Below are 357,567 nucleotides of genomic sequence, written 5' to 3'. Positions count from 1 at the left end.
GAATTTGGGCTGTCTGATGTCGGGCTGGCAAAGCTTTGTAAACGCCATGATATCCCCCGCCCCCCACGTGGCTACTGGGCCAAGAAAGACGTTGGTAAAGCTCCAGCACAAACTCCACTCCCTCCGGGCGAAAATGACGACCAGATCATCGTCTCCTATGTGGAACCAGAACGCTACGAAAAATCAGGATTGAGCGGGCAGATTCAAAAAAGTGAAACGGAAGAAGAAAAGCCTGAGAAGAAAATTGAAGTTGCCAGCAGTTTAAGAGGTGCCCATAAGCTGATTACTGCAACGAAAGAAGAATTTATCGGAGCTCAAGCAGGTGATGCTGGAATCCTTGTTCCTGATCAAAATCCATCCTTGAACATCAGTGTCACTCGAAACGGCCTTCACCGTGCGTTTTTATTGATGGATGCACTCATTAAAGCACTGGAGCTGAGAGACCTGATCGTCTCTGAAGGCCCCACTGTTTCCATCTTCGGGGAATCTGTTGCTTTTGGAATCAAGGAACGTATCAAAGTCACGAAGGAACTACCGGAAGAACATGACCTGACCGGTGCTTACCAATTTGCCTATAAAAACTACGTGACTCACGAAATCGCCACCGGGGAATTAACTGTCTATATTGATGAACCAAATTCGTATCGAATAAGTGGGTACCGCAAACAGTGGCGAGATACCAAAAAACAAAGGGTCGAAGACTGCTTAAACAAAGTCGTCAGCGGCTTAGTCAAATATGCCGCTCGCAAGCGAGAAGTCAGACTCGAGGATGAAGAACGTGAAAGAGAATACAAACGAGCCGCCGAACAACGTGCGTTAGAAAAACAACAGCGAGCGGAGCTGCGGCAACAACAGGCAGAGGAGCAGGATCGGGTAAATAGCCTCGTTCAGGAAGCGAAATCCTGGAAAACCAGTCGTGAGATTCGGCAGTACCTGGATTTCATCCGTGAATCAAATAAGTCCAGTTCAGGGGCTATTACTTTATCTCCTGAACTGGAGCAATGGCTGTCCTGGGCGGAAGATCAGGCTGACCGGCTGGACCCACTCAAAGAGTCTCCGTCTTCGATCCTTGACCTGGATATCCCGGAGGAGCCTCGATCATGGTTCTAACACCGACTCGGTGTCGTCTGGCACAGTCACGTGAAGAAATTGAACCCCTGGTCCAACTCTGCAAAGAGGGCAAGGTGTTCCAGGTCCAGGAATGGATCGTTGAGAACAAACCAGTCGATCCCCCAGTGCCTGCCAATGGAGGTAATCAAAAACATACCCCGCTACGGTACGCGATAGAGCGTGGTTTTCACAGCCTGGTAGAAGTACTGCTGGAAGGGGGAGCCTCGATAGGCTCTGAATATGGCTACTGCCCCATGATGCTGGCGATCTCAAAACAAAGGCTGGACCTGGTAAAGCTGATCGCAGATCGCGGATTTCAGGCGTCCAAGATCGACATGGATGAAGTCTTTGAGTCATGGCAACCTGAAATCATGGAGTATTTCATCGATAACGGTGCCGATGTGGAAACTGGCATGCCACTGGCGACTGCATTGTGTAATCGAACCCGGACGGCACTTCGGATATTCAAAAAATACCAGGATCGTTTTCCCAGCTTTCAGGAACAGGCGAATGTGGCATTGCGTCATCACTGCCAGGAAGGAAACCTGAAGTGGGTCTCACTCCTGTTGTGGGTAGGTGCTGACCCGTTTACCCCTGGTGAATCTGAGCCTGGCAGGGAAATTGATCCCGAAGATGGCGGACTATCCGCCCTCGGTTTTGCAGCACTCTGGGGGAACTACAAAGTATTCTCCTTGAAACAGATCAAGATCAGCCCCGATCATCCCGCGGTCTACGAAATTTTGAAATACGCCGATAGAGATGAGGGTTACGACTTGATCCATGATCTGCTTATACAGGGGATGAATCCGAACGAGCAGGACAATGGAGGCTGTTCTGCTATCCAATCCTTGCTGGTTTCATTGGACTCATGCATGTTCATGAGATACAGCTCCCGGGACGACCATGGCAGGAAATATGATACAGAGACTGCACGCAACAAGCTTAAACTAATTCATCTGCTGGCGAAGTATGGCGGGAAATGGATACCTGCCGAGACTGACGAGATCATAGAGGCTCGCCGGTCCCTATTGAAAATGACCGCTGATTACACCATGGAGTTTGTCTGGATCATGTCAAAGTATCAGGGATGTTCGAGAACAGACATCAAGACTCTGCTAAAAACTCCCACGATCAAAAAACATGCCAAGGACCACCGCCAGCAGCTGGATGAACTGATCGATCAACTCAGTACCGAGTAGACAGTCTGAAAAACGCTAATTATTTAGTTCACTGAACCAGGAAGTCTCCGGGAAAACAGCTACATCGAATCCTTCAACGGTAAAAAGAGAGAGAGATGAATTGCTCAACAGAGAATTCTTCGATACGTTATAAGAAGCCAAAGTGCTGATCGAACGCCGGAGAAGAGGTTACAACTTGATCAGACTACAGTGTTCTCGGGCTACAGAGCCCCTAGTATTACAAGCTAACTCAGGACCAGGTCAGTTTAGCAGGAGACAGAGCATGAAGTCGCCCTTATTCAACAGTCTCTTTGTAAAGATGTTTCACCAGAACACGATCAATTCTCACCGTCGTTTTCTTACCGGTGGTCTACTTTTCTTAATATTCATGCTCACAAGTTGCGACAGTCCAGGTTCACAGAAACCAGTTCTAGAACCGAAGGTTCATCATACTACACATGAAATAAGGCATAGCAATCAATTAGAAAATAAAGATCTCAAGGGAAATACCAACGACTCTAGCAAAATTGCAGCCGAACTTGAAAAAGAGGGAGAGAGACCTTAAATCCTGATCAGGTACCACGTCTTAATATGATCTAACTGAGCAAGAACATCATCAACAGCTAAAGAAAACACTTAGGCGCGAATCTCCCACTAGTCCCGGTTCATAAAATACAGCAGGATAATTTAATCTTTATGCCAGTGCGTCCTAAACCGTAAAATGCTTGTCTGCTCCAAGCTGCACAACGTCGTCTCCGAACAAACTGAGAGGGTATGCTTCGTTCATATCGTCACTGACGGCGATCACTCTTTTCCGGCAGAACGGTAACGCGTCATCACCGGCTATTCCAATTCCACGCACTATGCCACATCGGTCCATTGATTCAGGACACAGGCTTCCCACCATCCTGCCAGAAGTAGTTCCACGCCGCTCATTATCAAAACCGACACGAAGTACCAGCTTTCCACTCGCGGGTATCAACATACGAATTTCCCTTCGTATCAGAGGCGCTGCTCGTCTATACAGAGTAACTCTTACCATTCTATCGATATCAGTATCTGCATTTAAAAAGTGCTTTTTAAATCACTTTTACTGATTACGATGCTAAAACAAGTCATCACTTCCGATTTCATTTCCGGTACCTTCCGCGTCGTAAACAGGTCTCCTCTGAACGTCGACATCCCACTCCCTTCCCAGGAAGTTATTATCCATAACCCCTTCTCTCACGTCGACATTCCAGTCTCCTGAATGTCCTGCACTCCCACCGACTGACATCCTGATCTGATGAAGCCCCTCGCTTTGTATAAACTCCTCTCTCTTGCCCAGCAGTACCCACTGACGAAAAAACTCACTGACACCGGAAAACGCCAGGTCGTACAGACCGACTGAGGCGTTTTCAGAAGGCTTCGCAGCCGATTTGGTGGTGTGATGAACAATGATAGGAGTAGCTCCTGCTTTCAAACAGGTTTCGGTCATCCTTCTGAGAATAGGACCGACTTCATAAATATTCGTAGGCGAGACAGTTTTCCCTCCACCGGTGAGACATAAATACAAGGGATCGATGAAGACTACTTTAATCTCCCTCCATTCAAGGATCTCTCCCAATCTGTCTAAGTCATCCTGATCAGAAAGATTTGGTAACGAAAAAGCCCAATGTACTCTGGATATTTCTCTAAGACTTAAATCCTTTGATAATGAGATTCGTTTCGCAGTGTCTTTTAAAGATGATTTTCCACTTTCTCCTGACATGACAGCTACTCTACAAGCAGCGGGAACATGGAACTCGCCCAGGAAAGGCGTTCCCGATCCCAAACTAAGAGCCATGTCAATCACCAAGCCCGTCTTTAAACACTTTGCCGGCCCGCCTATCACGCCGGCTTGCCCCTTGACGAGAATCCCTTCGATCAACCAGTCATGTTCACAATTCATGTCTGCAAATTTACTGGATTGAATGAACTCGTATCGTTTCAGTGCATCTGCAGGACGCTCAGACTTTGCTTCACGAGTTCTCTGGCGAGACTTTTGCTTAGATGTATTCATTATCCTATTCCTGAAATAGTGAGGGGTAATAGAAGTATTTTTGACGGAATTTACTCCCTTCCTATAATGGATGTTTTTCCGTCAAACTGAGATGAATGAAGTAAATCATAAGACTAAATACAGATTATCCATGTTAATCAGAATCCCTGTGAGGACTTCACTCTCATTGAGATAACTCATATCGATCTTTTCGAGTAACTCCTTATCGTGTTTTTCTTTTAAATCTCGAACGCATTCTCTCCGATTTTCTGCTTTCGATCGCAACTTCTCAGAAAAATGTTGCTCCCTTAGGTTCAACTTTTTCGTAAGATCTGTCCCCCCCTGTTGTATATAGTCATAAATCTCGCATAGCACATCCTCTACCGACCCTTTCCGCCGATCCCCTCTTGATTGTCGTAATACGATCAGATCGAGACCGCAGGATGTTTTCGTTTGAAAACGTTCAGTCTGGCGTGTGAATAACTTAAATTGTCTGGGGGTCTGAAAGATAAACGAAGACAACTTGATCAGTTTAAACGCTTTCACTGTTTTCAATTCCATGCTCAACGGGAGAAACAGTTCGGCGTCAGGGTTGTTCTTCATAGCTTTCTTCACGAACTGTTTGGCAGGTTTCAGTTTTAGCAGTAAGGTATCCGTAGTAATCGGCGGTAAATCAGTCATGTTATCTTCGGAGTAAGTCTTTCTGATCCATTCTCCGTAAACATCCTGGCTGCCGGGACCGAACGATCTCATTTTGACGTCTTTGATTTTTAAATCTTCCTCGTCGTAAACAAATTTAATATGGTTACTGCAGCCATCACAGGCGATCGCGTCAAATGCAACAGGTCCTCCCTTCCCCGTTTCTTTGTGTTCGATAGTGTGCATGTCAAAGAATTTGCGATACTTCTCATCAGATACTTCGAAGAAACGCTGCAAGTGTCCCTGGTACCAGATTGAAAAATCGCGATCATTATCTGGTATTTCCTGTGGATCGTGAAAAGGGATTTCAGACTCTTCATCCGCATGTCGTATAGGATAATCTGGCATAATTTCCAGGCACTCTGAAAATGTGCATGCGGGAATTCGATCACGCCTATAAGTACAACCGTCTGTGATGACCTGTAAGCCGTTTAAGGACTGCACCATGGCGAAGGCCTGAGACCTGGCCGCCGCGCCGATAAAGTTGCCCGCGACGATGTTGTTTGTGGGGTGATGTTTACAGACTAAAACTCCAAACATGGTATTAGCCTGCATTTTCCAGACGTAGTCCCAGTCGCTCCCTTTTCCCTGACTCTTCTTAGCCATCCGACGTTTCTTACCGATTTCACTGGCATACTTTCGGATGGGAAATTGGTAGGCGACGTAATCGTGATCAACGGGTTCTTTATGGATCAGGCACATTTCGCTTTTGAGGTACTCTGAATTCCAAGGTAATTCAGCTGTAGTGTTCTCATCATAAAGCCGGTCGTATTCTTCTGTTGTCTTGGCAATCATTCTTCGATCGTAAAATACGATTGATTCGACGCGAAGTTGTTCATACTCCGACCGCATAGACGTGGGGAGGGCCTGAATCATTAACCATGTGTCGTGAGTTACAATTCCGGACTCAATCCGGCGGGAAAACAATTTAGCCCCACTGTCTTCTTCCTCGGATCTGTCGACTTCTTTTCGAAGTGCGGTAATCCTCTCATACCCGACCTTCTCCCTGTAGTTTTCATGGGTTAACGCGTTTAGTGTTGAAGGGACCAGGAGATTGTCGGAATGCTCGAAATTGCCTGTCACGCGGATATACCATGCGTCCTCGGGAGATAATTCGCGAACAAACTCTACCCCTTCGGTGAGGGAGAGGTTATTACCGCCGGGTTCGAGAATGATGGGACGCCCCCAATATACATTCATGTTGGATAGAATATTGTTGTAGCATCCAGCGAAATCAGCATCTCTGAGCATCCCTGGCGACTGATGCCAGAGTGTGGTCGCGGTTCGGCTAAATGTTAGTCCCCCGTGGAATCTCCCTGTTTCAGGTCCAAACCGACTCGTACTGTGCTGTCCGTGCAGCGAGGAAATACCACTCTTGCGCATGAGTTTTTTAATCTCGCTCGCCGCTGAGAGGTATTGAGAATTCTTTACTGATTGTGCCGTCATAGTGAGAATAAAATCTTTGACACGGCTTCCGATCGTTGCCGCCATCTCCGGGATGTCGCTTTCTGGTACCCTGAATTCTTGGTAAATCTTCGCATCGTATTCTTTCATCTGTTCATAGGTCAGTAAGGTATTCACGACGTCGACGATGGCATAGCCGTAAGCCTCATTTGGTTTAGCGTGGAATGTGTCCGACATTCTAGCTAATTCAGCCTTGGAGATAGATTCAGCTTTCTTCCGATTGATAAAAATATTGGACAATTTGTCTAGTTTTGAACCTGCGAATGGCAGCGCTGTATCGCGTGTCTCGATTCGGACTTGGTAAAGTCGGTTCGAACCGTATTTTGCATACTCGACAACCGGATTACTGACGATGTGATTTGCGTATTCTTCTATCAACTCTAACTTGCTGCGGCTATCGAGCTTGATGGATGAAGATTTGAAGCTGTCTTTGTGGAAAAGAGAATCGTTATATTTCCTGCCGAAGGATCGTCCGATGTCAGCAGTGAGAAAGTGTCCGATTAGTACAATCTTGATTGTGGGGAGTATCCATTTTTCTTTCTCTGAATCCCATTTCGCACCGACATACCATTGTGATTTGACACTGATGAGAGGGTCGATCTCAGTTTTTGAAAAAGCTTCAAGTTTTGGTAATTTAAGGAGATTACTCAAAATCTCCACAAGTGAAAGTTGATTATGGATAGATGCAGGTTTCCTCAGAATGAATTTCTCACAATATTTGCCGTAACCGTCTTCTTTCGTTGTTGGTAGAAACGCATCGTGATTAAAACCTTCTGGTAGTGATGGTATGCTTGGCGAGTTAAAAACCTGTACCATCACATTTCCATTTTGGTGACGAGCCGCAGCTTGTATGGTCAGTGTTTGAGCATCCTGATACTCGGTATCGATTGCGATCTCGATTGACTTTTGTGTAAGTCGGTTTAACCATTTCAAGTGATGTTCTTCTTGGTCGTATTTTGCCATTGGTTCTCCCCTCATTCTCTGATTCAAGATTCACTCATGCGACTCTGCAGAGCCGCTTCACTGTCTCGATAAGCGAGACCAGGGATAGAGAAGGGACAGAAATGTTGTATGGAATGAGATTTTTTTTTAAGCTCGTTAATAGCTGTTCGGTAGGCTGGAGAACAGCTTTTCAATCGACCGGATCGTAACAAAGTCCCTGAGGACCTGGGATGTATTAACCTGCCTGAAAATCTGAGACAGAATGAAATACAACGAGATTCATACTTCCTGACTGATATTCGAGGAAGACGGTTTTAGGCGTTGAACAGGAGGGCAGGATTCAGTTTCGTAAACGTCGATCATACCGCAGATGAGCGCGGGAGATAGATTGCTACCCCGGAAGTTTCGGAAGAATGGCCTGGTGAATTCAGAAAGTGGTTTTTAGATGTTGGCCCCCCCCTTCTTCATCACATTCATCTCCTCGAATTTTATGAATCCTGGTACAATGGATAAAAGTAATTAATTGGCATTTTGTAGCACTAGGTGGTTTATCATGGCTTGGGAAAATCGAGGCAATACTGCGACTTATTACTATCGTTCTGTGCGGCAGGACGGGGTAGTAAGAAAATTGTATCTCGGGAACGGTCCTGCGGCACACGAAGCAGCTGAATCAGCTGCTATCGAGCGAGCGAACCGAGAAACCTGTCACAGACTGATTTCGAGTGAGGAGATGAAAACTGCCACTGCCTGCCAACTTTCGAAACAGGCCGAGACGGTTAGTACGATATTGATGGAAGCTGTCCTGCTGGGAGCAGGTTTCTGGCGTCAGAACTACAGTCGATGGAGGAAACGTCGTGGAAACTAATGAATCAGACCGAATGACACATGAGGATGCCGTGGCAGAGCTTAAGGTTCTGATCGCACGAGCCAAGCAAGGTGACGCACAGGTAATACCCCGTCTTTGTGAATACCTCGACAACAACCCGATCTTATGGACCCAGGCTGGTGATCTTGCACTTCAAGCCCAGGCCTCCTGGGTCAACTTGATTGGTGGTCAAGACAAACATCTTAAGCAGTGTCTGGTGCGGAAGGTTAATGATATAAAGCAGGAGTTGTCCGGGCCATCTCCATCCCCGTTGGAGAAGCTCTTGGTAGAAAGGGTCGTGACGACATGGCTTCGGATTCATTACTGTGAAGCACACGATGCTCAGCAAGATGAAAAATCCTTGAAGTGGGCTGAGTATCGTCTTAAGCGATATCGGACGATGGCTGATGTACACACCAAGTCGATCGGAGCTTTGTCCATGTTACGTAAACTTATGCCGACGACGAAAACATCCGACACCGATCAGCCTGAACGGAAAAGAACTCGGGATGACGAGGCAGTCAAGTCAGAGCAGACGAATATGGAGGAACCGACCTCCAGTACTAATAGTCAGCAGCCAGTAAACGGGCATCGTATCAACGGGCATAATCGCCTGACAGAGTTGCTTGGTTTGGGCGATGGAATTTCTGGCATTGAATCGCACTAGAATGGCGTAGACTATGAATTTTCTCTGCTATGATACAAGTGTCTTATGAAACATGGGAAATTGGATAGAACTGAATGAAGTGATGGATTGGCCATTTGTAGCACATGGAAGCTTTATCAGAATTAAAACTGTTCACATCTCTGAAGAAAACGTCTATGCGAAACGCGGTGTAAGCTAGATATAGAGTAAAAAATGCCCTGTTGTCAGGTGAATCGGTACCTCTTTGTTGCGTACCGCTCTCAGTTAGATAGTGTGATACGGGGTTAACAGTGAATTCTTCTTAGAGAACGGGGCGCGCTGCTGGCACTTTTTTATGGTCGCTAATGTCTTATTAACGATTGAGATTGTGTTGAAGCTGCCATATCACCTCGTAATTACGGCTTTTAACACCGGACTGAAACCGTAGCGACTACCCTGGAATGGGAATTTGACACACAACCTGTTCATACAAACTTAAGACTGTCCTGGGAAGGGTGAACGCTCTACCCGTATCCCCTGTCTACATCGCTCTTGCTAACCTAGCGCTTCGAGGGTTGATCGGTGAAAGCTACTGGAACTCCATTCAGTATTTCCAATTAATTTTTAACTGCTGAAATCGCGGGGTATACATTATCGAAGTTTGCAGAAAAGCATGATCAGGAGACACTCTGTGCCCTTTCTCTCAAGGCCTTGATCAGCTTGTTGATCAGGGCATCTGCTGCCGCATCGGCAGATTTGAGATCGGCTCCATGATCCAAAGCCGTGATCTGATCATCCAGTTTCCCAGCCCAGGCCTGACAGCGTTCGATTAACCAGGTGCGGTCTTCTTGAGATAGTTGAGGATGAGGGGCTTTGATCAAGGTTTCACAGCCGTGGCGAAACTGTTTTAAACGGGTGAGTAACTCTGCTTTTGTTGCAGTCGGTTTGTTAGACCATTCATTCGCCGAATCGGCTAACTGGTTCAGATATTGGTCTGCCGGAATGTCGGCGGTTAAAACCTCTGGGCGGTCCCAGCCCCAGCCAGGCTTTGCTGGTTGTTGATTAAGAAATACAGCAATTAATACCAAAGCAGTTGAGATGAATCCCAAGATTACAGATTTCTGGAATGAGATTTTCATATAATCTGTTTGACGCTGAACTGACTCAGAAGCTGTATTGACTTTCTGGATTTGATCTAACAGGTATTCCTTGATCCGATCGTTTTCCTGTTCCTCTTTATGATGCTGAAAACGTTGCTGCCAATACTCGCCCCCTTCAAGTAGCAGTCGCTCCTGCAGTTCCAGTAACAGGTAAGGTTGTGTAAGCAATTGTGCTAGTTGAACTGGTCGTAGTTCTGCCATGCCGTCTCGAAGTATCTTACTCCACAGTTCACCACACACATCGTCTAAAGATCGTTTTTGATCCTGGTCTTTATGTACCGCTGAAAACTGTGCTACTACTTGCGATATATTGGGCCCCGTCAGCTGTGTTTCCAGCCATTCACTGATCTCTTTCGTTTTGTCAGGCAGGTCGAAGGCAACGAGATTCATAGTTTTCCCTCCTGACTTATTTTGATGTAATATTTTAAAATATCGTTTGCACGATCGCCTCGCAGCTGCACGGTACTGTTTTCGACGCTTTGTTGCACACTGATTATACGGTGGATCATGCTCGCCAACCGGAGTTTGACAATTCTTTGACGTAGTTCATCAGGATGACGCATACAGCTATGGAATAGAGCCACTTCTTCCTGACGAACGACTTTTTGTACTGGTTCATTAGGTCCGATGATATTTCTGCCTCCATTAAGAAATGGCCGGTCAGCATTTAAGAAATTGATCTATTAACAGATTCTTCGCAATCTGAACGTCCCCCCATAGATATGCCGTCAAAAGTGAGATGTTTTTTTGCCAGGCTTACATTCAAGTTTCTGGAACGATGTTTTTGCTTCCACCTGCATGGATTAATGGGGTCTAGAGAAAGCCAGGAGAGCGACACCTTCTTGGGCGGATAAGATTGAAATTCATCACAAACACCTGTCACTCTGTTACAGTCTTTTCGTGGTCTGTAATCAGGGGCACAGATTGCTTCGCAAAGATTCAATTCCGATCTTCATTATGATTTTGCAATTCAGGGGACTAATTTCCCTATCGTCCACAAGCGATCCGCTCTGCCTGGCTCAAAAGTTAAAACCTGCTTATCAATCTAGTGGCAGACCTTCACCCAGCGCGTTACGGGAACTTTTACCGTGTGGTAGCAGACCTTCTTCACAACATACGGATTCCCACAATGATCATATCGCGTCAAGTAAACGGTGCGTTTTTCCTTCTGATACTGATAGGTCGTGACCTGACGGTAGCAGCAATGATCTGATTTGTGACACCGAGATCCGGCGGAAGCGGAATTAACTCCTGAAATTGAGATCACTCCTACTAAAATAACCGCCATCAGACTGACTCTCAGCTTGGTCATGTTTCTCATCATCGGCTCCTGTTCTTTTAAAAAAAGTGTGAAAGTTTGGTTCGACACCGGGGAAACGATCGTTGTCAGAGAATCTTCCCGCAAAAACCAAAGATTTTGAAAAAAGAACAGTTTTTTAGATGAGACATTGCGAGGAATTGATCGGATAAGATCAGATCATCGGTACCATGTACCTACCCAGGAACATGGAGTTCCACTTTGATGTCATGATCAGCTCGTCGAGGATTGTGTTCGCAAAAATCTGGCTGGTCAGATTTCCGATTGGTACTTATCGTGGAGGCAGGACACTCAGTAGATTGTCGGCGGGAAACCAGTTTTGGGTAGCCACATTGGTTACAATTCGATCTTTCGATTTACCGTAACAGTCATAGCAAGAAATCGTGAGTCTTAACGAATAAAGGTGTGTCGGGTGAGCTCATCATTTTTCAAATTTCGATGCTGGCTGGGGGTAAACCCCCTGCACCCCCTTTCAGAGAACAGAGTTCAGAGTCATAGAAAACAAAAAATGAGGAAGACTGGGGAACTAATACAACTCACACACCACACGAAAACCGAAGTTGTTGTGACAGTAATCAGGAGAGCACCTGTAACGGTTCGCAGAACGATCGTACTGAGGGTTGAAGCTCCACGACCCGCCACGCAAAACGCGAGAAGAGCCGGAGGAAGGGCCACTCGGATCAGTGATAGGAGATTTTCCATAATAATCCTCCCCGTACCAGTCCTGGCACCACTCCCATACATTACCGTGCATGTCGTACAAGCCAAACGCGTTCGATCGAAAACTTCCCACAGGACTGGAGAAAACGTAGTTGTCACGCACAGAAAGATAATCGAACGTCTGGTAGTTGGTCCATCGGTCCTTCGCGGTTTGATCGGCAGTATTGCCGATAACAGCCAAACCATTCGGGTCATCGCCGGTCTGATAAAGGCTTGTCGTGCCTCCTCGGCACGCGTATTCCCATTCTGCTTCCGTCGGTAATCGGTACGACTTCCCTTCCTGGCGGCTCAACCACTTGCAGAACGCGACTGCGTCGTTCCATGTCACATTCACTACCGGATGCTCGTCAGTCTGCTTGAACCCGGTGTTTTTCCAATTGTATTTCGGATCACGGCCTTCAAACTTTTCAGTCGTTTCATTCCAGCCATATCCCCCTTCACCATCTTTTTCTGCTTCGGTTTGGTAGCCTGTTGCCTCTACAAACTGACGAAACTGGCCCACAGTGACCTCGAAAACCCCCATCTGAAACGACTTTGTTATTTTCACGCGGTGTTGAGGGTGCTCGTCTGCAAAGTTTTCTGCCTTGCTCTCGAACAATCGTGCAATCTCAGCCGCCGATTTACCACTGCCCATCAGAAACTCACCGGCGGGTATTTCTGCCAGTTGCATGCCAATGCTGTTCGTAATCGATTTTCGGAGACTCAATACAGGATACCGAATCAACTGTTGAATGTTTGTCACATGCGTCTGCAACTCAGGAATCTGGCTGGTGCGGAATTTGCCCCGCACATGATCTTTGACGTGCTGTTGTGTATAAGCCACCAGTTCCGTCAATTCGACCGTTCCGTTACTATTACCAGTTGAGTCGTTACCGCGTCGGTCTGCGGCGCCACGAAGTCCATCCAGCACATAGTGAAAGAAGACACCATGTTTTAGATCCTGGTCTTCCTGAGCTTCCTGTCCCGCCTGGCAGGCGAACAGGGCAACTGTACTCCCGGGAGGAATATTAGGTTCGGGCCGGGTCACACTGGGAATCGAGCGTCCCGTATTGGAGAGAGGGTCATTACGACAAGCATCACTGAGCAACAGCTTGTGACTGGCCGGGCATGCTTTTAATTTGTCATAGATCGTGGCATAGGAAATGAGGTGTTTGCGTTCCTTGATCTCAGTATCAATCGGGCAGAAATAGCTATCTTTACCTGTTTTGAATTTGACGCCATGCCCGGCGAACGCCAGCAGTACACTATCGTCTGGATTGAGCCCCTTGAGAATCAGATCCAGTTCCCGCAGAATATTTTCTCTGGTGGGAGAGAGTCCTGGTTCCTTCAGGCTGCGGGTCTGCGTGAGCACAGTGATGTTTTTTTGATGATATCCCTTGGCATGCAGTAAGCTGGCTAACTCCTCGACATCATTCTCCGTGTATTGAAGCGCATTCAAGCCGCTTCGCTGTCCGTAATTCTTCACTCCGACCAGAAAAGCATAATTGGCGGCCCGGCTATCTGAGAGCCACACAGACAATATCAGGAGAACTGACAAGTTGGTTATTGTCTGACAAAATCGACTTTGTTTCATCGTCTTTCCTCACTTTGAATCGCCTGTTATCGGATCGGGAAATACTCTGAATAGATAATCCCAATGGTAACCATGCTTATACCCGCAGACAACTGCCTGCCATCACCATCATAATTTCCAACACGCTTCTCGTTGCATCTGTTAACTGAACGCTGAAATCGACCAGATTGACTGTCCCTCAAGGAAGACAACGAATGTTGTCAGAGTTTCTTCCCCCGTTCTATAAAAAACAGAACATCTAGAATATCGTGTTGTTCAAATTTCGGAGCCAGCAGGGGGTAAACCCCCTGCCCCCCCCTTTCAGAGAACAGAGTTCAGAGAGACAGAGTACAAAATAGAGGAAGACTGGGGGACTAATACAACTCACACACCACACGAAAACCGACGTCGAAGAGACGGTAATCAGGAGTGTTCCAGTCACGGTCCGTAGAACGATTGAACAGAGCGTTGCGGAGCCACGACCCGCCACGCAAAACGCGACCAGAGCCGGATGAAGGGCCACTCGGATCAGCGGTAGGGGATTTTCTATAATAATCATCCCCGTACCAGTCCTGGCACCACTCCCACACATTTCCATGCATGTCGTATAGGCCAAATGCGTTTGACCTCTTCTGAGCAACTCTATGTGCAAATTTCTCATCGATATCGTATGCATTAACATCATACCAGGCATACTCACTCAGACTGCTCGCATCGTCTCCAAAACTGTAAACGGTTCTGGAGCCTGCACGACAGGCAAACTCCCACTCCGCTTCCGTCGGTAAACGATATGTTTTACCTTCTTTCTCACTCAGCTTGCGGCAATACTGGGTCGCTTCTTCCCAACTCACGTAACTCGCGGCATAATCGGCCCCTTCTCTAACATATTCCTTTCCTTTCCACGGTTCCGTGCCCATCACCGTTTTCCATTGTCGCTGGGTCACCTCGGATGTCGCCATATAAAATGGTCTGCTGAGCTTCACCCGATGTTCAGGGTGCACGTCTTCATAATATTCTGCCTTGCTATCAAAAAGCCGTGCAATCTCGTTTGCCAAGTTGCGACTACCCATCAGAAACTCGCCGGCGGGTATCTTTACCAGTTGCATACCGATGCTATTTGTAAACTGTTTTGGATCGATCTTTGTTCGCAAAACCCACTCCCCAGGGAAAAAGCCCTTCTGCTCGGGTGACTGCAAGGTCCCTAAATTGAGGCGGGCAAATCTTTTCGTTTCTGACTTGGCTTTGAAGATCAGCTGATCCAACGACAGATCATTTTGCGGTTGTTGCCACGCCTGCAACACATGGTAGAAGAACACGCCGTGTTTCAGATCGGGCCACTCATAAGCCTGTTGTCCTTCCGAGCAACTGAACAGAGCAACGACGCCTTTGGGCGGAGGCGTAATCTGGGGGCGCGTAACACTTTCCAGTCTGGCTTTGCTGGAACTGCGGCCCAGCTGGCTTTGTGGATCATTTCGGCAGGCATCCACCAGCAACAGCCGTTTACGAGCTTTTGTCTTCTCCAGGGCTTCATAGATCTCACTCAACGCAATCAATGTCTGGCGTTTTTCATCGTTTAAATCCGTATCAGCAGGACAGAAGTAATTCTCGTCCTCGCCTTTATATTGAACTCCGTGCCCAGCAAAGGCGACGATGATCGTATCTGACGCTTCCAGGGTTCCCAGGAGTAGTTTCAATTCGTCACGAATCTTGTCCGACTCCGGAATGTAGCGTAATTTCCCAAGCGTCTTCAAATCATCGTGCATCAGGACAACGTTGTCCTTGTCGTACCCCGAAGCAATCAGTGCTTTCTGGAACGCTAAAATGTCGTTGCGCGTGTAATTCAGTGGTTTGAGCTGTTTGACATCATAATCCTGTACAGCCACCAGAAAGGCGTAGTCCGTCGCCCGTGCAGAGGTCAAACCAGATAGAGTGAATAACACGATACCAGTTAAGGAAAGCAGATATTTTTGCATGGTCATGGATATTTCCTTTGTGGAAATCGAATAAAGCCAGGGCTAGAAACTATCATGGATTTCTGGAAAGGCGGATTCCGAAAAATGTAATTCCACCAGTGGTCAGGATAAATTCTATGCTACCAGGACTCTGGTTTGAAGATAAATACACCTAAAGTACACACAACCGTGTCATAATGAACTGATATCTAAAGACCATGGTTAAAAGCACAACTTGAATCACGTTGCAGTTATACTCTTGACTCAGATCTGAACAGCCCACTGCTGCCTTTAAGTTACTTCTCATATCTCACAACAATCACATCACGTACGTGGCCAATAAAACGCGTGACCTGCTTTGTTTTGGTACTGACCTCATCACCAAAACCGGTCCCACGGCTGGAAGCTTCATCATGGGGTTTGCGACTGCCTTCGCCCCAGGAAGCACTAAAGGCTGCTGAAATCTGACCGATACTCGTCGACGGCTTCAATTTCAACAAAGCCGTTGCCGTATCTGCATAGCCGGTGACTTTGAACTCGATTGATGTAGAACTATCTTTATGCCAGCCTTTAATCAGTCTGGTCGATTTGGCTGGAACAATCCAATAAGTCGATTTCGTTTTACTGAAACAGAAGTTATTAATCCCATCGATCGACAGATTGACGGCGGCCTCATGATCAGATTCATTGACCAGTCGCACCGCGTAGACTTCGTCTTTCTTGATTCCGACGAATGGTCGTCGTTTAGAATCCAGGGTTGCCGATCGTGCGACATAGTCATTTCCGTCTTTGACCAGGATTTCAACTGAGTAGGGTGACGATACCGTGGTAGCGATTCGGGTACCTCGCAGATTGACCTGGGGATTTTTGAGAGCGTCTTTGATTTTTCTGGAACGATCGAATGCACTGTCATTGGGCGGAGTTTTCACCGAGATCCCCAACATTCGAGGCACTGTCTCCTCACCAAAAACAAGACGCGGAAACTCAGCCAGTGTGGTTCCATCCGAATCGATTACCCGGGAGACGATTTTGACACCATAAGCGCCGGTTTCCTTATCAGTAAATCCTAAATAATTCCCCGTGACTTCAAATTTATATTCCTCAAAATTGACAGTAAGTCCTGTTTTTTGCAGGGCAGCTGACAATTGCAATTGGACATCAGGACCGCTGCTTCCCCGAACATTTGAGGCTGCCGTAAATCCCCCCACGGCGACGGCTCCTCCGCCCCGTTTGTCGACCAGCTTATAAATATCCTGGGCCAGTGCTGTCAGTTCGAGATGTAGTGCGTCCTCGGCTTGTGCGAAATTCGGAACCAGTATTGCGACCAGGCAAAACCCCATCCACATTCTCAAAATCGCCGATTTAATTAGAGACATTTTCTATTCCTTAATTACTTTTGACTTTATGCTGAACTTGATAATCTGTCATGGTTCATTTAATGCTGGACTGCAGTACCGATTCGTAGTTCGACGGCGACATCCTGATACAGGGATGTCCCATCCAGCGTCTCCCACTTTTCCCGCTTGATCGTTCCTGCCGGCTGCTGGGTCAATGTACCCAGACCAAGTTTAAGCAGTTCTCGATTTGCTTCGATTTTTGCTTGGAGAATTTCGACATTCTCGATCCCCAGTTCCAGGGCAATCTCCAGCGGCGCTAAATCGGCCAGATACTGACCAGCCACTTTTCCCACCGGCTCTGGAAATTCGGTTATCGGTTTCTTTGCATCTTCCTCGACCTGTAAAAACGGACCAGTCGCTTCCTGCAAAGCAGTCTGAAAGCGGCGTGAGTCCTGCTCCAGCCAGCGATCCATGACATCAGAAGGTGGGTAGAGCGATTTCACTTTATCTAAAATGGTCCCTCCCACAGCATTAGCCCCCCGTATTTCATCCTTGAGATTCGATATCATACCGTTCCGATGACAGCTCATACAGGAAAGTCCATTGATGATTGCCGGGGTTCCGGATACGGCGGCGGAATCGAAGACAACATCGGCTGGTGCCGGGATATCCAGACGGTTCCCCTGACCATCGGCTAACATATAGGCCTGCAAACCGTTGGGCAGGTTGAAAATGACTTCACCGCCGTCATGCAGGAAGGAGTGTCGGTTAAATTTGTTTCCCTCAAATTCAGGCCCCAACGGGAAACGGACTAAATCCCCGCGTGCGCGGCGTGGTTTGAAGTCATAGCTGATCCAGTAAGCCCCCGCCCCTGTTTTGTGTCGTTCGACCAATCGATTCTGTCGTGAAACTCCACTACGCCCGAAACCGGCCCTTCCTAAGCCGCCTGCTTTCCACCCATTCTGGTAGTTCTTGTGGAAGTCCACTTCCAGGCGCTGTTCTAAACCTTGAATAGTCTCGGGCAGATCAAGAATTGTGTGGTACAAGGGGGGCTGCGAAGCCATGAACACAAACCAGTCTGCTCTCACAAAGGGTAACGAACTTTCGGAGAGAAGTGCTAGGTCCTTCGCAATCTGTTGTGTCTCCTCGTCCTGGACATAATCGTATTTCAAACCGTAAGGATACTGTTTCAGTACTTCAAGCCAAATGTTGCGTTGGTCCCATCCCAGACGCCGGAGATCGACCACAAACACCGTTCCTTCACTACCAGGGACTGCTTGCGGAAGATGCATTGAACGCTGGTAGCTCAAACTATTTGCTACCTTCGACAGGGCCGCTTTGTACAATCGCAGGTCATACCCAGTGACTTTTTCGTTATTGTTATACAAATGGGTGAAGGTAAAAAATCGCAGAAACTTACGATCATCGGCTTTGGCCTGGAACAGGTAGTCCCGCATCGCTGATAAGATGGTTTTGGTTGAAATAAACTCTCGCATCCGGCGTTTGGGAAAAACAGCTCCCTGCTTGATCCACTCTTTCAGTATCAGCCGCTCGGCATTAGTGATTGAAGCTGCTTCCGCAGACCCTTCTTTCGGCATATAGGCGTTTTCGGGGTCTACAGACTGCCAGAGTTCCGACTGATCAGGATTTCCCGGCACCACGTAGTAGGCTTCGAATTCCTCTCCCCCATTATTGGCAGTCAGAGACTTGTGGTTGAGGACATCCAGCCCTTTAACAAGTTGCTCAACACCGTGGCAGCGATAGCAATGCGTCTTGAGCACGGCGAACGCTTTCAGGGATAATTCAGACTGGTTCTCAGCTGCCTGAGTGAACTGATTGCCCAACAGCAGAGCCAGTATTGTCAGAAAAAACGGTTTCATGTCAGGCCTCTTAGTCAGGTATTATGTTGTTGGTCTAACCAGGAAAACGCGATCCCTCGTAAAATCTTCCCGGGTTTTATTTATTTTTTGATAATAATTCTGGTGCGTTGGAATTTTGATATTGTTCACATAATAGTCTCAGCAGGGGGTAAACCCCCTGCATCCCCATTCAGAGAACAGAGTTCGGAGAGACAGAGTACAAAAAGAGGAAGACTGGGGGACTAATACAACTCACACACCACACGAAAACCGATACCGTCGCCACTCAAACCGCTTTTGTCGCCACGGAAACCGTGAAAACGGTATGAAGAAGAATTCTCCCGTTTAGAATCATTCCACGCCCCCCCTCGGAATACTCGACTTAAACCGATGATAGAAGGGCCGCTTGGGCCGCTTGGATCATCGTAGGGTGATTTTTCATAATAATCCTCCCCGTACCAGTCCTGACACCACTCCCGTACATTTCCATTCATGTCGTATAGTCCAAAGCGGTTTGCCCTCTTTTGCGCAACTTTGTGTGCATATCTCTCGCCAACATCGTTTGCGTTCTTATCATACCATGCATAATCTCCAAGACGACTGGCATCGTCACCAAAATTATACATCGTCGTCGAACCAGCTCGACACGCATACTCCCACTCCGCTTCCGTCGGTAAACGATACGTTTTCCCCTCTTTCTGACTCAGTTTGCGGCAATACCTGATCGCATCTCCCCAACTCATATTACTTGCGGGATAATTGCTTCCTTCCTTCACATAAGTCCCATCCATCCAAGGTTTTGTTCCCATCATTGCTTTCCATTGTTGCTGGGTCACCTCAGTTTTGGCCATATAAAAGGACTGCGAAATATGAACTGGATGTGGATGGCGGTCGGATAATAGCTTGTCTGAAGGGTCATCTGAGAGGTTCAAATTGAAACCCATCGTAAACTCACCCGCTGGAATCTTTACTAATTCCATCCCGATACTGTTGGTGAACTGTTTCTTTTCATCGTTGAGCGCTTGACGAGAAGCAGGTCCGGGAAAGACTAGAATTCGCCCTCGGATACTCCCGACCAGTTCGGGAAACTGCTCGACATTGTCACCATAGATGTCTGCCAGCAGATCGGGAACTTCCCCCTTCGTCCAGGCTACGAGTTCTGACCAGGTTAACGGGTCACTTTTCCGGAAGTCCGCTTTTCCATTCAGTCCTTCGATGATCGAATGAAAAAAGAGCCCGTGTTTGAGTTTCTCACTTTCGTAGGCACGCTGGCCGGAAGAGCAGCTAAACAAGGCCGCCACTCCCCCCGGTGGTTTTATCGTTTGAGGCCGGGTGACACTTTCGATCTTCACTTCGTTTGCGGAGCGGGAATTGTCGGATTGTGGATCGTTGCGGCAGGCATCCACCAACAACAGACGCGTGCCTGCATTGCAACCCTCAAGCTGTTGATAGATTTCCTTCAGGGAAATGAGTGTCTCCCGTTTTTTGAGTTTGGTATCCATGGGACAGAAGTAGGCTGAGTTTTCACCACGGAATTGCACCCCGTGACCGGCCAGCGCTACCAGTACAACATCCTGCTTCCGTTTATTCTTGAGCAGCCCCTCCAGTGTGGTCCGAATATTTTTAGAAGTCGGCAGATAGCGAAACTGTTTCGCCCCCTCTGTCTGTGTCATCAGCACCACACGCCGGAAGCCTTTATTTTTCAAGACCTTTGACAATTCGGTCGCATCAGGCTCAGCATACGGAAGTGGCCGCAGTTCGTTGGGATCGTACTGCTTTACCCCGACCACCAGGGCGTAATATCGTGGCGGCAGTTCTGAATCAGCCTTAATAGTAGAACCGGGCAGAAATAAAACACAGACTAAAACTACCAGCAATATACATCGAAACGCAGGTATGCTGTTTAATTTATTGCTCAGGGTTGATCCCATGTTCTCACCTTTTTGCTTGGAATATGCCTCAGTCCTGGGGGCTTGAGCTCGAAATTTCGCTGGCTGGTCACTGCCTTGGTCAATAACCACGCTGAAATTTTTTTGAGCTCGATAGAATGGCCAATTGACTACAAGACACCAGTATACAAGTTTCCCATGATGATTCAGCTATAATTAAGGCAGAATTGGCTCATTCTTATGAACATTCAACAACAGAGAGAGTTTTCTATGGCAGGGAAACGAATGAAATTGCGAGATCTTCCAGAAAATTAAAATATTTTCTAAAAATGAGATGACGAAAAAAGTAAATGGCAGAATGTGGGACAAACGGAAATCAAGTGGAACGTCGGAATTAGGAATTAAAATGGCGTACCCGCGTACCTTATAATAACCGTCATCCCGATTTAAGGATTTTCAGACCAAGGGAGGATAGGGCCTAATTCTCACTTGCCTCTGAACAACGTTCGGAGACGGTAAAGTTCACAATGTCTCGGACACTCTATCAACTTGAGAATCAATTACGCTTCATAATTAAAAGGGATTTTGCTAATTCTTCTGTCCCCTGTTTCTCTCCCCTATCGCTCTTCCCATTGAAAGTATTGACTTTCCAGATCAGATCATCGAATGAAAAGGAAAGATATGAATCGGGTGGATCATCAGAATTCTCTTACCGGACTTTTTAAATTATTGAAGGGATGCCAGAGAAAAGAGGCTGAGGCCTGGAACAAACTAGTTTAGATATATAGCCCTTAAGTTCGTGATTGGATTGGAAAAACGAATCTGTCACATGCTGACCGGGACGATATTTACCACGAGGTCTTTCTGACAGTTTTAAAATCTATCGGCGTGAAGAACTGGGAACAGCCTGAAGTGAATTTCACGGGTTGGCTGCGCGTAATCATGAAAAGTCGAATCATTGACCATTTTCGGTGGTTGAAAAAGAAGAGATTGTCCTTAATGGATGAGTAGTCCCTAGATCGGCAACTCACTCTCCGAAACTCGCACACCACTCCTCTCGACAAGAAATCTCTTCCGCACTGGTGGTACCAAGGGGTATTACCATCAATTGAACATATTCGCAGGAAATTGGGGAAAAGAACTTGGGATGCATTCAGGGGAGTTATCGTTGAAAAACGCTCTTCAAGTGAAGTGGGAAAAAGGTTAGGTCTTTCGGCTGCGGGAGTCCGAATGAGTAAGTCTCGTGTTCTAAGAAAATTGAAAGATCATGTGAAGCAGAAAAACGGGTAACTATCGAGGTACGATCTAAGGTTCTGAGATGACTATTTTTTGTCATTGAAAACGACTGTTTTGAAGTATTGAATTACAAGCCTGAAATTACTGTATTGAGATTGAGACCCTTATTTTTGGATAGAAATCGTGTAACGGAAATACTTTTTATAATCCGGTGGCAGGAAATTCTGAATTCAATCCTCTTCCGATGATAGATCCTGGAGTTCTGAAAACGGATGTTTTTTTCTGCTACAGGTAGAGCCCGTTGCATCATGAGTGATACAATAACCACTGCACGTTTGGTCTAATACTTAGTAAAACAACTAGAATGAGGTAACTCATGTCGGACGAACTCCTAATCGATCAATTCCTGGATGAATGGGAAGATCTGCAGGAGTCACCCATCCCACTTACATTGGATCAGTTCGTTAAGGAGAGGATGAAGGGAGCAGACAGCGAACTTATCAAATCCTTCCGTAAGCAGGCCGAGCAACTTGCATCAATAAACCGGCAACTGGACCAGCTCGCTGGTCCAGTGACAAGTGTAAACCATACGCTGAACGGGCATAGCGACGACTTACGGCTCTCATCATTGCAACCCGGGCTCGAACCTATTCCTGGCTACACACTCGTCTCCCGGCTTGGAAATGGTGGTTTCGGGGAGGTCTGGAAGGCCGAATCGCCAGGGGGATTTCACGTTGCTCTAAAGTTTGTGCAGATTGGCGGGCGTGTCGGTGAGATTGAAGAACGGTCACTCAACGTCATCAAGGACGTTCGGCATCCGAACCTGCTCTCAGTCTTCGGTACATGGCGAATCGGTGATTTACTGATCATCGCCACGGAACTTGCCGATCGAACGCTACTTGATCGGTTAGACGAAGCCCGAAAGGGAGGCCACAACGGCATTCCGAAGGAAGAACTCTTTGATTACCTTGCTGAAGCAGCCAAAGCAATCGACTTTCTCAATGACCCTGGTAAATCAGGACGGATACGGATTCAACACCGAGATATTAAGCCTCAGAACTTGCTGCTCTCCGGTGGTAGTGTCAAGGTCGGGGACTTCGGACTCGCAAGGTCAATGAAGTATGATGCCACGGGACACACCGGTAGTCTAACCTTCGCTTATGCTGCCCCGGAGTGTTTTGACGGGACTACATCCAACCGTAGCGATCAGTACTCGCTGGCAGTCACCTACTGCCTGCTCTGCGGCGGGCGGCTACCATTCGAGGGCTCTCAGGTCGAGATCATGAACGGGCATCGTAAAAAGCAGCCGGACCTCTCGATGGTCCCGGCCAACGAACGTCCCGCCATCGGCAAGGCACTTGCAAAGCGGCCTAAAGACCGCTGGAACTCGTGTACTGATTTTGTTCAAGCGCTAGCTGATTCTGTTTCTCAGTCGGGGATGCCGTCTCATTCATCGCTGGTCGCAACGGTTCAGTACCAACTTGCCGAACTTCCGAAAAAGTGGTTGTTCAGCGGCGCGGCGATCGCCTTCCTATTACTGTTCTGTCTGTCACTTCTGTTATTCTCGGGATATAAGCCAGACGAAAACGACCCATCGCAAGTCGGATCAAACGGAGCGTCCGTCGCAGGGTTGGTTGACGCTGATACAGCGACAAAGCCGATCACGTTGGCCATAATGGATTTCGACAACCATTCGCAGGACCGAAATCTCGATGGGTTTCGGCTTGGTTTTCGCGACATGCTCGTTACCAGCCTTTCACGCGTATCATCACTCAAGGTGCTTGAACGTGGGCGGCTGAAGGACTTGTTGGATGAACACGAACTAGCCAAGTCTCCCTTCATCGACCCTAAGGCGGCTGTTCGATTTGGCAAAGGCTTGTCGGCAAAACACGTATTGACCGGCTCCTATGTGATCGAGGGTAACGATATCCGGGTCGATGTTCGTCTCGTTTCAGTGGAAACCGGCGAAGTGATGCTTGCTGATGCCGTCACCGGCAAAAAGTCCAATATCTTTCTTTTGGAACAAGCTCTTAGTGCGAAAGTCTTGGCAGGACTTGACATCCAGGCATCCGAGGCAGAGCAAGTGGCCTTGAATGATCCGCAAACGAACGAGTTTGATGCGTTTCGATTGTACAGCGAAGCTCGTCTTGCCCAGTTGAAAGGGCAAAGCGAGAAAGCCGAGAAGCGTTTCAAAGAAGCGTTAGAACTCGATCCTGATTTTTCGCTCGCAGCACGCGAGTTAGACCGACTCGAATCAGCAGCCCTGTTCCGGCTCTCCGATGCTCAGCAAGAAAGAGCGAAAGCAGCGGGTGAGATTGGCCAGTTTCTTCAAGAGCATTGGAACAAACACCGAGAAATCGTAGAGCGAGATCTTGGAGACGCGGAGTATTTCGCAAGTATAATCGTTTTGGCCGCTCACGCTGGTTTGCTCGGTGACTTCGAGCGAGAGCGGCGACTGCTCATCACTTTCTGGAAACAATTTTCAGAATCCGTACCACCATCGCAAGCCCTTGTGATGGCACAAGAAATACGTGAGTCAATATCGACGGAGAGTAAGTTCTTCCAAGAGACAGTTGATTCAGGCGACTATAGCTTTCCGTTATTTGAATTCGGCAGTATGACACCAACAACAATGTACTTGAAGTCCGAATTGCAGAGACACTATCATTGGCCGAAGTGGTCTGTGATCTGGCCGTTCAGCGAGGATGCGAGGACTGCATTTGGTCAGGCAAATATCGCATCCATTCCACTGGCACGAGAATCTTGGAAGTCCTCGTTTGAAGCCGATCTGCCCTCAGACCCGCATGACTATCTAGAGGCAGTCATCGACTTTGGGAGCGTCCTAGAAGATCAGAGGAAGAATCCAGCACGCTTTATCGAAAACCTGCAAATCTATTTATCGATAGCACAATTCTATGGACGGTTGCCCGACTGTCCCAAGCCACTGGCCAAAGAGCTGCGCGATCTTCAAGGGCGTGTCCTGCGACTGCTTGACCGCGTCGATGTGAGCCAGATGGAACCAGCGGTTATCCAGAATGCACTTCCCGTATTGGAAAGAATCACCAGCATAGAAACCGATGCCACTAAGAGAGAACAAGCCGACAAACTCCTGGTTCGTTTTGTCCGCCAAGTCCGTGTCAATGAGGGCTTACCAGCAACTTCCGACGACAAGCCATACAACTTCTACGGTCAACCACTGGCGGGGTCACCCATCCTGGTAGTATGGCACGTTGGTGAACTCGGTGGATTCGACATCGCGCGGAACCGCATTGAAGATCACGTGCGAGAATCCTTAGGTGACGCCGTTCGTGCCCTGCCGGGTGACACGCTGTTCAACTTCCTTTGGGCAGGTTACGTCAATGAAGAGAAGGCTCAATCACTTTTCGAGGGGCCACGCGCCGCCGACACGATTGCCAAACAGAAAGGCCTCGGTTGGCTGAGTCAAAAAGCTCCAAGTGCGTTCGAAGAAACTCGGCCACTTGGGAAAGTCATCAAGACGATCACTCAGGACGGGAGCGAGCACGGGTTTGTAGTCATCATAGCTTTGAATGAAGATGTGAGCGTCCCCCAAGATACAATTAACTTCCTCTTGCGATCGAGATCCCCGCCTCGATTTCTGGTTGTAACCACGGACAAGCACAAACAACTGGCGCAGTTGGCGGCGGCGTCAAACGGTGTGGTGATCCTGCTGAAGGCGGAAGGAGGCTTTCTGGGCAGTGATAATGTTGTTGCCGAACCGTGGGACGTTTCCAATTAAAACCTTATACTCAAACTCGGTTTTCAGATTGGATCGAAGAACAATATTTAATCTAGACAGTCCAGCGACATCATCCTCCATTCGGGAAAATTTCACCGAGGCGATCACTGCCGCGTCTATGGTAAGAGACCAAGCTGGCCAGAAGCCAGGTGGGTAGCTCAAGGTCGTCTGCAATGATTGGCTTTGGTTGTACTTGGCATCCTATCTTTGTTTTATTTTGTGTGTTTTTCTGGCCCCTTCTTCAACCGGTTCTCGCTTTCTAGTTCGAGACGAGGGGAAGTGAGTAGTTTCTCCCGGAAACGAGTCCCCTGATTGGGAGAAAGATCCATGCTGAAGAAGATTGCTGCCTTGGCTGTTGTCGTTTCGATTTTGTCACAAGCGGGAACTACCCGCGCGGATGGCTGGTCCTGGAAGAATATCTTCGGGGGCCAAGACTATTATGGGGGTTCCAGCAATTACTTAGGACGAACAACGCCAAATATTTCCGGTGGATACAACTACATCGGATCAACTGGACAGTCGGTTGGCCAGTCCAGCCGTAACATCTTCGGTGGACAGAACTACCAGTTTGGCCAAACAAGTGGTTATAGCAGACCAAACGTGTTCGGTGGTCGTAACTACAACTTCGGCGGCTCGACCGGATACACGATGCCGAACACGTTTGGCGGTCAGAATTACAACTTCGGGGGGGGCCAGCGGCTACTCCGCCCCGAACCTCGGCGGGGGTTGGAACTGGTTCTCCAATTAGATTTTCCTCAGCGACCGGAATCTCGGAAGCCCTCTGACCTCTCTCGGTCGAGGGCTTCTTGCATTTCCACTCTAAGCGTCTGCAATTTTGCTTTTTCAGGAAAAACCCGGAATCCGGTGTCCCTCAAAACAACCTGCTCTCGCTTTCATGGAAGACACTAATTCAGCGTTTCTCAGAACTCTCAGCTTTGTATGGAGGAGAAGATCCATGTGTGGGAAAGCCATAGTTTTCTTGCTAACTCTTTTGATGTTGCTTCAAACCGGATGCAATCCTGGAACTAACAGTTTCTCTAAGAACAGTCATCCAGAAAATGCAGTGTTTACTCAATGGACACTTTTGATTTCTTACATCTCGGAGGAACTGTCATGAATAAGTACAGTTTTATCACTTCATTCGTAATCATTGCTACCGTTTTTGGAGCAGGTTTCTGGTTTGCCTACGGTGGTCAGTCTGGTACTAGTCATCCTCCAGTTCCACCAATCACACGTATCCATGCTCTGAGCGACCTAGCGACACTCCGAGTTCAGATTGCCGATTCCATATCAGGCAACAACGAGCACTGGGAAGTCAGTTGGATGTTGCACGGCGAGGCGGTATTGGGTGTTGATCTCTCCCTAGCCAGTTACACATCTGTTGATGCACAAAACCGTAAAGCTACACTGTCGCTCCCGGCCCCTCACGTCATTTCAAGCAAAGTGGATCATCATCGGTCAGCGGAGATAGGTGTGAAGCAAAAGACTTGGTTGCCTTCTCCTGGCCTGAAGAGTCTTCGTGATGAGGTGTGGCTACATGCTGATGAAAAAGTGGCCCGTCTTGCTAATCATGATGGGTACCTGCAAGCGACCAAGCTGCAAGCCGAGAGGGTTCTCTGTAAACTCTTTCAAGACGTCGACTGGAGCGTTTCCTATGAGTGGCAAACGGCAGTCGAACCGAGTGCCAAACCCATCCAGGTCGAAAGATAGATGCTAGTCCCATTACAGTCTACATGCGATACAACCCGCGTTCTTTAGACCCTCGTATAAAGAGCGAGGAAGCTATTTTTCTTCTTCCCCGAAAGAACGACTGAGGGACAGTCGAGCCTGGCGCCAGCGTCGTTTGACTGTCCGTTCAGAGACTTTCAACAGATTGGCGACTTCTGCTTGAGACATGCCTTGATAAAAAATCAACTCGAAGACCTCCCGCTCCTCATCGGCAAGTCTGCCAACACTTTCATGGAAGTCGACCATTTCAAGCTGACCGTAGACATCGGTCGCAGGGTCCGCTTGATCGTACAATGGACGCGCGTTTCCTTCTGGATCAACTTCACCAGGATCAGATTTGTGATTCCGTCCACGACCTTCCGGTCCGTAGAGACTTCGAGCCATGTCGATCAATTCACGCCTAATCTGGATCGCTGCCAAGCCATTGAAAGCTCTCTTGGATTCAGGCTTAACTGCCTTTAACGACCGATGAAGGCGAATTAGTGAGTTTTGAAGTACATCGTCTGTCTGATTCCAGCGGCCCACATGCGGTTTGGCAGCCAACATCCGACTTGCTATCCGGCGAAGTTGTCCCTGTGAGTGAACGATGAGTTCGTCAATTACCTCTTCATCCCCAGCACTCCAGCGATCCAACAAACCCTGAAGTCGTGTAGTGTACCCTTCTTGGTCAGTCATCGAACCTCCGAAACATGGAACACTCAAAATCTGTCTATGTGTTTTCCTAGATTATGAGGCTGTAGAGGCATAAAAGAAAGGGATACGCTTTCTGGTAGGCAGCACCTAACGTAGACTTCATTCTCGGACTGGCTGGTAAGATTTTCTTTCATTTAATTCTGGATTCACGCGTTTTCTCTGATAGATAAAAGAAAAGCCCGAGTGATTGAGAGAACGAACAGCCCAAGGAGCCCCGCCTGCCCTCACCTGGATCAAACCAAAATGAGGACAGCACAGGGCTGCAAGTTAACGCTTAGGGCGATTGTCTGGTATCCGGATCTCACCAGTCAGCAGCGATGAACCGACCAGCAAAAAACTCATCACGAGGAACACGCCCCAGCTCTCGGTCAGCAGTCCTAACAGTGTGGATACCCCCAGACTGCCAGTTAAATGAAACGCGTTCAATTTGTCTTTACTGTTGTAGGTCATGAAATCTCCCACAGGGTTGTATTAAATAGCCTGCACCTGACAGTGACGGCATTTTTAAGAAGCTCTTTCACTCCGATACTCAGGTGCCAACCCTCTGATCGGAAGTCAGACCGCGATGCCAGGCCTGACTCTGTTCGCTGAGCTGGGACATCAGGTCCCGGATGTGCGACACAGTATCAGTCAGGCCACCACACAGAGACTTCATTTGCGTCAGAACCTGCTCTGCTTCGACAGACGGCTTCTTTCCTGACGGAACCCGCTCAGTCACATGATTCTGCTTCTTCCGCGACTGAGCAGCTTGATGCGATACTGAAGTGGACTCAATCCGCACGGCATCAGACTGGGGCTGCAAGGCATCTGCCTGGGTCAGCAGTGCCCAGACGTAGATCCGGTGCTCATCCCGGCAGGAAGCTGGCGTATCCGATCCGCTCAGACTGATCTCCCGAAACCCCAACTGCAGAGCCCGCCTGAAATAATCCCGACTCGTATTTGCTCGCATACTTTCCCCGGATCGATCCGAGCGACACAAAACATAATCCCGCTGCTGCCCCTGCCCTGCTTCACGGGTCCGCACCGCAACCTCCCCGTTCAAGTCCAAGGTCACCTTTCCGGCATCATCCTGGTGAAACGGCTTGGGCTTCAGGACCGCACAGATAAACTCGGCATCTTCATCCGGGATTTGCAGGGAAGCGACTTCTTCGTAACGTTTATTGACCAGTTCCATTACATTGGGAAAACGGGCCTTCTCGTTGATCCGCAGCCAGATTGTCCACGGTCCCGATCGGAGTGCCATCCATTCCGGCGTCCTTCCGACCTCGACCGACTTCCCGCGGCGAAATTCTCGACTGCATAACAGACGATTAGCGGGTACCAGAATCTCCCCTTCCCAGGGGAACTTGAAACCATCCTGAACCAACAGCTGCCTGCCATCTGTGCTGATCACCTGCCCCTCAGAGCCCCGCAGTTGCAGATGATCCAATGCATATCGGGCTGAGTCAGTTGTCGCAGTCTCGCAGGCATCACCCAAGGCAACCATCAACTCAGATTCATTCTGTTCAAGTTGATCTGGTAGTTCCGGAAACTCCTTGCATTCCTCTACTGGATACTCAATGGACTGCGGAATCCCGGCCTCCTGCCACTCCGCACGGATCTTGTCATTTTCAACCTGCAGATGAACCGGATCTGATTTCACACCATGGCAACATCCTAACAGACCGAATGGTGAAACAAGCTGCTGGCTCTCCAGGCCTTCGAGAGGAAGACGATATTCCAACGCAATCTGCTTGTTTCGTGTTCGCATCCGCAGGCCATGCTGGTCGACCACAAACTCGACCGGCGGACCTGTTTGGCGACTGGTAATTCCCAGTCCACGACTGAAGACCGTTTTTAACTCTCGTATTAAAGAGCGGGATATAGTAATCATCGTTACTCCTGTGTGATCAGAAAAATGCCCACCCGGTAATAACCTCCGGATGGGCATGAAAAAACTGGTATTTGAACACCTTCACAGAACAGGCTGTTTTATCAGAGCGACATTCCGTTCCAGATCCGCCTGGTCCCAGTCCAGAATCTGTGGCGGTAGGTCATAGGGCTCGGGATCAAAACTGACAGTCATGGGGTCGGCAAGACTGAAACCACGAAACCGGACTTCCCGTAAATCTTCTCCCGTTGCCTGAGCGACCTGCTGGTCGAGTTGAGCTTGTATCATTTGCGTTGACTCCTGCTAAAAATGAGAAAACGCTGCCCCTCTCGGAGCAGCGTGAATACACACCGCCCTGGAGGGCACATAGAGGATTCTGCTACCGCGAATCGGTCAGCCAGTGGGTCTCCAACCACTCCCGTTCCGCGTGCAGGGCATCACTGCGATTTCGATAGGGTCCCAGTAACGGTCCCCCGACTGGAGACAGATCCGCAGTCCAGTTTCCCTGCAGATCCGGCTCGACATGAGAACCACGTTCAATTTGCAGCTGTCCTATGTCATGCAGATCCAGCGTTTCGTCATACAGGCACCGTACGGCGCCATTGGTTTGAATGAGTATTTGCATAGAGCCCCCTTTATTTGGGACGTCGCTGGATATTGCGGCGAGGCCGATCCACCAGCAACTGGTCCAGGTTGTGCTGCACTGTCGACATCTGAGAAGCCACTCGTTCGCGCACATCCTGGCTGTCGCGCAGTTGCTGGGGGTTCACACCGGTAATAATCTGCTGGGCGTTCACTACCAGTTCATCCAGCTGCTCATTCGAGCGAATATTGAGTTGGCGAAAGCGATCAAAGAAATCCGTCAGGTTGGTGACCGCAGTATCCCGAAAGACCTTGGGCTTCCCATCCTGTCGCCCCGTCAGCCGTTCTGTCAGGTGATCCACCATCTGCGTCAGCTCACTTAAGAATGCCTGCTCTGCCAGTTGCACGGCTTCGTCAAACCGGGACTGCACCCGCTGACACTCCTGCTCGTACAGCTCCGGATTCAGTTGCCGGAGGTAATTCGGCGGCTCTACGGACGGATAGTCGTGCTCAATCTCAAACATGCCGATCAGCGACGGTGGATAATCATCGGGATTGAATAATTCCCCCAGACGATCTCGGGCCGCATTACGCAGTTCTTCATAGTGCCGATCCAGCTCGTCGACCGCCTCGTCCAGTTCCTGGCGGAATCCAGCGATCGACTGATCGAAGGCCGTAATCTCATCCTGGCGGATCAGGCGAATCCCCGGTTCCGGAAAAGGAAGTGACACACCTTTCCAGTAAGCGATCGCACGCCCCCGGATCGCCGTGACGGCTTTGAATGCGGCATGGCGGGTATCCAGCAGCTTCTTACCGGCAGAGAGGTATTTTCCCTCGGCACCGAAGGAATCTGCGGCCTGGTTCTTCTGCTGGGCTGTCAGCGACTTTCTCACTCCCAGCCAGGTAAAGCTCAGTCGAGCTGCCGCCATGGAAGAACGCAGTCGCTCACTGGGAGTGATGGTTGTCTCAGGGGGAGCCTCTTCGAGTAATGTGGTCATATCAGTATCTCCAGAAACAAAACAAGCCGACGAATGACGCTACTTCGTCACTCACCGGCTTTTGTGGATTTGAATTTAAAAAGTGGATTTTAATTCTTGGACGCTCCGTGATTCACGCTGCGACGCGTGCGGGCTCGTTGCTGTGGTTTTCGGTAAATGCCTGGTTGATTCGCTGAGAGACAGCGACCACTGGCCCAGGACCGTAACTGACTGACTGATTCCGCTGCAGTCACGGCGACGGGAACGACGTTCTGAGCGGCCTGACGTAGAGGCAGATCAAGTAAGGCTGCCAGGCGGCAACAGGACTTGATCTCTGCACCGGTCCAGTCGGTGTCATCGGGAGCAGACTGGCTCGCGTCGATCTCGAACAGATCCCGGTAAAGTGTCCAGATCGCATCTTTCTCCTCACGATCGGGGAGATCCAGGAAAAACACGCCGTCAAAGCGTTCACTCCGACTGAATTCCGGAGGCAACCTGGAAACGTCATTCGCGGTACAGACTACGAACACGTCGGACTGATGATCGTTCAGCCACGACAAAAACACACCAAACATTCGCGATGCGACGCCGGAGTCGCCACTGCCGTTCATCCCGGCAAAGGCCTTCTCGACTTCGTCGATCATGGCAATACAGGGAGCCATTGCATCAATGACTTTCAGGGCATCCCGTGTGCGTTCCTCCGACTGTCCTACAAGCGAACCCATCAGGCTGCCAATGTCGAGATTGAGCACAGGACGCCCCACCTCCCTGCCGAGTGCCTTACAGAACTGTGACTTCCCACAGCCAGGTGGGGACAGCAGCAAAACGCCACGCGGGCGTTTCAGTGGATTCCCACGTTGGGGATGCAGCATGGCCCGTTTACAAAATGCCTTGAGCGCCGCCAGGCCTCCCAGGCTGCTGAAGTCATCGTTGCTACGGTACAGCGAAAGCAGACCGCTTTTTTTTAGCGTTTGGGTCTTTAATTCCCAGACGGCATCTGCAGTGATTCTCCCGTCCCGAACCAGTGATAGGCTGAACGCATTCTCCGCTTCCATACGGGTGAGTCCGGCTGCCGCATCCAGAATCACCTGTAACTCGGCTTCTTTAGGCAGTTCCCCCTCTTCCGTGGCGATCCCGCGAGCGATTTCTTCCAGTTCCTGCCGGTGAGGCAGATCATGTTCCATTACGACAAACATCCGTTCCAGCTCGATAGGGATTTGCACAACGGGCGACAGAATGATCACGATCGCGCGGTTCTGCTTACCGGTATTGATCTGCTGGGACAACGCCTGGACCACTTCTGCAGACTGCAGGAACCGGTGAAAGTTCTGCAGCACGAGAATGGCTGTTCCCTCAGGTGTGGCCAGGGCATTGATGGCCTTGATGGCTGATAGCGGATCAGTGCTGCTTCCCCCCTGCTCTGTCTGGCCGGGGACGCTGAGTCCCGTGTCAATATCCCAGGTTGCCAGTTGCCACTCTGAATCACGGCAGAGCTGAGTAATCTCCGTCAGAGCATCCTGGTGCTCATGGGACTGAATCCACAGTCCCGGGAAACAGGCCGCGACATGTTCGGCCAGTTTCTGAGTTAATGAAGTGGTGGTCGGCATAGCGACTCCTTATTAAGTGATTAAATGCAAAAGCCTCAGCAGAAGCCGGGGCATTGAGAAAACGAATGGCTGTTGAATGTGCGGAGCCTACCTGTCAGGTATGATCTTCCAGGTCTGCCAGCTGGCGTTCCATGCGGGCGATCCGCTCCTGAAGCTTCTCTACCTTGTGGAAGGCACGTTTCAGGCGCGTCATCCAGCGACCGAGGGCTTCCTGTTCTTTGGCCAGGTCTGCAGACTTCTTACGCATGCGGGTAATACGGCGTGCTTCGACAGCCGGATCTTCGCGTTGCTGCCGTTGGATCTGTCGACGGACCCTGGTCATCAACCACCTCCTTCCTGAAGGCGTTGCCGTTCATCTGCGACCTGAAAGAATTCCGGCGTGGTCCGTTCGCTGGTCCGTTTCCCCAGGGCCTCTTCAATGAACCGACTGGCTTCGCGACAACCTGCACCGGAAAAGCCCCTGGTCTCCACACGTGTCTGTCCGTCCGGGGTAACTGTGATCTCAATTGTCTGGTTCATACAGCACCTCCTACTTGAACCTTCAACTTGATCGATCCGTCAGCCAGAGCCTGCTCGGTCACCGTGTGCCCCTTACGACGCGCTTCGATACGTGTCTTCTCAACGGCATAAGCCTGGAGAAACCGGTCTAGGAGGCTCCGGTCCCCCCACCGCCCTTCGAAGTTGTCATACTGCAGCTGACCACTGGATGTGTCACAGACGACCGGGTACCGCCACTCCGGCAGTTCCACTCCCAATCCGGTAGCCTCGCTGCTAAAGAGTTTGAACGTGTCCTGGACTGGCTCCGGGAGTCTGAGCCGGTTACATGCAAAAGCGACAGCGACCGGGTCACGTACCTCGGTCTGAATCTGGACAATGTGCGACATAAAAGAACTCCTTCTGGAAAATGGGACGTGTAAAACAAAAAACGCCCTGAAATAGTCTTTAGAGAGACTATTCCAGAGCGATTAAAATGCTCTGAAACGATCACGAGTTGTGAGAGTGGAGACCAGAAACGATTGAACTGAACGTGTTCGTAGCAGGCTCAAGTCAGAGTAGGTTCCCGTCGGTAACAGTACCGGCAACAGGTTCAACGAATATCATCAAATTCCATGCTACTATTTCTAAGCTACAGGACGACGACTAGAGAAAAGTCGACTGAACCGGTCATAGAATAAATCCTAAGAAAGATGCAGAATTCGATCAGCTCATTGGTCACTGGGCTCATCGATTCGACTCACACAGTTAGCAGCAACTATAGAATAATAATGGTCGAGGCAGTTGTCTCATATTTGAATACGGGTCTCTGCTTCAGTGCGCAGACGAATTGGAGCTAGGGCTGGGTATTCCTGCCGGATCTCCGTATACAAATCACCGACAAATTTTGGTGCCCGTAGTGTGACAACGACTACGTAATCAAATCGTTCATGGGCTCCATTTCGACCAATCGCATGAAGCGTCATCAAAGGAGACTCAACCTTCTCGGCTCGTTTCGACTTTGACCGGCGAACGATCGATTCCCATTTGCAGTCCAGCCTCTTTTCTTTCTCGTTCCGATACGTATTCCCCGACTCACTAAGTGGCCACGCAGATTGCTTCCAATTACTGGCCAACAGCTGGTTGATCTCCGCTTCGTCATTGACCAAATGAAGTTGACGATTCTTAGCATTCACCCCTTTCGGGGGACGAAACTCGAACTTCTGTGCATTCGGATAAAACGTCTCTTCCAGACAACATGACGTGTAATCGCCGGGATGCATCGGCTCTACCGGCACTAACGTCGCTACAGTCCAATGCACGTAGATCATGCCCGGAATATCCACCCTGGATGGCCATGGAATCGGAAGCTTCGCCATCCGGGCTGGTAGGATATCGCCTTGAAATACAACTGTCACGGTGTGATCTTCACAGAGCAGGACGTCGTCAATCGTCTCACGGAGGCAACCGTGTCCAATCAAGCCGTCAGATTTCTGCGCATCAGTCGACTTTCCCGGATACTCTGCCGTATGTACCAACAAGGCCCGGCCCAATAATGCCGAGCTGCGTTCAAAGGAATCAATCGCTTGCGCATTCAAGCGGGAAGCGAGTGGCGATGCAAAACTTGTTCCCCACGAAAGCACCTTCTGGCCGGCAGTAGTTGACGCCAGATGAATAGGCATGTTCTCGCAACCACCAAATGCAACCAAATCAGGTTTCACTTTTCCGCACTCTCGACCAGGACCTCTGCAAGAGTATGCAGCGTGGACTGGGGATGCTGATTCCAGTGTAAATGCCCCGACCCCGAGACCATGCACCATATCCGATGGACTCTGAATCCGTTCTTCGCCAACTACGTCACCATCGTTTCCAACAGCAACGCAGAAGGACACCTTATGTGTCGCGGCCAATGTGTCCAAAACGTAGGTAAATCGAGAAAGTCTGTCGTCTTCGATCGGACCGCGTGGACCAAAACTGACATTGAAGACCTTAATATCGTTTCTTGCTGGAACAGCCTGCTCAATGACGTCGATTGCTTCATATAAGTCGACATCAAGCGGATCGGATGTGGGAAGCACTCGAAAGCTGACAACGTAGACTGGTGGAACTGGCAGCCGATCCTTAGCCTTGAAGGGGTTCAACGGACCATGAAGGATCGCGCCTGCAACTGCTGTCCCATGTGAGACACAATCAACGTCCTCGGAAGTTTTGATTGAGTTTGCATCATCCTGTTCTGCGTGCCCCGCAAGCAATGGTACGGTCACATCAATCCCGCCATCGAACATCCCGACTTTGATTGTGGAACGTGTTGTCGTTGAGGGTGGTTTCGGTGCATTCGCCTTCGGTGCGTGACGCAGACTACTCAAACCATCGAATTGCAAAGGGTGGACCGAACGAAGAGGATTCGCTCCGGCTAATTGACTAAGCGATGCACGGTTCAGAAAGCATGAGACAAACGTCGGCCCGCCGGGATAGGGACGGACTTTCGATTTTTCAACCTCGATGTTCGACCACTCGAACAACTCAAACAGAAATTCAAACTGACCATCCTTCATACTGCGGCTTGGATGCAGGATCAGTTCGACTCGCCCCTCGCTCCAGTTTTCGGCGAATCCTGCCAATTGCTCATCCTCAGTCAGCGTATCAAACCGCTCGATGCGTTGAATTTCTTGTCGAAACTTCCGAGGCAATGATGACTCGGCCCGATCAAGTTGCTGAATGAATCGGTTAAAGCCGCTTGGTGTACTCTGTACGAACACGAGTCTCGCATCAACGTCCGTTATGTCTTCTTTCTCCAACTGCTTTTCAATTCGAGTGGTCTGTGCTACTTCCTTAATTGGAGTGTGATATGTTCGTGAGCCGACGCTTCGCAATTCAGGGATTTCATCAAAAATTATAGCCGGGTCATATGATTTGGCAGTCACATCAGGATGAAGCCGCATACAAAACACGGCCTCATCAGAAATTTTCTTTTCCTCCGGTAGTGCTTCAAACGATTTGAGTGCGTTACCAACGCCTGATTTGATTCGGTCGCGTGCTTCTCCGTAGGATCGCGGTGGTTCAGGAGTCCGGCCGTTCAATTTCTTTTGAATCGGCTCGATATACTGCTCACCGTTTCCGAGAATCAATCGTTTCCGAGTATCAGCCATGCTGCACATCCTTATTCAAGTGGTGCTGGATCGTCGATGGACTCTTGTCCAACAACTCGGCCAATTCACGAACCTTGAACACACCTTTTGCCTTCGACTGAATTAACCGGATGAATTCTCCAATGTTTTTACTCGTCAGCCGCTCACTCAGTCGAAGCTGAATTTCCTCGATGAGGCTCCTAACTAAGATTTGTTCGGTTGCGAGATGATGCCGAACGGCGGCTGACATAAGTGAATCCAATTCGGAACCGCTTGCCCCCTCCAAGCTGCAAGCCACTGCGTGCAGAAACTCCGCTGGAAACTCGTCACTGAATCGGCGCCCCGACTGCCTGAGAATCTCAAATCGCTCGTCATCGCCTGGTAGAGGGATATCTAGAACAACATCAAATCTTCGAGCAATTGCACGGTCGAGTAGCTCGGGGTGGTTGGTTGCTGCAATCAGCACAGATTGCAGTGGCCAGTCTTCCAGTTCCTTAAGCAGTACGTTGACGATTCGCTTCAGCTCTCCAACTTCGGAAGCATCATCACGCCGCTTAGCAATCGCATCAAACTCATCGAGTAATAGCACACACGGTCGAGACCGTGCGTAGTCGAGTGTCCGGCGTAAGTTGAAGCCCGTCTTACCGAGTAAACTTGAAATCGAAGTAGAAAGATCGAGAGTCACAAATGGCAGACCCAGCTCGCGCGCTATCCACCGAGTCAGCATTGTCTTTCCGGTTCCCGGCCCCCCCGTCAAAAGCACGGAACCAGGTGGGAGAAAACCTTCTTCAAGGAGTCTTTGACAGTTCTTTCGTTGACCGACGAATTGGTCGACCCTTCTTAAAACTGAAGCGGGGAGTACAGGGGCTGGCGCATCATCGACAGATTCGGCTCGCACCAATGCAAATCCCTCTTCGGCATCCACTGGCGGTGGACCGCTGCCTCTCCATCGCATCCCATTTGGATTAGTAGAGTGTTCCGAGAGTAGTTGCCCCAGTTGTTGACACACATCCGGCGAGTCACTCTTGAGCGAGCGAATCGCTCGAACAAGAACAATTTCCAGCTTCTTCTGGTCACCCGATAACGCGGCCTCGGCGACCTTTGGTAACCACGATTTCTCACGGCCTGTTCGACCCACACTAAACCCCTCCACAATGTCGAACAGAGCATCATACGTAAATACCAACATAAATAACCCGCCTGTTCGATTACACTTCACATTATCGTCCTTTTCGAACACATTCTCAAGCGATTTCTCGGGTGCATGACATGTTCAAATCAGGTTTAGACGACAAGAGAACTGCTCGTCGGGACCAATGAGTCGGAATTGCCACGTTTTTGAAGGGATTTGCGGCATCAGCCCAGCCAAAATGTGATTGGCAGCCGCATTCCAGTTGTTCCAGATCCGGAGCAACGAAACCGAGTTTTGGCTGTCCGACATCAAACTGAAATTCAGAGTGAGGCATCTGGAAGCTACCGGTCAAAGCCCCCTCCACGTATCCAGCGATCAAGGCACCTGCTGTCGTTGTCAGGTAACCGACAGTGTGAAGCTGTTGCGGCCGTCCCTTCCAATACTGGTCAGCTTCCACTCCCCTCGCTGCCGCATCTGCCGCCTGTTCTTCCCTTTCACGACGTTCTAAGTCTGACATCAATTCGAAATTCATCACGTCAGGATTAACGTTACCACGACAAAACGCACAAGGTAATCCTGGTCGGTATGCAGATATATTGACGAGTTGCTCGGTCAACTTCCCATCCGTACCATCCATCCGGACACCAACATCGATAACGGGCACCAAGTAGTGCCTAGCCAACTCATCTAGCGCAACACGCCCATGAACGCTGTCAGTACATCCCAGTATGAAATCGCACCGAAGCAACTGATCAGTAACATTCGGATGAAGTACATTTCCGACCATCGGCACAACGCTGGCATCTGGGTTGATCGAATGGATCATCTCACGCATTAATTCGACCTTGTAAGGAAGCGGTGTCAGAGACAAATGTTTCCACCCACTCCCTTGCAGTCGCTCCAGATTCGACGTCGACAGACGCTGAGGGTCGACAACAACGAAGCTGCCAACGCGAGCACGTGCCAAAACGAGGACGGCGGGAGACCCAGTGCCGCTGTTACCGACGACCCCAATCGTTGAGTTCTGAAGCCGTAATTCGGCCTGTGCTCCCATTAGAGATTGAAGCCGTGCAGTAGGAGACTCAGATTCATCGACACTCAACTCTGCGGACATCAATTGCGATCGATACCGGCTTACGGTGTCACCAACGCTGATTATTGAAGAAACAGGAAGCCACTGCCCTCGGTCGTAAATACGACCGGAAAAGCTAAGCCCACGATCGCTCCGCTCAAAAATCAAGCTGCAGTATGGACGCCCGCCGCTGAACGCGGCAAACTCTTTTGCAAAGTAGCTGTCCATGTCGTCATCAAGATCACTCGGATGAACCGGGCAATCTACGGGATGGGAATGCACAACACCAACCGCGAGGCCATCAACATTCGCAGACTCATGGAATGCGCGCCGGGAGTAGTCTTCATGAAACGTTGTCAGGGCAGTTTGCCGATCCAAGTCGCCGGAAACCGGCCACAATCCATCAACAAAGCAAACTACGATACCCCACGAAGTACGCCGATAGCCAAAACGAAAAAAAGTTCCCCACTCTCGATGTGGATACCGTTGGAAAAGGTGTTTTTCGAGCCGCATCAAATCCGACTCGCGGATGCGGACGAGACCGGTGCCCGCATCCATTGAGACGTTCAGTTTATTCACGCTATGTCGTGTAACCATGACATGATCTCCCCAATATATGTGTGAAAGCCGTGCTTGGTCGGGTTCCACGCTGGCCCGATCCCATTGTTGTGTGGATGGTAGCTGACAAGTTGCCAGGTTCGGCCAAGTGCATTGACAGTGCTGCCCTGCGGCTTACCCTTAACGCGGCCAAGAAGCGGGGAACCTTGAGGCAAATATGCACCATCAATCATCTTCCCCGGATAAGCTCCAGGAATCAGAACTAACACATCGGTCTTGTCGATCGACAGTTCAGGTCTCACCGAGAGGTCGTGATATACCACGGCGGGAGGCTTATCGACAAACGAGATATTCGCTCCGCCTTCAGTCAATTTCCCAATCTCGGCTGTGACACGAGACTGTTCATACCCGCCTGTGACACCTTTGCGAATAACTTCGAAGGTCGCACACAAAGAAATCGCAATCTGCTCAGCGAACTCAATAAGCCTGTTGACACCACCACTTGTCAGCCGAACACAGGTTTCGTTTGGTTTCTCTGGAAAAACAAGTGCCGCGATCTCGCCACCGGTCATATTTGGCTTCACGCCATCGTCTTCAGTAAAAACACGTGAATTGACAGTAATTTTCAATCCATCGTCACGTTGTCGAGTGACAAATACTGGGCCATCGTCGTACACAGCAGATTCATCTAGACCGATAGGTTCGTCGTTGGGACGTTCGTAGTCGCGGACCAGCTGCACGTTGAGTGCCATGCCAAAAAGCTGAAGCACCATCTTTCCGGTTTGTTCCCGACGAGTGACGAATTCCACCCGGTCGTCGACAAAGATTGCCAACTTTGCCGGATCTTGGCACCCAGCTCGCGGCTGGACGTCACACCGTCGTAGTGTATAAAAGACATTGCCTTCTTTCAGATCGACACTGCCATCATCATCGAGAACAACATCGTTTGGAGAGTTGTGATCTCGAACCAGTACAAAGTCTTTGTCTACTGATGCTTGCGCCCGAATCACCGCCACTTCAACGATCCGTCGAGGCATTGAAACCCCAACATCATCTACAGTGACCCGCCACTTGGCGTCTCCACAACCGTTTTCGTTTTTAAACATTACTTGTCAACCTCCTATACCTAGATGGCTTCCTGGCTGGGCGACAGCACCCAGCCCCACACTCAGTTTAACGAGCACTGCTAAGTTTGTCAAGCATTTAATTGGCAGTGCTTGACAAACTCAGCACCATGCTGTATTCTTAAGCTAAAGAAACACATAAAAAGGAGGTCTGAATGGCCAAAAAGTCTGCTAATCCAGACAAGCAAGCAGAGGTGTCCTCGACTTCAGACCAGACACTTGGGAAATACCTGTCCAGTCTTCGCGGCATGAAAAAAATGACGCTGCGGGAAGTTGAAAACGCAACCGACAAGGAAGTTTCCAACGCTTACCTGTCACAACTCGAAAACGACAAGATCACGAAACCCGCTCCCAGCGTACTTCATGCCTTGGCAATTGTTTACGGGCAACCTTACGAAAGGCTGATGGAGAAAGCCGGCTATCTGCCCGCTTCATCAGCGTCTGGCGCTCTGCGAAGTGGAAAGCGACATGGCAAGACAGCCACATTCGCAAACGAAAATTTGACAGATGATGAAGAGGAAAAACTCATCGAGTATCTGGCGTTTCTCCGCTCGCGGAAGGGATAAGGTGGTCTGTCATGATTCAAAGCTATTAACACGACAGCAACGGCTCATTCGCAAACGCGCCCGGCAATCTCTGAAGTTGTTTGATGTCTTTGGACCGGAAATTGCTAACGTGTTTGAAAAGCAAGCCTACGTCTTAACTATTGAGGCAATATTCCAGCTAGACGCTTTCACCGACAAAATTACATACCATGACACCAACCTCGTATCTCCAAACCGTTCCCCTCTCAATTTAGAAAGTACTTTTTAAATCTGGTTTATCTCAGGGCCGTTGCTGACTGGTTTTCTGCTGACCTGACCATGATCAATCAGGAAACTACCAGTTTCATTTGGACTGATTCTGTTGGTGGTAACTATGTGATCGGTCGAAACATCCAACCTACTTCTAGGCGAACTTCTCCCCCTGATTATACGAAGCTATTAATATAAGCTTCCGGGGAATCCCAATGAAAAGTGTTCACAACAACTACACGCCTCAAAAAAGGTCTTTAGCACCTGCAATCATGGATAAGATTCCCAGGTAAATCACAATCACAGCTCCTATTCTGTAAAAGACAGGACGAGATTGTGGGATTCCTCGATAATCGTGCGCGACTCCGGTTAAACCCGTATAGCAGCCGAGTAATACCATCGCAAAGCCACCGAGAGTCAATGTGAACGGGAGCACGCTAAGTAGCCAGTAGTTTTCCGGATTCTTCAGGGCGCTTTTTATCGCAAGCAGAGTCAATGTGACTATTCCTGCCAAGGCATTCCAGCCCGGCAATGGAATAACAGTGTTTCTTTCCTCCTCGACAGGGTCTGGTTTTTCAGGGACGAATCCCGGAAACAATCCGATCTCAAATGCCTGGAATTTCCGACCATCCTCGTGAATGACCTCCGTTTCTGGCTGGATGTAACCGAGTTCTACATATTCCTGAAGTTCGTTATAAGAATAGGGTCCTGCGAGCAGCCCCCCGTCATCAAAACGCCATTCTGTAGTTTCCCGTTTTTCGGGGACTGGATAGTCGGTCATGAGGCACATTCTCTTTCATTGTCGGTGTATCAAAATGACTCTCTATTCACCTGGGGATTAAGAGAGTGGTAGAAAACGGGCATTCCGCCTCAACCAGAACAGTGAGGTGAGCAGAAACGCTCCTTCACACAGTGCGACAATGAATATGAAATATTCGATTAACTCGACTGCCACGGTTTTTGAGACGAAGCTGTTTTGGTCAGTCATCGAGATGATCGCGATCGTGCAGAGAAACAACAGTAAATGGACCGCAGTTGCGAATACGATACTGATGATGAAGATATTAGGACCTGACCGGCTTAACGTCCTGAGACGAGCCCCTCCGATGAAGAGCGATATTGTTACCGCCAGTGAAACGAGCGTGTTGACAAACATCGTCAAAACTTCCACTCCAGCTAGAGAGGCGTTCTCAGCTAACAGGCCCCCGCTGATCATTTCTGAAACGGTATAGAGGCACCAGAGCCAGGGAGAGATCTGGAGCGAGTAGATACATATCCAGTTTGCCATGGCTGGCAGTCTGGGATTGGTAAACAAAGGCTCGATGGGATAACTCTCAACAGGGGGCGCCGGAGGAGATCGCAAAGCAGATTCTTCAGTTCCAGATTCGAATTCACTACAGGCAGACAGAGGCTTCCACTCCTTCTCATCAGACGAGTAGGCATAATCTGCCGATCTGATGCGGTTTGACTTCAAGGCATCACTGATTTCCTGGTGAGACAGAGGTCCTTCCGCCTCACCATTCTTTGCCAGCCACCACTGGCTCGGGGGACTTTCAATCGTTTGGTTACTTTCGTCGTGCATGGAATATTCCGATCTTATCTAATGGTTTAAAGGTTGAAATTGTGTTTCTCAGAGAGGCTGAGACTTCAATCGAGTCAAGTTCTGCAGATACTTAGTTCTCTGCACCCTGCCAGCCCCGCTATGAAAGCTAAATGCAACTTAGTGTCTGTCACTGGGGTTTAAGTACACACTATTTGGACATATCTACAGCCGCGAAATGATACTTATAGTCCGTGGTTTTATCGTCGCTGTCAAGTGTTAAATGCCTGCATGACAAAACGAGCAGACATACTGGTGAGATTTGGACAGCGGGTCCGGGAACTGCGCAAAGAGCAAGGTTACTCGCAGGAGAATTTCGCCTATGCTTGTGAGCTGGATCGGACCTACGTGGGCGGGATCGAACGGGGAGAGAGGAATCTGTCTCTGCGAAATATCGAGCGGATCGCCGAAACACTCGGCATTAGCCTGGCTGAGCTTATGGAAGGGGTATGAGGGTACTCAGACCGCTGGTGAATCAACCAGAACCACGCCCAGTTGATCAGAGTCGGCCGTTATTGCTTGGGTGGCTGCTGCGGGAGTGTCAAACAGGTGGGGAAGCTTGACCCTGGTCGCATCACTTTGGCAGACAGCATATCGCAGCCGTGCCTCGATCAACTGCTGACGCAACCGCTGAATGTCTTCCCCGTCCCATGGCGGCTTGATTCTGGGGCCACCAGAGTAAACCGCAAACAGATCTGGATCTTCGAGATCCATTTCTTCATACCAGAACTGTAGGGCAGCTCTGATCAGCATGATTTCCTGTCTCTGTAGCATACTGCTCCTTTCTTAGAACCGGGCACACGGACTGTTTGAGTTAACGGCCTGGAAATGTAAACGCCCTGAAAAAGACTGCATAGAGACTGTTCCAGAGGGGTGAAACCTTCAGTACCGATCACTGATATTTAAAGGCGTCGCCTTCATGTATTGTGACACGGAAACCGTTAAAATTTAGATGTCTTAGCTACAGATACCTTCATAATCCCCTGAAATGAAACATTAAACCGCGTGCTTGCTCACCTCTGTTATTCTGTGTAGTATGGCGACTTGATAAATTGTTTACCTGTCGAGAGTTACCAGCGTTTTCCACTTCAAAGAATCAACAACCATGAATCAGCAGCAGTTATCCTCTTTCATCTGGTCGGTCGCCGATCTGCTCCGCGGCGATTATAAACAGTCCGAATACGGCAAAGTCATCCTGCCGTTCACCGTCCTGCGGCGGTTGGACTGTGTACTGGAACCGACGAAAGATGCCGTCCTCAAGGAAAAAGAGAAACGCGAAGCGGCAAAGATCAACCCCGAACCGTTCCTGAAGAAAAAGTCGCAACAGCTGTTCTACAATACGTCCCCCCTCGATATCAAAAAACTGATGGGCGATCAGGACCATATTCGCGAAAATCTGTTCTCCTATATCGAATCCTTTTCCGACAGTGTGCGCGATATCTTCGAATGCTTCGAATTTCACACACAGGTCGAACGGCTGGCCAAAGCCGGCCTGCTGTATCTGGTCACCGAAAAGTTCGCCAATATCGACCTGCACCCCCAGTTTGTCACCAATGCCCAGATGGGGCTGGTCTTTGAAGAACTGATTCGCAAGTTCGCGGAACTCTCCAACGAAACCGCCGGGGAACACTTCACCCCCCGCGAAGTCATCCGGCTGATGGTCAATCTGTTGTTTATTGAAGATGACGACGCGTTGACCAAACCGGGCATTGTCCGTTCCCTGTACGACCCGACAGCCGGAACCGGGGGTATGCTCTCCATTGCGGAAGAACACCTGAGCGGCCAGAACCCCGACGCGCGGCTGGTGATGTACGGTCAGGAACTCAACGCCGAATCCTACGCGATCTGCAAAGCCGACATGCTGATCAAAGGGCAGGACATCAGTAAAATCATCCACGGCAACACCCTCTCCGAAGACGGGCTGCCCGGCGAACACTTCGACTATATGCTCTCCAATCCCCCGTTCGGCGTCGAGTGGAAAAAGATTCAAAAGGAAATCAAAAGGGAACACGCGCAGGACGGCTTCAATGGGCGGTTCGGTCCCGGTCTACCCCGTGTCAGTGATGGGTCGCTGCTGTTCCTGATGCACCTGATCTCCAAGATGCGGCCCGCGAAAGATGGCGGCAGCCGGTTCGGTATCGTTCTCAACGGGTCCCCCCTGTTCACCGGCAACGCGGGGAGCGGAGAAAGTGAAATCCGCCGTTATGTGCTCGAAAACGATCTGCTGGAAGCCATCATCGGCCTGCCGACCGACATGTTCTACAACACGGGCATCAGCACCTATATCTGGATCGTCACCAACCGCAAGCCGAAACACCGCAAAGGTAAGGTCCAGTTGATCGATGCCAGCGGTATGTGGCAGAAGATGAGAAAAAGCCTGGGCAGCAAACGCAAGGAACTCAGCAGCGAACATATCGACGAGATCACGCGTCTATTCGGCAATGCCCAAAAAGCGACAACAGGCGGCACACCGATCAGCCGGATTTTCAAAAACACCGATTTCGGCTATCAGACCATCACCGTCGAACGCCCCGAACGGGACGAAGACGACAACATTGTGAAAGAGACCAAAGGCAAACGCAAAGGCCAGCCCAAAATTGACACCAAACTACGCGACACCGAAGACGTCCCTCTCAGCGAAGATATCGACGAATACTTCGAGCGGGAAGTCCTGCCCCACGTCCCCGACGCCTGGATTGATCACGATAAAACCAAGGTTGGTTATGAAATTCCTTTCAACCGGCATTTTTATGTCTTCAAGCCCCCCCGCGAACTGGACGAAATCGACGCTGAACTGAAAGGTGTCACAGATCGTATCGTCTCTATGATCGGGGAGCTGTCGCAATGAGTTTCCCGAAGTATGACGAGTATAAAGAAAGTGGTGTTGAGTGGCTCGGTGATATTCCACGCGACTGGAACGTGACAAGATTTAGTCGCCTCGCCAATCACAGCCCTAATGCGTTTACAGATGGTGACTGGATCGAGTCGCCATACATTACCGATCAAGGCGTGCGACTCATTCAAACTGGTAATGTAGGTATTGGTGAGTACCGCGAACAAGGTTTTCGCTACGTATCTGAATCTACCTTTGATGAACTCAACTGCACCGAAGTTTACCCGGGCGACGTTCTTATCTGTCGACTTGCTTCTCCTGTTGGTAGGGCCTGTCTAGCTCCTGATTTAGATTCACAGATGATAACTGCCGTCGATGTTTGTATTCTCAAACCAAACGATGGCATACACGCAAAATACGTCGTCTACATGCTTTCATCAGCTGAATACCTAGGATTCATGGAGTCCCAGTGTCGTGGAGGAACTAGAGATCGTGTTAGTCGTAGTTTCCTTGGCTCTATTCAAGTTGCGATCCCCCCTCTCGATCAACAAAAGTTGATCTCTTCTTTCCTCGATGCGGAAACGTCGAAGATCGACGCGTTGGTGGCGGAGCAGCGGCGGTTGATTGAGTTGCTGAAGGAAAAGCGGCAGGCGGTCATCAGTCACGCGGTCACCAAAGGCCTGAACCCCAACGCCCCCATGAAAGACAGCGGCATCGAATGGCTGGGCGATGTACCGGAACATTGGGATGTCGTCAGTTTAGGAAGGCTCTGCAATGACGTTGCAGATGGACCACACTTCTCACCCAAATATGTAGACGAAAACGCTGGTGGCGTGCTATTTCTGTCTGCACGGAACGTAAAGGTAGATAGATGGGACTTTGACGATGTGAAATATGTATCCGTCGAAGATTGTGATGAATTTGATCGGCGAGTCGTCCCTGAAATTGGCGATGTACTGTACACAAAAGGCGGCACTACAGGTATTGCACGCGTAGTTGACCTTACGATGCGATTCCAAGTATGGGTTCACGTAGCTGTATTAAAAATTAAGAAGACTGCTGCCATGCCAGAATTTGTTGCCTTGGCTCTAAATAGTACTGGCTCTTATGAACAATCTCAACTTTTTACGCGTGGTGCAACAAATCAAGACTTGGGACTGACCCGAATGGTAAAGATTAGACTTTCATTACCGCCAATTGAAGAACAGTCAACAATTATCAACTACTTAGATATAGAAACCAAGCGTATAGATAAGTTGCTGACAGAAGCCGAACAAGCCATCGAACTCCTACAGGAACGCCGCACGGCTCTGATCTCCGCCGCCGTCACCGGCAAAATCGATGTCCGCGAGTACGCAGCACAGGTGACCGCATGAACCAGACACCGAAAACCAGAAAATATAAACACTGCCCTTAAACCTTGAGAACTCACCATGGAAATTCAACCTGACAAACAAAATTTAGATCAGACTTTCTCCACGACGGTCTATTTTATTGATTTCTATCAGAGAGATTATAAATGGACAGAAGAACCAGTCAGACGCCTCCTTGATGATGTGTTCTACCAGTTCGAAGAAACTTATCAGAAACTCTCTGATCTCGATCCCAAAAGAGAACACATCGATTCTAAATATCCTTGGTATTACTTAAACACATATGTCACCAATACTGTCGGAGGACGTGTTTTCGTTGTAGATGGTCAACAACGTCTGACCACGCTGACTCTCATCATGCTGAAGTTGCTCTCGAAAGCAAAGGAGTTCCAATCTAAAACGGCACCATGGCTCGAACGCAAAATTGCAGGTTATTCCGGAACTGAACATGAATTCTGGATGAATCATGTCCAGCATATTCATGTATTAGAAGGTTTAATGAACGGGGTGCACTCATCAGAGATTGATACTTCGACCGGCATTACAGCAGTAAATATGGTTCGCAATTACGAACTGATCAGTAGCGAACTCGATTCCCGACTGACGACGCTACATAAACTGGATACATTTACTCATTACTTCCTTTATCGGCTTGTTTTAATCAATCTCTCAGTAGATACAACTCATGTGCCAATGGTCTTTGAGGTCATTAATGACCGAGGCGTGCGTCTAAAACCATACGAAATCCTAAAAGGCAAACTGCTCGGACAGATAGATAAAATTGAACTTGAAAGTGGTAATTTTAATGAACTCTGGGAAAGCAGTGTTAATCAGGTAAATGCATTTCGCGATGATGAGATCGACAGTTTTTTCCGCTACTGGTTAAAGGCGAAATTTGCGGACACACGAAAAGCAGGACAAAGGTTCGACGGGGAATACCATCGTGAGATGTTTAAATCAGATCTGAACCGCTTACTCAAACTTGATCATAATACACCTGAAGTAAAGTCTTTTCTCAAAAAGTCATTCAAATATTATACAAAACTCTATGTAAAGATCTGGAATGCGACAAAAGATCAATCGGGACAATGCCCCTCTGTATTTTTCAACAGTCTGAATGAGCTTGACACTCAGTTCATGCTGATTCTTTCAGCGTGCAAAGTAAATGATCCAGAAGAATCCGAGAAAATCAGAATCGTCTCGTCAGAGCTGGACCGTTTATTTTCGATGCTTCAATTACAGGGAGCTTACGATTCGAATGAGTTCGCCACAAAATTATTTGAAATCAGTTCGGAAATCAGAGAGCAACCAGTAGCTGAGATCCCAGCCATTTTTGAAAAGCATTTAATCGCAGAAATCCAAAAAAAGCGAGGAACGGAAGTTGCGCAGGCATTCAATTATCAATTGTTTCGCCCCATGTCAGTTGACCGCTTAAATACACGATTTATTCGCTATATCTTCGCTCGGATCGAGAACTTACTGGCCAATGGAATGAAACAACAGATGAAACACGAACTTCGACATCTGGTGACATCACGGGGCGCTAAAACCGGATTCCATGTCGAGCACATCTTATCACGGAATGATGAGAACCTCAGTTTGTTTGAAGGCGATGCAGAACGATTTGATCAAGAAAGAAATCGGCTGGGAGGTATCTTACTTCTGAAGGGCAAAGACAATATCTCAAGTGGAAACGAATTATTTCTTGAAAAACTCAAGTCCTACAGCAGCACGCTACTCTGGAACGAAACACTCCGAGAAGACTGTTACAAAAGTAACCTCGATTTCAAGACGTTTTGTAAAACCAAACAACTTAACTTCAGGGCCCTGACGCGTTTTGGGCCGGAAGAATTGGAAGAACGACAAAAATTACTCTTTGATCTCTGTTGTCTGATTTGGCTTGGTGATGACACACAGTTTGAAATAGTAGCTTGATTTGTTTTTGAAAAATATCACTGCAAGGAATGAGTCCAGATAGCACCGTTCCGCTCACAGGATATTGGAGTCGTTAATGAGCCTGCACAAAGAAATCAAATTCGAAGATGAGATCTGCGACGAACTGTCGAAAGCAGGCTGGCTGTTTGCCGACAAAGACGCGAATCATTATGACCGGGAGCGGGCGATCTATCCCGCGGATGTCGTCGCCTGGGTGCAGGAAACACAGCCGAAAGCCTGGGAAGTCCTGACAAAGAATCACGGCGCAGGAGCAGAGCAGGCGCTACTCAACCGATTGCGGGACGCACTCAACAAGAGCGGGACGCTCTCTGTATTACGACAGGGCTTCGATGTACTGGGGATGCGCCACAAACTCAAGATGGCGCAATTCAAACCCGCGCTGGCCATCAATCCTGAGATCATGCAACACTACGTCGCTAACCGGCTGCGCGTGGTGCGGCAGGTGCGGTACTCTCTACATAACGAAAAGAGTATCGATCTGGTCTTGTTCCTGAACGGTCTGCCGGTCGCAACCGTCGAACTGAAAACCGACAACACACAAAGTATTGAAGACGCCGTCGATCAGTACCGCCATGATCGCGATCCTGCTCCCAAAGGACAGGAGGCCGAGCCGCTCCTGTCGTTCCCTTCGGGCGCGCTGGTTCATTTCGCCGTCAGCAGTCGGGAAGCGAAGATGACCACCCGTCTGGCAGGGACAGCAACCCATTTTCTGCCTTTTAACCTGGGCAATGAAGGCGCCGCGGGAAACCCTGTCAATCCCGACGGCTATATGATCTCCTATCTCTGGGAAAAGGTCTGGCAGCGGGAAAGCTGGCTGGAAATCCTGGGGCGGTATATGGTCGCCGAACTGGATCAGAAAAAACAGATCTCTAAAATCATCTTCCCCCGCTATCACCAGCTGGACGCGACCCGCAAACTGCAGTCGAAAATCCTCTCGGAAGGCCCCGGTCAGAAGTATCTGATCCAGCATTCCGCCGGTTCTGGGAAAACGAATTCGATTGCCTGGTCGGCTCATTTTCTGGCAGACCTGCACAACGCCGAGAATGAAAAGATTTTCGACACGGTCCTGGTCGTCTCTGACCGGAAAGTGATCGATGGACAGTTACAGGATGTCATCTACGGCTTCGAACGAACAGCGGGTGTCGTCGCCACCATCAAAGGGGGCGGCGGCAGCAAGAGTTCAGAACTGGCAGAAGCCCTCTCTGGGGATAAAAAGATTGTCGTCTGTACGATCCAGACATTCCCGTTTGCACTGGAGGCAGTGCGCGAACTAGCAGCCACCCAGGGCAAGCAGTTCGCCGTCATCGCCGACGAGGCGCACAGTTCACAGACAGGGGAAGCCGCTTCCAAACTGAAACAACTGTTATCAGCAGAGGAACAGGAAGCCATTGCCGACGGCGGCGAGATCAGCAGCGAAGATATTCTGGCGGCGCAGATGGCATCACGCGCCAGCGAAAAAGGCATCACTTATGTGGCGTTCACCGCTACCCCCAAAGCCAAAACGCTGGAACTGTTCGGACGGCGTCCTGATCCCAGTCAACCTGCTGGCGAAGGGAACCTGCCGGAACCGTTTCATGTTTATTCCATGCGACAGGCGATTGAAGAGGGTTTCATTCTGGACGTCCTCAAGAATTACACGTCTTATAAGCTGGCTTATAAACTGGCGAACGGCGGCGAAGAATTCGACGATAAGGAAGTCGAACGCGGCGCCGCGATGAAAGGCCTGATGAACTGGGTCCGGCTGCATCCCTACAACATTTCCCAGAAAGTTCAGATCGTCGTCGAACATTACAGGGAAACGGTCGCCTCTCTGCTGGACGGGAAAGCCAAAGCGATGGTCGTCGTCAGCAGTCGCCTGGAGGCGGTACGCTGGCAGCTGGCGATTGAAAAGTATATCAAAGAAAAAGGCTATCCCCTCAAGACTCTGGTCGCCTTTTCAGGGGAAGTCAACGACAAAGAGTCCGGCCCCGAACCGTTCAAGGAATCCAGTCAGGAACTCAACCCTGGTCTGAAGGGGCGCGACATTCGCGAAGCCTTCAAAGGGGACGAATACCAGATCTTACTGGTGGCTAACAAATTTCAGACCGGCTTCGATCAGCCTTTGTTGTGCGGCATGTATGTTGATAAGCGACTGGATGGAATACAGGCAGTACAGACCCTCTCCCGTCTGAATCGCTGTTATCCGGGCAAGGATGATACCTACGTGCTCGACTTTGTGAATGATCCTGAAGAGATTCTCGCCTCATTCAAAGTCTATTTCACGACAGCCAGTCTGTCTGATGTCACCGACCCGAACCTGATATTGGATCTGCGCTCCAAGCTGGACGCGACCGGCTACTATGACGATTTTGAAGTCGAACGGGTGGTGAATGTCGAACTCAACCCGAAATCGAAGCAGAGCCAGCTGGAAGCAGCCATCAAGCCAGTAGCCGAACGACTGCTGAAACAGTATGAAAACGCGAAAGCAGACTTCAATCTGGCGAAACAGAATAACGACGACGAGACAGCGAAAGCCGCAAAGGAAAGAATGGAAGCACTGCAGTTATTCAAGACAGATATGCAGACTTATCTGCGGGCTTATACGTTCCTGTCTCAGATCTTTGATTATGGGAATACGGACTTCGAAAAACGGTCGATTTTTTACCGGCATCTGCAGCGGCTGCTGAAATTCGGACGCGAGCGCGAAGGCGTCGATCTGTCACAGGTCAAACTGACTCACCACAATCTGAAAAACCGCGGCAAGCAGCAGATGCACCTGCACGATAAAGACGGCTTGCAACTGAACCCGATCACCGAAGCGGGCAGTGGTGCCGTTCAGGAGAAGCTGAAAGCCCGACTCAGTGAGATCATCGAAAAGGTGAATGATCTGTTTACAGGCGAACTCAGCGAGAACGACAAACTGGTTTACGTGAATAATGTGATTCTCGGGAAATTGCTCGAATCGGAAACCCTGGTCAAACAGGCGGGCAGCAATTCGAAAGAGCAGTTCGGCAATTCACCCGACTTGAGCACCGAACTGGATGAAGCCATCATGAACGCCCTGGACGCTCACATGGAAATGAGCACCCAGGCGCTGAACTCAGAGAAAATCAAGCAGGGACTGAAAGACATTCTGCTGAATCACACCAACCTGTATGAAGCATTGCGCGAACGGTCAACGAGTGCCTAAGAAACCCGATTTTACTGAGTATTGAAACTATACGTATACCTAGCCTCTCCCAAAATAGCCACATACAACAGAGCATTTGGGACTACATACAGCCTAGTGCCTATCAGCCATACCAACCGGTGCGCTCAAACATATGGTCAGAAAGGAAAACAAATTTCTCTGACCAATTAACAACACGACATTGCTTAGCATCGTCATCCTTTACCCGATTTGATCCACAAAGTTCGTTAAACACTGATACGCTTGTCTCCGTGCAAATGGACGATTTGACATGGCACGCTGTGCATCAAACGAAAGTAGGCAATCCAAACAACCACTTTCACACCGGTCATGATGATCTTGGTCCACATACACAACCTGTTGAGCAAGACGAATCCAATCTTCTCCCTGCGCCAGCAGCTCACGAACATGACCAGCTCCACCGGACACATTGTCATAAATCACAGCCCCCCAAGATGATCCCCCAGAACCAGTTGGGACAACAAGGACCCCAAGTTCGCGTGAATCGAGTTCTAACAGCTTAGCAGCCGCATTTTGAAATGCATACGCGAGTGTGGTAACGAGAGACTCCTCTTCAGCTAAGGCTCCGAGACAATTCGTGAAATCAATTAGTAAAACATCTGTTGTTTCTCTAGCAGCCAAAATATGATTTCGCATCACAGGAGTTTGTACACCATCGCCCCAGCAGACTTCCCAAGGTCGAGTGGATGTAATAGGGGCATGCCGCAAGAAACTCCTCGGCAAGTTCATTTGGCCACTCCCTCCCAATCTCGGTTCACTTTCTGCATAGCCACATTTAAGACAAATCGAGAATCCTCTTTGATTCTCGCCTCGATTGAAAACAAGCAATTCGCCGTCTTCCCGATAGTCAGCCTGAAGCCCGGCTATACCTGCAAAATTTTCAGCCAGTTGTCGTCCTGCTGCAGTAGCATGTGGACGGAAACTGATGCAAAGTGTTTCGGCACTTCCGACACGTTCGACATCCGTGCTCCAACGTGGTGGGTCCCACGCGGCACTCGTATAGCCATGCTTCACAAACAGGAGATACTGAGGTTGACGCTTTGGCAAGCCATCACATATTGGACATTGCTCTGTATCTCCAGCAATCCAATAATAGGAGTGGTCATTTTCGCATTGACAGAATCTACCACGCAACCCTGGTGAGCTGTCAAGACTCGCACCCGTCCAATGCTTGAGGAGCCCACGAGAAGTAATCAACTTACCTGCCGCAAGAAGCTGAGAGCCAGGGACATACTCACCAACTGCCATTATCCCTGACCGTTCCAAGCGAAATTGATCTTCCTCTCGATGTCGCATGGGGTCGGATTCGTCGGGAACAACCACACGCAGTTTTTGTAGACCTATGGGAAACCCATAACTGGGAAGAAACTGCCTATCCGCGAGAGCTTCTATGACTGTCAGCTCGGACAGGAGTTTGAGTTGATAGCGAATGGCGTTTGCTTGAAACTTGTTGCCATCGGCTACCGCATCTACCCAAGAGTCAAGCAGCATTTCATAATCATCATTCCAGTCCTGGATGGATCGTGTGAAAGTGTCAATAGACAACTGGATTAATTCACTCCACTCGGATGTTGCACCATCCATTCCAGTTTTCTCAAAGAGTGTCTCGATTTCACGTTGAACAAGTTCTTCACCATAGTCACGCAGTTGAAACAACCGGGCTCGGAACCGACCTTCAAGACTAGGAGGTGACTCAGTCAAAGCTGGAGGTAAGTTTCTATCCCTCCAGTAAGGAACTTGAGGCTTGCCACAGAATCTTCCCATACTACCAAAGGCATCCATGGCCCCTCTTCTGCCTGCGGGGCCGTAAAGCGATCTAAAGAACTCCCCAAGGAGGTAAGAATGTAAGTGCCTACGCACAACCCGTTTTCGATCAAGAAACACGAGTGGTTTGCGAAGCGGTTGATCAAGATAATCGCCAAATCGACGAAATACCTCACGATCGAAAGGCCGAGGCCGTGCGAAGGTCACAACAGCTGATGATCCGTCAGAACGTCGACCGGCACGTCCTGCACGTTGTAGATAATTAGCTTTGCCGGGTGGAACGTTACCCATGAGCACGGCCGACAAGCCCCCAATATCAATCCCTAGCTCCAAAGTCGTAGTAGCGCTCAGAATGTTCCGAATCCCCGCTTTGAAAAGATCTTGTAATCGCCGATTTTGACTTGGGCTGAGCTGCGCGCTATGTTCCTCTGCCCACAATCCAATTCGAAACACGGGAGACTGTCGGTATTCATTCCGGAGACGGCCGAGCTTAGGATCGGCATCCAGTGCCTCCTCAGTTACCGATTCAAGAGTCCCTTGGCACCCAACTTCCAGCGCACATCCTGCAACCGCTCGAGGCCATATGTGCCCTGTCTTTCGACAACGATACAGAGTGATGGGGCGACGCAGTCCCAACTCCTCGAAGACAATTCGGACCGACCAAACACCTCCACCTTCGTAGCTCTGTCGCTCATCTTTTTCCAGCCACGAAAGCTGTCCTTCGAGGGGCTGCTGTCCAGATGGTTTAGCGAGGTCTACAAGCTGGTCAAAGGCGAGCTCTAGTATTTCTCTTGCCATCTCTTCTGCTTGTACTACTTCCTCAGAGCACTCGTGAAGAACAGCAGTCACGAAACGACGACGAGATTGCTGCGTCGTGCGTCCCACAAAGCGGTCGAGTCTGGCACCTTCATCATGTTTTGAGGTCCATCGCCCTAAGGGGACACTCCCAGTGGGAAAGGATTGATCTTCCTCATCACCAAGAGTAATTGACCCTCTGCTTCTAAGCTCATCACAGAGTGAACATAGTAAGCTGCTCCAGACGCTTGTGAGAGATTCGCGCAACTCAGTGTTAGGAAGAACGCCAAGCACTGAATCAGGAATTGTTACATCATTTAGTCCCGGGTAAGTGATTTCAGCAAGTCCAATCGTTTCGGAAGATACTGCACGCCAAGACGGGGTTGCGAACTCGTGCCCTAGCAGAGTCATCGTGTTTGCTTTTATCTGCTCCCAGTTACGTTCCCAATCTATCTGAGACCAGACCCGCACTGACCCATCGGGGTTATCCTCTGATGCATAGTGACCTCGGCCAGTCTGCGCATCAAGCAATTCGGCGAGCAAACGATTGGCTCCGATTGCATCACACCAAGCCTTCAGACTTCCTCCAGATTCGTGAGAAAATAGTTGCTGTTGTTGCTCTCGTAGATCAGACTCAATCTTTTGTCGAAGTGCAGGTGTCGGCGCAGATTCGAGCCTCACTCGTAATCGCTCAATATCTTCTCTCAAATATGATAGCGTCTCTGGATCAGATGCAAGTTCATCCGCAAGAGCTTGGGCTATGGCAGCACGTACTAGCTGTGTCTCGTGCTGCCTGGTTAGTCGTGGCCCAAGTCTCGCTGCCTCTTGGCGGCTATCACTGAATGCAAGCAGTCGTCGACCGCGAGCGGGGAGAAAAGAGTTGTGCGATGCTGGATAGGGTGGCAGCTCGGCGAGGAGAGTTTCAGCCAAGATCGAAAGAGTTAGTGCCGGTCCCGATCCGAATTGCTCAAATTTTGTACTATCCTCTCCGCATTGTGGACAGTGAGTCACCAAGGCGACGTTAAGGCCAGCCACTCCGGTTCCACTTCGCTCCGCTGTCACAACGCTTAATGTCAGCGACAGTTCTTCAGAAGCAACTGATGGATCAGGAGTAAAAAAATCAAGCTGGCTCTCGTTGCCGGCCATTGCCCGATAGCGATTTTGGTCGAGCGTGCCAGCAAGCAGCCACTCACCGCAGTTATTGCATCTGTAAAGCAGCAGCATGGCAGCCGAACAGAATCGGCAGGTGTCTGCCGTCCCCGCATGTACTGCACCCAACGGAGGCAAAATGAGATCAATGTCCCCTGAACAGTCTTTATTCAGGCAGACCGACAGGCCATCGGTCGCTCGTGCTAAAAGGTGGATTCGATGAGGTATCAATGGATAGCTATCCACGCTGTCCCGGGCAGAAGCGGCGAGTTGTAACAAACTAAACATAGCCTGTTGTGCTTCGGGGCTACGGATTCTCCAAATAGACTCGGACAATTCAGCTAGACGGAGACGCCGCTTTTTCCATAGAACATCCTCAATCTCGTGAATGATGGGCGCGTGGCTCAATACAGAGTTCAGTAGGCGTGCAGGCTCTTCCAAGACTCTATCTACATCGGCTGACGTAAACATACTGACTTGCTTAACTAAATCACGACAATGCTCTGCTGACTTTGCTAGCGTTACGTTGCCCATTGCGTTGGCCACAATAAATGGTCTATCATTCCAAGTCACTGAATTGACCCGATCGACTGTGGGATGCGTTCCTGGTGGAACAACCTTTGGCAAGAGAACTCTTTCATTCTGCCCCTCAATTACCCTCACATGTTCCACATCCTTACTGAAAATTGTCGAGGCATAGCTTCGCAATTCTTCTTCACTACCGGACCCTAAAGTTGCGGAAGTCGCGATTTGCAGGACTGATTTGGAATCGACACCACAGCGAGTCAGAAGGCGTCTCAGTAGAAGCGTAATTTCAGCAGCAAGCGTGCCTGTATAGAGATGTGCCTCGTCAAGCACAACTGCTCGCAACGTGTCTCCGAAGAATACTGCGTCCTGAGGACGGCAAAGCATATACTCCAACATGGAGTAGTTCGTAATAATAATGTCAGGAACGGGGCCACCTTGTATTGGCTCTCCAGCCCTATTTTCCAGTCCCCGGGCTTCTTGTCGTGTTCGGAAACGACACTCTTCCCAGTCAGGAACTCGGTCGAAATCCGCAGCTTTCTTGTCTTCTGGAGTTTCGCTTGTGAAATGAAAAAGTCGAACTAAGTTCTGACCTTTCAACCATGAGTAAAGTCTATCCACTTGATCATTAACCAGTGCGTTCATCGGATAAAGAATTATGCACTTTACGCCTGGCCGATTCTCAGAATTCATAAAGAGATCGTTCAGGATTGGCAATAGGAAGCACTCGGTTTTACCTGCGCCGGTGCCAGCCGTAACGACGATTGCCGGCCTCTCACCGGTCTCGCCTCGGGATTGAGCTTCGACAATCGAGTACTTTTGATGCTCATAGAGCAGGCGCGATGAGGGTACTGCTCCCGATTCATCAAGGATGCGAACGAGATCAGTGTTGAACATGCCGCCTGTTGCCAGAGAATCTAGGCTCGCATCTGATCTTCGGGCAGGAAAGGCCCCTTCCACCCAGAGATCACTTAGGATACCGCCTTCTGCTGCATCACCGGACCAGATTTGACGACAAATCTCGTTGAGTCTTGAATCACGTGCAAAACGGTCATCAGTTGAGAAATTTACGAGACGCTGGCTCAGGGCCTCGGCCACCCGCAGTGCGTCTAATTGTGCCGCTGTCTGTGTTGTCGACTCCATACTTTCCTACCCTTTTTCTATTTCGTCCAGCACTCGCGAAGCAAGGTACTGCCTGAATGGTGCGAGTTGCATTGCGACGGCCAGGTTGCTTTTCTCAATTCCTGTAAGTGTATGACCTGACAAAGTGGAGATTGCGGGATCTGCGATTGCATTCTTCACAAAGAACTCGTCCGCACTCGCATTTGGCCCGACATTCATATTTGACGCTGCACGCGAGAGTGGATCGGAATCTTGCATCCTGTTTGATTTTCCACTCTTGTTAAGTTTTTGCCCAAACTGTGGTCGGAGGACTTTGTCCAAATAGAATTTCAGTGGCATGTTTTGAGGCGGACCTACATCTGCCAACCAATGTTTCATGATATGTCCAGTAACCAACGGCAGTTCAAGAAGCAGCTTGATCACAACATCTCCAAGCGGGTCTTGCTCATTTGTCCCAAGTGCTTCGATGATCTGCGAAACTTGATTCGAATCAGGTATCCATCCCAGATAAAGATCTCGCAACTGCACCGATTCAACTTGATGACGGTCAAATCCTTCATCGTGTTTGAGTGAATGAGGAAGACCTTCTGCGCTGATCCACGCAGTTAGCACCGCATCGGGACACTTATGAGCAAAATTGGCAAATGTTGGAACATCTCGGCCTTGATCACTAAGAAGGATTGGAAGTCGAAACCATCGTACAAGAGATGCTACGAGGTGTTTATTTTGCGAGAAGTCAGCTAGCGAATGCAAAAGGTTTAAAGGGTCGTCAGCAGTCGCACTTCCTAACCACCTACCCTTGAAACTGATCGCAACAATCGACTTTTTCCCAACACCACAGGGTGACGAAACAACCGACCATGTTCGTCGACTATCACTTGAAGTGATGTTCTGCGGGTCGATCATCAGCGGTTCGTTATGATCTCCACAAGGCCACGCGATGACACAGTGTTCTGTTGAGAGTTCAAGTGGACGAGTCAACTGGATCTGAAGCGATTCAGCTCCGTCATGTTCAAACTCGACTCCTTTGATTATGCCACCGTTCGTACACCCTCGAGCAATCGTAAGAAGCTCAGAATCGCAGTTGTATGGTTGACTACGGACAACTAAGGGAGCGCCAATTCCATGAACTCGGCCCAGGGGTGCTGCTCGTTGCCCAAGCCATTTCAGTAGTCGTGGTCCCTCCATCAAAGCAACCTTCGTAATGTCAGATTTATTTGGCAAATACACTCGAAATGAACTCTCCCGGCACTCACGAGACGTAATGACTGATCGCGATTGAATTGCCTCCCAGCCAGCTTCGCTCACACGCGCAGTTCCAACAACAACTGCATCGAGAGAACGACGTAGGTGAGTAATTTCGCCATTGCGTACACCAAGGCGGCAAACACCTATACTGAAAACTAGGCCAGCGTTGGCGTCTTCTGGAGCAATGATCAACTTGGATAGCTCGTTCGTATGCGGGTCAAAAGTCAGTGGTCTTCCGCAGTAGCGGACATAGGCAACATGAAATCCTTCCGGCACCCCCTTAATGACGGTTGTCACGGAATCTCCGATCGAAATCGTGTCAGTGTGGTTTACCGGCTGCACAGATACATGTTGAAGTTGCTGCGGCTCGGCTTGGCGAAGCGGGGCAGTACGAACTTGGGGAGACCAGAGCACGGTTCCATCAGACATTACAACCCGGGTGGAGGAGGAATCCCAGTTCTTGTCCAACAGTACTGCGATCCGTGGGGATGATCCGGTAAGACGAACCCAAGTATCTGAACTTGGTTCTAATCGCAGATCGGGCTGAAGAATGAAAAAGTAGCTTCTAGACTCAGACATCTGATCGCACTCAGAATCAACCTTCTTGCCGCTAGACAAATTGAACACATTTACGTCTGCTGACGAGTCCCATAAGTGGACCAGCTGCGAATGATGGACCTCGCCAACTGGATCAATAAGATTGAGGTAAACCAATGGGACAGATGCAGAGAACTCAACTTGATTGGAATCAGCACGATACGTACCATCATGCTGTCTGAACAGAGACAATAGTGCTGTCTCATCGACCATGAGATGATAGTGTGGCGCAATCAACTCCAACTGCTCGAGATCTGCGAGTTTACACTTGAATTTGGGGCCGACATCATACTCCCACTCCACTTCCACATCCTGAACAAGATCAGGCGTTGGAAGCTCATCGCTTTCACTTCCCTCCTCAAAGTCAATCAGATGCAACTTTTCTCGTGCGAGTCGCACAAGATCGTCTTGCCATTCTGCCAGAACCCATGGACTTTTCTCGATAATTAATCGTAGTTCTTCCTCCGCAATCCAATCTCGTCGATAAAATCGAAGTGCTTGCCAAAGGTCTTGAAATGACTCGCTGGCAAGATCACCAATCAGAAGCCGTCTGACCGAATCTGGAGTATACTGCCCGCATAACCATTCAGGCAAACGTGCCCGAAATCCATGTGCTGCAATACCAAATTGAAGGTGAGTTGTAATGTACCATCCTTGCTTTTCGTCGTCGTCGAATACGTGCCTTAGGTTAAGATGCCGAACTGCCTGTTGAATCCACTGCTTCAAGTCTGCGCTAGGGTGATTATTGGGAAACAGGAGTCGTCGCACATCATCCGAAAACTTTTCAGCAACGATGGGCCATAAGCGGTGACCAATCGCCTCTCTCCTTGCGACTTCGGTGATCAAAATGAGAATAATTGCACCTGCTCTCCACCCGGAGAGGCGAATCATGCTACGTGTAAGCCGTTCCTTTGCCCACAAACAAAGATTGTCGTATTCGCTTTTGCTGAGTCGAAGCTCACAAAGAGATCGCGGAGGTTCGCTTGGCAAACGCGATTGCATATCTTCGACCAGACGAGAGATCGTATCAACGCTTTTTGTGGTTTGTGGCATTGCTCTATTTTACCTTTATGGTATGTGCCAGGCTTGCCAGCACATCTTCACTGCCCATCAAAATAAGGTGATGGCGGGGACGAGAAAACGCGACGTAACAGAGTGCATGCCAATGGTCCTCGTCGCCCGGCATTGTATCATCAAGCTCCACAACAATTACAGCTCCACGTTCCAGTCCCTTGAATTGGTCAATGCTTGCGAATTGAATCTCGCGAGACTTTGGCTCCGGCTCCCCGACAACAAGTTGCAGATTCCCTGACAACTTGATCCGAGTAAGGGCTGATTGGTCAATACGTCGAGGTGTCAACACCACCAAGTCTTTCGGACGAAGTCGCTCCACGTTTAGTAAACGATTTATCGTCTTTCCTAATAATTGTTGTAGTTCATGTTCTGACGAACATGAAAAACTTTCCACATTGCGACCGGCTGGACCTCTAGCAGTGATAGGAACATCACCACGATAATGTTCATGCAACGTCTCACAGATTGCTTGTGTATTTCGGACGTTTTCCTCGAGTGGATATTCAGTCATTCCATCAGGTAGCACACCGCCACCAGAGAATAGAGTTTGATGCGTATCGTGAAAGACGTAGAAAACGCTATCTTTCCCTTCACGAAGACAGCTTTCCAACGCGAGCCACCAGTCTGAGTTTAGATCTTGCCCCTCATCTACAACGATGGCGTCGTACGGTCGCTCAAGTGACTCACCGATGGCGTCAAAAAGTGCAAGAGGATCGCTACCCACTCCCCCCGTCTTCCGTTCAGCGAGTTCATCCACAGTGAGCACATCGAGATTTTGTGTATCCCTTACCAGATTTTTCAGAAAGATCGCTAAAGGCTCCGTATAACACGCAAGCAGCGTGTCGAATCCCTCCATTGCGAGGCGACGAGCTTTCTCGACGGCTAGAAATGTCTTGCCAGATCCAGCCGCGCCTCCGATTGCTGCTCGCCGCACCTTCTTCAAGAGCGATAGGATCATCATCTGTGATTCAGTCAGTCGAATCATTTGCAGATGCTCATCAGCAGACTGAACTGCAAGTGGATTGGGTAATTCAACACTTCTCGCGATCAAACGATCGAGCTCTGATACAATCAGTTCGCCATGCTCGAACGATTGCCCGTCCTGACCGTGGCTGAATTGTAAAATCTCCTCGATTCGATTTTGAAGCTGAGTGAGATCGTCTGAGCCGATGATAATTTCAGGAAGGGACTCGGGGGTCACTGCGTGATGAGGTCGTGCACAGCTGGGAAAACACACAGAATGCGAAAGTTGAATCCACTTACCTCGTAGCGATGGTAATGATCTTAGCTTCTCCAACATCCCATGCTTGCTGCGTCTCACCTGCGCGAAAGGATGAATGTCGTGATCTTCGCCATGGCGGTCCTTACTGATCCATTGCTGTAAAGGGCCATCAAATCGAATTCGACCACCTTTCACTTCGATGAGCAAAACCCCCTTCTTCGGGTGTGCGACAATGAAATCAATCTGTCCGTCGCGGGGCCCCTGGTCAGGGCGAGTTAGCCCCAGCCACGCGACGTCGTAAAAGACCGTCCAACCGAATCCAAGGTGCTCTTTCAACAGATCGTAGATTAGTACTTCGGATGACAGCTTTGGGTTCCTCCGAACCTGCTGGGGAAGTACCTCAGGGTAGATTTTGCATGATGGGGCCATGTGTTACTCCGAGTTGCGGTCATTACTTAATCCCCCCGTAGCTAATGCTATTGCGGTTTCTCAAATACATCGTACAGAAGGTGTACATAAATCGCAAACCTGATCACTTAAACCCATCAAGAAACATTTAGACGTGCTTACCTATCAAGCCGTTACTATTTAGTTCCTACGGATAGATGTAACGGATACCCAATGGGCAGTCCCTGGTACGAAACGGGGACTACTGCTTTCCGAACTGATCCAACATCAACAACCAGATCTGATCTGCTTGACAGACGCAAAGACCGTAAAAACTGGGAAGACCATCTACTCTACCTGGACGCATTAAAGCAGTTGGTGACGGAATTAGATCATAATATTCCCCTGGCGATCATTGGGGATTACAACCAGCGTCTGCCCCGATCAAGATAGCCAAGATATGCCTATGAAAAACTGAACAATGTCCTTTCTTCCGGTCTGAGAGTCCACACCGCAGGTAATCTGGGACCAGAGGGAGCGCAGGTGATTGACCACATTGTAACTACACCCGACCTGTAGTTACTTGACCTGACCGTAATTAGACCGGGAGACCATAGAGGGTGTCAGATTGTCCGACCACTTCGGGATCGCAGGCTTCATTAAGCAACTGAAACCTGAAAACCAGTAGCTTTTGGGATGATTCCAAAAGTACTTTTTAAAAGTTCTATTTAACCGGGTGATCCTAAGCTTTAAAAACGTCTTTTATACGAAGCTCATCCTCGAACCACAGTACTGCCTCATTGAGCAGGTCCTGCGCGACCAGGTTGTAGTGTAGATCTGCCATGTTGACTGAAGTGTGGTTCATCGGGAGGTATTGTTATTATTATCGAGAAGTTTGCCAGTCTGAATCAGTTCCAGGCTTAATCCATATGGGGAATCTTGGATAAAAAAGTCGGCAAAGTCTAACTTTTGATATAGTTAACAATACCTGAAATGATATGGTGAAAATAGCCACAGATTTATTATAGAGACCAATTTTTGACCGGCTCCATACTCAATCTCTATGAGAGTAATCCGATATGCAAAATAAAAATCTCCCCCCTGAGAATAAGAGCAGCAAGCTGACGCGACGTGACTTCATTGCAACCGCCAGTACTGCTTTTATGGTGCCGACCATCGTTCCCAGTTCTGTCTTTGGTGCGAATGCCCCCAGTAACCGCATCAACATTGCCCAGATTGGTTGTGGAAGTCAAAGTCGTGCCGACTTGCCCGGTATGCTACGGCTCGCTGATGCTCAGGTGGTTGCCGTCTGTGACGTCAACAAAGCCAGTGGTGGCTATGCTCGTAAAGAACATTTCCTGGGACGCGAGCCCGCTCAGATAAAAGTGAATGAGTACTATGCCCAAAAGGTGCGTTCGGGAAAGTACCAGGGATGTGATGCTTACAGTGACTTTCGCGATGTTCTGGCACGCGAAGACATCGATGCCGTCATGATCACTTTGCCCGATCATTGGCATGCCTTGGCGACTGTCAAAGCCTGTGAAGCTGGCAAAGATGTCTATTGCCAGAAACCCATGTCACTCACCGTTCATGATGGTCAGCAGATGATCAAAGCGGTTCGCAAGCACAATCGTATTTTACAGACCGGCTCTCAGTATCGCTCGAATAAAGTAGTGCGACGCATGTGTGAATTGGTGCGCAATGGTCGAATCGGCGAAGTCAAACGCGTGGTTTCTATTATTAATGGCAGCGATGCAGGACCGGGTCCAGGTTGGCAAGAAATGCCGATACCCGCTGGATTTGATTATAACATGTGGTTAGGCCCCGCACCGATGGCCCCCTATCACAGCGATCGCTGCTTCTACCGTTTCCGTTTCCATCTCGATTATTCAGGGGGACAGGTCACCAACACCGGTGCGCATTCAACCGATATCATCCAGTGGGCGCTGGACATGGATGGCACTGGCCCGGTGGAATTCGAGAACCAACCAGGGGTCGTTTGGCCGCCCAAGGGGCATCTATACACCACCGCGATGAAAACCGACTTCCGCGCACGCTACGCGAACGGTATCGAGTTTATCTGTCGTACACAGGAACCTGGGTTTGGAGCCCGCATCGAGGGCACCGAAGGCTGGGTTCAATTCAGTGTCAACAATATGCGCGAGGTAGAAGCATCCTCAGATGCCATCAAGAATTCGATGATCGCAGCCGATGAGATTCACCTGCCCGTCAGCGAGAATCATTACCAGAACTTCATTGACTCCGTCAAGTCGCGGAAAGATCCCATCGAACCCGTTGAGGCCGGACATTCTACCGCCAGCATTTGCCACCTGGGTAACATTGCCATGCGGCTGAAACGAAAACTAAAGTGGGACCCGGAGAAAGAACAGTTCATCAGTGATGACGAAGCCAATCAGATGCTGCAACGCCCCTATCGCGCGCCCTGGCAAATCTGAAACGGGGACTTCACGCTCAACTGAGTTTGTCGATCAGAAATATTTGTGGGTTCGTGTATTACGTGGTTAGCAAAAAGTTATTGACCTTGGCCCCTAAACACATCAAGAACTTGATATACTAATCAGGATTCCGGACTAATTGAGGAGGACGAGGATGTAACATGCCCACCTTCGAGTCCTACCTGGGGAATTGTGTTCCCGAAATGTAGCCGTATAACAAATTGATCGTTTTGCTGTGCAACTACACGGTCGATCCCAATTACTTCACCACCTCTACCCTTACATCATCCATCACGACCCGACCAGAGTAGTTGTGAAACTTGAGATACAAAGGGATATTCTCCCAACCCGATGGCAGGTATGTCGAGATGGTTTCCTCTGAGCTGATTGTGAATTCGATAGACCGAGTTCCGAGCTTATTCTCGTCGTCTGAGAACGAGTAAGCCTTCGCCACTTGTGGGGCTGTGCTTTCGCCTGCCTGGAGGTAAATTCCCATGTTGACCGGACCGTGATCTTTTTGGGGGACGTTGTGAAAGTGGATGCGGATTGTTTTGCCGGGAGCAATGGCAATTGGTTGTTCACGTTCATCTTTTAATTTTTGACCAATGAATCCCCCTTGGTGAATTGTCACCACTTGCTTTCCGTCCGAATCTCCCTTTGATCCAGTTTGTTCGGCAGGCCATACTCCGGTGCCGTTGAGAGAATTGGAATCCCAGCCCTTGATGGTTCCAGATGGCTCTTCGATCTCAGGCTGCTCAAAACTTGCATTGTCGAGTTGAATTGAAAAGTCACCGAGACGGCTGGTTTGTTGTTCAGCAAAGCGTTCGGAGATATTGAGTTGATACTGAGCGACGGATACCCCTCGGGGAGCTGCGACTGATTCGCCTCCATCACTGATTTCCAATCGGGCATATTCGTGGCCTTCTTGATCGTGTGAGAGTACGGCAACATCCCCCGAGATCTCTGCTCCTTCGAATGGTTTTAGTCCATTGCCCGGCATACGACGAAAGATCGTGTCAGTCCCTCCATCGTTACGTTTGACGTCAAACTTGATTTCTCCAGGGTTCGCTGACGAAATCGCGTCGACAGACTGGACAGGCCAGTCGTCTTTATGAGCTTGCATCTGGATGACCCAGGCCTTCGTGTAAGTGTTGTCCGACTTCCACTCGTATGTCGGAACATTCCACGGGTTTGCTGTTTCACCATAAACTCGCCACCCCAGTAGTTCGGGCTGCTCCTGCCCTCGGACAATGCCGACTGACATGTTGTTGTCGGGGTCGACAGGTATAACCTGCAACGCAACTCCCCCACCGGCGGCTATGAAACTATTGTCCGTCTGAATCACTTCAGGATTCGCTGCTGCAAGTTGCCACGGGTGACGCCACGTTGTGGGACGGTTGTCTGCCGGTTCAACAGTATCGATCACGACGTAATATCCGGTGAGCTTAGGGGTGTTTCCCTTCACGAAGATAATCTGTCGAACCCACTTTCCTTGATAGTGCATACCGGGTTTGTGCCATCCGTAGGTGAATGAGCCTTCCCCGTATCCAAAGTGCTGATCGTTTCTAAAGCGTCGTTTCGGCGGGTTGAATCCAATCGCTTTTTCGTGTTTCCAATGAGGGACACTATTCTCTTGTGCCCAATCAGGTGAGAGGACATTGAATGACAAAGACTTGCCTGCATGGACCGTATTTCCCACACCGCTGTAGGCACCCCGTCCCGCGTTCTGGATGAGTAAGTGTGGACCATAGGCTGCGTAGATATTCAACGCATCCATTTTACCATGACTTGCTCCCCACGGTCCCGCCCCAAAGAAAAGATACTTCTCGTCTGGTCCCCAGCCTGTGCGGAACACATATTGTCCGGCATTCGGAAAGTACATTGAAGGCGTCTTTGGGGGCTTCCCTTCTTTTCCGACTGTAGCGAAGAACTGATAATCCTGACGCTTCGAAAAGATCTGGTAGGCCTCGTTTGCTAGATGAGTGATCGGACTCCATCCACCATCGTTCAGGTCGATATTTCCAAAGTCCGGACGAGAGAGAGCCAATGGGTGGTAATACATCTTTTCAATGAGTTGCTCCATCTTATCAGGAACGGTTCCCCCCGACTTTTTGATATAGAGATAGAATTCTTCAAGCCCTTTGATTGTTGCCCAGGCGTAGCCAGAAGAGAGACTGACGTGACTACCGTCGGGATGAAATTGGACATCCATCACCTTATTGATGCGTTCCCAGCCAACGCGGCTCCACAACGGAGCTTCATCACACATTTCAAAGAGCATTCCGCTTTTCGTGAGTGCCATTGCACCATGAAACCCTGAATCGTCCCACTCTTGAAAGATCGTCGGGTTTGTCAGAAGGCGGCACTGTCGAATGACGCCGTCGAGATAATGGAAGATCGCTTCATCAGAGAACGCTTCAGTTTTCCTCATGACTTCGAAAGTCTGCCACCATGTGAGTTCGAGACGTCGACCGACGTTGCCCGTCCAGAGCATGTGCTCATTGATGACCGAACCATCGATGACATCGAGTTGCCCTCCCAGATTGGGATTGTTGTACCAGACAGTCGGTTCCTGTTGGACATAGTCAATCACTTCATCAGCCAGTCGCTTAGCATATTTTTCTTCCCGAGTACGTTCCCAGGCATGAGTCATCACGACCCAATGATAGTGCCTATTCAGAAACCCGGGATCACGTTCCCAGCGGGGCAGTCCGTTGTCACGGCTCAGTTCACCTGGGTTGCTGAACCCGTGGAACCAACTGAGTTTTGCATAGATCCCATTGATGGCGTTGTCGGAAACCTCTCGCCAATTGGCCTCTTTCCCGTGGGCGGTTGCCCGAGCCATTTCGTGGTCGTATTCGGGACCGGTTGGACTTTGACGCGTGCGGAAATAGTCAATAAGAAGTGCTTTAGCTTTTTCCATGTCACCGGCATCTCGTGCCGCTTTGACTCCTGTCATTGTGGGATGATCGTAATTCAGGTTCGCCATAACGAACTCTTCGGCGGCCATCCATTTCTCGGCTTCCGCTATTGAGAGGGTGCGTACTTTGATATCTGAAAAAGTCGTCTCGACTGGTTGTTGTGCTCGTCCGCTTTCGCGAGTGTAGAGACCAAGGTAGTTATATTCGGAGAGAGAACGATTGATCCTCCACTCGGTCACGAACTCGCCATATTCCGTTCGGGCTTTAAGATCATCATATTTGAACAGTCGAAGGGGGCGGTCACCGTGTTCGACAAAGAACCGCAGCCCCGTTTGATCCCCACGAGGGATGGCGACGATCTTTAGCAAGTACGATTGACCGGTTTGGCGAGTGCCGACGTTCGGAACTCCATGTTCAGAACGTCGGCGTCCCCAGAAAGAGATCGTTTGACCGTCCAGGATGATGGTGAAACGGTATCTGTCGGCGAATTCTTTGAGTTCAAGACAGACCTTGTTTGCCGGAGAGTCGATATGGTCCGGGGTGATTTCAGGGGATGGTATCCCTAAAGTCATCCCCGCATCGAGGTCAGCTGTTGAACCGTCATCGTTCTTGATGGGGTCTACTTGTGCAGAAAATTCCAGTGCCTCACCCGCAGGTAGAGGATAGTTGTCTCGAAGTTGCGTACTGAATCTCTCGTTGCGATTTGAGCGAATTGTGATGGAGTTCTTCTTGACAGTAGTCCGATCTGATGAGTCCGTTTGCAACAGGTCAGAAGCTACGGGGGCATCAGACTTCAGCTCGCCACCCCAGAGGTAGGTTGCTTGATGTGCAACGAATACCAGCCACAGTAAAGGAAGACAGTATTGGTTCATCTCAATTCCTCGTGCTTCACATTCGCTGTGACAATCCGGAATGTAGAGTACTGTGCAGAATGCTCTCAAGCTTCTTGAGAGGCAATTCAGTGATTGGGAGTACAACACATCTCGTGTTGCTTGTGAGTCATTGTAGTTCGAAATAGTGGGGCAGTTGTTTGCCCGCATTGAGAATTTATTGTACCGAAGTCTCCCGATGCTCGCGTGTGAACAGACGTATAAAACCGTTCGCTTCCGACAATACCTCAGGAACTTTCAGTGTCAGTGTTTGACTACCCTGGAACGAATCCCGTCAGTGTTGTTGCCTTTCATTGAAGATTCAGCATTTCATTAAGTTAAACATCATCGTTTTCAAGACGCTTTAGAACTTGTGTCACGCGGGCACGACTGAGGCCGAGATGGAGAGAGAGTGCGGCTCGACTTTCGACGATTCCATTGTCGAGGAGAGACTGGTAGAAATCGTGCACGGGCTAATGGATCGTGTTTAGCTTTGGTCGATTTGAGAGGCTCTAAACCGGCAGAAAGATCGCCCCAAGGGAGCAGGTGAGCGTTTCTGGAATTTCTCGAAATCGTCATCAGACAGAGACCTACCTCGACGAAGGTGTTGTTTGCCGAGTGGTCGTCTTGGGGCAGTGTAAAAAGCCCCGTCAATCGGCCAGCAACCAGGTGATCGCATTGTTGTAGAGCCGAATCACATCGGGCTGTTTGACATCCTCGGGTGCGCCCAGGCTTGTGTAAAAGACCTTAGCCTGTTTGGGACCGTAGGTACGGTACCAGGCTAACGGCTGGGCCGGCGTATCCGTCTCCGCTTTACCAAGCAGCAGCGGGGTAGCATCTTTGGCGAGTGGCAAGACCAGGTACAGCGACTGGTAACCGCGGATGCTGGACGGGTCGATCCCTTTCAAGAACGGCGTTTTCGCGGGAGCATCTGGGTGGCGTGTGACCCGATAAGGCAACCCCTGGGTCTCATAGCCGGTGTTTTGTCCGCCGAGTACAGCCGGTGTGAATTCCGGCCAGGCTGCTCCGCCTTCAGGAGGTTTGGCATCCTTACCTGGAGGCAAAAAAGCGTGGTTGGCCGTTCGAATCCCCAGCAGTGGTTTACCCGCATTGAGATGCTTTTTGATCGCTTCGAGCTGTTCGGCTGGCGGTGTTGCCCGTCGTATAAATACAATCAACAGGTCGGCCCGTGGAACCGCTTTGAGCAGCCCAGGAATATCTGTTGGCAACGGCTGATTGCCTTCCAGAATCGTAACACTATGGCCAGCCGGCCGAAGCTCCTGCGTCGCGTAGCGATTGAGAAACGTGACCGCTTCGTAATTGTTCGGATCATCCACCGTCAAACAAACGATCTCGGCTCCTGGTGCCTGTTGAGCAGCCATAGTGTTGATCATCATGAGTAAAAGCAGGTAGATCGAAAACGAGCAGAATCGGTCGAGAAGTCGACCGTGGTGACTGATCGAGATGGTTGCATATCGGGCTGGCATTGGACGTCTTTCGTGGTGGAGACAGGCTGTGAATAAGACTACCGTCTAGCTGGGTATTCAATGGTTGGACTACTATTTCAGAAAACAGGTTGCCCCGTTGTTTCCAGATCAGAACGGCTCAACATTGAGTGCCTGGGCTGAAATCAAAGTGTAGCGTCAGCCCGTTGAAAACTACAACGCTGTCTATGCTGAATAGGTACCTTGAATTCGCCAACTGTGCCTAAATAGTCAAATCTTTTCTGGTGTCAGAGGTCCTTGGCACTAATGTGCCTCCTGAGAGGCTCTCAGGAGCGATATAATGGCAGAATGCCAGAGAATGCCCATATTTTTGATCGAGGGGCTAGAGAAGCGATCTTGGGCGTCTCAGAGGGTATAATCTTACACAGAAAATTACAGAATAACGGACCACGTAGTGGACCACTATCATTTGGTGGATAGTGGACCATTTTCCGTTTCTATAAACCCTGTATCAGAAAGGGTTTAAAAGTCGGGGCGACACGATTCGAACGTGCGACCTCTTGCTCCCAAAGCAAGCGCTCTAGCCAAGCTGAGCTACGCCCCGCGACTTCAACAGAGGCACAGTTTAGAGAGACACGCAGAAGCCGTCAATGGTTCTCTGTGTTCTCTTAGGAAAATATGTAACCTCTAGTGAATTAAGCAGATATTTAAACCATCATCAGCATTAAGCGAGGATTTCTTTAATCAAATTTCCATGAACGTCGGTCAGACGGCGATCCAGGCCATTATTATAGTAGGTCAGCTGATCATGCTGGAACCCGAGCAGATGCAACGCCGTCGCATAAAAATCCCAGACGGTCGTGGGATTGAGCTCCGCCCGGCGGCCAAATTCATCGGTCGCTCCATAGCTGGTCCCCCCTTTGATGCCGGCCCCCATCATCCAGCAGGTGAAGCCGTCCGGATTGTGATCGCGGCCGAGGGTTCCCGACTGATGCGTGGGCATGCGGCCGAATTCGGTCGTCCAGAGAACCAGCGTCTCATCCAGCAGCCCGCGCTGTTTTAAATCGGTGAGCAGCGCCGCCGTCGGTTGATCGAAAATGGGACAGTGCCGTTCATAGTCTGCTTTGAGCGTTTTGTGGGCGTCCCAGTTCAATAGCCCATCCACGCCGGAAGCCCGCGAAGAACAGTACAGATTCAAATAGCGTACCCCCCGCTCCAGGAACCGCCGCGCCAACAGACAGTTTCGTGCATAGGCGGCTTTCAGTTTATTAGGATCGCCTGTGCCATACTGTTCGTGGATCGATTTGGGTTCCGAAGCCAGATTCGAGACCTCGGGCGCAGAGAGCTGCATACGGGCCGCGAGTTCATACGCTTCGATACGGGCCTGCAGATCGGAGTTGCCGGGGCGCTGTGCGGCGTGTTTCTGATCGAGGAACTTTAAGAATTCGCGCGTGGCCTTTTCTTCTTTCACTGAGATCCCCTCGGGAATTTTCAGATTGCGAATGGGAGACTGTGCGTTCATTACAATCGCCTGATGCTGGGCGGGAAGATATCCGTTGCTCCAGTTGGCTTTCCCGTTCGGGGGTTCGCCGCGAATATCGGGGATCGCAATGTAGGCAGGCAGGTTTTCATTTTCGCTGCCTAACGCATAACCGAGCCAGGCCCCTGCACTGGGATGACCTTCGGTATCGTGGCCAGTATTCATGAACACACAACCGGGGCCATGCGTATTGGTTTTGGTAGTCATCGAATGGATGAAGGCAATATCATCAACGTGACGCGACATGTGAGGCAGAATGGACGTCCACATCTTACCGGTCTCACCCTGCGGTTTGAAGTCCCAGGGACTTTTCATCAGGTTCCCGTTTTTTCCCTGAAAGCTGACGAAATTTTCTTCACCAGGCAGCGGCTTGCCGTGATATTTATCGAGACTGGATTTGTGTTCCCACAAATCCATATGCGAGGCAGCCCCGGGACAGAAAATCTGCAGAACCCGTTTGGCTTTCGCAGGGAAATGGGTTTCATCGACGCCGGGCTGCCAGTCTTTGTTCTGCTTTAAATTTCCAGATTTGGAATTCGCGGCGGACAGATCGTTGAGCAGCAGGTTCGTCAGTCCAAGACCAGCCATGCCGGTATAGACGCTGGAAAAAAACGAACGACGGGAATGCACCTGCTGCAACAGGCGTCGCGTTTTTAATTGTTCAAACGGATTCAACATGTGGTTCACCAGTTCAATCAAGATAAATCAGTTCGTTGGAATTAATCATGGCCCGACACAGGGCTTCCAGGTCACTGGCGGCGATAAGCGTGCGGGCGGCCTGTTGTTCTTCTGCTCGAGGAGCACGGGAGTAAAGTAACTGAAACGCGCGATCAATCTGTTGATCGACGTTCTCCGCGCCGGCATCCTGCCGGAGACGTTCGGCTAGAAACGTCGCCAGATCAAGCGTGAATTGATGGTTCATCAATGTCAGCGCCTGCAGAGGCGTCGTTGTCGTATTCCGCCGGGGTGCGGCGAACGCGTTATCGGGGCAATCGAAATCGGTTAACAGATCGACGCGGGCCGCGCGGGCATTCTGATGATAGACGGCACGGCGATAGGTTTCCGGGCCGAACTCTTCGAGGGGCACATACGTGGCGACGTTGTCCTGCAGATATTTATATAATCGAAAACCGGGGCCGCCCATTTTGAGGTTCAGTTTTCCCGTGACGGACAGCAGGGTGTCACGAATCTCTTCTCCTGACAGGCGACGGGGCGGGAACCGCCAGAGCAGGCGCGAATCGGAATCGACGCGGGCTGCCTCTTCCCGGTAGGTACTGGCCTGCTGATACGTTTCCGAAAGCATGATCTGTTTCTGAATGTCTTTCAGACGCCAGCCGTTCTTCTGGATCTGAAGTGCGAGCCAGTCGAGCAGTTCGGGATGACTGGGTTTGGTACCCATGTAGCCAAAGTCGCTGGGCGTCGAAACGATGCCGGTTCCGAAATGGTAATACCAGAGTCGATTGGCGAGCACACGGGGGGTGAGCGGATTTTCTTTGGAAACGATCCAGCGGGCCAGTTCCAGGCGGCGTTCTCCCTGTGGAGAGTCTGCTTTGAGCTGATAGCCTTCCGTCACCTTACTGAGTGTCGTCATACTGGCGGGAACAACGGGTTCTCCTTTACGCTGCGGATTACCGCCGACAAAAATGTGGAAGGGTCCATTGTTCTGACTGTGTGTGCCAACCCACCAGGAGGGGGGATTGGGAATCGCAGCCAGCTGCTGGTCCACACTTCTGATCTGTTTGTTGAATTCGTTGAGCTGTTTTCGCTCTTCTGCCGTCACTTCCAGATCATAGAACCGTTGTCTGCGATGTGCTGTACTGACAGGTTTACGATTGCGCGAAGAAGCGACTTCCTGCCAGGTCTTCCCATCGGTGGAGACTTCGAGTTTGTACTCCGCCAGAAACGTGGCTTTGTAGTTGCTCATGGCAGCACCGGAGCGGTCACTGGAAAAAACGATGCGATCAATGGTGCGAGGCTCAGCCAGTTCGATGGTCAGATCGGGACTCCCGGCAATCCAGCAGGCGCCGATTTTTCCGTCGATGGTCAGGCTGACATCGTAGGCCCCCGCGAAGTCGCCGGCGACGCGACTGTTCGCGCCCGTGGCTTTGCCCCCGTTCTTCGCGAGTGCGACATTGTGTGGAGTGTCGCCGGCAGTCCAGACTTCGAACTCATCGACGCGGTATCCGGTGGTGGTTCGTGGATTTGTATCGAGGCCCTGCGAAGTGAGCTTCACAAATCTGGCTGTGACGGGTGAAAACGTCTCTTCAATGCCGGTCCGCTTTGCTGGTTCGCGGGTCCATTCTTTTTCGTATTCGGCGGCTTTCTGTTCTGCCCTTTTCTGAATCGCGTTTTCGATTTCCTGTTTCTGTTTGAGCAGCTCCCCTTTTTCTTTCTGCAGTGGCTGACGTTTCTGGGCCTGAGCCTGCTGGTCCCGGGGATCAGCAATCACACGGCTCCCATGTCTGACGCCGGCAAACGTGGCATAGAGACTGTAATAATCCTGTTGCTTAATGGGATCAAATTTATGATTGTGACAGCGACTGCAGCCGACCGTGAGACCGAGGAACGCTTCACCCGTCGTGCGGATCATATCGTCAATGGTATTGGCGCGAATCTGGGCGGCCTGCACCGGATCCTGATTGCCGACATTGTCATAAGGACCGCAGACAAGGAATGTGGTCCCCACGACAACATCAGGATCGTTTTTGTCAACCACATCGCCGGCCAGATGTTCGATGACCATCTGATCGAAGGGTTTGTCTTCATTGAAAGAACGAATGACATAATCGCGGAATGGCCAGGCATTGTCGATAATCACGTTCCGTTCGAAGCCGTTACTTTCACCGAAGCGAACGACATCCAGCCAGTGGCGACCCCAGTGTTCGCCGTAACGGGGAGAATCGAGAAGTCGATCGAGGAGCCGCTCGTAGGCGTCGGGTGACTGATCTTTCTCGAAAGCGACAACCTCTTCCGGTGTGGGAGGCAGGCCTGTCAGGTTATAGGTGGCGCGTCTGATGAGTTCGCGTCTGGTGGCGCGGGGTGATGGCTTGAGATTTTTCTCTTTGAGTCCCGCGTAAATCAATTTGTCGATGGGACTGATCTGCCAATCCGCGGGTGCGTCTTTGTTGTCGGGGAGAGTTGCGTTTGCCAGGGGTTGCAGAGACCACCAGCTGAGATCGGCTTTGGATTTTTCCTGAAGTGTGAGCCCTGCGGGCCAGGCGGCTCCTTCTTTGATCCAGCGGGTGAGCAACGCGATTTTTTCTTCCGCGAGAGGCGGGCCCTCTTTGGGCATCGCAGCTTTACCGGAATCGGGGCTGACGTGAATCACGTCCAGCAGATAGCTCTCTTCTGGCTTGCTGGGCGTGAGGTAACCTGCGTCTTTGATCGACTGCAGCGTCGCCAGGGAGAGGTCCCCTTTTTCATTGCCCGGGTTGTGACAGCGAATACAGTGATCGACGAACAGCGGGGCGATCTCTTTTTCGAAATCAACTTTGGGTGTTGATTCCGGCGTTGATTCCGCCGCCATCAGCAGCAGACTGCAACCTGCCGAAAACAGGGCAATCAGACAAAGTCGAGCGAGAGTTGTTTGAGTCACTGAGCCAGTCCTTCAAATTTGCTGTCGTTCACCGAGGAAAGATTAAAAAAGTAGTTTGCTGATTAAGACTCCTGGTGCTGAAACAGATCGCGTTCCAGCCAGACGGGAGTCTGCTGCAGATGCTCGTGCATGGCTTTAGCGGCTTTGTCGGGGTTCCCCTTGATCAAAGCCTGTACGATGCGCAAGTGCTCTGTGTTCTCTTCCATGTGTTCGAAATCTTTGACATTCTGTCGCTTGCTGTGACGGACCTGCCTTAACGTCTGATGCAGTACCCGATAGCGGTTGATTTCCAGAGCCAGCCGCTCACTGCCACAGGTACGATAGATGAGTTCGTGCAGGTAGTCGTCCCACTGCTGTGTTGTTTCCGACCACTCGACGGTTCGTTCTGCCGATGCCAGTTCCCGGAAGGTCTGTTCCAGTTGTGCGAGTTCGTGGGGTGTGATATGCCCGCAGGCACAGCGGGTGGCTTCACTTTCCAGGATGCGACGGACCTGACAGATTTCGTGCAGTTCCTTCACGCCGAAATTGCGGAGCACTGCGCCGCGATTGGGAAAGATTTCCACGATACCGATGCCTTCGAGTTCCACCAGCGCTTCACGGACGGGGGTGGCACTGACATCCCATTCCTGAGCCAGCGCCTGCACCGTCATGCGCTGATTGGGCTGATATTCCCCCTGAAAGAACTTACTGAGTACCTGCTGTACCAGCGTCTGTCTGCGGGAACCGTGGGTAATCTGTCGGGTGACAACGCTCGCCATGTCAGCTCGCTCAATCTATCTAAACAGGGAATTTAGAGTCTCAGGCAGGATTATATATAATCTAACAGCATTCAATACAATAATGCAAGTCCTCTCTTTTATTTCCACCTGACTGTGTTACGTCGCCAGATGACTCCCGGGATGGTTCTTTCCCTGATTTTGACCAGGAAAAGAGCCAACGGTTTCCTCAGGAGATCAGAATTATTTTCAAATAATGTAAAAGATCGGGGAAACCTGACAGTTCAACAGGGGTTAATTGGACTATTCAAGTGCTTCTTTATTCTCTAACCAGTTGAGGGTTGGTGATGCAACGTTTTGTATCGCGTATTTTGATGGGACTGTTTCTGCTGGGTTTTGTTATGTACCTGATTCCAGAGCCACAAAAGAGCTCCGCCCAGAATCAGATTCAGAATGAGAAACAGCAACCGAAAAAAGAGATCCCGATTCTGTCGAATATTGCCCCTCTGCCTAAAGATCTGAAGATCATGGAGGACATCGAGTATCGACGCGGTGGCAGTTGCACCTGGAAACTGGACCTGGTGATGCCTCGAGAACGGGGTGAAACACCACGTCCGGCAATTATCTTCGTGCACGGTGGTGGCTGGTCGAGCGGCGACAAGGCCCGTGGCATTTTCCGCAGCGGTCCTGTTGAATACGCGAAACTGGGTTATGTCTGCATCAGCGTCAATTACCGTCTGTCGGATGAAGAACCCTTTCCGGCCTGCCTGCAGGATGTGAAATGTGCCGTACGCTGGTTACGGGCACATGCGGATAGATACAATGTCGACCCCAATCGCATTGGCGGGTATGGAAATTCAGCGGGAGCACATCTCGTCAGCCTGCTGGGGCTGGTGGATGAGAACCAGAAGCTGGAAGGTGATGGCCCCTGGCAGGATCAATCCAGCCTGCTCAATGCCGTCTGTGTTTCCGCGATCCCGACCGATTTTGTGAACTGGCCTGGTGGAATCAGGAATCAGCGAACCGTTTTCAAGCTGCTTAACTCAAAGGATACCGGTCTGGAGGAACTGGCGATTCAGGCTTCACCGATCAGCTATGTCAGTAAGAACGCTCCTCCGTTCCTGGTGTTTCAGGGAGCGGGAGACCGGATTGTGGATGTATCACAGGCAGACAGTTTTGTCGCCGCCTTGAAAGCTGCGGGTGCAGGAGACATCACCTACCAGCGCTATCCCAACGCAAACCATGATGTTTTCACCAGATATTACCGTGAAACCTATCCGGAGATGGAAGCTTTCTTTGATCGCGTGCTGATGAATCCCCCTGCCAAAGCAAAACCGTCGGGTGGGGCCTATCGCAAAGCAGTTACGGCAGCCAGTTAGGCCGCGTCCCGTTCTACAGTAGCGTCTCCAGGGCTATCTTCGCATCAGAGATACCCTGAGCATTGTGAGACGCTCCAGTCAGCGGGGCGCAAACGGGGCTAACCGTTCGCCCGTAATCGGGTTCAGGCGGGTGGCTTCAGTGACTTTCCATTCGCCCCCCATTTTCTGCCAGGTCAGTTCCCAGCGTGTCGGCTGCCTGCTGGAAAGCCCTGCATACATGGCGGTTCCATTGGCGCGAAAGTGAATCGTCGCGATCGAATCTTCCGCCTTCAGTTCAGTGGAAACATCGGTAATTCTGAGATCGTCTTCTACTGTGATCACTCCCAGAGCAAACTTGACCATGTCTCTTAACGGTTTCGCCCGGGGGCTGATGTAACTCAGCGTGGTTTCCTCTTCTTTCTTCTGGAAAGCGGAAATCAGGCTGAAGAGGTCGTCTTCCACACGCTCGCGCGGGGTCACGATACTCAGTTCGAGCACATAGAATCCGATTGTCAACAGAATCATAAACAGACAGCCAATCAGATATTTCCCCAGACGCCGCTGATACCACTGGATAAACAGGATCGCGGCAATCACGGAGCAAACGACCATTGGCGGAATGGCGGTTTCAGTAAACCACATTAGACAGACCTCTCACAGTTGCTAGAGTGCATCGCATTTTTATCTCGCGTCTCACGTACTAAAACGACTCAGTCCCAATGGGAGTGGAGACACTACAGTTATCTCAGATACAGTCTAGAGTGCAGGATGATTTTCGAGAACCGCCAGATTGTCCCGATGAATCACTTCGGAATAAGGGACGGCTCCCAGAATGGTGGCAATCTGATCCGAACGTCGCATCACAATTTTTGCCAGATCACTTGAATTGTAATTACTCAGCCCGCGCGCGAACTCTTCTCCTGTGGGACTGACCAGCGTGACGACTTCGCCACTCTCAAAGGTACCATCGATCGAACGAATGCCGATCGCCAGCAGAGATTTTCCCCCCTCACGAATGGCGCGGGTAGCACCTTCGTCCAGATGAAATTTCCCTTTGGGGCGAATCGTATATCCGATCCAGCGTTTCCAGGCGGAAACCGAGGCCCCCTGTGCCAGAAAGAGTGTGCCCACATCATCCCCGTTGAGGATCTGATCCAGAACCCCTTCCCGGGTGCCGTTAGCGATGATCACATTTTCGCCGACTGCAGTTGCAGAATGGACGGCCTGCAGTTTGGATTTCATGCCCCCGGTTCCCAGCGAACTGCTGTCATCGGTGGCGAGAGCCAGTAACTCAGGTGTCCAGTCCTGGACCTGTGAAATTCGAGTGCTGTCCGGAGATTTGGGATCGCCGTCGTATAAACCATCGACGATCGACAGAATGACGAGCAGTGGTTTCTTGACCAGACTGGTCACCATCGCAGCCAGATGGTCGTTATCGCCGAACTTGATCTCTTTGATACTGACCGTGTCGTTCTCATTGACGATGGGGACGGCCCCGTATTCGAACAGCGTATGTATGGTATTACGTACATTGAGGTAACGGGTGCGATGTTTGAAATCATTTGCTGTCACAAGCAGTTGCGCCGCGTGGTAACCATGTTTCTGCAGACAGCGATCGTAGCGGCGAATCAGGTGTGCCTGACCGACGGCGGCGGATGCCTGCAGATGACCGAGGTCTTTGGGACGCTCTTTTAAGCCTAACAACCCCATCCCTGCACCAATGGCACCACTGGAGACGACAACCACTTTGCGACCAGTCTGCTTTACGCGGTGGATCTGCTCGGCCAGCGATTCAATCCGCTCAGGGTTGAGTGTATCGTCCGCGCAAGAGAGAACGTTTGTTCCAATTTTAATCACCAGCGTTTCCGCTGACTCGATGATTTCACGTCTGGTTCGACTCACAGTCCGCACTTTTTCCGGGAATCACAAAAAAATTTCAAAGAGGCACTCCCCACCGGGTCCCTATTTCTTAATATTTATATAATATAGAAGTACGTGGCTGCAGCATAGACACAGAACCGGGCAAGTTTGGCAGGAAAACAGGGGCGATTTTACCGAAATCGGCTCATTTTTCGTGTTTAAGACCGATTTTGTTTGTCTCCCTCCTCCAGTCCTGAAACAATTTACCGCATAGTTCACCCGGTTCACACTGATTTTGAAACCCTTATTCACGAACTAAGGCATTTTATGTCGGAACTATACCACGAATGTGGCGTTGCAGCTGTCTACCATCTTCCCAACCGGGAAATCAGTCCGCTGGCTCCCCTGGGATCTCCCGAGAAAACTTCACAACTGATCTCCCGTCTGCTGCTGGATATCCAGAATCGCGGTCAGCTGGCGGCTGGAATGACCACGTTTAACCCGGCCCGGAATCAGTTGATCGACACCCATAAAGATGTCGGCACGGTCACCGAAGTCTTTCAGCTCAATCATCAGCAGACATTCAATGCTCTGATGAAGAAGTACGAAGGCCCGGCTGCCATCGGGCATGTGCGGTATGCAACCTGTGGTAAAGATGACCGCAGCTATGCCCAGCCTTTCGAACGTCACCACATTCAAAAGTCCAAATGGTTCAGCTTTGGTTTCAACGGTCAGCTGGCCAACTATCAGGATCTGTGTAAAGAAGTCCTGACGGAGTCTGACTTTCACCTGGCACGGGAAACCGATACCGAAATTCTGATGCACCTGATTTCCCAGGAGCTCTCCAAAGAGAACCCGGGTGAGCTGCATGAAATTCTGGGAACGTTGAGCAAGCGACTGGACGGGGCATACAACATCGTCTTCCTGGATGCCCTGGGCAACATGTTTGTCTCACGAGATCCGGTCGGTATTCGCCCACTCTGTTATGCTTTTGACGGCTCCCTGTTTGCGGCTGCTTCAGAAAGTGTCGCGCTGGCAAACATGGGCTTTGAAGAAGATCAGATCGAAAGCCTGGCCCCTGGTTCCGCCGTCATCATTCAGGACGGTGAGCTCTCAATCCGCGAATATGCCAAGCCGACACAGAAAGCACACTGCTTCTTCGAGTGGATTTACTTCGCGAATGTTTGCAGTACGCTGGATGACCAGAGCGTCTACATCACCCGCAAACGTCTGGGTGAAGAACTGGCCGAGCAGGAAACCGTGCCGATCGACGATGATACGATTGTCGTTCCCGTGCCCGATACTGCCAAAGCAGCCGCCGACAGCATGGCCTATCATTTGAGTGTGCCCTGTCTGGAAGGTCTGATTCGCAACCGCTATATCGGTCGTACATTCATCGAAGGTGCGAACCGCAGTGACAAAGTCCGTGCGAAGTACACTCCCTTGCCGGAAGTTCTGGAAGGCAAACGCGTGCTGCTGGTCGAAGATACCATCGTGCGTTCGACCACAATGAAAGCGCTGATCAGCCAGTTGAAAGAACGGGGCCGCGCCAAAGAAGTACACGTGCGTGTGGCCTGCCCGCCGATCATTGCTCCCTGCTTTTACGGGATCGACATGTCGACGATCAACGAACTGTTCGCCCCTCGATTCCTGGAGGGGGGAGAGATGAATCCCGAAGTGGAAAAAGCGATGGCCGCTGCCATCGGAGCCGACAGTCTGAAGTATCTGCCGAAAGAGTCGATCTCGCGGGCCGTGGGTCTGCCCGGCAGTTCTCTCTGCCAGGCCTGTATCGACACGACTTACCCCACCGACGCGGGTCGTCGGCTGTACCAGGTCGCCGTTGATAATTCTCAGAAAGAGAACAGCGACTCCGATTCTCACCGGACTTACGATGTCACGCCTCCAACGCCGGTTCGCTCCTGACGGTCTGCTCAGAATTCTAAAAAGGAATACAGGATCCTATGTCTGCCTCGCATGAGATAGAAATCCGCGTTCGCTACAACGAAACGGACGCGATGGGTTTTCTGCATCATGGAAACTACTTCACGTATTTTGAAATGGGTCGTACGGAACTCTTTCGCTCTCAAGGCGGCAACTACCGCGAGATGGAAGAGAAAGGCTACCTGCTGGTGGTCGCGAAGATCGAATGCAAATACCGCCTGCCGGCCCGCTATGACGATGTACTGACCCTGCGCACCACGCTGGAGAAAGTGACCGGTGCCAAGCTGGAACACAAGTATGAACTGTTCCGCGACGGTGCCAGTGTCGCCGTGGCACACAGTGTGATTGCGTGTGTAGACCGGGAAGGTAATATTCAGCGAATGCCGGCCGCGATGGAACAGCTGGGTACCGAATAAGCTTTCGCAGGTTATCAAGGTTCCGGGGTTGTCGTGAGACAACAGGAGGTTGTGGAGCACGCGTTCTGTTGTGGGTCGGCGTACCTCACCTTTTAATTCAGAGAGGCTGGCTGCTTCGATCTGAACTGATCATTTTCACTAAGACCTCCTGCTCGCTGCGCTCGGCTCGGATTGCATCCGAGCCCACCCAACTTTACTGGTGGGGAACCACCTGTTGTTGTTTTGCAAAGTGTGGCTCTTTGACGGTCGTCGGTTTGTCGTTCGGGGGAATCGTCTTGACGACTTTCCAGGCGAGGCCCAGTTTTTCGAGGACGAGAATCGCACCATAGGTCATATCGAGTTCCCACCATCTGTGGCCGTTCTTTGCCATCCGCTGGTATTTGTGATGGTTGTTGTGCCAGCCTTCGCCATACGTCAGGAGTGCAACCCACCACAGGTTTTTGCTGTCGTCAGTGGTCTCGTAATTACGATAGCCCCAGAGGTGAGTGGCGGAGTTGACGAACCAGGTCGCGTGCAGCACATAGAACAGCCGCACGAACATCCCGTAAACGACCATGCTGATGGCGGTTTCTTTACCACCCAGCCAGTAACCGATGCCGTATAACAGGGCACCCAGTCCGATGTGCCAGAACAGAAATGTTTTCTGCAGGAGCCGCATGAACGGGTCTTTCAGCAGATCGGGTGCAAACCGCTGATGAGTGGCCTGAATTTCTTCGGCACTGTGATGGGGAACCAGCCAGAGGATGTGGCTCCACCAGCGACCATCGCGAGGCGAATGCGGATCACCGGGCTGATCGCTGTGCAGATGATGTTTTCGATGATTGGCGACCCACTGAATCGGTGGCCCCTGCCCTGCCAGAACGCCAATCAGACCAATCAGACGGTTCATAAACCGATAAGTCTGAAAACTGCCATGCGTGAGCAGTCGGTGATAGCCCATGCAGATCCCGATGCCGCCTGTCAGCCAGCCGAGAAACAGGCAGGTAAACAGACCGGTCCAGGTGAAATAAAAGGGAGCGGCCAGCAGTCCCAGATGAATGCCGACAACCCAGCCGATATTCGCCCAGTCAGGAATCGCGTATCTTCCCGTGTCGGAAGTCTCAGTTTGAGGCGTCTCAGCAGCTTCATTTTCAGGAAGAACAATGTCTGTTTCTGGTAGCGGCGCGAGCGTCTGCTGTGAATTCATATTTTAGGGCCGATGCGATCTATGTCTGTATGTAAATAAAAAAGTCGGCAGATTCTAGGGGGATTGGCGAATCGTGTCTATAGCGATGGGGGAGATTGGAGAAAGAAGGGAGATTTCTTAAGACGGGTGTACAGAAGAAGTTATCATTTTGAATATTAAGAGTGAATGGGCTTCTGGATTTCTTCTAACTGCTGTCGTTGCTGATCACTCATTCCATCGGTACAGAATTTCAAAGATCTCGCGCAGAATGGTGCCGCATGAATACTGAGCAACCAGTCGAGAGCCCGTTTCGAGATGATGCCAGGATTGACAAATTCGATTCCATTGGCAAAAACAAAATCAGACCCATCCCATCGTTTCCCCTCCATGACCAGAATCTCTCTCTGCTCGGGAGGAGAAATAATCAGACTTTTATCTTTTGGTCCACCATGTTTATTTAATGGTGTCCAGGCAGATTGATCACATTGAGGGCACGTGCTGTATGAAAAGTCACATTCCTGACAGATGAGAGGTTTGCGTCCACAAAAGGGACAGGCATTTTCAGCCCCCTGCACTTTGAAAGGTCTCAGGCATTTTTTCCCCTGAAACTGAAAGGCAAACAGAGGTGGTATTTTTCGATTAGCCGGCTGCTCTGAGTTATTCAGTTTCGCAGGCAAAAATGTGGCCCCTCGTAAACCGCTCTGCCTGACGCGATCGGCAAACGCTTTCGTCACCAGGGTCGCCTGTTCGTCTCCCGGCATTTCGAACCATGGTCTGGTAAGATTGAACTCGGAAAGAATGACCTCATCCTCATCGGAATTAAACAACTCCAGTACCAGTTCAGTGAAATACACTTCCGTCACATGAGATGGATCAGTGTTGCAGTTTTTATTCCGGTTAAGTTTCTGCTTTAGAATCCCAACTTCCAGCCACGCTTTCGTATCTTCTTCAGCCAGTTCCAACTCTGTTGGCGAACGCTTCGAGATGTATTCCCAGCCCTCCTGCTTCGGATATACCAGATGCGCCAGATCAGAGTCTTCGGGAACGACGAACTCAAAAAAGAGATCCGATTTCAACGTACCAGAGTAATCTTGACCAACATGATATTCGGGCATCGCTTTTCACATTCTTAATTAAACAGGGCTAAACGGTTTTCAGCCATCATTGTTTCATGAGTGAGTGACTTCTTCAACGTTACCGGCAAAGGTGAGCTCAGATTCGGAATGGAGCACAGAAATAAATCAAACTCGTCAGTATCCTTCGTTACTGACCAAGATAAGTCACGCTGTATGCAGGCTCTGTCTGTAAACGCCGTAATTTTTTTATTTCGGGGATCAGCTGCTGTTGATAAATCCCCTCAGTGGTAATCACGCGTTTGAGAATTTCGTGGTTGGAATTCTGAGCCAGCAGGATGACTCCCAGGGGAGACAAAGAATCAAAATATCCCCGCCAGGCTTCAAACTGCTGATGAGGCAGTTCTCCAATATCAATGTTGTAACAGGTGATGGGTTGACTGCGGACCAGATTAAGTACTGCTGGATCTTCCGAATAAAAATGTTCGTGCCACACCGTCGATAGATCCCAGTTAGCTTTCACACTGAGCAGGACCAGTTTGCCTTCTTCCAGATCTTTGTGAATGTCTACCAGCGAATACGGAGTCCATTCGATCTGATCCGGTTTTTTGGGAAACGGAACGAGGAAATAAAGTCGCACGAGCGCCAGTGATATCAGTACACCGACCGTCAGGTGCGCCAGACGTGTAGGACGGATGTAAGTCTGCATTGTTTTCACCTTTGCGTGTTAATTAACAATGTTCTGAAACTGGTTGCAGAATCGAGTTAGCGCCGTCATGATAATCGTCAAAGTAAATCGACCAGAAGCTCCGGTTTATTGAATTCACACGAAATTAAATGAACCTGGTATCATAAATCACAGTCCTCACGTTATAATAGGGCTGTAGCAAGTCTAAAGCCCTTTCGATGGGCAAACAGGGTCCGATACTTACTCGCCATTCTATCCATCAGACCGTGAGAACGACTATGAAATTTCAACTTGTACTCCAGTTTAAAGGTGCCGTCATTCCCGATTACGATTCTCTCGTGGATCTGGAATCTGTGCTGATTGATGAAATTCAGGTTGATGGTAAGACCATCATCGACGGACATGATTTCGGCAGCTCCGAAATGAACCTGTTCATGACAGTCGATGATCCTGATCAGGTTCTGAGCCAGATCAGAACGAAAATTCAACACCCGCTGATGAGCCGCTTCAAAGCCGGCTATCGCGATGTATCTGAAGATCGTTTCCATGCGATGTGGCCCGAAACGCTGCATGAGTTCTCCGTGAAGCAGGTCACTTCGCTGTAAGAACAGTCTCTGTGAAATCAACGAACGAATGACAAGCGATCTGCCGCTGCATTCGAATTCAGTTCCCGCAGATTTCAAAATCGATGTGGGAATATTTCTTACGCGCTTCCGGGGTAAGTGGTACCGGCTTGGGGATGGCAATATCACACCATTTCAGTCGAGATAACTGAGGCAGTTGACTGAGCAGCGCCAGTCGTTCGTCTGTCAACGTACTCGGATCCCGGATTTCAATCTGTTCCACGTAAGACAGCCAGGGGAGCAGATGGGCAGACTCATCACCAAAGCTCAAGGCTTTGACATCCAGACTCTTGAGCGCCGGCATCTGGGCAAGCAGTAATAATGTTTCCTGATTCAGATCCAGGTCTTTGCAGTAAAAGCTTTCCAGCCGTTTGAGTTTTGTTAAGGGCTGCAGCGCGTAGGCATCTGGCAGTACGACAGGAACATGACATTCCTGCAGACTTGCAAAGCTGCCCAGTAGTTTCAACGCTGTGCGGGCTTCTTCGTCTGTGAGATGAATTCCTGTATCCCAGCCGATGGTCAGGTTGGTCATGCCGGGCAGATCTCTGGCCAGCCTGTCCAACAGATATCCCATATCTTCAGTCGATCCTGAAGGGGTCTTAAGCGTAGTGAGCTGTGGTGCCAGTACCAAGGCATCCGCCAGTTTCTTTTTGGGGAAGACATTACGGATGACCCACTTATTCAGTTTTTGATGATCGCCTTCTTTCAGAAATTTGACGAGCACCTCCTGCTTGACCGTCCCGCAGTCGACTTCTAATGCTACCAGTTGTGAACAACCTGATAGTTTCTTCCAGAAAGGAGCGACGCGGCCGGGTGCCAGGTTGATAAACAGCTTAAAGTCTTCCAGATGGGGCAGATCCAGAATTTTCTCTGCGAGTGAGGATTCGATTTGTTTTTTGCCGAAATGCAGATGCAGTCGACGTAAGCCATCCATTTGCGCAATCTGTTCCAGTGCTGTTTCATCAAGATGCGAATGTAGAATTTCCAGGTCGTGGAGTTCGGAAAGATTACGGAGTGCCTGATAACCCCGCTCGTTAATCCGGCAGTAAGAAAATTTGACGCCTGACAGTTTTTTGATTCCCGCGACCGCTTCGATACATTCTCCCAGTTCCGGATTGGACTGGTCTCGCGTGCCATAAAACCAGATGCGGACAGGGAACGGCAGCTGATTGATCAGCGGGACCGCTTTTTGAAGTACTTCTGCATGCTGATAGACTTTTTTTCCGTCGACGGTCTTCTCTGGATTACCGACCCAGATCGAAAACGGTTCGTCATTAGGAGGGAACCAGAGTGTCAGCCTTTGTTTGCGGATCTGCTCGTACAAATCGTTTAAAGCAGGATCATTCCAGGGGGCCTGAGAAACGCTGTTGGCATTCACAGGCTTTAAACCGTTTAATTGCGGAACACGACTGGCAATGACCTGATTAATTTCATCCAGCCGACGTCCCGTCTTCTGTAAATCGGTATGTGTGTGATGTTGAATGGAAGGAGTCTTATCAATCAACTCATGCTTATCGGCAACGACGGACTGCGTTCGATCTGAGTTAAGCAGAAATCCCCCAATGCCAGCCAGAGCCACCAGCACTGCGGCAAACGGAATCATCAATTGTCGAAACATCCTACCTCTCCTGTTTTCAGCAACTGGTTTCTGAAATCAGTTGCCGGCCCCTGAAAGCCGTGCTGAAAAGAGAACGATTCTGAATCGCGCGCTTCAGCCGATCACTTCACTATCTTATTGTACAGAACAAAACAGGTGTTGTCCTCTCATAGCTTTACTATTTTTAGTCCAGGAAAACCCACTGACAAGTCCATTTTCGTATGTCTCACTGTTACAACAGGTTATCACATTCCTTATGAATCATTTCACCACGAGGAATTCCCCTCCTTACTGCAGAAATCTTTTTTCTCAAAAAAGTCGGTAACAGTCTGAGAGATTCTACGCATGGTAGTTCAGTCACAGATTTATCACTAACTTTTGAGGGGGCTACCAGATGATGACTGACACCACATTCGCTACTTACTTCGAATCAACGGCGATTTTTGAAGACCGCCTGCAGCAGATCATTAACCAGGGAAGCCTGTCCCTGATGCTTTCGATTGGATATCGAACCGGCTTATTCCGCGTACTGGCAGACCTGGATGCCGCGACGTGTGAAGAAATTTCAGACAGAGCGGGTCTGCAGACGAAGTATGTTGAAAACTGGCTTGCGGTGATGTCGACAGGCGGCATTCTGGAATATGACTCGATCTTTCAGACATATCGACTGCCGGCAGAACATGCTGCTTTGTTACTGCAGCGTGGTGGATCGCACGCTTATGCCAGCAGTGTGCAATGGGTGTCTCTGTCAGCGAAGCTGGAAGATGAAATCGTAAACTGTTTTCGAGAAGGAGGTCCGCTCCCCTCTGATCTGTTTACCCGGTTGCAGTCGCAGCTGATCGAAGACAATTCCGTTTCCATTATGAACGGCCTGTTTAAACATGTATTCCCTCTCGTCCCCCGTCTGATCATGCAGCTCTGCGAAGGCCGGGACGTTCTACAACTGGGTTGTGGATCCGGCAGTACGCTGATCGAACTGGCCCGTACGTTTCCCGCCAGTCAATTTGTAGGCTACGACAGTTCTGCCACACTGATTGACAACGCCAGAGAAACAGCCCGGCAGAAACAGATTAATAATGTGACATTTATCAGGCGTGAGCTGACCGAGATTCACGCGATCGAATCGTTTGATCTGGTGCTCGCATTGGATATCCTGCAGGATCAGGCGCAGCCGCATCGCGTACTTGAACAGGTACTGACAGCGTTGAGACCAGAGGGAACATTCCTGATGCAGGATCTGGCACGTTCGCGAAACAGAGAACTCAACCTGCAACACCCACTGGCTGCTTTGCTGTACTCGCTCTCCTGCGTGCGTAATATGGCAATCGAAAATCAGGCGCAGACTTCAAATGGTTCCCGCTGGTGTCAGGAAAAAGCGTTGCAGGCATTGCAGGATCTCGGGTTTGAATCCATCGACGTGCAAACGCTGCCGCACGATCTGATCAGCGACTATTACGTTGCCAGTAAACCTCGACTGGCCGCATCCTGACCATATCGAACACACTATTGGAACAGTCGTTCTTCCAGCATTTCGTAGTAGCGGGCATCCGTTCCGGCCTCGTGGATATAGGAATTGATGATGGCGGGATCAAGAAAGACCATGGCCGGCTGTTCCTGGCAGTGTGTTTCAGACGCTTTCAGCAGATAGTTGATATCAGTACGGCTCAGGCGATGTGTTTTACATAAATCGTAGAACAGTCCCTGAGGCGTATCGGAATTCGCCTTCCGCTGCAACTGCATATTTTCCCAGAGATACAGGATGAGCCAGACCGTACCAATCACGATAGTCGCTGAAATCAACAACCAGTTTTCCTGCAGCAGACTGCGATTGCGAAAGGCCCGGGAGACTTCGTCGGTGTGTCCTGCCAGCAGGAACCAGAAATCAATGTTCATGATTCGTTTGTCCCTTCCACCTGTTTCAGATCGGCCGATTCCTGTGTGAGCGGTTTCTGTAACGCTTTGACTGCAATTTCACGGACACGTGTATTTTCATCTTTAATCAGTGGTGCCAGAGCCTGACGTGCCGCAGCAGTGGAAATACTGGCCAGAATTTCGGCGCTGGTTCTGCGAACCAGGTCATCGGCATCTTCCAGAAGCGCCGTCAGAGCCGGGACGACCTGATCGTGTAATTTCAAGGCATACGCACAACGGGCTGCCTGGATCCGTCTTTTCCGCAGGGGATGTGACATGGCGCGGCTCAAATCAACGATGCACCGTGGATTCAGTTTCTGCAGCAGTTTTCCTACCGACGGACAGACATGGGGATTGAATTCTTCAAAATGTTCCAGGACATACTCGACATCAAAACTGGAAAGTTCCTGCCGCGCCGCTTCTCGCACTTCCTCTACCGGACTGTCAATTTTATTGACCAGTAGATTCATGGCATCCGGAACATGCTGCGCCCGCAACTGGCAGGTGGCCCAGGCCTGCTGGATGGGATCTTCCGAATCCAGACTTTCCAGAACCATTTCCGTAACTTCGTTGATATCCAGATTGCGCAGCATATCGATGGCTGCTTCTTTCGCAGTGGGCGTCCCATGCTGCAGCATCCATTTTTGTGCCTGTTTTTTGCTGGCCACATCCAGATTCAGCAGACTCATCAGCCGGATTAAAGCCACCTGCAATACCTGAGGAATGCGACTGAAATCCTGGCGATCCGCACGGAGCCAGATGACCTGATCAATCTGCCTGAAATTCGTCTGCTGCAGTTCTGTCGGTTTTTCCGGCAGCCAGCGCAGCAGATGGGCGATGAATTCAGGATCGTCGCGCGTCGAAATCGCTTCCAGTGCTTTCGCATTGGGATAATTCACCTGCGTGAAATCACAAATCAGCTGCATGACGCCGATGTGCTTGCTGTTTTTTAAAACCTGTTCCACCAGTCGACGGATTTCTTCGTCCGAATTCCAGAGCACTTTTCTGATCGCCGGGTCGTCTACATTGCCCAGGATCAGCAGACTTTCCATGATTTCTTCGGGGCGATCAAATTCCTGGAGATGTTCGGTTGCGGCTACAAGTGCATTCAGGTTGTCACGCCGGATCTCTTTGGCGTTTTTCAGAAACGCACGAGAGTAGACGGAATCGACCGAAGGATTCAGAAAATATTCGTAGAGTCTGCCCACCAGATAGCGCAGGGTTTGTGATGTCAGATCCGGTTGATGATTGACCAGCCTTTTATTTTCGAACAAGGCAATGATCGAGGGGATCTGTTGAAAATCACTGGTGATACGGACAAATTCCAGTCCACAGTACTGCAGTTCCTGATTACCGTGCAACAGGCACTGGCGAATCGCAGCTTCGAGTGCATTGGAATGCGTCTCCAGCATTTTTCGAATACCGGCAGTGTGCGTGGGGTAGCGACGGATCACTTCAACCAGCCCGCGCGAACTCTGCTGCTGCAGTAAAGCGAAGACGGCCTGCTCTCGAATTTCCGGATTTTCGACGTCGAGAGCCAGAATCAATGCGTTGACCGCATGTGAATTTCGGCTCTGCGCAAGCAGGTCAAAAGTTTTCGAGATCGATGAAGCCATGCCGACACGAGATCGTATAAAGAGTGCCTGGATCTACAAAAGCAGAGACAACCGGTTTCAGCGGGTAATGATTGCCACATTAACATCCCGAACTGGTTGGAATTTCTCTGCTATTGCCCGCTATCTTTGTATCGTATGCTGGAACCGCAGAACTCAAGTTTGCCTGCTGTAATACGATTATCCCGAATAATCACTACAATCCGCTGAGAGGTTACCCTGAAAGTTAACTGAGGGTGAAAGTGATGCCTGTCAGGGAGCTTTGATCAGATCAGTCAGAAATGCAAACGACTCGCGAACAACCTCGGGCGCCATATGGCTGTGGCGGCTTAGTTCGACATGCAGCCCCCCCGGATAATCAATCTGTCGCAGCCCCTGAATGACATCCGGAAAATCGATGTCCCCTGCACCGAACCTCAAATGATCGTGTGCCCCCTGAATCATGTCTTCTATATGAATATTGAAGATCCGGTCTTTCCAGGGGATCAGGAACTGGCTGATCGGCAACTCACCCATGCACTGGAGATGACCGATATCAACAGTCAGTCCGAAACAGGGATGACTGACGCGTTCGTCTAATTCCGCAAAGTCCTGCAGTGTTTCGATCAGCATGCCCGGTTCCGGTTCAAACGCCAGCCGAACTTCTTTCTCAGCCGCATACACGATAACCTCGCGGCAGCCTTCTGCCAGTAATTCCAATGCGTCTTCGCGGTGCAGATCCTGTTTCAACTGACCTGCCCAGAACGAGACTGCATCGGACTTGAGAGAGGCCGCCAGATCCACGCAGCGTTTCAGGAAATCAATGCGGCGGGCACGGGACGAAGCATCGGCGGTGAGCAGCGTCGGCTCATGTTTCTCTCGCGGGTCCAGCAGGAACCGGGCACCGGTTTCAATGACTGAGGAGAGCTGATACTTCTGGAGCAGTGCCTGCATTTCCAGCAACCGTTGATCCAGATCGTCTGCATACGGATTCAGACAGTAATGATCGACGGTCAGCGCTACCGACTGATAACCGGTCTCTGCCACCAGAGTGATCGCGTCATCCCAGCGATGAAAGGCCAGACCATTCGTGTTGTATCCCAGTTTCACAAGTCGACTTCTTTAAGCGGAATAGAATGAGAAGAAAAAAGCCCTCGATCTTGATGATGAGGGCTCATCCATGATGAGGGCTCAGATTTCCGTGCGTGTCGCCAGGCTCAGTCAGCCAGTGGTTTGACTCGGATATTCTTGTAATACACAACACTGTTGGGATCGTGAGCCTGCAGCGCGAAGCTCCCTTTTTCACCCAGTGAAGGAGAACCGGTTGCACCTTCCGGTTCGGTGTAATCAACCACAGTCTCGTCATTGATTTTAACAATCACATGCCGACCATTGACGATGATATGCTGCGTCCACCATTCATTATCTTTCGCAGGTGTTTTGAACAGTTTGACCCGGTTATAGATACTGCCGGTTTTGACAGGGTCTTTGTGACTCACGTTGACCTGTGATTCATATCCCTGTTTCGGCCAGCCTTCTTCCTGGAATTTGGTGTGGAAGAAAATCCCGGAGTTGCTGCCCGGAGTCGTTTTCACATCCGCTTTGAACTCGAAGTTCTTGTATTCTTTATTTGTGAAAAGGTGTGAGCGTTTTCCTGTGACTTCGATCACGCCATCCTTAACCTCAAAAGGTCCTCCTTCGGCGACAGTCCAACCAGTCAGATCTTTACCGTTAAACAGTTCGATCCAGCCTTCTTCTGTTTCAGCGTTCTTCTCACCTGAGTAGGCACTGTTATTTCCAATCAGGGAAGAGACGAGCAGAGCTGCCATCAGTCCGGCAAAGACGTTAAAACAATTGCTGGCGCGGTATTGGTTCATCGTGTATAAAACTCCTGGTTGTCATTAGGAATGAGTGAGGCGGTTTTCCCGTCCTCTGTGATTGCGCTTTGGCTGAGTTCACAGCAAAAATCAGAACACAGTATATGCTACGCGGCGACCGGACCGGTTAAAAGCAAACAGGGCACTCCCCGGCATATTTTCCGGAAAGTGCCCTGTGTTGGTTTAAAGGACCTTAAGTAATTCGCGGCAGTTTACAGCTTGGGAAGTTTGATATCTTTTCCAAACTTATCATAGCGCGGATCACGAAAGTCTTCCTGGAAGTACATGCCGAAGCCTTGACCCAATTCATACTGAGCTCGTTGTGCCCAGGGAGTTCCCGGATGCTCTTTCATCACAAATTTGTACTGGGCTTCTGACTTCTTCAACTGCTTATCCAGTTCTTCAGGGCTGACTTTGGTCAGCTTGACCTGCTCCGGATCGGGAGGCAGCAGTTCTTTACGACGACGAACATTCCAGACATTGCTTTTTTTGTCTTTCGGTATCGACATGTTTTTTGCCTGCTGATCCATGGCCAGACAGTACTGGAACAGACGCACGCGATAGGCCAGACATTGCGCCAGAGTCAGATCGTAAGCAGCACGCCAACGGGCTGATTTTTCCTGTGCCCGCAGAGGTTCGACCGATTCGAGAATCTCGACCGCTTTCTGTAACAGTCCCATTGCGCGGATTGCTTTGGGAACCTCTTTACTGCCGATTTCAAAAAACTCTTTCTTCTGAATCGGGTAGTAGAGCTCTCTGATGTTCAACTGCTTATCCAGATGAGGATTGAGCGTGGCAATCACCTTCCAGATGGAATTACGAAACTTGCTGGCACTGCGTTCGGCATCATAATCGCGACGAGACAACAGGAGCGGTTGATATTCTTTCATATCCTGGAAACGGAATTGACGATCAGCGGTACTGCCGGCTCCTCCCAACTCTCCTTCTTTCCCGGGCAGAACGAAGAAAATCCCGCCGGTTTCACGAGCCATACGAACCTGTTCGTAGGGTCCGAATCCCGCCGAAAACGAGTCCCAGCGGCCATGCAGACCATCGTACTGCAATGCTTCAGGATAAGCGGTTTCCGGTCCGCGATTGACCTGAATCCAGTGCTTCAGATTATATACCGGATCAGTCCAGATCTGGCGGGCGTAGGGATATCCAAATACGGATTCCCGCCCGAGGATGTAGATCGGTGTTTTAGCCCGTTTGGCACGGGTAATCACTTCTTCCACCTTGGCACCATCGTCGCCGGATTCATCGGTGACCGCGACAATACAGAGTTTACGATCGGTTTTCCGAGCCTGGAGAACGTATTTATCAATGGTTTCGGCTACTGTTTCACACATGTTTTCCAGACCGGTTTCGTCGGTCGGAATTTTGTTAATTGCCTCCTGAACTTCTTTCAGGTCGGTGGTTGGCTTGGGGGTGTGGACATGGACTGTCGCACCATAACTGAGAATCGCAGTCAGCAGTGTCTGATCCCGATCACGGGTTTTTGATTCCTGCTTGGCGGCAATCCCCAGTTCGCCGTAGATTTTATTGAAGTTATCTCTGATTTCTTTCTGGTCGTCTTTCATACTGCCCGATTCGTCGAACAGCCAGACCACCATAATTTTTTCTTCCCGCATGATGCGGATCAGTTCTTTGGAAATCCGGCTCATGGCTGATCCGTAGCCTTCCACGACAGCACCGACTTCACCAGTAACTTCACCCGCCCCCAGGTCCTGGCCGAGGATGTCATCGCCGGGCGCTGTGATCTCGCCTGCGTTGATTTTGATTTCCGGTTCTTTCAGGCTTTCTGATGACTCGATCTTCTGTGAAGAAACGGCAGGCGCTGTGGAGGCACCGACATTGGTGGATACCATCCCGCCGGGCGCGACACTGAGGTTTTCCGATACTTCCAGGTTGGTTTCCAGTACCTGTTCAAACTCAGCGTGCTCACGTTCCTCATCAAAGATGGTTTCGATGGCCACTTCGGGCTGATTGTCTGTCAGTTGATGGTGTATCAGCCCCATCCCCAGCAGAATGACTGCGTGTACAATCAAAGAGGTAAAGAAAGCGGAATAATCTCTCGCCTGAACCATCTGTAATAACCCCCCGGTCATTTTTATAGCAAAATGCTATTGAAAACGAGTGCCTGTTTTGTCTCAACTCATGATAATCAAAGTTGATCCGGATTAAAAATTGATATGAATACTAAGACACCGGACTGCACTGAACATTCCAGTCAGACCAGTTATTAAATTGGATGTATTATTTGTGATATCGGTAATCAACCAGGTCAGATTTTCAGTGGCTGGTTCCCACTGACGCCGCGTTTCTTCAGCGCTTCTCTTCTCTTACGCTGTTCTTCTTCAAAACGTGGGTTTGGTTTGCTCACACGATTCCCCTGGGGATCCAGGTCCATCTTCATTTCCTTCCATTCCCAGCCTAGAGGTTTATCCAGCTCTTTTGCAGCCAGGTAGGCCCAGGGAGTACCAGGATGTTCGTCAATAATGCCGTTCAAAATCTCCTGAGCCTGCTTGCCCAGTTTTCTCACGGAAGGACTGGAACGCACATCTTCAGCAGGAACCAGTCGCCAGGCATTATTCTCTTTTTTCTCAAATACTTTCGGACTGCTCTTCATGTCCGCCAGGATGGTATTGTAACCAAAGGCCCGCACCCGCGCTGCCAGAACGCGTCCCAGAGCCAGATCGTAGTTGGCCCGCCAGCGGGGTTCTGTGATCTTCGGACGGTCTTTCAGTCCCTGCTCCAGAATGACCTGCAGTTCGTTCAGTCCGTAATCGAGTTCGGAAACCGGCTTCTGTGCCACTGTGATGGCCTGCCGTAAAACGTTGTCGGTGTTGGCTGGAAATTCCAGAGTCGGAGTCGGCAAGGTTCGTTTCGAAGTACGAGTGGCAGTTGCCGCCATCACCAGCGCCTTCTTGGCCATGTTCTTATCGATTTTACTCTGGTAGTCGCGAATCGAAATATAGTCGGGGTGATAAGCCCGCATGTCAGCTGGTTCAAACTTGGGACCACTGGTTTCTTCGGTGATGAAAAAGATCCCGTTAGTTTCCGCACAGAGACGCGTTAACGCATAAGGTCCGTAGCCTGAAGAAATTTCACGGAAGTCATAGTCGCTCTGTCCCCAGAACGGCAATTTAATTCGTTCGGATGCAACCGTTTCCGGGCCGGTTTCAGAAACAGCCGGAACGAAAACACCGGGTTCGATTTCAAACCTGGTATTCACTTCTCGTCGGCCAAAGGGAGACGCATTGCCGACGACGTAACATTTAATCCCGTTACGCTTTGTCAGCATGATGGTGTCTTCCAGATTGGCCTGAGCATCGGTGCCGGCTTCGTCTGTCACAACGATCACCATCATGTTTCGGCGACCCTGCTTTTTGTAAGAGAGCCAGCGTTTGGAAACCTGTGTCACAGCGGCAAATACGTTTTCATCCCCGGAGGTATCTTCTTTGATTGAGCGGATCTGCGAGACCACTTCTTTGACGTCACTGACCGGGTCCTTGGTGATGAACTGCGTGGTAGAACCGAAGGCGGCAACGGCCGTTTTCAGTGAGCTTTCATCAACTGTGGCATCCAGAAGCCCCAGCTGTTTGTAGACGTTTTCAAAACGATCGGCGATCTCATTACGCCGTTTACTGACAGAAGGAGAAACATCAAACAGCCAGACAACCAGCAGTTTCTTTTCCTTGGCAGCAGCTGCGATTTCCAGCGTCAGACGATCGACGGCACCAGCGACGCCGCCTTCGGGTCGGTCGGTTTCACCAGTCACTTCGACAGCAGCCATCAACTCTTCTTTGGCAGGTTGAGTCATCTGGTCATCGATGATGGGTTCCGGCGCTTCGATTTCGTTTTCGATCTGCTCCTGCATCTTCTGCTGCTGTTCGACCGAAGTCTGTGGTGCCGCTGCCATCGACTGAGTCAGGAGAGCGGTTTCACCCGCTGAACCCACGAGATCCTGGATGGTAGGATCGATCTTGAAAGAACTGTCATCCAGCTCTTCAATCGAAGAGATGATCGCGTTTTCAGAATCGAGCAGGGTAATTCGCGTAAAGCTTGCCAGCATAAACAGGAATAACAGGTGGACCCCCAGGCTGATCAGCCAGGCGGGAACTTCCTTCATGTTCAACCAGTTGTGAGGTTCGACGTCTACAATTTCTTCGACATGAACTTCCCGGGCGGAATTGACAACACTCACGGCCTGCTCCTTTTGGAATAGACTAATACATTCAACTGTGCACCGTTTCGCGCAGAAACAGCGAACAGAATTCGTAGTGAACACAACGGGTAATCAAAACCCGCGAATTACATCAGACGACATTGATGATTATAAGAATTTTCGTCCAGCAATGGTTCATCAAATCTACGATTTTACCCCTGAAATCAGACAAATACAATCATTGGCCCTTCAGATTGACCCAGAAAGTGTACATTAGAATATATCATCCGGTTTTCAGTGGGAAGAAACTGCATTTATATAACCGCAAAAACAGGCTCAACGTTCGTTACTTTTTTACATTCTCTAATATTTCACAACGATTTACGAAGAACAATTACCAACTTCAGAGGAAATCAATAAACTGGCATCGCCAATACTTTCGGTCCGATTCTTAACTACAGGTTCTCAATTCATGTCATTTGAGTGGCTCACAGACTGGCTCCCCTTCACGTTTTACTACCTGATGGTGCTCCTGCTCTTCCTGGCGAATCTGACGTCATGGGTCTCAATCCTGTTTCTGGTCCCCGGGAACTGGATCATGGTTTTTCTGTCCGCCCTGTTTTATCTGTTCATGCCCGATCGGGATGCGCATGGCATTTCATTGACGGTACTGGTCATCGCCATTCTGCTGGCAGGGCTCGGCGAAGTCATCGAAGCGCTAGGCAGCTCGGCGGGCGCTGCGAAAAAAGGGGCCAGTCGTCGTGCGATGATACTGGCGCTGCTGGGGACGTTCATCGCCAGTGTGATAGGAGCGACCGTCGCCACTCCCGTTCTGCCTCCCTTGGGAACCGTGTTCGGCGCGATTTTTGGCGGAGCCCTGGGGGCCTTCGCAGGTGCATATGTGGGAGAAGTCTGGAAAGGCAATCAGGAAGTCAACCGCCTGCACATCAGCACCGCGGCGTTTGTGGGTCGCCTGCTGGGAGTGGTGGGTAAACTGGCGATCGGAGTCGTTATCCTGGTAATGATCACGATCGACTCCCTCGTCTGAGCAAGTCTGCATACCGACAGACAGCGATAAAAAAAGTGCTCCCTTTCCGAAAAAAGAGAGCCCCCTTAAGCCAGTTCATTGTTCAGGAACTGTCAAACATCTCGAGGTCAAACTACTCGAGATCGAAATTAATTTCGTTATCTCCTTCTTTGACGACGGCCGTCAGGCCGGATGTCTTCTGCATATTATATTTGGTAGGAATGTAAGATGGCTCCAGGGAGGCTTCCGGATCTTCCGCGGAAACGCCTTCCATATCCCGTTCCGAAACAATGCTGACTTTGTGCTTACCCGGAAACGCGCCATCGCCTTCATCGTATGTGGTCAACTGAAAGCTGCCGTCGGGTTGAATCTTTGCGTGTGCGATCTGCTCCCCTGTATCAGGAAAGAATACGATTTCGCCGGTCTCCAGAGGTTTACCCTGATAAGTGACAACACCCTTCACAGGTGCCGTCGGTTTCTTTTCGATCTGCTCACCACAGCCTGTCATTGTCGAAAGCAGGAGTAAAACAGAACAGAACGATACGATATTTAACTTCATTTGAGTGTATTATCCGCATAAAAGGTTGGTTAATCACCAGTCATAACCGAATGAACAACAGACTGGTGCGCGTGAATCCTGAAGACAGAATCCAGAGGTGTCGCCAGTTACCCACAACACCTCTGATCTGTCTTCAATGACTTACCGGCTTAATATTCGCCGAGGACTTCACCGGTCGAACGGGTCGCCAGACCTTTCAGCGTGTCCAGATTCATACTGTTCGACAGGAACTGCACGCGTCCGTCACAGAACAACAGATGCGCGCCTCCAATATGGGCACTTCTCCAGGAAACACCATACTGCGAATGTGTACTCGAACCAATCGGATATTGTGTCGCCTTGGTATCAATCATCAGAAAACCATCCGCTCCTGTAGAACCACCGTACACATAAGTGGCCCTGACGTGCCCCCCTTAACCGCATCCAGAACTTGATATACTAATCAGGATTCTGGACCAATTGAGGAGGAGGCGATCATGCCCACCAAGCGTCATTCATCCGAACAGATCATTTCGAAGCTCAGGGAAGCGGAAGTCCATCTTGCCCAGGGGATGACAATTCCCCTGATGTGTAAGAAGCTAGGAATCCACCAGCAGACGTACTACAAGTGGCGTCGGGAATACGGCGGTTTGCGGATGGATCAGGCCAAACGCCTGAAAGAGCTGGAAAAAGAAAATGCCCGACTCAAGAAGCTGCTGGCGGAGTCGGAACTGGATAAAGCCATTTTGCGGGAAGCTGCCTCGGGAAACTACTGAGCCCGTCGAAACGGAGTAAGGCGGTGAATTTCGTAAGAGATTCCCTGGGATACGATCAGGTTTCGGAACGCCGGGCCTGTCGTGTTCTGGGGCAATCCCGTTCCACGCAACGGAGGCAGCCTGTGGTTCCTTCCGATGAACCCCGGCTGGTTCGGGAGATCATCGATCTGGCGAGCCAGTACGGCCGTTATGGTTATCGTCGTGTGACAGAGTTGCTGCGGCGGCGAGGCTGGAAGGTGAATCACAAGCGAGTGGAACGGCTCTGGCGACAGGAAGGCCTGAAAGTCCCACAAAAACAGCCAAAACGTCGTCGACTGTGGTTCAATGATGGTTCCTGTGTCCGTTTACGTCCCCGGCATCGGGATCATGTCTGGAGCTACGATTTTGTGCATTGCCGGACTCACGATGGCCGGGCCTTCCGGATGCTGACTGTGCTCGATGAGTTTACCAGGGAGTGCCTGTGCATAGATGTCGAAAGGAGGTTGAACAGTAAAAGTGTCCTGGAACGTCTGAGCGACCTGTTTGTGCGTCGTGGAGTCCCGGATCATATTCGTAGTGATAATGGCCCCGAGTTCACGGCTGAGCGAGTTCGTGACTGGCTCAGCAGGGTTGAAGTAAAGACCTTGTTTATTGAACCAGGTAGTCCCTGGGAAAACGGTTACATCGAATCCTTCAACGGAAAGCTGAGAGATGAATTGCTCAACGGGGAAATCTTCGATACGTTATGGGAAGCCAAAGTGCTGATCGAACGCTGGAGAAAAGATTACAACTCCATCAGACCGCACAGTTCACTGGGCTACAGAGCCCCGGTGCCGGAAGCGAAGCTGTTCTGCTCGCCTGCTTCCGCTCCGCTCCAGCAGGCGAGCAGAACAGCCATGAAAACAACAGAACACTAAGTCTTGTGACTGGTGTCATTCGTGGGGGCACTGGGGACGGCACCGGTGATGCCGACATAGTCGTGGATCATACTGTCATAGGAGAGAGGCACGTCCGCGTTGACGAAACCATGCGGACTGGAAGGACAGACGTAACCGGGAACCCGCAACGTTTTGAAGACCGCCTGCAATCCGGAGTGCGCCCAGAAACTGGCGTTATAACTGACCTGATTGTAAGCGGGTGCCTGGTCAAAATAAGGAAGCAGGCCGACGCGCCAGTTAGGACCACGACTGTTTTTTAATCCACCAATCGGGAAGGTGGTGAAGGCGTCCAGATAGTTGTGCATCGCCAGACCAATCTGCTTCAGATTGTTTTTGCACTGTGAGCGGCGGGCGGCTTCGCGTGCCTGCTGAACGGCCGGCAACAGCAAGGCAATCAGGATCGCGATAATCGCAATCACCACCAGTAATTCAATCAGCGTGAAGCCACGCCGGATGTAGTTCGACTTCTTCATGAGTATCTCTCGCAAAATAAATACAGAAACAAAAAACGCAACAAACAAGCGCGGGAAGTTTCATTTGTCAGACGCAGCTTCCAGTGGAATTCAAGCCGGTCAAAATCCAGACGGCGAACCGTTCGAAAATTAATTTGCAGGAGTACTTTAAAAGGTATGAATTTGTGGCAGGACTGGAGGCAGAACTCTCAATTCAACGTCAATTCGCGGCTCATCCTATCAGTGCCTTCGGGTTCTCTCAATATAATTATGATCGTTTAATTATTATTGTTCAGAAAAAATCCGGCTCAAATCACACAATCAGCAATCATCTGTAAACCTCAACAGGTAAACAACTTAGTATACCTGCGGTTTTGACGCATCAAAATTGTCGTCCTCTGTCGTGTTGCACTCCTGGACCGGAATCTGCAAACTGATTCAGACAGAAGTCTTCCCTGCCTGACATGAAGTGCGTTCCCTCAGAGAAGGACCAGTACGGATGACCGTTGATGATACAATTCCGATGCGATTAAGACGGGCTTACCTGACGATGCATCGCGTGGCGCAGGCCCACTTTGCTGAGTTTGGTATGACCGTGGATCAATATGTGCTGCTGTCCGTGCTGGCCGATGCAGAAGGCATCATCCAGACCGAACTCAGCGAGCGCATGTCCTCTGATGCCAATACCGTAGGTGCCATGCTGAAACTGCTGGAGCAGAAAAATGTGATCCGCCGCGAAGCCAGTCAAAATGATCGGCGGGCACTGCGGGTCTATTTAACGACCAGCGGAAAACGCCTGCTCAAAAAACTGATCAGACATTCCAGTCAGATCCACCAGACTCTGGAAGAGGCTCTCACACCTCGAAAAAAACAGACGCTGATGAACAGCCTGGAAGAGATTACCCGGGCACTGCAGTAAGACCAGAAAAAGAGTTCCGTCAGAAACGGTTTGATTCAGCAGGAAACTGCGAAACTTCCGACGGCCCGGTGTGTTTAATCCCATATAATACGTGTACGTGACATATCAACCTCTTTGTCCCAACCGCCTCAGACCAGGCGCAGCATTCACCAGCCAGTCCACTTCAGGAGCACCGCATGACTTCGCTTTTTTCCAGAACCTTCATCACCTGTCTGGCTTTCATCGTCTGTCTGCAGGAAGTGAGCTTTGCACAGAAGCCCCGCCCGAACAGTCCGCCTCAGTTCCGGGGGAACCTGATTGAACATCGCGACGTGGAATATGCGAACGTGGATGGCTCGTCTCTGCTGCTGGATCTGTATCTGCCTCGCAAGGTCAAAAATCCGCCTCTGGTGGTCTGGATTCACGGCGGCGGCTGGCGCGGCGGCAACAAAGGGCGCGGCGGTAAATTCGTCCCGCTGCTGACCGATGCCGGCTACGCCTGTGCCAGCATCAACTATCGACTCAGTGGCGAAGCGAAGTTCCCCGCCCAGATCAACGACTGCAAAGCCGCCATCCGCTGGTTACGGGCACATGCGAAAAAATACGGATACGATGCCACACGCATCGGCGTCGGCGGTTCTTCTGCCGGCGGTCACCTGGTCGCTCTTTTGGGAACCAGCGGCGGAATCAAAGACCTGGAAGGAACTGTCGGCAAACACCTTGATCAGTCCAGCAGCGTACAGGCGGTCTGCGATCTGTATGGACCGACCGACTTCCTGCAGATGGACAAACACGCGCTCCCCGGCTCGCGTCTCAAACACAACGATCCCCGCTCCCCGGAATCCCTGCTGCTGGGCGGCCCGATTCTGGAACACAAAGACCGCGTCGCCCGCGCCAACCCGATCACCTACATCGACAAACAGGATCCTCCGTTCCTGATCATTCACGGCTCCAAAGACCCTGCAGTCCCCATGCACCAGAGCGTCATCCTGGAAAAGGCGCTCAAGAAAAACCAGGTCCCCGTGCAACTGCACATCATCGAAAACGCCGGTCACGGCGGCCCGGAATTCAACGCTCCCAAAATCAACAAAATGATCGTCGAGTTCTTCGATCAGCAGTTGAAACAGCAGAAAAAAGAAACTGAGAAACCGCCGCAGAAAAAATAACAATCCCGGATCAGCGGCTGACTACTCTGGTATCAATTGGCGGATGCTGCCATACTGACTGCAGATGAATTTCATTTTTATCACTGCGGTATCACAATCGTCATATCTCCTGGAGATTCTAATTGATGTCTGATCCAGACCGAACTGTTGATTCGACTTCCAGTCGGCGGAATTTCCTCACCGCTACTGCCGGCATTGCCGCTGGTCTGCTGCCCGCTACTCTTTCTGCCGAGGAGTCTGATATGAGCCGTGCGTCTGTTCGTCCGAAATGTCTGTTCTTTGATGTCAACGAAACACTGCTTGATCTGGACGCGATGAAAGCAAGTGTTGCGGCTGCACTGGGAGGTCGCCCCGATCTGCTGCCGCTATGGTTCACGACAATGTTGCAGCATTCTCTGGTGGCAACCGTTGGTGATCACTACGAGGATTTCGGTGTGATCGGCGCTGCCACACTGCAGATGGTGGCCCGCAATCAGGGCATCGATCTTTCAGACGATGCTGCGAAGCAGGCACTCGCGCCGATCCGCTCGCTGCCGGCCCACCCCGATGTCAGGCCAGCTCTTGAACAGCTCAAGCAGGCCGGTTACCGCATGGTAACGCTGACCAATTCCTCACAGGCAGGCGTCGATGCTCAAATGAAAAACGCCGGCCTGACGGATCTGTTCGAAGACCGTTTGAGTGTGGAACACGTGCAGATGTTCAAACCGCACAGCCACGTTTATAAATGGGCATCACGCAAAATGAACGTACCGCCGGAAGACTGCATGCTGATCGCCGCCCACGGCTGGGACATCGCCGGCGCTCTCTGGGCCGGCTGGCGCGGGGCCTTCGTCGCCCGCCCCGGTGCCCAACTTTATCCCCTGGCAAAGCAGCCTGAAATTAACAAACCGGATATGCAACAGGTGGCAGCAGAGTTACTGCAGTTGGGTGGGGAATGTTGTTCGTGAGTCAGAAATCTCAAAAGCAGAATCAATTTCGTGTGGTTTCGTGCTTTTCGTGGTAGAAAAAAGCATGGTTGAATGTTCTAACGGGCTCCATTCATTGCGTTTTCTGTATCGACTTTCGCAATGCGGGCGGACACATGGGTCCGCCTCTGCTTTGCTGGGGTTGGCTTCGTTGAGCTAAATTGAATGTTTGTTCTGACTGTTTCCTGCTCGCTGCGCTCGGCCCGGATGTACATCCAGGCCCACCCATTATTTCTTTTTCGTGTGATTAAGCGTCTTTCGTGGTCCTGAAACGAGATCGTTCCCCATCGATTCTCACAAAAGCCGGTGGAAACCCTATGCGCTGCCGAACTTTCGCTGCATAATGCGGGTCCTTATGCTCATAATAGTGCGTTTCCCCGTTTTTTCTGTTGATGTCTGATGTCCCGCGGTGATGTGAATTCGGCTGCTGCTGAGGCTGGTACTGCCAGTGTGGCTTCGACTGCTGCGCTGTCGGAACTGCCGAAACTGATTTCTCAGGCGATGGCCGGCGACCAGTTTCGCTTTTCACAACGACTGCGATCGATCAGGCAGGCACAGAAAAGTAAAAAGCCGTTCGATAAAAATCTGCAGCGACTGCGGGACGAACTGGAGAAGTCTCTGACCCGCCGCGACGAACGCCTCAAGCGCTGCCCCAAAATCACGTTCGATCAGAGTCTGCCGATCCATCAGGAACTGGCGAGCATCCAGAAGACGATTGAAGAGAACCAGGTGGTCATCGTCTGCGGAGAAACCGGCTCGGGGAAATCGACGCAGTTGCCGAAACTGTTACTGTCGATGGGACGCGGAATCAGCGGCATCATCGGGCATACACAGCCCCGCCGCATCGCCGCCCGTTCGGTCGCTGCCCGCATCTCGGAAGAACTGGGCCGCGAACAGGGAACCGCGTGTGGTTTCAAAATCCGCTTCACTGATACGACGAACCCGAACACCTACATCAAGCTGATGACCGACGGCATTCTGCTGGCGGAAACTCAGACCGACAGCTTCCTCAATCAGTACGATACGATCATTGTCGACGAAGCCCACGAACGTTCGTTGAATATCGATTTCCTGCTCGGCTATCTGAAACGACTGCTGCCCAAACGAAAAGACCTGCGGGTGATCATCACCTCAGCGACGATCGACGCAGAGCGCTTCAGCGAACATTTTGCCGGCAGCGAAGGACCGGCGCCGATTCTGAATGTCTCGGGACGAACTTATCCGGTCGAGATCCGTTATCGTCCCTTTGATGATGAATCGCTGGGTAAAGACGCGGATAAAAAATCGCAGAACAGTTCGCGCGACGAACAGTCACAACTGGCAGATGCAGTCAACGAGCTGGCGGCCATCGATGACGGCGACATCCTGATTTTTGTCGCGACCGAATGGGATATACGGGAGACGGCCAAACTGTTGCGGGGTCGGTCGATCATCGGCGATGACGGCGGTCGGCAGACTGAAATCGTCCCGCTGTACGGTCGGCTGTCGACGGCGGAACAGAACCAGGTTTTCCAGCCTTCCTCGTATCGGCGGATTGTGATAGCCACGAACGTCGCGGAATCATCGATCACGGTGCCCGGCATCCGTTATGTGATCGATACCGGGCTGGCACGCATCAGCCGCTATTCGAGTCGATCACAGGTACAGCGACTGCCGATCGAAGCGGTCTCGCAGGCGTCCGCCAATCAGCGGGCCGGTCGCTGCGGTCGTGTCGCGCCGGGGATCTGTATCCGTCTTTACAGCGAAGCCGATTTCAAGAGCCGCGATGAATTCACGCCGCCCGAAATCCTGCGAACCAACCTGGCTTCGGTGATTCTGCAGACGCTGAATATGAAGCTGGGCGCAATTGAAGACTTCCCCTTTATCGAGCCTCCCAAGCCAACAGCGATCCGCGATGGTTACAGTACGCTGTTTGAATTGGGAGCGATTGACGAACAGAACCGGCTGACCGACATTGGTCGCAAGATCAGTCGTCTGCCCGTTGACCCGCGTATCGCACGCATGATTCTGGCCGCACACGATGAAAACTGTCTGCACGAAATTTTGATCATCGCTTCAGCCCTGGAACTACAGGACCCGCGAGAACGACCGATTGAAAAACAGCAGGCCGCCGACGAAGCTCACGAACAGTTTCGCGATCCCGAATCGGATTTCCTCAGCTTTCTCAAACTGTGGGACTTTTATCACAAGCTGAAAGAGGACCTGTCACAGAGCCGTCTGCGAAAAGCGTGTGCGCAGAACTTCCTGTCCTACAATCGACTGAGGGAGTGGGCCGACATCTTCCGTCAACTCAGACAACTGGTGGAAGAGAGCGGTATCAAACCGCATCCGCGCAAAGACGATTCGGCGGCCATCCATCGTGCCCTGCTGCCGGGTCTGTTGTCGAACATCGCCATGCGATCCGATACACACGAATTCACGGGGGCGGGACAGCAGAAGTATTTTCTCTGGCCAGGTTCGGGAGTCTTTGAGAAGAAGCCCAAGTGGATCATTTCAGCCGAGCTGATCGAAACGAGTAAACGCTACGCGCGGACTGTCGCGAAGATTTCACCCAACTGGATCGAGCCGGCGGCCCCGCATCTGGTGAAGAAGACCTGGAGTGATCCCCGCTGGAACGGAGAAGCCGCTTCGGCGGTTGCTGCGGAAAAAGTGACTCTGTTCGGACTGACAATCGTGCCCCGCCGCTCGGTGCATTATGGCAAAATCGATCCCGAACATTCACGGACTCTGCTGCTGCAGTACGGTCTGGTTGAAGGTGACATTAACCTCAACATCGACTTTCTGGCGCACAATCGGAAATTCATCGACGATCTGGAACAGCAGCAGGCCCGTTCGCGGCGGTATGACCTGATTCCTTCGCAGGAACAGCAGTTCGCGTTTTACGATCAGCGGATTCCGGAAGACGTCTATGATGGCGTGAGTCTGAAGAAATGGTGGAAAGTCGCCAGCCGCAAAACTCCGACACTACTGAATATGCGGCTGGAAGATTTCTTCGATACACAGACCGAAGCCATTGACGAGAGCGAATTCCCGAACGCGATCAAGATGGGCAAGATGCAGTTCCCGCTGGAATATCATCTGGAACCGGGTGCTGAAGAAGACGGCGTCACGGTTTCGATTCCACAGGAGAGCCTGAATCAACTCTCGCCACAACGGCTGGGCTGGCTGGTACCAGGTCTGCTGGAAGAGAAAGTCGCTGCGATGATCAAGGCGCTGCCTAAAGCGGTGCGTCGCATGCTGGTGCCGGCCCCTGAAACAGCCAGGCAGGTCGTCAGTAAACTGGAGTTCGGTAAAGGGTCGTTCGAAGAGACAGTGGCTGAGATGCTGTCGCAGATTTCAGGCGAGCGGATTACCGCCGACCAGTTTGAAATCGAACGTCTACCTCAACACCTGCAGATGAATATCCGCGTGCTCAACCAGGGGGGAGACGCGATTGCCGTCAATCGGAACCTGACTCAACTGCGACAGGAATACGGTTCGAAGGCTGCCAGCAGCTTTACAGCTCTTTCGGATGATCACTGGAGTCAGACCGGACTGACGGACTGGACCTTTGGTGATTTTCCAGCAGAGGTGCAGATTCAACACGATCAACTTTCGCTGACCGGTTTTCCGAGTTTAGTGGATGAGCAGACCTCCGTGGCGCTCTGCCTGCGTGATGCACCGGAGCGGGCCGCTTATGAAACGCGGTTTGGTTTGCGGCGGCTGTTCATTCTCTCGGAACACAAGCGACTGAAAACCCAGGTCGAACATCTACCCGATCTGAACCGGATCTCATTGTATGCAACCGCGATCGGCGGGATCAATTTGCGGGAACAACTGGTCGAACTGCTGGCCGAGCGGACCCTGTTCGGCAAGAAAGAACAACTGCCACGCAATGAAGCGCAATATCGTCAGCTGGTGAAAGAGTGGCGGAACCAGATTCCGGTCGCCGCGCAGGATCTGGCGAGTCTGCTGCCGGGCCTGTTCGAGCAGTTTCACAAAATGAAGCTGACGCTGGACAAGACCAAGGTACCTGCGTGGAGCGAGCCGCTGCATGACATGCGGGCACAGCTGAATGCGATGATCAACAACCGCTTCCTGGTGAGCACGCCTTACCCCTGGCTACAGCAGTTCCCCCGTTATCTGCAGGGCATGGAGATGCGATTGAGCAAGCTGGGGGGAACCGGTCTGAAAAAAGACATCGCCAACATTCGCAGCATCTCGCGTTATTTCGAACTCTATTCACAGCGGGCCCGGCAGCATCACGAACGGGAGATCGTCGATCCGCAGCTGATTAAATTCCGCTGGATGCTGGAAGAATTACGCGTGTCCCTGTTTGCGCAGAAGCTGGGAACGGCGTTGAAAGTTTCGCCGAAAATTCTGGATCAGCAATGGGCGGCGGTGCGGGACTGATTTTTTCTGTTACCACGAAAAACACGAAACCACACGAAATGAAACGGGTGGTACCGAATGCAATTCGGTACGAGCGCAGCGAGCAGAAACCTGTCAGTGGAAGGGATCATTTCAGGTTGGAAAATCGTCAATCGTTTGAACGCTTTCACTGTCGGTTTCCTGTTGTCTTTGACAATCCCGGATTATATCCGGGACCACCCGAGGTTGTTGTAATATAACAGTTTTGAGAGTGTTACCCATGTGTCCGAACAGTTTGTTCGAACCTTTGGGCACAGTGAACCCGCTCCGGATTCAGTATGAACGGGGTACGCGCGGCTACCCGGCTACCCGGTCACTGGGCACGATAAGGGAGAACTCTGCCATCACCATAACCAGCTTCCAGACTCAGATCCTGTTTCCCATCACGAAGCTGAAACAATACCGCCGTGGTGGCAGGATCTGCATCCTTCCGCGGTTTGACATATTCATATCCCGGATTGTCATGAGTGTAAGGATTTTCGATCAGTTCCTCCAATGGAGAATAGAGATCCTCATGGATGTCATCCAACGTGTCAGGCCAGGCCTCGTTGTGATTCGCCCGATAATTGACAATTCCCTGCAGAATATTTTTCATGCGACTCATTGATTGAACGCGATAAGCACTTGATAACGCCTTACTCTGAGAAGGTAAAAAGAGTGCAATCACCAGGAGCAGAGTGAAGAGGATCCCGCAGACCAGGAGAACTGATTTGAAACCGGATATTGATTTTTCTTTCATGCTCTTATGATACGACATCGAAGCTGACTTACCAGATGTAATATCCGCAATGGGCGGCGGTGCGGGACTGATTTTTTCTGCTACCACGAAAAACACAAAACCACACGAAAAAACAATGGGTGGTATCGAATGCAATTCGGTACGAGCGCAGCGAGCAGAAACCTGTCAGCGGAAGCGATGAATTCAGGTCGGAAAATCGCCAATCGTTTAAACGCTTTCACTCTCAGTTTCCTGTTGTCTTCGACAATCCCGGATTATATCCGGGACCACCCGAAGTTGTCGTGATATAACAGGTTGTGAGAGTGTTACCCATGTGTCCGAACAGCTTGTTCGAATCCTTGATCTACGAAAACAGCCGGCTCCCGAAAGAGCCGGCTGTTTTACATAAATGCTTTGACCTGAGAATCGACTATTCGCCGCGGAGTCGTTTGCCGAGTTTGGCGATTTCGGCTCCGAGTTCTTTGCGGGCTTCGCCGAGTCCTTCTGCTGACAGGTTGCCGGACTTGAGATAGTTGAGCACGATGTCTTCGGCTTTCATCAGGTCCTTACAGGCGTCGGCGACTTCGGATGCGATTTCGGTCGGGATCGTGGTGACGCCGTTCAAATCGCCGTGCAGCAGGTCGCCGGGATAAATGGGGATGCCGCCCACTGTGACAGGGACATTCACCTGCAGCGTGTGGCAGTAACCGTGGGCACAGTTCGTACCGTTGGTGAAGGCAGGGAAGTCGAGGGCTTCGACCTGATCCAGGTCGCGACCGGCACCTGATGTGATGATGCCTTTCGCGCCGTAGGCTTTGTAGGTGGAACACATGACTTCGCCGAAGGTGGCGGATGCGGTGGGTTCATCGATGTCCTGGTAGACGACGACCGGGGGACCAGGCAGAGTTTCAAACGCTGCGACCTGGGTATCCAGACCGGAATAGACGTCGCCGCTGCGCGGAGGAGCCATACTGCGGAAGGTGGATGTCAACGCGTAGCCGACCATCGGAGGCATCTTGGGAAAGCAGGCTTTGATCGAATCATTCATATAGCCGGTATTGCGGGGGCGAATGTTCCAGAGTTCGATCACGTTGCAGACGGTAGGGGTGTCGTATTTGGCGAGTTCTTCAAGAGCAGCAGCGGAAAGGCCTTCGGTGGACATGTCATTCTTTCTGTTGAGGTTAAATGAATTAGGGGAGTGTCATTTTTAAATTTTGGGTTGATCGATTTCATGAGAGTGCGACAACGGAGCAGGAAAACAACGCCTGCAACTCTCAATTTCCAGCTTGACAAAGCATTAATGTCGTGGTGCGTTAAAAACGGGTGTCAGATTCTGTTCCGCGTCGAAAGCCAGTTCGAATGGTCCGGCAATGATTTCCAGATCGTCACGACTGTTGATTTCCTCCAGGTACGTTTCACTGACGATGACTTCGCTCAATTCGAGTGTGTCATAAATCTGTACGATGCGGCTGGCTTCGGGAGAAACCAGCCCGATGGTTTGCAGAGCCGCCTCGATGGCTTCGCGGTCGTTCGGGTAGGCCAGCGGTACCATGGCGGCGGTCGGATGACTTCCAGTATTAGCGTTAATCCGGGTGATTTTCCAGTCCACACTGGCAACGGTACGCTCGTTAGTGAATTCTGCCAGGCCGATGCCACAGGCATTGCCGTGCGTTTCTTCCGTCAGTCCGCGAATCATGATGCGTTTGACAGCGACTGCGTCGCGCTCGGTGGCGGCGTGATCGTTGAACTTGCGACCGATGACACAGGCATCCATGCCCGATCCGCTGATGTTTTTACCGATGCGGTCCACAATGAGCAGATCCGTCTGCGGGAAAGGGAGGCGAGGCAGCCAGTCGCGGGCGATGTTGAGCAGTGCTTTTTCGCGTTCGTAAAACTCGTCGGGCTGAACGGATTCGATGAGGGCGGTCTGATCGTATGAGTTCTCCACGATCGCCAGACCGGCGATGACGGAGCATTTCTGCAGGATCGATTTGGCAACCGCGTTAATGATTTCTTCGAAGCTGATGTCTTCGATCGCACGGTGATAGATTTTGGCGCCTTCATGTTTACCCAGACCGATGAGCATCATCTTATGCAGGCCGGATTCGATGTCGCCGACAAAGCGGGTGTGCGGCTTGACCCGGCCGCAGATCAAAACATGGTCGGCTTCGTACGCATGTTTGTCGAAATGGACGGGAATGCCGTGCGAGGTGGTATCGACGATGACGGTTTCCATCGACGAGCGGACTTCCACCCCCATCGTTTCCGCTGTAATTCCATAAGCGGCAATGACTTCGGCCTGCCCTTCCGCCGTTCCGCCACCATGGCTGCCCATCGCAGGCACGATGAACGGGACGGCTTGAATTGACTTCAGATAGTCGATGGTCGTCTTGATGATCAAAGCGATACTGGCGATGCCTCGACTGCCGACGGTAATCGCGACTGTCTCGCCTGGTTTGACTGTTTTCTCCAGATTGAGCTTTACCAGTTCGGTTCGAACCGCTTCCGCCACGTTTTCAATCCGAGAGGACGGGAAGTTCTGGCGGACACGGTAAACTTTGGGGAGTGACATATTCATGGCAGCGCTTTGGTTTCTCAGGGAGTCAGGTCACACAATCAAACGGGGTTGGCTTTATCCTGGCGGTCTCTTCGCATCAATCGGCGAGCGGATCGAATATGAAGAGTCTGTTATTGTACGTCATTAATGGCAGATTACGCTACATTCGCGGGCTCTCCCCCGTCAGAATATATCAGAACATCCTGATTGGAGCTGATGGGGAATGCGGGGCTGAGAAAAGTCTTGTCCTAAACCATTATTTCCGCTAACTTAACGATCCTGATTTACAACATGGGTCAGCAAGTCGAAACTGGAAGTCGAGCCTTGTTGCTGCAAGGAAGCAGAACTATGAGAAAAAACTTTGAGCGGATCATTTTTGCTGTTTCCGTTTGTGTCTTAAGCGGTGTGCTGTTTATCCAGGGAATCCTGTATCTGAAGGACCTGGGAATTGTCGAGGGGGGCACTCCCGTCGCTCTGGCATACCCTCACGTGACACACGAACTTTCTGCTGACGCTGCCACTGAGGAAGAGTGGGTTCAGGAACAGAAGTCGGTTCACCTGGATGCGGAACCTGCTGTTCCCGTGGAACTGGCGCTGGCGGAAACCGAAGATCTGGCAGAAGACTCTGCAGAACTGACCTCGGATGATGCGAGCGTGAACGGTCCCCTGCTGCGAACTCCGGGTGCCGTCGACAATGAACTTTCAGACGACATAGTTGAACAGAGTGACCCCGAGCCTCCGATCCTGGCAAAGCCGATCCAGGATTTTCTGCAGACGCCGGGTCCCTTGATGCCGCCTCTGAATGCAGAGCCGCTGGCGGATTCAGAGAAACGCTCTGATGCGCGCGATGATAAAATCACGCGTTCGATTATCCGCGAACATCTGCCCGATGCGACAGACGAAGAATTACAGATCTGGTTCGAAGAACTGCGGGGCGTGCCTCACAAAGTAGCCTCCGACTTACTCTCGATTCGCAAACTGCTGCAGCCCAAAGGAGCGCTGCGGGGATCGCAGGATAAATGGGCACAACTGCAGCCGAGCTTTGAAGCGGTCGTGCCTCAGCAGCCGGTCTCTTCCACGCAGAAAGTATTGCCCGACCAGTCCGGGTTCATCGGATTTTCCTCCAAGGCAGACCGGGACGAACTGCAGCAGCGGCTGCGTCCTACAGTCGATGCCCTGCGGTTGTCGCGGGATGTGATCGTCAACAATATCGCGAACGCCGGTACGATTGGCTTCAAACGACTGTATGTCGAATTCGAATCGTTGCCTTACGAATATGTCAAAACACCGGCGAGCGAAGATTCCGAAACCGAACCGCCGATCGCCGTGGGCATGGGCAGCCAGGTTCTGCAGACGCGGATTTCTCAGACGAGTGGCGAACTGCTGAAGACGGGGCGCGAACTGGATATCGCCATCGAAGGCCAGGGTTTTCTGCAGGTGCAACTGGGAGAGACGACCGCGTTTACCCGCACCGGGCGGCTGATGTTTGATGAAAACCGCCGATTATGCATTCGTGGTTCCCAGAATAATTACCTGATCGTACCGGAAATCAAACTGCCTGCCGAAGCACATTCGATTCAGATTTCGGAGACGGGAGTCGTCACTGCGCTGCTGGCAGACGCTGACGACGAAGTGACCGTAGGCGAATTACAGATTGCCTGCTTCACCGATTCAAGTGAGCTGTTTCCACGCGAGTCCTGTCTGTTTACCGCCACGCCCCGTGCGGGTGCAGCGCGGGTGCTGACGCCGGGATCGAAGGGAGCAGGTCTGGTAAGGTCTGGTGTTCTGGAAACTTCGAATGTTTCGATCACCGAAGAGCTGGAGCAGCTGTCCCTCATCAAGCAACGACTCGACGCCTTGAAAACCGTGTACCTGACCGAGCCGGATGAACCGGTGCAGGCAGATCTGGGCTTGCCGGCAGAGCGCATTGCCCGGCCGGTAGATCAGCAGCTGCAGTCAGAAGATCGTTCGATTTTTAAATAAGCCTGCATCTTAAGGGAAGAGTTTCTTCAACGTCTGGTGACGCTGGTAGAAACCTTCGTCGAACAGATCGAGCAGTTTGGATTCGGTGATCAGAAAGCCGAGCAGTCCTCCGGGAGGTTCGAACTCCAGTTTATCGATGAGTGTAATCTGGTTCTCACCCGAGGGCACGATGTGGTGTTCGTGGATGTAGGACTTGAGCGGACCTGAGATCTGCTTTTCGGTGAACAGCGTCGGTTCCTCAAACACGATGATTTCGTGCGTCCCTTCCTGGACTTTGCCGAAGCCCTGGATCTGGAATTCCAGAATCGCGCCCAGGTGCAGTTTATCCGGTTTTTTGGTGAATGTCAGTCCGGTATCGGGGGGGCTGATTTTCAGAATGTTATCGGTATCAATCAGAAAATCGAACATTTGCTGCGGTGTGGCATTCAGTTGAACGCTGGTCTCAAAGCTCGCCATGAGGTCTCTCTTTCGACATTCGACGCGGATAAATATACTCTATGACAGTCTGGAACCAGGCGTGTGCCTGCATTCCGGGTGTATCCTAGCTGAATCGTGCTCGGATGACGAGTCCACACAAACAGCGAGTCCCTCATTTTCGCGAGGGATGCTCGTGTCTCCAAGATCAAGAATCATGCAGTTTCCCCCTGAAATCCTGCAACAGTGCTGGTTTCTGGCTGGTCCCACCGCCTGCGGTAAGACTGAGCTGAGCCTGTTGCTGGCAGAACATCTGAATGCCGAAATCCTCGCGATGGACTCCATGTCCCTGTATCGGGGTATGGATATCGGAACCGCCAAAGCGTCAGCCGCCGAGCGCGAGCGGGTACCCCATCATCTGCTGGACCTCATCGATCCGCATGAAAAATACAGTGTCGCAGAATACTTTACGGCGGCGGATGCATGCTGTCGTGATATCGTGGATCGGGGAAAAACCCCTCTGTTTGTGGGCGGGACCGGTCTGTATCTGCGGGCGATATTGCGAGGAGTGTTCAACGGTCCTTCTGCTGACTGGGAATATCGTAGCGAACTGGAAACATTTGCAGAGACGGAAGGAAATGAAGCGCTGCATCAGCGACTGGCGGCCGTCGATCCGGTTTCGGCAGAGAAATATCATTTCAATGATGTCCGCCGCGTAGCCCGGGCGCTGGAAGTGTATCATGTGACCGGCGTCCCGCTTTCCGCTCAACATGCGGAGGATGTTTTGACTCCGGAAGAATGCCCGGCCCATGTGTTCTGGTTACTGCCCGACAGGGAATGGCTGTATGACCGCATCAATCTCCGCGTCGATCAGATGCTGGAAGAAGGGTTGCTGGATGAAGTCAAACAGTTACTCGCAGCAGAAATTCCAATGGGGCGCACCGCCCGGCAGGCATTAGGCTATAAAGAGTTGATCGATTACCTGGAAGGCGTGTGGTCGTGGGATCGCGCCGTCGAAATGCTGAAACAGCAGACGCGACGGTTCGCCAAGCGGCAGCATACGTTCTTTCGCAACATTACCGAGTGCCGCGAAATCGATGTGCACCCGGAAGACACTCCACAGGACCTGTTGCAGAAGATCCTGAAATACGAATGAGGTCTTCATCCAGACCGTGTGATGCTTACGGTTTCTGCGGAACCTCGCGATACGGTTTTTTCTGCTGATACAATGCCAGATAGTCGCGGGCCTGCTGACGCGGGGCTTCACTTAGCGTCGTACTTTTTTCCTGAATGGCAATGGCTTTCTTCATGGTTGCGACGGCTTTGTCGAAATCTCCCTCCGCGGCGTAGAGGCCGGCGAATGACTGATAAAGCAGCCACGACTCACGGGATGTGAATTTCTCCGCCGCCTCCAGATCCTGCCTGGCTCCCGGGAGGTCGATATAATTCGGATCAGAGGCAGTGATTTTGAGCCACGCGCGACTGCGGTAGGCATCTGGATGTTTCGGTGAAATCTGGATGGCCTTGTCGAAGTCTTTCAGAGCCTGCTCATAATTGCCGGATTTGCGATAACAGATGCCGCGACTTCGATGGGCACTGCGATAGGTGGGTCTGATCGCGATGGATCGATCATAGTTCTGAATGGCTTTGGCAAACTGGTCCTGCGATTGAAAATTGGAACCGATTTTATAGTAGGCGAAATAACGCTTGGGGTCTAACTTGAGGACTTTCTCGTAATACTGATTTGCCTGTTCCGGATCATCTTTGATATCAAAATACAAAGCCATGCCCCAGAGCGCGTCGGTGGAAGCAGGGTCGATTTTAAGAGCCGCCTGATAGTCTTTCAGCGCAGCGTCATAATTTTTGAGTTCCAGCTGACAGTCTCCCCGCTCCGCTATCGCAGACGAATAGGTGGGAACCAGTTTGACGGCACTGTCAAAGTCTTTGATAGCTGACTTGAAGTCGTCTTTCTTTTTATAAGACAGCCCCCGGTTTTTGTAATAGATGGCTTTTTTCGGGTTGAGTTTAATGGCCTGGGTGTAATCCTCGATCGCTTCGTTGTATTTCGAATCGCCATCATAGAGGACTCCCCGATTGTTGTAGCGCGTGGCTGACGTGGGATCCAGTTGAATTGCCCGGTTGATATCGGAATACATCTGTTTGCGATTGCCCAGTTTGCTGTGCACTTTCGCCCGGGAGTCAAACGTTTTTGCGGAATTGGAATTCAGGCGGATGGCTTCGTCTAAATCTTTCAGAGCTGCCTTGTAATCACTCTTCAGAAGATAAGCGTCTCCCCGAAACCGATAATGACTGCTGCCGGGATTCGTGTTGATCTGATAGGTATAGAATTCAATCGCCTCGGGAACCGTTTTGGCCTGGGTCGAATTGATCCAGCCCAGGGTTCCCTTGTGTTCCACCCAGTACCAGGGAGCGCTGATATCTTTGAGCACGACATGGAAACCTTCGTGAACGGTCTTCAGGACTTTGCCTTCCACAGAAAGGTCGGCGTCCTTTGTGATTACGAGCAGCGTCTCCCCTTTCTTTTGAGCCATGAGCATTTCGGGCGACAGAATCAGAGGCAGCAAGCAGAGCAGCAGCAACATTCTCATGGGATGGTTCCCCTGGCGGAAGAGAAGAGAGATGAGAGGCGACACACAGATCAGTATATAAACATACATTCTGGCGCTGAGGGGCTCAAGTTTATTTTCTGAGTATGCAGATTCACTCTGTATTTGCCGCATTCCGATGAGGACTGAATAAAATAAAAAACCACAACATCTGTATAAACATACACAATTAAATATATGCTTTCAATCAATGGTATCTGGCAACCGCGTTTTTGTGGTGCCTGCGAAACGCTTTGGAACTTGTTTCCCCGGCAAGGTGGCTAAGTGGCGGGGAACTCTCTATAGTGTTCTGCAACGCTTTTGAGCTGATATAGTCTGCTGTTGAAGCTGGTGTTCGCGCCGGCGTTCAACTGTTTCCATATTCACCAAGACTCCATTAATTGTGTGTAATCCATGATGACAGATGAAAAAGTATTAATTCAGGTAGGCCACAGTCCCGATCCGGACGATGCCTTTATGTTTCATGCCCTGGCGAATGACAAGATCGAAACTGGTAAGTATCGATTCACTCACGAGTTACAGGATATTGAATCGCTCAATCAGCGGGCCTTCAATGCCGAGCTGGAACTGACGGCTGTCAGTCTGCATGGCTATGCTTACCTGACTGATACCTACGCAATCTGCTCATGCGGTGCCTCAATGGGTGATAAATATGGTCCGATGGTCGTCGCTCGCGAAGAGTGGAGCATTGACGATCTGCGGGGCAAAAAAATTGCGATCCCCGGTAAACTGACTACCGCCTTCCTGGCACTCAAGTTACTGCTGGGCGATGACTTCGAATACGAAGAGCATCCCTTCGATGAGATTCTGAACCTGGTCGAACAGGGTAAGTTCGATGCAGGCCTGATCATCCATGAAGGTCAGCTGACCTATGGCAATCAGGGATTGAAACTGGTCGTCGATCTGGGCGAGTGGTGGTACGAAGAAACCGGCCTGCCTCTGCCCCTTGGTGCGAATGCGATTCGTAAAGACATGGGTCAGGAGATGATGGAAGAAGTCACCGCCATTCTGAAACGCAGCATCCAATATGGTCTGGAACATCGGGACGAAGCACTCGACCATGCTCTCAAGTACGGCCGCGATCTGAACCGGGGAAGCGCTGACAAATTCGTAGGCATGTATGTCAACGACTGGACTCTGGACTTCGGCGAAAAGGGACGGGAAGCCGTCGCGGAACTGCTGAAGCGGGGTTACGAAGCGGGCATCATCCCCAACCCGGTCAAACTGGAATTCATTGGTTAAGACTACGATGACAGCCTGAAGGAAGCTGCTTCTTTCAGGCTGCCGTTGGTTCAAGAATATAGAGAAGGTGGTATGTGATGAGTCAATCCAGCTCATCCGAATATCTGCAGAGCCTGTTCGGCCTGTCGGGCAAAACTGCAGTTGTCATCGGTGGTACCGGCGTGTTAGGGGGTGCCATTGCCGATACTCTGGCACAGGCAGGCGCCCATGTGGTGATTGTCGGACGTAATGCGGAGAACGGTGCCGGCCGAGTGAAGATGATTGAAGATCTGCAGGGAACTGCGGAATTCTTCAAAGCTGATTCAACCAGTCGCGCTGATCTGGAAGCGTTAGTCGCGCATCTGAAAGCGAACGGACGCACGACTGACATCCTCGTCAATGGTGCAGGCATCAATGCGGCGACTCCATTTCTGGAAATCAGCGATGACGAGTGGGAGTCGATCTTCCGCGTGAATCTGTTGAGCGTCAAAGTGGCCTGCCAGGTGTTTGGTCAGTCGATGCTGGACAACAATGTCGCCGGTTCGATTATCAACATCGCATCCATGAGCGCCATCACGCCGCTGTCGCGGGTGTTTACTTATTCCGCTTCGAAAGCAGCGGTTTTGAATCTGACGCAGAACCTGGCCCGGGAATGGGCGGAGCGGGGAATTCGGGTGAATGCCCTTTCGCCCGGCTTCTTTCCTGCAGAACAGAATCGAAAAGTGCTGACACCAGAGCGGGTAGCGAGTATTATGAATCATACGCCCGCCAATCGATTTGGAGATCCCGAAGAACTGGCGGGAGCCGTGCTGCTGCTGGCAGCGGGCAAGGCCGGCAGTTTTGTGACGGGAACGAACGTCGCCGTTGATGGCGGATTTTCCTGCATGACTATCTGATCGCTGTGAGACGGGGCGGCTAATGGAGCCGCCGGTCTCGGCAGAATGAGCTTAAGGAGCATTGAGACTTGGATCCGATTTCCATTGAACCTGGTCAACGCTACCTTGCTCGCATCAACCCGAAACGCATCCCTCATATCTTCACCGATGTGCTGATTATCGGCGGAGGCATTGCCGGCTCGCGGGCCGCGCTGGAGATCGATCCACGGCTGGAAACGATCATCGTCAACAAAGGTAAAGTCTCGCAATCAAACAGCGCGTATGCCCAGGGGGGCATCGCCGGTGTGCTCGACCCGCTGGATAATATCACCAATCATATCCAGGATACGCTGGCAGCGGGCAAGGATCTGTGTGACGCAGATCTGGTGGAGTATGTGTGCCGCGAAGCGCCGCGCCATATTCAGGAACTGGTGGAACTGGGAGCCGACTTCGATACGGAAGATGGTAAGATCGCGCTCACCAAAGAAGGCGGGCACAGCCATCGCCGTGTGGCACATGCTTTGGGAGATGCTACAGGGAAGGAACTGATGCGGGCGCTGGTCCTGGCGGTCAACAGTCGTCCTTCCATTCAGACCTGGACGAAAACACCGACGATTGATCTGGTCACCGAAGAAGGCAAGTGCCGGGGTGCGATCATCTGGAACCGCTATCACGGCAAAACCCTGATCTGGGCCAAGCAGGTGATTCTCGCTACCGGGGGCGCGGGCTGCCTGTTTCGTGAAACGACCAATCCCCCCCTGGCGACCGGCGATGGACACGCTTTGGCGTTTCGCGCGGGAGCGCTGCTGCAGGACATGGAGTTCATGCAGTTCCATCCAACGGTGCTCTACATTGCCGGCGGTGCCCGTTACCTGATTTCCGAAGCGGTGCGCGGCGAAGGCGCTTATCTGCGCGACTGTAACGGCGTGCGGTTCATGGCCGATTATCATCCCGATCTGGAACTGGCACACCGCGACATTGTGAGCCGGGCGATTACCGATCGCATGCTGAAAACCAGTCATTCCTGTGTCTATCTGGATCTGACCCATCTGGATAAAGCGCTGGTGAAAGAACGATTCCCCAACATCAGCAAGGTCTGCGCGAGCTTCGGACTGGACCTGTCAAAAGATCAGATCCCCGTCCGCCCCGGTGCGCATTATATGATTGGGGGCGTGAAGACAGACCTGCAGGCACGGACCTCGGTGCCGAATCTGTGGGCGGCTGGTGAAGTGACGTCCACCGGACTGCACGGCAGTAATCGTCTGGCGTCGAACAGTCTGCTGGAAGGTTTGATCTTTGGCGCCGCCGCAGGACGGGGTGCATCGGAGGCGGCATTGAGCCAGCCGGACCAGTATTCCGCTTCCCTGCTGCCGGACTGGGAGGCTGAAAAACGTTCCGACGAAGATTTAAACAGCAAGGACCTGCGGAACTCACTGGCGAGCCTGATGTGGCGTGACGTGGGCATCACCCGCAGTGCCGATTCCCTGAAAAACGCGATGGACAAAGTCGATTTCTGGGATCGGTATGTAATCGATCGTGAATTCAAAACGTTGACCGGCTGGGAACTGCAGAACATGCTGCTGGTCGCTCAGTTGATGATCAGGTCTGCGATTGAACGCCGTGAAAGTCGAGGCGTGCATTATCGCAGTGATTATCCCGAGACCGATCCCGCGTTTCAGAAACATATTTCCGTTATTTCAACCCGTTGAACCACTGACTGAGGAAGGATGATCCATGCTGCCTGGAATCAAACTGTTCGATTTAACTGGTCGTGTTGCCATTATTACCGGAGGTTCCAAGGGGCTGGGTTCAGCGATGGCAGAAGGCCTGGCTTCGGCAGGGGCGGATTTACTGCTCACCAGTCGTAACCAGGGTGAAGTCGAAGCGACAGCAGCGCAGATTCAATCCGATTATGGGAACAAAGTAATCGGGATGGCCGCCGACGTGACCGATCCCGAGCAGGTCGCCGCGATGACCGAACGGGCGATCTCGGAGTTCGGCAAGATTGATATTCTGATCAACAACGCGGGGATCAATATTCGCGGGCCCATTGATGAAATCACACTGGAAGAGTTTCAGGATGTGCAGAATGTGAATGTTACCGGCCCCTGGCTGTGCGTGCGTTCGGTCGTGCCCCACATGAAGCAGGCACAGTACGGAAAGATCATCAACCTGGCCAGTACACTGGGGCTGGTGGGAATGTCAAACCGCACGCCTTACACTTCCAGTAAAGGGGCCATGGTGCAGATGACGCGGGCACTGGGACTGGAACTGTGTGAATACGGAATCACCTGTAACGCGATCTGTCCGGGACCGTTTCTGACGCCGATGAACGAACCGTTCGCGGAGACCGAAGAGATCAAGAAATTCATCGTCGGTGCGGTCGCGATGAACCGCTGGGCGCGCATGGAAGAGATCCAGGGAGCCGCAATCTTTCTTGCCAGCGATGCCTCCAGTTATATGACGGGCAGCATGGTCACCGTAGATGGCGGTTGGACTGCCCGCTGAGTGAGTTGAGGTGTGAATGAGTGCTGATGTAGAAACCGAGTCTGTTCGAATCACAAACAAGAACAGACGGATTCTCATCCGCCGCACCCTGATTTCTGCTGCTGTCATTCTCGGTGCACTGATTGGGTATTCTGTTTATCTGGTCGTTCAGTTTCAATCGCTGGTCTCTACGTTTCAGAAGCAGAGGGCGCAATTACTGCTTATTAATGAGCGTGATGCAGGGAAACTCGAATTTTTTGAGTATGGTTCCGCTCCAGGTCATGCATTTATTCCCAGGCCTTTTATTAATTACCAGCGCTCGGTGAATTATGTGGAATGGAAGCGACATCCGAAAAGCAGCCCTGAGGAGATTGACGAGCTGTTTTCACTCTTGCCAGATTTCCATAAGTTAAAATATCTGGTGTTTACTGATTTCCGGATCGACCGGAACCGTGCGGCTGCGCTGGCACGCATTCCCCGATTGAAAACAATCTATTTCACAGGCTGTCAGTTCGATTCCTCTACTCTGAACACGGTCTTGCAAATCGAGGGACTGAAATTTCTTTCGCTGGCAGATTCTACTTTTCAGGAAGAAGAACTGAGCACACTGACTCAGGGATCCCTGAAAGAAAATCTGACTCAATTAAATTTATCAAACTGCCAGATCACCGATCGCACAGCGGCCGTACTTTCCGAATGCCGCAATCTGGAAACCTTGCAACTGGACGGTACTCAGATTACCGACAGGGGATTGAAAATGCTGGCGCGGCTGCCGCATCTGAAGGTGCTGGTGCTGGACCACACAGCGGTCACTGATGACGGGGTGAGATACCTGACTGGTACTCGCGAGCTGGTGGAATTGAGCTTGAGCAATACCGGCGTTTCAGACGAAGTGGTGGACGTGCTGAAACAGGAAATTCCGGCATTACGCATCTCTGACGACTGAACGAATTTAACGTTCCCAGGAGATACCTGAAAGCGTGTGTGGAGCTTCTCCCGCACTGAACTTTCTTGGAAATCTGATTTAACTCTCCTAATCGGAACCCGCGTGAAACGTTCATTTCAAAAAAGAGGGAAAATACTGCTATTCCTCAACTTAATACCGCTCTCTGACCTAGTTTTAGACTGTGTCCAGTTTTACTGTAGCGTCTCCAGGTCCATTTGGACCGAGTATATTAGATTGAAAGACGCTATAGTTAAATGTGATGCGCTCTAGATAAACATCTTCATCTCAAAACTGTCAAGTCAGGCGCAGACAGACAATACCATGAGCAATAAACAACCCTCTAAAATTTTGATCGTCGATGATTCAGACGTTGTGCGGCGCATCCTCTCCAAGGCACTCCAGCAGGATGGGTACGAGTTGCATACCGCCGCTGATGGCGAAGAAGCCCGACAAAAAATTCATGAGTTGAAACCGGATCTGGTCCTGCTGGATGTGGAGATGCCGGTCCTGGACGGGTTTGCGGTGCTGCATGAGGTGCGTACCAGCTTTAAAGTCGACGAAGTTGCCGTGATTATGGTGACCTCTCAAAACGACGGGAAAGGAATTACCCGCGCTTTTGAAGAAGGTGCTTTTGACTATATTCCCAAGCCGGCCACCGATTCCGAAATCAAAGCCCGCGTGCGAAATGCAATTCGTGCACTGCAGCTGCTGCGAGAACAGAAGACCTTACGTAAACAGGCGGAAGCTGCCAACCAGTCAAAGAGTGCCTTCCTGGCAAACATGAGTCATGAGATCCGGACTCCGATGACGGCCATTCTGGGATATACCGAAATTCTGGAACTGGAAGCAAAGTCGCTGCAGCTCCCAGAGTTGATCACCGATTCGCTGGATACCATCAAGCGGAATGGCGGCCATCTGATGGAGTTGATCAACGACATCCTCGATCTGTCAAAAATCGAAGCCGGGAAACTGGATGCCGAATCCATTCTCTGTTCTCCCCAGACGATTGTGGAGGAAGTGATGGAACTGGTACAGGTCCGGGCAGAAGCTAAAGGGTTGAAACTGGAAGCCGGCTATCAGTTCCCGCTGCCAGCTGAGATTTATTCCGACCCGACCCGGATCCGACAGATCCTGATCAACCTGATCGGAAACGCGATTAAATTTACGGAAGTAGGCACAATTCGCCTGGAAACCTCCTTTCTGGAAAATCCAGGTGGAGAACCTCAGATTCAATTTACAGTGATTGACCAGGGAATCGGGATGACCGAAGCTCAGATGGCTGGTCTGTTCCGTCCGTTTTCTCAAGCTGACTCTTCAACCACAAGAAAATATGGTGGAACAGGACTGGGTCTGACCATCTGCAAACGTCTGACCGATATCCTGGGTGGTGATATTTCTGCGACCAGCGAACTGAACCACGGTTCCCGGTTCAGTGCAACGGTGAGCACCGGTAATCTGGAGGGGATTGAACTACTGCAGGAATTTCAGCTGAAAAAGACACGCAGAGCAGCGAAACTGGATTCTGCGGCCGAACCTGAAGCACAGGCTTTTGCTCTGAAAGGGAAAAAAGTCCTCCTGGCAGAAGATGGTCCTGACAACCAGAAACTGATCACCTTCATTCTGAAGAAGTCGGGCGCCGAAGTGACCGTGGCGGAAAATGGTGAGGCTGCCCTGCATGCCGCATTGCGAGCGATGGAAATCGGATTGCTGTATGATGCGATCCTGATGGATATGCAGATGCCGATTCTGGATGGATACGGGGCAACGCGACAAATTCGCGAACAGGGTTACTCTGGTCCCATCATTTCTCTGACGGCCAATGCCATGGAAGGTGATCGGGAAAAATGCATCAGCGTCGGCTGCAATGATCACCTCACCAAACCCATTGATCGCAGAAAACTGGTCAGCATGATCGCGAATATCTGCGAATCTGAGATGCTGGCTTAATCGACGCGCGAACCTGCTTTGCAGTTCATATGTGGTTAATAACCATTCGTGCCAAGGTATCGCAATTTTTGTTACCACGAAAAGCATGAAAGACCACGAACGAAAAAAATAATGGGTGGTACCGAATGCAATTCGGTACGAGCGCAGCGAGCAGGAACTTGACGGTGCGAGCGATCAGCCCACGTAGGGGCAAACCCATGTGTTTGCCCGCAATATAGACGAGCTTTGCTTTGTCGCGCTGCGAATGTTTTTATTGGTTCCGTTCTGAGTATAAAACTTGATTGAACCTCGCCAGGCGGGCGGACACACGGGTCCGCACCCTACAGAATCCTGTAGCGGAAATTCTCCGATCATTCGAATGCTTTCACTGACAATTTCCTGTTGTCTGCGACAACCCCGAATTGCATTCGGGGCTACCCCTTCTTTTTTCTTTCGTGCGGTTTCGTGTTTTTCGTGGTAGTAAATCCTGTCGGGATGTTCTACTCCGTTCCCCATGCGTGGCATGCGATCACCCCTGATGTGTATTTAGCAGTTCGTGGTTTTCATCTGCGGGGACTTGAGACACTTCTTTTATAATTCGCTTTGAAACGTGCCAGGCAGACAGCTGGTACGCGGGGAGTTTTATCTTCTTCAAAAGCACACGCGGATTGTTTAACGAAATGACAACAACACACGGTCGTTCTATTTTGCGAGATTCCATGCAGCATGATTCGATTCTTTCAGCAGGATTAGTTTCCTATTCGAGGGGTTATCTTATACAGGGGCATGTAGCGATCAAGTGGATATTCAGAATGATGTGGCGATACCGGTTGATGTGGAACCGATGCCGGGGTGATCAGTGCGGGGGTTGTGCTGACAGGCTGCGATGTGCGGCGACCCGCAGGCATACATGCGGAACTGGTACTGTTTTGCAAACTGCTCATCTGGAAAAAAGGGCCTTAAATCGAGTGCATATTTCGAACAAGTGTCGCGTGTTTCAGTGCACTGTAAACTGGGCACGCGCGCGACCCGAAACAACGCTTATCGCTGGTGGCGCGAGCGGGTCAAGTGCAATCTGGTCAGTGGGAGTGACCGGTTTTCAGAGGTGGGCGTTAGGCAGGTGTTTCTTCGTACTCGTTGAATTCTTCCATCAGCGAATTGATGGATTCAGAAGAACCGAGCGCAAAAATACTGTCGCCGGCATTGAGGATGGATGAGCTTGGTGGCGGCATCTGAGGCTGCTGGCCGGGTCGACAGATGCCGACGATCATGATGCCTTTGGTACTGAAATCAGTCTCGTGTAATTTTTTGCTGCAGTAAGGGTTGGCTTCCGTGATCTGCAGGTCGGCAACTTCAAAGCCGCCAACGTGTCTGCTGGCGACTTCAACAAAATCTTCAACGGCAGGATGAATCATGAAACGGGCAATTTTGACAGCACCGCTGCGAAACGGACTGACGACACGGTTGGCACCGGCGTGACGGATTTTATCGCCGGCTTTGTCATCACTGGCGCGGGCAATGATCTGAAATTCCGGATTGAGCATGCGGGCGGTAAGGACCACGTAAACATTATCGGCATCACTGGGCAGCGCAGAGGCGAGGGATCTCGCGTTTTCAATGCCGGCACTCTGGAGGATAAAATCATCGGTCGCATCGCCGTGAATATAGAGCCAGCCTTTATCTTCGCAGGTCAACTGCAGGCGTTCGTCATCTTTGTCGATGACGACGAACGGTTTTTCGCGTTCGTGGAGGTATTCACAAATGGATGCCCCCATGCGACCGATGCCACACACGATGTAATGGCCGTCCAGATTCGAGATTGCTTTCTGCATGCGACGTTTCTCCAGGATAGAACTCATCTGCTGACGAACGACCCACTGACCGAGCTGGGAGACGGAGTACGTAAATATTCCCAGACCGAAGATGAGGTAGAAAATGATAAACAGTTTCCCGTTGTCGGACAGGGAAACGGGATCTTCATAGCCGACAGTGGTCGCCGTGATGACAATCATATACAGACTGTTGAGCCACGAGGCACCTTCAATCCAGCGTATTCCCACCGTTCCGAAAATGGTAAAGCCGATCAGCAGGCTGACGATGCGAATAAAATGCGCAACCGACTGCTTCTGCTGTTTCGTCTGATTCGAGGGTGAGATGAAATGAAAAACCATGCGTGAGAGTTTACAGTCTGAATAATATTTTCGATAGAAAACTCGTTTGAGCCGGGGGTAATAAAATGGTTTCAGGTTGACCCAGATCAGCGAGTAAAAACTCCGCTGCCTGGATTCCGCTACGAACGGCACCTTCCATGGTGGCAGGCCAGCCGGTGGAAGTCCAGTCCCCTGCCAGATACAGACCTGCAACTTCGGTCCGTTGTGAGGGGCGAAGCTGTTCCACTCCGGGTTTGACGGAAAAGACGGCCTGATGCTCGGTCACCATGCGACTGTGCAGCAGTTCCGCGGTGTTTGCTTCCGGCCAGATCAACGCCAGTTCTCGAACGACTTCGCCGATAATCTCTGACTGGGTGCGCCCCTGCCGGGCAGATCCAGTCAGTTCATGGCTGGCGGAGATGACGATCTGGTAGTAGAAGCCGGTCTCGGTAGAAGCATTCTGCATCAGTCGACTGCGATTGAACATCCACTGCGAGAGCGTATCAACGAAGACCGCATGAGGCAGACTGGTGATCTCGCGATCGAACCAGAGATGCACGCTGGTGATGGGGGCAGACTCCAGTTGCTGAATGCCGGTTAAACTTTCGCAGCCGGGAAATTCAGCGGGCAGGAGATCAAAGACCCGCTGATGGGGGACGGCGAGTACGACCCGTTGAGAGTCTATTTTGCTTCCGTCGCGTAACTGGATGCCGGTCACCTGCTGCCCGTCGATCCGAATTTTTTCGACGCCGGTCTGCAGTGAAATTTTCGCGCCCCGCTGTTTGAGAAAATCCTGAATCACGGTCCCGTATAAATGTTCGAGGGGAACGGTGGGAATCAGTACCTGCCAGCTGTCGCGGGCTCTGAGAAAGCCATCGACGAAGACCTTGCGGGCATGTGAGAGACTGATGCGATCGAGACTTTCACTTAACGCACTGACGAGAACCACATTCCAGAAACGATTGATGACGTTGGCCGACTGACCGTGATCAGCGAGCCAGTCGGCGATCGTGGGTTCGTTTTCCAGATCCGTTTTTTCCAGTGCCAGCTGTTTCAGACCTTTGGCAAGCTCTGTTTTTTCAGACCAGGAGAGATAAGACAGACCGCCAAAGGCAGGGAGCAGATGCAGGGGAGCCGGCAGCAGCGGACTGGCAGCGAAACGATTGACCTTGAACTGTTCGCCTTTTGACTCGGGGCCGGCAGGCTCGGGGCCAATGAAATAGAGTTCTGATGCACGCTGAAAAAAACCGGCAATGCCGACGGTTTCACAGAAACGATTGAATTCAAAACAGCAACCCATGCTGACGTGCTGGCAGTTATCGATGAGCTGTTCGGACTGTTTGTCGGCGAAGGAACTCGCGCGACCTCCCAACCGGGGACGCGACTCAAACAGCGAGACGGGGACCTCGCGATCCGCCAGCGTCACTGCACAGGCCAGGCCGGCCAGACCGCCTCCGATGATGACAACTTCTGACTGACTGGCTCCCAACGGACTATCCTGACGAACTCAACTGGTATTTTAAGAAAACGGGCCTGGCCTGAACATTGGATCTGTATTTCCTGACATGGCTCACCTAGACTATGTCTAGTTTTACGACAGCGTCTCCAGAAACATTTTGACCGAGTAGAATAAAACGAGAGGCGCCATAATAAAACAAAATAATCCAGTATCTGAGGATACCGAAAAATCAAATTCATCCTAGGGGTGACTCTACGAAATCATGAAATATCCGGGGATTGAGCGACTGCAGCGTTTCTCAACACGCTGGCTGCAGACGGGACGCAACTTCCTGTATCCGCCCCGCTGTTCGCTGTGTGGAGAGGAAACGGTGTGTACTGGCGTGAATTGTGGAGAACAGATTGAAGAAATTGTTCCCGTTCTCTCTCGATCCTGTCAGCGTTGCGGCGCGCCCGTCGGTCCGCATCTGGAGACTTCCGGAGGCTGTACTGATTGTCGAAATGAAAAATTCCAGTTTGAGAAGGCGGTTGCTCTGGGGAAATATGAAGGACCATTACAGGAATTCATTCTGCATCTGAAGCAGAATCATGGTGCGTATCTGGGAGGCGGACTGGCCAATCTGCTGTTTTTTCGGAACCAGGAATTCTTCGAACAGCTGGGGGCTGAACTGATTGTTCCAGTCCCATTGCACTGGACATCTCGTCTGCGCCGCGCTCATAATCCGGCCAGTATCATTGCAGAGGCCCTGTCACACCGCTTGCAAGCGAAATACAGCGGGAATATACTCGCCAAACGAAAGAAGACTCCCCCACAGACCAGTTTATCTCCTCAGAACCGGAGAACGAATCTGCGAGACGCGTTTCATGTTCGCAGACCCGGTCGGGTTAAAGACTTAAGAATATTACTGGTTGATGATGTCATGACGACAGGATCAACTGCGAACGCTGCAACACGTGCCCTTCTGCAGGCAGGTGCCAGCGAAATTTACGTTGCAGTCATAGCCAGAGCGCCGCGTATATGACTTTAGAACTTCAAATCTCCACACACGACGGTTGCTGTCAGCGTGGATACAACAGACAAGGTAAGTACCTCGATGGATGCGAGTACCACTCCTCCTGATAAAGAGACCGCTCAGAAGCCGGTGAAAAAGAAGATTGGTCGAAACCATCGATTTTTCCTGCGCGGGCTGGCCATCAGTCTGCCTCCGATTCTGACTCTGGTGATCGTGATCTGGGTCGCCGGGATTGTGAACGACTACATTATTACGCCGACTACTACCACGGTGAGATACTGTATTGCCTACTTCACAGACGATTCCCGTCCCCGTGATCAGTTCGTGGAACTCGAAAACCTGCCTCCGCTGGAATACTGTCGTAAAGACTACCTGATTGGCAAAGCCGATCTGGACAAGATTGATGGGATTGAGCAGTCAGCTGGTCCTCGCGGAGTCAGCCGTAATAAAATTATCCCCTACGCCTGGGTTCCGTTCGGAGATCGGGCCGTTCCGTATGTCGATTACCGGGAAGTAGCCAAGCGGATTCGTGCTTCTGACATGCCGACCACAGCGATGGGCCTGTATATGGAGCTGGCAACGACCCGCTGGTTCAAAAGTCTGTTTCACCTGAGCGCCGTCGCCGTTGCTTTGACAGTAGTCGCTCTTTATTTTCTGGGACGTTTCGTGACCGCACGGATCGGGGCCTGGATGGTATTCAAGTTTGAACAGAATGTACTGGCGAGACTCCCTGTAGTGAGCAACGTCTATTCCTCAGTCAAACAGGTGACCGACTTTTTCTTCAGTGAACGAACCGTGGATTACAGCCGGGTTGTCGCGATTGAATATCCCCGGCGCGGTATCTGGTCACTGGGGTTTGTTACCGGAGACAGTATGCTGGAGATGACGGTCACCGCGGGAGAGCCTCTGGTGGCAATCCTGGTACCGACCTCCCCGATGCCGGTGACTGGCTATACAATGAGCGTGCCTAAAAGTGAAATCGTCGATTTGAATCTCACCGTCGACCAGGCGTTTCAGTTCTGTCTGTCTTGTGGCGTTCTGGTCCCTCCTCAACAGCGGGTCACCGATGAACTGCTGCGGGAAGAATTAGGAAAGCGACTGCTGGGAGACCGCAAGCTGGCTGGTTTTAAAGTCCAGATTGCCCCTCCGATTCCGACCACACAGACATCAACAATTGAAAGCCAACATACAACAACAGACGAGCCGACTGATTCAAATGGTTCGGAGCCCGAGTCCCCAAACCAGCCACCCGAGGATTCGAAGTAGCCTGAGCCGCTGGTTCACTACCGGCAGGACGACTGAACCGTCGATCGTAAGACATTTAGAGTAGAAGTGGAAAGTGGAGTGATGAACCAGACGTCTGAAGAACGTCCTTTGCGGATTGCGACCCGCGCCAGCAATCTGGCGTTGTGGCAGGCCTACTATGTTTCAGATTTGCTGAAAAAGCAGACCAGTGAACGTCCGATTGAAATCGTGCACATCACTTCGGAAGGGGACCGCGATCTGACGTCCCCACTCTCGCAGTTTGGCGGACTGGGCGTGTTCACCCGCGAAGTCCAGAAAGCAGTACTGGATGGTCGTGCCGATCTCGCCGTTCACAGTCTGAAGGATCTCCCCACAGAACAGGCACCCGGCTTACAACTGGCGGGCATTCCTGAACGAGGGCCACTATACGATGTGCTGATTTTCCCCCAGGGATCGGAAGCTGTGGAGAGTATTGCTGACCTGCCTGCTGATGCAAGAATCGGTACCGGCAGCCTGCGGAGACGGGCACAACTGCTGCATCAGCGGAACGATCTGCAGATGCTGGAAGTACGCGGCAATGTAGAAACCCGTCTGAAGAAACTGGATGCGGGAGACTACGATGCCCTCTGCCTGGCAGAAGCCGGGATGGTACGACTGGAACTGCTCGCACAGAGAACATCTCTGTTGCTGCAGCCACCGGAAGTTTATCCCGCAGTGGGACAGGGCGCATTGGGAATTGAATGCCGGGCGGACGATGAAGAAACCGCTGCCTTGCTGGCGGGTTTGTCCGATCCTTCCACGCAGGCGGCCACCACGGCAGAGCGGAGCCTGCTGGCTCACCTGAGGGCCGGCTGCCACGCACCCATTGGAAGTCTGTCTCAGACTGCAGATGACCAGTTGACCCTGGAAGCCGTTGTGTTGAGTGTAGATGGACAGGAACGGATTTGTGCTTCGGTCACTGGTTCCTTTTCTGAAGCAAAAGAAATCGGCGTGAAAGTCGCTAAAGCACTGCTGGCAGATGGGGCAGGTCGTTTAATTACAGGAACAGAAGAACCCTGAATTCCCTGCCAGAGGTTCACTGATCGAAGTGCCGTCAAGCCTGAAATAAGACCTGTAAATAATTTCCCTATTCTTAGATAAAACGCGGTGTATCATATGTCGATTCTGCGGGGCAGATGAGTTATACTCTGATCCAGAAATGGACTGCCTCTCTAAAACGTAATCAGGAAGTGCGGAAGGATCGAGACATGGAACGTCACCCTTATCGCCCCGGCCTGTCCGGGATTGTAGCTACCGAAACTGAGATCTCTCAGATCAAGGAAGGACTCACCTATCGGGGTTACTCGATTGATGAACTGGCGCGGGGAGCGGCTTTCATCGAAGTTGCTTACCTGCTGCTGCACGGTGAATTACCCAGCCATGAACAACTGGCTGATTTTCAGACTCTGCTGATCGAAACCGGTTCTCTGCCTCAGCCTGTCATGGCGGCGGTTCAGGCAATTCCCCCGCATATCGACATGATGGAAGTGATTCGCAGTGGCGTAAGTCTGCTGGCGCACTTTGATCCGCAAATGGAATATGGTGTCTTCCAGTCAGAAGTCTCCAATGCACAGTACCTGCTGGCGATGCTGCCTCAACTGATTTCGTATCGTTACCACCAGGTTCGCGGCAACCGTCTGATCGAACCGAACTTTCACCACTCCTACGCGGGCAGCTTCTGGTATATGCTGAAAGGGGATGAACCCTCTCAACTCGAAGAAGAAGCGTTTAATGCAGCCCTGATTATTTACGCCGACTATGGATTGTCCCCGTCTACTTTTGCTGCGCGTGTCGTGGCTTCCACGGGGAGTCCGCTGTACTCCGCAGTCTGCTCTGCCATCGGCTCGATTAATGGCCAGTTGCATTGCAGTTCGGGAACCGGCGTGCTGGATGTGCTGCAGGAAGCGATTCACTCGGGTAATGTCGAGGAATGGGTCTGTCAGGAAATCACCAAGGGGCGGCGTGTTCTGGGATTTGAGAACTCGCATCATAAACCCCGCGATCCCCGTTCTGCAGTTCTGAAATCCTTTTGTGTTCAGCTGGCAGACGCCCAGGGCCAGAACGAGATGGAAAACGCTGCCGACACAATCGAAGAGATCATGGGAAAAATTCAGCGGGTCCATCCCCGGGTGGAATGGTATGCCAGTCGGCTGCTCCATTATCTGGGATTTGAACCGGAACTGTTCACGCCGATCTTCACTGTTTCACGGCTTGTTGGCTGGGTGGCACATATTGTGGAGCAGAGTGAGAATAATCACCTCTATCAGCCGCTCTCCCGCTATGTGGGTATGGACCAGCGCAAATACAAGCCACTTCCGTTACGCAGCTGATTCGACTTTGTCTTTATAAAACAGGTTCAACAGAATCGGCATCAGGACGAGATCGCCGAACATGCCACCAATCATGGCGACACTGACCAGTGCTCCGAAATAGATCAGTGGAATGAAGTGCGAAAGTGTCAGTACACTGAAGCCGGCAACCAGAGCACAGGTGGCATAAATAATGGCTCGACCGACACTGTGTTGCGTTGTGCGGAGCGCTTCCACGGTCGTGGCACCGTGAGATCGTTCCCTTAAGAAGCTGGAGATAAAGTGAATGCTGGAATCCGTGGTAAGCCCCATGGAGACACTGGCAATCATAGCAGTCCCAATATTCAATGTGAGTCCACTCCAGCCCATCGCCCCGATGACGACAACAATCGGAAACAGGTTGGGAACCATCGCAATCATACCCAGCTTCAGACTGCGAAAAGCAAGCGACATGATCAGCCAGATACTGGTGGCTGCCAGCAGGAAACTGTTGAGCTGGTCTTTGAGCAGACTGTCGATGAGATAGGCCAGTAGAATAAAAATACCGGCCGCCTTACCCGGTTCTTTATGAACGGCTTCCGTTTTATCATCGGTCTGTTTTGTTTTCGCACCGGGGAAATGCTTTTTCGCCAGGGAATCGACTTTGTGAATCAGCGAAAGCTTTTCTTCAGCGGACTGACGTTCGAGCGCACGTAAAATGATACGCATCCGGCCGATTTCGGAGTTATACATACTGCTCTCAAAATCGGACTGCAGATCCTGAATCATTTCCAGTTTGGATTGAACAGGGTCCGAGGCAAACGGTTTTTTCGGTACAAAATCGAGTGTATCGGTGATGGAGATGACTTTTGTCAGCTGTGTTTTATCGGGGGGATTGACTTTGCGCAGGTCTTCGCTGAGTGCGCGGACACGCTCCAGATATTCTTCAGTCAACTGCGGCGGAGCCGGGAAATTCACTTCCCAGGTAGACGCGCCACCCAGACGGGTCTCGACGAAATCGAGCGCTTTGACAATATCACTGGAGTCGCGAAAGTTTTTACTGAAATCGGTCTCAATCGTTAACCGAGTGAATCCAGCTGAAGCGAACAGAACGAAGAACAGTGTAGCCCAGAGAATACGTTTGGGATAACGTTCATTCATCTGCGAGACCTGTTTAAGATAACGCGCCAGACCTTTTTCCGATGAATGTTTTGCCGGTGCCTTCAAGTAACCGAGTGACATGCCGCCCGGCAATAGAACCGTAGATGCGATCAGCACCATCAGGGTTCCCAGAGCCATCATGATGCCGAAACTGCGAACCGGAGCGATTTCACTGGTGAGCAGTGACAGGAAGCCGGCTGCGGTAGTCGCGCAGGTCCAGAAGATCGCGGGTAACAGTTCGACCATCGTCTGTTTGATGGCAGCCGGTCGGGAAACATTTTCGCGCTGCAGTGCCTGAAAATGAACGGCGACATGTGCGACGGTGGCGATCCCAATGATGGTTACCAGGGAATTGAGCATGGAGCTGACCATGCTCAACTGTAAATTTCCGACGACGAGTAAAGCTTCCGTCCACCAGATCGAACAGATCACAACCAGCAGCGGCAGGAAAACCCAGCGCAACCGTCGAAACAAAATGAGCAGTACGACAGCGAGCAGACTGAGGGAAACTTTAAACAACACGTCGCCGTCTTCTTCCACATAGCGGAACATGTCGTAGACCTGCACCGGCTCGCCTACAACAAAGGCACGCGGAGTGTGAGCATGTGCAAGCTCGCGAATCTGTCTGAACGTTTCACTGCGCGGAACAGGAGATTTGTCTTCAGGAAGCAGGCGGAGAACAATGGCGGTCGTTTCATTATCATCACCAATCAGCACGCCGCGCGAGAGTTCAATCAGTTCATCCCGTTTCCTGCGGAGTAAAACCTGCAGAAAAAAATTGAGCTTCGGTGGGGAAAGTGCATCAGCCAGATTCTGACTGACATCTGCATTGATGCCCGGAATTTTACTCAGTTCCTTTGAGAAGCTGCGAACTTCTTCCAATGGCGAATGTTGATCTTCCGCTTTGTCTTTGCCCTCTTTCTGCTCCAGCAGACCAGGCACGGTGTAGGCAACGAAGACAAATTCATCGCCACCAAACAGCTTTTTGCTTTCCAGATAATCGAGCAGATGCTGGTCATCTTTGGCATACAGCGATTCGATTGACTGTTCGAAGGCGAGCCTGGAAGCCGGAAAATAAGAGAATCCTGTCAGGACCAGAAACACGATCAGCAGGACCCAGCGGAGTTTAAAGAGCAGGTTCACCCATGATTCCAGCCAGCTCTGTGGTTGACGACTCATAAGGTGAAACCATTTCCTGTTGCCTGCCAGGCAATACGATAAAAATTCGGCCCATTGCTATGTAACAGGAATACTTCCAATGCACACGCAACCCATCTACTCTTGTCGAACTATAGCTCACAGAAACCACGATTTCATTATAAAGTGAACCTTTTTTGCAACGTGTTGATTTTTTCCAACCTGAATACTTCAGAACCATCAGCATCGATATTTCCAGATATCTGGATCATTCCGCGCAGTATTCATGCTCAGTCCCTACAGTCGGTAGAAATCTCATAAAACCCCCTGTCAGGCCGGGAGAGTCCCCTTGTTTCTGACATGTAAGACCTGCATACTTGATGCAGTCTCTCCCCGGGTTAACTGCCTTATCAGTCAAGTCTTGGGAATCAAATGTGCCAACTCAGGCAATCGTAAAAATCAAGCGGGGTCAGCTCTGGAACCGCTGTTGACGCCTCTTTGGATTGATGTCTGTGACAAAACCCGGATTCTTAACAACCGCTTTGCTGCTGATTCTGCTTCTGGCAGGCGTTCTGCGTCTGGCGGTGGTGGTTCTACAGAGCGATCAGTTACAGGAAGACCGGGACGCGTACATCGCAATCGCCCGGAATCTGGCTGCGGGAAATGGCTTCACGTCGAGTCGGCCTGAAGAAGGACAAGAGTTAGAGCCGACGGCTTTTCGACCGCCGTTATATCCCTGTCTGCTGGCAGCGCTCTATTATGTGAAAGCGGGGGCTCTGGGTGTCGGTCTGCTGCAGGTACAACTGGGTGTGCTCACCGTCTGGTTCACCTGGAAAACAGGTCTGCAATTACGAATGCCTGTCGGAGCGCTGGTTGCAGCGGTGATTGTGGCGACCGATCCAGTATTGCTGCAATATACCTCTTACTCGATGACAGAAGTCTTATCTGCGTTTCTCACCAGTCTGTTACTCTACATGCTGGTGTGCCAGCTAACAGAGAAATCGACGCAACCAGAACTCACAAACAAGGGGGCTTTCACATTCACGACCGGACTGGTCTGGGGGCTGGCGATTCTGTGCCGACCGACTTATCTCGCATTTCTGGGACTCTGGTTCCTCACTCGCCTTAGTGCTGCGGCGTTCCAGCGATTCCTGAAAACACAGTCTGCCGGTTCTGCATGGCGTCAATTGACTTTTCTGTCAGCGGGAATTCTGATTGCGGTTTCGCCGTGGCTGATACGGAATCTGGTGGTGTTTCACGCCCCCATTCTGACAACCACTCATGGCGGATACACATTGCTGCTGGGAAATAATCCGGTGTTCTATCAGGAAGTCGTTCAACAACCCTGGGGAGCGGTCTGGTCAGGTGAGAGTCTGGATGCCTGGCAGAAAAGTCTGGAACGTGATCTTGAGACTGCAGTTCCTCCCCGGAAGACGGAACAGGAACGCGATCAGTGGATGTATCAACGGGCGAAGGCCAATATCGCAGCGCAACCCTCGCTGTTTGTACAGTCCTGCCTGCTCAGATTGAGACGCTTCTGGAATTTCAGCCCGCTGGTTGAGTCGAGACCTCTGATTAACTGGGGAATCACTGGCTACTATTTCCTGATACTGCTTGGTGCTTTGGGGGGTTGTCTGCTGTTAATCTGGAAGAGAGAGCCATCCTGGGGGCCATTAATCTGGCTGATTGCCAGCTTCACGGTGGTCCATTTATTCTATTGGACCAACATGAGAATGCGGGCACCACTGGTCCCGGCGATAGCCTTATTGAGCGTTTATGGCTGGTCAAAATCTGCTGAATTTCTGAAATTCCGAAAACCAGCTGAGACAACCGAACACGAAAACCACAAACCTTTATAAAACAATAGTTTATAACAGTTTACTGAGCCGTTTCGTAGCAGCGATTGTTATTGACACTCTTTCAGAAATCGACCTATAATCCGCGCCCATTTATCCCGGTCCAGTGGACGGAGTTAAGTCAACTGACCTCAATTCGTAACACTCTGTTAACTGAGCCTTAAGTAGCAGAGCGTATTCCATTCCCTACCATTCCCCTTCATCAGAAGATTGACCTACCCGGTTATCACTTCAGGAGTGCCCGTGTCGGGCGAGATCAATTCCGTACCCCGGTATGTTTCGCATCGCATCTGGCAGGTAATTGTTTTCTTAACATTACTTGGCGGACCGGTGACGGTTGCGCCTGCTCAAACCAGTTTCTTCGGCGCTCCTAAAGCATCCTATGAAGAACCGGAATACGAGCCTTCGGAAAAAGAACCGATTGCCATCTCTGCAGAATACTCGCAACAGTGGGAAGAAGACTTTGTCAGCGTCTCCATTCTGAAAGGAGACTGCCGTATCAAACAGGGTGATGCAACCCTGCGATCCAGGCAGATGGTGATCTGGCATCGAAAAACGCGTCAGACCGATCGGATCTCGGTTTACATGGAAGGCGAAGTTCGCGTTGATCTGCCCGGTGAGTCCAAAACGGAAAACAGCCTGCTGGTTAACCTGGTAACCCAAAACGGTCTGAAACAGAACTTCAGACGCCCCTCTCAGACTACAATGGCTCCTGATGATCAAGTCTTGAATCGCGCCATCGAACGACGTGGAATTCCGCACGATCATCAGCTGAAACGTGCCCAGTTCATCGTTGAGAAACCGCCCCTGGAAGGTCCCGAACTGAGTCCGATTCCGGAACAGGAAGTCATCACCGACTTCCGCAGGATTCGACTCTTCCCGCGCAGCGCCGTCCCTTACAATGTCCAGAGCTTCCCTTCCACTCATACCGTCCCCCCGGAACAGATCTGGGTGATTACCGGCGGAGTGAATCTGTTAATTGATGGGGTTGAAGGTCTGGAAATGATGGACATGTCAGCCGACCGTATCATCATCTGGACAGACGGACGCAATACAGAGAACTTTAACTCCGAAATCAGACAGTCTAAAGAAACACCTTTTGAAATCTATCTCGAAGGGAACATCGAAATACGTCAGGGCACTTACTTCCTGAAAGCGAACCGCGCATTTTACGATGCCCGGGAAGAACGCGGAGTCATGCTCGACGCGGAACTGAAAACCCAACTCCCCGAACTGGGTGAAGATGTCAGGGTCCGGGCCAGCCAGATTCGTCAGCTCTCAAAAGGGGCATACCTCGCACAGAATGCCTGGGCCACAGGTAGCCAGTTCGGAAAACCAGGCTACAAAATTCAATCTTCGGACGTCTTTATCGAAGACCGATACACGACTCCCTGGCTGGGATCAGGCTCTAACGAACTCGATCCGATTACCGGACAACCTCTGCCCTACAAACGTGCCTGGTTGACCAGTTCCAACAATACTTTTGAAGTGGGTAACATACCACTGTTCTATCTGCCGTATGTTACCAGTCCGGCGGAAGACATTTATTTTCCGATCACTGGATTGCGGTTTGGGAATGACCGCATCTTTGGTTTCCAGGTTGAAACGGAATGGGACATGTTCAAGCTGCTGGGGCTGGAACGACCCGCAGGTACAAAATGGGAAGGCCAGGTCGATTACTATTCGTATCGCGGCATCGGACTCGGACAGGCCGGCAATTACCAGGGAGCAAACCTGTTTGGCTTTGACAATATCTTCAGTGGTAATGCAGAAGCGTTCTACATTCACGACAGTGGCACGGACAACCTCGGGGCAGACCGACGCGACCTTGTCCCGTCAACCAAGGATCGTTTTTACCTGAATCATCAGCACCGACAGACCTCTCCTTTTGGTATGACGTTATCCAGCGAAGCTGGTCTGTTCTCAGACAGAAACTTCCAGCAGGAATATTTTCAATCTGATTTCAATAACCGAAAAGATGTGGAAACACTGTTACACCTCAAACAGCAGCAGGATAACTGGTCCTGGTCGGTCATCGGCAGAACAAAGCTGAACGGATACGAAAACACAACAGACTGGCTGCCTAAAGCGGATCTGTTCCTGCTGGGCGAACCCCTGTTTGGAAATCTGGTGAACTGGACTTCGCATACTTCAGTAGGTTATGGAAAACTGAAACCGGGTTCTGCACCTTACAATCCGCAACAGGATGTTTTCACTCCCCTGCCCTTTATTGCCGATTCACAGGGACTGGTGGCAATGACCCGCAATCAGCTCGAAGCCCCCTTCAACCTGGGTCCGTTTATTCTGACACCGTATGTGATGGGTGAAGCGGCTTACTGGGAACAGGGTCTGCAACAACAGCAGATCGACCGCCTCTACGGTTCAGCCGGTCTGCGCAGCAGTATTATGGCGGAGCGGATCTACCCGAACGTCTACAATCCTTATTTCAATTTGAACGGACTGGCACATAAGATGGTGCTGGAAGCCGATTACTCTTTCAGCGACGCCAGTGAAAACCTGTCAGGAATCGCACAATACAACGAATTTGACGACAACGCCCAGGAGATGTTCCGCGAGCGTCTGGTGATTAATACCTTTGGAGGAACCCTGCCTCCTCAGTTTGATCCACGCTTTTATGCCGTCCGTACAGGAGCCGGCCGCGGTGTGACCGATCCTTATTATGAACTTGTTGACGACCAGCAGGTGCTTCGTATGGCGTGGCGGCATCGACTGCAGACGAAAACCGGACCACCGGACCAGATGCGGATCAAAGACTGGATGTCTCTGGATCTGGAGGCATCCTATTTCCCGAATCCAAATCGAGACAACTTTGGCGAAGACTTCGGCCTGCTGGGTGGGCATTATCAATGGTTCCTCGGAGATCGTACAACATTGGCAGCCAATGCTTACTATGATGTCTTCGACGGTGCACAACAGCTCTGGGACGTCTCGATTACAAGTCAACGCACGAATCGCATGTCAGTGAATGTGGCATTGCAGCAGATTAAAGGGGGCGGAAGCCTGGACAGTAAGATTCTCTCAGCCGGCCTGAACTATGTGATGAGTCAGAAGTGGAGTGCCGGCGTCAGCACTGCTTATGACCTGGGAGAGAATGTCAATCGCGGACAGATACTCTCACTCACTCGGACAGGCGCCGATTTTATCACGAGTCTGGGAATGTCATATAACCAGAGCACTGGAAATGCCGGTATTGGCTTAACCATTATGCCTCGGTTCGGAAACTTTGGTGGCGGGCCTGCTGACTTATCTTCAATTTTAGGTAACACTGCTTCACAATAGGAATCGGAACAGTGATCAAATCACAGAATACTCGAGTCAAACCTTTTCAACGGCAAACCACAGCTGCTGAGGATTCGGACAAACTGCGTTCCGAATGGAGACAGCGTCTGATTGATGTGGAAAGCGGTATTAAATTTGGCATCCGACTCGACAGCACATTCTTTATTCACTTTTTCGCAGGAAGTGCTGTCATCGCTGCTGCGACTCTCTTAGGATTATCCGCCACACACTGGGCGATTCTGGTACTGTCAATGACAACGGTTCTCTGCGCCCAGATGTTCAATCAGGTTTTGAAATCGATCTGGAGTATCCTCGGTAAACATCTGCCTGCAGAGTCTCAGAACACCTTCAAAGCAGGTACGGCAGCAGTTGGTGTCAGCATCATCGGCTCAGTCATCACTATCTGCATCATTTTCGGATCGGCCCTGTATCGCCTGCTGTTCTGAACTGTCTCTGGATTGTGGAACATCTCGAAAGCAGTCAGAAGCCGGCAATAGAGAGTTTAAATTAGACTTCTTATTAAATCGCAACTCCCAGATCCTGAAATCATACGCTTGCGTCTGCTGATGCTGTCATTGATAATTATGCTTCACCATATTATCCCACCTTTGATTAATGACAGGTACAACCATGCAGCTCGCTCACAAATTCAAAGTTCTGTTGCTATTCCTGATGACGGCACTTTCTGCTTCAGGTTTAATGGCGGCAGAAGATATCATTCAGCCTGATTCCCGTCTGCCGGAAACCACGCCCTGGGATCTGAAAGCCCTCAGCAAAGCACCCGAATTTGAATGGATCGACGACAAGTCTCCCGTCAGATCACTGCTGTACCAAGGCCTGGAATATCGCGGCAAACCGACAAAGGTCTTCGCCTTTTATGCATCGCCTGCAACACTCAACCCGCAAGAACCCAAGGGCAAAAAATATCCCGGCATCGTTTTGATTCACGGCGGCGGTGGTACCGCTTTTCGTGAGTGGGCCGAGTTATGGGCTCAGAAAGGGTACGCCGCGATCTCCATGGACCTGGCAGGTTCGCAACCGATCGATGGAAAAAATCCGCATGACCGCAAGCATCGAAACCGCTTGGAAGCCGGTGGCCCCGATCAGTCGCATAAAGAAAAATTTGATGCAGTGAAAGACGACCAGTCAGAACACTGGTGTTACCACGCTCCAGCAAATGCAATTCTGGCACATTCTCTGATTCGCTCCTTTCCGGAAGTGGACAAAGACCGGACGGCAGTCACTGGTATTTCATGGGGCGGCTATCTGACCTGTATCGTCGCGGGTCTGGATAACCGTTTCGATGCCGCCGTGCCCGTTTATGGCTGCGGGTTTCTGGATGACCATACGGTCTTTGAATCATCCATCAATCGACTGCCAGAGGAAGACCGGAAAAGCTGGATGCAATTATATGACCCGGGCCAGTATCTGAAAGCAGTTCAAATGCCGATCCTGTTTGTGAATGGCACGAACGACTTTGCCTATTGGCTCAGTGCCTATCAGAAGAGCTATGAAGCCGTCCCCAAAGAGACGCCCCGCAATATTCGGATTGAAGTCAAAATGGGCCACAGTCATCCAGCTGGCTGGAAGCCTGTTGAAATCGCCAGGTTTGTTGACCAGTACCTGAAAAAACAGACTCCACTCCCTGTCGTGCAAAACCCTGCTGTTAAAGACGGTAAAGTAACAGCGGAACTGGCTGAGCCGGTCAAAATCAAAACTGCCGTACTCAACTACACGACTGACGAAGGTCCGAATCCCGAACGAAAGTGGCAATCCATTCCTCTGGAAGTGGATGGAACAAAAATCACAGGCCCTGCCCCACCTGCTGGAACGAAAATCTGGTTCATCAACGTGACCGATGAAGCAGACGCCATGACTTCCAGTCCACTGGTATCAAAGTAACAGCCTGCTGAATCAGGCGGCGGATTTTCCAGGAACCTGGGGCGCGATCTTTTTGGTCACGTCCCCTTTTTTCTGTTTGAGGTCGAACAGGCCGAAAATCTCCGCTGCGGTCAGGCTTCGCGATTCGCAGGTCGTATCGCCGTCTCCCAGAATAGAACGGAACAGTTCCCGCTTCTGTTCGAGGACCATGTCGATGCGTTCCTCGATCGTATTTTTGCAGACAAACTTGGTCACAATCACCTGTGTCTTCTGACCGATTCGATGAGCGCGGTTAATTGCCTGGTCTTCAATGGCCGGATTCCACCAGCGATCAAACAGGAAGACGTAACCGGCAAACTGCAGGTTCAATCCGACAGCCCCGGTACCGTAGCTCATCAGCAGCAGATGCGAATCCGGATCATGTTTAAACTGATCGAGAATAGGCTCTCGCTGCTTCGTGGGAATTCCGCCATGATAAACGAGGGTGCCAAACCGCTCTAACCGTTTCGCCATAAAGTCCAGGGGTTTCGTCCACTGGCTGAATAAAATCGCTTTCCCGCCACTGGCAGCGATTTCTTCCATATCCGCTTCCAGACGATCCAGTTTCGAACTGTCTCCTGTCACCGGGTCGAAGTTGGTGATCTGTTTGAGTCGCAATACCAGTTCAAATACGTGTTGAACCGTGATCGAATCTCCCATCTCATTCAGCTGGATCACACCATCTTTTTCAGCCGTATCGTAGGCATGCTGCTGGGCCGGATTGAGTTCCAGGTACGCGGGACGATCCAGGCGAGGCGGCAGATCGGTCATCACCAGATCCTTCGTGCGACGCAAAATAAATTCTTTGGAGAGTACCTGTAACTGCCTCAAATCGGGCGTGCCCCGCGGCGGAATAATTTCCATCCATTCGAACAGCGAAGACATCTCTTCGTGCCGGTTTTCAATCGGTGTTCCGGTAAGAGCCCAGCTCCGTTTCCGGGGAATGGAGCGGGCAACTTCCGCCGTACGGGAGTCGCGGTTTTTGATACGCTGCGCTTCATCCAGGACAACCAGGTCAAAGCGAGGCAGGTTCTCTTCCCCCATCGTTTCAAAGTCGCGCGACATCGATTCATAATTGGCGATCAGAATCGGGTTATTGGGCATTTCCCAGATCATGCGTCGCCGTGCCGTATCCCCTTGAACAACCGTGACCGGGAGTTCTTCCGCCCAGAATTTAAACTCGCGCTGCCAGTTGGGAATCAGTGGCTTGGGACAGACCAGCAGAATACGTCGCACCTGTCCGCTGCGTAACAACAGACGCACGCCGGTAATGGTCTGCATGGTTTTTCCCAGCCCCATTTCATCGGCCAACAAAGCCGACTTCTGCGAAAACAGCCAGGCGATTCCCTCATACTGATAGGGGAACGGCTCGAATGGCATGATCAGTTCCTGTCCAGCCAGCCACGACTGGAGCGGAGGCTGCAGCAGATAAAACAGGCGGTCTTCCAGCGACAACGCATTGGCAGGCGGCGTGAGCCTGGTACTTTTTTTGCGTTCCCCCGGTTCGACACTGGCAGCTTTGGGGCCTGCAATCTGACTAAGCTCTGCTTTCTCTTCTTTTTCCGGTTTGGGAGGAATGAATTCCAACCCGTCTGGAAAAGTCATCCCAAAGGTTTTTACGCGGGGCTTCGTCGGTTTCCATTTTGGTTGCAGCCCCGCTTTTTCAATCAACGCCAGTGACGAGGTCTCCAGATTGAATTTGCGCGTGAGCGCTCCGTTCATACCGGAGGCAAAAACAGACGCTGAAACTGCCAGAGGAATGGCTTCGCTGTTGATCTGTTGCTTGAGCTGCCAGCGATCTGCATCAGTGATCACTGGCTGTGCAGGATTCTCAGCGTGAGGAAGAAAATGAGGACCACCCGAATGCCCGGTTGACGAATTGGACTGTTGTTGATTTTGAATATCTGGCTCTGAAAATTCCACGTATCTGCCTGCTGGGGAAGGAAGTCAATTCAGCTTGTTTTAACACTACTGTTTCAACGGCGGCTTAACGGGACGATCCCATTTTGACCGCTTCGTTTAAGGCTTCACGAACACGCTCAAATGGTTCGCCCAGATCGGCGTCAGCCGGGATGTTACGGCTGGTATTTTCAATCGCTGATTTCCCAGTCTGATGTGCCGCATCAAATCGCAAACGGTTCTTTCCCACCTGCTCACTGATGAAGGCGGAGTTTTCTTCAACAATCTGTTCCACGTCTGACAGAATGGCAACGGGAATCGAAATATGGTTCTGCAGCTCAATGGCCTGTTCCTGTTCAATCAGGACCAGGTTCGGTTTGACATTCATTTTTTCAACGAGTGTCTGACCAATCACTTCTCCCAGCAGAAAGGGAACCAGAGTCGGACCGTATAAGACCTCCTGAGTCCGGTTAGGTTTGACAGGAGTTGTGCATTGAAATTCCAGTGGCCTGCCAAAGTGATTCGTCACCAGCAAGCCGCCAATCAGTGAACCATCAGGACATTCAATTGTAGTCAGGAACCCCAGTTTCAACTCTTTGCTACCGCCATCCGCTCCCATAAAGTCCTCGTCTCCAGATGTCATTTCTTCTGTTGTCGTCAATGATCAGACGATCCCGATTCTCATCTGAACCGTATCTCATTCGATAATCAGGAAAGCCTACTGTATCGATATCATCGTCCTTCATAATTGGCGACTTGAGTGGTTGTTGAAATGGTCGTATTAGATAGTTTCACTTCAATAACCCTTTAAATATCAAACGGTTCGAGAATGGGGAACGTTTGATTTCCGGCGGATATTTTCTACCGCGGATTGCTCTTTAGGTTGGAAATTCACTCAAGTTCCGGCAGAATAAGGGAGAACCCCGAATCTCAACTTTTGATGCTCCCCCAGACAACTGAGTTAATCCAATAATGAACACACCAGTAACTGAGCCGGAAAACCTGAACCGGGAGGCTCTTCAGGCACGCCAACTGCAACGCCTGCAACACCTTCTGAAAGAGGTCTCTGCAACCAATGCGTTCTGGCAGAAGAAATGGGAAGCAGCAGGCGTTGATGTCAGCTCGATCCAGAGCCTGTCCGACCTGCAGAAATTGCCGATTACCACCAAATCGGAACTGGTAGAAGATCATCTGGCCCACGCGCCTTACGGAACGAATCTGACTTACCCTGTCGACCATTACACGCGCATGCATCAGACATCGGGAACGACCGGCTCACCCATGCGCTGGCTGGATACCAAAGCCAGCTGGGACTGGTTTGGAGAATGCTGGGCACAGATCTATCGCATGGTCGGCCTCTTCCCGGAAGACCGCCTGTTCTTTCCTTTTTCATTTGGTCCCTTTGTCGGATTCTGGGCCGCCTTTGAAGGTGCAACCCGGCGTGGTAACTTCTGTCTGGCGGGTGGCGGCACGGGGAGTGAAGCCCGGCTGCAGATGATTCTCGATAACAAAATCACCGCCGTCTGCTGTACTCCCACTTACGCATTGCGGCTGGCGGAAGTAGCCGAAGCAGAAAACATCAACCTCGCCGCCAGTCGAGTACGCGCCCTGGTCGTCGCCGGCGAACCGGGTGGAAACATCGAAGCGACCAAACTCCGCATCGGTCAGGCCTGGGGGGCACGGGTCTTTGATCACTGGGGTATGACGGAAATTGGGGCGCTGGGCATTGAACCTCTGGAGAGCCCGGGCAGTCTGAATATTCTGGAAACGGAATGCATTGCTGAAATCCTCAATTCCGAAACACTGGAACCGGTGACTCCCGGAGAACAGGGGGAATTGATCATCACGAATCTGGGGCGGCTTGGCTCTCCCCTCATTCGATATCGCACGGGGGACCTGGTCTCAGAAGATACATCACCTTGTCCTTCCGGTCGCGCTTTGCTGCGATTAAAGGGAGGCATTCTGGGCCGCGCGGATGACATGGTCATCATACGTGGTAATAACGTATTCCCGTCCAGCCTGGAAGCGATCCTGCGAACATTCGACCGCATTGCCGAATACCGGATCGAAGTCCGTACGATCCGTTCGATGCAGCATATGAAAATTGAACTGGAACCGACGGATTCCGCCTCAGCAGATCCTCAGCGGTTAGTTCATGACGTCAGTCATGCGATTAAGGATCGACTGAACTTCAATGCGGAAGTGATTACCGTCGCTCCCGGTGCATTACCCCGTTTCGAACTCAAAGGCCGCCGCTTCTTTAAGATTGACTGAACTCGCTAACGAGATGCTTTTTTTACAGGGACTTTCCATGACAGCTCATCTGCGAATTTTATTTTTATACGCTCTGATTTTTTCCTGTTCATTTATTTTACACAGTCAGACAGCAACTGCTGCGGAGAAGCCCAAGCGTCCGAATATTCTGTTTCTTTTCAGTGATGACCAGCGGGCCGATGCTGTCGCGGCCTACGACAATCCCCACATTCAGACTCCGAATCTGGATCGGCTGGTGAAATCGGGATTCAGTTTTCGCAATGCCTACTGTATGGGATCAATCCACGGTGCCGTCTGTCAACCAAGCCGTGCGATGTTAAACAGTGGTCGTTCGCTCTACCACGTTCCCATGGACCTGAAAGGGGTCATTACCCTTCCACAGTTATTGAAGCAGGCGGGATACGAAACATTCGGGACAGGGAAATGGCATAACCACCGCGATTCATTTCAGAAGAGTTTTACAACGGGAACGGCTGCTTTCATCGGTGGTATGTCGGATCATCTGAAGGTGCCGGTCGTCGACCTGAAGAATGGTAAGTTTGAAAACAAACGGACAGGCGAAAAGTTTTCGAGCGAACTCTTTGTTGATGCCGCTGTCGATTTTTTGCAGCAGCAACCCGCCGAGAAACCCTTTTACGCCTATGTCGCTTTCACAGCCCCCCATGATCCGCGGATGCCACCGGATTCAGCAATGAAGGTGTATGAAAACAATCATCCGCCGCTCCCTAAAAACTTCATGCCGCAGCATCCGTTTAACAATGGCTGGTTAACCGGCCGAGATGAGGCATTGACAGGCTGGCCACGTCAACCGGAAATCGTGCGCGAACAACTGGCGGAATATTATGGAATGATTACCCACATGGATCATCAGATCGGCCGTATCCTGCAGACACTGAAAGAGAGAAAACTCGACAGTAATACGATCGTGATCTACTCTTCCGATCATGGACTGGCAATCGGCAGCCATGGCTTGCTGGGAAAACAGAACCTGTATGAACACAGCATGAAATCACCGCTGATCTTCAAAGGCCCTGGAATCCCCGAAAATAAATCCAGCGACGCGCTGGTTTACCTGTATGATATTTTTCCGACCGTCTGTGATTTGGCTCAGATTCAGGTCCCCACTGGTGTGGAAGGCTCCGACCTGGCCCCCATCTGGCGCGGAAAATCAGATCGGGTTCGCGACTCACTGTTTACCACTTATGAAGATCTGATGCGGGCCGTTCGCGATGATCGCTGGAAATTGATTCGCTATCCTCAGATCAATAAAACACAACTGTTTGATCTCAAAGAAGATCCATACGAACTGAAGGACCTGTCCGAGCATCCGGATCAGAAACAGCGCATTGAGAAAATGCTGACAGAATTAAAAGCATGGCAGAAAAAAACGGACGACAAACAGTCGCTCACATCTGATCATCCGAAGCCGGAAGCCATTGATCTGACGGGGCGGAAACGAAAACCAGACCCGCACCAACCTGACTGGATCGTAAAAAAATACTTCGATTCTGAATGAAATCTGTTTTCCTACCGTGCTATAATCGGTGGTCTCACCATGTAACTGATTCCAACCATAAATTCAAATTGCTCACCAAACCCGGTTCGCAAAAAAGTTCACACAGTCAGAGGTATCATAATGAAAGCTTTACTGGCAACCCTAACTCTTTCCCTGTTTCTCGCCTCGACCGCACTCGCAGGTAACTGGCCTGGCTGGCGTGGGCCGACTTCCAATGGCGTTGCAGAAGGTTCCGGTTACCCAGTTTCCTGGGACAGTTCCAAAAACATTCTCTGGGAAGTGGCGTTTCCAGGCGTTAGTGGTTCCACCCCCGTCATCTGGGGCGATGACCTGTTTCTGACAACTACAACAGATGGAAAGAACGAAGTCATCTGCCTGGATAAAAATTCGGGAAAGAAAAAATGGTCGACTAATTTCGGTACCGAACGCGCCGGCAAACACAAAAAGGGAAGCGGCAGCAGCCCTTCTCCTGTCGTCGATGACCAGTTCGTTTTCACTTATTTCAAAAGTGGTGACCTCGCCTGTCTGAACCGGGAAGGAAAAATCGTCTGGCAGAAAAACCTGCAGAAAATCTATGGCGAAGATACCCTCTGGTGGGACCTGGGAACTTCCCCTGTATTAACCAACAATCTGGTGGTCATCGCCTGCATGCAAAGCGATAACTCTTACATCGTGGCTTTTGACAAAGCAACCGGAAAAGAAGCCTGGAAGCAGGACCGCAATCTGGATGCACCGGAAGAAGCGAATCAGAGTTATTCGACTCCCGTCGTCGTCAACCAGGACGGCAAAGAGATCATCTATGTTCTCGGTGCAGATCATGTCACGGCACACGATGCTCAGACCGGAAAACAGATCTGGCAGGTCGGCGGGTTGAATCCGACCCAGCATAAATACTTCCGCTCTATCTCTTCTCCCGTCGTCAGCGATGGCTATCTGATTGCCCCCTATGCCCGTGGCGGTTCCGTGACCGGAATCAAACTCGGTGGCAGTGGTGATGTCACTAAATCGCATGTCGCCTGGACCAACGAAGAAAAGGGAGAGTTCTCTGACGTTCCCACCCCTGCCGCTATCAACGGACGTTTCTATATCTGTTCTGACAAAGGGGATGTCCTGTGCTTCGATGTCAAAACCGGCAAAAAAATCTGGGGAGATCGTCTGCCCCGCAGCAGAAACAAATTCAGTGCTTCCCCGATCCTGGCAGATGGACACATCTACGTGACCCGCGAAGATGGCACGACGTTTGTCCTCGATCAGGGAGATGAGTTCAAGCTCGTTTCTGAAAATCCACTGGAAGGATTCGCGCTGGCGACTCCCGTCTTTTCTGATGGAAAAATCTACCTGAAGATGACCGACAAAATTTACTGCATCGGTAAAAAATAAACGATCAGGTTTAAAAGATACGATTCGAGGGACAGGCTTTTTCCTGTCCCTCTTTTTTCGGACCTGCCTTCTTCTAAACGAAACTAAGAAACCAGTAGTGCCTCGGGATTCATAGTTTTTAGCAGAAATTCAAAACAATCGAAATTCAGCCTCTATGATGGAAATCAAATGAAAACAAGATCTACTTTCAGCCTGCTACTGACTCTGATGCTGTTCACTCCACTTCATCTGACCTCCGCCGGCGAAGAGAAACCTCAGGCGGAGTCAGAAACCAAAACAGAAGCCAAAGATCCATTGCGGCTGATTCTACCGCCGATCATCTACGCAATCCCTGGTATCGAATCCAGTGTCTATTTCGATAATGTTTCGCTGTCAATCAATCCCGCGAACTATGTCTTTGACGTGCATTGCAACCGCGGACATCTGCAACAGGAACGCTGGACGTATACTCCCGATGAGAAAGAGATCGGCGACTATAAATTCACGCTGAATGTCATTGATCAGAACAATCAGGTTATCGCCAGCCAGGACTCCCGCTTACGCGTGGTTCCCACCGCTGCGGGCAAAGACAAACCGGTCAGTATTCTGATGATCGGCGACAGCCTGACACACAACTCAATCTACCCCCGACACGTTCGCCAGCTCAGTCAGAATTTCCAGGGCCCCAATCTGAAACTGATTGGCTCACACAACCCTAACAACGAAGAGGGAGTTCAACACGAAGGCTATGGCGGCTGGACCGCCGTTCGCTTTGCGACGCACTTTAAAGAGAATGCCCGACAGGGGTATTACCGGGAACGAGGCAGCCCGTTTCTGTATGCGGGAGAAGACGGAAAGCCCAAACTCGATTTTCCCCGCTACTGTAAAGAGTTCAATGACGGTAAAGCACCGGACCTGGTTACCATTTTTCTCGGCCCCAATGACGTTTATTCCGCCACCGATGAAACTATCGGGGAGCGGACAGACACCATGGTCAAGCACCTCGACATCCTGGTGAAGATGATTCACGATTTCGATCCGAAAACAAAAATCGGATTGATGTTACCCGTTCCCCCTGCAGCATCGCAAGATGCCTTTGGCACTACCAACGGTCGAGGCCAGACACGCTGGCAATACAAACGAAACCAGCACTTCGTCGTTGAACGCCTGTCGGAACATTTTGGAAATCAGACCGAGAAACAGATTTTCCTGGTTCCCACACATATTAATCTGGATTGTGTCCACAACTATCCTGCGGCCAAAGTTCCCTGGAACGCGCAAACTACAGAAGACACGCTACGCCAGAACAACGCCGTTCACCCGGCGGCGAATGGATACCAGCAGATTGGCGACAGCCTGTTCTGCTGGATCAAGGAAGTATCTCAGCAGGAGAAAGCAAAGTAACTTACTGGAAGTTACTGCTGATCCAGCGCGGGAAAAGGAAACATCTGGGAAGGCGTGCGTCCCGTTTTCATAATCGATTTGATACGGGCCACGACTTCCGGATGCTGATCGGCAACGTCATGCTGTTCGCCGGGATCGGTTTTGAGATTGTAAAGTTCAATCTTCATCTGAGGTTTTTTCCTGAGCAGATTCTGACGAACGCCTTTCCAGTCACCCATATGCACAGCCTGCTGACCGGTGTAAGCAGGGAATTCCCAATACAGGTATTCATGCTGCTTCTGTTGATCGGGGTGCCCTTCTAACGTTGGTGCGAAGCTGATGCCATCAATGTCGGCAGGTGGTTTGGTTCCTGTCAAATCGGCGATGGTCGGCATCACATCCCAGAACGCAGACAGATGATCGGTCACCTGTCCTGCTGGAAAATGTCCGGGCCAGCGTGCAACCAGAGGTACACGAATCCCCCCTTCATAGAGGCTGCCTTTAAAACCGCGCCAGGGTCCGGCTGACTCGAAGAATTCAGAATCCGATCCTCCCAGTCGATCGTAAGTCGGCCCGTTATCAGACGTGAAGAAAACGATCGTATTCTCATCCAGCTTGAGTTCTTTCAACAGAGCCAGTATCTGCCCCACCCCGTCATCCATTTGTGTAATCATGGCGGCGTAACCGGCACGGGGAGAGGGATGTTTGATGTAGCCCTTATGTTTGTAGTCTTCTTCAGGAATTTTACCCCGATATTGCGCCAGGAATTTTTCAGGAGACTGAATCGCCAGGTGAGGAATCGCAAACGGCAGATACAGGAAGAAGGGTTCCTGCTGATGTTCGCGAATGAAGGCCAGCCCGTTTTCTACAAACTTATCCTGTGAATGGGTCTTGCCGTATAAAGTTCGATCATTTCCAGGCAGGGTTTCTTTCGTGTGATTCCGCCATAAAAAGACAGGGTAGTGATTGTGTGCGTGTACCTGGCAATTGAAACCATAAAACAGATCAAACCCCTGTTTATTTGGATCGCCAGTAGTCCCGAAATGCCCCAGTCCCCATTTGCCCATCGCGCCGGTGGCATAGTTTTTCTGCTTGAGCATTTCGGCGATTGTGACTTCTGCATCGGGAATCGGATGCTGACCGGGAAAGCTCCAGCCCTGCTCCTCTTTCATGTTCTGCACGTATTCGGGCTTGCCGTTATTCCGGACATAAGCATGCCCGGGGTGTTTGCCCGTCAGGAGGTTACAGCGGGAGGGCGCACAGACCGCATTGCCTGAATAGAATTGTGTGAAACGAATTCCCTCTTTGGCAATACGATCGATGTTCGGCGTTTTGATCCACTTCTGACCGTAACATCCCAGCTCTTTATACCCCAGGTCATCGGCGATGATGAAAATGACATTCGGTTCCCGCTGAGATGCAGCTGCACCACTTTTCGTGTTAACGCTCAAAAAACTGAGACAGAAAATAGAAACGAAGAACAGTCTGGCAAAACGGCGCATTGCTGGCTCCTGGTTGGATCGGATATGTGGTGTAAAAACCAGACTCCATCTTATACAGACCAGCAGGGAGATCGCAACAATATCCGATACAACGCGACTTCATCAACGCTGTTTTTCAGGACCAGTGGTAATCCTGCTGTTTACGAAACCCGTTCAGTACCAGTGAACCATCTTCATAAACATCCAGAATACTGTAACCATTGTTTTTCAGCCCGGAGCCTTCGACCATGGCGACCATGGTACAGTAATGGATACCTTTGATTTCTGAATACTTATTGTGATGACTGTGCCCCTGAAAGACGGCTGTGACTTTGCCGGAGTTTTCCAGTACCTGCCGTACAGCTGAAGAATTTTTAACGGCATGCGCATCCGTGTCCTTCAGATCGAGTGGCTGATGCACAAAAACAATTGTGGGAAGAGAGGTTTTCGCCAGGTCAGCCTGCAGCCATGCGAGTTCTTCTGCCGGGATATTTGCATCGGTCCATTTGAAGTTTTTTCGACCATAGGGAGTCCCATCACTTTTGAAACAGGAATCCAGCACGACAAAATGACATCCGTTCTGATCGAATGAGTAGAACGACTCTTTCTGCCCGACTCCCTGCAGGAACTCTTCTTTCTTCAACTGATCGACGCAATGATTTCCCAACACATAATATTTAGGGAATGGGATTGCCGAGATGGCTTCGACCACCGTCTGGAGATGTATTTTTTCCTGTTCCAGTGATTCTCCGGAATCGATCAGGTCCCCCTGAAAGACCACAAAATCAGGGTGATCACTTTGGAACTCACTGGTAGCTTCTTTCAATTTGGCAAGTGTCTCACGATAATGGCGTGAACCAGCTGGAGGCTTGTCCGCATAATGCAGGTCAGTGACCAGCCCCACGCGTACAGTACCCCGCTTGTTCGTATCGAAGGCACCAGTCGCCTTACGACTCAGAGTTGAAAGAGTCAGGCCAGAGAGGATCAGCGCACCATTTTTCAGGAAAGCGCGTCTTCCCAGAGATTTTATTGGTGAATGTGATTCCAGATTCATATTGCCACCTCTGCGGGTCATAAGGTATATTATTGACTTAAGTCTTTATTGTTGCAGATATTTATGAAGAAACAATGTCCAGGTGATGAATTTCGCTCCCCCGGATTTGTGTATAAAAATTTTAAAAAACCCTCATTGACATGTCGTAACATCACGATATTATATATATGAGGTCAATGAATTATGAAACTGAAAGAAACCCCCGAATATAATGGAGCAGCACTGGAACAGGCTGCCGAGTGCCTGAAGGTTCTGGCACATCCCGCACGTATCCGCATTGTGCAGTTACTGTTGCGTGGGCGTTATACTGTCGGAGAACTTGCGGAAGATTGTGGGATTCCCAGTAACGTGGCATCAGAACACTTACGATTGATGCAGCGTTGTGGTTTTTTCGTCAGCGAACGGGAAGGCAGAAGCGTCTATTACCAGATTGCAGAACCTCATCTGAATAAGATTATGGACTGCATTGAAGGCCGTTTTTTCCAAAGCTGAGTTTTTTTGGAACTATATATCGTAAAATTGCGACATAGCGAGGTTTTAAAATGGCAGAAATCAAAACAATTAAACCAGATGTTCTGGCAAAAACAGATCAGGACAAAAAAGTGCATCTGATCGATGTTCGAACACCGGCCGAGTTTCGTGAAATCCATGCATCCAACGCGGTCAATATTCCACTGGACCAGCTAGCGGCAGAGCAAGTCAAAAACCTGGTCAATGGAAATGGAGCAGATCCGGTGTACCTGATCTGCCAGAGTGGAAACCGCTCTTCCAAAGCCTGCCAGAAACTGATTGACGCCGGTTTTGCCAATGTTGTCAGTGTCGAAGGAGGCACCAAAGCGTGGGAAGCCGAGGGTCTGCCTGTGAACCGTGGTAAAAAGGCGATCTCACTGGAACGACAGGTCCGGATTGCTGCCGGTTTTCTGGTACTGACCGGCGCGATGTTAGGCATGTTTGTAAATCCCTGGTTCAGTGGACTCTCAGCATTTGTGGGAGCAGGCCTGATGTTCGCAGGAATTACTGACACCTGTGGCATGGCGATGCTTCTCGCAAAAATGCCCTGGAACCGTGCATAATGCCGCAAAGCATTGATGCGAGGTAAGCATACGATGAATTTTTAGAACCCGGAAAATATCGCTGTAGGTGCAATAGAAAAACCTCTGCCTGATCCAGTAAAATACAGGCAGAGGTTTTTTCATTTATCTTCAGGACTTCCTATGGTGTTTCTACCCGCTTCTCGCCCCAAACGGTACCTCACTGCCGCGGAAGGTTATCTGATTCTTGAGATGCCGGACCAGGCTCTGAGGGAGCTGTCCCGCATTTCTGCAGCAGATCGAGACTCGGAAAAATACTATCGACTGCTGGGGCAGGCACAGCAACTGGCAACCCACTACCAGGAAGCTTTAGACGCCTATCAGCATGCGTATGATAAAGATTCAGAAAACCTGACCACATTAATGGGTATGGCCTGGTGTTTTAAACGAACCGACCAGCTGCCAGCTGCAATCTCAATCATGGAAGAGGCATACCAACATCATGCCAACGAACCCATCGTGCTGTATAATCTCTCCTGTTATTTCACCTTAGCGGGAGATAAAAATAAAGCACTTTCCTGGCTGGGTCGTTCCTTGCGGATGGAACCCGGATTAACAAAATTAATTCAGGATGAACCAGACTTCGATTCTCTGCGGAGTGACAAAGACTTCCGGTTCGTAGTAGAATCTGCTGAGAACAAAACGTCCCAGAATACTTAGTATGATTTCGACCATCAGAGTCAACCGGTAAGTCAGATCGGTATTAAGTCTCACTGGTCATCAGGGAAATCGAAAGTCATCAATATGGATATTGAAACCCTTCTGCTGAAGCAACACTGTGATGAACTATGCACGACAATCCGTCCAGCGGAAAGCGAGGCACTGGAAACGGCCCGTCAGTACGTTATCCGGGAACTGGAAGCAGCAGGCTGGCAGGTCGAGCGACATCCGTTTCAAGCGCAGGACTCGCTGTTGACCGAGTTGTCGGGGCAAAATCTGATCGCCCGTCATCCCGAACTCACGAAATCCGACAAACCTTTGTTCTGTGTCGGTGCTCACCTCGATACCCGCCCTGAAACACCAGGAGCCGATGATAATACGAGTGCTGTCGCCGCATTGCTCGAACTGGCCAGATTGCTTCCCGGAATTTCCGAACCGGAAAATCAATGGAGCCTGGAACTGGTCGCCTTCGATCTGGAAGAAAATGGAATGCTGGGAGGTGCCGAGCATGCGCGATTACGTTCGCAGCAACAAGCGGATCTCCGTGGCATGGTCTCTCTGGAAATGCTGGGATACTGCGATCACACTCCCGGCAGTCAGACGCTGCCGCATGAGCTGAAAGGCCTGTATCCGGATACCGGAGATTTCATCGCCGTCGTCGGTAATCAGAATTCAACCAGCCTGATCGCTGCATTCCAGAACGGAATGCAGTCCGTTCCGGAGCTGCCGGTAGAAGTCCTGCAGGTCCCTCAAAATGGCGAAATGCTGCAAGCCACCCGCTTGAGCGATCACAGCCCGTTCTGGGACGCCGGCTATCCGGCATTGATGATTACCGATACCAGCTTTCTGCGGAATCCCCATTACCATCAACCAACGGACACAGTTGATACACTTGACTTTGAGTTTCTGGGGAAAGTTTCACAAGGCTGTCTGGAATCGATAAAACAGATTCTGGCAAACGGATATTGATCACTCTGAATCACTTTACTGCGCAACAGGAATAATAGATCGACCATGAATGACGCCACTGAGGAAGAAAAAGAGCTGCTCCATATCACAGAACTGACCCGGCAGCAACGTCGTGTCATTGGTGTGTTGCTGGAGAAAGCATTTACCACACCAGATCAGTACCCGCTGACTTTGAAAGCAGTTACGACCGGCTGTAACCAGAAGAGCAACCGGGATCCCGTTTCAAACTACAGCGAATCACAGATTTATGACACGCTGGATTCCCTGCGGGAAATGGGGCTCGTGGCGGTGATTCATTCAGACAGTGGTCGTACGGAACGATATCGCCACTACATGCGACGCCGGTTTAATTTCACGGAACCCCAACTGGCGATTCTGACAGAGCTCTGGCTTCGTGGCAGGCAAACCATGGGGGAATTACGAGGACGCGCCAGCCGCATGGTACCGATCGAAACACTGGATGAGCTACGCACCGAATTGAAAGGCCTGCTGGATCAGAAGTATGTCCAGGCCAACGGCAGTCTGGAACGTCGCGGGATTGAAGTGGACCATAACTGGTACCAGGAACGTGAAGGAAAGACACTCGGATTCGAAGCCTCCGCGGAAGAAGAACCGGAAACATCGGAAAAGGAATCATCTCCCTCAACAGTTACCAGGGCTGCTGCACCTGACCTGTCTGGATTCTCCACTGTAATCGAACAGCTGCAACACGACAATCAGTCTCTCAGGCGGGAAGTCGATTCACTCTCACAATCGCTGGAAGAACTCAAACAACAGTTGATCGAACTGAAACAGGAACTGGGCAGCTAATCACCGCAAAGAAAATTTATTTCAAATCGAGTCGCCATGATCAAGCCGTTTTCTGCAATGTCATGTCTGTTGCTGACCCTGATTGCCCTGTCTGATCTCTCTCAGACCCAGGCTGCCGACCGGCCCAATCTGATTTCGATTGTGACCGACGATCAGGGACGCTGGGCGATGGGCCTGTATGGGAATCGACAGATACATACACCCCACATGGATCAGATTGGGAAACAGGGAGCAATCTTTACCAATGCATTCGTGGCGACTCCCGTCTGCTCTCCCAGTCGGGCCACTTTTCTCTCTGGCAAATATCCGACTGAGTTAAAGATTACCGACTGGATTTCGACGGACGAAGCACAAGCGGGAGCCGGTCTCACCGCGATGACCTGGCCCGAGGTATTACAGAAACATGGATACCAGACCGCCTTGATCGGTAAATGGCATCTGGGCGAACAGCAGCAGTTTCATCCGCATGAAAAAGGTTTCGGACATTTCATGGGATTTCTTGCAGGGGGCACGCGGCCCATCGATCCCACACTGGAAATGAATGGAGAGACCAGAAAGCGGAAAGGGTCTCTCCCCGATCTGCTGGTGGATGATGCGATTGATTTTGTTCGTCAATCCAAAGATAAACCGTTTGCCCTCTGTCTGCATTTCAGAGCCCCGCATACTCCCTACGGCCCGGTTCCTGAACAGGATTCTGCACACTATGAGGGCATGGAAATTGATGTGCCCATCACTGCAGGAGCGATTCCCGAACAGATCCGGCAGAAAAACAAAGAATACTATGCCAGTGTTTCTTCGGTTGACCGGAATATCGGTCGCCTGTTGAAAGAACTGGAACAGTTACAACTCTCTGAGAATACGCTGGTGATCTTCACCAGTGACCATGGTTATAACAATGGTCGCCACGGAATCAGCACCAAAGGAAACGGTCACTGGATTGCCGGGGGAGTGACGGGGCCCAAACGGCCTAACATGTGGGATACTTCCATCCGGGTACCGCTGGTTATGCGCTGGCCTGCTGTAATCAAACCGGGGACCCAATTCGACGAGATGGTATCGAATATTGACATGTTCAAATTTGTGTTAGGCGCGTTAAAAATTCCTCAGCCGGAGAATCTGAAGCTGCAGGGAATCGACTATTCCCCGTTACTGTTCGGCAAACCCGCTCCCGTTAGAAAAGCACTGTTCGGTCAATATGATTTGCATAATAATGGACTGGCCTATCTCAGAATGATCAGGACCCACAAACTGAAGTATGTAAAACACTATCGTGCCAAAAATATGGATGAACTGTATGATCTGGAATCAGATCCCGGAGAGAACACGAATCTGTTGCACCGCCGCACCCGACAGAAATGGCAGGAGACGGCGGATCAGTTGGAAACGCAGCTGATCGACTGGCAGAAATCGATTCAGGACCCGATACTCGAACCTGCTTATGAGTAACAGGTTAAGTCACAAAGCAGGAAACAGCTGTCCCCTGCTCTATTTTCAGAAGATTAGTGATTTTTATTTAATATCCATCAACATTTGTATGGAATTCGTATAAAACCAGAATACGAATCCCCTTTTTGAGATCACCTGTACTTTACCCTTTGAGGAATAATATGTTTTCTATTTCGCGCATTGGCCTGCTGCTGCTGTGTCTGATCATGATTTCAACAGGCTGTGAGAAAGCCTCCGACTCAGCCACCGATAACAACTCCTCTTCACCCGAAGCATCGACTGTTGATGTCGAGACTCCCAAAGCGGATGCTAAAACAACCGAAATGGCATCGAAAGAAGCTGGCGATGAAAAAACCGAACCGGAAAAACCAAAGCTGCCCGAATTACCCAAGACCGTCAAAGGTAACTGGGTACTCATGCTGCCTCAGCAACAGCAACTCATGCCACTCTACCTTTTTAAAATCACTCCCCCCGGCGAGTCCTCTGAACCAGAGAAGAAAACAGATGACAAAGCGGACGAAAAAGCAGAAGCGGCAGCAGTGGTCGTGCTTTCACGAGGAGCGGAAGTATTACCGGCAAAAATCCTGTCTTCCAAAGCAACCGCTGAATCAGTTTCGTTTGACGAAAGCCTGATCAATGAGGGTGAAGAAGTCATCCGCTTGAATTTTGAAGGCAATCTTGAAAAGGGAGCCATCCTGGGAAATATTTCATTCAATGGCGAAAACTGTGTCCCCGCCCTGATGTTGCCGACGCTCGAAAAAGATTTTTCAAATATCAAAGAGCCATTTCCAGCGCCCGGGTTTCAGGAATTTATCCAGGCAATGCAGACAGAAGATCCTTTCAAGAGTCTCAATGAGTTAACCAAAGACGAGCGCATGAAAACCGTTCCGGTGGCTCTGGATGCATACACGCGGCTGATTGCTGTTGCCCTCAGTCAGAAAAAAGATTCGAAAACGGTTGAAGAAATCGTCAACCGTTATATTGAAACAGCTGCCATCTGGGGAAAACGACTGCAGGTCAATGCCATGGTCAGCTCAGGCTCCATGCTGGCACGTAGCGAAACGGATGCGAGTATTGCGACCCAATACCTGGATGAAGCTCAAAAAGCGATCAAGGACGGGGTCAGTACCCTCAAAGGCTGGGATCTGGAAATCGCATTGGCCAAAGCCCGTGTAGGCCTCAAATCTGGCAATCCGGAACAGATCAAGGCTGCCGGTAAACTGTTGCAGGAAGAAGTCGCTAAACACCCTCAAGATCGTGAACTGCTGACAGAACTGGTCAGCTACGAAAAGTCACACGGGAGTATCGATAAGGCCATCGAACATCTGGGAATCCTGGCCGGCTCGCCACTCTCTTTTCGCGAACGTCAATTGATCGCTGCTTCACAGCAGAGTCCGGATCTCGTCAAATTTGAAAATCCGAAGGATACATTAACAGCACTCTGGAAAAAGAAACATGGTTCAACAGAGGGGCTGGATGAGTATCTTACGAAATCTTTCCGTCGTTACCTGGATAGTATGGTTTCCAAGAAAGCGAAAGAAGTAGATCTGAAGAAAGGAAACCGTGTTTCACTGATTGAATTATTCACCGGAGCATCCTGCCCCCCCTGTGTGGCCGCCGATCTGGCAACGGGTGTGATTGAATCATCGTTCCCGCATTCCAAGGTCATCGTTCTACGGTACCACCAGCACATTCCTGCTCCCGATCCCCTGACCAATACTGATTCAGAAGCTCGGTTCATCCTGTACAATCATGGGGGAACTCCTTCAACAAATCTGAATGGCCAGTCGGTTTCAGGAGTCGCCGGTGGAGTTGAGCAGGTGGAATCATCCTACAATCAGCTTCTCGAAGCTTTGATTCCTGCACTCTCAGAAAATACCGATGTCAAAATCGAACTGTCAGCAGTTGCCAAAGATGGAAATCTGGTATTGAAAGCAAATGCCACCGGTACCAAGGACATTAAAGAACCGCTTCGCCTGGTAGCAGTCCTCGCGGAAGAAGAACTGACATTCCAGGCCCCCAATGGAATTAACATCCATGACATGATTGTCCGTTCCATGTTGAGGGAACCAAACGGTTTTCCCGCCGTTGATGGAAAACTGACATTGGACAAAACCATTCCTCTGAATGAATTCAAAGGCCGAATCACAGATTATCTGTCTGCCTTCGAAGAAAAATCAGGTGCCAACTTCACTGGTGCACCACTGGGTCTGGAGCATCTGGAATTTGTCGTCTTCGTACAAGGCGAGCTTTCGAAAGATATCTTCCAGGTCGCATCGGTTCCTGTCACAGGCATGATTGAATTCAAATCTGCTGAACCAGAGAAAGAAGCCAAACCAGAAGACAAACCGAAACCAGCCGTCAAAGCGCCGAAACCAGAAGCGAAACCAGAAGCGAAACCAGAAGCGAAACCAGAAGCGAAGCCGGAAGCGAAGCCGGAAGCGAAGCCGGAAGCGAAGAAAGAGAACTAACTTTTTCCCACACTGCTGAAAACGGATACGAAAAAACAGGGCACGGATCATCCATGCCCTGTTTTTTGTTCAAGCCACTTTCAGCCAGGAGACTGTTCACTCTTCTTCAGCGGGCGGTGTGGGAACCAGCTTCTCTTCCACACTGCTGCTGTCAGATTCTTCATTAAAGACGGGCTTACCATCCAGAATCAGTTGAGTTGTCCGCGAGGGAGACGGTTCGCGGTGAATTCGGCGAAACTGGTCAGGCAGTTTCCCCATCCGGGTGTCACGCTGATCCATGATGACTCGTGCTGCTTCCCGGACTTCGGCGTCGCTTAACCGGTTCAGATTCCCCAACTGAGCCAGGGGCTCAAGAATCCGGGTTGCTTTAGCAACAGTGCTTTCCATCAGGATCACGTCGAGCAGTTCGCGTCGCATACCCTGCATGGAAGCCACCTGTTCTTTTACACGGTCCTGCAGATCACCGAGTACTTCCAGCGTTTCCACAGCATCGACCACACGCCCCGTCTCTGCCAGAAGTTTGGTCTGCATCGTCATCAGCGTCTGCAGATTCTCGTCGGCGACAGTCACGTTCAACTTCTCATCAGTTAACGTTTCCTGCAGTGATACCAGTTGCTGTGCACTTTTCTGGGCAGCTGCCAGGGGTTCTGTCTGGGCAATCAGGCTGTCCTGAAGGGCAATCATCTTCTGGCTGTTTGCACGGGCCACTTCTAACTGCTGTGACTGATCAACAATCTGCTGTTTGAACTGCAGAAACTCACTGAATGCAGTCTGAGCATCTTTGATACCGCTGGCCTGATCTCCAGCCAGCTTCTGGAGCTTCAGAATCTCATCCAGTGTGGACTGGGTCACTTTGATCTGAGCATTCTGTGAAGCCATCCGATCCTGTAGTGCCAGCATTTCATCCAGAGTACTGCGGGCCTGTGAAGTAATCTCGGCCTGCTGAACGACCTGCTTCTGGAACTCGTTGATTTTCTGGATGGAAGCCAGAGCATTTTCAGTCTGAGCAGATTCTTTATCCAGGAGAATTCTCAGATCCCGGATTTCCCCAATGGCGGACTTGGCTTCTGTCAGCTGTTTCGCCTGAGAGTTAAGAACGGTCAACAGATTGTTGACCTGCCAGGCACTGGTTTTCGCACCAACCAGTTTATCCATATCCTGTTGGACTGCGACCAGTTCAGTCTGCAGGTGACCGATCTGGGTCAACATTGGTCGTGCGACCATGAAATACATTCCCAACAAACCTGTCACAACACCGACAGCAAGAATACCCCAGGTATTCTGGTAGGTCGAAATACGGGCGTTGGTATCCAATCTATATTGTCGTTCCCCTGAACTTCTCAAGGCTCTATCTCCCAGCGTGATGATTAAACATGGACGTAAAATAGGCACATCCTGTACGGTTTAGCCATGCATCCTTGCAAAACCATTTATGCTGTAGTACCTAATATCGCCATATTCACATTTAAAGTTGCTTCTTTATTTGCCAAATACATAAACAATTTAGAAAATTTCGACCTCAACAATAAAAATCTGAGCGCGACTGCAGTAGAGTAAATTGACCACAAAGTGTTTGATATCAATGACAATCCACAATCCCGGTATCCACAACAATACATCCAAAGGCACAACAGGCGAGGGAAACGTTTTATGCTGGACATTCAAATCGATCAGGCAACTCTGGAAGACTGTGACATCATTGCCGATTTTAATATCCAGCTGGCTCTGGAAACCGAATCGAAACAACTCGATCCGGATCTGGTACGAACCGGAGTCGTAGAATCTCTGGGGGATTCGCGCGGGTGTCAATATTTTGTAGCCCGACATCAGAATCAGGTTGTTGGCCAGATCATGTTCACTCGGGAATGGAGTGACTGGCGTAATGGTGAATTCTGGTGGTTCCAGAGTGTGTATGTCGCTCCCAGCTATCGACGCCAGGGTGTCTTTCAGCAACTGTCGCAGCACGTCCAGTCGCTGGCTGAATCGAATCCGGATGTCGTTGGACTCCGACTGTATGTTGAATCAGAAAATGAACGCGCTCAATCAACTTACCGACAGCTGGGCTTCGGTTTCCCCGGTTACCAGGTTATGGAAAAAATGCTGGACCGTTGACATCCGCATCCCGTTCACGCCATTCTGTCTGTAAACAAGATCCTGTTTCAAACGCTGCTCACTTTCTCAAGTTAATCATCAGGTCGAACCATGTCTGATACTTCTGCTGCAAAAGAAATACTGCTCCATAAACATACCCGCCGTGAATTTCGCGAACGGATGCAATCCGGTGAATTAAAAGCCTGCATTATTCCCGTGGCTGCCACCGAACAGCATCTGGAACATCTGGCAATGGAACATGACTGGCGGAGCGTGATGCTCGTAGCCACGGAAGCGGCCCGCCTGCTCTCGCCGGAAGTGATTGTTGCCCCATCGATGAATATTGGTATCAGCGAGCATCATATGCGGCACCCCGGTACCTTATCTGCTCTCCCGGGAAGCTGGTTGAGCGTATTATTTGATACCATTCGCAGTATGCATCATGCAGGATTCACCAATATCCTGGTATTGAATGGACATGGGGGAAACATCGCCCCCTGCCTGGGAATGTGGGGACAGTTTCAACAACGACTTGAGATCAACCTGCACTTCGAGTCCTACTGGAACCTGCTGCCCGAAGAAGTCGCGCTGGCGAACTTGAAAACAAAGCGCTGGCCGGGACATGCCCAGGAATTTGAAACGGCGTTCGCACTAGCTGCTTTCCCGGAAAATGTGCGTCAGGAAGCCATGCAGGATCAGGAAGATAAAGAACCCCTGGAAGCCACTGCAGAAGCGGGGCAAAATATGATTGATGAGATTGTGAAGCAGGTCGCAAAATATGTGGCCGGCATGATCGACGGATCAAATCTAGTCGAAATCCCCCCGTTTCACACCTGATGCATGAAACGGGGTCGCTCGAAATCAGCTTATTTGGCAGGCTGACAGTAAGACAGAGCCAGTAAAGCATATGCAGTTGCCAGATTCGGATCTGATTCATACCAGCGTTTCTGCTTATTCGACCAGCTGCCATTCTCCTGCTGGAGACTGGCCAGCTGCTCGATCAGTTCAGCGCGCCAGTTGTGCTGCGTGCCTTCAGCGTCTTTGAACTGATCCACGTTCATGGCATCCAGCGCTTTGGCAAACGTATGAAAGTAATAGAACAACCCCATCAGTTCCATACCGGGGTTTTCTTTCAGGGTGTAATGACGTCGAATCCATTCATTCGCCGCTTTAACCCGTTTGTCATCTTCATTCACGCCAGCGTAGATCATACTCTTCAGACCGGCATAGGTCATACTGCCATAGGATCGCAGACCCCCATCTGGTGTTTTCCCGGCTTGAGAAGTACCACCGGCTGCCGGGGTGTAATAGAAACCGCCATCATCAATTTTGGATGCAAACGGCGTCGTATTATACTCGGATTCCAGGTTTTGAGTTCGCGATACGAAAACCAGTGCTTTCTGAATGGCCGGATCGTCTGACTTTGCCCCTGCTTTCCGTAAGGCTTCGATCAGGTACTGAGTGTTGGATAAATCCGGACGTGAGTGGCCGCCGTAACCAGCACCACCATACGCTGTGTCCGAACTTTCGATCCCTTCGCCTTCATCCCACTGCAAGCCGCGTAAAAATTTCTCGGCGTTCTTAATCGTACTGTCATAGCGCCCGTCTTTGTTGGCGGCATGAAACGCCATGATTGAAATACAGGTTTCGTAGTTGCGGTGATTACTTTTTTCATAATACACGCCCCCATCTTTCTGGATATACCCTTCCAGTCGCTTAAGAGCTTTGGCGACGACAGGATCGCTGGCGGGAACGCCACTCTCCAGCAGCGCCGTTGTCACCAGTGCACTGATTCCAGGCACCGTCTCAGTCGTCCAGAGACCATCTTCCAACTGACTGTTCTTCAGGAAGTTAATTCCCTGCGTCTGAATCTTTTTCAGTTCCTGTTGTCTGGCAGCAGACAGGGGTGGCTCCGCTGCCTGGACGGACACAACACAAGCCATCAACATTGCTATCATGAAGCTGGTAGGCTTCAGAATCTGGTACTTAGCTGGCATTCAAGTTTCCTCTTTCTTTCATAATCAACTTCTGTTATTTGAACTGGGTACCATCAATCGCGAACAGCTTCTCGGCGAAAAAGAAAAATTTCAAGCTTTTTCATATCAATCGAGATGATTCAAGCGGATGATACTCCACGTATTTGCCCGTCATAAACAGCTCGATTATATCCGCCGCGAAGTCGGTATGAAAACCGTGTATTTTGTGATTTGATAAAAATTCAGCTTAGTATAGATAACGATACTGACTATGGCCTATAATCAATGAGCCCTTCAGGGGCATCAAAGCGTTCCTGATTCACCATTTACCAGCAAGATCCAGCAGCAGTCAGCAATGGCATCGACGATCACCTTAGATGAAACCACTCCCATCGCAGCCGATTTCCCTGAGTCTTTTATTCCGGGTAAAAGAGAGATTCTGGGATTGGAAATGCAGGTGGAAACACCGGAAAATGTGGTGCTCTCATATCAGCTTGCCGGACCGTCACAACGCTATGTCGCGTACCTGATTGACTTCCTGATTCGGATGATGATGTTACTCGCAATTTTCATGTTTTTCATTGCCCCCATGTCGAGTGTGATGATGCCCGGTGCCATGATCGGGTTGTTCCTTATCATCTCGTTTCTGAATACATGGGGTTATTACACGATCTCAGAAACGTTCTTCAAAGGGAAATCCATCGGTAAGCATATCTGTGGGTTGCGCGTGATTCGTGAAGGAGGATACCCGATTACTTTCTGGCCTTCCCTGTTGAGAAATCTGGCCCGTAGTGCCGATTCGATTATTCTATACGGAGTTGGCATTACCTCGATGTTGTTGACGCGGCGTTTCCAGAGACTGGGAGACCTGCTGGCTGGCACGGTTGTGATCCAGGAACGTACGCTTGCCCTCCCGAGAAAACCGATCATTTTGAATAAAATTAAACCCCTTGATAAAAATGAAATTGGCAGTTTTCTCCCCCGTGACGAAGTTCTCTCACTGATCGACGAATTCATCGGTCGCAGGCACGTATTGACGTATGAGCGGGGGCATGCCCTGGCAGCACAGCTGGCCCAGCAACTGGCGAAACGGCTGCATTATACAGGGGATGAGAAAAAAGTTTCGCAGTACCCCATGGCGTTTCTGGCTTCGGTCTATAAGACATTCAGTTTCAGCCAGGACCAGGAGGAACAGGAACTGCTGGCCGAATACAAAAAACGATCTGATTTGCAGGGGGAGCACTATGAATAAGCATAAATTTATTCAAAAACGTCGCCCCCAATGGAAAAAATTTGAACAGTTTCTCAGAGAAGCATCCAGCAGATCACTTTCCAAGCTGCCCGCAGACAAGATATCCACTTTCTCCCAATTGCTGCGCGAAATTTCACACGATCTGGCAACCATCCGCTCGCGGGGCTGGGGACATGAACTGACTTCTTATTTGAATGACCTGGTCGCACGCGGGCATAATCTGTTTTATAGCGCTCCACCAACTAATTTTGCCAGGGTTTATCGATACCTTACAGTCGATTTCCCACGTTTATTTCGAGCCAATATCGGTTACTTTCTGATTGCCTGCCTTTTATTTTTCCTGCCAATGGGAGTCAGCTGGAGTGTTATTCAAAACAATCCGGAACTGGCATCGCGTGTCATTCCTGAAGAGTATCTGGCTCAATTTGACCAGATGTATGGTGAAGAAGGCGGTCTTAATTCTGATTCGGAAAACATGACTGAGAGCGATACGGATTCGAAAGAATCTGAAATCGGTAGTTTTGGCGATCAACGCGCAGCCATGGCTGGTTTTTATATCAATCATAATGTCGGCATTGCACTGAAATGTTTTGCATTAGGCGTCCTGTTGGGTATCGGCACGGTTTACACTCTGTTGTTTAACGGAATATTTCTGGGAGCTGTTTCGGGTTATATTATCAGCCAAGGCAACGGAGACCGTTTTTTAAGTTTTGTCATTTCTCATGGTTCGTTTGAATTAACGGCAATTGCTGTCGCCGGAGGCGCAGGTTTGATGCTGGGAAATGCGATCATACATCCCGGACAACGTACCCGTTTTCAATCACTACAGGTGAGAGGTCTGGAGGCAGTTCAAATCGCAGGAGGCGCCGCCGCCATGCTGGTCGTCGCGGCCATGATTGAAGCATTCTGGTCTCCCGCTGATATTCCGAATGTAGTGAAATATTCCGTGGGGAGTGGACTCTGGCTGATTGTATTTCTGTATCTCACTTTCGCCGGACTAGAGACAGATCGCCGCATCCAGACACAACACAGTTCCGGTCACTTACCACAGCAGGGAGATCAGCATCGATGAGATTTCATCGGATGAATGTGGCACTGGTCCCCAGAAATGCTTTGAACTGCCTGGATTTGGCAATACGCTTTTATGGCCGTTTCCTGGTTCCCATCCTCAAGTTGTGGGCTGTATTTGCCTTACCAGCGTGCCTGCTGGTGTATCTGCTCTGCTATTATTTCCTGATCGAAATGAAAACGGCAGTAACGGTCGCCTGGTTTGCTTCCAGCCCGCTGGGTGTCCTGCTCACCTGGAATTCTGCCTTATTCAGTTTTGGGGAAACCCAGGGAATCGGAAGTTTGAGACGGCAGTTTCAGCCTCTCATGATTCCACTTATGTTGCGCTGTCTGTTCGATCGGGCGTTGCTCTTTATCGGTCCGGCATTAGTGTTCTATACCGATTCCTTTTTGACAATTATGCTGGGAATCCTCTACCTGTTTTTCCCCGGTATCTGGCTGGCATTACGAAACGGATTTCGTGTAGAACATGCAGCATTGAAACAGATCGGAATTGCCGGGCAGGAAGAAAACTCGCATGATCACCGGACTAAAGATCTGATCTCTACTCATTTCAGCACATTATGCTGGCGGGGAGCCTGGACTTTATTCTTCTGTTATATCCTGACTTGTGTGCTGTTCATCACTTTTGATTACCTGTGTTCTACCTTACTGGATATTAACATCCTGATCGGACAAATGCCTTACGCATTCGATCCGGACAATATTGGTGACCCCATCTCCAATGCCCTCCTGTTATTAAGTACCGACCCCAGAGTACTGACTGTCTTTACCGGCTTCATCCTGCTGATTTACCCTGTTGGAAGACTTGCCTGGTTTTTCACATATCTTGATCTACGCGTTCGATACGACTGCTGGGATATGGAACTGCGAATGGCCGAAGTTTCACAGCGGCTCACCAGAAAAGAGGTGGTGCTATGAACGGTCTCTCGAAATCGATCCGCAACATTCCTCAGTTTCTGGTACTGACTTTCGTCTGCCTGTCGGGGAATTTGACACCTGCATTTTCTCAGCCTTCTGAAGAGACCTCGTTTGATACTTCGTCTCCCGATCAGGTCATGTTGAAACAGGACATGAAAGAAATCCTCAGCCGAACAGAGTTTCGTCATCTGACGAGGGAACGCGATATAACAAATGATGCCCCTTTTGAACTAGATGAATTTTTTAAACAAGAAGCTGTAAAAGAGGAAAGAAAGCGTTCCAGCCCCGTCTTCGGTCCCTTTCTGGGAAATGTGCTGCAGTTTCTGGCCTATCTCAGTGTTGTTGCCACTTGTTGTCTGATTCTTTATCTGCTGGTTCGCTCTCTGATGGGGCTGGAGCTGAAAAAGAAGGCGGCCACAACAGCAGCCAATCCGGATCTGCAAGGCACTCTCACTCTGGATGAATTTATCTCCCCCGCAGAACGGGAATCCTCAATCTACCTGCAACGTGCGAAAGCACTGGCACAGGAGGGTGATTATCATAACGCCATTATCCAGCTCCTGTATGGTTCAATGAGCTATATCGAGCGATCAGGCTGGATCCGTTTTCGAAAGGGTCTAACATATCGGGATTATATCCGGGCGGCCCGGCCACACGGGTTACCCGGCGATTCGTTGCGACAGATGATCCGTACCTATGAACCTTTGGGCTTTGGTCGCCGTGAAGCCACCCGCGAACACTATGAAAGTACATTGAAACATTATGAATCAGCCTTCCAGAAACAAGCGTGAGCGAAGAAACGCCGGCTGGATCTGGCTGTTTTTTCTCTGTCTGCTCATTCCCCTGCATCTCTGGTTTCCAGAACTGGGAACGGGTGCGCTCGACGATTCTTACAGTGCGTCAGCCAGCGGTAAAAAAGCATTTTATCTGTTACTCGAACTGGAGTCCTACAATACGGAACGAAACCGTGTCCCGATCTCCGTCTTTCTACAATCATTGGATTATGACGAAACCCTTTGCCTGCTGGGCCCCGCCCGCTACCCAAGCCCGCAGGAATGGTCAGCAATTCTGGCATGGGTCGAAGAGGGTGGACACCTGGTAATCACAGCAAACCAGGCACATCCGGAGTTCGAAATCGAAGCATTGAATATCAGTACCAGATACCTGGATGAAACAGAACGAGAAAATCTGCCAGTTGTGAAATCGGAAAAAAAGGGCAAAAAAGCAAGCAAGAACAATAAAGACGAAGTAGATTCTTCTGATCTGCTCGCACTTCTGGAAGATGAACACAGCCTGCTGGATGGACAGGCCACAACTAAATTCCCGGATACCCCTTCCATCATCTGGCAGACGAATGCCCAGGTGATTTCCGAATCAGGTGAAGAACTCATTGCCGTGGGTGAAACACAACAGGCAGTCCGACAAAAGTTTGGTCTGGGTGAGATCGTCGTCGCTGCCTCCTCCAAAATTTTTTCTAATCAGTCGATGATTGACGGCGGTAGCGTCCCCGCATTTCGACTGATTGAATCAGCCGGTGCACCTGATTTTTTTGTTGTCGATGAATCATTAAACGCATCGGGAACCTCGAAAGTAGTCGCATTACTGATCGACCCCACCTTTCGACCGTTGACAATTCAATTGCTGATTACATTACTGATCTTCGGCTGGTGGCGTAGCATGCGTTTTGGCCCGATCCTCTCTTCACATATCCTGCCACGTCACAACATTGTTTCTCATACAGACAATGTCGGCAACTTACATTATAAACATGGTAATGGTCGCGCCCTGCTGCACTCATACCTCAAACAGCTGTTTGCCGAACTCCACCTCAGACGGTTTCGCGGAAAAGAGCATCGCGTGATCGATCCGATTGCACGACGGATGAAAATGGCTCCCGAAGAAATCACTGCCTTTCTGAAACAGGCTTCTGAGCTCGCGAAATCCAAAAAAATCAAACGACATCAGATGGGTGACCTGATTCGCAGACTGGCAAAAATTCGACAGGCTGCCCGGCATGGGAAACAACAGAGTTAATCCGAAAATTCCCGGGTGCGAGTCTGGTTTATCTCAAACGAGAGACCGGCTATAATTTTCGCACGGACAGACTCAGGAAACCTGTTCGATTGCTTCAAACCAGATGCCTCAGAAAGAACGTTTTGTGACCACTTATCATACAATTGCAAAAGTCGGTACGATCCCCGAAGGAGAAGGTCGGGCTTTTCATGTGGAAGGACTGATGATTGCCGTCTTCCTCAAAGAGGGGCAATACACGGCCATCAATGACTTCTGCCCGCATCAGGGTGCGCCTCTCTCAACCGGCTATGTGGATGAAGGGGGAGCAGTCACCTGCCCGTGGCATGCCTGGCGTTTCTGTATCAAAGAAGGAACCTGGCTGGATAATCCCAAATCCAAACTGCAGGTCCCCGTCTACCCGGTGCGGATTGAAGGTGATGAAATACAGGTCGGTCTCGATCTGGAGAAAGCAGAATAATTCAAAGTCTTCAGAGTGAGCAGGATTCACCCGGCTGCAGCACCACAGGTTCTGCGGAAGTCTGTTCCTGAATCTGACTGGCCCAGGCGGAAACATCCTGTTCGATGAGTGGCCAGGTATTGTAATGCATAGGCATCACTCTCTTGGGTTGAATCAGTTTTGTTGCCTTCACTGAATCTGCCGGTCCCATGGTGAAATTGTCGCCGATCGGCAGTATTGCCAGATCAATGCCTTCCTCACCAATCAGTTTCATGTCATAAAACAAACCGGTATCCGCAGCGAAGTAAATGGTTCCGCCATCCAGTTTCAGTAGAATCCCACACGGGCTTCCCCCGTTACTTCCATCCGGCAGCATGGATCCATGATGGGCAATTGTCAGTTTGACGGTTCCAAAGTCGTATTGGTGCGCGCCGCCAATATGCTGCGGGTGCACATTTTCAACCCCCTGCTTTCCCATCCAGTCGATAATCTCGAAGTTGGCAATCACCAGTGCTCCGGTACGCTTGGCGATGTCAACGGTATCACCAACATGATCTCCGTGCCCGTGACTCACAATGATCGCATCCGCTTCAGCAGAAGCAGCATCCAGGGTGGCAGAAGGATTCCCTGTGAAAAAGGGATCCAGCAGGATGGTTTTACCGGCGGTTTCAATCTGAAAAGTCGAATGCCCCAGCCAGGTGATGTTTGTAGCCATGATTGCCTCTGAGATTAGAGTTGAACGAAGTTAGTTTGCCTGACAGCAAGATACAACAGATCAACAATCAATTTCAAGCGGTTCGCTTAACATACAGGCATGCCAGGTAAACAGCACCGATCAGAAAGCAAGCCATGGCGAAGCCAGCAATCCCGCCAGCCAAAAATAACCAGCCAATCAAACCGATCAGAACCAGAGTGATTCCCAGCCACTTTTGTGTTGACTCTGATCGAACGATTCGTGGCAGTCCCCAGAACAAAGCAATCAGGATGGCAATCCAGAAGACCGTCCAGAGTAATGCGGAACCAAATTGCAGTGTATTATCGGGGCGTACATCTAAAGCCAGACGAGGTTGACCACTGATTTTGGTAAACTCCAGTTTGTGTCCCTGCAGCGGGATATCAAACTCCAAAGAGATACCTCCCGCCTGCGTCCAGCCAGCCAGCTGATTCTGTTGCTGTGGTTTGTCAGCCGCCGATTTCTGTTTACTACGGCGAATTGTCAATTCACTCCATTCTTTGGCATCGCTACCAAATTTGACATCGGGAGTGTACGCATCTGATAATGACTGTTCCACATCATCCAGTTGATTCCAGACATTGTTTTCTTTCCGATCACGCATTGCATGGTTGCCACCACCTCGTCTCAGGAACTTCGCTTTCCATTCCATGGTAACAGTTACAGGATTCTGTGGATCGAGAGCCTTAGCCTGTTTCGCAATCGCTTCTGCTTCCGTATAGCGACGCTGATCAACCAGTTCATTGAAATTGTCTACCAGTTCGGCTAACTCTCTGGATTTACCATCTTGCGCATGACCTTTCGATTGTATTTGAGGCCGTCCGCTTTTCTTTTCTTCCTGCAGCGGTTTCAGCTGTGGCTGCAATTGATCGGTCGTATTCTGCAGGCTCTGCTGGCGTCGGAGGGCCCGGCCATCAACGCCATTAACGTCAACGCTAAAGGAATTCACCGCATTAGGCATTTTATCTTTTTCGACATTTCGAATCGTATGACTTTTCAAACTATTCGGACCATTCGAAGGAACATGCGGTGGCCCTGGTTTACCGATGGGTGTACCTGCTTGCGACATTCCCCATTGTGTTGATTGATTTTGAGCCCTATTGGCTTCGAACAGTGCCTCATTATTTCCAATGACCAGTTGATTGAATGTCTCTTCCGAATCGAAATCAGTTTGAGCGTCTGCTTTTTCCCCCTTGGACTCACCCAGCAGTTTATCTTTTTGCGCCTGTCGCTGCTGTTCCTTTAACTGAATTTCACTGATCTGCTGTTTGATCCGCTGCCCCTGCTGTCCCTGCTGCAAACCGGAATCCAGTTTCTTTTCGAGTTGCTTCAGATTACTGATCGCGCGACTGCGAACGCGATCGCTTTTACTGCTGCTGTAAACGGAATACAGGTTCTCCACATCTTTCACCATACTGGTCAACGATTTGTCTTCCTGTACCTGATGAGATTCCACGGGAGTCATATTAGTGCGTGGATCATCCAGCCGGGGAGTCGCAGAATAATCGTCGGGGATATAAACATTCCATCTGGTCTGCGCCACGGGGATACCGTATTCCGCATTTTCCGCTGGCAGCACGACCTGGGGTGGCTGTAGATCAATGACATCTGCTCGCCAGCGAAAGGTCCCCTGGGGTAAGGGTTTGGAGAGCCGGCCTGCCAGAATCAGATTCACTTCAAACGAAAGATCTGCTGCGCTGGTTTTGGGAAGCGCCAGCAGGTAAATTGGATGTTCGGAATCAGACTTTCCTTTCTCCTGTTTTAAGAGCACTGGTGCCACGGGAACCTGTTTGACAAAGGCACTCAGGATCTGTGAATTTTCGGGAATCCGGACCGCCAGAAACTGACGTGACCGATTTCGAATTCGATATTCGGCATGCGTTTTCCAGCTGCCATCATGTGCCAGAACGGTTGTCAGTTCCGAAAGGTTAACGGCGGCGGCAGCCCCCTGATCCGATTGAAACTGTTGAACCTGAAACTGAGGCGGTTTGGCAGTCCCGATGATGCGCGCCAGCTCCATCGCCTGATTCGCGAGGGAGTCATTGATCAGTAAGGGCATTTCCTCTCGACTGACTGATACAATACTCTCCGGATTCATCAGAGAGAGCCGTGCCCAGGAATGATTGACCAGCATCAGATAATGCTGCTGTATTTCCAGTTCTGTGGTTTGTGGATCGACAAGCCCACTTGTATCCATCACGCGTACCCGGGGAATTTCAATCTGCCCTGACACAGGAGGCGCCTGTGTGGATTCCGCTGTGATAAAATAAATGCCTTCTACCGAATTCTGCAAATGAAGCGTCCATTGAACAACGGCACCACCAATCACCCGCTTATCAACCTGACGAATGGAATCCCCGCGAAAATCAAGGTGCTCTCCTAATGCCAGCGGAGTCGTAAACGATAAGGTATCTGTTGCTGCCCCCTGAATTGACCAGCGAATCGCAACAGTATGACTTACTGAAACATTACCGACAGTGGTCATCACCAGGGAATTGGCAGTAATAGAAGGCTGTGCCGGCGAGAGTTCCAGCTTGATCCATTCAGGCAGTTCGGCCGTAGAACGAAACGCAAATTGAGGTAAACGAGACTGCTGTGACTTCATCTCTGCCGGGAGCTCTTCCGCAGAAATGGCACGCCAGTCCTTCAGTTCGGGCGCACGGGCTACCAGCGAATCATCACACCAGATCGCCAGATCACTACGTACCGCAGAAACTTCCAGTGGAGTCAGAATCATAATCTCAGCTTCACGCTGGCTTGGATCGCGGGGAATGACGCCTTCGCAGTAGATTTCCACCTGGTCAGTCTTGAGTTCCGCGAACTCAACAACCAGTACCCGCATGTCGTCTGCATTCTGATCGATCACATACCAGTCATCCATGCCAGGTGCGTTCACATTCAGCACCAGATAGGATTCGGGTAATTCCAGAACAAACGTGGATTCCGGAACCCCTTTCAGCTGATATCGGATACGACTGGAAAGGCTCAGTTTGCGAGGAGAGACAAAAACAGCATGTTGCGCTACCGCCTGCTTATCAGATTGACGTCGCGACAGTGAAAACCCCAGAGACAGAGGCCGACGGGAAAAACGATAAGCCCACTGTGGTTTCAAGGTCAGGCCATCGACTTTCCAATCTGCAGACGCGGTCTCTGGATTGCTGAACTGCGCAGAATCAATCTGAATTGCGCCGCTGATTTTGTCAGGGCGTATCTGAAATTGAGGCTGAGCATAAACGCCGATAGTTCCATTTTCATTTGTTACATTTTCAGGAACAATTTGAGGCAGTTCCAGTGTACGTGACTGCTTCCCTACAGACAGAGATTGAAACGCAATCAACTTAATGCTGGTCGTCTCTTTGATATCACGTCGCAGAAATACTTTTATCTGACGGGCTTCACCACTGCCCATAATTTCCCAGCCGCCGACATCAGGGCCTGAGATGGATTGAACACGCAAGTCCTCTGAAATTTTCAAAGTTGCCTGGTTGATCTGTCCCTGCCGAACCCGATACTGGTGTGTACTTCGCAGTTCTACTCCAGCATCCTGAAGGAGAACAGCCTGTGTGGTCTGACACTGGACGATTCCCTGAATGGCCCCCCGCTCTTCGGCTGGTCTCCAGGCAATCTGGATATCGCCTCCTTCATCAATGGGCAGTTCCAGTTTCGCTATATCCGCGGATTTTACTTTTCGATATGTTGCACGAATTCCGGTAACGCTGACTTCCACATCCGGGCTGGGCAGATTGACCGTCAACCGACCGCTGGCCACATGTTGAAGATTTACCTGGAAGCTACCCGCTGAACCAGTCTGTTGAGCAGGGAGATCAAATTCCAGATCGAGAAGATGTAGCCCTGGTTTGGCAATCACGATCGAATAAAAATGTTCTGCTACTGATTTTGTCGCACTGAACCGGTTTAAGGGAAACGTCAGCAGTGTAGCTGACTCCCCATCTAAAGTGGCACTGCTGAGAGCGGCTTTGCCCAATGGGAGTGGCAGTGTGACAGGTTCGGTGCCCGTAGTATGAATGACCAGTCGTCCCGTAACATGCACCACCGCCTGCCCCGGTTCGGCCCCCGGTTTCACTTCGGCAGAATACAATGCCTGGCTGATTGCACCGAGAGAGTCTGTCTCCTGATTGAGTGGCTGGTCGGGATGGGCCGCATTCCAGAGCCGTTTGAATTCCTCGCGAGACAGAAAGATCCGTTGCGAATCCAGAGGATCTGTCCCTGCTTCGTAAGGTATGATCAGATTCTGGGGCAGTTTGGGGGAACTGACGACCGGTGTTGGTGGCATTCCAGCAGCGACTGTTTTTTTCTGTGCATAGACGGCTGTGGAATCATGGTAAATACATCCCAGCAAGATGAGTGAGGCGATTGTCGCCTGCTTTAAAGTGGGTGATTTCATTGAACCACGGAATTCTCTTTTCAGTGTTCGAACGACCCATTCAATTCCCCAGCACAGACCTGTGAGCAAGGTGCCGATAAACAGACCATCCAGTACGGAATGAAAACGGACGGGAAACAGAGAACTGCAGGCAACGGGTAACAGAATCCCAACCAACAACACCAGCAGTCGTTTGTAACAGGCTAATCGCCGCAATAACCACCCTGCCCAGAGCACGCCGAACATCACCGCCAGAAAAACCTTCTGACTTGACCGGGCCTGCTGTAAGGAAACCTGCAGCGACAGGGGCTGGTCTTGAGGTTCACCATAATACTGAAATGCCATCGTACGGAAACCCTCCGGTTGTGGCAGGGAAGCAATCACAGACAGACGTCCCCCCAGTGCCCGCTCGGGGTTAGCGACGTTCAATGGGTCTCCCACTTCTTTTTGGGGAGCTTCACCAGCAACACGATCAGGCAGGTCAGCCGGTTTTCCCTGCAAAGCTGAAGCTGGTACCGGCGTGACTTTGATGCGAGGAGACTGTGGGGATTTCGACTGCTGGAATACTTTACCCCCTTCAGTTCTGCGTTTGGATTTTGAAAGTAATCGCTGGTTAGCCATATCTGCTGGAGTGACCGCCAATGGTGATTCTACTGCCTGGGAATCATAACTCAATTTGCCTTCTGGGCTGGTACCGGGTGCACTTTCGTTTTGAACATTGAAATCGAAATCCACACCGAGGTTTGTGGGGTTGGCTTCGAATCGATCTTCCGTGCCAGCTTGAAATTCGACCCCATCATTCTCAGCTGAATAAAAATACCCGTTTCTGAATCCATGATCATGATAATTGGATACTGCAATACTGGTCTGATGAATTGAGTTTGATCTGCTTGCCACATCACTTAAGGGATGAAATTCAGACGAGATTAAACCAATGATCGCTAACAGCAGACAAAGCCCGGCGAGCAGCGTAATGACTGCACTAAATCCACCTTTGCGAAATGCAAAAACGCTGACCAGAATTGTGAGAACCAGAAAGAAGACAATCATCGATCGATTGAAGATCCCACGAGCCGATAAGAGACTAATATGCTGGCGGAGATTTTCCAGAATGCCCAGTCGAGGTAAAGGATGATCAGGAACGAAATCACCCGAACTTTCTGAGACGAAATAATCGTAGGGATAAAGAATCGACCAGGTTTGATCCAACACATTCAAAGGTTGTATTGCCCCTGTGCCATCGACAACAGAGATCTGAGGTGGAGACTGCGTTAGTTGATTTGTCCCTTGTGACGACAGCCGATTGGCATCATACAATAACTGGAGCGTGTGTGCGTTATGCTCCTGAACGTCGGAGGTAACAGGAATGATAAACGCATTCTTCGTTTTACGAACTTCGACGGGAGCACCCTGAACAAGGGCAGAAAGTAACTCAGCTCCCTCAGGTAAGGATACCTGTAATGCCTGAATTCCGACGGCAGAAAAATTGAGGAACACTTCATTCTGAACTTCACGATTCGGACCGATCACACTTTTCAGAGACATAAGTTGTGCAATGGCGGTAGGGACGGAAGTCTGATCAAAGCGTGTTTCCTGAACTTCAATCTGATGTCCGATCCCAACAAAACGATAAGCGGCTACAATTCTTTCTCGAGGCTGGTATGCGACGGGAACGGGTAACTCTGCCGCATCAATGGTCGTCAGTGTCTGCCCCCGTATTCCCGTTGCTTTGATTTTAAGCCGCTGATCCCCCTCGGCTTCGAATGCAACTTCGCCATACTGCCGGTCCGCTGACATGATCTGCAGCTGGGGAACAATGACCGATTCCCCTTTCTTGCGAGGCTGTTCGACCGTCACGCTCAGAATCTGTTTACCGCTCAAGCGACGATCCATTTTCAGATTCCAGACACGAACGCCATTCTGGGGTTCCTCTGCTACCTGTTCTAAGATCTTTCCTGCTGAATTGATTAATCGAAACTGAAGTTCCTGGCTTACGTTTTCAGGGAGAGCCACCATGAGGGAACGATAACTGCCTCGCTCGACATGTAGTGTCGTCTCGAAATGTGAAAATAAAGTCGTCGGATCAAGCCTGACATATTGCAGATGGTGTGCTACCAGCTGTAATGGTTTTCGCGAAATAGTCAGGCTGCCAGAGTATTGATTGTCCTGATACTGATATCCAAATCGCATCTGGGGAATCTGTTCCTGAAGTGGCTCCAGATTCACCAGTTCACTGGGAACCAGATCCCAGTCAGAATCCGCATTGATAATCAGTGAGCCTTCCAGAATTTTCGCCTGTGGTAATTCTACCTGGGGAATATTCAACAGTTGACTCTCGGATTCGGGAGGCCAGTTTTCCAGATCGCGATGTGCCGTCACAATCACATTGGCTTCCTGATTCGCTGACAGTGGTTGAGGAAAAGTCAGTCTGACCAGTTTGCTGCCTGCTTCCCGTGACGATTCCTTCCAGTCGATTTCCTGATTCTGCAGCGATGCGCTCAGAATCGTCCATTCAGCCGGAATCTTCACCTGGAATTCGAACAGGGGAGCAAACAGACTTTCTACGGTCGTTACCAGCCGCAAATCCATACCCTGTTCATTCAGGTCTACAACCGTTGAAGCAGCCATTTGCACTTCGGATCGTTTTTCCTGAGTCACGAGCGAGATTTCAAACTTCTGTTCCCAGAAGTCGAAGTCCAGACCTGGATCAGAAGTGGTTCGCTTCTCCCTGGAAGAGACGTCCATTGCCTTCCGACGGACGTTATTTGTTTTTTCTACCTGCAGACGAACTCCGGGAGGATAGCGTACTAAAACCGAGCCGACATGCGAGTTGACTTTTTCGACCAGCAGATTCGGAACCTGCCATGCTTCTTCTGTTTCCGTCGTCATCACACCGCGACAGACAATCTGCCGTTCGCCTTCGACCGGTTGACGATAATTCAGAGTGATCTCAGTACGGCGACGATCTTTCATACTGTCATTGAGCACCCATGACTCCAGCCCCGTAGATTCGACGCTGATGATCTCCAGATCCTGTGGTACACTTAATACCAGTTGATCGAGAGTCTGGCCAAAGATGTTCAGAGTTGTCTGTGCCTGCCAGGCGACTTTACCGGGACTGACGGAGACACCAATACCACTCCGGGCAAAGACCAGGGAATCGTTGGTCTGTTCGCGGCTCTGTTCTGTGAGTTTTAAAACGACCTGCCCGTTGCCCCCGATCGGGAATTCATATGACACTGCTTCCCCTGCAGCATCTAATGGTTTGACTTTCAATTCGTTAACAATCAGATGTTGCTTTTCAGGCAATTCGATTTTGAATTGACTGGCAACCCCCGGCAGCAGCTGGAACTGCGATACCTGGTCACTGCCCACAGTATTTAAGGGGGCTGAAAGCTGCAGCACCAGTTGATGCTCGCCCGACTTCTGACTGAAGAGTTGCAGCATTTGCGTTTTTGATGCCGAACGGGCAATCATCGCTGGTTGCTGATTCAGCTCCGCAGATTCAACAGCCAACCCGCTTAAAGGCAGATCGATTATCGTTAACCGCTGGCGAAACTGTCTGATGGATATCGTGGCTTTGATCAGTAACTGACGGTCTACAATCATCGTCTGATAGTCAGCGGCATAAATCAGAGCGTTAGACCTGGGTAAACTCAGGTCTCCTGTGCCCTGCTTTGCCTGTTTTTTTAATGCATCATACTCACTCCGCGATAACAGGACTCCACTCTTGTCTCGGGACATGATCGCATCGAGCTGATCCAGTGGCAGATAGACGGCCGTATCAGGCCATTTTTGAGCGACGGTTGGGGATCCGCTCTGTTTCGCTGTCGGATTCTCTGCCGCTAACATCTGTTGATTCAAGCTGAATTGCATCACAGAAACAGCTGCCAACAGGAGAAAAACCCCCGGGAGCACTCTCTGCCACCATTTAATTCGCCTGAGAGAAATTGTTTTGGCAGCGGAACTTGTTTTATTCAATCTCATGGCGAACCTCATGAAGTGAGTCACTCATACAAAAACTCTTAATTTGCCTGCAACATCCAACGGTCAGAAATTACTTCTCTTCGTCGGCCTGATCCTGTTCGAATTCATCGAAGACTCCCGGCGGTGGGATCACTGCCGCTGTCTGTGCTCTGGAAGTGACCTGATTATCAGCCTGGGGTGCTGTATTCACAGACCGTAGTCCTGCCAGGCCATACAAAATCCAGATTGCTATTAACGTCAGAATTCCAAACCGGGCGACATACAGCCCATGCAATACCAGATCTGCATTCGTCAATCCGATCATGGCCAGTATGAATGCCAGAAAAATCAGTACCCCAATCTTGTTTTCCCAAGGCGTCTTTCGCATTACGAAGGCGATGACGACCAGAGCACCACTTAAGATCCAGGTAGCAAATGAAAGTTTCCACCAGGAAACACTGATCTCACTGCTGTCACCCAGTCGCGTATAGGTAAAGGCGCGCCCTTCTGTGGGAAAGTCGATTAAAGATCCGGAGGAAACACCAATCCAGGAATCGAAGTGTGTTCCAGAAACATTCGTGCCTCCCCGTCGAGGAACGATCCCGTCCATGTAAGGTTCGAATTCCGGTTGAAATTCATCCGAAACATTTACCAGAGCATACTGATCGGGTACCCAGATGGCAGTTTTCAACTGCTGGACTACGACGTTTTCGCCGCTGACGCCACCCACCTGGGGAAGAGGTAGATTCAGGTTTCCGCCGAAAGAATCCGAAATCCGGGGAACAGCTTTCGTAAACAGCAGACTGACCAGGAAAGACTGATCCGAGGCCTGATCACGGGCAACGTTCACAAAATAGTTTGCCCACCCCTCTTCATCCTGACTCTGATCGGCCTTCTCCAGTGGTACAGGCTGACCTGCGACTGTGATACTCAGTGGTTCCATCCCCGCAGGTAAAGCGACTTTCAACTGTTGACGTTCACTGGATTTCATCAGATAGCGACAGCGATATGTGGACCGCCCTTCTTTGCTGACCACAACTTCCACTAGTGATTTGAGAATAATCGTCTCAACCACTTCCTGGATTTTATGTCGGGTCGAAGCAAGTGACAGAGTCACCGGCTGATTGAAATAACGAAATGCCAGAAATCCATCCTGAGGCAGAAGTTTGAGCTCCCGCAAATCAATGGGGTCCAGCTGCTCATCAAGGTCGGATGTTGTTACAGAAAGCATCTTCGACTTTCGGACTGCAATTTCACCATAGACGCGTGACAGAGCAACCTCACGCGATCGTGAGTCCCCCTCGTTCTTAACCAGGCCCAGAACTTTGACGGGAGACAAAGCGACCTCTTTTAATGCGATGTCCCCGGCTGTGGCTTCAGCGGGTTTCTGTTTCTCAGCTTTATCTTCCTCTGTTTTCTCTTCCTCATCTTCAGCTGCTTTTTCTGCAACGACGGGGTTGGCGACGGTCGCCTGTAATCCGGGAGTAATATCATAGCGTACTTCAAGGTTATAAGGCCCCTGTACGCTCCGTTGTGTGGTTACTGTCCAGACCACCCACCCATCGACGGCCTGTTCGGCCCGACTTTTCTGCTTTATCGAAGGCGCCGGTGCCGGTGAAAGTGATCGAATCTGAACCAGATCCGCAATTGCTTCAGGAACTGCAAATCGGAATGTGTCGACCCCGGCATACTGAACCTGGTAATTGATCCGGGTCGTCACTTCTGCGATCTGCTCTTTCACATCAATACTGGTTGCCACATCCGCGACCAGACGTGTCGGCCGGATACGAATCTGAACCGGAATCTCTACCGGACGGCGGTTATAATCCCACATGGAAGCCAGTGAAAGATTTCCGGACTTGAGACGATTTGAGGATGTTGACGGCTGGGCACCAACGACATCCGGATTGCTGATAATCAGTTCCATTGCCTCAGGTGCAAAAATGGCGACCTGTCCTGTTTCCCGTTCCACGTTGACCGGCTCAAGCAAGGGGACGTTTACCGTCGATTCTTGATCGGCTTTTTTAAAGTCCCGATGCGCACGAATCTGTACTTTGAGATTCCCCTGATATTTCTGCTGTAAAGCAATGGTCAACAATCGTGACTGCTTATCAAAGTTGTATTCTTTCAAGCCCGGCACATTGACGGAATCGATCTCCAGTTCTTCCGGAACTTTCAACTGGAACGAAAAAATGCCGGCACGCTGAATGTCATATGTCAGCTGCGCTCCCAGTCGGATTTCATCTTCTCCAAAACTGCACTCACTCAACTGGTTCACAAAGATTCGAGCTTCCAGAGGCTGCACTTTAATCTGCAATCGGGCCGAAGGATTAAAGAAGCGATAGTAGACGGCATCCGGCCTTTGAATACTCTCGGGAATTCCAGCAGTTTCACTTCGTGTGACCCCCGATGTTTCAGTCACGGTAAAGGTCATGCTTTCACCTGGGGTGATGGCAATCTGACCGCTTTCCCGAATGACATCCAGGGCATGGATTCCATAAGTCGCAGAATCGGATTTTCCCAGAATTTGAAATGGTTCCTCAGGGATTTCTTTTTCGGTGTGAACCTGAATGGATGCCCCGCTCTGTAACTTATTGAGAAACTCTATCAGTACCACCTGCTGATCTGATTTTTTCTCAACCTTCCAGCTCTTGATCTTGGTATTGGAAGAAGACAGATCCAGAATACGATCATTCAGAGGGACTGTAATACGTGCCGTCTGCATATCGCCCCTGAGTACATCGTATTTCAATGTAGTCTGAGTATGGACCAGACCATCCCGAATGGAGACCAGAGTTGAATTTTCAACACTGGCTAACAGATCCATTTCCGGCTTTGAACTTTCACGGGGATACCAGAGAGCACTGATCTGATCGGTGGCACCCAGCGTGGATTTCACAAGAGTGGCATCAGCAGGCGACTTGGCAGGCAGCCGCACCAGTTGCGGGGTGATCTTAACGGTCTGATCAGACTCGGGAATCAACAGTTCCAGAGTTGTAATTCCGACTGTCGGACAGACGAATTGAATACTCCGCCCCTCGGGTGAATTCTTCACTCGCGTCAGCAGTTCAATCTGCACCTGTTGCTCCCCTTTTTCGGAGAGTAACAGCGTATAGCTGCCTTTTCCGGTTCCTCTTAAAAACACTTTTGATTTGGGAGAGCTGACTTTTCCAATGGCGGCGTCACCGAATTGCAGTGGCACTTCTACCCAGGGATCCCCCAGGACCTGGATTGTCAGGTCACATTGAATTCGGGCGACATTCTCTTCAATCTTTGCCTGATAGCTGGAACTAGTGACAACAGCTTTCGCTGGAAATTTCAAGCTGTTCTCTGTGCCTGCTCCCACTGATTTTGACCAGAGTTCCAGATACTCAAGGTAGGGAATAAAGATCGTGGCATCTGATTTATCGAATACATCCTTGATGTTTTTGAACGGGACATAAATCAGACGATCCCAGTCATCCTGCTTTTTATCCGTAGTAGCAGCCGGCTTATCGGCCTCTACAGTCGATTGTGCATGTGAGCTAACCGGTAAACCCAGATAGAAACAGGCGATGATAGAAAACAGCAGAAAACGAGGTGCGCGTCTCAGATATCGCATATAACCCACCCTTAGCCTGTAACCAGGTTGATTGTAGTGTCTCCAAAGTCACTTTGATTGTGTTTTGCAGTGTTGAAGACTCAAAAGTTTAAATAGTCGCCATCCCGTACATTATTTTGTACCCTGCGCGATTTTGAGAATGAACGGCAAACAGGACATTCACGTAAAAAGCGTTAAATTCAGGGTTTATACAATTCAGTATAGTTTTTTTGGCTCGTTGTCTGGAAGATAGGACGTAACAGAGAGAGAGGAAATTGCGAAAATATTTAAAAAAACTCCAAAACTCGATCATGAAGCAGGAGAACATCAAATCAGAACCTCACTCGTATGACATGGTTCTTGCACCAGAATCGTTTCAAAATCCGATCCCGGGATCGACTTAAAATAGCAGTCTAAAGATAGAAACCAGAGTTGTGACCGGAACTCACCCGCTTGTCTGAATCGAGGGTGCTGATTAAGTTAAGAGTAGAAACTCAATCCGAACGCCCTCTTTACCTTACGCCCTCCTCAGACTGCCGGGAATCAATCACATGCCTTCCAACCTGTTTCATCGCTTTTTATTTCTGGCTCTGTTGCCTGGGGTCATTCTGTTCGCAGGATTTGAACAGAGCTTGTGGGCAGGGAATCTGAAAATCGTGACGTTCAATGAAGATGTCACTCCCAAAATTGGCGTGCCCGTTGCTTATGCCCCAGCCCGGAAAATTGTAACTCCTCTTTATGCACGAGGTGTGGTTCTGCTTTCCGATGAACAACCGGTCGTCTTATGTGCTGTCGATGCCATTGGCATTGGAAATCAGGGCTATGACACCTGGCGTGAAAAACTTGCTGAAGCCGCCGGGACTTCGCCAGTACGTGTCGCCGTTCATTCTTTACACCAGCACGATGCTCCTCGCATTGATTTCGCGACGGGTAAAATCATGGAAGAACAGGGGCTCGGCGGAAAAAACTATGACAATGAATATGGCATACAGTGCATTTCACAGGTTGCCAGTGCCATTCGCTCCGGATTAAAAACCCCTCAAACCGTCACTCATCTGGGTATCGGGAAAGCAAAAGTTGAGCAGGTCGCCTCAAATCGCCGTTTGCTGGGAGCAGATGGAAAAGTCCGATTGATGCGCTGGAGTAAATCAAAATCTCCGGAGGCCATTAATGCGCCGGAAGGAGTCATAGACCCCTGGCTCAAATGCGTCTGTTTCTGGAATGAGGACCAACCTGTGGCTGTACTGAATTATTATGCCACACATCCTCAGAGTTATTACGGCCAGGGTGATGTGAACTATGAATTTACGGGAATGGCGCGCGAAGCGCGAAACAAATCTTTACCGGGAACCTTGAACGTTTATTTCAACGGCGCTGCAGGGAATATCGCTGCAGGGAAATACAACGACGGCTCTACCAGAATGAGGCCGATCCTGGCTCAGCGAGTCGAGCGAGGAATGGAGGCTGCATTTAACAGTCAGAAAAAAACGCCAATCACAGCAGCAGATTTACATTGGAAAACAGAAATGACCGCGTTGCCTGTCTCGCCACACCTGGATCCGAAACAGTTACAGGCAACGATAGCTGATCCGGAGAAGACCGCTAAAGAACGCTCCTCTGCTGCATTTAAGCTTGTCTGGTATCAGCGCGCCTCGCAGGGACATCAGATTCCCATCACCTGCCTGCACCTGAAAACGGCATCCATACTCCATTTGCCCGGCGAACTGTTTATTGAATATCAGTTACAGGCTCAGAAATTCGCGCCCCATCAAAGCGTCTGTCTGGCAGCTTATGGTGACTATGGCCCTGGTTATATCTGTACCGAAATCGCATACTCCCAGGGAGGATATGAATCGAGCCCCCGTGCGAGCCTGGTAGCACCTGAAGTTGAATCAGTGCTCACAGAAGTGATTCGTCGACTCGTGTCCTCAGAGGAAGAAAGATCTGAATAAACTGGAATTACAATCGACTAATTCGCAACCGGTGACAGTTTGGGAAGCAATGTGATGGAACGTCTCATCACTTCCTTCCCCTTGGATTTGATAGAGACATAGTAATTACCAGGTTCCAGAATTTCGGGAGGATAAACCTGAAAAGTTGCCCGCATGTTTTCACGCGGGGCAATCTGTCCGGTCCGCTGTACGATGCGTCCAGACTCTTCACAAAAATGACAATCAATCCAGAGGTCTTCATGGGGCGGATTGAGCGCACATTGCACAAGAATCATTTCGCCCGCTTTAAATTCCTGCTTGCGATCGATAATCCAGCCACCGGCCATTTGCGTTCCGATATCAACAGAAAGAAACTTGTCTTTCACGCGCATGACCTGTTCCGGTCCCATCATTTCAGCAACCAGTTCAGGTTCAACCTCGTGTAATGTCATCTTTCCTTCTGCCCGTCTGAGTCCGTACCGATCCTGCTGATGTTCAACATAAATACTGAGAACCAATACAGCTGCGATCCCCGTTGACCAGGCGGCGGGAGACTTCCAGGCTGCCAGAGATTGCGGGCGAAGCCGTTCTACCAGTTGGCGAAATTCTGTTGTAAACTGATAAATCCAGCCCCCTTTTCGATACGCCCTGCGAAAGCGGGCAGAGATCCACTGGACATCAGCCGTACTGAGAAAACAGAAATAGATTGAAATCGAAACCATGGGAAAGATATAGAGTCCCAGTGAAAATGAGGTTCCAATATGAAACGCGGTCCCCATGGCAAGTGCAATCATCCGCCCCCATTTGCGCCAGACAACGAACACGAATGCAATTTCCCAGATCAAAGCAATATAGGACATGACCGACAATAAAATCGGATACAGTGTCATAAATTCTCCTACCGGGTGAGGGTTATTGTAGCGCGACATTGCCCAGTAGTTGATCTGATCCCCTTCCAGATACCCAGGGGTATGCATTTTTGTGACCGCCGCCCCAAAGTAGACGAGACAAATCAGAATCTGCATCAATCTTTGTGGCCAGATTTCGAAACGAGGTAATTCGTATTTTGTGTACTGAGGCCACGATTGCTTCTGTTTTCTGGCTTTCAACCAGCTATCAACAGACCAGATGGCACCACAGTGAGAAAGCGACAGTAAAAACAAGGCATGTGTGGCAATGACAGAGTATTTTGTCGCCATGCTGATGCAGTCCATGAAACAGAAATAAGTATAAAGAACCATGGAAGCGATCAGAGAGAAGCGGGTCATCCAGCCAATACTGCTGCAGAACAGGAAAAACCCGAGGGCTGCAAACAGTCCCACGACAACGGTTCCCGGCAAAACAGGCAGATAGTTGTAGTATTGAAATATGTCCGCCAGTGGAGCGGGTGCTCCATCCGCTGAGAATAATTCACGTGAAAATGACCAGCGGGTACAGACCGTTCCCAGCAGAATCAGTGGAAGCAGCATTCGTACTATCGCCAGTCCGTAAGGAACTTCTTTGGCAAAAAAGAAATTCTGGAAGCGATCACGGATCGAATTATTAGCTGTTGAAATCACTTCAGGGGCATCCATGCTTGAAATCCTGTTTGTAGTAGCGTCTCGAAACGTATGGAACTCGCGGAAATCCGGATTAATTACCGACTGGCGAGGCAAGATGAACGGGCAGATTCGGATTATGTTCAGGTGGTGCCGAGGCCTCGACCTGGCTACCTACTGAAGCTGCGAAAAACGGGCGGCCACGATTCATTTCGGCTACCAGGCGCGGGTTATCATTCATCTGCAGAGTCACCTGTCGCGTCAGCCAGGGAACGTACGATTGTGCCACCACTCCTTCGGGAGTAATCACTTTTCGCAAACGATAATAGTTACGGAAATCTTTTGGTTCTTCGTAACGCTGATCCCAGACCATCTCGGGCAGATTATATTTTTTACACCAGGTTTCTTCGATACAGAGAATTCGCAGCATCGGCTCATGCTCTGTCTTATCGAGGGTGTTCATCGCCATCCGAACCCAGGCATCGCCGGTGGTATCGTAGTGACGTCGCCCCAGCTTGCCGTAAGGATAAAAATCACCCCAGGGACCAGGAGACAACTCGTAGAACTTACCACTAATGCCTTCGCCGATAATATGTGTTCGGACTGAATAGGCAGACCAGCCACAGAACATATCCCAGACAATGTAATACATGCCTGGATGACTGCCGGTTCGATAAGTAAAGGTATGACAGAGGATACCGAATACCAGTATGCCAACATAGCTGGCAATGGTCAGATAGCTGAGTCCACGTTTGAGAAATCGCATCAGTTTAGCCTTCCCTGGCCTGACAATGTGATTATTGATTCAGAAATTTACGTGCGGGAATCAAGGAACTTCTTGAAGCAGAGTCATCATTCCTTAATTCCAGGGTGGGCAATATCGTAAATATTTCAATTCAGGTCAATAGCAACCTTTTTATCCGATTTAACCACTGAAACTGGTTCCTGGATTCACGAACTAAGAGCTGTATATTCCTGAATCGCTGTGAAAATACCATCCCAGTGGTAATCTTTTGCCTCCGTGTCGATCTGCAATCCTACCTCCAAAGCGGCCTGGCTTGTGACCGGACTGATACTGACCAGTTTGATCGTTTTTCCCAGTTGAGATCTTGCTGCGTCTGTTAACAGACTCGCAAAATTTCGGGCGATCGAAGGGCTGCTCAATCCCACCCAGTCAACTTCACCTGATTCCAGCAGTCTCAGGCTTTCTTCATCCCAGGCAGCGATATCATGATTTTCATAAACCACTATTTTTTCCACAGTCGCTGAGACTTCTGCCAGTTCGGTCTGTAACACTTCTCGCCCTCGATTCGCTCCTGCCCAGAGTAGATTCTGATGAGCCACCAATGGTTTCAGTGCTTCTGCGAGTGCTTCTGCCCGATACTGAGGAGGTATCAAATCAGCCCGCAGTCGATATGCCAGAAGTGCCTCCGCCGTCGAGGGACCGATCGTGGCAATCTTTAAATGAGCCAGCTGCCTGGAATCAAAACCGAGATCCCACAGACGGTCCATGAAATACCGCACACCATTGGCACTGGTAAAGACCAGCCATTGATATTGATCCAGTCGCGAAATTGCCTGATCCACGGGAGCCCAGTCAGCTGGTTTGCTGATTTCAATGGTCGGTAACAGTACAGGCTGTGCGCCCAGGCGGATTGCCTGCTGTATTTCGGATTCGGACTGTTCTTCGGACCGGGTAATACCAATCCGCAACCCAAACAGAGGCTTTTGTTCGAACCAGGCAATCTGATCCCGCAGCGTAACACACTCGCCGATCACGATCAGCGATGGTGCAACCAGTGCTGCTTTCTGCACTGCTTCGGGTAAATCCTGCAAAGTAGTTTGAACCGTTTTTTGAAACGGTGTTGTACCACGACTAATGGCGGCAGCCGGTGTTTCTCCTGATTTACCTGCTTCGATTAATGAACTCACAATCTGACTGAGATTGTGCAACCCCATATAAAATACCAGCGTTCCAGGAAAGCGACTCAACGCAGCATAGTCCAGGGAAGAATCCGGTTTTGTGGGATCTTCGTGTCCTGTGATCAAAGCAACCGCTGAAGCATGCGCGCGATGTGTAACCGAGATGCCTGCGTAGCCGGCAGCCGCAGTTGCCGCGGTGATCCCGGGAACGATTTCAAAATCGATTCCAGCCTCACGCAGTGCCGCTGCTTCCTCACTGCCTCGACCGAAGATAAAAGGGTCTCCCCCTTTCAGCCTTACTACCGTTTTTCCTTCTCGAGCTGCGGCAATTAAACGTTCGTTGATTTCGTCCTGTTTGAGAACACGCCGATTTTTGCAACCATCGGCTACACGGCAGGTACGCTCCACTTCAGAAGAGACATGTTCCAGCAGAAGGGGATTGACGAGCCCGTCATACAGAATCAGATCAGCCTGTTTAAGACACTCGATACCTTTAATGGTGATTAAACCGGGATCCCCGGGACCTGCACCGACTAGATAGACTTTTCCCCCGGTCATCCGCTTTGTATCTCTCCACAACAATTAAACGCTTCAATTTAGATGTAAAGCGTCATTATAGCAGAGTTTTCAAGGATGGCGAGCAGCAGCAACCGCTTCCTAAGGAAGTGGGTTCATTCGCCAGGCGGGGACGCAGGGGACTCCGTGCAGCCATGGAAACAGTACAGTGATACAGTTTCGCTAAAAATCGTACCAGGTACCAAAACCCACAAACTGTTCAGAGTTGTTAAAGAATTCGTATTGCATGGTTTTTCCATCCAGATACTGCAATCCGATTCGGAAGAGATGATTGTTCCGATCGCCGCGCCACTGCCAGCCGACCATGATGTTCACATTACCGCCCCAGTTTACTTCCTCGCGCAAGTAACCGTTGACTGCCCAGAAGGGAGCTCCATAAAACCCGGAGTGTTCAATGGGGCTGAATTCGACACCGAACTGAAGTTCCCAGGGTTGAGCACCGCCATCCGTATTAAAGGCATAACCAATTTCGGCGTAGAGTCGTAAATCGGGATCGGGAAAATAACCACCGCCTAGAACAAACGCATCACGTACATAATTGATTCTCTGAAAACCGGGATTCCGTTGAATATACTCATCCCCGGCGTGGGCGCTTGTATGATAATACGCAAACTTCGCCTGATACGCACCCCGTCGCCAGGTCAATGGTACCCCGACGCGAAAATCAGCCGCCTCCAGATCCATTTCTTCTTCCATGTTTAAACGGGGAGGTCCCGCTCCTTCGACATCCAGCTGCCAGCCTTCCAGCACATTATCATTTAATGAACCGTATCTTAAAATACCAACTCGCGCCCCTGCCTCGAGTTCCATCTGCCAGCCTATGTCCTTCTCATGCAGGATGGCTAATGCCATTCGTGGCTCTTTGGGCCCCGCAAGATAGGATTTGTAGAGCAGGTCAGTGGGTAAGACTGTCCAGCCCCAGCAGCTCTCCGCACATAACTGTTCGATGGAATCCGAGTAGACACCCTCAGGTTCGGTCATCGTATCGAACTCGGGATACTCAGGATCTTCCGGATAAGAATCAAAAGCGTGAGGAAACGCTGGCTGAGAAGCATTAACCTGCTGAATCCGGCTCTGCGTGAAATCAGATTCTTTTCTGGATTGGGAATAGAGGGGAGGTAAGTTGCGGGTGATATCCAGTTGTCTTTCGGCAGCTCCCATTGATTCCGCCTGATGCAAAGGGACTCCCAGTTGAATCGGATTCTGTTGTCGATTCGAATACTGGTTCTGCAGATAAAGCTGCGCCTGGCTTGGTCCCTGGTTTAACTGATGGTCAGTTGCATAAGGAGAAGGAGCCATAAATGGCTGTGAACTGGCAAACTGTTGTGCTTCCAGATTGGCACTAACAGCGCTCACCAGCACTCCCCACAGGAAGCGTTGTATTGATAATGGAATAAATAACCTCACCTGCGAGGCTCCTTATTGTGAACCGCAGCAGTAAGTTGCTGTGACTGAAGTAGTAGGGAGAGGAGTAGAAAAGTTGAACGTTGAGAGAGGAGTTCTACCGGTGGTAGAAGAGAAATGCAGGCGGAGTATAGCGACAATCTCAACAGACGAAAAGGGGAATTCTCTATTAGATGGGTTGCTTGAACAGAGCAGCAATCAGAAGAACCATAAACAGTTTAAGACGTGACTTTCAAATCACTTACAAACTGTAACTCTCAAGATCGAGTGCGTACTTTCATCAATTTGCTGAAGTAGAAATCTAATATTTTTTTAGAAGACCCATATAATTATTTGATATGTAGAGTATTATTTTCGTTGAGCTGCAGCGTCTGGCCCTGTGAGAGCTGTTTGACAATGAGCCCCTCATCCGAAAAGTAACGGAGCTGAACGGGGTAATTAAATTCATGCGATTCATTGGCCCGTAACCGGTAAGGACCATTCCAAGGCATTGATGGGCCTTTCATTTCATACAACACTGGTGTCTTTGATGCATTGACGATCTGAGCAGGCTGAACCTGCGTTCCTTCCAGAATCGTGAAAAAACAGGAATTGTGAACTGGATTTCGTTCTACAAACCAGTGATTTCGCACTTCCTGTTTCCAGGCAGCTTCGGCAGCTTCATCCGCTTCCTTCAGTCGATCAAAGCGGCTGTACTCTTCCAGAATCAATTCAGCGATCTTGGCTGTTTCTGATTTGGGATATTTGCGAATCACTTCCTTTGCAACCCGCTTCTGTTGAGAGAGAACCAGTTTTTCAACCCCCTTCAACATCTCCTGGGCATCTGCTTCCTGCTGCTGTGGAGACAACTGTTTCTGATCGTCCCCGGAAGCAAAAGGGTCATTCTGTGCTGAAGCTGGCTGGTGACTCGCACCAAAAAAAATCAATAATCCCAATACAAGAATGCGGGAACCATTACAATTTGTGAGAGAAATACCAGTGATTTTGTTCATTACTCATACCTTCAGATTCAGCCAGACAGATAACAGAGCCTTTCCCAAAGTTTACACGACAAAAAACTCGATCACTGAACTCTCTCAGAAATCGAGCTCATTTTCCCACCAGTTTTTACCAGGAAACGGGATTTTTTCTTTAAACGACCGCTTGGGAACGTTCTTTGCAAGCCCTTTATTCCGAACAGTTTAACACTCATATCTACTTTACTTGTTCAGAATGACCGGCTGGAGAAGACTTCTCGACGGGAATCGAATAAAATACAGATCGATAACAGGAACACTATGAACAGCAGTGATTTACCAGAGATTGATTCGCGTAGAAAGTATTTCATCTAATGGCAAGTAGCCCCCGTCCCCATTACGGGCGAGTCTGGATCACCTTCCTCCGTAATTCATTGATTCGTGAAATGACATTCCGCGGCAACCTGCTGATTACTGTCGTCACGCGCGGATTCTGGTTTGCGGCCCAGTTGATCTTATTTGATATCATCTATCGAAATGTTAATTCAATCAACGACTGGACTCGCGAGGAATACTTCGCCTTTATGGCGACAGGCATGCTGATCAACGCCTTCGTGGAAACGTTCTTTATGCCGAACTGTGCCAATTTCAGCGAATTGATTCGAAACGGGAATCTGGATTTTGTGCTGTTAAAACCGATCGATACCCAGTTCCTGGTCTCTTTCGAAAAAGTGAATCTGGCGATGCTGAACCAGGTACTGCTGGCCGGGGCGCTTTTGTTTTACTCCCTGTCGCATACAGTCCATGTGGAAACTGCCATCCAACTCATTCAGAATATGGTTCAATCTGGACAATGGCTTACGATTTTCAGTTGCTGCATTCTGGGAGCCGGACAGATATTAATGTACTGCCTGCTCCTGGCTGTAGGAGTCGCGTTTTTCTACAGTCTGATGATCGCCCTGGCCAGCAGCAGTATCTGGTTCGGCCGCAATCAGGGACTGTATGATTTCTGGTTTTACATTACAGTCTTTGCACGATATCCGCGGAGTATCTACAGTGGCTCGCCGACCGGTGAAATCCTGCGATTTGCCTTCTCTTATGTCATTCCGATCCTGCTTGTTGTCACCGTCCCTGCACGTCAGCTGCTTTCCAAAGCGCTGGAACCATCGTGGATTACTCTGGTTTCCGTTTCAATTACACTACTGATGTTATTTCTTTCACGTTATATCTTCAAATGGTCATTAAACAGCTATCGCAGCGCAAGCAGCTGACTCCCTGCCCTGCCGGTGGGGCTTGTCCATAGAACAGAAGTCTGTCGAGTAAAATATGAACATCGTTATTATGGGTGCAGGAACCGTAGGCACATTTGTGGCCGATACTCTCTGCGCCGCGCAACACAACGTCACGATTATTGATAAATCACGGGCCGCGCTGGAACTGATTGAAGAGCGCGTCGACGTACAGACAATCTGTGGTTCTGCCTGTGACTCTGCAATATTGTTTCAGGCAGGCGTCCTGGGTGCCGATATCTGTCTGGCAGTCACCAGCCAGGACGAAGTCAATATGGTGGGAGCCTGTCTCGCTAAAGCAATGGGTGCGCGTCGCTGTGTCGCCCGTGTCTTTAATCATGCCTATCTGAATTTGAGTACGTTCGATTACCAGCGGCATTTCAACATTGACCGACTACTGAGTCTGGAGTATCTCACAGCGCTGGAACTGGCGAAGGAAATCGGTGAACCCGGTATGTTTGCCGTCGAGAACTTTGCGCGGGGTGAAGTGGTCATCCAGGTTCTGGATGTACAACCTGGCGTGAAAGCCGACGGCATCGAACTGAAAAATCTCAAACTCCCCAGTGGAGTACGCGTCGGATTGATCTCCGACGGCAATAACACATCCATCGCAGGTGCCGATAACCTCATTCAAGCCGGCCAGATTGTGACCCTCATCGGAACGCAGGAAAATATCGATCAGGTACACCGCATGTTCCAGCACAAACGGGCCTTGAAATTTCGGGTGATCATTGCCGGGGGTGGAAATATCGGCTTCAACCTCGCACGAATTCTACAGAAGAAAGAATACTCAGTTACTATTCTGGAAGCAGACCCTCAACGCTGCGACTTTCTCTCACGACATCTGGACTCCACTACGGTGCTGCACGCCGATGCAACGCGTCGTACGGAAATGGAAGAAGCGCGCGTGGGAAAAGCAGATGTATTCATCGCGGCAACCGGTCGTGATGAGGATAATATCGTGTGTGGAGTGGAAGCCAAAGAACTCGGTGCCGACCGTATCATGAGTATCGTCCGCCGCCCGGATTATGCGAACGTACTGGAAAAACTGGGTATCGACGTCGCAGTCAGCCCCAGGGAAGTCATTACGCGTCAGATCATGGGAATGGTGCAGTCGGGTCCCGTCATCAGTCACTCCGAAATCGGCGGAGGCAATTCTGCAATTCTGGAAGTTGAGGTCAGAAAAAATACTCCCATCACACAAGCACGTCTGAAAGATCTTAAACTCAGGCAGGCGCTCATCGCTGCAGTCGTGAAAGAAGACTGTGTCAGAGTTCCCGGCGCCGATGATCAGATCCAGGCAGGTGACACAGTCATTTTGCTGTGTGAACAGGATAATCTGAATGAGATCATGCCGCTTTTCAAACCGGTAAAGCCGCAAAACTGATACAGTCAGACTCTCAGTGGAACTCCTCCCTGTTTTTTCGGACTCACGAACCTGCCGGTAGATCTCAGGACCTATACTTGTCTTGCAGAGTGTCCATTGATTTACAGCACATACCACCTGACCAGTCAGAGCCGGTATGCCTGAGACAGACAGCAGGAAAAGTTCATGACTGACCGGAGAAAATCCACTAACCGACGTTCGGGTGAAGAGCGAAGGCTGCACCAGAGACTGCAGGCAGGTCCTGAAATCCGTATGCTTCGTTCTGGAGAAAACGGGGGCAGTGAACCACTCAATGCAATATTGTATGATGTTTCACTCGATGGAATTCGTATCCTGCTGGATCTGCCCTTATCAATTGGTGAAACACTTTTAATCCAGGTGCATCACTCGGGCGAACACCTTTTCAACTCCACCGTGAAAGTCATGTGGCAGGAACTGACTGTACTGGGTCAGTATACGACCGGATGCGAAATGTGTGTTTCTCTGACCCCCAAACAGGCGCGAACTCTGAACTCCTATCTGGAGAAAAATCCGGGCCCCATCGCCACGACACAGCATCAACATTCGTAAAATGATCAGTCAGTTTCAGCCGACTGTATATCCGCCGTCCACGACGATTTCCTGACCAAAAATATTCCGAGCCGCATCGGAAGCCAGGAACACAGCGACCTCGGCGATCTCTTCAGGTTGACTGAATTTTCCCGGAATCAATCTTGAACTGACTGTCTGAGCAACAGACTTGAGTTGCTCGGGATTCAGTCCAACCGAATCCCATAGAGGAGTTGCCACCGGTCCCGGAGCGATTGAATTGACCCGGATTCCGCGAGGTCCCAGTTCAGCAGCCAGAGTCTGCGCCAATGACTTTAAAGCTGCTTTCGAAGCAGAATAAGCTGCCAGACCAGGAAAGCCCACCTGCGTCAGAAAGGTTGTGATAAAAATGATGGCTGCCTTCTCATTGAGGACAGGCAGAAATGTGCGAACCGTCTGCAAGGCCCCATGAAAATTCACATCAAATGTTTCGTTAATTGCTTCGCGAGTTGAATCTTCTATTGGAATTACACGAGCCAGACCCGCATTGGGCACCAGAATATCAACGCGGCCGAACCGCCGTTCGGTGGCTGATGACAATCGGTTCAAGTCTGAAGCGCTGGTGACATCACCGTCTACAACCAGCGTGCGGGCAGGAAAACGAGCTTCCAGTTCTTCCAGAAGCTCCACTCGCCGGGCAAACGCGACGACCTTGGCCCCTTCGTTCAGATAGAACTCAGCGATGGCATGACCGATTCCACTGCTCGCTCCTGTAACGACAGCAACTTTGTTAAACAAACGGTCGGACATAGATCTCCCCTGCTCCTAAACTGGATCCAGTTTTACCGTAGCGTCTTCAGATTCAAAAATAACGGCAGCGATCTGCTATAACAGTTCCGAAATGAATCTGCAAGCGGGAGATAACCTGAACCCGTTCCCGGTATACGCAACGTGTTCCAGGCCGAATGGATGGGGCAGAACATCGAAGGGAGCCAATCTCAATGCCATTCGATTTAGTGTATCAGAATGAATTCATTCGAATTCAGATAAGCCCAGTAAACATCCTGGTAGCTCTGTTGAACGGCAGTTTGTGGAGGGACGTTTTGAGAGGTCAGATAACGGGTTCGCTCTTTCACCAGACGCTTTAACTCTGCAAGCTCTTTCGTTGAGGGGTAACGCGTCAAAGCAGCAAGGCTCATTTTTTTAATTCTGTTATCGGGGCTGCGTTCTTTCAGCACTGAAGCGAGTATGCTTCCTTCCTGTTTCACATCCAGACTGTTCTTCACCAGCGAGCCATTCATCATGGTTAAAGCCTGGGTAATTGTCCCGTCAAACGTAGTTGTCTCATCATTCTCTTCATTTTCATGCGTGTAAACAAATTGCTGCAACCACTGATCGCGCTTCTGCATCTTATTCCACGCGTTAGAATAATCAGTCACAACCAGAGCAGGATTGGCCGTCACCTGCAACGAGTCATATAACTGCTCTGCAGTCATTTGTTTGACGTACATACGACTGAAATTAGGGGTGCTGCCATCATCCGGATTATCAGACTGGTTATGAGCAACAAACTGGCTGCTCAGACGATAGGCGTCTGACAGGCAGATCCATTCAATCAATTGTTTAATATCATACCCACTGTCAACAAACTGATGAGCCAGCTCGTTTAACAGTTCGGGATGCGTTGGTGAATTATGATAACCCATGTCGTCAATGGGTCTGGTAAATCCATAACCGAAAAAGTGAGCCCACATACGATTAACCATCGCTTGAGCCAGCTGCTGGTTATCTCCCGAGGTCATCAGTTTTGCCAGTTCCTGCCTGCGGTTGACACTGGGAGCATCTGAAATTTTAACACCGGCATATTTAGGATATGCCGGCTGCATCAGTCCCTGACGCGTCTCATAAAAAGTTGTCCCCCCTTTGGGAAGAGAGACGAGAGTCAGTTGGGTTGCCTGCTTTTCTCCGGACTTGGCCGGCATTTTTTTACGAACCACTTTTGTCTGTTTAAAGAAACTGTTGATTTCCCAGAACTGGCTTTGTGTAGCATCGTTAAACGGGTGATTATGACATTGGGTACATTGAATCTGCGTTCCCAGAAACAGACGTGTCGTGATCGCGGTTGCCGGCACCGCTTCGTTATTCAAATGTGCCAGCAGAAAATTAGTCGCCCCATTGGTATCGGCGTCACCTTCTGCAGAAACCAGATCAAAAACGATATCGTTCCAGGAACGATTATCTGCAAAACTCTGAACCAGGAAATCCTGCAGTGCCCGCCGATTAATATTACGCGTTGTCGTTCGACCGATTAACAGTCGTGTCCAGATGGTTGACCAGTTCGTTACATAACTCGGATTTGAAGTCAATTTCCGGATCAGCTGCTGATGCTTATCGGGTTGAGTCGATTTCAAAAACTGTTCTGCTTCGACAGTTGTGGGAATGCGGCCAATCACATCCAGATAAACACGTCTGACCCATTCTTCATCAGTCGCAAAAGGGGAAGGCTCAATATTCGCAGCTTTCCATCCATCCTGAATGCGATGATTGATAAACGTCACAATGGCTTCATCTGAAGCAGACTCAGGCAGTGCTTCCACAGGAGGCAGTCGTTCCGGTTTGACGGCAACCAGTGGTTGATTTCCTGAAGAGTTCAGACGGTCGTTCTGTTGCGCCTGCAACATGGGATGCTGCGAAGCTTCGATCTGAATCGAGCGGTGCGAATGATTCTGTTCAGCCAGTTGTAAATCATCGTTTTTTTGAAAGCCGTTTGTCTCCTTGTGGTCGACGGGATTTTCTACCACCACAGACTGTTTTGGCTCTCGGACCCAGGCAGTCCAGATAAATACAATCAAGGCCAATGTGCAGACTGTTGTCAGACCGGGCACCAGATATTTTCTTCTCCGAACAGGAGCAGAATCCAGAGTAACTGGTAACTCTGTTTCAGAAACGGGAGTTGCTTCAGGGACTTCTATTTCTGCCCCTTGCCCCTGATCCCAGTGCAGCGTGCCGTGCAGGTGAGAGTAGTTCAAATAGAACTGCATCGCATCGGGGTCGGACAGCACGATTTCTTCAAGACGTGCCTGCTCTGACTCCGAAAGGCGTTCTTCGCATAATGCTTCCATCAGCAAGGAAAGCTCAGCTAATTCTACTTCTTTCTTACTCATGACTATAGGACTCTGAAGCGATATAACGATTAATGCATTCGAATAAAGTACGTCTGACACGGCCCAGTGACTGATACACTGAATTGGCCGGGCGCCCCAGGTCGTCAGCCAGGTCTTTCCCCTGGTTATCTCCCTGATAGCGTCTTTGAATCAACTCTCGATCTTTCTTTCTCAATTTACTGAGACAAAAGGTTAATGCGGTTCGTCTTAACTCAAAGACATCCTGATTTTCCTTGACGGCTTCGGCCACCTGCGAAACAAATTCATCGCTGAACTGATGCTTGTCCCGCCCCCGTTTTTTTCTGAATTTCAGGATTTCGAAATGAGCAATCTGACAGGCCCAGGCAAAAAAATTGGTTCCGACCTCAAACTGCTGGGACTTCTTCCAGATGATCAGATTGGTATTCTGCAAGATCTCTTCAGCCTCTGATGGATAGGGTACCATCGAGAGAATATACAGATAAATCCGTCGCTGGTGCTTTGTGAACAAGGCAATAAATTCGCGGCCCTGTTCCGAAGTCGTTTCCGGAAAAACAGGTTGATCAGTCGAACTTGTCAATGTAGTTCCAATTCATTACTTCAATGCAGATTGACTTCACCTGTTTGCAGCCGAGAGTAAAACAGCGGAAACCCTGTTCGAGCATCCGCTGTTTTCCGGCTCCAAAAATTGTCTTTCGATTACAGTCGAAAGGAATTAACCAATCAGTTCTTTGATTGGAGTTCCGCCATTGGCCAGTTTCATGGGACGACCACGTTTCGAAGTGTGTACGATGTCCAGAGGAATTCCCAGAGAGTGAGCAACGGTTGCCCAGAGGTCACCGGGCAGATAGCTCTTACCTTCGATTCCAATACCATCCGCATCGGTTTTACCGATGGCCTGACCGTTTTTGAGTCCGCCACCACCAATCATGGCTGTCCAGCTGGCTGCCCAGTGGTCACGCCCTACGTTCTGGTTAATACGCGGCGTACGGCCGAACTCGCCCATACAGACGATGGTCACGTCATCAATCATTCCACGTTGCTTCAAGTCGTTAACCAGAGTGGCAATCCCCATATCCAGCTGTGGCAGGTTCTGAGTCTTCAGGGAATCAAAGACACCCTGGTGAAGGTCCCAGTTTCCGACTGAAGCGGAGACTTCAACAAAAGGTACCCCTACTTCCACCAGACGGCGAGCCAGCAGCAGTCCCTGACCGAAGTTACCGGTTCCATACGCTTCTTTCAAAGCAGCAGGTTCCTGATCCACTTTGAACGCTTCCATCTGCTTGGAGGTCATCAGGTTGACGGCCTTCTTGTAGATATCTTTGTGAGAGTTGGCAGATTCACCTCGCTTGGATTTGATGAAACCTGACTCCAGCACCTGCAGCATATCGAGTCGCTGTCCCAGTCGCTGCTGGTCTGACGTCTCGATCTCCGCATTCTGAATCGTTCCATTGCTGGAAACGACGAACGGAGAGTGGGACATTCCCAGAAATCCCGCACTTCCACGGCTGCCGCCGATTGAAATGAAAGAGGGGATGTCCAGTTCTTTGCGGCGAGCGCCCAGTTCATAACTGACAACCGAACCAAATGTAGGATGCACAACGGTGGGGTTAGGCACATAAGCGGAGTGCATATAATAGGTACCACGAGCATGATCCGCTTCACGTGTACTCATAGAGCGAATCAGTGACAGATTCTCCATGACCTGTGCTGTCTTGGGCATATGCTCAGAAATCTGCATATCACCCTTGGTGCTGATGGGCTTGAATTCGCCACCATTTTTTGAACCTGGCTTCAGGTCCCAGATGTCAATTGTAGGAGGTCCCCCTGCCATCCAGATCAGGATGCAGGCTTTCTGCTGCTTTTTGACCTGACTGGCATTCGCTTCCAGATGCGACAGAAATTGCATCGTGGGAATCGCAGTCGCTGCACCGGCAACATGCTTCATAAAGTGGCGACGCGTCATTCCGTAAGGATTCAGAATAGTCATTGTTAAGGCCTCTTTAGTTGATTTTTGTGATAAAGGTTGTGTGAAGTTGTATCGATATCGACGACAGATTTTAGTGATTGAATACAAACTCGTTGGAGTTCAACAGTGCCCAGTACAGGTCCTGGTAAGCGGCCAGTTTGTTGGGCGTACCACCAATCAGACGTTGTGCACTGTTGATTTCCCGACGATCCGGGTAACGGCTTAATGTGGACAGAAACATTTTACGAATCTTGACCTGATCATTACCCTTTTCATTTAAAAGCTCATATAAGTAGCTGCCACGATCTGCATTGATCGCGTTTTTGGTCAGTTCACCATTCATCATCATCAAAGCCTGTGGAATGGTTCCATTGAACGTAGTAGAGTCATCGCCGGAATCATTATCGAAAGCGACCATGAACTGATTCATCCACTGACGACGCTGTTGCTCAGCACGTTCCCAGTTTGATTGCCCTGATTTGTGAGCACCGGTTGCCACAATCAGTGAATCATAAAGCTGCTCAGCCGTCATGTTCTTAACATACATATGCGAGAAGAGAGGGGTTTCTCCTCGCTCAGGACTGTCGATTTCATTATTGCGACTGTACTGACTTGTCAGGTTGTAAGCTTCAGAATTACAGATCCAGCGTGCCAGCTGTTTCAGATCGTAATCTTTCTTCACGAGTTCTTCTGCCATTTTGTTTAACAGATCCGGATGTGATGCCGGGTTGTGAGGGCCCATATCATCAACGGGACGGGTAAAACCATATCCCATGAAATAACCCCACATCCGGTTCACAATCGCGGTCGCGATCAGAGGTTTATCCCCCTGGACGATCAGCTTGGAAAATTCCTTGCGGCGTTCGACACCACCCTGAGGATCTACTTTCTGATCTTCAAAGATCGGGTAAGCAACCTGCATCAGACCGGACCGTTTTTCGTAATACACGGGTCCGTTAAAACCAGTCGCGACGATTTCAGAGTAATCATCCACCTGACGACCTGTTTTAGGATCAGTCTTGCGGTGGTTGACACGACGCATCTGACGAAAGAAACTGTTGTATTCCCAGAACTGATTCTGTTTCCAGTCATTGAACGGATGGTTGTGGCACTGAGTACACTGCACCTGAATCCCCAGGAACAGGCGAGTAGTAGACGCCGTTACCTGAACGGCCTCGTCATTATTCTGCATCTGTGCCAAGAGATAGTTTACTGCACCGTTTTCTTCAAAATGTCCTTCTGCAGTCACCAGATCCTGTACGATTTCATCCCAGGGTCGATTTTTTGCAAACGCTTCGCGTAAAAACTTCTGCATTCCGCTCCGGCTCACCCGTCGTGGAGTACGACGACCGATGAGCAGGTTGGTCCAGACATTCGTAAAGTTCTGTACGTATGCAGGATCTTCCAGCAGTTTGTCGATTACTTTTGATCTCTTCGCAGTGTCGCGGTCTTTACTGAACTGCTCTACTTCCTCTGCGGAAGGAATCTTGCCGATCAGGTCCAGATGGACGCGGCGTAACCATTCTTCATCAGAGGCAACGGGAGAAGGTTCTACTTCATTATCTTCCCACCCCTGACGAATGCGCCCATTAATGTAGTCAACAAAGGGATCGAATGCGCCCGTAGAAAAAGTCTTCGCTCTGCTCTCCGGAGGTGCAGCACCCGCGATGGATACCCAGCTACCGACACAGATCAACATGGTTAAAACAACACTGAGTTGTTTAGAAAAACGACGCATTATCTTGTTCTCCACTACATTAAAAATGATAGAACGAACAGTCTGCTCGCCTTGATATCGTAATTCCGTTCCCAAGAACAAATTGCGAAATAAAGACAGCTTCGCTACTGTAATAACCGACTCAAAAGCGAAAACATTCGCGAGTCTCTGAGTAATATCTCTATTTTATTGGAATTAACTGTTTATAGGATACCCGATTTTACATTTTTTCCAATGATAATATCAACGATTTCATATACATCCGCATGAATACCTTAAACAGAACAAACCATGTAACCAACTGCCATATTTACACTTACAGGAATTCACAACCCATATAACCCTTAAAATCATTAAACGACTTCTTATTATGAAGTGAACCCCGACCCCCAAAAATATACATAATTACACCTCACTTACTGTCAAAACCCAGGAAAAGCAGTTCATGCAGAATCAATATCAGTTTGAAAATCAGATTGTGGTCATCACCGGGGCCGGAAATGGGATTGGTCGTGCCACCGCGATCATGATGGCAGAAGCCGGCGCTCAGGTCTTTGCAGGCGACTTGAACCATTTGCCCGAGAACCAGGAAATGTTTTTACGACTGGGAATCACGGAAGTGAAATGCGATGTTCGGCAGGAAGCTGACATCCAGGCATTAATCGAAAAGGCGGTCCATCAACATGGCCGCATTGATGTACTGGTCAATAATGCAGGAATCGGCATGGTTAAACCCATTCATGATGTGACTGAAGCAGAATGGGATGCCTGTATCGATACAAATCTGAAAGGCACTTTTCTGGGCTGCAAGCACGCAATCCGTCACATGTTGTCAACCGGAGGAGGTTCCATCGTCAACACGGCCAGCAACGCTGGATTGCTCCCCCGTGCCCATGATCCGGTTTACTCCATCAGTAAACATGCGGTTGTCGCATTAACGGAGAGCCTGGGCTTGTGCCACGGAAAAGACAATATTCGTATCAACTGTGTCTGTCCGGGCCCCGTTGGCGAAACAGGCATGATGAACGCCGACATCTCCAGCGCCGCTGATCCGGAAGGACTGATTCAATCCATGATCCGCGCCAGTCCGATCGCTGCTGCAAACAAACGCATGATCAGCCCTCAGGAAGTCGCCTCTGCGATTTGTTACCTGGCCAGCAAGGATGCGTTAATGGTTACAGGAACTGCAATTCGTATCGACGGAGGTAAGTCGCTGGGTGTCCCTCCGCAACAAAACTGAAAAATCAGCCAACGTAACAGGAAGGGGCATGCTCTTTTAAATGGGCCACCTGCTCATTAGAAAGAGGACTTTGCAGTTTGCAGTCAATGCGCCAGAACTCCTGGTCCAGAGCTGTCGAACGCACTACAGTTGCAGCAACATTCAACATAAAATTGAGAGATGCATCTTCGACGGTTAACTCTAATTCATCACTCAGTTGAAATGCTGAACGGGAAGCAAATGAGATCCCATTCTGACTGACATTGATCGCGTAGCCCTTTTGTGCCGGATGGGAACCTGCTCCGACAGGTCGATGATCATCTTTATTGAGCGCCAGAACAATGGCATCGCTGGAATGTCTGGGACAGGCACGACGGTCAAAAGACCGGGTTTCCACAACAGCATGGTCGGTATTTTCAGCTTCCGTTTCCGAGACTTGCTCAGAATTTGCAGCAGCTCGCGCCTTACTCAGCACGGAATTCCAGGTGCGTCCCGATGCAGGTCTACGATGCTTCAGGGGAAGCCCTGAACGCTGACGGCACTTTCGAAAGGAAACTGGTTGGGTCTCAAAAGAGTTGTCAGTCGTTTCTCTGGCCTGCTTAGAAACTTCGGCTGCCGACAGAGCATCAATTACCATATTCATATCAATAAACCTGTTGTCAGGAATTCCACGTATTCAAAAACACAGTTCTCTGTGTGAGAAAACTGCAAAAAACACTGTTCAAACCTATGTCAGGATCAGCAGGCTGTCAAAAAGATCCTTCAAAAACCGACGTTTCCTGAGGTAATCAGTCAGCGAACTTCCATATTGTCCCTGATTGAGTTCAATAACGGCACCACGAACGAGCGATATAAACTATTGCTATATATACACTTAATTAACAATCAATTAAAACGTCGAAAATTCGCATGATTTCAGGATGGACAGCCGCGCTACTAGCTTGAGAAACAGGTATCGGGGAATTATACTGCCACGTTTCCAATGACTCTCAAGAATCGAATGAAGTTTAGTCGGTTCGATCATCGATAGGGGTTTCTGTATTAAACCGGTTTGACCACCGCCAGGAAATTTGAGAACCTGATCAGCCAGCAATAGTTCTTAATCACCGGTTAACCTGATTACAGCCTCTTCCAGACAAGTAGCGAGATTTTACAGGCATGCGTTTTTCGCTCGTCGACCAAATTTTAGAAATGGAGAAAGGAAAGTCGATTACGGCTGTCAAAAACCTTTCTCTTTCAGAAGAATATCTTCAAGACCATTTTCCGGGCTTTGCCGTCATGCCGGGAGTATTAATGGTGGAATCGATCGTTCAGGCCGGTGCCTGGCTGATGCGGTACACGAACGACTTTCAATACAGCACCATTCTGCTGAAGCAAACCAAAGCGATTCGCTTTAACAGTTTTGTCACTCCGGGAAAGCAATTGCGTGTCTCGCTGAGTATTCAGAAATGGGAAGACAACCTGTGCACATTAAAAGCGTCCAGCCAGGTGGAAGGGGAAGCCGCCGTCAGTGGTCGGATTGTTCTGGAACAGTTTAATCTGGTCGACAAGAATCCCTCCATGGCGGAAACCGATGCGGCACGGATTCAGGATCTGCAGACTCAGTTTCGACAGCTCTGGAATCCCAGCAGACAGACTGCATCCTGAGGCAGACTGTTCTGCTCGAGCATAGACGTACACATTAACTACAAACACACATAAAGAAAACTAGATTGGAAACAGGAATGAAACTGGAAGGAAGAGTAGCGTTGGTAACCGGTGGCAGCCGCGGTATTGGAAAAGCCGTTGTGGAAGCCCTGGCCCGTGAAGGGGCAAAGGTTGCCTTTGTGTATCGTTCCAGTGCGGAAGCCGCCGAACAGATCGTCAAAGACCTCGCCGCTGAGAACTGCGAAGCGTTTGCCATTCAGGCAGATGTCGCCAGCAAAGCAGATGCAGATGCTGTTGTAGAGCAGGTCATGGAAAAGTGGGAAAAAATTGACATTCTGGTCAATAACGCCGGCATTATCCGGGATGGTCTGCTGGCAACCATGTCTGCTGAAGACTGGCAGGCTGTGATCGACACCAACCTCACCAGCGTATTCAACTTCTGTCAGGCAGTCACACGCCCGATGATGTCGAAACGCTATGGTCGCATTATCAACATGTCCAGTGTCGCTGCTCACTTTGGTAATTCCGGCCAGACAAACTACGCTGCCAGCAAAGGGGGAATCATCGGTTTCACTCGCTGCCTGGCGACCGAACTGGCCAAACGCGGTGTGACCGTGAATGCCGTTGCCCCGGGTTTCATTGAAACAGACATGACCGTCGATGTGCGAAATGCAGCCGGCGATCAGATCAAAAAACACATTCCTTCTCGACGCCTGGGGCTTCCTGAAGATATTTCCAATGCAGTATTATTCTTCGCTACAGAAGAGGCTTCCTATGTCACTGGCCAGACACTGGCTGTGGACGGCGGATTAACATTAGGTGGAATTTAAGTAAGTTGATTCGAAGCGGCTCGTCGTCGTTTTGAAAAATACATTTTTTTAAGTGTGATCGGTAGTCTTCAGAATTGGGTCAATTCGACTTACCGCATCACAAGAACTGTCAAAACTATTCTTCTCGCCGAATAGTTTTAAATCAGGCTGGGTCGGCGGGACTTATCGGCCAGCAGGTCGAACCAAGGAGTATTGAAATGCCAACTAGAGATGAAATCTTCGATTCCGTTCGTGAAACACTGGTTGACGCGCTCGGACTGGATGATGACGAAGTAGTGCCTGAAGCCACTCTGATGGGTGACCTGGGTGCTGAATCTATCGACTTCCTTGATATCGCATTCCGTCTGGAAAAAGCATTTGATATCAAAATTCCACGCGGTGAACTGTTCCCGGAAAATATCGCTTCTTCCGACTCAGGCTTTGTCAAAGACGGTGAATTCACTGAAGCAGGTATCGCCGAACTCCGCGCCAAAATGCCACATGCAGACATCGATTCCTTTGCAGACGACCCCAAAGTCGAAAACATGCAGGATCTGTTCACTGTCGACATGCTGGTAAACTTCCTCGAAGCACGACTGGGTTAATCACAGTCCTCCGAGCCAGACTTACAGATGATAAGGCTGTCACAGCTCACTCCCGTGAGTTGTGCAGCTTTTCTTCCTGTCTGGAATGCAAGCTGCGCTGCCAGTTGATTCAGGCGAATTCACTGGGGATTCAAATAACGAACGAAAAGGTTTTCAAAATGCGATGGTTCTGGATTGATCGCTTTATTGAATTTGAAAGCGGTTCTTATGCTAAAAGTGTGAAAAACGTCACACTGGCAGAAGAGCATCTGCACGATCACTTCCCCGGTTTTCCCGTCATGCCCGGCTCTCTGATGATTGAGGGACTGGCACAGACCGGCGGCATTCTGCTGGGTGAAATCAACGATTTTGAGCACATCGTCATTCTGGCCAAAGTCCCCCAGATGACGTTTCACAGCTGGGCCTGCCCGGGTGACCAGCTGATTTATACCGCCAAAATCACCAATGCAGGCGAAGAGGGAGGCGCTGTCGATGTGACGGCCATGGTCGGAGACCGTCTGGTCGCTGAAGGAAGCATTATTTTCGTCCATCTCGATCAGAGTGATTCGGAATTTGGAGCCATCGACCAGAAAAACTTTGTGTTTTCGATGAATCTGCTGGGAATCCTGGATGTAGGCAAGGCTGGAACGGGTGAAGATCAGCCCTGAGACAGCGATTTTTGAAAGCTTGCTCTAGAGGCCTTGATTCAAATTGAACTACAATCATAATTCAGGTATTCAAAAAACGCAGACTTAAACTGGCGGCAAGTTACATTTGGACAGTCTATCTGACCCTGAAATTTGCCTGCTGCTACAAAATCAATTTTAAAACAAGAGTTCGAAGCTATGAACCGCCGCGTTGTGATCACTGGAATTGGCGCTATCACCCCCTTGGGAAAAACCGTAGAAGATACCTGGAAAGCTCTCCAGGAATCCAAATGCGGCATTTCCAACATCACTCATTTCGATGCTTCGAATTTCCCGACACGCTTTGCAGCGGAAGTCCACGATTTCCACCTGGGAGACTACGTCGATAATCTGGATCGCTTTGAGCATTCAGGACGTAATATCCGCTATGCCATTGGTGCAGCCACCCAGGCCGTCAAAGACTCTGGAATTCTGGATGACGACTTTGACCCCGCGATGTTTGGTGTCTACCTGGGAGCAGGCGAAGGGCAGCAGGACTTCTACACGTTTATGAAGATCATTGCCCAGGCCCAGAACGATGGTGAAGTCGACTTGGAAAAATTCACCAAAGTCGGACTCGAACAGCTCAATCCGCGGTTCGAACTGGAACAGGAACCCAATATGGCTGCCGGCCATCTGGCCAGCCTCTTCAATGCACAGGGTCCCAACCTGAACTGCCTGACTGCCTGTGCCGCTTCGAGCCAGGCCATTGGCGAAGCATCAGAACTGATTCGTCGCGGCGATGTCGATATCATGCTCTCCGGCGGAGCCCACAGCATGATCCATCCTTTCGGTGTGACTGGCTTCAGCCTGCTGACTGCCCTTTCCACACACAATGAAGATCCCGCAAAAGCATCACGTCCCTTTGACCGCAACCGGGATGGATTTGTGCTTGGCGAAGGGGCAGGCATGATGATCCTGGAAGACCTGGAACGTGCCCAGAAACGTGGTGCAAAAATTTATGGAGAACTGGTTGGCTACGGTTCCACCGCCGACGCTTATCGTGTCACGGACATTCACCCCGATGGTCGCGGTGCTATCAAGTGTATCAAGATGGCAATGAACCACGCTCAGATCAATCAGGATGAGATTCATTATATCAACGCGCACGGAACCAGTACCGCGGTCAACGATCGTGTGGAAACCAAAGCAATCAAAGGCGCACTGGGAGAAGCGGCATACAAGACTCCTGTCTCCAGCATCAAAAGTATGATGGGACACCTGATTGCCGCAGCGGGTAGCGTGGAAGCCATCACCTGCCTGATGGCGATTCGCGACAATGTCATCCCACCGACGATTAACTATGAAACGCCTGACCCTGATTGTGACCTGGACTACATCCCCAACGAAGCTCGTCAGCAAAATGTGACAACCACGTTGTCGAACAGCTTTGGATTTGGCGGACAGAACATTGCTTTGATCTTCTCAGAATTCAAAGACTGAGTTGTAGTCAAATCAGTTGATACATTGTCTACTCTGCTGAAACGCGCTCAACGACTACGTATTGCTTCCAGTACTGTTTCGGAAGATTAATTTCTGTTTCGACATCACATTGTCAATGTGCGCTCCCTCTTATCACTCAAGGTGAGGTCCACACAAATTCTGTTTTTTTTACCAGGATCAGCCGAGTCCTGAGAAATTGATCAAGACGCTCACCGGGAAACCGGGTAAACTACGCATGTGCAACCTCTATGGAGATTTGCACAAAGTCAGTATCGTCGATAATCCCGGATTCCAGAGTCTACATCTTTAATTGAATTCAGAACCTGTGTAAGTGATTCTCAGGTTCTGCAACCGCCAGGGAGACAGCAGTGAGTTGGTTGCTTTGGTGCGTTTTGATCGCAGTCGCAGTCGAGATAATAATCCAATACTGCATCATGCGCGCTGCTTACCCGGTACTGTTTGCGCCGATGCCCGATCGATTCAATCTGATCGGCACACTCGCACAACTACCAGAAAATGACGATCAGATTCAGATCAGAGATGTGACATTTCCCACTTCGGACGGCCTGACGCTGCATGGATTCATTGCCACTCCCACGGCAGATCGCCCTAAAGGTGTAATCCTCTTCTGCCATCCCTTTAAATCCACTGGACGAATTGCACTCTTCCAATGCCAGGGATTACTGGAGGCTGGCTTTGCTGTCTTCTCGTTTGATTTTCGCAATCATGGAGAAAGTGATACTGACCCTCGCTACCAGTCAATCCACTGGCTCTCACATTATGAACTGAATGATGCCAGATCCGCTATTGAATTCCTGCGAGCTCAACCTGAACTATCCCAGCTCCCACTGGGGCTGCTGGGTATGAGTCGCGGAGCGGGAACTGCACTTGCTGTCGCTGCCAAATCTTCTGACATCCAGTTTGTCGCCTGTGAAGGTGCCTTTCTGAATGAGGAACTCTTTCTGGATCACGCGATACGCTGGGGAGAACGTTTTCTGCCACGACTGTTTATACAAATCGTACCGACCTGGGAAGTCATTCGCGCGTTTCGGATCATGATCTGGTATTCACAACGTCGGCAGGGTTGTCGATATATCAATCTGAAACCGCGCGTCAAAGATTTGAAAAATCGAAACCTGTTGTTTTTCACCGGTGAAAAAGATCAGAGTGTTGTTCCCCGTATGACACAGTTGATCGTCAAGCGAATTCCTGATGCGCACATCACCGTCTGCTCGTTACCAGGCGCCATTCACAATGCGGGTCGCTTCACACAACTCGAAAAATTTGACTCGACATTGATCGACTTTTTTTCACAAATGGTCGAGAACAACTCCCCAGTAAAAGAGCTCGAATTTTCAGAGCCAATGCCAGGCCCGGCGGGTACCCCTCTCCCCAGTAAACGTTCTGCCTGAATTGAGTCGTCTCCAACGATTCGACCAATTGAAATCGGGACAGAGACAGGACTTTTTGAGCTTTCTTGAGTTGATCCCTCCTTTAAAATCACTGCCTATTTGACAGCGAATGCACGGCGATTATACGAATTGATCAAGAGTCTCCCCATTTATCTGAAACACGAAAGCCCCCCTATCTACATACTAATTAACAACTTATAACACAACCATTTTTTCTACATGACAATGGTATCTGATTTGCTTAACTTTATGCTAACAAAAAGCTATTTGCACGAATTCCGTTTCGAACTAAGGTTATGTTAAATGTCCGCTGTTGCGGCTGCCTTCCGGATTACTTGGTGAGATGTCATATGGTTACTGCCAGATCACAGGCTCCTTATCAGCTATTGATTGCCGATGATGATTCCGGGTTTCGCGCGGTGCTCAAGGAAGTGCTGGCCCCCTATTTCAGACTGTTCGAGGCTGAATCAGGTGAGGAAGCTGTTGAGCTGGTTGAGCAGATCTCTGTCGATATTGTCCTGCTGGACATGCATATGGACATTCTTACCGGTCTGGAAGCCGTACGCCTGATGAAGCAGATCAACGCCATGTTGCCCTGTATTCTCATCACCGCTGATGCGACTGATGAATTACGTCAGGATGCGTCCGAAGCAAAGGCATACGAGGTCCTGTCTAAGCCTGTCAAACGTCAGGAGTTAGTGACAACCGTCTCACACGCGCTGGTTGACACCTACCACGACCCTGATGTCACAACCTGGCTGGGAAATTAGCCCTGATTCTGCGATAGCAGCTTGCCCCCCTCGTTCGGCCAATCTACCCCGGTACAGGGACATTTTCTACAGACTCCACTTTTCTTAAACCGCGGAGTGAAGTACACTTCCAGACAAAATTGACATTCTAAAAAGCATCACTGCCACCTGCATCCCTGATCAAATTGTGGAACAATAGACGTCAGCAGGTCGAGCGGCGGAAAGGAGTCTGCCATGCCATTTATACCAACCCGGTTTATCCATGCCAGTAATCTGCGACTGGACCATCAGGCGCAAGGGGTCGGCGCAGTTTCCACTGAATCACAGACGATCCTCGAAGATTGTACGCTCGATACGTTTTCTCATTTGATCGATGCCTGTCGCGAACATGAAATCGATTTTCTCCTCCTGAGTGGCAACTCTTTTATTGCTGACGACTTCAGTATTCGTGCCCGCATTGCGTTGATCGAAGGCTTTCAAAAACTGGCCGCCGATCAGATTCAGGTTTTCATCGTTCCCGGACAACACGATCCCCTGAGTGCCTGGGACCTGCAGTACAACTGGCCTGCCAACATCACATTCCTTTCACCCCAGGATCGTGATGTCATCGATATTCTGCGTGAAGATGAAACCATTGCCACACTTCAGATTCTGGGATCTGCACATCGTAAATACTCTCAGCCCCTCAAACTGAACCAACGCAATCAGCTGTTTAATAAACAGGAAGAACGGGCGCTCTCCATTGGATTGATCGCTGCCAACTTACCTACGGATCACTCTGACACCCTCGGCGACTCCACACAGGCGATTCCCCTTTCACTGTCAGATGAATATCTGCCGGCGGAATGGCAGTCAGAAGAATCCAATGAAATTTCTGTTGATTACCTGGCACTCTGCAAAGGCACGCAGAGACATACATTCGAAATGCACCCCGGAGTGGCTCATCATCCGGGAACCGCACAGGGACTCAATTTCGGCGAACACGAACAAAACGGAGTCACACTGGTCACTGTGGGAACGGAAGCGCAACTGGAACAGCGGACACTGCGAATCGCTTCAGTCCGCTGGCTGGTACTGGAACTGAACCTGCAGCCGGAACTCTCCCGCGCTCAACTGATTCAACGCATGCAGGAATCGCTCCTGTCTCAAATCAGAGGCCACCACGAAAAATTGTGGATGGTACGCTGGCAGTTTCAGGGATCAGGTGAGCTGTTTGATTCTCTCAGAAGTTTCAAACATCAGGGCAGCCTGAGTAATGAACTGGCGTTGGCCGTGAAAGAGAGACTGCCGGTCGGCATTGAACAATCATTTTATCTGAAGCCAGAAAACAGAGAACTTCAAGGAACGCATTCCACATTGTCTCAACTGTTTCAAAATCAACTGGAGCAGTTCAAATCTGAGACTGAGCTCCCACTCAAACAGTTACTCGCGCAAGCCTCTCACCTGGATCAAAGCTGGTTACAACGCCTGAATTCGGTCACCGAACAACTGGACAATCAGCAGATCTTCAACGCAGCCATCCACAATGGACAGACATGGCTCGATGTTTCATCGGATGAGGAAGTACACGTATGAAAATTACCAGAATCCATGTAAACCAGTTCGGGAACTGGCAGAACCTGAATCTTGCTTCACTCGACCCGGGAATCAACGTGTTTTACGGCCCGAATGAAACGGGCAAATCCACATTGATGCGCATGATTCGGGGAATCCTCTATGGATTTCAATCCGATGAGTTGCGCGAGCATTCCCGTGTTCCCGATTCGGTTCCCTGGTCTGCGTTGTTGGATATCCGTCACCAGGGGCAGTTCTATGAAATTCAGCGACAAACGTCTGCGAATGGAAGAGGTCACTTCTCGTTTCAGAGTCAGTCCAGGGGAATCTCCAGCACTGATCTCCTGACTTCACTCCAGGCAGGGGTGAATGAAAGCGTTTATGAAAATGTATTCGCCATTGGATTGAATGAACTCCAGGAACTGGGAACTCTGCACGGTGATCAGGTCGCGCAGCACATCTATGGTTTGACACTCGGTCCGGAAGGTCAGGCCATCCTCGATGCATCCAAAGAGGTCAGCCAGTCACGACAGACACTGTTAAGCCGCGATGCTAAATCAGGAAAACTGCCAGACCTGTATCAACAGCTGGATGAAATCGATCAGAAACTGGCTGATCTGAAACAGCAGTCACAGCGTTTCTTCAATCTCTCCGACGATCTACAGAAGATCCGTGCGGAATCGGACAGTCTTAAGAAACGGAAATCCGGTCTCCAGTATCAGATCCGCGGACATCGTTTTCTGGATCGCGTCTGGAAACCGTGGCAGGAAGTACAAGACCTGCAGCAGCAGTTAAAACGACTGCCTGTCGTCGCTGAGTTTCCGGAAGATGGCGTCAATCTGCTCAATGAATATGATCGGGAGATCAAGCAGATCGAAGCGAAACTGAACGAGATCAAAGCAGAACTCAGCGGTCTGCGTAAACAAATCGAGCAGGCAGAGCTGGACAATGAATTATTAAACTTTGCGCCCAGTATCCAGAGTCTGGTAGATCAGAAGCCCTGGATGACCGACCTGGATCAGCAGCACAAGTCCGGCATCACCCGGGTACAGGAACTGGACGCGGCACTACAGAGCTACCTGAGCCAGAACCAGAGCGTCCGACACTTGACTCACATTAAAACCATTCCGGAGAATAATCAGCGTCTGATCCAGGCGGCCCGTGAATATCGGGTAGCAGGGTCAAAGCGAAAGAATGCACACAGACGCTACAAAAAAGTCTCACGAAAGTATCAGCAGACTCTGGCCAGCCTGCAGGAACAGTCTTCACGTCTGCTCAACGGACATTCGATCGAAGCGGAACTCAAACGAGCCCGCGAACGAATGAAACATCTCGAACGCCTCAGCCAGTTACGGGTCAGAGAGTCGGAATTTCTCATCCGCCAGGAAGCAGTCAAAGAACAACTGGAACGCCTGCAGACGAATTCACGACTGCCAGGCTGGGCAAAGAAAACACTGTTCGGTTTCGCCATTGCCGGCGTACTGCTGGTACTCGCAGGTATCTGGCGGGGAGTCTCCGATGCGAAGCTGGTTGGATTGATTTACTGTCTGAGTGGTTTCTTCCTGGGTGGTCTCACCTGGGCCATCAAAAAACATTTCGAAATCGATGTGCAGGATCAGGCGGATGAACTGCAGGATGAAAGCTGGGCTCTCGACGTCCATTTGCGCGAGACACGCCAGGAAATCGATCGCATCATGGACGATGAATACTTCGCTTTGAAATCGCTCTCGGAAGGGCATTCCCTCAGCAGTCATCGCCAGCGGGAATCGGTCCCGGCATTGAGCTTTAATGATGAAAATATTCTCCGCACCGATCTCCTGCATGAACTGGCGCTCAAGATCGCGGAACTGGAACAGTTGAAAATTGCTCAGGAACGTGCCCAGAAAACCCGTCAATTACTGGTCAAACTGCGGAACCGTTCTCAGGAAATCCAGCGAAACTTCAGCAGCAAGCGGCATGAATGGTGCGAATGTCTGAAACAGCTGGGATTGACCGAAACACTCAAAGTCGATGACGCATTCCGGATGTGGCAGCAGGTCTCACAGGCAAACCTCTACCGGAATCAGTTGGAGCAGGCACAACAGAAAATTAAACCCTTTGGTGATCTTGTTGATATGTATTTTAAACGCGTTCGCGAATTAAGCCTGCGAATGAATCGCCGCCAACAGAATTCGGACAACCCGTTTGAACAGGTTGCCGCATGGGAGCGTGAACTCGAAACACTTTCAGGTCAGCGTGAAGAACGTGCCAGACTGTTAAAGCAAGAACAGCGACTGCGTCAGGAAGCAGACTCTCTGAAATTAAAGCAGGAGGAAATGAAGCATCTGCGTTCAACACTGCTCATCAAAGGGGGCGCTGCCAGTCGCGATGAATTTCTAACACGGGCCGCTTCACTGACAGAGCGGATTCAGCTCGAAAAAACGCTGGCGACTGCACAGCGGGAACTCGAACGCGCCAGCCAGTCTGAGCAGGAAATGGCCATCGTGGAAGAGGATCTGTTGAACTTTGATGCGGACGCCAATGCCGAACACCTGGAAATGCTGAATCTGGAACTCGAAGACATCGAGCAGGACCTGGTCACGGCTGCGGAAAACATGGGTCGACTGAAACAGGATTATCAGAACGCCAAAACCGATCGCAGTGCAGTGCAACTGCGTTTTCAGCGTGAACAGATTCTCGAACAGATCAGACAGGCCAGTGAAGAGTGGTTTACCACAGAACTTTCCGCCGTCGGCCTTCAAAAGCTGCAGTCAGAATTTGAACGCACAAGCCAGCCGGAAACGCTCGCGATTGCCTCTGATTACCTGAGACAGTTAACCAATGGAAAGTACACCAACATCTGGACTCCCCTGGGCGAACAATATCCTAAAGTGGATGACAACGAAGGGCACACCCTGACAGTCAGCGAACTGAGTAGCGGCACGCGAGAACAGCTCTTCCTGGCAATCCGACTCGCAATGGTCGAACGTTTCCGCAACAACGGGGTGGAACTTCCCATGGTACTCGATGATGTACTTGTCAACTTTGACCAGAGCAGAACACAGGCAGCCATCGAAACCCTGATCTCTGTGGCAAACAAAGGACAACAGATTCTATTTTTCACCTGCCATCTGCATCTGACCCGCCTGTTTGAAGAACAGGGACAACCGCCGGTCTGGCTCACAGAAGAAAGTTCCACAGAGGAAACTCGATCTCCGTTGATTTCACAACCACGGGCTCAATCTGAACTCCAGTTGCAACCTGCACTCAAAACAGAAACATCAACCGCCGTGCTCGATGCCCCCCCGGTAGAAGTACCGGTCTATGAACTGGAATGGTCCTCCCCCATCTACAGGCTGTCTTCACTCAGCCAGTTCCAGATTCAACAATTGAATCAGGCAGGCATCAATACGATTGCACAGTTCCTGTCTCAGTCGGCTGACCAGTTGGCTCCTCAGCTTCCGGAAGAAATCACAGCAGGACTGATTTTTGAATGGCAGAGTCAGGCCAGACTGGCGTCCTGCATTCGGGGAATTAAACCCCAACAGGCCGCATTCCTTGTCCAGTGTGGGATCACAGAACCCGGTGATATCACCGGCATGTCATTCTCTGAACTCTGGTCTCTGATTGCCTCCAGTCTTCCAACTGAGGCATCAAATGAGACGACCATTACTGAAACACGCGTGCAACAATGGTATCAGTCAGCACACCAGGCACGGAAGTTTCACCCGCAAAAACCAGTCGCCACAGAACAGAAACCGCAACAACCAGTTCCACAGGAACGACGTGAATATCGCAGGGACAGTTCACACACTGACTCGGAAAATGCGAAACCCATCACCCCGCCCTTTTACCTGAATCGTTCCATGCCTGTGGAACAGGCCCCGTCCATCGGTCCGAAGACGGCACAACGTCTGGAAAAAGTGGGAATTTTCTCCGTCAGTGATTTCCTGGAATGCAACCCGGAAAACGTCGCGAATCAATTAAATGTGTCTCACATTAAAGAACGCACGATTCGCGTTTGGAAGAAACAGACAAAACTTGTCTGCTGTATCCCCGGCTTGCGGGGGCACGATGCACAGATCCTGGTCGCCTGCGGTTTTTATGAACCCGATCAGATTGCCCGTACATCGCCTCAGGAGTTGTACGGCAAAGTAAAATCGTTTGTCAAAACCAGCGAAGGACAGCAGATCATTCGCGGCGGGAAAAAGCCGGACTTCAAAGAAATCACCGACTGGATCCAATGGTCGCAAAAAGCCAGAAAGCTGCATGCTGCCTGATCGGGTCTGCGATACAGATCCTGTTTTACTTCACGATCAGATTCCGTCTCAACAGATTGAGCGCGGCTTTTGTGACGCGGCTTTTAGCAATCGCACGATTGACCGTCAGACCAATTTCTTCCACCCACTCTGACTCCCGATTTGCCAGAGCAACATAAGCCTGGGGCACCTGATTCGGATCCTGCCACGACTGATGGGGATCAAGCAGGATTGCTAATCCAAAATCGGTATCATATTTCTGCTGTGTCGCCTGCGCAATCTGAACTGCTCCAGCCGCATTAAAACCAACGGTATCCTGATCTGGTCCGGATGCCAGATGTCTGTAGACGGACTGCAGTCGGGAAACGATTCCACCTGCATACCAGTCGGCGGCCCCATCGACTTCCGTCAGTCGATACGAAAGCAGTCCTCCGGTGCCGCATTCACAGGTGGCCAGTGTCTGCTGTTTCTGACTGAGCAGCATCATCACCACATGTTCCAGCTCTTCGTCTTCATAACCAAAGATATATTCTCCGAGCCGCTCCTGAATCAATTGATGCGTCTCAGCGATCTTGTGTTCACACTCCTCAAGAGTGCTACCCATCGCTTTGATCCGCAGTGTAATCGTTGCTTCATGCGCCGTGATTCCCACTTCCGGATCACGGCCTCGGCTTGTGATATCGCCCAGTAATTCTTCTGTCTTCGACTCCCCCACCCCAAAACAGTTGATTCTTGCAAAGCGAATCATATTGGTTCCACGCGTGACGCGGGGCAATACCGACTGATAAAACATCGGCTTCATTTCTGAAGGAACTCCCGGCATCGCGGCAATCAGGCAGATTGAATTCCCATCAAGACGGGGGACTTCCATCCAGATTCCCGGAGCGGTCCCATGCTCGTTCTTAATCGGTTCTGAACCTTGGGGAAACATCGCCTGAATCCGATTTCGCTCGGGCATCTCGCGCGAACGCTTCTGAAACATCGCCTCGATGATCTCCATGGACGTTTCATCCAGCACGAGATCTGTCTCTGTCATTTCTGCCAGAGCCTGGCGTGTCAGATCATCCAGCGTGGGACCGAGTCCACCGGTAATCAAAATCAGATCAGAACGCTGTACTGAAAGGCGAAACTGGGTAACAATTTCATCCAGATTATCGGCAATCGTAGTATGAAAATGAGTGGAGATGCCAATCGCAGCCAGTTCTGTACTCAACCACTGACTGTTGGTATCGAGTTTTTCTCCGTTTGTCAGCTCACTGCCGATCGCAATAATTTCTGCTTGCATTCATGTAACCCGTAACGAGAGGGGAGAATCACTGTTCCGGCAGTGATATTCTGTTTCTGTTCTCTGCCATCAGACCGGAGCCTGCACTGCCAGTTTATACTGTTCCACAGTTTTCTCAACCATGGTCTCAACCCGGAACTCCTGCCGAACCAGTTCCCGGGCAGATTCTCCCATGGCCCGCGCTTTCAGAGGGTCATCCAGCAGTTTCAGGATACTGCTCGCCAGTATCTCACTGTTCGAGGGAGGAATCACCAGCCCGGTTTCCCCATCGCGGATCACCGAATAGATCCCGCCCACACCGGTCGCAATCACAGGCTTGGCCAATGCCATCGCTTCCAGCATGATTGTCCCCAGCCCCTGCCTGAGCGACGCCAGACAGAAAATATCCATCGCTTCCAGTGAGATGGAGAAGTCATACAAATTGGGAACAAAGGTTACGTTTTCAGTGATCCCCAGGTCCCGCACCAGGTGCCGCAAATTGCTTTCCTCCGGGCCTGCTCCCGAAACCAGAAACTGGACATGCGGATTCACTTCCAGAACACGACTGGCTGCCCCCAGAAAATAAGGCAGCCCCTTGATCGTTTCCAATGGACCTGCGGTACCAACGACAGGCTCATGATCACGGGAGAGGACAGGAACATGCTGTGACTGCTCGGGCACATCCACGCCACTGGAAATCACCAGCACGAAATCCTCGGGCAGACCAGTTCGGGCGATCAGGTCTTTTTTAACAGACTCACTGACGGTAATAATTCCCCTGCACCACCGCATATCAATCCGCAGGCGTTCATCACTCTGCAGGTAGTCATTCACCGTCAGCAGAAAGGGACGTTTCAGTTTGCGGGCCAGCCATTGCCCCTGCGGCAAAACATGCCGTGACTGAATATGGATCAGATCGGGTGGCTTCTTTATCACTTCCTGTTTCAAGAGATGTAAAATCAGGTGCCCCAGCACCGGCACATTCAGATTGCGATACTCCTTGATGTCCAGCTTCGCTCGCATACTGGGATCGACTTTTGCCGCATTGGGACAGACCACCCGGGCTGCGATTCCATAAGCGGCCGTGTATTGTGCCAGTCGTAATGTGTAGGCCGAGGTACCTCTGACTTCAAAGGGTCCCGCAAATAACAGTACATCAAGTGGTGAATCTGCTTTGCTCATTTGCATCGTTCCCGCGCTGCAGCATCTGCAGACAAAACCAAAGCGATATGTTGTGACAGATTCATGATCAGGAACGGCGACGGGACAGAGGTGGTGAGAGAATTTCGTTTATAATAATCGCCTGTTGAAATGCCTGGCGGTTACGAAGTAACTCTCGAATTTGCTTACTTCCGCTTCTTTTACTGTCAGAAGCCTGCCGGGTTTCACTCTCTCGTGAGGTGATATTTTCCGATTGAGAGAGACTGGCAGCATTATCAAGTTTGCTGTGAATACTGGTTTGAAGATGCTTCTTCTGCCGCTTCTCGATCCGGGCACGCATCGAACCGCCTAGCCGCTGTTGACGTTCTGCTTCCTGGAGTTCTGCACGCTCCTTAGCAGAAATATGAGACTTCGGTTCTTTGACAGATTTTTTTTGCTGGGTAACCGTCTTATTACTCTGCTGAGCTCCGCGCCCCTGTGAATTCTGTTTTTCACGACGGCGTCTTGTGGGAGGTTGTCGGACACTCGCTGGTTGTTGCTGCATGCTGGTCGTTGTCTGGACATCGTCTTCGAAGAAGTCGACTTCGGCCGGTTTCTCCTTTTTCTCTGCCTGCGGATTCATTGCCTCCTGCAGAAATTTTTCGAGCTCTTTCTGCAGCGCCGCTTTCTCTTTGACCTTGCCCGGTTGTGGCTTATTTTTTTCCTTGGCAATATTACTGATGGCACTCGCAGCGCTGATCAACAGGAAAATAACCCCGACAATCACACCGACAATATCATCACCACCAGCTGCCAGTATTGGAAATTCCATAACTTAATTCCAGTCCTTCAAATCGTGCCACACAGACTGTCTTCAAACAGAAACCGCTGTTATACGGTTTAAGAAGAGGTCATCTCCCGTTCGGGGGTTGCAATCGCATCTCGCATCTTCGTATCGGCCTGAACGTTTTTCAGTTCGTAGTAGTCCATCAGTCCCATTTTTTTACTGCGAAATGCGCTGGCAATTGCTTCAGGAACCTTGGCTTCCGCCAGCACAACCTTCGCCCGGTTTTCCTGTGTCAACGCGACCATTTCCTGCTCACGCGCTTTCTGTTCCGCACGACGCTGTTCCGCTTTGGCCTGGGCCACCCGCATTTCCGCTTCCGCATGATCTGCCTGCAGACGGGCGCCAATATTCTCACCCACATCAATATCAGCGATATCAATCGATACGATCGTGTAAGCGGTCTGTTTCTCTAAACCTTCATTCAATACGATCTGGGTAATTTTGTCAGGGTTTTCCAGCACCTTTTTGTAGGAGTCAGTGGAACCGATCGCCTGAACGATGCCCTGCCCGACGCGTGCAATCACGGTCTCTTCGGTGGCACCGCCGACCAGCTGTTTCAGGTTCGTCCGCACGGTGACACGGGCTCGGACATTCAACTGAATTCCATCGCCGGCCACGGCATCCAGAGTGCTGTTCGTCTTCCGCGAATCCGGACAGTCAATCACCTTAGGATAAACGCTCGTGCGGACCGCATCCAGAATATCCCGACCGGCCAGGTCAATCGCCTGTGCCGACTGCCAGTCCAGATCGATCTTGGCCCGCTGGGCGGCAATCAATGCCCGAATCACGTTCGGAACATTTCCCCCGGCGAGATAATGTGCTTCCAGATCCCGCGTGGAAATATCATAAGTCCGGGTAACCCCCGCCTGAATCGCCATAATCTTACTGCGAACGATAATCGTGGGATTCACTTTTCGAATCGTCATCATCACCAGATTGGGAAATGAGATCTTGGCATTCGTCATTTTACACTGGATCCACAACCCGGCAAAACGGGCGAAGACCGCGAAAAATACCAGCACGCCGAGAAAAACAACAACCCCGACAATCCAGACAATTGTGGAGCTGCCTCCAGCTTCGGCAGCGAAAAGATTCAAGGCGTTCATTCCTGCTTTCCAATCCTAAGAAAATCTAAATCCAGGTGATGTTCAGAAACAGCTGAAATCAACTATTTAAAACCTGTTACTCCATTTTGACTTACTTATTGTAAAGTAAAGTACGTTCAGCATCCAGAGACGACCTTCAGATTCAGTTCTCCGGCACTTCAAAGTCGAATGATTCATCACCCGCTCTTTCATCAGAGGCTGCCGATTTTTCACCCGACTTCGTTTCATCCACGACCGGAGGTTTGACAACCTTGACAACCAGCCGGGTCCCTTCCACTGCGATAATCTCCACATCCACCTGAGCATCCACGATCATGCCCTGGCTTTCACAGTGGTGTCTTTCATGATTAACGAGCACGAACCCGCTGGGGTTTAAAAGAGTTTGCGTTTTTCCAATCTTTCCAATCAATGATCGCAAATGTTCGGTTTCTTCACGAAACCCCGTAACTTCATCCAGAGTAGGAACTTCGTGAATCACCTTCTTCCCCCAGGCAGTATTCGGGAAGATGCGTACCGCAAACCCCAGTGTCGTCGGAATCAGAACGATAACACTGGCAATATAAGTCCACCACAATCCCGGACTCGTTCCCCACCAGGCCATCCAGGCCGCCCAGACCGAGCCGGCGATACTGGTTAACGCCAGAATGGCAATGATTCCGCCGGAGGGGAGAAAGATCTCGGCAACCAGCATTAACAACGCAACGATCAATGCAAGAATGGCTAAGAGTGAATAATCCATCAGATCTACAGACTTTCCGTGCGTTGTCCTTTCCCACCTTGGATTCAAACCGGAAAAGTACAATAGTTCGAGTCAATTCAAACAGTCATTTCTATTCGTATACTCGTACAGGACTACAGCTTATGACGCTGCAGTCTTATTGTACCGGTTCTCAACTGCAAGGCAAGATGCGAACGGAAAATCTGATGCGGATGGGGGTCACACCATCAATTACTGCTCACATGCCAGAGACTGGCAAGGCGTGCAATAAACCGGATCTGGCTGGTTACTCAAATCCACAATCCAGATATTTCGGAAACGTACCGGATTGGTATGGTCCTGCAGTTTGATTGGAAACAGTTCCGGACCTTCCTGCTTACCACCGCCGGTTTTTGCGATGATCGAATAATCCTGATGCACGGGAACACCATTCAGCAGCACTGAAATGAAGGCATTTTTGATTTTTTTCCCGTCGGCATCAAACTTGGGTGCCACGAAGGCGATGTCATAAGTCTGCCAGCTGAGCGGAGGAAAACACATATTTACATCCCCGCGTTTCTGCTTGTACAGACCACCGCATTCATTCTCAACTCCTTCCAGTCCGAATGAATCGAGAATCTGAACTTCATAACGGCTTTGCAGATAAACACCACTGTTACTGCGGGCCTGTCCTGTAGCATAAGGCATGTAAGGCAGGCGAAATTCCAGGTGCAGACGGAAACTGCGGTAGGTATTCTTAAACTCCGTCCCTTCTTTCAGCAGGCCTTCCTCTGTGATTTCGGCATCTTTCAACATATCCGTTGAAGTGCCGTCAAACAGAACCGTTGCCCCGGGAGGAGGGGTAGCTCCCAGTGTGATGCTGCGACGCTGAGTTTTCAGCAACTGCCCCAGCAGGTGACCGGCCTCGTCGCGTACATCGACAACACCGCCATGCAAAACCTGTAACTGAAAATCACCACCGGTCAGGAATAACACATCACCTTCCCGCGCCCCTTCCAGTTCGACACGAGCGGAACGGTCCCAGCCATTTCCCGGCAGTCCGCCATGGTAGAGCGATGCAATGAACTGGCCATCGCCGCGGGCGACAACCTGTAACCCCAAAGCCGCTTCACCACACCATGAGCAGTCACTGCCAATCAGGCCATAGTATTCACCCTGATACTGAAAGTCTTTGTCGACCTTGTTGATATCAACAATCGCGAATTTTTTATCCCCTTTGGGGGCCTGAGCAAATGCTGTTGAAGTCAGCAGAAATGGAATTGCAAATAAAACAGCCAGTATAAGACGAAACATCTATCCCCCAGATTCTCTAATAATCTTAATCAAAAATGATCAACAATCCTGTGTAAACCACCATTCTGGGAAGACATTCCTGCATTTGCAAGCCCGGATGACTCCTTTGAATCTTAAGATTCTTCCCCGCCTGTGAAACATCATTTTTTGTAAATAATCGTTAACACTCAACATCGGTTCTCAATGAGATCAGTCCGTTTATTGACACATTTCTAACCGGTATGTTGTGACTCTTCGGAGAATTTGTCACAATAGAACCTCAACGCGATTCAGCGGGATCCAGAGTATCCTGCTCCCGCCCATACCCGTACTTGAGCGCACCACCCTTTACTAAAGCGTCTCTCGTAATATGATACCCGGTCCACATGACACTGGAGACGCCGCAGTAAAACTGGACACCGTCTAACACCTGACATTCGCAAACCCTCCTGAAGTGACTCTGTCAACATAGAAAAGATGACCCATGAGATACACCGTATATGGCTTGGTTGTCCTGCTAATCATCATTCACCAGGATAACTGGTTATGGGACGATAAACGTCTCATTCTAGGCTTTATGCCGATCACCCTGCTCTATCAGGCCGGGATCTCCATCGGCGCTGCCATCGTCTGGTTCCTGGCCACGAAGTTTGCCTGGCCACATCACCTTGAAGAAGTTGCACAAGAACCACCTGCCCAGGCCCAGGAATCAGGAGAAACAGAATAATGACTCAGCTGGTAATCATCGGAATCTATTTAGCACTTTTGTTGTTTCTGGGTGTCTTCTCCAGTCGACTGTTCAAAGGAACCAGTAAGGACTACATGCTGGCCAGCCATTCGATTGGCCCCTTTCTACTGCTGATGTCCATTTTTGGAACGACGATGACCGCCTTCGCGCTCGTCGGCTCCAGTGGAGAAGCCTACAAAGAAGGAGTTGGCGTCTACGGGATGCTCGCCTCTTCCAGTGGGATCATTCACTCTCTCTGCTTCTTCCTGCTGGGGATTAAACTCTGGTCATGGGGATACAAATACGGTTACACCACACAGATCCAGTTTTTCCGGGATCGTCTGGAAAGTGACCGCATCGGGATTCTCCTGTTCCCGATCCTGGTCGGCTTGGTGATTCCTTACCTGCTGATTGGCGTGATGTCGTCCGGCGTGGTCATCAGCAGTATTACCGAAGGTGCCTTTGACAGCGCCTTTGCTGACTACGATTACGGCGTTCCCCCCTGGCTCGGTTCTCTGGTCATCAGCCTCGTCGTGTTGATCTACGTTTTCTTTGGCGGGATGCGGGGTACTGCCTGGGCAAATACATTCCAGACGCTGGTTTTCATGGTTCTGGGTGTTGTCACCTTCGTGGTAATTTCCAACAAGCTGGGTGGACTCGATGCAGCCAGCCACGCCGTGCTGGAAAAGAACCCGTCCAAGCTGATGCGCGCCGTCGATCCGGCGGACCGTGAACGCTATGCCGAACGCTACCAGACCTGGACCTTAATCGCGAAATACAACTATGCCCGTCGCATTCTCAAAACACTGAAACTGACCGACGAGCAGAAAGCAGAAGCCTACAAAGAATTCAAGCCGCGGTTCCCCAACTGGCAAACCACAGCGGAAGCCATCTATGCATCTAAAAACGAGCTGTATAAACTCACCAACGAACAGATCAATAAAGCCCTGTTAACTCAGGACGACCGCGTCATGCCCGATCCGTTTCCTGAGAAATGGGTGCAGGGCATCATGGCACATCATGATCTGCGTGAATACCCGCGCAAAGCGAATGCCGAAGACGAAAAGGCCATGCTGATCTTCGCAGAAAACATCGGTCACCCCGAACATGATCTGGATCCCGATGATCCTTCCAAGGGGAAAAAGTGGACCATCAAAAAAGCACTGGGCGTCTATCGTGCCAGCAGCTGGGCACCGGATGCACCCCATCCGATGAGCAAACTGGTCTTCTTCACTTACTTCTTCGTGCCTCTTTCCGTCGGCATGTTCCCTCACCTGTTCCAGCACTGGCTGACTGCCCGAAGTGCTGCCACATTCAAACTGCCGGTAGTTGCACACCCGCTGTTCATTATGATTGTCTGGGTTCCCTGTGTGCTGGTTGGTGTCTGGGCGACTTCCGCCACTTTTGAAGGGGCACCACTCTTCCCGCCACACTTCCCGGCGAATGCAGTGCTGGCAGCGATGGTGAAAAAGATGACCTCGCCGGTTCTGGCAGGGTTCCTGACAGCCGGTATTCTGGCGGCGATCATGTCATCGCTCGATAGCCAGTTCCTCTGTATCGGCACCATGTTTACCGAAGACATTGTCGTGCACTACGGAGGAAAAGATCGTTTTACCGATAAGCAGGTTGTCTTCATGGCCCGCATGTTTATTATTGTCATTGTGGCAATCACGTACGGATTCAGCCTGCTGGAACCGCGGCGTGTGTTTACGCTGGGAGTCTGGTGCTTCAGCGGGTTCTCCAGTCTGTTTCCGATCATCTTTGCTGCCATCTACTGGAAACGTCTGACCAAGGCAGGCGTTTATGCTGGTGTGATCGTGGCAATCGGAACCTGGTTGTACCTCTTTAAAGAAGCGAAATATGCATTAAATCCAGATTATACATTTCTGGGAATGATGCCCGTCGCAACGATGGTCGTCGCTTCGGCTGTCGCGATGATCCTGGTCTCCCTGGTGACTCCGCCACCCAGTAAAGAAACTCTGGTTCGCTTCTTCCCGGAAGACTAAACCGAATGAACCACTTTTAGTATTGTTGAAAATACAGCAGGCTGTGCAGAACAGAATTCAACTGTTCCTCAGCCTGTTGTTGAATCACTTCGATAGAGCCACGCATGTCCTGTACGTTTAAAACAACTCGCCGTGTCGAATTCCATGAGACGGACATGGCTGGCATCGTCCACTTTGCCAACTTCTACAAGTACATGGAACAGGCCGAACACGAATACTTCCGTTCGCTGGGCCTGACCATTGTAGACAAACAGGCGGACGGTTCCATTATCGGCTGGCCGCGGGTCTCCGCCCAATGCTCGTTTGAATCACCCGCCTTTTATGGTGACCTGCTCGAAATCCGCTTGAACATTGAACGGATCGGCGTCAAATCACTGACAATAGAATATGATCTCTGGCGCGACAAAACGAAAATCGCCAGAGGACGAATGAAAACGGTCTGCTGTCAGTTCAAACACGGCAGTCCCATGCAATCCATCGCGATCCCCGAGTGGATGCTGGAAAAATTCGAAGCATCGATGGATCAGTCTGAATAAACTGTGAAGCAGAGATCAACATGAATGACGCGCAACAGCAATTGATTGTCCGCGACTTATCCAAAGAATTCTCGCTCGCGGGAGAATCGCTGCCGATCCTCAACGGCGTGAATCTGAACCTCAACCGGGGAGATGCCTTGGCCATCACCGGACCTTCCGGTTCCGGGAAAAGTACCCTGCTCTACATTCTCGGCGTACTCGATCAGCCTACTTCGGGTGAGGTCATTCAGTTCGGCCAGAACCCATTCGGGTTGAATGCAAAAGAGCAGGCCGAGTTTCGCAACCAGAACATCGGCTTTATCTTTCAGGACCATCACCTGATGCCTCAATTCTCGGTTCTGGAAAATGTCCTGATCCCCACCATGGTCTATCAGGGCACAACCAGCGATGCCGAAGAGCGTGCCCGTCATCTGCTCGAACGAGTGGGGCTCTCCGATCGACTGAATCACCGCCCCACCCAGATTTCCGGCGGAGAACGCCAGCGGGTCGCCGTCTGCCGTGCGTTGATTAATAACCCGCGTCTGTTACTGGCCGATGAACCGACGGGAAATCTCGACCGCACCAATACCGAATCGATCGGCAAACTGCTGCTGGAAATCAACCAGGAACAGAATACCGTCCTGATCTGTGTCACTCACAGCCGCGAACTGGCGGTCCTGTTTCCTCAGCATCAGCGATTGCGCGACGGATCGCTCGTGACTGAAACAGCCTGAAATACTAACTGCAAACTTCGCAAGAGTTCGTTCCATGAATCAAGCGCGATTTGTTATCAAAAGTCTGACCTACCACTGGCGCACCAACCTCGCGGTTCTTCTGGGTGTGATCGCTGCCACCGCAGTCATTGGAGGCGCCCTCATCGTCGGCGATTCCGTGCGGGCCAGCTTGAGACAGATGACCCTCGATCGCCTGGGGAAAATCGATTTCGTCGTCTCCGGACATCGCTTCTTCCGTGAACAGCTGGCCGAAGATCTCGCCAAATCCACCGACCTTCCGCCGCAAATCAAAACCATCGCCCCGGCTCTGGTCCTGCGAGGCAGCCTCGAAAAAAACCGGGACGACCAGCGACTGCGAGTCGGCCAGGTTAACATTTTTGGAACCGACGAACGGCTCTGGTCGCTGCTCGAACATCCGGATCTCCCTCCGCCTCAGGACGATCAGGCGATCCTCAACTCCCGTGTTGCCGAACAGCTGCAGGCATCCGTCGGCGATGAGATCACGCTCTGGATCGAACTCCCCTCTGCCATTCCCCGCGACTCCCTGCTGGGAGAACGGGAAGAACAGTCGGTCGAAATCACGCTCACCGTCAGCTCGATTCTCGACGCCGATTCCAAAGCCGGGCGGCTCGCGCTGCTCCCCAATCAACAGTTGCCCCTCGATCTGTTTGTCTCCCTCAAAACGCTGCAGCAAGAACTCGATCTCGACGAAATCGTTGCTTCACGCCGTGATCCCAAATCACGACCGGCTCGTGTGAACTCCCTCTTCTTCAGCTCCGACAGCCCCGCTGCAGTCTCACCCGCTGCGCTCGACACCGCCAAACAGCTGGAGTCCGTTCTGAAGAGTTCCCTGAAACTGGAAGACCTCAATCTCAAAATCGCCCCCAATAAAGACTTCAAATATCTCTCGCTGGAAAGCGACCAGATGATTCTTGATCCGCAGATCGAACAGGCGGGCATCGAGGCAGCAGAGTCACTCGGCTTACGCACGTCTCCCGTGATGGTATACATCGCCAATGAAATCGATCCGGCGAAAAAGAGCAAGACCGATCTCAAAGAACAATACTCCATGTATTCAATTGTCGCGGGCCTCGAATTCTCGCAGCAGCCCCCCTTCGGTCCGTTCAAATTTATTGGTCCCAAACCCGAACTCCCTTTAAAAGAAAACGATATCGTCCTCAACGAATGGCTGGCGAAAGATCTGAATGTCAAAGTCGGCGATGAAGTACGAATGAAATATCATGTCGTCGGCTCACGGGGAGAACTGCCCGAAGTCGAGCAGACCTTCCAGGTAAGAGGCATCATCCAGCTCGATGGCACTCCCGCTGCCGACCGCAAACTGACCCCCGAAATGGAAGGCATCACCGACGCCGACACTTTCGGCGACTGGGAACAACCCTTCCCCATGCAGTTGACTCGCGTCACCGACCGCGACGAAGATTACTGGGACAAATACAAAGCCACTCCCAAAGCCTTCGTCTCACTCGGTACAGCACAGTCATTATGGAACAGCCGCTATGGCAGCCTGACCTCTCTACGATTCACCTCCCTCCCCGATCTATCACTGGATGAAACAGCTCCGCGCTTCGCCACGGAGTTCCTTAAAAATATCGACGTCTTTAAAATGGGTCTCACCGTGCAACCCATTAAATTGCTCGGCCTGGCCGCCGCCAGTGGTACCACCGATTTCAGCGGCCTGTTTATTGGCTTCAGCTTTTTCATCATCCTTTCGGCCGTCATTCTGATTCGCCTGCTGTTCAAGCTCGGCATCGACCGCCGTGTCTCGTCCATCGGCCTGCTCTCTGCCATCGGCTTCACCCCACAGCAGGTCAGACAGATCATCTTCAAAGAAGCCTTCGTCGTCATTTTCACAGGGGGAATTCTGGGAATCCTGGCCGCCATCGGCTATGCCTCGCTCATGTTGTATGGCTTGAAGACCTGGTGGATCGGCGCGATCGGCACCCGCTTTCTGTATCTCTCTCTGACGCCAACCAGCCTCGTCATTGGCTTCCTGATCTCCGTTCTGTTCTCGGGTTTTGTCATCTGGAAATCCATGTCCGAACTCAAAAAGATTTCGATCCGCAGCCTGCTTGCCGGCGTGAACTCCGTAGAAACAGAGAGCGTCAAAGAGACCCGCCGTGTCGGCTATACTTACAAAATCTCCCTCGGCCTGGCGATTGTTCTGGTCCTGGCAACCGTCTTCGGAGCCATTCCCCGTCAGGAAGCCTTCTCCGGTTTCTCCTGGCAGACGGTCTCCTTCTTTCTGGTCGGCACCCTCTCCCTGGTCGCCAGCCTCAGCTTTCTCTCCAGTCGACTCAGGCAGACTTCCACGACGCCCATCAAAGGAACCGGAACAGGAACCCTCATCAAACTTGGCATCCGCAACGCCGGTCGCTTTCGTCAGCGGAGTGTATTGACGACCGCGCTCATCGCCTCGGCGACATTCGTTCTCGTCTCCGTCGCCGCCGGGCATCGCAATCCTGCTGTGGAAAGTCCCGATAAAGATTCCGGGAACGGCGGATTCACCCTCATCGCCGAATCGTCGTCCCCCTTGATCTACGATCTGAATTCTGAAGAAGGTCGTGAGAAAATGCTGGTCAACGTTCCCGAAGATCAGGAAACACAGCAGCTCCTCAAACAGATGCATGCGATCCCCTTCCGCGTCAAACCGGGTGAGAACGCCAGCTGCCTGAATATCTATCAGACCAGCGTCCCCACCATCCTTGGCGTACCGCAGGAAATGATCGAGCGGGGCGGCTTCAAGTTCGCAGACACCCCAGCCGACAATCCCTGGGAACTGCTCAACGAACCGCAGGAGGATGGCTCCATCCCCGCGCTGGGCGATATGAATACGCTCATGTACAGCTTGCATAAAGGCATCGGCGCGAGCGTAGGCATTCCGTCTGACGAACGTCCCGAGCATCAGTTGAAAATCAAAGGCATGTTTGATGGCAGTATCTTTCAAGGCGTCCTCCTGATCTCCGAACAGCATTTCCAGAAGCTGTTTCCCGAACAGGCGGGCTTCGAATATTTCCTGATTGAAGTCCCCCCCGCACAATCGGCAAAGCTGGCCGGCGTGCTCGAAACCGGGCTGACCGAATACGGGTTCGACGCCGACCTCGTCGCCAACCGGCTCGCCGACTTCCTCGCCGTACAGAACACGTATCTCTCAACCTTCCAGACACTGGGAGGCCTGGGGCTGTTACTTGGAACCCTTGGGCTAGCCACCGTGATGCTCCGCAATGTTGTCGAACGTCGCAGCGAACTGGCTCTGCTCCGCGCCATCGGCATGACGGGCAGCGATGTCGCGATCATCGTCCTTTCTGAAAACGCGTTTCTCCTGCTCTGGGGACTGGTTTCCGGAACCGTCTCCGCCCTGCTGGCGATGCTGCCACACCTCTTATCCACCGGCGCAGATCTCCCCTGGGAAAGCGGCCTGGTCATCCTGCTGGCGGTTCTGGTGACAGGGATGCTGGCCGCGCTGCTGGCAGTTGCCGATGCCGTTCGGGCGCCGATCCTGGCAACATTACGTGCTTCATAAGAGTTTGTACAGAGTCGCATTTCAGTGATTCGCACAAAAAGGGGGGGCCTGTCGGGTGCTGGAATTTCACAAAGTTACTATCATAATTACTGTGTTGTCTCGCCAATAAAAATGATCTCTCCCTCCAGAATTCCAGGAGTTTGAACGATGTCAAAATGGACGATTGTCTTAATCTTTGTCGCCTGTGCCGCACTCTCATGGGGGACCTATGTACCTCTCGTTCATATCGCCGCTCAGAAACTGCATAGTAACCTCCGCGCGTTTCTATTTGTGGGTGTTGCCTACTTTCTGGTTGCCGTTCTGATTCCTGCGTTCTTCATTTTCGTGCTGGGAAAAGACCCGACAGTCAAAGGGGTCCCCAACTTTGATGCCGGCCCGATCGCCTGGGGCATCCTGGCCGGCACCGCGGGCGCCATCGGTGCATTGTGTGTCATCTTCGCGGTGACCACTGGCGGTAAAGGGGCCGCCATCTATGTAGCACCGCTCGTTTTCGCGGGTGCTCCCATCGTTAACACGATTGCCACCATCACCGTTTTCCACCCCACCAAAACGCTGCCTGATGTCCGCTTCTTTATGGGACTGGCTCTCGCCGCCGCCGGTGCAGCGATGGTGATGATCTACAAACCGGTCGATAAACCGCACGCCGTCCCCGCTGCTGTTGATCAGGTCGTCGAACCGGCAACCAACGACGCTGGCACGACCTAGACATAGCATTCCAGGTCTCATTGACCAGCTCAAACCGCCTTCAACCATGTTCCGGTTTTCGAATCGGAACATGGTTTTTTCTTTGAACCTGCACAACACCCACCTCTGAAAACCGCTCACTCCCACTGTCCAGATTGCACTTGACCCACTCGCGCCACCAGCGATAAGCGTTGTTTCGGGTCGCGCGCGTGCCCAGTTTACAGTGCACTGAAACACGCGACACTTGTTCGAAATATCCACCTGATTTGAGGCCCTTTTTTCCAGATGAGCAGTTCGCAAAACAACACCAGTTCCGCATGTATGCCTGCGGGTCGCCGCACATCGCAGCCTGTCAGCACAGCCCCCGCACTGATCACACCGGCATCGGTTCCACATCAACCGGTATCGCCACATCATTCTGAATATCCACTTGATCGCTTCATGCGCCTGCATAAGATAAACCCTCGAACACGAAACCAATCCTGCTGAAAGAATCGAATCAAACTGCATGGAATCTCGCAAAATAGAACGACCGGCTATTGTTGTCATTTCATGAAACAATCCGCGTATGCTTTCGAAGTAAATAAAACTCCCCGTGTACCAGCTGTCGGGCTGGCACGTTTCAAAGCGAATTATAAAAGAAGTGTCTCGAGTCCCCGCAGATGAAAACCAAGAACTGCTAAATACAGACTAGAAGTGACGGGTAGCCCCGAATGCAATTCGGGGTTGTCGTAGACAACAGGAAACTGTCAGTGAAAGCGTTCGAACGATTGGAGAATTTCCGCTACAGGATTCTGTAGGGTGCGGACCCATGTGTCCGCCCGCCTGGCGAGGTTCAATCAAGCTTTATTCTCAGAACGGAACTAATAAAAAACATTCGCAGTGCGACAAGTCAAAGCTCGTCGATCTTGCGGGCAAACACATGGGTTTGCCCCTACGTTAGATGATCACTTGCACTGACAATTTCCTGCTCGCTGCGCTCGGCCCGGATTACATCCAGGCCCACCCCTTTTTACTTTCGTGTCCTTTCGTGTTTTTCGTGGTAGAAAAAAAACCAGAGAGGTACGGATTCAGCACCGCGCACAAAAAAACGCAGCCTGAAACAGGCTGCGTTTGACATCTTCGATCGGTGTCTCAGTGACTACTGGTTACTCTGCAGACGAGACAGGCGGGCGCGACGCTCGGCACGGCGTCGGTTTCTACGGTTTTCATCGCTGGGCTTTTCGTAATACTCACGACGTCGCATCTCTTTTTTGATACCAGCGTGCTCAACAATCTTGCGAAACCGTTTTACTGCCTCCTGAATTGATTCGTTTTCTCGTAACCGAAGCTTAACCACTCAAATCACCTTTTCTTCTTCCTGATTTCAATAAAAGTTGTAACCATAACCAATTGAATATACATCGTCTCATCTGTGATGAGAATTCAGACGTTTTCAACTGTAGCGGGTCTGTGAAGAGACCTCGCGCCACAGTGTTGGAACGACAAAGATAACAAAACATGCAGGATCTGCAAAGCCAACGGCTGAAATACTCTTTGAATTTCACACCAAAGTGAACACAAACACACTACTCGACGGCTTTCAGAATCCCCAGACGCGCCAGTTTGGACTGGCATTCGTCCCGTTCACGGCTCCGTTTCAGGGATTTCCAAGTCTCATCTTGGGCTTCCAGAAACGCTTCCTGGGAAAACGGTGGCACCAGTGATTTCTCGGCGGCAGTCGCCATCAGCCGGGCCAGCACTTCTTTATCGAGTCGCGTCAGGAACATCGCCCCCTGGCGATAGTCTTCAAACGCTTCCCACACCACCGGAAACAGAGGCTTCACAATCGCTTCGCCAATCGCCCGTGAATACTCCTGAATCTCCCACTGTGCATGGGAGTCCATTCGTAAGCTCAAGAAATGAATCAGGTTATGTAAATCGATTTTCCAGTAAGCTTCGGTGTATGTCGCTAAAGGCAGATCTTTACGTGCCTGCTCGCGGGCCACGCCTGCTTCCAGACGGGCTTCGTAAACATCGCGGGCATGCTTCTGAAAAGCGGTCTCTTCCTCGGTCAGTTTTGTCCCTAAATCTTCCGAAAGCGGGGCATCGCTCCCCTGTCGATTCGAAGTCGCCTGGGTTCGCCATTCGCCCGGTAAAGTCGTCTGAGCGGAATCGATGGCGACGGAATAGCGGGTGCTGTATTCATTCACATTGGCGGTCCGGTGCCGAATCCACTGCCGCCAGCAGTCCATCGGAACCCGAACCAGAAACTTGAGTTCGGCCATTTCGAAGGGGGTACTGTGACGATGTCGCATCAGGTAGCGAATCAGCGTACGGTCATCGGAAACCCGTTTGGTTCCTTCCCCATAACTGACACGGGCTGCCTGAACAATCGAACTGTCATCGCCCATGACATCTACGAGACACACAAAACCATCATTGAGAACCGGGATCTTTTTCCAGCGCAGTTCTTCAACGAGTTCAGACCGCTCCGTCATTGGGAACACTCCCCGAATGCGTTAAAAATGAAGTTGATGGGAATACCAGACACGGCGGCAGAAACGAGCTTTCCGCCACAGCACATTTATAGTCAACCGTGCCCGCAAACGACACCGTACCGGCGGTCGAGTCTGTCAAAATCAATAAAATCGCCTGCGATTCCCGTGATTTACCGCTGCCGTTCAAATCAGATTCAGGCGGGAAGTAATGTCCACCGTGCGGTTTTCGCGCGAAGATTTCAGCGCGGCCAGCAGGATCTCCGTCACATGCCGGGCCGTCGCGGCATTCGACAACGGAGGCTGAATTCCCTTGCGGATACAATCCGCCCAGTGCTGATGCGAATTCTGCACCGGGTAAGTCGACAGATCGATGATTTCCTCAATCAGTGGCGCATCTTCATCGACCTGGGAACTGGGACAGTAGTACCGCAGCGACTGGGCCTGTCGACTGCTGACCAGTTTACCCGCCGTCCCATGCACGGAAAATTCATAGGTCCGGGCCGCATCACACCAGCCGGTCTGCGCCGTTCCCAGGGCACCACTTTCGAATTCCAGAATCATCGACGCCGTATCTTCCAGCTTTGTCGGCTTGGCCACCGTCGTCAGTTTCGCCGTGATCGACTTCACTGCACCCGCGACCCCCACCAGATTGGCAATCGCATACACGCCCATGTCAAACAGCGCGCCGACGTCCGCCTTGTCTGCATCGAAGAACCACAAATCGTCCGCCGGCTTCTCTTCGAGGATCTGCTGAATGCCCGCGTAATACACTTCTGGTCCCCCATGGCTGGCCCGCGCCTGGGCCGACGAAATCGTCCCCAGTTTTCCTTCCTGAATATAATCGCGACTCGCCAGTACATGCGGGTTCGACATGTAAGGCAGCGCCAGCACTGTCTGATTGTGGTTGTCGGTCGCTTCCACAAACGCGTCTGCTTCATCCATCGACGTGCTTAACGGCTTCTGCATGTAAACGTGTTTGCCCGCTTCGATCGCCTTGATCCCCCACTCCACATGCAGAGGATGCGGCAGCGCAATCGCAATCGCGTTGACTTCCTCATCGGCGATCACTGCCTGATATTCGTGAGTCCAGCGGGGTACTTTAAACTTGCGAGACAGTACATCCAGCCGCGACTGTTTTCGCCCGGCCAACATCACCACTTCACAGTTCTCGACCGTCTGCAGTTCCGGCAGATGCATCTTCGCAGCAATCCCGCCCGCACCGATAATCCCGACTTTCAAATGTTCCATCAATGTCTCCACAATTTTTACTCACAGTTTCATACTGACGTAAGTTAGCTTTGTGGATTCAGTTTCTCCATTTTCAGGCAGGCTGTAAAGTCACCCTTGCTGCGCCAGATGACTGGAAACAATCAGAATCGACTGTCAGTAAGGGAGATTCCCTCAGAATTTTTCTACCACGAAAAGTACGAAATGACACGAAAGATTTTTTAGTCAGCTCTCAGCAATGGGTGGCCCCGAATGCAATTCGGGGTTGTCGCAGACAACAGGAAACTGTCAGTGAAAGACTTCAAGCTGGGGACGAGTTTCCCATTTTGATTTTGTAGGGTGCGGACCCGTGTGTCCGCCCGCCTGGAGAAAATCAACGGGTTTCAGACTCGGAACGGGACCATTAAAAACATTCGTAGCACAACAATGCAAAGCTCGTCGATAATGCGGGCGAACACATGGGTTCGCCCCTACCTGAAATAATCGCTGACTCTGACAATTTCCTGCTCGCTGCGCTCGTACCGAATTGCATTCGGTACCACCCTTTGTTTTTACTTTCGTGCGGTTTCGTGTTTTTCGTGGTAGCAAAAATCAGAAAGCGCGAAATCTGTTTCACACGCTGGAAACAGGATTTTTTCCTTTAATCCTCACCATCGGGTGGCCCCGAATGCAATTCGGGGTTGTCGCAGACAACAGGAAACTGTCAGCGAAAGACTTCAAACTAGGGACGAGTTTCCCATTTTGATTTTGTAGGGTGCGGACCCATGTGTCCGCCCGCCTGGAGAAAATCTACTGATTTCAGACTCGGAACGGGACCATTAAAAACATTCGCAGCACGACAATGCAAAGCTCGTCGATATTGCGGGCAAACACATGGGTTTGCCCCTGCGTGAGATGATCGCTCACATCGTCAATTTCCTGCTCGCTGCGCTCGTACCGAATTGCATTCGGTACCACCCATTACTTTTATCTTTCGTGTGGTTTCGTGTTTTTCGTGGTAGCAAAAATCGAAAAGCACTGCATCCTTTCCCGCTCAGTCTTCGTCGTCGGCGCCTTCGTTGGCTTCGTGCATGTCCAGCTGACCCATTTTGCGGTACAGGTTCGAACGATGCAGGCCGAGACACTTGGCAGTTTCGCTCATGTTGCCTCCCACCCGCTTGATCGTGCGGCGGATGTATTCCTGCTGGAACCGACGTGAGGCTTCTTTCAGACTCAGGTCGGCGGACATGTCGACCACCGAATCGCGGGCCGGGCTCAGAATGAAAGCCAGGTCTTCTACTTCCACCCGCTCGCCGGCACACAGGAATGCGACCCGCTCCATCAGGTTCCGCAGTTCGCGAACATTGCCGGGCCAGATGTGAGCCTGCAACCGTTTTTTGGCTTCCGCGGAAATTTTCAGGACTCGTCGATTCGCCTGGGAACAGAACTGCGTCAGGAAAAATTCGGCCAGCAGAATCACATCTTCCGGCCGCTCGCGCAACGGGGGCAGGTCCAAAGTGACCACGCTCAACCGGTAATACAGATCTTCGCGGAACTTCTTATCGCGAACCGCGTCCGCCAGCTTGGCATTCGTCGCCGCAACCACACGTACGTTGATGGGAATCGTTTCCGAACCGCCCACACGGGTGACCACTTTCTGTTCCAGCACGCGCAACAGCTTCGCCTGGCCTCCCGGGCTCATGTCGCCGATTTCGTCCAAGAACAGGGTACCCCCTTCTGCCAGTTCAAACTTGCCGGCCCGCGTTTCATGCGCGTCGGTGAAGGCTCCCTTCTCATGGCCGAACAATTCACTTTCCAGCAGCGTTTCGGTCAGAGCCGCACAGTTGACGGCGATGAACGGCGTATTGGCCCGCGGCCCCTGGTAATGCAGTGACTGGCTGACGACCTCTTTCCCGGTGCCGCTTTCCCCCAGAATCAAGACGGGCAGATCGGTGCTCGCCAGTCGTTCAATCGTGGAACGCAGCGCGGTGATCGCCGAACTCTTGCCGATGATCTGTACTTTCTGTTTGGCCTGTTCGGTCAGTTGATCCCGGCTGCGGGACAGCTGTTCGATCTCGCGGGTATTCTCGAGCGCCGTTGCGGCCTGCACACCCAATTCTTCCAGGCTCTGGGCGTCGGCGTCATCGTAATCGGCTTTGCCCTTCTCCTTATTCATGACTTCGAACGCACCAATCAGTTCGCCCGCGTTATTTCGTAACGGCACACATAACAGGTTATGCGTGCGAAAGCCGCTCGACTTATCCACGCTGGGATCAAACCGCTCGTCATTGTAGGCGTCATCGACGCAAATGGTTTTGCCGCTGTGGATCACATCGCCGACAATCCCCACATCGTCGGGCAGTCGCAGCGTGTTGCCTTCCACTCCCAGCGCGGGACAGGCGACGACCTGCTTGTGTTCCCGATCCCAGATGAAAATACTGGAACGCTCACTCTCCAGCAGGCGTGTCGCTTCTTTGGCAATCAGTTCCAGCAGAGGCTGTGTTTCCCGGGCAGAAGAAAAACTGGAGGCGATGTGCAAGGTTGTCTGCAGGCGTTTGATGCGACGCAGATTCTTTTCCCGCTGCTCCACCACGGACAAGGCATAACCCAGCGTGCGGGCGGCGATGATGGTTTCACTCAATGAGCCGGCATTCAGATCTCGGCCGCCGACCAGCAGAATGGTACTCGGCCGGACATCTCCCAGAGGGGCCGCCATGAACGCCCAGTCGGCCCGGTTCTCGTCAACACACAGCCCGGCGGCATCGCGATCCAGGGCTTCATCGCACAGATGCGCGGGAAAGCCCCCCGCGGCGTTACGACCGAATTCAAACAGCGTTTCCCACTCGGGCGTTCGCTCAATCAGCGTGCACCACTGGCACGAAAGTTCGGTCGCCAGCTGGGGCAGAAACTGGCGAATATAATCGTCGCCCGAACCCTGCCGGGTCGCTTCTTCCAGCAACCGGTCGCACATTTGTACCAGGGACGCTTCCGCATCATATTTGGAAAATAAAGGCAGTCGCTTCCAGTCTAACCACTCTACGGACCCGATCTTACTCACCTGGTACTCCCTCAGTAGGAATCAAAAGAACCATATATCAGATTCAACAGGCAGATTTCTGTCATCCATTCGCCTCTGCCGCTTGTCGGAATGATAACAGATAAATCACAACCCGTCATCCAAGTGTGGACTCGATTTGCATTTTTTTCGGCCCCTTTTGACATAGGTCCCCTGCAGGCTACGAGACCGGCAGCCTCAGCGCAGGCCGCAACTTCTGCAAACTACACGTAAAACCCGCAGTTTCACCCCGGAAATATATCATTTGAACAGATTCCGCATGACGGATTTGAGGCCCGCCGGCAGAGATTTGCGGTTCCCTGTGGTTTAAGAATCCTGCGTTACTGTCACTTCGGACTTCAGAGTGTTACTGTATTGAGATAATCGGAGCTCAAAATCCTGCTTCGATTTTTGCATTGTCACAACTTACCCATTCATGAATTGAAGAGAACAATCATGTTTTGTCTCAATGTCATCCTGACGCTCAAAGATGCTGCTGATGCAGCAGAAATTCAAGGGCTGTTGACCGAAGCCTGTCGCCTGTCCCGGACCGAACCTGGCTGCCTGCGGTTTGACGTTTATCAGTCTGAAGGCGAACCTGCCACGTTTGTACTTGTCGAACACTGGGAAAGTGAAGACGCCTGGAAGACACACCGCGAAGCGGAAGCCTACACCCAGATTTATCAGCCCCAGATCCTGCCTCGTGTCGAACGAGTCCCCTATCGCATGAAAATGCTGCTGGAATAACCGGCTGATTTTCAGAAGAGAAAATGCCTGAACGATCCTCAGGCCAATTATTCATTCCCCCACTCAAACCATAGATATTGAAATTACCACAGAGGAAACACGTCGATGTCAGCCGATTCGCAACCCGTTTTGAACAAGTACAGCTCTCGTATCACACAACCCCGTTCGCAGGGTGCCTCACAGGCCATGCTTTATGCGACCGGCATGACCGAAGATGATATGAACAAGGCCCAGGTCGGGATTTCCAGCGTCTGGTACGAAGGGAACTCCTGCAACATGCACCTCAACAAACTGGCTGCCAAGGTCAAAGAAGGGGTTGAAGCAGCCGGCATGGTAGGCATGCGGTTCAATACCATCGGCGTGAGCGACGGGATTTCCATGGGAACCGACGGCATGTCCTACTCGCTGCAGTCCCGCGACCTGATCGCCGACAGCATCGAAACCGTGACCTGTGCCCAGTGGTACGATGCGAATATTTCACTGCCCGGCTGCGATAAGAACATGCCCGGCTGCCTGATCGCCATGGGACGCTTCAACCGTCCTTCACTGATGGTCTACGGGGGAACGATTGCTCCCGGCTGTCTGAATAATCAGAAGCTGGACATCGTCTCCGCCTTCCAGTCTTACGGCGAATATCTGGCAGGTACGATTTCCGATGAAACCCGCAAAGAAATCGTGCAGAAAAGCTGTCCCGGCGCCGGTGCCTGCGGCGGCATGTATACCGCCAACACCATGTCGTCTGCCATCGAAGCGTTGGGGATGTCACTCCCTTACAGCTCCTCCATTCCCGCAGAACACCCCGATAAACTTGATGAATGTATCCGCGCTGGTGCCGCCATCAAGAAGCTGCTCGAACTCGATCTGAAACCCCGCGACATCATGACCCGCGAAGCCTTCGAGAATGCGATGGTCCTCATCGTCGCATTGGGTGGTTCCACAAATGCCGTGCTGCATATGCTGGCCATCGCCCGTTCCGTTGGTCTGGAACTGACCATCGACGACTTCCAGTCCGTCAGCGATCGCATCCCGCTGCTGGCCGATTTCAAACCCAGTGGTAAATACGTGATGGCCGACCTGCAGGAAATTGGCGGCACACCAGCCGTCATGAAATACCTGCTGGAAAAAGGTCTGATCAACGGCGACTGCATGACCGTTACTGGAAAAACCGTGGCTGAAAACCTGGCCGAACTGCCGGGCCTCAAAGAAGGTCAGGACATTATTCACGCTGTTGAAAATCCGATCAAACCAACCGGCCACCTGCAGATTCTCAAAGGGAACCTGGCCCCGACCGGCGCTGTCGCCAAGATCACCGGTAAGGAAGGACTGGTCTTTGAAGGAACTGCCAACGTATTCGATTCCGAAGAGGACATGCTCAAATCGTTGGAAGACAAGAAGATTCAGAAGGGGGACGTCATCATCATCCGCTACGAAGGCCCCAAGGGGGGACCGGGGATGCCCGAAATGCTCACTCCGACTTCCGCCATCATGGGAGCCGGCCTGGGGAAAGATGTCGCGCTGCTGACTGACGGACGATTCTCCGGCGGTTCTCACGGCTTTATCGTCGGCCACATCACTCCCGAAGCCCAGGAAGGGGGACCGATCGCGCTGGTCAAGAACGGCGATAAGGTCACCATCGACGCGGAGAATAACCTTCTGAATATGGATGTCAGTGATGCAGAAATCGAAGAACGCCGCAAAGCCTGGACAGCTCCTCCGTTCAAATACACGCGGGGCACACTTTACAAATACATCAAGAACGTCAAGTCTGCTTCCGAAGGTTGCGTGACCGACGAGTAAGCTTAAACGCAAAACGAAAACAGCCCGGAATCAGCAACTGGTTCCGGGCTGTTTTTTTATTTAAGGCGTTCCATTATTTGTCATCAGGAGCCGCTGGTTCTTTTTCCGTCGACTCTATTTTTGCCGGTTCTGCAGCAGCCGATGCTTCTGCTGCCGCCTTCTGTGCGGCGGCTTCCTGCTTTTTCCTCTGCACCAGTTCCTGCATGTTCTTTTTCGAGATCCGAACTTTACCGTTCACGGCATCCCCTTCCGACTCCGCGTCATACGTCACCACCAGATCTTCATCATTTACCAGCAGCCGCAGGTGATAGGTTTTGAAGATCCCGTTCCACTTATAATGATAGAGCCGCATGATCGCTCCCGAGTCGTCAATCTCCACAGACGGGTTCCCCTGAATCGACTTTTCAAACTCGGAGAAGGGAAATTCACCGCCATTGCCCGCGCTGTCCGCCTTGTCCATGGCGATTCCCAGACTTTCAAACGTATTGGCCTGTGAGGATTTGGCGCGCCATTCCAGTAGTACCACTCCCAGCAGGATCGCGATAAACACCCAGGAAATCACGCGGCGTTGCGTGGAAATCTGCTTTTTGGACTGCGAGGCGGGTTCAGAAGTTTCTGCGGATTCCGGGTTAGAACTCATGGTGGCTTCCTTTATGACAAAGATAGATGACCAGTCTGGCAACAACGCAGGTTAGAAGCGATCTTGCTCAAGCTGATTTGTCCGGATCTTCAGAGCACACCAGACCCATTCACTTGAACTTCCACCAGATTAACCTCCCTGCACCGGAAGCTCAAACAGGAGTGGCCGAATTCACGTGAGATTCACAGTTTTCAGATGCGCTCTATTCTGAGCGGCGTTTTAAAAGATTCCCCGGGGTTCTTCATCGGCAAACGGATGCAGCGCCTGGATGCCTTTCGGCTTGGGCAGTGCATTGACCAGCGCTTCTGCCATTTTGAAGTCGGCTGCCGTCGTGATCTTCTGATTCATGGGAGAACCTTCGACAATGGTCACAGGATATCCCATGTTTTCGATCAGCTGCGCTTCATCGGTCGCCTGAAAATCGCCGCGCTGGGCATATGCGTCTAACAGCAGCTGCCGTTTAAAGACCTGTGGCGTCTGGGCTGCCCAGAGATCCGTGCGATCGACGGTTTCTTCAATCTTCAGATCCTTACCGGCCCGTTTGAGGGTACTGGAAACCCGGACGGCAGGGATCACCGCGTCATGCTGTTCCGCAGCGGTAAAGAGTTCGCCGACCCATTTATCGGTAATCAGCGGACGGGCCGCATCATGGATGGCGACATAGTCAATGTCTGCTTTGACCCGCGCCAGTGCATTTTGTACCGAGTCCGCCCGTTCTGCACCCCCTGCGACGATCTCAATTTCCATAAAAGCCAGGTTGGGGCGGAACTTCTGTTTGAACCATTCGATATCCTCAGGCGATACCGTGATGATCAGCTGCTTCACATCTTCCCGGTTCGAAAAGATCTCTGCAGAACGCACCCAGACTGCCCGCCCTTTCAGATCCATGAACGGTTTTTTCTGAGGTCCCGATCCCAGAATCTCCGCTCCCTTCGATCGAAATCGTGAACTCTTGCCGGCTGCCGCTAAGATGACTGCAAAGGTCGCCACTGTAATTCCCTCTCGTTAACCTGTGATCCGTTCCGCTGACACGTCCTGCCCGTTCGCTGAAAACGCATCCATTTCACACACTCTGTTTCTGAAGTTTAACAAGCCGGAATTCCGCATCCAATAGCACGCACGCGCGAATTCCGTTCTGCCTGACGAAAGCACTCTCAGAAGCATCCGGCTGCGTTGAATTCATGTTGATCTAAATCAACACACCACATCATTGATGTTTTTTCACCACATCACCCAAACGTTTTTTTGCCCATCCGAAATTCTTATTTGAACGTAACCTGTTCACAAAACTTAACTTAAACCGCTGTCGTCAGAGAACCTTTACAGTCTGGCACTCTATTTGTTTAAAAACAGAAGCACTTCGATCAGCAGACGTGCCAGACAGGTTCACACCTCTTGTCACCGACGGCCTCTTATCGATCCACCTTGAGAAACCACTTTTGTCATTTTGAAATAGAGAAAGCCACTATGGAACTCCCGACACTGATTCTGGTAACACGCGACACAGTGATTCAGCAGCAGATCCTTGCTCATTTCAAAAAAACCTTTCAGCTTACGTTCTGCAGCAGCCTGGAAGACTGCCACGAACAATGTCGCGAAGGGGAGTTCGATTCCATCCTGGTCGATCTGCGGTTCCTTCTCTCCGGCGGACATCAGGAAGATCATCTGCTGGATAAGATTCAGTCTGCTGCTCCGGAGACAGAAATCATTCTGCTCACCGAAGAAGAGTGTCCTGAAATCCTGGAACGGCGGGTCGCCTGTACTTCCATAATGCACATTAAAGGGTTCGCCAGTGAAGCAGAACTGCTGCTGGAAATCGACTCCTGCCTGAACCCGGAAGAAAAAGTAGTCGTCACGCAGTCTATGGTGCTGAATGCCTCTCTGGGAGCGACAGCAGGCAGTTCCACTCCGGAAACGAAAACAACGACGAAACGTTCCTCTACTGCGAATACCAGCCGCGAGTCATCGACGGCTGCCAACGAGCACGGCATTACACGTCGTTTCGAAACCAATTCGCATGAAATGAAACTCATGCTAAATGAACTGGAAATCGCCGCTCAGCATGATGTCACCGTCCTGCTGATCGGGGAAACGGGAGCCGGTAAAACGTATCTCTCCCGATTGATCCATGACGTTTCGCCTCGCCGGAACGAACCATTCCTGAACGTGGCCTGTGGTGCGTTGCCTAACGATCTGATTGAAAGTGAACTCTTCGGTCACGTGCGTGGTGCTTTCACCAGTGCCCATGCCGATAAAGATGGTAAGTTCCTCGCTGCAGGTCGAGGCACGATTCTGCTGGACGAAATCGATGTGCTCGGTCCCGAACAGCAGGTCAAACTGTTACGCGTGATTGAAACCGGAGAATTCGAACCGATTGGCTCCAATAAAACTCACGTCAATCAGGCCCGCCTGGTCGTCGCCAGTAATATGGATCTGCAGCCTCTCGTCGAACAGGGTAAGTTCCGTCCCGACTTGTACTATCGCTTGAACATGCTGAAATTTGACGTGCTCCCGCTGCGGCGACGCAAGTCGGATATCATCGTGCTGGCGAATGATTTCGTTCATCAGATGTCGATCAAACATAAGATTCCCGTCGATCGCATTGACGAAGGGTTTATGGAAGCATTGCACACGTATCCGTGGCCCGGGAATGTCCGGGAACTGGAGAACGTCATCCGCCGTTCGGTCATCTACTGCCGCGAAGGAGTCTTACGCAAAGAGAACCTGCCGGCACATATCCTGATGGGCATGGTGGGCCCGACCAATGATCCGTCTGTCGTATTGAACCATCAGCAGAATGATTCAGAACGACTGGGAGATCAGGTAGCCGTCACGGAGAAAGAACTGATCGAACAGGCTCTGTTCAAAAACAATTACAGCCGTACGAACACGGCCAAAACGCTGGGCATCAGTCGTGTGACCCTGTACAACAAAATGAAGAAGTACGGCATGAACACAAAAAAATGATGACACTCGATCGGGAGTGTCATCATGGAATGTGTCGATTCTGACTGGCGTGTTACTTCTTGGGACCTACGAGTTCAATCAGGTTTCCATCGGGGTCACGCAGCAGAGTCAGATAGATGCCTTTCGGAAATCCTTCCGGCAATGCAATCGGGCCTTTGGCGATCGGTTCCACACCGTACGTCTTGGCCCGTGCTAATGCTGCGGTGGTGTCTTTCACATAGATCGTCAGATAGCTCACACCCAGAGAAGAGTGAATAAACGAGTTATCCACTTTCTTCGCTGGTGCATCCTTGAACTGCATCAGTTTCACATTGGTCGCGGTACTGTCATTTTCCAGCACCAGCGGGTACACCTTGAAAGACAGGTTATCTGACAGCCCCGAGTCTCCCCCCATTTGCGGAGTCACTTCGAAGGGCTCCCGTTCTTTGAGCCCGAGTACGTCTTTATAAAACGCCAATGACTTGTCGATATCGCTGACAACGATTCCAAAATCAACGGTTGACTTGGCAAACTCGGCATCGGGAACAGTTTTGCTGCTGGCGGCCAGTGCCGCTAATCCACTCACAACAAATACGATGAATGTCGTGCAGATCAGCTCGCGATTCACAAAACTGGGATTTCTCATTGACGTACTCCTGAAGGAAACGGGAAAAGGCACTTTTTTCATCCACAAAACAGGCCTTGTTCACATCAGGCTACTTTGATCAGATTCAGACCTCAAGCCGAGCTCATCCGATTCTCCAAAACTATTTAAAATCGCGAGTTAGTTCCTCAATTGATCTTGTGAAAATGAGATCCGTTAGTCTCTCAATTTTCCCCTCGCACTTTTTTCTTTGATCGTCGCCTGCAACATGTTATAACAGCTAAACAGGAGACCTCTGGCTTAATATACATCTACGATCAAAGGATTCGAAATGAAGTCAATTGTGTACGCCGCATTGATCTGCACCACAGTCACCGTGATTCAGAGCTTAAACCTCAGTCGGCTCGATGCGGACGAAAAACCCAAAGTCAACCGCACCCGGTTTTACATCGCCAGCCCGGAAGGGAAAGACCCGAAAGAATATTACGTCTCTGAAGACTACTACAATACCGGCTCCCCCACCTTCTCGCCCGATGGTTCGAAACTGGCACACGACTGCTGGAAATCTCAGGAAGGCGAAACGTTTTCTAACGTGAAAATCATGGTCGCCAACGCGGATGGTTCTGATCCGAAAATCATCGGTGCCGGCGCCATGCCCAGTTTTTCTCCCGGCGGAAACCGGATTGTCTTCTCGCAGCCCTCCCCTTCGGGTGTCGCCATCATGAATGCCGACGGCAGCAATCGCACGTTAATTGAATCGGGAGCCTGGGGCGCGCAATGGTCGCCCGATGGGAAAAAAATCGCGTACCGCGCTTATACGTCAGGCAAAGCCAATCTCCGGATTTACGATCTGATTGAAGACACCAAATTCGATGTCTTCCCCGCAGGTGAGAGTCCCTACTCCGTCATCTCCTGGAACATGACCTGGTCCCCCGACAGCCAGTGGGTCTGCTTCCTGGGACGCAACGCTGCCGACAAAATGTATGAAGTCGTCACCGTCAATGTTGCCGGCATGAAGGAAGGCTACAAAGTTCATTACCGCAGCAAAGTCTCACCTTACCAGGATATGGCCTGGCATCCACAGGGGGACATGATCGTCTTCGGTTCGGACACCAAACCGCGGCAACTGCTTAAGTTCAATCCCGCGGAAGACAAAGCCCCCGAACCCCTGGACATCAAAGTCGACGGAAATATCAACGGCGATGTCAGCTTTACTCCGGATGGCCAGCATCTGCTGTTCAACGCACGCGATAAGGAATAACTCCCCTTCAATCGAAAACTTTCCAGACAGCAGGGACAAGGGATGAACGCTTTACGCATCATCAGTTTCCTATTTTGCGGAGCCCTCTTATCAGTGGGACCGGGCACTGTGCCGGTGACTGCCGATGAGAAAGCGGCAGCATCCCCCCGTGTCCGCTTTTATCAGGTCCCTGCAGAGGGAGGAGACGCTGAATTATTCCTGGTTCCCGGGGATTACGACACGGTTGGCTCCCCCTCCTTTTCTGCTGACGGTCAAAAACTGCTGTTCGATGGCTGGAAATCACAGGCGGGGGAAACGTCAATCCAGGCACAGATCATCGTGGTCAACGCGGATGGCAGCGACCTGAAAGTTCTGGGGCCCGGCCGCATGCCCAGCTGGTCGCCCGGCGGAAATCGAATTGCCTTTTCTCAACATGCTCCTTATGGCGTTGCCGTCATGCACGCTGACGGCTCGCAACGAACGTTAATCGATGCCGGCGGCTGGGGCGCACAGTGGTCGCCGGACGGCAGAAAGATCGCTTACAGTTTTGCGATCAACGGCAGGGGGAATATCCGCATATTTGATCTGATTGAAGGGACGAAAACAGACCTCTTCCCCGCAGGCGAAAGCCCTTATACCAGCGTCTACTGGAACATGGCCTGGTCGCCCGACAGTCAATGGCTCTGTTTTAAAGGCTGCAGAGCTGCAGACAGAAGTTTCGATGTCGCCACCATCAACGTCGCAGGAAAACAGGCCGGCTATAAGGTGCATTACCATCATGAACAGGCTCCCTACGCGGATTTTGCCTGGCATCCCGTCGGTGAAACGATCGTGTTCTGCCCCCAGACCAAACCGCGGCAGCTGTTCCAGTTCAACCCCGCAGACGAGAAAGCACCAGAACCGGTTGACATCAACTTCACAGGCTACCTCAACGGCGATGTCTGCTTTACCCCGGACGGCGGGCAACTGGTGTTCAATCTGAACAAAGAACAATAACCACACAGGCAATCAAAACCTGACACTTTAGTGACAAGGACGCAACATGCTCAAATCAGTCGGCTTCATCATATTCAATACGATTCTGGTACTCTCCCTCAATCTCTCGCCCCTCACCGCTGATGAAAAAGCAGCAGGCGTCAAACGCGTTCGCTTTTATGCCGCACCAACCGAAGGGGGGCAGGCTCAACTCTTTCTCGTTCCCGGCGAATACTATACCGCCGGCTCCCCCACGCTCTCATCAGTCGGTCAGAAACTGGCCTTTGACGGCAGAAAATCACAGGACGGCGAGAAGTTTGCCGACGGGAAAATTATGGTCGTCAACGCCGATGGCACGAACCTCGAAGCTGTCGGCTCCGGCGTCATGCCCAGCTGGTCGCCCCAGGGGAATCGAATTGCCTTCTCCCATATCTCCCCCTCCGGTGTCGCCATCATGCACGCCGACGGCACTCACCTCGAAATGATCGAGGAAGGGGGCTGGGGCGCTCAATGGTCCCCCGACGGTAAAAAAATCGCCTACACCGTCCGCTCTGGAAACAGAGCCAACATTCGCGTGTACGATCTGGTCGAAGGGACCAAAACCAACCTTTTTTCGGAAGGAGAAAGTCCCTACTCCCAGATTTACTGGAACATGGCCTGGTCGCCCGACAGCAACTGGGTCTGCTTTAAAGGGAGCAACATGGATCAGAAAACTTACGAAATCGCGACACTGAATATCACCGGCAAACAGCAGGGCTATAAAGTACATTACTCCAATAAAACCGCCCCGTACGCCGACATCGCCTGGCATCCCTCGGGAGAAAAAATCGTCTTCGCAGGCGGTCCCCAGCCACGACAGCTCATGCAGTTCAATCCCGCGGAAGACAAGCCGCCCGCGCCGATTGACATTAAAGTCAACGGCACCATCATCGGCGACGTCTGTTTCACTCCCGACGGTCAGAGCCTGCTGTTCAATGTCAGCGGGACGGGGGAGTGAATGCTTTGGGTGTATAATGCCGCGGTTCAGAAGGCGTCACCAGCAGCAGAAACCGCTTGTGGCTTCCTGTCGCATCGGGAACCTGCCTCTGCAGTGAGTACGGTAACAGCCGCGCAGTCTGTCCGGTCATCTGATCGGTGATATCCACCAGCAGTGAATGCTCCGGAGGAATGGTTCCTGCTTTGATATTCGACAGTGGATCAACAGCCTGTTCGGGATTCACACTCAGCGAGACCTGCACATCTCCGTTGGCGTGAATGACAGGCCGCAACTGTAGATGGCACTTCGCGCCAGAGGCGGTTCTGGTCGGCTCGGTGAAATCAAACCCGGCACTTTGTCGATGTAAAAAAATGCTCCTGATCTCGGCAATCATCGGCTGCTGGATATTGATCAGACCAGGCGTATAGACCGTCTCCCGGATCAGATCTCTCTGCGCATTGTTGACAATCACCCCCTGTGTCAGATCTGTTTTTTCCAGCCGTTTTACCAGTTCTTTGGCAGTTTCTGCTTCACTGGCATTCCAGCGATCATACCATCGCTGCAGATCATCAACGGTGAAAAAACGAACTCCGACCGTCAGCAGCTGATTCTGCTCTTTCCGCAACTGTTCCAGAAAGTCACCGATCTGATCGTGGGTCGCCTGCCTGGCCCGAATGACCAGTGACTGCATCTGTGGATAGGCTCTGATCGTACACCCGGAGCTCTGCGGTTCGTCCCACAGTTCGGGAGACACGGTCTGTTCAATCAGTTGAATCAACGGATCAAAGCGGGGCCCCGGGTTCGTTTCCGCTTCTGCCGGTTTGACCGACAGATCGCGGCGAATGTTGACCCGTCGGGGCAGCGGCGTCACCAGATCCGAGACCGGATAAGTGCACGTCTTTAAAGTATCCGTTTCCTGCTTCAGGTCTGCATTCACAACGGCGTTCACGCTGGTACTGCTGCTGACCTGCTGCAGCTTCGCCTGGCTGACCTGACGCGGAGTCCCCTCCCCGACTTCCAGCAGCGCGAATACCTCCTCCGGGTTTTCGCTCTGCGGTTTCAGCACAGCCACTTCCAGCAGAAACTTCTCGCCTGCTTTCAGCAGTTGTGTCTCTTCCAACCGCCAGCTTTTGAATTCTGTCGTTGTGGCTTTCTGGTCGGAATCGGTCCCGTCAGTTTTTTCTGTTTTCGTAAACTTGTAACGGGGAGTGGTGATCCAGAATTTCAGGTAACCCGCGTCCGCCACATCATAACTGCGGGAATACCGCACGCGCAGTCTGCCCCCCTCGGAAGCAAGTTCAGGCGGAGCAGGAATCTGCAGGGACTCGCCGTTGCGAACCTCGACCGACGGCTCGGTAAGGACTCGACAGCCGGGGGATGACTGAATGATTTTTTCGAATTTCTGTGCCCGTTGCTGATCCAGAACATCACAGCTTTTCCCGACATAGCTCACCACCGCAGGTGAAAGGAGAGCCTTTCGAGTTGCCTCCGGTTCGTCCTGCGAAACCGACTGCGGTTTGAGTTCGACGGTTTTCATCGTTTTCGTCGGCAGATCAAGTTGCTCCAGCAGAGAGACAGGGACGGAAAAATATTTCACTGTCAGAATATCGCTGGCCTGCACTACTGTTTTTTCAGAACCAGCGGATTCAGCAGGCTTGATGACAACCGTTCCCGTCACGCCGGCATCACTGTTGACTCCCACGCCGCGTAAAAGTTGACCCGGTTCAGGCTCTTCCGCCGCCAGCCTCTGTGCAGCCCCTGTCAACATGCCCGCTGACAGCAGGAACAATAACATTGAGTGGCATAAGCGGTTACGTCGCTGACATCCCTGTACCTGTCTCATCCTTCACTCCTTTTAGCTGGAAGACATGCCTGCCGGAGCGGGAACCATACCAGAAACAGTGCCAATTGCTCAATCCGGAATTTGATCGGATCGCTGTTTAAACAATGGTACCGGGATCAACTACGGATCGGGCAGATGCCATTCCTGTTCTGAAGAATGAGGTTACTGAGGATCTCGATATGCTGGCACTTCAGCGGACGCTGTGAGAATAGTCGGCGTCACCAGCATGAAACAACGTTTGGGCTGTTTCTGATAAGACAGTTCGGCCTGCTTCACGAATTGATCAAACTGGAATGAACTTCGATCTCTCGAAAGTTGATCGGTAATATCCACCAGCAATGATTGCCCCCGGGGAATCGTAGCGTTTTCGACATGGGAGAGCGCGTCCAGAGCGTTCCTGGCGTTGATCAGATAGGAAAGCCTGATCCGCTGATTTTTCAACAGCTCCGATCGCAGTTGAAGTAACGATTTCGACTTCTGATCAGGCACGAGTAAATCAGGCAGACTGATTTCGCATGACTGACCATTGAATAATCTCAATTTCGCAGACATTTTGTATTCCATGTCATCCACACTGGAAGACATCTTCAGCAGCAGTTTTGTCTCTGGTGCATTCAGCAGAACTCCCTCATCCAGTGTTACCGACTTCAATTTCTGCCATAACTCGCGCGTCAGGGGAGAAGCAAACTGGTCTATTTTTTTAAGTTCGGCATTCAGATAATCGGCCGTGACCAGTTCGAGCGAGAGAACAACCTGCCGATCCTGGGCATCCCTGAGCTTCACCAGCAGATTTTTGATCTGATTGTGAGTTGCCCGACTGGCACGAATGAGCAGCGACCGTTTTTCGGGATACGGCCTGATATCGCAACCGGTCTTACGTGGATCTCCCCATGCTTCCGGCGTGACATTCTGTTTGATCAATTCAATCAGAGGTTGAAATCGAGAGTGATGTGATTTCGCAAGCGGATTCTCCTTTTTCCCCTGATCACTGGGAATTGGCATCACCAGATCTTTTACCGGATAAGACTCGGTCACCAACTGTGTTTCAAAATTTACCTCAGCCAGCCGTATCTCTCCCATGAGTCCCGCTTCGCTCTTCACGCCTGCCCCTTGCATCACCTGCTCCGCTCCTTCCGCTCTGGCCCGGTCCACCTGAAACAATGCTAACAGGACGTTAGGGGAATCCGCTTCCTGCTGCAGGCCCAGCCCTTCTACCAGCAGCACCTCTCCCGGCTTCAACAGTCTCGCATCTTGGAACTGCCATTCCGTGATCACGGGAAACTCGATCTCTCCTTTCAGCCCGGATTCAGGATGATTCAGCTTCTGTTTTTTCAGGCCGGCATACTCAGAACTGATAATCTGATAATCCAGCATGCCTCGATTATGAATCCCCTTTCCAGTGGAAAAGGTCACGCGCAGATCCAGGCCAACATCATAATTTTTCACGGAAAATGACTGACCGGCACCGCGAAACTCCGGTTCCAGTTCGTGGCGTTTTTTTGTTTCCAGCTGCACCGTCTGGCCGTCGATAAATCGAACTTGCGGTGCCGACAAAGTCTGCGTGCCTGTTGATGACCGTATGAGTCGCTGCACTTCCCTCACACGCTGTTCATCAAGGATTTCGCAGATCAGGGAAGGATGACTGATCGTTTCCGGCCCGATCAATTCCGGCTGCTCTCCGGCAGCAGCGTCACTGACTACAGCCGTTTTCTCAGCCTGGTAGACCTTCACCCGCGTTCGTTCTGAACTGATTTTGTCCAGCAGACCGCGAGGCACAGAGATAAATTTCGCCGTCAGCACAAAGGGTGTTATCTCTTCCCGGGACAGTTCATCCAGTGCCTGCAAAACCAGTTTGTGATAACGTTCATCTTTTGCCCACACAATCAGTCGACCATTCCGGATGCAACTGCCACCATAGGACACCATATGGTATTGCTTGCGGTCGTCTATGAGGGGGATCTGGTGGGTTCCAAAATAAACGGGGACGGAAGTACTGTATTCGGGCCGTTCATTGGCAGCAGCGAACTCTTTGAGCAGCTTGATCCGGGCATTCAGTTTTTCTGTCAGAAACGCTTCGGCCCGCATCGGCCTCATGTTCTTACTGGTCTTCTCCAGCAGTTCCTGAATGGGATAAACGCGGATGCAGGCAATACGCGAAATCCAGTCCCGCATATCAATCTCAGCAGAGAGGTAAGGCAAATCCGTCGAATACCTGCGACTGAAGTGGTTGTCACCCATTATCACCGGTTTGAGCGGATCATAAAAAGGAAGGGCCTGGATTCCGTCTATGTTCTGTTTTCGATGGTTCTGGCCCGGTTTTTCCTCGGTGATTTGCTTCACGTCGGTATTGGCATCTGCGGCATTCACCACAAACGCTGCTCCCGGCAGCACCACTGCTGCCAGCATTACAAAAATCATCCAGCACCACCATGGGGTACGCTTCTGACATCCTTGTCCGAGTCGCATGATTCGCTCCAGTCGTTTTGAAGTAATTTCCACCGGACGCACGCCCGGCACTACGGGGACGGTTTTTAATGTCTGTTTCAATTCCAGAATTTCCAGCAGGCAGGAGGCATACTGCCTGGGATCGCAGTTCAGTTCCGCGAGGACTTCTTCATCGCAGCACTGTTCGATTTCGAATTTCAACCGACGCCCCGTAAACCAGACCAGTGGATGAAACCACCACACCACCGATGCCAGCAGTTGCAGCAGTCCAATCCATAAATCGCCTCGGCGGATGTGAATCAGCTCGTGCGCCAGCACCGGCTCCAGTTCTGCCAGTGAGCGCCCCTCTAAAATTGCTGACGGAAGAATAATCGTCGGACGCAGCAAACCGATCACCGCCGGTCCCATGCGACTGGTGGTAATCAGCAGCCGCACACTGCGTTTCAGTTTGAGATCCGCACTCAAGCGCGTTAATAATCGGTTCAACTCCGGATGTTTTTGCTCCCCCGCTCTGCGCAGAATATGCCAGCAACGCAGGTAACGGACCAGCATGACCGTCGCGATCAGCAGGCCCACAGTTATCCAGATCAGCACGCCGACCTCTTTCAGGGAATAGCGAACCGGTGGCTGCACGATCTGTTCTGTAACTGCTGGTTTCACGGGAATCACAGCCGATTCGACAGCTGCTGGAGCCTGCCGGGCTGTTTCGTTTTCATGAATCGTCACTTTGAAATCCGCAGTCGCTTCCACATCGGAGAGTTTTCCCACGTCTTCTCCGGTCAGCAGAGGCAGGGGCGCGCTCTGCGTGAGCAACTCCGGTTCTGGCGGTGACAGATCGGTTGAAACTTCGGCAGGCAGTCCCGTTTGAATCCAGCAGAACAGACCGGTATGACTGCTCCAGACAGGGGGCGTAATAAATTTCAGCAGCACGATCAGCCAGAGCAGGCAGGTCAGATGCGAACGTCTGAAGCGACCCAGCCGACAGATCAGCCAGACGCTGAGGACCAGAACCGAACACTGCCAGAACTGCTGCCACACCAGTGCGAACGGGGAAACATCAATCGTCTGCATCACGTTCCTCCGTCAACTGGTCCAGTAAAGACTTCAACGCATCCAGGTCCGCACGACTCACCTGGCGATCTTCAATCAGATGCTGCATCAGCGGGAAGGTCTCGCCGGCAAACAGCCGGTCGACCAGATCATCGACAGTTTCCCGAATCACGGTGCGGGGTTTGATGCGTGGCGAATACACGCGGGTGCGCCCGTCGAGCTTGACGTTCACATATCCCTTTTTCTCCAGCCGGCGCAGATAGGTCTGAACGGTGGTGAAATCGATCCCACGCGATTCGGGAAACGATTCAAACACTTCGCGCACCGTTGCGTGTTTCAGTTCCCATAAGGCACGGGCCACTTCCATTTCGCCTTTGGATAATGCGGGGCGTTCTGTCATCTCTGCTCCTTCAAGTACAACTGTAATTGTGAAAGTTTAATTACATTTGTAATTGAGTCAATCGCAGTCAGAACGATTTTGATTTTTTTCGCGAACCGAATCCCTCCCAAAGTCAATTGCAAAACCGGCGTTCTGGAAAATAGAAAGGGAGTTTGAAAATCTGGCCAAAGCTTGTTTGGAATTGGTCTCGGGATCGCTTAGAATCAGGGGATGATTTCAGAAATGAGTCGATTCTGCCTGCAGGATCGCGCGACAATCTGTGATCATAAGTATTTACGAGATACCAATTTCCATTTATTGGATTCACGATAATGAATGTCCGATCCGCCAGACCGAAGGTTAATGATCTGATCTTTCGCTTGATAGGGCGTTCGATTCACCCGGAACTTTATACCACCTGCGCCACGGCAGAAATCAGACAGAAGAATTTCTCCGCGGTATTGAAAGTGTGTGAGACCGGGCATATCGCCTGTATTGAGCATAAAGGGAAAACCGTTTGTGAGATCCTGACATCGTTTCAGAATCCACTCCCCAGCCAGAAACGTTTACTGGAAAAGCCGGTGCGGGGTTGCCGTTCTGATTCCGTGCAGGTCGAATCGGGCCTGTATTATCAGGTCAGCTATCAACTGGAAGAACTGGATTACACCATCTTCAAAAACGTCCATGAAGAATATCTGATGGATGCACAGCGTGCTGACCTGGCGTATCAGTTTGTTTCCGAAAGCCGCCTGACACCCGGCGCCTTGAGCATCATCGACTTTGAAGCAAACAAATCCAGTTTGCTGATCCATGCGTTTCATACCTTTCCGGATGAACTGGCTGTGGTAAAAACGCAATCACTGTTTGAGTTTTAAGAGCAGCTATTTTTGATCAACGTCATGGAAGACGGGAAACCGAAATCATGACCGACTATTTCAAATTCTCGATACGAACATTCGTCCTCAGCAGCTGTCTGCTGGTGCTGGCGGGGCTCCAGTCTTCAACCGCGCTCGCCGCACGACCGATTTCCGTTTCCCGCTATCACACGCCGTATTCTTCTTCTGTCTACAGGCACTATCCACGATACTCAACGTACCGCTATTCTGTCGGCTACCCGCGTTCCTATTCGTACTACCGTTCGTCATTCTACGGATATGGTGCCCGGCGTTATAACTATCGGTACCGGCCTTACGCCGCGGTCGCCGGCTATCGCTATTACCGTCCCGGCTATTATGGCATCAACCACTATCCCGCCGGCGTCGGCTACACCTGGGCAGGCAGTTCGTTTTATCCCCGCCCCTTCTGTAACGCCTGGTATTCCTACTCGTCCTGTTACTGTTCGCCTTACTCGGGGAATGTCATCTCGAATTACGTCCCCTATTATGGGAACTACACGCCATACCTCGGCAGTTACGCACCGCTCTGGGGCGGTTATCTGCCTTATGACGGATCTTACTTCGCTGCTCCCGGGTCCTACTTTGGATACGCCAATTCGGGATTTTACGGCTACTACTGCGGCGTCTGGCCTTATCGCCCGACATTGTACGGCAGTATTGTGTTTCAGTCCGGCTGGAACACCGGCTACGGACGAGGCAGCTACTATAGTTTCTGGTAAGCTCTGAACTGCTGCGGTGAGAGTCAGCGGTCACACAGTCGTTTCGAGCATCACGCCGACAATAATATCGTAGGTGGCGTGCGCACCGACCGTGATTCCAAAACCGCGCAGAAAGAACAGGCCGGCAAAAAACAGACCGGCGACCGTGCGAAACGTAAAGCTGAACACCGAGAATTGATCTCCTGAAGCGCCCACATAATGCGCCAGGGAAAAAATCAGGCTGGTTGAGATGATCGCCAGAATCGCAGAAGGCCGGACCTCCAGCAGCATGCCACGAAAGATCAGGTAACAGATCGGCAGTAACAGCAGGCGGAACATCACTTCTTCATAGACGCCGGCCCCCACAAAACTGACGACCCGTGTCGCGGACTCGCGTTCGATGAACATCAGCGTGGGTGAAGGCAACTGCTGGAAAACCAGATCCTGCACCTGCCCTAAGACAATCAGGCAAAAGGCAAACAGCAGGCTTTCCGCAAACATCCCGATTAATGTTTCGCCCGAGATCTTCCACGGATGCTTGCAGAAGATATGCCACAGCAACAGCGTTACGACGATCAGCGCAGGCAGCAGAAAAGTCTGCGTGAAACCCAGCTGCGATAGCCAGCTGCGCATCCAGTAATCGGCTCCGTTACGCAGCAGTTCGGGCTGATTGCCGCCCATGGAAAGCACGCCCCACTCGTAGATCAGCAGCAACGGTGCCAGAAACACCAGACAGACCAGAGGCTGTCGTGCTTCGCGCCAGTAACTGCTCTCGGTGAGAGCCAGCTCGCTTTGCGAGTTGTTTTTTTGCGTCATGACTTGGAATGGTTTTCAGTCAGGTTAGCGGACTCGGTAGTAGAAGATTCGATCGAAAAATGTGGCGGAGGGATCGACTCGTGCGCATCATCCCTTCGCTGCTGCTGAAATCGCTTGAGCGTGAACGGGTCGTTATGCCGATCGGCTTCGATCAGCGTTTCCAGCAGGCTTTCATCCAATGCAGACAGAAATTGATCGACAACCGTCTCATCCCATTCACCGCGTCGGGCCTCTCGGAAAAGCTGCAGCGCCGCGGCAAATGCGACTTCTTCGCGTTCGTACGTCCGGATGCCGTCCGCCGTCAGTTCACGTTCAATATTCTTCAGTTCCAGAAAACGACAGACCACCGCCAGCCGACGCGAATATTCACCCAACGCAGAAGTATGCAGGCCCCGCGGGTAACCGGTTCCATCCAGGCGCTCATGATGTTGTGAGATGACTTCCGTCAGGTAGGAGTCGCCCGGGAATCCCCGCAACCCGCCCAGCAACGCCGCACCGAGCGCCGGGTGTCCCTGCTCGATTTCAGACTGATCGGTTTTTGATTTCTCAGCACGTGTATTCTTTCGCGACTTGATCATCAGCCAGCCCAGGTCATGTAACAGCCCGGCGATCATTAACAGTTCACAGCTTTCCTGCCAGGCAGTGATCTTGCGACTGACGAAATAGGTGAGTCGTGCGGTTTCCAGCCCCCGCAGGTACGCGGACAGTTCGGCATCCTGTAACTGTGCACCAATCCGATCCTGAATATCATCCAGTGAAGCGAACAGGAATTCGCCCGGCTGATGCAGGTGCACGTCATCATTTTTGATTTTGCGTATCAGGTTCAGCAGCAGATTCGGACAGCAGTACGTTTTCGTCCAGACATCCTGCGTCGCCAGTTTTAACTGTTTGACATAATGTTCTGTTGTCTGAGTCAGCAGCAGCTGCTGTCGGATATACCGCTGTTCCTCGCGCAGGTAATCCAGAATGCGCGTCAGGATTGGTTCCTGTGCCTGCGAAACGGAATGGGTCGGGTGTGTATCCAGGTAAAGTCGACAGCGGAGCAGAATCACCTGGACACGAGCCTGCAGTTGCGTCAGAACTTTCAGCTGCGGCGCGATCTTTAATTCCTGATTCTGCTGATTCAACTCGCGATAGGAAATCCGCAACCGGCGGAAGGCGTCGGAATCAGTGGCCAACAGCTCCGCATCGTCCGCGCAGGATCGCAGCAAAGTCCAGTCGTCGCGCTCCTGTCGAACAGGAGGCGTCAGCCAGCGCAGCAGTCTGGTAGAATTCGTCACGATTCATCCCTGTCGGAAAAAGCTCTGCACAGCAGTGACGGGAAGCCGACAGACCGGGTCCCTCACTCTGCTTTCTATCGGCGTATTGCCGGGGAGGGATTGAACGGATTGAGGAAATTCAGGTTGGGTAAACTGTTCGCTCATTTTTTCTCTATCCCATTCATGAGATAGCACTTAGATTTATTTCTCCGTGACAACACACCACTGAAGCTGAACAGAACCCGACCTGATTCTGGTAGACTGTCACAAGCATGAAACCTGTATTCCCTGCGAGGGCTGTAAGGAATATGAGAATTTCTCAATTTCCAGTCATTCAGACGCCGATTTGAAATTAGAGAAGGCATTTTTTCGTTGTCTACTTGTAGACTTTTTGTCGGCAAGCATAGAATTCAGGAAAGATGCCTGTCAGCTGAGGCAATTTACAGAACTTATTCCGATCGAGAATTGTCTTGATCACAGGCTCTGACCACAGATCACAGCTTTAACACCCATTACCAGATGACAAGCAGGAAAATTCTCATGGCTACGGATTTCCGGCAAAAAGAGCGGCTCCCCGAACTGACAGATCGTATCGTCGAAACCTATCATGAAATTGGGACGATTCATCATTTAGGCCATTGCCCGCTTCCCAGCCAGGACGCCGTCATTGAAGCGGCACAGGAACTGAAAGACGTCATTTTCCCCGGCTACAGCCGCCGTCAGAATCTGCATCTGGGCAACGTCACTTATCATGTGGGAAACATCATCGATTCCCTGCACGATATCCTGACCCTGCAAATCGGTCGCGCGTTACGGCACCAGCATGTCCAGAGACATGGCGCCGACTGCGAGAAACTCAACCAGATCGATTTCGAAGCCGTTGGACAGCAGAAAACGATCCAGTTTCTGGAGACCATCCCGGAAATCCGCCGCGCACTGGCTACCGACGTACAGGCAGCGTTAGACGGCGACCCGGCTGCGACCTGCTTTGATGAAATCATCTTCTGCTATCCCGGACTGGAAGCAATTACGATCTATCGGATCGCCCATGAATTGTACAAACTGGAAGTCCCCATTATCCCGCGTATGCTGTCGGAATGGGCTCATGCACAGACGGGGATCGATATTCACCCGGGTGCCACCATCGGCCATTCCTTCTTCATTGACCACGGTACCGGGGTTGTGATTGGGGAAACCTGTGAGATCGCAGAAAACGTGAAAGTCTATCAGGGGGTCACTCTGGGGGCATTGAGCTTCCCGAAAGACTCAGAAGGCCGCATCATTCGCGAACAGAAACGGCATCCCACCATCGAAAAAGGGGTGGTGATTTACGCCAATGCCACGATTCTGGGAGGCGACACGGTAATTGGCCAGGACGCCGTCATCGGCGCGAGTGTCTCACTGATGAAAAGCGTGCTGCCGAACACGATTGTCACCATCGAAAAACCATCGCTCCGGTTTCGCGAAGCGTCCTGATACCACAGCAGAACTCAAGCTGTTTACAGGCAACTCAACTTAAGTGAGTTGCCTTTCTTTTTACCCGTAATAGTGCATGACAGGCGTAAAAAAATCCTGTGTGAATCAGAGGTCTGATTGCACACAGGATAAAAGAATGTATCTGATTCAGATCAGGCAATCGCCCGCTGAGGACCGCTTTCTTCATCGCGATCCCGGTTGATCGATCCGACGTGGTCCAGTGTCCGGTCCAGTTGTGAAGCCAGTTTCTCCTGGGTTTCCAGTAAAGAGGCAGCAGCGACTTCGTATTGCTTTTCGCGGCTGGATAACTGATCGGCTCGCTGATGCAGTTCTTCCGAGAACCGTGTCAGTTCCTGCATCATGTTTTCGAGATCTGCCAGCAGCACCAGTTGTTCCTGCTCAGAAAGCGACTCCTGCTGGAATTCCTGTTCTTCCTGTTCCTCGTTCAACTGATGAAGCTGAGACAGCAGGGCAGCGGCACCCTGTTCCCGACGTGATTCGTATTTCTCAATCAGGTGAAAATCCTGTTCAATCAGATCAACAAGTTCGGACGCAGACAGGTCCTTCAGAGTAGTTTCTTTGGTCATAAAGTGATCTCTTTTTTTATCTGGGGTGATTGGTGCGCTCGTCTGAAGCGGCGAGCCAGATAAGCCAGCGGTGGAAATGCTCGTTGCTGTATGTGGTCTGGACTGACAAAACACAAATTCGATGGGCCCGATCGTAATCAGATCCCCATCGGACAGTTCTGAGGTGCGAAGCGGAATCCCGTTCAATAACAGTTGAGGTTGAGAAACGATGGCTTCGATCCGGGCCACATCTTCTTCGACATGAATCACGGAATGCAGGATCGGCATCTCTCGACCGGTGACCTGAAGACCACAGCAGGAACCTGCTCCAATCGTCAGGCGGCCACCTGTCACAGGCCGCACGGGAAAACTGGTTTTTCCCTTCTTGATTTCCAGTGAATACCGGGGCGAAGATTCGATGACCACAGCCTTATCAACCTCGTGTTGAGACAGGAACGTTTTAATTCCTCAGTACCCTGATTTACAGGGCCACATAACACTGAATCGACCGTCTGTTGAGGACAGCATGAGAAAACGTTCCAGTTACTTTATCATCAAAATACACTGATGATTATCAGAGCGTTAACAGCCAAAGTCTGCATAAATTAGAGAATATAGGAAACCAAAAACCACAGCCACCACTGTCAAACTGGCAAAGCCACGTTGAGTTTTCCTGTCAAAGGCTTTATAGATCCTTGTTAATAAAGGAAACACCTCAGACGCCGTTCTCATCACGCTTCTGAACCGATCTACAGACACTGGAGACCCGCAGTACCAATCCGTTCAGCGCGGGAAATCAGTCGATTTTATTGCCGGGCAGCTTCCGTTCTGTTGGCGGCGGTAGATCAGGTTCGGGAGCAGCCGGCTGGGACGGAGGCGGCTTGTAACCTTCGCAGGTCAGCTTCAGATTCCCCCCCAGAGGGACTCGAAATTCAGAACCGCTGTCCAAAGCAGTCCAGCCCGCCATCACATCTTTCTGATCCGCATATTCCCGTGCCACCAGGTAGGTATCGTAGCTGTCTGACCAGACTCGAAAATTCAGATAAAAGAGCTGCGGATTGATCTTCTGCAGTTCCTGACGAAATAGCGCCGATGATCTCCGCAGACGTTCTGAAGTATCGCCGCGCCCATCGCGTAATTCGAGCACAAGGTAAGGCACTCCGCCCACCGGTTTCAGTTTGATGCGCCAGTCACGATTGCCGACATTCTTGTTTTCGAACACGTTGACCAGTTTGTCGCAATCGATGGCCTGCTCCGGCGCGGTCACGAGCCGACTCTGAGCGATCGCCGTCAAAGCCAGGTTCTGCAGCAGGGGAATATCAACCCGCATGATTCGACCGTGGCGGCAGACATAATCGATGGCCCGGGCTTCTTTGGGAGCGTCGCGCGGATTAGGCAGATTCACGATTTTGGCATTCGGCGTCGGCCCCGGGTCCGGAGTTTTCGCCAGCTTCGCTTTGATGTCTGCCAGCTCTGTCTCTTTGGTGACAATACTCTCTTCGAGTGATTTCACCTGCTTGTCGCGCTCGTCGATCTCTTTCTTCAGTTTCTCGATATTGACCTGGATCTCTTTTAATTTCTCCAGCTCTTTCTTCAGTTTTTCTGCCAGTTTCTTCTGCTCTTCCGGATTGACCGACGTTTTATCGGCAGTCAATTCTTTCACAGTCTCCAGCTGCTCTTTCTCGAGCTTCAGCAATTCGTCGAGCTCTGTCACCTTCTCTTCAGCGCGTTTCATATCCTCTTCGTCGATCGCGCTGGTGATACGATTGACGGCTTCTCCCACGCCCAGCTGAGTGACGGTCAGCATGATCACGAGGATCCCTACCACGTTGGTCATCGTATCCAGCAGAGAATCCAGGCTTGCACCGCCGGAAGAACTTTTTTTACGTTTCATGACTCGATCTGAATTCTAGTGCAACTTCGTCGATTTGCCCGTTATGAGGTTCAATAACAGCGTACGTCGCAGATGCCAGCTTTTTCAGGCCTCAGCACGGCTGCAGAACACGCTTCACTCTGTATAATCATAAAAGCGATACCGCCCTGATCGCAAGCAGAGACAAACAGTTGTTCCGTAAAAGTGATAATTGCCTGCATGGCTTGAGGAATGGAATGTGGACGTTTTTTCATTAAATATCCCCGGATTGATGGTCGTGGGCACCGATACGGATGTCGGCAAGACTTATATCACCGCTGCCATTGCCCGCCAGCTGGTGGCAGAAGGTGTGCAGACCGGCGTTTACAAACCTGCGTGCAGCGGCAGCGTGCGGGACGAAAATACCGGAGCCTGTCACTGGCCGGATGTCGAACAGCTGTCCGATGCCATTCAATCGGCTGTTCCGGTGGAGCGAATCTGCCCGCAACGCTTTCACGCCCCCCTGGCGCCCCCTGTCGCTGCTGCCAGTGAAGGTCAACAGATCAACGAGGGACTCCTGCGGGCAGGGGCACAGTGGTGGCAGGATCAGGCAGACTTCCTGCTGGTCGAAGGCGTGGGAGGCGTGCTCTGCCCCCTTTCCGAAAACATGCTGATCGTCGACTTCGCAGCACAACTGCAGCTCCCTCTGCTGATTGTCGCCCGCGCGGGACTGGGGACGATCAATCACAGTCTGCTGACGATTGAAGCCTTACAGCAGCGGGGCCTCTCCATCGCGGGACTGATCCTGAATGATGTGGATCCTGAACTCAGCGATGAATCCCGTCAGACGAACGCTTCCCAGATTCAACAATGGACAAGCGTGCCGGTTTTGTCTTTTGTCCCCTTTGAATGGCGGTCGAACTTGCTTCACTACCAGACACAGGCCAGAATAGACTGGATACAATTAGCACAGGATTCCCGCTGAATCGTCTTCCCGTGTACCAGATTTCCCAGTCTGCTCGCCGGATCCCGCCCGCGGACGCTCCAGCGCCGGTCCTGCCTCTACTACAGCCAAAACTAATCACAAACCAACCGGAGCAATGGATGAGTATTGAAGTGAATTGCCCCTCTTGCGGAGGCTCCATCCAGATCGAAGCCGTCTCAGAAATCGTTGCCTGCCCTTTATGCGAGAAGTATCTGCAGGTTGACCCCGAATCGAATGAGCCGGTTCTGGTTTCAGAAGAAGATCTGGAAGAGAATGCGGACACCATGGAAGCAGTCGATTCCGAATCGGCCGACGAGGCAGGCGAACCACAGGAAAGGCAGTCCACACTCCCCGAAGTCGGAATTGCGGCGTCGGAGGATTCAGGCGTCTCAGAAGACGAAACCGATTCTGCCTCCCCGTTCTCATTTCTGCCCGGAGCCGTCGACAATAAAAACGGCAAGAAACAATCCGAACGACCGGTGACCAATTTCTCTTTTCTTCCCGGCGGTAGCGATGAAACCGAAACGGCATCAGAAACAGAGTCCGACACAGCAAAACCGGACGTTGCAGAAACGGAAGCAGAAGTAACAGCGGCAGAGACGGAAGAAGAAGCGACCGCTGAAACCGAAGTATCAGAAGAAACAGCCGAATCCACAGAGACAGAAGACATCGTCGCAGAATCAACGACGACAGATTCCGAAGTGGAAGAGGCGGCAACAGACGAGGCGACCGCGGAAGCATCTGACGAAACGGAACCTGCTGCCGAAACAGAGCCCGCTGAAGAAGCAGCAGAAAACGAAACCGACGACCTGGAATCGTCCACTGCCGACGAGACAGAACAACCCGTTGAAGCCGCAAGTGAAGAAGCGGCTGCCGAATCAACCGACACGGAAACCACCACAGCTACGGACACGTCAATACCGGCCTCGGCTTCTCAAGAGCCGGCAACTCCGGTTGCGCCCCCCACCTACCGCAAAGGTAAAGTGGTCTCCAAACAGTTATTCACGCTGACACTGACCTATGCCATCGCAGTCACCGCCATGCTCGCGATGCTGTTGTATGCGAAATACAAGGGAGACCCGCATCAGCTGGAAAGTCTGCCCGATCTGAAACCTCCCGTCAAAAATGATGAGATCGCGCTGCAGCTGATCCCCGAAAACGCGACACTGCCTGCCGGCCATGTCCTGCAACTGGGTGGCCCGGGCCGACGCTTTGGGAATGTTCTGGTGACGCCACTGCGGGTCACACGGGGTCCTCTCGAATTTGAACATTACACAGGCGATACCAGCCTGACGCGCGAACCAACGGGAGACGTGCTCAAGCTCTACCTGAAATTCGAAAATGTCTCAGACGATCAGACCTTCGAACCCCTCGATCAGAAACTGCTGCTCACCAGGGTCTCCGGTAAGACCGACGAAGCGAAGATGCGTGCCAACAATTTTCTGAGCAGCCTGGATCAGAAACAGACCGACGGTAATCGGGTGCTGGTCTATGACATGCCCCCCTCCTGGGAATGGAACCTGAAAGGGCAGAATATCAACCAGGAAAAGAAGCCACAGGAACTGAAGCCTGGTGAAAGTTTCGAAACCTATGTCGCAACGAACGAGCAGGGCATTGACGATTTAAAAGGGGAACTGGTCTGGCGTCTGCAGATTCGCAAAGGTTACAACCCCAAATCACATCGGGGCGTGACGACTCTGATTGAAGTCGTGTTTAACAGCAGTCAGATTCAGTCTGAGATGGTTTCCGGAAGTAAAGAAGCACAGCCGACAACCTGATGGAACTGCCGGCGACTTCGCAGCGCATAAAAAAACGTCTCGGCAGTATTTCAGCAATACCACCGAGACGTCACGCGGAACCGCATACGATGCGGTGAGGAATTTCTTATGAGGACAATCTTTCCGCTGTGGGGCCGGCACAAGCCTTAGTGATAAGACTTGTACCAGACACCCCTTTCAGGAGAGTACACAATCCTGAAATCTACTTCTGGACCACGACAAAGCGGGCACCACTGTGATTTCTCACCAGCAGCAGTACACTGTCTTTGCCTTTCGCTTCTTTCAATCCCTGGTTGAATTGATCCATGGTAGACACTTCAGTTGTCCCGATCTTCTCGATGATCATCCCTTTCGTCAGACCAGCTTCTTCAGCAGCACTTCCCGGTTCGACAGAAGTGATCACCACTCCTGTGATACCGTCGGAATATCCTAACTGATTGGCCAGTTCGTCGGTTAAAGGCTGAACTTCGAGTTTCAGTTCATTCACACTGGTTTTCTGTTTCTCTTTGCTGGAACCTTCCACAGGACTTTCATCCCTGGCGACAGAGAAACTGTTGGGCATGGCTTTCATGACCAGATCTTTGTTGACGTGTTTACCGTCTCTCAAGATTTCCATGACATAGGTCTTACCCACTACCAGCTGTTCGACAATACCCTGCAGGTTACGAGGTCCGGAAACATCTTTACCTGCCAGTTTGAGGATGATATCACCCGTCTTCAGATCAGCAGCAGCGGCAGGAGAATCTTCCATCACCTGTGTGATGATGGCACCCTGACCTACTTTGATGTCGAATGATTTCGACAGGTCGTTGCTGATCGGCTGAATGCCTACACCCAGGAAAGCTCGTTCTACTTTACCATTATCAATCAGCTGGCCGGAGACCCAGCGAGCCATGTTGACAGGAATCGCAAATCCAACACCATCGTATCCACCACTGCGACTGGAGATCGCGGTGTTAATACCGATCACTTCACCACGCAGGTTCAACAGGGGACCACCACTGTTACCAGGATTGATCGCTGCGTCAGTCTGCAGGTAGTCTTCACGGTCATTGATCCCTGGACCACGGCTTTTCGCACTGATGATACCGTTGGTCACACTCATACCAATGCCGAACGGATTACCGATCGCCAGAACCCAGTCGCCGATTTCCATTTTGGAACTGTCGCCCAGAGGAACTGCCTGCAGGTCTGGTGCATCGATGCGAATCACAGCGACGTCAGAACGGGGGTCGGTACGAATATCACTGGCTGTGAATTCACGACCATCATTCAGAGTGACTTTTACAACGTCGGCACCATTCACAACATGCGAGTTGGTCATGATCAGACCGTTTTTATTGATAATGAATCCGGAACCGGTTCCCATCCGACGGGGTGCCCGTCGTGGCTGAGCCTGTTTCTGGTTCTGGAACTGCTTGAACATGTCTTTGAAACGGGGATCATTTTCGAAGAGCTCCTGAAATGGTGAATTGTCACCAAAGGGCATGACCTGCTGCCCGGAGACTTCAGATGTTTTACTGATCGTTTCAATAGACACAATCGCCGGCATCGCCCGGCGGCTGACTTCGCGAAATACATTCGATAATTCATGGACATTAGCAGCAGTTGGCAGATCGGCGCTCTTATCTTTCTGAGCAACTCCGACCGCGGCGCCAACCAGACATGCGCTAGCGATAATAGCGAACATCCAGTTTCGATTTCCTGTTAACGCTTTCATTAATTTTACCCTCCTACAGTGTATGGCTTGCAGTTATGACTCGGGCCATCTCTTTTATAGAACTAATACTAATTAGGAAACGTGACTCCCATTCCAATTTGCCTCTGTTAAAATGACTCTACTGGAAAAGACTGGCGGAAACCCTACCTTTCCTAATCAGGAAAAACAGAATTCTGATGCGTGCACATCGTTGAACTTTTGCTCATTTCATCAAGCGGCTGGTCTGCTCTTACTACGAGAGTCTCCCGCAGATATGTTGGGAATGCTTAAAAAAAAAGAAGATTTTTGCCTCTCATCCCCTCCCGATCCAAGCCTCATTCTGAGCAGCTTTTCCCTGAAAACCTGAATATTTTTCGACCATTTCTATTAATCAGACTTTTTTTGATGTTTTCAAATCGATGCTAATGTTAATATTTGTCTATACTTAGCGAAGGTCATTCAAAAAATTCTCCGCGGGCCCTTTTCAGAATTCTTCGATTGACCTTTTTGATTTTTCGAAGAAAAAAAGATCAGGGGAGGCGTGCATGCAATACGATCTCAGCCCCGCGGAGATCGATCAACTGCTTGAGGAATGTCAACAAAATCTGGGATACCGGTTTGTTGACTGTGAGCTGTTGAAATCCTGCCTGACACATACATCTGCAGCCAAAACCCGCATGGATTCGAACGAACGCCTGGAATTTCTGGGGGATGCGATCCTCGGTTCGCTCGTCTGTGAAAAACTGTTTGCTCAATTTCCCAATGCCCCCGAAGGCGAACTGACACGCATCAAATCTGCAGTCGTCAGCCGCAATACCTGTACCCGATTGGCGCGGGAAAAAGGCCTCGACCGCTTCATCTTTGTCGGCAAAGGACTTGCCATGACAGAGACCCTGCCGGAATCCCTGCTGGCAGGCATGTTCGAAGCCCTCATCGCCGGGATCTATCTGGATGGCGGCATTGAACCCGTGCATCTGTTTCTGGACCCTCTCATCGAACGCGAAAATTCCAAAGCCTCCCGCTCGGTTCATGGCTACAACTATAAAAGTTTGTTACAGCAATATTCGCAAAAGAAATTTTCCCAGACTCCCATCTATGAAGTGCTGGACGAAAAAGGCCCGGATCATTCCAAGTTCTTCAAAGTCACCGCGATTATAGGCGAACACAAATATGAACCCGCCTGGGGCTCCACAAAGAAGGAAGCCGAACAGCGTGCCGCCTATAATGCGCTGCGCGAAAACGAAGATGACGAAGAATGGGAACTCCCCGCAATGCCCGATGGAAACTGATCCACAGCCGCATTGCCTCGCTTCAATCCGGTTTTGAATCACCTCAGCATCAGCTGCTGAAAGGGGCGAATACAAACCAGTTCTGTTTTCTCAGGGTCTATAAATAGAAAGGGCCGAGAGAATACGGGAATTCTCTCGGCTCTAAGATGGGGATGATGTTTTGGAATGGCCCAGGGTGGGCAGACCCGCCTCCACGGGTCGGTGGGATTGTCTCTCTCTTCTCTCTTGAATCTTGAAGTCTCTCAACTCTTCAAAATTCTTTGGGTCTCTCTCTTTACCCGAAGCAAGAATAAAGCAGCAATCGTGCCATTCACTTTGGAAGCGATACCAGTTTTTTGGTTTCATCGCTTAAACACTGTAAAAACAGGCATTTAGAATCAGACATTTTTTGAAGTAATTTTCCCGCCAGATCGCGTTTGCAATTCTTGCAATCGGAAAACCGGAAAAGGGGTCTCAGAAATGTAAGAGTTACAACGCCACAGACACCGTTTCACCGAAAAAAGGCCGCCTACTGAGCGCGAGGGCGACAGTCGAGCACCGAAATCTTGAGTTTGCCGACCGACTGGATCACGGGCAGGAAGAGTGCCAGAGGGGCGGGCTCACTTTCTGCCAGGCTCGAATCCTTCAGTTTGATATGCCCGGCACCAATCCCTCCCTTCCCCAAAGTCGCATCCAGGGGAATCCAGTGCTGATCCAGAAACACCTCGGTCCACATATGGCCGCAAAAACTTTTCTGAGTCGGAATATAGACCAGACCAACGGCAACCCGGGAAGGCAGCTTCTGAGCCCGTAACATCGCTGCCAGCAGCATCGCATGCTCGGTACAGTCTCCTTCCATGTTCCGGGCCACTTCAGCCGCAGAGGCTAAAGCAGTCGAGAAATTCTTCTTCTTCAAATTTTGGTGCACATACTTTTCCATCAGCAGGGCCTGTTTCCAGGGGTTCGTTTCCGATCCGACCGCAGCGTTCGCATGCTTCATCACACCGGCATCAGCTGACTGGAGAAACTGGGTAGGTTTCACAAATTCCGCATCAATTTTGGCTGCTGGAAAGACTTCAGGAACCGGTGCTTTTGTTACCGTCAGTTCAATCTGGTTTGCGTCCCGTTTTTTGACCTGTTGCGTATCACCTGCAACCACGTACTTCGCGGGATCGTCGTTCTCCATCGCGATTTCATATACGACCTGCTCCGTGTCATGGGCCCGCGGAATGGGAGAGACCGGAATCAGCGCCTGCATGGCCAGGTCCAGTTCCTTACCAGACAGTTCTTTCAGTGCTTCTGTCTTGCTCGCCTGGTAAACATACATCTTGGCACCCAGAAAATCGGTCGACGATTTGACCAAGTCGCCCGCTTCATTTATATAAAGGTCTGTGGTCAAACCAGGTATCAATGACTGCTGCATTTCGACGTGCAGGCACTTCACTCCCGTTCCACCGGGTATTACCACCGATTCAAAATCGACCGCTTTCAGGTTCACTTCTGTGATTTTACTGAACTCCGCCAGCAGCATCGAAAAGGACTTCTTCTCACCCGGCTGCATGGGAGATTCTCGAAATACGCGATCAATATAGGTCGGAGGATGATCATCGGGCTTCCACTTCAGCTTTGTCTGTGCCGTCTGATTGGCAATATTTGTTTCAACAGTCAGTTGCCCGTCCTGGACAACACCCTTCGAAACGGTGGAGCCGGCAGGAGGGTTCTGCATCTCATACTGGTACGACAGCAGTTCGCCCTGGGCGCTCTCTTCTGTCTGCAGATGCACAGACATGTTCAATGTCTGGCCAAAACGCTTGAATTTCAGATAAAAATCGTTTTGCTTATGTACGACTTTCTTACCGGACCGCTCTTCAAGCCGCGTTTGATTCCGGGCATAGCCGACTTTCTGATCCTCGATATAAATTACCTGCCAGTCTTCTCCCTCCTTCACCTCGATATCTGTCCCGGCAGTCTTTTTGCCAGACTCGACAGCAGGGCTCTGCGAACAGGCTGATAAACCCGTCGTTAACAGGCAAAGCAGAGACAACCAGCCGAGAGAAGCGACAAACAGAGCTGACAGTCGTTGTGGTAGGAAAACCTGCATTTGACAGACCTTATCAATGAACAGCAGAAGCACTCAGTTCCAGGTTGTTCAGAATCGCAAGAAAAAACCCCACAATTCATACTTGAATAGTGGGGTGATTGTAAAACGATTTCAGGGCATCTGAAAACAGGAAATTAGTCGAGATCCTCATCCAGATCTTCCTCGTCCTCCCCGAGATCATCACCGTCATCGCCATCATCCAGGTCGTCTACATCATCGACATCATCGTCTACGGCATCCACGTCGATATCGTCGTCGTCATCGACTTTGGCGAGTTCATCTGTTTCTACGTCATCGACATCATCATCGGCGGGAACTCTGGTAACGACAGCTTCTCCATCCAGAGATTCTTTAATCGGCTGAATGAAATACAGTTTCTTTGCGTTTTTAAGCCGTAACTGCTCGATGCGTTCGACAGCAGCATCTCGCTGGTCGTAAGCAAATCGTGATTCTTCTTTCAGACTGCCGGTAAACACACCCCAGAACAGGCGGCGACGTACCTCAGCCTTGGCGGCCTTCTTTTTACGGGTCGCCTTCTTCTTTTTAGTGGCTTTTTTCTTGGGCGATGATTTTGATTCCGCTTCAGCGGCTTCCGCCTGACGACGCATTTCCAGACGACTGGGAGACTTTCGAGCCATTGTGTATTCTTTGGTTAAATAGAACTCTATTAGTTAGTTGATATAGGAACACCCTCGGGCATTAAGCCTGAATCCAGTCAGGAAATACCGTTCCCAGCACATCTTAGCTGGGGGAATTCCGGCACTGTCAGCGCAAAATTGCCTGCTGGATGCGTGCTAGCATAACATTTCATTTCTGGAATGACTACGCATAGAGAAGTTCTCAATCGCCGAAGAATGTTTTTTTTTACATCTCCCTTTGGGAAAACTGCCTGATTTCCTGCACCCAACGATCAGCATGCCCTGGGAACACGCGCACATTTTCCAGTCAGCTCACATCGAACAATACCTTTGACCACTACTCCTGCCTGAAACGCTGCGCTTGTGTGTTGGATTCCCCAAAACACTTCCGAATCAAACATTTCACATAAGTCATTACAAATAGGACACTTACCGTAATACGCCTTAATTTTCGCCGGAAACATTTAACCAATTTCATCGAAATAATCAGAATAACTTGTTTAACCGGACCCAGATGACCGATCAATCATGATAGCAATCTCATTGTTTCGTTTGCGCAGCAGGAAAGACTCACCGTGTAAACCTGACGAGAGATATCGCTCGGATGTAATGGACGAAAACATAATAAACTCAATTGGGAACGGAGTTGTTCATGAAACGGTATCGTAAGTGGGTCTTGACGCTGGGGATCATGGCGGTGACTCCCGGTATCACAATGGCCGGACCCTTGGATTTCTTTTCAAAGAAATCTGAACAGTCTAGTTCGACCGCTGTATCGGGCAGAGTAACAAGCAATCAGAAAGTGGCGAATGAAATCGCCGACGCTCTGAGATCAGCCCGGTTAACCGGTTACAACATGGAAATCGAGTATAATAAGGGTGTCGCCGTACTGTCGGGTAAAATCCCAACGGCAGCTCAAAAAGCTCAGGCCACCAGATTGATCTCACAAATCGAGGGTGTCACACGAGTCGATAATCGTCTCGAAGTCACTGAAGTCGCTGCGAATTCTGCTCCTGCAAGGGGACCAGAATCACAGAAATCAAGTTTGAACCCTTTCCGTAGAACCAATGAGATTACTCAGACGTCTGCGGCCGATCCTTTCCTGAAAGGCTCTCTGAAACAGGCTCAATTTGAACAATCTGTTGAAAATCGACGTTCTAACATCGAAACGGTTGCCTACCAGGCTCCTGCACCTCGCAGTGCAGCACCTGCTGCAAACAACCAGCAGATGGCAGAAAAGCTGGCTAAAGCTTTAGGGCCTGCCCTGGCTTCAGCTCATGAAGTCGAAATTCGCTTCAAAAACGGAACTGCCATCCTGCAGGGAGCCATCGGTTCTCCTCAGGAAAAACAGATGGCAACCCAGATTGCTCGACAGGTTCCGGGTGTCCGGGCTGTAGAAAACAACCTGCAGGTCATGCAGGCTGCTCCTCAGCAGGCTTCCCTGATTCAGCCGACCAACTACATGAACTACCAGGCTCCAAGCCCTGGTCCTGCTGGACCTCCCGCGATGGGACCACCTCCAGGATATCCAGGTATGGGGGCTCACCCGGCAATGGGACCTGGACCAACAAGCCAGGTTTACAACAGCCCACACCTGCCAGAATCAGCCTGGCCAACCTATGCTAACTATCCTAACTATGCTCAGGTAGCATACCCCAGTGAGTATTCTGCCAGTGCCTTCCCTTACATCGGACCTTTCTATCCCTACCCACAGGTACCACTGGGATGGCGACAGGCTCAACTGGAATGGGATGATGGATCATGGAAATTGAACTTCCGTCCTCGGACAGACCGCTGGTGGTGGTTCATGAATCCTAAGAACTGGTAATCCACCAGGATTCAAAAAGACTGCAAAACGATGCCTTTCAGGAAAAACGCTTCCTGGAAGGCATTTTTTATAGTGCAGCAGCGGTCAGACGGCCCGCAAAAGGCGTAAAGCAGATTTTATCCGTTAAATCGTCAAAATCGTCAAATTCTCACAAGGTTATCTGACAAAGCGTCCGATAAGAAGAATATGGAATCATGTTCCGACAATTACAGGCAGGATGCCGACCGTCAGACCGTGACATTTCCTTACCAGAGCAATTCGCTCACTAACACTGAAAACGAAGTCTCCCCTCATATCATGACGACGTTAAAATCACCCGGAGGAAGAAGGATGTTCAAAATCGGGAAGCAATTCAGCCGTGCTTTGCTTTTGGGCTGTGCCTGCTTGTTAACACTCAACACCAGTGGCTGTACGCTGGTCAAAGGCTTCATTGAAGTGACTTATGCCGGATCGGTTTTCTGGCGTACCACTCCTCTGATTCCTGTGACGGCTTACTGGTCACAGTTAATCGAAGACACCTACTGGGAAGAAGAACGCTACGACAAAGCGATGATTCTCGATCCCGTAGAAGGCGAACACGCTCCCCTGTTCTGTCTTGATCCTCCCAGCCCGGATGAAGTCATTCGTGCCCTGCCGGACAAAACTGGCGGCGGAGTCTGGTTCCTGGCAGAAACCACTCGCAACAACGTCCGCATGGTTGTTGAACCGATTGTGGACCGGATTGGCGAATGCCGTTTCTATCCGATGGTCGGACCAGCTCGTCAGCACCACTGTCACTACAAGTGCACCGTGTACTACGACAAAACAATCCGCTCAGACTGGCCTGTACCATTCTCACACAATGACCAGACCAAAGAAGTGGTCTACATCGACCATGACCACCTCATCCGCTGTGCCGGTCCTCAGTCTGAATAATCTTCAGACACGAGGCTCCGACAGCAGCAAGCTGAAAATATAAGTCTACCCACCAGCAAAGCCGATGATTCTAACCGGGTGAAAGAATCGTCGGTTTTTGCATGCGCGGTGACTTAAACCCGCTTTCCAATCAGAAACCGCCACGCTGCCCTGCCAGCACACTGGTCACTGTAACAACAGACTGTTTACAATAGATCTCCAGCAGGCACGCTTGAACAAGGGCCAAGGCAGCGACGCGCCGGATCCCGTAAACAGTCAATGACGATACATTGATCAAAGCGAGAACAGCATGGCAAAATCTTCTTACAGCTTGAAAGTCGGGCGTGTCTACATCCACAAAAAATGCAAACAGGGAACGCAGGTCAACGGCGAAGACTTCGAAGGCTTATGCAATCCCTTTAAACTCTGCCTGGGAACCGTCTGTGCCTCCTGTGGCGGACCGCGTGCCTTAAAAACCTTCTACTGGGAAGACACGAAGGAACCACTGGACGCCTACCGCAAGCGGCTCCGCGCTAAAGCCCCCGCGATTTATACGTACTGGTGGCTCTGGATCTCCCCGTTGATCGGACTGATAGCCGGCTCGTTCCTCGGCCCGCTGTTCCTGAAAAAGAGCACGCTGCCTGTCGTTGCCGGCTCTGCGGTTGCCTGCGCGCTGATCATGTTCCTCATCGTCGGCCCCCAGGTACTGATGCTCGTCGCACCGAAAAAATACTACAAACTGCGCTAAGAGACCACGATCATTTTTTTACTTCAGCAAATTGGATTTTCACACCATGACGACTCCCTCTACTTTTAATCCTCAGCGTTTTCAAAACCGGGTCGCCTTAGTCACAGGCGGCTCGCGCGGCATCGGCCGGGCCTGTTGTCTGAGACTGGCGCAGGAAGGCGCCCGCGTTGCCGTCAGTTATCGCAGCGGGAAAGCCGACGCCGAAGAAACGCTCAGACAGATCGAAGCCCTGGGTGGCAGCGGCATGGTCGTTCAAAGTGATGTCTCCGTCGAAGCCGAAGTCGACCGCATGGTCAGCGAGGTCGAATCGCAGCTGGGGGACATTGAACTTCTGGTGAATAACTCGGGCACGTTCATCTATCAGACCCATGAAGAACTCGACCTGGCTTCCTGGCAGCAGATGCTGGATGTGAATCTGACGGGAACCTTCCTGGTCACCTGGCGGGTCAAACCGGGCATGTTGAAACGTCAGTTCGGCAGGATCGTCAATCTGAGCTCCCTCTCCGGCCTGCAGCCCCGCCCCAAATCCATCGCATATGCGGTTAGCAAAGCGGGCGTGATCTCCTTCACCCAGAGCATTGCCACCGCCTGGGCCCGGGACAACATCCGCGTGAACGCGATCGCCCCCGGTCTGATCGAAACGGAAATCCTCGACACCGTCAGCCAGGAGGATCTGGAGAAAATCATCGAAGCCACCCCCATTCCCCGCATGGGCACCACCGAAGAAGTCGCTGCGATCGTCACGTTCCTGCTCTCCGAAGAAAGCAACTTCACCACAGGCCAGACGATGGTCCTCTCCGGCGGCCGCTGCATGCTGCCTTAGCAGGGAGAGAACAATACGGGCATCAGTCTCCCCTTACACATTCAACAAACTGATACCAGCCGTTTCACCTTACTTATCAACCACAGATCCACGATCTGCTGTTCTTCTTTCGTCGCGCGCCGATTCTGTTTCCCCCGCGCCTGCACCAGCGCGCCCGTTCGCGGATCGACTTCCAGCGTCAGACAGGGCTGATCATTCCGAGTCAGACGAAAGATCGCAGAGGCTCCTTTCGCGCAACGACCTGCATATCCCGCCACACAATGCCGCATCATTTTTCCCTCATACTGCAACTCCACGCCGTTAGTCAGTTCGCGCACTTTCCATTGGTTCCACTTCTCCGACCAACTCCAGTCCCAGCCATGCTCCCCCCATCTCACTGCAGCAAAATGAGCATAATACCCCTCAAAGATGATCAGCCTGTGAAACTCCTGCGCAGACTGGCAGATCGCCTCGAAGGTGCGTCCCTTCCAGGTAAACTTCCTCTGCAGCGTTTCCTGAGTGAGAAATTCATGTATCGACCAGTCCAGGATACGCTCACTCAGTTCAGCCGAAAGCTGATCACGATGACGAATCAGCCAGTTGACCGTTTCATACCAGAACGCCATCAGGTTCTCGCCACCAGCTTCGGTCGGATCAATGGCAAACGCCGGATGCAGCGCCAGCCACTTCCAGATCTGCACATCACCGCCAATTCGGCTTACTTCTGCGTAGAGACAGGCCAGAGCGGGAGTACGAGGCACCTCAGGCAACTCACGCCAGGGGACATCAAACAGATACTGCTGCATTTTCCGCCACGTCTTCCCCGGTACCTGCCTCAAGCTCCCTCCCTGCCCCAGGATGATCAGCCAGTGCTGCCACTTGAACCGCTGCTCGGCGGCTTCCTGAAAATGATCCCAGGCATCGATCAGAAACTCCGGTACCGGGTAGTTCACAAACAGATGCTGGATCAGGGATGCCTTGCTCTGTCCGGTCCAGGACTCAGCCGACCGGATCCAGAACGGCTTGAAGAAGACCACCAGCGAAAGCCAGTTCAATGATTCTGAAGTCGGGTCCGCCACCGGTTGCGCAGCCAGTCGCCGGATCGCAGCGGGAAGTTCTGTCTTGGGAATCAGGGACGCGACCTGCCTGATCCCACACTGACTGACGGCACGTGCCACCTCCTCCGCCTGCGTTTCCAGTTGCTCCACCAGCCGAAGCAGATCGGTTCTCGCCAGTTGCACCTCTCTCTCTTCAGGCATCGTATCTGCCTGCGCAGCAGACGAACGAGGAATCAGCAACTCAACAGGCCGCTTCCACTGCGATTCCAAAGCCTGCTGAAATTGATAGTAAAACCGATCCGCAGCGGAGGCAGAATCGTAATAGTCGTATTCCCAGGCTTCAGGCCACCCCGCTTCATCAATCCCGAGGAAATCTTCAACCCGGGGCGCATTCCGAGTGATTTTAAAATCAACAGCCTGTCGGCGCAGCTTGTGAATACAACCAGCCTGTTTGCGAAACGGGAGGCGACGGCGGAAACAAGTTAGTCGTGACATCTCATTACCTCCCCTCAACTGGAAAACAGACAGAACCGCATCGTTGGCGCAGCATTTTGGTACACGGACACATCAGACCACAATAAGTTCACCAACAGGCAAACCGCGGACACACCAGAGTCCGCGTGTGCCAGGATCACTTAACTTGAACCCGCTCTTCCAGTGCCGCTACAATATTCAGATTGATTGCCCTGAAATGAGACACCAGGCCTGGCAGCCCGGGGGGAGACCACATGAGTGTCAGTTACATTCTCACGCCTGTCACACCACAGCTCCTGGAATGGGGTCGCGAGTGTGGTGTGCCGATTTCGCAGGAGACGCCCGCCGGTCGCACCGTAAGCCGCGCCGATCTCAAAAAAGTCCTGCAGTCCCTGGACAGCTTTAACAGCGACTTGAGTGGTTCAGAAGACAAATTCAGAGCCCAGATTGATTCGGTCGAAACCTTCGACTGGAAATACGAATCTGACGATCCGCTCCTGGACCAGGCCTTCGGTGGTACTCATACCAGCCCGAAAGAGTCTATCAGTATTGAGTGTCTCACAGACAAAGATCAAAACCAGTTTTTGAGCCTGCACGGCGACATTACACTCATCGTCCGGATGGCTAAAGCACTTGCGAGTCAATCTGGCCCCCAGGCCGCCTTCGCCACCTGCGACGGCATCCCCGCCTTCTTCTTCCCCGATCAGGAAACACCGATCTGGAAGGAACCGTGTGTATGAGAGGAATTTCGACATCCTTGTTCCCTTAATACTTAAATACTTATTGGAAAACCCAGCTAAGGACACAACCCAAAAAAGCCGTTATGATCTTCCTGATAACATTCTATAAAAGTACACAGTTTTTTCAGCAAGATAAATCTTTCAACTAACCTCACACCAGTTAAGTAGGGAACATGAACACCCACCAAGATGAAGTCTTCAATTACTGGGATAAAAACCAGTTGGTACGCGCCACCGCAGGGGATCTGGTGGATTTGGAACTACCCGAAGCGACCTGCCAGTATTTACTGGAGGTTGGCGTTGCCCCTTTTACTACCCGACTGAAACAATTGCTGGGCTTCGACTTCGACCATCTGCGAAATAACCGTCTATGTACACTGCCTGACCATTTCCCGCTGGGCGATAAGGTTCCCGAAGAAATGCGCTCTTGGGTTCTGATCGGCCATTGCTTCGAACAGCTGCTCTGTATTGAAGCGGGCACGGGTAACATCTATCTGCTGGACGGTACTCCTGCCTCAGGTTTTTTGAAATGGTTCGTCAACACATCCGTTTCACAGCTGATGTTCTGTATCACGAAATCACTCGACTGCTTCGAAAACGCCCGACAATCAAAGAAGGCCTCCAACCCGGTGCCGCAACTGAAGGCCTCGCTCAGCGACATTGATCCGGATGCGTTTGCTAACCAGGTCCACTGGTGGCCCACGATCTTGAATGAAATTGCCTCAGGCCAGATGTAGTTCCCTGGAACCTGTACTCCATGACAACGGCTCAACAAATCCAATTTGAAGAACACCCGAACCGATGGTATTCCCATGCAGATCTTTGAAACCGAATTAGAATCAAAAATCAAAATCAGAGCCTACAGCAACCTGCAGTCCTTTACCTACGAAGGCGGTGTGGCAATCGGAAAACAGAGCCGGGAAAGAGTGAGCCGTAAACTGACGATCCTCAACAGACAGGCGAAACAGATTGTAGAAAATGCCCCCGTTTATGATCTACTTCCCCCCGAAACAGCCATGGAGCAACGAGGCTGGCTGTTGCCTTACTTCACTTTCATCACCTGGTTCGAATCGGATTATACCGGAGGTGGAGACTACCATGGCACGCATCTGGCTGTGATCCACTTTCAAAATACAAATCATCCGATCTTCGATCAGATATCAGAACAGCAGCTGCAACAGATCGACTGGACCAACATGGCCAGCGGATTTCTCTACTGACACGACGTATCATTCCAATCCGAAGTGGGAGAATCACAATGACTCAGGCGCACTGGAAGCATCTGCTCGAAAGACTTCAAATCGATTCCGATAGAAATGACATAAAACCTGTAGACCAATTATCCCTTAGCAAGTTTGAAAGCACCTCTGGTTTAAAACTGCCATTCAGTTTCCGATCTTACTGCCGTGTATTTGGTGCAGGACAAATCGGCAACTTGTTTAACATCGCTGTCCCTGGATACTCTGGCGGTTCTCTCACATATTCGGTCGAATATCTCTCGAAATCACAAATTGATCTTGCGTATCAGTTCGCAGAATTAGGAGTTGATGCTGCCCAAATCAAACGCAGCATATTCTTTAGTCTGGATATTATAGGTTCCAATCATTTCTTTGATCCTTTAGAAATCACAAATTCCATTAAGAATGAATATGCGGTTTTTACATTATTCAGAAGCTGTGAAGTTCAAAGATCTGCAGAGAATTTCCAAGAGTTTCTGACAGAATACTGCCTGGGGAACAAATGCTCTTCCCTGATTAAAGACATTCGCATTCCCGACCAAGTATTTCGGCCTGTGAGCTAGCAGACAAGCCAAGAATTGACTCCAATTTGATCGAAGAATGTCACTCATGCAATCCGAGAGTCACCCACGGGAATCAGCTTGGGAATCGGGATCTGCAATCCCACCACGCCGCCATGTTTTTTCTGCAGAGTTGTGAAACGGCATTTCAGAAATGCGTATAACTCGGGAGGCGGGTTCAGCTTCAGATACTTTTTCACCAGCACCGCCATGTGGGCATCGTACTCTTTCTGGCTGTGAGAATGCACGTGGTAATGACCTTCCAGGCGACGGATGTCGCCGTCGAAGGCGGGACTGATGTGATACAGTTCGTGTACCACGGTGATCAGTTTTTCTTCCAGGGAATGATTCAGAAAGCGAGGCAGGTAGAAGGTCAGGATATACAACATCTCCTGCTGGTCCTGGTAGATGCGCTGCACCGTCCATTTGCGACCATAGCGGGTCGTCTGCAGATCGCCATTCTCGAACCGGAGCGGCGTCAATTTCGCCTGCATGCCGTAAGGCACGTTGCGTCGGGCCTGGGCAAAGGCAACGGCAACGCGGTCCATGTTGACGTGATGAAACTCGGGCAACCGACGCGAAATGTCGCGGCACAGATGATACATGGCGTGACTGAAATTGAAGGGCTTCTTTGTTGACATGCTGCGTCAGAATCCTTTCCGCGACAACTTCACAACAATGCTGGAACACACGCATTTGACCATCGCCACACTCAATCTATCTCTGCAGTCCCGATACCATTACAGACGCGACAGTCAAACTGGCCGTCATCCGGATCGGTTCTCTACTTTTCAAACGCTGCATTGACCAGACAGGCTGACTGAGTCCGGTACGTAAAAAAAGCTAAGAGTATTTTCGATCATTTGAAATACTCTTAGCTTGTAAATATTAGCGAGAACCGGAAATTCCGCATAGCCGAATTCGGCAGGCGAAAGTTTACGCTTCTTTTTCTTTGTCTTCTTCTTCAGCGGCTTCGCTGTCGGCTGCTTCAGCACTGGCTTCAGGAGCTTCATCAGCGGCGGCTGTTTCTTCTGCTTCGGTTTCAGCAGCTGGTTCTTCGCTGGCTGTTTCGTCGGCAGGAGATTCTGTTTCTTCAGTGGCTGCTTCGCTGGATTCGAGTGAAGTACTGCGTTTGACAGGTTTCACACGATCACGTTCGCCTACGAATTCGATGATGGCCTGCTCGCCGGCATCACCCAGACGAACGGTTGCCAGACGAACGATGCGGGTGTAACCGCCGGTCCGTTCTTCGAAGCGTTCTGACAGTTCGTTGAACAGGATATCAACGGCTTCATTGTCACGCAGGTCAGCAAAGGCCCGACGACGGTAAGTCAAAGCGGGAGCCATGGCCTGGTTCCACTGATTCCACTGATCTGACTCACGCCAGGTCTTCCACTCGCTGGAGTTCTTTTCAGCATCAGTTGCAAACTGAGCTGCGTTTTCCAGGTGTGGCTGAGCCTTTTTGCCGAGTGTGATCAGCTTTTCAATGAAAGGACGCAGTTCTTTGGCTTTCTGAACGGTCGTAGTGATACGGCCAGGAACCTTAGGTGCGTTTTCTGCTTCCTCATCAATCCGGACGGTCTTAATGAGGCTCACCGCCATATTGCGGAACATAGCCTTACGGTGTGATGCATTGCGGCCTAATTTTCGGCCTCTCATTCGGTGTCGCATGACTTAACTCTGAATTATTCTGATTGCTGAGAGTAAAAGACTCGTTGATTCTATTCTGGCAACGCGAAAATCAATTGTGATTAACGCGATTGTGAGGAAGAGCTGGGGATCTTCATTCCCAGACGCAGGCCAATCTGGTTCAGTCTTTCACGAACTTCAACCAGGGTGGTTTCCCCAAAGTTACGAACATGTAATAAATGATCTTCTGATTTTCCAACCAGGTCGCGGACGGTGTTGATGCCTTCCGATTCCAGACAGTTGGTCGCACGGACAGACAGGTTCAGTTCGGCCAGGCTCTGGTTGAGTTTTTCTTCCAGTTCCAGGTCGATCGGAGCGTAACCGGTCGTATCCAGCATTCCCTTGAGACCACCTTCGGGCGGCATTTCCGGGCCGGGCTCGCGGTAGGTAATGAAGGGATTGAGGTGCTTACGGAGAATCTTGGAAGCTTCCACCAGAGCCATGTCTGGCTTGACAGTTCCGTTGGTCCAGATTTCCAGGATCAGTTTATCGTAGTTGGTACGCTGACCAACACGGGTATCTTCAATTTTATAACGCACACGCACAACAGGTGAGAAAGTGGCGTCCAGAGGAATCACACCGACTTCGGTTTCATGCTGGGCATGTTCTGAAGCGGGAGTATATCCGCGGCCGTTCTCAATGGTCAGTTCCATGTTGAGAGGAACATCGTCGGTCATGGTGGCAATCACCAGGTCTTTGTTGATGACTTCAACCTGATCGTCGGTGATCACGTCAGCACCGGTCACAACACCCCGCTCATGCTTTTCAATTCGCAGAGTCTTGGAAGTGGAGCTGGAATTCTTGACGATCAGAGATTTCAGGTTCAGGCAGATCTCGGTGATGTCTTCGACCACACCGGGGATCGTTGTGAACTCGTGCTGCACACCCTGAATTTTCACGCGGGTGACCGAGCTGCCTTCCAGGCTGGAAAGCAGGATTCGTCGCAGACTGTTGGCAATGGTTGCACCGAATCCACGTTCGAATGGTTCGGCTACAAACATACCATAAGTTGATGTCATTGAGTCCCGATCAGGGATGACACGGCTTGGTAATTCCAGTCCTCGCCAACGGATTCGCATTGAAATAATCTCCAAAGAACACAGTCAATAGAACATGATGTTACATCAATGTTCCAGTTTATTATAAATCCAAATGTGTTGCAGCTGCCGAAGCGGCTCGCGATGTTACCAGAAGGACTGGCTCAGACACGTCGTTTTTTCGGGGGACGACAGCCATTGTGTGGCAGCGGGGTGATATCTTCAATCGCACGGATCGAGATGCCTGCTGTCTGTAAACCGGTGATGGCACTTTCCCGTCCGGAACCTGGTCCCTTGACGCGAATTTCCATTTCTTTCACACCGAACTTGGATGCTTTTTCAGCACAGATTTCTGCAGCCCGCTGGGCAGCAAACGGAGTGCTCTTGCGGCTGCCTTTGAACCCGGAGGTTCCTGCAGTGGCCCAGCAGAGCACGTCACCGTTTAAATCGGTAATCGTAACAGTGGTGTTGTTAAACGTTGCTTTGATGTAAGCAATCGCTTTTGTGATGTGACGTTTCACTTTTTTTCGTTTGACTTTAGCCACTCTGCTACTCCTGATGTTTCTGTCAGCCAGGCTTCAGAAACTGAAACTCATGATTTGTGATGTTTTAATCTCAGGTCGTCACAACTGAAAACGACCTCGCTCTGATCTTTATCTTTACACGACACAGGCAACCGAACCCAGGGGATTCACAGGCCTAGTGGCGGGCATCCTTAACACCCTTCTTACCGGCAACGGTCTTCTTACCACCTTTGCGGGTACGGGCGTTGGTCTGTGTATTCTGTCCGCGAACCGGCAGTCCACGACGATGACGAATACCACGATATGACTGAATGTCCCGCAGACGGGCAATATCCTGAGTCGTGGCACGACGCAACTGCCCTTCAACGGAATACTCGGTATCCAGCAGGTTCACGATCCGGCTCAACTCGTCGTCGGTCAGATCTTTGGCTTTCAACTGAGGATTGATACTTAGCTTGTGGCAGATATCAAGCGCTGTCACTTTTCCGATTCCATACAGGTAGGTCAGGGAAACATAAACAGGCTTTTCGTTCGGAATATCAACACCGAGAATACGTGGCATTTTTAGTTCACTCCGCTGGATTTAAAAACTGAAGTCAAATCAATGAAACTGAATTCGAGACGATTAACCCTGACGCTGTTTATGGCGTGGGTTGGAAGAGCAGATCACATAGACACGCCCTTTTCGCCGAATGACTTTACAGTTTTCACAAATCCGCTTAACACTGGCTCGGACTTTCATCGTACTACGACTTCTCTATCTAACTTTGGTTCACGATATAATCGAGATAACAAAAGGCGAAAATCAGGTTTCCGCTGAATGTAACTCGTGTAAATTTAATTATTTAGGCCCATAAAATGAGCAAAACTCCGGCTTCGTATCAAACCTGTACAATTTCCGAAGCGGAGCGAATCAGGAAATTATAAACGCCGCGAACGTGAATCGACAAGCGAAACGCACCTTTTTTGGTGAATTTCGCCATGACTCACCCGTTTAACCTTTACAGATCGCTCTCAAGTAATCCTGAATAGTTTCGCATCACCAGGTGACTGTCAATTTTATTGACCAGGTCCAGCACCACGGAAACCACAATCAGTAATCCGGTTCCACCGTAAAAACTCGCCACCAGGAAGTCGACCCCTAACCAGGTGGACACCAGCGTAGGAATAATCGCTACCAGAGACAGGAACGCGGCACCCACGTAGGTAATACGAACCATCACCTGCTCCAGATAGGCGGCTGTTCGTGCCCCTGGACGATAGCCGGGGATAAACGAACCGTAATCTTTCAGGTTTTCTGCCATATCTTTGGGATTAAAGGTAATCGCCGTCCAGAAGTAGCAGAAGAAGTAAATCAGGATGACATAAGACATTGTGTAAACAAATCCACGGCTCATCGGCTGAAATGCTTCATCGAGCATTGCCCAGAATGTAGAAGTGGAAAAGTACTGGCTTAAGCCATGGAATAAAAAGTAAGGGAACATCAGCAGACTGGAAGCAAAGATGATCGGCATCACACCAGCCTGATTGACACGTAAAGGCAGCGACTGTCGCTGACCGCCGGAAACTCGACGACCACGTACGTGTTTGGCGGATTGAATCGGAATACGACGCTGTCCCTGAGTAATCGCAATCACCCAGACCACCACAAAGACGAACACCAGAGCCAGAATCAGCAGGCGATCGATACCAGTATCGGTCCCCAGAGCGATCCCCTTCTCAAAGGCTGGTTCGATCAGACTCCAGCCGGCTTGAGGCATGCGAGCCAGGATCCCTGCCATAATCAGCAGACTGATCCCGTTACCAATGCCGTAAGCATCGATCTGCTCACCAATCCACATCAGGAAAACCGTTCCTGTCGTCATGGTGATGGTTGCCACGATCTGGTAGTACAAGCCCTGGTAACCATCCAGAATCAGGCTGGTTCCGGAGCCAAAACCACCAGTCAGCGTGCGTATCCAGAAGAAACTCTGCACCAGACAGATAACGACCGTGGCGTAACGTGTATATTCATTAATCTTCTTCCGGCCCGCTTCTCCTTCTTTCTGGAGGCGCTCCAGGGGCGGATAGACCGTCCCCATCAACTGGAAGATAATCGAAGCAGAGATATAAGGCATAATGCCCAGACCAAAGATCGTACTCTGGCCGATATTTGAAGCGGAGAACAGGGAGATGACCTGAATCACCTGTCCGATTCCCCCCTGCTGGCTTTGCAGATCCGTCAGGGTTTCAGCAAGCAAAGCCTGATTGACGAAAGGCAAAGCAATCCAGAAACCCATACGGTAAATGGCCAGCAGTCCCAGCGTCAGTACAATTTTTTTACGAAGCTCGGGAATTTTGAACAGAACTAATAATTTACCGAGCATAAGTAGCGATCCTTTGTGTCATAATTCAGCAGGTAATGATTTTGACTTCGTTTGGGATTTTAGCGAATCCTGAACAAAAGGGGAATCGTATTCTTGGCTGCTGAGATCAAGTCCTTGAATGAAATTACTTATGACAAAACGCGACTGACTGATCCGCCGGCTGCCTGAATCTTGGATTCGGCAGAAGCAGAGAACAGGTGAGCGGATACGGTGAACTTTTTGGTCAGATCTCCGTTGCCCAGGATTTTGACCTGATCGAAACGACCTTTGGCCAGACCTTTTTCAGCCAGCACTTCAGGTGTGATTTCTGCACCGGCGTCAAATGCCTGCTCGAGAGCAGCCACATTCACAACCGCGACTTTTTTCGCGAACTGCTTGTTATTGAAACCGCGTTTTGCGACCCGCATTGCCAGAGGAGTCTGTCCCCCTTCAAAGCTGGTACGTCGCGAAGAACCGGCACGGCTGCCATAACCTTTATGACCGCGGCTGGAAGTCTTACCGTGTCCTGAACCAGGACCACGGCCGACGCGTTTTTTCTTTTTATTCTTCTGTATTCCGCGATGGACGTCATCAATAATCATTAGACTTCAACTCCTCTCAAACGTGCAATATCATCCCGGGTTCGCAGTTTTGAGAGTCCATCGATGGTGGCTTTCACAACATTGATTGGATTATTGGAACCGCGACTCTTTGTATAAATATCAGTAATACCGGCGGCTTCAACCACAGCTCGCACACCAGCACCGGCAATAATACCTGTACCAGGACGGGCGGGTAACAACAGCACGCGGGCAGAACCGAAACGGCCTACCACTTCGTGGGGTACCGTATTATCAATAATGTTGGCTTTGATCATACTGCGGTTGGCCTGCTTGACGGCTTTATCGACTGCCAGTGGCACTTCGATGGCTTTGCCATATCCCCAGCCGACCCGGCCTTCTTTATCGCCTACAACAACCAGAGCGGTAAAGCTGAACCGACGCCCCCCTTTGACCACACAGGCACAACGGCGGATCTGGATGACTGTTTCTGGCGTTTGTTTTGTCGCTTCTTTTGACACGGTATCTTCTCCAACCCGTATTGAGTGTTGTCTCTATTAAAAATCCAGTCCGGCTTTGCGGGCAGAATCAGCCAGGGCAGCAACTCGCCCGTGGTAACGGTAAGGGCCACGATCAAAGGCGACTTCCTTAATCCCCTTCTCAACAGCTCGTTCGCCAATCAACTGACCCACTTTTTCCGCAGCGGCGATATTTCCACCATTTTTAATCTCGCCGGCCAGACTTTTGTCTTTTGTGCTGGCGGAGACCAGTGTCACACCAGCTGTATCATCAATCAGCTGAGCGTAGATATGGTTGTTACTTCGATAAACAGACAAACGTAAACGACCTGTCTTACGAACCGTATTGCGAATGCGGAACGAGCGTCGTTGTTTCTGCTTTTTCAGTGTTTTTTCTAGTTTCATTTTACCGTCATCTTTTAAAAAACAGTATCACCTGAATCTCAGGCCGCTGACTGACTGCTTAAAACAGGCAGGTGAAGATTGTACTAGTTCGCGAATGCCTTACCAGCTTTACGCCGTACATATTCACCTTCATAACGAATCCCTTTACCTTTGTAAGGTTCAGGCGGACGTACGCTACGAATATTTGCTGCAAACTGACCGACTGCATGCTTGTCTGCACTGGTCAGGACAATATTGGTACTGTTAGGTAACTCGCAGATCACACCTGAGGGAACTTCCAGCACGATGGTGTTGGCAAACCCGACCTGCAGGCTCAGCTTGTTTCCATTCAGAGTGGCCTGGTAACCAACACCCTGAATTTCCAGTTTCCGTACAAACGGAGTTTCCACACCCTGAACCATATTGGCGATCAACGCCCGGGTCAGGCCATGCAGAGCACGACTTTGACGGGCATCATCAGGACGAGTCACATTGATTTCATTCGTTTCCGAATCAAGTTCTACCTTCATTGATGGATGAAAAGCAAAGGACAGATCACCATGTTTTCCTTTGACGGAAATTGCGGTGTCGTCAACTTTGACTTCCACTCCAGCAGGAACGGGAACTGGCTTTTTACCGATTCGAGACATAGCTTCAAATTCCAGTTAAATTAAAGGCACTCAAACAGAGTTTGTCTGCCTGGATAAACATCTATATTACCAGATGGTGCAGAGTAATTCGCCGCCGACACCCTCTTGTTTTGCTTCACGATTGCTCAGAACACCCTTGCTGGTCGAAAGAATGCTGACTCCCAGACCCTGGAGAACTTCCGGCATGGATCGCAGGTCCTGGTAGTTACGACGACCTGGTTTACTTTCGCGATAGATCTTCTGAATTACACGTTCCCCGTTGGGACCGTATTTCAGATTCACCCGCAAAACGTTCTGGGGGCTGTTTTCGATTACTTCATAGTCCCAGATGTAACCTTCCCGCTGCAAGGCACCTGCAATGGCAACCTTGATTTTGGAAGCAGGAATATCAACATAAGGCCGTTCAATCTGCAGTGCATTACGAATTCGTGTCAGCATATCTGCAATAGGGTCTGTCATCATTAGCTGGCTACCCTCACTTTAATTCTCCGACAATCTACCATTCAGGTGATACTGTTATTACTTGTATAGACAATTCAAAACGGGTTATTTACGAAACGGCATTCCCAGCTCTTTTAACAGAAGAAGACCTTCTTCGTTGTTATTCGCTGTGGTCACGATCGTAATATTCATACCCTGTGTATTTTTCACGGAATCCGGATCAATTTCCAGGAAGACCAGTGATTCATTCAGACCCAGGCTGTAGTTCCCTCTGCCGTCGAAGGCTTTAGGATTGATCCCGCGGAAGTCGCGAACACGAGGCAGAGCCAGTGAAATCAGACGTTCCAGGAATTCATACATCCGGTTACCACGCAGGGTCACCCGGCAACCTATTTCCTGACCTTCACGCAGTTTGAAACCGGCGACTGACTGGCGGGCACGGGTAATCTGTGATTTCTGTCCGGCCAGTAATGTCAGGTGATCTGCAGCTTCCGTCAGACGTTTCCGGTCCTGGTTGGCGGCACCGATCCCCATGCTGATCACTACCTTCTCAATCTGAGGCAGTGAATGCACATTGGTACGACCCAGCTGTTCTTTCAGGGCTGGAACAATCTCTTCACGATATTGTTTTAATAATGTTGGTATTGCCATTGTTTTTTTCAGACTGGCCGAACTTCGGAACAATCTTCCTTACTGAAAACTACAAAATCTGTTTACTGTTTCTGGTATTTTGCCTTCGCAGGACTGATGGTCCCCAGCGACGCACTGCACTTCTTACAGAATCGTTCCTTGCTGCCGTCAGCTGTATAGCGATAACCAACACGGGCTGCTGAACTACAGGCTTCACAATAAAACTTCACGTTTGAAATATCGATCGGCATTTCCACTTCAAGACGTCCCCCCTGAGGACTCTTGGGATGGCCGCGTTTTACATGCTTGAATACCCGATTCACATTTTCCACGGTCAGCTTTTTACCGCCGTCTACTACCTGTAATACTTTCCGGGGAGTATCGCCTGCATCTGCTCCGGTGATTACAATCACTGAATCGCCACGTCGTATCTTCATTCTCAGACTACCTCGTTTGCCAGGCTAATAATTTTCATATATTTGCGTTCGCGAAGCTCTCGAGCCACAGCGCCAAAAATACGTGTTCCTCGAGGATTTCCCTCGCCGTCGATCAAAACCATTGCATTGCGGTCGAACTTCACATAGCTGCCATCATCGCGACGGCAGGGATATTTGGTTCGAACAATCACGCCACGTAATACCTGACCTTTTTTAATGTTACTGCCAGCCAGAGTTTTCTGGATGCTGACGACAATCACGTCGCCGACTTCAGCAGTTCGTCGTCCGGTTCCGCCCAGCACTTTAATGCAGCGCGCAACTTTGGCACCCGAATTATCACATACATCCAGATCGGTTTGCATCTGAATCATGGCTTTGCCTGTTCCTTATCAACCAAAAGATGAGGGCTACCTGATCTTTGTCTTTGTACTGTTAAACGAATCCGATATCGCGGTCAGACGGAAATGAATCAGTCCTGTTTCTTCTCGACAACCCGGATTAAATCCCAACGCTTTGTTTTAGAACGGGGTCGACTTTCGATGATTTCGACAGTGTCCCCTTCCTGTGCTTCATTCTTTTCGTCATGCACGTGACAGACAGTCCGGCCACGCACGGTTTTGCCGTACAGTGGGTGACGGTATCGTCGCTGAATTTCGACTCGTAAAGTCTTGTCCATTTTTGAACTGGCTACAGTGCCTGTCAGTATTTTTCGCATTTTCTTACCTCAACGAGCCTGCTTAAGCATTATTCTGCTGACTTAATTCGCGTTCGCGACGGATTGTCTGAATTCGAGCAATCTCGCGTCGGAGCCGCTTAATGTTACTTGGTGCATCAAGCCGCTCCGTTGCTGCCTGGAACCGCAACTGAAACAACTCTTTTTGTGTTTCCTGCAGAGCGAACGTCAATTGCTCGTCGTTCATCTCGCGTAATTCACTCGCTTTGGTCATCAGTAAAACCCAATGATGTTTTTCGGTCTGCCAGCATCAGACTGACAGGACCGAAGTGATGTAATTGATAATAACCTGTAATCAACCAGCTTAGATGGAAGGCCGACGTTGAATCAGCTTCACATTCACTGGCAACTTGTGTGCAACACGCGCGAAACAGCGTTTGGCTGCTTCATGCGAAACGCCAGCCAGTTCGAACAACACAGTGCCCGGCTTGATGACGGCTACCCAGTGATCCGGTTCCCCTTTACCCTTACCCATACGGGTTTCCAGAGGTCGGGATGTAACCGACTTCTGCGGGAAGATCCGGATATAAAGTTTACCTTCACCTCGAACATATTGTGTGGCTGCAATTCGGCAAGCTTCAATGGTTTGTGCTGTTATGTGCCCAGGGTCCAGAGATTGTAAGCCCCATTCACCAAAGGCAACAGTGTTACCACGTGTCGCATTACCTTTTATGCGTCCTCTTTGGCTTTTGCGGTGCTTGACCCGCTTTGGCATCAGAGCCATCGCGATTCTCCTCATCTGAATAATCACCAAGGTCGATCCAAACTTTCACTCCGATAACTCCGAAGGTGGTGTGTGCCTCGCGGAATCCGTAGTCAACATGACGTTGCAGAGTCGACAGTGGAATGGAACCACGGCTTGCTTTTTCACGCCGTGACATTTCTGCTCCACCCAATCGACCGGAAAGCTCGATTTTAATTCCATGAACGCCCGTTTCCATTACCTGGTCCAGGGCACGTTTAATGGTTCGACGGAAGCTACCACGCTTTGATAACTGCTGAGCAATATCTTCCGCAACCAGAGCTGCACTTTGCAGTGCATTGTCTACTTCAATAATCTTCAGTTCCATCCGGCGACCGGTCAGATCTTCCAGTTCCGCTTTCAACCGGTCCACTTCCTGCCCTTTACGACCAATAATGATCCCCGGGCGGGCTGTGAATAAATGCACGACAACCTGGTCGCGAGTTCGTTCGATCTCGACCTTGGGAATGCCGGCAAATTTGTATTTTGTCTGGATAAAGTTTCGTACTTTCTGATCTTCAACCAGTAGTGCCCCAAAGTCTTTCTTGGAGGCATACCAACGACTTCTCCAGTCTTCTACCACGCCGACTCGAAATCCGGTTGGTCGAACTTTTTGCCCCATGATACAGGTTATCCTTTAAGTATTTCTGATTGAGTTTCAGTTATTTGTGACAACAGTCAGTTAAAAGTCAGGTCAGTTCCTAAGGCAGCTCAGGAGCTTCAATCGAAACATGAATGTGTGACATACGACGACGAATCGTGTAAGCCATACCCCGGGCACGAGGCTGAATGCGTTTGAACATCGGACCGCCATCAACGCGGGCTTCTGTGATCTTCAAACCTTCAACATTGCGAGCACCCTTGTCTTCAGCATTTGCCATCGCGCTCTTGATGACCTTTTCAAGGAAACGTGCTCCCCGGTTTGGAATGTACTTCAACGAATCCAAACCTTCTGAAGCTGTCATACCTCGCACCAGGTCTGCAAAAGGACGAACCTTTGTTGCTGAAATTCGTGCAAATCGATGCATTGCTCGAACTTGCCCCATGACAATTACTCCACTTCACTATTGCATAATTCTATCGGTTATCGGCCATCACAGCCGCAACAACAACAAACACAAACGCTTATTTTTTCTTCATCGTATGACCACGGAAGTTGCGGGTCAGCGAGAATTCACCCAGCTTGTGACCAACCATTTCTTCCGTTACATAGACGTTTAAGTGAGCGCGCCCGTTATGCACCAGGAATGTATGACCTACAAACTCCGGAGCAATCGTTGAAGCACGAGCCCATGTTTTGATCGGTGTCTTTTTACCCGACTCGTTCAACTTCTCAATCTTCTTAAGAAGCTTAACGTCAACATATGGCCCTTTTTTCAGAGAGCGACCCATAAAACTTGTCCTCAATTATCGAAAACAGATAGTTATACTTTAAAACTTGAATGAACGTACAAATCAGAGCTTCAGCTGGCCATAACGACGTGACTTGCGACGTCGAATGATGGCTTTTGAAGAAGCTTTTTTCTTCTTCCTGGTCTTTCCGCCTTTGGACAGTTTACCAGTCGGACTACAGGGGTGACGACCTCCCGAGTTACGACCTTCACCACCACCCATCGGGTGAGCGACCGGGTTCATACAGGTACCACGCACATGAGGACGACGTCCCAGCCAGCGTTTACGACCTGCTTTCCCTAATACAATCTTGGTATGCTCTGAGTTACCGATCTCACCAATCGTGGCACGACAGGAACTGGGGATACGACGAACTTCGCCAGAAGGCAGAGTCACCTGTGCCCAGTTTTCTTCACGAGCATTCAACACGGCAGAAGTACCAGCACTGCGACAGAGCTGACCACCACGACCGGGCTGCATTTCCACGTTATGAATTGTTGAACCCAGGGGAATCGCAGACAGAGGCATGCAGTTCCCGACGTTTGGTTCTACTTTATCTCCACTGACTACGGTATCACCGGCTTTCAAGCCTTCCGGAGCCAGAATGTATCGCTTTTCACCGTCAACATAATGCAACAGGGCAATCCGGGCCGAACGGTTCGGATCGTATTCAATCCCATTCACCTGGGCAGGCACACCATCTTTGGTACGACGAAAATCGATCAGACGATACATCCGCTTGTGTCCGCCGCCACGATGACGAGCAGTGATCACACCCTGGTTATTCCGTCCGCCTTTTTTCTTGTACCGTACCAGCAGGGATTTCTCAGGAGCTTTTTTACGATCTGTAATCGCTGCAAAATCGCTCACCGATGCACCACGCCGACCTGGTGTTGTTGGCTTGTAGAATCGGATTCCCATAATTTAGTTCCTCAATTTTTTTGTTGGCTTCAAAACCAGATTACGAATTGTTTTGACTGACACCCTACACAAAATACGGCTTAAAAGAATGAAATACGATCATCCTCATGCAGCTCAACAATCGCCTTCTTCCATGATTTTGTATATCCAACTTTATACTTATGTCGCCGTGGCTTACCGCCTCGATTCTGTGTGCGAACAGAAACCACCCGCACATTCCACAATTCGGACACAGCTTTTTTGATATCTGTTTTTGTAGCAGACTTATCTACTACAAACGTGTACGCATTATAAGACTCAGACAGGTGAGTCCCTTTTTCTGTCACCAATGGCCGGATGACGACCTGATACGGCTCCAGCTGAACGCCTTTATTTGAACCATCCGACATAACAACTAACCTCAATACTCAGACTGGATGACTAAACTGAAAACCCTGTAAACTAACCTTCAACCCGACCCAACAGACTATCCAGGGCCGACTTGGTCAGAACCATCTGCCGCTGATGCAGAACATCATAAGCATTCAGGTCGCTGGCAGGGGAAACCTGGACTCCTGCGATATTGCGGGCAGACTTCCATACTACAGGATCGTGCCCTTCAATAGTCAGCAGACAGCTGGTGCTGGATAACCCCAGAGCCTTCAGCACGCCTGCGACTTCTTTTGTTTTTGGAACCTGCAACGCCAGTTCATCGATCAGCGTTACCTGCTCATCTTCAAACTTACTCAAGATCGCCATACGGGTTGCCAGCTTGACAGCCTTCTTAGGCAGACGATAGCTCCAGTCCTTGGGAGTTTTCGCAAAAGCATGACCACCACCACGTCGTACGGGAGTTCGGGATGCACCAGCTCGGGCACGCCCTGTCCCCTTCTGACGGAACAGCTTCTTGGTACTTCCCACAACCATTCCACGACTTTTTGTTTTGGAAGAACCAATTCGCTTATTCGCCTCATACATCACGACTACATCGTGCAGTAACTGGCGATTGATTCCATTGGCTAATTCGGTGGACTCAAACTCGTATTTGCCCACTTCTTTGCCAGCTTTATCTTGAATTGCAACAGAAATCATTTCGACACCATTTATATAAGGCAGAATTATCTTTGTACTTCAAACACTCAAAAACTAATACTTGTTAGTATGACGAATCACCAGATCGCCCCCATTCGGGCCTGGCACGGCACCCCGGACCAGAAGAACTCCGTTCTCCTCATCAACCCGGACTACTTTCAAATGTCTGACAGTAATCTGCTTACCACCATATCGACCACCCATTCGCGTACCCTTCATAACACGGGAAGGATCCGCACTCTGACCAATCGAACCACCGTGACGGTGAACTCGTTTCACACCGTGAGAGGCACGCTGACCAGAGAAATTATGTCTTTTCATTACACCGGCAAAACCACGACCTTTGCTGGTCCCGATGACATCGATGTGAGTCACGTCAGCAAAAACGGAAACCGTCAGTTCGCCACCGACTTCGCAACCATGGTCTTCACCATCGGTACGAAACTCTTTTACAAACCGTTTTGGCTCGCAACCCGCTTTATCAACAGCAGCAACGCCGGACTCAGTACGTTTCTTCTGACGCTTACTGTCCAGTGACGCAACATGTCCACGCTCACTACGAGCGGCCAACCGGCGTGGCTTATCTTCAAAACCAACCTGAACCGCCTCGTAACCATCCGTGTCCAAAGTACGAACCTGGAGCACATGGCAAGGACCAGCCTGAATCACAGTGACCGGGACCATAACCCCGTCATCATAAACTTGCGTCATTCCGACCTTTTTACCCAGCAGACCGACAGGCATACTCATCACCCTTAAACAACGGGAACAAAGCCTCCATGAACACTGCCCTCAAGACAGCAGGAAGCATAGCACCACCAGCTATAAGCTGGATCCCTAAACAATCAAGCGACACCGGTACTGAACCGACACCGCGAGCATCATAACGAAAACCGAAAAAGACTAGTTTCCGCCAGCGGACGCCTTAATTTTAATATCAACCCCAGCAGGCAACGACAATTTATTCAAAGCATCAATTGTCTTACCAGTTGGAGACAAAATATCAACCAAACGCTTATGAGTCCGAATTTCAAACTGCTCACGAGATTTCTTGTCGATGTGCGGCCCTTTCAGAACCGTATATCGCTCAATTCGTGTTGGCAACGGAATAGGGCCATGCACGATCGCACCGGTTCGCTTCGCGGTATCAACAATATCTGCTGCCGACTGATCCAAAACGGAGTGATCATAAGCTTCCATGCGAATTCTAATTCGCTCTTGACTCGCAACGGCCACCAATAATTTCCTTCAATAAAATTAGACTCTTACCCCGTTTAGACAATTCTCTCGCACGGGGAAGCGAGCAATACTAATGAGACCTTCACCGCTTGTCAACAACCCCAGTTCAGCTTAAAACGCTTTTTCTGAAATTCTGACTTCTTCACCAGGAAAGGACATCAGTTACTGTTCATCTGAATTCTGTCACGCAGTTTTCAAATTCGCAGAGGAGACAAGTTACACACTCGTCCGCTGGATACCAAGCGTCCAACCCCATGATTTTTCAAAAATTATCCAATCATCTCTTTTAAGACGCTCGGAGGAGCCGGTGCATACTTCAAAGGCTCCATCGAGAACGAGGCACGCCCCTGCGAAAGGCTGCGAATCTGGGTAGAATAACCAAACAACTGTGATAATGGCGATTCCACTTCCATCACACACAGATCCCCCCGCCATTCGCTGTTCAACACATTGGCATTCCGCGAACTGAGATCCGCCTGAATATTTCCACGAAACTCATCGGGCGTCACGACTTCCATCTTCATGATCGGCTCCAGCAACTGCATTTTCGCATCCATGATGCAACCATGCAGTGCTTCCGAAACAGCCGCTTCGACCGCAGCATCATTCGTCTCCCCTTCGCGGGCATGCGCTTCCAGCACGGTAAACTGCACATTCATCAGAGGAAACCCAACCTGTCCGCCGCCGTCAACACCCATCCGTAACGTATCCATCATGACCTTGACCAGGCCTGGATCCAGGTCTTCCGGCTTCAACTTACTGATAATCGAAACGGGCGACTCACCCTTGAACGGCTCCAGACGCAGCTTCACGCCGAAATACATATTCCCATTCGCTGACGGACGATTGAACTCAACGCTTTTTTCGACAGCAGCGGCAACCGTTTCGCGATAACTGACGCGCGGCTTATGCACACGCACGCTCAAATTGAATTCCTTCTGCATCCGGTTCCGCAAGACCTCCAGGTGCAGTTCTCCCATACCCGACACAATCGTCTGGCCGGTCTCTTCGTTGGGGACCGCCTTGAACGTCGGGTCCTGCCGGGACAGCTTTACCAGGGTCTCTTCCAGTTTTTTTCGATCCGCACTCGACTCCGGTTCCACGGCCATCGAGATCACCGTCTCGGGAAACGAAATACTTTCCAGCAGAATCGGATGCTTGATATCACACAGCGTATCGCCGGTAACCGCATCTTTCGGCCCGATCACGCCGGCAATATCGCCGGCATCAATACTGTCTGTTTCCACTTTTTCCCGCGCATCTGCATGCACACGCCAGAGCTGGCTGATCAATTCTTTCTTACCGGTCCGCGCGTTCAACAACCGCGTGCCGCTCTTCAACTGGCCCGAGTAAACACGGATAAAACACAAATCGCCGTGCCTGTCGGTCTGAATCTTGAAGACCAGTCCACACATCGGCTCATCCACCGAAGTCGCCCGTGTTTCGGGTTCTCCCGCTTCACCGCCACGCTTTTTCGGCACAGGATTAATTCCCTCAACAGGAGGTCGATCCAGCGGACTGGGTAGAAACTCGCCGACGGCGTCCAGCACCGGTTGCACGCCGATAAAATTCAAGGAAGAACCACAGAATGTAGGCTGCAGATCACCCCGCAATGTCGCCTCTCTCAACAGACGCAGCAGATCCTCTTCCGGAATATCTTCGGTCTCGTAATACTGCTCCAGCACCTTCTCATCCAGCTCGGCTACCGCCTCCAGCATCTTGCTCCGCCACTCCTGGGCCTCTTCCAGACACTCGTCCGCGATGTCACGCACTTCGAAACTCGCGCCCATTGACTCCTTATCGTAATAGAGCGATTTCATTTTGATCAGATCGATCACACCTTCGAACGAGACTCCTGTCGAAGTCGACCCTTCGCCAATGGGAATCTGCAGCGCGACAGGATTCGCGCGCAGACGGCGTTTGATCTCGTCAAACGTGCGAGTAAAACTGGCGCCGATGCGATCCATTTTATTAATGAAACAGATACGGGGCACATTGTATTTATCCGCCTGCCGCCAGACAGTCTCACTTTGTGCCTCGACCCCTTCCATCGCGCTGAATACCACGACGGCACCGTCCAGCACACGCAGACTGCGCTCGACTTCGGCCGTAAAATCGACGTGTCCCGGCGTGTCGATGATATTGATCGAGTACCCTTTCCAGTGACAGGTAATCGCAGCCGAATAGATGGTAATTCCCCGCTTGGCCTCTTCTTCATCGAAGTCGGTCGCGGTGGTTCCTTCATCGACACCGCCGGGCCTGTGCACAACGCCTGCATAATACAGAATTCGCTCGGTGGTCGTGGTCTTACCGGCGTCAATGTGAGCGATAATTCCGATGTTTCTGATATGATCTATTGAAGCTGACATCTTCCCTGTAATCCCATTCACAAAATTGCCAACATGCTGTTCAGACAGCAACGCATCATTTCTGTCTGAAATCCAACTTACACAAACCAGATCTTACATTTTCCGCCTTTGCCGTGGATCAAAAAAAAAGACGCACAAAGTAATGGCGCGAAAGCCATACCAGTGCGTCTTAATGATCGATTAACTTACCTTAGCGTGAGAAGGCGAAGTGAGCAAATGCCTTGTTCGCTTCAGCCATACGATGAATATTCTCACGGGTTGTCATGGCTGTCCCCTCTTTCTTGTGAGCGGACAGAATTTCATCGGCCAGACGAACTTCCATCGGACGTCCCTTCTTGCCACGGATCGCAGCCAGAATCCAGCGAATGGCCAGAGTCTGCTGACGCTTGGGGTTGACCGGTGTTGGAACCTGGTAAGTCGCACCACCGACTCGCTTGGAACGAACTTCCACACTGGGCTTTACATTTTCTACAGCCTGTGTGAAGACTTCGATCGGCTCAACATCGGGAACCTTTTCCTTGATTCGATCCAAGGCATCATAAAAGACGTTTTGAGCAACGCTCTTCTTACCATCGTGCATCAGGCAGTTAACAAACTTGGAAGCCAGCAGCGAATTGAACCGCGGATCTGGCTTCAACTGAGTCGCACTGGCTGTAAACTTCTTGCTCATCCCAACTTTTCCTCTGACAGTAATTTCAGTGCCCGGCAGAACACTGACAAATGTGATCAAATATTAAATGTAAGCGTTAAAACCAAGGACTACTTAGGACGCTTGGTACCGTAACGGCTGCGTGCCTGACGACGATCATTCACACCCAGTGTATCCAGAACACCACGAATGACCTTGTATCGTACACCCGGCAAGTCGCGAACACGACCACCACGCACCAGCACGATCGAGTGCTCCTGCAGGTTGTGACCTTCACCCGGAATATAAGCTGTCAGTTCTTTCCCGTTAGAAAGACGGACACGAGCCACTTTACGCAAGGCGGAGTTCGGCTTTTTCGGGGTGACGGTTTTCACCTGCAGACAGACCCCACGCTTCTGCGGACAACCTTCCAGCAGAGGAGTTTTACTCTTGGAGATCTGTTTTTTTCTTGGCTTACGAATCAACTGATTAATCGTTGGCATCTGAAACAATCCATCTTCGTTCAAAACTTGAACTACAATAAACACTTCTATTTACATGCAGTCATCGAAACAAATGACCACTTTATTCGCTTCTTTTCCGTACCTCTCACCCGAGACAGGAACGGGACAATGTATCCAGCCCAAACGCATCCGTCAAGTCTCACACCAGATCGAATTTCTGATCAAATGCAATCGACTCTTCCGCAATATCGTTCGGACTGCTACATCTTATTCTTCATACGGATTCGGACTGGGGGGAGTATTTTCCACTGAGGTATCAGCCCCACCCTGCCCATAATCTTCTACTTCCTGACCGCCTCCCAGAGGAACCGGTTTATCAGGCGTTACTTCGTTCAGCAGGCTCATGCGAGCTGCCAGAATCCGTTCTTTTTCTGCTTTCAGTTCTTCCAGAGCTTCCGGACGAATTCGTACTTCTGCAGTCTGATGCTGGTAGAAACCAGTTCCTGCCGGCACGAGGTGACCCAGAATCACGTTTTCTTTCAGACCAACCAGGTAGTCGACCCGACCTGCCAGAGCAGCTTCGGTCAGCACCTTGGTGGTTTCCTGGAAACTGGCTGCCGAGATAAAGCTTTCGCTCTGTACGGAAGCCTTGGTAATCCCCAGCAGCTGCGAACTGGCGGATGCCGGTCGCGGCTTGGTGAAGCTAGCCGGACCCTGTCCTGCCAGTTCGACCTGGGCATTTACTTCTTCAATTGTCGCCAGTGGTACCAGGTCGCCAGGCTGGAAGTCGGTATCACCCGAATCCACCACTTTGACACAGGCACTGGTTTCTTCGTTGATCTGCTGGAAGGTCAACTTGTCAAGCACGATGCCCGGCAGCAGATTGGTATCACCCACATCTTCTACCATCACCTTGCTCAACATGCGGGAAATAATGATTTCCAGATGCTTATCGTCGATCGTCACACGCTGTGCACGATAGACGTTCTGAATTTCATGCAGCAGGTACTGCTGAACCGCTTCGGTACCACTCACACGCAAAATGTCGTGAGGAACCAGAGGACCACGCACCAGAGCGTCGCCGGCTTTCACCAGGTCTCCTGCGTGAACCAGCAGATGCTTACCGTGAGGAATGACGTGTTCCACTTCGGTTCCGTCTTCGCCACGCACAATCACGATTCGTTTACCACGTTTCTTTTCTGGAACGAATTCGACTTCACCGTCGATTTCCGCCAGAACGGATGGGTCTTTCGGACGACGTGCTTCAAACAGCTCCGTCACACGAGGCAGACCACCGGTAATATCCTGGGTACCGGAAGATTCACGTGGGTTCTTCGCCACCACGGTTCCCGCGGTGATCTGTTGCCCTTCATCCACTTCGATACTTGCTTTTTCAGGCAGGTAGTAGAAGTCGAGAATTTTTCCGGTGCCGTCTTCGATGATAATCTGCGGATGCAGCTCACCTTTATGTTCAATGATCGAACGTCGAACGTGACCACTGGGGTCCTTGTCCGTACGAATGGTCTTACCTTCCACACACTCTTCATAACGGACACGACCACCGACTTCGGCCAGAATCGAGATGGAGTGCGGGTCCCACTGACAGATAACCTGACCTTCGGTCAGCTCATCGCCTTCGTTGACCATCAGAGTGGCACCGTTGGGAATGGTATACCGTTCGAGTTCACGTCCCTTGGGATCGTTGATCACGACTTCCCCGTTTCGGGTCAGCACAACGCTCAGACCATCATTGTTAACCACAGATCGGATGCGGGCAAATGTTGCCTTACCGGCACGACGGGTACGAATTTCGTTTTCTTCCACTTCGCGGGAAGCGGTACCACCGATGTGGAACGTACGCATGGTCAACTGAGTACCAGGCTCACCCACACTCTGTGCAGCGATAATACCGACGGCCAGACCTTCTTCCACCAGCGAACCGGTCGACAGGTCCATCCCGTAACACAGACGACAGAGACCCAGTGAAGATTCACAGGTCATCGGGCTGCGTACCTGGATTTTCTCCAGACCCATTTCTTCAATCCGGCGGGCGATCTCAACGGTGATCAGTTCGTTTTCACGCACAATCACTTCGTCGGTAATCGGGTCAACGATGTTGGTACGACTGACACGACCACGGATCGCATCGGTCAGACTCATTTCAACCTTCTCACCACGATAGACCACCCCACGGGTCATACCCTGGGTTGTACCACAGTCGTGTTCGGTGACGACCACGTTCTGACAGATATCTGCCAGTTTACGTGTCAGGTAACCTGAGTCCGCTGTTTTCAGAGCGGTATCGGCCAGACCTTTTCGTGCACCGTGAGTTGAGCTGAAGTACTCGAGTACGGTCAGACCTTCACGGAAGTTCGCCTTAATGGGAGTTTCAATAATTTCCCCACTCGGCTTGGCCATCAGACCACGCATACCACCCAGCTGACGCATCTGTTCGATACCACCACGAGCACCTGAGTTTGACATCAGATAGATCGGGTTCACGTACTTACCTTCTTCGCGGTAGTCGTTTTCCAGCTCGTGCATCATGGAGGTCGTAATCAATTCGCGGGCGTGAGTCCAGGTATCGAGCACCTGGTTGTAACGCTCTTCCGCAGTAATCAGACCACGGTCATACAGTTTGTTTTTCTGCAGAACCGTCTTTTCGGAATCACCAATTACCTTGGCCTTGTTGGGCGCGGTTTTCAGGTCGCTGGTCGCGAAGGACAGACCGCTCAAAGTTGATTCCCGGAAACCGGTCTCTTTCATCTTGTCGAGCAGGTTAATGGTTTCCCGCCGCCCCAGTTCCAGATAACAGTCGGAGATCACGTTGGAAAGATCGCGACCTTTCATGGTCAGGTTATAGTAGGCCATCTTCCGAGGCAGAATGTCATTGAAGATCACACGCCCGACGGTTGTTTCAATCAGGCCACCCATCTTGAAATCGTCTGCGCCGTCACCTTTAATCCGTTTATCGGAAGGCATACGCACTTTGATAATCGCGTGACGATCGAGGCGACGCTGCTGGAAGGCGGCGTGCACTTCGTTCACACAGGAGAAGACCATCCCTTCCCCTTTCCGCTCAGTCTTTTTGAGCGTGAGATAGTAGCAACCCATCACGATATCCTGTGAAGGACGAATAATGGGAGCACCATCGGAAGGACTGAAGATGTTGTTCGTCGCCAGCATCAGCGTGGTTGCTTCCACCTGGGCTTCAATAGAAAGCGGCAGGTGAACGGCCATCTGGTCGCCGTCGAAGTCGGCGTTGAAACCGCCACATACCAGCGGATGGACGCGGATCGCGTTTCCTTCCACCAGGATCGGTTCAAATGCCTGGATCCCCATACGGTGCAGAGTCGGTGCACGGTTCAGCAACACAGGATGATTCTGAATGACTTCATCGAGAATATCCCAGACGTCCTCATCTTTACGTTCCAGCATGCGCTTGGCAGACTTGATCGTGTCGGCATGGCCGCTGTCTTTCAGACGACGAATGATGAACGGCTGGAACAGTTCCAGCGCGATTTTCTTAGGCAGACCACACTGATGCAGTTTCAGCTCGGGGCCCACCACGATCACACTTCGTGCTGAATAGTCAACACGTTTACCCAGCAGGTTTTCACGGAAACGTCCCTGCTTACCTTTAATCATGTCGGTCAGCGACTTCAGCGGACGGTTGGAAGAACCCAGCACCGGACGTTTGCAGCGGTTGTTGTCGAACAACGCATCGACCGACTGCTGCAGCATGCGTTTTTCGTTACGCACGATGACTTCAGGTGCATTCAGGTCAACCAGTTTTTTCAAGCGGTTGTTCCGGTTGATAATACGACGGTAGAGGTCGTTCAGGTCGCTGGTCGCGAAGTTACCGGAATCCAGCAGAACCAGCGGACGCAGGTCGGGAGGAATCACCGGAATGACTTCCAGTACCATCCACTCAGGGCGGTTGTCACTGTCGCGCAAAGATTCCACAATCTTCAGACGCTTGATGTAGTCTTTACGTTTCTGCTGGCTGGCGGTTTCGAACAGGTCCTTACGGAGCTGGACTGACAGCTCAACCAGGTTCAGGTTCATCAACAGCTTCTTGATGGCCTCTGCACCCATTTCGATTTCGAAGGCGCCGGGACCATACTTGGCCTGGTTCTGGCGTGCTTCTTCTTCGGTCATGGTCTGGCACATTTCCAGCGGGGTATCACCGGGATCGGTGACGACGTAATCCTGGAAGTAAACGACCTTCTCAAGAGCCGTTGTCTTCATATTCAACAACGCACCCAGACGGCTGGGCATGGATTTGAAGAACCAGATATGCACGATCGGTGCAGCCAGTTCGATGTGTCCCATACGTTTTCTACGGACGCGGCTGTGAGTCACTTTCACACCACAACGGTCGCAGATCATCCCTTTGTACTTCATACCGCGGTATTTTCCGCAGGCACATTCCCAGTCTTTTTCAGGACCAAAAATCCGCTCGCAGAACAGACCATCCCGCTCAGGGCGGTAAGTTCGATAGTTAATGGTTTCCGGCTTTTTGACTTCGCCGAATGACCAACTCCGAATATCATGAGGACTGGCCAGCCCAATTTTCACTGAACCGTAATCGTTAATTCGCTCGTAAGCTGTTTGTGCAACACTCACTGTGCACGCTCCTTATTTTCTGAACTAATTATGATCAGACATTGATCCTGAAAAAAAACTTGACGTTAAGACGCAATTCTCCAACCCTGAGAACGCGTTAACCAGGGTTCTTTTCCAGTTGTAGATTCAAACCAAGTCCACGGATTTCGTTATTTAGCACGTCAAAGCTGGCTGGCGTACCGGCTTCCAATGTATTTTCACCATTCACCATCGATTCATAAATCTTGGTACGGCCTTCGACATCATCACTCTTCACAGTCAGCAGTTCCTGCAGAATGTAAGCGGCACCGTAAGCTTCCAGTGCCCACACTTCCATTTCCCCGAATCGCTGACCACCGAACCGGGCTTTACCACCCAGAGGCTGTTGTGTAATCAATGAGTAAGGACCGGTTGAACGGGCATGTACCTTATCATCCACCAGGTGGTGCAGCTTCAGCATGTAAATCTGACCGACGGTTGTTTTCTGTTCGTAAGGTTCACCCGTACGTCCGTCGAACAACTGAGCTTTACCATCTTTAGGCAGACCCGCTGATTCCAGGTATTCCTGAATGTGATCTTCCATGGCACCATCGAAGACCGGACAGACAGCACGGAAACCGTGTTTCTCGGCAGCCCAACCCAGGTGAGTTTCCAGAATCTGACCCACGTTCATACGACTGGGAACCCCCAGCGGATTCAACATGATGTCGATCGGAGTTCCGTCTTCGGTGAACGGCATGTCTTCGATCGGCAGAACCTTGGAGATCACCCCTTTGTTCCCGTGACGACCAGCCATCTTGTCACCAACAGAAATCTGACGTTTCGAAGCGACATAAACCTTCACCATCTGCAGTACGCCGTTCGGCAGCTCTTCGCCACGTTTCATACTGTTGACCTTCTGGTCACAGGCTTCGATCACGTCTTCCACGTTGCTCCAGATCTCTTCGATCACAGCACGACAGTCTGCTTTTTTCTGTGGGCTGCGGATATCCATGTCATCCAGGTGAGACAGGAAATCATGAGCATACTGCGAAACGAATTTGTCTTCCGGAATTTCACGAACCTTGCGACCATCGTCATCCACCATAGGCTGTCCCAGGGCGTTTTCGAATGTCTTGAGGAATTCGCGGAACTCTTCAGCAATCTTTGTATTGCCTTCTTCTTCGACCTTCTTCAGTTCTTCGTCATACTGCTTGCGCTCGTAATCGGTCAGGCTCATGCGTCGGGCGAATTTTTCCGTGTGAATCACGATCCCTTCCACACCACTGGATGCTTCCAGAGATTCGTTCTTCACGTCTTCACCAGCACGACCGAAAATGGCATGCAGCAGTTTTTCTTCGGGAGTCAGTTCGGCTTTGGCTTTCGGTGAAACCTTACCAACCAGAATATCACCCTGGCGAACACGGGTACCGACTTTGATAATGCCGTCTTCCCCGATGTGCCGCAGTGCTTTTTCACTGACGTTGGGAATATCACGTGTGAATTCTTCACGACCCAGTTTGGTTTCGCGAATTTCCACATCAAATTCATCAATGTGAATCGAAGTGTAAACGTCTTCTTTCACCAGACGTTCCGACAGAATGATCGCGTCTTCAAAGTTGTAACCATCCCATGACATGAAGCCCACGAGTACGTTACGACCCAATGCCAGCAGCCCATCAGCGGCAGCAGCACTGTGACAGAGAATCTGTCCTTTCTTAACCGTATCACCTACACTGACGGCAGGTGTCTGGTTCAGACAGGTTCGTTCATTCAGACCTTCGTATTTTCGCAGACGGTATTTTTTACCGTTCACTTCAACAACGTTTCCGTCTACGTAGGTCACCTTACCGGCTTTTTCAGCCCGGACAACCATACCGGAGTTCTGAGCCACTGCGACTTCCATTCCGGTTCCAACCAAAGGTGGTTCGGCAATCAGCAGAGGCACAGCCTGTCGTTGCATGTTGGAACCCATCAAAGCACGGTTCGCGTCGTCGTGTTCCAGGAACGGAATCAGACCAGCTGAAATCCCCACCATCTGTGCCGGGTCCACGTCGATGTAATTCACATCGCCGGCGGCAATCCAGACCACGTCATCACGGTGTCGTGCCATCACACGGTCTTCGATAAACTTACCGCTTTCAACAGGTGTGTCAGCAGGAGCCACGAACACTTCGGCTTCTTCATCGGCACGCATCCAGTGCACTTCATCGGTCAACTTACCGTTTTTCACATAACGATAAGGGGTGACCAGGAAGCCGTAATCATCGACTTTCGAAAAGATACTCAAACTGGAAATCAGACCGATGTTGGTACCTTCCGGCGTTTCAATCGGACAGATTCGACCGTAGTGAGAAATATGCACGTCGCGGACTTCGAAGCCGGCACGTTTTCGGTTCAAACCACCTGGTCCCAATGCAGACAGACGACGTTCGTGAGTCAGCATGGACAGTGGGTTGGTCTGGTCAACCACCTGTGAAAGTTCGCTGCGTCCGAAGAAGAAATCGATGGCTGCAGAAACACTCTTGGGGTTGATCAGCGTACGGGGAGACATTTCTTCAACGTCTTTTTGAGTCATGCGTTCCTGTACGGTACGACGCAGTTTCAAAAACCCCTTGCGAATTTCATCGGACGCCAGTTCGTCAATCGTACGCAGACGACGGTTACCCAGGTTATCGATGTCATCTACATAAGCAGAAGAATCACCAACACGCAAACGCACGAGATAGCGAATGGAATTGATAAAGTCTTCCGGACGCAGAGTCATTTCGGTGTCGGGAACATCCTGCTTGAATTTACGATTGATACGGAAACGACCAACGCGCCCCAGACGATAGCGGTTCACGTCGAAGAATTTTTCCTTGAACAGATCAATCGCACGTTCCAGCTGAGGAGGGTTACCAGGACGCAGACGCGAATAAATTCGCAGCAGCGCCTCTTCGTGAGTGGCAGTCGGGTCTTCGGCAATACTCTGCAGCACGAGCATGTCGTTGACTTCTTCCACAACTTCAACGGTTTTCAAGCCGGTATCAACGATTTCGTCGATCAACTCTTCCGTGATGGTGCCACAGCAGTCCAGAATGATTTCACCACAACGATCGTGTCCGGCCGGATAGATGATGTCTTCTGCGACGATCTTGCCGAGCAGTTTTTCCATCGCGTTGCTGGATGAAATTTTTTCCGATTTCGTTTCGTAGAACAACTTCACCAGGTCGGTGTCGGAAGAATAATCTTTGGACATCGCCCGCAGCAGAGTCATCGCAGAGAATTTACCGCTCTGGTCAATACGTACGCCCAGCGTATCTTTCTTACCGACAACCAGCTCAATCCAGCTGCCACGCTCGGGAATCACGCGACAGGAGTATTCTTTCTTTTCCCCTGGCTCGGAACTCAGCACAAAGTCAACACCCGGTGAACGGTGCAACTGGCTTACGATACAGCGTTCTGCCCCGTTGATGATGAATTCGCCGCCGCCGATCATCACGGGCAGGTCGCCCAGATACACTTCCTCTTCGATCGGCTGTTCTTTCACCAGACGCAGCCAGACCCGGAAAGGACGACCGTAGGTCAAACGCAGCTGCCGACACTCAGTGGGTGTATAACGTGGTTTACCCAGTTCGTACTTGACGTACTCCAACTGGTATTGCCCCTGATAGCTTTCAATCGGGAACACTTCGCGAAGAATTTCTTCCAGGCCCTGATTTTTTCGCTCGCGAGGCGATTTGTCGGCCTGAAGAAAACTCGCATAGGACGAAGTCTGAATTTGTGTTAAATCAGACAACTCAAAACTATGTTCAATCTTACCAAAGTTTTTGACAGAATGAGTGGGAATAGTTCGCTGTGCTGGAATCGGCATTAAGATGTTCTTTTCTACTTACCTGGTGCCAGATGTGGAAATGCTCTGCGCAGTTGATGCGGGAGGACTGATCAGAGCACAAACCAAGAATAGCGAGGAGCCGCAGCGCGCACCTCGAGAGAATACAGCCCCGAATGCTGCATTAAAAGCGAATCGCTGGATTAAATTAAAGCCTGATAAATCGCTCAATACTACTTTGCTATTCAAAAGAGAGTGCAATGAGTCGATTGCTTAGACCAAATGGGACTGAAACGATGACTGATCGAAGCAGATAAACTTACGGAAACAAAAATAGGTAGCAGCATCAATACGTAACGAAAAAAAGCTTCTGTAATACAGTCACTCAACATTACTTTCGAACACAACCCGACAGAATCGCGCGCCCCTACTCGTATGGATTGTAAACTGTGTAGCAGAACACTTCAATCATACGCAGAAAAAAACCACATACATATACATGCATACAGAAATCTAACCTGTACCGGGAAGGTCCGGCACAGGTCAGATCCAGATGGCTTTTTTCAGTGATTGACTACTTCAGTTCAGCAGAACCACCGGCTTCCTGAACTTCTTTCACCAGAGCTTCAGCATCTTCTTTCGAAATGCCTTCTTTCAATGGCTTAGGAGCACCTTCAACCAGGTCTTTTGCTTCTTTCAGTCCCAGGCCAGTAGCGCCACGGACGACTTTAATCACAGGAATCTTGTTGTCGCCAAATCCGGTCAGGATGACGTCAAATTCTGTCTTTTCTTCTGCAGCTGCAGCACCACCACCGTCACCTTGAGGTGCCATCATGACAGCGCCACCGGCGGCAGCTTTAATACCGTGAACTTGGTCGAGGTATTCAGCCAGATCTTTAGCCTGGAGCAATGTCAATCCAGCAATTTTGTCACCCAGTTCTTTGGTTTCTTCACCAAATTCAGTTGTTGCTTCGGCTGTCGCCATCTTCTCTTTCCTTTCGCACGAATGCGTAAAATAAAATCTCTCAACAATGTAAACGGAATCAACGCTGCTTTGCCTCAGCAGCCGTTGCTACAAATCTTGACTACAGAACCATAATCCCCGAACAAATCAGCGAATTATGACTCCTCTCCTTCAGAGATTGTCTTAATTTGCCCTGCAAGGGTCCCACCAGGACCTTTGATCGCCCCTGCCAACTGTGCACCTGGTCCAAGGATCCGGGAGACAATTTCGCCGATCAATTCCATTCGACCAGGGCTCTTACTCAACTTTGTTACATCTTCCGATGACAGTGCGGTTCCTTCCGTCACCCCACCTTTAATCTCCAGGGCACCGATGTCCGATGCCCACTTGGTCATCTCTTTGGAGAGGGCGACAATGTCTTCCCCGCCCCAGACCAGGGTGGATGGTCCTTTCAGGACATCATCCAGGCCTTCAACGCCAATATTAGCCAAAGCACGGCGTGCCAGAGAATTCTTCACAGTCAGGGATGCAATCCCTTTTTCCTGCAGTTTGAGACGAAATCCGTTATCGGTAATCGCATCCACTTTTGCAGAATCAACTACGACGAAGTCGCGGACTTCGCTGATCCGAGATTCGATCTCGGAGATGATCATTTCTTTTACAATTTTACTCATTAGATCTCTTCCAGCTTATGAAACGCCGAAAACTGTTTCTTTGTGTTAAGTGATGATGTCCCGCTGTCAGCAGTGACTACAGAGCAACCGAAATCCCAGGGCTCATCGTTGCTGAAACAGCAACGTTTCGCACATATGCACCCTTCACGGAAGAAGGTCGCAGTGAATCCAGAAACTTCAGCATTGCCTGAATGTTCTCTACCAGTTGATTTGCATCAAAGGAGAGCTTACCGACGCGGCAATGCACGTTTCCGCCAGCATCGACACGGAACTCAACTTTACCAGCCTTGTAATCCGAAACGGCAGTTCCGACATCCTGAGTCACAGTACCGGCACGAGGAGATGGCATCAGACCACGAGGCCCGAGCACACGTCCCAGCGGACCGACCACACCCATCATGTCGGGAGTCGCGATGGCGACGTCAAACTCGAGCCAGCCACCTTTGATCTTTTCTGCCAGCTCTTTTCCACCAACGGCATCAGCACCGGCGGCTTCAGCAGCATCGGCATTGGCACCCTGGGCAAATACAACCACCCGCTGAGTTTTACCGATACCGTGAGGCAGATTGATGGAACCACGCACCAGCTGATCAGCCTGGCGAGGATCAACACCCAGACGCACAGCCAGTTCGACAGTCTGATCCATCTTAACAGGCTTGATTTTCGCGGGTAGATCGCTTTCAAGAGACTTCAGTGCCTCAACAGCTTCTTCCAGACTGACGGTACCAACACCGGCCAGTTTTTCGTTATAAAATTTAGTACGCTTGGATTGTTTTCCCATGACTCTCTATCCGACTAAACGTGAGATGGTTTTTATGAATTTTTATCTGCTTCAAAGCGTGAAGCCTTCTCGAAAAAAGGCATTCCGCAGATCAGTTTATTTTTCGACTTCCAGGCCCATGCTGCGAGCAGTACCGGCAATGATCTTGGCAGCCTGATCAATATCAGGAGCATTCAGATCTGCAAACTTGGTCTTGGCAATTTCCTGCAACTGGGCCACGGTGACCTTGCCGACCTTGTTCTTCTTGGGATTCCCTGAACCTTTTGCAATCTGAGCAGCCTGCTTCAACAATACAGCAGCCGGCGGGCTCTTCATGATAAAGTCAAACGAACGGTCGTTATAGACACTGATCACAACAGGAATCGTGGTCCCGGCCATGTCCTTGGTACGATCGTTGAACTGCTGAACGAACTGACCAATATTGACACCGTGGGGGCCCAAAGCGGTACCAACTGGAGGAGCCGGAGTAGCGGCACCACCGGGAATCTGAACTTTTACTTCTGCAACAAGCTGTTTAGCCATTCGACCGACTTTCAAAACACTTTAAATAAATGAATCTTTACCGTTTAACACAGAGCCGGACGGCCCGCTAAACTTTTTCAATTTGCCAGTACTCCAACTCCGTTGGAGTCGGACGACTGAAGATTTCAATCAGGACGGTTACTTTGCCACTGGCTTCATCAACCGCATCGATGGTTCCCTCAAACCCTTCGAAGGTGGCATCCTTCACCTTGACAACATCACCCACTTGAAAATCCAGCTTGATTTTGACCGGGGTTTCTTCTTTTGACTCTTCGCGACCCAGCATGCGGGAAATCTCGTGCTCCTGCATGGGAATCGGCTTACCGGCGGCTCCCGTGAAGTCTCCGACTCCATTTGTGGAACGCACCAGGTACCAGCTGTCATCGTTGAGCTCGACCTGAATCATCAGATAACCTGGATACAGCTTTCGCTCAAAGACCCGCTTTTTTCCGCCTTTTGTTTCAACTACTTTTTCTGTGGGGATGATAATTTCCCCGAAATACTCTTCCAGACCATCCCGTTTAATACCGCGTAAGAGGGCATCTCGAATGGATTTCTCCCGGTTGCTCTGTACCTTCAACACGTACCAGAGGCGCTTTTCAGAGCCCTCCGGACTTTCAGAGGTCGGTTCAGAACCAGAATCATTACTCATGAGACACCTTCGATAAGGCTTTCGCAACTGACAAAAGCCCTGTTTGACGCTAATACTGCAATCCAGAAGACCGCAAAAACAGGAATCGCTCATAATGAGCAGGAAGAACGATTTATTCAAGAAGCAGAGATAAAAAAATCTCCGCAATTCACTGAAAGGCCGACTCGCTCCGCTGTCAGATCTGCAAAAAGCGGATCAATCTGAACAGCCACTGCCAGAAAATGTCAAAGGCCAACAGTAAAAACGCTAAAAAAAACATCAACACAATCACGACGGTGGTGGACCGCCATAACTGATCCCAGGTGGCCCAGGTCACTTTGCTGATTTCCGCCTCAACCGAGATCAGAAAATCGGCAAAACGGGGGAAATTCACCACCCGATACGCCAGCCAGGCTGAAATCACGACGATTGCCACTGCAATTCCCTTCTGCATTCCTGCAGACATTCCGAGCGGCAACACATTATAAAGTGAATAAGCGCCGAAAATGGAAATTGCCACCAGGCCAATCGCAGTCAACTGACGGACCAGTCGTCCCTGATTTCTTTTATACAAACCGCCACTCACCAGTGTGGCTGAGAATGCTTGTTCCGCTTTGGATTTAGCCATGAGACCAGTTTACTAAAATATTTAAGAACAGAGGCGAATCAAAAAATCGCAAACCTGCTTTTTACTTTGCCAGAGACATCAGAAACTACACTCCAATGCCAGACCTGACAGCATTTGCAACACTAAAACACGGGCGGAGGGACTTGAACCCCCAACCGCTGGATTTGGAATCCAGTGCTCTGCCAATTGAGCTACACCCGTCTACCAGCCTGAACCAGCCAGACATTTTGACAACCGGAAGCAACTCGAAAAACTGACACCAGTCACAAAAATCCCGGCCAGCAAGACGATTATTTCTTGCGAGACTCTTTGTGCAGAGTGTGACGCCGCAACTTAGGGCAGTATTTCATCAGTGAAAGCCGCTCTGAGCCACGAGTTTCCTTACTGACCCGATAATTTCGCATTCCGGTCTCAGTACATTCTAACCATACATATTCACGTGCCATAACAGACCTCAGCCCTGACGGACAACAATATCACTAATCAAACATAACCTGAAGGTGCCCACCCCATAAAAAACAGGGTGGACACCGTTTATTCAACAGAGAAAGCAACGCTTTCGATTACTCAACGATCTTGGTTACCACACCAGAACCGACAGTACGACCACCTTCGCGAATCGCGAAACGGCTACCTTCGGACATAGCGATTGGCTTACCAAGTTCAACCTGAACTTCCACGTTATCACCAGGCATACACATTTCTGCACCGCCAAGCAATGTGGTAGAACCAGTTACGTCAGTAGTACGGAAGTAGAACTGTGGACGATACCCGTTAAAGAACGGAGTATGACGACCACCTTCTTCTTTGCTCAGTACGTAAACCTGACCTTCGAATTTGGTGTGCGGAGGAATTGAACCCTTAGCAGCCAGCACCTGACCACGTTCGACGTCTTCCTTCTTGGTACCACGCAACAGAATACCAACGTTGTCACCAGCCAGACCTTCGTTCAGAGTCTTCTGGAACATTTCAACGCCGGTACAGGTTGTTTCCTGTGTGTCACGCAGACCAACGATTTCAACCTTGTCACCAACAGTGATCTTACCCTGCTCGATACGACCGGTTACCACAGTACCACGACCAGCGATAGAGAACACGTCTTCGATCGCCATCAGGAATGGCTTGTCAGCTTCACGCTCAGGAGCTTCGATGTTGGCATCCAGAGCATCCATCAACTCACCGATACAGGCGTTGAATTTTTCGTCAGCTGGATTGTCAAGTGCACCCTTGGCGTTACCACGAACGATGGTAATGTCATCCCCTGGGAAGCCGTACTTGCTCAGCAGTTCGCGAATTTCCATTTCAACCAGTTCGAGCAACTCTTCGTCGTCGACCAGGTCACACTTATTCAGGAAGACAACCAGCGAAGGCACGTCAACCTGACGAGCCAGCAGGATGTGTTCACGCGTCTGAGGCATCGGGCCGTCAGCAGCAGACACCACCAGAATCGCACCGTCCATCTGGGCAGCACCGGTGATCATGTTCTTGATATAGTCAGCGTGACCAGGACAGTCGATATGAGCGTAGTGGCGAGTTTCGCTTTCGTACTCCACGTGACTCACAGCAATCGTCACAGTCTTGGTATCGTCACGAACGGTTCCCCCCTTCGCAACATCAGCATAACTCTTCATCTGAGCAAGACCCTTCTCGCTCTGTACCGCCAGCAAAGCTGTTGTCAGAGTGGTCTTACCATGGTCGATGTGTCCAATCGTACCTACGTTTACGTGCGGCTTTGTTCGCTCAAAGACTTCCTTAGCCATCTCTCTTTAAAACCCCTTTTTTAAACCTGACACAACGCCAGACTTAAACAATAAAACCAACAAAACAAATAGCGAGGTAAAAACAGGAGTCACCCCTCGCACGCAAGAGGCACACACCTCCTGATATCCACTTTTAAATTAACTCAAAAAGCTGCTGATGGGACTTGAACCCATGACCTCGTCCTTACCAAGGACGCGCTCTACCGACTGAGCCACAGCAGCATTTTTTGATACAAATCGAATCACGTTATTTATTTAAAAGCGGGTGAAGGGAATCGAACCCTCACGACCAGCTTGGAAGGCTGGGGCTCTACCATTGAGCTACACCCGCACTGCACTGTGACTCAGTCAAACTCCAACTCTTAATAGTGGGGGAAGCAGGATTCGAACCTGCGAAGGCGTAGCCATCAGATTTACAGTCTGACCCCTTTGGCCGCTCGGGAATTCCCCCCAACCAGCCGAAGCTGGATTTCACAAACCTAATACCACAAACACGTTAACTAATTTTATTGTGGTAATCCAGGCAAAAGAGCTAGCGGTGGGAATCGAACCCACAACCTTCGGTTTACAAAACCGATGCTCTGCCGATTGAGCTACGCTAGCCTGTTGACCTGTAAAAACTAAGCTAACAGGCTTCAAGTCTCATGTAACCTGAACAACTCGCCTGGCTAAAGAGGTACTTTCCCCGCCGAAACTCAGTAAGCAGCTCAATATAGCAATCAGGCACTTGCTTGCAAGTGTGAACGCCTGGCTGATTAGAAAAATTGTTATCTTTTCTTAATGCTGTATGCCTATACGGTCTAAGATTTTCCATCTCAAAAGAATCTGCTTTTCTGTCCTCACGATCGGTCTGTTGATTGGGCAAAACCCACCTTAAACGTTTCGCATGTTAAGTTCAATCAGCGAAACAGTAAAGACCTGTGTTCCAGAGAAGAAAAACAGGCCGGAGGTTCGGAGAGATACTAAAAAAAAGCAGGCATGGCTCACAACAGCCATGCCTGCTCAAGGGGAGAACTCACTAAACTGGGCCGGTCGAACCGGACCAGCAGAGCCTGCATTGATAGCAACGTTCAATTTTCAAAAACCGGATTAAATACCCGGTATCTCCACCCGTTCTACCTGAGTAATCCGCCTCAGCTTCTTCAGAGCCCGTGACTCCAGCTGACGAATCCGCTCTTTAGTCACGCCGAAACGGTCTCCGACCTGTTCAAGTGTCTGAGGCTCGTTGCGGGCATTCAAACCGTAGCGATAGATCAGAATGTCCTTCTCACGACCATCCAGCTGATCCAGAATGCTCATAATCACAGCATGCTGTTTCTGGTTGATCAGTTCTTCACGATACTGACTTTCCCGTTCATCGGTCGACTGGAAGAACAGCTCTTCGTTCCCCGTTCGGAATCGATCCAGTACTTTGTATTCGGCTGGAATGGAACGAGCATAGTTCTTCATGATCGCCCAGCTGGCATAAGTTGAGAACTTATTCCCTTTGGTATAATCAAATTTTTCAATCGCACGGATCAACGACATGTTGCCGTCACTCACCATTTCGAAGAAGTTGCCTCCCGGACGAATGTGACGCTTCGCGATGGAAACCACCAGACGCAGGTTACTGCGGATCAGGAAGTTTTTCACATCCGTGCTCTCGTCGAGCAGCTTCTCAATCTGATCCATATCCCGGGCTTTGGGACGATTCGGGTCCAGTTGTTCCTGGATCTGAAACGCCTTATACTTCAGGAAGTTCAGCTTTCGGAAGTAATAGGCTTCTTCTTCCCGCGTTAATAGCGGGATGGAATACAGACTTGCCAGATAGGGAGGCAGCCCAGGCGGCGTGCGAACTTTTTCGCCGGCTTTATCCACTTCCGGAGGAGGTCCGAGAATCACTTTGTCCGCATCTGCCTGCTCGAATTCATCACTATGCATATAGTCGATGGTCTGAGCATGCAACCGGGCAGCACGTGCCTCGGAAATAATTCGATAGATGCTGGCCTTGGTACGGCAGTAACGTCGTGCCAGTTTCTCTACAGGGATTCCCCGCCGAAACGTGTTGTAGATATCACGTTTCTGCTGATCAGTAATTTTTTCTGGAGCGTTTGGAAAGATTGCCAACTCAGGGTTCTCCCGATCAAAGTTTTTTAACGTGTAACGAATCGTCTCAGGCGAGCGATTCATATGCCGGGCAATGCGGCGACTGATCTCAGCAGGGCACCCGCCATACCGGGCCAGACGTCGTGCGCGACGCAGGATCTCTTCACGGTCTTCATCACTCAACTGACTGAAATTCATGCTGCGGGTAATGTGCCCACGGTTCTTCTGCAGGAAACGATCGACGGATGACTTCAAAAAACCAACGCGCTTGCGACCGTTAAACCGGAACCGGCGGCTCACCAGACCTTTGTCTCGCCAGCGATCAACGGTTTTGGTTGAGATGTTGAATTTCTTACTCAAGTCCTGCACGGTGAGAACTTCTTCAGCAACATCTTCCACTTCTATCTCTGCGCTGTCGGACAGGTCTTCAATGAAACAGCGCACGTCATGCAGTACGTCCGTCCCCGAAATGACCAGATCGGGATACAACTCAGAACGGTATGTCGTAATCTGACGACAAAGTTCCGGATAAGCGTACTCCTGATCCTGTTCGATCTCTGACAGTAGTTCTTCTGCCCGCGTGATCTGAGCCAGCTTGACTTCATGAGGAGCGTACTTAACCTGCTGCTCGGCCAGCTGCTTGATTGCCGGATTGTTGTATTTTGAACTGATCATGATTCCCCACCCTCTTTTTATGACTGTTCCCGGTGACCATCGTGTCCTTCACGTCATTCATCTCCAGGCTCTGTCACTTACTACGTAATAAGAGACGAAACTGAGAAGAAAAAGTTCACACGTAAAATAATTTTAGCCAATCAAATGAAGATTGCAGCAAAAGATTCTGGACACCCTGGAAACACTCACTTTTAATTCACCATAACCCTTTTAATAAATAACACTTATGCACCACTATGGCAATTTGACGGTAGAGCGATCTGGATCGCTTTTTCTGCTATTCCTGCATGAAAATCCTGGTGAGTTTGATCTTAAAATCAACAAAATGTGTGAAATATCTCACATTTGCCATTCGACACACCCTGCTCCAACAAGTATACAAACACTCTAACCCACGATCAATACATAAGTACATTTATTCGCACATACAGTACACCTGAAGTCATCACAATGACCGACGCCAGGATTTTGCTGTAGAAATATCTTTTGACTGCCTGATCCGAATGCATCAAAATCTATTTACCTTCAATCACAACGCTGTAACATAAAGTAAGGATCTTCAGATTGTTGACCTTTCTCTGAACTCAATTCTGAAAGTTCCTGCACTCTGATATACGCTGAATTCTCCGGTTGTATTTGATGAAACAGTATTCAGATCGTCGCATCCCCTATCTCAAACAGGTTTCTCCATGTTGAAGCGTCGCTCCTCTTCTCAATGGATCATTCTGGTTGCCCTGATTTGCCTGATTATTTCAGTCTCTTCGTCGGCGGCACCCAAAAAAAATGCTACCCCAAAAACACCTCCGCTGAATTTACCGCCGTTAAAAACCCAGGAGCAGAAAATGCAACTGCTGGGTTACATCAGGCAGACCATGCCCACGCGCCGCATCGCGCAGCGGATCACGTTCAGTTCAGCTGACCTGGACCAGGCACTGGAACAGGAACTCGGACCTGCCACACAATCGCTGGCGCAAACGATTGATGACGAGACTTTCATCAGAAGAGCTTCACTGGATCTGACCGGGCAACTCCCTGAACCAGACAAAATTGAAGCATTCCTCAAAGACCAGAGCACCGGTAAACGCAGTGCACTCATCGATGAATTACTGGAATCACCGGCCTACGGTCGCAAGTGGGCACGCTACTGGACCTCAGTCATTTTTTATGAAAGCGAAGCAAATAAAAGGCGCGTTGATCCACAGGCACTGGAGGACTGGCTGGCAGAACAGTTCAATAAAGGTGCCCCCTGGGATTACATCACGGTCATGCTGATCTCGGCGACTCCCGAGCGAAATAAAGCGAAGCGCGATGACTACGGTCAGGACTTTGGCCCCAATAATTTTGTGCTCGCCTGTGAAAACAAATCGACTGAGCTCGCTTCTCAGACGGCCCGTATTTTCATGGGCATCAGCATCAAATGTGCGGAATGCCACGACCATCCCTTCGATAACTGGAAACGGGAACAGTTTCACGAACTGGCTGCCTTTTTTCATCCCTACACCTATAAAATGCCCGACCAGACTGACCCCAAGATTCAGACTGTCGTCCAGCCCCGCTTTTTACTCGGCGAAAAGCCACATGAAAAAATGAAGGCGGACGCACGTCGAGTCTCCATCGCGGCTTTCCTGGCCTACAATCCCAAAAATTACTGGTTCGCCCGCGCTTATGTGAACCGTATCTGGAGCGAGCTCCTCGGCGACGGTTTCTATGATGTGGACAGCCTGGGACCTGACAGTGAAGTCGTTCACAAACCGGTCGTGAATCGTATCGCTGCCAACTTCCGCTACAAAGACTTCGACCCCAAATGGGTTTTTCGACTGATTATGAATTCCCGAACCTATCAACGTGAGATCCGGACCAGCAATTCCGATGCGGAACTGTTTACCGCGGTCAGACCCGCGCGACTGCGTCCCGATGTGATCGCCGACTCCGTTGAAAACGTGATTGGTGAAGACCCGTCCGTACGTAAAGAAATCATGCAGGCCTTTGACATGAACCCCTCCCTCCCGCAGGATGCGCTGGAAGGTTCCATTCAACAGGCGCTGCTGATGATGAATAACCAGGAACTGCAGAGCAGGCTCTCACAAAGCGAACTGAAAGAACAGCTGGTCAAAATCTCTTCCGACACGGAACTGGTTCAGTCACTGTATCTGAAAGTCCTGGCCCGACATGCTACCCCGTCGGAACTGGAGCGCAATCTCAGCTATCTGCGTGAATCAGAAAAACGCGAAGAAGCCGTGGATGATCTGCTCTGGGTCCTGCTGAATTCCACTGAGTTTCGCACAAAACGCTAACGGTCTCCTGACACGGGAACAATGAAATGCAGACAGATGCGCTCTTACACCTGAATCTGAATCGACGCGGCAGATTGTCGCGCAGAAACTTCCTGCAGTCAGCTGCGCTGGGAATCGGCGGCTCTGCGCTGCTCTCCCAGTTTCGCCTGCATGCAGAGGACCTCAAAAAAGAGGGACGCTCCTGCATCCTGCTCTGGCTGGCCGGCGCTCCAAGTCAGATGGAAACCTGGGATCCTAAACCAGGTATACCCAATGGCGGTGAAACGAAAAAAATTCAGACGCAGGCTCCCGGAGTCGAAATCGCACATTACTGGCCTAAAATCGCTGCGGCGATGAACGAGATCGCTGTCATCCGCGCCATGACCGGCAAAGAAGCCGCCCACGAGCGAGGCACCTACCATCTGCATACCGGACATCGCATGCTGGGCATCGAAAAGTTCCCGCACTTTGGTTCGGTCGTGGCCCGCGAGCTGGGCGACCCGCAATCCGATATTCCAAACTTTGTCAGCATCGGTCAAACCCTGAGCTCCGGCTTTCTGGGCGTTCAGGTCGCGCCGTTCATCATCGATCGGCCAGGCCAGTTGCCCGACAACGTGGTCAACAGCACTTCTGATTTACGTCAACGGAGAAGGCTTGCTCTGCTCAGTCAGCAGGAACATGAATTCGCGCAGGCGGGTGCAGCCGAGCTGGTGAAAGAACAGAGCGAACTCTATCAGAAAGCCAACCTGATGATGACTTCGCCTCGACTGAAAGCGTTTCAGTTCGATGATGAACCTGCTGCGATGCAGGAAGCATATGGAAAATCTCAGACCGGACAGGGACTGCTGGTGGCTCGTCGGCTGGTGGAAGCAGGAGTCCCGTTTGTGGAAGTCCGCTGCAACGGCTGGGATATGCACAGCAGCGTTTTCAGCAGCATGGCACGCCGCGCCCCCGAAGTGGACCAGGGATTGTCTCAACTCCTGCTGGACCTGAAACAACGGGGGCTGCTGGAAAAAACGCTGGTGCTCTGCATGGGGGAATTCGGTCGAACTCCCAAGATCAATGCCCGTCCCCCGGCACCAGGCCGCGATCACTGGGTCAGAAACTTCAACCTGCTGATGGCGGGTGCCGGCATCAAAGGCGGACAGGTCATCGGCAAAACGGATGAAAACGGGCAGGAAATCATCGAAGACCCGGTTCAGGTCGACGATCTGTTTCAATCCATGTGCAAAGCCATGCACATGGATGCGGATATGGAACTGCACACCCCCGTCGGCCGCCCGGTCAGGCTGGTTGACGGAGGTGCCGTCATCAAAGGACTCTTCGGTTAGGCGGCTGACAGTTCAACCGTTTCCCTTCTGTCAGGACTTGATATCAATTGACAGCTGATTGGCTTCATCCTTAACCGTCACAGTATAGTCACTCGAGGTTTCAGTCATGTACTTGGCAGGCATCCCTTTCGTACTGATAAAAAAAACCTGATAGTCTCCGGGAGCAACTGGATCTGTAATTGTAAATTTCCCTTCCTTGTCAAGTTCGCCTTGCACAAGCGTTCCGAAGCTTAATGAGTACAATCCAACCTGTCCCGTTGTAACCGGGCTGCCGTTCAGAGTCACAGTTCCCGACACGGTTGCAGTATCGGCTGGTTTTTCTGGTGTCTCTAAACTGGCTTCACAACCGGCCAGCAGCGCTCCCAGGGATAAAGTCAACAACAGGCAAAGGCTGGAATGACAGCACAGGTATCGTCTTGTTTTCAGGAAGTTTCTCACAGCAGCAGGTCCTTATTAACTGAGAAGCAAGCAGGAATCAAACAACCCAGAAGCGCAGCGCCGCCTGCAATGAACTTGAGGCGGCTGCTCTCTGCCCACCGATGCCGTCTGAATAAAAGGCGTTTTACAGAAGTCCGATTATGGGAAATTGACAGTATTTCCATCAGCTTTATCGCTTAGATGTTGGTATACCGTGAAATTCATGTTCTCTGAGAGAAAATGTACGGAACCATCGGCAAACACAAAATGAGCGCCCCCCACATGATCACTGCCGAAGTTGGCCGAGTTATCATCGAAGTTTGTCGCAGGTGTGAGATCGGCGACATTCTGATTGATGTGCGCTTTTTGCGTGTTTCGGGTCGCATGATACCCCCAGCGGTACTGGTACCCTGTTAGCGTATTGTTTTCAACGGTTCTCTTTTCTCCTGCGGCAAAGGTATTGGTTGTACCATCTGTAATATCTCGTAAACGGGTATTCGAGTTTTGATTGAACATCCCCTTCCAATTTGCATGGTCTTTTGAATTTGAGTGTCCAGTCCCTGAACTGACAGCATAATCACCAAAAGCTGTATTGCTGTTATTCAGACTGCTACGTGGCTTACTGGGGCAAAAATATGCGATTACAGGAGTGACGTTCGCAGGCTTGTTAGCAACATCAAGGTGATCCAAACTGAAATTAAACTTGTTGTATAGCGCTGACTGTTCCATAAAAGGTAGAATAAAAGCAAAAGTGCCGATTTGATTTTCATCTACACTACCAGGCGGAAAAATGGAATGCGTCTCAGCGTAATTATGAAATGCCAGGCCCAGTTGTTTCAGATTGTTTTTACAGGTGCTTCTTCGCGCCGCTTCACGCGCCTGTTGAACAGCCGGCAGCAGCAAGGCGATCAGAATCGCAATGATGGCGATCACCACAAGCAGTTCAATCAGAGTGAACCCTCTCTGAACAGCGGTCGGTTTCTTTTGAGTCTCGAGCATGATTTTCTCCTCAAAATTAATATAAAAATAGGAACTCCTTCACATTCTACTTGCAGACGTTCAGAGCGAATTACGTAAACCCGTATTTTTCATCTGGTTTTACAGCAGGAGAAATGTCGCAGAGACAGAAGCTGTAACTAAGAAAGCTTTATTTAAATATCGCCGCCAATTCGGCCAGTTGAAATTGCGTACCTTCTACGCAAAGAGAGAAGAGTGCCCTGAAAAAGGGCTCAAAAAGCGGCCCGATCTCGAAACGATTATCTGGACTTCAAATCAAACTGAAAATTGTTGGAACCAGCCAGGGTGACATCAGCGGTTTCACCCGAACTGGAGCGGGTGTATTTCTCGGGCAGCAGACCCGTGGAATCGGCGTCCATCACAGCAAAGCGCACTTTATGCTTTCCCGAGACGGCGCCAGCGGCATCCTGATTGTACATCAGTTTGAACTTGCCTTCCGCATCGGTCGTTCCCCGGGAAGAAGCCTGATCTGCTGCTTCCGGTTGAAAGATCACCGAAATATTCTCAAGCGGTTTACCATCCAATGTCACTGTTCCGGTGACGTCCGTTAATTCGGGCAGTGGCTCCCCACCACCCGAACAACCGGAAATCAAAACCATACAAAAAAGAGAACAGACTGTCATTGAAACGTTGTTTAACAGAGCGCGTTTTGTCTTCATGTTCTTCATTTGACTTACCATTCCCCAATAACATTTCCATCGGCAATACTGACGAGATTGAGTAACGTTGGTTCGTTTGTGTTTTCACTCACAAATCGCACGCCACCATCGCCCAGCAGTACATGACAGCCCCCTTCATGCTTACTTCCAGGTGACCAGGCGAACGGCAGGGAAGTGGTTGAGTTATAAGGCTTATTGATGCCGTAGTTCATATTCAACCAGAACGTATTCGTCCAGGTTCCCCAGTAAGGTCCGTAGTTCGTACTGTATTTCTCCATCGACGTTTCAGACATGAAGATGGTATTGGTTGTCCCATCGGTGATATCTCTCATCCTGGCGGAACCGTTTGTTCCAAAAGAAGATCGCTGGTTACGGGCGTTATTTGCATGTCCCCAGAACAACTCCCGGTTCTTGCTGTTATCTTCCCAGGCGCGGGCAATGACACCATAGCTGGTTCGATAATAGTCGACAGTGTAATAATGAGAGGAGGTACTGGAATTGGTCCCCAGTGAATCTGCAGGATCAGAAGGACAGGCAAAAATACTGAGATGCTGTCTTTTCAGCGCTGCCATATTCGAAGCGGCCGCGGTCGCACTCGGAGGTGTTACATCGGCATGCGCTGACAAGCCCATCGGCTGAGAAAAGTTCAACTGGTTATACAGGTTTGTCTGATCCAGATAGGGCAGAATCAGCAGGTGCGCGGTGATGTTTTTGACATTGCCGGACATGGTATCCGGGCTCACCAGCAGGTTTCCATGCTGACATCCGGGATTGACTGTCGCTGGCGGGAAAATGGAATGCGTATCATGATAGTTATGCATCGCCAGACCAATTTGTTTCATGTTGTTTTTACAGGTACTGCGGCGCGCCGCTTCCCGCGCCTGTTGCACAGCCGGCAGTAACAGGGCAATCAGAATCGCAATGATGGCAATCACCACCAGTAACTCAATCAGCGTGAAGCCGCGAGATCGGTCAGATTTAGATTGAAATATGAGCACGTTATTTCTCCTGGATAATATGAATTCAGAAAAAAGGATACATACAAACAAGTATATCCTGCTCGACATTCGTCCCTTTTCAGGTATTGCGTAAAACCGATCAGGATTTGCAGCCCGTAGTGGAAAATAAATTGTTCAGCCAGCTCCAAAACGAAATTGATATATTCCAAAGGCTTTCGCTGAGAATTCTGGAAACGCTGTATGCGACACTCTGGAATTCTGAAACAATGTATATGAGAACTTTCAAACAGATATTTGTTTACTGAATCCAGAAACAGTGCCTCAAAAGTATCAATTTCCTTACCGAAGGCGCTTATCAATCAGTAAAAACAGGGCCCATTCGAAACTTGAGTTAATCTGAAACTAGGCTCAAAAAGACTTGGCAGCACTGCTTCTCACAACGTATGATAAACAAGAGTGCTGCGCTATAGCGGGAGCCTGACTCCGGCTTTACTCCTGACTGTAACTGACTTTAAAGAAACTACACCTGACAGGCGGATTCATGTCGAGCATTGCTGTTCCCTGCCCTCACTGCAAAAAAAAACTCAAGCTCCGGGATAAGAGTCTGCTCGGAAAAAAAGCCAAATGCCCCAACTGTAAACATGCTTTTGTCTTGAAACTTCCCGCGATGACACCGGCTGCAGGTGAACATTCTGCTCCGGCTGAACCTTCACCGAAATCGCCTGCTTCCGACCCGCAAATGAAACAGGCACCTCCCGCTGCACCGACAACGCCTCCACAGGAAGAAAAGATTCAGATCGAACTGGCAGAACCGACAACGCCTGTCGTCGGTACCTCAGCCAAGTGGGTTCCCGATGAACCCGTGACACCAGTCCCGGCTGCACCAGAACCAGCAGCTTCTGGTTTTCCACACATCGATACCTCGGCACCGCCGGTGGTGGATACGACGCCTGTCCCCAACATCAATACGGGAACTTCTGATTCTGCATTCCCCAATATCGCGGTTGAGTCGACAGAAAACGCAGGCGTCGCGCGGATGCGTGAACTCCGTCGCAAGAATGCAAAACGCAGAAACGTGACGATTGCCAGCATCGCGGTCGTCATCCTCCTGATTGGAATCGGTGCCTACTTTGCCTGGGATCGAGTCGAAGAAACAATCGCATCCAAACCAGTCAAACCGGCGCCAGCTGCTGCGACAAACCCGGCCGTAGCCTTGTCTCAACCAGCAACGCCCGCCCCCAAGGTGGCTGACAGCCCGACAAACGGAACGCCGATTCGACTGTTATACGTTCCCGCCGGCACACGCATCCTGATTCATCTGCATCCTGCAGAACTCTGGGCGCCTGGTTCGCAAGGGGAAGAATTCCGTGCCTGCCTGGGACCTGTCGGTATCTGGGCCGAGCAGAAAATCAAGGATATCTGTCTGACAGGACCAGCGCAGATTGAAGAGCTGACGTTCTGCCTGATCCTGGGTTCTCCGGGTGCACCTCCCGAGTATGCCGCCGTCATCAAAACCACCGAACCTTTCAAACGCTCTGAACTGATTGCCCAGTTCGACGGTCAGCGACTGGACGATTACAGCTTTCCGGTCTATGCGGGGGACAAGTACTCTTCCATGATTGTCGATGATCACACTTATGTGATCGGACCACCAGGAAATTTCCACGCCACAGAGATGGCAGAAGCACGCGAAATTGACAGCAGTACTTCTCCTGGTATGGAATCAATCCTGAAACAGACTGACCGGGATCGGCACCTGACAATTGTCTTCGACCCCGATGAGGTACGTCGACAGCAGGACGTACTGCTTCCGGAAAAATCGCGTCCCTTCCTCAACGAGTTCCTGGACTGGCTCGGTGAAGATGTTGAAACCGTTGCCTGGAGCATGCATCTGGGGGCGGATGATTTTTATTCGGAATGGACCTTCCGGAATTCGACCATGGTTCGCCCCGGAAAACTCGCGATGAACCTGAAAAAACAACTCGACGAACTTCCCGAAGAAATGCTGGAAGGCGTGCAGAAAATGAATCCGGGAACCGTAGGCAGCCGCAAAGTCATCGGCCGGTTCCCTGCCATGCTCAAAGCCTTCAGCATGGCCAATCGGGAACAGTCGGGCGAACGTTATGCCCAGCTGGTCAGCAAGCTGCCGGAACGGGCTGCCCCGAACCTGGCTCTGGCCAGCCTGTTGACCTGGGATGAATCCACACGCACCGACTTCTCCGTCAAAGTCAAACCCAAACCAACGGGACCGCAACTGCCGGATAAAGTGGTGGACCGGCTGAAGATGAAAATCGAAGTGGACTTCAAACGGATGCCGCTGGAAGAAGTCCTGGCTTATATCGCCGATGAAACCAAAACAAAGATTATCCTGGATGGCGGGGGTTTAAAACTGGTTGGCTACACCCAGAACATGCGACAGACGATGAACCTGGGCACGGTCTCCGCTTTAGATACCATTCAGGCTATCTTCAATGTCAAAGACCAGGAACAGATGTGCCTGATCATTGATGAAAATGCGAAAACCGCAACCGTAACCAGTAAACCGTTCGCGCAGCAAAACAATCTGAAAATGTATGAGTTTCCGCCTGCAAATTAATCAGGCGCTGACTGAAATCCCGTCACAGGTGATTGCCGATGGATATCGCCACCTTTCAATGTCCACACTGTCAGGCCGTGCTCCGCATGCGCAACAGACAGCTTGAAGGCAGTACCTTCCCCTGCCCTGACTGCCAGCAGCAACTGCGCATCACATCCACTTCGGGAGGCGAACCAGCGGTCTCCGTCATTGAACCGGAACCGGTACCCCGGGGACCTTCGGCACTCGCAGTCAAAACACAAACCGGCCTGAAGCAGCTGCGACGCGCCTCTGCGTATCTGCTGGCGAGCCCCGTTCTGATGGCCTGGACTGTCGCGGGGACCGGTGCACTACTCCTGCTGCTGCTGATCATCTTCGACGATCACCCGACTACTGAAATCGCCCTCAATCAGGAGCAAGCATCAGAAAGCGTTCCTGCCGACACAGAAACAGAAACCGCAGAGTCTCCCGCTGAAGAGCCAGCTGGAGCCGAAGCCGTTCCCGAATTACCGGTCGAGAAAAATCAGAATCAGCCGCAACCTGCAGCTCCCGTGAAGCCAGCGCCAGTCGAGCCAGTGAATGTTCCCGCCGAACAACAGGTCGCCGTCGCTGCCAAACCGGAGAATCTGCCTCCGGTAGTCGCGCCCAAACCGCAACTCCCTGCTCCGCCCGCAGTTCCTCAGACGGATGTAACGCTCGCTTTACAGATCCCCATCCTGGAATTTCGGCAGACCGATGAAGTTCCCCTAAAGACGATGATCATCCAGTTTGAAGAAATGCTTGATACCGAATTCACGCTGGCGGACAATGTCAAAAACGACCCGCGTCTGCTGGAAACTCCCATCGCACTTTCCAGAAAAAACACAACACTCTCACATTTATTAGAACAGATATTAAGCGAAGTAGCCCTGACATTTACCGTGAAATCAAATAAGATTTACATTGAGAGGGCAGCAGCCTCTGAATAATCGAACCACCTGGCGCTGATGAAGTTTTCTCATTTGAAGAAACGTGTCACCGCCTTACTCTGAACCGGTTTACCGGCTCATACGAAATTAGTATCTATCGTGAAACTCGACGACAAAGTCTGTTACTGTTTCCATATCAGTAAACGAAAAATTATCAATCATCTGCGGATTCATCGTCCGCGGCGTGCCAGTCAGTTAAGCGACTGTGGAGGCGCCGGGACCGGTTGTGGCTGGTGTGTTCCTTATCTGAAACGCTACTTCGCCGAATATGAGAAATCAGGCCTTTCCGAAACAGGTGAGTTGCCTGCGAGTGAAACGGAAGCCATCACAGCAGAAGAATACGCGCGGCAACGAGACCAGTATATTGAAAGCGGAAAAGGGAAACCCCCTGCCAGATAATCGCATTTAACCTCTACTGCTTCGAGATCACAACATGGCGGCTTCTGAGACCGATGCACTCCCTTCCCTGCAGAATCAAGAGCGTTCTATCCTGCTCTCCCTGAAATCCATCTCCAAAACCTACGTCACAGGCGACGTCTCTGTCCCCGTATTACACAATATCGATCTCGATATTTACTCCCGCGAGTTCCTCGTCATTGTAGGACCCTCCGGTTCGGGCAAAAGTACGCTGTTAAATATCGTGGGAGGCATCGATGTCTGCACAACCGGGGATGTCTATTTTCATCAGCAGAACATTTCTGAATTCAGCGAGCAGCAGCTGACCCGTTACCGCCGCGAAAATATCGGCTTTGTCTTTCAGTTCTATAATCTCGTCCCCACACTCACAGCGCGCGAAAATGTCATCGTCGCAGCCGACATCAGCGCCGATCCCATGTCGCCTGACGAAGCGCTGGAACTGGTGGGGCTGTCCGATCGGGCCGACCATTTCCCGGCACAGCTTTCAGGCGGAGAACAGCAGCGGGTGGCGATCGCCCGCGCGCTGGTGAAAAAACCGGAGTTGCTGCTGTGCGACGAACCCACGGGTGCACTCGATCTCTCCACGGGTCGCAAGATTCTGGAAGTGCTCGGCAATCTAAATCGGGAGCTGGGCAAAACCGTCGTGATTATTACGCACAATTCCGCCATCGGAAAAATGGCACAACGTGTGATTCGCATTGGTTCCGGTACGATTGCTGAAACCATTATCAATCCAGAACCCATTCCGGCAAATCAGGTCACCTGGTAATGAAAGTTCTGCATCGAAAACTAATGCGGGAGTTGTTCGCTGCCAAAGGTGTGCTGGTCGCGATCATCAGTATCATTGCCGTCGGCATCGGCTGTTTTATCGCCATGTCGTCGACCTACGACAATCTCGAATATTCCCGCCAGAGTTATTACCGGCTCTGTCAGATGGCTGACTTCTCCGTCGAACTGAAAAAAGTTCCGGTAGGCGATCTGCCGACACTCACCGATGTGCCCGGCGTCACCAGTATTCTGCCGCGCATCGTGTTCGAAGTCACCGCGTCTCTGGACGGCGTTGAAAAACCCCTGTCCGGACAGGCGGTCTCTCTGCCGGCACACGAAAACGCACCCATCAACCGCATCGTCATCAAGCAAGGCAGCTACTTCACCGATCAACGGCAGGAAGAAGTCATCGTCAACGATGCCTTTGCCCGCGCCCACAATCTGCGGCCGGGTGATCATATCCAGCTGATTCTGAATAATCGGCTGCAGGACCTGCTGATTGTCGGCACCGCCATCAGCTCGGAATTCGTCTACCTGCTCGGACCGGGAGGACTGGTCCCGGAACCGGATACCTACGGTGTTTTTTATCTGAAACATGATTACGCAGAAGATGTCTTTGGTTTCGAAGGAGCCGCGAATCAGATCCTGGGACATCTGGATCCTGAATTTCAAAGCCCGGACCGCGTCCGTCAGATTCTGGATCAGCTGGAACTGAATCTCGACGACTACGGCGTTTTCTCTACCACGCCACTGGCACAACAGTCATCCCACTGGTTTCTCAAAAGTGAAATCGACGGACTCAAAGTCAGTGCCACGATCCTGCCCACCATTTTCCTGATCGTCGCTGCCCTGGCGCTGAACCTGCTCATGTCGCGGATGGCAGAACAGCAGCGGACCGTCGTGGGAACGCTGAAAGCCCTCGGCTATTCCAACCAGGAAATCTTTCTGCACTTCATCCAGTTTGGACTGCTGATTGGAATCGCGGGCGGCCTGCTGGGAATCCTGATCGGCTATTCGCTGGCCGGTGCCATGACGGCCCAATATCGCAACTTCTTTGAATTCCCTTCGCTGATCAATCAGATGTATCCCCGGGTCATTCTGCTGGGCATGCTGATCAGTATCTTCTTTGCCGTGCTGGGAACATTTCGCGGCGTCCGTTCGGTCGTGCGACTGTCACCAGCCGAAGCGATGCGGCCCAAACCGCCCCTCCGCGCCCGACGGATTTTCCTCGAAAAGATCCACGCCTTCTGGAACGCGATCGACTTTCGCTGGCAACTCGTGCTCCGCGACATCTTCCGTAATCGCACGCGAACCCTGGGAGGTCTGCTATCTGCAACCGTGGGAGCGATGCTGCTGCTGGTGACCTTTTCAATGTACGACTCTGCCTTCGCGCTGCTCAATTTTCAATATGACAAACTGCTGCTCAGCGACATCGACATCAGCTTTAAAGACGATCACGATTACGCGGCCCTGTTCGAATCAGAGCAACTGGCCGGCGTCGATTATGCCGAGCCCCTGTTCCACATCGGCTGCACGCTCAAAAACGGGATCCACGAAAAGAAGACCGGTATCACCGGCATCACGCGGACCGCACAGCTGACGATCCCCCGGGATACAGCAGGCAACCGCGTTGAAGTTCCAGAAACAGGAATTCTGGTCACCCGCAAACTGGCAGACATTCTCCAGATTCAGGCGGGGGACTCTCTTGAAATGATTCCCGTCACCGGCGATCGCATTGCCAGGCAGGTACCCGTCATGAAAATTATCGACAGCTATCTGGGGCTTTCCGTGTATGCCGACTTCGAATACCTGAATCGACTGATGGGAGAATCGCAGACGCTGACCAGCGTGCAACTGAAAACGAATCCCCGCCCGTCCGTCACCCGGCAGATTTATCGGCAGGTCAAACAGATTCCCGCCATCCAGTCGGTCACGTCCATTCGCGATCAGAAAGACAAGCTGCAGGAAGTGCTCGTGGACCAGATGATTGTGATGATCGTCGTTGTCATCGTCTTTTCATGTCTGATCTTCTTCGGCAGCATTCTGAATGCCTCACTCATTTCGCTTTCTGAGCGACAGCAGGAAATCGCCACGCTGCGCGTTCTCGGTTATACTCCCGCGGAGGTCGGCTCTATTTTTCTGCGGGAAAGTTTCAGTGTGAACCTGCCCGGCATTCTGCTGGGTCTGCCCGCCGGTTACTGGGCCTCCAAAGGCATTAATATCGCGTATGATACCGAACTGTTTCGAATGCCTTTCACCATCGACGCCATGAGCTGGGTTTATACGGTTCTATTGGGAATAATTTTTACGCTGATCTCACACTGGCCGGTGCAGAAAGCCATCCGTAATATGGACTGGCTCACCGCGCTCAATGTAAAGGAATAATCATGTCCCGCAAATCAATCATCATCACAGTGGTCCTGCTCGTCGGACTGGGAGCGTTCTATCTCCTCTCCGATGCGCCGCTCCCGGTGGATGTAACGGTTGCTGAAAAGGGCGAAGTCAAAGCCTTCATCGAAGAACGGGCCAAGACCAGCCTGCCTCGCATCTACCGCATCGCGATGCCTTTAAACGGCCGCGTGTTACCCATCACGGTCGAAGAGGATGAGAAGGTTACCGAAGGCCAGATCGTGGCCTCCATGGACACGTCCGATCTGGATGCGGAAGTGGCCAAAGCCCGATATCGCGTGGAGCAGTTCGCGCGGAAAATCATCGAGCAGTCCGATACGAGGCTGGAAGACAACTCGCTGGTTCAGTTCGATGAATTTCTGAAGTCGATGGACCTGACTGTCGAAGCCGCCAGTAAACAACAGGATGCCAGCAAAGCCAAATGGCAGTACGCCCGTGATGAATTCGACCGTAAATATCAGCTTTTCAAGAAGAGCGCCCTGTCAGAGAGTGAGCTTAACGAAGCTGACCTGTTTAAAAAACAGAGTGAAATCGACTACCAGAAAGACATCTTAACCTGGCGTTCTCTGCAGGCGATTCAGAGTGCCATGCAGATTGGCAAGATCTCGATTCTGAAATACAAAGAGAAAAAAGAACTCTCGACAGCGGTTCTGCAGGAGGAGCAGAAGGAGGCGCAGTCCCAGCTCGATCAACTGCTGCACGATCAGAAACGGGCGACGATGCGCAGCCCGGTGGACGGAACGGTCCTGACCAGAAACTATTCCAACGAACGGACACTGGCCGCCGGCGATGTGCTCCTGGAAATCGGGCGCCTGCAGGATCTGGAAGTTGAGGCGGATGTCCTCTCGCAATATGTCGGGAATATCCAGATTGGCTCGCTCGTCGACATCGAAGGCCCCGCGATTGGTACGCAGTCCGTGCGCGGTAAAGTCAAACGAATTTATCCCAAAGGCTTCACCAAAATTTCGTCTCTGGGTGTCGAACAGCAACGCGTGAAAGTGATTATCAGCTTTGACCAGAATTTATGGAAGCAGTTGAAAGCACAGCAGCGAAGCCTGGGCACCGATTACCGGGTTCGGGTCAAGATCTATACCGAGATCAAACAGGATGTCGTCAAAGTCTCACGGTCGGCACTGTTTCGCAATGCCTCCGGAAAGTGGCAGGCCTATGTGGTGCGCAACAACAAAGCGTTACTGACGGATGTGGAAACCGGCGTGATGAATGATTTCGACGCCGAAATTGTAAAAGGCATCCGGGCAGGAGACCGCTTGATTATCGCCCCCAGCATGAACCTGCAGCCGGGACAGTCCGTCGAGCCGCAGGTCATCAGGGAACTATAAGAGAAAGTGACTGGAATCCGTTTAAAAACCGGTACCGGTGGCGCTGCTGATGGGAATCTGTCGCGGTTTTTCCGTCGATGACTTTTCCAGCACGACACTCAGAATCCCATTCTGAACCGAAGCCGTCACTTTATCCGGATCGACCGCAACCGGCATCGGAACCGAACGACGGAACTGACCGGAAGGTCGTTCGCTGACGCGGGCTGTCTGACCGGCTGTAGTCGTCGTTCCCGTACGGCGACTGCCGGCAATCGTCAGCATGTTGCCTGCCAGTGTGATGTTGATTTCTTCAGCGGTCACACCCGGCAGATCGAAGGAAACTTCCACCTTGTCTTCCAGTTCCAGCACATCCACGCGCGGCATCCAGACGGCTTCATTTCCGAACAGCCCCAGCTTATCCAGCGCCCGTTCTCCCTGCTCGACGGCCACGCCCAGCAGCTTGTCGAATTCGGAACGAAGCCGCTCGATGGAATTAGGAATTCCCGCAGATTCTGATTTCCGACTCTGTTCGCTCCGTGATTCCGTCTGCTCCTGTGTCTGTTCACAGGCGGCTTCTTCGGTAGAAACGTGCACGGGTTCAGGTTGTTGATCGTCCATTGACATTGCAATCTCCTCTCGAGAACAAAATGTCTCGCTCATTAAAACTGTATTGATCTTCCTGGAACAGGTCGGCTTTCACCTGAAGGGAGTTCGAACCGCTGCCTGTATTGTCTCACATCTGATTCGCTCTTCCAGTGGAAATCTTGAGATTTTCCTGGTGAATCAGGCAGACCGCGCAGCAAACACGTCAAAGTGTCGTGATCAAGAGAGACAGCAGTCTCGACAGACAGCGTTAAGCAAGCGGGAAAACAACTGAGAAACAGTTACTTGTTTTCATCGACGGGACAGGAACCGGCGGCGGACATCTGGTCTGCCTGCTTCTTTTTTTTGTCGGAAAGGGAACAGCCTCCACACTCCGAACAGCCTTCCACACCGTCAAGATTGGCGATGCCGCCACAGGAGCCTTTGATACAGCGGTTACTGAAAATCACGCCGACCGCCATTCCCAGAAACGCCAGGGCAAAAATTCCGAGAGCAAACAGGACTGTAGACATCATTTTTCGTTTACCTCTCCAAATAAGTGTTGCCACTGGGGGGAATATCGCTCTCTGAAGCCGGTCTCGGCCTTCACGATGAAATAAGCGGCGATATTCCGCTCCTTGCACCAATTATACCCCTCTTCGACCCCTAATACCATCAGGCAAGTTGCGATGGCATCACAGTTCATGCAATTTTCTCCGACGACTGTTACTGACGCCAGAGTATGTTTGACCGGACGCCCGGTGCGGGGATCGATTGTATGAGAATAACTGACGCCATCCACTTCAAAAAAATTACGGTAGTTGCCGGAAGTTGCCATCGACAGATTGTCCAGCGGAAAGACATGCTGCACGCCCCGTTTCTCGCTGACAGGTTTTTCAATTCCGACTTTCCAGGGTTGCCCCTGCTGATTGGTCCCCCGCGCCCGCATTTCGCCGCCGATTTCGACCAGATAGTTCTGAATCGACAGGGATTCCAGATAGACGCCTACCTCATCGACGGCATAACCTTTCGCGATCGCCGACAGATCGAGGTACACATCCGGAATCGTCTTCTTCAAGGCAGGCGGATCGTGCTGCACCTGAATATGATGATAGCCCACACTCTTGCGCGCCGCTTCGATCTGACTCTCGTCCGGGATCGTTCGCTTCCCCGGATCGGGACCGAAGTGCCATAAATTGACCAGCGGCCCGACAGTCATGTCAAAGGCACCGTCACTCTCTTCGCTGAGTTTCAGACCGGCGTCTACGACTTTCACCAGGGGAGCAGAGACCGGAATCCACTCATCGGGTCCCGCCTGATTGAACTGCGAGAGCTCCGACGTTTTGATATATGTCGACATCTGCTGATTAATCGTTTTCAGCAGTTGATCGACGTCCTGCTGGATCTTTGTTTTATCCAGTGTATCAACGGCATCGGAGCAGACCGTAATGTGATACGAGGTCCCCATGGTGGGTCCCTCGATCTGTAGTTTCTGCAGTGTGCCGGGAGCAGCCCCGTTCTCTTCAGATTGACAGGCCACGCCGAGACCACTTAGCAGCAGTAACAGCGTGAGATGCCAGATCGAAACAGATTTTGTCTTAACCGAAGTCATCGTATCTGATGTTCTCAGGTTCGACACCCAGATCATCCAGCATGTTTCGCACGGCGGAAAGCATCATTGGCGGACCACAGATGTAGTATTCGCAGTCTTCCGGTGCAGGATGTTTGCTCAGATATTCGTTGAGCAGCACCTGGTGAATGAAACCTTGCAGTCCGGTCCAGTTATCTTCCGGCATTGGATCGGAAAGTGCGATGTGCATTTTGAAGTTCGAAAAATCGTTTTCGATCGCACGGAACTCATCTTCGTAGAACATTTCCCGCATACTGCGGGCACCGTACCAGTAAGATACCTTACGGTTGGTTTTACGTTCTTTGAACAGTTCATAGATATGAGATCGCAGTGGAGCCATACCGGCACCACCACCGATGTAGATCATTTCTGCATCGGTATCTGCGATGAAGAATTCCCCGTAAGGACCGGAAATCGTGACTTCATCACCGGGCTTCAGGTTGAAGATGTAAGAAGACATTTTACCAGGCGGGGTACCTTCGGGTGAGCGTGGTGGCGGGGAAGCGACACGCACGTTCAACATGATAATCCCTTTTTCGCCGGGGTAGTTCGCCATGGAATAGGCACGGATTGTTTCTTCATCGACTTTGGATTCGAAACGCCAGAGATTGAATTTATCCCAGTCCTCTTTGTATTCATCGGGAATATCAAATTCGCTGTATTTCAGATGGTGAGGCGGAGCTTCGATCTGGATGAAACCACCGGCTTTGAAGGCGACGTCTTCGCCTTCAGGCAGTTCGAGTACCAGCTCTTTAATGAAGGTCGCAACGTTGTCGTTGGATCGTACTTTACAGACCCATTTTTTGGTTTCGAAAACTTCCGGCGGAACTTCGATTTCCATGTCAGTCTTGACCGGCACCTGACAGGAGAGGCGGCAGCCTTCACGGACTTCACGGTTATTGAAGTGAGAACGTTCGGTCGGCAGAATGTCTCCGCCCCCCTGCAGCACTTTCACTTCACACTGGGCACAGGTTCCACCGCCGCCACAGGCCGAAGAAACGAAGATCTGATTTTCAGCCAGTGCGTTTAAGAGCTTTCCGCCCGCGGGGACTTCGATCTTTTTCTGCTCATTGACCGTGATCGTGATATTCCCGGAGGCAACCAGCTTCGATTTTGCAATCAGAATAATGGCGACCAGGGCAAGCACGATGCCCGTGAACATAACAACGCCAAAGAGAATTTCTATAACCATGATTTAACGTCGACCGCTATAAAGTGTCAGTAATCTAGTGAAGTTTTACAGTTGGATACCGGAGAAAGCCATGAAGGCCATCGCCATCAGACCTACGGTAATAAACGTAATACCCAGTCCGCGTAATCCCGGTGGTACGTCACTGTATTTCAGTTTTTCGCGAACGCCTGCGAGAGCCACAATGGCCAGTGCCCAACCGACACCGGAACCCAAACCGAATACGCAGCTTTCCACAAAGTTATAGTCACGTTCGACCATAAACAGGGTTCCCCCCAGGATCGCACAGTTCACCGTGATCAGCGGGAGGAAGATCCCCAGTGAGTTGTAAAGTGATGGAAAGTAACGATCCAGGGTCATTTCCAGGATCTGCACCATCGCCGCAATCACGCCGATATAGCAGATCAGACCGACGAAAGTCAGATCCACATTCGGATAACCGGCCCAGGCCAGGGCGCCCTTTTTCAGCAGATGCTGATAGATGATATTATTCACGGGCACGGTAATGAACTGGATGACCACAACGGCGATCCCCAGACCCATGGCGGTTTTCACATTTTTGGAAACAGCCAGGAAGGTACACATCCCGAGAAAGAAGGCCAAAGCCAGGTTCTCGATGAAGAGACATTTAATAAACAGGCTCAGATAATGTTCCAACATGTTATGCCTCCTCAATCTGATCGGTCTTCAGTGTTCTGAGAATCCAGATCGTAATACCGATAATAAAAAACGCGCTGGGGGGCAGTAACATCAGACCATTGGCATCATACCAGCCACCGTCACGACTCAGTTTCAAAATTTGAATTCCAAACAGACTGCCGGAACCGAACAGTTCGCGGAAGAAGGCGACCAGCATCAGGACTGCCGAGTATCCCAGTCCGTTACCAATTCCGTCCAGGAAGCTGATGCCGGGCTCATTTTTCATGGCGAAGCCTTCAGCTCGCCCCATCACGATACAGTTGGTGATGATCAGACCGACGAACACGGAAAGCTGCTTGCTGATTCCGAATGCGAAGGCTTTCAGGAACTGGTCTACCAGAATCACCAGCGAGGCGATCACCGTCATCTGAACGATGATGCGGATGCTGCTGGGGATCTGCAGTCGAATCGAAGCAACCGCTGCGTTGGAGCAGGCGGTAACCAGCGTCACTGCGATACTCATCACCAGGGCTGTTTCCATTTTGGTGGTCACCGCCAAGGCAGAACAGATTCCCAGAATCTGCAGAGCAATCGGATTGTTATTCAAAATTGGTCCGGTCAGGACCTCTTTCTGTTTTGAATTCATGTTATTTTTCCTCCTTTTCTCGAACTTGTTCGAGATAAGGCTTAAACCCTAAATCACCCAGCCAGAAATCCAGCAGGTGTGTGACGCCGCGGGAAGTAATCGTCGCTCCGGACAGGCCATCCACTTCATGAATGGCATTCGGAGACTCTGGATTCACCGAGCCTTTAATCACTTCAATGTCAGGCTGGAACTCTTTGTTATAGACTTCTTTACCAACCCATTGTGCTTTCCACTTGGGATTATCCACTTCACCACCCAGTCCCGGTGTTTCCCCCTGTTCATAGAAGGTCAGACCGGCAACGGTGGTCAGGTCGGTCTCGAGAGCAATAAAGCCCCACATGGTGGACCACAGCCCTTTACCCCGGACAGGCAGCACGTATTGAGTCAGTTTGCCGTTTTCATCGTGGATCAGGTAAACCCAGGAATAGTTTTCGCGGCGTTTGATCCCGGCGAGGTCCTTGCTGGACTCGATCGCCATACTCATCTTGGGATTGTCGATCGCTGCTTTCTGATCGTATTCTTCCGGATGAGGGAACAGTTCTTTGTCGTCGGTGACGACTTTCCCGGTATTCAGATCGACGATAATTCCGTCTACATGATCTTCGTAGATCTGTCTGACATTCCCGGTCCCCTCACCTGGCTTCAACAGCCCGGCGACGGAGAGAATGTTCTTTTTACGTTCGATCTCTTTATTCAGTTCCTGTTTGCTGCGCAGTCCGACCGCAGCTCCGGAAACCAGAATCGAGCAGACCACACACAACGTGGCCGAGACGATAAATGTGAAACCTATTGAATCACGCGACATTTCGCGCCAACCTTCTTTTAATGTTTGCTTGAACAACGTAGAAGTCAATCAGAGGTGCAAAGACATTCCCGAACAGAATGGCCAGCATGATTCCCTCTGGATACGCCGGATTGACAACCCGAATCAGGATCGTCATACCACCAATCAAAATTCCATAGAACCAGCGACCGGTATCGGTCATGGCTGCGGATACCGGGTCGGTTGCCATGAAGACCAGACCAAAGGCCAGTCCCCCGACGACCAGATGCCACTGAGGAGGCATCGCGAACATGGCATTCGTATTGCTGCCAATCAGGTACAGCAACAGTGAGAGCCCCATGGAACCAGCGAGCACACCTGCCATCACCCGCCAGGATCCGATGCCGGCCAGAATCAGGAAGATCGCCCCCAACAGACAGGCAAAAGTAGATGTTTCACCCATGGAACCCTGAATCTGTCCCATGAAGGCCTGCATCCAGGAGATTCCCAGACCGCCATCGGCGACAGGATTGGTAATTGCTTTCATGCCGACTTCGGGAGTGGCAACTGCCAGCTGACCGAGTGAAGTCGCACCACTGAAACCATCCACGGCTGTCCAGACCGTGTCACCCACGATCTGACCGGGATAGGCAAAGTATAAAAACGCACGTGCGGTTAACGCGGGGTTCAGGAAGTTCTTACCGGTTCCCCCGAAGATTTCTTTACCGATGACGACGCCGAAACTGATCCCCAGCGCCACCTGCCAGAGGGGAATCGTAGGAGGCAGTGTCAGCGGGAACAGCATCCCGGTTACCAGGAAGCCTTCGTTGATTTCATGCCGACGAATGACGCAGAACAGACCTTCCCAGGCACCACCAACGGCCATACAGACGATGTAGACGGGCAGGAAGTAGAGGGCACCGTGAACCAGGTTGGAGACCAGGCTGCCGGCATCGGGAGTCACACCGATCGCGGTCATGATGGATCCACGCCAGCCAGGAACGGTATCAATGCCCATGGCGCTCATTGCCGTATTCGCCTGATAGCCTGTGTTGTACAGAGCCATAAAGACACACGGCAGCAGAGCCACGATCACCATACTCATCATGCGTTTCAAATCGATGGAATCACGCACATGAGATGCTTCGTGGGTCACTTCACCCGGAGTATATAGAAACGTATCTTGCGCTTCATAGAGTGGGTAAAGCTTCTCGAACTTACCCCCTTTGTCGAAGAGGGGGTGTACTTTATCAAGAAGATTTCGTAACGGCTTCATTTCGTGGTTTATCTTTCTTGTTTGATGCCCCCGAAATACAGTCTGCCAGGACACCACCGGCATTGACCATGTTATCGATTGTCAATGGAAGCCGACCGGCTTCGCACCTGACTACGGGGGTTTACGTCTTTCAATATTTTTATCGTTCAGGCAAACAGTCACTCACCTGAAGGCCAGCTTATCCAATCCTGGCGGACCCTTTCCGGGGAGATCTGGACTTAGCCCTCAACTTCAATGGTCGTCAAACTCTTACGCAGCAAAGACCCGTAGTTGTATTTGCCCGGGCAGACAAACGTGCATAACGAAAGGTCTTCTTCATCAAGCTCCAGGCAACCCAGTTGTTTTGCCTGTTCGGTATCTTCTGTAATCAAAGCACGCAGGAGGAATGTTGGCAGGATATCCAGAGGCATTACTTTTTCATAAGTCCCAATGGGAATCATGGCTCGCTTACTGCCTTCGGTTGAAGTGGTGAACGCAACCTTTTTGCCCTGCCCGACCCAGGACGACGCGAACACGGGAACGACAGAATACTTGTTGAATCCAGGTCCCATCCAGCCCAGGAAGTCCCGGTGATTCCCTTCTTTGAGCGCGGTTACCTGCAGAGCATATCGCCCCAGGTAAGCAAACGGGCCTTCTGCTGTACGTCCGGAAAGCGCGGAACCGGAAATCAGGCGATCCATATCCCCTTCCAGGTTGCCTTCCACCAGATCGGTTATGTTCGCACCGACCACAGTTCGGACCAGCTTTGGTTCTTTCACGACGGGACCTGCAATCGAGATCACTCGTTCGGAAGAGAGTTTACCGGTAGCAAACAGTTTGCCAATCGCAATGACATCCTGGTAGTTAATGTACCAGACCGTTTTCTTTTCGCTGACGGGATCCAGAAAGTGGATGTGTGTCCCCACCAGACCGGCAGGATGCGGGCCGCTGAATTCTTCAACGGTGACAAAATCCTGTTCCACACCGGGCAGATTCGTTCCGGGAGCTTTGCAGAGAAACAGCTTGCCTTCGGTCAGAGACTTTAAAACCTGCAGACCCTGTGTGAATGCCCGGGGCTCTTCGCTCAATACCACTTCGGGAGCGGGTGCCAGGGGGTTGGTATCGATGGCAGTCACGAAAATGGAATGCGGTGTCGTTTCCGGAGAAGGAACACGACTGTAAGGCCGGGTTCGCAGGCTGGTCCATAAACCGGACTTCAGCAGATTGTCCTGAACCTGTTCGCGTGTCAGGCTGGTGAGATCACCTTCGCCGTAAGAAGTGAAAGTTTCTTCTTCGTCACCTGCCACTTCAATGACCAGTGACTGAAAGGAGCGTTTCGCGCCACGATTGATTTCGGTGACTTTTCCGGCGACCGGTGCGGTATAGAGCACACCCTCGGTCTTTTTATCGCTGAAAACCACCTGGCCTTTTTTGACGGTGTCGCCCACTTCAACAAGCAGCGTGGGTTTCATTCCAATATAATCAGGGCCAATCAAAGCAACCGATCGAACTGCCGGCCCGTTTTCGATCAAAGCAGAAGGCACGCCTGCGATTGGCAGATCCAGCCCTTTTTTAATAGTAATCATTGAATTATGAACCTGAATATCACGAGTTTTTCTCGTTTGACTCGCCTGATGTGGTTTAATAAACCATCTGAACGCTGCTCAAAACACGACAGACATTCTGAAGTTCTCTGTATCTCAATATCTTTATAGGCGCAACACGTCCGGTTGACCCATAATTCGCGGCTATTTTACACAGATCCCCCCCTTTTTGTAGTGAAAGCAAGGCACAAAATAGATCATTTTCGATTCTGCATCAGAAAATTTCGATTCGTAGTTTAAACTCACGTCTTTTCCCTGATTCCCATTAGTGAGAACCGGTAAGAGGATCGCTCAATCCCCCCTCACCGGTGCCCACAGGGAACTCAGATCACTCTCAGGAGCTGTGTGATCTGCATAAAAAAAACACCTGAAAGCAAATGCACTTTCAGGTGGCGGGTAACTGTGTTGATTTATTACTTATCTTAACTTCGGCTTACAGCGCGAGTAACTTTACATTCTTATACCAGACTTTGTGCCCGTGGTCCTGAAATCCCAGATATCCTTTGCGGGGGAAGTCTTTGACGGCTGCTTTGAATTTGTGGTCTGAACCATCGAGGCGTTTCCCCGGTTCGGTCCATTCGTCTGCATTCAGCTTCGCGACAACTTTTCCATTGACGGCAACAGAGACATGAGGCCCTTTGCAGGTGATTTCAATATTCGTCCATTCGCCTGGCTTGCTGGCACGATTCACTTCAGGAGCGACCAGATCGTAGATCGCACCGAAGTCGTGCATGCCGGTCCCTTCCCCTGTAAGTACCTGTGCCTCAAAACCGGACTGCACCGGATTCTTGAGATCACCCACGCGGAAGAAAATTCCCGAGTTACATTCTTCCGGCATCTTCACATCACACTTGAATTTGAAGTCAGCAAAAGGTTTGTCATACACGATCAGGTAACCACCGGACTTGTAAGGCACCAGGGCACCATCTTCAATCGGAGCCGCAATCGTTTTCCCGTTACTGCATTTCCAGCCTGAATAGTCTTTGCCGTTGAACAAGAGTTTCCAGCCTGCTTCTTTTTCAGCAGCGCTCAGAGTGTTGTCAGGAGTGGTGCTGCCTGCATCAGCCAGGTCCAGCTTCTCCAGTTTGGCATGCGCTTCTTTTTCTGCTTTTTCATAGACGCTGGCCAGAGTCACTTCGGCTCCGCCCTGACGCTTACTTTCATCGGCGGCTTCCATGAAGCTGTAAATCTCGAGTGTTTCTTCGGGACTGACAGGTGCTTTGCCGGAACGGAAGAATTTGGCGATCTCTACCAGTAGAGGCTTATATCCATCGTATCCGCCCACGGCGACTTCACCATTTTTTCCGACAGCAGTACCGCCATATCCTTTGGGAGTCCCTTTGCGAACGCCGGCGAAATGGCCTTCCCGTCCGCCAGCCCACTTGCCGGCCACTTCATCACGGTCGGCGTTACTGACGGTCCGTTTGACTGACTGACAGCCAGGTCCCATGACGGTAAACAGGGTTTCGACGCCATGAATTCCATACCAGAACAGATCGGGGTGTGTCGCTTCCAGAGAACAGGGACTGTGTGTGCTGCATTTGGTGATCTTGCCTTCTTCTCCGTTTCGCAGACGCTGTGCGCCTTTGGCAAATCGCAGCGACGAGGAAGAGAACATCGGAGTATCATACTTCTCAGAGAGTTCATACAAGGCGATAGCATCTGCCAGCGAACCAGCGACCGGCTTATCAATAAATACAGGCTTGCCTGCCTGAAATACCGGAATCGCCTGTTCAAGGTGAGGACGACCATCGTTGGTTTCCAGAAAAACGACATCCACTTTCTTCAACAGCTCATCGATGGAGGGCACAATTTCCACGCCCATCTCTTTGACCTGTTCAATGTATCCGGGAACCCGGGATGTACTGGACTCGATATCTGGACTTCCTTTGGGGTAAGCAGCGACGACGCGAATCCCCGCCAGATCTCCCTCGGGAGTTCCCGTATTCAGCATTTTTGTGAACGCGATCGCATGCGAAGTATCCAGGCCAATAATCCCGGCCTTCAATTCTTTCTTCGCTTCCGCAGCGGACAATGATCCTGAACAGACGACTGCCAGCAAGAGTAATGAAAATAACGATCGGCTCATCAGCCGCATGATAGATCCTGAGTTCATAATGTTCCTCAATCAAGTGTGACAGGTAAGCGGTCAGGGAAACTGGCAGGCAAAACAGACGCACTATATATTGTGTAAAATCTGCTTTCTATTTCCTTATGAATGTTTATAAATTCGATTATTGCAGACTCAAGCCTGCAAATGCAATCAAACAAACCGACTGAGCGGGAAAAAACCCCGTTTCTCCACTGGAAGCTTAAGCCGATCGTCGATCAGTCAGCGTAATCTTTCCCGTTCAGACTGTCGACGACTGATTCCTGCCAGCCGGTTAAAATGGCTTTCATTTTCTTCAGCCTCTGCGGATCGACTTTTGACAGATCATGTTTTTCGTCTGGATCTTTCTCCAGATCGTAGAGCGTATATTTGGGTTTCCCCTGTTTGGTTTCCATTTTCAACAGTTTGAAATTGCCGTCCACTAACGAAGCCGCTCCGGGCAGTTCTTCTCTGGAATACTGCTTCTTGAGGCTGCCTGCGTCGGCATCGGGCACGGGACCTTCTGGATTGGGTTGCCCTGGTTTCTGTTGTTTCTGCAATGCGATCAAGATGTCAGTACTGCGTTTGGGATGCCCTTTCTCCGGGTAGGTCCAGAAGCCCATCGGCTTGTCTCGCGCTGTCATCTCCCCTTCGATTAATGGCAGCAGACTGATTCCATCCAGTTGAGGCTGATGCGAAACTTTCGCGCCAGTGATTGCCAGGACAGTGGGATAAATATCAATTGTACCGCAGGGCACATTCGAGACTTCCGGTTTTTTAATGACCGCCGGCCATTCAATGAGGGAAGGCACACGGACGCCCCCTTCCCAGAGATTGCCTTTGAATCCAGCCAGTCCGCCGGTCGCCTGAGAACGTGCCGCTTCCGTTTTGAACCGGGGAGGCCGCGGTCCGTTATCGCTGGTAAACCAGAGCAATGTATTTTCCGCCAGTCCCAGATCTCTCAGTTGGCGACGCAAATGTCCCATGGCCCGGTCCACGCCGCTGATCTCACCAAAATAGTTCTGGAAGTCAGGTTTCTGATCGGGATAGAGGTCTTTCAGTTCTGAAACTGCTTCATGAGGTGTATGTGGATTCCCAAACCAGATCACTGCGAGAAACGGTTTTTTGTCTTTGTCAGCCTGTTTAATAAAGTCCAATGCCGCATCAACGGTCACGCGCGAGCTTTCCCCCTCGAGCTGCTCAACAACGCCATTGTGACTCATATAAGGGTCGTTTTCGTAAAAGTTAGGGCTGGAGACCCATTCATCGAACCCACTGTTTCCGGGAGAAACCGGACTGTTCGCCTGCACGGAACCCAGGTGCCATTTCCCGAAATGCCCGGTCGTGTAACCGACTGATTTCACCGCTTCGGCGACGGTGACTTCCTGAGGTCTGAGCGTGTGCCCCCAGCTGAAGCAGGCAAAACGATTCGGGTGTCTGCCGGTAAGGAAACTGCCTCGCGTGGGTGAGCAGACCGGAGCAGCCGCATAAAAGCGGTCCAGCCGCAGACTGCTGGCAGCCATATCATCCAGATGAGGTGTTTTCAGAATGGGATGCCCCATAAAGCCGGCTTCGCCCCAGCCCTGGTCATCGGTCATGCACAAGATGATATTCGGTTTTGCGGAGTTTGATTCCGCCGCGTGCAGCAGGGAACCTGGTCCCGTCAAACAGACAACCAGCAGGAGAGTCAGAAATCGAAGTGGAAATTTCATTTCAGGCCTCGGAGATGCAGAGATTTCGCGGAAAACGGGCAGGAGTCAGTAATTTATCCTGTCCCAAATCGGGTAGTGCGCCAAGGAATTTCGGACGCTGCAACCGAAATTTCCTGAAAGTTCCTGCACCAGACTCAGATGACGGGCCGCGGGACAGCCTGCATCTGCCCCCCAATGGCGCCGGGAAAGGTCTGATTTGCCAGCTTCTTGATTGCATCAGTCCGACCTGCTCGGCTATACTTCCCGGTGTGCAGCTGACCTTCCTCTGACCTGACTTCGAGTGCTCCCTGTCAAAGCAGGATCGTGTTGCGTCTGGAGGTACTCATTGAGGAATGACTTCCACGTAACTGCTGATCATCTGAATCGACCGCAACCAGAAATCAAACCAGAACAGAGGAACACGATCCAGTATGAACCCGGCAAAACACAATGGTCCTTATTTTGTCGGCATTGATATTGGTGGGACGAATGTCAAAGTCGGCATCGTCGACGATGCGGGACAGTCGCTGGCATTCTGTAAGACGAAAACCGAAGTCGATCAGGGTGTTGAAGCCGGTCTGAAAAACATCTACCAGGCAATCACGGATGTGCTTTCAGACTGCCAGTTTACGATGGACGACATCAAAGCCATCGGCATTGCCACTCCCGGAACGATGGATATCCCGGGCGGGAAACTGGTAGATCCACCTAACCTTCCCACGTGGAAAGGTTTTCCGATCCGCCAGACGGTCAGTGATCATTATTCGGGAAAAAAGACGATCTATCAAAATGACGCCAATGCCGCCGCTTACGGCGAATACTGGATTGGCGGAGCACGTGAGGCACGCAGCCTGGTACTCTGGACTCTGGGCACAGGCATTGGTTGTGGTATTATTATAGATGAGATGATTATTGAAGGTCGTCACTCCCACGGGGGTGAATGTGGTCACATGATAATCCAGATGACCAACGGCCGGTTGTGTGATTCGGGACAATATGGAACACTGGAAGCTTACTCTGGCGGGAAATCACTGGTCCGCCATTGTCAGGAGCTTTTGGATGCAGGCCGCAGCTCGCTGCTGCATTCAATGATTGCGGGGGGAGAAAAACTGACCCCCCTGTTAATCTCAGAGGCGGCGGAACAGGAGGACGAACTGGCAATTGAATTGATCATGGAATCGGCGATGTGCCTGGGCGTAGGAACCACAACGCTCATGCATACGATTGATCCGGACATGATCCTGTTTGGCGGTGCCGTCACATTCGGAGGCAGGGACTCTGAACTCGGACAACGCTTCATGCAGCGGATTCGAGACGAAGCCAGACAGCGTGCCTTCAAGGTCCCTTACGATAACACGATCATCGACTTTGCAGAACTTGGCTCCGATGCAGGTTACATCGGTGTCGCCGGCTGTGCCCGCCTGGCCTGCCGCAAAGAAGAAACAAATGATAAAAACTGATCCGGACCAATCGTCGCGGATTGTCTTTCATAAGAAAACGAGATTCCTTTTATGGCTACAGACCCCCGTCTGATTCGAAACTTTTCGATTGTCGCTCACATCGATCATGGCAAGAGTACGCTGGCAGATCAGCTGTTGCTGCAGACCGGTGCCATCACTCAACGCGAATTCAAAGCACAGATCCTGGACGACCTGCAGATTGAGCAGGAACGCGGGATTACCGTCAAAGCCCGCACCGTTGTCATTTATCATGAATACAAAGGTGAGAAATACGAACTCAACCTGATCGACACGCCCGGCCACGTCGACTTCCATTACGAAGTCTCCCGCAGCCTGGCAGCCTGCGAAGGCGCGCTATTGCTGGTCGATGCTTTCCAGGGTGTGCAGGCACAGACTGTGGCGAATGCCTATGCCAGCATCAATGCGAACCTGGCCATCATCCCGGTCGTGAATAAGATCGACCTGCCTGTCACGCGCATTGATGAAGTGCTGGAAGAAGTCGAAACCGTCATCGGACTTGACCCTTCTGACGCCTTGATGGTGAGCGCCAAAACCGGCATCGGTGTCAGAGAAGTTCTGGACGCAATTGTCGAACGCATCGCTCCCCCTGATGGTCAGGCAGATGCTCCACTCAAAGCGCTGGTGTTCGACAGCAAGTACGACCACTACCGTGGCGTTGTGACTTATGTGCGTGTGGTTCAGGGAACGATCGAAAAAGGACAGAGCGTTGTGCTCATGCGGGGCGGTGCCAAGCTGGACATCATCGAAATCGGCCAGTTCACACCTCACATGAAAGCCGTCAAATCACTGGGACCTGGCCAGGTAGGCTACCTCGTCAGTGGTGCGAAAGAACTGGATAGCGTGCACGTGGGGGATACGATCGCCAATCCGCGAAATCTTCCCGAAGCGCCGCTGCCCGGTTACCAGAAACCGCAACAGATGGTGTTCTGCGGCATGTACCCGATTGAAGCGACCGACTTCGAAAAGCTGCGGGAAGAGTTATCAAAGTTGAGCCTGAACGACGCCAGCTTCAGCTTCGTTCCGGAAACCAGTGACGCGCTGGGCTTCGGTTTCCGCTGTGGCTTCCTGGGCATGCTGCATATGGAAATCATTCAGCAGCGACTGGAGCAGGAATTCAATATCGACCTGCTGCAGACCGCACCGAACGTGACCTATGAAATCCTGGAACGCAACGGTGAGGTTCTGCATATCGACAATCCACAGGATGTCCCCGATGCCAGCCGCATCGATGAATTCCGTGAACCGATCGCGCTGGTTACCTTCATTCTGCCCGCTGAAAACATCGGCACGATGATGCAGCTGTGTGCGGATCGTCGAGGCATTTACAAAAACACAGAGTACTTGGGAACGAATCGCGCGCAGCTGATTTACGAGCTGCCTCTCGCTGAAATCGTGTACGACATGTACGACCGCCTGAAGAGTGCCACCCGCGGTTACGGCACCATGGATTATGAAATCCTTGGCTTCCGGCCGGCTGACCTCGTGAAGATGGACATCCTCGTCAAAGGGGAAAAGGTCGACGCACTGTCGACCATCGTGCACCGTTCGCAGTCAGAACGTCGGGGACGTGCACTGGTGAAACGCCTGAAGGAAGAGATCTCCAAGCATCAGTTTGAAATTCCTGTCCAGGCTGCCATCGGCGGAAAGATCATTGCCCGCGAAACGATTAAAGCCCTGCGTAAAAATGTGACCGCGAAATGTTACGGCGGCGACATCACCCGTAAACGAAAATTGTGGGAAAAGCAGAAAGAGGGCAAGAAGCGGCTCAAACAGTTCGGCCAGGTTGAAATTCCACAGAAGGCGTTTCTGGCCGTGCTTGACGCCACCAAGGATGAGTAATCCGAACGACTTCTGTTTACTCTACCTGTTCGAGCAGCGCTTCCAGTTCTTTCGTGCAGGCTTTCATCGAGATGACGGCCTGCTCGAAGTTGGTATGCAGTGACGCCTCCGGTGCATCGATGGCAAACTGATCGGTGGCTTTGCGGAGCTTGCTGATTTTTTTTCGCAGCATCTTCAGGTAAGCATCGGGATCATCCACGCGCGTTTCCAATGCACGACATGCATCGAATACGGCCCGGACAATGTGGCTCAATTCCGGAAAGTCTTCCACTTCTTCACTGTGCTTGACAAACGTCCGCACCATCCAGGCATGCGACAGAATAACCTGGCTGCGTTCGACGGCCTGCTCTTTACTTAAAGACATCTCGCATCTCTACCCTGATACCCAACCGCGATTTTCCCTGGCACGGAGAACAACTCACCATAAAGTGTTTCCGTGCGCTACGCCTTGAAAATTAACGGTTCGTGGAATCTGTTGCAAGAGTCGGGAATGAAAGTGCCAGCTTCGAGTGGCTTCCAATTAAATTGCCTGGGTAAAATCGTCGCCGTTGTAATACTCGTAGAACAGTCGACCAATTTCGTCACTTAAGCGCGAGAGATATTCTTTCTTGAACTTGGAGAAGGTAATCTCCGAAGTCGCCCGTGGTGCCCGCAGAGGATAGAAGGAGGTGATTTCTTTGCTGTAAAGTTTTTCGCCTTCACCAGCGTCATCCATTTCATAAACGGTGACCATCCCTTCCGCACGCCCGCGGTAGAGGTCGGAACTGTTTTCTTCATACAGGCTGTATTTATGCAGCTCGACATGAATGACATACGTCACGTCGAAAGCTTCGCCGATTTCTTCGGGTTTGTCCCAGTCCGGGTTCTCATCCAGCCAGGCACGAATCCGATCGGGATTCACCACTTTGACGCCGTGACTGTGCAGGCGGAACGTGGTGTACTTCGCCAGATCGTTGTGGATCCCGTCAAAGTTATACTGCAGTTCCAGAGGTGCATAACAGACAATGGCAACCGTCACATCTTTATCCGTCAACGACTTCTGTGTCTGAACATCAAAGTCAGGCTCGATGGAAGGAGGACCGCCAATCAGATAGCCGAGGAGAATAAAATAATTACAGCCTGTCAGTGACGTGCAGAGTACACAGACCAGCGCCAGCTTTGTGATGGTCTGAAAAAACTGTTTCACTACAGATTGTTGATATGAAAAAATTGTCATCGTGTGATCCTTCACAACTCCGAAATTAGACTGTTTCCAGTTTTACTGTAGCGTCTCCAGGTCTATTGGGACCTGAGTTTATTAAATTGACAGACGCTCTGGTTAATTGTGATGTGTTCTGGTTTCTGGTCATTTCATCCTGCGATCAGATCGGATCGCCTGCATGATAGTTATAGAAGAAGCGACCAATCTGGTCAGCAATCCGATCCAGATATTTTTTCCTGAAGACGGTTGCCGATTCCTGTTCAATCGATACCGGCATATGGCTGGGGTACTCTGACGTGTATTCCACATCAAAGATCTCCAGTGCCCGTTTGATTCCATCAATGTCCTGAACCTGATAGGCCGAGATATGTCCGAAGGCCTTGCCTCTTAACAGATTGGGGCTGTTTGGTTCGCGGTAATCGAATTCGTCAATGTCGACATGGATGACATAGTCGACATCAAAGTTTTCCGCGAGCTCATCGACATCGTTCCAGACACCGCCGTTATCATCCAGCCAGGTGGCGACTTCTCCGGTATCCATGACTTTGATATTTTCGCGTCGCAGTCGGTACGTGACCTGCTCCAGCAGATCGTAATTCAACGAGGGATAATCGGAGCGAATCGATTCCGGTGTCGAGCAGACCACCAGGACTTTTTTCTGATCTTCGATCAGGTCGATTTTCGTCTGCTTGGTGAATTCACAGGTTAACAGCGGGTCACCAAAAAACATTTTGCCCGCCATCACATACAGCGAGCAGCCGCTGATACTTACCGAAACCAGCAGTAGTAATACGACGGCGCAGCACCGCTGGTGGAACCAGTGTTTGTGATCGTTCGTCATAATATTTCGCATCTTTCAGCCATCCTTGGCTTGAACCGCAGAGAGTTTTCGAGATTGGATATTTTTGAAGGGAAAGGAAATCTCGCCGGGAATCCAGTGAGATCTTATTTTAAAAGTTCAGTCGAAATGCCCACTCGATGACAGTAATCGATACCAGACTACAGATCAGCCAGAGCAGACAGGTTTCAGGTTGGGAGACCAGCCAGTATCGCCTGTAATAGACACTGATCCAGGACCAGGGAATCATTACCAGGCAGACGACTGCCAGAATCAGACCGGATGTATTGGCCTGGGCAGACTGACGGATCTGACCTCGAACAAAATGTGAAAAGGAAGTTGTCATCCCACAACTGGGACAGGGAATGGAGAATCGAGTTTTTATAACACAGGGTGCAAAACCAAGTTTTTGATGTGTACCAAATCCACGTGAATCCGGTGTAATCTGAATGGCCACTCCAAAACCTGCGATCAGAAACAGACTCCAGCCGATCAGCAGCAATCGTATTTTCCATCCGATGGGAGTCCCCGGATGCAGATTACGGAATGCTGACAGGAATGAACTGTCTGTCGATTTGGCCGTAGGTTTTAAATTGGAATTCATATTGAGAAATGAGAGAAGCCGATGTTTATCAGTTCTATTATTTTACTGCAAGACCATTTCGAGAAATAAGTCTTTCGCAACAGTTTCTCACCTGTTCTACTGCGGTCCGCTCCAGAGTCCCTGGTAAACTTCGACGGCAGGACCTGTCATAAACACTTCATCGTTGTCGGCCCACTCCAGACGTAAATCGCCGCCTGGCAAGTGGATAAGCACATTTCTTTCTGATCGACCGGTGAGCACTCCCGCGACGGCAGAAGCACAGGCCCCTGTGCCACACGCCTGCGTTTCTCCTGAACCCCGCTCCCAGACACGCATCTTGAGCTCGGCTGGTGAAACGACTTCTATGAACTCCGCGTTCACCCTTCTGGGGAACATGGGATGTACTTCCACCTGGGGTCCGATCCCGTGCACCCAGTGATCATTCAATTCGTCGACGAAAGTGATGCAGTGCGGGTTCCCCATGGAGACACAGGTCACTTCCAGAGTCTGTCCCCCCACTTCCAGAGGTGCGTTGACCGGAGGATCGCCGGGCAGTAACGTCGGGATCTCCGCGCTGGTCAGAATTGGTTTCCCCATATTCACGCGAACCTGGCTGACCTTTGATCCTGCGAGTTCCAGGTCGAGACTCAAAACCCCCGCGCCAGTTTCGATCTTCAAGGTCTGCTGTTTTGAGATGCCATGATCGTAGACATACTTGGCAACACAGCGCACGCCGTTCCCGCACATTTCCGACTCGCTTCCGTCTGCGTTGAACATCCGCATCTGTGCGTCTGCTTTCTCGGAAGGGCAGATCAGAATCAGTCCATCGGAGCCGATACCGGTATGGCGATCACTGACCGCGATGGCCAGGCTGGCGATATCGTTTGGCAACGTCTCTTCAAAACAGTTGACGTAAACATAATCGTTGCCGGCACCATGCATTTTCGTAAATTTCATCGTCGATCTTCTATTCTCAAATTGGGATTCAGTCAGTCTCGGTTTTCGTTAGTCAGTTGATTCCGGAGTCTTCAGCCCCAGAAAGATACTGCGACGGAGTGCATTGTCGCGCCCCGAGAATTCATCTTCGTTTCCAGGCAGGATATTTTCCAGTGTCGTCGCCATCATATGAAATTTGGCGTCGATGTCGTCTGCATAGTGCACCAGTAATGCTTCCGGTGTATGCGGCGCAATCGGCGAGCCCCACTCCGGCAAATTCTGATGCGATACAATCATATGTTCCAGTCGCAGCAGGGTCTCAGGGTTAAGACCCTCGATCTGAGTCGCATGTTCGCGAACCAGATCCCGGCCCAGCAGAATATGACCGATCAGACGTCCCGCAGCAGTATAACGGGACCCGTGAGGTCGATATTCCAGTTCCGTCAGTTTACCGATATCGTGCAGAATTGCACCGGCCACGACCAGTGATTTATTCAGGGGGGGCTGCATCTGCTGATAATAGGCCTGATACTTGTCCGCCAGAAAACATGCCGTTTTCGTCATGGACAACACATGTTCCAGATAACCACCGGTGAACGCATGGTGATTTTTGCTGGCGGCGGCGATCGTTTTGATCTGATCTTGATACTGCTCCAGAATGTCCAGGACCAGTTTCTGCAGCGGGAGCTCGGTAATCTGCTCGCGGGCAATTGCCGTCAACTCTGCGAACATCTCTTCGCTCGAAAAGCGGGAGCGCGAAAAGTACAGACCCGGATCAAAGCCGTCTGCAGCATCATCTTCATTGATCGGACGAATCCGATCAATATCCAGCTGAGGGCCGTATTTGCTTTCATCATAACGGGCACGAACTTTATAAAACTCTCCCTCGGCCCAGTTGGATTCGCAGTCGTCAAACCAGGGGGTGTCGCTCCAGACCATGGCGGTCGCCGTGAGTGCATGATCGCGAAACTGCACGCGAAAGTATGGCTTCCCGTCGCGGGTTGTCGCACGTTCGCGGGAAACCAGTAATACGAAACTGTCAGCAAACTGACCAGGTTCCATTTCACTCAACAGCATTAATTGGCGCGATTGATTCATGCAGAAGTCCCTTGGAAGTTGAGTCCGAAAATAAGAGCAAACTTTATTTTAGGGTCGAACGCCAGCGAGTGCAAAACAGTCTGTTCACCAGCCTGCGGAAATCAGGACAAAGCAGTCCATTTAATGTTTCAGAAAATGTCTGCCTGTTATCCCCTGGATTAAGGGAAATTCCAACTGGAACGGCTGGATTTACAGTAGAATAAAGTGGTATAATGCCGTTACTTACAAGAAAGCGTAAGATTCAATACGCTCCAGCCCAAAATGCATCTCGGAAAAAATCTGGTTCCTGCTATAATACCAGCAGCGAAAGAATGGTGCAGAGGCTCGCTGATTTCTGGAGCATTTTTGAGACTCGGGACCTGTTTTCGCCGATATCAAAATATTCAAAGGTTTGGTTACCAACTATATTTTTAAAACTGGAGACACATTTCCATGGCTGTCACAATTACTGAAAATGCTTCCAAAGAACTGAAGCGGTATATGGAAGACCAGAACGTCGCCGAGGGTTCACACTTGAGAATCGGAATCGTTTCTGGTGGTTGCAGTGGATTCCAATATGATTTCCGCTTTGTTGATGATGTTGATGCAGAAAAAGACAATATGTCTGAGCAACACGGAATCAAAGTAGTCGTCGATAAGAAGAGCGATCTCTATCTGGACGGTACGACCCTGGACTACTACGAAAGTCTCGAAAAACGCGGGTTCACTTTCGATAACCCCAACGCCGTTAAATCCTGTGGTTGCGGCAGCAGTTTCTCTGCCTGAGCGGGTTCATCCCCCTCTGCAACACAGATTTGCGATTGATTGAGACATGGAAAGATTTTACCGAGGAGCAGAGAATGCTCCTCGGTTTTCTTTGTTTTAAGGCCGCACTTGTTTACAGTAATAAGTGATCGGAACCTCTTGCTCAGAGTCCGGTTTCCGGAGAGACCGTCCACAGGGAATGAACTCGTTTTTCAGTCGTCAACGAACCTCATGCCCTGTTCACTCTGGATGCATCCGGAGTGAATGATTCAGACAAGCACTCCGTCATACTGGCCACTTCCAGAAGAGAATTCAGGCAGCGAAGTTGTTTCTACAGCAGGAATCGTCTCTGAAGTGCAATTCAAATTATCATTATTGGAACAACAGACTAAGGAAATAAAACCATGAAACTGGAAGGGCGAAATGCGCTCGTAACAGGGGCTTCCCGGGGAATCGGACGAGGTTGTGCAATGGAGATGGCCAAAGCAGGGGCCAACGTTGCCATCAACTACCGCAGCCATCCTGAGGAAGCAGAAGAAGCGGCTGAAGAAGCTCGCTCGTACGGCGTCAAGGCCATCACGATTCAGGCCGATGTTTCCGACCAGGAATCGGTCGAAGCCGCAGTCGCGAAGGTCGCTGAAGAATTTGGCAGCCTGGATCTGTTTGTTTCCAACTCTGCCTACAGTGATCGGGAACTGATCCTGGAAGCGGACATGGAAGGTTTTCGACGGACCATCGATGTTACCATGTGGGGTGCTTTCTTCGGTGTGCGGGCCGCAGCCGGCCAGATGGTAAAACAGGGCAAGGGTGGTTCGATCGTAGTCATCAGCTCGCCTCACGCGGTCATCGCCATTCCGACCTCAGCAGCATACAACATGGCCAAAGCTGCCATCGATCATATGTCGCGAACTGCTGCCATCGAATTTGCCCCCCATAAGATTCGCGTCAACACCGTGCATCCCGGCTGGATTGACACTCCCGGTGAACGTAAATTCTTCACCGATGAGCAATTGCAGGCCGGTGCGGAAAATATCCCCTGGAAGCGTCTGGGCATGCCTAACGAAGTCGGCAAACTGGTCACGTTCCTGTCCAGCCCTGATGCGGATTACATGACAGGCGGCACCTCGACCATCGATGGTGGAATCAGCCTCCCCTGGTGGTCAAAGCGTTCCGAGGGGGGACAGTAAAACGAACTGATGAGGACACGCAAACCAACCTGATTTCCGTCAGGGGTAGAATCTCTCAACCCCTGATTTCATAAAGACTTCAGGTTGGTCTAGTCCTTTTATTCCCCATCAGATACACTATCAGGACACCGCCACAAAATTGTGTGTCTGCTTATAATAATGGTCTACGCTTCTGATTTTCTCGGTTAATCACTAAGATCAGCCCCTGAAATGCGAACATCACAGATACGTAGACCAGCCAAGGAGTTCCTGAGGATCCGGAAATGACTGAGAGTCAGAATAAAATCGAATTAAGAAATCCGGCGGTTGCCGCGATTCTGGCATTCCTCATTCCAGGTGCAGGACACTTCTACCAGGGAAGAACATTCAAAGCGGCCATCTACTGCTTCTGTATTCTGAGCACCTTTTTCTGCGGCATGGCTCTGGGTGACTGGAAAACCGTGTATTATCAATCGCGTGAGGGAAAACGAAACCTGGGCTACTTCGCGCAGGTTGGCGTAGGTCTGCCGGCTCTTCCTGCACTAATCCAGACACGACGTTACAACAAAATGGCCTCCCCCAATAATGTTGCACGGCAGGGCGTGGATGACAGTTTTTTTGAATCGCACCCCTATCGCATGGAACTTCCTCTGGAAGCCCCCTTCCAGGGAACCCTGCTCGATCGTGGCGATGATGGCAATAACATCAACGGCAAACTGGACGGTTACATCAAACTGAAAACCATTCCCGGTGAATTCGGACCTGAAGTCTCAGGAACCTTCGAAGGAACCCTGGACAACAAACCGATTGAGACGCTGCATCTCGCAGATCCTGTGGGGATTGGATTACCTCTGGGAGGCGATCAGAACCGACCTCTCGAATGTGCAGTCGTGCGTGAAGTTAACGGCAGACGTACTGATACAGGCCACATCGAAGGCTCGATTCCCCGTTCGTTTCTGAACTGGTTTGAGATGCCGTTAACCGACCATGAACTGGATGATATCAATAAGAAATTAGGGAAACGTTATGAATTTGCTGTCGTATTCACCTGGATTGCCGGCCTGTTAAACCTGCTGGTGATCTGGGATGCCTTTGAAGGCCCTGCGTACGGCAGAGGTGATGACGAAGAGATGAAACCGGATGACAAACAGCCGGAACCAGTCAAATCCTGAGCCGGTAAGGCCCGCCAAACCGCCTGGATGACGCGTTTCCCGTTAGTATAATAATAGGTGTAACAAGAAATGACCGTATCACTACTTTTTGCTAATCAGGTTAATGCGGTCGTGTATCTGATTCCGCTGCTGGCAGTGATCAGTCTGGTCTATAACGCCACGCGGTATGAGATACCACAAATCATCATTCAGCGTTCGATCAGGTTTTTTTTCACATCTGTGATTATCATGGGAGCATTGATGACTTTACTGGCTTTGCTTTCATGGAATTTGTGAACAGGCAGGCACCAGTTTTCTGCACCGGTTCTCTTCCGGTTCCCGCCATGCTAAAGTTTGCAGCAGAAACTTTTTGACTTGCTAAAAAAACATCCTCATTTATTTATATTCAATTGCACTTTAGGCAAATGTAGCACATACTCAGACGATTGCGGGGTTATGGATTCCCTTTCTGCAATTGCGAGGTTGGGATAATTTTATGCAGACTAATGGATTTGCACTGACAGAAATCGTAGATCTGGCAGATCACACAGATCTGTTTGAACTATTAGATAATGAAAGTGTTTATACACTCTCTCACCAGGGTTTCAGCGCCGGTTTTTCCAGCGTGAAAGCAATCAGTCGCTCTACGGGCATCGAAACACGCCGCCTGCTGCAGCCGGATCTTTCACCACTCGATATCGCCACCGCGATCGCAGAAAAACTGCAACTGACCGTTGGCTTTGACTGGGCAGACTGCCCGGCCATTCTGCTGTGCCATTCGCATACCCGCAACCAGTCTGCCCGCCAGTTGTGCGATCAGCTCTCCGAAAAACTGGGTGTCCCCGCCGATCGATTCATCGCGTTAAACTATGGTTGTGTTGGATTTGTCGAACTGCTGAACCGGGCATCCCAACTGCTGCAGGATCAGCCGGCCGGCGTGCATATTCCCCTGCTGACTGTCGAGACTCCCGAACACTGGCACGATTCTTCAGACAAGGCATTCTGCGGCATCGTCTCTGCCGGAGCGACAGGTACCACATTGTGGCGTGGCCCCGGGCATTCACTGCTGCATGTCGAAACATCAACCGAATATATTCCCGAAGAACGCCGCAAACCGGATGTGCCTCTGTTCTGGACCGAACAGGGAGACATGTACGACTTCCGGGGACAGCCGGAACACAAACTCGTGATGCACATGGATGGCGAGTCGGTATTTCTAAACGGCGTCGATCTGATGCTCGAAGCCTGCCTGAAATCTTATCAGGAAGTCTCCGGTACGACGGATCGCATTCTGATTGCCCCGCATCAGCCCAGCGGTAAACTGTTGAAGGCCATGATCGCAGCTGCGAAGCAGGTTCCCATCGCCGCCGACTTCCTCAACAATCTGCCGAACTATGGGAATTCGATCTCATCAACCATCCCCACGATTCTGGCGCGACTGGATGAAGTGGTGGAGAATAACGATCATGCCCCTGTGAATCCGGGAGACCTGATTCTGCTGCCCGCAGCAGGCATCTGCATGGATCGCCTGACCGATTCCATGTGCATCGGTCGTGCGGCTTTGAGATGGCAGCCTGGTCGTTACCGAAGCGAAGCGTAAGCCTTACGCGGCTTCGCGTTCAGCACCACGCGTACCAAAGGCTTCGCGCCCTTCGATGATCGAACCTTTGTCGAACCGTTTCCCAAAGTAAAGCGCCTGCGCTGAAGCGTCACTGAGCACGGTTTCCGCGTCTCCACTGACCAGCACCTGACCGGCAGAGATGATATAACTGCGGTCGGTAATCGTCAGCGTTTCCCGTTCCCGGTGGTCGGTCAGCAGAATGGAAATGCCATCATCACGCAGGTCGGCAATGATATCCTGAATATCGTGGATCGTCACCGGGTCGATCCCGGTAAACGGTTCATCGAGCAGAATCAGCTCGGGAGAACTGGCCAGGCAGCGGGCAATTTCCAGACGTCGTCGTTCCCCCCCGGAAAGGGTGGAAGCAATCTGTTTCCGCTTCGCCGTCAGACCAAACTGATCCAGCAGCCGGTCGACTGTTTCGTGTCTCTGTTTGCGGGTTACATCCAGGAATTCGAGAATGGCGTAGATGTTCTGCTCAATCGAAAGCTTGACGAAGACGCTTTCATCCTGAGGCAGGTAGCCCATGCCTTGCCGGGCCCGTTTATACATGGGCCAGCTTGTTACGTCGGTCCCTTCGAGATAAACGCGGCCTTTCGTCGGAGCAACCATCCCACAGGACATGCGGAAGGTGGTGGTTTTGCCGGCACCGTTCGGTCCGAGCAGCCCGACGATCTCGCCGCGCTCCACGTAGAAGTCGACACCATCCACGGCTCGTTTGCCGGGATAATCTTTCACCAGACCCACACATTCCAGTAATGCCATCGTACTCGTCCTCCTTGACGAAACCGCAATCGAAACTCACAAGGGTGACGATTCTACTAAATTATGCCAATCGGCTGAATATCGATTTTCCACCCATAGGGAAAGCGCGATATGAGCTTACCGAATGCGTTTCATCCGGGAAAAATTAGGATAAAAGGGGACGGAAAGCTTGGCATACGGGTCATCCGGATAGACGCCGGGGCGCGTCTGATGATAGAAAAACCGTTTGAACGGGCCGGCACTGGGCGAGTAACCATGTCCATCATTCATAAACGGAATTCCATGAGGCCAGTAGATCATGAAGGCTTTTCCAACCAGGGCAGAACGGGGAACGGCGTGCCGATGTTCTGCCTGACGCGAATTCCCCCAGAGCCGACTGTCGGCACTGCGGGCGGAGTTATCACCCAGCACAAAAAACTCGTCGTCGGACATTTTATCAAACCGGACCTGCTGACGATGATCTTCGTACTGACGACTCCAGGCAGCAGGATCCCACAGTAACTCCCATAAGTGCCTGCGGTCGCCGGAGTATTCCTGATTCTGATAATACTCATCGGCGCGATAATAAATGTCACGCTGCAGCATCAGATGTGAAAGGGTGAAATCGATTCCGACCCCCGTTACTCCCGCCGGCGCCAGATCTCCATCGCGGGGTGCCGGCGACACGGGTGGCTGATATTCCGTCGCGGTTCCCAGGTCGACGGCAGAACCGTTCACCCACAGACAGAGCCGCTGGTCCACATTCGCAAACATGACGGAATAGCCTCCCTTCCCTTTGAGCGCCGTCTCAACAGAAGTCAGTTCGGTTTCGACTGGCTCGGGGTTGGGGAAGTCTTCTACATAATAGAGTCTGGCCTGACCTGTTTTTACATCAAAGCGGACCCGGTAATGTCGGTCGCCGCGCATCAGCTCTACCAGAAACTCACCTGCTTCCGACTGGATCTCGACATCAAAGCTGAGTGTCAGATCGCCGACCCAGAACGCCGCATCGTACGCAAAGGCCCCGGAAGAAGACCCGCCTGAATAATTATTATACGCGGTGTAATCGCTGATCAGTCGTGACTGCGGGGGTGAAGAGAGCATCGTCTGCGTGAACAGCTCTGGATTTTCCTGCAGTAATTCCCACTCCGACTGACGGGGTACGATATGCTGATAGCGGAGCCATTCCAGCTTGTCAGCTTTGGCTGCTGTGCCTTTGAACTGATAAGCGCGTGCTTCACGATCCAGTTCCCAGACAGACTCCTTGAGATTTTCATAGCGTGTCTCAACCGGTTTGACCTGCTGCATGGGAGACCAGCGCTCAGGCCAGCCGTACTCCAGAATTTCGCGAGGCGGGTAGTCATCATCGTAAACGAGCTGCTGCACCGTCAGCTGTTTGTTTAAATTGTCTTTGCGAAGAATCTGAAACGGATCTTTTTCATTTTTACGAGCGTAGACATCCCCGCGGGAAATCTGAATTTCTTCACCCGGCAGCCCAACCAGTCGTTTGATATAATTCGTCTGAGCGGCTTCGGGATATTTGAAAACAATCACATCCCAGCGACCAGGGTCTCCGTAATCAAAGGGAAATTTATTGACGATGATGCGATCCCCGGTGAAAGGCATGGCGTCCTGCAGGTTTGTGTAATAACGACAGTTCGGACAGAACGCACCGGTGACTTTATTATCGGGAACATAGTAATCCGTCTTTTCAACCAGTTCGTCGCTGGCTCCCACGGCATACTTCACGCCACACTCGGCGCAGTTCAGTTCTTTATGACGACCATACAATGTGGGAGCCATCGAACCTGTGGGAATCACAAATGCTTCGGCTGAATAGGCGCGGAACACAAACGCAAAGACCAGAGCAATGATGATCGATTCAATCGTATCGCGCATCTCATTGTGGCGACTTTTTCCCTGCACCGGTTCTGCATTGTCTTTCTCTACCTGCTCATTCGGAGCTTTTTTCAGTTTTGCTTTTTCAATTTTTTTGGTCATTACTGACAACCTGTCAAATCTAAAATGCCCGGCCACATCTGAATCAAATCTGCATGTCAGCTCTCATGATTCGCTGCGGGCTCTGATTTATGAACTGTTTTTCTGATTAATCTGAAAAAATTGCGTTTCTATTAGTGAATATAGCGAATTCGGGTGAAATCTGGAATGCGGATGTGACCTATATGATCACCTATTTTGACCTCTCCCTGACGCGATGGTAAATGCACGAGAAACGGCTTACCCAGCAGATATTTCTGATTCACTTTCCCGTCCGCCCAGCTGCGACTGTCGAGCGATACAGGGCTGTTATCGCCCAGCATGAAGTAGCTATCCTCATCCAGCTGGTAAGGTTCATCGACCCCATGCAGGGCTTTGCCTCGGGTATAGTGGATATCGCGAAACAGTTTCAGGCCGGTCAGTTTAAATGTTCCGCCTCGGGCACCAAACTGCAGGGGAGTCCGTATCTCCAAACGCGGCTCTGAAATCTTACTGAAGAGCAGAGGCTGGTAAGGCAGTTCCCCATTAATGGCAAACAGAGTCTGGCGGTCCATCACCGACATTTCCAGTTTCACGGGCTGAGATTGAAAGTCACTGCGTAAGGGACCGGTACGAATCGGTTGCTTGCGATCGTCGATAAACAGATTGACCTGACGTTGTTTGAAATCAATGACATTTCGAAAGTGGTGCTGACCGTCGAAGAGTTCAATCGCCAGTTCCCCTTCCGGCGACTTCACCTGCAGATCACACTCAAACAGAAAATCATGCACGGGAATCGCAGTCTGATTTTCAACTCCCGAGTTATAGGCATACCGATCCAGCACGGGGGCCACATGTGATTTTTCATACAACAGCGCGACGGCATAGCGAAAGGCATCATCTTCGGTCTGGTTCAGCAGTCGATGACAGTCTTCTGCCGACATCGCTCCTTTACAGGAGAGCAGTTGTTTCAGTTCGTCATACTGAATGGCAGCCAGCACCGGTTCGGGCTTCTCGATTTCTTCCGGCCATTTCTCCAGCGGAACTTCTGTCAGATGATGTCCCCCCTGCCTCACCCAGTGCTGATACCTGACCCATGACCACGTGTCTGCATCTTTGCCGTCTGAGGTAAACAGAAACCCGTCGGACTGTTCCTTCCAGGCAGGCGGAGCCGGTTGATTCTGCTCCTGCGCTTCATCTGAATCCACAACGGAAAACCGGGGTTGAAAGAAGTCATCTTCCGAAGGCTGAAACTGGTGATCGTGTACCAGCAGTCGAACGGCACGTTGTGTTTTCAAATCTTTGCGCTGGATTTCTCCGTTGATATATAAGTCTCCCTCTTTGACCTGTACCGCTTCGCCAGGTAAACCGACGACCCGTTTGACATACGCCTGGGTTGGTTTGATCGGATTTTGAAATACCGCCACATCCCAGCGCGCGGGAGATTTGAGATAGTAGGCGTGTTTAAACACCAGTAACTGGTCACCTTCATTGCGGGGGACCTGGGACAGATCGATGGAATTGGTATCGCAGTTGGGACAGGTGGCATACTGCCCGGTCTGATTGAACGACTCCTCTTCAGACGCCGGGACCTGTACCCGGCTGGGAGTGACGGAATCATCATAGGCCACCCCATAAGTAAACGAATAGTGACAGCGGGGACAGGTGACCTGCTTATGATATCCCAGCAGAGAGGGCGCCATGGAACCAGTCGAAATCATATAGCCTTCCGCCGCAAAGGTTCGGAAGAGAATGACGGCAATCGCCAGTGAAGCCACGGACTCCAGCACCAGCCGAAACAGGCTCGAACGCTGCGGCAACTCTTCAGTTTGAATTTCGAGTTGACGGGAAGTATGGTGCATCGCGACAGACAACAAAAGAAACGATAGAACCGGAATCCGGCTTCCAGGTGGAATTACGACTGGTCGTCTATTTTAGTAAAACCAGCAGGGCTGAGGAAATAGCGGTTCACCCACTCCCCCGTTGATCAGCGGTAATAATCAGTAGAGAAGTCTTAAGACATTGTATTGAGGTAACTTAGATTCTGTTCCATATTCGAGCTGCAACTTGAGGATGAACTGAGAAACGTTTATCGAATCAGAGTCATGCTGCCTCAACAGGAGACGTTTTACCCAACCAGATAAAACAGCAGCAGCATGCAGATCCAGATGATTCCCAGGAAGTGCCAGACAACAGCACAGGCATGGACGCCCCAGTTGTATTCATGATCATACAGATAGAGATAGGCTTTATATATCACGAAGCCCAGAAATCCGAAGGCGACGAAAAAGTGGAAGGCATGCACTAAAACAAAGGTAAACAGCACGCCATAACTGCTCGGATAATTCGCAGCATTTTTCGTTTCTTTGAGGCTCAGTAAGATATCCGAATGCTGTTGTAAGAGGTGCGACAACCCGATCGTCTGGATGATAAAGAAAGCGCCGCCCAGCAGAAAAGTCAGGTTCAGGCAATTACGAAACTGCTGCTGTTTTTCGTGTCTGACATAATAGACAGCACGGTGAATCGAAATACTTCCCAGAACCAACAGGACCGTACTCAGCCAGAGTGCGGGGGGAATGACCAGTTTCACCGGTTCATGCTGCTGCGCCAGATTGGAGCGGACGATGACATAAGACAGCAGTCCGCCGATAAACAGGACGGCAATGCTGAACAGAAAAATCGCCAGTCCGAAATCCCGCTGACTGAGCCTGTCTCGTGATGTGAACAACAGCACGAGACGATCTCTCAATCTCTGACTCCGGTCGGCTGGCATGCTCACCTGCTTTTGATCAACAAGCAGAAACGCTGATGACATACTTCGATCTGACCCGCTGCCGGATCATCGTCTTTCGAGAAGCGATCCACGAAAGTCGCTGAGATTACTTCGAATCGGTTTTGTCGGTCGTTTCTGGCGTGGTCTTTTTGTCTGTTTCCGGTTTTTCTGAGGCAGCCGGCTTCTTCTCATCCGCTGGTTTTTCAGCGGGGACAGCCTTCGTATCGGCTGCCGGTTTCGCGTCCGTCGCTGCGGCTGGTGCTGCTGCAGGAGCAGCTGCTTCCGGTTCTTTCACCAGGAATTCAGGAGTTTTATCCTCTGTGTAACCTTTAACGTAGTCATCGTAGGCATGCGAATCCAGCAGAATCATGCAGAGAAAAAAGGCGGCAAAAATGATTGAGAAGAAGAATGCCAGCTTGTTCAATGGTTTGTCATACCAGAGATGCATGAAGATAAAGACGACCAGTGAAGCCTTTACGGTCGCAATGGCCATTGAGACGATCACGTCCAGACTCCCCGTGTCAAACTTGGCAGCCTCAACGGTAATCACCGTTAGAACGACCAAAGCAAGAAACACGCCTACCAGCACTTTGACTGGTACGATATGCACGTGGCAGCTTTGTGTATTTTCTGCGTGGGCATCACTTTCAACATGATCTGACATGATGAATACTTTCGTCTCTTTATCTGAAAACTGCTGAGAAGCGAATGGCCTCTCACAAATGTTGGTTTAAGTTTTGAATTCTACAGACGCTAATTGATCAGGTATAACAGTGGGAACAGGTAAATCCAGATCAGGTCGACCAGGTGCCAGTAAAGCCCGACAAAATCAACCGCGCCAAAGTAATAGGTTGTAAACGCGCCATGCACGGTTCTGACGATCAGCCAGCTGATGGCGATCATACCGCCGATAAT

General features: G+C 50.8%; 284 protein-coding genes, 6 tRNA genes and 3 pseudogenes (1 of these 293 running past the window's edge). 118 read left to right on the top strand and 175 right to left on the bottom strand.

Going from position 1 to position 357,567, the window contains the following annotated elements:
- The 3 genes from ACN0YN_RS12785 to ACN0YN_RS12775 form a co-directional block, all read left to right on the top strand.
- The coding region (locus tag ACN0YN_RS12785) for a hypothetical protein (RefSeq protein ID WP_417385397.1) at positions 1 to 1,110 on the top strand (1,110 nt) is incomplete at its 5' end.
- A complete protein-coding gene (locus tag ACN0YN_RS12780; protein WP_417385396.1) occupies positions 1,101 to 2,309 on the top strand; it encodes an ankyrin repeat domain-containing protein in 1,209 nt (402 codons plus the stop codon). The genes ACN0YN_RS12785 and ACN0YN_RS12780, both read left to right, overlap by 10 nt.
- A gap of 262 nt (positions 2,310 to 2,571) precedes the next feature.
- On the top strand, positions 2,572 to 2,853 hold the full coding sequence (locus ACN0YN_RS12775; RefSeq protein WP_417385395.1) for a hypothetical protein: 282 nt from the start codon (positions 2,572 to 2,574) through the stop codon (positions 2,851 to 2,853).
- A 540-nt stretch (positions 2,854 to 3,393) separates the two neighbouring features.
- Here ACN0YN_RS12775 and ACN0YN_RS12770 read toward each other — a convergent pair.
- Both ACN0YN_RS12770 and ACN0YN_RS12765 read right to left on the bottom strand, forming a co-directional pair.
- Complete coding sequence (locus tag ACN0YN_RS12770; RefSeq protein ID WP_417385394.1) at positions 3,394 to 4,329, bottom strand: AAA family ATPase; 936 nt, start codon at positions 4,327 to 4,329, stop codon at positions 3,394 to 3,396.
- A 105-nt stretch (positions 4,330 to 4,434) separates the two neighbouring features.
- The gene (locus tag ACN0YN_RS12765) at positions 4,435 to 7,434 is read right to left on the bottom strand and encodes a hypothetical protein (RefSeq protein WP_417385393.1); all 3,000 of its coding nucleotides are present in this window, start codon (positions 7,432 to 7,434) and stop codon (positions 4,435 to 4,437) included.
- A 532-nt stretch (positions 7,435 to 7,966) separates the two neighbouring features.
- Between ACN0YN_RS12765 and ACN0YN_RS12760 the strand changes: the two genes are divergently transcribed.
- Entirely contained in the window at positions 7,967 to 8,278 is a 312-nt protein-coding gene (locus ACN0YN_RS12760; RefSeq protein ID WP_417385392.1) for a hypothetical protein, read from the top strand.
- Positions 8,268 to 8,945, top strand: coding sequence for a hypothetical protein (locus ACN0YN_RS12755; protein ID WP_417385391.1), 678 nt, complete (start codon positions 8,268 to 8,270; stop codon positions 8,943 to 8,945). Before ACN0YN_RS12760 ends, ACN0YN_RS12755 begins: the two co-directional genes overlap by 11 nt.
- Positions 8,946 to 9,580: 635 nt before the next feature.
- Here the strand turns inward: ACN0YN_RS12755 and ACN0YN_RS12750 are convergent.
- From ACN0YN_RS12750 to ACN0YN_RS12725, 6 genes are all read right to left on the bottom strand, one after another.
- Complete coding sequence (locus ACN0YN_RS12750) at positions 9,581 to 10,453, bottom strand: hypothetical protein (protein ID WP_417385390.1); 873 nt, start codon at positions 10,451 to 10,453, stop codon at positions 9,581 to 9,583.
- A gap of 1,454 nt (positions 10,454 to 11,907) precedes the next feature.
- Entirely contained in the window at positions 11,908 to 13,614 is a 1,707-nt protein-coding gene (locus tag ACN0YN_RS12745; protein WP_417385389.1) for an SUMF1/EgtB/PvdO family nonheme iron enzyme, read from the bottom strand.
- A 413-nt stretch (positions 13,615 to 14,027) separates the two neighbouring features.
- The gene (locus ACN0YN_RS12740; RefSeq protein WP_417385388.1) at positions 14,028 to 15,632 is read right to left on the bottom strand and encodes an SUMF1/EgtB/PvdO family nonheme iron enzyme; all 1,605 of its coding nucleotides are present in this window, start codon (positions 15,630 to 15,632) and stop codon (positions 14,028 to 14,030) included.
- 269 nt (positions 15,633 to 15,901) lie between these two features.
- Positions 15,902 to 16,981, bottom strand: coding sequence for a hypothetical protein (locus ACN0YN_RS12735; protein WP_417385387.1), 1,080 nt, complete (start codon positions 16,979 to 16,981; stop codon positions 15,902 to 15,904).
- Between the two features lie 59 nt (positions 16,982 to 17,040).
- A complete protein-coding gene (locus ACN0YN_RS12730) occupies positions 17,041 to 18,822 on the bottom strand; it encodes a c-type cytochrome domain-containing protein (protein WP_417385386.1) in 1,782 nt (593 codons plus the stop codon).
- A gap of 221 nt (positions 18,823 to 19,043) precedes the next feature.
- The gene (locus ACN0YN_RS12725) at positions 19,044 to 20,732 is read right to left on the bottom strand and encodes an SUMF1/EgtB/PvdO family nonheme iron enzyme (protein WP_417385385.1); all 1,689 of its coding nucleotides are present in this window, start codon (positions 20,730 to 20,732) and stop codon (positions 19,044 to 19,046) included.
- A gap of 765 nt (positions 20,733 to 21,497) precedes the next feature.
- Here ACN0YN_RS12725 and ACN0YN_RS12720 point away from each other — a divergent pair.
- From ACN0YN_RS12720 to ACN0YN_RS12710, 3 genes are all read left to right on the top strand, one after another.
- Positions 21,498 to 21,701, top strand: coding sequence for an RNA polymerase sigma factor (locus tag ACN0YN_RS12720; RefSeq protein ID WP_417385411.1), 204 nt, complete (start codon positions 21,498 to 21,500; stop codon positions 21,699 to 21,701).
- Positions 21,702 to 22,302: 601 nt separating this feature from the next.
- Positions 22,303 to 25,683 carry a protein kinase domain-containing protein gene (locus ACN0YN_RS12715; RefSeq protein ID WP_417385384.1) on the top strand — a complete coding sequence of 1,127 codons (3,381 nt, stop codon included), beginning with the start codon at positions 22,303 to 22,305 and terminating at the stop codon, positions 25,681 to 25,683.
- A gap of 1,113 nt (positions 25,684 to 26,796) precedes the next feature.
- On the top strand, positions 26,797 to 27,393 hold the full coding sequence (locus ACN0YN_RS12710; RefSeq protein WP_417385383.1) for a DUF4230 domain-containing protein: 597 nt from the start codon (positions 26,797 to 26,799) through the stop codon (positions 27,391 to 27,393).
- Between the two features lie 72 nt (positions 27,394 to 27,465).
- Here ACN0YN_RS12710 and ACN0YN_RS12705 read toward each other — a convergent pair whose 3' ends face one another.
- The 14 genes from ACN0YN_RS12705 to ACN0YN_RS12640 all read right to left on the bottom strand — a co-directional run bounded on the left by ACN0YN_RS12705 (position 27,466) and on the right by ACN0YN_RS12640 (position 40,610).
- Positions 27,466 to 28,086, bottom strand: coding sequence for an RNA polymerase sigma factor (locus ACN0YN_RS12705; protein ID WP_417385382.1), 621 nt, complete (start codon positions 28,084 to 28,086; stop codon positions 27,466 to 27,468).
- A 285-nt stretch (positions 28,087 to 28,371) separates the two neighbouring features.
- A complete protein-coding gene (locus tag ACN0YN_RS12700; protein WP_417385381.1) occupies positions 28,372 to 28,554 on the bottom strand; it encodes a hypothetical protein in 183 nt (60 codons plus the stop codon).
- 79 nt (positions 28,555 to 28,633) lie between these two features.
- Positions 28,634 to 29,977 carry a hypothetical protein gene (locus ACN0YN_RS12695; RefSeq protein WP_417385380.1) on the bottom strand — a complete coding sequence of 448 codons (1,344 nt, stop codon included), beginning with the start codon at positions 29,975 to 29,977 and terminating at the stop codon, positions 28,634 to 28,636.
- An 81-nt stretch (positions 29,978 to 30,058) separates the two neighbouring features.
- Positions 30,059 to 30,262: a hypothetical protein gene (locus tag ACN0YN_RS12690; protein WP_417385379.1), complete on the bottom strand. Its 204-nt coding sequence runs from the start codon at positions 30,260 to 30,262 to the stop codon at positions 30,059 to 30,061.
- Between the two features lie 91 nt (positions 30,263 to 30,353).
- Positions 30,354 to 30,599, bottom strand: a complete 246-nt coding sequence (locus tag ACN0YN_RS12685) for a hypothetical protein (RefSeq protein WP_417385378.1) — start codon at positions 30,597 to 30,599, stop codon at positions 30,354 to 30,356.
- A gap of 10 nt (positions 30,600 to 30,609) precedes the next feature.
- Positions 30,610 to 31,554 (bottom strand): hypothetical protein, encoded by a 945-nt coding sequence (locus tag ACN0YN_RS12680; RefSeq protein WP_417385377.1) that lies wholly within the window; start codon positions 31,552 to 31,554, stop codon positions 30,610 to 30,612.
- Positions 31,555 to 31,643: 89 nt separating this feature from the next.
- A complete protein-coding gene (locus ACN0YN_RS12675; RefSeq protein WP_417385376.1) occupies positions 31,644 to 33,140 on the bottom strand; it encodes an AAA family ATPase in 1,497 nt (498 codons plus the stop codon).
- Positions 33,141 to 33,234: 94 nt separating this feature from the next.
- Entirely contained in the window at positions 33,235 to 33,462 is a 228-nt protein-coding gene (locus ACN0YN_RS12670) for a hypothetical protein (protein ID WP_417385375.1), read from the bottom strand.
- The gene (locus ACN0YN_RS12665) at positions 33,462 to 33,659 is read right to left on the bottom strand and encodes a DUF2997 domain-containing protein (RefSeq protein ID WP_417385374.1); all 198 of its coding nucleotides are present in this window, start codon (positions 33,657 to 33,659) and stop codon (positions 33,462 to 33,464) included. Before ACN0YN_RS12665 ends, ACN0YN_RS12670 begins: the two co-directional genes overlap by 1 nt.
- Positions 33,656 to 34,024 carry a DUF1257 domain-containing protein gene (locus ACN0YN_RS12660; protein ID WP_417385373.1) on the bottom strand — a complete coding sequence of 123 codons (369 nt, stop codon included), beginning with the start codon at positions 34,022 to 34,024 and terminating at the stop codon, positions 33,656 to 33,658. The genes ACN0YN_RS12665 and ACN0YN_RS12660 overlap by 4 nt, the downstream gene beginning before the upstream one ends.
- Positions 34,025 to 34,423: 399 nt before the next feature.
- Positions 34,424 to 36,763, bottom strand: a complete 2,340-nt coding sequence (locus ACN0YN_RS12655) for a S8 family peptidase (RefSeq protein ID WP_417385372.1) — start codon at positions 36,761 to 36,763, stop codon at positions 34,424 to 34,426.
- The gene (locus ACN0YN_RS12650) at positions 36,756 to 37,931 is read right to left on the bottom strand and encodes an AAA family ATPase (protein WP_417385371.1); all 1,176 of its coding nucleotides are present in this window, start codon (positions 37,929 to 37,931) and stop codon (positions 36,756 to 36,758) included. The genes ACN0YN_RS12655 and ACN0YN_RS12650 overlap by 8 nt, the downstream gene beginning before the upstream one ends.
- A gap of 55 nt (positions 37,932 to 37,986) precedes the next feature.
- Complete coding sequence (locus tag ACN0YN_RS12645) at positions 37,987 to 39,543, bottom strand: HesA/MoeB/ThiF family protein (protein WP_417385370.1); 1,557 nt, start codon at positions 39,541 to 39,543, stop codon at positions 37,987 to 37,989.
- On the bottom strand, positions 39,522 to 40,610 hold the full coding sequence (locus tag ACN0YN_RS12640; protein WP_417385369.1) for an E2/UBC family protein: 1,089 nt from the start codon (positions 40,608 to 40,610) through the stop codon (positions 39,522 to 39,524). The genes ACN0YN_RS12645 and ACN0YN_RS12640 overlap by 22 nt, the downstream gene beginning before the upstream one ends.
- A gap of 173 nt (positions 40,611 to 40,783) precedes the next feature.
- On the opposite strand from ACN0YN_RS12640, the gene ACN0YN_RS12635 reads away from it, so the two are divergent.
- Positions 40,784 to 41,194 carry a helix-turn-helix domain-containing protein gene (locus tag ACN0YN_RS12635; RefSeq protein ID WP_417385368.1) on the top strand — a complete coding sequence of 137 codons (411 nt, stop codon included), beginning with the start codon at positions 40,784 to 40,786 and terminating at the stop codon, positions 41,192 to 41,194.
- Between the two features lie 472 nt (positions 41,195 to 41,666).
- On the opposite strand, the gene ACN0YN_RS12630 is transcribed toward ACN0YN_RS12635, so the two are convergent.
- A complete protein-coding gene (locus ACN0YN_RS12630; RefSeq protein WP_417385367.1) occupies positions 41,667 to 42,203 on the bottom strand; it encodes a hypothetical protein in 537 nt (178 codons plus the stop codon).
- A gap of 57 nt (positions 42,204 to 42,260) precedes the next feature.
- The gene (locus ACN0YN_RS12625) at positions 42,261 to 43,004 is read right to left on the bottom strand and encodes a DUF4339 domain-containing protein (protein ID WP_417385366.1); all 744 of its coding nucleotides are present in this window, start codon (positions 43,002 to 43,004) and stop codon (positions 42,261 to 42,263) included.
- A gap of 249 nt (positions 43,005 to 43,253) precedes the next feature.
- Between ACN0YN_RS12625 and ACN0YN_RS12620 the strand changes: the two genes are divergently transcribed.
- Entirely contained in the window at positions 43,254 to 43,475 is a 222-nt protein-coding gene (locus ACN0YN_RS12620; RefSeq protein ID WP_417385365.1) for a helix-turn-helix domain-containing protein, read from the top strand.
- 6 nt (positions 43,476 to 43,481) lie between these two features.
- On the opposite strand, the gene ACN0YN_RS12615 is transcribed toward ACN0YN_RS12620, so the two are convergent.
- Positions 43,482 to 43,796 carry a hypothetical protein gene (locus tag ACN0YN_RS12615; protein WP_417385364.1) on the bottom strand — a complete coding sequence of 105 codons (315 nt, stop codon included), beginning with the start codon at positions 43,794 to 43,796 and terminating at the stop codon, positions 43,482 to 43,484.
- A gap of 331 nt (positions 43,797 to 44,127) precedes the next feature.
- Between ACN0YN_RS12615 and ACN0YN_RS12610 the strand changes: the two genes are divergently transcribed.
- From ACN0YN_RS12610 to ACN0YN_RS12595, 4 genes are all read left to right on the top strand, one after another.
- Entirely contained in the window at positions 44,128 to 45,870 is a 1,743-nt protein-coding gene (locus tag ACN0YN_RS12610) for a type I restriction-modification system subunit M (protein ID WP_417385363.1), read from the top strand.
- Entirely contained in the window at positions 45,867 to 47,231 is a 1,365-nt protein-coding gene (locus tag ACN0YN_RS12605) for a restriction endonuclease subunit S (RefSeq protein WP_417385362.1), read from the top strand. The genes ACN0YN_RS12610 and ACN0YN_RS12605 overlap by 4 nt, the downstream gene beginning before the upstream one ends.
- Before the next feature lie 57 nt (positions 47,232 to 47,288).
- Positions 47,289 to 49,163 carry a DUF262 domain-containing protein gene (locus ACN0YN_RS12600; RefSeq protein WP_417385361.1) on the top strand — a complete coding sequence of 625 codons (1,875 nt, stop codon included), beginning with the start codon at positions 47,289 to 47,291 and terminating at the stop codon, positions 49,161 to 49,163.
- A 76-nt stretch (positions 49,164 to 49,239) separates the two neighbouring features.
- Positions 49,240 to 52,353, top strand: coding sequence for a type I restriction endonuclease subunit R (locus tag ACN0YN_RS12595; RefSeq protein WP_417385360.1), 3,114 nt, complete (start codon positions 49,240 to 49,242; stop codon positions 52,351 to 52,353).
- A gap of 201 nt (positions 52,354 to 52,554) precedes the next feature.
- Here the strand turns inward: ACN0YN_RS12595 and ACN0YN_RS12590 are convergent, their stop codons facing one another.
- The 3 genes from ACN0YN_RS12590 to ACN0YN_RS12580 all read right to left on the bottom strand — a co-directional run bounded on the left by ACN0YN_RS12590 (position 52,555) and on the right by ACN0YN_RS12580 (position 62,299).
- On the bottom strand, positions 52,555 to 57,504 hold the full coding sequence (locus ACN0YN_RS12590) for a DEAD/DEAH box helicase (RefSeq protein WP_417385359.1): 4,950 nt from the start codon (positions 57,502 to 57,504) through the stop codon (positions 52,555 to 52,557).
- Between the two features lie 252 nt (positions 57,505 to 57,756).
- Positions 57,757 to 60,627 (bottom strand): hypothetical protein, encoded by a 2,871-nt coding sequence (locus ACN0YN_RS12585; RefSeq protein WP_417385358.1) that lies wholly within the window; start codon positions 60,625 to 60,627, stop codon positions 57,757 to 57,759.
- 4 nt (positions 60,628 to 60,631) lie between these two features.
- Entirely contained in the window at positions 60,632 to 62,299 is a 1,668-nt protein-coding gene (locus ACN0YN_RS12580; RefSeq protein ID WP_417385357.1) for an NERD domain-containing protein, read from the bottom strand.
- Positions 62,300 to 62,491: 192 nt separating this feature from the next.
- On the opposite strand from ACN0YN_RS12580, the gene ACN0YN_RS12575 reads away from it, so the two are divergent.
- Both ACN0YN_RS12575 and ACN0YN_RS12570 read left to right on the top strand, forming a co-directional pair.
- Entirely contained in the window at positions 62,492 to 62,710 is a 219-nt protein-coding gene (locus ACN0YN_RS12575; protein ID WP_417385356.1) for a hypothetical protein, read from the top strand.
- Between the two features lie 626 nt (positions 62,711 to 63,336).
- The gene (locus ACN0YN_RS12570; protein WP_417385355.1) at positions 63,337 to 64,713 is read left to right on the top strand and encodes a Gfo/Idh/MocA family protein; all 1,377 of its coding nucleotides are present in this window, start codon (positions 63,337 to 63,339) and stop codon (positions 64,711 to 64,713) included.
- A gap of 259 nt (positions 64,714 to 64,972) precedes the next feature.
- On the opposite strand, the gene ACN0YN_RS12565 is transcribed toward ACN0YN_RS12570, so the two are convergent.
- The 6 genes from ACN0YN_RS12565 to ACN0YN_RS12540 form a co-directional block, all read right to left on the bottom strand.
- A complete protein-coding gene (locus ACN0YN_RS12565; RefSeq protein WP_417385354.1) occupies positions 64,973 to 68,506 on the bottom strand; it encodes a heparinase II/III family protein in 3,534 nt (1,177 codons plus the stop codon).
- 647 nt (positions 68,507 to 69,153) lie between these two features.
- A complete protein-coding gene (locus tag ACN0YN_RS12560; protein ID WP_417385353.1) occupies positions 69,154 to 69,990 on the bottom strand; it encodes a ThuA domain-containing protein in 837 nt (278 codons plus the stop codon).
- A gap of 487 nt (positions 69,991 to 70,477) precedes the next feature.
- Positions 70,478 to 70,552 (bottom strand) — tRNA-Pro (locus tag ACN0YN_RS12555).
- 120 nt (positions 70,553 to 70,672) lie between these two features.
- Entirely contained in the window at positions 70,673 to 72,166 is a 1,494-nt protein-coding gene (locus ACN0YN_RS12550) for a DUF1501 domain-containing protein (RefSeq protein ID WP_417385352.1), read from the bottom strand.
- A gap of 13 nt (positions 72,167 to 72,179) precedes the next feature.
- The gene (locus ACN0YN_RS12545) at positions 72,180 to 75,083 is read right to left on the bottom strand and encodes a DUF1553 domain-containing protein (protein WP_417385351.1); all 2,904 of its coding nucleotides are present in this window, start codon (positions 75,081 to 75,083) and stop codon (positions 72,180 to 72,182) included.
- Positions 75,084 to 75,145: 62 nt separating this feature from the next.
- Complete coding sequence (locus tag ACN0YN_RS12540) at positions 75,146 to 75,841, bottom strand: GntR family transcriptional regulator (protein WP_417385350.1); 696 nt, start codon at positions 75,839 to 75,841, stop codon at positions 75,146 to 75,148.
- A 305-nt stretch (positions 75,842 to 76,146) separates the two neighbouring features.
- Between ACN0YN_RS12540 and ACN0YN_RS12535 the strand changes: the two genes are divergently transcribed.
- Complete coding sequence (locus tag ACN0YN_RS12535) at positions 76,147 to 77,178, top strand: alpha/beta hydrolase fold domain-containing protein (RefSeq protein WP_417385349.1); 1,032 nt, start codon at positions 76,147 to 76,149, stop codon at positions 77,176 to 77,178.
- A 78-nt stretch (positions 77,179 to 77,256) separates the two neighbouring features.
- Here the strand turns inward: ACN0YN_RS12535 and ACN0YN_RS12530 are convergent, their stop codons facing one another.
- Together ACN0YN_RS12530 and proB are read right to left on the bottom strand one after the other, a co-directional pair.
- Positions 77,257 to 77,799: a hypothetical protein gene (locus ACN0YN_RS12530; protein WP_417385348.1), complete on the bottom strand. Its 543-nt coding sequence runs from the start codon at positions 77,797 to 77,799 to the stop codon at positions 77,257 to 77,259.
- A 114-nt stretch (positions 77,800 to 77,913) separates the two neighbouring features.
- Positions 77,914 to 79,059 carry a glutamate 5-kinase gene (gene proB, locus ACN0YN_RS12525; protein ID WP_417385347.1) on the bottom strand — a complete coding sequence of 382 codons (1,146 nt, stop codon included), beginning with the start codon at positions 79,057 to 79,059 and terminating at the stop codon, positions 77,914 to 77,916.
- Positions 79,060 to 79,344: 285 nt separating this feature from the next.
- On the opposite strand from proB, the gene ACN0YN_RS12520 reads away from it, so the two are divergent.
- Together ACN0YN_RS12520 and ACN0YN_RS12515 are read left to right on the top strand one after the other, a co-directional pair.
- Positions 79,345 to 80,940 (top strand): amidophosphoribosyltransferase, encoded by a 1,596-nt coding sequence (locus ACN0YN_RS12520; protein ID WP_417385346.1) that lies wholly within the window; start codon positions 79,345 to 79,347, stop codon positions 80,938 to 80,940.
- A 38-nt stretch (positions 80,941 to 80,978) separates the two neighbouring features.
- A complete protein-coding gene (locus ACN0YN_RS12515; RefSeq protein ID WP_417385345.1) occupies positions 80,979 to 81,374 on the top strand; it encodes an acyl-CoA thioesterase in 396 nt (131 codons plus the stop codon).
- Between the two features lie 193 nt (positions 81,375 to 81,567).
- On the opposite strand, the gene ACN0YN_RS12510 is transcribed toward ACN0YN_RS12515, so the two are convergent.
- From ACN0YN_RS12510 to ACN0YN_RS12500, 3 genes are all read right to left on the bottom strand, one after another.
- Positions 81,568 to 82,560 (bottom strand): acyl-CoA desaturase, encoded by a 993-nt coding sequence (locus ACN0YN_RS12510; protein ID WP_417385344.1) that lies wholly within the window; start codon positions 82,558 to 82,560, stop codon positions 81,568 to 81,570.
- A gap of 155 nt (positions 82,561 to 82,715) precedes the next feature.
- Positions 82,716 to 83,654: a hypothetical protein gene (locus tag ACN0YN_RS12505; protein ID WP_417385343.1), complete on the bottom strand. Its 939-nt coding sequence runs from the start codon at positions 83,652 to 83,654 to the stop codon at positions 82,716 to 82,718.
- 148 nt (positions 83,655 to 83,802) lie between these two features.
- Complete coding sequence (locus tag ACN0YN_RS12500; RefSeq protein ID WP_417385342.1) at positions 83,803 to 84,321, bottom strand: hypothetical protein; 519 nt, start codon at positions 84,319 to 84,321, stop codon at positions 83,803 to 83,805.
- A gap of 257 nt (positions 84,322 to 84,578) precedes the next feature.
- On the opposite strand from ACN0YN_RS12500, the gene ACN0YN_RS12495 reads away from it, so the two are divergent.
- The gene (locus ACN0YN_RS12495; protein WP_417385341.1) at positions 84,579 to 84,905 is read left to right on the top strand and encodes an ABC transporter; all 327 of its coding nucleotides are present in this window, start codon (positions 84,579 to 84,581) and stop codon (positions 84,903 to 84,905) included.
- Positions 84,906 to 84,963: 58 nt separating this feature from the next.
- On the opposite strand, the gene ACN0YN_RS12490 is transcribed toward ACN0YN_RS12495, so the two are convergent.
- Positions 84,964 to 86,541, bottom strand: a complete 1,578-nt coding sequence (locus ACN0YN_RS12490; RefSeq protein WP_417385340.1) for a hypothetical protein — start codon at positions 86,539 to 86,541, stop codon at positions 84,964 to 84,966.
- A gap of 373 nt (positions 86,542 to 86,914) precedes the next feature.
- Between ACN0YN_RS12490 and ACN0YN_RS12485 the strand changes: the two genes are divergently transcribed.
- Positions 86,915 to 88,009 (top strand): class I SAM-dependent methyltransferase, encoded by a 1,095-nt coding sequence (locus tag ACN0YN_RS12485; protein WP_417385339.1) that lies wholly within the window; start codon positions 86,915 to 86,917, stop codon positions 88,007 to 88,009.
- Positions 88,010 to 88,023: 14 nt separating this feature from the next.
- Here the strand turns inward: ACN0YN_RS12485 and ACN0YN_RS12480 are convergent, their stop codons facing one another.
- From ACN0YN_RS12480 to ACN0YN_RS12455, 6 genes are all read right to left on the bottom strand, one after another.
- Positions 88,024 to 88,413: a hypothetical protein gene (locus ACN0YN_RS12480; RefSeq protein WP_417385338.1), complete on the bottom strand. Its 390-nt coding sequence runs from the start codon at positions 88,411 to 88,413 to the stop codon at positions 88,024 to 88,026.
- Positions 88,410 to 90,047 carry a HEAT repeat domain-containing protein gene (locus ACN0YN_RS12475; RefSeq protein WP_417385337.1) on the bottom strand — a complete coding sequence of 546 codons (1,638 nt, stop codon included), beginning with the start codon at positions 90,045 to 90,047 and terminating at the stop codon, positions 88,410 to 88,412. Before ACN0YN_RS12475 ends, ACN0YN_RS12480 begins: the two co-directional genes overlap by 4 nt.
- A gap of 249 nt (positions 90,048 to 90,296) precedes the next feature.
- Positions 90,297 to 91,133 carry a sugar phosphate isomerase/epimerase family protein gene (locus ACN0YN_RS12470; protein ID WP_417385336.1) on the bottom strand — a complete coding sequence of 279 codons (837 nt, stop codon included), beginning with the start codon at positions 91,131 to 91,133 and terminating at the stop codon, positions 90,297 to 90,299.
- A gap of 107 nt (positions 91,134 to 91,240) precedes the next feature.
- Positions 91,241 to 91,900, bottom strand: coding sequence for a 3-keto-disaccharide hydrolase (locus ACN0YN_RS12465; protein ID WP_417385335.1), 660 nt, complete (start codon positions 91,898 to 91,900; stop codon positions 91,241 to 91,243).
- Between the two features lie 212 nt (positions 91,901 to 92,112).
- Positions 92,113 to 93,987: a vWA domain-containing protein gene (locus ACN0YN_RS12460; protein WP_417385334.1), complete on the bottom strand. Its 1,875-nt coding sequence runs from the start codon at positions 93,985 to 93,987 to the stop codon at positions 92,113 to 92,115.
- A gap of 197 nt (positions 93,988 to 94,184) precedes the next feature.
- Entirely contained in the window at positions 94,185 to 96,107 is a 1,923-nt protein-coding gene (locus ACN0YN_RS12455; protein ID WP_417385333.1) for a vWA domain-containing protein, read from the bottom strand.
- A gap of 433 nt (positions 96,108 to 96,540) precedes the next feature.
- Here ACN0YN_RS12455 and ACN0YN_RS12450 point away from each other — a divergent pair, with 433 nt between their 5' ends.
- Positions 96,541 to 97,116: a DUF456 domain-containing protein gene (locus tag ACN0YN_RS12450; RefSeq protein ID WP_417385332.1), complete on the top strand. Its 576-nt coding sequence runs from the start codon at positions 96,541 to 96,543 to the stop codon at positions 97,114 to 97,116.
- Between the two features lie 112 nt (positions 97,117 to 97,228).
- Here the strand turns inward: ACN0YN_RS12450 and ACN0YN_RS12445 are convergent, their stop codons facing one another.
- Complete coding sequence (locus ACN0YN_RS12445; RefSeq protein WP_417385331.1) at positions 97,229 to 97,654, bottom strand: hypothetical protein; 426 nt, start codon at positions 97,652 to 97,654, stop codon at positions 97,229 to 97,231.
- Positions 97,655 to 97,803: 149 nt separating this feature from the next.
- Complete coding sequence (locus ACN0YN_RS12440) at positions 97,804 to 98,043, bottom strand: DUF1559 domain-containing protein (RefSeq protein WP_417385330.1); 240 nt, start codon at positions 98,041 to 98,043, stop codon at positions 97,804 to 97,806.
- An 87-nt stretch (positions 98,044 to 98,130) separates the two neighbouring features.
- On the opposite strand from ACN0YN_RS12440, the gene ACN0YN_RS12435 reads away from it, so the two are divergent.
- Positions 98,131 to 99,305, top strand: a protein-coding gene (locus ACN0YN_RS12435; RefSeq protein ID WP_417385329.1) for an IS3 family transposase whose coding sequence is annotated in 2 segments (ribosomal slippage) — positions 98,131 to 98,395 and positions 98,395 to 99,305 — 1,176 coding nt in all. Because the reading frame shifts where the segments join, the coding sequence is not laid out codon by codon here.
- Here the strand turns inward: ACN0YN_RS12435 and ACN0YN_RS12430 are convergent.
- Positions 99,302 to 99,799: a DUF1559 domain-containing protein gene (locus ACN0YN_RS12430; RefSeq protein ID WP_417385328.1), complete on the bottom strand. Its 498-nt coding sequence runs from the start codon at positions 99,797 to 99,799 to the stop codon at positions 99,302 to 99,304. The two genes, ACN0YN_RS12435 and ACN0YN_RS12430, sit on opposite strands and share 4 nt — an antisense overlap.
- Positions 99,800 to 100,277: 478 nt before the next feature.
- Between ACN0YN_RS12430 and ACN0YN_RS12425 the strand changes: the two genes are divergently transcribed.
- The 4 genes from ACN0YN_RS12425 to hrpA all read left to right on the top strand — a co-directional run bounded on the left by ACN0YN_RS12425 (position 100,278) and on the right by hrpA (position 107,199).
- The gene (locus ACN0YN_RS12425; protein WP_417385327.1) at positions 100,278 to 100,697 is read left to right on the top strand and encodes a MarR family winged helix-turn-helix transcriptional regulator; all 420 of its coding nucleotides are present in this window, start codon (positions 100,278 to 100,280) and stop codon (positions 100,695 to 100,697) included.
- 176 nt (positions 100,698 to 100,873) lie between these two features.
- On the top strand, positions 100,874 to 101,842 hold the full coding sequence (locus ACN0YN_RS12420) for an alpha/beta hydrolase fold domain-containing protein (RefSeq protein WP_417385326.1): 969 nt from the start codon (positions 100,874 to 100,876) through the stop codon (positions 101,840 to 101,842).
- Positions 101,843 to 101,967: 125 nt separating this feature from the next.
- A complete protein-coding gene (locus tag ACN0YN_RS12415; RefSeq protein ID WP_417385325.1) occupies positions 101,968 to 102,789 on the top strand; it encodes a haloacid dehalogenase type II in 822 nt (273 codons plus the stop codon).
- 417 nt (positions 102,790 to 103,206) lie between these two features.
- Positions 103,207 to 107,199 carry an ATP-dependent RNA helicase HrpA gene (gene hrpA, locus ACN0YN_RS12410; protein ID WP_417385324.1) on the top strand — a complete coding sequence of 1,331 codons (3,993 nt, stop codon included), beginning with the start codon at positions 103,207 to 103,209 and terminating at the stop codon, positions 107,197 to 107,199.
- Between the two features lie 331 nt (positions 107,200 to 107,530).
- Here hrpA and ACN0YN_RS12405 read toward each other — a convergent pair whose 3' ends face one another.
- The 3 genes from ACN0YN_RS12405 to ACN0YN_RS12395 form a co-directional block, all read right to left on the bottom strand.
- The gene (locus tag ACN0YN_RS12405; protein WP_417385323.1) at positions 107,531 to 107,812 is read right to left on the bottom strand and encodes a hypothetical protein; all 282 of its coding nucleotides are present in this window, start codon (positions 107,810 to 107,812) and stop codon (positions 107,531 to 107,533) included.
- A 553-nt stretch (positions 107,813 to 108,365) separates the two neighbouring features.
- The gene (locus tag ACN0YN_RS12400; protein ID WP_278466014.1) at positions 108,366 to 109,097 is read right to left on the bottom strand and encodes an RraA family protein; all 732 of its coding nucleotides are present in this window, start codon (positions 109,095 to 109,097) and stop codon (positions 108,366 to 108,368) included.
- A 135-nt stretch (positions 109,098 to 109,232) separates the two neighbouring features.
- Positions 109,233 to 110,513 (bottom strand): lactate racemase domain-containing protein, encoded by a 1,281-nt coding sequence (locus ACN0YN_RS12395; RefSeq protein WP_417385322.1) that lies wholly within the window; start codon positions 110,511 to 110,513, stop codon positions 109,233 to 109,235.
- A gap of 327 nt (positions 110,514 to 110,840) precedes the next feature.
- On the opposite strand from ACN0YN_RS12395, the gene ACN0YN_RS12390 reads away from it, so the two are divergent.
- On the top strand, positions 110,841 to 112,475 hold the full coding sequence (locus tag ACN0YN_RS12390; protein WP_417385321.1) for a flagellar hook-basal body protein: 1,635 nt from the start codon (positions 110,841 to 110,843) through the stop codon (positions 112,473 to 112,475).
- A gap of 9 nt (positions 112,476 to 112,484) precedes the next feature.
- Here the strand turns inward: ACN0YN_RS12390 and ACN0YN_RS12385 are convergent, their stop codons facing one another.
- Entirely contained in the window at positions 112,485 to 112,931 is a 447-nt protein-coding gene (locus tag ACN0YN_RS12385) for an SRPBCC family protein (protein WP_417385320.1), read from the bottom strand.
- Positions 112,932 to 113,106: 175 nt separating this feature from the next.
- Between ACN0YN_RS12385 and miaA the strand changes: the two genes are divergently transcribed.
- On the top strand, positions 113,107 to 114,045 hold the full coding sequence (gene miaA / locus ACN0YN_RS12380) for a tRNA (adenosine(37)-N6)-dimethylallyltransferase MiaA (RefSeq protein ID WP_417385319.1): 939 nt from the start codon (positions 113,107 to 113,109) through the stop codon (positions 114,043 to 114,045).
- A 25-nt stretch (positions 114,046 to 114,070) separates the two neighbouring features.
- Here the strand turns inward: miaA and ACN0YN_RS12375 are convergent, their stop codons facing one another.
- Positions 114,071 to 115,498, bottom strand: coding sequence for a tetratricopeptide repeat protein (locus tag ACN0YN_RS12375; RefSeq protein WP_417385318.1), 1,428 nt, complete (start codon positions 115,496 to 115,498; stop codon positions 114,071 to 114,073).
- 411 nt (positions 115,499 to 115,909) lie between these two features.
- Between ACN0YN_RS12375 and ACN0YN_RS12370 the strand changes: the two genes are divergently transcribed.
- The 6 genes from ACN0YN_RS12370 to ACN0YN_RS12345 all read left to right on the top strand — a co-directional run bounded on the left by ACN0YN_RS12370 (position 115,910) and on the right by ACN0YN_RS12345 (position 122,992).
- Positions 115,910 to 116,758: a menaquinone biosynthesis family protein gene (locus ACN0YN_RS12370; RefSeq protein WP_417385317.1), complete on the top strand. Its 849-nt coding sequence runs from the start codon at positions 115,910 to 115,912 to the stop codon at positions 116,756 to 116,758.
- A gap of 77 nt (positions 116,759 to 116,835) precedes the next feature.
- On the top strand, positions 116,836 to 117,633 hold the full coding sequence (locus ACN0YN_RS12365) for an SDR family oxidoreductase (protein WP_417385316.1): 798 nt from the start codon (positions 116,836 to 116,838) through the stop codon (positions 117,631 to 117,633).
- A 68-nt stretch (positions 117,634 to 117,701) separates the two neighbouring features.
- The gene (gene nadB / locus ACN0YN_RS12360) at positions 117,702 to 119,321 is read left to right on the top strand and encodes an L-aspartate oxidase (RefSeq protein ID WP_417385315.1); all 1,620 of its coding nucleotides are present in this window, start codon (positions 117,702 to 117,704) and stop codon (positions 119,319 to 119,321) included.
- A gap of 25 nt (positions 119,322 to 119,346) precedes the next feature.
- The gene (locus ACN0YN_RS12355; RefSeq protein ID WP_417385314.1) at positions 119,347 to 120,120 is read left to right on the top strand and encodes an SDR family NAD(P)-dependent oxidoreductase; all 774 of its coding nucleotides are present in this window, start codon (positions 119,347 to 119,349) and stop codon (positions 120,118 to 120,120) included.
- 16 nt (positions 120,121 to 120,136) lie between these two features.
- Positions 120,137 to 121,045 (top strand): leucine-rich repeat domain-containing protein, encoded by a 909-nt coding sequence (locus tag ACN0YN_RS12350; protein ID WP_417385313.1) that lies wholly within the window; start codon positions 120,137 to 120,139, stop codon positions 121,043 to 121,045.
- A gap of 321 nt (positions 121,046 to 121,366) precedes the next feature.
- Positions 121,367 to 122,992: a response regulator gene (locus tag ACN0YN_RS12345; RefSeq protein WP_417385312.1), complete on the top strand. Its 1,626-nt coding sequence runs from the start codon at positions 121,367 to 121,369 to the stop codon at positions 122,990 to 122,992.
- Positions 122,993 to 124,083: 1,091 nt separating this feature from the next.
- Here the strand turns inward: ACN0YN_RS12345 and ACN0YN_RS12340 are convergent.
- Both ACN0YN_RS12340 and hpnE read right to left on the bottom strand, forming a co-directional pair.
- Positions 124,084 to 125,142 (bottom strand): potassium channel family protein, encoded by a 1,059-nt coding sequence (locus tag ACN0YN_RS12340; RefSeq protein WP_417385311.1) that lies wholly within the window; start codon positions 125,140 to 125,142, stop codon positions 124,084 to 124,086.
- Between the two features lie 10 nt (positions 125,143 to 125,152).
- Positions 125,153 to 126,610, bottom strand: a complete 1,458-nt coding sequence (gene hpnE / locus ACN0YN_RS12335) for a hydroxysqualene dehydroxylase HpnE (RefSeq protein WP_417385310.1) — start codon at positions 126,608 to 126,610, stop codon at positions 125,153 to 125,155.
- A gap of 232 nt (positions 126,611 to 126,842) precedes the next feature.
- On the opposite strand from hpnE, the gene ACN0YN_RS12330 reads away from it, so the two are divergent.
- The 4 genes from ACN0YN_RS12330 (at position 126,843) to ACN0YN_RS12315 (ending at position 131,206) form a co-directional block, all read left to right on the top strand.
- The gene (locus ACN0YN_RS12330; RefSeq protein ID WP_417385309.1) at positions 126,843 to 127,601 is read left to right on the top strand and encodes a ComF family protein; all 759 of its coding nucleotides are present in this window, start codon (positions 126,843 to 126,845) and stop codon (positions 127,599 to 127,601) included.
- A 72-nt stretch (positions 127,602 to 127,673) separates the two neighbouring features.
- A complete protein-coding gene (locus ACN0YN_RS12325; protein ID WP_417385308.1) occupies positions 127,674 to 128,858 on the top strand; it encodes a DUF502 domain-containing protein in 1,185 nt (394 codons plus the stop codon).
- 81 nt (positions 128,859 to 128,939) lie between these two features.
- The gene (gene hemC, locus ACN0YN_RS12320; protein ID WP_417385307.1) at positions 128,940 to 129,896 is read left to right on the top strand and encodes a hydroxymethylbilane synthase; all 957 of its coding nucleotides are present in this window, start codon (positions 128,940 to 128,942) and stop codon (positions 129,894 to 129,896) included.
- 188 nt (positions 129,897 to 130,084) lie between these two features.
- Positions 130,085 to 131,206 (top strand): citrate/2-methylcitrate synthase, encoded by a 1,122-nt coding sequence (locus tag ACN0YN_RS12315; protein WP_417385306.1) that lies wholly within the window; start codon positions 130,085 to 130,087, stop codon positions 131,204 to 131,206.
- Here ACN0YN_RS12315 and ACN0YN_RS12310 read toward each other — a convergent pair.
- The gene (locus ACN0YN_RS12310) at positions 131,195 to 133,504 is read right to left on the bottom strand and encodes an efflux RND transporter permease subunit (protein WP_417385305.1); all 2,310 of its coding nucleotides are present in this window, start codon (positions 133,502 to 133,504) and stop codon (positions 131,195 to 131,197) included. The genes ACN0YN_RS12315 and ACN0YN_RS12310 overlap by 12 nt on opposite strands.
- A gap of 464 nt (positions 133,505 to 133,968) precedes the next feature.
- Between ACN0YN_RS12310 and ACN0YN_RS12305 the strand changes: the two genes are divergently transcribed.
- From ACN0YN_RS12305 to ACN0YN_RS12290, 4 genes are all read left to right on the top strand, one after another.
- The gene (locus ACN0YN_RS12305) at positions 133,969 to 135,321 is read left to right on the top strand and encodes a hypothetical protein (RefSeq protein WP_417385304.1); all 1,353 of its coding nucleotides are present in this window, start codon (positions 133,969 to 133,971) and stop codon (positions 135,319 to 135,321) included.
- A 240-nt stretch (positions 135,322 to 135,561) separates the two neighbouring features.
- Positions 135,562 to 138,618 carry a hypothetical protein gene (locus ACN0YN_RS12300; protein ID WP_417385303.1) on the top strand — a complete coding sequence of 1,019 codons (3,057 nt, stop codon included), beginning with the start codon at positions 135,562 to 135,564 and terminating at the stop codon, positions 138,616 to 138,618.
- Between the two features lie 11 nt (positions 138,619 to 138,629).
- Positions 138,630 to 139,064, top strand: a complete 435-nt coding sequence (locus tag ACN0YN_RS12295) for a diacylglycerol kinase (protein ID WP_417385302.1) — start codon at positions 138,630 to 138,632, stop codon at positions 139,062 to 139,064.
- Between the two features lie 184 nt (positions 139,065 to 139,248).
- The gene (locus ACN0YN_RS12290; protein ID WP_417385301.1) at positions 139,249 to 140,520 is read left to right on the top strand and encodes an alpha/beta hydrolase family protein; all 1,272 of its coding nucleotides are present in this window, start codon (positions 139,249 to 139,251) and stop codon (positions 140,518 to 140,520) included.
- Between the two features lie 12 nt (positions 140,521 to 140,532).
- Here the strand turns inward: ACN0YN_RS12290 and ACN0YN_RS12285 are convergent, their stop codons facing one another.
- Together ACN0YN_RS12285 and ACN0YN_RS12280 are read right to left on the bottom strand one after the other, a co-directional pair.
- On the bottom strand, positions 140,533 to 142,461 hold the full coding sequence (locus ACN0YN_RS12285) for a DEAD/DEAH box helicase (protein WP_417385300.1): 1,929 nt from the start codon (positions 142,459 to 142,461) through the stop codon (positions 140,533 to 140,535).
- Between the two features lie 64 nt (positions 142,462 to 142,525).
- Positions 142,526 to 143,080 (bottom strand): hypothetical protein, encoded by a 555-nt coding sequence (locus tag ACN0YN_RS12280; RefSeq protein WP_417385299.1) that lies wholly within the window; start codon positions 143,078 to 143,080, stop codon positions 142,526 to 142,528.
- Between the two features lie 329 nt (positions 143,081 to 143,409).
- On the opposite strand from ACN0YN_RS12280, the gene ACN0YN_RS12275 reads away from it, so the two are divergent.
- The 4 genes from ACN0YN_RS12275 (at position 143,410) to ACN0YN_RS12260 (ending at position 148,990) form a co-directional block, all read left to right on the top strand.
- The gene (locus ACN0YN_RS12275) at positions 143,410 to 144,711 is read left to right on the top strand and encodes a phenylacetate--CoA ligase family protein (RefSeq protein ID WP_417385298.1); all 1,302 of its coding nucleotides are present in this window, start codon (positions 143,410 to 143,412) and stop codon (positions 144,709 to 144,711) included.
- A 37-nt stretch (positions 144,712 to 144,748) separates the two neighbouring features.
- Complete coding sequence (locus ACN0YN_RS12270; protein WP_417385297.1) at positions 144,749 to 146,227, top strand: sulfatase-like hydrolase/transferase; 1,479 nt, start codon at positions 144,749 to 144,751, stop codon at positions 146,225 to 146,227.
- A gap of 120 nt (positions 146,228 to 146,347) precedes the next feature.
- The gene (locus ACN0YN_RS12265; RefSeq protein WP_417385296.1) at positions 146,348 to 147,607 is read left to right on the top strand and encodes a PQQ-binding-like beta-propeller repeat protein; all 1,260 of its coding nucleotides are present in this window, start codon (positions 146,348 to 146,350) and stop codon (positions 147,605 to 147,607) included.
- Positions 147,608 to 147,775: 168 nt separating this feature from the next.
- On the top strand, positions 147,776 to 148,990 hold the full coding sequence (locus ACN0YN_RS12260; protein ID WP_417385295.1) for an SGNH/GDSL hydrolase family protein: 1,215 nt from the start codon (positions 147,776 to 147,778) through the stop codon (positions 148,988 to 148,990).
- An 11-nt stretch (positions 148,991 to 149,001) separates the two neighbouring features.
- Here the strand turns inward: ACN0YN_RS12260 and ACN0YN_RS12255 are convergent, their stop codons facing one another.
- Together ACN0YN_RS12255 and ACN0YN_RS12250 are read right to left on the bottom strand one after the other, a co-directional pair.
- The gene (locus tag ACN0YN_RS12255) at positions 149,002 to 150,471 is read right to left on the bottom strand and encodes an arylsulfatase (RefSeq protein WP_417385294.1); all 1,470 of its coding nucleotides are present in this window, start codon (positions 150,469 to 150,471) and stop codon (positions 149,002 to 149,004) included.
- A gap of 115 nt (positions 150,472 to 150,586) precedes the next feature.
- Positions 150,587 to 151,504, bottom strand: coding sequence for a metallophosphoesterase family protein (locus ACN0YN_RS12250; protein WP_417385293.1), 918 nt, complete (start codon positions 151,502 to 151,504; stop codon positions 150,587 to 150,589).
- Positions 151,505 to 151,687: 183 nt separating this feature from the next.
- Here ACN0YN_RS12250 and ACN0YN_RS12245 point away from each other — a divergent pair, with 183 nt between their 5' ends.
- The 7 genes from ACN0YN_RS12245 to ACN0YN_RS12215 all read left to right on the top strand — a co-directional run bounded on the left by ACN0YN_RS12245 (position 151,688) and on the right by ACN0YN_RS12215 (position 158,951).
- Positions 151,688 to 151,996 carry an ArsR/SmtB family transcription factor gene (locus tag ACN0YN_RS12245; protein ID WP_417385292.1) on the top strand — a complete coding sequence of 103 codons (309 nt, stop codon included), beginning with the start codon at positions 151,688 to 151,690 and terminating at the stop codon, positions 151,994 to 151,996.
- 50 nt (positions 151,997 to 152,046) lie between these two features.
- Positions 152,047 to 152,577, top strand: a complete 531-nt coding sequence (locus ACN0YN_RS12240) for a rhodanese-like domain-containing protein (protein WP_417385291.1) — start codon at positions 152,047 to 152,049, stop codon at positions 152,575 to 152,577.
- A gap of 141 nt (positions 152,578 to 152,718) precedes the next feature.
- Positions 152,719 to 153,255 carry a tetratricopeptide repeat protein gene (locus ACN0YN_RS12235; protein ID WP_417385290.1) on the top strand — a complete coding sequence of 179 codons (537 nt, stop codon included), beginning with the start codon at positions 152,719 to 152,721 and terminating at the stop codon, positions 153,253 to 153,255.
- Between the two features lie 84 nt (positions 153,256 to 153,339).
- Positions 153,340 to 154,224: a M28 family peptidase gene (locus tag ACN0YN_RS12230; RefSeq protein WP_417385289.1), complete on the top strand. Its 885-nt coding sequence runs from the start codon at positions 153,340 to 153,342 to the stop codon at positions 154,222 to 154,224.
- Between the two features lie 45 nt (positions 154,225 to 154,269).
- Positions 154,270 to 155,034, top strand: a complete 765-nt coding sequence (locus ACN0YN_RS12225) for a DUF480 domain-containing protein (protein ID WP_417385288.1) — start codon at positions 154,270 to 154,272, stop codon at positions 155,032 to 155,034.
- Between the two features lie 36 nt (positions 155,035 to 155,070).
- Positions 155,071 to 156,480, top strand: coding sequence for a sulfatase (locus ACN0YN_RS12220; protein WP_417385287.1), 1,410 nt, complete (start codon positions 155,071 to 155,073; stop codon positions 156,478 to 156,480).
- 161 nt (positions 156,481 to 156,641) lie between these two features.
- A complete protein-coding gene (locus ACN0YN_RS12215; protein WP_417385286.1) occupies positions 156,642 to 158,951 on the top strand; it encodes a hypothetical protein in 2,310 nt (769 codons plus the stop codon).
- 96 nt (positions 158,952 to 159,047) lie between these two features.
- Here ACN0YN_RS12215 and ACN0YN_RS12210 read toward each other — a convergent pair whose 3' ends face one another.
- On the bottom strand, positions 159,048 to 160,265 hold the full coding sequence (locus tag ACN0YN_RS12210; protein WP_417385285.1) for a hypothetical protein: 1,218 nt from the start codon (positions 160,263 to 160,265) through the stop codon (positions 159,048 to 159,050).
- Between the two features lie 336 nt (positions 160,266 to 160,601).
- On the opposite strand from ACN0YN_RS12210, the gene ACN0YN_RS12205 reads away from it, so the two are divergent.
- On the top strand, positions 160,602 to 161,063 hold the full coding sequence (locus ACN0YN_RS12205; RefSeq protein ID WP_417385284.1) for a GNAT family N-acetyltransferase: 462 nt from the start codon (positions 160,602 to 160,604) through the stop codon (positions 161,061 to 161,063).
- 90 nt (positions 161,064 to 161,153) lie between these two features.
- On the top strand, positions 161,154 to 161,879 hold the full coding sequence (locus ACN0YN_RS12200) for a creatininase family protein (protein WP_417385283.1): 726 nt from the start codon (positions 161,154 to 161,156) through the stop codon (positions 161,877 to 161,879).
- Between the two features lie 29 nt (positions 161,880 to 161,908).
- On the opposite strand, the gene ACN0YN_RS12195 is transcribed toward ACN0YN_RS12200, so the two are convergent.
- Entirely contained in the window at positions 161,909 to 163,039 is a 1,131-nt protein-coding gene (locus ACN0YN_RS12195) for a prenyltransferase/squalene oxidase repeat-containing protein (RefSeq protein ID WP_417385282.1), read from the bottom strand.
- 334 nt (positions 163,040 to 163,373) lie between these two features.
- On the opposite strand from ACN0YN_RS12195, the gene ACN0YN_RS12190 reads away from it, so the two are divergent.
- The 6 genes from ACN0YN_RS12190 (at position 163,374) to ACN0YN_RS12165 (ending at position 168,750) form a co-directional block, all read left to right on the top strand.
- The gene (locus ACN0YN_RS12190; RefSeq protein ID WP_417385281.1) at positions 163,374 to 164,270 is read left to right on the top strand and encodes an RDD family protein; all 897 of its coding nucleotides are present in this window, start codon (positions 163,374 to 163,376) and stop codon (positions 164,268 to 164,270) included.
- Positions 164,263 to 165,342: a stage II sporulation protein M gene (locus ACN0YN_RS12185; RefSeq protein ID WP_417385280.1), complete on the top strand. Its 1,080-nt coding sequence runs from the start codon at positions 164,263 to 164,265 to the stop codon at positions 165,340 to 165,342. The genes ACN0YN_RS12190 and ACN0YN_RS12185 overlap by 8 nt, the downstream gene beginning before the upstream one ends.
- Complete coding sequence (locus ACN0YN_RS12180) at positions 165,339 to 166,259, top strand: hypothetical protein (protein ID WP_417385279.1); 921 nt, start codon at positions 165,339 to 165,341, stop codon at positions 166,257 to 166,259. The genes ACN0YN_RS12185 and ACN0YN_RS12180 overlap by 4 nt, the downstream gene beginning before the upstream one ends.
- Positions 166,256 to 167,050, top strand: coding sequence for a DUF4129 domain-containing protein (locus ACN0YN_RS12175; protein WP_417385278.1), 795 nt, complete (start codon positions 166,256 to 166,258; stop codon positions 167,048 to 167,050). Before ACN0YN_RS12180 ends, ACN0YN_RS12175 begins: the two co-directional genes overlap by 4 nt.
- Positions 167,022 to 168,293, top strand: a complete 1,272-nt coding sequence (locus ACN0YN_RS12170) for a DUF4350 domain-containing protein (protein ID WP_417385277.1) — start codon at positions 167,022 to 167,024, stop codon at positions 168,291 to 168,293. Before ACN0YN_RS12175 ends, ACN0YN_RS12170 begins: the two co-directional genes overlap by 29 nt.
- A gap of 124 nt (positions 168,294 to 168,417) precedes the next feature.
- On the top strand, positions 168,418 to 168,750 hold the full coding sequence (locus ACN0YN_RS12165; RefSeq protein WP_417385276.1) for a Rieske (2Fe-2S) protein: 333 nt from the start codon (positions 168,418 to 168,420) through the stop codon (positions 168,748 to 168,750).
- A gap of 10 nt (positions 168,751 to 168,760) precedes the next feature.
- Here ACN0YN_RS12165 and ACN0YN_RS12160 read toward each other — a convergent pair whose 3' ends face one another.
- The 3 genes from ACN0YN_RS12160 to ACN0YN_RS12150 form a co-directional block, all read right to left on the bottom strand.
- Positions 168,761 to 169,444 (bottom strand): metal-dependent hydrolase, encoded by a 684-nt coding sequence (locus tag ACN0YN_RS12160; protein ID WP_417385275.1) that lies wholly within the window; start codon positions 169,442 to 169,444, stop codon positions 168,761 to 168,763.
- Positions 169,445 to 169,517: 73 nt separating this feature from the next.
- Positions 169,518 to 177,722 carry a hypothetical protein gene (locus ACN0YN_RS12155; RefSeq protein WP_417385274.1) on the bottom strand — a complete coding sequence of 2,735 codons (8,205 nt, stop codon included), beginning with the start codon at positions 177,720 to 177,722 and terminating at the stop codon, positions 169,518 to 169,520.
- Between the two features lie 181 nt (positions 177,723 to 177,903).
- A complete protein-coding gene (locus ACN0YN_RS12150) occupies positions 177,904 to 181,413 on the bottom strand; it encodes a hypothetical protein (RefSeq protein ID WP_417385273.1) in 3,510 nt (1,169 codons plus the stop codon).
- Positions 181,414 to 181,943: 530 nt separating this feature from the next.
- Between ACN0YN_RS12150 and ACN0YN_RS12145 the strand changes: the two genes are divergently transcribed.
- Positions 181,944 to 183,344, top strand: a complete 1,401-nt coding sequence (locus tag ACN0YN_RS12145) for a hypothetical protein (RefSeq protein ID WP_417385272.1) — start codon at positions 181,944 to 181,946, stop codon at positions 183,342 to 183,344.
- A 17-nt stretch (positions 183,345 to 183,361) separates the two neighbouring features.
- On the opposite strand, the gene ACN0YN_RS12140 is transcribed toward ACN0YN_RS12145, so the two are convergent.
- From ACN0YN_RS12140 to ACN0YN_RS12120, 5 genes are all read right to left on the bottom strand, one after another.
- Positions 183,362 to 184,897 carry an HTTM domain-containing protein gene (locus ACN0YN_RS12140; RefSeq protein WP_417385271.1) on the bottom strand — a complete coding sequence of 512 codons (1,536 nt, stop codon included), beginning with the start codon at positions 184,895 to 184,897 and terminating at the stop codon, positions 183,362 to 183,364.
- A 58-nt stretch (positions 184,898 to 184,955) separates the two neighbouring features.
- Positions 184,956 to 185,627 (bottom strand): hypothetical protein, encoded by a 672-nt coding sequence (locus ACN0YN_RS12135; protein WP_417385270.1) that lies wholly within the window; start codon positions 185,625 to 185,627, stop codon positions 184,956 to 184,958.
- 185 nt (positions 185,628 to 185,812) lie between these two features.
- Positions 185,813 to 187,342, bottom strand: coding sequence for a uroporphyrinogen-III C-methyltransferase (gene cobA / locus ACN0YN_RS12130; protein ID WP_417385269.1), 1,530 nt, complete (start codon positions 187,340 to 187,342; stop codon positions 185,813 to 185,815).
- Between the two features lie 180 nt (positions 187,343 to 187,522).
- Positions 187,523 to 188,767 carry a DUF1207 domain-containing protein gene (locus ACN0YN_RS12125; RefSeq protein ID WP_417385268.1) on the bottom strand — a complete coding sequence of 415 codons (1,245 nt, stop codon included), beginning with the start codon at positions 188,765 to 188,767 and terminating at the stop codon, positions 187,523 to 187,525.
- A gap of 326 nt (positions 188,768 to 189,093) precedes the next feature.
- Positions 189,094 to 189,756: a hypothetical protein gene (locus ACN0YN_RS12120; protein WP_417385267.1), complete on the bottom strand. Its 663-nt coding sequence runs from the start codon at positions 189,754 to 189,756 to the stop codon at positions 189,094 to 189,096.
- Between the two features lie 338 nt (positions 189,757 to 190,094).
- Here ACN0YN_RS12120 and ACN0YN_RS12115 point away from each other — a divergent pair, with 338 nt between their 5' ends.
- From ACN0YN_RS12115 to ACN0YN_RS12105, 3 genes are all read left to right on the top strand, one after another.
- Positions 190,095 to 190,991: an ABC transporter permease gene (locus ACN0YN_RS12115; protein WP_417385266.1), complete on the top strand. Its 897-nt coding sequence runs from the start codon at positions 190,095 to 190,097 to the stop codon at positions 190,989 to 190,991.
- Positions 190,992 to 191,046: 55 nt separating this feature from the next.
- Positions 191,047 to 192,396, top strand: a complete 1,350-nt coding sequence (gene trkA, locus ACN0YN_RS12110) for a Trk system potassium transporter TrkA (RefSeq protein ID WP_417385265.1) — start codon at positions 191,047 to 191,049, stop codon at positions 192,394 to 192,396.
- Positions 192,397 to 192,561: 165 nt separating this feature from the next.
- Positions 192,562 to 192,966, top strand: coding sequence for a PilZ domain-containing protein (locus tag ACN0YN_RS12105; protein ID WP_417385264.1), 405 nt, complete (start codon positions 192,562 to 192,564; stop codon positions 192,964 to 192,966).
- 15 nt (positions 192,967 to 192,981) lie between these two features.
- On the opposite strand, the gene ACN0YN_RS12100 is transcribed toward ACN0YN_RS12105, so the two are convergent.
- The 5 genes from ACN0YN_RS12100 to ACN0YN_RS12080 all read right to left on the bottom strand — a co-directional run bounded on the left by ACN0YN_RS12100 (position 192,982) and on the right by ACN0YN_RS12080 (position 199,774).
- Positions 192,982 to 193,734, bottom strand: a complete 753-nt coding sequence (locus ACN0YN_RS12100) for an SDR family NAD(P)-dependent oxidoreductase (protein WP_417385263.1) — start codon at positions 193,732 to 193,734, stop codon at positions 192,982 to 192,984.
- A 203-nt stretch (positions 193,735 to 193,937) separates the two neighbouring features.
- Complete coding sequence (locus ACN0YN_RS12095) at positions 193,938 to 196,088, bottom strand: DUF1549 and DUF1553 domain-containing protein (protein WP_417385262.1); 2,151 nt, start codon at positions 196,086 to 196,088, stop codon at positions 193,938 to 193,940.
- The gene (locus ACN0YN_RS12090; RefSeq protein WP_417385261.1) at positions 196,081 to 196,647 is read right to left on the bottom strand and encodes a sigma-70 family RNA polymerase sigma factor; all 567 of its coding nucleotides are present in this window, start codon (positions 196,645 to 196,647) and stop codon (positions 196,081 to 196,083) included. The genes ACN0YN_RS12095 and ACN0YN_RS12090 overlap by 8 nt, the downstream gene beginning before the upstream one ends.
- 135 nt (positions 196,648 to 196,782) lie before the next feature.
- On the bottom strand, positions 196,783 to 198,057 hold the full coding sequence (locus ACN0YN_RS12085) for a DUF1501 domain-containing protein (protein ID WP_417385260.1): 1,275 nt from the start codon (positions 198,055 to 198,057) through the stop codon (positions 196,783 to 196,785).
- 70 nt (positions 198,058 to 198,127) lie between these two features.
- The gene (locus tag ACN0YN_RS12080) at positions 198,128 to 199,774 is read right to left on the bottom strand and encodes a DUF1549 domain-containing protein (RefSeq protein WP_417385259.1); all 1,647 of its coding nucleotides are present in this window, start codon (positions 199,772 to 199,774) and stop codon (positions 198,128 to 198,130) included.
- A 424-nt stretch (positions 199,775 to 200,198) separates the two neighbouring features.
- Between ACN0YN_RS12080 and ACN0YN_RS12075 the strand changes: the two genes are divergently transcribed.
- Positions 200,199 to 200,993, top strand: coding sequence for an SDR family NAD(P)-dependent oxidoreductase (locus ACN0YN_RS12075; protein ID WP_417385258.1), 795 nt, complete (start codon positions 200,199 to 200,201; stop codon positions 200,991 to 200,993).
- A 4-nt stretch (positions 200,994 to 200,997) separates the two neighbouring features.
- Here ACN0YN_RS12075 and ACN0YN_RS12070 read toward each other — a convergent pair whose 3' ends face one another.
- Complete coding sequence (locus ACN0YN_RS12070; RefSeq protein ID WP_417385257.1) at positions 200,998 to 201,615, bottom strand: PilZ domain-containing protein; 618 nt, start codon at positions 201,613 to 201,615, stop codon at positions 200,998 to 201,000.
- Between the two features lie 515 nt (positions 201,616 to 202,130).
- Here ACN0YN_RS12070 and ACN0YN_RS12065 point away from each other — a divergent pair.
- From ACN0YN_RS12065 to ACN0YN_RS12025, 9 genes are all read left to right on the top strand, one after another.
- Positions 202,131 to 202,619 (top strand): 3-hydroxyacyl-ACP dehydratase FabZ family protein, encoded by a 489-nt coding sequence (locus tag ACN0YN_RS12065; protein WP_417385256.1) that lies wholly within the window; start codon positions 202,131 to 202,133, stop codon positions 202,617 to 202,619.
- A 77-nt stretch (positions 202,620 to 202,696) separates the two neighbouring features.
- A complete protein-coding gene (fabG, locus tag ACN0YN_RS12060; RefSeq protein WP_417385255.1) occupies positions 202,697 to 203,449 on the top strand; it encodes a 3-oxoacyl-[acyl-carrier-protein] reductase in 753 nt (250 codons plus the stop codon).
- Between the two features lie 197 nt (positions 203,450 to 203,646).
- Positions 203,647 to 204,033 (top strand): acyl carrier protein, encoded by a 387-nt coding sequence (locus tag ACN0YN_RS12055; protein WP_417385254.1) that lies wholly within the window; start codon positions 203,647 to 203,649, stop codon positions 204,031 to 204,033.
- 158 nt (positions 204,034 to 204,191) lie between these two features.
- Positions 204,192 to 204,680, top strand: a complete 489-nt coding sequence (locus ACN0YN_RS12050) for a 3-hydroxyacyl-ACP dehydratase FabZ family protein (protein ID WP_002644541.1) — start codon at positions 204,192 to 204,194, stop codon at positions 204,678 to 204,680.
- Positions 204,681 to 204,857: 177 nt separating this feature from the next.
- Positions 204,858 to 206,141 carry a beta-ketoacyl-ACP synthase II gene (fabF, locus tag ACN0YN_RS12045; RefSeq protein ID WP_417385253.1) on the top strand — a complete coding sequence of 428 codons (1,284 nt, stop codon included), beginning with the start codon at positions 204,858 to 204,860 and terminating at the stop codon, positions 206,139 to 206,141.
- 368 nt (positions 206,142 to 206,509) lie between these two features.
- Positions 206,510 to 207,553, top strand: a complete 1,044-nt coding sequence (locus ACN0YN_RS12040; RefSeq protein ID WP_417385252.1) for an alpha/beta hydrolase — start codon at positions 206,510 to 206,512, stop codon at positions 207,551 to 207,553.
- A 350-nt stretch (positions 207,554 to 207,903) separates the two neighbouring features.
- Entirely contained in the window at positions 207,904 to 208,323 is a 420-nt protein-coding gene (locus tag ACN0YN_RS12035; RefSeq protein ID WP_417385251.1) for a response regulator, read from the top strand.
- Between the two features lie 213 nt (positions 208,324 to 208,536).
- Positions 208,537 to 209,877 (top strand): metallophosphoesterase family protein, encoded by a 1,341-nt coding sequence (locus ACN0YN_RS12030; RefSeq protein WP_417385250.1) that lies wholly within the window; start codon positions 208,537 to 208,539, stop codon positions 209,875 to 209,877.
- Entirely contained in the window at positions 209,874 to 214,115 is a 4,242-nt protein-coding gene (locus tag ACN0YN_RS12025; protein WP_417385249.1) for a DUF4332 domain-containing protein, read from the top strand. The genes ACN0YN_RS12030 and ACN0YN_RS12025 overlap by 4 nt, the downstream gene beginning before the upstream one ends.
- Positions 214,116 to 214,140: 25 nt before the next feature.
- Here ACN0YN_RS12025 and ACN0YN_RS12020 read toward each other — a convergent pair whose 3' ends face one another.
- The 6 genes from ACN0YN_RS12020 to ACN0YN_RS11995 form a co-directional block, all read right to left on the bottom strand.
- Positions 214,141 to 215,379, bottom strand: a complete 1,239-nt coding sequence (locus tag ACN0YN_RS12020) for a CinA family nicotinamide mononucleotide deamidase-related protein (protein WP_417385248.1) — start codon at positions 215,377 to 215,379, stop codon at positions 214,141 to 214,143.
- Positions 215,380 to 215,448: 69 nt separating this feature from the next.
- Positions 215,449 to 216,540, bottom strand: a complete 1,092-nt coding sequence (locus ACN0YN_RS12015; RefSeq protein ID WP_417385247.1) for a glycosyltransferase family 4 protein — start codon at positions 216,538 to 216,540, stop codon at positions 215,449 to 215,451.
- 67 nt (positions 216,541 to 216,607) lie between these two features.
- Positions 216,608 to 217,330, bottom strand: coding sequence for a hypothetical protein (locus tag ACN0YN_RS12010; protein ID WP_417385246.1), 723 nt, complete (start codon positions 217,328 to 217,330; stop codon positions 216,608 to 216,610).
- Positions 217,331 to 217,398: 68 nt separating this feature from the next.
- Positions 217,399 to 218,451 carry a flotillin-like protein FloA gene (gene floA, locus ACN0YN_RS12005; protein ID WP_417385245.1) on the bottom strand — a complete coding sequence of 351 codons (1,053 nt, stop codon included), beginning with the start codon at positions 218,449 to 218,451 and terminating at the stop codon, positions 217,399 to 217,401.
- 142 nt (positions 218,452 to 218,593) lie between these two features.
- The gene (locus ACN0YN_RS12000) at positions 218,594 to 219,190 is read right to left on the bottom strand and encodes an NfeD family protein (RefSeq protein ID WP_417385244.1); all 597 of its coding nucleotides are present in this window, start codon (positions 219,188 to 219,190) and stop codon (positions 218,594 to 218,596) included.
- A 210-nt stretch (positions 219,191 to 219,400) separates the two neighbouring features.
- Positions 219,401 to 220,462, bottom strand: coding sequence for a 3-keto-disaccharide hydrolase (locus ACN0YN_RS11995; RefSeq protein ID WP_417385243.1), 1,062 nt, complete (start codon positions 220,460 to 220,462; stop codon positions 219,401 to 219,403).
- A 463-nt stretch (positions 220,463 to 220,925) separates the two neighbouring features.
- On the opposite strand from ACN0YN_RS11995, the gene ACN0YN_RS11990 reads away from it, so the two are divergent.
- From ACN0YN_RS11990 to ACN0YN_RS11965, 6 genes are all read left to right on the top strand, one after another.
- Entirely contained in the window at positions 220,926 to 221,168 is a 243-nt protein-coding gene (locus ACN0YN_RS11990; protein WP_417385242.1) for a DUF3311 domain-containing protein, read from the top strand.
- Entirely contained in the window at positions 221,168 to 223,174 is a 2,007-nt protein-coding gene (locus tag ACN0YN_RS11985) for a sodium:solute symporter family protein (RefSeq protein ID WP_417385241.1), read from the top strand. Before ACN0YN_RS11990 ends, ACN0YN_RS11985 begins: the two co-directional genes overlap by 1 nt.
- A 104-nt stretch (positions 223,175 to 223,278) precedes the next feature.
- The gene (locus ACN0YN_RS11980) at positions 223,279 to 223,710 is read left to right on the top strand and encodes an acyl-CoA thioesterase (RefSeq protein ID WP_417385240.1); all 432 of its coding nucleotides are present in this window, start codon (positions 223,279 to 223,281) and stop codon (positions 223,708 to 223,710) included.
- 20 nt (positions 223,711 to 223,730) lie between these two features.
- Complete coding sequence (locus ACN0YN_RS11975) at positions 223,731 to 224,423, top strand: ABC transporter ATP-binding protein (protein ID WP_417385238.1); 693 nt, start codon at positions 223,731 to 223,733, stop codon at positions 224,421 to 224,423.
- A gap of 34 nt (positions 224,424 to 224,457) precedes the next feature.
- On the top strand, positions 224,458 to 227,964 hold the full coding sequence (locus tag ACN0YN_RS11970) for an FtsX-like permease family protein (RefSeq protein ID WP_417385237.1): 3,507 nt from the start codon (positions 224,458 to 224,460) through the stop codon (positions 227,962 to 227,964).
- Between the two features lie 147 nt (positions 227,965 to 228,111).
- Positions 228,112 to 228,669 (top strand): hypothetical protein, encoded by a 558-nt coding sequence (locus ACN0YN_RS11965; RefSeq protein WP_417385236.1) that lies wholly within the window; start codon positions 228,112 to 228,114, stop codon positions 228,667 to 228,669.
- Positions 228,670 to 229,789: 1,120 nt separating this feature from the next.
- On the opposite strand, the gene rpsU is transcribed toward ACN0YN_RS11965, so the two are convergent.
- The 4 genes from rpsU to ACN0YN_RS11945 all read right to left on the bottom strand — a co-directional run bounded on the left by rpsU (position 229,790) and on the right by ACN0YN_RS11945 (position 235,392).
- A complete protein-coding gene (gene rpsU / locus ACN0YN_RS11960) occupies positions 229,790 to 229,987 on the bottom strand; it encodes a 30S ribosomal protein S21 (RefSeq protein WP_081459387.1) in 198 nt (65 codons plus the stop codon).
- A gap of 229 nt (positions 229,988 to 230,216) precedes the next feature.
- Positions 230,217 to 231,128: an FAD-dependent thymidylate synthase gene (thyX, locus tag ACN0YN_RS11955; protein WP_417385235.1), complete on the bottom strand. Its 912-nt coding sequence runs from the start codon at positions 231,126 to 231,128 to the stop codon at positions 230,217 to 230,219.
- 183 nt (positions 231,129 to 231,311) lie between these two features.
- Positions 231,312 to 232,376 carry a Gfo/Idh/MocA family protein gene (locus ACN0YN_RS11950; protein ID WP_417385234.1) on the bottom strand — a complete coding sequence of 355 codons (1,065 nt, stop codon included), beginning with the start codon at positions 232,374 to 232,376 and terminating at the stop codon, positions 231,312 to 231,314.
- Between the two features lie 1,012 nt (positions 232,377 to 233,388).
- Positions 233,389 to 235,392, bottom strand: a complete 2,004-nt coding sequence (locus ACN0YN_RS11945) for a sigma 54-interacting transcriptional regulator (protein WP_417385233.1) — start codon at positions 235,390 to 235,392, stop codon at positions 233,389 to 233,391.
- Positions 235,393 to 235,845: 453 nt separating this feature from the next.
- Here ACN0YN_RS11945 and ACN0YN_RS11940 point away from each other — a divergent pair, with 453 nt between their 5' ends.
- Entirely contained in the window at positions 235,846 to 236,136 is a 291-nt protein-coding gene (locus ACN0YN_RS11940) for a putative quinol monooxygenase (protein ID WP_417385232.1), read from the top strand.
- 105 nt (positions 236,137 to 236,241) lie between these two features.
- Positions 236,242 to 237,933 carry a dihydroxy-acid dehydratase gene (gene ilvD, locus ACN0YN_RS11935; RefSeq protein ID WP_417385231.1) on the top strand — a complete coding sequence of 564 codons (1,692 nt, stop codon included), beginning with the start codon at positions 236,242 to 236,244 and terminating at the stop codon, positions 237,931 to 237,933.
- A gap of 73 nt (positions 237,934 to 238,006) precedes the next feature.
- Here the strand turns inward: ilvD and ACN0YN_RS11930 are convergent, their stop codons facing one another.
- On the bottom strand, positions 238,007 to 238,573 hold the full coding sequence (locus ACN0YN_RS11930; RefSeq protein WP_417385230.1) for a hypothetical protein: 567 nt from the start codon (positions 238,571 to 238,573) through the stop codon (positions 238,007 to 238,009).
- A 219-nt stretch (positions 238,574 to 238,792) separates the two neighbouring features.
- Positions 238,793 to 239,563 carry a 2-C-methyl-D-erythritol 4-phosphate cytidylyltransferase gene (gene ispD / locus ACN0YN_RS11925; protein WP_417385229.1) on the bottom strand — a complete coding sequence of 257 codons (771 nt, stop codon included), beginning with the start codon at positions 239,561 to 239,563 and terminating at the stop codon, positions 238,793 to 238,795.
- Between the two features lie 477 nt (positions 239,564 to 240,040).
- Between ispD and ACN0YN_RS11920 the strand changes: the two genes are divergently transcribed.
- Positions 240,041 to 241,540: a sigma-54 interaction domain-containing protein gene (locus ACN0YN_RS11920; protein ID WP_417385228.1), complete on the top strand. Its 1,500-nt coding sequence runs from the start codon at positions 240,041 to 240,043 to the stop codon at positions 241,538 to 241,540.
- A gap of 52 nt (positions 241,541 to 241,592) precedes the next feature.
- Here ACN0YN_RS11920 and ACN0YN_RS11915 read toward each other — a convergent pair whose 3' ends face one another.
- The gene (locus ACN0YN_RS11915; RefSeq protein WP_417385227.1) at positions 241,593 to 242,165 is read right to left on the bottom strand and encodes a VOC family protein; all 573 of its coding nucleotides are present in this window, start codon (positions 242,163 to 242,165) and stop codon (positions 241,593 to 241,595) included.
- A 289-nt stretch (positions 242,166 to 242,454) separates the two neighbouring features.
- Here ACN0YN_RS11915 and ACN0YN_RS11910 point away from each other — a divergent pair, with 289 nt between their 5' ends.
- Genes ACN0YN_RS11910 through ACN0YN_RS11900 form a run of 3 tightly spaced genes read left to right on the top strand, consistent with a single transcriptional unit; the run spans position 242,455 to position 245,335 of the window.
- Positions 242,455 to 243,384: a TolB family protein gene (locus ACN0YN_RS11910; RefSeq protein ID WP_417385226.1), complete on the top strand. Its 930-nt coding sequence runs from the start codon at positions 242,455 to 242,457 to the stop codon at positions 243,382 to 243,384.
- Positions 243,385 to 243,426: 42 nt separating this feature from the next.
- Positions 243,427 to 244,359 (top strand): TolB family protein, encoded by a 933-nt coding sequence (locus ACN0YN_RS11905; RefSeq protein WP_417385225.1) that lies wholly within the window; start codon positions 243,427 to 243,429, stop codon positions 244,357 to 244,359.
- A 46-nt stretch (positions 244,360 to 244,405) separates the two neighbouring features.
- Positions 244,406 to 245,335: a TolB family protein gene (locus ACN0YN_RS11900; protein ID WP_417385224.1), complete on the top strand. Its 930-nt coding sequence runs from the start codon at positions 244,406 to 244,408 to the stop codon at positions 245,333 to 245,335.
- Here ACN0YN_RS11900 and ACN0YN_RS11895 read toward each other — a convergent pair.
- The 3 genes from ACN0YN_RS11895 to ACN0YN_RS11885 form a co-directional block, all read right to left on the bottom strand.
- The gene (locus ACN0YN_RS11895) at positions 245,316 to 247,157 is read right to left on the bottom strand and encodes a hypothetical protein (protein WP_417385223.1); all 1,842 of its coding nucleotides are present in this window, start codon (positions 247,155 to 247,157) and stop codon (positions 245,316 to 245,318) included. The two genes, ACN0YN_RS11900 and ACN0YN_RS11895, sit on opposite strands and share 20 nt — an antisense overlap.
- 162 nt (positions 247,158 to 247,319) lie before the next feature.
- Positions 247,320 to 250,673, bottom strand: a complete 3,354-nt coding sequence (locus ACN0YN_RS11890; protein ID WP_417385222.1) for a M56 family metallopeptidase — start codon at positions 250,671 to 250,673, stop codon at positions 247,320 to 247,322.
- Complete coding sequence (locus tag ACN0YN_RS11885) at positions 250,660 to 251,052, bottom strand: BlaI/MecI/CopY family transcriptional regulator (RefSeq protein WP_417385221.1); 393 nt, start codon at positions 251,050 to 251,052, stop codon at positions 250,660 to 250,662. Before ACN0YN_RS11885 ends, ACN0YN_RS11890 begins: the two co-directional genes overlap by 14 nt.
- A 311-nt stretch (positions 251,053 to 251,363) precedes the next feature.
- Between ACN0YN_RS11885 and ACN0YN_RS11880 the strand changes: the two genes are divergently transcribed.
- Entirely contained in the window at positions 251,364 to 251,906 is a 543-nt protein-coding gene (locus ACN0YN_RS11880; RefSeq protein ID WP_417385220.1) for a DUF2617 family protein, read from the top strand.
- Positions 251,907 to 251,953: 47 nt separating this feature from the next.
- Positions 251,954 to 252,646 carry a hypothetical protein gene (locus ACN0YN_RS11875; protein ID WP_417385219.1) on the top strand — a complete coding sequence of 231 codons (693 nt, stop codon included), beginning with the start codon at positions 251,954 to 251,956 and terminating at the stop codon, positions 252,644 to 252,646.
- Between the two features lie 30 nt (positions 252,647 to 252,676).
- Here the strand turns inward: ACN0YN_RS11875 and ACN0YN_RS11870 are convergent, their stop codons facing one another.
- The gene (locus ACN0YN_RS11870; protein ID WP_417385218.1) at positions 252,677 to 253,441 is read right to left on the bottom strand and encodes a CPBP family intramembrane glutamic endopeptidase; all 765 of its coding nucleotides are present in this window, start codon (positions 253,439 to 253,441) and stop codon (positions 252,677 to 252,679) included.
- Positions 253,438 to 254,721 carry an HD-GYP domain-containing protein gene (locus tag ACN0YN_RS11865; RefSeq protein ID WP_417385217.1) on the bottom strand — a complete coding sequence of 428 codons (1,284 nt, stop codon included), beginning with the start codon at positions 254,719 to 254,721 and terminating at the stop codon, positions 253,438 to 253,440. Before ACN0YN_RS11865 ends, ACN0YN_RS11870 begins: the two co-directional genes overlap by 4 nt.
- A gap of 519 nt (positions 254,722 to 255,240) precedes the next feature.
- Here ACN0YN_RS11865 and ACN0YN_RS11860 point away from each other — a divergent pair.
- Complete coding sequence (locus ACN0YN_RS11860; protein WP_417385216.1) at positions 255,241 to 256,176, top strand: serine O-acetyltransferase; 936 nt, start codon at positions 255,241 to 255,243, stop codon at positions 256,174 to 256,176.
- A gap of 152 nt (positions 256,177 to 256,328) precedes the next feature.
- Here the strand turns inward: ACN0YN_RS11860 and ACN0YN_RS11855 are convergent, their stop codons facing one another.
- From ACN0YN_RS11855 to ACN0YN_RS11845, 3 genes are all read right to left on the bottom strand, one after another.
- Positions 256,329 to 257,168 (bottom strand): FHA domain-containing protein, encoded by an 840-nt coding sequence (locus ACN0YN_RS11855; protein WP_417385215.1) that lies wholly within the window; start codon positions 257,166 to 257,168, stop codon positions 256,329 to 256,331.
- A gap of 370 nt (positions 257,169 to 257,538) precedes the next feature.
- Entirely contained in the window at positions 257,539 to 258,636 is a 1,098-nt protein-coding gene (locus ACN0YN_RS11850) for a hypothetical protein (RefSeq protein WP_417385213.1), read from the bottom strand.
- A gap of 50 nt (positions 258,637 to 258,686) precedes the next feature.
- Positions 258,687 to 258,869: a hypothetical protein gene (locus tag ACN0YN_RS11845; RefSeq protein WP_417385212.1), complete on the bottom strand. Its 183-nt coding sequence runs from the start codon at positions 258,867 to 258,869 to the stop codon at positions 258,687 to 258,689.
- Between ACN0YN_RS11845 and bioD the strand changes: the two genes are divergently transcribed.
- Both bioD and ACN0YN_RS11835 read left to right on the top strand, forming a co-directional pair.
- A complete protein-coding gene (gene bioD / locus ACN0YN_RS11840; RefSeq protein ID WP_417385211.1) occupies positions 258,854 to 259,579 on the top strand; it encodes a dethiobiotin synthase in 726 nt (241 codons plus the stop codon). The genes ACN0YN_RS11845 and bioD overlap by 16 nt on opposite strands.
- Before the next feature lie 119 nt (positions 259,580 to 259,698).
- Positions 259,699 to 261,357 (top strand): hypothetical protein, encoded by a 1,659-nt coding sequence (locus ACN0YN_RS11835; protein ID WP_417385210.1) that lies wholly within the window; start codon positions 259,699 to 259,701, stop codon positions 261,355 to 261,357.
- 202 nt (positions 261,358 to 261,559) lie between these two features.
- On the opposite strand, the gene ACN0YN_RS11830 is transcribed toward ACN0YN_RS11835, so the two are convergent.
- Positions 261,560 to 263,077: a Do family serine endopeptidase gene (locus ACN0YN_RS11830; protein ID WP_417385209.1), complete on the bottom strand. Its 1,518-nt coding sequence runs from the start codon at positions 263,075 to 263,077 to the stop codon at positions 261,560 to 261,562.
- 524 nt (positions 263,078 to 263,601) lie between these two features.
- Here ACN0YN_RS11830 and rnc point away from each other — a divergent pair.
- Positions 263,602 to 264,345 carry a ribonuclease III gene (rnc, locus tag ACN0YN_RS11825; protein ID WP_417385208.1) on the top strand — a complete coding sequence of 248 codons (744 nt, stop codon included), beginning with the start codon at positions 263,602 to 263,604 and terminating at the stop codon, positions 264,343 to 264,345.
- 508 nt (positions 264,346 to 264,853) lie between these two features.
- On the opposite strand, the gene ACN0YN_RS11820 is transcribed toward rnc, so the two are convergent.
- Entirely contained in the window at positions 264,854 to 266,425 is a 1,572-nt protein-coding gene (locus ACN0YN_RS11820) for a transglutaminase-like domain-containing protein (RefSeq protein WP_417385207.1), read from the bottom strand.
- A gap of 134 nt (positions 266,426 to 266,559) precedes the next feature.
- Positions 266,560 to 267,063 carry a hypothetical protein gene (locus ACN0YN_RS11815; RefSeq protein WP_417385206.1) on the bottom strand — a complete coding sequence of 168 codons (504 nt, stop codon included), beginning with the start codon at positions 267,061 to 267,063 and terminating at the stop codon, positions 266,560 to 266,562.
- Positions 267,064 to 267,715: 652 nt separating this feature from the next.
- Here ACN0YN_RS11815 and ACN0YN_RS11810 point away from each other — a divergent pair.
- The 4 genes from ACN0YN_RS11810 (at position 267,716) to ACN0YN_RS11795 (ending at position 271,356) form a co-directional block, all read left to right on the top strand.
- The gene (locus tag ACN0YN_RS11810) at positions 267,716 to 268,891 is read left to right on the top strand and encodes a BON domain-containing protein (RefSeq protein ID WP_417385205.1); all 1,176 of its coding nucleotides are present in this window, start codon (positions 267,716 to 267,718) and stop codon (positions 268,889 to 268,891) included.
- Positions 268,892 to 269,077: 186 nt separating this feature from the next.
- Entirely contained in the window at positions 269,078 to 269,806 is a 729-nt protein-coding gene (locus ACN0YN_RS11805) for a hypothetical protein (RefSeq protein WP_417385204.1), read from the top strand.
- Positions 269,807 to 270,095: 289 nt separating this feature from the next.
- Complete coding sequence (locus ACN0YN_RS11800; RefSeq protein ID WP_417385203.1) at positions 270,096 to 270,533, top strand: hypothetical protein; 438 nt, start codon at positions 270,096 to 270,098, stop codon at positions 270,531 to 270,533.
- 46 nt (positions 270,534 to 270,579) lie between these two features.
- Entirely contained in the window at positions 270,580 to 271,356 is a 777-nt protein-coding gene (locus ACN0YN_RS11795) for an SDR family NAD(P)-dependent oxidoreductase (RefSeq protein ID WP_417385202.1), read from the top strand.
- Between the two features lie 41 nt (positions 271,357 to 271,397).
- Here the strand turns inward: ACN0YN_RS11795 and ACN0YN_RS11790 are convergent, their stop codons facing one another.
- Positions 271,398 to 272,888 (bottom strand): PcfJ domain-containing protein, encoded by a 1,491-nt coding sequence (locus ACN0YN_RS11790; protein WP_417385201.1) that lies wholly within the window; start codon positions 272,886 to 272,888, stop codon positions 271,398 to 271,400.
- 233 nt (positions 272,889 to 273,121) lie between these two features.
- Here ACN0YN_RS11790 and ACN0YN_RS11785 point away from each other — a divergent pair, with 233 nt between their 5' ends.
- From ACN0YN_RS11785 to ACN0YN_RS11770, 4 genes are all read left to right on the top strand, one after another.
- Positions 273,122 to 273,607: a hypothetical protein gene (locus tag ACN0YN_RS11785; protein ID WP_417385200.1), complete on the top strand. Its 486-nt coding sequence runs from the start codon at positions 273,122 to 273,124 to the stop codon at positions 273,605 to 273,607.
- A gap of 173 nt (positions 273,608 to 273,780) precedes the next feature.
- On the top strand, positions 273,781 to 274,344 hold the full coding sequence (locus ACN0YN_RS11780) for an SUKH-4 family immunity protein (RefSeq protein ID WP_417385199.1): 564 nt from the start codon (positions 273,781 to 273,783) through the stop codon (positions 274,342 to 274,344).
- Between the two features lie 75 nt (positions 274,345 to 274,419).
- The gene (locus ACN0YN_RS11775; protein ID WP_417385198.1) at positions 274,420 to 274,827 is read left to right on the top strand and encodes a hypothetical protein; all 408 of its coding nucleotides are present in this window, start codon (positions 274,420 to 274,422) and stop codon (positions 274,825 to 274,827) included.
- Between the two features lie 38 nt (positions 274,828 to 274,865).
- Positions 274,866 to 275,408 carry an SMI1/KNR4 family protein gene (locus ACN0YN_RS11770; RefSeq protein WP_417385197.1) on the top strand — a complete coding sequence of 181 codons (543 nt, stop codon included), beginning with the start codon at positions 274,866 to 274,868 and terminating at the stop codon, positions 275,406 to 275,408.
- A 44-nt stretch (positions 275,409 to 275,452) separates the two neighbouring features.
- Here the strand turns inward: ACN0YN_RS11770 and ACN0YN_RS11765 are convergent, their stop codons facing one another.
- The 31 genes and pseudogenes from ACN0YN_RS11765 to rpoB form a co-directional block, all read right to left on the bottom strand.
- Positions 275,453 to 276,046 carry a putative metallopeptidase gene (locus tag ACN0YN_RS11765; protein ID WP_417385196.1) on the bottom strand — a complete coding sequence of 198 codons (594 nt, stop codon included), beginning with the start codon at positions 276,044 to 276,046 and terminating at the stop codon, positions 275,453 to 275,455.
- A 295-nt stretch (positions 276,047 to 276,341) separates the two neighbouring features.
- Complete coding sequence (locus tag ACN0YN_RS11760; RefSeq protein ID WP_417385195.1) at positions 276,342 to 277,076, bottom strand: bL17 family ribosomal protein; 735 nt, start codon at positions 277,074 to 277,076, stop codon at positions 276,342 to 276,344.
- An 80-nt stretch (positions 277,077 to 277,156) separates the two neighbouring features.
- On the bottom strand, positions 277,157 to 278,173 hold the full coding sequence (locus ACN0YN_RS11755) for a DNA-directed RNA polymerase subunit alpha (protein WP_417385194.1): 1,017 nt from the start codon (positions 278,171 to 278,173) through the stop codon (positions 277,157 to 277,159).
- 122 nt (positions 278,174 to 278,295) lie between these two features.
- On the bottom strand, positions 278,296 to 278,676 hold the full coding sequence (gene rpsK / locus ACN0YN_RS11750) for a 30S ribosomal protein S11 (RefSeq protein ID WP_291168279.1): 381 nt from the start codon (positions 278,674 to 278,676) through the stop codon (positions 278,296 to 278,298).
- 154 nt (positions 278,677 to 278,830) lie between these two features.
- Positions 278,831 to 279,217, bottom strand: a complete 387-nt coding sequence (gene rpsM, locus ACN0YN_RS11745) for a 30S ribosomal protein S13 (protein ID WP_417385193.1) — start codon at positions 279,215 to 279,217, stop codon at positions 278,831 to 278,833.
- 63 nt (positions 279,218 to 279,280) lie between these two features.
- Positions 279,281 to 279,397, bottom strand: a complete 117-nt coding sequence (gene rpmJ, locus ACN0YN_RS11740) for a 50S ribosomal protein L36 (protein WP_002649734.1) — start codon at positions 279,395 to 279,397, stop codon at positions 279,281 to 279,283.
- Between the two features lie 259 nt (positions 279,398 to 279,656).
- Positions 279,657 to 281,021, bottom strand: coding sequence for a preprotein translocase subunit SecY (gene secY, locus ACN0YN_RS11735; RefSeq protein WP_417385192.1), 1,365 nt, complete (start codon positions 281,019 to 281,021; stop codon positions 279,657 to 279,659).
- Between the two features lie 128 nt (positions 281,022 to 281,149).
- On the bottom strand, positions 281,150 to 281,602 hold the full coding sequence (rplO, locus tag ACN0YN_RS11730; protein ID WP_417385191.1) for a 50S ribosomal protein L15: 453 nt from the start codon (positions 281,600 to 281,602) through the stop codon (positions 281,150 to 281,152).
- Positions 281,602 to 282,081 (bottom strand): 30S ribosomal protein S5, encoded by a 480-nt coding sequence (rpsE, locus tag ACN0YN_RS11725; protein ID WP_417385190.1) that lies wholly within the window; start codon positions 282,079 to 282,081, stop codon positions 281,602 to 281,604. The genes rplO and rpsE overlap by 1 nt, the downstream gene beginning before the upstream one ends.
- A gap of 36 nt (positions 282,082 to 282,117) precedes the next feature.
- Positions 282,118 to 282,483 (bottom strand): 50S ribosomal protein L18, encoded by a 366-nt coding sequence (gene rplR, locus ACN0YN_RS11720; protein ID WP_417385189.1) that lies wholly within the window; start codon positions 282,481 to 282,483, stop codon positions 282,118 to 282,120.
- 83 nt (positions 282,484 to 282,566) lie between these two features.
- Positions 282,567 to 283,112, bottom strand: a complete 546-nt coding sequence (gene rplF / locus ACN0YN_RS11715) for a 50S ribosomal protein L6 (protein ID WP_417385188.1) — start codon at positions 283,110 to 283,112, stop codon at positions 282,567 to 282,569.
- 66 nt (positions 283,113 to 283,178) lie between these two features.
- Positions 283,179 to 283,574: a 30S ribosomal protein S8 gene (rpsH, locus tag ACN0YN_RS11710; protein WP_417385187.1), complete on the bottom strand. Its 396-nt coding sequence runs from the start codon at positions 283,572 to 283,574 to the stop codon at positions 283,179 to 283,181.
- Between the two features lie 84 nt (positions 283,575 to 283,658).
- Positions 283,659 to 284,204, bottom strand: a complete 546-nt coding sequence (rplE, locus tag ACN0YN_RS11705) for a 50S ribosomal protein L5 (protein WP_417385186.1) — start codon at positions 284,202 to 284,204, stop codon at positions 283,659 to 283,661.
- Positions 284,205 to 284,266: 62 nt separating this feature from the next.
- Entirely contained in the window at positions 284,267 to 284,620 is a 354-nt protein-coding gene (gene rplX, locus ACN0YN_RS11700) for a 50S ribosomal protein L24 (protein WP_417385185.1), read from the bottom strand.
- A 2-nt stretch (positions 284,621 to 284,622) separates the two neighbouring features.
- Positions 284,623 to 284,991 (bottom strand): 50S ribosomal protein L14, encoded by a 369-nt coding sequence (rplN, locus tag ACN0YN_RS11695; protein WP_417385184.1) that lies wholly within the window; start codon positions 284,989 to 284,991, stop codon positions 284,623 to 284,625.
- A gap of 110 nt (positions 284,992 to 285,101) precedes the next feature.
- Positions 285,102 to 285,335: pseudogene (rpsQ, locus tag ACN0YN_RS11690) on the bottom strand (30S ribosomal protein S17); the annotation flags it as partial.
- Positions 285,336 to 285,357: 22 nt separating this feature from the next.
- Positions 285,358 to 285,567, bottom strand: a complete 210-nt coding sequence (rpmC, locus tag ACN0YN_RS11685; protein WP_417385183.1) for a 50S ribosomal protein L29 — start codon at positions 285,565 to 285,567, stop codon at positions 285,358 to 285,360.
- Between the two features lie 90 nt (positions 285,568 to 285,657).
- The gene (gene rplP / locus ACN0YN_RS11680; RefSeq protein WP_081459651.1) at positions 285,658 to 286,077 is read right to left on the bottom strand and encodes a 50S ribosomal protein L16; all 420 of its coding nucleotides are present in this window, start codon (positions 286,075 to 286,077) and stop codon (positions 285,658 to 285,660) included.
- The gene (gene rpsC / locus ACN0YN_RS11675) at positions 286,016 to 286,717 is read right to left on the bottom strand and encodes a 30S ribosomal protein S3 (protein ID WP_417385182.1); all 702 of its coding nucleotides are present in this window, start codon (positions 286,715 to 286,717) and stop codon (positions 286,016 to 286,018) included. Before rpsC ends, rplP begins: the two co-directional genes overlap by 62 nt.
- 79 nt (positions 286,718 to 286,796) lie before the next feature.
- On the bottom strand, positions 286,797 to 287,123 hold the full coding sequence (gene rplV, locus ACN0YN_RS11670) for a 50S ribosomal protein L22 (RefSeq protein ID WP_417385410.1): 327 nt from the start codon (positions 287,121 to 287,123) through the stop codon (positions 286,797 to 286,799).
- Between the two features lie 97 nt (positions 287,124 to 287,220).
- The gene (gene rpsS / locus ACN0YN_RS11665) at positions 287,221 to 287,487 is read right to left on the bottom strand and encodes a 30S ribosomal protein S19 (RefSeq protein WP_002649717.1); all 267 of its coding nucleotides are present in this window, start codon (positions 287,485 to 287,487) and stop codon (positions 287,221 to 287,223) included.
- Between the two features lie 63 nt (positions 287,488 to 287,550).
- Positions 287,551 to 288,408 (bottom strand): 50S ribosomal protein L2, encoded by an 858-nt coding sequence (gene rplB, locus ACN0YN_RS11660; protein ID WP_417385181.1) that lies wholly within the window; start codon positions 288,406 to 288,408, stop codon positions 287,551 to 287,553.
- A gap of 80 nt (positions 288,409 to 288,488) precedes the next feature.
- A complete protein-coding gene (rplW, locus tag ACN0YN_RS11655; RefSeq protein ID WP_417385180.1) occupies positions 288,489 to 288,797 on the bottom strand; it encodes a 50S ribosomal protein L23 in 309 nt (102 codons plus the stop codon).
- A 52-nt stretch (positions 288,798 to 288,849) separates the two neighbouring features.
- Complete coding sequence (gene rplD, locus ACN0YN_RS11650; RefSeq protein ID WP_417385179.1) at positions 288,850 to 289,479, bottom strand: 50S ribosomal protein L4; 630 nt, start codon at positions 289,477 to 289,479, stop codon at positions 288,850 to 288,852.
- 54 nt (positions 289,480 to 289,533) lie between these two features.
- Positions 289,534 to 290,223 carry a 50S ribosomal protein L3 gene (gene rplC, locus ACN0YN_RS11645; protein ID WP_417385178.1) on the bottom strand — a complete coding sequence of 230 codons (690 nt, stop codon included), beginning with the start codon at positions 290,221 to 290,223 and terminating at the stop codon, positions 289,534 to 289,536.
- A gap of 159 nt (positions 290,224 to 290,382) precedes the next feature.
- Positions 290,383 to 290,715, bottom strand: a complete 333-nt coding sequence (gene rpsJ, locus ACN0YN_RS11640; RefSeq protein ID WP_002649712.1) for a 30S ribosomal protein S10 — start codon at positions 290,713 to 290,715, stop codon at positions 290,383 to 290,385.
- Positions 290,716 to 290,987: 272 nt separating this feature from the next.
- Positions 290,988 to 293,087 (bottom strand): elongation factor G, encoded by a 2,100-nt coding sequence (fusA, locus tag ACN0YN_RS11635; protein WP_417385177.1) that lies wholly within the window; start codon positions 293,085 to 293,087, stop codon positions 290,988 to 290,990.
- Between the two features lie 190 nt (positions 293,088 to 293,277).
- Positions 293,278 to 293,757 (bottom strand): 30S ribosomal protein S7, encoded by a 480-nt coding sequence (gene rpsG / locus ACN0YN_RS11630; protein ID WP_417385176.1) that lies wholly within the window; start codon positions 293,755 to 293,757, stop codon positions 293,278 to 293,280.
- Positions 293,758 to 293,846: 89 nt separating this feature from the next.
- Positions 293,847 to 294,218 (bottom strand): 30S ribosomal protein S12, encoded by a 372-nt coding sequence (rpsL, locus tag ACN0YN_RS11625; RefSeq protein WP_002649821.1) that lies wholly within the window; start codon positions 294,216 to 294,218, stop codon positions 293,847 to 293,849.
- 228 nt (positions 294,219 to 294,446) lie between these two features.
- Entirely contained in the window at positions 294,447 to 298,808 is a 4,362-nt protein-coding gene (gene rpoC, locus ACN0YN_RS11620) for a DNA-directed RNA polymerase subunit beta' (protein ID WP_417385175.1), read from the bottom strand.
- A gap of 97 nt (positions 298,809 to 298,905) precedes the next feature.
- The gene (gene rpoB / locus ACN0YN_RS11615; RefSeq protein ID WP_417385174.1) at positions 298,906 to 302,622 is read right to left on the bottom strand and encodes a DNA-directed RNA polymerase subunit beta; all 3,717 of its coding nucleotides are present in this window, start codon (positions 302,620 to 302,622) and stop codon (positions 298,906 to 298,908) included.
- Positions 302,623 to 302,626: 4 nt separating this feature from the next.
- Between rpoB and ACN0YN_RS11610 the strand changes: the two genes are divergently transcribed.
- Entirely contained in the window at positions 302,627 to 302,857 is a 231-nt protein-coding gene (locus ACN0YN_RS11610) for a hypothetical protein (RefSeq protein ID WP_417385173.1), read from the top strand.
- Positions 302,858 to 303,154: 297 nt separating this feature from the next.
- On the opposite strand, the gene rplL is transcribed toward ACN0YN_RS11610, so the two are convergent.
- The 14 genes from rplL to ACN0YN_RS11540 form a co-directional block, all read right to left on the bottom strand.
- The gene (gene rplL / locus ACN0YN_RS11605) at positions 303,155 to 303,565 is read right to left on the bottom strand and encodes a 50S ribosomal protein L7/L12 (RefSeq protein ID WP_417385172.1); all 411 of its coding nucleotides are present in this window, start codon (positions 303,563 to 303,565) and stop codon (positions 303,155 to 303,157) included.
- 134 nt (positions 303,566 to 303,699) lie between these two features.
- Positions 303,700 to 304,218 (bottom strand): 50S ribosomal protein L10, encoded by a 519-nt coding sequence (gene rplJ, locus ACN0YN_RS11600; protein WP_417385171.1) that lies wholly within the window; start codon positions 304,216 to 304,218, stop codon positions 303,700 to 303,702.
- Between the two features lie 76 nt (positions 304,219 to 304,294).
- Positions 304,295 to 304,999 carry a 50S ribosomal protein L1 gene (gene rplA / locus ACN0YN_RS11595; RefSeq protein WP_417385170.1) on the bottom strand — a complete coding sequence of 235 codons (705 nt, stop codon included), beginning with the start codon at positions 304,997 to 304,999 and terminating at the stop codon, positions 304,295 to 304,297.
- Positions 305,000 to 305,095: 96 nt separating this feature from the next.
- Entirely contained in the window at positions 305,096 to 305,521 is a 426-nt protein-coding gene (rplK, locus tag ACN0YN_RS11590) for a 50S ribosomal protein L11 (protein WP_417385169.1), read from the bottom strand.
- Between the two features lie 67 nt (positions 305,522 to 305,588).
- Positions 305,589 to 306,173 carry a transcription termination/antitermination protein NusG gene (gene nusG / locus ACN0YN_RS11585; protein ID WP_417379676.1) on the bottom strand — a complete coding sequence of 195 codons (585 nt, stop codon included), beginning with the start codon at positions 306,171 to 306,173 and terminating at the stop codon, positions 305,589 to 305,591.
- 175 nt (positions 306,174 to 306,348) lie between these two features.
- On the bottom strand, positions 306,349 to 306,780 hold the full coding sequence (secE, locus tag ACN0YN_RS11580; protein WP_417385167.1) for a preprotein translocase subunit SecE: 432 nt from the start codon (positions 306,778 to 306,780) through the stop codon (positions 306,349 to 306,351).
- A 128-nt stretch (positions 306,781 to 306,908) separates the two neighbouring features.
- Positions 306,909 to 306,981 (bottom strand) — tRNA-Trp (locus ACN0YN_RS11575).
- 89 nt (positions 306,982 to 307,070) lie between these two features.
- Positions 307,071 to 307,226, bottom strand: coding sequence for a 50S ribosomal protein L33 (gene rpmG, locus ACN0YN_RS11570; protein ID WP_081459537.1), 156 nt, complete (start codon positions 307,224 to 307,226; stop codon positions 307,071 to 307,073).
- 117 nt (positions 307,227 to 307,343) lie between these two features.
- A complete protein-coding gene (tuf, locus tag ACN0YN_RS11565; protein WP_417385166.1) occupies positions 307,344 to 308,540 on the bottom strand; it encodes an elongation factor Tu in 1,197 nt (398 codons plus the stop codon).
- A 149-nt stretch (positions 308,541 to 308,689) separates the two neighbouring features.
- Positions 308,690 to 308,762: transfer RNA gene (locus ACN0YN_RS11560), tRNA-Thr, on the bottom strand.
- Between the two features lie 38 nt (positions 308,763 to 308,800).
- A tRNA-Gly gene (locus tag ACN0YN_RS11555) sits at positions 308,801 to 308,871 on the bottom strand.
- A gap of 38 nt (positions 308,872 to 308,909) precedes the next feature.
- Positions 308,910 to 308,991 (bottom strand) — tRNA-Tyr (locus ACN0YN_RS11550).
- A 79-nt stretch (positions 308,992 to 309,070) separates the two neighbouring features.
- Positions 309,071 to 309,143, bottom strand: a tRNA-Thr gene (locus tag ACN0YN_RS11545).
- 486 nt (positions 309,144 to 309,629) lie between these two features.
- On the bottom strand, positions 309,630 to 311,300 hold the full coding sequence (locus ACN0YN_RS11540; RefSeq protein ID WP_417385165.1) for a sigma-70 family RNA polymerase sigma factor: 1,671 nt from the start codon (positions 311,298 to 311,300) through the stop codon (positions 309,630 to 309,632).
- A 689-nt stretch (positions 311,301 to 311,989) separates the two neighbouring features.
- On the opposite strand from ACN0YN_RS11540, the gene ACN0YN_RS11535 reads away from it, so the two are divergent.
- Positions 311,990 to 313,594 (top strand): DUF1549 domain-containing protein, encoded by a 1,605-nt coding sequence (locus tag ACN0YN_RS11535; RefSeq protein ID WP_417385164.1) that lies wholly within the window; start codon positions 311,990 to 311,992, stop codon positions 313,592 to 313,594.
- A gap of 26 nt (positions 313,595 to 313,620) precedes the next feature.
- Positions 313,621 to 314,904 (top strand): DUF1501 domain-containing protein, encoded by a 1,284-nt coding sequence (locus ACN0YN_RS11530; protein ID WP_417385163.1) that lies wholly within the window; start codon positions 313,621 to 313,623, stop codon positions 314,902 to 314,904.
- Between the two features lie 30 nt (positions 314,905 to 314,934).
- Here the strand turns inward: ACN0YN_RS11530 and ACN0YN_RS11525 are convergent, their stop codons facing one another.
- From ACN0YN_RS11525 to ACN0YN_RS11510, 4 genes are all read right to left on the bottom strand, one after another.
- Positions 314,935 to 315,342: a hypothetical protein gene (locus ACN0YN_RS11525; protein ID WP_417385162.1), complete on the bottom strand. Its 408-nt coding sequence runs from the start codon at positions 315,340 to 315,342 to the stop codon at positions 314,935 to 314,937.
- Between the two features lie 138 nt (positions 315,343 to 315,480).
- Positions 315,481 to 316,320, bottom strand: coding sequence for a DUF1559 domain-containing protein (locus ACN0YN_RS11520; protein ID WP_417385161.1), 840 nt, complete (start codon positions 316,318 to 316,320; stop codon positions 315,481 to 315,483).
- Between the two features lie 257 nt (positions 316,321 to 316,577).
- Positions 316,578 to 316,997, bottom strand: a complete 420-nt coding sequence (locus ACN0YN_RS11515) for a DUF6795 domain-containing protein (protein WP_417385160.1) — start codon at positions 316,995 to 316,997, stop codon at positions 316,578 to 316,580.
- Positions 316,998 to 317,011: 14 nt separating this feature from the next.
- Positions 317,012 to 317,995 (bottom strand): DUF1559 domain-containing protein, encoded by a 984-nt coding sequence (locus ACN0YN_RS11510; protein ID WP_417385159.1) that lies wholly within the window; start codon positions 317,993 to 317,995, stop codon positions 317,012 to 317,014.
- 502 nt (positions 317,996 to 318,497) lie between these two features.
- On the opposite strand from ACN0YN_RS11510, the gene ACN0YN_RS11505 reads away from it, so the two are divergent.
- The 6 genes from ACN0YN_RS11505 to ACN0YN_RS11480 all read left to right on the top strand — a co-directional run bounded on the left by ACN0YN_RS11505 (position 318,498) and on the right by ACN0YN_RS11480 (position 326,433).
- Complete coding sequence (locus ACN0YN_RS11505) at positions 318,498 to 320,552, top strand: hypothetical protein (RefSeq protein WP_417385158.1); 2,055 nt, start codon at positions 318,498 to 318,500, stop codon at positions 320,550 to 320,552.
- A gap of 38 nt (positions 320,553 to 320,590) precedes the next feature.
- Positions 320,591 to 321,499: a hypothetical protein gene (locus tag ACN0YN_RS11500; protein WP_417385157.1), complete on the top strand. Its 909-nt coding sequence runs from the start codon at positions 320,591 to 320,593 to the stop codon at positions 321,497 to 321,499.
- A gap of 99 nt (positions 321,500 to 321,598) precedes the next feature.
- Positions 321,599 to 321,898 carry a (2Fe-2S)-binding protein gene (locus ACN0YN_RS11495; protein ID WP_417385156.1) on the top strand — a complete coding sequence of 100 codons (300 nt, stop codon included), beginning with the start codon at positions 321,599 to 321,601 and terminating at the stop codon, positions 321,896 to 321,898.
- 34 nt (positions 321,899 to 321,932) lie between these two features.
- Positions 321,933 to 322,685 carry an ABC transporter ATP-binding protein gene (locus ACN0YN_RS11490; protein WP_417385155.1) on the top strand — a complete coding sequence of 251 codons (753 nt, stop codon included), beginning with the start codon at positions 321,933 to 321,935 and terminating at the stop codon, positions 322,683 to 322,685.
- The gene (locus ACN0YN_RS11485; RefSeq protein WP_417385154.1) at positions 322,685 to 325,069 is read left to right on the top strand and encodes an ABC transporter permease; all 2,385 of its coding nucleotides are present in this window, start codon (positions 322,685 to 322,687) and stop codon (positions 325,067 to 325,069) included. Before ACN0YN_RS11490 ends, ACN0YN_RS11485 begins: the two co-directional genes overlap by 1 nt.
- A gap of 2 nt (positions 325,070 to 325,071) precedes the next feature.
- Positions 325,072 to 326,433 (top strand): efflux RND transporter periplasmic adaptor subunit, encoded by a 1,362-nt coding sequence (locus ACN0YN_RS11480; protein WP_417385153.1) that lies wholly within the window; start codon positions 325,072 to 325,074, stop codon positions 326,431 to 326,433.
- A gap of 21 nt (positions 326,434 to 326,454) precedes the next feature.
- Here the strand turns inward: ACN0YN_RS11480 and ACN0YN_RS11475 are convergent, their stop codons facing one another.
- The 12 genes and pseudogenes from ACN0YN_RS11475 to ACN0YN_RS11420 all read right to left on the bottom strand — a co-directional run bounded on the left by ACN0YN_RS11475 (position 326,455) and on the right by ACN0YN_RS11420 (position 338,521).
- On the bottom strand, positions 326,455 to 327,036 hold the full coding sequence (locus ACN0YN_RS11475; RefSeq protein ID WP_417385152.1) for an Hsp20/alpha crystallin family protein: 582 nt from the start codon (positions 327,034 to 327,036) through the stop codon (positions 326,455 to 326,457).
- A 260-nt stretch (positions 327,037 to 327,296) separates the two neighbouring features.
- Positions 327,297 to 327,530: a hypothetical protein gene (locus tag ACN0YN_RS11470; RefSeq protein ID WP_417385151.1), complete on the bottom strand. Its 234-nt coding sequence runs from the start codon at positions 327,528 to 327,530 to the stop codon at positions 327,297 to 327,299.
- Positions 327,527 to 328,633, bottom strand: a complete 1,107-nt coding sequence (locus ACN0YN_RS11465; protein ID WP_417385150.1) for an FAD:protein FMN transferase — start codon at positions 328,631 to 328,633, stop codon at positions 327,527 to 327,529. The genes ACN0YN_RS11470 and ACN0YN_RS11465 overlap by 4 nt, the downstream gene beginning before the upstream one ends.
- Positions 328,593 to 329,816, bottom strand: coding sequence for an NADH:ubiquinone reductase (Na(+)-transporting) subunit F (gene nqrF / locus ACN0YN_RS11460; protein ID WP_417385149.1), 1,224 nt, complete (start codon positions 329,814 to 329,816; stop codon positions 328,593 to 328,595). The genes ACN0YN_RS11465 and nqrF overlap by 41 nt, the downstream gene beginning before the upstream one ends.
- Before the next feature lie 45 nt (positions 329,817 to 329,861).
- The gene (gene nqrE, locus ACN0YN_RS11455; RefSeq protein WP_417385409.1) at positions 329,862 to 330,470 is read right to left on the bottom strand and encodes an NADH:ubiquinone reductase (Na(+)-transporting) subunit E; all 609 of its coding nucleotides are present in this window, start codon (positions 330,468 to 330,470) and stop codon (positions 329,862 to 329,864) included.
- A 4-nt stretch (positions 330,471 to 330,474) separates the two neighbouring features.
- A complete protein-coding gene (locus ACN0YN_RS11450; protein WP_417385148.1) occupies positions 330,475 to 331,098 on the bottom strand; it encodes an NADH:ubiquinone reductase (Na(+)-transporting) subunit D in 624 nt (207 codons plus the stop codon).
- 1 nt (position 331,099) lies between these two features.
- Positions 331,100 to 331,903: a Na(+)-translocating NADH-quinone reductase subunit C gene (locus ACN0YN_RS11445; RefSeq protein ID WP_417385147.1), complete on the bottom strand. Its 804-nt coding sequence runs from the start codon at positions 331,901 to 331,903 to the stop codon at positions 331,100 to 331,102.
- Positions 331,893 to 333,137: an NADH:ubiquinone reductase (Na(+)-transporting) subunit B gene (locus tag ACN0YN_RS11440; RefSeq protein ID WP_417385146.1), complete on the bottom strand. Its 1,245-nt coding sequence runs from the start codon at positions 333,135 to 333,137 to the stop codon at positions 331,893 to 331,895. The genes ACN0YN_RS11445 and ACN0YN_RS11440 overlap by 11 nt, the downstream gene beginning before the upstream one ends.
- Before the next feature lie 218 nt (positions 333,138 to 333,355).
- On the bottom strand, positions 333,356 to 334,702 hold the full coding sequence (locus ACN0YN_RS11435; RefSeq protein WP_417385145.1) for a Na(+)-translocating NADH-quinone reductase subunit A: 1,347 nt from the start codon (positions 334,700 to 334,702) through the stop codon (positions 333,356 to 333,358).
- A gap of 451 nt (positions 334,703 to 335,153) precedes the next feature.
- Positions 335,154 to 335,717 (bottom strand): annotated as a pseudogene (locus ACN0YN_RS11430) (3-keto-disaccharide hydrolase); the annotation flags it as partial.
- Between the two features lie 93 nt (positions 335,718 to 335,810).
- Positions 335,811 to 336,809 (bottom strand): annotated as a pseudogene (locus ACN0YN_RS11425) (Gfo/Idh/MocA family protein); the annotation flags it as partial.
- Between the two features lie 239 nt (positions 336,810 to 337,048).
- Positions 337,049 to 338,521: a sulfatase-like hydrolase/transferase gene (locus ACN0YN_RS11420; protein WP_417385144.1), complete on the bottom strand. Its 1,473-nt coding sequence runs from the start codon at positions 338,519 to 338,521 to the stop codon at positions 337,049 to 337,051.
- Between the two features lie 410 nt (positions 338,522 to 338,931).
- On the opposite strand from ACN0YN_RS11420, the gene ACN0YN_RS11415 reads away from it, so the two are divergent.
- Together ACN0YN_RS11415 and lepA are read left to right on the top strand one after the other, a co-directional pair.
- Positions 338,932 to 339,960 (top strand): ROK family protein, encoded by a 1,029-nt coding sequence (locus ACN0YN_RS11415; RefSeq protein WP_417385143.1) that lies wholly within the window; start codon positions 338,932 to 338,934, stop codon positions 339,958 to 339,960.
- Between the two features lie 51 nt (positions 339,961 to 340,011).
- Positions 340,012 to 341,820 (top strand): translation elongation factor 4, encoded by a 1,809-nt coding sequence (lepA, locus tag ACN0YN_RS11410; protein ID WP_417385142.1) that lies wholly within the window; start codon positions 340,012 to 340,014, stop codon positions 341,818 to 341,820.
- A 16-nt stretch (positions 341,821 to 341,836) separates the two neighbouring features.
- On the opposite strand, the gene ACN0YN_RS11405 is transcribed toward lepA, so the two are convergent.
- The 6 genes from ACN0YN_RS11405 to ACN0YN_RS11380 form a co-directional block, all read right to left on the bottom strand.
- Complete coding sequence (locus ACN0YN_RS11405; protein ID WP_417385141.1) at positions 341,837 to 342,184, bottom strand: amidohydrolase; 348 nt, start codon at positions 342,182 to 342,184, stop codon at positions 341,837 to 341,839.
- A gap of 156 nt (positions 342,185 to 342,340) precedes the next feature.
- Positions 342,341 to 343,036, bottom strand: a complete 696-nt coding sequence (locus ACN0YN_RS11400; protein ID WP_417385139.1) for a hypothetical protein — start codon at positions 343,034 to 343,036, stop codon at positions 342,341 to 342,343.
- A gap of 145 nt (positions 343,037 to 343,181) precedes the next feature.
- Entirely contained in the window at positions 343,182 to 343,874 is a 693-nt protein-coding gene (locus ACN0YN_RS11395) for a hypothetical protein (RefSeq protein WP_417385138.1), read from the bottom strand.
- 97 nt (positions 343,875 to 343,971) lie between these two features.
- On the bottom strand, positions 343,972 to 344,463 hold the full coding sequence (locus ACN0YN_RS11390) for a DUF2752 domain-containing protein (RefSeq protein ID WP_417385137.1): 492 nt from the start codon (positions 344,461 to 344,463) through the stop codon (positions 343,972 to 343,974).
- Between the two features lie 96 nt (positions 344,464 to 344,559).
- Entirely contained in the window at positions 344,560 to 345,399 is an 840-nt protein-coding gene (gene dapF / locus ACN0YN_RS11385) for a diaminopimelate epimerase (protein WP_417385136.1), read from the bottom strand.
- A 48-nt stretch (positions 345,400 to 345,447) separates the two neighbouring features.
- Positions 345,448 to 346,476 carry a 3'-5' exoribonuclease YhaM family protein gene (locus ACN0YN_RS11380; protein ID WP_417385135.1) on the bottom strand — a complete coding sequence of 343 codons (1,029 nt, stop codon included), beginning with the start codon at positions 346,474 to 346,476 and terminating at the stop codon, positions 345,448 to 345,450.
- Positions 346,477 to 346,908: 432 nt separating this feature from the next.
- On the opposite strand from ACN0YN_RS11380, the gene ACN0YN_RS11375 reads away from it, so the two are divergent.
- From ACN0YN_RS11375 to ACN0YN_RS11355, 5 genes are all read left to right on the top strand, one after another.
- The gene (locus ACN0YN_RS11375; RefSeq protein WP_417385134.1) at positions 346,909 to 347,241 is read left to right on the top strand and encodes a HesB/IscA family protein; all 333 of its coding nucleotides are present in this window, start codon (positions 346,909 to 346,911) and stop codon (positions 347,239 to 347,241) included.
- Between the two features lie 383 nt (positions 347,242 to 347,624).
- Positions 347,625 to 348,407 (top strand): SDR family NAD(P)-dependent oxidoreductase, encoded by a 783-nt coding sequence (locus ACN0YN_RS11370; protein WP_417385133.1) that lies wholly within the window; start codon positions 347,625 to 347,627, stop codon positions 348,405 to 348,407.
- Between the two features lie 263 nt (positions 348,408 to 348,670).
- The gene (locus tag ACN0YN_RS11365) at positions 348,671 to 349,558 is read left to right on the top strand and encodes a DUF6677 family protein (RefSeq protein WP_417385132.1); all 888 of its coding nucleotides are present in this window, start codon (positions 348,671 to 348,673) and stop codon (positions 349,556 to 349,558) included.
- Positions 349,559 to 349,627: 69 nt separating this feature from the next.
- Positions 349,628 to 349,834, top strand: a complete 207-nt coding sequence (locus ACN0YN_RS11360) for a hypothetical protein (RefSeq protein WP_145232004.1) — start codon at positions 349,628 to 349,630, stop codon at positions 349,832 to 349,834.
- 199 nt (positions 349,835 to 350,033) lie between these two features.
- Positions 350,034 to 351,137, top strand: a complete 1,104-nt coding sequence (locus tag ACN0YN_RS11355) for a hypothetical protein (protein WP_417385131.1) — start codon at positions 350,034 to 350,036, stop codon at positions 351,135 to 351,137.
- Between the two features lie 3 nt (positions 351,138 to 351,140).
- Here ACN0YN_RS11355 and lptB read toward each other — a convergent pair whose 3' ends face one another.
- The 6 genes from lptB to ACN0YN_RS11325 all read right to left on the bottom strand — a co-directional run.
- Complete coding sequence (lptB, locus tag ACN0YN_RS11350; protein ID WP_417385130.1) at positions 351,141 to 351,923, bottom strand: LPS export ABC transporter ATP-binding protein; 783 nt, start codon at positions 351,921 to 351,923, stop codon at positions 351,141 to 351,143.
- A 117-nt stretch (positions 351,924 to 352,040) separates the two neighbouring features.
- Positions 352,041 to 353,903 (bottom strand): signal peptidase I, encoded by a 1,863-nt coding sequence (gene lepB, locus ACN0YN_RS11345; protein ID WP_417385129.1) that lies wholly within the window; start codon positions 353,901 to 353,903, stop codon positions 352,041 to 352,043.
- A 131-nt stretch (positions 353,904 to 354,034) separates the two neighbouring features.
- On the bottom strand, positions 354,035 to 355,741 hold the full coding sequence (gene lepB / locus ACN0YN_RS11340; protein ID WP_417385128.1) for a signal peptidase I: 1,707 nt from the start codon (positions 355,739 to 355,741) through the stop codon (positions 354,035 to 354,037).
- A gap of 266 nt (positions 355,742 to 356,007) precedes the next feature.
- Positions 356,008 to 356,628 (bottom strand): cytochrome c oxidase subunit 3, encoded by a 621-nt coding sequence (locus tag ACN0YN_RS11335; protein WP_417385127.1) that lies wholly within the window; start codon positions 356,626 to 356,628, stop codon positions 356,008 to 356,010.
- A gap of 130 nt (positions 356,629 to 356,758) precedes the next feature.
- Positions 356,759 to 357,316 carry a cytochrome C oxidase subunit IV family protein gene (locus tag ACN0YN_RS11330; protein ID WP_417385125.1) on the bottom strand — a complete coding sequence of 186 codons (558 nt, stop codon included), beginning with the start codon at positions 357,314 to 357,316 and terminating at the stop codon, positions 356,759 to 356,761.
- An 89-nt stretch (positions 357,317 to 357,405) separates the two neighbouring features.
- Positions 357,406 to 357,567: the 3' portion of a cytochrome c oxidase subunit 3 gene (locus ACN0YN_RS11325; RefSeq protein ID WP_417385124.1), read on the bottom strand. The gene runs 921 nt beyond the window's last position; 162 of the gene's 1,083 nt are visible here — the last part of the coding sequence; its start codon lies off the right edge, out of view; its stop codon occupies positions 357,406 to 357,408.

Source organism: Gimesia sp. (assembly GCF_048260065.1).
Lineage (GTDB): Bacteria > Planctomycetota > Planctomycetia > Planctomycetales > Planctomycetaceae > Gimesia.
This window is presented reverse-complemented; position numbering and strand designations above follow the sequence as displayed.

Excerpts from the sequence above, each read along its gene's own strand:
- ACN0YN_RS11940 (WP_417385232.1), top strand. The coding sequence starts at position 235,846 with ATGTTTTGTCTCAATGTCATCCTGACGCTCAAAGATGCTGCTGATGCA.
- ACN0YN_RS12235 (WP_417385290.1), top strand. The coding sequence starts at position 152,719 with ATGGTGTTTCTACCCGCTTCTCGCCCCAAACGGTACCTCACTGCCGCG.
- rpmC (WP_417385183.1), bottom strand. The coding sequence starts at position 285,567 with ATGACCAAAGCGAGTGAATTACGCGAGATGAACGACGAGCAATTGACG.
- ACN0YN_RS12340 (WP_417385311.1), bottom strand. The coding sequence starts at position 125,142 with ATGGTTTTTCATTTCATCTCACCCTCGAATCAGACGAAACAGCAGAAG.
- ACN0YN_RS11760 (WP_417385195.1), bottom strand. The coding sequence starts at position 277,076 with ATGCGACACCGAATGAGAGGCCGAAAATTAGGCCGCAATGCATCACAC.
- ACN0YN_RS12345 (WP_417385312.1), top strand. The coding sequence starts at position 121,367 with ATGAGCAATAAACAACCCTCTAAAATTTTGATCGTCGATGATTCAGAC.
- ACN0YN_RS12095 (WP_417385262.1), bottom strand. The coding sequence starts at position 196,088 with ATGAGTAAGAAAGAAGTAGAATTAGCTGAGCTTTCCTTGCTGATGGAA.
- ACN0YN_RS11370 (WP_417385133.1), top strand. The coding sequence starts at position 347,625 with ATGAAACTGGAAGGGCGAAATGCGCTCGTAACAGGGGCTTCCCGGGGA.
- ACN0YN_RS12560 (WP_417385353.1), bottom strand. The coding sequence starts at position 69,990 with ATGCCAGCCCGATATGCAACCATCTCGATCAGTCACCACGGTCGACTT.
- ACN0YN_RS11755 (WP_417385194.1), bottom strand. The coding sequence starts at position 278,173 with ATGCGAATCCGTTGGCGAGGACTGGAATTACCAAGCCGTGTCATCCCT.
- ACN0YN_RS12270 (WP_417385297.1), top strand. The coding sequence starts at position 144,749 with ATGACAGCTCATCTGCGAATTTTATTTTTATACGCTCTGATTTTTTCC.
- rplJ (WP_417385171.1), bottom strand. The coding sequence starts at position 304,218 with ATGAGTAAAATTGTAAAAGAAATGATCATCTCCGAGATCGAATCTCGG.
- fabF (WP_417385253.1), top strand. The coding sequence starts at position 204,858 with ATGAACCGCCGCGTTGTGATCACTGGAATTGGCGCTATCACCCCCTTG.
- ACN0YN_RS11895 (WP_417385223.1), bottom strand. The coding sequence starts at position 247,157 with ATGAGACAGGTACAGGGATGTCAGCGACGTAACCGCTTATGCCACTCA.
- ACN0YN_RS12630 (WP_417385367.1), bottom strand. The coding sequence starts at position 42,203 with ATGACCGACTATCCAGTCCCCGAAAAACGGGAAACTACAGAATGGCGT.
- ACN0YN_RS12355 (WP_417385314.1), top strand. The coding sequence starts at position 119,347 with ATGCTGCCTGGAATCAAACTGTTCGATTTAACTGGTCGTGTTGCCATT.
- ACN0YN_RS12160 (WP_417385275.1), bottom strand. The coding sequence starts at position 169,444 with ATGGCTACAAACATCACCTGGCTGGGGCATTCGACTTTTCAGATTGAA.
- ACN0YN_RS12590 (WP_417385359.1), bottom strand. The coding sequence starts at position 57,504 with ATGTTCAACACTGATCTCGTTCGCATCCTTGATGAATCGGGAGCAGTA.
- ACN0YN_RS12660 (WP_417385373.1), bottom strand. The coding sequence starts at position 34,024 with ATGTCGCACATTGTCCAGATTCAGACCGAGGTACGTGACCCGGTCGCT.
- ACN0YN_RS12740 (WP_417385388.1), bottom strand. The coding sequence starts at position 15,632 with ATGACCATGCAAAAATATCTGCTTTCCTTAACTGGTATCGTGTTATTC.
- ACN0YN_RS12325 (WP_417385308.1), top strand. The coding sequence starts at position 127,674 with ATGGATGCGAGTACCACTCCTCCTGATAAAGAGACCGCTCAGAAGCCG.
- ACN0YN_RS11530 (WP_417385163.1), top strand. The coding sequence starts at position 313,621 with ATGCAGACAGATGCGCTCTTACACCTGAATCTGAATCGACGCGGCAGA.
- ACN0YN_RS11540 (WP_417385165.1), bottom strand. The coding sequence starts at position 311,300 with ATGATCAGTTCAAAATACAACAATCCGGCAATCAAGCAGCTGGCCGAG.
- ACN0YN_RS12015 (WP_417385247.1), bottom strand. The coding sequence starts at position 216,540 with ATGAGCAAAGCAGATTCACCACTTGATGTACTGTTATTTGCGGGACCC.
- ACN0YN_RS11820 (WP_417385207.1), bottom strand. The coding sequence starts at position 266,425 with ATGCAGGTTTTCCTACCACAACGACTGTCAGCTCTGTTTGTCGCTTCT.
- ACN0YN_RS12570 (WP_417385355.1), top strand. The coding sequence starts at position 63,337 with ATGCAAAATAAAAATCTCCCCCCTGAGAATAAGAGCAGCAAGCTGACG.
- ACN0YN_RS12250 (WP_417385293.1), bottom strand. The coding sequence starts at position 151,504 with ATGAATCTGGAATCACATTCACCAATAAAATCTCTGGGAAGACGCGCT.
- ACN0YN_RS12115 (WP_417385266.1), top strand. The coding sequence starts at position 190,095 with ATGGCAAGTAGCCCCCGTCCCCATTACGGGCGAGTCTGGATCACCTTC.
- ACN0YN_RS11835 (WP_417385210.1), top strand. The coding sequence starts at position 259,699 with ATGAGTATTGAAGTGAATTGCCCCTCTTGCGGAGGCTCCATCCAGATC.
- ilvD (WP_417385231.1), top strand. The coding sequence starts at position 236,242 with ATGTCAGCCGATTCGCAACCCGTTTTGAACAAGTACAGCTCTCGTATC.
- ACN0YN_RS12260 (WP_417385295.1), top strand. The coding sequence starts at position 147,776 with ATGAAAACAAGATCTACTTTCAGCCTGCTACTGACTCTGATGCTGTTC.
- rplV (WP_417385410.1), bottom strand. The coding sequence starts at position 287,123 with ATGCATCGATTTGCACGAATTTCAGCAACAAAGGTTCGTCCTTTTGCA.
- ACN0YN_RS12225 (WP_417385288.1), top strand. The coding sequence starts at position 154,270 with ATGAATGACGCCACTGAGGAAGAAAAAGAGCTGCTCCATATCACAGAA.
- ACN0YN_RS11480 (WP_417385153.1), top strand. The coding sequence starts at position 325,072 with ATGTCCCGCAAATCAATCATCATCACAGTGGTCCTGCTCGTCGGACTG.
- ACN0YN_RS12600 (WP_417385361.1), top strand. The coding sequence starts at position 47,289 with ATGGAAATTCAACCTGACAAACAAAATTTAGATCAGACTTTCTCCACG.
- ACN0YN_RS12510 (WP_417385344.1), bottom strand. The coding sequence starts at position 82,560 with ATGAATTCACAGCAGACGCTCGCGCCGCTACCAGAAACAGACATTGTT.
- ACN0YN_RS11450 (WP_417385148.1), bottom strand. The coding sequence starts at position 331,098 with ATGAATTCAAAACAGAAAGAGGTCCTGACCGGACCAATTTTGAATAAC.
- ACN0YN_RS12705 (WP_417385382.1), bottom strand. The coding sequence starts at position 28,086 with ATGACTGACCAAGAAGGGTACACTACACGACTTCAGGGTTTGTTGGAT.
- ACN0YN_RS12625 (WP_417385366.1), bottom strand. The coding sequence starts at position 43,004 with ATGCACGACGAAAGTAACCAAACGATTGAAAGTCCCCCGAGCCAGTGG.
- ACN0YN_RS12690 (WP_417385379.1), bottom strand. The coding sequence starts at position 30,262 with ATGATACAAGCTCAACTCGACCAGCAGGTCGCTCAGGCAACGGGAGAA.
- ACN0YN_RS12230 (WP_417385289.1), top strand. The coding sequence starts at position 153,340 with ATGGATATTGAAACCCTTCTGCTGAAGCAACACTGTGATGAACTATGC.
- ACN0YN_RS12575 (WP_417385356.1), top strand. The coding sequence starts at position 62,492 with ATGGGCAGTCCCTGGTACGAAACGGGGACTACTGCTTTCCGAACTGAT.
- ACN0YN_RS11475 (WP_417385152.1), bottom strand. The coding sequence starts at position 327,036 with ATGTCAATGGACGATCAACAACCTGAACCCGTGCACGTTTCTACCGAA.
- ACN0YN_RS12620 (WP_417385365.1), top strand. The coding sequence starts at position 43,254 with ATGACAAAACGAGCAGACATACTGGTGAGATTTGGACAGCGGGTCCGG.
- ACN0YN_RS11405 (WP_417385141.1), bottom strand. The coding sequence starts at position 342,184 with ATGTCTTTAAGTAAAGAGCAGGCCGTCGAACGCAGCCAGGTTATTCTG.
- rplE (WP_417385186.1), bottom strand. The coding sequence starts at position 284,204 with ATGGCAATACCAACATTATTAAAACAATATCGTGAAGAGATTGTTCCA.
- ACN0YN_RS12275 (WP_417385298.1), top strand. The coding sequence starts at position 143,410 with ATGAACACACCAGTAACTGAGCCGGAAAACCTGAACCGGGAGGCTCTT.
- ACN0YN_RS12670 (WP_417385375.1), bottom strand. The coding sequence starts at position 33,462 with ATGACCAGGGTCCGTCGACAGATCCAACGGCAGCAACGCGAAGATCCG.
- ACN0YN_RS12735 (WP_417385387.1), bottom strand. The coding sequence starts at position 16,981 with ATGTCTCTAATTAAATCGGCGATTTTGAGAATGTGGATGGGGTTTTGC.
- rnc (WP_417385208.1), top strand. The coding sequence starts at position 263,602 with ATGCAATACGATCTCAGCCCCGCGGAGATCGATCAACTGCTTGAGGAA.
- ACN0YN_RS12770 (WP_417385394.1), bottom strand. The coding sequence starts at position 4,329 with ATGAATACATCTAAGCAAAAGTCTCGCCAGAGAACTCGTGAAGCAAAG.
- ACN0YN_RS12565 (WP_417385354.1), bottom strand. The coding sequence starts at position 68,506 with ATGAACCAATACTGTCTTCCTTTACTGTGGCTGGTATTCGTTGCACAT.
- ACN0YN_RS12490 (WP_417385340.1), bottom strand. The coding sequence starts at position 86,541 with ATGTTTCGACAATTGATGATTCCGTTTGCCGCAGTGCTGGTGGCTCTG.
- ACN0YN_RS11420 (WP_417385144.1), bottom strand. The coding sequence starts at position 338,521 with ATGAAATTTCCACTTCGATTTCTGACTCTCCTGCTGGTTGTCTGTTTG.
- ACN0YN_RS11930 (WP_417385230.1), bottom strand. The coding sequence starts at position 238,573 with ATGAGTTCTAACCCGGAATCCGCAGAAACTTCTGAACCCGCCTCGCAG.
- ACN0YN_RS11535 (WP_417385164.1), top strand. The coding sequence starts at position 311,990 with ATGTTGAAGCGTCGCTCCTCTTCTCAATGGATCATTCTGGTTGCCCTG.
- cobA (WP_417385269.1), bottom strand. The coding sequence starts at position 187,342 with ATGACCGGGGGAAAAGTCTATCTAGTCGGTGCAGGTCCCGGGGATCCC.
- ACN0YN_RS12075 (WP_417385258.1), top strand. The coding sequence starts at position 200,199 with ATGCAGAATCAATATCAGTTTGAAAATCAGATTGTGGTCATCACCGGG.
- rplF (WP_417385188.1), bottom strand. The coding sequence starts at position 283,112 with ATGTCTCGAATCGGTAAAAAGCCAGTTCCCGTTCCTGCTGGAGTGGAA.
- ACN0YN_RS11890 (WP_417385222.1), bottom strand. The coding sequence starts at position 250,673 with ATGCAGACGATTGATGTTTCCCCGTTCGCACTGGTGTGGCAGCAGTTC.
- ACN0YN_RS12390 (WP_417385321.1), top strand. The coding sequence starts at position 110,841 with ATGAGAAAAAACTTTGAGCGGATCATTTTTGCTGTTTCCGTTTGTGTC.
- ACN0YN_RS12760 (WP_417385392.1), top strand. The coding sequence starts at position 7,967 with ATGGCTTGGGAAAATCGAGGCAATACTGCGACTTATTACTATCGTTCT.
- ACN0YN_RS12150 (WP_417385273.1), bottom strand. The coding sequence starts at position 181,413 with ATGCGATATCTGAGACGCGCACCTCGTTTTCTGCTGTTTTCTATCATC.
- ACN0YN_RS12405 (WP_417385323.1), bottom strand. The coding sequence starts at position 107,812 with ATGAAAAATATTCTGCAGGGAATTGTCAATTATCGGGCGAATCACAAC.
- ACN0YN_RS12195 (WP_417385282.1), bottom strand. The coding sequence starts at position 163,039 with ATGCCAGCTAAGTACCAGATTCTGAAGCCTACCAGCTTCATGATAGCA.
- ACN0YN_RS12085 (WP_417385260.1), bottom strand. The coding sequence starts at position 198,057 with ATGACTATTCTGAATCCTTACGGAATGACGCGTCGCCACTTTATGAAG.
- ACN0YN_RS12365 (WP_417385316.1), top strand. The coding sequence starts at position 116,836 with ATGAGTCAATCCAGCTCATCCGAATATCTGCAGAGCCTGTTCGGCCTG.
- lptB (WP_417385130.1), bottom strand. The coding sequence starts at position 351,923 with ATGGCATTACTGGAATGTGTGGGTCTGGTGAAAGATTATCCCGGCAAA.
- ACN0YN_RS11830 (WP_417385209.1), bottom strand. The coding sequence starts at position 263,077 with ATGAAAGCGTTAACAGGAAATCGAAACTGGATGTTCGCTATTATCGCT.
- rplW (WP_417385180.1), bottom strand. The coding sequence starts at position 288,797 with ATGTCGGATGGTTCAAATAAAGGCGTTCAGCTGGAGCCGTATCAGGTC.
- ACN0YN_RS12700 (WP_417385381.1), bottom strand. The coding sequence starts at position 28,554 with ATGACCTACAACAGTAAAGACAAATTGAACGCGTTTCATTTAACTGGC.
- ACN0YN_RS11995 (WP_417385243.1), bottom strand. The coding sequence starts at position 220,462 with ATGTTTCGTCTTATACTGGCTGTTTTATTTGCAATTCCATTTCTGCTG.
- ACN0YN_RS11920 (WP_417385228.1), top strand. The coding sequence starts at position 240,041 with ATGGAACTCCCGACACTGATTCTGGTAACACGCGACACAGTGATTCAG.
- ACN0YN_RS12190 (WP_417385281.1), top strand. The coding sequence starts at position 163,374 with ATGGCATCGACGATCACCTTAGATGAAACCACTCCCATCGCAGCCGAT.
- ACN0YN_RS11905 (WP_417385225.1), top strand. The coding sequence starts at position 243,427 with ATGAACGCTTTACGCATCATCAGTTTCCTATTTTGCGGAGCCCTCTTA.
- ACN0YN_RS12065 (WP_417385256.1), top strand. The coding sequence starts at position 202,131 with ATGCGTTTTTCGCTCGTCGACCAAATTTTAGAAATGGAGAAAGGAAAG.
- ACN0YN_RS12370 (WP_417385317.1), top strand. The coding sequence starts at position 115,910 with ATGATGACAGATGAAAAAGTATTAATTCAGGTAGGCCACAGTCCCGAT.
- rpsM (WP_417385193.1), bottom strand. The coding sequence starts at position 279,217 with ATGCCACGTATTCTCGGTGTTGATATTCCGAACGAAAAGCCTGTTTAT.
- ACN0YN_RS11485 (WP_417385154.1), top strand. The coding sequence starts at position 322,685 with ATGAAAGTTCTGCATCGAAAACTAATGCGGGAGTTGTTCGCTGCCAAA.
- ACN0YN_RS12445 (WP_417385331.1), bottom strand. The coding sequence starts at position 97,654 with ATGAAGTTAAATATCGTATCGTTCTGTTCTGTTTTACTCCTGCTTTCG.
- ACN0YN_RS11860 (WP_417385216.1), top strand. The coding sequence starts at position 255,241 with ATGGCTACGGATTTCCGGCAAAAAGAGCGGCTCCCCGAACTGACAGAT.
- ACN0YN_RS12550 (WP_417385352.1), bottom strand. The coding sequence starts at position 72,166 with ATGTTGAATCCGTTTGAACAATTAAAAACGCGACGCCTGTTGCAGCAG.
- ACN0YN_RS12330 (WP_417385309.1), top strand. The coding sequence starts at position 126,843 with ATGAAATATCCGGGGATTGAGCGACTGCAGCGTTTCTCAACACGCTGG.
- ACN0YN_RS12520 (WP_417385346.1), top strand. The coding sequence starts at position 79,345 with ATGTCGGAACTATACCACGAATGTGGCGTTGCAGCTGTCTACCATCTT.
- rpsC (WP_417385182.1), bottom strand. The coding sequence starts at position 286,717 with ATGGGGCAAAAAGTTCGACCAACCGGATTTCGAGTCGGCGTGGTAGAA.
- ACN0YN_RS12080 (WP_417385259.1), bottom strand. The coding sequence starts at position 199,774 with ATGCGTCGTTTTTCTAAACAACTCAGTGTTGTTTTAACCATGTTGATC.
- ACN0YN_RS11910 (WP_417385226.1), top strand. The coding sequence starts at position 242,455 with ATGAAGTCAATTGTGTACGCCGCATTGATCTGCACCACAGTCACCGTG.
- ACN0YN_RS11885 (WP_417385221.1), bottom strand. The coding sequence starts at position 251,052 with ATGACAGAACGCCCCGCATTATCCAAAGGCGAAATGGAAGTGGCCCGT.
- ACN0YN_RS11500 (WP_417385157.1), top strand. The coding sequence starts at position 320,591 with ATGGATATCGCCACCTTTCAATGTCCACACTGTCAGGCCGTGCTCCGC.
- ACN0YN_RS12460 (WP_417385334.1), bottom strand. The coding sequence starts at position 93,987 with ATGGTTCAGGCGAGAGATTATTCCGCTTTCTTTACCTCTTTGATTGTA.
- ACN0YN_RS12280 (WP_417385299.1), bottom strand. The coding sequence starts at position 143,080 with ATGACATCTGGAGACGAGGACTTTATGGGAGCGGATGGCGGTAGCAAA.
- nqrF (WP_417385149.1), bottom strand. The coding sequence starts at position 329,816 with ATGGTTATAGAAATTCTCTTTGGCGTTGTTATGTTCACGGGCATCGTG.
- ACN0YN_RS12535 (WP_417385349.1), top strand. The coding sequence starts at position 76,147 with ATGCAACGTTTTGTATCGCGTATTTTGATGGGACTGTTTCTGCTGGGT.
- rplA (WP_417385170.1), bottom strand. The coding sequence starts at position 304,999 with ATGGGAAAACAATCCAAGCGTACTAAATTTTATAACGAAAAACTGGCC.
- ACN0YN_RS12615 (WP_417385364.1), bottom strand. The coding sequence starts at position 43,796 with ATGCTACAGAGACAGGAAATCATGCTGATCAGAGCTGCCCTACAGTTC.
- ACN0YN_RS12385 (WP_417385320.1), bottom strand. The coding sequence starts at position 112,931 with ATGGCGAGCTTTGAGACCAGCGTTCAACTGAATGCCACACCGCAGCAA.
- ACN0YN_RS12580 (WP_417385357.1), bottom strand. The coding sequence starts at position 62,299 with ATGGCCCCATCATGCAAAATCTACCCTGAGGTACTTCCCCAGCAGGTT.
- ACN0YN_RS11505 (WP_417385158.1), top strand. The coding sequence starts at position 318,498 with ATGTCGAGCATTGCTGTTCCCTGCCCTCACTGCAAAAAAAAACTCAAG.
- rpsS (WP_002649717.1), bottom strand. The coding sequence starts at position 287,487 with ATGGGTCGCTCTCTGAAAAAAGGGCCATATGTTGACGTTAAGCTTCTT.
- ACN0YN_RS12100 (WP_417385263.1), bottom strand. The coding sequence starts at position 193,734 with ATGTCCGACCGTTTGTTTAACAAAGTTGCTGTCGTTACAGGAGCGAGC.
- rplL (WP_417385172.1), bottom strand. The coding sequence starts at position 303,565 with ATGGCGACAGCCGAAGCAACAACTGAATTTGGTGAAGAAACCAAAGAA.
- rplK (WP_417385169.1), bottom strand. The coding sequence starts at position 305,521 with ATGGCTAAACAGCTTGTTGCAGAAGTAAAAGTTCAGATTCCCGGTGGT.
- ACN0YN_RS11780 (WP_417385199.1), top strand. The coding sequence starts at position 273,781 with ATGAACACCCACCAAGATGAAGTCTTCAATTACTGGGATAAAAACCAG.
- rpmJ (WP_002649734.1), bottom strand. The coding sequence starts at position 279,397 with ATGAAAGTCCGAGCCAGTGTTAAGCGGATTTGTGAAAACTGTAAAGTC.
- ACN0YN_RS11330 (WP_417385125.1), bottom strand. The coding sequence starts at position 357,316 with ATGTCAGATCATGTTGAAAGTGATGCCCACGCAGAAAATACACAAAGC.
- ACN0YN_RS12140 (WP_417385271.1), bottom strand. The coding sequence starts at position 184,897 with ATGGATGCCCCTGAAGTGATTTCAACAGCTAATAATTCGATCCGTGAT.
- ACN0YN_RS12725 (WP_417385385.1), bottom strand. The coding sequence starts at position 20,732 with ATGGGATCAACCCTGAGCAATAAATTAAACAGCATACCTGCGTTTCGA.
- ACN0YN_RS12480 (WP_417385338.1), bottom strand. The coding sequence starts at position 88,413 with ATGAACATTGATTTCTGGTTCCTGCTGGCAGGACACACCGACGAAGTC.
- rplP (WP_081459651.1), bottom strand. The coding sequence starts at position 286,077 with ATGGCTCTGATGCCAAAGCGGGTCAAGCACCGCAAAAGCCAAAGAGGA.
- ACN0YN_RS11880 (WP_417385220.1), top strand. The coding sequence starts at position 251,364 with ATGAATGTCCGATCCGCCAGACCGAAGGTTAATGATCTGATCTTTCGC.
- tuf (WP_417385166.1), bottom strand. The coding sequence starts at position 308,540 with ATGGCTAAGGAAGTCTTTGAGCGAACAAAGCCGCACGTAAACGTAGGT.
- ACN0YN_RS12710 (WP_417385383.1), top strand. The coding sequence starts at position 26,797 with ATGAATAAGTACAGTTTTATCACTTCATTCGTAATCATTGCTACCGTT.
- ACN0YN_RS12315 (WP_417385306.1), top strand. The coding sequence starts at position 130,085 with ATGGAACGTCACCCTTATCGCCCCGGCCTGTCCGGGATTGTAGCTACC.
- ACN0YN_RS12305 (WP_417385304.1), top strand. The coding sequence starts at position 133,969 with ATGTCTGTGACAAAACCCGGATTCTTAACAACCGCTTTGCTGCTGATT.
- ACN0YN_RS12750 (WP_417385390.1), bottom strand. The coding sequence starts at position 10,453 with ATGAATCTCGTTGCCTTCGACCTGCCTGACAAAACGAAAGAGATCAGT.
- ACN0YN_RS12310 (WP_417385305.1), bottom strand. The coding sequence starts at position 133,504 with ATGAGTCGTCAACCACAGAGCTGGCTGGAATCATGGGTGAACCTGCTC.
- ACN0YN_RS12415 (WP_417385325.1), top strand. The coding sequence starts at position 101,968 with ATGTCTGATCCAGACCGAACTGTTGATTCGACTTCCAGTCGGCGGAAT.
- ACN0YN_RS11805 (WP_417385204.1), top strand. The coding sequence starts at position 269,078 with ATGGAATCATGTTCCGACAATTACAGGCAGGATGCCGACCGTCAGACC.
- ACN0YN_RS11785 (WP_417385200.1), top strand. The coding sequence starts at position 273,122 with ATGAGTGTCAGTTACATTCTCACGCCTGTCACACCACAGCTCCTGGAA.
- rplO (WP_417385191.1), bottom strand. The coding sequence starts at position 281,602 with ATGATTATTGATGACGTCCATCGCGGAATACAGAAGAATAAAAAGAAA.
- ACN0YN_RS12010 (WP_417385246.1), bottom strand. The coding sequence starts at position 217,330 with ATGGAATTTCCAATACTGGCAGCTGGTGGTGATGATATTGTCGGTGTG.
- lepB (WP_417385128.1), bottom strand. The coding sequence starts at position 355,741 with ATGCACCATACTTCCCGTCAACTCGAAATTCAAACTGAAGAGTTGCCG.
- ACN0YN_RS12655 (WP_417385372.1), bottom strand. The coding sequence starts at position 36,763 with ATGGCTGATACTCGGAAACGATTGATTCTCGGAAACGGTGAGCAGTAT.
- ACN0YN_RS11610 (WP_417385173.1), top strand. The coding sequence starts at position 302,627 with ATGTTCTTTTCTACTTACCTGGTGCCAGATGTGGAAATGCTCTGCGCA.
- ACN0YN_RS12645 (WP_417385370.1), bottom strand. The coding sequence starts at position 39,543 with ATGGTTACACGACATAGCGTGAATAAACTGAACGTCTCAATGGATGCG.
- ACN0YN_RS11845 (WP_417385212.1), bottom strand. The coding sequence starts at position 258,869 with ATGAAAAAACGTCCACATTCCATTCCTCAAGCCATGCAGGCAATTATC.
- ACN0YN_RS12765 (WP_417385393.1), bottom strand. The coding sequence starts at position 7,434 with ATGGCAAAATACGACCAAGAAGAACATCACTTGAAATGGTTAAACCGA.
- ACN0YN_RS11850 (WP_417385213.1), bottom strand. The coding sequence starts at position 258,636 with ATGAAACGTAAAAAAAGTTCTTCCGGCGGTGCAAGCCTGGATTCTCTG.
- ACN0YN_RS11375 (WP_417385134.1), top strand. The coding sequence starts at position 346,909 with ATGGCTGTCACAATTACTGAAAATGCTTCCAAAGAACTGAAGCGGTAT.
- rplD (WP_417385179.1), bottom strand. The coding sequence starts at position 289,479 with ATGATTTCTGTTGCAATTCAAGATAAAGCTGGCAAAGAAGTGGGCAAA.
- ACN0YN_RS12425 (WP_417385327.1), top strand. The coding sequence starts at position 100,278 with ATGACCGTTGATGATACAATTCCGATGCGATTAAGACGGGCTTACCTG.
- ACN0YN_RS11415 (WP_417385143.1), top strand. The coding sequence starts at position 338,932 with ATGAACCCGGCAAAACACAATGGTCCTTATTTTGTCGGCATTGATATT.
- ACN0YN_RS12505 (WP_417385343.1), bottom strand. The coding sequence starts at position 83,654 with ATGCCCGAATATCATGTTGGTCAAGATTACTCTGGTACGTTGAAATCG.
- ACN0YN_RS12000 (WP_417385244.1), bottom strand. The coding sequence starts at position 219,190 with ATGGATTATTCACTCTTAGCCATTCTTGCATTGATCGTTGCGTTGTTA.
- ACN0YN_RS11970 (WP_417385237.1), top strand. The coding sequence starts at position 224,458 with ATGAATCAAGCGCGATTTGTTATCAAAAGTCTGACCTACCACTGGCGC.
- ACN0YN_RS12105 (WP_417385264.1), top strand. The coding sequence starts at position 192,562 with ATGACTGACCGGAGAAAATCCACTAACCGACGTTCGGGTGAAGAGCGA.
- ACN0YN_RS12155 (WP_417385274.1), bottom strand. The coding sequence starts at position 177,722 with ATGCAATTCAGCTTGAATCAACAGATGTTAGCGGCAGAGAATCCGACA.
- ACN0YN_RS12610 (WP_417385363.1), top strand. The coding sequence starts at position 44,128 with ATGAATCAGCAGCAGTTATCCTCTTTCATCTGGTCGGTCGCCGATCTG.
- ACN0YN_RS12640 (WP_417385369.1), bottom strand. The coding sequence starts at position 40,610 with ATGTTTAAAAACGAAAACGGTTGTGGAGACGCCAAGTGGCGGGTCACT.
- ACN0YN_RS11985 (WP_417385241.1), top strand. The coding sequence starts at position 221,168 with ATGACTCAGCTGGTAATCATCGGAATCTATTTAGCACTTTTGTTGTTT.
- ACN0YN_RS11815 (WP_417385206.1), bottom strand. The coding sequence starts at position 267,063 with ATGGCTCGAAAGTCTCCCAGTCGTCTGGAAATGCGTCGTCAGGCGGAA.
- ACN0YN_RS11355 (WP_417385131.1), top strand. The coding sequence starts at position 350,034 with ATGCAGACTAATGGATTTGCACTGACAGAAATCGTAGATCTGGCAGAT.
- ACN0YN_RS11990 (WP_417385242.1), top strand. The coding sequence starts at position 220,926 with ATGAGATACACCGTATATGGCTTGGTTGTCCTGCTAATCATCATTCAC.
- secE (WP_417385167.1), bottom strand. The coding sequence starts at position 306,780 with ATGGCTAAATCCAAAGCGGAACAAGCATTCTCAGCCACACTGGTGAGT.
- trkA (WP_417385265.1), top strand. The coding sequence starts at position 191,047 with ATGAACATCGTTATTATGGGTGCAGGAACCGTAGGCACATTTGTGGCC.
- ACN0YN_RS11400 (WP_417385139.1), bottom strand. The coding sequence starts at position 343,036 with ATGACAATTTTTTCATATCAACAATCTGTAGTGAAACAGTTTTTTCAG.
- ACN0YN_RS12245 (WP_417385292.1), top strand. The coding sequence starts at position 151,688 with ATGAAACTGAAAGAAACCCCCGAATATAATGGAGCAGCACTGGAACAG.
- ACN0YN_RS12665 (WP_417385374.1), bottom strand. The coding sequence starts at position 33,659 with ATGAACCAGACAATTGAGATCACAGTTACCCCGGACGGACAGACACGT.
- ACN0YN_RS12135 (WP_417385270.1), bottom strand. The coding sequence starts at position 185,627 with ATGCGATTTCTCAAACGTGGACTCAGCTATCTGACCATTGCCAGCTAT.
- ACN0YN_RS12395 (WP_417385322.1), bottom strand. The coding sequence starts at position 110,513 with ATGAATATGTCACTCCCCAAAGTTTACCGTGTCCGCCAGAACTTCCCG.
- ACN0YN_RS12650 (WP_417385371.1), bottom strand. The coding sequence starts at position 37,931 with ATGTTGGTATTTACGTATGATGCTCTGTTCGACATTGTGGAGGGGTTT.
- secY (WP_417385192.1), bottom strand. The coding sequence starts at position 281,021 with ATGCTCGGTAAATTATTAGTTCTGTTCAAAATTCCCGAGCTTCGTAAA.
- ACN0YN_RS11980 (WP_417385240.1), top strand. The coding sequence starts at position 223,279 with ATGTCCTGTACGTTTAAAACAACTCGCCGTGTCGAATTCCATGAGACG.
- ACN0YN_RS12475 (WP_417385337.1), bottom strand. The coding sequence starts at position 90,047 with ATGGCTTCATCGATCTCGAAAACTTTTGACCTGCTTGCGCAGAGCCGA.
- ACN0YN_RS12695 (WP_417385380.1), bottom strand. The coding sequence starts at position 29,977 with ATGATTACTATATCCCGCTCTTTAATACGAGAGTTAAAAACGGTCTTC.
- ACN0YN_RS12450 (WP_417385332.1), top strand. The coding sequence starts at position 96,541 with ATGTCATTTGAGTGGCTCACAGACTGGCTCCCCTTCACGTTTTACTAC.
- lepB (WP_417385129.1), bottom strand. The coding sequence starts at position 353,903 with ATGACCAAAAAAATTGAAAAAGCAAAACTGAAAAAAGCTCCGAATGAG.
- ACN0YN_RS12020 (WP_417385248.1), bottom strand. The coding sequence starts at position 215,379 with ATGCAAGCAGAAATTATTGCGATCGGCAGTGAGCTGACAAACGGAGAA.
- ACN0YN_RS11365 (WP_417385132.1), top strand. The coding sequence starts at position 348,671 with ATGACTGAGAGTCAGAATAAAATCGAATTAAGAAATCCGGCGGTTGCC.
- ACN0YN_RS12170 (WP_417385277.1), top strand. The coding sequence starts at position 167,022 with ATGAATCAGCCTTCCAGAAACAAGCGTGAGCGAAGAAACGCCGGCTGG.
- ACN0YN_RS12605 (WP_417385362.1), top strand. The coding sequence starts at position 45,867 with ATGAGTTTCCCGAAGTATGACGAGTATAAAGAAAGTGGTGTTGAGTGG.
- ACN0YN_RS11445 (WP_417385147.1), bottom strand. The coding sequence starts at position 331,903 with ATGTCGCGTGATTCAATAGGTTTCACATTTATCGTCTCGGCCACGTTG.
- ACN0YN_RS11800 (WP_417385203.1), top strand. The coding sequence starts at position 270,096 with ATGGCAAAATCTTCTTACAGCTTGAAAGTCGGGCGTGTCTACATCCAC.
- rplX (WP_417385185.1), bottom strand. The coding sequence starts at position 284,620 with ATGAAGATACGACGTGGCGATTCAGTGATTGTAATCACCGGAGCAGAT.
- ACN0YN_RS12465 (WP_417385335.1), bottom strand. The coding sequence starts at position 91,900 with ATGAACCAATACCGCGCCAGCAATTGTTTTAACGTCTTTGCCGGACTG.
- miaA (WP_417385319.1), top strand. The coding sequence starts at position 113,107 with ATGCAGTTTCCCCCTGAAATCCTGCAACAGTGCTGGTTTCTGGCTGGT.
- ACN0YN_RS12180 (WP_417385279.1), top strand. The coding sequence starts at position 165,339 with ATGAGATTTCATCGGATGAATGTGGCACTGGTCCCCAGAAATGCTTTG.
- ACN0YN_RS12030 (WP_417385250.1), top strand. The coding sequence starts at position 208,537 with ATGCCATTTATACCAACCCGGTTTATCCATGCCAGTAATCTGCGACTG.
- rpsH (WP_417385187.1), bottom strand. The coding sequence starts at position 283,574 with ATGATGACAGACCCTATTGCAGATATGCTGACACGAATTCGTAATGCA.
- ACN0YN_RS11810 (WP_417385205.1), top strand. The coding sequence starts at position 267,716 with ATGAAACGGTATCGTAAGTGGGTCTTGACGCTGGGGATCATGGCGGTG.
- rpoB (WP_417385174.1), bottom strand. The coding sequence starts at position 302,622 with ATGCCGATTCCAGCACAGCGAACTATTCCCACTCATTCTGTCAAAAAC.
- ACN0YN_RS11390 (WP_417385137.1), bottom strand. The coding sequence starts at position 344,463 with ATGAATTCCAATTTAAAACCTACGGCCAAATCGACAGACAGTTCATTC.
- ACN0YN_RS11395 (WP_417385138.1), bottom strand. The coding sequence starts at position 343,874 with ATGCGAAATATTATGACGAACGATCACAAACACTGGTTCCACCAGCGG.
- nusG (WP_417379676.1), bottom strand. The coding sequence starts at position 306,173 with ATGAGTAATGATTCTGGTTCTGAACCGACCTCTGAAAGTCCGGAGGGC.
- ACN0YN_RS12780 (WP_417385396.1), top strand. The coding sequence starts at position 1,101 with ATGGTTCTAACACCGACTCGGTGTCGTCTGGCACAGTCACGTGAAGAA.
- ACN0YN_RS12495 (WP_417385341.1), top strand. The coding sequence starts at position 84,579 with ATGAAATTTCAACTTGTACTCCAGTTTAAAGGTGCCGTCATTCCCGAT.
- rpsG (WP_417385176.1), bottom strand. The coding sequence starts at position 293,757 with ATGAGCAAGAAGTTTACAGCCAGTGCGACTCAGTTGAAGCCAGATCCG.
- ACN0YN_RS11915 (WP_417385227.1), bottom strand. The coding sequence starts at position 242,165 with ATGAGAAATCCCAGTTTTGTGAATCGCGAGCTGATCTGCACGACATTC.
- dapF (WP_417385136.1), bottom strand. The coding sequence starts at position 345,399 with ATGAAATTTACGAAAATGCATGGTGCCGGCAACGATTATGTTTACGTC.
- ACN0YN_RS11965 (WP_417385236.1), top strand. The coding sequence starts at position 228,112 with ATGTCAAAATGGACGATTGTCTTAATCTTTGTCGCCTGTGCCGCACTC.
- ACN0YN_RS12595 (WP_417385360.1), top strand. The coding sequence starts at position 49,240 with ATGAGCCTGCACAAAGAAATCAAATTCGAAGATGAGATCTGCGACGAA.
- rplC (WP_417385178.1), bottom strand. The coding sequence starts at position 290,223 with ATGCCTGTCGGTCTGCTGGGTAAAAAGGTCGGAATGACGCAAGTTTAT.
- ACN0YN_RS11515 (WP_417385160.1), bottom strand. The coding sequence starts at position 316,997 with ATGAAGACAAAACGCGCTCTGTTAAACAACGTTTCAATGACAGTCTGT.
- ACN0YN_RS12375 (WP_417385318.1), bottom strand. The coding sequence starts at position 115,498 with ATGAGAATGTTGCTGCTGCTCTGCTTGCTGCCTCTGATTCTGTCGCCC.
- rplB (WP_417385181.1), bottom strand. The coding sequence starts at position 288,408 with ATGGGAATCCGATTCTACAAGCCAACAACACCAGGTCGGCGTGGTGCA.
- ACN0YN_RS11795 (WP_417385202.1), top strand. The coding sequence starts at position 270,580 with ATGACGACTCCCTCTACTTTTAATCCTCAGCGTTTTCAAAACCGGGTC.
- floA (WP_417385245.1), bottom strand. The coding sequence starts at position 218,451 with ATGAACGCCTTGAATCTTTTCGCTGCCGAAGCTGGAGGCAGCTCCACA.
- ACN0YN_RS11490 (WP_417385155.1), top strand. The coding sequence starts at position 321,933 with ATGGCGGCTTCTGAGACCGATGCACTCCCTTCCCTGCAGAATCAAGAG.
- ACN0YN_RS12635 (WP_417385368.1), top strand. The coding sequence starts at position 40,784 with ATGGCCAAAAAGTCTGCTAATCCAGACAAGCAAGCAGAGGTGTCCTCG.
- hrpA (WP_417385324.1), top strand. The coding sequence starts at position 103,207 with ATGTCCCGCGGTGATGTGAATTCGGCTGCTGCTGAGGCTGGTACTGCC.
- ACN0YN_RS11435 (WP_417385145.1), bottom strand. The coding sequence starts at position 334,702 with ATGATTACTATTAAAAAAGGGCTGGATCTGCCAATCGCAGGCGTGCCT.
- ACN0YN_RS12500 (WP_417385342.1), bottom strand. The coding sequence starts at position 84,321 with ATGCAGACTTACATCCGTCCTACACGTCTGGCGCACCTGACGGTCGGT.
- ACN0YN_RS12035 (WP_417385251.1), top strand. The coding sequence starts at position 207,904 with ATGGTTACTGCCAGATCACAGGCTCCTTATCAGCTATTGATTGCCGAT.
- ACN0YN_RS12530 (WP_417385348.1), bottom strand. The coding sequence starts at position 77,799 with ATGTGGTTTACTGAAACCGCCATTCCGCCAATGGTCGTTTGCTCCGTG.
- ACN0YN_RS12255 (WP_417385294.1), bottom strand. The coding sequence starts at position 150,471 with ATGCGCCGTTTTGCCAGACTGTTCTTCGTTTCTATTTTCTGTCTCAGT.
- ACN0YN_RS11975 (WP_417385238.1), top strand. The coding sequence starts at position 223,731 with ATGAATGACGCGCAACAGCAATTGATTGTCCGCGACTTATCCAAAGAA.
- rpmG (WP_081459537.1), bottom strand. The coding sequence starts at position 307,226 with ATGGCACGTGAATATGTATGGTTAGAATGTACTGAGACCGGAATGCGA.
- ACN0YN_RS11380 (WP_417385135.1), bottom strand. The coding sequence starts at position 346,476 with ATGAATCAATCGCGCCAATTAATGCTGTTGAGTGAAATGGAACCTGGT.
- ACN0YN_RS12240 (WP_417385291.1), top strand. The coding sequence starts at position 152,047 with ATGGCAGAAATCAAAACAATTAAACCAGATGTTCTGGCAAAAACAGAT.
- ACN0YN_RS11765 (WP_417385196.1), bottom strand. The coding sequence starts at position 276,046 with ATGTCAACAAAGAAGCCCTTCAATTTCAGTCACGCCATGTATCATCTG.
- ACN0YN_RS11950 (WP_417385234.1), bottom strand. The coding sequence starts at position 232,376 with ATGGAACATTTGAAAGTCGGGATTATCGGTGCGGGCGGGATTGCTGCG.
- ACN0YN_RS12420 (WP_417385326.1), top strand. The coding sequence starts at position 100,874 with ATGACTTCGCTTTTTTCCAGAACCTTCATCACCTGTCTGGCTTTCATC.
- ACN0YN_RS11900 (WP_417385224.1), top strand. The coding sequence starts at position 244,406 with ATGCTCAAATCAGTCGGCTTCATCATATTCAATACGATTCTGGTACTC.
- hemC (WP_417385307.1), top strand. The coding sequence starts at position 128,940 with ATGAACCAGACGTCTGAAGAACGTCCTTTGCGGATTGCGACCCGCGCC.
- ACN0YN_RS12680 (WP_417385377.1), bottom strand. The coding sequence starts at position 31,554 with ATGACCACATTACTCGAAGAGGCTCCCCCTGAGACAACCATCACTCCC.
- lepA (WP_417385142.1), top strand. The coding sequence starts at position 340,012 with ATGGCTACAGACCCCCGTCTGATTCGAAACTTTTCGATTGTCGCTCAC.
- ACN0YN_RS11770 (WP_417385197.1), top strand. The coding sequence starts at position 274,866 with ATGACTCAGGCGCACTGGAAGCATCTGCTCGAAAGACTTCAAATCGAT.
- fusA (WP_417385177.1), bottom strand. The coding sequence starts at position 293,087 with ATGTCAGCTTCAATAGATCATATCAGAAACATCGGAATTATCGCTCAC.
- ACN0YN_RS12220 (WP_417385287.1), top strand. The coding sequence starts at position 155,071 with ATGATCAAGCCGTTTTCTGCAATGTCATGTCTGTTGCTGACCCTGATT.
- ACN0YN_RS12050 (WP_002644541.1), top strand. The coding sequence starts at position 204,192 with ATGCGATGGTTCTGGATTGATCGCTTTATTGAATTTGAAAGCGGTTCT.
- ACN0YN_RS12515 (WP_417385345.1), top strand. The coding sequence starts at position 80,979 with ATGTCTGCCTCGCATGAGATAGAAATCCGCGTTCGCTACAACGAAACG.
- ACN0YN_RS12265 (WP_417385296.1), top strand. The coding sequence starts at position 146,348 with ATGAAAGCTTTACTGGCAACCCTAACTCTTTCCCTGTTTCTCGCCTCG.
- ACN0YN_RS12175 (WP_417385278.1), top strand. The coding sequence starts at position 166,256 with ATGAACGGTCTCTCGAAATCGATCCGCAACATTCCTCAGTTTCTGGTA.
- ACN0YN_RS11360 (WP_145232004.1), top strand. The coding sequence starts at position 349,628 with ATGACCGTATCACTACTTTTTGCTAATCAGGTTAATGCGGTCGTGTAT.
- ACN0YN_RS12350 (WP_417385313.1), top strand. The coding sequence starts at position 120,137 with ATGAGTGCTGATGTAGAAACCGAGTCTGTTCGAATCACAAACAAGAAC.
- ACN0YN_RS12430 (WP_417385328.1), bottom strand. The coding sequence starts at position 99,799 with ATGAAGAAGTCGAACTACATCCGGCGTGGCTTCACGCTGATTGAATTA.
- ACN0YN_RS11775 (WP_417385198.1), top strand. The coding sequence starts at position 274,420 with ATGCAGATCTTTGAAACCGAATTAGAATCAAAAATCAAAATCAGAGCC.
- ACN0YN_RS11470 (WP_417385151.1), bottom strand. The coding sequence starts at position 327,530 with ATGATGTCTACAGTCCTGTTTGCTCTCGGAATTTTTGCCCTGGCGTTT.
- ACN0YN_RS11790 (WP_417385201.1), bottom strand. The coding sequence starts at position 272,888 with ATGTCACGACTAACTTGTTTCCGCCGTCGCCTCCCGTTTCGCAAACAG.
- ACN0YN_RS12540 (WP_417385350.1), bottom strand. The coding sequence starts at position 75,841 with ATGGCGAGCGTTGTCACCCGACAGATTACCCACGGTTCCCGCAGACAG.
- ACN0YN_RS11520 (WP_417385161.1), bottom strand. The coding sequence starts at position 316,320 with ATGCTCGAGACTCAAAAGAAACCGACCGCTGTTCAGAGAGGGTTCACT.
- ACN0YN_RS11875 (WP_417385219.1), top strand. The coding sequence starts at position 251,954 with ATGACCGACTATTTCAAATTCTCGATACGAACATTCGTCCTCAGCAGC.
- ACN0YN_RS12055 (WP_417385254.1), top strand. The coding sequence starts at position 203,647 with ATGCCAACTAGAGATGAAATCTTCGATTCCGTTCGTGAAACACTGGTT.
- rplR (WP_417385189.1), bottom strand. The coding sequence starts at position 282,483 with ATGAAACTAGAAAAAACACTGAAAAAGCAGAAACAACGACGCTCGTTC.
- ACN0YN_RS12730 (WP_417385386.1), bottom strand. The coding sequence starts at position 18,822 with ATGAAACCGTTTTTTCTGACAATACTGGCTCTGCTGTTGGGCAATCAG.
- ACN0YN_RS12775 (WP_417385395.1), top strand. The coding sequence starts at position 2,572 with ATGAAGTCGCCCTTATTCAACAGTCTCTTTGTAAAGATGTTTCACCAG.
- ACN0YN_RS12145 (WP_417385272.1), top strand. The coding sequence starts at position 181,944 with ATGCCTTCCAACCTGTTTCATCGCTTTTTATTTCTGGCTCTGTTGCCT.
- ACN0YN_RS12675 (WP_417385376.1), bottom strand. The coding sequence starts at position 33,140 with ATGCCGACCACCACTTCATTAACTCAGAAACTGGCCGAACATGTCGCG.
- ACN0YN_RS12185 (WP_417385280.1), top strand. The coding sequence starts at position 164,263 with ATGAATAAGCATAAATTTATTCAAAAACGTCGCCCCCAATGGAAAAAA.
- ACN0YN_RS12025 (WP_417385249.1), top strand. The coding sequence starts at position 209,874 with ATGAAAATTACCAGAATCCATGTAAACCAGTTCGGGAACTGGCAGAAC.
- ACN0YN_RS12585 (WP_417385358.1), bottom strand. The coding sequence starts at position 60,627 with ATGCCACAAACCACAAAAAGCGTTGATACGATCTCTCGTCTGGTCGAA.
- ACN0YN_RS12205 (WP_417385284.1), top strand. The coding sequence starts at position 160,602 with ATGCTGGACATTCAAATCGATCAGGCAACTCTGGAAGACTGTGACATC.
- ACN0YN_RS11870 (WP_417385218.1), bottom strand. The coding sequence starts at position 253,441 with ATGACGCAAAAAAACAACTCGCAAAGCGAGCTGGCTCTCACCGAGAGC.
- ACN0YN_RS12715 (WP_417385384.1), top strand. The coding sequence starts at position 22,303 with ATGTCGGACGAACTCCTAATCGATCAATTCCTGGATGAATGGGAAGAT.
- ACN0YN_RS12485 (WP_417385339.1), top strand. The coding sequence starts at position 86,915 with ATGATGACTGACACCACATTCGCTACTTACTTCGAATCAACGGCGATT.
- ACN0YN_RS12070 (WP_417385257.1), bottom strand. The coding sequence starts at position 201,615 with ATGAATATGGTAATTGATGCTCTGTCGGCAGCCGAAGTTTCTAAGCAG.
- ACN0YN_RS12290 (WP_417385301.1), top strand. The coding sequence starts at position 139,249 with ATGCAGCTCGCTCACAAATTCAAAGTTCTGTTGCTATTCCTGATGACG.
- ACN0YN_RS12120 (WP_417385267.1), bottom strand. The coding sequence starts at position 189,756 with ATGAACAAAATCACTGGTATTTCTCTCACAAATTGTAATGGTTCCCGC.
- ACN0YN_RS12200 (WP_417385283.1), top strand. The coding sequence starts at position 161,154 with ATGTCTGATACTTCTGCTGCAAAAGAAATACTGCTCCATAAACATACC.
- ACN0YN_RS11440 (WP_417385146.1), bottom strand. The coding sequence starts at position 333,137 with ATGAAGCCGTTACGAAATCTTCTTGATAAAGTACACCCCCTCTTCGAC.
- ACN0YN_RS12685 (WP_417385378.1), bottom strand. The coding sequence starts at position 30,599 with ATGCAAATACTCATTCAAACCAATGGCGCCGTACGGTGCCTGTATGAC.
- fabG (WP_417385255.1), top strand. The coding sequence starts at position 202,697 with ATGAAACTGGAAGGAAGAGTAGCGTTGGTAACCGGTGGCAGCCGCGGT.
- ACN0YN_RS12215 (WP_417385286.1), top strand. The coding sequence starts at position 156,642 with ATGTTTTCTATTTCGCGCATTGGCCTGCTGCTGCTGTGTCTGATCATG.
- rpsL (WP_002649821.1), bottom strand. The coding sequence starts at position 294,218 with ATGCCAACGATTAATCAGTTGATTCGTAAGCCAAGAAAAAAACAGATC.
- ACN0YN_RS12400 (WP_278466014.1), bottom strand. The coding sequence starts at position 109,097 with ATGTCCACCGAAGGCCTTTCCGCTGCTGCTCTTGAAGAACTCGCCAAA.
- rplN (WP_417385184.1), bottom strand. The coding sequence starts at position 284,991 with ATGATTCAGATGCAAACCGATCTGGATGTATGTGATAATTCGGGTGCC.
- thyX (WP_417385235.1), bottom strand. The coding sequence starts at position 231,128 with ATGACGGAGCGGTCTGAACTCGTTGAAGAACTGCGCTGGAAAAAGATC.